Source organism: Pseudonocardia parietis, assembly GCF_017876315.1.
Taxonomy (GTDB): domain Bacteria; phylum Actinomycetota; class Actinomycetes; order Mycobacteriales; family Pseudonocardiaceae; genus Pseudonocardia; species Pseudonocardia parietis.
In genome coordinates, this window is the sequence record NZ_JAGINU010000001.1 from 4780521 (window position 1) to 5241893 (window position 461373).

411 protein-coding genes, 1 other RNA gene, 2 pseudogenes and 2 riboswitches (2 of these 416 running past the window's edge) are annotated in these 461373 nt (G+C 73.3%); of the genes and pseudogenes, 170 read left to right on the top strand and 244 right to left on the bottom strand.

What is annotated here, in order from left to right:
- The 3 genes in view from JOF36_RS22545 to JOF36_RS22555 are tightly spaced (at most 52 nt apart) and all read right to left on the bottom strand, a layout consistent with a single transcriptional unit that may run on beyond the window.
- Positions 1-13178, bottom strand: the 5' portion of a protein-coding gene (locus JOF36_RS22545) for a non-ribosomal peptide synthetase (protein WP_210030550.1). Its footprint begins 556 nt before the window's first position; 13178 of the gene's 13734 nt are visible here — the first part of the coding sequence; the start codon lies at positions 13176-13178; its stop codon lies off the left edge, out of view.
- Positions 13179-13230: 52 nt separating this feature from the next.
- Positions 13231-13443, bottom strand: coding sequence for an MbtH family protein (locus tag JOF36_RS22550; protein WP_210030552.1), 213 nt, complete (start codon positions 13441-13443; stop codon positions 13231-13233).
- A 34-nt stretch (positions 13444-13477) separates the two neighbouring features.
- Complete coding sequence (locus JOF36_RS22555; protein ID WP_210030554.1) at positions 13478-14863, bottom strand: lysine N(6)-hydroxylase/L-ornithine N(5)-oxygenase family protein; 1386 nt, start codon at positions 14861-14863, stop codon at positions 13478-13480.
- A gap of 583 nt (positions 14864-15446) precedes the next feature.
- Between JOF36_RS22555 and JOF36_RS22560 the strand changes: the two genes are divergently transcribed.
- The gene (locus JOF36_RS22560) at positions 15447-16799 is read left to right on the top strand and encodes a GGDEF domain-containing protein (protein WP_210030560.1); all 1353 of its coding nucleotides are present in this window, start codon (positions 15447-15449) and stop codon (positions 16797-16799) included.
- A gap of 44 nt (positions 16800-16843) precedes the next feature.
- Here the strand turns inward: JOF36_RS22560 and JOF36_RS22565 are convergent, their stop codons facing one another.
- Genes JOF36_RS22565 through JOF36_RS22580 form a run of 4 tightly spaced genes read right to left on the bottom strand, consistent with a single transcriptional unit; the run spans position 16844 to position 20606 of the window.
- Positions 16844-17476, bottom strand: coding sequence for a TetR/AcrR family transcriptional regulator (locus JOF36_RS22565; protein ID WP_210030566.1), 633 nt, complete (start codon positions 17474-17476; stop codon positions 16844-16846).
- Between the two features lie 8 nt (positions 17477-17484).
- Entirely contained in the window at positions 17485-18636 is a 1152-nt protein-coding gene (locus JOF36_RS22570; protein ID WP_210030568.1) for an acyl-CoA dehydrogenase family protein, read from the bottom strand.
- Positions 18637-18664: 28 nt separating this feature from the next.
- Complete coding sequence (locus JOF36_RS22575; RefSeq protein ID WP_210030570.1) at positions 18665-19426, bottom strand: 3-hydroxyacyl-CoA dehydrogenase; 762 nt, start codon at positions 19424-19426, stop codon at positions 18665-18667.
- A 31-nt stretch (positions 19427-19457) separates the two neighbouring features.
- A complete protein-coding gene (locus tag JOF36_RS22580) occupies positions 19458-20606 on the bottom strand; it encodes a thiolase family protein (RefSeq protein ID WP_210030572.1) in 1149 nt (382 codons plus the stop codon).
- A 293-nt stretch (positions 20607-20899) separates the two neighbouring features.
- On the opposite strand from JOF36_RS22580, the gene JOF36_RS22585 reads away from it, so the two are divergent.
- Positions 20900-22513 carry an MFS transporter gene (locus JOF36_RS22585; RefSeq protein ID WP_210030575.1) on the top strand — a complete coding sequence of 538 codons (1614 nt, stop codon included), beginning with the start codon at positions 20900-20902 and terminating at the stop codon, positions 22511-22513.
- A gap of 14 nt (positions 22514-22527) precedes the next feature.
- Here the strand turns inward: JOF36_RS22585 and JOF36_RS22590 are convergent, their stop codons facing one another.
- The 3 genes from JOF36_RS22590 to JOF36_RS22600 form a co-directional block, all read right to left on the bottom strand.
- The gene (locus tag JOF36_RS22590; RefSeq protein ID WP_210030577.1) at positions 22528-24024 is read right to left on the bottom strand and encodes an MFS transporter; all 1497 of its coding nucleotides are present in this window, start codon (positions 24022-24024) and stop codon (positions 22528-22530) included.
- A 157-nt stretch (positions 24025-24181) separates the two neighbouring features.
- Positions 24182-25561, bottom strand: a complete 1380-nt coding sequence (locus JOF36_RS22595; protein ID WP_210030578.1) for a dicarboxylate/amino acid:cation symporter — start codon at positions 25559-25561, stop codon at positions 24182-24184.
- Between the two features lie 238 nt (positions 25562-25799).
- Complete coding sequence (locus JOF36_RS22600; RefSeq protein WP_210030580.1) at positions 25800-26444, bottom strand: dihydrofolate reductase family protein; 645 nt, start codon at positions 26442-26444, stop codon at positions 25800-25802.
- Positions 26445-26737: 293 nt separating this feature from the next.
- On the opposite strand from JOF36_RS22600, the gene JOF36_RS22605 reads away from it, so the two are divergent.
- Entirely contained in the window at positions 26738-28477 is a 1740-nt protein-coding gene (locus JOF36_RS22605) for an HNH endonuclease signature motif containing protein (protein WP_210030581.1), read from the top strand.
- 231 nt (positions 28478-28708) lie between these two features.
- Complete coding sequence (locus JOF36_RS22610; protein WP_210030582.1) at positions 28709-29656, top strand: alpha/beta fold hydrolase; 948 nt, start codon at positions 28709-28711, stop codon at positions 29654-29656.
- An 88-nt stretch (positions 29657-29744) separates the two neighbouring features.
- On the opposite strand, the gene JOF36_RS22615 is transcribed toward JOF36_RS22610, so the two are convergent.
- The 4 genes from JOF36_RS22615 to JOF36_RS22630 all read right to left on the bottom strand — a co-directional run bounded on the left by JOF36_RS22615 (position 29745) and on the right by JOF36_RS22630 (position 33712).
- Positions 29745-31778 carry an ATP-dependent Clp protease ATP-binding subunit gene (locus tag JOF36_RS22615; protein WP_210030584.1) on the bottom strand — a complete coding sequence of 678 codons (2034 nt, stop codon included), beginning with the start codon at positions 31776-31778 and terminating at the stop codon, positions 29745-29747.
- Positions 31779-31858: 80 nt separating this feature from the next.
- Positions 31859-32047, bottom strand: a complete 189-nt coding sequence (locus JOF36_RS22620) for a dodecin (RefSeq protein WP_372447402.1) — start codon at positions 32045-32047, stop codon at positions 31859-31861.
- 66 nt (positions 32048-32113) lie between these two features.
- On the bottom strand, positions 32114-32926 hold the full coding sequence (gene folP, locus JOF36_RS22625) for a dihydropteroate synthase (RefSeq protein ID WP_210030587.1): 813 nt from the start codon (positions 32924-32926) through the stop codon (positions 32114-32116).
- Between the two features lie 177 nt (positions 32927-33103).
- Positions 33104-33712, bottom strand: coding sequence for a TetR family transcriptional regulator (locus JOF36_RS22630; protein ID WP_210030589.1), 609 nt, complete (start codon positions 33710-33712; stop codon positions 33104-33106).
- A 149-nt stretch (positions 33713-33861) separates the two neighbouring features.
- Here JOF36_RS22630 and JOF36_RS22635 point away from each other — a divergent pair, with 149 nt between their 5' ends.
- Positions 33862-35166 (top strand): amidohydrolase family protein, encoded by a 1305-nt coding sequence (locus JOF36_RS22635; protein ID WP_245350941.1) that lies wholly within the window; start codon positions 33862-33864, stop codon positions 35164-35166.
- An 87-nt stretch (positions 35167-35253) separates the two neighbouring features.
- Here the strand turns inward: JOF36_RS22635 and JOF36_RS22640 are convergent, their stop codons facing one another.
- Complete coding sequence (locus tag JOF36_RS22640; RefSeq protein ID WP_210030591.1) at positions 35254-36906, bottom strand: flavin-containing monooxygenase; 1653 nt, start codon at positions 36904-36906, stop codon at positions 35254-35256.
- A gap of 144 nt (positions 36907-37050) precedes the next feature.
- Between JOF36_RS22640 and JOF36_RS22645 the strand changes: the two genes are divergently transcribed.
- Positions 37051-37962: an SMP-30/gluconolactonase/LRE family protein gene (locus JOF36_RS22645; RefSeq protein ID WP_210030593.1), complete on the top strand. Its 912-nt coding sequence runs from the start codon at positions 37051-37053 to the stop codon at positions 37960-37962.
- 8 nt (positions 37963-37970) lie between these two features.
- Here the strand turns inward: JOF36_RS22645 and JOF36_RS22650 are convergent, their stop codons facing one another.
- From JOF36_RS22650 to JOF36_RS22690, 9 genes are all read right to left on the bottom strand, one after another.
- Positions 37971-39776: a flavin-containing monooxygenase gene (locus JOF36_RS22650; protein WP_210030595.1), complete on the bottom strand. Its 1806-nt coding sequence runs from the start codon at positions 39774-39776 to the stop codon at positions 37971-37973.
- 50 nt (positions 39777-39826) lie between these two features.
- Positions 39827-40651: an SDR family NAD(P)-dependent oxidoreductase gene (locus tag JOF36_RS22655; RefSeq protein ID WP_210030597.1), complete on the bottom strand. Its 825-nt coding sequence runs from the start codon at positions 40649-40651 to the stop codon at positions 39827-39829.
- A 28-nt stretch (positions 40652-40679) separates the two neighbouring features.
- Positions 40680-41414: an SDR family NAD(P)-dependent oxidoreductase gene (locus JOF36_RS22660; RefSeq protein ID WP_245350942.1), complete on the bottom strand. Its 735-nt coding sequence runs from the start codon at positions 41412-41414 to the stop codon at positions 40680-40682.
- Positions 41415-41480: 66 nt separating this feature from the next.
- Positions 41481-42422, bottom strand: a complete 942-nt coding sequence (locus JOF36_RS22665) for an SDR family NAD(P)-dependent oxidoreductase (protein WP_210030602.1) — start codon at positions 42420-42422, stop codon at positions 41481-41483.
- Between the two features lie 33 nt (positions 42423-42455).
- Positions 42456-43973, bottom strand: a complete 1518-nt coding sequence (locus tag JOF36_RS22670) for a class I adenylate-forming enzyme family protein (RefSeq protein ID WP_210030603.1) — start codon at positions 43971-43973, stop codon at positions 42456-42458.
- Positions 43974-44003: 30 nt separating this feature from the next.
- Positions 44004-45077, bottom strand: a complete 1074-nt coding sequence (locus tag JOF36_RS22675; RefSeq protein ID WP_210030604.1) for a cyclase family protein — start codon at positions 45075-45077, stop codon at positions 44004-44006.
- Between the two features lie 8 nt (positions 45078-45085).
- On the bottom strand, positions 45086-46366 hold the full coding sequence (locus tag JOF36_RS22680) for a cytochrome P450 (RefSeq protein WP_210030605.1): 1281 nt from the start codon (positions 46364-46366) through the stop codon (positions 45086-45088).
- 42 nt (positions 46367-46408) lie between these two features.
- A complete protein-coding gene (locus JOF36_RS22685) occupies positions 46409-46603 on the bottom strand; it encodes a ferredoxin (protein ID WP_210030607.1) in 195 nt (64 codons plus the stop codon).
- A gap of 45 nt (positions 46604-46648) precedes the next feature.
- Positions 46649-47449: a class II aldolase/adducin family protein gene (locus JOF36_RS22690; protein WP_210030608.1), complete on the bottom strand. Its 801-nt coding sequence runs from the start codon at positions 47447-47449 to the stop codon at positions 46649-46651.
- A 157-nt stretch (positions 47450-47606) separates the two neighbouring features.
- Here JOF36_RS22690 and JOF36_RS22695 point away from each other — a divergent pair, with 157 nt between their 5' ends.
- A complete protein-coding gene (locus JOF36_RS22695; RefSeq protein WP_210030609.1) occupies positions 47607-49490 on the top strand; it encodes a helix-turn-helix domain-containing protein in 1884 nt (627 codons plus the stop codon).
- A 23-nt stretch (positions 49491-49513) separates the two neighbouring features.
- On the opposite strand, the gene JOF36_RS22700 is transcribed toward JOF36_RS22695, so the two are convergent.
- The 7 genes from JOF36_RS22700 to JOF36_RS22730 form a co-directional block, all read right to left on the bottom strand.
- The gene (locus tag JOF36_RS22700) at positions 49514-51091 is read right to left on the bottom strand and encodes an ABC transporter substrate-binding protein (RefSeq protein WP_210030610.1); all 1578 of its coding nucleotides are present in this window, start codon (positions 51089-51091) and stop codon (positions 49514-49516) included.
- A gap of 66 nt (positions 51092-51157) precedes the next feature.
- Positions 51158-51568 (bottom strand): nuclear transport factor 2 family protein, encoded by a 411-nt coding sequence (locus JOF36_RS22705; protein ID WP_210030611.1) that lies wholly within the window; start codon positions 51566-51568, stop codon positions 51158-51160.
- Positions 51565-52629 carry an ABC transporter ATP-binding protein gene (locus tag JOF36_RS22710; protein ID WP_245350944.1) on the bottom strand — a complete coding sequence of 355 codons (1065 nt, stop codon included), beginning with the start codon at positions 52627-52629 and terminating at the stop codon, positions 51565-51567. The genes JOF36_RS22705 and JOF36_RS22710 overlap by 4 nt, the downstream gene beginning before the upstream one ends.
- Positions 52619-53617 (bottom strand): ABC transporter ATP-binding protein, encoded by a 999-nt coding sequence (locus tag JOF36_RS22715; protein ID WP_210030612.1) that lies wholly within the window; start codon positions 53615-53617, stop codon positions 52619-52621. Before JOF36_RS22715 ends, JOF36_RS22710 begins: the two co-directional genes overlap by 11 nt.
- Before the next feature lie 8 nt (positions 53618-53625).
- Positions 53626-55182, bottom strand: coding sequence for an ABC transporter substrate-binding protein (locus JOF36_RS22720; RefSeq protein WP_210030613.1), 1557 nt, complete (start codon positions 55180-55182; stop codon positions 53626-53628).
- A 106-nt stretch (positions 55183-55288) separates the two neighbouring features.
- Positions 55289-56182 (bottom strand): ABC transporter permease, encoded by an 894-nt coding sequence (locus JOF36_RS22725; protein ID WP_210030615.1) that lies wholly within the window; start codon positions 56180-56182, stop codon positions 55289-55291.
- On the bottom strand, positions 56179-57132 hold the full coding sequence (locus JOF36_RS22730) for an ABC transporter permease (RefSeq protein WP_210030617.1): 954 nt from the start codon (positions 57130-57132) through the stop codon (positions 56179-56181). The genes JOF36_RS22725 and JOF36_RS22730 overlap by 4 nt, the downstream gene beginning before the upstream one ends.
- A gap of 373 nt (positions 57133-57505) precedes the next feature.
- On the opposite strand from JOF36_RS22730, the gene JOF36_RS22735 reads away from it, so the two are divergent.
- Positions 57506-58363, top strand: a complete 858-nt coding sequence (locus JOF36_RS22735) for a VOC family protein (protein ID WP_210030619.1) — start codon at positions 57506-57508, stop codon at positions 58361-58363.
- 60 nt (positions 58364-58423) lie between these two features.
- On the opposite strand, the gene JOF36_RS22740 is transcribed toward JOF36_RS22735, so the two are convergent.
- The 5 genes from JOF36_RS22740 to JOF36_RS22760 form a co-directional block, all read right to left on the bottom strand.
- Positions 58424-59296 carry an alpha/beta fold hydrolase gene (locus tag JOF36_RS22740; RefSeq protein WP_210030621.1) on the bottom strand — a complete coding sequence of 291 codons (873 nt, stop codon included), beginning with the start codon at positions 59294-59296 and terminating at the stop codon, positions 58424-58426.
- Between the two features lies 1 nt (position 59297).
- Positions 59298-59771 carry a cupin domain-containing protein gene (locus tag JOF36_RS22745; protein WP_210030623.1) on the bottom strand — a complete coding sequence of 158 codons (474 nt, stop codon included), beginning with the start codon at positions 59769-59771 and terminating at the stop codon, positions 59298-59300.
- Between the two features lie 82 nt (positions 59772-59853).
- Positions 59854-61221: an MFS transporter gene (locus tag JOF36_RS22750; protein ID WP_210030625.1), complete on the bottom strand. Its 1368-nt coding sequence runs from the start codon at positions 61219-61221 to the stop codon at positions 59854-59856.
- Between the two features lie 134 nt (positions 61222-61355).
- Positions 61356-62708, bottom strand: coding sequence for an MFS transporter (locus JOF36_RS22755; RefSeq protein WP_372447403.1), 1353 nt, complete (start codon positions 62706-62708; stop codon positions 61356-61358).
- Complete coding sequence (locus JOF36_RS22760; RefSeq protein WP_210030627.1) at positions 62705-63919, bottom strand: M20 metallopeptidase family protein; 1215 nt, start codon at positions 63917-63919, stop codon at positions 62705-62707. Before JOF36_RS22760 ends, JOF36_RS22755 begins: the two co-directional genes overlap by 4 nt.
- 115 nt (positions 63920-64034) lie before the next feature.
- Here JOF36_RS22760 and JOF36_RS22765 point away from each other — a divergent pair, with 115 nt between their 5' ends.
- From JOF36_RS22765 to JOF36_RS22780, 4 genes are all read left to right on the top strand, one after another.
- Entirely contained in the window at positions 64035-65084 is a 1050-nt protein-coding gene (locus JOF36_RS22765; protein ID WP_245350946.1) for an Lrp/AsnC family transcriptional regulator, read from the top strand.
- 40 nt (positions 65085-65124) lie between these two features.
- On the top strand, positions 65125-65475 hold the full coding sequence (locus tag JOF36_RS22770) for a TroA family protein (RefSeq protein ID WP_210030628.1): 351 nt from the start codon (positions 65125-65127) through the stop codon (positions 65473-65475).
- Positions 65465-65695, top strand: coding sequence for a TroA family protein (locus JOF36_RS22775; RefSeq protein WP_210030630.1), 231 nt, complete (start codon positions 65465-65467; stop codon positions 65693-65695). The genes JOF36_RS22770 and JOF36_RS22775 overlap by 11 nt, the downstream gene beginning before the upstream one ends.
- A gap of 66 nt (positions 65696-65761) precedes the next feature.
- Complete coding sequence (locus JOF36_RS22780) at positions 65762-67810, top strand: DUF222 domain-containing protein (protein ID WP_210030632.1); 2049 nt, start codon at positions 65762-65764, stop codon at positions 67808-67810.
- 250 nt (positions 67811-68060) lie between these two features.
- Here JOF36_RS22780 and JOF36_RS22785 read toward each other — a convergent pair whose 3' ends face one another.
- The 6 genes from JOF36_RS22785 to JOF36_RS22810 form a co-directional block, all read right to left on the bottom strand.
- Positions 68061-69245, bottom strand: a complete 1185-nt coding sequence (locus JOF36_RS22785) for a hypothetical protein (protein ID WP_210030634.1) — start codon at positions 69243-69245, stop codon at positions 68061-68063.
- A 1211-nt stretch (positions 69246-70456) separates the two neighbouring features.
- Positions 70457-71506 carry a 2,3-diaminopropionate biosynthesis protein SbnA gene (gene sbnA, locus JOF36_RS22790; protein WP_210030635.1) on the bottom strand — a complete coding sequence of 350 codons (1050 nt, stop codon included), beginning with the start codon at positions 71504-71506 and terminating at the stop codon, positions 70457-70459.
- Positions 71507-71530: 24 nt separating this feature from the next.
- A complete protein-coding gene (gene sbnB / locus JOF36_RS22795) occupies positions 71531-72568 on the bottom strand; it encodes a 2,3-diaminopropionate biosynthesis protein SbnB (RefSeq protein ID WP_210030636.1) in 1038 nt (345 codons plus the stop codon).
- Positions 72568-73542 carry a TauD/TfdA family dioxygenase gene (locus JOF36_RS22800; protein WP_210030638.1) on the bottom strand — a complete coding sequence of 325 codons (975 nt, stop codon included), beginning with the start codon at positions 73540-73542 and terminating at the stop codon, positions 72568-72570. Before JOF36_RS22800 ends, sbnB begins: the two co-directional genes overlap by 1 nt.
- 22 nt (positions 73543-73564) lie before the next feature.
- Complete coding sequence (locus JOF36_RS22805) at positions 73565-76075, bottom strand: non-ribosomal peptide synthetase (protein WP_245350947.1); 2511 nt, start codon at positions 76073-76075, stop codon at positions 73565-73567.
- Positions 76072-78822: a Pls/PosA family non-ribosomal peptide synthetase gene (locus tag JOF36_RS22810; protein WP_210030640.1), complete on the bottom strand. Its 2751-nt coding sequence runs from the start codon at positions 78820-78822 to the stop codon at positions 76072-76074. Before JOF36_RS22810 ends, JOF36_RS22805 begins: the two co-directional genes overlap by 4 nt.
- A gap of 396 nt (positions 78823-79218) precedes the next feature.
- Between JOF36_RS22810 and JOF36_RS22815 the strand changes: the two genes are divergently transcribed.
- Positions 79219-80673, top strand: a complete 1455-nt coding sequence (locus JOF36_RS22815) for an alkaline phosphatase D family protein (RefSeq protein ID WP_307862535.1) — start codon at positions 79219-79221, stop codon at positions 80671-80673.
- A 46-nt stretch (positions 80674-80719) separates the two neighbouring features.
- On the opposite strand, the gene JOF36_RS41030 is transcribed toward JOF36_RS22815, so the two are convergent.
- Positions 80720-81886, bottom strand: coding sequence for an acyl-CoA dehydrogenase family protein (locus tag JOF36_RS41030; protein WP_307862536.1), 1167 nt, complete (start codon positions 81884-81886; stop codon positions 80720-80722).
- Positions 81879-83102: an acyl-CoA dehydrogenase family protein gene (locus JOF36_RS22825; RefSeq protein WP_210036165.1), complete on the bottom strand. Its 1224-nt coding sequence runs from the start codon at positions 83100-83102 to the stop codon at positions 81879-81881. Before JOF36_RS22825 ends, JOF36_RS41030 begins: the two co-directional genes overlap by 8 nt.
- Before the next feature lie 196 nt (positions 83103-83298).
- Between JOF36_RS22825 and JOF36_RS40325 the strand changes: the two genes are divergently transcribed.
- Both JOF36_RS40325 and hrpB read left to right on the top strand, forming a co-directional pair.
- Positions 83299-83433 carry a hypothetical protein gene (locus JOF36_RS40325; RefSeq protein ID WP_281071681.1) on the top strand — a complete coding sequence of 45 codons (135 nt, stop codon included), beginning with the start codon at positions 83299-83301 and terminating at the stop codon, positions 83431-83433.
- A gap of 44 nt (positions 83434-83477) precedes the next feature.
- Entirely contained in the window at positions 83478-85994 is a 2517-nt protein-coding gene (gene hrpB, locus JOF36_RS22830; protein ID WP_210030641.1) for an ATP-dependent helicase HrpB, read from the top strand.
- 19 nt (positions 85995-86013) lie between these two features.
- Here hrpB and JOF36_RS22835 read toward each other — a convergent pair whose 3' ends face one another.
- Both JOF36_RS22835 and JOF36_RS22840 read right to left on the bottom strand, forming a co-directional pair.
- Positions 86014-86652 carry a class F sortase gene (locus JOF36_RS22835; RefSeq protein ID WP_504739891.1) on the bottom strand — a complete coding sequence of 213 codons (639 nt, stop codon included), beginning with the start codon at positions 86650-86652 and terminating at the stop codon, positions 86014-86016.
- A gap of 94 nt (positions 86653-86746) precedes the next feature.
- Positions 86747-87124 carry an excalibur calcium-binding domain-containing protein gene (locus JOF36_RS22840; RefSeq protein WP_210030642.1) on the bottom strand — a complete coding sequence of 126 codons (378 nt, stop codon included), beginning with the start codon at positions 87122-87124 and terminating at the stop codon, positions 86747-86749.
- A gap of 150 nt (positions 87125-87274) precedes the next feature.
- Here JOF36_RS22840 and JOF36_RS22845 point away from each other — a divergent pair, with 150 nt between their 5' ends.
- On the top strand, positions 87275-88279 hold the full coding sequence (locus JOF36_RS22845) for a threo-3-hydroxy-L-aspartate ammonia-lyase (protein WP_210030643.1): 1005 nt from the start codon (positions 87275-87277) through the stop codon (positions 88277-88279).
- 7 nt (positions 88280-88286) lie between these two features.
- Here the strand turns inward: JOF36_RS22845 and JOF36_RS22850 are convergent, their stop codons facing one another.
- From JOF36_RS22850 to JOF36_RS22860, 3 genes are all read right to left on the bottom strand, one after another.
- The gene (locus JOF36_RS22850; protein ID WP_307862538.1) at positions 88287-89294 is read right to left on the bottom strand and encodes a S1C family serine protease; all 1008 of its coding nucleotides are present in this window, start codon (positions 89292-89294) and stop codon (positions 88287-88289) included.
- A gap of 41 nt (positions 89295-89335) precedes the next feature.
- Positions 89336-89941, bottom strand: coding sequence for a copper chaperone PCu(A)C domain-containing protein (locus JOF36_RS22855; RefSeq protein WP_210030644.1), 606 nt, complete (start codon positions 89939-89941; stop codon positions 89336-89338).
- A gap of 130 nt (positions 89942-90071) precedes the next feature.
- On the bottom strand, positions 90072-90599 hold the full coding sequence (locus JOF36_RS22860; RefSeq protein WP_210030645.1) for a helix-turn-helix domain-containing protein: 528 nt from the start codon (positions 90597-90599) through the stop codon (positions 90072-90074).
- A 69-nt stretch (positions 90600-90668) separates the two neighbouring features.
- Here JOF36_RS22860 and JOF36_RS22865 point away from each other — a divergent pair, with 69 nt between their 5' ends.
- A complete protein-coding gene (locus tag JOF36_RS22865) occupies positions 90669-91061 on the top strand; it encodes a hypothetical protein (RefSeq protein ID WP_210030646.1) in 393 nt (130 codons plus the stop codon).
- Between the two features lie 13 nt (positions 91062-91074).
- On the opposite strand, the gene JOF36_RS22870 is transcribed toward JOF36_RS22865, so the two are convergent.
- The 3 genes from JOF36_RS22870 to JOF36_RS22880 all read right to left on the bottom strand — a co-directional run bounded on the left by JOF36_RS22870 (position 91075) and on the right by JOF36_RS22880 (position 93906).
- Positions 91075-92376, bottom strand: a complete 1302-nt coding sequence (locus JOF36_RS22870; protein WP_210030647.1) for an MFS transporter — start codon at positions 92374-92376, stop codon at positions 91075-91077.
- A 143-nt stretch (positions 92377-92519) separates the two neighbouring features.
- The gene (locus JOF36_RS22875; RefSeq protein WP_210030649.1) at positions 92520-93512 is read right to left on the bottom strand and encodes an alcohol dehydrogenase catalytic domain-containing protein; all 993 of its coding nucleotides are present in this window, start codon (positions 93510-93512) and stop codon (positions 92520-92522) included.
- Positions 93513-93525: 13 nt separating this feature from the next.
- Entirely contained in the window at positions 93526-93906 is a 381-nt protein-coding gene (locus JOF36_RS22880) for a VOC family protein (RefSeq protein WP_210030651.1), read from the bottom strand.
- 175 nt (positions 93907-94081) lie between these two features.
- On the opposite strand from JOF36_RS22880, the gene JOF36_RS22885 reads away from it, so the two are divergent.
- Complete coding sequence (locus JOF36_RS22885) at positions 94082-94552, top strand: DUF6319 family protein (RefSeq protein WP_210030653.1); 471 nt, start codon at positions 94082-94084, stop codon at positions 94550-94552.
- Positions 94553-94577: 25 nt separating this feature from the next.
- Here the strand turns inward: JOF36_RS22885 and JOF36_RS22890 are convergent, their stop codons facing one another.
- Positions 94578-95330: an IclR family transcriptional regulator gene (locus JOF36_RS22890; protein ID WP_210030655.1), complete on the bottom strand. Its 753-nt coding sequence runs from the start codon at positions 95328-95330 to the stop codon at positions 94578-94580.
- Entirely contained in the window at positions 95327-96736 is a 1410-nt protein-coding gene (locus JOF36_RS22895) for an APC family permease (protein WP_210030660.1), read from the bottom strand. Before JOF36_RS22895 ends, JOF36_RS22890 begins: the two co-directional genes overlap by 4 nt.
- A 232-nt stretch (positions 96737-96968) precedes the next feature.
- Between JOF36_RS22895 and JOF36_RS22900 the strand changes: the two genes are divergently transcribed.
- The 12 genes from JOF36_RS22900 to recD all read left to right on the top strand — a co-directional run bounded on the left by JOF36_RS22900 (position 96969) and on the right by recD (position 115851).
- The gene (locus JOF36_RS22900) at positions 96969-98441 is read left to right on the top strand and encodes an APC family permease (protein WP_210030662.1); all 1473 of its coding nucleotides are present in this window, start codon (positions 96969-96971) and stop codon (positions 98439-98441) included.
- Entirely contained in the window at positions 98438-100339 is a 1902-nt protein-coding gene (locus JOF36_RS22905; RefSeq protein WP_210030664.1) for a primary-amine oxidase, read from the top strand. The genes JOF36_RS22900 and JOF36_RS22905 overlap by 4 nt, the downstream gene beginning before the upstream one ends.
- A 185-nt stretch (positions 100340-100524) precedes the next feature.
- Positions 100525-100977: a GreA/GreB family elongation factor gene (locus JOF36_RS22910; RefSeq protein WP_210030666.1), complete on the top strand. Its 453-nt coding sequence runs from the start codon at positions 100525-100527 to the stop codon at positions 100975-100977.
- Positions 100978-101159: 182 nt separating this feature from the next.
- A complete protein-coding gene (locus JOF36_RS22915; RefSeq protein WP_307862539.1) occupies positions 101160-102365 on the top strand; it encodes a PucR family transcriptional regulator in 1206 nt (401 codons plus the stop codon).
- 91 nt (positions 102366-102456) lie between these two features.
- Positions 102457-102942, top strand: a complete 486-nt coding sequence (locus JOF36_RS22920; RefSeq protein WP_210030671.1) for a peroxiredoxin — start codon at positions 102457-102459, stop codon at positions 102940-102942.
- 51 nt (positions 102943-102993) lie between these two features.
- Positions 102994-103620, top strand: coding sequence for a TetR/AcrR family transcriptional regulator (locus JOF36_RS22925; RefSeq protein ID WP_210030673.1), 627 nt, complete (start codon positions 102994-102996; stop codon positions 103618-103620).
- Between the two features lie 90 nt (positions 103621-103710).
- A complete protein-coding gene (locus tag JOF36_RS22930; protein WP_210030675.1) occupies positions 103711-104370 on the top strand; it encodes a biliverdin-producing heme oxygenase in 660 nt (219 codons plus the stop codon).
- A 67-nt stretch (positions 104371-104437) separates the two neighbouring features.
- Positions 104438-105499: an MsnO8 family LLM class oxidoreductase gene (locus JOF36_RS22935; protein ID WP_210030678.1), complete on the top strand. Its 1062-nt coding sequence runs from the start codon at positions 104438-104440 to the stop codon at positions 105497-105499.
- Positions 105500-105541: 42 nt separating this feature from the next.
- Positions 105542-106963, top strand: coding sequence for an SDR family NAD(P)-dependent oxidoreductase (locus JOF36_RS22940; RefSeq protein WP_210030680.1), 1422 nt, complete (start codon positions 105542-105544; stop codon positions 106961-106963).
- A 46-nt stretch (positions 106964-107009) separates the two neighbouring features.
- A complete protein-coding gene (recC, locus tag JOF36_RS22945; protein WP_307862540.1) occupies positions 107010-110384 on the top strand; it encodes an exodeoxyribonuclease V subunit gamma in 3375 nt (1124 codons plus the stop codon).
- Positions 110381-113827, top strand: coding sequence for a UvrD-helicase domain-containing protein (locus JOF36_RS22950; protein ID WP_210030683.1), 3447 nt, complete (start codon positions 110381-110383; stop codon positions 113825-113827). The genes recC and JOF36_RS22950 overlap by 4 nt, the downstream gene beginning before the upstream one ends.
- Positions 113824-115851, top strand: coding sequence for an exodeoxyribonuclease V subunit alpha (recD, locus tag JOF36_RS22955; RefSeq protein WP_307862541.1), 2028 nt, complete (start codon positions 113824-113826; stop codon positions 115849-115851). The genes JOF36_RS22950 and recD overlap by 4 nt, the downstream gene beginning before the upstream one ends.
- Positions 115852-115860: 9 nt before the next feature.
- Here the strand turns inward: recD and JOF36_RS22960 are convergent, their stop codons facing one another.
- A complete protein-coding gene (locus tag JOF36_RS22960) occupies positions 115861-116814 on the bottom strand; it encodes a DedA family protein (RefSeq protein ID WP_307862542.1) in 954 nt (317 codons plus the stop codon).
- A 123-nt stretch (positions 116815-116937) separates the two neighbouring features.
- Positions 116938-117339, bottom strand: coding sequence for a cupin domain-containing protein (locus JOF36_RS22965; protein ID WP_210030686.1), 402 nt, complete (start codon positions 117337-117339; stop codon positions 116938-116940).
- Between the two features lie 53 nt (positions 117340-117392).
- Here JOF36_RS22965 and JOF36_RS22970 point away from each other — a divergent pair, with 53 nt between their 5' ends.
- The 5 genes from JOF36_RS22970 to JOF36_RS22990 all read left to right on the top strand — a co-directional run bounded on the left by JOF36_RS22970 (position 117393) and on the right by JOF36_RS22990 (position 120822).
- Positions 117393-118361 carry a GlxA family transcriptional regulator gene (locus JOF36_RS22970; protein WP_210030688.1) on the top strand — a complete coding sequence of 323 codons (969 nt, stop codon included), beginning with the start codon at positions 117393-117395 and terminating at the stop codon, positions 118359-118361.
- Positions 118362-118510: 149 nt separating this feature from the next.
- Entirely contained in the window at positions 118511-118999 is a 489-nt protein-coding gene (locus JOF36_RS22975) for an NUDIX hydrolase (protein ID WP_307862543.1), read from the top strand.
- A gap of 26 nt (positions 119000-119025) precedes the next feature.
- Entirely contained in the window at positions 119026-119799 is a 774-nt protein-coding gene (locus JOF36_RS22980; RefSeq protein ID WP_210030690.1) for a 5-formyltetrahydrofolate cyclo-ligase, read from the top strand.
- On the top strand, positions 119796-120308 hold the full coding sequence (locus tag JOF36_RS22985) for an O-acetyl-ADP-ribose deacetylase (RefSeq protein WP_210030691.1): 513 nt from the start codon (positions 119796-119798) through the stop codon (positions 120306-120308). The genes JOF36_RS22980 and JOF36_RS22985 overlap by 4 nt, the downstream gene beginning before the upstream one ends.
- Positions 120309-120312: 4 nt before the next feature.
- Positions 120313-120822, top strand: coding sequence for a gamma carbonic anhydrase family protein (locus tag JOF36_RS22990; RefSeq protein WP_210030693.1), 510 nt, complete (start codon positions 120313-120315; stop codon positions 120820-120822).
- Positions 120823-120900: 78 nt separating this feature from the next.
- Here JOF36_RS22990 and JOF36_RS22995 read toward each other — a convergent pair whose 3' ends face one another.
- The 10 genes from JOF36_RS22995 to JOF36_RS23040 form a co-directional block, all read right to left on the bottom strand.
- Entirely contained in the window at positions 120901-122337 is a 1437-nt protein-coding gene (locus JOF36_RS22995; RefSeq protein WP_245350948.1) for an acyl-CoA dehydrogenase family protein, read from the bottom strand.
- A gap of 234 nt (positions 122338-122571) precedes the next feature.
- On the bottom strand, positions 122572-123336 hold the full coding sequence (locus tag JOF36_RS23000) for a LytTR family DNA-binding domain-containing protein (protein ID WP_210030694.1): 765 nt from the start codon (positions 123334-123336) through the stop codon (positions 122572-122574).
- A gap of 35 nt (positions 123337-123371) precedes the next feature.
- On the bottom strand, positions 123372-124697 hold the full coding sequence (locus JOF36_RS23005; RefSeq protein WP_210030695.1) for an acyl-CoA dehydrogenase family protein: 1326 nt from the start codon (positions 124695-124697) through the stop codon (positions 123372-123374).
- A gap of 52 nt (positions 124698-124749) precedes the next feature.
- The gene (locus JOF36_RS23010) at positions 124750-125199 is read right to left on the bottom strand and encodes an RrF2 family transcriptional regulator (protein WP_210030697.1); all 450 of its coding nucleotides are present in this window, start codon (positions 125197-125199) and stop codon (positions 124750-124752) included.
- Between the two features lie 592 nt (positions 125200-125791).
- Positions 125792-125932 (bottom strand): hypothetical protein, encoded by a 141-nt coding sequence (locus JOF36_RS23015; RefSeq protein WP_210030699.1) that lies wholly within the window; start codon positions 125930-125932, stop codon positions 125792-125794.
- 155 nt (positions 125933-126087) lie between these two features.
- On the bottom strand, positions 126088-127023 hold the full coding sequence (gene purU / locus JOF36_RS23020; protein WP_210030701.1) for a formyltetrahydrofolate deformylase: 936 nt from the start codon (positions 127021-127023) through the stop codon (positions 126088-126090).
- 22 nt (positions 127024-127045) lie between these two features.
- On the bottom strand, positions 127046-127702 hold the full coding sequence (locus JOF36_RS23025) for a sarcosine oxidase subunit gamma (protein ID WP_210030703.1): 657 nt from the start codon (positions 127700-127702) through the stop codon (positions 127046-127048).
- Positions 127695-130688, bottom strand: coding sequence for a 2Fe-2S iron-sulfur cluster-binding protein (locus JOF36_RS23030; protein WP_210030704.1), 2994 nt, complete (start codon positions 130686-130688; stop codon positions 127695-127697). The genes JOF36_RS23025 and JOF36_RS23030 overlap by 8 nt, the downstream gene beginning before the upstream one ends.
- Positions 130688-130945, bottom strand: coding sequence for a sarcosine oxidase subunit delta (locus JOF36_RS23035; RefSeq protein ID WP_210030705.1), 258 nt, complete (start codon positions 130943-130945; stop codon positions 130688-130690). The genes JOF36_RS23030 and JOF36_RS23035 overlap by 1 nt, the downstream gene beginning before the upstream one ends.
- A 144-nt stretch (positions 130946-131089) precedes the next feature.
- On the bottom strand, positions 131090-132391 hold the full coding sequence (locus JOF36_RS23040; RefSeq protein ID WP_210030706.1) for an FAD-dependent oxidoreductase: 1302 nt from the start codon (positions 132389-132391) through the stop codon (positions 131090-131092).
- Positions 132392-132638: 247 nt separating this feature from the next.
- On the opposite strand from JOF36_RS23040, the gene JOF36_RS23045 reads away from it, so the two are divergent.
- From JOF36_RS23045 to JOF36_RS23060, 4 genes are all read left to right on the top strand, one after another.
- Positions 132639-133430 carry a FadR/GntR family transcriptional regulator gene (locus JOF36_RS23045; protein WP_210030707.1) on the top strand — a complete coding sequence of 264 codons (792 nt, stop codon included), beginning with the start codon at positions 132639-132641 and terminating at the stop codon, positions 133428-133430.
- 332 nt (positions 133431-133762) lie between these two features.
- Positions 133763-134656 carry a class II glutamine amidotransferase domain-containing protein gene (locus JOF36_RS23050; protein WP_210030710.1) on the top strand — a complete coding sequence of 298 codons (894 nt, stop codon included), beginning with the start codon at positions 133763-133765 and terminating at the stop codon, positions 134654-134656.
- Positions 134644-135399 (top strand): glutamate synthase, encoded by a 756-nt coding sequence (locus JOF36_RS23055; RefSeq protein ID WP_210030712.1) that lies wholly within the window; start codon positions 134644-134646, stop codon positions 135397-135399. The genes JOF36_RS23050 and JOF36_RS23055 overlap by 13 nt, the downstream gene beginning before the upstream one ends.
- Entirely contained in the window at positions 135399-136727 is a 1329-nt protein-coding gene (locus JOF36_RS23060; RefSeq protein ID WP_210030713.1) for an FMN-binding glutamate synthase family protein, read from the top strand. Before JOF36_RS23055 ends, JOF36_RS23060 begins: the two co-directional genes overlap by 1 nt.
- A gap of 55 nt (positions 136728-136782) precedes the next feature.
- Here the strand turns inward: JOF36_RS23060 and JOF36_RS23065 are convergent, their stop codons facing one another.
- The 4 genes from JOF36_RS23065 to JOF36_RS23080 all read right to left on the bottom strand — a co-directional run bounded on the left by JOF36_RS23065 (position 136783) and on the right by JOF36_RS23080 (position 140868).
- Positions 136783-137937, bottom strand: a complete 1155-nt coding sequence (locus tag JOF36_RS23065) for an ammonium transporter family protein (protein ID WP_210030715.1) — start codon at positions 137935-137937, stop codon at positions 136783-136785.
- Positions 137938-137974: 37 nt separating this feature from the next.
- The gene (gene glnT / locus JOF36_RS23070) at positions 137975-139372 is read right to left on the bottom strand and encodes a type III glutamate--ammonia ligase (RefSeq protein WP_307862544.1); all 1398 of its coding nucleotides are present in this window, start codon (positions 139370-139372) and stop codon (positions 137975-137977) included.
- A 249-nt stretch (positions 139373-139621) separates the two neighbouring features.
- Positions 139622-140098 (bottom strand): hypothetical protein, encoded by a 477-nt coding sequence (locus JOF36_RS23075; RefSeq protein ID WP_210030716.1) that lies wholly within the window; start codon positions 140096-140098, stop codon positions 139622-139624.
- On the bottom strand, positions 140095-140868 hold the full coding sequence (locus JOF36_RS23080; protein WP_307862760.1) for a GTP cyclohydrolase II: 774 nt from the start codon (positions 140866-140868) through the stop codon (positions 140095-140097). Before JOF36_RS23080 ends, JOF36_RS23075 begins: the two co-directional genes overlap by 4 nt.
- Between JOF36_RS23080 and JOF36_RS23085 the strand changes: the two genes are divergently transcribed.
- Entirely contained in the window at positions 140770-141480 is a 711-nt protein-coding gene (locus tag JOF36_RS23085) for a creatininase family protein (RefSeq protein ID WP_210036174.1), read from the top strand. The two genes, JOF36_RS23080 and JOF36_RS23085, sit on opposite strands and share 99 nt — an antisense overlap.
- Before the next feature lie 75 nt (positions 141481-141555).
- Here JOF36_RS23085 and JOF36_RS23090 read toward each other — a convergent pair.
- From JOF36_RS23090 to JOF36_RS23110, 5 genes and pseudogenes are all read right to left on the bottom strand, one after another.
- Positions 141556-142404, bottom strand: a pseudogene (locus tag JOF36_RS23090) (lysylphosphatidylglycerol synthase domain-containing protein); the annotation flags it as partial.
- A complete protein-coding gene (locus JOF36_RS23095) occupies positions 142401-143261 on the bottom strand; it encodes an SAM-dependent methyltransferase (RefSeq protein ID WP_307862545.1) in 861 nt (286 codons plus the stop codon). The pseudogene JOF36_RS23090 and the gene JOF36_RS23095, both read right to left, overlap by 4 nt.
- The gene (locus JOF36_RS23100) at positions 143258-144364 is read right to left on the bottom strand and encodes a glycosyltransferase family 4 protein (RefSeq protein WP_307862546.1); all 1107 of its coding nucleotides are present in this window, start codon (positions 144362-144364) and stop codon (positions 143258-143260) included. Before JOF36_RS23100 ends, JOF36_RS23095 begins: the two co-directional genes overlap by 4 nt.
- Positions 144361-144759, bottom strand: coding sequence for a 6-pyruvoyl trahydropterin synthase family protein (locus JOF36_RS23105; RefSeq protein WP_210030717.1), 399 nt, complete (start codon positions 144757-144759; stop codon positions 144361-144363). The genes JOF36_RS23100 and JOF36_RS23105 overlap by 4 nt, the downstream gene beginning before the upstream one ends.
- A gap of 25 nt (positions 144760-144784) precedes the next feature.
- Positions 144785-145771, bottom strand: a complete 987-nt coding sequence (locus JOF36_RS23110; protein ID WP_210030718.1) for a zinc-dependent alcohol dehydrogenase — start codon at positions 145769-145771, stop codon at positions 144785-144787.
- A 233-nt stretch (positions 145772-146004) separates the two neighbouring features.
- Here JOF36_RS23110 and JOF36_RS23115 point away from each other — a divergent pair, with 233 nt between their 5' ends.
- Positions 146005-146718, top strand: coding sequence for a RibD family protein (locus tag JOF36_RS23115; protein ID WP_307862547.1), 714 nt, complete (start codon positions 146005-146007; stop codon positions 146716-146718).
- Between the two features lie 21 nt (positions 146719-146739).
- Here JOF36_RS23115 and JOF36_RS23120 read toward each other — a convergent pair whose 3' ends face one another.
- The 4 genes from JOF36_RS23120 to JOF36_RS23135 form a co-directional block, all read right to left on the bottom strand.
- Complete coding sequence (locus JOF36_RS23120) at positions 146740-149082, bottom strand: CDP-alcohol phosphatidyltransferase family protein (protein WP_245350950.1); 2343 nt, start codon at positions 149080-149082, stop codon at positions 146740-146742.
- Between the two features lie 96 nt (positions 149083-149178).
- A complete protein-coding gene (locus JOF36_RS23125; protein ID WP_307862548.1) occupies positions 149179-149955 on the bottom strand; it encodes an FkbM family methyltransferase in 777 nt (258 codons plus the stop codon).
- The gene (locus tag JOF36_RS23130; protein WP_210030719.1) at positions 149952-150503 is read right to left on the bottom strand and encodes a carboxymuconolactone decarboxylase family protein; all 552 of its coding nucleotides are present in this window, start codon (positions 150501-150503) and stop codon (positions 149952-149954) included. Before JOF36_RS23130 ends, JOF36_RS23125 begins: the two co-directional genes overlap by 4 nt.
- Positions 150504-150528: 25 nt before the next feature.
- Entirely contained in the window at positions 150529-150963 is a 435-nt protein-coding gene (locus tag JOF36_RS23135) for a DUF1801 domain-containing protein (protein ID WP_210030720.1), read from the bottom strand.
- Positions 150964-151080: 117 nt separating this feature from the next.
- Here JOF36_RS23135 and JOF36_RS23140 point away from each other — a divergent pair, with 117 nt between their 5' ends.
- Complete coding sequence (locus JOF36_RS23140) at positions 151081-151899, top strand: SAM-dependent methyltransferase (RefSeq protein ID WP_210030721.1); 819 nt, start codon at positions 151081-151083, stop codon at positions 151897-151899.
- Positions 151900-151930: 31 nt separating this feature from the next.
- Positions 151931-152743, top strand: coding sequence for an endonuclease/exonuclease/phosphatase family protein (locus JOF36_RS23145; protein WP_210030726.1), 813 nt, complete (start codon positions 151931-151933; stop codon positions 152741-152743).
- A gap of 3 nt (positions 152744-152746) precedes the next feature.
- Here the strand turns inward: JOF36_RS23145 and JOF36_RS23150 are convergent, their stop codons facing one another.
- Genes JOF36_RS23150 through JOF36_RS23160 form a run of 3 tightly spaced genes read right to left on the bottom strand, consistent with a single transcriptional unit; the run spans position 152747 to position 157402 of the window.
- The gene (locus JOF36_RS23150; protein ID WP_210030727.1) at positions 152747-154219 is read right to left on the bottom strand and encodes an NAD(P)/FAD-dependent oxidoreductase; all 1473 of its coding nucleotides are present in this window, start codon (positions 154217-154219) and stop codon (positions 152747-152749) included.
- Between the two features lie 47 nt (positions 154220-154266).
- Complete coding sequence (locus tag JOF36_RS23155; RefSeq protein WP_210030730.1) at positions 154267-156462, bottom strand: phosphatase domain-containing protein; 2196 nt, start codon at positions 156460-156462, stop codon at positions 154267-154269.
- Positions 156463-156502: 40 nt separating this feature from the next.
- Entirely contained in the window at positions 156503-157402 is a 900-nt protein-coding gene (locus JOF36_RS23160; protein WP_210030732.1) for a TetR-type transcription factor C-terminal domain-containing protein, read from the bottom strand.
- Between the two features lie 164 nt (positions 157403-157566).
- Between JOF36_RS23160 and JOF36_RS23165 the strand changes: the two genes are divergently transcribed.
- Positions 157567-158532 carry a cyclase family protein gene (locus tag JOF36_RS23165; protein ID WP_210030734.1) on the top strand — a complete coding sequence of 322 codons (966 nt, stop codon included), beginning with the start codon at positions 157567-157569 and terminating at the stop codon, positions 158530-158532.
- A gap of 10 nt (positions 158533-158542) precedes the next feature.
- Positions 158543-160195: a class I adenylate-forming enzyme family protein gene (locus tag JOF36_RS23170; protein ID WP_210030736.1), complete on the top strand. Its 1653-nt coding sequence runs from the start codon at positions 158543-158545 to the stop codon at positions 160193-160195.
- Between the two features lie 42 nt (positions 160196-160237).
- Here the strand turns inward: JOF36_RS23170 and JOF36_RS23175 are convergent, their stop codons facing one another.
- The 4 genes from JOF36_RS23175 to JOF36_RS23190 all read right to left on the bottom strand — a co-directional run bounded on the left by JOF36_RS23175 (position 160238) and on the right by JOF36_RS23190 (position 164736).
- On the bottom strand, positions 160238-161533 hold the full coding sequence (locus tag JOF36_RS23175; RefSeq protein ID WP_210030738.1) for an acyl-CoA dehydrogenase family protein: 1296 nt from the start codon (positions 161531-161533) through the stop codon (positions 160238-160240).
- Positions 161533-162297, bottom strand: a complete 765-nt coding sequence (locus tag JOF36_RS23180) for an SDR family NAD(P)-dependent oxidoreductase (protein ID WP_210030739.1) — start codon at positions 162295-162297, stop codon at positions 161533-161535. Before JOF36_RS23180 ends, JOF36_RS23175 begins: the two co-directional genes overlap by 1 nt.
- Before the next feature lie 103 nt (positions 162298-162400).
- Entirely contained in the window at positions 162401-163429 is a 1029-nt protein-coding gene (locus tag JOF36_RS41035) for a 3,4-dihydroxy-2-butanone-4-phosphate synthase (protein ID WP_210030741.1), read from the bottom strand.
- Positions 163426-164736, bottom strand: coding sequence for a PucR family transcriptional regulator (locus JOF36_RS23190; RefSeq protein ID WP_210030743.1), 1311 nt, complete (start codon positions 164734-164736; stop codon positions 163426-163428). Before JOF36_RS23190 ends, JOF36_RS41035 begins: the two co-directional genes overlap by 4 nt.
- A gap of 114 nt (positions 164737-164850) precedes the next feature.
- Between JOF36_RS23190 and JOF36_RS23195 the strand changes: the two genes are divergently transcribed.
- From JOF36_RS23195 to JOF36_RS23205, 3 genes are all read left to right on the top strand, one after another.
- Positions 164851-165942: an LLM class flavin-dependent oxidoreductase gene (locus tag JOF36_RS23195; RefSeq protein WP_210030745.1), complete on the top strand. Its 1092-nt coding sequence runs from the start codon at positions 164851-164853 to the stop codon at positions 165940-165942.
- Positions 165943-166035: 93 nt separating this feature from the next.
- Entirely contained in the window at positions 166036-166677 is a 642-nt protein-coding gene (locus JOF36_RS23200; RefSeq protein ID WP_210030747.1) for a TetR/AcrR family transcriptional regulator, read from the top strand.
- 5 nt (positions 166678-166682) lie between these two features.
- Positions 166683-167090, top strand: a complete 408-nt coding sequence (locus JOF36_RS23205) for a nuclear transport factor 2 family protein (protein ID WP_210030749.1) — start codon at positions 166683-166685, stop codon at positions 167088-167090.
- 84 nt (positions 167091-167174) lie between these two features.
- Here the strand turns inward: JOF36_RS23205 and JOF36_RS23210 are convergent, their stop codons facing one another.
- The 4 genes from JOF36_RS23210 to JOF36_RS23225 are packed head-to-tail and all read right to left on the bottom strand — an operon-like array spanning position 167175 to position 171320.
- Entirely contained in the window at positions 167175-167918 is a 744-nt protein-coding gene (locus JOF36_RS23210; RefSeq protein WP_307862549.1) for an SDR family NAD(P)-dependent oxidoreductase, read from the bottom strand.
- Between the two features lie 2 nt (positions 167919-167920).
- The gene (locus JOF36_RS23215; RefSeq protein WP_245350952.1) at positions 167921-168730 is read right to left on the bottom strand and encodes an alpha/beta fold hydrolase; all 810 of its coding nucleotides are present in this window, start codon (positions 168728-168730) and stop codon (positions 167921-167923) included.
- A 5-nt stretch (positions 168731-168735) separates the two neighbouring features.
- Complete coding sequence (locus tag JOF36_RS23220; protein WP_210030751.1) at positions 168736-170280, bottom strand: long-chain-fatty-acid--CoA ligase; 1545 nt, start codon at positions 170278-170280, stop codon at positions 168736-168738.
- Positions 170277-171320 carry an LLM class flavin-dependent oxidoreductase gene (locus JOF36_RS23225; protein WP_210030752.1) on the bottom strand — a complete coding sequence of 348 codons (1044 nt, stop codon included), beginning with the start codon at positions 171318-171320 and terminating at the stop codon, positions 170277-170279. Before JOF36_RS23225 ends, JOF36_RS23220 begins: the two co-directional genes overlap by 4 nt.
- A gap of 134 nt (positions 171321-171454) precedes the next feature.
- Here JOF36_RS23225 and JOF36_RS23230 point away from each other — a divergent pair, with 134 nt between their 5' ends.
- A complete protein-coding gene (locus JOF36_RS23230) occupies positions 171455-172510 on the top strand; it encodes a phosphotransferase family protein (RefSeq protein ID WP_210030753.1) in 1056 nt (351 codons plus the stop codon).
- Positions 172511-172660: 150 nt separating this feature from the next.
- Here the strand turns inward: JOF36_RS23230 and JOF36_RS23235 are convergent, their stop codons facing one another.
- Positions 172661-173164: an SRPBCC family protein gene (locus tag JOF36_RS23235; RefSeq protein ID WP_210030754.1), complete on the bottom strand. Its 504-nt coding sequence runs from the start codon at positions 173162-173164 to the stop codon at positions 172661-172663.
- A 275-nt stretch (positions 173165-173439) separates the two neighbouring features.
- Here JOF36_RS23235 and ctaD point away from each other — a divergent pair, with 275 nt between their 5' ends.
- Positions 173440-175116 carry an aa3-type cytochrome oxidase subunit I gene (gene ctaD, locus JOF36_RS23240; protein WP_210030755.1) on the top strand — a complete coding sequence of 559 codons (1677 nt, stop codon included), beginning with the start codon at positions 173440-173442 and terminating at the stop codon, positions 175114-175116.
- Between the two features lie 140 nt (positions 175117-175256).
- Here ctaD and JOF36_RS23245 read toward each other — a convergent pair whose 3' ends face one another.
- Complete coding sequence (locus JOF36_RS23245; protein WP_307862550.1) at positions 175257-175964, bottom strand: FadR/GntR family transcriptional regulator; 708 nt, start codon at positions 175962-175964, stop codon at positions 175257-175259.
- A 118-nt stretch (positions 175965-176082) separates the two neighbouring features.
- Between JOF36_RS23245 and JOF36_RS23250 the strand changes: the two genes are divergently transcribed.
- Genes JOF36_RS23250 through JOF36_RS23260 form a run of 3 tightly spaced genes read left to right on the top strand, consistent with a single transcriptional unit; the run spans position 176083 to position 179146 of the window.
- Positions 176083-176895: a (Fe-S)-binding protein gene (locus JOF36_RS23250; protein WP_210030757.1), complete on the top strand. Its 813-nt coding sequence runs from the start codon at positions 176083-176085 to the stop codon at positions 176893-176895.
- Entirely contained in the window at positions 176892-178499 is a 1608-nt protein-coding gene (locus JOF36_RS23255) for a LutB/LldF family L-lactate oxidation iron-sulfur protein (RefSeq protein WP_210030758.1), read from the top strand. Before JOF36_RS23250 ends, JOF36_RS23255 begins: the two co-directional genes overlap by 4 nt.
- Positions 178496-179146, top strand: a complete 651-nt coding sequence (locus tag JOF36_RS23260) for a LutC/YkgG family protein (RefSeq protein ID WP_210030761.1) — start codon at positions 178496-178498, stop codon at positions 179144-179146. Before JOF36_RS23255 ends, JOF36_RS23260 begins: the two co-directional genes overlap by 4 nt.
- Before the next feature lie 443 nt (positions 179147-179589).
- On the opposite strand, the gene JOF36_RS23265 is transcribed toward JOF36_RS23260, so the two are convergent.
- Positions 179590-180150, bottom strand: coding sequence for a TetR/AcrR family transcriptional regulator (locus JOF36_RS23265; RefSeq protein ID WP_210030763.1), 561 nt, complete (start codon positions 180148-180150; stop codon positions 179590-179592).
- A gap of 102 nt (positions 180151-180252) precedes the next feature.
- Between JOF36_RS23265 and JOF36_RS23270 the strand changes: the two genes are divergently transcribed.
- Entirely contained in the window at positions 180253-181686 is a 1434-nt protein-coding gene (locus JOF36_RS23270; protein ID WP_210030765.1) for a cytochrome P450, read from the top strand.
- A gap of 16 nt (positions 181687-181702) precedes the next feature.
- On the opposite strand, the gene JOF36_RS23275 is transcribed toward JOF36_RS23270, so the two are convergent.
- Both JOF36_RS23275 and JOF36_RS23280 read right to left on the bottom strand, forming a co-directional pair.
- Positions 181703-182452 carry an SDR family NAD(P)-dependent oxidoreductase gene (locus JOF36_RS23275; RefSeq protein WP_210030767.1) on the bottom strand — a complete coding sequence of 250 codons (750 nt, stop codon included), beginning with the start codon at positions 182450-182452 and terminating at the stop codon, positions 181703-181705.
- 10 nt (positions 182453-182462) lie between these two features.
- Positions 182463-182654 (bottom strand): hypothetical protein, encoded by a 192-nt coding sequence (locus JOF36_RS23280; protein ID WP_210030769.1) that lies wholly within the window; start codon positions 182652-182654, stop codon positions 182463-182465.
- 73 nt (positions 182655-182727) lie between these two features.
- Here JOF36_RS23280 and xylB point away from each other — a divergent pair, with 73 nt between their 5' ends.
- Together xylB and JOF36_RS23290 are read left to right on the top strand one after the other, a co-directional pair.
- Positions 182728-184113 carry a xylulokinase gene (gene xylB / locus JOF36_RS23285; protein ID WP_210030770.1) on the top strand — a complete coding sequence of 462 codons (1386 nt, stop codon included), beginning with the start codon at positions 182728-182730 and terminating at the stop codon, positions 184111-184113.
- On the top strand, positions 184110-184883 hold the full coding sequence (locus JOF36_RS23290; protein WP_210030772.1) for an IclR family transcriptional regulator: 774 nt from the start codon (positions 184110-184112) through the stop codon (positions 184881-184883). The genes xylB and JOF36_RS23290 overlap by 4 nt, the downstream gene beginning before the upstream one ends.
- 19 nt (positions 184884-184902) lie before the next feature.
- Here the strand turns inward: JOF36_RS23290 and JOF36_RS23295 are convergent, their stop codons facing one another.
- The 8 genes from JOF36_RS23295 to JOF36_RS23330 form a co-directional block, all read right to left on the bottom strand.
- Positions 184903-186375 (bottom strand): ABC transporter ATP-binding protein, encoded by a 1473-nt coding sequence (locus JOF36_RS23295; RefSeq protein WP_210030777.1) that lies wholly within the window; start codon positions 186373-186375, stop codon positions 184903-184905.
- Positions 186372-187253: an ABC transporter permease gene (locus tag JOF36_RS23300; RefSeq protein WP_245350953.1), complete on the bottom strand. Its 882-nt coding sequence runs from the start codon at positions 187251-187253 to the stop codon at positions 186372-186374. Before JOF36_RS23300 ends, JOF36_RS23295 begins: the two co-directional genes overlap by 4 nt.
- Complete coding sequence (locus tag JOF36_RS23305) at positions 187250-188182, bottom strand: ABC transporter permease (protein ID WP_210030778.1); 933 nt, start codon at positions 188180-188182, stop codon at positions 187250-187252. The genes JOF36_RS23300 and JOF36_RS23305 overlap by 4 nt, the downstream gene beginning before the upstream one ends.
- Positions 188183-188185: 3 nt before the next feature.
- Positions 188186-189757 (bottom strand): ABC transporter substrate-binding protein, encoded by a 1572-nt coding sequence (locus JOF36_RS23310; RefSeq protein WP_210030779.1) that lies wholly within the window; start codon positions 189755-189757, stop codon positions 188186-188188.
- Positions 189758-189909: 152 nt separating this feature from the next.
- Positions 189910-190854 carry an NAD-dependent epimerase/dehydratase family protein gene (locus tag JOF36_RS23315; protein WP_210030780.1) on the bottom strand — a complete coding sequence of 315 codons (945 nt, stop codon included), beginning with the start codon at positions 190852-190854 and terminating at the stop codon, positions 189910-189912.
- 32 nt (positions 190855-190886) lie between these two features.
- A complete protein-coding gene (locus JOF36_RS23320; protein WP_210030781.1) occupies positions 190887-192158 on the bottom strand; it encodes a flavin-containing monooxygenase in 1272 nt (423 codons plus the stop codon).
- A gap of 42 nt (positions 192159-192200) precedes the next feature.
- Positions 192201-192791 (bottom strand): TetR/AcrR family transcriptional regulator, encoded by a 591-nt coding sequence (locus tag JOF36_RS23325; protein WP_210030782.1) that lies wholly within the window; start codon positions 192789-192791, stop codon positions 192201-192203.
- A 63-nt stretch (positions 192792-192854) separates the two neighbouring features.
- On the bottom strand, positions 192855-193538 hold the full coding sequence (locus tag JOF36_RS23330; RefSeq protein WP_210030783.1) for a TetR family transcriptional regulator: 684 nt from the start codon (positions 193536-193538) through the stop codon (positions 192855-192857).
- A 20-nt stretch (positions 193539-193558) separates the two neighbouring features.
- On the opposite strand from JOF36_RS23330, the gene JOF36_RS23335 reads away from it, so the two are divergent.
- Entirely contained in the window at positions 193559-194077 is a 519-nt protein-coding gene (locus JOF36_RS23335; RefSeq protein ID WP_210030784.1) for an SRPBCC family protein, read from the top strand.
- Between the two features lie 81 nt (positions 194078-194158).
- Here the strand turns inward: JOF36_RS23335 and JOF36_RS23340 are convergent, their stop codons facing one another.
- The 5 genes from JOF36_RS23340 to JOF36_RS23360 form a co-directional block, all read right to left on the bottom strand.
- Positions 194159-195079, bottom strand: coding sequence for a hydroxymethylglutaryl-CoA lyase-like TIM-barrel protein (locus tag JOF36_RS23340; protein WP_210030785.1), 921 nt, complete (start codon positions 195077-195079; stop codon positions 194159-194161).
- Positions 195080-196297 (bottom strand): CaiB/BaiF CoA transferase family protein, encoded by a 1218-nt coding sequence (locus tag JOF36_RS23345; RefSeq protein WP_210030788.1) that lies wholly within the window; start codon positions 196295-196297, stop codon positions 195080-195082.
- Positions 196298-196313: 16 nt separating this feature from the next.
- Entirely contained in the window at positions 196314-197780 is a 1467-nt protein-coding gene (locus JOF36_RS23350) for a GntP family permease (RefSeq protein WP_307862551.1), read from the bottom strand.
- Between the two features lie 88 nt (positions 197781-197868).
- Positions 197869-198654, bottom strand: coding sequence for a hypothetical protein (locus JOF36_RS23355; RefSeq protein ID WP_210030790.1), 786 nt, complete (start codon positions 198652-198654; stop codon positions 197869-197871).
- A 17-nt stretch (positions 198655-198671) separates the two neighbouring features.
- Complete coding sequence (locus JOF36_RS23360) at positions 198672-199292, bottom strand: LysE family translocator (RefSeq protein ID WP_210030793.1); 621 nt, start codon at positions 199290-199292, stop codon at positions 198672-198674.
- A 104-nt stretch (positions 199293-199396) separates the two neighbouring features.
- On the opposite strand from JOF36_RS23360, the gene JOF36_RS23365 reads away from it, so the two are divergent.
- A complete protein-coding gene (locus JOF36_RS23365; protein ID WP_245352428.1) occupies positions 199397-200314 on the top strand; it encodes a pseudouridine synthase in 918 nt (305 codons plus the stop codon).
- A 10-nt stretch (positions 200315-200324) separates the two neighbouring features.
- Here JOF36_RS23365 and JOF36_RS23370 read toward each other — a convergent pair whose 3' ends face one another.
- Together JOF36_RS23370 and JOF36_RS23375 are read right to left on the bottom strand one after the other, a co-directional pair.
- Complete coding sequence (locus JOF36_RS23370; RefSeq protein WP_210030796.1) at positions 200325-202358, bottom strand: hypothetical protein; 2034 nt, start codon at positions 202356-202358, stop codon at positions 200325-200327.
- Positions 202359-202643: 285 nt separating this feature from the next.
- Positions 202644-203264, bottom strand: a complete 621-nt coding sequence (locus tag JOF36_RS23375; protein ID WP_210030797.1) for an L-threonylcarbamoyladenylate synthase — start codon at positions 203262-203264, stop codon at positions 202644-202646.
- Between the two features lie 130 nt (positions 203265-203394).
- Between JOF36_RS23375 and JOF36_RS23380 the strand changes: the two genes are divergently transcribed.
- Both JOF36_RS23380 and JOF36_RS23385 read left to right on the top strand, forming a co-directional pair.
- Positions 203395-204213: an N-acyl homoserine lactonase family protein gene (locus JOF36_RS23380; protein WP_210030799.1), complete on the top strand. Its 819-nt coding sequence runs from the start codon at positions 203395-203397 to the stop codon at positions 204211-204213.
- Between the two features lie 65 nt (positions 204214-204278).
- Entirely contained in the window at positions 204279-204716 is a 438-nt protein-coding gene (locus JOF36_RS23385) for an FmdB family zinc ribbon protein (protein ID WP_210030800.1), read from the top strand.
- Here the strand turns inward: JOF36_RS23385 and JOF36_RS23390 are convergent, their stop codons facing one another.
- Both JOF36_RS23390 and JOF36_RS23395 read right to left on the bottom strand, forming a co-directional pair.
- Entirely contained in the window at positions 204717-205151 is a 435-nt protein-coding gene (locus JOF36_RS23390; protein WP_210030803.1) for a VOC family protein, read from the bottom strand. It abuts the gene before it with no gap.
- A gap of 9 nt (positions 205152-205160) precedes the next feature.
- A complete protein-coding gene (locus tag JOF36_RS23395) occupies positions 205161-205613 on the bottom strand; it encodes a helix-turn-helix transcriptional regulator (RefSeq protein WP_210030805.1) in 453 nt (150 codons plus the stop codon).
- A 53-nt stretch (positions 205614-205666) separates the two neighbouring features.
- Between JOF36_RS23395 and JOF36_RS23400 the strand changes: the two genes are divergently transcribed.
- Positions 205667-206677 (top strand): acetamidase/formamidase family protein, encoded by a 1011-nt coding sequence (locus JOF36_RS23400; protein ID WP_210030808.1) that lies wholly within the window; start codon positions 205667-205669, stop codon positions 206675-206677.
- Positions 206678-206696: 19 nt separating this feature from the next.
- The gene (locus JOF36_RS23405) at positions 206697-207452 is read left to right on the top strand and encodes an SDR family NAD(P)-dependent oxidoreductase (protein ID WP_245352431.1); all 756 of its coding nucleotides are present in this window, start codon (positions 206697-206699) and stop codon (positions 207450-207452) included.
- A gap of 9 nt (positions 207453-207461) precedes the next feature.
- On the opposite strand, the gene JOF36_RS23410 is transcribed toward JOF36_RS23405, so the two are convergent.
- A complete protein-coding gene (locus JOF36_RS23410) occupies positions 207462-208019 on the bottom strand; it encodes a hypothetical protein (protein ID WP_210030811.1) in 558 nt (185 codons plus the stop codon).
- Positions 208020-208094: 75 nt separating this feature from the next.
- Here JOF36_RS23410 and JOF36_RS23415 point away from each other — a divergent pair, with 75 nt between their 5' ends.
- Entirely contained in the window at positions 208095-208697 is a 603-nt protein-coding gene (locus JOF36_RS23415) for a TetR/AcrR family transcriptional regulator (RefSeq protein WP_210030812.1), read from the top strand.
- Positions 208698-208816: 119 nt separating this feature from the next.
- On the opposite strand, the gene JOF36_RS23420 is transcribed toward JOF36_RS23415, so the two are convergent.
- A complete protein-coding gene (locus JOF36_RS23420; protein ID WP_210030813.1) occupies positions 208817-209044 on the bottom strand; it encodes a DUF397 domain-containing protein in 228 nt (75 codons plus the stop codon).
- 231 nt (positions 209045-209275) lie between these two features.
- Complete coding sequence (locus tag JOF36_RS23425) at positions 209276-210169, bottom strand: helix-turn-helix domain-containing protein (RefSeq protein ID WP_210030814.1); 894 nt, start codon at positions 210167-210169, stop codon at positions 209276-209278.
- Between the two features lie 261 nt (positions 210170-210430).
- Here JOF36_RS23425 and JOF36_RS23430 point away from each other — a divergent pair, with 261 nt between their 5' ends.
- The 4 genes from JOF36_RS23430 to JOF36_RS23445 all read left to right on the top strand — a co-directional run bounded on the left by JOF36_RS23430 (position 210431) and on the right by JOF36_RS23445 (position 214237).
- The gene (locus JOF36_RS23430) at positions 210431-211255 is read left to right on the top strand and encodes an SAM-dependent methyltransferase (RefSeq protein WP_210030815.1); all 825 of its coding nucleotides are present in this window, start codon (positions 210431-210433) and stop codon (positions 211253-211255) included.
- Between the two features lie 78 nt (positions 211256-211333).
- Entirely contained in the window at positions 211334-212458 is a 1125-nt protein-coding gene (locus JOF36_RS23435; protein ID WP_210030816.1) for a serine hydrolase domain-containing protein, read from the top strand.
- A 12-nt stretch (positions 212459-212470) separates the two neighbouring features.
- A complete protein-coding gene (locus tag JOF36_RS23440; RefSeq protein WP_210030818.1) occupies positions 212471-212899 on the top strand; it encodes a VOC family protein in 429 nt (142 codons plus the stop codon).
- 78 nt (positions 212900-212977) lie between these two features.
- Positions 212978-214237 carry an FAD-dependent oxidoreductase gene (locus tag JOF36_RS23445; RefSeq protein WP_210030820.1) on the top strand — a complete coding sequence of 420 codons (1260 nt, stop codon included), beginning with the start codon at positions 212978-212980 and terminating at the stop codon, positions 214235-214237.
- Positions 214238-214357: 120 nt separating this feature from the next.
- On the opposite strand, the gene JOF36_RS23450 is transcribed toward JOF36_RS23445, so the two are convergent.
- Genes JOF36_RS23450 through JOF36_RS23475 form a run of 6 tightly spaced genes read right to left on the bottom strand, consistent with a single transcriptional unit; the run spans position 214358 to position 221498 of the window.
- Positions 214358-215746 (bottom strand): MFS transporter, encoded by a 1389-nt coding sequence (locus JOF36_RS23450; protein WP_210030821.1) that lies wholly within the window; start codon positions 215744-215746, stop codon positions 214358-214360.
- Between the two features lie 53 nt (positions 215747-215799).
- Entirely contained in the window at positions 215800-216837 is a 1038-nt protein-coding gene (locus JOF36_RS23455; protein WP_210030823.1) for an NAD(P)-dependent alcohol dehydrogenase, read from the bottom strand.
- Positions 216834-218279: a mannitol dehydrogenase family protein gene (locus JOF36_RS23460; protein ID WP_245352434.1), complete on the bottom strand. Its 1446-nt coding sequence runs from the start codon at positions 218277-218279 to the stop codon at positions 216834-216836. The genes JOF36_RS23455 and JOF36_RS23460 overlap by 4 nt, the downstream gene beginning before the upstream one ends.
- A gap of 5 nt (positions 218280-218284) precedes the next feature.
- Entirely contained in the window at positions 218285-219502 is a 1218-nt protein-coding gene (manD, locus tag JOF36_RS23465) for a D-mannonate dehydratase ManD (protein ID WP_210030827.1), read from the bottom strand.
- A complete protein-coding gene (locus tag JOF36_RS23470; protein ID WP_210030830.1) occupies positions 219499-220488 on the bottom strand; it encodes a 2-hydroxyacid dehydrogenase in 990 nt (329 codons plus the stop codon). Before JOF36_RS23470 ends, manD begins: the two co-directional genes overlap by 4 nt.
- Positions 220485-221498 carry a LacI family DNA-binding transcriptional regulator gene (locus JOF36_RS23475; protein ID WP_210030832.1) on the bottom strand — a complete coding sequence of 338 codons (1014 nt, stop codon included), beginning with the start codon at positions 221496-221498 and terminating at the stop codon, positions 220485-220487. Before JOF36_RS23475 ends, JOF36_RS23470 begins: the two co-directional genes overlap by 4 nt.
- A 124-nt stretch (positions 221499-221622) precedes the next feature.
- Here JOF36_RS23475 and JOF36_RS23480 point away from each other — a divergent pair, with 124 nt between their 5' ends.
- Entirely contained in the window at positions 221623-222123 is a 501-nt protein-coding gene (locus JOF36_RS23480) for an Lrp/AsnC family transcriptional regulator (protein WP_210030833.1), read from the top strand.
- 32 nt (positions 222124-222155) lie between these two features.
- Here the strand turns inward: JOF36_RS23480 and JOF36_RS23485 are convergent, their stop codons facing one another.
- The 4 genes from JOF36_RS23485 to dut all read right to left on the bottom strand — a co-directional run bounded on the left by JOF36_RS23485 (position 222156) and on the right by dut (position 228071).
- Positions 222156-222881, bottom strand: coding sequence for a DUF3159 domain-containing protein (locus JOF36_RS23485; protein WP_245350954.1), 726 nt, complete (start codon positions 222879-222881; stop codon positions 222156-222158).
- 40 nt (positions 222882-222921) lie between these two features.
- Positions 222922-223299, bottom strand: a complete 378-nt coding sequence (locus tag JOF36_RS23490) for an OB-fold nucleic acid binding domain-containing protein (protein WP_210030835.1) — start codon at positions 223297-223299, stop codon at positions 222922-222924.
- 240 nt (positions 223300-223539) lie between these two features.
- A complete protein-coding gene (locus tag JOF36_RS23495; RefSeq protein WP_210030837.1) occupies positions 223540-227076 on the bottom strand; it encodes a DUF3710 domain-containing protein in 3537 nt (1178 codons plus the stop codon).
- 479 nt (positions 227077-227555) lie between these two features.
- Positions 227556-228071 (bottom strand): dUTP diphosphatase, encoded by a 516-nt coding sequence (gene dut / locus JOF36_RS23500; RefSeq protein WP_210030839.1) that lies wholly within the window; start codon positions 228069-228071, stop codon positions 227556-227558.
- 25 nt (positions 228072-228096) lie between these two features.
- On the opposite strand from dut, the gene JOF36_RS23505 reads away from it, so the two are divergent.
- The gene (locus JOF36_RS23505) at positions 228097-228597 is read left to right on the top strand and encodes a DUF3093 domain-containing protein (RefSeq protein WP_307862552.1); all 501 of its coding nucleotides are present in this window, start codon (positions 228097-228099) and stop codon (positions 228595-228597) included.
- A 71-nt stretch (positions 228598-228668) separates the two neighbouring features.
- Here the strand turns inward: JOF36_RS23505 and JOF36_RS23510 are convergent, their stop codons facing one another.
- The gene (locus tag JOF36_RS23510; RefSeq protein ID WP_210030845.1) at positions 228669-228971 is read right to left on the bottom strand and encodes a DUF4193 domain-containing protein; all 303 of its coding nucleotides are present in this window, start codon (positions 228969-228971) and stop codon (positions 228669-228671) included.
- A 326-nt stretch (positions 228972-229297) separates the two neighbouring features.
- On the opposite strand from JOF36_RS23510, the gene JOF36_RS23515 reads away from it, so the two are divergent.
- On the top strand, positions 229298-230392 hold the full coding sequence (locus JOF36_RS23515; RefSeq protein WP_210030847.1) for a phosphotransferase family protein: 1095 nt from the start codon (positions 229298-229300) through the stop codon (positions 230390-230392).
- Positions 230392-231024: an envelope integrity protein Cei gene (gene cei / locus JOF36_RS23520; protein ID WP_210030851.1), complete on the top strand. Its 633-nt coding sequence runs from the start codon at positions 230392-230394 to the stop codon at positions 231022-231024. The genes JOF36_RS23515 and cei overlap by 1 nt, the downstream gene beginning before the upstream one ends.
- A gap of 23 nt (positions 231025-231047) precedes the next feature.
- On the opposite strand, the gene JOF36_RS23525 is transcribed toward cei, so the two are convergent.
- Positions 231048-231881 (bottom strand): inositol monophosphatase family protein, encoded by an 834-nt coding sequence (locus JOF36_RS23525; protein ID WP_307862553.1) that lies wholly within the window; start codon positions 231879-231881, stop codon positions 231048-231050.
- Between the two features lie 161 nt (positions 231882-232042).
- Between JOF36_RS23525 and JOF36_RS23530 the strand changes: the two genes are divergently transcribed.
- Entirely contained in the window at positions 232043-233533 is a 1491-nt protein-coding gene (locus JOF36_RS23530) for an RNA polymerase sigma factor (RefSeq protein ID WP_210036183.1), read from the top strand.
- 67 nt (positions 233534-233600) lie between these two features.
- On the opposite strand, the gene JOF36_RS23535 is transcribed toward JOF36_RS23530, so the two are convergent.
- The 3 genes from JOF36_RS23535 to JOF36_RS23545 form a co-directional block, all read right to left on the bottom strand.
- Complete coding sequence (locus JOF36_RS23535) at positions 233601-234524, bottom strand: cation diffusion facilitator family transporter (protein WP_210030853.1); 924 nt, start codon at positions 234522-234524, stop codon at positions 233601-233603.
- An 81-nt stretch (positions 234525-234605) separates the two neighbouring features.
- Positions 234606-237131 (bottom strand): ATP-dependent Clp protease ATP-binding subunit, encoded by a 2526-nt coding sequence (locus tag JOF36_RS23540; RefSeq protein WP_210030854.1) that lies wholly within the window; start codon positions 237129-237131, stop codon positions 234606-234608.
- Between the two features lie 96 nt (positions 237132-237227).
- Positions 237228-238325 (bottom strand): hypothetical protein, encoded by a 1098-nt coding sequence (locus tag JOF36_RS23545; RefSeq protein WP_210030856.1) that lies wholly within the window; start codon positions 238323-238325, stop codon positions 237228-237230.
- 265 nt (positions 238326-238590) lie between these two features.
- Here JOF36_RS23545 and JOF36_RS23550 point away from each other — a divergent pair, with 265 nt between their 5' ends.
- Positions 238591-240045, top strand: a complete 1455-nt coding sequence (locus tag JOF36_RS23550) for an APC family permease (protein ID WP_210036184.1) — start codon at positions 238591-238593, stop codon at positions 240043-240045.
- Between the two features lie 11 nt (positions 240046-240056).
- Here JOF36_RS23550 and JOF36_RS23555 read toward each other — a convergent pair whose 3' ends face one another.
- A complete protein-coding gene (locus JOF36_RS23555) occupies positions 240057-241310 on the bottom strand; it encodes an FAD-dependent monooxygenase (RefSeq protein WP_210030858.1) in 1254 nt (417 codons plus the stop codon).
- Positions 241311-241439: 129 nt separating this feature from the next.
- Entirely contained in the window at positions 241440-242687 is a 1248-nt protein-coding gene (locus JOF36_RS23560) for an FAD-dependent monooxygenase (protein ID WP_307862555.1), read from the bottom strand.
- Between the two features lie 181 nt (positions 242688-242868).
- Between JOF36_RS23560 and JOF36_RS23565 the strand changes: the two genes are divergently transcribed.
- Positions 242869-244254, top strand: a complete 1386-nt coding sequence (locus JOF36_RS23565) for a lipopolysaccharide biosynthesis protein (protein ID WP_210030860.1) — start codon at positions 242869-242871, stop codon at positions 244252-244254.
- Between the two features lie 10 nt (positions 244255-244264).
- Here JOF36_RS23565 and JOF36_RS23570 read toward each other — a convergent pair whose 3' ends face one another.
- Positions 244265-244555 carry a DUF3040 domain-containing protein gene (locus tag JOF36_RS23570; RefSeq protein ID WP_210030862.1) on the bottom strand — a complete coding sequence of 97 codons (291 nt, stop codon included), beginning with the start codon at positions 244553-244555 and terminating at the stop codon, positions 244265-244267.
- Between the two features lie 103 nt (positions 244556-244658).
- Between JOF36_RS23570 and JOF36_RS23575 the strand changes: the two genes are divergently transcribed.
- On the top strand, positions 244659-245144 hold the full coding sequence (locus JOF36_RS23575) for a MarR family winged helix-turn-helix transcriptional regulator (RefSeq protein ID WP_210030864.1): 486 nt from the start codon (positions 244659-244661) through the stop codon (positions 245142-245144).
- On the opposite strand, the gene JOF36_RS23580 is transcribed toward JOF36_RS23575, so the two are convergent.
- Positions 245116-246018 carry an ATP-grasp fold amidoligase family protein gene (locus JOF36_RS23580; RefSeq protein WP_210030865.1) on the bottom strand — a complete coding sequence of 301 codons (903 nt, stop codon included), beginning with the start codon at positions 246016-246018 and terminating at the stop codon, positions 245116-245118. The genes JOF36_RS23575 and JOF36_RS23580 overlap by 29 nt on opposite strands.
- 248 nt (positions 246019-246266) lie before the next feature.
- On the opposite strand from JOF36_RS23580, the gene JOF36_RS23585 reads away from it, so the two are divergent.
- Positions 246267-247268, top strand: coding sequence for a glycosyltransferase family 2 protein (locus JOF36_RS23585; protein ID WP_210030866.1), 1002 nt, complete (start codon positions 246267-246269; stop codon positions 247266-247268).
- Positions 247269-247330: 62 nt separating this feature from the next.
- Positions 247331-248620 (top strand): MFS transporter, encoded by a 1290-nt coding sequence (locus JOF36_RS23590; RefSeq protein ID WP_210030867.1) that lies wholly within the window; start codon positions 247331-247333, stop codon positions 248618-248620.
- A 72-nt stretch (positions 248621-248692) separates the two neighbouring features.
- Here JOF36_RS23590 and JOF36_RS23595 read toward each other — a convergent pair whose 3' ends face one another.
- The gene (locus JOF36_RS23595) at positions 248693-249499 is read right to left on the bottom strand and encodes an MBL fold metallo-hydrolase (RefSeq protein WP_210030870.1); all 807 of its coding nucleotides are present in this window, start codon (positions 249497-249499) and stop codon (positions 248693-248695) included.
- Positions 249500-249737: 238 nt separating this feature from the next.
- Between JOF36_RS23595 and JOF36_RS23600 the strand changes: the two genes are divergently transcribed.
- Positions 249738-250037, top strand: coding sequence for a hypothetical protein (locus JOF36_RS23600; RefSeq protein WP_210030871.1), 300 nt, complete (start codon positions 249738-249740; stop codon positions 250035-250037).
- A 70-nt stretch (positions 250038-250107) separates the two neighbouring features.
- Here the strand turns inward: JOF36_RS23600 and JOF36_RS23605 are convergent, their stop codons facing one another.
- On the bottom strand, positions 250108-251577 hold the full coding sequence (locus JOF36_RS23605; RefSeq protein WP_307862556.1) for an MFS transporter: 1470 nt from the start codon (positions 251575-251577) through the stop codon (positions 250108-250110).
- A 116-nt stretch (positions 251578-251693) separates the two neighbouring features.
- On the opposite strand from JOF36_RS23605, the gene JOF36_RS23610 reads away from it, so the two are divergent.
- Positions 251694-253250, top strand: a complete 1557-nt coding sequence (locus JOF36_RS23610; RefSeq protein WP_210030872.1) for an acetolactate synthase large subunit — start codon at positions 251694-251696, stop codon at positions 253248-253250.
- A gap of 189 nt (positions 253251-253439) precedes the next feature.
- Here JOF36_RS23610 and JOF36_RS40340 read toward each other — a convergent pair whose 3' ends face one another.
- Complete coding sequence (locus JOF36_RS40340) at positions 253440-254459, bottom strand: hypothetical protein (protein WP_210030875.1); 1020 nt, start codon at positions 254457-254459, stop codon at positions 253440-253442.
- Entirely contained in the window at positions 254456-255109 is a 654-nt protein-coding gene (locus JOF36_RS23620; protein WP_210030877.1) for a hypothetical protein, read from the bottom strand. The genes JOF36_RS40340 and JOF36_RS23620 overlap by 4 nt, the downstream gene beginning before the upstream one ends.
- Before the next feature lie 107 nt (positions 255110-255216).
- On the opposite strand from JOF36_RS23620, the gene JOF36_RS23625 reads away from it, so the two are divergent.
- Both JOF36_RS23625 and JOF36_RS23630 read left to right on the top strand, forming a co-directional pair.
- Positions 255217-256593, top strand: coding sequence for an MFS transporter (locus tag JOF36_RS23625; RefSeq protein ID WP_307862557.1), 1377 nt, complete (start codon positions 255217-255219; stop codon positions 256591-256593).
- 175 nt (positions 256594-256768) lie between these two features.
- The gene (locus JOF36_RS23630) at positions 256769-258043 is read left to right on the top strand and encodes an ATP-binding protein (protein ID WP_210030879.1); all 1275 of its coding nucleotides are present in this window, start codon (positions 256769-256771) and stop codon (positions 258041-258043) included.
- A 297-nt stretch (positions 258044-258340) separates the two neighbouring features.
- Here JOF36_RS23630 and JOF36_RS23635 read toward each other — a convergent pair whose 3' ends face one another.
- Both JOF36_RS23635 and JOF36_RS23640 read right to left on the bottom strand, forming a co-directional pair.
- Positions 258341-259873 (bottom strand): plasmid pRiA4b ORF-3 family protein, encoded by a 1533-nt coding sequence (locus JOF36_RS23635; protein ID WP_210030888.1) that lies wholly within the window; start codon positions 259871-259873, stop codon positions 258341-258343.
- Positions 259874-259911: 38 nt separating this feature from the next.
- The gene (locus tag JOF36_RS23640) at positions 259912-260706 is read right to left on the bottom strand and encodes an SIR2 family NAD-dependent protein deacylase (RefSeq protein WP_372447405.1); all 795 of its coding nucleotides are present in this window, start codon (positions 260704-260706) and stop codon (positions 259912-259914) included.
- A 177-nt stretch (positions 260707-260883) separates the two neighbouring features.
- Between JOF36_RS23640 and thpR the strand changes: the two genes are divergently transcribed.
- Positions 260884-261435, top strand: coding sequence for an RNA 2',3'-cyclic phosphodiesterase (gene thpR, locus JOF36_RS23645; RefSeq protein ID WP_210030890.1), 552 nt, complete (start codon positions 260884-260886; stop codon positions 261433-261435).
- 132 nt (positions 261436-261567) lie between these two features.
- On the opposite strand, the gene JOF36_RS23650 is transcribed toward thpR, so the two are convergent.
- The 5 genes from JOF36_RS23650 to JOF36_RS23670 are packed head-to-tail and all read right to left on the bottom strand — an operon-like array spanning position 261568 to position 266065.
- Positions 261568-262290 carry a Mut7-C RNAse domain-containing protein gene (locus tag JOF36_RS23650; protein ID WP_210030892.1) on the bottom strand — a complete coding sequence of 241 codons (723 nt, stop codon included), beginning with the start codon at positions 262288-262290 and terminating at the stop codon, positions 261568-261570.
- A gap of 40 nt (positions 262291-262330) precedes the next feature.
- Positions 262331-263380: an alpha/beta fold hydrolase gene (locus JOF36_RS23655; RefSeq protein WP_210030894.1), complete on the bottom strand. Its 1050-nt coding sequence runs from the start codon at positions 263378-263380 to the stop codon at positions 262331-262333.
- Positions 263377-264624: a formamidase gene (gene fmdA, locus JOF36_RS23660; protein ID WP_210030896.1), complete on the bottom strand. Its 1248-nt coding sequence runs from the start codon at positions 264622-264624 to the stop codon at positions 263377-263379. The genes JOF36_RS23655 and fmdA overlap by 4 nt, the downstream gene beginning before the upstream one ends.
- Before the next feature lie 47 nt (positions 264625-264671).
- Positions 264672-264956 carry an FmdB family zinc ribbon protein gene (locus tag JOF36_RS23665; RefSeq protein ID WP_210030897.1) on the bottom strand — a complete coding sequence of 95 codons (285 nt, stop codon included), beginning with the start codon at positions 264954-264956 and terminating at the stop codon, positions 264672-264674.
- Between the two features lie 53 nt (positions 264957-265009).
- Positions 265010-266065: a substrate-binding domain-containing protein gene (locus JOF36_RS23670; protein WP_210030898.1), complete on the bottom strand. Its 1056-nt coding sequence runs from the start codon at positions 266063-266065 to the stop codon at positions 265010-265012.
- A gap of 216 nt (positions 266066-266281) precedes the next feature.
- On the opposite strand from JOF36_RS23670, the gene JOF36_RS23675 reads away from it, so the two are divergent.
- Together JOF36_RS23675 and JOF36_RS23680 are read left to right on the top strand one after the other, a co-directional pair.
- The gene (locus JOF36_RS23675; RefSeq protein WP_210030899.1) at positions 266282-266686 is read left to right on the top strand and encodes a MarR family winged helix-turn-helix transcriptional regulator; all 405 of its coding nucleotides are present in this window, start codon (positions 266282-266284) and stop codon (positions 266684-266686) included.
- Between the two features lie 988 nt (positions 266687-267674).
- Positions 267675-268376, top strand: a complete 702-nt coding sequence (locus tag JOF36_RS23680) for a hypothetical protein (RefSeq protein ID WP_210030900.1) — start codon at positions 267675-267677, stop codon at positions 268374-268376.
- A gap of 3 nt (positions 268377-268379) precedes the next feature.
- Here the strand turns inward: JOF36_RS23680 and cobN are convergent, their stop codons facing one another.
- The 5 genes from cobN to JOF36_RS23705 all read right to left on the bottom strand — a co-directional run bounded on the left by cobN (position 268380) and on the right by JOF36_RS23705 (position 276372).
- Positions 268380-272030, bottom strand: a complete 3651-nt coding sequence (gene cobN / locus JOF36_RS23685; protein WP_210030905.1) for a cobaltochelatase subunit CobN — start codon at positions 272028-272030, stop codon at positions 268380-268382.
- 99 nt (positions 272031-272129) lie between these two features.
- Positions 272130-272261: riboswitch (cobalamin riboswitch) on the bottom strand.
- Between the two features lie 84 nt (positions 272262-272345).
- Positions 272346-273677, bottom strand: coding sequence for an MFS transporter (locus tag JOF36_RS23690; protein ID WP_210030907.1), 1332 nt, complete (start codon positions 273675-273677; stop codon positions 272346-272348).
- A 42-nt stretch (positions 273678-273719) separates the two neighbouring features.
- Positions 273720-274250: a 3-isopropylmalate dehydratase small subunit gene (locus tag JOF36_RS23695; protein ID WP_210030908.1), complete on the bottom strand. Its 531-nt coding sequence runs from the start codon at positions 274248-274250 to the stop codon at positions 273720-273722.
- Entirely contained in the window at positions 274247-275515 is a 1269-nt protein-coding gene (locus JOF36_RS23700) for a 3-isopropylmalate dehydratase large subunit (RefSeq protein WP_307862558.1), read from the bottom strand. The genes JOF36_RS23695 and JOF36_RS23700 overlap by 4 nt, the downstream gene beginning before the upstream one ends.
- 2 nt (positions 275516-275517) lie before the next feature.
- Positions 275518-276372 (bottom strand): isocitrate lyase/PEP mutase family protein, encoded by an 855-nt coding sequence (locus JOF36_RS23705; protein WP_210030910.1) that lies wholly within the window; start codon positions 276370-276372, stop codon positions 275518-275520.
- Between the two features lie 197 nt (positions 276373-276569).
- Between JOF36_RS23705 and JOF36_RS23710 the strand changes: the two genes are divergently transcribed.
- Positions 276570-277307: an IclR family transcriptional regulator gene (locus tag JOF36_RS23710; RefSeq protein WP_307862559.1), complete on the top strand. Its 738-nt coding sequence runs from the start codon at positions 276570-276572 to the stop codon at positions 277305-277307.
- A gap of 10 nt (positions 277308-277317) precedes the next feature.
- On the opposite strand, the gene JOF36_RS23715 is transcribed toward JOF36_RS23710, so the two are convergent.
- Positions 277318-278997 carry a PucR family transcriptional regulator gene (locus JOF36_RS23715; protein ID WP_245350955.1) on the bottom strand — a complete coding sequence of 560 codons (1680 nt, stop codon included), beginning with the start codon at positions 278995-278997 and terminating at the stop codon, positions 277318-277320.
- 94 nt (positions 278998-279091) lie between these two features.
- On the opposite strand from JOF36_RS23715, the gene speB reads away from it, so the two are divergent.
- The 8 genes and pseudogenes from speB to JOF36_RS23755 all read left to right on the top strand — a co-directional run bounded on the left by speB (position 279092) and on the right by JOF36_RS23755 (position 287318).
- Positions 279092-280036, top strand: coding sequence for an agmatinase (gene speB / locus JOF36_RS23720; RefSeq protein WP_210030915.1), 945 nt, complete (start codon positions 279092-279094; stop codon positions 280034-280036).
- Entirely contained in the window at positions 280036-281454 is a 1419-nt protein-coding gene (locus JOF36_RS23725) for a sodium:solute symporter family protein (protein ID WP_443706279.1), read from the top strand. The genes speB and JOF36_RS23725 overlap by 1 nt, the downstream gene beginning before the upstream one ends.
- Before the next feature lie 117 nt (positions 281455-281571).
- On the top strand, positions 281572-282564 hold the full coding sequence (locus tag JOF36_RS23730) for a C40 family peptidase (RefSeq protein WP_210030918.1): 993 nt from the start codon (positions 281572-281574) through the stop codon (positions 282562-282564).
- A gap of 58 nt (positions 282565-282622) precedes the next feature.
- Positions 282623-282844: pseudogene (locus JOF36_RS41630) on the top strand (ferredoxin-like domain-containing protein); the annotation flags it as partial.
- Positions 282845-284068: 1224 nt separating this feature from the next.
- The gene (locus JOF36_RS23740) at positions 284069-284707 is read left to right on the top strand and encodes a precorrin-8X methylmutase (RefSeq protein ID WP_210036190.1); all 639 of its coding nucleotides are present in this window, start codon (positions 284069-284071) and stop codon (positions 284705-284707) included.
- Positions 284704-286287 carry a precorrin-2 C(20)-methyltransferase gene (locus JOF36_RS23745; RefSeq protein WP_210030920.1) on the top strand — a complete coding sequence of 528 codons (1584 nt, stop codon included), beginning with the start codon at positions 284704-284706 and terminating at the stop codon, positions 286285-286287. The genes JOF36_RS23740 and JOF36_RS23745 overlap by 4 nt, the downstream gene beginning before the upstream one ends.
- A 21-nt stretch (positions 286288-286308) precedes the next feature.
- Complete coding sequence (locus tag JOF36_RS23750) at positions 286309-286779, top strand: GNAT family N-acetyltransferase (RefSeq protein ID WP_210030926.1); 471 nt, start codon at positions 286309-286311, stop codon at positions 286777-286779.
- Positions 286780-287090: 311 nt separating this feature from the next.
- Entirely contained in the window at positions 287091-287318 is a 228-nt protein-coding gene (locus JOF36_RS23755; RefSeq protein ID WP_210030927.1) for a hypothetical protein, read from the top strand.
- 66 nt (positions 287319-287384) lie between these two features.
- On the opposite strand, the gene JOF36_RS23760 is transcribed toward JOF36_RS23755, so the two are convergent.
- Positions 287385-288152, bottom strand: coding sequence for a cobalt-precorrin-6A reductase (locus tag JOF36_RS23760; RefSeq protein ID WP_210030928.1), 768 nt, complete (start codon positions 288150-288152; stop codon positions 287385-287387).
- An 18-nt stretch (positions 288153-288170) separates the two neighbouring features.
- Here JOF36_RS23760 and JOF36_RS23765 point away from each other — a divergent pair, with 18 nt between their 5' ends.
- On the top strand, positions 288171-288833 hold the full coding sequence (locus tag JOF36_RS23765; protein WP_210030932.1) for a haloacid dehalogenase type II: 663 nt from the start codon (positions 288171-288173) through the stop codon (positions 288831-288833).
- Between the two features lie 6 nt (positions 288834-288839).
- Here JOF36_RS23765 and JOF36_RS23770 read toward each other — a convergent pair whose 3' ends face one another.
- The 7 genes from JOF36_RS23770 to JOF36_RS23800 form a co-directional block, all read right to left on the bottom strand.
- Positions 288840-289811, bottom strand: coding sequence for an L-histidine N(alpha)-methyltransferase (locus tag JOF36_RS23770; protein WP_210030933.1), 972 nt, complete (start codon positions 289809-289811; stop codon positions 288840-288842).
- Complete coding sequence (locus JOF36_RS23775; protein WP_210030934.1) at positions 289808-290845, bottom strand: iron-containing redox enzyme family protein; 1038 nt, start codon at positions 290843-290845, stop codon at positions 289808-289810. Before JOF36_RS23775 ends, JOF36_RS23770 begins: the two co-directional genes overlap by 4 nt.
- The gene (locus tag JOF36_RS23780) at positions 290842-291054 is read right to left on the bottom strand and encodes a CDGSH iron-sulfur domain-containing protein (RefSeq protein WP_307862560.1); all 213 of its coding nucleotides are present in this window, start codon (positions 291052-291054) and stop codon (positions 290842-290844) included. Before JOF36_RS23780 ends, JOF36_RS23775 begins: the two co-directional genes overlap by 4 nt.
- Positions 291044-291706: a HemK2/MTQ2 family protein methyltransferase gene (locus tag JOF36_RS23785; protein ID WP_210030935.1), complete on the bottom strand. Its 663-nt coding sequence runs from the start codon at positions 291704-291706 to the stop codon at positions 291044-291046. Before JOF36_RS23785 ends, JOF36_RS23780 begins: the two co-directional genes overlap by 11 nt.
- Positions 291707-291748: 42 nt before the next feature.
- Complete coding sequence (locus tag JOF36_RS23790; protein WP_210030937.1) at positions 291749-292582, bottom strand: ABC transporter ATP-binding protein; 834 nt, start codon at positions 292580-292582, stop codon at positions 291749-291751.
- Positions 292579-293331: an ABC transporter permease gene (locus JOF36_RS23795; RefSeq protein ID WP_210030939.1), complete on the bottom strand. Its 753-nt coding sequence runs from the start codon at positions 293329-293331 to the stop codon at positions 292579-292581. Before JOF36_RS23795 ends, JOF36_RS23790 begins: the two co-directional genes overlap by 4 nt.
- Positions 293328-294341, bottom strand: a complete 1014-nt coding sequence (locus JOF36_RS23800; RefSeq protein ID WP_210030944.1) for an ABC transporter substrate-binding protein — start codon at positions 294339-294341, stop codon at positions 293328-293330. The genes JOF36_RS23795 and JOF36_RS23800 overlap by 4 nt, the downstream gene beginning before the upstream one ends.
- Positions 294335-294447: riboswitch (TPP riboswitch) on the bottom strand. It overlaps the preceding gene by 7 nt.
- Positions 294448-294658: 211 nt before the next feature.
- Here JOF36_RS23800 and JOF36_RS23805 point away from each other — a divergent pair.
- On the top strand, positions 294659-295453 hold the full coding sequence (locus JOF36_RS23805) for a hypothetical protein (protein WP_210030945.1): 795 nt from the start codon (positions 294659-294661) through the stop codon (positions 295451-295453).
- A 57-nt stretch (positions 295454-295510) separates the two neighbouring features.
- Here the strand turns inward: JOF36_RS23805 and JOF36_RS23810 are convergent, their stop codons facing one another.
- A complete protein-coding gene (locus tag JOF36_RS23810) occupies positions 295511-295951 on the bottom strand; it encodes a helix-turn-helix domain-containing protein (RefSeq protein WP_210030947.1) in 441 nt (146 codons plus the stop codon).
- A gap of 128 nt (positions 295952-296079) precedes the next feature.
- On the opposite strand from JOF36_RS23810, the gene JOF36_RS23815 reads away from it, so the two are divergent.
- Complete coding sequence (locus JOF36_RS23815) at positions 296080-297789, top strand: choline dehydrogenase (protein ID WP_210030949.1); 1710 nt, start codon at positions 296080-296082, stop codon at positions 297787-297789.
- 122 nt (positions 297790-297911) lie between these two features.
- On the opposite strand, the gene JOF36_RS23820 is transcribed toward JOF36_RS23815, so the two are convergent.
- Positions 297912-298097 (bottom strand): DUF7455 domain-containing protein, encoded by a 186-nt coding sequence (locus JOF36_RS23820; protein WP_210030951.1) that lies wholly within the window; start codon positions 298095-298097, stop codon positions 297912-297914.
- Between the two features lie 364 nt (positions 298098-298461).
- On the opposite strand from JOF36_RS23820, the gene JOF36_RS23825 reads away from it, so the two are divergent.
- Positions 298462-299334: an EamA family transporter gene (locus JOF36_RS23825; RefSeq protein WP_245352474.1), complete on the top strand. Its 873-nt coding sequence runs from the start codon at positions 298462-298464 to the stop codon at positions 299332-299334.
- A gap of 67 nt (positions 299335-299401) precedes the next feature.
- On the opposite strand, the gene JOF36_RS23830 is transcribed toward JOF36_RS23825, so the two are convergent.
- Complete coding sequence (locus tag JOF36_RS23830; RefSeq protein WP_210030954.1) at positions 299402-301132, bottom strand: DEAD/DEAH box helicase; 1731 nt, start codon at positions 301130-301132, stop codon at positions 299402-299404.
- Positions 301133-301981: 849 nt separating this feature from the next.
- Positions 301982-302629: a class I SAM-dependent methyltransferase gene (locus JOF36_RS23835; protein WP_245350956.1), complete on the bottom strand. Its 648-nt coding sequence runs from the start codon at positions 302627-302629 to the stop codon at positions 301982-301984.
- Between the two features lie 119 nt (positions 302630-302748).
- Here JOF36_RS23835 and JOF36_RS23840 point away from each other — a divergent pair, with 119 nt between their 5' ends.
- The 3 genes from JOF36_RS23840 to JOF36_RS23850 are packed head-to-tail and all read left to right on the top strand — an operon-like array spanning position 302749 to position 306330.
- Complete coding sequence (locus JOF36_RS23840) at positions 302749-304788, top strand: polyhydroxyalkanoate synthase family protein (protein ID WP_210030955.1); 2040 nt, start codon at positions 302749-302751, stop codon at positions 304786-304788.
- A gap of 55 nt (positions 304789-304843) precedes the next feature.
- Positions 304844-305689, top strand: coding sequence for an alpha/beta fold hydrolase (locus JOF36_RS23845; RefSeq protein ID WP_245350957.1), 846 nt, complete (start codon positions 304844-304846; stop codon positions 305687-305689).
- 32 nt (positions 305690-305721) lie between these two features.
- Complete coding sequence (locus JOF36_RS23850) at positions 305722-306330, top strand: GNAT family N-acetyltransferase (protein WP_210030956.1); 609 nt, start codon at positions 305722-305724, stop codon at positions 306328-306330.
- A 6-nt stretch (positions 306331-306336) separates the two neighbouring features.
- Here JOF36_RS23850 and JOF36_RS23855 read toward each other — a convergent pair whose 3' ends face one another.
- The 5 genes from JOF36_RS23855 to JOF36_RS23875 form a co-directional block, all read right to left on the bottom strand.
- Positions 306337-306591 carry a DUF3039 domain-containing protein gene (locus tag JOF36_RS23855; RefSeq protein ID WP_210030957.1) on the bottom strand — a complete coding sequence of 85 codons (255 nt, stop codon included), beginning with the start codon at positions 306589-306591 and terminating at the stop codon, positions 306337-306339.
- Positions 306592-306660: 69 nt separating this feature from the next.
- The gene (locus JOF36_RS41450) at positions 306661-307179 is read right to left on the bottom strand and encodes a DUF3099 domain-containing protein (protein ID WP_372447406.1); all 519 of its coding nucleotides are present in this window, start codon (positions 307177-307179) and stop codon (positions 306661-306663) included.
- Between the two features lie 91 nt (positions 307180-307270).
- A complete protein-coding gene (locus JOF36_RS23865) occupies positions 307271-308467 on the bottom strand; it encodes a phosphorylase family protein (protein ID WP_210030959.1) in 1197 nt (398 codons plus the stop codon).
- Positions 308464-308877, bottom strand: coding sequence for an ArsR/SmtB family transcription factor (locus JOF36_RS39380; RefSeq protein ID WP_210030960.1), 414 nt, complete (start codon positions 308875-308877; stop codon positions 308464-308466). The genes JOF36_RS23865 and JOF36_RS39380 overlap by 4 nt, the downstream gene beginning before the upstream one ends.
- An 18-nt stretch (positions 308878-308895) precedes the next feature.
- Positions 308896-309486: an HhH-GPD-type base excision DNA repair protein gene (locus tag JOF36_RS23875; RefSeq protein ID WP_210030962.1), complete on the bottom strand. Its 591-nt coding sequence runs from the start codon at positions 309484-309486 to the stop codon at positions 308896-308898.
- Positions 309487-309526: 40 nt separating this feature from the next.
- Here JOF36_RS23875 and JOF36_RS23880 point away from each other — a divergent pair, with 40 nt between their 5' ends.
- The 3 genes from JOF36_RS23880 to JOF36_RS23890 all read left to right on the top strand — a co-directional run bounded on the left by JOF36_RS23880 (position 309527) and on the right by JOF36_RS23890 (position 311969).
- Positions 309527-311086 (top strand): DUF7782 domain-containing protein, encoded by a 1560-nt coding sequence (locus JOF36_RS23880; protein ID WP_210030964.1) that lies wholly within the window; start codon positions 309527-309529, stop codon positions 311084-311086.
- Positions 311087-311165: 79 nt separating this feature from the next.
- On the top strand, positions 311166-311615 hold the full coding sequence (gene dtd / locus JOF36_RS23885; RefSeq protein ID WP_210030970.1) for a D-aminoacyl-tRNA deacylase: 450 nt from the start codon (positions 311166-311168) through the stop codon (positions 311613-311615).
- 69 nt (positions 311616-311684) lie between these two features.
- Positions 311685-311969: a YggT family protein gene (locus JOF36_RS23890; RefSeq protein WP_307862561.1), complete on the top strand. Its 285-nt coding sequence runs from the start codon at positions 311685-311687 to the stop codon at positions 311967-311969.
- Between the two features lie 12 nt (positions 311970-311981).
- Here the strand turns inward: JOF36_RS23890 and JOF36_RS23895 are convergent, their stop codons facing one another.
- From JOF36_RS23895 to JOF36_RS23910, 4 genes are all read right to left on the bottom strand, one after another.
- Complete coding sequence (locus JOF36_RS23895; RefSeq protein ID WP_210030971.1) at positions 311982-313286, bottom strand: patatin-like phospholipase family protein; 1305 nt, start codon at positions 313284-313286, stop codon at positions 311982-311984.
- A 287-nt stretch (positions 313287-313573) separates the two neighbouring features.
- Positions 313574-313942 (bottom strand): hypothetical protein, encoded by a 369-nt coding sequence (locus JOF36_RS23900; RefSeq protein WP_210030973.1) that lies wholly within the window; start codon positions 313940-313942, stop codon positions 313574-313576.
- Positions 313943-314068: 126 nt separating this feature from the next.
- Positions 314069-314587, bottom strand: coding sequence for a helix-turn-helix domain-containing protein (locus JOF36_RS23905; RefSeq protein WP_307862562.1), 519 nt, complete (start codon positions 314585-314587; stop codon positions 314069-314071).
- 154 nt (positions 314588-314741) lie between these two features.
- Positions 314742-316532: a PHA/PHB synthase family protein gene (locus JOF36_RS23910; protein WP_210030975.1), complete on the bottom strand. Its 1791-nt coding sequence runs from the start codon at positions 316530-316532 to the stop codon at positions 314742-314744.
- Between the two features lie 269 nt (positions 316533-316801).
- On the opposite strand from JOF36_RS23910, the gene JOF36_RS23915 reads away from it, so the two are divergent.
- The 4 genes from JOF36_RS23915 to JOF36_RS23930 all read left to right on the top strand — a co-directional run bounded on the left by JOF36_RS23915 (position 316802) and on the right by JOF36_RS23930 (position 320730).
- Positions 316802-318166: an alpha/beta fold hydrolase gene (locus tag JOF36_RS23915; RefSeq protein WP_210030976.1), complete on the top strand. Its 1365-nt coding sequence runs from the start codon at positions 316802-316804 to the stop codon at positions 318164-318166.
- Between the two features lie 285 nt (positions 318167-318451).
- Entirely contained in the window at positions 318452-319480 is a 1029-nt protein-coding gene (locus JOF36_RS23920; protein ID WP_245350959.1) for a sigma-70 family RNA polymerase sigma factor, read from the top strand.
- Positions 319481-319678: 198 nt separating this feature from the next.
- Positions 319679-320200, top strand: coding sequence for a flavin reductase family protein (locus tag JOF36_RS23925; protein WP_210030977.1), 522 nt, complete (start codon positions 319679-319681; stop codon positions 320198-320200).
- On the top strand, positions 320197-320730 hold the full coding sequence (locus JOF36_RS23930) for an NAD(P)H-dependent oxidoreductase (RefSeq protein WP_210030978.1): 534 nt from the start codon (positions 320197-320199) through the stop codon (positions 320728-320730). The genes JOF36_RS23925 and JOF36_RS23930 overlap by 4 nt, the downstream gene beginning before the upstream one ends.
- An 80-nt stretch (positions 320731-320810) precedes the next feature.
- On the opposite strand, the gene JOF36_RS23935 is transcribed toward JOF36_RS23930, so the two are convergent.
- The 3 genes from JOF36_RS23935 to JOF36_RS23945 form a co-directional block, all read right to left on the bottom strand.
- A complete protein-coding gene (locus tag JOF36_RS23935; RefSeq protein ID WP_210030980.1) occupies positions 320811-321713 on the bottom strand; it encodes a pseudouridine-5'-phosphate glycosidase in 903 nt (300 codons plus the stop codon).
- An 11-nt stretch (positions 321714-321724) separates the two neighbouring features.
- Positions 321725-322414 (bottom strand): HAD family hydrolase, encoded by a 690-nt coding sequence (locus JOF36_RS23940; protein ID WP_210030982.1) that lies wholly within the window; start codon positions 322412-322414, stop codon positions 321725-321727.
- Between the two features lie 156 nt (positions 322415-322570).
- Entirely contained in the window at positions 322571-324268 is a 1698-nt protein-coding gene (locus JOF36_RS23945; protein WP_210030984.1) for an L-lactate permease, read from the bottom strand.
- Positions 324269-324451: 183 nt separating this feature from the next.
- On the opposite strand from JOF36_RS23945, the gene JOF36_RS23950 reads away from it, so the two are divergent.
- Together JOF36_RS23950 and JOF36_RS23955 are read left to right on the top strand one after the other, a co-directional pair.
- Positions 324452-325117: a GntR family transcriptional regulator gene (locus JOF36_RS23950; protein WP_210030986.1), complete on the top strand. Its 666-nt coding sequence runs from the start codon at positions 324452-324454 to the stop codon at positions 325115-325117.
- Positions 325118-325164: 47 nt separating this feature from the next.
- Entirely contained in the window at positions 325165-325776 is a 612-nt protein-coding gene (locus JOF36_RS23955) for a TetR/AcrR family transcriptional regulator (RefSeq protein ID WP_210030987.1), read from the top strand.
- 99 nt (positions 325777-325875) lie between these two features.
- Here the strand turns inward: JOF36_RS23955 and JOF36_RS23960 are convergent, their stop codons facing one another.
- Both JOF36_RS23960 and htpG read right to left on the bottom strand, forming a co-directional pair.
- Entirely contained in the window at positions 325876-326919 is a 1044-nt protein-coding gene (locus JOF36_RS23960) for an ABC transporter substrate-binding protein (protein ID WP_307862563.1), read from the bottom strand.
- 82 nt (positions 326920-327001) lie between these two features.
- Positions 327002-328930 carry a molecular chaperone HtpG gene (htpG, locus tag JOF36_RS23965; RefSeq protein ID WP_210030991.1) on the bottom strand — a complete coding sequence of 643 codons (1929 nt, stop codon included), beginning with the start codon at positions 328928-328930 and terminating at the stop codon, positions 327002-327004.
- A gap of 169 nt (positions 328931-329099) precedes the next feature.
- Between htpG and JOF36_RS23970 the strand changes: the two genes are divergently transcribed.
- Positions 329100-329477, top strand: a complete 378-nt coding sequence (locus JOF36_RS23970) for a hypothetical protein (protein ID WP_210030994.1) — start codon at positions 329100-329102, stop codon at positions 329475-329477.
- Positions 329478-329622: 145 nt separating this feature from the next.
- Positions 329623-331932 (top strand): protein translocase subunit SecD, encoded by a 2310-nt coding sequence (secD, locus tag JOF36_RS23975; protein ID WP_210030996.1) that lies wholly within the window; start codon positions 329623-329625, stop codon positions 331930-331932.
- Positions 331933-332012: 80 nt separating this feature from the next.
- On the opposite strand, the gene JOF36_RS23980 is transcribed toward secD, so the two are convergent.
- The 4 genes from JOF36_RS23980 to JOF36_RS23995 form a co-directional block, all read right to left on the bottom strand.
- A complete protein-coding gene (locus JOF36_RS23980) occupies positions 332013-332510 on the bottom strand; it encodes a hypothetical protein (RefSeq protein ID WP_245350960.1) in 498 nt (165 codons plus the stop codon).
- Positions 332511-332725: 215 nt separating this feature from the next.
- Positions 332726-333922 carry a macrolide family glycosyltransferase gene (locus JOF36_RS23985; protein WP_210030997.1) on the bottom strand — a complete coding sequence of 399 codons (1197 nt, stop codon included), beginning with the start codon at positions 333920-333922 and terminating at the stop codon, positions 332726-332728.
- Between the two features lie 504 nt (positions 333923-334426).
- Positions 334427-335605, bottom strand: coding sequence for an MFS transporter (locus JOF36_RS23990; RefSeq protein WP_210030998.1), 1179 nt, complete (start codon positions 335603-335605; stop codon positions 334427-334429).
- A gap of 134 nt (positions 335606-335739) precedes the next feature.
- A complete protein-coding gene (locus JOF36_RS23995; protein WP_210030999.1) occupies positions 335740-336282 on the bottom strand; it encodes a DUF6506 family protein in 543 nt (180 codons plus the stop codon).
- A gap of 82 nt (positions 336283-336364) precedes the next feature.
- Here JOF36_RS23995 and JOF36_RS24000 point away from each other — a divergent pair, with 82 nt between their 5' ends.
- The 8 genes from JOF36_RS24000 to JOF36_RS24035 all read left to right on the top strand — a co-directional run bounded on the left by JOF36_RS24000 (position 336365) and on the right by JOF36_RS24035 (position 343437).
- Entirely contained in the window at positions 336365-336991 is a 627-nt protein-coding gene (locus tag JOF36_RS24000) for a TetR/AcrR family transcriptional regulator (RefSeq protein WP_210031004.1), read from the top strand.
- Between the two features lie 146 nt (positions 336992-337137).
- Entirely contained in the window at positions 337138-338286 is a 1149-nt protein-coding gene (locus JOF36_RS24005; protein ID WP_245350961.1) for a DUF418 domain-containing protein, read from the top strand.
- Positions 338273-339469, top strand: coding sequence for a sensor histidine kinase (locus JOF36_RS24010; RefSeq protein ID WP_210031009.1), 1197 nt, complete (start codon positions 338273-338275; stop codon positions 339467-339469). The genes JOF36_RS24005 and JOF36_RS24010 overlap by 14 nt, the downstream gene beginning before the upstream one ends.
- Positions 339466-340092: a response regulator gene (locus JOF36_RS24015; RefSeq protein WP_210031010.1), complete on the top strand. Its 627-nt coding sequence runs from the start codon at positions 339466-339468 to the stop codon at positions 340090-340092. Before JOF36_RS24010 ends, JOF36_RS24015 begins: the two co-directional genes overlap by 4 nt.
- A 196-nt stretch (positions 340093-340288) precedes the next feature.
- Positions 340289-341746: a serine hydrolase domain-containing protein gene (locus JOF36_RS24020; protein WP_210031012.1), complete on the top strand. Its 1458-nt coding sequence runs from the start codon at positions 340289-340291 to the stop codon at positions 341744-341746.
- Positions 341747-341909: 163 nt separating this feature from the next.
- On the top strand, positions 341910-342323 hold the full coding sequence (locus JOF36_RS24025; protein WP_210031013.1) for a VOC family protein: 414 nt from the start codon (positions 341910-341912) through the stop codon (positions 342321-342323).
- Positions 342324-342397: 74 nt separating this feature from the next.
- Positions 342398-342715 (top strand): ArsR/SmtB family transcription factor, encoded by a 318-nt coding sequence (locus JOF36_RS24030; protein ID WP_307862564.1) that lies wholly within the window; start codon positions 342398-342400, stop codon positions 342713-342715.
- On the top strand, positions 342712-343437 hold the full coding sequence (locus JOF36_RS24035) for an SRPBCC family protein (protein WP_210031015.1): 726 nt from the start codon (positions 342712-342714) through the stop codon (positions 343435-343437). Before JOF36_RS24030 ends, JOF36_RS24035 begins: the two co-directional genes overlap by 4 nt.
- Here JOF36_RS24035 and rox read toward each other — a convergent pair.
- On the bottom strand, positions 343423-344877 hold the full coding sequence (rox, locus tag JOF36_RS24040; RefSeq protein WP_210031020.1) for a rifampin monooxygenase: 1455 nt from the start codon (positions 344875-344877) through the stop codon (positions 343423-343425). The two genes, JOF36_RS24035 and rox, sit on opposite strands and share 15 nt — an antisense overlap.
- A 262-nt stretch (positions 344878-345139) precedes the next feature.
- Here rox and JOF36_RS24045 point away from each other — a divergent pair, with 262 nt between their 5' ends.
- Both JOF36_RS24045 and JOF36_RS24050 read left to right on the top strand, forming a co-directional pair.
- Positions 345140-345343, top strand: coding sequence for a hypothetical protein (locus JOF36_RS24045; protein WP_210031021.1), 204 nt, complete (start codon positions 345140-345142; stop codon positions 345341-345343).
- A gap of 26 nt (positions 345344-345369) precedes the next feature.
- Positions 345370-345705 carry a type II toxin-antitoxin system death-on-curing family toxin gene (locus JOF36_RS24050; protein WP_210031023.1) on the top strand — a complete coding sequence of 112 codons (336 nt, stop codon included), beginning with the start codon at positions 345370-345372 and terminating at the stop codon, positions 345703-345705.
- A gap of 76 nt (positions 345706-345781) precedes the next feature.
- Here the strand turns inward: JOF36_RS24050 and JOF36_RS24055 are convergent, their stop codons facing one another.
- Both JOF36_RS24055 and JOF36_RS24060 read right to left on the bottom strand, forming a co-directional pair.
- A complete protein-coding gene (locus JOF36_RS24055; RefSeq protein ID WP_210031024.1) occupies positions 345782-346300 on the bottom strand; it encodes a nitroreductase family protein in 519 nt (172 codons plus the stop codon).
- A gap of 61 nt (positions 346301-346361) precedes the next feature.
- Positions 346362-348164 (bottom strand): flavin-containing monooxygenase, encoded by a 1803-nt coding sequence (locus tag JOF36_RS24060; protein WP_210031026.1) that lies wholly within the window; start codon positions 348162-348164, stop codon positions 346362-346364.
- A 228-nt stretch (positions 348165-348392) separates the two neighbouring features.
- Between JOF36_RS24060 and JOF36_RS24065 the strand changes: the two genes are divergently transcribed.
- Positions 348393-349259, top strand: a complete 867-nt coding sequence (locus JOF36_RS24065; protein WP_210031027.1) for a mycofactocin-coupled SDR family oxidoreductase — start codon at positions 348393-348395, stop codon at positions 349257-349259.
- Positions 349260-349332: 73 nt separating this feature from the next.
- Here JOF36_RS24065 and JOF36_RS24070 read toward each other — a convergent pair whose 3' ends face one another.
- The 4 genes from JOF36_RS24070 to JOF36_RS24085 form a co-directional block, all read right to left on the bottom strand.
- A complete protein-coding gene (locus tag JOF36_RS24070) occupies positions 349333-350160 on the bottom strand; it encodes a CPBP family intramembrane glutamic endopeptidase (RefSeq protein ID WP_210031028.1) in 828 nt (275 codons plus the stop codon).
- Between the two features lie 135 nt (positions 350161-350295).
- Positions 350296-350694, bottom strand: an RNA gene (rnpB, locus tag JOF36_RS24075) — RNase P RNA component class A.
- Between the two features lie 152 nt (positions 350695-350846).
- Positions 350847-352301: a protein adenylyltransferase SelO gene (locus JOF36_RS24080; RefSeq protein WP_210031029.1), complete on the bottom strand. Its 1455-nt coding sequence runs from the start codon at positions 352299-352301 to the stop codon at positions 350847-350849.
- Positions 352302-352310: 9 nt separating this feature from the next.
- Positions 352311-353372 (bottom strand): AraC family transcriptional regulator, encoded by a 1062-nt coding sequence (locus JOF36_RS24085; RefSeq protein WP_307862565.1) that lies wholly within the window; start codon positions 353370-353372, stop codon positions 352311-352313.
- Positions 353373-353607: 235 nt separating this feature from the next.
- Between JOF36_RS24085 and JOF36_RS24090 the strand changes: the two genes are divergently transcribed.
- Positions 353608-355086: an aldehyde dehydrogenase gene (locus tag JOF36_RS24090; protein ID WP_210031033.1), complete on the top strand. Its 1479-nt coding sequence runs from the start codon at positions 353608-353610 to the stop codon at positions 355084-355086.
- Positions 355087-355117: 31 nt separating this feature from the next.
- The gene (locus JOF36_RS24095; RefSeq protein ID WP_210031035.1) at positions 355118-356296 is read left to right on the top strand and encodes an LLM class flavin-dependent oxidoreductase; all 1179 of its coding nucleotides are present in this window, start codon (positions 355118-355120) and stop codon (positions 356294-356296) included.
- A 24-nt stretch (positions 356297-356320) separates the two neighbouring features.
- On the opposite strand, the gene JOF36_RS24100 is transcribed toward JOF36_RS24095, so the two are convergent.
- Complete coding sequence (locus JOF36_RS24100; RefSeq protein ID WP_210031037.1) at positions 356321-357283, bottom strand: bile acid:sodium symporter family protein; 963 nt, start codon at positions 357281-357283, stop codon at positions 356321-356323.
- Positions 357284-357377: 94 nt separating this feature from the next.
- Between JOF36_RS24100 and JOF36_RS24105 the strand changes: the two genes are divergently transcribed.
- Together JOF36_RS24105 and JOF36_RS24110 are read left to right on the top strand one after the other, a co-directional pair.
- Positions 357378-358142, top strand: a complete 765-nt coding sequence (locus tag JOF36_RS24105) for a sulfite exporter TauE/SafE family protein (RefSeq protein WP_307862566.1) — start codon at positions 357378-357380, stop codon at positions 358140-358142.
- A complete protein-coding gene (locus JOF36_RS24110) occupies positions 358139-359476 on the top strand; it encodes an SLC13 family permease (RefSeq protein WP_210031043.1) in 1338 nt (445 codons plus the stop codon). Before JOF36_RS24105 ends, JOF36_RS24110 begins: the two co-directional genes overlap by 4 nt.
- A 114-nt stretch (positions 359477-359590) precedes the next feature.
- Here JOF36_RS24110 and JOF36_RS24115 read toward each other — a convergent pair whose 3' ends face one another.
- The 5 genes from JOF36_RS24115 to cobC form a co-directional block, all read right to left on the bottom strand.
- Complete coding sequence (locus tag JOF36_RS24115; RefSeq protein ID WP_210031044.1) at positions 359591-359752, bottom strand: hypothetical protein; 162 nt, start codon at positions 359750-359752, stop codon at positions 359591-359593.
- Between the two features lie 239 nt (positions 359753-359991).
- Positions 359992-361113, bottom strand: a complete 1122-nt coding sequence (locus JOF36_RS24120; RefSeq protein ID WP_210036197.1) for a bifunctional RNase H/acid phosphatase — start codon at positions 361111-361113, stop codon at positions 359992-359994.
- Between the two features lie 2 nt (positions 361114-361115).
- Positions 361116-361841, bottom strand: coding sequence for a zinc ribbon domain-containing protein (locus JOF36_RS24125; protein WP_210031045.1), 726 nt, complete (start codon positions 361839-361841; stop codon positions 361116-361118).
- A complete protein-coding gene (locus JOF36_RS24130; protein WP_210031047.1) occupies positions 361838-363004 on the bottom strand; it encodes a Nif3-like dinuclear metal center hexameric protein in 1167 nt (388 codons plus the stop codon). Before JOF36_RS24130 ends, JOF36_RS24125 begins: the two co-directional genes overlap by 4 nt.
- On the bottom strand, positions 363001-364098 hold the full coding sequence (cobC, locus tag JOF36_RS24135) for an Rv2231c family histidinol phosphate aminotransferase CobC (RefSeq protein ID WP_210031048.1): 1098 nt from the start codon (positions 364096-364098) through the stop codon (positions 363001-363003). Before cobC ends, JOF36_RS24130 begins: the two co-directional genes overlap by 4 nt.
- Positions 364099-364233: 135 nt before the next feature.
- Between cobC and JOF36_RS24140 the strand changes: the two genes are divergently transcribed.
- Positions 364234-364692: a low molecular weight protein-tyrosine-phosphatase gene (locus JOF36_RS24140; RefSeq protein ID WP_307862567.1), complete on the top strand. Its 459-nt coding sequence runs from the start codon at positions 364234-364236 to the stop codon at positions 364690-364692.
- Positions 364693-364714: 22 nt separating this feature from the next.
- Here JOF36_RS24140 and JOF36_RS24145 read toward each other — a convergent pair whose 3' ends face one another.
- From JOF36_RS24145 to JOF36_RS24180, 8 genes are all read right to left on the bottom strand, one after another.
- On the bottom strand, positions 364715-365992 hold the full coding sequence (locus JOF36_RS24145; RefSeq protein WP_210031050.1) for an SAM-dependent methyltransferase: 1278 nt from the start codon (positions 365990-365992) through the stop codon (positions 364715-364717).
- Positions 365993-366022: 30 nt separating this feature from the next.
- Complete coding sequence (locus JOF36_RS24150) at positions 366023-367390, bottom strand: FAD-binding oxidoreductase (protein ID WP_210031051.1); 1368 nt, start codon at positions 367388-367390, stop codon at positions 366023-366025.
- A 92-nt stretch (positions 367391-367482) separates the two neighbouring features.
- Positions 367483-368463 (bottom strand): aldo/keto reductase, encoded by a 981-nt coding sequence (locus JOF36_RS24155; protein ID WP_210031053.1) that lies wholly within the window; start codon positions 368461-368463, stop codon positions 367483-367485.
- A 32-nt stretch (positions 368464-368495) separates the two neighbouring features.
- Complete coding sequence (locus JOF36_RS24160; protein WP_372447407.1) at positions 368496-370055, bottom strand: AbgT family transporter; 1560 nt, start codon at positions 370053-370055, stop codon at positions 368496-368498.
- Positions 370052-371026 (bottom strand): CE1 family esterase, encoded by a 975-nt coding sequence (locus JOF36_RS24165; RefSeq protein WP_245350962.1) that lies wholly within the window; start codon positions 371024-371026, stop codon positions 370052-370054. Before JOF36_RS24165 ends, JOF36_RS24160 begins: the two co-directional genes overlap by 4 nt.
- Positions 371027-371164: 138 nt before the next feature.
- Positions 371165-371926 carry a creatininase family protein gene (locus JOF36_RS24170; protein WP_307862568.1) on the bottom strand — a complete coding sequence of 254 codons (762 nt, stop codon included), beginning with the start codon at positions 371924-371926 and terminating at the stop codon, positions 371165-371167.
- Positions 371923-372585, bottom strand: a complete 663-nt coding sequence (locus JOF36_RS24175) for a FadR/GntR family transcriptional regulator (protein WP_210031054.1) — start codon at positions 372583-372585, stop codon at positions 371923-371925. Before JOF36_RS24175 ends, JOF36_RS24170 begins: the two co-directional genes overlap by 4 nt.
- A gap of 382 nt (positions 372586-372967) precedes the next feature.
- Positions 372968-374113 (bottom strand): polyhydroxyalkanoate synthase family protein, encoded by a 1146-nt coding sequence (locus tag JOF36_RS24180; RefSeq protein ID WP_307862761.1) that lies wholly within the window; start codon positions 374111-374113, stop codon positions 372968-372970.
- Positions 374114-374202: 89 nt separating this feature from the next.
- Between JOF36_RS24180 and JOF36_RS24185 the strand changes: the two genes are divergently transcribed.
- Positions 374203-375348, top strand: coding sequence for an acyl-CoA dehydrogenase family protein (locus JOF36_RS24185; RefSeq protein WP_210031060.1), 1146 nt, complete (start codon positions 374203-374205; stop codon positions 375346-375348).
- A gap of 100 nt (positions 375349-375448) precedes the next feature.
- Here JOF36_RS24185 and JOF36_RS24190 read toward each other — a convergent pair whose 3' ends face one another.
- Genes JOF36_RS24190 through JOF36_RS24200 form a run of 3 tightly spaced genes read right to left on the bottom strand, consistent with a single transcriptional unit; the run spans position 375449 to position 378377 of the window.
- Complete coding sequence (locus JOF36_RS24190; RefSeq protein WP_210031061.1) at positions 375449-376297, bottom strand: ABC transporter ATP-binding protein; 849 nt, start codon at positions 376295-376297, stop codon at positions 375449-375451.
- On the bottom strand, positions 376294-377385 hold the full coding sequence (locus JOF36_RS24195) for a FecCD family ABC transporter permease (RefSeq protein ID WP_210031062.1): 1092 nt from the start codon (positions 377383-377385) through the stop codon (positions 376294-376296). Before JOF36_RS24195 ends, JOF36_RS24190 begins: the two co-directional genes overlap by 4 nt.
- Complete coding sequence (locus tag JOF36_RS24200) at positions 377382-378377, bottom strand: FecCD family ABC transporter permease (RefSeq protein ID WP_245350963.1); 996 nt, start codon at positions 378375-378377, stop codon at positions 377382-377384. Before JOF36_RS24200 ends, JOF36_RS24195 begins: the two co-directional genes overlap by 4 nt.
- Before the next feature lie 191 nt (positions 378378-378568).
- Here JOF36_RS24200 and JOF36_RS24205 point away from each other — a divergent pair, with 191 nt between their 5' ends.
- The 15 genes from JOF36_RS24205 (at position 378569) to JOF36_RS24275 (ending at position 390337) form a co-directional block, all read left to right on the top strand.
- Positions 378569-379258, top strand: coding sequence for a dihydrofolate reductase family protein (locus JOF36_RS24205; protein ID WP_307862569.1), 690 nt, complete (start codon positions 378569-378571; stop codon positions 379256-379258).
- A gap of 109 nt (positions 379259-379367) precedes the next feature.
- A complete protein-coding gene (locus JOF36_RS24210) occupies positions 379368-379844 on the top strand; it encodes an Asp23/Gls24 family envelope stress response protein (RefSeq protein WP_210031064.1) in 477 nt (158 codons plus the stop codon).
- Between the two features lie 2 nt (positions 379845-379846).
- Complete coding sequence (locus JOF36_RS24215; RefSeq protein ID WP_245350964.1) at positions 379847-380263, top strand: hypothetical protein; 417 nt, start codon at positions 379847-379849, stop codon at positions 380261-380263.
- Positions 380264-380283: 20 nt separating this feature from the next.
- Positions 380284-380631, top strand: coding sequence for a hypothetical protein (locus tag JOF36_RS24220; protein WP_210031065.1), 348 nt, complete (start codon positions 380284-380286; stop codon positions 380629-380631).
- A 19-nt stretch (positions 380632-380650) separates the two neighbouring features.
- On the top strand, positions 380651-380830 hold the full coding sequence (locus JOF36_RS24225; RefSeq protein ID WP_210031067.1) for a hypothetical protein: 180 nt from the start codon (positions 380651-380653) through the stop codon (positions 380828-380830).
- On the top strand, positions 380827-381231 hold the full coding sequence (locus tag JOF36_RS24230; protein ID WP_210031069.1) for an Asp23/Gls24 family envelope stress response protein: 405 nt from the start codon (positions 380827-380829) through the stop codon (positions 381229-381231). Before JOF36_RS24225 ends, JOF36_RS24230 begins: the two co-directional genes overlap by 4 nt.
- A 30-nt stretch (positions 381232-381261) precedes the next feature.
- Entirely contained in the window at positions 381262-381813 is a 552-nt protein-coding gene (locus tag JOF36_RS24235) for a DUF6286 domain-containing protein (RefSeq protein WP_210031071.1), read from the top strand.
- 1 nt (position 381814) lies between these two features.
- Positions 381815-382519, top strand: coding sequence for an alkaline shock response membrane anchor protein AmaP (locus JOF36_RS24240; RefSeq protein WP_210031072.1), 705 nt, complete (start codon positions 381815-381817; stop codon positions 382517-382519).
- A gap of 76 nt (positions 382520-382595) precedes the next feature.
- Complete coding sequence (locus JOF36_RS24245; protein ID WP_210031073.1) at positions 382596-383348, top strand: 3-hydroxybutyrate dehydrogenase; 753 nt, start codon at positions 382596-382598, stop codon at positions 383346-383348.
- A gap of 167 nt (positions 383349-383515) precedes the next feature.
- Positions 383516-385135, top strand: a complete 1620-nt coding sequence (locus JOF36_RS24250; protein ID WP_210031074.1) for an alpha/beta hydrolase — start codon at positions 383516-383518, stop codon at positions 385133-385135.
- Between the two features lie 411 nt (positions 385136-385546).
- The gene (locus tag JOF36_RS24255; RefSeq protein WP_210031075.1) at positions 385547-386230 is read left to right on the top strand and encodes an ABC transporter permease; all 684 of its coding nucleotides are present in this window, start codon (positions 385547-385549) and stop codon (positions 386228-386230) included.
- A complete protein-coding gene (locus JOF36_RS24260) occupies positions 386223-387296 on the top strand; it encodes an ABC transporter ATP-binding protein (RefSeq protein WP_372447408.1) in 1074 nt (357 codons plus the stop codon). Before JOF36_RS24255 ends, JOF36_RS24260 begins: the two co-directional genes overlap by 8 nt.
- The gene (locus tag JOF36_RS24265; RefSeq protein ID WP_210031076.1) at positions 387293-388081 is read left to right on the top strand and encodes an ABC transporter permease; all 789 of its coding nucleotides are present in this window, start codon (positions 387293-387295) and stop codon (positions 388079-388081) included. Before JOF36_RS24260 ends, JOF36_RS24265 begins: the two co-directional genes overlap by 4 nt.
- 77 nt (positions 388082-388158) lie before the next feature.
- On the top strand, positions 388159-389106 hold the full coding sequence (locus JOF36_RS24270; protein WP_245350965.1) for a glycine betaine ABC transporter substrate-binding protein: 948 nt from the start codon (positions 388159-388161) through the stop codon (positions 389104-389106).
- A gap of 253 nt (positions 389107-389359) precedes the next feature.
- Entirely contained in the window at positions 389360-390337 is a 978-nt protein-coding gene (locus tag JOF36_RS24275) for a DNA polymerase domain-containing protein (RefSeq protein WP_210031077.1), read from the top strand.
- Positions 390338-390362: 25 nt separating this feature from the next.
- Here the strand turns inward: JOF36_RS24275 and ligD are convergent, their stop codons facing one another.
- Positions 390363-391373 (bottom strand): non-homologous end-joining DNA ligase, encoded by a 1011-nt coding sequence (gene ligD, locus JOF36_RS24280; RefSeq protein WP_210036205.1) that lies wholly within the window; start codon positions 391371-391373, stop codon positions 390363-390365.
- A 113-nt stretch (positions 391374-391486) separates the two neighbouring features.
- Between ligD and msrB the strand changes: the two genes are divergently transcribed.
- Positions 391487-391933 (top strand): peptide-methionine (R)-S-oxide reductase MsrB, encoded by a 447-nt coding sequence (gene msrB, locus JOF36_RS24285; RefSeq protein WP_210031078.1) that lies wholly within the window; start codon positions 391487-391489, stop codon positions 391931-391933.
- 51 nt (positions 391934-391984) lie between these two features.
- On the opposite strand, the gene hemQ is transcribed toward msrB, so the two are convergent.
- Complete coding sequence (gene hemQ / locus JOF36_RS24290) at positions 391985-392680, bottom strand: hydrogen peroxide-dependent heme synthase (RefSeq protein ID WP_210031080.1); 696 nt, start codon at positions 392678-392680, stop codon at positions 391985-391987.
- Positions 392681-392851: 171 nt separating this feature from the next.
- On the opposite strand from hemQ, the gene JOF36_RS24295 reads away from it, so the two are divergent.
- Positions 392852-393322, top strand: a complete 471-nt coding sequence (locus tag JOF36_RS24295; protein ID WP_307862570.1) for a nitroreductase family deazaflavin-dependent oxidoreductase — start codon at positions 392852-392854, stop codon at positions 393320-393322.
- A 164-nt stretch (positions 393323-393486) separates the two neighbouring features.
- Here JOF36_RS24295 and hemG read toward each other — a convergent pair whose 3' ends face one another.
- Together hemG and hemE are read right to left on the bottom strand one after the other, a co-directional pair.
- Positions 393487-394893, bottom strand: coding sequence for a protoporphyrinogen oxidase (gene hemG / locus JOF36_RS24300; RefSeq protein WP_210031081.1), 1407 nt, complete (start codon positions 394891-394893; stop codon positions 393487-393489).
- Complete coding sequence (hemE, locus tag JOF36_RS24305) at positions 394890-395966, bottom strand: uroporphyrinogen decarboxylase (protein ID WP_210031082.1); 1077 nt, start codon at positions 395964-395966, stop codon at positions 394890-394892. The genes hemG and hemE overlap by 4 nt, the downstream gene beginning before the upstream one ends.
- Before the next feature lie 94 nt (positions 395967-396060).
- Between hemE and JOF36_RS24310 the strand changes: the two genes are divergently transcribed.
- The 3 genes from JOF36_RS24310 to JOF36_RS24320 all read left to right on the top strand — a co-directional run bounded on the left by JOF36_RS24310 (position 396061) and on the right by JOF36_RS24320 (position 398923).
- Entirely contained in the window at positions 396061-396681 is a 621-nt protein-coding gene (locus JOF36_RS24310; RefSeq protein WP_210031083.1) for a DUF3000 domain-containing protein, read from the top strand.
- A 311-nt stretch (positions 396682-396992) separates the two neighbouring features.
- Positions 396993-397661: a LuxR C-terminal-related transcriptional regulator gene (locus tag JOF36_RS24315; protein WP_372447460.1), complete on the top strand. Its 669-nt coding sequence runs from the start codon at positions 396993-396995 to the stop codon at positions 397659-397661.
- Between the two features lie 80 nt (positions 397662-397741).
- The gene (locus JOF36_RS24320) at positions 397742-398923 is read left to right on the top strand and encodes an HRDC domain-containing protein (protein WP_210031084.1); all 1182 of its coding nucleotides are present in this window, start codon (positions 397742-397744) and stop codon (positions 398921-398923) included.
- 8 nt (positions 398924-398931) lie between these two features.
- On the opposite strand, the gene JOF36_RS24325 is transcribed toward JOF36_RS24320, so the two are convergent.
- From JOF36_RS24325 to dxs, 3 genes are read right to left on the bottom strand one after another with little or no spacing between them, the layout of a single operon-like run.
- A complete protein-coding gene (locus JOF36_RS24325) occupies positions 398932-400110 on the bottom strand; it encodes a sensor histidine kinase (protein WP_307862571.1) in 1179 nt (392 codons plus the stop codon).
- A 3-nt stretch (positions 400111-400113) separates the two neighbouring features.
- Entirely contained in the window at positions 400114-400815 is a 702-nt protein-coding gene (locus JOF36_RS24330) for a response regulator transcription factor (RefSeq protein WP_210031085.1), read from the bottom strand.
- Positions 400815-402803, bottom strand: coding sequence for a 1-deoxy-D-xylulose-5-phosphate synthase (dxs, locus tag JOF36_RS24335; RefSeq protein ID WP_210031088.1), 1989 nt, complete (start codon positions 402801-402803; stop codon positions 400815-400817). The genes JOF36_RS24330 and dxs overlap by 1 nt, the downstream gene beginning before the upstream one ends.
- 680 nt (positions 402804-403483) lie before the next feature.
- Here dxs and JOF36_RS41045 point away from each other — a divergent pair.
- The gene (locus JOF36_RS41045; protein WP_210031095.1) at positions 403484-404866 is read left to right on the top strand and encodes a GGDEF domain-containing protein; all 1383 of its coding nucleotides are present in this window, start codon (positions 403484-403486) and stop codon (positions 404864-404866) included.
- Positions 404867-404870: 4 nt separating this feature from the next.
- On the opposite strand, the gene JOF36_RS24345 is transcribed toward JOF36_RS41045, so the two are convergent.
- The 3 genes from JOF36_RS24345 to JOF36_RS24355 all read right to left on the bottom strand — a co-directional run bounded on the left by JOF36_RS24345 (position 404871) and on the right by JOF36_RS24355 (position 407667).
- On the bottom strand, positions 404871-406196 hold the full coding sequence (locus JOF36_RS24345) for a GGDEF domain-containing protein (protein WP_210031097.1): 1326 nt from the start codon (positions 406194-406196) through the stop codon (positions 404871-404873).
- 444 nt (positions 406197-406640) lie between these two features.
- A complete protein-coding gene (locus tag JOF36_RS24350; RefSeq protein ID WP_210031103.1) occupies positions 406641-407237 on the bottom strand; it encodes a histidine phosphatase family protein in 597 nt (198 codons plus the stop codon).
- A 4-nt stretch (positions 407238-407241) separates the two neighbouring features.
- Positions 407242-407667, bottom strand: a complete 426-nt coding sequence (locus tag JOF36_RS24355; protein WP_210031104.1) for an HIT family protein — start codon at positions 407665-407667, stop codon at positions 407242-407244.
- A 62-nt stretch (positions 407668-407729) separates the two neighbouring features.
- Between JOF36_RS24355 and JOF36_RS24360 the strand changes: the two genes are divergently transcribed.
- The 4 genes from JOF36_RS24360 (at position 407730) to treZ (ending at position 415355) form a co-directional block, all read left to right on the top strand.
- Positions 407730-408197 carry a PPOX class F420-dependent oxidoreductase gene (locus JOF36_RS24360; protein ID WP_210031107.1) on the top strand — a complete coding sequence of 156 codons (468 nt, stop codon included), beginning with the start codon at positions 407730-407732 and terminating at the stop codon, positions 408195-408197.
- Between the two features lie 167 nt (positions 408198-408364).
- Positions 408365-410530 carry a glycogen debranching protein GlgX gene (gene glgX / locus JOF36_RS24365; RefSeq protein WP_210036209.1) on the top strand — a complete coding sequence of 722 codons (2166 nt, stop codon included), beginning with the start codon at positions 408365-408367 and terminating at the stop codon, positions 410528-410530.
- A gap of 12 nt (positions 410531-410542) precedes the next feature.
- Positions 410543-412909 carry a malto-oligosyltrehalose synthase gene (gene treY / locus JOF36_RS24370; RefSeq protein ID WP_210031108.1) on the top strand — a complete coding sequence of 789 codons (2367 nt, stop codon included), beginning with the start codon at positions 410543-410545 and terminating at the stop codon, positions 412907-412909.
- 700 nt (positions 412910-413609) lie between these two features.
- Positions 413610-415355: a malto-oligosyltrehalose trehalohydrolase gene (gene treZ / locus JOF36_RS24375; protein WP_210031110.1), complete on the top strand. Its 1746-nt coding sequence runs from the start codon at positions 413610-413612 to the stop codon at positions 415353-415355.
- Between the two features lie 91 nt (positions 415356-415446).
- Here treZ and JOF36_RS24380 read toward each other — a convergent pair whose 3' ends face one another.
- Complete coding sequence (locus tag JOF36_RS24380) at positions 415447-416433, bottom strand: malate dehydrogenase (protein ID WP_210031111.1); 987 nt, start codon at positions 416431-416433, stop codon at positions 415447-415449.
- A gap of 97 nt (positions 416434-416530) precedes the next feature.
- Between JOF36_RS24380 and JOF36_RS41050 the strand changes: the two genes are divergently transcribed.
- Together JOF36_RS41050 and JOF36_RS24390 are read left to right on the top strand one after the other, a co-directional pair.
- Positions 416531-417712 (top strand): DUF418 domain-containing protein, encoded by a 1182-nt coding sequence (locus tag JOF36_RS41050; RefSeq protein ID WP_210031112.1) that lies wholly within the window; start codon positions 416531-416533, stop codon positions 417710-417712.
- On the top strand, positions 417709-418278 hold the full coding sequence (locus tag JOF36_RS24390) for a hypothetical protein (protein WP_210031113.1): 570 nt from the start codon (positions 417709-417711) through the stop codon (positions 418276-418278). Before JOF36_RS41050 ends, JOF36_RS24390 begins: the two co-directional genes overlap by 4 nt.
- A gap of 31 nt (positions 418279-418309) precedes the next feature.
- Here JOF36_RS24390 and JOF36_RS24395 read toward each other — a convergent pair whose 3' ends face one another.
- The 3 genes from JOF36_RS24395 to JOF36_RS24405 form a co-directional block, all read right to left on the bottom strand.
- Positions 418310-419713 (bottom strand): FAD-binding oxidoreductase, encoded by a 1404-nt coding sequence (locus tag JOF36_RS24395; protein ID WP_210031115.1) that lies wholly within the window; start codon positions 419711-419713, stop codon positions 418310-418312.
- Positions 419714-419854: 141 nt separating this feature from the next.
- On the bottom strand, positions 419855-420334 hold the full coding sequence (locus JOF36_RS24400; RefSeq protein WP_210031117.1) for a CoA-binding protein: 480 nt from the start codon (positions 420332-420334) through the stop codon (positions 419855-419857).
- On the bottom strand, positions 420331-421671 hold the full coding sequence (locus JOF36_RS24405) for an O-acetylhomoserine aminocarboxypropyltransferase/cysteine synthase family protein (RefSeq protein WP_210031119.1): 1341 nt from the start codon (positions 421669-421671) through the stop codon (positions 420331-420333). The genes JOF36_RS24400 and JOF36_RS24405 overlap by 4 nt, the downstream gene beginning before the upstream one ends.
- Before the next feature lie 94 nt (positions 421672-421765).
- Between JOF36_RS24405 and JOF36_RS24410 the strand changes: the two genes are divergently transcribed.
- Positions 421766-421975 carry a type II toxin-antitoxin system VapB family antitoxin gene (locus JOF36_RS24410; RefSeq protein ID WP_210031120.1) on the top strand — a complete coding sequence of 70 codons (210 nt, stop codon included), beginning with the start codon at positions 421766-421768 and terminating at the stop codon, positions 421973-421975.
- A 132-nt stretch (positions 421976-422107) separates the two neighbouring features.
- On the opposite strand, the gene JOF36_RS24415 is transcribed toward JOF36_RS24410, so the two are convergent.
- The 3 genes from JOF36_RS24415 to pyk are packed head-to-tail and all read right to left on the bottom strand — an operon-like array spanning position 422108 to position 425179.
- Positions 422108-422821, bottom strand: a complete 714-nt coding sequence (locus tag JOF36_RS24415; protein WP_210031121.1) for a dienelactone hydrolase family protein — start codon at positions 422819-422821, stop codon at positions 422108-422110.
- On the bottom strand, positions 422818-423735 hold the full coding sequence (locus JOF36_RS24420; protein ID WP_210031123.1) for an acyl-CoA thioesterase: 918 nt from the start codon (positions 423733-423735) through the stop codon (positions 422818-422820). The genes JOF36_RS24415 and JOF36_RS24420 overlap by 4 nt, the downstream gene beginning before the upstream one ends.
- A 19-nt stretch (positions 423736-423754) precedes the next feature.
- Positions 423755-425179 (bottom strand): pyruvate kinase, encoded by a 1425-nt coding sequence (gene pyk, locus JOF36_RS24425; RefSeq protein ID WP_210031124.1) that lies wholly within the window; start codon positions 425177-425179, stop codon positions 423755-423757.
- Between the two features lie 79 nt (positions 425180-425258).
- On the opposite strand from pyk, the gene JOF36_RS24430 reads away from it, so the two are divergent.
- Positions 425259-425591 carry a VanZ family protein gene (locus JOF36_RS24430; RefSeq protein WP_307862572.1) on the top strand — a complete coding sequence of 111 codons (333 nt, stop codon included), beginning with the start codon at positions 425259-425261 and terminating at the stop codon, positions 425589-425591.
- Between the two features lie 10 nt (positions 425592-425601).
- Here the strand turns inward: JOF36_RS24430 and JOF36_RS24435 are convergent, their stop codons facing one another.
- From JOF36_RS24435 to JOF36_RS24460, 6 genes are all read right to left on the bottom strand, one after another.
- Complete coding sequence (locus JOF36_RS24435) at positions 425602-426618, bottom strand: M20/M25/M40 family metallo-hydrolase (protein WP_210031127.1); 1017 nt, start codon at positions 426616-426618, stop codon at positions 425602-425604.
- Between the two features lie 217 nt (positions 426619-426835).
- A complete protein-coding gene (locus JOF36_RS24440) occupies positions 426836-427474 on the bottom strand; it encodes a DUF2461 domain-containing protein (RefSeq protein ID WP_210031128.1) in 639 nt (212 codons plus the stop codon).
- Positions 427471-428364: a prolipoprotein diacylglyceryl transferase gene (gene lgt / locus JOF36_RS24445; protein ID WP_210036210.1), complete on the bottom strand. Its 894-nt coding sequence runs from the start codon at positions 428362-428364 to the stop codon at positions 427471-427473. Before lgt ends, JOF36_RS24440 begins: the two co-directional genes overlap by 4 nt.
- 7 nt (positions 428365-428371) lie before the next feature.
- Complete coding sequence (gene trpC, locus JOF36_RS24450) at positions 428372-429214, bottom strand: indole-3-glycerol phosphate synthase TrpC (RefSeq protein ID WP_210031129.1); 843 nt, start codon at positions 429212-429214, stop codon at positions 428372-428374.
- A 49-nt stretch (positions 429215-429263) separates the two neighbouring features.
- Positions 429264-429887 carry a Trp biosynthesis-associated membrane protein gene (locus JOF36_RS24455; RefSeq protein ID WP_210031130.1) on the bottom strand — a complete coding sequence of 208 codons (624 nt, stop codon included), beginning with the start codon at positions 429885-429887 and terminating at the stop codon, positions 429264-429266.
- Positions 429884-431455 carry an anthranilate synthase component I gene (locus JOF36_RS24460; protein WP_210031131.1) on the bottom strand — a complete coding sequence of 524 codons (1572 nt, stop codon included), beginning with the start codon at positions 431453-431455 and terminating at the stop codon, positions 429884-429886. The genes JOF36_RS24455 and JOF36_RS24460 overlap by 4 nt, the downstream gene beginning before the upstream one ends.
- Positions 431456-431545: 90 nt before the next feature.
- On the opposite strand from JOF36_RS24460, the gene JOF36_RS24465 reads away from it, so the two are divergent.
- Complete coding sequence (locus tag JOF36_RS24465; protein WP_210031132.1) at positions 431546-432184, top strand: TetR/AcrR family transcriptional regulator; 639 nt, start codon at positions 431546-431548, stop codon at positions 432182-432184.
- On the opposite strand, the gene JOF36_RS24470 is transcribed toward JOF36_RS24465, so the two are convergent.
- Together JOF36_RS24470 and JOF36_RS24475 are read right to left on the bottom strand one after the other, a co-directional pair.
- Positions 432142-432798, bottom strand: coding sequence for a response regulator transcription factor (locus tag JOF36_RS24470; protein ID WP_210031133.1), 657 nt, complete (start codon positions 432796-432798; stop codon positions 432142-432144). The genes JOF36_RS24465 and JOF36_RS24470 overlap by 43 nt on opposite strands.
- 35 nt (positions 432799-432833) lie before the next feature.
- Complete coding sequence (locus JOF36_RS24475) at positions 432834-434189, bottom strand: sensor histidine kinase (protein WP_210031136.1); 1356 nt, start codon at positions 434187-434189, stop codon at positions 432834-432836.
- Between the two features lie 107 nt (positions 434190-434296).
- Here JOF36_RS24475 and JOF36_RS24480 point away from each other — a divergent pair, with 107 nt between their 5' ends.
- The 5 genes from JOF36_RS24480 to JOF36_RS24500 are packed head-to-tail and all read left to right on the top strand — an operon-like array spanning position 434297 to position 438740.
- The gene (locus JOF36_RS24480; protein WP_210031139.1) at positions 434297-435229 is read left to right on the top strand and encodes a hypothetical protein; all 933 of its coding nucleotides are present in this window, start codon (positions 434297-434299) and stop codon (positions 435227-435229) included.
- Positions 435230-435280: 51 nt separating this feature from the next.
- Positions 435281-435997, top strand: coding sequence for a GntR family transcriptional regulator (locus JOF36_RS24485; RefSeq protein ID WP_210031141.1), 717 nt, complete (start codon positions 435281-435283; stop codon positions 435995-435997).
- A gap of 23 nt (positions 435998-436020) precedes the next feature.
- The gene (locus tag JOF36_RS24490) at positions 436021-436305 is read left to right on the top strand and encodes a hypothetical protein (protein WP_210031143.1); all 285 of its coding nucleotides are present in this window, start codon (positions 436021-436023) and stop codon (positions 436303-436305) included.
- Complete coding sequence (locus JOF36_RS24495) at positions 436302-437777, top strand: sodium:solute symporter family protein (protein ID WP_210031144.1); 1476 nt, start codon at positions 436302-436304, stop codon at positions 437775-437777. Before JOF36_RS24490 ends, JOF36_RS24495 begins: the two co-directional genes overlap by 4 nt.
- A gap of 39 nt (positions 437778-437816) precedes the next feature.
- Positions 437817-438740 (top strand): oxygenase MpaB family protein, encoded by a 924-nt coding sequence (locus tag JOF36_RS24500; RefSeq protein WP_210031146.1) that lies wholly within the window; start codon positions 437817-437819, stop codon positions 438738-438740.
- 4 nt (positions 438741-438744) lie between these two features.
- On the opposite strand, the gene hisI is transcribed toward JOF36_RS24500, so the two are convergent.
- From hisI to priA, 3 genes are read right to left on the bottom strand one after another with little or no spacing between them, the layout of a single operon-like run.
- Positions 438745-439107: a phosphoribosyl-AMP cyclohydrolase gene (gene hisI / locus JOF36_RS24505; RefSeq protein WP_210031148.1), complete on the bottom strand. Its 363-nt coding sequence runs from the start codon at positions 439105-439107 to the stop codon at positions 438745-438747.
- Positions 439104-439877, bottom strand: coding sequence for an imidazole glycerol phosphate synthase subunit HisF (gene hisF, locus JOF36_RS24510; protein WP_210031150.1), 774 nt, complete (start codon positions 439875-439877; stop codon positions 439104-439106). The genes hisI and hisF overlap by 4 nt, the downstream gene beginning before the upstream one ends.
- A 2-nt stretch (positions 439878-439879) precedes the next feature.
- Entirely contained in the window at positions 439880-440626 is a 747-nt protein-coding gene (gene priA / locus JOF36_RS24515; protein ID WP_210031154.1) for a bifunctional 1-(5-phosphoribosyl)-5-((5-phosphoribosylamino)methylideneamino)imidazole-4-carboxamide isomerase/phosphoribosylanthranilate isomerase PriA, read from the bottom strand.
- 69 nt (positions 440627-440695) lie between these two features.
- Between priA and JOF36_RS39395 the strand changes: the two genes are divergently transcribed.
- Together JOF36_RS39395 and JOF36_RS24525 are read left to right on the top strand one after the other, a co-directional pair.
- Positions 440696-441064: a DUF6027 family protein gene (locus JOF36_RS39395; RefSeq protein ID WP_210031155.1), complete on the top strand. Its 369-nt coding sequence runs from the start codon at positions 440696-440698 to the stop codon at positions 441062-441064.
- 158 nt (positions 441065-441222) lie between these two features.
- Positions 441223-442599: a TetR/AcrR family transcriptional regulator gene (locus JOF36_RS24525; RefSeq protein ID WP_210031157.1), complete on the top strand. Its 1377-nt coding sequence runs from the start codon at positions 441223-441225 to the stop codon at positions 442597-442599.
- Between the two features lie 500 nt (positions 442600-443099).
- On the opposite strand, the gene JOF36_RS24535 is transcribed toward JOF36_RS24525, so the two are convergent.
- The 4 genes from JOF36_RS24535 to JOF36_RS24550 all read right to left on the bottom strand — a co-directional run bounded on the left by JOF36_RS24535 (position 443100) and on the right by JOF36_RS24550 (position 447376).
- On the bottom strand, positions 443100-444383 hold the full coding sequence (locus tag JOF36_RS24535) for an MFS transporter (RefSeq protein ID WP_210031160.1): 1284 nt from the start codon (positions 444381-444383) through the stop codon (positions 443100-443102).
- A gap of 6 nt (positions 444384-444389) precedes the next feature.
- Positions 444390-445268, bottom strand: coding sequence for a VOC family protein (locus JOF36_RS24540; protein ID WP_307862573.1), 879 nt, complete (start codon positions 445266-445268; stop codon positions 444390-444392).
- Positions 445269-445332: 64 nt separating this feature from the next.
- Positions 445333-446499: an acyl-CoA dehydrogenase family protein gene (locus JOF36_RS24545; RefSeq protein WP_210031164.1), complete on the bottom strand. Its 1167-nt coding sequence runs from the start codon at positions 446497-446499 to the stop codon at positions 445333-445335.
- Between the two features lie 25 nt (positions 446500-446524).
- The gene (locus JOF36_RS24550; protein ID WP_210031166.1) at positions 446525-447376 is read right to left on the bottom strand and encodes an alpha/beta fold hydrolase; all 852 of its coding nucleotides are present in this window, start codon (positions 447374-447376) and stop codon (positions 446525-446527) included.
- A 248-nt stretch (positions 447377-447624) separates the two neighbouring features.
- On the opposite strand from JOF36_RS24550, the gene JOF36_RS24555 reads away from it, so the two are divergent.
- Positions 447625-448452 carry an IclR family transcriptional regulator gene (locus JOF36_RS24555; RefSeq protein WP_210031168.1) on the top strand — a complete coding sequence of 276 codons (828 nt, stop codon included), beginning with the start codon at positions 447625-447627 and terminating at the stop codon, positions 448450-448452.
- A 66-nt stretch (positions 448453-448518) separates the two neighbouring features.
- Here the strand turns inward: JOF36_RS24555 and hisH are convergent, their stop codons facing one another.
- The 3 genes from hisH to JOF36_RS24570 form a co-directional block, all read right to left on the bottom strand.
- Entirely contained in the window at positions 448519-449151 is a 633-nt protein-coding gene (gene hisH, locus JOF36_RS24560) for an imidazole glycerol phosphate synthase subunit HisH (RefSeq protein ID WP_210031169.1), read from the bottom strand.
- 98 nt (positions 449152-449249) lie between these two features.
- Entirely contained in the window at positions 449250-451640 is a 2391-nt protein-coding gene (locus JOF36_RS24565; RefSeq protein WP_210031170.1) for an FtsX-like permease family protein, read from the bottom strand.
- Entirely contained in the window at positions 451637-452440 is an 804-nt protein-coding gene (locus tag JOF36_RS24570) for an ABC transporter ATP-binding protein (RefSeq protein ID WP_210031171.1), read from the bottom strand. The genes JOF36_RS24565 and JOF36_RS24570 overlap by 4 nt, the downstream gene beginning before the upstream one ends.
- Positions 452441-452548: 108 nt before the next feature.
- Here JOF36_RS24570 and JOF36_RS24575 point away from each other — a divergent pair, with 108 nt between their 5' ends.
- Both JOF36_RS24575 and JOF36_RS24580 read left to right on the top strand, forming a co-directional pair.
- Complete coding sequence (locus JOF36_RS24575) at positions 452549-453745, top strand: sensor histidine kinase (protein WP_210031173.1); 1197 nt, start codon at positions 452549-452551, stop codon at positions 453743-453745.
- Positions 453736-454383: a response regulator transcription factor gene (locus JOF36_RS24580; RefSeq protein WP_210031176.1), complete on the top strand. Its 648-nt coding sequence runs from the start codon at positions 453736-453738 to the stop codon at positions 454381-454383. Before JOF36_RS24575 ends, JOF36_RS24580 begins: the two co-directional genes overlap by 10 nt.
- A 1-nt stretch (position 454384) precedes the next feature.
- On the opposite strand, the gene JOF36_RS24585 is transcribed toward JOF36_RS24580, so the two are convergent.
- Positions 454385-455041, bottom strand: coding sequence for a GNAT family N-acetyltransferase (locus JOF36_RS24585; protein WP_210031179.1), 657 nt, complete (start codon positions 455039-455041; stop codon positions 454385-454387).
- Positions 455042-455303: 262 nt separating this feature from the next.
- On the opposite strand from JOF36_RS24585, the gene JOF36_RS24590 reads away from it, so the two are divergent.
- Entirely contained in the window at positions 455304-457280 is a 1977-nt protein-coding gene (locus tag JOF36_RS24590) for an HNH endonuclease signature motif containing protein (RefSeq protein ID WP_210031180.1), read from the top strand.
- A gap of 153 nt (positions 457281-457433) precedes the next feature.
- The gene (locus JOF36_RS24595; protein WP_210031181.1) at positions 457434-458798 is read left to right on the top strand and encodes an MFS transporter; all 1365 of its coding nucleotides are present in this window, start codon (positions 457434-457436) and stop codon (positions 458796-458798) included.
- 7 nt (positions 458799-458805) lie between these two features.
- Here the strand turns inward: JOF36_RS24595 and hisB are convergent, their stop codons facing one another.
- The 3 genes in view from hisB to hisD are tightly spaced (each overlapping or abutting the next) and all read right to left on the bottom strand, a layout consistent with a single transcriptional unit that may run on beyond the window.
- Complete coding sequence (gene hisB, locus JOF36_RS24600) at positions 458806-459405, bottom strand: imidazoleglycerol-phosphate dehydratase HisB (RefSeq protein ID WP_210031183.1); 600 nt, start codon at positions 459403-459405, stop codon at positions 458806-458808.
- On the bottom strand, positions 459402-460523 hold the full coding sequence (locus JOF36_RS24605) for a histidinol-phosphate transaminase (RefSeq protein ID WP_210031185.1): 1122 nt from the start codon (positions 460521-460523) through the stop codon (positions 459402-459404). The genes hisB and JOF36_RS24605 overlap by 4 nt, the downstream gene beginning before the upstream one ends.
- Positions 460520-461373 carry the 3' portion of a histidinol dehydrogenase gene (gene hisD / locus JOF36_RS24610; protein ID WP_210031186.1) on the bottom strand. 520 nt of this gene lie beyond the right edge of the window, so 854 of the gene's 1374 nt are visible here — the last part of the coding sequence; the start codon falls outside the window, past its right edge — the gene reads right to left on this strand; the stop codon is at positions 460520-460522. Before hisD ends, JOF36_RS24605 begins: the two co-directional genes overlap by 4 nt.

Sequence of the window (461373 nt, forward strand, 5' to 3'; positions counted from 1 at the left end):
GCCAGCGCCTCCACCTCGGCACGCAGCTCCGCGTCGATCTCGCCGACGACGGTCGCAGCGGCGGACCCGACGTGCTCGTTCTCTCCCACCGGTGCCTCGACCCCGGCGAGCGCGGCCCGCCAGTGCCCGGCCGCGCGGGCGTAACGGCCGTCCGGTGGTGGCTCCCCCGCCTCCCCCATGCCGGCGAGCGCCCGGGCCCACCGTGCGTGGTCGGTCGCCGTCACCGGCAGCGGGGTGAACTCCGGCGCGCGGCCGTGGCGGCGGGCGTCGTAGGCGGTGGCGAGGTCGCGCAGCAGCGGCACCACCGACCACTCGTCGACGCCGAGGTAGTGCAGCACCAGGACCAGCTCGCCGTCACCGGACAGGATCGCCCGGAACGGCGCCTCGACCGTGAGGTCGAACGGCTCGCGGGCCAGCTCGGCGGCCGGGCGGTCGCTCTCGACCAGGCCGGCGCCCCGCTCCCGGACGACCCGCAGGCCGTGGGTGAACACCGAGCGCAGCGGCTCGTGCCGGGCGACGACGTCGTCGACGGCCGCCGCGAGCGCCGCGGTGTCGTAGGGCTCGCCGGGTCGCAGCACCAGCGCGTGGTCCGGGCGCGGATCGACCCGGTGCCGCGCCCACCGCCACTCCTGCGCGGGGGCGAGCGGCTCGCCGTCGGCCGCGGCGGGCGGCCCGGCGACCAGCTCCGGGCGGTCGGTGGGCCGCCGCTCCAGCAGGTCGGCGAGCGCGGCGACGGTCGGGGCGTCGAAGACGTCGCGGACGGCCAGGTCGGCGCCGAACCGGGCCCGGACTCGCCCGATCAGCCGCATCGCGGCCATCGAGTGCCCGCCGAGGGCGAAGAAGTCGTCGTCCGGCCCGACGTGCTCGGCGCCGAGCACGTCGGCCACGAGCCCGGCGAGCGCGCGCTGCGCCGCGGTGGCGGTCGCGGTCGTGCCCGGTCCGGCGCCCGGGAGCGGGAGCCGGGACAGCGCCCGCCGGTCGACCTTGCCGTTCGGGGTGAGCGGGAGCGGCCCGTCCAGCACGACGACGGCGCCCGGCACCAGCGCGGCCGGCAACCGGTCCGCGGCGTGCGCCCGCAGCTCCGCCGGTTCGGGCTGGTGTCCGGGCTCCGGCACGACGTAGACCGCGAGCAGGTCACCGCGGGTGTCCACGACGGCCTGGCGCACCGCGGGGTGGGCGGTGACGGCGGCCGCCACCTCCCCCGGCTCGACCCGGTGTCCACGGATCTTCAGCTGGTCATCGGTGCGGCCGAGGAACTCCAGCAGCCCCTCGCGACGGCGCACCCGGTCACCGGTGCGGTAGAGCCGCGCCCCGGGCGGCCCGCCGGGGTCGGCGACGAACCGCCCCGCGCTCAGCCCCGGGCGGCCCGGGTAGCCGAGCGCGAGCCCGCGGCCGCCGACGTAGAGCTCGCCGGCGACGCCGTCGGGCACCGGGCTCAGCCGGTCGTCGAGCACCCGGACGACGGTGCCGGGATCGGGGATCCCGATCGGGACGCGGCCGTCGCCGGTGGGCCCGGCGAGCCACAGGGTCGAGTTCACGCTCGCCTCGGTGAGGCCGTAGCAGACCACCAGCGAGACCCGACCGGCCCAGCGCTCGACCAGGTCCGGCGGCACCGCCTCGGTGCCGACCAGCACGTGCATGCCCGCGGGCAGCTCGGTACCCGCCGGGAACGCGCCGAGCAGCGCGGGCGGGATCGCGGCGTGCGTGACGCCGTGCCGGGCGAGGAACGCCGGGAGCTCCGGGCCGGTGGTGCGGACGCCCTCGGGCGCGACGACCAGCCGCCCGCCGGTACCGAGCGCCATGGCCAGCTCGAACACGACGACGTCGAACCCGGGTGAGGCGAACTGCAGCACCCGCGAGCCGGAGTCCACACCGAACCGCTCGGCGGCGGTCGCGGTGAGCACGCCGACGCCGTCGTGCGGCACGAGCACACCCTTGGGCCGCCCGGTCGAACCGGACGTGTAGATCAGGTACGCCGGGTCGTCGGGACCGAGCGCGACCGGTTCCGGTGCGTGGTCGCCGGCCGGTGCGTCCGGCGTGAGCCTGGGCAGGCCGTCGACGGTCGGGATCCGGTCCGCGACGTCGTCGGTGACGACGAGCGCCACGGCGCCGGAGTCGGTGAGCAGGTGGGTCAGCCGTTCGGACGGGTGCGCCGGGTCGAGCGCCAGCCACACCGCGCCGAGCCGCCACAGGCCCAGCACGGTCGCGACCAGGCCCGCGTCCCGCCCGACGGCGACGGCGACGACGTCGCCCCGCCCGATCCCGGACGCGGCCAGGTGCGCGGCCACGCCCGCGGCACGGGCGTCGAGCTCCGCATAGGACACGTCGCCGCCGGGGCCGGTCACTGCGATCGCGGCCGGTGTGGACGACGCGTGCCGAGCCACCACATCGGACAGCGGGCCGAGGAACGCGCCGCCGCCGGACGGGTCGCCGGAGCGGTCCCGGAGCGCGGCCCGCTCGGCCTCGTCGAGCACGTCGATCGCGCCGATCGACCGCTCCGGCGCCGTGGCGAACGCGTGGGCGACCGCCGCGAACCGGGCCGCGATCGACTCGGCGCTGCGACGGTCGAAGCGCTCCGCCGAGTACTCGAGGTGCAGGGCAAGGCTCCCGTCCTCCCCCGTGGTCTCGGCGAAGGAGAACACCAGGTCGAACTTGGCGGTGCGGGCCTCCACCGGTTCCTCGGCGGCCGTCACCCCGGGCAGCGCCAACAGCTCGCCGCCGGGCCGGGCATGGTGGGCGACCATCACCTGGAACAGCGGGTTGCGGCCCGGCTCGCGGACCGGGTTGATCCGCTCGACGACGGCCTGGTGCGGCACGTCGGCGTGCGCGAACGCGGCCAGGTCGGCGTCGCGGACCCGGTCGACGAGCTCGGCCGGGGTGGGGTCGCCGGAGGTGTCGGCGCGCAGCACGACGGTGTCGACGAAGAACCCGACGAGGTCCTCCAGCCGCTCGTCGGCGCGGCCGGTGACCGGTGCCCCGAGCGGCAGGTCGGTGCCCGCGCCGAGCCGGGTCAGCAGAGCCGCGACCGCGGCGTGCAGCACGAGGAACGGGCTGGCACCGTGCGTGCGGCCCAGCGTGTGCAGCCCCGCGCGGACATCGGCCGGCAGCGGGTGCTCGACGAGCCCGCCCGCGTAGGTCGGCCGGGCCGGACGGGCCCGGTCCGCGGGCAGCTCGATCTCCTCCGGCGCACCGGCGAGCGTGGACTCCCACCAGTCCAGGTGCCGCGCGGCGAGCGAGCCGGGATCGCGCGGGTCGCCGAGCAGCTCGGCCTGCCAGAGGGTGTGGTCGCCGTACTGCACCGGCAGTGGCTCCCAGCCGGGTTCCCGGCCGTCGAGTCGGGCGCGGTAGGCGATGGCGAGGTCGTCGAGCAGCGGGCGGTCGGACCACTCGTCGGTGGCGATGTGGTGCAGCATCAGCACCAGCACGTGCTCGCGCGGTCCCGGGCGCAGCACCGTCGCCCGGATCGGGATGTCGCGGGCGAGGTCGAACGGCCGCTCCAGCTCGGCCGCGACGAGGTCCGGGACCTGAGCCTCCTCGGTGTCCACGACGGTGAACGGCACCCGCGGGGCGGGCAGGACCCGCTGCCGCGGACCGGGTTCGACGATCACCGTGCGCAGTGCTTCATGCCGGGCGACGACGTCGTCCAGCGCGGCGGCGAGCGCGTCGATGTCGAGAGCACCGCGCAGCCGCAGCACCAGTGGGAAGTGGTAGGCCGCTCCCCCACCCTCCCGGGACACCAGCCACAGCCGGGCCTGCGCCGCGGACAGTGGCAGCAGGTCACCACGGTCCGGGCGGGCGACCAGCTCGGGCCGGCCGGTGCTCGGGGTCGCGGCGCCGGCGCGGGCCGCGAGCAGCTCGGGGGTGGGCGCGGCGAACAGGTCGCGCAGCACGAGATCGGCGCCGAGCGCGGTGCGGGCCCGCGACAGCAGCCGGGTGGCGAGCAACGAGTGCCCGCCGAGGTCGAAGAAGTCGTCCTCCGGGCCGACCCGCGGCAGCTCCAGGACCTGGGCGAACAGCCCACAGAGGGTCTCCTCGGCCGGGGTGGCGGGCGGGCGGCCCTGGCCGGCCGGGGCCAGGTCCGGTGCGGGCAGCGCACCGGTGTCGAGCTTGCCGTTGACGGTCAGCGGCAGGTCGTCGACGACGACGATCGCCGCCGGGACGAGATGGTCGGGCAGCCGGTCGCGCAGCTCGTCGCGCAGTGCGCGCGGCAGATCGGTGACCGGCGCCGCCTCGTGCGCCGCCGCGACGACGTACCCGACCAGGCGGGCGATCCCGCCGGGGCCCGAGCGGTCGGCGACCACCGCGGCGCGCGCCACAGCGGGATGCGCGTCGAGCAGCGCCGCCACCTCACCCGGCTCCACCCGGTGCCCGCGGATCTTCACCTGGTCGTCGGTCCGGCCGAGGAAGTCGAGGATGCCGTGGACGTCGCCGCCCGTCCGGCGGCGCACGAGGTCCCCGGTGCGGTACATCCGGCCGCCCGGGTTGCGCGGGTCGGCGACGAACCGCTCCGCGGTCAGCCCGTACCGGCCGAGGTAGCCGCGGGCGAGCCCGTCACCGGCGATGTAGAGCTCGCCGGGGACACCGTCGGGCACCGGCCGCAGCCAGGTGTCGAGCACGTGTGCCGTGGTGTTCGTGATCGGCCGCCCGACCGCAGGGGTCGCCGAGTCGCCGGTGCCCGCCCCGAGTGTGTTGATCGTGTACTCGGTCGGGCCGTACAGGTTGTAGCCGAGCACGCCGTCTGCCTCGCGCAGCGCGGTCCACACGGCGTCCGACACGGCCTCGCCGCCGAGCAGCACGAGCGGCATCGGCCGGTGCGCGAGCAGGCCGGCGTCGAGCAGGGCGGCCGCGTAGGTCGGGGTCACGTTGACGACGTCGATCTCGTTGCCGTCGCAGTAGGCGACCAGGCGCTCGGCGTCGCGGCGCAGCTCCTCGTCGGCGACATGGACCTCGTGCCCCTCGACGAGCCAGAGCAGCTCCTCCCAGCTCATGTCGAACGCGAACGACACGGTGTGCGCCACCCGCAGCCGCGCATCCGGGCCGCGGCGGGCGCGGACGTCGGCGACGACCGGGTCGAAGATCTCCCGCCGGTGGTTGAGCTGCATGTTCGTCAGGCCCCGGTAGGGGGTGACGACGCCCTTGGGCCGGCCGGTCGAGCCGGAGGTGTAGATGACGTAGGCGGGCAGGTCGAGCCGCCGCGGGTCGCCGCGCGCGAAGTCCCCCAGCTCGTCGCCGGTGAGCGGGCCCGGATCGAGCGCGGCCCGCTCGGCGGCGACGGCCGCGTCGTCGAGCACGATCGCCCGGACGTCCGCACCGTCCAGTGTGGGCGCGACGGCGGCGGTGGTCAGCAACGCGACCGGCCGGGCGTCCTGCATGGTCTCGACCAGCCGGGCGGCCGGATGATCGAGCTCGAGCGGCAGGTACGCCGCGCCGGTGCGCAGTACCGCGAACAGCGCGATCACCGTCTCCGCGGACCGCGGCAGCCCGAGCGCGACGACGGTCTCCGGGCCCGCGCCGCGGGCGATCAGCAGTCGCGCGGTGCGGTTGACCGCGGCGTCGAGCTCGGCATAGGTGAACCTCGTCGGTCCCGAAACCAGTGCGAGGTCGTCCGCGGCGACGGCGGCACGCTCGGCGAGCAGGTCGGCGACCGTGTCGCCCGCGAGATCGACCGTGCGGCCGGTGCGGTGCTCCTCGACCGCGTCGCGCTCGTGGTCCGAGCGCAGATCGTGGGCGACGACCGGGTCGTCGGGGTGGTCGAGCAGGGCGCGCAGGGCACGCTCGACCCGCCCGGTCCATGCTGCCGCCGCGTCGTCGCCGACGGTGTGCGACAACGTGATACGGAACCGCTCGCCCGGGGTGACGACCAGGGTGAGCGGGTAGTGGGTGGCGTCGACGTTGCGCATCCCGGTGACACCGTGCCGCGCACCGAGGTCCGCGATGCGCTGCTCGCCGCCCTCGGGGCGGTAGACGAACAGGGTGTCGAACAACGTCCGGTGCCCGGACAGCCGCTGGATCTCCCCGAGCCCGACGGTCTCGTGCGGCAGCAGCGCGAGGCGCTCGTCCTGGACCCGGGCGAGCAGCGCCGCGCCGGTCTCGGCGGGCCGCAGCCCGACGCGCGCCGGGACGGTGTTGAGGAACAGGCCGACGACGTTCTCCACGTCCGGGACCGCGCTCGGGCGCCCGGCGACCGAGGTGCCGAACACGACGTCGGTCCGGCCGGTGCCGGCGGCGAGCGCGAGCGCCCACGCGGTGGACAGCACGGTGCTCGGGGTGACGCCGCGGTCGCGGGCCAGCTCGCGGAGCCGGGTGGAGGTGGCGGCGTCGAGGTCGAGGTGGGTCTCGGCCACCTCGTGCCGCCCGGTCCCGGGCGGCGGGCCCGCGAGGGTCGGCTCCGCCAGCCCGGCCAGCGCGGTCCGCCAGGCCTCCCGGCCGGGCTCGGGGTCGCGGGCGGCGAGCCAGGCGAGCAGGTCGCGGTAGCTGCCGCCGGGTTCCGGCGGGGCCGCCCCGGCGTAGGTGTCGAACAGGCCGCGCAGGACCAGCCAGGCCGACCAGCCGTCCCAGATCAGCAGGTGGCGGTGGATCAGCACCCGGTCCCGGCCGCCGCCGCGCAGCACGGTGATCCGGAACAGCGGCGGGATGGCGAGGGCCGGCGGGGTGCTGCGATCGGCCGCGGTGGCGCGGTCGCGCTCGTCGTCGCCCGCGACCTCGACCAGCTCCACCGGCGGTGCCGGCTCGGACACCACGAACTGGACGGGACCGTCCAGCCCGTCGGCGGTGAACCCGGCACGCAACGCGGGATGGCGTGCCATCAGGGTCGCGACGGCCGCCCGGAACCGGTCGAGATCCAGCTCGTGGTCGAGGTCGACGGTCTCCTGCACGGTGTAGACGTCGTGTTCGGCGCCGTCGAGGGTCGCGTGGAAGTACAGGCCCTCCTGCAGCGGGGAGAGCGGCCAGACCTCCGCGACGTCCGGGCCGGCGATCTCCCGGACCCGCCGCCAGGTCGCCTCGTCCGGCTCCGGCAGCGGCGGAACCGGCTCGGCGACCGTCCCGGCCCGCGCGGCGACGGCGGCCGGGGTCCGCCCGGTGAGCACGTCCGCGGGGCCGACGTCCAATCCGGCCCGCCGCGCCCGCGACGACACCGCGATCGAGGTGATCGAGTCGCCGCCGAGCGCGAGGAAGTCGTCGTCCGCCGACACCGTGTCCCTGCCCAGAACCTCGGCGAACGCCGCGCACAGCACCCGCTCCGCGTGCGTGGCGGGCTCCCGGACCGGGCCGGACGCGGCCGCCTCCGGAGCGGGCAGCGCGTTGCGGTCGAGCTTGCCGTTGGGGGTCAGCGGGAGATCGTCCAGGACGACGACCGCCGCCGGCACCATCGCCTCGGGCAGTCGTGCCGCCAGCGCCTCCCGCAGTGTGGCACCGTCGAGCGCTCCGGTCTCCCCCGCCGACGCCGGGACACCAGCCGCACCCGGCACATCGGCGCCGGGGTCACCGGACGGGGCAGGGCGCGGGACGACGTAGCCGACCAGGACCGGCGCCGGCCCGTCCCTGCGGATCACGACAGCGGCGCGGCCGACGCCGTCCAGGGCACCCAGCTCGGCCTCGATCTCCCCCAGCTCGATCCGCTGCCCGCGGATCTTCACCTGCCCGTCCTCACGGCCCAGGTACTCGAGGGTTCCGCCGGCCCGGCGCACCACGTCACCGGTGCGGTAGAGCCGCTCCCCCGGCGCGCCGAACGGGTCGGCGACGAACCGGTCCGCGGTCAGGCCCGGCCGGGCGTGGTAGCCGCGGGCCAGCTGCACGCCGGCGAGGTAGAGCTCGCCGGGCACGCCGTCGGGCACCGGCCGCAGGCACCCGTCGAGCACGTGGGTGCGGGTGTTCCACACCGGATCCCCGATCGGGACGGTGCCGGGGTCGGCCCCGACGGCGTGCGCGGTGACGTCGACCGCGGCCTCGGTCGGGCCGTACAGGTTGTGCAGCTCCACCCCGGTCAGGGCGTGCCAGTCCCGGGCGGCCGCGGCGGGCAGCGCCTCGCCGGAACAGAACACCCGGCGCAGCGACCGCGCCCACGACGGGTCCGCGGTGACCTGCTCGGCGGCGAGGAAACCCTCCAGCATCGAGGGCACGAAGTGCAGCGTGGTGATCCGCTCCTCGCGGATCAGACCGGCGAGGTACTCGGGGTCGCGGTGCCCGCCGGGCCGCGCGAGCACCACGGTGGCGCCCCGGGCCGGGGCCCAGAAGAACTCCCACACCGACACGTCGAACCCGGCCGGGGTCTTCTGCAGCACCCGGTCGACGGCCGTGATCGGATGGGCGTACTGCATCCAGTCGAGCCGGTTGCCGATCGCCCGGTGGCTCACGACCACGCCCTTGGGTCGGCCGGTCGAACCGGAGGTGTAGATCAGGTACGCGGCGTCGTCCGGGTCCGGGAACGGCAGGTCCGCGGGTACCGGGTCCGCGCTCAGCGGGCCGACCGGCAGCCGCGTCACGCCGGGGAGCTCCGGTAGCGGGTCGTCCGCGGACGGGACGAGGACCAGATCGAGGCCGGCGTCGGCGGCGATGTGGGCCGAGCGCTCCGCCGGGTGGTCGGGATCGAGCGGCAGGTAGGCCGCGCCCGCCCGCAGCACGCCGATCAGCGCGACCATCAGCTCGCACGACCGCGGCACGGCGACGCCGACCACCGCGCCCGGTCCGGCGCCGCGCGCCCGCAGAGCCCCGGCCAGCGCGGCGGAGCGCCGGTCGAGCTCGGCGGCGTCGAGCGTGCCGTCCGGTGCGACCACCGCGGTGTGCCCGGGGTCGCGCGCCAGGCCGGCGGTGATCCGCTCGGGCAGGGTTCGGATGTCGAGCGGGCGCACCGGCCCGGCCGCCGGTTCGTCGTCCGAGCGCAGCGGCAGCGATCCGGCGGCCCGCGCCGGCTCGTGGACCAGCGCCGTGACGGTGGCGCCGAACAGGTCCAGCAGCAGCTGCGCGGTGCCGGCATCGACCCGCGCCCGGTCGTGCTTGAGCACGACGGTGGTCTCGCGGCCGGTACCGACGACCAGCGCCAGCGGGTAGTGGACGGCGTCGCGCACCTCCACATCCCCGACGATGCCCGCCGGGGCGGCCGGGAAGTTCTCCACGACGACGAGCGAGTCGAACAGCTCGCCGCGGCCGCGCTGCAGGTCCGCGAGCCGCACCTGCGGGTGGTCGAGCACGGCGGTCCGGCCGTCCTGCATGCGGCGCAGCGGCGCCGACAGCGACTCACCCGGCGCCCAGCGCAACCGCACGGGCACCGTGTTGACGAACAGCCCGACCGCCTCGCCGATGCCGTCGACGGGTGCGTCCCGCCCGGACACGGTGCTGCCGACCAGGACGTCGCGGCTGCCGCTGAGCGCGCCGACGGTGAGCGCCCAGGCTGCGTGCAGCAGGGTGGACGGGGTCACGCCCTGGGCCCGGGCCGCGCGGTCGAGTGCGCCGGTCGCGTCGGCGTCGAGGGTCAGGGTCCGCTGCACGTGCGGGCGGGGCCGGTGCGACGACGAGCCGGGCGCCGGGAGGGCATCGAGCAGCCGGACCGGTTCGGCGCCGGCCAGCTCCGCATCCCACACCTCGCCCGCGGCCGCCCGTGCCCCGTCGGCGTCGAGGGCGGTCAGGTGATCGAACCAGGCCCGCAGGCGCGCCGTCGCCCGTTCCGCACGGTCGTCCCCGGCCGGGGCCTCCCCGACCGGAGCATGGCCGGCGAGCCGTGCCGCGTAGGCCTCCTGCAGCTCCCCGACCAGCAGCGCGACCGACCAACCGTCGAGCACCGCGTGCTGGAAGGTCAGGGCGAGGCGGGCGCGGTCGTCGTCGTGCAGCAGCGCCGCGCGCAGCAGCGGCGGCCGGGCGAGGTCGAACGGCCGCGCCCGCTCCGCGTCGAGCACGTCGTCGCCGCCACCGATCACGTGGTGCTCGCTCCAGGGCAGCACGACCCGGTCGGCGACGGCCTGGACCACCCGGCCGTCCGCCCGCTGGGCGAACCCGGCCCGCAACTGCGGGTGCCGGTCCAGCAGGTCGCCGAGCGCCGCCCGCACCGCTGTCGGATCCACATCGGAGGGAAGGTCGAGAACCTCCTGCACCACATAGGACGTGTCGGACGGGTCCAGCGCCGCGTGGAAGAAGAAGCCCTCCTGCAGCGGTGCGACCGGCCCGACCAGGGCGATACCGTCGAGCGCCGCGAACGCGGAGCGGGCGTCGTCGTCCAGTTCGGTCCCGGCCGGTCCGATGTCCGACCCGGCGTGGACGGTGTGGACGGTGGCGACGGCGGCCAGCTCCTGCACCGTGCGGTGGGTGAAGACCTGCCGCGGTGTGATCGCCAGCCCGGCCTCCCGGGCCCGGACGACCAGCCGGATCGAGAGCACCGAGTCGCCGCCGAGTGCGAAGAAGTCGTCGTCGGCGCCCATGCCCGGCACGCCGAGCACCTCGGACACCAGCGTGCACAGCAGCTCCTCGCGCGGGGTCCCCGGCGGGGTGCCGCGGACCTGCGCGGACAGGTCCGGCGCGGGCAGCGCGGCCCGGTCGGTCTTGCCGTTGGCCAGCACCGGGATCGACGGCACCGCGACGACGGCGGCCGGCACCATCCACTCCGGCAGCCGGCCGCGCAGGTGCTCGCGCAGGGTGCCGACGAGGACGTCGACGTCGCGGAACGGGGCCGGGCGGTGCACCGGGTCCGTCGCGCCGGTCGGCCGGTACAGCGGGTCCGCGACCACGCCGGGCCGGGCGAACAGCAGCTCGACGGTGGGCTCCGGGCCCCAGGTGCCGGCGGCGACGTAGCCGAGCGACTCGCCGAGCCGCAGCAGCTCCTCCGGGTCGGCGCCCGCGTCCGGCTCCGGTTCGCCGTCGATGCGGGCCCGGGCCGCCCGGTCCCCCGCCGAGCGCAGGTCCGGGACGCCGGTCACGCGCAGCGCCTCGGGGAACCCGTCCCGGAGCGCACCGCGGATCGCGCAGGTCAGGGTCTGCGCGCTCGCGCCCGCCCCCTCCCAGCTGAGGACCACCGGTTCCACCGCGGGGTCCGGTCGCACGGCGCCGGGCCGCAGCACGACGTCGTAGCGGTAGCGCGACAGCTCGTCGTGCGCGGCGGCCCGCTTGATCCGGATCTCCGTGCCGGCGAGGCCGTCGAGCCCGGTGAAGAAGTCGGGGTGGCAGAGCAGCTCGCCCTCCCACGCCACCGCGCCGTCGAGGGCCCGGCGCAGCTCGACGGGGTCCGCATCCGGCGACCGGGTGGCGACGACCCCGGCCCGGAAGGTGCGCAGCAGGCCCGCGTGCCGGACGTCCCCGACGAAGACCGCGCCACCGGGGGCGAGCAGCGCGGCGGACCGGTGCAGCACGTCGAGCAGGTACTCCGGCCCCGGGAAGTACTGCGCCACCGAGTTGATCACGATCGTGTCGAACGGGCCGTCCAGGCCGTCGAGCTCGTGCGCGGCGCGGGCGTGCAGCTCGACCCGCTCCCGCAGCCCGGGGCGGCCGTCGACCCAGCGGCCGAGCGCAGCGACCGCCTCGGCGGAGAGGTCGGTACCGACGTAGCGCGGGCAGTCCGGGGCGAGCTCGGAGAGCAGCAGTCCGTTGCCGACGCCCAGCTCCAGCACCCGGCCGGGGCCGAGCTCCCGGATCCGGGCGACGGTGGCGTCCCGCCAGGCCCGCATGTCGTCGCGTCCGATGGCGGTGCCGTCGTAGGTGGAGTTCCAGCCGGCGAACCCGCCCTCGTAGCCGGTCGGGTCGCCGTCCTCGGCGGAGGTGGCCGCGTACAGCAGCTCGTGGACCCCCCGCCAGTCCGCGACCCGGTCCGCCGGGTCGGCACCGCCGGTGGCGGGCACGACCCAGGCCGCCAGCCGCCGGTCGCCCGGCGCCGGCTCGTGCAGCCCGGCGACGGCGTCGGCGACGTGCGGGTGCCCCCGCAGCACCGACTCGATCTCGCCCGGCTCGATCCGGTAGCCACGCACCTTGAGCTGGTCGTCGGCGCGGCCGAGGAACTCCAGCTCACCGTCGTCGTCGATCCGCACCACGTCCCCGGTGCGGTAGAGCCGCTCCCCGGGCGCCCCGAACGGGTCGGCGACGAACCGGCCCGCGGTCAGGCCGGGCCGGTTCAGGTACCCGCGGGCGAGTCCCGGGCCACCGAGGTAGAGCTCGCCCTCGGTCGTGGGCCGCAGGTCCGGGCCCAGCACGTGGACGGTCGTCATCGGGTCCGGGAGTCCGATGGGGACGGTCGGGCCGGTGCGCGCCGGATCGCACTCGCCGAGCGTCGCGTTCACGGTCGCCTCGGTCGGGCCGTAGGCGTTCACCATCCGCCGGTCCCGGCCCCAGCGCGCGACCAGCTCCGGAGACACCCGCTCGGTGCCTGCCAGCAGGGTCGCCCGCGGGAGGTCGACGTCCGGCGGCAGCGCGGCGAGCAGTGCGGGCGGCAGCGCCATCACCGTGACCCCGTGCTCGCGGGCGTAACCGGCCAGCTCCGGGCCGGGCAGCCGCAGCTCCGAAGGCACGACGACCAGGCGCCCGCCGGACAGCAGCGCCATGCACAGCTCCCAGAACGCGACGTCGAAGCCGGTCGAGGCGAACCCGAGGATCCGGTCGCCCGCACCGATCCCGAGCCGCCGGGTCTGGGTCGCCACCAGCTGGGTCACGCCCGAGTGGGTCACCACGACGCCCTTCGGCCGCCCGGTGGAGCCGGAGGTGTGGATCACGTACGCGGCCGCCCGGACATCGAGGTCGGGAGCCGGGGCCGGGACGGCGGCGGCGATCACCGGGGCGTCACCGTCCAGCAGGACCGTCGGGATCCCGGCAGGCAGCGCCAGCTCGGCGGCCACGTCCCGGGTACTGAGCACGACGGCCGGCCGCGCGTCGTCGATCACCAGCTCGGTGCGCGACGGCGGCTGGTCCGGGTCGACCGGCAGGTACGCCGCCCCCGCACGCAGGATCGCGACCTGCGCGACGACCAGGTCGATCCCGCGCGGCACGGCGAGCGCCACCAGCGTCTCCGGCCCCGCGCCGCGCTCGATCAGCACCGTCGCCAGCCGGGCGGCCCGGTCGTCCAGCCCGGCGTAGGTGAGCCGGTCGGCCCGGCACTGCACCGCGACCGCGTCCGGTGTCGCGGCGACCCGCTCGGCGAACAGGGCGGGCCAGGTCGCGAGCGCCTCGTCGGGCCGCGGGGCGGAGGGATGCGACAGCGTTCGGGTCACGGGGGCGACACTCCTGTGTGGATGATCGACGGGCCGCGGGACGTACGGTCGGTCAGTGCGCGGTGCGTTCGCGCAGGCTGCGCGGGCGCAGGTCGGTCCAGCTGTTCTCGACGTGCTCCAGGCACGACGCCTTGCCAGCGGGGCCGTGCTCGACCGTCCAGCCTGCCGGGACCTCGGCGAACACGGGCCACAGCGAGTACTGCCCCTCTGCGTTCACCAGCGCGTAGAAGGTGCCCTCGGGGTCGTCGAACGGGTTCGTGGACATGGTTCTCCCTCGGGAATCGGTGGTTCGGCTCTTCTCAGACGGCGGCCGCGGCGGCGACCGCGACCGGCGCGGGCGCCCCGGTCAGCGAGGCGACGATCTCGCCGGAGCGGACGGCGATGTTCGACAGCAGGGTCGAGGTGATGCCGTGCGTGTGCTCGGTCGGCCCCTGGAGGTAGATCCCGGCCCGCACCCGGCTGCCGTCGGTGAGCGTGCCGGTGTCGAGCCGGTAGTCGCGCCGGACGTCGAGCCTGCCCTGCTCGTCGCGGCCGCAGGCCGGGCCCAGCCCGTCGCCGAGCAGCGCGAGCGGATCGGTGGCGCGATACCCCGTCGCGTAGACGACTGCCTCGGCGGAGATGACCTCGCGGGAGCCGTCGATCAGCGACTCGACGGCCAGCTCCACCCGGTCCCCGACGTCGACGACGTCGGCCACCCGGGACACGTTGCGGAACCGCAGGCGCTCGGCCCCGGCGACCCGCTCGTGGTAGTGCGTCCGGTACAGGTCCTCGATCAGCTCCGGGTCCACGACCGAGTAGTTGGTGTTGGCGTGGTAGCCCAGGATCCGTCCCTTGACCTCCTCCGGAGCGGTGTAGAAGTCGTCCACCGCGGCCGGGTCGAAGATCCGGTTGGCGAACGAGCTGTCGTCGGCGGGGCTGTAGCCGTAGCGGGCGAACACCGCGTGCACCTCGGCGGTCGGGAACGTGCGGTGCAGGTGCGCGACGGTCTCCGCGGCGCTCTGCCCGGCTCCCACGACGGCGAACCGGGCGGGCTCGGTGCCGCTCAGCTCGCGGGTGCGGAACAGCAGGTCCCGGTTGTGCCAGACCCGGCCGCCGAGCCGGACCCCGTCGGGCAGGACCGGCGTGAGCCCGCAGGCGAGGATGACGTTGCGGGCACGCAGCCGTTCGACCCGCTCCCCCGTCCGGACGACGACGTCGACCGCGTCGACCGTGCCGCCGTCACCGGGAACCGCGGCGATCTCGACGACCTCCCGGCCGTAGTCGACGTCGATGTTCCCGCCGGCCGCGGCGCCGGTCTCCACGACCCGCGCGGCGGCCCACTCGAGGTAGTCGTGGAACTCGCGGCGGGTCGGGAAGCTGGAGCCGTAGTTGATGAAGTCGGCGAGCCGCTCCCGGTCGTGCAGGTAGGCCAGGAAGGAGAACCCGCTGGTGGGGTTGCGGAGCGTGACGAGGTCCTTCAGGTAGGACACCTGCATCGTGGCGTCCTCCAGAAGCATCCCGCGATGCCAGCCGAACCGCGCCTGGCGTTCGACGAACCGCGCCGTCACCCGGTGCTTGGCGGGCACCGACGCGTTGTGCTCGAGGAGTGCGATGGCCACGCCGAGGTTGGACGGCCCGAACCCGACTCCCACCACGTCGAGGATCTCCTCATCGGAGTGGGGGTGCACGTTCGCGGGAGTGGCCATCACGGTCCTTTCGTTGCGTCGGCATGCCTTAGCTAAGGCGAGGCTAACTGCAACACGAGACCGGACGTCCCGCCTAGGGGGTGATCGTCGGCCGTCGCCGCGCACCCGTTGTCATTGCAGGTCAGAACGATGGGATGTAGTCCACATCACCCGTACGGCAGAGCATCGGCCGATATGCGATAGGGCCGGACGAGGGTGTCCTGAATCGCATTCACCGTTTCGTCCTGGCTGCGCTGCGCGACCCCGACGGCGGGACGCCGCGCAGCGCCCTGAGGATCACCACTCCCAACCGCGCACGATGCACCTCCTCGACCGTGTCGACGGGCCGCCACCCGAACGTGCCGGCGGGGTGCAACGTGACCACACCCCGCTGCGGCTGTGCATCCTTTCGGACGGCACCGGCTCCCTACTGTAACGCGTTGACGACACAGGGTCACATTATGGACGCGACCCGAGGCGTTCGGCGTGGACCGGACACCGTTCACCGCGCATTCCCGCCGGCAGGGCGACCACACCCCGGACGGTCGGTACCCAGCGGTAACCTGGCCTTTCGATCAGGCGGCACACGGGACGGGCGTAGGGCGTGACCTCTCAGCAGGCGGTACCGCGGCCGGCGTCGCGCCGCCGGTGGGCGCCGTCATCGTGGTCGATCCGCACCGTCCCCGCCCGGGCCCTGGTGTTCGTGCTCCTCGTCGAGGCCGCCACCGTGGCCCTGCTCGTCCTCGACGCGGTGCACTGGCGGGCTCCCACGTCCGACCAGCTGGTCGTCACCGGCCTGCTGGTCCTGGTCGCGGCCGCGCACACCGAGCTCTCGCTCAACGCCGAACGGCTCCGCCGCCGGATCGCCGAGACCCGGTTCGTCAACATGACCTCGGTCTGGACGTTCGCCGCCGCGCTGCTGCTCCCCCCGCTCCCGGCGACGGCCGTCGTCGCGGGCGTGTACCTCCACCTCTACCTGCGGGTCTCCCGCGAGGCCGGTGTGCCGCCGCACCGGCACCTGTTCAGCACCGCGACGATGGTGCTGGCGGTGCACGCGGCCGCCGGCGTCCGGCTGCTCGCCCCCGACCGGGCGGGCACGGCGTTCAGCCCGCACGACGCGGGCGTCGTCCTCGGCGCCCTGCTCGCCTTCACCCTGGTCAACACCCTGCTGATCGTGTCGGTGCTCCGCCTGGCCCGCCCGGGCTCTCGCTTCCTGCGGATCCTGCTCGGCGGTGAGATCCTGCTCGAGCTGGCCACCCTGTCCCTCGGCGGGCTCGTCGCCGTGATCGTCGGCAACACGACGCCGTGGCTGGTGCTGCTCGCCATCCTGCCACTGCTCGTCCTGGAGCAGACCACGCTGGTCCGCCAGCTCGAGGCGCAGGCCGACACGGACGCCAAGACCGGCCTGCTCAACCCGGTGGCCTGGCGCAGACGCACCCGGCAGATGCTCGAGCGGTCCCGCCGCACCGGCCGCGCGACCGCCGTCCTCATCCTCGATCTGGACCACTTCAAGGCGGTCAACGACCGGCACGGCCATCTGGCCGGGGACGACGTGCTGCAGGCCGTGGCCCGGGTGCTCACCGAGGAGGTCCGCGACCACGACCTCGCGGGCAGGTTCGGCGGCGAGGAGTTCGTCGTCGCCCTCGGCGGCCTGCGGCCCGACGACGTCGTGTCCGGCCGCGCCTGCGACGTCGCCGAACGGATCCGGCGCCGGGTGGGGTCCCTGGCCGTCGACACCCGTACCGCCGGCCGGGTCAGCGCGCTCTCGGTCTCGGTGGGCGTCGCCGCCTCCCCGGACCACGGCGACGACGTCGACGCCCTGCTCGCCGCCGCCGACACGGCGCTCTACGAGGCCAAGCACGGCGGCCGGAACCGGATCCGGGTCCGGCCCGCCGAGCACCGGGCGGAGCCGGCCGAGACGGCCACCCCACCGCTCGGGCTGCGCTTCGGAACCTGAGGGCTTCGGAACCTGAGGCCGCTCCCGCTCGGCTCCCGTCACGCTCAGTTCCCGAGGAGCACCCTCGACAGGTCCTTCCACTGGGCGAGCATCGCGTCGGCCCGCGGGTCACGCGGATCGAACGTGTAGGTCAGCGACGTCCCCCGCATCGAGGTCAGCAGCAGGTCACGCAGCTGCTTGAACCGCGGCCGGGAGGCCAGCTCCTCGCCGAACATCCGGGCCATCGACGCCCGGATCGCCGCACCGAGACGCTTCTCCTCGGGCCGCAGCGCATCGGCGATCTCGCCGTTGACCCGGGCGGCCGTCCACAGCTCGATCGACGCCCAGAAGTGCGGCTCGGAGAAGCTCTCCCACAACAGCTCGATGACCCGGTCGGCACGTTCGACGACGTCGGCCGGCGGGTTCTGCTCCACCACCCGCCGCACGCGTTCCTCGGTGTCCGCGACCCGCTTGACGGCGAGGTGCTGGGCCGCGGCGACCAGCAACCGGTCCCGGGACGGGAAGTGGTGCAGCAGCCGTCCGCGCGACACCGCGGCCTCGGACTGGATGGTCAGCGTCGTGGCGCCGGAGTAGCCGCCGTCGATGAGGCACTCGACGGCGGCGTCCAGGATCCGGGCGCGGCTGTCCTCGGACCGCTGCGCCCGAGTCCTGGACACGGGGGTGCGTTCGGTGGTCATGACCCGCCCTAGAGCCCGAGGCTCCGGCCGATCACTTCCTTCATGATCTCGGTGGTCCCACCGTAGATCCGGGTGATCCGGGCGTCGGCGAACGCCTTGGAGATCGGGTACTCGGACATGTAGCCGTACCCCCCGTGCAGCTGCAGGCACCGGTCGACGGTCTTGCCCTGCAGCTCGGTGCACCAGTACTTCGCCTTGGACGCGTCGACGGCGGTGAGCTCGCCCGCGTTGAGGGCGCGCACGCAGTCGTCGACGTAGTGCTCGGCGATGTCGATCTCGGTGTCCAGCTCGGCCAGCACGAACTTGGAGTTCTGGAACGAGCCGATCGGCGAGCCGAACGCCTTGCGCTCCTGGACGTACTCCAGCGTCTGGGTCAGCGCGGTCCGCGCCGCCGCGACCGCCGCGACCGCGATCGACAGCCGTTCCTGGGGCAGGTTGGTGACCAGCTGGGTGAACCCCTGGCCCTCCTCGGGGCCGAGCAGGTTGGTCACCGGCACCCGCACATCGGTGAACGACAGCTCGGCGGTGTCCTGCGCGTGCTGGCCCAGCTTGTCCAGGTTGCGGCCGCGCTCGAAGCCCTTCATCCCGCGCTCGACCATCAGCAGGCTCATGCCCTTGTGCTTCTGCGACGGGTCGGTCTTCACCGCGACGACGACGAGATCGGCGTTGACACCGTTCGTGATGAACGTCTTCGCGCCGTTGACCACGTAGTCGTCGCCGTCCCGGACCGCCGTGGTCGACATCGACGCCAGGTCCGAACCGATACCCGGCTCGGTCATCGCGATGGCGAGGATCATCTCTCCGCTCACGACCCCCGGCAGCCACCGCTGCTTCTGCTCCTCGGAGCAGTAGGCGAGCAGGTACGGCAGCACGATGTCGTTGTGCAGGGTCAGGCCCAGGCCGGAGGCCGCCGCGCCGGAGCGCATGAGCTCCTCGGCGATCACCGCGTTGAACCGGAAGTCCGGGACGCCGCCGCCGCCGTAGGACTCGGGTACGTCGATGCCCAGGAAGCCGTTCGCCCCGGCCGTGGTGAAGAGCTCGCGCGAGACGATCCCGTCGCGCTCCCACTGCGGCTCGTTCGGGACGATCTCCTTCTCGACGAACGCCCGGAACGCGGCCCGGAAGTCCTCGTGGTCGGACTCGTAGAGCGTGCGCTTCATCGTCGACGCCTCCCCTCTCGTCGGGCCACTAGCGCGGCTGCATCCGGATCGCGCCGTCGAGCCGGATGGTCTCGCCGTTGAGCATCGGGTTGGCGACGATGTGCGCCGCCAGCTCGCCGTACTCCGACGGCTGCCCCAGCCGCGAGGGGTGCGGGACCTGCGTTCCCAGCGAGGTCTTGACCTCCTCGGGCAACGCACCCAGCAGCGGGGTCTCGAACAGCCCCGGCGCGATGGTGCACACCCGGATCCCGAGGTCGGCCAGGTCACGGGCGATCGGCAGGGTCATGCCCACGATCCCGCCCTTGGACGCCGAGTAGGCCGCCTGCCCGATCTGGCCCTCGAACGCCGCCACCGACGCGGTGTTGATGACGACACCGCGGTCGCCGTCCTGCGGCTCGGCCTTGGCGATCCGCTCGGCCGCCAGCCGGATCACGTTGAACGTGCCGATCAGGTTGACGCTGATGACCTTGGTGAACCCGTCGAGCGGGAACGGGCCCTTCTTGCCGTAGGTCTTCGCGGCGTTGCCGATACCGGCACAGTTGACCGCGACGCGGACGGTGCCGAGCTCCTCGGCGGCGTCCAGCGCGGCGCTCACCTGCTCCTCGTTCGTGACGTCGGCCGCGACGAAGCGGACGCTGTCGCCCAGCTTCTCGGCGACTGCCTCGCCCTGCGACGACGGCAGGTCGATGATGACGACCTTCGCGCCCTGCTCCACGAACTTCTCCGTGGTGGCCAGGCCGAGGCCGGAGGCGCCGCCGGTGACGACGGCGACGGATCCGTTGATGTCCATGCTGTGGGGTTCCTTCCGGTGGGGGGAGCAGTCAGAGCAGCTCGAGGATGGTGGCGTTCGCCTGACCGCCGCCCTCGCACATGGTCTGCAGGCCGTAGCGGATGCCGTTGTCGCGCATGTGGTGCACCAGGGTGGTCATGATCCGGGCACCGGAACCGCCGAGCGGGTGGCCGAGTGCGATCGCGCCCCCGTTCGGGTTCATCCGCTCGGCGACCGCGGCGTCGTCGCCCGCGATGTCGGCCAGCCAGGCCAGCGGCACCGGGGCAAACGCCTCGTTGACCTCGAACGCGCCGATGTCGGCGAGCGACAGCCCGGACTTCGCGAGCGCCTTCTCGGTGGCCGGGATCGGCGCGGTCAGCATGATCACCGGGTCGGCGCCGGCGAGCACCGCGGTGTGCACCCGCGCGATCGGGGTCAAGCCCAGCTGCTTGGCCTTCTCGCTGGTCATCATGAGCAGCGCGCCGGAGCCGTCGGAGATCTGCGAGGAGTTGCCCGCGTGGATCACGCCGCCCTGGTCGGAGTCCTTGAACACCGTCTTCAGCTGGCCCAGCGCCTCCAGGGTGCCGCCGCGGCGCACGCCCTCGTCGGCGGTGACGTCCGCGATCGGAGCGATCTGGCCGTCGAACCGGCCGTCGTCCTGCGCAGCCGCGGCGCGCTCGTGCGAGGCCAGCGCGAACTCGTCGAGCTGCGTACGGGAGAAGCCCCACTTCTCGGCGATCATCTCGGCGCCGACGCCCTGGTTCGGGAAGGAGCCGTAGCGCTCCATGAACCCCTCACCGAACGGGTTCTGGTCCATCATCGCCGCGCCCATCGGCACCCGGGTCATCGACTCGACCCCGCCCGCGACGGCGACGTCGTACTGCCCGGCGATCAGGCCTGCCGCGGCGAAGTGCACCGACTGCTGGCTGGACCCGCACTGGCGGTCCACCGTCACGCCGGTCACCGACTCCGGGAACCCGGCGCCCAGCGCCGCGTTGCGGGCGATGTCGAAGGTCTGCTCACCGGCCTGGGACACGCAGCCCCAGATGACGTCCTCGATCTGCGCGGGATCGACCCCCGCCCGCTCGACGACCTGCTTCAGCACGTGCGCGGAGAGGTCGGTCGGGTGCACCCCGGCCAGACCGCCCTTGCGCTTGCCGACAGGTGTGCGCACGGCCTCGACGATGACTGCGTCTCGCACGTCCCATGCTCCTTCGCGACGGGTGGTTCGGCGCTCGGAGCGCCGTCGACGAACCCGACGGTAACAGAAACAGTCAGCACTGACTGTGGGGTCTCGGGGTTGAGCCGCGTCACACGGGGTCCGCTCGGGCCGGCCGGGCGCATCCGTACTCATCCCGGTGCCGGCCGAGTACCTTCGGCCCTCCGTCGTACCCAGTCGTTCCCCCGGGGAGGCCTCTCGTGTCCGAGCCGGCGCAGCCACGGTCCGGAGACCCCTCCCCTCGCCCGGTCGCCGGTCCGGAGACGGGGATCCGGATGGGCACCGCGCGGGGCCGCTGGGTCCTGCTGACCACGGTGCTGGGATCAGGCCTGGCGATGCTGGACGCCACCGTGGTCAACGTCGCCCTGCCGCGGATCGGCGCCGAGTTCGGGGCGAGCTTCGCCGGGCTGCAGTGGACGATCAACGCCTACACCCTGACGCTGGCCGGCCTGATTCTGCTGGGCGGTTCGCTCGGCGACCGGTTCGGGCGGCGCCGGGTGTTCCTGATCGGGGTGGTGTGGTTCGCCGCGGCCTCGCTGCTGTGCGGGCTGGCCTGGAACATCGAGGCCCTGATCGCCGCGCGTGCCCTGCAGGGCGTCGGCGGGGCGCTGCTGACCCCGGGAAGTCTGGCGATCATCTCCGCGTCGTTCTCGGGGCCGGACCGGGCGGCGGCGGTCGGGGCCTGGTCCGGGCTCGGCGGGGTCGCCGGTGCGATCGGCCCGTTCGTGGGTGGCTGGCTCGTGGAGTGGAGCTGGCGGGCGGTGTTCCTGATCAACGTCCCGTTCGCGATCGTGATCGTGGTCGTCGCGCTGCGCCACGTCCCGGAGACCCGCGACCCGCAGGCCGCCCCGAACCTCGACGTGGCCGGCACCCTGCTCGCGGTACTCGGGCTGGGCGGGCTGACCTGGGCGTTGACCGCGGCCGGGGAGAGCGGCCCGGATCCGCTGGTGATCGGCGCCGCCGCGGCCGGGATCGCCGCGCTGGGGCTGTTCGTGCTCGTCGAACGACGCTCCCCGCACCCGCTGGTGCCCGGTGAGCTGTTCGCCGACACCCGGTTCACCGCGACCAACCTGGTCACCCTGCTCGTGTACGCGGCGATGGGCGTGGTGTTCCTGCTGCTGGTGCTCCAGCTGCAGATCGTGGCGGGGTTCAGCCCGCTCGCGGCGGGCACCGCGCTGCTGCCGGTGACCGCACTGATGCTGCTGTTCTCTGCCCGCGCCGGCGCCCTCGCCGCGCGGATCGGCCCGCGGATACCGATCACCGCCGGGCTCCTCGTCGCCGCCGCCGGCATGTTGCTGCTGCTGCGCGTCGACGCGGATGCGTCCTACGTGTTCGACGTGCTGCCCGCGATGATGGTGTTCGGCCTGGGGCTGGCCACCATGGTCGCGCCGCTGACCGCCACCGTCCTCGACTCCGCCGAGGACCGGCACGCCGGGGTCGCCTCCGGGGTGAACAACGCCATCGCCCGCGCCGCCGGACTGCTCGCGGTCGCCGTGGTGCCGGCAGCGGTCGGCCTGACCGGTGACGACTACACCGACCCGGTCGCCTTCGCCGCCGGGTTCCGCAGCGCGATCGGGCTGTCCGCCGCGCTGCTGGCGGCCGGCGCGCTGCTGGCCTTCGCCCTGATCCGCGGCCCGCTGCGCGCCGCACCCGCACCCTCTCAGGACCGCGCCGAACGGTCCCGTACCGACCGGCCCCGACGACCGGGCCCCGACGACGAGTCCACCCCGCCCCGCACCTCGACAGGCACGACGGGGTCGGCTCCGGCCCGCGTGCCGGGTGGAGGCCGGCTGCCGCTCGCGGCCCTGCCGCACTGCGCGGTCACCGGGCCACAGCTCCACCCCAGCACCCACACGCCGGACACGGAACGCGGCCGGACCGGTACGTGATCGCCCTCGCCCGGTCAGCGCGGGGCGCCGCTGCCCCGCGCACCCGCCGCGCGCGACCGCTCGGTGCGTCCCGGCAGGCGCAGCGCGAGCAGCACCGTCACCACCAGGACGGCCGCGACGACCAGCAGCGTGTCGGAGAACTCCGCCGCCGCGCCGGAGTGCAGCGGGTTCCAGGCCGTCCCGTCGCCCGCACCGGAGCGGGCCGACAACACGGCTCCCACCACCGCGGCTCCGGTACCGCCCCCGAGGAAGAACGCGCCCTGGTAGATGCCCAGCCCGACCCCGGAGTGCGCTGCGGGGACGGCTGCGGACACCGCGTTGATCAGCGGTGAGGTGACCATGGCGAGGGAGAGTCCCAGTGCCGACGTGGTCGCGGCGATCGCGAGCACCGGGCCGCCGGCCAGGGTGGACAACGTGAGCACCGCGGCGAGCAGGACGCCGAGTCCGGTGATGATCGGCAGGCGCGCCCCCACCCGGTCGGACAGCCGTCCGAACGGCGCCGACACGGTCGCCACCACCACCGCGCCGGGCAGCAGCACGAGCCCGACCTCCCCCACGCCCAATCCGTTCACGCTCGTGACCAGCTGCGGGATCAGCAGCAGCACGCCCAGGTAGCAGGCCATCATCAGGAACCCGACGAGGGACGCGACGACGAACGGTGCGTTCCCGAACAGTGCGGGCGGGGCGAACGGTTCCCTCGCCGAGCGGATCCGGACCGCGAACGCCACGGCCAGCACCACGCCCGCCGCGATGGCGCCCCACGACGAGACCGCGCCGAAACCGGCACGCTGGCCCTCGGTGACCCCGAACAACACCCCCGCCGCCGCCGACCCCAGCAGCAACCCACCCGGGACGTCGATGCTGCGCCACCCGGGCCGGGCGGCCGTACCGGCACCGGGCAGGACGCGCGCGGCGAACACGATGAGCGGGACGGTGATCGCGGCGGCGGCCAGGAACGGCGCGGTCCACCCGGCCACCTGGGCGACCAGGCCACCGAGTACCGGTCCGAGTGCCTGCCCGACGCCGACTCCGGTGCCGATCAGTCCGAACGCCAGTCCCCGGCGGCCGTCCGGCAGCACCCGGGCGACGGTGACCGACGCGAGCGCGGGGACCGCGGCTCCGCCCAGTCCCTGCACCACCCGCGCGGCGAGCAGCACCGAGAGCTCGGTGGCCAGCCCGGCGAGCAGCGACCCGGCGAGGAACAGGACCAGGCCGGCGCAGAACACCCACCGGATGCCGAACACGTCCGCGATCCGCCCGTAGAGCGGGGTGCCCACCGCGAACGCCAGCGAGAACCCGGTCACCACCCAGCTCACGGCCGCGGCCGAGGCCGAGAAGTCCCGGCCGATCTCCGGGAGCAGCACGATGACCATGCTGTTGTTCATCACGGAGACGGTCACCGCGGTGACCAGCACCGCGAGCAGCAGCCGGATCCGGGGTGCGGGCGGCTCCTGCATCGGTGTCGCCGCGCCCTTCGGAGGGTCGACCGCCCGGGGGGTCGGTGTGGTCATCGGTCGTCCTCCGCCTCGTCGAGCGCGGCGCGCCCCCTGTCAGCGTGCCCGTGTCCGGGGGAGTCTGCGACCTCGAGTCGACTCGAGGTCAACCGTCCGCTCCCCCACCCCGCGGCGCGGGATGTCCGATCCCCGGCCGCTTCCCGGGACGTGATGCTCAGGCCGGGCTGTGCTGCGGTGCCGCGGCTGCGTCGGCCGACCGCGGCTCCGGCTCGCCGGCCCCGTGCTCGCCGGTCCCGTGCTCGTCGGCCTCGTGCTCGTCGTCGTCCTGCCCGAGCAGTCCTTCCTGCCCCGCGACGAGGACCGGCACCGTGATCTGCCCGGCCACGTTGGTCGCGGTCCGCATCATGTCCAGGATCGGGTCGATGCCGATGACCACCGCGATGCCCACGGCGATGACCTCCGGCGGCATGCCGACCGCGGCCAGGGTGAGCGTCAGCATCGTGAACCAGCCGGTCGTCCCCGCGGTGGCCAGCGCGCCGAACACCGCCACAGCGATGATCACCAGGTACTGCCAGGCCGCCAGCGGGTAGCCGGCGACGTGCGCGATGAAGATCGTCGCCAGGGCCGGGTAGACGGCGGCGCAACCGTCCATCTTGGTCGTCGTGCCCAGCGGGACGGCGAAGCCCGCGTAGTTCCGGTCGACACCCAGGTCGATCGCGGCCTGCCGGGACAGCGGCAGCGACGCCCCCGACGACCGGGAGACGAAGGCGAACTGCAGCACCGGCCAGGTGACGGAGAAGAAGCGGCGCGGGCCGACACCGGCGACGAACTTCAGCAGCAGCGGGTACACGCCGAACAACACGAGCGCGCAGCCGAGGTAGACCGCCGCGATCAGCCCGAACAGCGAGCTCACGACGCCGCTGCCGTAGGTGGCGAAGGCATTGCCGATCAGGCCGACGATGCCGATCGGGGCGAGCACGATGATCCACCCGACGATCGTCAGCACGATCTCGAACGCGGACCGGGAGAACGCGACGAACGGGTCGGCCTTCTCCTTCAGCGCGTACGCGGCCGCACCGACCAGCAGCGCGGAGACGACGACCTGCAGCACCTCGTTCTCGGCGAACGCGGCGACCGGGTTGTCCGGGATCAGACCGGACAGCAGCGACTGCCAGGAACCGGCTGTGCGCTCACCGACGGCCTCGACGTCGGCCGGGTCGGCGGCGATCGTCACGCCCTCCCCGGGCCGGCCGATCAGGCCGATCGCGAGTCCGATCAGCACGGCGATCAGCGACGTCCCGGCGAACCAGGCGACGGTCCGGCCGCCGAGCCGGGCCGCGGCACGCCCGCCGCCGAGATCGCGCAGGCTGACGATGCCGACCACGATGGCCAGGAAGACCAGCGGGACCACGGTGAACTGCAGCAGCCCGGTGAACAGGCTGCCGACGGTGTCCAGCGTGGTCGCCAGCCAGTCGGCGCCGGTGAGCCGGGCGGCGACCCCGAGCAGCGCGCCGAGGGCGAGACCGGCGAGGGTGAGGACGGCGAACACGCGGGGCTTACGCCAGGCGCGTGCCGCACGGACGACGAGTGACACGGGTGGGTTCCTTCCGAGACGGGTGGGGCGGCCGGGCTCAGCCGCGACACCCCGTCGTCCCCCGCCGGCAGAAGTCGATCACTCGACGCCGCACCAACATCACACCGATCCCTCGCACGCTCCGGATCAACGCTCCGGCTCCCCGGTCTCTTCCCCGGGCCACGTCACGCCCGTTCGCCGCACCTCACACCTGCAGCAACGGGTGTGCGGCGCGGTCACGGGGTGTGTGGACGCCGGCTCACCTGCGCCAGAAGAGGTGATGCGTCACGCCACTCGAGCTGGGGACGACGTCGAGGTGGAACCGGTCGCGCAGCTCGTCCGGTGACTCCCACAGCCGGGCCCCGGCGCCGAGCTCGACCGTCGAGACCGCGATGTGCATCGTGTCGACGAGGTCGGCGTCGAGGAACCGGCGGATGGTGGTGGCACCGCCGCCGAGTCGGACGTCCTTGCCGTCCGCCGCTTCCCGGGCCCGCTCGAGCACCTCGGCGGGATCGGCGTTCGCGAAGTGGAATGTGGTGTCGGACAAGGTGAACGACGGCCGCTCGTCATGCGTCAGCACGAACACCGGAGTGCGGAACGGGGGTTCGTCGCCCCACCAGCCGAGCCACTCGTGATCGAGCCACGGGCCGCGGTGCGGGCTGAACTTGTTGCGCCCCATGATCTCGGCACCGATGTTGCGGTCGAAGTCCCGCGTGAAGTAGTCGTCGAGTCCACGGCCGCCGCCGGGATCGGTGCGGTGGGGCCAGCTCGCCGTCGCGCCGGCCCACGCGAACATGTCGCCGGGATCGGCATGACCGAACGGTCGCTCGAGGCTCTGGTTCTCACCGGCTCCGAACCCGTCGCGCGAGACGGTGAAGTTCTGGACCCGCAACAGCTGTTCCACGTGTTTCTCTCCTCGAGACGGTGGCTGACGAAGGGGAGACCGGCGGGCCGGACCGAACTCATCGGAGGGCAGGAGGAAATCCCGACGAGGCATGCACGGCTCGCAGATTGCTGACGGCAGGGCGGGCGAGCTGCTCAGCGGCGGAGCTGTGGTTCAGCGGCGGAGCCGTACGTACCGGTCGTCCCATCCGGCTGCGCACCTCCGGGTTCGCACGACGAACGGTCCACCCCCAGCGCCGAACGACCGAAAATTGTTCTAGAGAACACCATGGCCGAGCCGGTAAAATCGAACACATGAGCGATGCGGCGGTGCTGGACCCGGTACTGGAGGAAGACCTGCTGGACCAGTACCTGCAGCGCCCGATCATCGTCGAGGACCCGTGCCCGCACGGCATCCCGGTCGACCTGTGCGCAGCCCTGTGCAGCGGCGATCCGACCGCGGTGGCCACCGTGCACCTGGACCGTCCGGTCGGGCACTCCCTGGCGCTGGACTGCCAACTCGCCGGCGCCGCCCCGCACCTGTTGACCGACGCCCAGATCCTCGACGTCGTCGAAGGCGCCGAACGCCTGCAACGCTGGGTCTCGGCGTTGCGGACCCGGATGATCGCGGTGTTCGCCGACCGCCACCCCGCCGGTAGCCGCGCCGCACCCCCGGATGCCGATCCCCGCGCGATCGCACCGGTGAGCCGGTGGCTACCCGATCAGGTCGCGATGGTGCTCAGCCTCTCCCGCGAACAGGCCCTCGGCGAGATCGCCGGGGCACAGCGCTTCGCCCACGTGCTACCCGCCACCCTGGCCGACTGGGAGGCCGGGCGGATCGACGAACGCAAAGCCGACGCCATCGCCCAGGCCACCATCGTCCTCGACGACGACCTCGCCCGCGAGGTCGAGGCCAAAGTCCTCACCGGCGCCGCGGAGGTCCCGCGGCGGCTGCTGCAGGACCGGCTGCGTCGCGCGGTCGCCAAGGCCGACCCCGACGGTGCCACGCGGCGCCACCAGCGGGCCAAGGCCGACCGCCGGATGTCGATCAGCCACGGCGAGGAGGGGATGGCGTCGCTGTGGCTCGGTGGCACCGCCGAACAAGCTGAAGCGTCCTGGCGGTCGGTGGACCGCCTCGCCCGCGCCGTCGACGCCGCGGACCCGCGCACGCTCGACCAGAAGCGGATCGACACCGCCCACGAGTTGCTGCAGGGCACCCTGACCCTCACCGACCTCACCGACGTGCAAGCCGTGGTCGACCACGTCCTCGCCACCGTCGCCGCACGACAGCACCAGCCGGGCAGCGACACCCCCGCGGAGGTCCCGGCAGGTGCCCGAGCAGAGGTCACGGGGGTATCCGCCGAGGTCGTGGCCGAGGCCGTCGCCCAAGCCCTGGCCCTGGCCCTGGCACACAAGCCCGACCCGAACACCGTGATCGGGCGCAAACCGTTGATCCATGTCGTGGTCGGGCTCGACACCCTGCTCGGCGGCGACACCCCCGGCGAACTCGTCGGACACGGCCCCATCCCCGCCCTGACCGCCCGCGCGCTGGCCGCCGAAGGCGTCCTGAAACGCCTGGTCACCGACCCCCTGTCCGGCTACCTGATCAACCACGGCCGCACCACCTACAGCCCACCCGAACCGACCGACGACCACGTCCGCGCCCGCGACTGCACCTGTCGCGGCCCACTGTGCGCCAAACCCATCCGCGACCTCGACCACCACATCCCCTGGGCCGACCAGGGCCCGACCGACGCCGACAACCTCAACGGCTACTGCCTCGGCCACCACAAACTCAAAGACGCACCCGGCTGGCAGGTCCTCGCCCACCCCGACGGCTCCCTGACCTGGATCAGCCCCTGCGGACGCCGACGCACCACCCACCCCCACGACTACCGGCCCTTCACCGACCCGACGCCCGACCGGAACGGCCCGTCCCACCAGGCCGACGAGGCCGACGAGGCCGACGGAGCTGCCCCGACGGACGCCGCCGAGGACGCAGCCGGAGGTTTTGCCGGTGTCGCGGGCGCCGACGAGACCCCTCCCCCGTTCTGATGTGCGGCTACTACTGCGTCCGGCCGCGCACCGCAGGACGACCACGTCGTCATCGGCCCGGGCCGTCGCCCGTACAGGCCGGCCTCGGTGCCGATCACCCGTGCGGCAGCCCCGCACACCGCACGCCCGGGCGAGGGGCACACCACACCGCCCGGTCGTGGGCATTACCCATCCGTAACGTGGGTCGTGAGAGACCCGGTGCGGCGTACCGCCCGGGAACGGAGGTGTCGAATGGTGGACGAGTCGTCGATCGAGCGGGAGATGCTCCTGCACGGGCAGCGGGTCAGCTACCGCGAGGCCGGTCGGGGCGCACGGCACGCCGTGCTGCTGGTGCACGGCCTGGCCGCCAGCTCGCTGACCTGGGAGCCGGTGATCGCACCTCTCGGGCGCCACCTGCACGTACTGGCCCCGGACCTGCTCGGGCACGGTTCCAGCGAGGCACCGCGCAGCGGCGACTACTCGCTCGGCGGTTTCGCGACCGGGCTGCGCGACTTCCTGGTCGCCCTCGACGTCGAGCGGGTCACGATCGTCGGGCACTCGTTCGGCGGTGGCGTGGCGATGCAGTTCGCCCACCAGTTCCCCGAGATGACCGAGCGGGTGGTCCTGGTCTCGAGCGGCGGGCTCGGGCACGACCTCACGCTGGCCCTGCGCGCGGCCAGCCTGCCGGGCACCGGGCTGGTGCTGCGGTCGGCGGCCTCGCTGACCCCACGCTGGATGCGTCGCACCGTCCAACGGATAGCGCACGCGGTGGGCAGCGTCCCGCGCTCCGATGTCGACGGTGTGCACGCGGCCTGGGAGTCGTTCGCCGACCACGGCACCCGCGGCGCGTTCGTGCAGACCGCACGCGGCGCCCTCGAACCCTCCGGTCAGCGCCTGGACGGCGCGCAGCGGTTGCACCTGCTCAGCGAGGTCCCGGTACTGCTGGTGGGTGGGGACCGCGACAAGGTGATCCCGCTCGAGCACACGCTCGCGGCGCACGAGCGGCTGGCGGGCAGCCGGCTCGAGGTCGTCGGCGGGGCCGGGCACTTCCCGCATGCCGAGCAGCCGCTGCGGTTCGCCGCGTTGCTGCGCGAGTTCGTCGACGACACCGCCCCCGCCGACGGCAGCCGGGAGGCCCTGCGCCGCCGGATCCTCGGCATCCCGTCGCTCACGGCCGTCACCGACGCCGCCACCGGCTGACGCACCCAGGCACGTCACACCCGTTCGCGGCGCCGCACACCCGTCGCAGCAGGTGTGAGGCGCGCCGAACGGGTGTGCGGCCGCCGGCTCACTCCCCCGGCCGCACCTGCAGCTCGTCGCCGGAGACGGTGAGCCGCACGGTGCCGCCGGGCCGCAGCTCCCCCGACAGCAACAGCCGGGACAACCGGCGTTCCACCTCGCGCCCGATCGTGCGGCGCAACGGCCGGGCACCGTGTTCGGGCCGGTGCCCGCGGCGGGCGAGCAGATCGACGGCGTCGTCGTCGGTGTGCAGGGTGACGCCCTGGGCGCGCAGCCGCTCACCGGTCTCGGCCAGCATCATCTCGGTGATCCGGCGCAGCTGGTCCGGGGCGAGCGGGGTGAACAGCACGACCTCGTCGATCCGGTTCAGGAACTCGGGCCGGAAGTGCATGCGGGCCAGCGCCAGCAGCGGCTCCCGGACGTCGTCCGCCGGAGTACCGGCCGCCGCGGCGGCCAGCAGCTGCTCCGAGCCCAGGTTGCTGGTCATGATCACGATGGTGTGCCGGAAGTCGACGGTGCGACCACGGGAGTCGGTGAGCCGGCCCGCGTCGAGCACGCCCAGCAGCGTCGAGGTGACCTCGACGTGCGCCTTCTCGATCTCGTCGAGCAGCAGCACGCAGTACGGGGTGCGGCGCACCGCCTCGGTGAGCCTGCCGCCGTCGTCGTGACCGATGTAGCCGGGCGGGGCGCCGACCAGCCGGGTCACCGAGGCGCGGTCGGCGTACTCGCTCATGTCGAGGCGCACGATCCGGTCCGGCGAGCCGAACAGGGTCTCCGCCAGCGCCCGGGCCAGTTCGGTCTTGCCCACCCCGCTGGGCCCGAGGAACAGGAACGACCCGACCGGCCGGTCCGGGTGCCCCAGTCCGGCCCGGCCCGCCCGGACGGCGTCGGCGACGGCCTCCACCGCCTCGCCCTGCCCGACGACGCGCGCGTGCAGGTGCTCCTCCAGACGCAGCAGCCGGTCCCGCTCGTCGGTGCCCAGCCGGGCGACCGGGATACCGGTACGGCGGGAGACGACCTCCGCGACGTCGTCGGCGGTGATCACCGGGCGGCCGTCGGCCGGGCTCGCTGCGTCGAGCCGGTCCAGCTCCCGGGTGAGCATCGCGGCCCGCTCGAAGTCCTCCGAGTCGATCGCGACCTCACGCGCCCGGCGCAGCTCGCCGGCCTGACGGGTGGTCGCCGCCGTGGCGGCGTCCCCGGAGGTGGTGCGCATCCCGGCCCGGGCCGCGGCCCGGTCGACCAGGTCGATCGCCTTGTCCGGCAGGAACCGGTCCGGCACGTAGCGCGCCGACAACGCGACCGCGGCGTCCAGCGCACCGTCGGTGAGCCGGACGCCGTGGTGGCTCTCGTAGCGGGCACGCAACCCGCGCAGGATCGCCACCGTCTGCGGCTCGGTCGGCTCGGGCACGACGACCGGCTCGAACCGCCGCTCCAGCGCGGCATCGCGCTCGATGTGACGGCGGTAGTCCTCGGTGGTGGTCGCCCCCACCAGGCGCAGCGCGCCCCGGGCCAGCGCCGGTTTGAGCATCGAGGCTGCGTCCATCGCGCCACCGTCGGCCGCGCCCCCGGCACCGACGACCAGGTGCAGCTCGTCGACGAACACCACGATCCGCCCCTCGGCGGCGACCACCTCGTCGATGACGGCGGTGAGCCGCTCCTCGAACTCACCGCGGTACTTGGTGCCCGCCACCATCCCGGCCAGGTCCAGCGCGATCACCCGCACGCCCCGCAATACCGCGGGTACGTCGCCGGCGGCCACCCGGGCGGCGATCCCCTCGGCGATCGCGGTCTTGCCCACGCCCGGGTCCCCGACCAGCACCGGGTTGTTCTTGGCCCGCCTGCCCAGTACCTCGAGCGCCGCGTCGATCTCGGTCTCCCGCCCGATCACGGGGTCGAGCCGCCCGGCCGCCGCGTCCGCGGTCAGGTCGCGGCCGAACCGGTCCAGCCCGCGGGTCCCGCGGCTACCGGGCGGGCGCCGATCGGTGTCGGCGGACGGCTCGTCCAGGTCCCCCAGGGTCTCGAACAGCCGCCCGAGCAGCGGTTCCAGCGGGCCGAACGCGTCGCGGAACGGGTCCTGGGGCATGCGAGCCTCCTCCGGAGCGGGGGCGACACCCGGCGCCCCCACCCGATGGTGCCCGCCGGGCGCCGCCCGCGCCCCGAGGATCACTCCTCGACCTTGAATCCCACCTTCATGCCGACCTGGAAGTGCTGGACCGCGCCCTCGTCCAGGTGCAGCCGGATCTGGGTCACCTCTGCCCAGTCGAGATTGCGCAACGTCTTCGACGCGTCGCTGATGCCGCTGCGGATCGCCGCGTCGACGCCCTCCGGGGAGGAGCCGACGATCTCGGTCACGCGATATGTGTTGGCCATGCGAGGGCGTGCCCTCACTCCGGGGAGGCGAAACCTCACTCCCGCTGCTCAGGCCAGCCCACGGACCGTCCGGGCAGGCGCCCTCGTACCGGCGATACCGGCGACCATCTCCAGGGTCCGGCGCGTCTCGGGCACGTCGTGCACCCGGAACACTCGGGCTCCCGACCAGGCGGCGACGGCGGTGGCCGCGAGCGTGCCCTCCAGCCGATCGGCCAGCTCCGCATCCAGCATCTCGCCGACGAAATCCTTGTGCGACAGCGACATGAGCACCGGATAGCCGGTCGCGACCAGACGATCGCAGTGCCGGAGCAGGGCCAGCCCGTGCCAGGTGTTCTTCCCGAAGTCATGGGTCGGGTCGATCAGGACCCCCTCCTTCGGCACCCCCAGCTCCACCATCGACCGGGCCCGCTCCTCCAGCTCGTCGACGACCTGGCCGACGACGTCGTCGAAGCGGGTCCGATGAGGACGCGTACGCGGGACCAGGCCCCCGGTGTGCGAGCAGACGATCCCCGTCCGGTACTCGGCAGCGACCTCGGCCAGGCCGGGGTCGGCACCCGCCCAGGAGTCGTTGAGCAGGTCGGCGCCCGCGTCACACGCCCGGCGGGCGACCTCGGAACGCCAGGTGTCGACGCTGATGACCACGTCCGGATGCCGCTCACGGACCGCGGCCACGAACGGCACGACCCGCCGGGTCTCCTCGGTCGCGTCCACCGGGTCACCGGGACCGGCCTTGACCCCGCCGATGTCGACGATGTCCGCACCGCCGGCCACCGCGAGATCGACCGCCGCCATCGCGGCGTCGAGCCCGTAGGTCGCGCCACGGTCGTAGAACGAGTCCGGGGTCCGGTTCACGATCGCCATGATCGCGGCGCGTCCATGATCCGGGCACCGGCGATCACCGAACTGCAACGGGCCCACCGCACCTCCACCGGTTCGGCCGGAAGCAACTCCGGCTCCTCTATAGCTACCCGAAACGCGAATCAAGGTGTCACACCGGCCCACGCCCGCGACGGGCGCGTCCACCGGGACGCCCCCCGCCTACCTCGCCGCGGACCCCACGGACAGCGAGGTCAGCGTGTCGAACCCCTCGGCGAGCAGCACCGCCAGGTCCTCCTGGCCGTCCGAGTCCGCCCAGTGCGCGACGGCGATGTCCATACAGTCCAGTGCCGCAGCCACCAGCACGGCGAGCCGCACGGGGGGCCGGCCGCTGTGCCCGGCCCGTTCGGCGAGCGCCGCGGTCAGGACCGGGCGCCAGCCGTGCCGCTTCTCCGCCTGCCGCGACTGCAGGGCGGGGGTGCCCAGGATGAACCGGGTCATGGCCAGGGCCGCCTGGGGATCCTGCAGGTAGAAGGGCACGACACCCTCCAGGGACCGGCGCAGCGCGGTCCAGTGGTCCTCGTCCGCGGGGCGCGCGCGCAGTTCCTCGGCGAAACCCATCGCGTGGTCGTCGAACGCGCTGAGCACCGCCTCCTCCTTCGTGCCGAAGTAGCGCAGGAGCGTGCTGCGCGAGACACCGGCGGCCGCGGCCATCTCGTCGACCGTGACCTTGTCGAAGCCCCGTTCCCTGGAGAGCTCGAACGCGGTCCGGGAGAGCGCCGCACGAACGGCGTCCCTGGCGATCGTGCGGGTGTGTGCGGGTGCGGACATGGACCTGAGTCTAGCAATCGAGACGTGGTTGCCTCTCTGAGAGTAAATCCTTATCCTGATACTCAGTTTCACCTCTGCTGGCGCGTTCCAGTGCCCATCACGTCGCAGTGCCCGTCGCAGCGGAGCACGTGAGAAGTCAGGAGACAGAGTTGTCGCTGAAGGATTTCTATGTCGTCTCGGGCGACACCCACATCATCGAACCCGCCGACCTGTTCAAGACCCGGTTGCCCAAGAACCTGCGTGACCGGGCGTTGTGGGAGGAGGAGTTCACGCTCGACGAGCCGATCGTCGAGGGCGGGCACACCGAGTTCAAGAAGCTGCACACCATCGGCTTCGACGGCTGGACCGTGTCGAAGTACCGCCAGTTCGGCGGCCCGACGCCGGACGGCGACCCGGAGAACATCATCCGGGACATGGACTCCGAGAGCGTCGACGCGTCGGTGATGTTCCCGAACCTGTCGCTGTTCGTGCTGTTCACCGACGACCACGAGCTGTCCATGGCGCACGCGCGGGTCTGGAACGACTACGTGGCCGAGCGCTACGTGCCCTACACCGACCGGATGCGACCGGTCGCGGCGATCCCGATGACCGACGTCGCCGACGCGGTCGCCGAGATCGAGCGGGTGGCGAAGCTGGGGATCAAGGGCATCATGCTGCCCGCGACCCACACCGAGCCCTACTACCGGCGCCACTACGACGCGGTCTGGTCCGCCGCGGTCGCCAACGGGATGACCGTGTTCTTCCACTGCGCCACCGGCGGGGTCATGGCCCGGGAGAACAGCTCCGAGACGGCATCGACCGTGCGCGGCATGATGACCGCGGTCAACATGGGCAAGGGCAACCTGAGCGACGACATGGTCGCCGGCCGCACGCAGGGCGCGGGCACCACCGGGGCGGAGGTCCCGCAGCGACTCATCGCCGAGCTGATCGGCGGCGGTGTGTGCGAGCGGTTCCCGGACCTGCACTTCTCGCTGATCGAGTTCAACGCCAACTGGCTGGTGTCCTACTTCGGGTTCATGGACAAGGCGTGGCGGACCGGGATCGGGCAGGACCCGGACTGGTGGCTGGGCTTCTGGGACGACGACCGCGCGCCGAAGGACCAGCCGGCGATGGGCCAGCTGTTCAACATCAACGGGCAGTGGCCGTACCCGCTCAAGCCGAGCGAGTACCTGCAGCGCCAGATCCACGTCCAGTTCGCGGACGACCGGGTCGCGGTCCAGGCGCGGCACATCACCGGCATGTCCACCCTGCTGTGGGGCAACGACTACCCGCACGCGGAGGGCACGTTCCGCGGTAGCGAGGACTGCGTGGCGGACAACTTCGCCGGGGTGCCCGACGACGAGAAGGCCGTCATCCTGGGCCACACGCTCGCCGGGCTCGTCGGTCTCGACTCGAGCAAGAAGGTCGCCAGGACGCCCGACCGGGCCACGAACGCGGGGCCCGTCTCCGTCTGAGTTCGCTGAATCCGAGGTAACCGAATCGTCGGCCCCGGGTCCATATGGACCCGGGGCCGACGTCATGATGCGTTCAGGGCCGTTCGGTCAGTCCTCCAGCACGCCGCGGTCGAACCGCAGGGTCGGGAAGCCCCCGGCCTCGTCCTCGGCGATCATCTTCTGCAGTGTCGGGCGCCCGGTCGGGTTCAGCAGCTGCCGGACCGGCTTACCGGGGATGTTGGCGCCGTAGAAGTAGCTGCTGGACAGGAACGACGACCGGCCGGCGTTGTCGTTCATCATGTCGGTCCACCGCTGCTCGGCGGCCTCGTCGACCTCGACGACGCGGTGGCCGTGCTCGCGCGCGTAGGACAGCACCGCCAGCGTGTAGTCCACCTGGTCACCGGAGTAGCGCGGGTTGTTGCCCGTGGCGCCGTGCGGTCCACCCGGGAAGAAGAGGTTCGGGAAGCCGGCCGTCAGGATGCCGAGGTAGGTCAGCGGGCCGTCCGCCCAGTACTTCTCCAGGGCGAGACCACCGCGCCCACGCAGGCCGAGCCGGTTGAGCGCGCCGGTCCCGAAGTCCCAGCCGGTGGCCCAGATGATGATGTCGAACTCGCGGTGCGCACCGTCGGCGGTCTCGATGCCGGTCTCGGTGATCCGGGTGATCGGTGTCTCCGGCAGCGAGACCAGGTCGACGTTCGGGTTGTTGTAGGCCTCGTAGTAACCCGTACCGAACGGCGGGCGGCGGCCGCCGAACCCGCTGTCGGTCGGGATCAGCTTCTCCGCGGTGACCGGGTCGGCGACCAGGCCACGGACCTTGGCCGCCACGAAGTCGCACCACTCGGCGTTGACCTCGGGGTTCGTGGTGAGGTCGATGTAGCCCTCGGTGAGCTTGCGGAAGCCGCCGGAGTTCCACAGCACCTCGAAGAGGGCGGCCCGCTCCTCGGCGGTGTGCTCGGTGGAGCTGATCCCGCGCATCTGGTGGTCGAAACCGCTCGGCGAGGTCAGCAGCACCTCGCGGATCCGGTCGAAGCCCGCCTTGATCCCGGCGTTCTCCTCCGGGGACATCGGTGCGTTGTTCAGCGGGGTGACCCAGTCCGCCTTCATCTGGAACACGGTCAGGTTCGCGACGTCGCCCGCGATGGCCGGGACGATCTGCACCCCGCTGGAACCGGTCCCGATCTGCGCGACCCGCTTCCCACGGAAGTCGACGGGCTCGGCGGGCCAGCGGCCGGTGTGGAACTGCGGGCCGCCGAAATCCGTGCGTCCCTCGATCGCCGGGACGAACGGCACGGACAGGTTGCCGCTGGCCGCCACGAGGAAGCGGGTCCGGTGGACGTCGCCGGCCCCGGTCTCGACCGTGTAGGTGCCGGTGGCCTCGTCGAACACCGCCGAGACGACCTCGGAGCCGAACCGGATGTGCCTGCGCAGGTCGAACCGGTCGACGACGTAGTTGAAGTAGCTCTCGATCTCGGGCTGCCCGGCGTACCGCTCGGTCCACTCCCACTCCTGCCACAGTTCGGCGGAGAACAGGAAACCGTAGGAGTAGCTCTCCGAGTCGAATCGCGCCTCCGGATAGCGGTTCCAGTACCAGGTACCCCCGACACCGCCACCCGCCTCGAGGAGCCGGACCGTGAAGCCGGCGTCGAGGGTCCGGTAGAGCTGGTCCAATCCGGTCACTCCGGCACCGATGATCAGGACGTCGACGATCTCCTCGTCCCGGATCCCGTCCACCGCATCCGGCGCCCTCGACGGTTCGCTCATGGTCACCTCTGTCTCGTCGGACGATCCGGTCGTCGTCGACCGGTCGGCTCTCTCGGGAAGAACACCAGTATTACTGTCACTGGCGTCAGTGTCAGCTACTCTCGTGCGGTCCGGCGGAGGCGCCGCCGATCGAGGGAGCAGCGGATGAACGCACGGAGCACCATCGACCTGACCACGATGCGGACGCTCGGTGCGGGCCTGCGGTTCCCGGAGGGCCCCGCGGCCGACCGGGACGGATCGCTGGTCGTGCCGGAGATCGAGGGGGCGGCCCTCGTGCGGGTCCGGCCGGACGGCACCCGGGAGACCATCGCCGAGGTCGGCGGCGGCGCCAACGGCTGCGCCTTCGGCCCGGACGGTGCGATCTACGTGAGCAACAACGGCGGGTACGTCTTCGCCGAGGCCGACGGGGTGCGGTTCCCGGTCGGTGCCGCCGAGGGCTACGCCGGCGGGTCGGTGCAGCGGGTCGACCCGGCGACCGGCGCGGTGGACACCGTGTTCACCGAGTCCGGCGGCGTCCGGCTCGGCGGCCTCAACGACATCGTGTTCGACGCCGCGGGCGGCTGCTACATCGCGGACACCACGGTCGGCGCGATCCACTACGCCGATCCCGTGGCCGGGACGATCCGGGTGGCGGCGTCGGGGCTGCGGGGCCCCAACGGAGCCGGGCTCTCCCCGGACGGCACCCGGTTCTACGTCTCGGAGACCTACTCCGGCCGGGTCCGGGTCTGGGAGGTGACCGGCCCGGGCGCACTCGTCGAGCTCCCGGACCTCTACCAGCACACCGGGCAGGACCTGCACATCCACTGGGACGGCCTCGCCGTCGACGGCGCCGGGAACGTCTGCGTCGCCGACGGGCCGGAGTCCGGTGTACTGGTGCTCGGTGCGGACGGGGAGGTCCGCGGCCGGGTCGTCCTCCCGGTTCCGGACCGCTACGTCACCAACCTCTGCTTCGGCGGCCCCGCGGGCGACACCGCCTACATCTGTTCGGGTGGTCGCGGAACCGTCTACGAGATGCCGTGGCCCTGGCCGGGCCTGCGCCTGCACTTCCAGCCCTGAGCGCCACATCACCGGGGGCGGCGGGACAGGACATCGTCCATCCCGCCCTCGGCGCGCCACCGCCGGACCAGTGAGGTGAACTCCACCGGGCCGCCGCCGAAGCCCTCGCTGCGCTTGCGCGGCCTGCCCTCGGAGTTGTAGTACCCGGGCGTGCACTCGGCGAGGAAGGCCTGCATGGACACCGCCCGCTCCCGGATCGTCCCGACCCAGGCATCCTCGACCTCCGCGGTCGGCTCGACGAGCACCCGGCCGCGCCGCTCGGCCTCCGCGACCACCGCGCCGACGTGCTCGCTCTGCTCCTCCAGGATGTGCACGAAGTTGACCGACACCGCGTTCTGCGTGCTGCCCAGGTGGAACAGGTTCGGGAAGCCGCGGCTCACCCAGCCGTGCAGCGTGCGCAACCCGTCCGCCCAGTACTGCGCCAGCGTGATCCCCCCGCGGCCGCGCACGTCGGCACCCGCCCGGACCGCCGGGTCCGACCCGATCTCGAATCCGGTCGCGAAGATGACGACGTCGACGGGGTGCTCGACGCCGTCCACCACCAGGCCGCCGCCGGTCATCCGTTCGACGCCCTGCCCGGCGGTGTCCACCAGCCGCACGTTGTCCCGGTTGAAGGCCTGCAGGTAGCGGTCGCTGAACGCGGGCCGCTTGCACATCTGCCGGTACCAGGGCTGCAGGGCCGCCGCCGCCTGCGGGTCCTCGACGATCTCGGTGACCCGGGCGCGCAGCTCCGCCATCTTCTGGTGGTCGGCCAGCTCGATGGCCAGCGCGGGATCCTCCTCCGTGCCGCTGCGCAGCCGCTGCCGGCCGCGGACCGGCGCCGAGTCCGTCCACCGGTCGCCGACCAGGTCCTCGTCGGCCGCTCCCCCGGTCACCAGCAGCAGGAAGTTCTCCCGCCGGCGTCGCTGCCAGCCCGGCTCGAGGTCTGCCCACCACCCCGCGTCGGTCTCCCGGTCGTCGCGGCGGTCGACCGTCGACGGGGTGCGCTGCACCACGACGAGCTCGCGGCAGTGCGGCGCGATGGTCGGCACGACCTGGATCCCCGTCGCCCCGGTCCCGATCACCGCGACCCGCTTGTCCGCGAGCCCCGGGTAGTCGGCCATACCCTCGGTGCCACCGGTGCAGGCGTAGTCCCAGCGGCTGGTGTGGAAGGCGTGACCCGCGAAGTCCTCGATGCCGGGGATACCGGGCAGCTTCGGCTTGTTGAACGGCCCGCTGGACACCACCACGTACCGCGCGGTGAACGCGTCCCCGCGGTCGGTGCCGACCTTCCAGCGGCCGGCCTGTTCGTCCCACGCCAGTGAGGTGACCTCGGTGTGGAACAACGAGTCCCGGCGGAGGTCGAAGTGGTCGGCGATGCGTTCGGCGTGCCGCCGGATCTCCGAGCCGGGCGCGTACTTGCGGCTCGGCATCTCGCCCATCTCCTCCAGCAGCGGGAGGTAGATGTAGGACTCGATGTCGCAGGCCACGCCCGGGTAGCGGTTCCAGTACCACGTCCCGCCGACGTCGCCCGCGGTGTCGACCAGCCGGATCCGGTCCAGTCCCGCCTTGCGCAGGTGGGCACCCGCTGCCAGGCCGCCGAACCCGGCACCGAGGATCACGGCGTCGACCTCGTCGCTCACCGGTTCGCGCGCCGCGGGCGGGTCCGACCAGGGGTCCTGCGCGTACCCGGCGAGATCACCCGTCGGGCGCAGGTACTGGGCGGCGCCGTCCGGCCGGATCCGCTTGTCCCGCTCGGCGCGGTACCGCTCGCGGATCGCCTCCAGGTCCTCGGGCAGCAATGATCCGTTGTCCGGTGTCGGGGTCGCATTCATCCGTGTCACGTCCTCGTCGTCGCTCGTCGGGTGGCCCGGGCCGCTGCGCATCACGTGGTGGGTTCCGCCTCGAGCGAGGCGAGGAACTCGGGGCTCGCCGTCCCGGGGCGGAGCTTGCCCATGCCGGGGAAGCCGATGGCGTAGCCGCCGTCGACCGGCAGCACCGCGCCGGTGATGAACGACGCCTCGTCACTGGCCAGGAAGAGCACCGCGTTCGCGATCTCCCCGGCCAGGCCCCAGCGGTCCATCGGGACCCCGGCGGGCCGGCCGATGCCCTCCGGCGGGGTGGCGTGCTGCCTGCTCATGGGGTGCAGGCCGGTCCAGATCGAGCCCGGTGCCACGACGTTGACCCGGATGCCGTCGTCCACGTAGTCGAGGGCCGCGGACACCGACATCTGGTTGACCCCGGCCTTCGCCGCGCCGTACACGGCGTGGTGCCGGAAGCCGACCAGCGACGTCGCCGAGGAGACGTTGACGATCGACCCGCCGCCGGCCTCCTTCAGCACCGGCACGCCGTACTTCATGCAGAAGAACGTGCCGCGGATGTTCGTGCCGTGGACGCGGTCGAAGTTCTCCGTCGTCTGCTCGTGCAGCGGCATCAGCCCGCCGCCGAACCCCGCGTTGTTCACCAGGACGTCGACGCGGCCGAACCGCTCGACGGCCTCGGCGAACATCCGCCGGACGTCGTCCTCCTCCCCCACGTCGGCCCGCACGCCCACGGCCTGCTCACCGATCTCCTCGGCGACCTGCCCGGCGTTCTCGCTGCGGCCGACGCACACCACGCTCGCGCCCTCCTCGGCGAAGCGCAGCGCCGTCGCCCTGCCGATGCCCGATCCCGCGCCCGTGACGAGCGCGACCTTGCCCTTGAGCCGCATGGCCGTCCCTTCTCCCCGCCGCCGGGACTCAGTTGAGGTAGCGGCCGCCGTTGACGCTCAGCGTGTGCCCGGTGACGTAGCCGGCCTCGTCGGACGCCAGGTAGGCCACGGCGTGCGCGATGTCCTCGGGCTGCCCGGAGCGCTTCATCGGCATCCGCGCGGCGACCTGTGCCGGGTCGCTGATGTTGGACCGCATGAGCGGGGTGTCAACGAAGCCCGGGGGCACGTTGTTGGCGGTGATGCCCTGCTCGGCGAACTCCATCGCGAGCGCCTTGGTGAAGCCGATGACCCCGCCCTTGGCGGCGACGTAGTGGGCCATGTTCGGCGAGCCGCTCTGCGCCGACGACGACGAGATGTTGACGATCCGGCCCCAGCCCGCCTCGACCATGTCCGGGATGATCGCCTTGGTGACCAGGTACGGGCCCTTCAGGTCGATCTCGACGGTCTCGTCCCAGTCCTGCTCGGTGAGCTCCAGGAAGGCCTTGGGCTTGGTGATGCCCGCGTTGTTGACCAGGATCGACACCGGTCCCAGCTCGGCGCGGGTCCGCGCGGCGGACTCGGCCACCGGGGCCGCCTTCGCGCAGTCCCCGGCCACGGCGATGGCCTTGCCCCCCGCCTCACGGATCTGCGCGACGGTCTCCTGCGCGCCGGCGGCGTTCAGGTCCCACACGGCGACCGCGGCACCGTGGGACGCGAGCACCGTCGCGCACGCCCGGCCGATGCCGCTGCCTCCGCCGGTGACGACGGCGTTCCTGCCTTCCATGGACATGTTTCTCCTCTTCGTCGAGTGGATCGGGTGGTCAGGGTTCGCCGGCGGAGCCGGCCGGCCTCACTCCGCCGGGCGCAGGTGGGACATGAAGGCGCTGACGAAGTCGCCGAGATCCGCCGGGACCGTGTAGCCCTTCTCGTCCACGACGGTGTCGAGGTTGGCGGCGACGTCCTCGATGGTCGGGGCACCGTCGGTGTGCAGGTAGCCCGGTGTCGCACCGATGAAGATCCGGCTGAACCGGCCGGCGCCCGCGGCGAAGATCTCGCCGGTGCACGGGCACCTCTCGTGCGCGAGCAGCCCCACCATCGGCGCCACCAGCGCGGGGTCCATCGCGGCGGCGGGGCCGCTGTCGTCGCCCGCAGGCGGCACGTCATCCCGGTTCGTGCTCGGGTGCCCCGCCATCCGGGTCCAGGCGTTGGGCGAGATCACGTTCGCCCTGATGCCGTGCTCGGCGCCACGGATCGCGGCGTTGCGGGTCAGGCCGATGATCCCGGCCTTGGCCGAGGCGTAGGCCAGGTTCTCCGGGACACCGAACATCCCGACCGACGTCGTGGTGACGATCCGCCCGTAGCCCTGGGTCGTGAAGTGCGGCCAGGCCGCCCGGATCACGTTGAAGGAACCGAGCAGGTGGACGTCGAGATGGGACTGCAGGTACGCGGCGTCCGCCTCCGGCAGGCCCATCCAGCGCATGATCCCGGCGTTGGCGACCAACGAGTCGATCCGGCCGAACGCGTCGAGGGCGGCGTCCACGATCTGCGCGCCACCCCCCGGTGTGGACACATCGGACCCGTTCGCGACGGCGCGCCCGCCCGCCGCGATGATCTCGTCCACCACCTGCTGGGCGGGACCGGCGTCGGAGCCGTCGCCCTCCTGGGTGCCGCCCAGGTCGTTGACCACCACCTGCGCGCCGCGCGCCGCGAGCAGCTGCGCGTAGGCGCGGCCGATGCCCCGCCCGGCGCCGGTGACCACCGCGACGCGGCCCCCGAAGTCGTACTCGGCCATGCTGTGTCCTTCTCTCGGAGTGGTGGGGAGTGTTCAGGTCGTCGCGAGCCGGAACCGGCGGACCTTGCCGACACTCGTGCGGGGCAGCTCGTCGATCACGGTCCAGTCCCGTGGGCGGGAGGCCGGGGTGAGGTTGTGGCGCGCCCAGTCCTCGAGCTCAGCCGGGTCGGGCGGGCGCGCCGGGTCGCGCGCGACCACATAGGCCACAGGGACCACGTCACGGATCGGATCGGGCCGGGCGACCACAGCCGCCTCGAGGACCCCGGGGGCCTGGGCGACGGCCGCCTCGACCTCGCTCAGGCTGACGTTCTCGCCCGACACCTTGATCACGTCGTCGACCCGGCCGACGAACCGGAGCACGCCGTCGGCACCCTGCGACACCAGGTCGCCGGTGGCGAACCAGGTCCCCTCGTCCGTCTCGCGGAACGCCTTCGCCGTGGTGGCCTCGTCGTCCAGGTACCCGGCGAACAGGTCGACGCCGGGAGTGCCGAGCACGATCAGCTCGCCCGGGGCATCGGGCCCCGAGCCGGTGCCGGCCGGCTCGACCCGGACCCGCCTGCCGGGTACCGGCCGGCCGATCACGTCGTGCCGGGCCGGATGGGAGGTGTCCGCGCAGACGATCGCGACGGTCTCGGTCATCCCGTAGAGCTGACGCGGCCGTACCCCGGCCAGCCCGGCGAACTGCGCGTGGTGCTCGGCCCCGAGGCTCTGGGCGAACCACACGTGCTCCAGGTGCAGTGGCTCCTCGTCGGCCGGACAGCGCGCCAGGATCATCCGGATCGGGGCGGCGAACAGGCTGGCGTGGGTGACACCCAGCTCGCGGGCGTGCCGGACCCAGCCGGAGGCGCTGAACACCGCGCTCAGCGCCACGCTCGCGCCGACCGCGATGGCCGGGGCGAAGCAGTAGTACTGGGCGTTGGCGTGGAACAGGGGCAGCGTCACGTGCCAGCGGTGCCGCGGCTCCAGCGCCGACGCCCGCGCCATCACCCCGGCGACCGTGGCGTAGGTGGCCTGGGTGAGCACCACGCCCTTGGGCGCCGAGGTGGTGCCGGAGGTGAACATGACGGCCAGCCGGTCGAGCGGGTCCACCCGGGCCGGTTCGCCGGCCGGCCCGTCCAGCGGAGCGCCGGCCACGACGTCGGACGCGTCCTCGGCCAGTTCGAGCACCGTCGCCACCTGCCCGGCCGCACCCTCCCGGTACGTGCCGGCACGGGCGGTCGCGCACACGCCGACCACCGGGGCGACCCGGCGGACCTGGTTCGCGACGTCGCGTGCGGCCGACTCCGGGTCGGCCGGGACCAGCCAGGCCCCCAGCCGCGACACCGCGAGCCACAGCGCCACGAACGCCGGGCAGTTGCGCAGCACGACGTGCACCGCGGATCCTTGCTCGACGCCCGCAGCGCGCAGCGCTCCCGCCGCCGCGGCCACCACGAGATCGAACTCCCGGTAGGTCCACTCCGAACGCACCCCGGACTCGGAGCGGAAGAGCAGGAACGTCCGGTCACCGTGCTCGCGGACGGCCGAGTCCCAGACCTGCTGGAACGTGGTCATACAGCGTGCCCTCCTGGCCGGTGCCGGGTGTCAGACGGTCGCGACGGGCGTCAGCGGGCTGCCCTGCGTTCCGGGCAGCCGCAGCGGCGGGGCGGTGAGCAGAAACCGGCTGCGGCCGTTCTCCCGGAGCCAGTCCGCGAGCTCGGCCAGCAGCCACAGCTCCCCCAGCGGGATCCCGAGCTTGAACAGGCAGAGCTGGTGGATCGGCAGCAACGTGTCGGGGTTCGCGGCGTCGGGCGCCGGCCGGGAGACCCCGGCCCCCTCGACGGCCACGTTGTCCGCGACCAGTGCCGACAGCTGCGAGTCGGTGATCCACTGCAGCAGTGCCGGGTCGTACCCGTCGAGGTACGGGCCGATCGAGTTCACGCGCTCCGGGTCCGGCCTGCCGTTCCACTCGAGCAACTGGGTGTCGGTGCCGGTGTGCAGCAGCACCATGTCGCCCGGCTCCACGACGATCCCGTCGCGAGCCATGACGTCCTGCAACGTGGCGTTGTCGACCGGCTGGTTCTCGGTGCCGAGATGGTGTGCGAGGTCGATCAGCACCCCGCGGCCCTGCACCCCGTGCGCGGCCATGTGCTCCATACCCAGGTGCCGGGCGAAGCTGGTGGTGCCGCTGCCGTCGCCCTTGGCGTCGGTGACCGGGCCGATGATGTCGGTGTGCGCGCGGAACCCGTTGTAGTACACGGCCTCCGGCACTCCGTCGGCGTCCGCGTCGAACTCCGCACCCTGGTGACACAGGGCGTCCCACTGGGTGGAGTACTGCATCCACATGGTGACCTGGTCATCCGACCACACGTCGTTGTAGCCGGGGTGCGCGAACTCGCGGGCGCGCATGTTGTAGAAGACCTCGGGGTTGTGCGCGAGGTCCTCGGTGGGCTTGAGGATCGGCGGGTAGCGCCGCTGGTTGCTCGACGAGCCGCCGGGCAGGTCCAGCGGCAGGCTGAGGCTGAAGCTGATGCCGTGCTCGACCTCTGCGACCCCGTGGAGCACCTTCTGCCGGGTGAGCAGGTTGATCCGGCCGAGCTCGTCGTCCTCGCCGAACTCGCCCCAGTTCGACCCGGGCGGGCGCTGCTTCCAGCGCTGGGTTCCCGACTGTCCGGTCATGGTCGTCCTCACCAGCTCACGGGGAGCTCGTAGATGCCGTACGCCTGGGAGTCCTCTTTGAACCGCAGCTCGGTGAAGTCCGCGGCGAGGCTCAGGGTCGGGATGCGGCGGAACAGGGTGCTGTACACGACCTGCAGCTCGATGCGCGCCAGCTGCTGCCCGACGCACTGGTGCGGCCCCCAGCCGAACGCCAGGTGGTGCGCGGCCTGCCGGGTCAGGTCGAGGGTCTCCGGGTCCGGGAACGCCGTGGGATCGAAGTTCGCCAGTGCCAGCGAGGTGATCACACCCTCGCCCTTGCGCAGAGTCACCCCCGCGACCTCGACGTCCTCGACGACGGCGCGGCGGGCCAGCAGGTGCGGGATGGTGAGGTAGCGCAGCAGCTCCTCGACGGCGCCGGCGACGTAGCGCTCGTCGTCGGACCGCTCGCGCAGCTCCGCGAGCTGGTCGGGGTTGCTCAGCAGGATCGCGGTGCCGAGCGTGATCATGTTGGCGCTGGTGTCGTGCCCGGCCACCAGCAGCATCAGGCCGAGGCGCTGCGCCTCGTCCATCGCGAGCACGCCCTCGCGGATCTTCTCGCCGAGGTCGGTGAGGACGTCCTCCTGCGGGTCGTCCATCTTCTGCTCGATCAGGCCCGTGATGTAGTCCCACAGGGCCTTCTGGGTGGCCGCCCCCTCCTCCGGGGTCTTGGTCACCGAGGTGACGACCGCGGCGTGCTTCTGGAAGAAGCGGTGGTCCTCGTAGGGAACGCCGAGCAGCGCGCAGATCAGCAGCGACGGCACCGGCAGTGCGAAGGACTCGACGAGGTCGGTCGGGTTGGGCCCGGCCAGCATGTCGTCGATGAGGTCGTCGGTCATCCGCTGGATCTCGGGACGCAGCAGCGCCATCCGCTTGCGGGTGAAGGAGTTCGTGAGCATCCGGCGCCAGCGGGTGTGCTCCGCACCGTCGGTGTTGTTCAGGCCCGGCTCCATGTGCGGGGCGTGGGCCTTCATCGCCGGGCTCGTGATCGGGTAACCGGCGGTGCCGATGTTCGCGCTCAGCTTGTCGCTGAGCAGCAGCTCCCGGCCGGCCTCGTGCGAGGTGGCGAGCCAGGTCGGCCCGTCCCAGGTCTGGACGCGGAGGATCTTCTTCTCCGCATCGTGCAGGGCGCGCATCGCCGGCGGCGGCGCGAAGGGGTTCTCCTTCGACCGCGTGGACGGGTACTCCGGCAGGCCTGCCGTGTCCTCGGTGAATCGGGAATCCTCAGTGGACTCAGTGGACTCGGTGGCCCTGGTGCTCGTGGTCTCGGTCATCAGCTCTCCTCGGGCGGCGTCGGTGGTGGGCGACGGCGGGCGCTAGTCGACGACCGTGATCGCGAGCGCCGGGCAGACGGCCGCGGCCTGGCGGACGTCCTCGGCCAGCTCGGCGGACGGTTCCTCGGCGAGCAGCACGACGACGCCGTCCTCGTCACGCTGGTCGAACACCTCGGGTGAGGCCGCGACGCACTGCCCGGCCGCGACGCACCTGTCCTCGTCGATCAGGATCTTCATCTTGTCTGCTTCCTCGAGATGGTTCGCCGGACGGAGGTCGCCGGCTCAGTCCCGGTAGCCGGGCTGGGTGCGTTCGAGCCGGCGGAGCAGCGAGGGCCACTCGCGGTCGTTGGAACCCGTGAGATCGGTGGCCCAGGTGAGCGCGGTCTGCTCGATCACCTCGACCGGCGGGACCCGCAGCGGACGCCCGGTCGCCTGGGCGAGCAGCTGGGTACGCGCCGACTTGTCCAGGTAGAAGGACTCCACGAACGCCTGCGCGACGCTGCGGCCCACGGTCAGCGTGCCGTGGTTGCGCAGGATCAGGGCGGTGTTGGCGCCGAGATCGGCGATGAACCGCTGCTGCTCGTCGAGGGTGAGCGCGATGCCCTCGTAGTCGTGGTAGCCGACCTTGCCGTGGAACCGCATCGCGTGCTGGGTGAGCGGCAGCAGCCCCTCCTCCAGGATGGACAGTGCCATTCCGGCCTCGGTGTGCAGGTGCATCACGCAGCCCGCATCCGCCCGGGCGCCGTGGATCGCGCCGTGGATCACGAAACCGGCCGCGTTGGGCGCGTACGGGCTCTCCCCGACCACCCGTCCCTCGATGTCGATCTTCACCAGGTTCGAGGCGGTGATCTCGTCGAACGCGAGGCCCAGCGGGTTGACCAGGAAATGGTGCTCGGGGCCGGGCACGCGCGCCGAGATGTGGGTGTAGATCAGGTCGTCCCAGCCGAAGTCCGCACACAGCCGGTACGCCGCGGCGAGATCCCGGCGGACGGCGACCTCGGCCTCGGTCGCGGGCCCCGTGTCCGGGATGCTCGTGACCGGCATCTCGAACGACGTGAAGCCGAGCGTGGATTCCTGCGTCAACGTCGTTCCTCCGGTTCGGCGCCAGTGGCGTCCGGCGACCCGCCGGCGATGGCCTCGCCATGTGACCACCGCCATGCCGGGGCAGGAATGGAGGAACTGACCCGTTCTGCGGGACGCGATGGTGCAACCTCCCCCACGGCCGACCCATACTCCGCCCGTGACCACCGTCGATGTCCGCAGCTGGCTTCATCTGCTCGACGACCACCGCCCGGCGGAGGCGATCGAGGACCACCGCCGCAGCCTCCTCGAGCAGGGAGCCGAGGCCGCCACGGTCGACGCGGACGCCGCGCGCGCCCGCCGGATCGGGCGTCAGCTCGACGACCACCGGCGGCAGGTGGACGAGCTGACCGTGCTCGACGACCTGGCGCGGCGGCTGACCACCCTGCGCGACCCGCGCGAGGTCCTCGACGAGGTCTCGGTGCAGGCCCGCCGGCTGCTGTCGGTCGACGTCACCTACCTGATGTTGTTCCAGGCCGACGGCGCGCTGCGCACCGAAGTGGTGTCCGGTGCCTACGGCACCGCGTTGTACGGCATCGTCCTGCGCCGGGGAGCCGGGATGGCGGGCGAGGTGCTCCGCACCGGGCGGCCCTGGACGAGCCGCGACTACCTCGCGGATCCGACGTTCCCGCACGTCGCGGAGGCGGACCTGGCCGCGGCCGGCGAGGGACTCGTCGGGATGCTCGCGGTCCCGTTGCGCGTCGGTGCGGAGACGATCGGGGTGCTCTGTGCCTCCGCGCGCGAGCCCCGCCGGTTCGACGACCGCGACATCGAGCTGGCGTCGAGGCTGGCCTCGCACGCCGCCGTCGCGATCTCGAACGCACAGCTCTTCGAGCAGTACCGGGAGGCCGTGAGCGAGCTGAAGCAGGCCAACGCGGCGCTGCGCGGCACCGTCGCCTCCCGCCGGCAGCTCAACGAGCTGCGGGACCGGTTGAACAAGCACCTGCTCGGCAGTTGCCGGTTCGCCGACCTGGTGCGCGAGCTGCGGCGCGAGGTCGGCGGGACGATCGCCGTGTTCGGCCGGAACGACGAGCTGGTCGACGGCGAGCCCGGGCTGACACTCAGCGGGCTGACCGGTGGCCCCGCCGGCGCCGAGATCGCCGCGAGCCCCTCGGCCCAGCTCTGCCTCGACGGCCCGGACGGACCGGCGGTCGTCACCCGGATCTGGTCGCCGACGGGATACGGCGGCTGCCTGGCCGGGGTCGCGACCGGCGGCGAACGGATCGACGACCTGGCCGCGCTGCTCTCGGTCGGCGCGACCTCGATGGCGCTCTACATCGCCGCCCAGCTCTCGATCTCCGAGGCGGAGCTGCGCACCCGCGGCACGCTGCTCAGCGCGCTGCTGTCGAAGGACATCCCCGAGGAGACCGTCCTGCGCCGGGCGGCCCTCGCGCGGGTCGCCGTCGACCGGGTCTCCGCCGTGGCGGTGTTCCAGCTCGAGGACCGCGACAGCCGGGTCGTGACGACGCTCGCGCACCGGCTGGCCGACACGCTGGACGGGTGGAGCGCGGAGCACGCCGGTCTCGCGGTCGCGCTGGTCGCCGGGGCCACGGCCGAGCAGACACGCGCGAGGCTGACCCGGCTGGCCGGGTCCACTCTGGCCACCACGGTCGGGATCGTCGACGTGGGTGGCGGGATCGCCGCGATCCGCGACGGTTTCGAGGTCGCCCACCAGACCGTGACCGTGCTGCGGGCGCTGGGCCGCGACGACGAGTGCGCCGTGGCCGCGGAACTCGGGTTCTACCGCCCGCTGTTCAGCGGGGCCGGACGCGGCGAGATCCGCGCCTTCGTCGAGCACACGGTCGGCCCGCTGCTCGAGCACGACCGCAAGCACGGCAGCGAGCTGGCCCCGACGCTCGACACCTTCCTCGCGATCGGCCAGAACCACACGCGCGCCGCGGCCGAGCTCCACGTGCACCCGAACACGCTCTACCGCCGGCTGGACCGGGTCACCGCCCTGCTCGGCGACGGCTGGCGACGGGCGCCGCGCACGCTCGAGGTGCAGCTGGCGCTCCACCTGCTGGAGATGCTCGGCAAGGTCTGACCCGCCGTCCCGCTACGCGGTCGTCACGGCTGGACCCAGAGTGTGTCGGCCCGCAGCGAGCCGAACCCGTACTGGGCGAGCCCACCGACGTTCGTGCCCGAGATCGCGCCGCTCGCGGTGCGGGTCAGCCACGGGAGCACGTGCAGCTCGTTCAACCGCTGCATCAGCGCGTCGTAGGTGGCCGTGCGCTCGGCGGGGTCGGTGGCGCTGCGGCCCGTGGCGAGCAGCGCGTTCACCTCCGGATCGTCGAGCCCGGTCATGTTCTGCGCGGAGTCACCGGAGAACGCGTTGGACATCCGCGGCTCGGGGTCCACGAACGCGGCGGTGCTGATGGTCGCCTGGAAGTCGTGGCTGGTCTGCAGCCCCTGGATCGCCCCGGAGTCGACCGTGGTGACCTCCATGTTCACGTTCGTGAACGCGCTCAGCTGCGCCTGGACGGCCTCGGCCTGCGACCGTGACTCGGTCGACGACGAGGAGATGAACGTGAACGTCACCGGCTTGCCCTCGGCCGCCAGCTCGTCGAACAGCTCCTGCGCCCGGGCCGGGTCCGGGGAGCCCGCGGGCTTTCCGGTGTGCAGCGGCGACGACGGCGTGAACGCCGTGTCCACCAGCGACGCCGCGCCGTTGAAGGCCGACACGTTCACCGCCGCCGGGTCGATCGCCGCGGCGAACGCCTCGCGGGCCCGCGGATCGTCGAAGGGGGCCGTGCGCGTGTTCAGCGCGACGTACACCCCGCCGTTGAGGGACAGCACGTCCCGCGCCAGTCCCGACTCCTCGGCCTTCTGCAGGTTCCGCCAGCTGGGCTCGACCGCCACGTCGGCGCCGCCGCTCACGACGGTGTTGAACCGCTGGTTGCCGTCGCTCGACGGCCGGGTCGTGAGGGTCTCCAGGTACGGGCGCGGCGCGTCCCAGAACCGCGGGTTGCGGACGAACTCCGTCGCGTCCTGGCGGCGCCACTCCTTCAGCGTGAACGGACCGGCGCCCACCGGGTTCGCGTCGAACGCCTGCCCGCCCTGCGCCAGCGCCGCCGGAGAGGCGATCCAGTTCAGCGAGGAGGTGACGATCGAGTAGGGGAAGCTCGGCGTCGGTTCGGCCATCGTGACCGCGAGCGTCGCCGGATCGGTCACCTCGGTCGACGCGACCAGCCGTGCCTCGCTCAGGTAGAGCGACCCGGTCTCCGGGTCCCGCATCCGCTCCCAGTTCGCCTGCACCGCGGCGGCGTCGAGCGGGGAGCCGTCGCTGAACGTCAGCCCGTCCCGCAGCGTGAGCCGGAAGGTCTTCCCGCCGTCGTCGGTGGTGAACGCCGTGGCCATCGACGGCACGATCTCGCCGTTCTCCGGGTCCGTCAGCAACAGCGCCCTGTAGAGCGCGTTGCCGATGAAGCCACCGGCCGCGGTGTTGTTGCCGATCTTCGCCGGGTCCAGCGTCCGGACCTCGTTCGGCATCAGCACCGTCGCCGAGCCCCCGGAGACCGGCTCACCGGTGGCGGCGCCACCACCACCGCCGGCGACAGCGCCGCCACCCGCACACGCGGTGAGCAGCATCGCCAGTACCGCCGCCGTACCTGTCACCAGGCCGAGCGACCGCTTTCGGATCATCATGTCCTCTCGTCCCGGTCCGTCGGCGGACCGGGATGACGTGTTCTCGGGTCGGAGTCGGGAGCAGGATCAGGACGGCTGGAAGGTCAGCGTCCGCCTCGCAAGGCGCCAGGCGCCGTCCTCGAGACGCAGGACGTCGTCGTAGCGCCCGACACGGGCGACGCCCCAGCCGGCCTCGCCGTGCTTGAGGAACACCAGATCGCTGATCGCCGAGATCTCGTCACCCGCCCCGGTGACCAGCGTGTTCAGGGTCAGGTGCCGCTGCGGGCCGGTCGGGACCACGGCGGCGTAGAGCGTGCGCAGCGCGTCGGTCCCCGTGACGGGGTCCATGCCGGGCAGCACGGAGACGGCGTCCGCGGTGAAGAGGGCGACGAGGTCGTCGGTCCGGCCGTCGTCCAGCGCGTGGCAGTAGGCGGCGAGCGTGGCCCGCACACCCTCCGCGACGTCGGCGGAGACGGAGGGCCCGGTGGCGGTGGTCATGAGGTGCTCCCTGCTGTCGGGATCGGGTCGGGCGCGGTCGGGCCCACGAGCGGGAAGTGGCAGGCGACGCTCTGGTCCGGCCGCACCTGCCGCATCTGCGGCTCCTCCACCGCGCACCGCTCCCGGGCCAGCGGGCAGCGCGTCCGGAACCGGCAGCCCGACGGCGGGTCCAGCGGCGAGGGCACGTCGCCCTCCAGCGCGGGCCCCGCGAAGCCCCGGTCCGGGTCGATGAGCGGCACCGAGTCCATCAGCGCGCGGGTGTAGGGGTGGGCGGGTTCGCCGTAGACGATGTCGGCATCGCCGAACTCGCAGACCGTGCCCAGGTACATCACCAGCACGTCGTCGCTGATGGCGCGCACCACCCCGAGGTCGTGCGCGATGAACAGGACGGTGAGTCCGTACTCCGCCTTGAGCTCCTCGATCAGGTTCAGCGTCTGGGCCTGCACCGAGACGTCGAGCGCGGAGACCGGCTCGTCGCAGATCAACAGCGACGGGTTCAGCGCGAGCGCGCGGGCGATGGCGACGCGCTGCGCCTGCCCGCCCGACAGCTGCCGCGGCAGCATCTCGGCGAACCGCTCGCCGCCGAGACCGACCTGCTCGAGTACCCGCTTCGCCGTCGCGGCCCGTTCCTGCGATCCGGCTCCCGCGACGGCCAGGCCCTCCACCACGATCTCCTTGACCGGCCGGCGCGGGTTCAGCGACGCGACCGGATCCTGGAAGATCATCTGCATCGACCTGCGGAGCTCGCGCATCCGCGCGTCGCCGACCTGGTCGATGCGTTCCCCGGCGTAGGTGATGGTGCCGCCCGCCGGCCGGTTGAGCCGCAGCACGGCCCGTCCCGTCGTGGACTTTCCGCAGCCGGACTCCCCGACGATGCCCAGGGTCTCGCCCGGCAGCACGTCGAAGCTGACCCCGGAGACCGCCTGCACCACACCGCCCTCGGTGCGGAAGCGGACGACGAGGTCCTCGACGGTGAGCAGCGCGCCGTCGCGCAGGTGCGCGGCGCGGCCCGGGCTCTCGAGAGTGTCCACCGACCCGTTCGTGGTGTGCTCAGCGGTCAACGAGATCACCTCCGGAGTGCGCGGGCGCCGCCACCGGATGGCAGCAGGCGACGTCGTGGTCGGAGCCGACCGAGGTCACGACGGGGCCGGGATCGGTGCACCCGGTGGTTGCCGCACCGCAGCGCGGGGCGAACCGGCAGCCCGACGGCGGCGAGACCGGATCGGGCAGCGATCCGGGGATCAGCCGTAGCGGGGTGTGCCGCTCGTGGTCGATCGTCGGCGCGGCTCCCAGCAGGGCGTGCGTGTAGCGGTGCCGGGGGGCCTCGAACACCTGCCGGGTCGCGCCGATCTCGGCGAGCTTCCCGGCGTACATCACGGCCGTGCGGTCCGTCCGGCCCGCGACGACCGCGAGATCGTGGCTGATCAGGATCATCGACGTCCCGCGGCTGCGCTGGATACCCCGCAGGAGGTCGAGGATCTGGCGCTGCACGGTCACGTCGAGCGCGGTGGTCGGCTCGTCGGCGATGAGCAGGTCGGGTTCGCACGCCAGCGCGATCGCGATCATCACGCGCTGGCGCATGCCGCCGGAGAGCTCGTGCGGGTAGTTCCGCAGCCGCTCCTCCGGGTCGGGGACCCCCACCTCGGCGAGGAGCCCGAGCGCCCGCTCCCGCGCCTCGGAACCGCTGATCCCGAGGTGCTTGCGCATCCCTTCGGTGAGCTGCCGTTCCACCCGCACGACCGGGTTCAGCGAGCGCCCGGGATCCTGGAACACCATCGCGATCTGCTTGCCCCACACCTGTTCCCGCTCCTTGGGCGGCAGCGTGAGCAGGTCGCGCCCCTCGAACACGACCTCTCCCGAGCAGCCGGAGCGATGCGGCAGCAGACCCATGATCGCCTTCGCCATCACCGACTTGCCGGACCCGGACTCGCCGACGACCCCGAGCGCCTCCCCCCGGCCGAGGGAGAAGGACACGTCGTCGACGGCCCGCACGGCACCGCGCGCGGTGCCGATGAACGCCTTGAGGCCGCGTACCTCCAGGGCGGGCACGGGGCCGGTCACTCCTGGACCCACAGCATCTCGGGGCGCAGCGAGCCGTAGCCGTACTGGGTCAGGCCGCCGACATGCGTGCCGGACACGGCGGTACTGGCGTTGCGGGTCATCCAGATGTTCGGGTGCAGCGCCTTCAGCCGCTCCTGCACGACCGTGTACGCGGCCTTGCGGTCCTCGACCGTCGTCGACGTGCGCCCCTTGAGCAGTGCCTCGTTCAGCTGGGGGTCGTCGATCCCCGACATGTTCACCGGCGAGTCACCCTGGAAGGCGGTCCACATCCGGGGCTCCGGATCGAGGAAGGCCGCCGAGCTGACGGTCGCATCGAAGTCCTTGCTGGACTGCAGGGTCCTGAGCTCGGCGAAGTCGATGGTCTTGACCTCGACGGTGACGTTCCGGAAGGCGCTGAGCTGGGCCTGGATCGCCTCGCCGGTCGCCCGGCTCTCCGAGTTCGAGGTCGAGGTGAAGGTGAAGGAGACCGGCTTGCCCTCGGCCGCCAGCTCGTCGAACAGCTCCTGTGCCCGGGCCGGATCCGGCTCGTTGGTCGGGATGTCGGTCCGGAACGGCGACGTCGGGGCGAACAGCGTGTCGACCAGCTCGGCCGCGCCGGTGTAGACGGACACGTTGAGCCCCTCCGGGTCGAGGGCCGCGGCCACGGCCTCCCGGGCGCGGATGTCGTCGAACGGTGCCCGCCGCATGTTCAGGGCGAGGTAGTTCCCCCCGCTGAGCGGCTGGATGTCGGTCACCAGGCCCGCATCCTTTGCCTTCTGCACGTTCTCCCAGCTGCTCTCGGCGCCGACGTCGGCCCCGCCGCTGATGACCGTGTTGATCCGCTGGCTCGCATCGAGAACGGCCCGGACGGTGAGCTGGTCGAGGTAGGGCCGCGGCGCGTCCCAGTAGGCCGGGTTCTTGACCAGCACCATGGCGTCCTGACGGCGCCATTCCTGCAGGGTGAACGGCCCCGCACCGATCGGGTTCTCGTCGAAGGCCTCGGCGCCCGCAGCGAGCGCCTCGGGCTTCGGGATCCAGTTCAGCCCCGAGGTGACGATCGAGTAGCCGAAGTTCGGCACCGGCGTGGCCATCGTCGCCCGCAGCGTGGTCGGCGAGGTCACCTCGATGCTCTCGACCTGGTTGGCGTCGGCGAAGTAGCTCGAACCGGCGGCCGGGTCCTTGTGCCGTTCCCACTGTGCCTTGATCGCCGACGCCTCGAACGGGCTGCCGTCACTGAACGTCAGGCCGTCGCGCAGGGTCAGCTCGAAGGTCTTGCCGTCGTCGGGGGTGGAGAAGGACGACGCCATCGACGGAGCGATCTCGCCGGTCTCCGGATCCGTGATCAGCAACGTGCCGTACAGCGCGTTACCGACGATCGCATTGCCCGGCGTGTTGTTGCTGCCGGCCGTCGGGTCGAGCGTGCGGGGCTCGTTCAGGTACACCACGGTCGCCGATCCGCCCTGGACCGGTTCGGTGCCCGCGCCCGCGTCCGCGTCCGCACCCGCCGCCGCCGAGCCGGCGACACCGCCACCTCCGGCGCAGGAAGTCAGAACCAGTGCGGCGGCAGCGAGCATCGCCGCGCCTGGCACACGCCACTTACGGATCATCGTTGACCTCTCGTCGGACGGCCCGCTGGACCGCGCGCAGTCGGGGGCGGTCCGGGACGGACCGCGGGTGTCGCTAGCTCAGGCCGCGGTCGAACCGCCGGCGCAGGTGGTCGCCCGCCTGGTTGAGGGCGAAGACCGTGCAGAAGATGAAGAAGGACGGGACGAACACCATGTGCGGGTAGTCACCGATCGAGTCCTTGCCGTCGGAGATCATCCCGCCCCAGCTCGGCGTGGGCGGCGGGATCCCCATCCCGAGGAAGCTCAACGAGCCCTCGGCCACGATCAGCGCCGCCATCACGATGGGCAGGTACGCACCCAGGGTCGGCAGCAGGTTGGGCAGGATCTCCCGGAAGAGGATCCGGCCGCTGCCCGCGCCCACGTTGCGGGCGGCGGTGACGAACTCGCGTGATGCCCACGCCAGGGTGTTGGCCCTGGCGAGGCGGATGAAGGTCGGGATGACCAGCAGCGACAGTCCGATCAGGATCGTCGACACGCTCGGGGTGAGCACGGCCGCGAGCGCGAGCAGCAGGATCAGCGGGGGGAAGGCGAGCATCGCGTCCGCCAGCAGGCGGATCACGCTGTCGACCCGGCCGCCGAGATATCCCGCGACCATGCCGAGCACCCCGCCGACCACCGCGCCGACGAGCCCCGCGACGGCGCCGACCACCAGCGACACCTGCGCTCCGTTGATGATCCGCGAGAGCAGCGAGCGCCCCAGCTGGTCGGTGCCCAGCAGCAGATCGATCGAGCCCAGCTGCAGGGACTCGCGCGGCGGGCCCGCTGCGGCATCGAACGGCGCGATCGGCAGCAGGGGCGCCAGGATCGCCGCCAGGATCAGCAGGCCGAGCCAGACGTAGGAGAAGGCGACGAGCACCGACCGCTGCTTGCGGACGACCGGCACGTGCGGGTCCGCGGCGGAGGGGGTGACGGCCGGGACGGTCTTCACGGCCGGATCCACGCTGGTCATACCGCCGCCTTCCGGACCCGCGGGTCGAGCCAGTTGTAGCTGAGGTCCACCAGCATGTTGAGCACCACGTAGACGACGGCGATGAAGACGACGATGCCCTGCACCGAGATCACGTCCCGGGAGGTGATCGAGCTGACGACCAGCTGGCCCAGGCCGGGCAGTGAGAACAGCGTCTCCACGACGACCGTCCCGCCGATCAGCCGGCCGAGGTTGATGCCGACCAACGTGATCAGGGAGAAGGACGAGGGCCGCAGCACGTGCCGGAACATGACGTAGAACCGGCTCATGCCCTTGGCACGGGCGGCACCGACGAAGTCCTCGCGCAGTGTCGAGATCAGGTCCGAACGCAGGATCCGGTGGAAGGCCGCGATCTCGATGAGCGAGATCGCCACCGCCGGCATGATCGCGCTCGCCAGGTTGGCCTCGAGCCCGTCCGTACCGATCCGCGCCCAGCCGCTGACCGGGAACCAGCCCAGCTGCAGTGCCAGGAAGTACACGAGCAGCGGTCCGGCGATGAAGGCCGGGACCGAGAGCAGCACCGAGGAGAACGCGGTGATCGCGCGGTCGACGACCGTGTCCTGCCAGGTCGCCGAGATGAGGGCGAGGATCACCGAGACCACGATCGAGATCAGCAGCGCGAGCACGGCCAGCTCGACGGTCACCGGCAGCCGGGCGAGGAGCGCGTCGACCACGGGTTCGTTGGTGATCGGCGAGGTGCCGAGGTCACCGGTCACGGCGTTACCGAGCCAGGTCAGGTACTGCTGCCAGACCGGCAGGTCCAGTCCGAGACTGGCGTTGAGAGCGGCGACCGCATCCGGCGTCGCGTTCTCACCGAGGATGACGGCGGCGGCGGAGCCGGGAGCGAGGCTCAGCAGACCCACGGCGGCCATCGTCACGAGCAGGACGACGACGGCGCTGCGGCCGACGCGTCTCGCTATGGAGAGCACCATGCGACTCACTTCCACGGGAGGGCAGGTGATCGGCGCCCGTACACCCCGGAGATCGTCCGGGCGTGCGGGCGTCCGTCGGGAACACCGGGTCGCCCCGGCAGGTGGTGGCGTCGAAGCTAGAGCCAACCGAACAGGGCACACAACGCGCCGTTCCGCTTAACGGGAAGGCGTCGCCGACTCGGCAGCATCGACCATTTCAGTACCATGTATTGGCTATACTGACGCCGGGATGGGTCGACCGCCCTCGACGCACCGAAGAACATTGACCTCTTTGTCGTGTCTGCCAGGTTCCGTCGGTGGGCGCCGCGGTCGATCGCCAACCCGGCTCGGTGACCATCCCACCGACACCCAACCCACCGACAGGAGATGAGCCATGGGGGTCCGTTCCCTCGGCTACGTACGGCTGAACTCGCCCGACATCGAGGCGTGGCGCAGGTTCGGCGAGGACTTCCTCGGCATGATGCGGGTGGAGGGCGCCGATCCCGGCTCGCTCTACTTCCGGATCGACGACTTCCCGCCGCGCCTGGTCATCACCCCGGGCGCCGAGCCCGGGCTCGCCGCGATGGGCTTCGAGGTGCTCAACGCCCGTGACCTCGCTCAGGTCGTCGCCGATGTCGAGGCCGAGGGCATCAAGGTCACGCCGGGCACCGCGCAGGAGTGCGCCGAGCGCCGCGTCACCGGCTTCGCGAGCTTCCTCGATCCCGGCGGCAACCCCGTCGAGCTCTTCTACGGCGCCGTCCTCGACCACGTCCGGGTGCAGACCCCGCTGATCAGCAGCAGCTTCGTGACCGGGGACCAGGGCTTCGGGCACGTGATCGTGACCGCCGAGGACTCCGAGGCCGAGTTCGACTTCTACCAGCGGGTCCTGGGCTTCGTGGAGCGCAACACCATGGGCCCCACCCACTTCATGGGGTGCAACGCCCGGCACCACACCTTCGGCGTCGCGCCCAAGCCAGGGCCCGGCCGGCTGGTGCACATCATGGTCGAGGTCGCGAGCCTCGACGACGTGGGCCTGGCGATCGACCGCGCCGCGAAGCTCGAGGTGCCGATGATGAACACGCTGGGCAAGCACACCAACGACCAGATGGTGTCCTTCTACGTGTACTCCCCCGAGCTCCACGCGATCGAGTTCGGCTGGAACGGCCTGCGGGTCGAGCAGGAGGAGCCCGTCTACGAGATCACCGAGGGCGCATTCTGGGGCCACGCGTTCACCCCACCGCCCGGGCGCTGACCCGCCGCACACAGCAAGAGGGGGCCTCCCGGTGGGAGGCCCCCTCTCGGGTGTCCGGGCTCAGAGCAGCTCGGGCTTCTTCAGGTCGCGGAGCAGGTAGGAGAGCACCGTGCTCTCGAACTCGTCCTTGCGCTCGATCATGGCCCAGTGCCCGCAGTCGTGGAAGACGTGCAGCTCGCACTTCGGGATCAGGCGCATCGGCAGCAGCGCACTGTCCAACGGGGTCACCCGGTCGTCCCGGCCGAAGGTGATCAGCGTGGGCGCCTGGATCTTCGTGAGCAACCCGACCGCGTCGGCTGCGCCGGCGTTGCGGTCGCGCATGGCGGCGAGCGAGCCGGCGTTGAACAGCTTGCGCACGTCGGCCAGTGCGGCCGGGTCCGACGCCGCCTGCCACCGCAGCTCGACGAACTCCTCGGTGAGGATCGCGGTGTCGTGGACCATGGACTCCATCCAGGCCATGAGCCGATCCCGCGTCGGGTCCTCGACGAACTGCACGAGCAGCTTGATGCCCTCGGACGGCGACGGGTTGAACACCGGCAGGCCGATGCCGCCGATCGTCACCAGCCTGCTCACCCGCTCGGGCAGCGTGCCCGCCAGCCGTGCGGCGACGTTGCCGCCCATGGAGTTGCCCAGGACCGGCAGCGAGTCCAGCCCGAGCGCGTCGAGGAAGTCGACGACGGCCGGGAGCGCGGCGGGCATCGGATTGCCGTCCGGCGAGTAGCTCTTGCCGAAACCCGGGAAGTCCAGCGCGAGCACCCGGAAGTGCTCGGCGAACACCGCGAGGTTCCCGCGGTAGTTCGCCCAGGCGCTCACGCCGGGGCCGGAACCGTGCAGCAGGAGCAGGGGCGGGCCGTCGCCCGTCTCGTGGTAGTGCAGCGGGCCCCGCGCGGTGTCGATCGTCTTCGCGGTGCCGTCGTGCGTCAGCTCGGTCATCTCAGCGCCGTACCCATCCGAAGTCGTGCCAGTGGGTCTCCATCTGCGAGACCGGGACCGGCCAGGTTTCGATGTAGGTCACGCCCTCCGGTCCCGCGGTCATCGTGTACGGCGTTCCCGCCCGGCTGAGGAAGACGTCCCCGGGCCCGACCCGGACCGTCTCCGGGACACCGTTGTCGTAGTGCTCGATGAAGTACTCGCCCGCGAAGCAGAAGAGCATCTCGTCGATGTTGTGGTGGTGGCGTGGCACCGTGAAGTTCGGGAGCACGCGCAGCGGGTTGCGGTTGAACCGCGGTACGTCGATCGGTTTGGTGGTCACGAACATCGATTCACCGAACGTGGCCGCGAAGTCCACCGGCGCATCGGCCAGCATCCCGCCGTCGTTCCAGAAGTACCGCGGATGCTCCTGCTGCCCCGCGAGAGGCATCGGAATCCAGTCCGAGTCCTCGATGAGATCACCGAAGATAATGGTCACCGGGCGACCGTACGCACGGGCCGGGCGGGGGTTCGACATCCGATTCCGCTCGGTGGGACGCGTCTGCCGGCGTGCGCGGTCGTCATCCGGTCCGGACCTCGTGGAGGGCCGCACGGGAGCCGACGCCGTCCAGCGGGGAGTCGGTGCCGGCCAGGTACCTCGGCGCGACCAGCACGGCCGCCACCCCGACCACGGCCGCTGCGACCAGCACCAGCAGTGGCGCGAACGGTGAGCCGATCGCCAGCACCAGCGCGCTGGCGATCAGCGGCGCCGTGCCACCACCGAGGGCCGCGCCGATCTGGGTGGAGATGTTCGAGCCGGTGAACCGCGCGGACACCGGGAAGTGCAGCGCGATGTAGGTGTAGACCGGCGGGCCCGTGCCGGCGATCAGGGCGATGAACACCGTGATCGCGACCCCGAGCACCCACGGCGAGGTCGCCGTCCCCAGGACCCCGAGGATCGGGACCATCAGCACCACCGACACGGTGAAGGCGGTGACGATCGTCCTCTGGTGTCCGAACCGGTCGGTCGCCTTGCCCATGAGTGGCACGATCGAGTTGCCGAGCGCCTGGCTCAGGGCATAGGCGAGGAAGATCGGCGCGGGATCGAGCCGGCGGATGCCGGTCAGGTAGGGCACCAGCCAGCCGAGCAGACCACCGAACATCGAGTAGGCGAGCCCCACCAGCCCGGTGATCAGCAGGATCCGCCGGTACGTGACGAAGGTGTCGCGGACCGGGGACTTCGCGACCTGGTTCTTCTCGACGAGGTCCTGGAAGTCCGGGCTGTCCTCCAGCCGGCGCCGGACCACGAACGCGAGAACGGTCAGCGGGATGGCGACCAGGAACGGGATCCGCCACCCCCAGGCGAGCATCGTCTCCGGGGACACCGTCATGCCGATGATCGCGGCGACCAGCGCGCCGGAGGCGCCACCCAGGCCGGTGCCCAGATTGACCCAGGACGCCAGCGCCGCCCGCCGCGACCTCGGCGCGGACTCCAGCACGTAGGTCACCGCGCCCTGCAGCTCGGCGCCGCTGGAGGCGCCCTGCAGCACCCGCAGCACCACGAGCAGGATCGGCGCGGTGACGCCGATCGCGGCGTAGGTCGGCAGGATCGCGATCAGGCTGGTGGCCACCCCCATGAGGACCACCGTGAACAGCAGGGTGGCGCGCCGGCCACGCCGGTCGCCCATCCGCCCGAAGACGATGGCACCGAGGGGCTTGGCCACGAACCCGGCGCCGTAGACGGCCAGGCCGGCGAGCACCGAGACCGACGGGTCGCTGGACGGGAAGAACAGCGGCGCGATGTAGACGGTCAGGACACTGAACAGCAGATAGTCGAAGTACTCGATGAACGTCCCGATACCGCCCGCGAGTGCCGCCTTGCGCGCAGCGGGCGGGATGGGCTCCTTGCCCTCCCTGGCGCCTCGCCTGCCGGGTACGACCGTGTTCACGTACATCCACTCCTCGTCGAGAGCTGGCCTGATGTCCGGTCGGCCATGGCGTGCACGACGTGGACCTCCCCTTCGGACATCGCCCTAGGGGCGACTGAAGAGTGTACTGATCGTGGTCCTCCGAGAGAGTTCGGTCAAGCCCCCGCGGCCCGGTCGGCAGCCTGCCGGCGCCGGACCGGTTCGGTACCGGCGGTGGCGAGGTCGATCCCCTTCGTCTCGGGCAGCAGGTACACCGTGATCCCGGACAGGACCAGCAGCACGATGGCGTAGCCGAGGAACAGACCCGGCCTGCCGATCTCGGCGAACAGCGTCTGCAGGTAGGGCGCGGTCCCGCCGAACAGCGCGACCGAGATCGAGTAGGGCACGCCGAGCCCGGCCGCGCGGATCCCGGTCGGGAACATCTCGGAGTAGAGCGCCGGCGCGACGGCGCACGCGGCCCCGACGAGTGCGAGCGCGATCGTCATGGCGGCGAACAGCGACCAGCCGTCGTGGATCATCGCGTCCAGCGGGAACATCAGCACGGCCAGCAGGGCGCCGGGGACCAGCAGGGTCGGGCGGCGGCCGAACCGGTCGGAGACCGCACCCCAGGCGGGCAGGGTCAGCATGAAGATCGCCAGCGCACCCGCACCGGCCCACAGCGCGGCGGCCGGGTCGACACCGCGCGACGTGATGGCGTAGGCGGGGGCGGCGACCGACCAGACGTAGTAGACGATGGTCATCCCGCTGGTCAGGAACACCACCCGGGCCAGTGCCTTCGGCCGGGCGAGGATCTGGCGCAGGAGCGAGGGCGCGGGCTCGCCACCGCTCGAGGCCGTCCGGACGGCCTCGTCCTCGGCGTAGGTCTCGGACTCGCGCATCCGCAGCCGCATGACCAGGGCGTAGAGCCCGAACACACCGCCGAGCACGAACGGGACCCGCCAGCCGTAGGACGCCATCTGCTCGGGCGTCAGCGCGCTGGACAGGATCGCGCCGAGGACGGTCCCGGCCAGGATCCCGGTGGTTCCGGAGAAGTAGATCAGGCTCGACCACAGTCCCCGCCGGTGCCGCGGCGCCATCTCGGCGAGGTACGTCTGCGCCGCCGGGAGCTCGCCACCGTGCGCGAGCCCCTGGGCCAGCCGGGCGAGTACCAGCACGACCGGCGCGGCGATCCCGATCGTCGCGTGGGTCGGGACGATGCCGATCACCAGGCTGCCGACCGCCGCCGTCGCGACGCAGAGGGCCATCGACAGCTTCCGGCCGCGCCGGTCGGCGATCCAGCCGAAGACGAAGCCGCCGAACGGGCGGGCGACGAACCCGACGGCGAACACCGCGAGCGTCTTGAGCAGGGCGGTGCCGGTGTCGTCACCGGCGAAGAACTGCGGTGCGAAGAAGGCGGAGAAGGTGGCGTAGACGTTCCAGTCGAACCACTCCATCGCGTTGCCGGTGCCGATCCCCAGGATCGTGCGGCGCTTCTCGGTGCGGGCGGCGGCCTGCTCGGTGCTGCTCACGCGACCACCCCCGCCGGGGCGAGCCGGGTGGTGGCCAGCGACGCGTGGAGCGCGGCGGCGTCGCCGAGCACGGCGTCGTCGAAGCGGGCCAGCGGCGAGTGGTTCATCGGGGCGTCCTGCGGGTCGGTGCCGGACGGGCAGGCACCCATGCCGAGGAACGCGCCCGGGATCGCGGCGAGCACCCGGGAGAAGTCCTCGGAGCCGCTGACCGGGTCCGGGGCGAGGGTGAAGCGCTCCTCGCCGAGCAGTTCGGTGCAGACGCCCTGGGCGAAGCCGACCTCGTCGGCGTCGTTGACCGTCCGCGGGTACTCGTCGCGCCAGGTCACCTCGGCTCGCACGCCGTGGGCGGCCGCGACGCCTGCACACACCTCCCGGACCAGGGCCGGGAGCTGCTCGGCGTGCGCGTCGGAGAAGCTGCGCACGGTCGCCTCGAACCGGGCGGTGTCCGGGATGACGTTGCGCCGGGACCCGGCCCGTACGACGCCGACGGTCAGCACGACCGGATCGAACATGTCGAACCGGCGGGTCACCATCGTCTGCAACGAGGTGATCATCTCCGCGGCGGCGGTGATCGGGTCCCGGGCGCTGTGCGGGTTGGAGCCGTGCCCGCCCGCGCCGTGCACGGTCACGTCGAGCGCGTGCGAGGCGGACAGGAACACCCCGGGGCGGGTGGTGACGAGCCCGGCCGGCATCCGGTTGGCGAACACGTGCAGGCCGTACGCGTGGTCGGCCCGCCTGCCCGCGGCGCTCAGCACGCCCTCGTCGATCATCCGGCCGGCGCCGTCCCACCCCTCCTCACCGGGCTGGAACATGAACACGACGTCCCCGGCGAGGTGGTCGCGGTGCGCCGAGAGCAGCTGGGCGGCACCGGCCAGGGCGGCGGTGTGCAGGTCGTGGCCGCAGGCATGCATCGTGCCGGTCTGCGCGGCGAAGCCCTCCCCGCTGTCCTCGGCGACCGGCAGCCCGTCCATGTCCCCGCGCAGGAGCACGACCGGACCGTCCCCGTCGCGGGGCGCGCCACCGCGCAGCACGGCCGTGACCGACGTCGTCGAGGTGCCCTCGTGTACCTCCAGCGGCAGCCCCTGCAGCGCCGCGAGCACCCGGTCCCGGGTGCGCGGCAGGTCCAGTCCCACCTCGGGTTCGCGGTGCAGAGCACGTCGCAGCTCCACCAGATCCGGGTGGAGCGCGCGGGCGTCGTCCCGAAGATCCATGCCGTCTCCTCGTCTCGTCCCGGCGGGCCACGGTGCCCGCCGTGCGGCGCCGGTGAGTCTGCGCATGCGATCGTTCCGGTAGCTGGAATCGATGGATTCGATCCGACGAGGGCGGATGATGGACGACAACGCGCAGCAGACCCTGTCCGAGGCGGACTTCGCGCTCGCGCACGCCCTCCAGCTGTACCCACGCGTGAGCTGGAGCAGGCTGGCTCCGGTACTCGACGCGGCACCGGTCACGCTCGCCCGGCGCTGGGAGCGGCTCCGGGAGTCCGGCCACGCCTGGGTCAACAGCTACCCGGTGGTGCGGGGTAGCGCGATGCAGGTCGCGCTCGTCGAGGTCGACTGCGCACCCGGGCGGCTGGAGGATGCGGCCACAGCGCTCGAGGCGATGCCGGCGGTGATGTCGATCGAGTACGCCGCCCGCGGCCGCGACCTGCTGCTGACGGTGAACGCACCGTCGTTCACGGAGCTGTCCGGCCTGGTGCTGGACCGGCTCGGGCATGTCCCCGGCGTGACCTCGACCCGCACGCACCTCGCGGCCGCCGTGCACGTCGAGGGCAGCCGGTGGCGGCTGGACGCACTGGACGGCGACCAGATCGAGGCGGTCCGCGCACTGCGCCGGGCCGACACCGCTCCGCCCGCCGATCCGGTGGACCTGCGGGGCACGGTGTACGGCCCGATCGTGCGCGAGCTCGGCGCGGACGGGCGGGCCGGCGCAGCGGAGATCGCCGCCAGGATCGGGCGCCCGGCCTCGACCGTGCGGCGCCAGCTCGCGACGCTGGTCCGCTCGCGTTCGCTCGTGTTCCGGTGCGAGATCGCGCAGCTGCTGACCCGGTGGCCGATCAGCGTGGCCTGGTGGATCCGGCTGCCGACCGCCGACGTCGGCGAGGCCGTGCGTCGGGTCGGGTCCGACCCCCGGGTACGGTTGTGCCTCTCGCTCACCGGCCCGGCGAACTTCCTGGTCAACGCCTGGACGCACGCGCTGCCGGAGCTCGTCGGGATGCAGTCGGAGATCGAGCGCGCGCTACCGGCGGCCGAGATCGTCGACACCTCGGTGACCCTGCGGACCCGCAAGCGGATGGGGTGGCTGCTGCATCCCGACGGGCGGTGCACCGGCCGGAACGTGCCGCTGTTCGCCGAGCGCGCCGCTCCCCCGGCCTGACCCGGCTCCGGCTCACGGGGTCAGCCGTTTGTCGGCGGTGGTGCGACGCATCGCATCGTTGCTGCCCGCCGGGACCGAGATCGCCGGGCGGCTCGGCCTCACCGACCGGTTGGTCGGGGTGACCTTCGAGTGTGACGACCCGCCCGGCATCCGGGACCGGGTGCCGGTGGTGGTGGACACCGCTCTGGCAGCCGATGCGACCCCGGCCGAGATCGATGCGATCGTCCGCAAGCGGGCCACGGCCGGGCCGGCGATGTACGAACTCGACCGGGCGACGCTCGCGGCCGCTGATCCCGATCCCATCCTCACTGTGCGGTCTGCGCCCTGCCCGGGGCGACGATCGCCGAGGCGCAGGAGACGATCGGTACCCGGCGCCGAGCTTGCTCTTTAACCTCGGCGAGCTGCTGTCGCTGAACCTGCACCGGCTCCCGGACGTCCTGCAGATGATCACCGATGTCGGTGCGGCGGCCGGTGTTCCGGGCGCGGCGGCCGAGCTGGTGGCGGGTCTCTCCGGCCGGTGGGATGCCGTCGGCGCGGCCGTCCGCGGGTACCGGCGGCCGCGGGTGCTGGTCCTGGAGTGGACCGACCCGCCGTTCCTGCCCGGGCACTGAGTCCCCGATCTCGTCACCGCCTGGTCGTGGACCGAAACTGTCGGTGGTCGACGGTATGTTCGATTCATGGTGGTCGGGCAGGTGATTCCAGAAGGGCTGGCGGCGCTGTCGCCCGGCCCCGAGCTGGCCACCACACTCGCCGGCCTCGACCTTGACCGGGTGCCCAACGACGACATCGGTGACGTCCTGGTCGCCCAGTCCCGCCAGCTCGCCCACGAGCAGGCCCGGATGTTCGCCACGATGGCCGAGGTCGTGTGCCGGCGCCCGTTCGCCGGGCCCCTGGAGGTCCGCCGCGCCGACACCCCCGAGCTCTACGGCGCCGACGAGGTCCGCGCCGCCCTGGCCTGGACCCGGCGCGCGGCAGAGTCGGAGACCGATTTAGCGTTCGTGCTGGTGTACGCGTTGCCGCAGGTGCAGGCGGCGTTGTTGCAGGGCCACATCGACCGCGGCAAGGCCCGGGTGTTCGCCCAGCACCTGGGCGACCTACCCGCCGACCAGATCGCCGCGGTCTGCGCGGCGGTCCTGCCCCACGCACCCCGGTTGACCACCGGACAGATCGCGGAACGGATCAAACGCCTGGTCCTGGAACTGGACCCGGCCTACTACGAACGCCGCTACCGCAAGGCGATCCGGGACCGCCAAGTCGTGGCCTACCTGTGCGCCGACGGCACCGCGGTGCTCTCGGCGAGCGGGCTCCCGGCCGACGAAGCTGCCGCCGCCTGGGAACGCCTCGACGCCCTGGCCCGCGCCGCCCGCCACGACGGTCACCCCGACACCCTGGACCAGGTCCGGGCCGACCTCGTACTGGGCCTGCTCGACGGATCACTGCACGGGCTGGACCGGGCCGAGATCCTGCAGGCGTTGCTGGAGCGCTTCGCCGGACACGCCGATCCCGGCACGACCGTGAACGACACCGAGTCCGGTGAGGCCGAGTCGAACGGGCCCACGTCCGGTGAGCCCACGTCCAGCGAAGTCCGGGCCGACGAGCCAGGGCCCGAGGAACCCGAGTCCGACGATCCCGGGCTCGACGAGCCCGAGGACGGGCAGCCTGAGCCCAACGGGTCCGGGCCGGACGACTCCGGACCCGATGCACCGGGCCCCGGACCCGGCTCTGAGCCCGGCTCTGCCCCTGATCCCGGCGGCACCGAGACCGACGGACCGGACACGGGTGGTTCGCCGACCGGGGGCCGCGATCGCGGGACCCGACCGGCCGGCAGCGCCGCCGCGTCCCGGGGCACCGGGGTCGGTGTGGAGGTGCGGGTCCCGCTGAGCACCTTGCTCGGCCTCGACGACCGCGCCGCCGAACTACCCGGCTGGGGCCCGATCCCCGCCCACACTGCCTGCCGCATCGTCGCCCGCCAACGCCGCGCCCAATGGCGCTGGGTCATCGTCGACGACCACGGACATCTGCTGGCCGAAGGCATCACCCGCCACCGGCCCACACCGCGCGACCCCAGCGGGCCGCCCGGCGGGGTCGTCGAACTGCAGATCCCCGAAACCCAGCTCGCCGCCCTGGCCGCTACCGCGGCGCAGCACGGCCGCTGGGCCGGGGTGATCACCGACATCGCCGCCCGCTACCAGCTCCACCGTCAACAAGACGAGCTCTGGGCCGAACTCGACGCCGACCCCACCGCCCGATTCCCGTCCGCGCCGCTACGCCGCCACACCGAGGTCCGCGACCGCACCTGCGTGCATCCCGGGTGCCGTACCTCGGCCCGGCGCTGCGACCAGGACCACACGATCAACCATGGTCACGGGGGCACCACCACCCACGACGACCTGGCACCACTGTGTCGCCACCACCACATGCTCAAGACCAAGGGCGGATGGCGCCTCGAGCAGCCCGAACCCGGCCACTTCATCTGGATCAGCCCCCTCGGGCGGCACTACCCCGTCGGGCCCGAACCGATCCTGCCGCCCCCGATCCGGCCGGTCCACCGTGATCCTGAACCCTGGTTCGACCACCCCGCCTACGACATCGACCACGAACAGCCCGACCTGCGCCGACGCGACCGCGCCCCACCGGGCGAGGACCACGCACCACCCGAGGACACACCGCCCGGCGACACCACGCCCCGCGGCGGCGAAGCACGGGACGAGCCGCCGCCGTTCTGATCTGATCCCCGGGCGGGCGCCACTGGTCCATCCATGACAATCACCGACCGGTGGGCCGGCGGAGTGCGGCGCTACACCCTCCCGGCCCCGGGTGAAGGTGGCCGGAGACCCGGGGCAACGCCGGGCGGTCCTTCTTGCGGCGTGCCACCGTTCGAGCCCATGACCTGCTCGAAGTCGTCCCGAGTCTCGGATGTCAGCGGGGCCGTCGTGAATCGGCCATGCTGTGCACCACGCGTCGCCGGGCCGGGTGTCACGGCATGACCGCCCGGATCCGGGCGTCGGTGGGCAACGGCACCCGTGCCGGGTCGTCCGGCAGCCGCCCGGTCCACACCAGACACAGCACCGGCGGCGCCCCGACCGCGCGCAGGGCCGCGGCCACGCTCGCCACGTCACCCGGGCGGGTCCCCGCGGTCTGCACCGCGAGGACGGTCGGCCCGGAGTCGCGCAGCTCGCCGAGGTCCTCGTGGGCGAGCCGGGGCGTGCGCAACGCGCGGATCACCGGCACACCGGCCTCGGGCGGGACCGGCTCCGCTCCCGGCGTGAGGTCGACGTACTCCCTCCGGTCACCGACCAGTGCGGCCGCCTTGACCAGCTCGCCGGCGATGTCGCAGGCGGGTTCGGCAGTGAGCTGCACGACGGTGACGGCTTCGAGCCCGCGCAGCGAGGTCCGGTAGGCGTCGGCGAGCACCGGCACCGCGCCGGGCGCGTGGCCGGGCGCGAGCACCGGCACGTCCAGCTCGTCGCGCAGCGCGCCCGCGGGATCCGCCTCGGGCAGCAGACCACGCCCCCGGCGGACGGCCGGAACCCCCACCGCCACCAGGACCGGGACGGCGAGCCCGGCCAGTACTGCGGCACCCAGGACCCACACCGCCGTCGGCACCTCGGGGGCGACGACCGGCTCCGGCCCGGGCACGACGACGGTCGCCAGCCCGGTGCGCTCCGCCAGCGTCCGGCCGAGCTGCTCGGCGAACGGGTCGGGGGGCGGGGTGGTGCCGGTGCCGAGGCCGCTGCCGTCCCCGCCGTTGGTGCTGTCGCCGAGTGCGGCCTTGCGGTCGAGCTCTGCCCGCAGCGGGTCGGTCCCCGCGGCGGTGACCGCGGTGTCGAGGGCGCTGACCCGCGCGCCGAGGGCGGTGACGGCGTCCTTGGCCACGGCCGTGGCGGCCGCCGCGTCGGTCCCCGCCACCCGGATGTCGACCACACCGGGCGCCGGCGAGGAGACGCTCACCCGCGCGTCGATCTCGGCCGGGGTGGCCCCGGACAGCGCCGAGACTCGATCGGTGAACGCGGCCGTCGACGCCGCGGCGAGCGCACTGGCGGTGGCGGGCCCGGGGTCGGGAGTGCCGACCGCACCGACCTGCACCGACGTCGTCGCGACGACGGCCGGCGGGAACAGCAACGCCAGGCCGGCCGCGACGCCCGCGGCGACCAGCGCCAACAGTGCGACCGGGCGGCGCCGACGACCGAGTGCCGTGCGTGCCTCGCGCAGCGGGCCGTTGCGCGCCGGAGGGTGGGCCCGCCGTGCGGCGGAGGCCGGCGCCGCGGGGTGCGGGGTCTCGCCGGCACCGGTGGGTCCGGGCCCGGGGGATGCCGGACGCGCCGTTGCGGGGACGGTGGACTTCGGAGATGCAGGTGTGGGTTCCGCGGGCGCCGGACGCGCAGGCGCAGGGACGCCGGGGGTCGGACGTGCCGCTGTGGGCTCCGCGGACGCCGGACGCGCAGGCACGGGGACTCCGGGGGCGCGACGTGCCACTGCGGGCAACGAGGGTGCCGCGCGCGCAGATCCGGTGCCGGTGGCGGCCGGACGTGCAGGCGTGGCGGCCGCGGCGGAACCGGCCGGACGTGCGGTCGTGGGGGCCGCGGCGGATGTGGCCGGACGTGCAGGTGCGGGGCCGGCCGATCGTCCCGTCGACGGAGACTCACCTGCCGGTCGATGCGCGGCCGGTCGCTCCGGGGCTGTCGGCTCCCTGGCCGGCGGTGCGCTGCCCTGGCCCTGAGCGGTCGATGACCGGCCGTTCGCCTCCGGCACACCTGCCGGCCGTTCTTCGCTACCTCCCGGCTGCCCGCCCCGGTGCTCCGGGTACATCTGCACTCGGCCCGGTACCTGTGGGGCCACCGGTGCCCGGCCGCGAGGTTCCCTGAGCGGGTACCGCGCGTCCACCTGCTCGCGGTCAGGCCGTTCCCCGCGGGACCCCGGCCGATCCCCCGCCGGCCGGTTCCCTCCAGGTTGCTCGGTGTCCGCCGGTCCCCCGGCCTGCCCGTTCCTGCCCTGCCGCCCCGGGACGTCCCCCGCCGGCAGGTCCCGTCCGAGTCGCTCGGTATCCGCCGGTCCCCCGGCCGGCCCGTCGGTGCCCTGCCGCCCCGGCGCGGGTGGCGCCGTCGCCGAGCTCGTTCCTGCCCCGGCGGACCCACGCGGGAACGGGCTCGGTCGTGCCCGCCCTTCGGGCACGGCCGGTCCACCCCCGGCTCCACCCCCGGTTCCGGCCGCGCCCGTTCCGAGCGAGCCGGTTCCGGGCGAGCCCGTTCCAGCCGAGCCGGTTCCAGCCAAGCCGGTTCCGATCGCCGCGGTAGCGGGGTCGTCGGCCGGGTCCGGCGACGACCGCGCCGGTGGTCGCGGCGGGACGATCGGGGCCCGGACGGTGCGGCCCATCAGAGGCTCCGCACCGGCAGCGGCCCGTCGACGCCCGGGGTCTCGAGACCCGAGAGCGCCACCGCCGACCGCGGGTCGGGCACGCCACTGCCCGCGCCGGCCGCGACGTCGTCGCCGAAGTGCTCGCGCAGCCACGACGGCCGGTACACCGTGTCCAGGTAGCGTTCCCCCAGGTCCGGGGCCAGCGCGACGGCGGTCGTCGCCGGGTCCCCGTGCCGCGCGAGCCAGGCCAGCGCCCCCGCGACGACGGTCCCGGTGGACCCTCCGAACAGGAACCCCCGCCGGGCGAGCAGGTGGCAGATCTCGAGCGTGTCCGGTTCGGCGACGTGCACGACGTCGTCCACGTAGGACTCGTCCAGCATCGACGGCCGGACGCTCGTGCCCAGGCCGGGGATCAGCCGCGGCGACGGTCGTTGCCCGAAGGTCACCGAGCCGACGGCGTCCACGGCCACCACCCGCACCGGGCGGGGGCGGGCCCGGAAGTAGCGGGCGCAGCCCATCAGGGTCCCGGTCGACCCGGCACCGACGAAGAGCACGTCGAGCTCCGGGAACGCGGACTCGATCTGCGGACCGGTCCGGGTCGCGTGCGCGCCCCAGTTGTCCGGGTTGGCGTACTGGTTGAGCCAGACGTAGCGCTCGTCGGCCGCGACCAGCGACTCGACCAGCGCGATCCGGGCGGCGAGGAAACCGCCGGCCGCGTCGGGGACGTCGACCACCCGGACCTCGGCCCCGAGTGCCTCCATCAGCCGGTAGGTCGTGGGGTTGCACCGCGGGTCGGTGACGCAGACGAACCGGTAACCGCGGCTCGCCGCGATCATGGCCAGGGCGACGCCGAGGTTCCCCGACGAGGACTCGACCAGCACCGACCAGGGGTGCAGCCGACCGGTGCGTTCGGCCTCGGCCACCATCCCGAGCGCGGCCTTGAGCTTCACCGAACCGGCGAAGTTGAAGCCCTCGCACTTGAGGTAGAGCGACCGGCCGACGGTGGCGGCCAGGTCGACGTAGAGGTCGTCGGTGTTGAACTGTTCGGGGGCGGAGATGACGGTCATCGTTGACCTCCAGGGCCGGAGAACTCAGCCGTGCCGGCTCAGCTCGTGGAAGAAGTCGTCGACCGTGTGCAGTTCCCCGGAGCGCGCGACGCACTCGTGGACGTAGCGCCCGACGGCGAGATCCAGCACGCCGAGGCCGAACGGGGAGAAGACGACTGTGCGGTCGGTGGGGACGAGCACGGCACCCGACATCACCTGGTCGAGAGTGCCGTGGACGAAGTCGCGGTTGCCGGTGCGCTGCTCGGCCAGGTGCGGCGAGGTGTCCGCCTTGAGACAGTGCTCGACGTCGTCGAGGACGTTGAACGAGTCCAGGACGATCTCCGCTGAGAGGTCGCGCAGGGACACGTTCAGCACCAGCGGGTGGTGGGCGAACCAGCCGGGGTCGTGCACGTGCGGGCTGCCGGCGACGGTCGCGAACACCACGAGGTCACTGCCCCGGACCAGCGACTCGGCGGTCTCGTGGATCGTCACCGACGATCCCGGGACCGTGCGGGTCACGTGCCCGCGGAAACCCTCCGCCGAGTCCGGCGACAGGTCGAACACGCCGACCTCGTCGAACGACCAGCCGGTCCCGTCCAGGAACGTGTGGATGTAGCGCGCAATCAGCCCGGTCCCGACGAACCCGACCCGGCGCGGGCGCCCGCGGTCGGTGGACAGCCGGTCCGCCGCCGACGCCGCCGACGCCGCGGTCCGCGTCGCGGAGATGATCGAGCTCTCCAGGCAGGCGTACGGGTAGCCGGTGTGCGGGTCGTTGAGGATCAGCACCGCCGAGGCCCGGGGCACGCCGTGCTCGATGTTGCCCGGGAAGCTGGAGATCCACTTGATGCCGTCCACACCGGACCGGTCGTCGGTGCCGCCGAGCGAGGCGGGCAGCGCGATGATCCGCGACGACGGGCGGTCCGGGAACCGCAGGAAGTACGACGGCGGGTTCACCGTCGCACCGGCACCGTGGACCCGGTAGGTGTCCTCGACCAGTTCGACGATCTCCTTCTCCCGCCCGTGCAGGGCCTGTGCGACCTGCGCGCCGGGAATCACCGAGAACGGGGGAACGGGGTGGTCCATCACGCCTCCTCGAAGGCCGGAACGGCGACGCCGTCGGTCATCGCGACCACGATCTCCCGCTCGCCGGCGTAGGGCTCGCGGCCGTGCGCGACCCGCAGGTTGTCGACGACGAGCAGGTCACCGTCCTGCCAGGGTTCGCGGACGGTGTGCCGCTCGTGGATGTCGTTGATCAGATCGACCACATCGTGAGGGATCGGCGAACCGTCGCCGAACCGGGTGGAGAACGGCAGTCCGTCCGGACCGTGGATCTCCAGGAGGAACTCCCGGACCTCCGGATCCATCGCGTACTCGGACAGGAACGCGATCTGGTTGAACCAGACCTTCTCCCCGGTGACCGGGTGGACCAGCACGCCGTAGCGGCGCTGCCGGGTGCGCAATCCACCGCCGTCGAGCCACTCGGTCGCGATCCCGTTGGCCCGGCAGTAGCGATCCACATCGGATCGCTCGGTCGTACCGAACGCCTGCTCCCAGGAGGCGCCGATGTCGTCGCCGTAGCTGCGGGTCAGCAGCCAGCCGTGCCGCTCGACCCACGCCACCAGATCGGCGGGCAGGTCCTCGACGACGCGTGCGGTGTCGACCAGCGGCGTCGCGCCGCCGGAGGCGGGAGCGCGCAGGCAGGCGAACAGCAGCGTCGCCGGGATGTCGAGCAGGTAGGACAGCTCGTGGTGGGCGCACATGGGCTGGCGGGCCGGCCACGGGGTGGCCGAGTAGACGCCGTCGGACAGCAGGGTCCGCGCGGCGAACGCCTCCCGCTCGACGTAGCAGCCGCTCCCGAGCCGGGCGGCGACGCCCGAGACGTCGGCCACGGTGCGCAGGCCGAGCCCGCGTACGAGGACGGCGCCGTAGTCGTCGACGAGGTCGCGCAGGGGCTCGCCGTGGCGCTCCACCCAGCCGGCCGCGTCGCCGGCCGGACCGGCGTCGAGCACCGGTGGGCGTCCGGGGTGCAGCTGCACCCCCAGTAGTGATCCGGTCATCGTTCTCCCCCTGTGGTGGTGGTCAGTTCGGGCCCGCCGGGAGCAACCCGGCGAGGTCGGACAGGACGGGGTGATCGAGCACCTCGCGCACCGTGACGGCGCGGTCCAGCGCGATCACCAGCTTCACCGCGGACAACGAGCTCCCCCCGAGCTCGACGAAGTGGTCCGACGGTGAGACGGCGGGCAGGTCCAGCACGCGGGCGACGGCGTCGAGCACGCGTTGCTGCGCCGCGGTGGCGGTGCCGCCGTCGGCCGGGGACGGCACCGGTGCGGCGGGTGCCGTGGCGGCCCGGGCCGCCAGCGCCTTCCGGTCGATCTTGCCGTTCGGGGTGACCGGCAGCCGGTCGAGCCGATGCACCGCGGCCGGCACCATGTACGCGGGCAGGCTCTGCGCGAGCCGGGCCTGCACCTGCGCCTGGTCCGGTCCCTCCCCCGCGTGGAACGCGACCAGCTGCGGGCCGCCGTGTGCCGCCGCGACGACGACACAGGCGTCGCGTACACCCGGCACCCGTAGCAGCGCGTTCTCGATCTCCCCGATCTCGATCCGGAAGCCACGGATCTTCACCTGGTTGTCCCGGCGGCCGAGGAACTCGAGCTGGCCGTCCGGCCGCCAGCGCCCGTGGTCGCCGCTGCGGTAGAGCCGCTCACCGGGCCGGTGCGGGTCGGGGCCGAACGCGGCGGCGGTCCGCTCCGGGTCGTTGACGTAGCCGCGGCCGACGCACACACCGGAGAAGACGATCTCACCGGGCGCGCCGAGCGGGACCGGCATCAGGTCCGGGTCGACGACGTAGACCCGCACGCCGGGCACCGGCGGGCCGAGCGGGATCCGGTCACCGTCCGGCACGGACCGCAGGACGGCGTGGTTGGTGTCGTCGGAGGTCTCGGTGAGGCCGTAGGCGTTGACCAGCGGGACTCCCGGCAGCACCCGGAACCAGCGCTCGACGAGCTCCTTCTTCAGCGCCTCCCCGGTCGCCGAGACCATGCGCAGGTCCGGCAGCGGGGTCGGGTGCTGCTCCAGGTAGGTCAGGACGACCTCGAGGTAGCTGGGCACCAGCTGCGCGACGGTGACGCGGTGGTCGGCCAGCGTGCTGACGAACCGGCGGACGTCGAGGATCGTGTCCTGCTCCACGAGCAGGGTGCGCCCACCTGCCAGCGGCCCCGCCAGGAGCTGCCACAGCGAGATGTCGAAGCACTGCGGCGCCGTCTGGGCGACCACGCACCCCTCGCCCAGCTCCAGGTCCTCGATCTTGGCGAGCAGGTGGTTGAGCATCCCGGCGTGCTCGCACATCGCGCCCTTCGGCTCGCCGGTGGAGCCGGAGGTGAAGTACAGGTACGCCAGTGCGTCGGCGGGGACGTCGACGCCCGGGTCGGACGCGTCGTCGCTCGCCACCACGGCCTCGGCCACCGTCCACACCTGCGCCGCGAGCGCGGCCGCGTCCAGGTTCTCCCGGGAACCCGGGCTGGTCAGGACCCGGCGACACCCGGCCCGGCCGAGCGTGCGGGCGATCCGTTCCGGTGGGAAGTGCGGCTCGACCGGCAGGTACGCCGCGCCGGCGCGCAGCACCGCGAGGACCGCGACCAGCCAGTCCAGGTCCCGCTCGGTGACGACGGCGACGACGTCCTCGGGCTCCACCCCCGCGCTGCGCAGGGTCCGGGCGACCCGGTTGGCGCGGGCGTCGAGCTCGGCACGCGTCAGGGTCACGCCGGCGTGCTCGGCGACGATCTCGTCCGGCGCGGTCGCGGTCCGGTCGGCGAGCAACCGGTGGGCGCGCCGGTCCGGCAACGGACGCGGCCGGCCGGCGAGCTCGTCGAGCTGGTGGGTCCGCTCGGCCGACCCGACCAGGGCCGACGGGCGCACCGGTGCGTCGGGCCCGGCGGCGGCCAGCGCCAGCGCGGTGCCGTGGTAGCCGGCGATCCGGGCCGCGGCGGCGGCGTCGAGGTGGTCGAGGCGGTACTCCAGACGCAGCCGGTCGCCGGCCGGGACGATCCGCAGGGCGCCGCGGGTGGCCGGGCGATCCGCTGCGTGACCCCGGGCACCGGACCGGCCGAGCGCGCCCGGCCACCGATCGCCGGGCGTCACCGGATCCAGCACCGTGCCGAAGTCCGGTACCGCGGTGCCCAGCTCGGCGGCCAGTGCGGCCGGGTCGACGTCGGGGTGCGCGCGCAGCCCGGCGATCGCCGCCTGCGCCTCACCGACCAGGTCCGCCCAGGTCCCGGTGACGGCGAGCGGGACCGGCAGCGGCGGTCCACCCGGGACGGCCGGGACGCCCGCGGTCACCTCGGCGTCGCCGGACAGCGCGGCGAGGACGGCGGCGTGCGCGGCGAGCAGTGCGGCATCCGGGCCGGCGTCGGTGGCCGCGGCGACGGCGGCGAGGGCGCCGGGCGGCAGCGGCTCGTCGTGCACGGCGGTGCCGGGCCGCGGATCGGTGGTCCACCGGGGAGCGGCGGTCGCACCGCCGGTGTGCAGCACCCGGGTCCAGTACGACCGGGCGTCGCCTGCGGTGTCCGGCGTGGTGTCGACGGTGCGGGTCATCGTGCGGTCTCTCCGATCGCGATCATGGGGGCAGGAGCGGGGGCCGGGGGCGCGGGGTGCCGGGCGGCGCGGGCCGGGTTGCCCTCCCAGAAGTCACCGGGCGGCACCTCCTCGCCCTTCATCAGGAAGGCGTCGCAGCCGATCCGGGCGTTCTCGCCGACGACGGCGCCGTAGTGCACGAACGCACCGACGTCGAGGCAGGCACCGGACTCGACCGTGATGCCCGCGGACTTGAACGCGCCGTCCTCCTGGGAGTGGCACTGGATGACCGAGCCGGCGTTGAGGACGACGTCGTCACCGATCGTGACGAGGGTGCGCTCGGTCATGGCGCCGCCGTCGTCGAACACCCGGCGGCCGATCCGGACGCCGAGCAGGCGGGACGCGACGTTCTTGAACGGCGTGCCGGCGAGCATCTTGTCCCACATCACCACGAGCTTCCAGTAGCGCTCGTGCCACCAGAAGTACGGGTCGTAGACCGAGCACAACCGCGACCGCAGCGGGCGGCGCAGCGTGGTGAGCCGCTCGATCACCAGCGTGTAGGTCATCGTGTACAGCAGCGAGACCAGCAACACCACGCCGACGGCGACCGGGCCCAGCGGCAGCAGGACGTCGGCGAGCGCCAGCGTCAGCAGGGTGATCCCGAACATCGCGCCCCAGCCGATCAGCAGGACCAGCCCGATCGTGCGCCGGTTGTAGCGGTTCTTCCCCCGCAGCCGCTGGTGCAGGTCCAGACCGCTCTGCAGGTGATCGAAGGCGGAGTCGCGACTGACCGACCGCGGGATCTCGAACGGCGGCGAGCCGAGCAGCCCGACGCCGCTGCGGATGTGGCCGTCGGTGGGCACCAGGGTCTTGGTCGCGATCAGGCAGTCGTCGCCGACCCGCGCGTCGGGCGGGTAGGCGATCCGGTTGCCGAAGAAACTGCGCGCACCGATTCGTGTCCGTTTGATCACGAATGCACTGTTCGAATAATCCGCATTCATGATCGAGATTCCGTCGGCGACCATGGTGCCGGTGCCGATCGAACTCGCGAACGGCGTCTCGTGCTTCACCGCCGTACCGAAATTGGTTCCCGTCTGCGGGGTCCGGCGTAGATCGTATCCGATCAGCCGCAGATATCCGACGATGTAGGAACTGTCGCCCAGCAGGTGGGTGAAGAATTTGATGTTGGTCATCCGCAGGATCGTGCGGTGCAGCGTGTAGCGGATCCCGTAGATCCGGTACACCCGGCCCTCGGTGACGCCGAGCGAGAGCAGCCGGGCGAGGACGACGGTCACGAAGAGCCCGGTCACGATCCCGAGGACCATCAGCAGCCCCGAGACGCCGAGCACCTCCAGGTAGAACAGCGGCGAGTCGAGCCCGACCGCGGCGGGGCCGAGCACGGGCTCGAACGTCGGGACGTACGCCAGCACCGCATCGATCACGCCGGTACCCAGCGGCAGCCACACCGCGACCGCCATGAACAGCTGGGCACCCGCGTACCCGGCCCGGCGCAGCGACCCGCTGGCCCTCGCCGCCGGGGCACCGGGGTCGCCGCCGCCGCGCCGCCCGGGGGTGCCCCACCAGGTCTCGCCCGCCGGGATCCGCTGCCCGGCGTGCAGCGACGACGAGTGGGCGAGCCGGCCGCCGTCGCCGATCTCGGTATCGATGTCGATCACGGTCGTCTCGCCGACGACGACGTCCGCGCCGATCGTCACCCGCCCGGTCCGGATCAGCCCCGGCTCGGCGCGGTAGCACGAGAGCAGCGAGTCCTTGCGCAGCACGGTGCCGGCACCGATGGTGAGCAGGTCGGGGCAGGCCGGGATGGTGCGCGAGAGCATCACCACGCCGGGCCCGATCCGGGCTCCCAGCAGGCGCAGGTACAGCGGCAGCAGCGGGGACCCGCTCGCGACCAGCAGCAACGGGTTGGTGCGCACCAGCACCTTGGCGAACCAGAACCGGTAGTAGGCGACGCTCCACAGTGGGATCTCCCGCTCGGTCCAGCGTCCCACCAGCAGCCACTTCGCGGCGATCGGCAGCACCGCGAAGACGGCGAACGCGACCGACACCGCCGCCAGCGAGCGCAGGTAGAAGCCGAGCAGATCCACGCCCTGGGCGATCCACAGGTAGGTGGCGCCGAGGATGGTCCCGTAGCCGATCGTGAAGGCGACGAAGGTGAACAGCTGCGCGGCGCCGCAGAGCACGTAGGCCGTGGTCGAGGCCCGTGGCGCGGGAGCAGGCGGACCGGCGGGCATCTCGGCACCGGCCGGCTCCGGGGCCTCGACGGCGAGCGCCTCGGCCAGCGAGGCGGGTGTGGGGTGGGCGTAGACGTCGGTCATGGCGACGTCCGGCAGGTCGTCGCGGCGCCGGACCCGCGCGCAGAACCGGGTCATGGTCATCGAGTCGGCGCCCAGGTCGGCGAACACGTCCGCGTCGGCCGCCACCTCGGCCCCCAGCAGGTCCGCGAGCACCGCCCGGTAGCCATCGCGCACGGTCTCGACCGGCGCCGGACCGGCCCCCGGTCCGGTCCCGGCCAGCGCCACCGCGAGCTCGCGGGCGCTCGGGTGGGCGTAGACGTCGGTCATCGCCACGTGCGGCAGGTCGGAGCGCTTGCGGACCCGCGCGCAGAACCGCGCGAGCACCATCGAGTCGGCACCGGCGTCGGTGAAGAAATGGTCGGTCGGCACGACCGGAGTACCGATCATTTCCGCCAGGATCGCGCAGAGTTCGTCCTCGACGGACGGTGCGGTGATCGTGACGGGTGACGACACGGGCATTTCTCCTGTGGCGCGGGAAATCGACATCGCCGTCCCCCCTCAGTCGACGATCGTTCTTGTTCCTCGGCCTCGCCCCACGTTTCTAACGTGTTACAGCAAGCCGATTTCCGTCCATCCGGGCCCACGGAACAGCCACCACCGGCGACGGCACGGCGTCCGAATGACGGTTCGGACCCGCCCTGACCCGGGGGACACTCTGTCGAGTGACCCGTATCACGTGTTTCGCTCGCCGCCCTCGGGTTGGTTCACCATCTCACGGTTTGTGACGCAGCTCACAGCAGATGTGGACTTTCACCCGACCGGGACCGCCCCGCCCGGCGCGTGCGGGCCGGCCGCACGCAGGCCACGATCGACCATGGATCCTCCGGCCCCGACGACGAGGAGACCCCCGTGCCCGCCCTCCCGCGCCGCACCGTGCTGCTCGGCACGCTCGCCGGTGCGCTGTCCGGGGCACTCCCGTACCCGGAACCGGCGAACCCATCACGCCGGGCGCCCCGGCAGCCGTCGCTCCCGGACCCGTTCACGCTCGGCGTCGCGTCCGGTGACCCGTCCCCGGACGGGGTCGTGCTCTGGACCCGGCTCGCGCCGCGGCCGGACGCCGAGGACGGCCTCGGCGGGATGCCGGACCGGCCGGTCGACGTCGAGTGGGAGATCGCCGAGGACGAGGCGTTCACCCGGGTCGTCCGGCGCGGGACCGAGACCACGACGGCGGACGTCGCGCACAGCGTGCACGCCGAGCCCGCAGGACTCGCCCCGGACCGCGAGTACTTCTACCGCTTCCGCACCGCGGGGCACCTCTCCCCCGCCGCGCGCACCCGCACCGCGCCCGCACCCGGGGCACCGGTGGCCGCGCTGACCGTGGCCGCGGCGTCCTGTGCGAAGTTCGGTGCCGGGTACTTCACCGCCTACCGCGCGCTCGCCGACGACGCCCCCGACCTCGTCCTGCACCTGGGCGACTACTTCTACGAGTCCGACGAGGGCGAGGTCCGCGACCCGGGCGGGCCGGAACCGACCGATCTCACCGGCTACCGGCGACGGCACGCGCACCAGCGTTCGGACGCCGACCTGCGGGCCGCGCACGCCGTCGCCCCGTGGCTGGTCGTCTGGGACGACCACGAGCTGGTGAACAACTGGGCGGGCGGCGACCGCGGACGCTCGCCGGACCGCAGGCGCGCGGCGTTCCAGGCGTACTACGAGCACATGCCGCTGCGCCGGGCCTCGGTGCCGCGCGGGCTGGACCTGCAGCTGTTCCGCCGGGTGGCCTGGGGGTCGCTCGCGACCTTCCACATGCTCGACACCCGCCAGTACCGGGCTCCGCGCGGCAGCGGTGGATCGATCACCGGCCTGGACCAGGAACGCTGGCTGCTGAACGGTTTCCGCACGTCGGGAGCGAGCTGGGACGTCCTGGGGCAGCAGGTGTTCTTCGCGCCCCGCAGCGGTGACGGCCACAAGAGCGACACCTGGGAGAGCTACGCCGGTTCCCGGGAACGCGTGATGGCGGGCTGGCTGGACTCGCCCGTGCGCAACGCCGTGGTGCTGACCGGCGACGAGCACGTCCACCACGCCAACGAGCTGACGCTCGACGACCGCCCGGCCGGCACCGAGCTCGTGACCACCTCGGTCACCTCCGGCGGGGACGGCGGAGACGGGGACGGGGACGGCGGGGACGAGAACCCGCACATCCGCTACCGGGAGGACCGGCGCGGCTACCTGCTGACCCGGTTCACCCCGACCGAGCTCCGCGCCGACTTCCGGGTGGTCGAGCAGGTGAGCGAACCGGGGGCGCCGGTGCGGACGTCGGCGTCGTTCGTCGTGCCGGACGGGGGCGCGCTGACGCGCGCGTGAGCTGTCGTCGCGGCCCGTTCGACGTGCCCGGACCGCGACGACCCACTCACGCCTGCCCGGTCGCCACCTGCGGGGTCACGAGGTCCTCGGGCAGCGTGTCGAGCACGGCCGCGGCGATCCGCTCCCGGTAGGCCTCGGCCGACCCGAGCAGGGCGGCGTCGGCGATGGCGCGCTTGTAGTACAGGTGCGCCGAGTGCTCCCAGGTGAACCCGATCCCGCCGTGCAGCTGGATCGTGTCCGCGGCAACCCGGTAGGCGACCTCCGAGCACCGGGCCTGCGCGATCGCGACCGCCAGGTCCGGGTCGTCGATCCGCGGGTCGGCGACCGCCCAGGCCGCGTGCAGTGCTGCGGTGCGGGCGTGCTCGACGCCGACGAGCATGTCCGCGCACCGGTGCTTGATCGCCTGGAACGACCCGATGGGCCTGCCGAACTGCAGCCGTTCTTTCGCGTAGGCGACGCAGCGCTCGAGCAGCCGTGCCGCGATGCCGACCTGCTCGGCCGCCAGCAGTGCTCCGGCGGTCCGGAACGCGTGGGCCAGGGCGTGGTCGGCGTCCCCACCTGCGGCGACGACGGTGCCGGTGGCGCCGTCGAGGGCGACCCGGGCGAGCCGCCGGGCCGGGTCGAGGGAGCCCCGCTCCTGCACAGTCACCCCGGTCGTGGCGGGGTCGACGAGTACGAGGACCGGACCGTCCGGCCCGGCCGCGGCGACCAGCAACACGTCGGCTGCGGCCGCGTCCGGGACCAGGTCGACGGCGCCGGTGAGCGTGCTCCCGTCGGCGGAGACACCGGAGGCGGTCGCGCCGTCGTAGGGCGAGAACAGGTCGGCGACCAGCGCCGCCGTACGGGTGCCCTCGGCGAGCTCGGCCAGCAGGGCGTCGCGCTCCGGGCTCGCGAGCGCCGCCACCAGCGCGGGGACCGCGAGGGCCACCGTGCCCAGCAGCGGGCCGGTGACCAGTGCTGCGCCCAGCTCCTCGGCCGCGATCGCCTGGTCGACCAGCGTGCCGCCGGCCCCGCCCAGCTCCTCCGGCACGGCGAGCGAGAGCGCGCCCAGCTCACCGCCGAGGCGGGCCCACAGGGCGCGGTCCCAGCCGTCCTCGGAGTCCATGAGGCGGCGCAGGGTCGCCTCGTCGTGCGCGCGCTCGCAGAACCGGCGCAGGGCGGACCGCAGCTCGCGCTGCTCGTCGGTGACGTCGAACTCCTGCGGCTCAGCCACGGGGGACCTCCTTCCAGGGACGGTCCGAATCGGACCGTGGTGCGCCGGGCAGGCCGAGCACCCGCTCGCCGAGGATGTTGCGCATGACCTCCGAGGTACCGCCCTCGATGGTGTTCGCGCGCGACCGCAGGAAGCGTTGCTGCAGCGTGGAGCCGGAATCGGTGTGCACCCGGTCCCGGCTCATCGTGTAGTCGTCGTAGAGCAGCGCCTCCGGGCCGAGCAGGTCCATGCAGAACTCGTAGACCTCCTGGTTCAGCTCGGCGCCGACCAGTTTGGACACCGAACCCTCCGGTCCGGGCTGCCCCACCGTCGCGGTGCGGCGGGCCCGGGCCAGGGTCAGCCGGTGCGTCTCGGCGCGGGTCCAGAGCTGCGCCAGCCGGTCCCGCAGGACGGGCGTCTGCCGTTCCGGGTACGCCCGCCACAGGCCCAGCGCCTCGGCGATCACGCCGCTGCCGCGCCGGCCGGTGACGCCGCCGATCGCGGTGCGCTCGTTCATCAGCGTGGTGATCGCGGCCCGCCAGCCGGCGCCGACCTCACCGAGCCGGTGCGCGTCGGGCACCCGGGCGTCGTTCAGGTAGACCTCGTTGAACTCGGCCTGCCCGGTGATCTGGCGCAGCGGCCGCACCTCGACGCCCGGCTGCTCCATGTCGATCACGAAGTAGGTCAGCCCGCGGTGTTTGGGCTGGTCGGGGTCGGTGCGGGCGACGAGCATCCCCCACCGGGAGATGTGCGCGAGCGTCGTCCAGACCTTCTGGCCGTTGACCACCCACTCGTCACCGTCGGGGACGGCGGAGGTCGCCAGCCCGGCGACGTCGGAACCGGCACCGGGCTCGCTGAACAGCTGGCACCAGATCTCCTCCCCGGTGGCCATCGGGCGTAGCCAGGCGGCGACCTGCTCGCGGTCCCGGCCGTACTCGACGACGGTGGGTGCGCCCATGCCGTAGCCGATCGGGTTGACCGCGAACATCCGGTCGCCGCCGGCATCGGTGACGATCCCGTCGATGACCGCCTGCAGGCCGCGCGGGACGCCGAGCCCGCCGAGGCCCTCCGGGTGGTGCACCCAGGCCAGGCCGGCGTCGTAGAGGGCGCCGAACAGCTCCTCCCGGGAGACCGTGCGTGGATCGTGGGCGGCGACCACCGCGCGCGTCGCCTCCTCGACGCGGGCGGCGTCGGTGGTGGCGGGCGGGCTGTCGGTCGTGGTGGCGGGCGGGCTCATCACACCTCCGGGAACGGCGTCGTTGCGGTCGCTCACGAACGTAGTACCCACGTTCCTCCACCGGACAGGTCGTCGTCATCGATTTCGACGACCGTGGCTAACGTCCGGCGCTCCGTCCGCGACCCCCTCCATCCGAGGCCGAGGCGGTGGCGGGACCACCGGCCGGCCCGCCACCACCGCAGCCGGGAGCACACCGATGACCGCACCGCCGCGTACCCGCTCCCCCCTGCTCACCGACCAGGTCCTCCCGACCTGGGTCGTCCTGCTCATCACCACCGTGCTGGCGCTGGCGGTGGCGACGATCCTGCTGCTGCCCTCCGGGCTCGGATAGCTCCGGCTCCGGGACGGTGCGGGCGGGCCGGGATACTGGGGGCGATGGCCTCCCCACTCCCCGACCTGCCGGTCCGGGCCGTGCTCGACGAGCTCGGCCGGGTGCTGGACGACCGCGGTGCGGCCGTGCTCGTCGCGCCGCCCGGGACCGGCAAGACGACGCTCGTCCCGCTCGCGCTGGCCGGGCTGCCGTCCGGGAACGCCCCGGCCGGGAAGGTGCTGGTGGCCGAGCCCCGCCGGGTCGCCGCCCGCGCGGCCGCGGCCCGGATGTCGGCACTGCTCGGCACTCCGGTCGGCGGCACCGTCGGCTACCGGGTGCGTGGTGACGCCCGCGCCGGCCCGGACACCCGGATCGAGGTGGTGACGTCCGGGCTGCTGCTGCGCCGGCTCGCGGCCGACCCCGAACTGGGCGGGGTGTCCACCGTGGTGCTGGACGAGGTGCACGAGCGTCACCTCGACGCCGACCTGCTGTTCACCCTGCTGCTCGACGCCCGCGACGGCCTGCGCCCGGACCTGCGGCTGCTCGCCACCTCGGCGACCCTGGACGCCGCACGGCCGGCCGCGCTGCTCGGCGGGGCCACGCCCGCTCCGGTGCTCGAGGTCGCCGCCCGCACCCACGACGTCGCCGTCACCCACGTCCCGCCGGTACGCGGCGAACGGATCGAGGCGACGGTCGTCCGGGCCGTCCGGCGCGCCCGCGAGCACGGCAGCGTGCTCGCGTTCCTCCCCGGTGTCGCCGAGATCGGCCGGGTCGCCTCGGCACTGGGCGACATCGACGCCGACGTGCTCCCGTTGCACGGCAGGCTGCCGGCCGCCGAGCAGGACGCCGCGCTGCGCGAGGGACCGCGACGCCGGGTCGTGCTCGCGACGTCCGTCGCCGAGTCCAGCCTGACCGTGCCGGGGGTTCGGGCGGTCGTCGACTCCGGGCTGGCCCGGGTGCCGCACACCGACCACCGGCGCGGACTGTCCGGGCTGGTCACCCGCCGGGTGTCCCGGGCGGTGGCGACCCAGCGCGCGGGCCGGGCCGGGCGGGAGGCACCCGGTGCCGCCTACCGCTGCTGGCCCGAGGGCGAGGGACTCACCGCCGCGCCCGATCCCGAGATCCGCACCGCCGACCTGACCGCGCTCGCCCTGGACCTGGCCGTCTGGGGCACCCCGGACGGCAGCGGACTGCGCTGGTGGGACGAGCCCCCGCCGGGCCCGCTCGCCGCCGGGCGGGCCGTGCTCACCGCGCTCGGTGTACTCGACGGGGGCGGCGCGGTCACCGATCGCGGACGGCGGATCGCCGCTCTCGGTCTGCACCCGCGGCTGGCGCGGGCGCTGCTCGACGGTGTCGCGGCGGGCGGGCACCCCCGGGACGTCGCGGGGATCGTCGCGGTGCTGGACGACGACACCCTCGCCGGCCCGGCGGACGACCTGGCCGCCGCGCTGGCCCGGCTGCGGGCCGGGGACGCACCGGGTTCGCGGCGCTGGCGCGCCGACCGGGACCGGCTCGCCGGAGCCCTGCGCCGCACCGGCCCGGGCGGCGAGCGCACAGCTCAGAACGACCGGGGCGGCAGCGCTGTTCATAACGATCGCGCTGACCTCCTCCCGCTCGTCACCGGGCTCGCCCACCCGGAGCGGTTGGCGCGGCGGCGTGAGGCCGGGTCCGGGGTGTACCTCATGGCGGGCGGCACGGCGGTCGACGTGCCGCCCGGTCCGCTGCGCGACGCCGAGTGGCTGGCCGTCGCCGTCGCGGACCGGCGCCCCGGGCAGGTGCACGGGCGGGTCCGGCTCGCCGCGGTGACCGACCGGGACACCGCCGAGCGCGCGGGCGCGCCGCTGATGACCTCCGGCCCGGAGGTGGCGTGGGCCGACGGCGACGTCCGGGCCCGCACCGTCCACCGGCTGGGTGCGATCGTGCTCGCCGCGAAGCCCGATCCCCGGCCCGATCCCGGCGCGGTGCGCGACGCCCTGGTCGCGGGCCTGCGGGCCGAGGGCACCGGACTGTTGCGCTGGACGGCCGGCGCGTCGTCGTTGCGGGAACGGCTCGGGTTCCTGCACCGGGTGCTCGGCGACCCGTGGCCGGACGTCGGGGAACAGGCGTTGCTCGACTCGGCCGCGGACCCGGCGGGCTGGCTGGCCGGGCCGCTGGCCACCGTCCGCAAGCGCGCCGGCCTGGCCGGGGTGGACGCGGGGCAGGCGCTGCGGGCGTACGCGGCGGCACACGTCGGCGCGGCGATCGGGCGGATCGACGAGCTGGCTCCGGAGCGCCTCGCCGTCCCCTCCGGGTCCCGGATCGCGCTCGACTACTCCGGAGACGCACCCGCACTGCCGGTACGGGTGCAGGAGGTGTTCGGCTGGACCGGGTCGCCGACCGTGGGTGGCGGCCGGATCCCCGTCGTGCTGCACCTGCTCTCCCCCGCCGGCCGGCCCGCCGCGGTGACCGCGGACCTCGACTCGTTCTGGGACACCGGCTACCCGCAGGTCCGGGCCGAGCTGCGCGGGCGCTACCCGAAGCACGCCTGGCCGGAGGACCCGCGGGCAGCCGTCCCCGGGCGCGGCACCGGCCGGCGCCGCTGATCGCAGTCACCGATCGGGGTCAGCGCACCTGCTCGGCGAACACGACGACGTTGTCGGAGTAGCTGTCCGCCGACCGGTCGAACACACCGCCGCAGGTGATCAGGCGCAGGCCCGCGTGGTCGAGGTCGCCGTACACCTCTCGGGTGGGGAAATCCGCCTTCGCGTACTGCCCGACGCGGGTCACCGCGAACACCACCGTGGACCCGTCCGCCCGGTCGACCCGAATCTCGTCGCCGGGCTCCAGGGTGTGCAGGTCGGCGAACGCGCCGGGCAGGCCCTTCCAGTCGACGTGCGCGGCCAGCACCGCGGGTCCGAGCTCGCCCGGGGTGGGCGCGCCGGTGAACCAGCCGACGGTGCCGGCGTCGTCGGGGACCTGCATGGCGCCGTCCGGGTGCAGGCCGAGCGGCACCGGCTCGGTGTCGACACCGAGCCGGTCCACCCGGAGCCGGACGGGCTCCGAGCGGACCAGGTGCGCCGGCCCCCGCGGGATCAGGGCCGGAGCCGCGGCGCCGCCCACCGCACCGGGGCCCGCGGGGGTCTGCGCCGTCACGACCGGCGCGGCGGCCGCCGATGCCGGACCGCCCGGCTCCGGGGCCGTGGCCGGGTCCGCGCCCAGCAGCGCCAGGACCGCGACCACCGCGGGGGCCGCGATCCGCACGACGCGGCGCCCCGGCGACGTGCGCCGGCGCGGCACCGCGAAGGGGACGCGGGCACGGCCCGGTGCGGCGGGGTCGGTCACGGCGGTCCGGTGCTCAGCTCCGCCGGGAGGCGACGACGCGGCGGGCGGCCACGGCCCCGACACCGCCGGCGGCCAGCGCACCGAGCGCGATCGGCAGGACGTCGGACGGGCCGCCGCCCGCCTCGACGCCACCGACCGGCGTGGCCGTGACCTGGCTCGTCGCGCTGTCGTCCGCGGTGGACGCCACGGCGGCGTACTCGTGGGTCTCGCAGGCCTGACCGTCGTCGTCCGCGTCGAGCCGCTCGGGGTCGCCGGGCTGCAGGGCGGCCTGGGCGTCGGCCTGGGTGGCGAAGTCGGCGCAGTCACGGTCCTGGGCGAAGGCGACGCCGGCGAGGGGGATGGTGGCGGCCGCCGCGAGCAGGGCAGCGGCGGAGAAGGTGCGCAAGCGCATTCGGGGGAACCTTTCCGGGGAACGGAATCGAGGGGTGGAGCCGGGGAGCCCTCGCCTGTAGAGCGTCGCGGACGTGTCCGTCGTTACACCCGATCGTGAACTCGCCGGGGCGGGTTGGACCGATTACGACGGACGGCGGAAGCTGCTCGGGTGAACGCCCGACCGGACGACCTCCCGACCCCCGACGACGTCCCCGCCGCCGCGGAGATCCTGCGCGGCGCCGCCCACCGCACCCCGGTGCTGACCTCCCGGCTGACCGACGCCGAGCTCGGCGCGTCCGTGCTGGTGAAGGCCGAGAACCTGCAGCGCACCGGCAGCTTCAAGTTCCGCGGGGCGTTCCACACGCTGTCCCGGCTCGGACCGGACCAGCGCCGCGCCGGCGTCGTGGCGTTCTCCTCGGGCAACCACGCCCAGGCCGTCGCGCTCGCCGCGCAGCTGCTGGAGATCCCGGCGACGATCGTGATGCCGACCGACGCCCCGGCGTCCAAACTGGCCGCGACCCGCGGCTACGGCGCCGAGATCGTCCCGTACGACCGCTACGCCGAGGACCGGGCCGCGATCGCCGCGGACCTGGCGCAGCGGCGCGGGCTCACCCTCGTCCCGCCGTACGACCATCCGCACGTGATCGCAGGACAGGGCACCGCGGTGTACGAGCTGCTCGCCGACCACGGGCCGCTCGATGCGCTGTTCGTCTGCCTCGGCGGGGGCGGGCTGCTGTCCGGCTCCCTGCTGGCGGTGCAGGCACTCTCCCCCGCGACGGCGGTGTTCGGCGTCGAACCCGAGGCCGGCGACGACGGGCGGCAGTCGCTGCGCGCGGGCCGGATCGTCACCATCGACCAACCGCGCACGCTCGCCGACGGTGCCGCGACCACGCACCTCGGCGACCGCACGTTCCCGATCATCGCCGAGCACGTCGAGGACGTCCTGACGGTGCCCGACGACGCGCTGGTCGAGGCGATGCGGCTGTTCGCGTCCCGCTACAAGGTGCTGGTGGAGCCGACCGGGGCACTGGCGTTCGCCGGCATGCGTGCCGCCATCGCCGCGGACCCGCAGCGCTACGCCGGGGCGCGCATCGGCGTGACGATCTCGGGCGGGAACGTCGACCTGGACCGGTTCGCCGCGCTGGTCGGCGGGGTGGGAGCGGCACAGACCTGAACGCCCCTCACGAGCCGGGGCGGTTCCCGATGGTGACGGGCAGCTCGCTGCGCTGTTCGCCGCGCAGCACCGTCAGCGTGGTGGCGGTCCCGGGCTCGATCGCGCGCAGGGCGGCGTGGAGGTCGGTGACCGTGGCGACGGGGCTCTCCCCGATCGCGACGAGCACGTCACCGGGCCGGACCCCCGCCGCGGCCGCCGGACCGTCCGGGTCCAGCCGTGCGACGAGAGCACCCTGTTCGGCGCGCACGCCGAGGGCGGAGCGGATCTGCGGGGTGAGCGGGGCCGGGACGAGCCCCAGGTACGAGTGGGACGCGGTGCCGTCGGCCAGCAACTGGTCGGCGACGTCCACCGCGGTCGCGGCGGGGATCGCGAACCCGAGGGCGACGGCGCCGGACTGCGGCGGCAGGTAGGCCTCGTTGATGCCGATCACCCGCCCGGAGCCGTCGAGCAGCGCACCACCGGAGTTCCCGGGCGAGATCGGCGCGTCGATCTGGATCATGTCGACCAGCGGGGTCCCACCGGTCGCCGATCCCGGGACCTGCCGGTTGACCGCCGACACGATGCCCGAGGTCACCGTGCCCTCCAGCCCGAGCGGGCTGCCGATGGCCAGGACCGGCTCACCGGGCCGCGGCAGCTCGGTGCGGTACTCCGGCACGGGCAGCCCGCCGCGCGCGGTCCGGACGACGGCGATGTCGCTGATGCGGTCGGTGGCCAGCACCGTTCCCGGCGACGACGTGCCGTCGGCGTAGTCGATCACGACGTCGCGGGCGTCGCCGACGACGTGCTGGTTGGTGACCACGACGTCCGGCCGGTAGACCACGCCGCTGCCGAGCCCGCCGGACGGCAGGCGCACGGTGACCACGCTCGGTGTCAGCCGGGCGACCACCTCGACCGCCGAGACCTCCGGTGCCGGTGCGGGTGCCGGTGCTGCTCCGTCGGGGGCGGGTGGGGCGGTGGTGCACCCGGCAAGACCACCGGCGGCGAGAACCAACGCCGCGCCGAGCAGTGCCGTCACCCGCGGTCGAAGCCGTGGTCGAAGCCGTGGTCGTCCGGCGGTCACCGATTCGTCCGGGGGTCACCGTCGGCGCGGGGCACGACGAAGTCGGGGTTCTCCACCGGAAGCGGCAGGGTCAGTGACCCGGCCCGCTCGAAGGTGAAGGTGACCGGGTAGGTCAGGCCCGCGCGCAACGGTTCCCGCAGCCCGACCAGCGTGATCCCGATCCGGTGGGTGCCCGGCGTGGTGCGCGACGAGACGGGGTCGTCGTAGCCGGCGGCCAGCACCTGGCCGTCCTCGATGCGGGTGTCCCCGGTGAGCCGTACGCCGGTGAACAGCGGGCTCGTCACCGACACCAGACGGTCCCAGCGCACGCCCGGCACGGCCGCGGTGGCACCGTTGACGATCGTGACCTTGACCGGCACGTCCGCGCCGGGCTCGTGGATGGTGTCGCCGGTGACCGGACGCTGCCCGGCCAGCTGCGCGTCGCGCACGAGCATCGTGCCGACGGCGCCTTCCGCCCCGTTCGTCGCGGTGACCTGGTTCGCGGTCTGGGCGATCTGACCGCTCCCGCACCCGGTGGCGAACACCAGCGCCGCCACCACGGCGAGCAGCAGGCCCCGGCCGGGCCCTCGCCGCCGGGAGATCGGATCCTGTACGACGACCACGGTCCACGCCTCCTCGCGCTGCGGCGGGCCTCCGCCGGCGCCGGGCGCCCGGCCGCCCCGCTCCCTCGGGCCCGTCGGCAGCATCGCACGGGCCGGGTCGCCCCGCAGGTCCGACGGCGCGCTCCCGGGATCAGTCCGGTGCCGGGACCACCACGGTGGTGAACAGCCGGCGCCGTCGTCCGGGGGCCTCGCCCTGGTCGACCACCGGGCCCAGGACCTCCGCGAGCCGCCCGCCGAGGTCGGCGAGCTCCTCGTCGGACAGCCACAGGACGGCCTGGCGCATCGAGACCCCGTCGCGGACCGGATCGGGGTCGTCACCGGAGGCGTAGCGCTCCAGGTCTCCCGAGAGGCCTGCGAGGAAGGACGTGATCATGCCGCGCAGCTCCTGCGGTGACACCGTCCCGGGCTCGGGCACCGAAGGCGGCGTCGCGAGGGCGTAGGTCCGTTCGACGGCACCACGGACCCGGCGCTCGGACACGACGTCGATCACCCCGGCCGAGACCAGCGTCGCGACGTGCCGGTAGAGCGTCGTCGTCGCCACGTCCGGCAGCTCCGCCGCCAGGCCGCCGGTGGTCAGCGTGCGGTTGTTGAGCGCCTGGACGACCCGCCAGCGCACCGGGTGGTGCAGCAGCTCGGTCAGCGACACCTGGTCGACCATCCCTGTCTCACCGTTCCCAATTGTGGTAATAATGTCTCTGTCGGGAACAGAATACGGAGGGAGTCAGCCATGGCGACGGTGACGGTGGACGCCGCAGAGGTACAGGTGCACCTGACGGCGTGGGAGCGCCCGTTCGCGGGCGGCCGGAGCGTGCTGGCGGTGCAGCGGGACGCGATCGTGGCCGCGGACCGCGTCGAGCAGCCGACGCGCTGGGCCATCACGCCCGGCGCCCGGGCCGGTGTGCAGGTCACCGGGGTCCTCAAGCTCGGCCGGTGGGGCATCGGGACCCCGGTGCGCCGCTTCGTCAGTGCCTGGCGGCACCGGCCGGCACTTCGGCTGCGAGTGTCCGGCCCCGAGGCGCAGCGGCTCGGCTACGACGAGATCGTCGTGAGCTGCCCGGCCCCGGAGTCGGTCGTCGCTGCACTGGAGGCACCGGCCGCGCGCCCGGCCACGTCCGGCTGACGCTACCCCCGGCTCAGTGTCGGTCGTGCTCCAGCGCGTCCTCGGCGATGACCGACTCGGTCGGCAGCCCGGGAACCTCACCGGCCGCGGCCTCGGCGTCGGCCCGCTCGTGCGACGGCCCGGGCGCCGCGGCCCCGGCGTCGGCCGCCTCCAGATCGCGGTGGATCGTCGACAGCAGGACGGCCCCGGCCAGCACGACGACGGCGGCGATCAGGAACGGCACGGATGCCCCGACCGCTCCGGCGAGCAGCCCGGCCGCCAGCGGTGCGAGGCCACCTCCGATGAAGCGGACGAAGCCGTAGGTGGCCGACGCCGTCGGGCGCGGCACCGGCGAGATCGACATGACCGCCGTCGTCACCAGCGTGTTGTTCAGCCCGACCACGATCCCGGAGAGGATCACCGCGACGATCACGACGGCCGGCGTGGTGTCGAACAGGCCGATCGCGGCCAGCAGCACGGCGATGCCGGCCAGCGCGCCGTAGAGGGTGCGGGCGGTGCCGAAGCGGTCCTTGAGCCGCGGCGCACCGAACACGGCGAACGCCGCGACCAGCAGGCCCCAGCCGAAGAACACCCCACCCAGGGCGATCGGGTCGAGGTCGCCCATCAGGAACGGGGCGTAGCCGAGCATCGTGAAGAAGCCCCAGTTGTAGAGCAGGCCGACGCCGCTGGTGGTGGCCAGCGCGCGGTGGCGCAGCGCGGTGAGCGGCTCGGACAGCTTCGCCTTGTGTGGCGACGGCGGAGTCGGTTCGAGCAGCACGACCGTGGCCACCAGCGCGATCAGCATCAGCACCGAGACCCCGAAGAACGGGCCGCGCCAGGAGACCGTGCCGAGCAGCCCGCCGACCAGCGGCCCGGCCGCGATGCCCAGACCCAGCGCGGTCTCGTACAGCACGATCGCACCGGCGAACCCGCCGGAGGCCGAGCCGACGATCACGGCCAGGGAGGTGGCGATGAACAGCGCGTTGCCCAGGCCCCAGCCGGCGCGGAACCCGGCGATCCCCCAGATCCCCGACGACGCCCCGGCCAGCGCGGCGAACGCGACGATCAGCACCAACCCGGTGATCAAGGTCTTCTTCGGCCCGATCCGCGACGAGACCCAGCCGGTCACCAGCATCGCGATCGCGGTCACCACCAGGTAGCTGGTGAACAGCAGCTCGACCTCGGCGTGACTGGCGTCGAGCCGGCCGGCCAGCGACGGCAGGATCGGGTCGACCAGACCGATCCCCATGAAGGAGACGACGCACGCGAACGCCACCGCCCACACCGCCCTGGGCTGGCGGAACGGGCTCGGCGCGGGTGCGGAACTTCGGGACATGTCATCGCCTTTCCCCGGGCACGACGCCCGGCGGATCGCGGACGTCGCGGGCCACCAAAGATTGCAGCACGCAACCTAGATAGTAAGCAATGCGAACGACCGCGACGGTGACCATGTCGTCCCTGACCGGCGGACCCGCGGCGTCAGCCGATCCGGAGCACCGGCTTCCCGGGCGCCCGGTCCGGCGCCTCGAGGTACTCGTGCGCGGCGGCGACGTCGTCGAGATCGAAGATCCGGTCGACCAGTGGCGCGAGGGTCCCGGCGGCGAGTCCGGCCCGGACGAACGCCTCGGCGCGGGCCAGCACGTCCGGTTCACCGGTGACCTCGCGGACGTGGAACCGGCGCAGCCAGACCGGGGCGTACCCGGCCGCCGGCAACGGCGTCGGCTGCCCGGACAGTCCTCCGTGGACGATCACGGCGCCGCCGGGATCGCAGGCGCGGACCAGGCGTTCCACCCCGGGCCCGCCCTCGGCGTCGAGCACCAGGCCTGCGCCGCCACCGAGTGCTGCCCGCAGCTCGTCCGGCTCGGGAGCACCGGTCAGCACCTCCGCCGCACCCGCCGCCCGCAGCGCCGCCGCGTGCCGGTCGTCGCCGACGACGGCGACCGCCCGCACCCCGAGGTACCGCGCTACCTGCAACGCGGCCGCACCGATGCTGTTCGCCGCCGCGGTCACGACGAGCCGGTCCCCCTCACGCAGCCGGGCGACCTGCCGGGTCATGCCCCAGACCGTCAGCAGCGGCATCCAGAGCGCAGCGGCACCCGTGTCGTCGAGACCGGGCGGACGGGGCAGCAGAGCGCGGGCCGGGACGACCGCCTCCTCGGCGTAGACCGGGTGCTCGTTCGGCGACGACGCCGGAATCACACAGACCTCGTCGCCGGGCACCCAGCCGTCGACGCCCGGGCCGGTGTCGAGCACGGTGCCGGAGCACTCCGTGCCCAGACCCGCCGGCAGCACCGGGTCCACCAGGTAGGTCCCGCGCCGGAAGTTGACCTCCGACCGGTTGAGACCGACCGCGTGCACCCGGATCCGAACCTCCCCCGGCCCGGGGTCGCGCACCTCGACGTCCTCGATCCGCAGGACCTCCGGACCCCCGGTCTCGTGGAACCGGACCGCACGCACCGACCTCGTCGTCACAGGCGCCAGACTGTCAGACCTCGTTGCTGATCTCGATCAGGTTCCCGTCGGGGTCACGCAGGTAGAGGCTGCGCAACCGGCCGCGGGCGCCGGTCCGCTCGACCGGTCCCTCCTCGACCACGACACCGTGCAGGGCCAGCTCCGCCTGCACCTGCTCCAGCGGGTCCAGGGTGATGAAGCAGAGGTCCGCGCTCCCCGGGGTCGGCCGGTCCGCGCGGGGCGCGAACTCGTTCCCCGCCTCGTGCAGGTTGATCTTGCTGGGGCCGAAGGTGAGCGCCCGGCGTCCGCCCTCGAACTCGACCGGCTCCATTCCGAGGACGTCGGTGTAGAAGCCGATCGTCCGGTCGAGGTCGGCAACGGTCAGCACGAGGTGGTCCAGGTGGTCGATGCGCACGATGGCGATCGTCGCAGGATGTCCCTGTGGGTGACACCGGAGCAGAAGATCGTGACCGGCCGGTACACCGCGTGGCCGGCCGAGACCCACACGGGGCACGACCGGCCCGACGTGCTCGAACGGATATTCTAACCTCACGCTTGTACCAGCCGCAGTCGAGGGAGGACGAGGACACGTGGACGACGATCTGGTGACCGGCGACGAGACCAGCAGCACCGGGCCCGGCACCGCACCGGCGGCGACCGTGGATTCCGGGACGGCCGCGCCCGGACAGCCGACGGAGCCCGGCACGACCGGGGAACCCGGGCCGGGCACCGGCGAGGAGGCGGCGCCCAAGCGCAAGCGTGGGCGACCGAAGGGATCGACGGCCCGCACCACCCGGGTCGTGACGATGACGCTCACCGTGAGCGGCTCGGCCGACGGCGATTGGCAGGCCGAGCTCAAGAACGGCAGCACCTGGGTCGCCCGGGGTCTGCCGGTGACGGCCTCGGCGGTCTCCGCGGCCGCCGCGGCGCTGCACGCCGACCTCGCCGGGCCGGTCGCCGAGCTCATCGAGAGCGCCCGGGCGGCGAAGGCGTCGCGGGTCGCCGAGCTCGAGGCGGAGCTCGAGCAGGCGCGCAAGGACCTGGCCGAGCTGGAGCACTGAGCGCCCGGTAACCCGAACGCCGGTCTCACCCGAGCAGCGGGCCGAGCCGGTCCGCATGGTCCCGCAGCATCGCGACCAGGTCCGGGTCCGGATCGGCGACCCGCCCGGCCGGCCCGGACAGGGCCAGCCCCGCGACCAGCCGGCGGTCGGCCGGGGACCGGACGGCCGCCGCCAGACACCCGCGGTCGGGTCGCAGGCCGCCGGTCTGCGCGGCCAACCCGTCGCGGGCCACGCCCGGCAGCAGCGCGGCCAGCTCGTCCGGGTCGGTGAGGGTCGCCCCCGTCACCGGCCGCAGGTCGCGGACCAGCGCCCGCCAGTCCGCCTGCTCGGCCAGCAGCAACCGCCCGAGCGCGGACGCCTGCGGCAGCCGCGCCAGCAGGTCCGGGTCGCTGGGCGGGTGATCGGGGTCGGGATCGGCGAGGTGCAGCCGCCCGCCGTCGAACACCGCCAGGTGCACACCCCAGCGGACCATCCCGCGCAGGTGCTCGACCACCGAGCGGGCCGCCGTCGGCAGCCGGGGCACCGCGACCGGCGAGAGCCGGGCGGCGCGGCGGCCGAGTGCGAACCCGCGCAGGTCCGGCAGCCGGACCAGGTACTCCTCCCCCACCAGCAGGTTCAGCACCCGGTAGGTGGTCGCGGGTGGAAGTCGGAGCGCGGCCGAGATCTCCTTGGCCGTCACTCCCGGCCCGGCGGCGACGACCTCCTCCAGCACGGCCAGCGCCGTCCGGACCGCACGCGGCTGGCGCCCGCTGATCGGCGGCCCGCCCGGCTCCGTCACGCGGCCCGGTCCCACACGTCGGAGGCGACGGTCTCGTCGTAGACGCCGAGATCGCGCAGGCCGCCCGCTCGTCGCAGCACCGCGAACCAGATCACGGCCACCAGTAGCGCCGCGAGCAGCACGATCCCGGTGGCCGGGACCGTCACCACGAACCCGGCCAGGGCGGCCAGCAACGCCGGTACCGCCACCACCGCGGTCAGCACCGCCGCCGGGGTGAGCTCCCCGATCCGGCGCAGGAACAGCGGGGCCGCCAGGCAGACCAGCGCGTAGGTGATCAGGAACCCGATCGTCGCGCCCGCGAGCAGCGCGACCAGCACCGTTCCCGTCGGGACGCCCGCCAGCACCGGAACGACGACCGCCGCCGTCGCCACCGGGACGCCCAGCCCGACCGCGACGTGCGGGGTCCGGAACCGCCGGTGCGTGCGCCCCAGTACCGCCGGGACCGCGCCGTCGCGGGCCAGCGAGAACAGCACCCGCGACAGCGCCGTCGCCGTCGCCACGGCGCAGGCCAGGAACGACAGCACCAGCGCTGCGTCGAGCACCGGTGGGATCCACCACCAGCCGCGGGCCGTGGCGAGCACCTGGACCGGCTGGGGCTGCGCGGCGAGCCCGCCCGGGACACCGGCGAACCCGCTGACCTGCACCCCGGCGGCGAACACGTAGAGCACGCCGGTGACGGCCGCGGTCGCCATCACCGCCCGGGGAACCGAGCGGAACGGCCGCCGCGCCTCGGCGCCCAGCGACGTCGCCACCTCGAAGCCGATGAACGCCGCGAGCGCGGGCAGCACCCCGGCGACCAGCCCGCCCACGCCCGGTGCCGGAGCGGCGGGCGCGGCCGCTCCGGCGAGCGGGCCGCCGGCCAGCAGCAGCACGAACACGCCCACCAGCACCGCGACGGCGACCGCTTCCACCAGCAGCACGACCCGCGCCGCGAGCCGCACCCCGCGCACCACCAGAGCGGTCACCAGCGCACCGCCGACGAGCGCGGCGGCGGCCGGGAGCCACGGGCCGCCCGCACCGAACGGTGCGAGCAGCGACCCCAGGTACAGCGCGGCGCCGGCGAGCGCGGCCCCGCACAGCAGCAGGTAACCGGCGACACCCGCGATGCCGCCGGCGAACGCCGCCGCCGACCCGAGTCCCTGGGCGGTCAGGGTGTAGAGGCCGCCGGGGGCGGCCATCCGCGTGGTGAACCGGCCGATGCTCGCGGCGACCAGCAGCGCGAGGACGGTCGCCGCGACGAACGCCCACACGGTGTACGGCCCGGCCGCCCCGGCGACGATCACCGGGGTGGCCGCCATCGCCGCCGACGGCGCCGACCCGGCGATCGACTGGGCGACGACGTCGGCGGGCCCGAGCCGGCGCCGCATCAGCCCGTGCACCGGCGAACGGTCCCGCAGCACGCCCACACCCCACCTCCGTCCCTGTCATCGGTGATCGTCGGACCGGCACACTATCGCCCGATGACGACGTCGTGACCAGCGTCGATGAGTCGAACGAGAAAACCCGGTCGGCGGTTCCCGCAGCACGGGAACGATCGGCACGGTGATTCGCACCACTCGGGACCGGTCGTTGTGCGCGGTGTGCGGCAGGCGTGACGGTGCCTGCCGTCCACACCGCCACTCGCCGGAGGAGGCGCCGATGAGCGCACCACCGTCCGACCCGCAGGTTCCCGCCCCGACCGGATCCGCCCGGGCACCCGAGCACCGGCTGCGGGGCTCGCTGGGCGCCCGCTCGATCGTGTTCATGGTGGTCGCCGCCGCGGCGCCGCTGACCGTCGTCGCCGGCACCGTCCCGCTCGGTCTCTCGGCGGGCAACGGGGCCGCCTTCCCCGCCACCTTCGTCCTCTGCGCGGTGGTCCTGCTGCTGTTCGCGGTCGGCTTCTGCGCGATGTCCCGGCACGTCCCCGAGGCCGGCGCGTTCTACTCCTACATCGCCCGCGGGCTCGGCGCCGCACCGGGGCTCGGGTCGGCGCTGCTCGCACTCGTCACGTACACGGCGGTGCAGGCCGCGGTGTACGGCTACCTCGGCGCCACCCTCGACTCCGTCGTCCAGCACTACGGCGGGCCCGCGCTGCCCTGGTACCTCTACGCGGCCGGGGCGCTGGTCGTCGCCGGGGTGCTCGGGTTCCGGCACATCGAGCTGTCCGGCAAGGTGCTGGGCGTCCTGCTGATCGCCGAGGTGGCGATCGTGCTGGTGTTCGACGCCGTCGTCGCCGTCACCGGCGGACTCGGCTCCGGCAGGTCGACGGCGCTGCTCGTGCCCTCGGAGATCCTCTCCGGCTCGCTCGGCATCGCGATCATGTTCGCGATCGCGTCGTTCATCGGGTTCGAGGCGACCGCGGTGTTCCGCGACGAGGCCCGCGACCCGGAGCGCACCGTGCCGCGCGCCACCTACCTCGCGCTGGTGCTGATCGGCGGGTTCTACACGGTCTCCGCGTGGGCGGTGGTCTCCGCCTGGGGCGACGCCGACGCCGTCGCGCGGGCCGGCGACGACCCCGGCAACATGATCGTCTCGACGATCACCGCGGTGCTCGGCCCCTTCGGCGGGGACCTGGCCCAGATCCTGCTGGTGACCAGCCTGTTCGCCGCGCTCCTGTCGTTCCACAACGTGCTGGCGCGCTACCTCTTCGCGCTCGGCAACGCCCGGACGATGCCCGCGGTGTTCGGTCGCAGCCACCCCCGGCACGCCTCGCCGTACGCGGCGTCGCTGGCCCAGTCCGGGACGGCTCTCGCGCTGATCGTGGTCTTCGCCCTGACCGGGATGGACCCCGTGACCCAGGTGTTCGCCTGGATGGCAGGCACCGCGACCCTCGGCGTGCTGACCCTGATGGCGCTGACCTGCCTGGCCGTGCTCGTGTTCTTCGCCCGGTCCCGCGCCGACCGCAGGCTCTGGCACACCCGGCTCGCACCTGCACTCGGCCTGGCCGGGCTGCTGACCTGTCTCGCGCTGACCGTCGCGAACTTCCCGACGCTGATCGGCGGGTCGCCCGCGCTGGCGACCGCGATCGGCGCCGTCCTGGTGGCCGCGTTCGTCGGAGGTGCCCTGTGGGCCCGGCGCGTGCCGTCACTCGTCCCAGCTCCGCACACCGTCGACACCACGGAGGACCGATGACCGCAGTCGAGGAGCCCCGGACCCTTTCCGGGCACCCGCTGACCATGACCACCGAGACCGAGGTCGCCGTCGTCCGGGAGGTGCTCGCCGCGGCCGGAATGCTCGGCGAGCACGTCCGGTACGCGTTCTTCGCGCCGGAGGAACCGGCCAAGGCCGAGGTCCTCGCGTTCGACGACGGCGTCCCCGACCGCCGCTTCCGGGTGGTGCTGCTGGACCTGTCCACCGGCCGTTCCTGGGACGCGGTCGTCTCCGCGACGGCCCGTGAGCTCGTCTCGGTCCGCGAGCTGGAGCCCGAGCGGGAGGGCCAGCCGCCGATCATCGACTCGGAGTTCGAGTTCATCGAGGACGCCCTCAACGCCTCCCCGGAATGGTGCGCCGCCCTGGCGGAGCGCGGGATCGAGCCGGCATCGGTGCGGGCGGTCCCGCTGTCCGCGGGCGTCTACGACTACCCGCAGGAGAAGGGCCGCCGGATCGCCCGCGCCTTCGGCTTCCGTCAGGACTCCGAGTCCGACCACCCGTGGGCGCACCCGATCGACGGGCTCGTCGCCTACGTCGACCTCACCGCCCGCACCATCGACCGGGTGATCGACTCCGGTGTGGTGCCGGTGCCGGCGGGCAGCGGGAACTTCGACGACCCGGCCGTGCAGGGCCCGCCGCTGGAGGGCCTGAAGCCGATCGAGATCACCCAGCCCGAGGGCCGGTCGTTCACCGAGACCGACGGGCACGTCCGCTGGGGCAAGTGGGACCTGCGGATCGGCTTCAACGAGCGCGAGGGCCTGACCCTGCACCAGATCGCCTTCGACGACCGCCCGGTCTGCTACCGGGCGTCGGTCGCGGAGATGGTGGTGCCCTACGCCGACCCGGCGCCGGTCCGGTTCTGGCAGAACTACTTCGACTGCGGCGAGTACATGTTCGCCCGCTACGCCGACTCGCTGCAGCTGGGCTGCGACTGCCTGGGTGACATCCACTACGTCGACGCCACCATCGCCGACGACCTCGGCAACCCGAAGACCATCAGCAACGCGATCTGCATGCACGAGGAGGACTACGGCGTCCTCTGGAAGCACACCGACATCTTCACCGGCTCCCGCGAGGTGCGCCGCCAGCGCCGGCTGGTGATCTCGTTCTTCACCCCGATCGGGAACTACGACTACGGCTTCTACTGGTACCTCTACCTCGACGGCACCATCGAGCTGGAGTGCAAGGCGACCGGCATCGTGTTCACCTCCGGCACGCCCGGCGAGTACGCGACCGAGATCGCGCCCGGGCTCGGCGCCCCGTTCCACCAGCACCTGTTCTCCGCGCGGCTGGACATGACCGTCGACGGCCTCGCGAACGCCGTCGACGAGGTCGAGGCGGGCCGGGTCCCGATGGGCGAGGGGAACCGCTACGGCAACGCGTTCAGCCGCAACTCGACCCGGCTGCGCTCGGAGTCCGGTGGGCAACGCGACGCCTCCCCCGGCACCGCCCGGGCGTGGCACGTGGTGAACACCGAGAAGACGAACGCGCTGGGGCAGCCGGTCGGCTACGTGCTGCACCCGCACGGCCAGCCGACCCTGCTGGCCGATCCGGAGTCGTCGATCGCGGCCCGGGCGGCGTTCGCGACGAAGGCGCTGTGGGTGACCCGTTACGACCCGGCGCAGCGCTACTCGGCGGGCGACTTCGTCAACCAGAACCCGGGCGGGGCCGGACTGCCGTCCTATGTGGCGGCGGACCGCGACATCGACGGTCAGGACGTCGTGCTGTGGCACACCTTCGGCCTGACCCACTTCCCGCGCCCGGAGGACTGGCCGGTGATGCCGGTCGACTACACCGGTTTCACGCTGAAGCCGGCCGGGTTCTTCGACCGCAACCCGGCGCTGGACGTGCCGCCGGGGGCGGCGAAGAACTGCCACTGATCCGACCGGTCGGCCCCGCCCCGGAACCGGGGCGGGGCCGGCCCGTCACCGTGGGTCGACACGAGGTCACTGGCCGGGGTGGGCAACGTCGGCCGGTCCCGGCCTGCCGGGTCCCGGCAACCGGCGTGGCTTCCTGGTCCCGTCGTGGTAGTCCTCGTACCAGGAAATACGTGAGGAGTAGGACCATGACCGTCGACACGAGCAGGATCTGGCTGACCGAGAGCACCTTCGCCGAGCTGCGCGCGGAGTTGGGGGATCTGCTGCAGCAGCGGGCGGCGGGCGCCTCTCAGGGCGCGCCGGACGACGTGCCGGACACGGCGGCGCAGCGTGACCGGGAACAGCGCATCCGGCGGCTGCAGGAGCTCCTGAGCGACCCGGTGGTCGGGCACCGCCCGCCCGACGACGGCGTCGTCGAGCTCGGCATGGAGGTCACCGTCCGCTACGACGACGGCGACGTCGAGACCTTCCTGCTGGCCCACGACGAGGACCGGACCCGCTCGACCATGGTCTGCTCCCCCGACTCCCCGCTCGGCCGGGCGCTGCTCGACTCCCGGCAGGGCCAGCACGTCACCTACCAGCTGCCGCACGGCGGCGAGACGGGCTGCACCCTGGAACGGGTCGTGCCGTACGCGGCATGACCTGACCGCCCTGCCGGGCTCCGGCAGCCCCGGCGGGCGGGACGGGGTGGATGCGCCCCGGGCACTGCCGGGTACGGTCGGTTGCACGGCGGCGGCACCATCCGGCAGACGGTCGCGCGGTAGCCGCGTGCCCCCGTCGCCAGCGCGGCACCGCGGCACGAGCAGTGCAGGAGGCGGTGCCGGTGGAGTCCCGCAACGGGCGGCGCGACCACGCGTCGGTACCGGACGCCTGGCTGCGCCGGGTGGCCGAGGAGGCGGGCCGCGGCGCCGGTGACGTCCCGCCCGAGCTGCTGGGCGGCTTCCTCCGGGTGCTGGCCGACGCCGCGACTTCGGGGCGGCGTCCGGAGCAGGCCGAGCTCGACGCGGTCGGCCGCAACGGCCGTCGGGCGGCCGAGCTCGGAGTGTCCGCGGGCAACGCGGTGCAGCTCTACCTGTCCGCGGCGTGGCGGTTGTGGCGGGAGCTGCCCGCGACCGCCCGCTTCCCGGACGCGGCGGGCACCGCGACCGCCGCCGAGGCGGTCCTGCGCACCGTCGACCTCGCGGTGGCCGGGCTGGCCGACGGCTACACCGCCGCCCGCCGGGACATGGTCCGCGACGAGGAGACGCTGCGCCGCGAGCTGATCGAGGACCTGCTGCGCGGCGACGGCGACGCCGGAGGGCTGGTGGAGCGGGCCGAACCGTTCGGGCTGGACCTCGGCACGCCGCACCAGGTCGCCCTCGCCTCCCCGTCGGCCCGTCCCGCCCGCGCCGACGCGGTCCCCGGCGCGCTGGAGCGGTCGGTCGTGCAGGGCGTCGGCGACCGTGACGTGCTCGTCGCCACCAAGGACGGGCGCGTCGTCGTGATCGCTCCCGCACCGGGCGCCGGCGGCCCCGGACTGGGGCCGCTGCTGCACGCCGAGCTGACCCGATCCGGCCGGGGCCTGCCGTGGCGGGTCGCGGTGGGCCGCCCGCACCCCGGCTCGTACGGGATCGCCCGGTCCTACGAGGAGGCCAGGGAGACGCTGACGACGGCAGGCCGGTTGGGCCTGCGCACCCCGGTCCTGCGGGCCGAGGACATGCTCGTCTACCGGGTGCTGCTGCGCGACCAGCCGGCGATCACCGATCTGGTGCAGACCGTCGCGATACCGCTGGCCAAGGCCCGTGGCGGTGCGGAGCCGTTGCTGGAGACACTGGAGATCTGGTTCGCGACCGGCTGCGTGGTCGCCGAGACGGCCCGCAGGCTGCACCTGTCGGTCCGCGCGGTCTCCTACCGGCTGGAACGGATCGCCGAGCTGACCGGCCACGACCCGGCCGACCCGGCGCAGCGGTTCACGGTGCAGGCCGCGGTGCTCGGCGCGCGCCTGCTCGGCTGGCCGGCCCGCGACCTGCACCCCGGCGACGCCGGCTGAAGCCGACCGTGGCGGTGGGCGGGCGCGCGGCGCGGGGTAGCGTCGGCACGACCGATCTTGTCCAGTCCCGTACGAGCCCCGTGGAGGAGCCATGACCCTCACCGCCGGTGACCAGATCCCCGACGCCGCCCTCATGACCCCGACCGCCGAGGGCCCCAAGCCGGTGCAGTCCGCCACCGCGCTGGGCACCGGCACCGTCGTCCTGTTCGGCGTGCCGGGGGCGTTCACCCCGGCCTGCTCCGACACCCACCTGCCCGGCTTCGTGCTGCGGCGCGACGAGCTGAAGGCCAAGGGCGTCGACACCGTCGCCTGCACCGCCGTGAACGACGCCTTCGTGCTCGGCGCCTGGGCCGAGGCGCGCAACGTCGAGGACTCCGTCCTCATGCTGGCCGACGGCAACGCCGACTTCGCGAAGGCCGCCGGCCTGGACATGGACGGCAGCAAGTTCGGCCTCGGCACCCGCTCGAAGCGCTACGCCGCGATCATCAAGGACGGCGTCGTGCAGTGGATCGGCGTCGAGGACGCCCCGCCCTCGGTCGACGTCTCGGGCGTCGAGTCGGTCCTGAAGCAGCTCTGATCCCAGCTCCGGGCTCCTGAGCGAGCGGCACGCGGGCCTACACTGGCCCGCGTGCCGAAGCTCATCGGGGACTCCCTCGCCGCACACCGCGAGCAGGTGCGCGAGCGGGTGTTCGCCGCGCTGCGCGAGCAGCTCTACCGGCGCGGCTTCGAGGCGGTGACGCTGTCCGGGGTCGCCGCGGCGGCCGGCGTCGGCCGGTCGGCCATGTACAACCATTTCCCGGACCGTCAGGCACTGCTGGTCGCCTTCGTCGAGGCCGAGGCCGATCGCTACGTGACCGACCTCGACACCGCGCTGACCGGGGCGTCGTCCCCGCCGGAGCGCCTCGCCGTCTTCGCCCGGATGCAGCTGCGCCGCCTCGCGGAGTTCCACCTCCCGCCGGGACAGGCGCTCGCCGGGGCCCTCGATCCGCAGGCGTACCGCCGGATCGCCGCGCACGCCGACCCGATCGGCGACCGCCTGGTCACGATCCTGCGCGACGGGGCGGCCGACGGCTCGATGGCCGACGAGGACCCCGCCGTCCTCGCCGCCCTGGTGTCGGCCGCGCTGTCCAGCCGCCGGATCGTCGACGTCGGACCGTCCGAGCTGGACGCCACGGTGGCGACCGCGGTCCGGGCGGTGCAGCGGATGGTCGCCCCGCCGCACGGGGCGCACACATCGACATCCGCGTCCGGCTGAGGCTAGCCTTACCGCGTTCCAGGCCTTACGATCCGGATCTGACACGGTGTCATATCCGGCGCCGTGACGCTCCGCCGTACGGGAGGGCCGATGGGCGCCGCAACGACCTCGATCGGGACGCTGTCCGCCGAACTCCGCCAGGCCACCTGGGCTGTGCACGAGCGAGCGCACCGCTCCACCTACATGGCCGCACTGCTCGAGGGCGCGCTGCCGCTGGGCGCCTACACGCTGCTCGCCGAGCAGTACAGCGCCATCTACACCGCGCTCGAGGCGGCATCCGACACGATGGCCGACCACCCGGTCGCCGGGCCCTTCGTGATCGACGAGCTGCGGCGGCTGCCCGCCCTGCACGACGATCTGGACACCCTCGGCAGTGGTGTCCCGCGGATCCTGCCCGCCACCGCCCGTTACGTGGAGCGGCTGCACACCTGCGCGACCGACCCGGAGCGGTTCGTCGCCCACCACTACATCCGCTACCTCGGCGACCTGTCCGGCGGCCAGGTGATCGGCCGGACGCTGGAGCGCACCTACGGGCTCTCCGGCGACGGGGTCCGGTTCTACGACTTCTCCGCACTCGGCGCCCCGCCGCGTTTCCGCACCCGCTACCGGGAGCTGCTCGACGCGGCACCCTGGGACGCCGGAGCACGTTCGCGGGTGGCCGCGGAGGCGGTCCTCGGGTTCGAGCTGAACATCGAGGTGCTGTCCGAGATGGCCGACGAGGTCGGGCTCGACCAGCCGCTCGCGTCCTGAACGCCCGCAGCGCGGCGGACCGTGTCCGGGCCCGTCCCGGGGCCGGCCGTTCGCGGGGAGCGACACCGTGAAGCTGTCGATCGTCGATCTCGGGACCGTCGCCCCCGGCACCACCGAGACCGACGGGCTGGCCGACTCCCTGGCGACCGCCGAGCACGCCGACGAGGCCGGGTTCCACCGGATCTGGTTCGCCGAGCACCACCTGAGCCGCTCGGGTGCCTCGCACCATCCCGAGCTGCTGATCGCCGCGGCGGCGACGCGGACCTCACGCATCCGGCTGGGGTCGGGCGCGGTGCTGATGAACCACTACAGCCCGTTCAAGGTCGCCGAGATGTTCCAGCAGCTCGAGGCGATGGCGCCCGGGCGGATCGACCTCGGCATGGGCCGCGCCACCGCCGGGCCGGTGCTCGACCTGGCGCTGCGCAGGGACCGGCAGCAGCCCGTCCGGAACGACCACGAGCAGCAGGTGCTCGAGACCGTGGCCTGGCTGTACGGCGCCTTTCCCGAGGACCACCCGTTCGCCGGGCACCCGCTGATGCCGACCGTGCCCCGGGTCCCGCAGACCTGGCTGCTGGGGTCGAGCCCGGACGGCTCCGAGCTGGCCGCCGGCCTCGGCATCGGCTACACCTTCGCCGGGTTCATCAATCCGCAGGCGGCGGCGCCGGCCCTGCGCCACTACCGGCAGCGGTTCCGGTCCCGGGGCTTCGGGCTCGACACACCCCGCTCGATCCTCGCCGTCAACGTCACCGTCGGCGACACCCCCGCCGAGGGCAGGCACCTGGTCCGGTCCGCGAAGGGCTTCTACGCCCGCCTGGGCCGAGCCGGCCGCCGGGCCGGCTCCGTGCTCGTCCCCACCCCGGCGGACGCCGCCCGGGAGATGACCGGCGCCGAGGAGGACGAACCGACCGGGATCGTCGACGGCCGCTGGCCCCGTTTCGTCGCCGGCGGGCCCGACGACGTGCGCGCCACGCTGGAACGGATGCTCGAGCAGAGCGGCGCCGACGAGCTGATGGTCCAGGACCTCATCGCCGATCCCGCCGACCGCCGGCGGTCCCACGGCCTGCTCGCGGAGGCGTTCGGTCTCCGGCACCCGACCGGGGCCGCCGGCCGCGGGGAGCGGGCTACCTAGACTGGACCCGCCCCCCGACGACCGATCCCAGGAGAGCCCCCGGTGTCCAGCCCCGGCATCGACCCGGACGAGCTCACGACCGCGCTGAAGGTCCTCGCGCAGGTCGACGAGCTCGAGCCCGAACACCCGGACGCGGTCGTCGTCCGCCGCGCGACCGCACACATCTGGAAGTCGGTGCGCCTGCGCCGCCGGGCGGAGAAGCGGGAGCGCGAGTCCACGGCCGACGCCGACGTCACCGCGGCGACCGCGACCGGCGCGCGGGGCCGGATCGACGACGAGACGGCCGGCATCCCGCTGGTGTCCCCGACCCCGGGTGCCACGGCCGGGGTGCTGCACAAGGCCCGCGGGTGCTACGTGTGCAAGGTCCGCTACACCACGGTCGACGCGTTCTACCACCAGCTCTGCCCGGACTGCGCGGTGAGCCACCACGCCCACCGGTCGGCCCGTACCGACCTGACGGGCCGCCGCGCGCTGCTGACCGGCGGCCGGGCGAAGATCGGCATGTACATCGCGCTGCGGCTGCTGCGCGACGGTGCCCATCTCACGATCACCACCCGGTTCCCGCGCGACGCGGCCCGCCGGTTCGCCGCCGCCGACGGCAGCGCCGCCTGGCTGCACCGGCTGCGCGTGGTCGGCGTCGACCTGCGCGACCCGACACAGGTCGTCGCGCTGGCCGACGAGGTCGCCGCCGCGGGCCCGCTGGACATCCTGATCAACAACGCGGCACAGACGGTCCGCCGCTCCCCCGGCTCGTACTCGGCCCTCGAGGCCGCCGAGCAGGAGGCGCTGCCGCCCGGTGACCTCCCGGAGATCGTGTCGTTCACGAGCACGACCACGCGCGAGCACCCGGCGCTGCTCGCCGGCGCGATCGCGGGGCCGGACCTCGCGGCACTGGCCGTCACCGCCCGGTCCGCCTCGCCCGAGCGGATCGCCGCAGGCACCGCCGTCGACGCCGGCGGGCTGCTGCCCGACACCGCCGCCGTCAACAGCTGGGTCGACCACGTCGAGCACGTCGACCCGCTCGAGCTGCTCGAGGTGCAGCTGTGCAACCAGACGGCACCGTTCGTGCTGGTCTCCCGGCTCCGGGCGGCGCTGGCCGCGTCACCGGCCCGCCGCAAGTACGTGGTGAACGTGTCGGCCATGGAGGGGGTGTTCGGCCGCGGCTACAAGGGGCCCGGGCACCCGCACACCAACATGGCGAAGGCGGCGCTGAACATGCTGACCCGCACCAGCGCCGAGGAGATGTTCGAGACCGACCGGATCCTGATGACCTCGGTCGACACCGGCTGGATCACCGACGAGCGCCCGCACCCGATGAAGCTGCGGCTCGCCGAGGAGGGGTTCCACGCGCCGCTGGACCTGTCCGACGGCGCGGCCCGGGTCTACCACCCGGTCGTCGCCGGTGAGGCGGGCGAGGACCTGCACGGGGTGTTCCTGAAGAACTACCGGACCTCGTCCTGGTAGCAGGGCCCTCCCGGTTCTGTCGGGGCTCGCCGCTACCGTGCGGATCGTGCTGGAACTGCATCGGGCCGAACGCGCCGACACCCTCGTGGACGCGCTGGCCGGCGTGCTCGGGGCGGGATCGGCGGACCCGTTCGTGCCCGAGGTCGTCGCGGTCCCGGAGCGGGGTGTCGAGCGGTGGCTGGCCCAGCGCCTGTCGCACCGGCTCGGCGCCGGCACGGGCTCCGGCGGGGTGTGCGCGAACGTCCGGTTCCCGTCGCCCGCGGCGCTGCTCGGTGAGGTCGTCGACACGGTCTGCGGCTCCGACCCGGAGACCGACCCGTGGGCCCCGGCCCGCGCGGTGTGGCCGCTGCTGGAGCTGATCGACGACGCGGTGCGGTCCGGTCAGGAGCGGTTCTCCGGGCTGTCCGCGCACCTGGAGCGCGGCGGGCACGGCCGCCGCTACGCGCTGGCCCGGGCGCTGGCCGGCCTGTTCGCGTCCTACGCGACGCACCGCCCGGCGCTGCTGCACGGCTGGCAGCGCGGCGCCGACGGGGTCCCCGCCGACCTGGCCTGGCAACCGGAGCTGTGGCGGCGGCTGCGGGCGCGGCTGGACGTGCCCGGCCCCGCCGAGCGGCTCGACGAGGCGGTCGCGGCACTGCGCGCGGGCGTCTCCGCCGGCGACGCTGTCCCGCAGCGGCTGTCGCTGTTCGGGCCGACCCGGCTCGCGGCCGAGCACCTCGCCGTGCTGGAGGCGCTGTCCGTGCACCGCGACGTGCACCTCTGGCTGCCGCACCCCTCCCCCGTCATGTGGGACGCGGTGCGGTCGGCCCGCCCCGCGGCGCCGCCGGCCCGGGCCGGCGACGACAGCGCGGCCCGGGTCCGCTCCCCGCTGCTGCGCTCGCTCGGCCGCGACGTCCGGGAGCTGGCGCTGCGGCTGCCCGCGGCGGGGCCCGGGGTGGTCGACACCCACCACCCGGCCCCCGAACCCGCTGGTGCGCCGCCGCTGCTGCGGCTGCTGCAGGAGTCCCTGCGCGACGACGTCGCGCCGCCGCCCCCGGACGAGCGGCCACTGCTCGACGGGGCGGACCGCAGCATCGTCCTGCACTCCTGCCACGGCCCGGACCGGCAGGTCGAGGTCCTGCGCGAGGCGCTGCTCGGGCTGCTCGCCGCCGACGACACCCTCGAACCCCGCGACATCGTGGTGATGTGCCCGGACATCGAGGTGTTCGCACCGCTGATCACCGCGTCGTTCGGGCTGGCCCCCGACGCCTCCGGCGACGACGGCGCCGGCCCGTCCCGCCACGAGCTGCACCCCGGGCACCTGCTCCGGGTACGGCTCGCCGACCGGGCGTTGCGGCAGGCCAACCCGCTGCTCGGCACGGTCTCCACGCTGCTCGAGCTCGCCGGGTCCCGGCTCACCGCGTCGCAGGTGCTGGACCTGATCTCCTCCGGGCCGGTGCGGCGCCGCTTCCGGCTCGACGACGACGCCTCCGAACGCCTCTCCGAGCTGATCACCGCGGCCGGTGTCCGCTGGGGCCTCGACGCCGGGCACCGCGCCCCGTACCGGCTCGAGGGCGTCGAGCAGAACACCTGGCGCGCGGGCCTGGACCGGCTGCTCGTCGGCGTCGCGATGGCCGAGACGCCCGGCGCGCCCGCCTGGCTCGGCACCGCGCTGCCGCTGGACGAGGTGGACTCCTCCGACGTCGACGTGGTCGGGCGGCTCGCCGAGATCGTCGACCGGCTGGGCACGGTGCTCGGCGCGCTGCACGGGCCGCAGCCGCTGTCGTCGTGGATCGCCGCGCTCGAGGAGGGGCTCGCCGCGCTGACCGACACGCCGCCGTCCGAGGCCTGGCAGGCCACGCAGGCCCGGGCCGAGCTGGCCGACGTGCTGCACTCGGCAGGCCCGCAGGCCGCGACCGTCGACCTCGACCTGCCCGACGTGCGCGGCCTGCTGGCCGAGCGGCTGCGCGGGCGCCCCAGCCGGGCGAACTTCCGCACCGGCACGCTCACCGTCGCGACACTGGTCCCGATGCGCGCGGTCCCGCACCGGGTGGTGTGCCTGCTGGGCTGCGACGATGGCGTCTTCCCCCGGGCCGGCGCCGCGGACGGCGACGACGTCCTCGCCCGGGACCCGGTGGCCGGCGAGCGGGACCCGCGCGGCGAGGACCGCCAGCTGCTGCTCGACGCGATCTGCTCGGCGACCGAGCACCTGGTCGTCGTCAGCTCCGGTGCCGACGAGCGGACGGGGGCCCATCGGCCGCCCGCCGTACCGATCGGCGAGCTGTGCGACGCGATCGACGCCTGTGTGCACACCGGAACCGAGCAGCGCGCGTCGGAGGCGTTGCGGGCCCGGCACCCGCTGCAGCCGCACCACCGGGACAACTTCCTGCCCGGCGCGCTGCTGGCCGGCGGCCCGTTCAGCTTCGACCGGGCCGCGCTGCGCGGCGCCGAGGCCGCGGGCGGCCCCCGCCGCGCGGCGCCCCTGTTCCCGGCCGCCCCGCTGCCCGAGCCCGACGACGGCGTCGACACCGACACCGTCGAGCTGGACGAGCTGGCCGCGTTCGTCGAGCACCCGGTCCGCGCGTTCCTGCGCCAGCGGGTGCGGGTGCTGCCGCCCGGGGAGAGCGAGGAACCGGACGACGCGCTGCCGGTCGAGCTGGACGGGCTGGCGGCCTGGAAGATCGGGGACCGGCTGCTCGCCGACCGGCTCGCCGGCGCCCCGCCGCCCGCCGTCGCGCGGGCCGAGACGCTGCGCGGCGATCTCCCGCCCGGTGGGCTCGGGCGCCGGGTGCTGTCCGAGGTCGGGGGCCGGGTGGAGCCGCTGGTCGCCCTGGCCGGGGCGGTCCGGACCGGAGAGGCCTTCTCCCAGGACCTGGTGGCGTCGCTGACCGGGACGCCGCTCGACGGCGTCACGGTGACCGGGACCGTGCCCGGACTGCACGGCGACGTCGTCGTCCGGGTGGAGTACTCCCGGCTCAAGGCCAAGCACCGGCTGCGTGCCTGGGTGCAGCTGCTCGCGCTCACCGCGGCGCACCCGGACCGGTCCTGGACGGCGGTCACGATCGGCCGGGGCAGCGGTGGCGCCGCCCGTTCCACGCTGGGGCCGGTCGACCCGGCCCGGGCCCGGGCGGCGCTGGCCGACCTGGTCGCGCTGCGCCGGGAGGGCCTGCGCGAGCCGCTGCCGTTGCCCACCGACGCGGCCGCGGTCTACGCCCGCAACCGGGCCCGCGGGGTGGTGCCGGCGAACGCGCTGGCCGCCGCGGGCGCGGAGTGGTCGAAGTTCGAGCACGAGGACGCCGCGCACGTCTTCGTCCGCGGGGCCGGTGCCCCGCTGATCGTGCACGACGAACCCGGCGCCGGGGCCGAGCCGACCCGGTTCGGGGCGCTGGCCGCCCGGCTGTGGGCTCCGTTGCTCGACCACGAGAGTCAGGACGCACCATGAGCGCCGCGACCGCCGTCCTCTCCGCGCCCACCTTCGAGGTGGACGGCCCGCTGCCCGACGGCACCGTCGTGCTCGAGGCCAGCGCCGGGACCGGCAAGACCTACACGATCGCCGCCCTGGCCACCCGCTACGTGGCCGAGGGGGTCGCCGGGCTGGACCGGCTGATGCTGGTGACGTTCGGCCGGGACGCCACCCAGGAGCTGCGCGAACGGGTCCGGGAGCGCCTCGTCGGCACCGAGCGGGCGCTCGCCGCGGTGCTCGCGGGCGGGCAGGCGCCGGTGCGGGCCGCCGACCCGGTGGTGGCGCTGCTCGCCGACGGTGACCCGGCCGAGGTCGAGCTGCGGCGCGCGCGGCTGGCGGACGCCGCGGCGTCGTTCGACGCGGCCACGATCGCGACCACCCACCAGTTCTGCAGCCAGATGCTGGCCGGGCTCGGTGTGGCGGGCGACAACGACCCGGACGCGGAGTTCGTCGAGCACGTCGACGACGTCGTCACCGAGGTCGTCGACGACTTCTACGTCCGCAAGTACGCGAGCCCGAGTGCCGGGAAGCCGGCGTTCACCCGGACCGAGGCGCTCGCGCTGGCCCGCCGCGCGGTGGGCGACCCGCAGGCCGCGCTCGAGCCGCGCGACGCCGACCCCGCCTCGGTCGCCGCCACCCGGTACGGGTTCGCCACGGCCGTGCGGCGCGAGGTGGACGCCCGCAAGCGCCGGCTGCGGATCTACAGCTACGACGACATGCTGTCCCGGCTGGCGGCGGCGCTGCGCGACCCGTTGCGCGGCCCCGCGGCCCGCGAGCGGCTGCGGTCGCGGTTCTCGGTCGTGCTGGTCGACGAGTTCCAGGACACCGACCCGCTGCAGTGGGAGATCCTCTCGCTCGCCTTCCACGAGGCCCCGGCGACGACACTGGTACTGATCGGCGACCCGAAACAGGCGATCTACGCGTTCCGCGGGGCGGACGTGCACAGCTACCTGCGGGCCGCCGGGGCCGCGACCCGGCGGCGGACCCTGGACACCAACCGGCGCAGCGACTCCGCACTGCTCGAGGCGCTGGACAGGGTGTTCGACGAGGCCGCCCTCGGCGACGGCGGGATCGTGGTGCACCGGGTCGACGCGGCGCACCACGGCCGGCGGCTCGAGGCGCGCCGGGACGCGCCGCTGCGCCTGCGCGCCGTCGACCGGGACCGGCTCGATCTCACCGGCCGGCGGCTCGGGCGGGCGGCCGGGGCCCGCCGCGTCGTCGCCCGGGACGTCGCCGTCGACCTCTCCGAGCTCCTCGACGGCTCCGCCCGCTACGCCGGGGAGACACTGCGGCCCGGTCAGGTGGCGGTGCTCGTGCGCACCAACGCCCAGGGCGTCCTCGTCCGGGACGCGTGCGCCGAGACCGGTGTGCCCGCGGTGCTGACCGGCAGCACCAGCGTGTTCACCACACCGGTCGCCCGGGAGTGGCTGACCCTGCTGGAGGCCGTCGAGCAGCCGCAGCGGTCGCTGCGGCTGCGGTCTGCGGCGCTCACCCGGTTCGTCGGGCACACGGTCGCCGACCTGTGCGGGCCCGACGCCGACCGGCTGGTCGACCAGCTCGGCGCCGACCTGCGCGCCTGGCACCAGGTGCTCGCCGACCGCGGGGTCGCCGCCCTACAGGAGGCGGTGTTCGTCCGCTACGCCCCGGCGCAGCGCCTGCTGGCCCGGCCGGACGGCGAGCGCGACCTGACCGACCTGCGCCACGTCGGGCAGGTGCTGCACTCCGCGGCGCTGGAACGCCACCTGGGCCCGACCGCGCTCACCGAGTGGCTGCGGCACCGGATCGGCGAGGCCGCGCGGGACACCTCGGCGGAACGGAGCCGGCGCCTGGAGTCCGACGCCGACGCGGTCCAGATCGTCACCGTGCACCGGTCCAAGGGACTGGAGTTCCCGGTCGTCTACCTGCCGTTCGCGTGGGACCGCTGGGTCAACGACACCCCCGACCCGCTCCTCTACCACGACGCCGCCGGGGGCGCGCCGCGCCGGCTGCTCGACGTCGGCGGGGCGTCCGGTCCGGACCGCACCCGGCGCACGGCGCTGCACCAGGCCGAGGAGGCGGGCGAGGACCTGCGGTTGCTCTACGTCGCGCTGACCCGCGCCTGCAGCCAGGTCGTCGCCTGGTGGGTGCCCGCGACGACGACGGCGTCGTCGTCGCTGCACCGGACGCTGTTCGGCCACCACGGTGCCGGTACCGAGCCGGAGGCCGCGGCCAAGGTCCCCGGCGACGCCGACGCGGTGCGCTTCCTGGGGGAGCGGCTCGCCGGCAGCGGCGCCGTCGTGGAGACGCTGCACGACCGGGAACCTACGCACCGGCCGGCCGAGCCGGAGCACGGCCGTCCCGAGGTGGCCGAGTTCCGCCGCACCCTCGACACGGCCTGGCGGCGCACGTCCTACACCGCGCTGACCGCCGCGGCACACGCCGCACACCGGTCGCCCACCGAGCCCGACGACGACAGCACCCCGTCCGCCGTCCCCGGTGTGCTCAGCGAGCCGGAGGACGAGGGCGTCCGCGACGAACCGGAGCCCGCAGCGGCAGGGGGCTCCTCCCCCGCCGTGGACTCGGCCGCGCTCGCCTCCCCGATGGCGGACCTGCCGATGGGCGCCGGGTTCGGCACACTCGTGCACGCCGTTCTCGAGCACCTCGACACCACGGTCGCCGCGCAGGGTGACGCCGCGCTGCGCGCCGAGCTGATCCGGCACGTCACCGCCGAGCTGCGCCGCCAGCCGGCCGACGTCGACCCCGAGCAGCTCGCGGACGCACTCGTCCCGGTGCTGCGCACGCCGCTCGGACCGCTCGCCGCCGGGCGGTCCCTGGCCGACGTGGCCCCGGCCGACCGGCTGTCCGAACTGGACTTCGAGCTGCCGCTGTGTGGCGGTGACACCCCGTCCGGGCGGCTCACCCTGGCCGGCCTCGCCGCGGCGGTACGCCGACACCTCGGCCCCGGCGACATCCTGCACGGCTACGCCGACCGGCTCGACTCCCCCGACCTGGCCGGGCAGCCGTTGCGCGGCTACCTCACCGGCAGCATCGACTCGGTGCTGCGGGTGGACGGCCGGTTCCTCGTCGTCGACTACAAGACGAACTGGCTCGGCCCCGTCGGGGCGACCGGCCGGGAGCCGCTCACCGCGGCGCACTACACCGCGCCACGACTGGCCGAGGCGATGGCCGACGCCCACTACCCGCTGCAGGCGTTGCTCTACGCCGTCGCGCTGCACCGCTACCTGCGGTGGCGGCTGCCCGGCTACGACCCGGCGACCCACCTGGGCGGGGTCGGCTACCTGTTCCTGCGCGGCATGTGCGGACCGGACACCCCGATCACCGGAGACGGCCCGCTCGCCGCGCCCTGCGGCGTCTTCGCCTGGCGGCCGCCGGCCGCGCTGGTGGAGGACCTGTCCGATCTCCTGGACGGAGGCACCGCGTGAACGGCTCCGCGACCGCTCCCCTCACGCCGCACCGGGCGACGGTGCCCGAACGCGACCCCTACGGCCCGCGCGCGGCGCGTACCGCCACCGGGATCGCGGCGGCGTTCAACGAGGCCGACGTCCTCGCGCCCGGCGACCTGCACGTGGCGCGGCGCCTCGCAGGCCTGGGCGGGCGCGGCGACCCGATCGGCGCGACCGACCCCGCGTCTGCCGAGCCCGAGGCCGTCGTGCTCGCCGCCGCGCTGGCGGTGCGCGCGATCCGCAACGGCTCGGTCTGCGTCGACCTCGACACGGTGGCGACGACGACCGCGGGTGAGGGCGAGGTCGCCGTCGACGTCACCGGCCTGCCCTGGCCGGACCCGGCCGGGTGGCGGGCCGCCTGCGCGGCCAGCCCGCTGGTCTCCGAGGGCGCCGCGGCCCCGGCCGACCGGCCGCTGCGCCTGCTGGGGAACCTGCTGTACCTGGAGCGGTACTGGCAGGAGGAGGAGCTGGTGCGCCGCGAGTTCACCGCCCGCTCCGGGCCGGTCACCGAGGTCGACCCGCAGCGGCTGTGTGCCGCGCTCGACCGGCTGCTCGACCTGCCGGGGGCGGAGCGGCAGCGGCTCGCCGCCGCGGTGGCGGCGCTGCGTCCGGTCACCGTCATCGCCGGCGGCCCCGGTACCGGCAAGACCACGACCGTCGCCCGCATGCTCGCCGTGCTCCACGACCTGCACCGGGCCGACGCCCGCCCCGGCAGGCCCGGGCTGCGGGTCGCGCTCGCCGCGCCGACCGGCAAGGCCGCCGCCCGGCTCACCCAGTCGGTGGCCGAGGCCGCCCGCGCGCTGGCACCGGATGACCGCGCCGCGATCGAGGGGACGACGGCCTCCACCCTGCACCGGCTGCTCGGCTCCCGGGGCACCTCGGGGCGCTTCCGCCACCACCGCGGCAACCGGCTGCCGCACGACGTCGTGGTCGTCGACGAGACGTCGATGGTGTCGCTGACGATGATGGCGCGGCTGCTGGAGGCCGTCCGCCCGGACGCCCGGCTGGTGCTGGTCGGCGATCCCGAGCAGCTCGCGTCGGTGGAGGCGGGCGCCGTGCTCGGTGACCTGGCCGCCGCCGACGGCCGCGAGGAACCGCACCTGCAGGCCGCGCTCGAGCGGTGCGGCGCCTTCCGGGCCGACCGTCCGGTCCCGCCACAGCTGCCGGACGGCTCGCTCCCGGCGCCCGCGGGCCCCGGGACGCCGGGCACCCCGGTGCCGGTGCGCAACGGGGTCGTCCGGCTGGAACGCAACTGGCGGTTCGGCGGCGCGATCGCGGAGTTCGCCGCCGCCGTGCAGCACGCCGACGGCGACGCCGCCGTGGCGCTGCTGAGGCAGGGCTCGGCGGAGCTCACGTTCGTCCCGGCCGATCCGGCCGAGATCGGGGCGGCGCAGCTCGGCCCGTTCCGGCAGCAGGTCGTCGGCGCCGCCACCGACCTCATCGGCGCTGCCGAGGACGGGAACGTCGACCAGGCGCTGCGCGTGCTCGACGGGCACCGGGTGCTGTGCGGGCACCGCCGCGGCCCCTACGGCGTCGCCCGCTGGACCACCGAGATCGAGCGGTGGCTCGACGCCGCCCGCCCCGGCTACGCCGCCGAGGCTCCCTGGTATCCGGGGCGTCCGCTGCTGGTCACCACGAACGACTACGACCTGGGGTTGTTCAACGGCGACACCGGCGTCGTCGTCCGGACCCCGCAGGGGCGGCGGGCGGTGTTCGTCCGGGACGGCAGGCCCGCCGGGTTCGAACCGGCCCGGCTCGGCGGCGTCGGCACGGTCTACGCGATGACCGTGCACCGCAGCCAGGGAAGCCAGTTCGAGCGGATCACCGTGGTCCTGCCACCCGCCGACTCGCCGCTCATGACCCGCGAGCTGCTCTACACCGCGGTCACCCGGGCGCGGGGCCACGTCCGGATCATCGGCACCGAGGAGTCGGTGCGGGCCGCGATCGCGCGGCCGGCCGGGCGGGCCAGCGGGTTGAAGGAGCGGCTCGGTGCGCCGGGCTGAGACCCGCGGTCAGGAACCGGCGCGCGCCTTCTGCTCGCGGCTCTGCTTGTGCCCGGTCCGGAAGGCGACGAACACGATCAGGGCGAGGCTGATGTAGAGGGCGTACTGGTCGACGGCGAGGACCACGTCCACGGCGTGCTGCCCGAGTCCGTAGCCGAGCCCGGCGACCAGGCCGGTGATCAGGGCGGCACCGATCGCGTCGAACAGGAGGAAGGTGGTCAGCCGCATCCCGCCGAGCCCGGCCAGCGCGAACACCGCGACCGCGGGCACCCCGGGCAGCGCGGACCCGACGACCACCAGCGGCATCGCCCACCGCGGCCAGCCCCGCACCTTCGCGACGAACCGCTGTGCGACGTCACCCGGCGCGAACAACGTCACGACCTTCGGCCCCCAGCGACGCCCGGCCAACCAGAACAGCCAGTCGAACTTGATCATCCCGAACACCCCGGCGAAGATCACCAGCCACAGCTCGACCTCGCCGATCCGGGCGAACGCCGCGCCGGCGCCGATCGCCGAGAGGCTGCCGGTCACGAAGCTCAGCGCGACCGGGTGCGAGGCCAGCAGGAACGGGCGCAGCGGCATCGACAACGCCATCACCGCGATGACCCCGAGCGTGGAGAAGACGAGAACCTTGTCGCCACGGCTCATCGGGCTGTCCCACGGCATGGTGTCGCGCCACACCTGCTTCGCCTCCTCGATCTCCTCGGGGGTGGCCTTGCGGCGCGACCAGCGGCTCCGGCGGCCGGTGCTCCCGCTCGCGGCCTCGGTGCCCGGTGCATCCTCCGTGCCGGTCCCGGTCTTCTCCGCTCCCGTTCCAGCGGCCGGCTGCTCCCCCGCAGCCGGTTGCCCCGCGGCGGACCGGTCGTCCGTCAGCCCGCCGTCGGGCACCGGAGGACCGCTCCGCCCGCTCGTCGCGTCACCGCTCATCGCTCCCCCTCCGGTGACGGTCCGTCGTTCCGCCACGACACCGAGCCTAGGTGCCGGTGCACCCGCGCACCTCGTCGGCGGGAACGAGATGCCCGCGCCGAGGCGTCGTCCCCGGGGAGGACGGGTCACCGCGTAGCTCGCCGGTCCGGGCCGGAGGGGCTACCCGGCCAGGCCGCTGGTCGCGGTGATGTGGTCGGGGATCGCCCCGGCGAAGTCGCCCGTCGAGAGGGTGGAGGCCGGTTCGACCAGCATCACCACCGCGCCACCGGCCGACCTCGGCCGATGCTGCACCCCGCGGGGAACGACGTGCACGTCACGCGGGCCGAGCCGGACCAGGGCCTCGCCGCCGGGTTCGCCGCCGGGGTCGCGGCGCGCGATCTCGAGCTCGCCGGACAGGACGACGAAGACCTCGTCGGTGTCGGCGTGGGCGTGCCAGACGTGCTCGCCGCGAACCTTGGCGATCTTGACGGCCCAGTCGTTCACCCTGGCCACGATCCGTGGCGCCCAGAGCTCGTCGAACGAGGCGAGTAGGTCATCGATGTTGGTCACGTCGCTGCTCACGACACCGATCCTGGCTCTTGACCGACCGGACCGGTGAGTGCGACGAATAGCAGGTGTCGCAAGAATCGTCGCACCGGATCGGCGTCCTGGTCGACGACGGGTCGAACCCGTTCGAGCTCGCCTGCATGACCGAGGTACTCGGTATCGACCGCCCCGAGGTCGGCGGGCTGCTCTACGACCTGCGGTTCTGCGCACCGCAACCGCGCACGACGATGCGGCAGGCGTTCTTCGTGATGACCGGCACCGCCGGACTGGAGCTGCTCGACGACGTCGACACGGTGATCGTGCCCAACCGGCCCGACACCGACCGTCCGCACCCGCCCCGGGTGCTGGAGGCGCTGCGCCGCGCACACGCCCGCGGCGCCCGGATGGTCGGGATGTGCAGCGGCGCGTTCACCCTCGCCGAAGCCGGCCTGCTCGACGGCCGCTCGGCCACCGTGCACTGGCAGTGGATCGACCGCTTCCGTGCCGCTCACCCCGAGGTCGACCTGCGACCGGACGTGCTGTTCGTCGACGACGGTGACGTCCTCACCGCCGCCGGCAGCGCCTCCGCGCTCGATCTCGCCCTCCACATCGTCGCCCGCGACCACGGGGCGCAGACCGCCGCGGCCGTCGCCCGTCGCCGGGTCTTCGCCGCGCACCGCCCCGGCGGGCAGCGGCAGTTCATCGAGACCCCGCTGGCCCGCAGCCCTCGCAGCGACCCGCTCGCCCGGGTGCTCGAGTGGGCGAGCGAGCGCCTCGACCAGCGCCTGGACGTCGCGACCCTCGCCGCCCACGCCGGCCTGAGTCGCGCCGCGCTCCACCGCCGCTTCCGCTCCGAACTCGGCGTCACACCTCTGGCCTGGGTCGTCGCACAGCGCATCGCCCACGCCCGGCGCCTCCTGGAGACCACCGACCTGCCCGTCGAGCGCATCGCACGCCTGGCCGGTCTCGGAACCGGCACCACGCTGCGCACCCACCTCCAGGCCGCCACCGGACTCGGCCCCCGCGACTACCGCCGCCACCACGCCACGAGGGAGTAAGCATCTGTCCGGCACCCGCCGCTGATCAGGCACGGGGCCGGGCAGTCGCTTCCTGAGATCACCGGTTGGGGAGCGCAGCGAACGCGACGCGAACGCTGCACTCCACAACGGGTGATCACCCGGGCGGGAGGGTCTGGGAGGATCCGGGCGTGCCTCCCGTGACCAGTGCCGGACTGCTGTTGCACCGCCCCGGGCCGTCCGGGGTGCAGGTGCTGCTCGGCCACATGGGCGGTCCGTTCTGGGCCCGCAAGGACGCCCACGCCTGGTCGATCCCCAAGGGCGAGCACGGCGCCGAGGAGACCCCGCTGGACGCGGCCCGCCGCGAGTTCACCGAGGAGATGGGTGTCCCGGCGCCCGACGGCGAGCCGGTCGACCTGGGCTCGGTGCGCGGGTCCGGCAAGACCGTCACGGCGTTCGCGCTCGACGGCACGGGATTCACCGGTGCCGAGGCCGTCGCGCACCGCGCCGACGACGGCAGCTGGGTCGAGATCGAGTGGCCGCCCCGGTCCGGGCGCAGGCTGCGCTTCCCCGAGCTCGACCGCGCCGAGTGGTTCGACCTCCCCACCGCCCGGGAGAAGATCGTCAAGGGCCAGCTGCCCCTCCTCGACCGGCTGACCGAGGCACTGCGCACGCACTGACCACCGGACCTGGCAGAGTCGCGGCCATGAGCCGCCGCCACGACCACGACGCCGGGGGCGATCCGGAGACGCTCGCCCGCAAGGCCGAGCTGCGCGACGAGGTCTGGACCGCGCTGACCGAGCAGAAGGCCGCCCGTTTCCCCGGCGCCCGCAACCGCATCTCCAACTTCGTCGGGGCCGAGGCCGCGGGCCGGCGGCTGCGCGAGCTGGACGTCTGGCGCGCCGCCCGCACCGTCAAGTCCAACCCGGACTCCGCGCAGCTCCCGGTCCGGCAGTACGCACTCGAGGACGGCAAGACCGTTTACATGGCCGTGCCCAGGCTGGCCGAGGACGACCCGTTCTTCCTCCTCGACCCCGATCACCTCGCCGACCCGCCGCGCCGGGCGGTGTCGATCTCGAACGCGACCCGGTCGGCCCGCCGCGTCGCGGTGGACGAGCTGGAACCGGTCGACCTGGTCGTCACCGGCTGCGTCGCCGTCGGGGCGGACGGTGCCCGGCTCGGCAAGGGCGGCGGCTTCGCCGACCTGGAGTTCGCGCTCGCCCGGGAGGCCGGGCTGATCTCGGACGACACGCTCGTCGTCACCACGGTGCACGAGCTGCAGCTGCGCGACGCCGGCGTCATCCCGTGGGCGTCGCACGATGCTCCCGTCGATCTCGTCGTCACCCCGGACCGGGTGATCGACTGCCGGGAGCACCGGCGGACCCGCCCGGACGGTGGCATCGTCTGGGCATCGCTGACCGAGGAGAAGATCGCGGCCATCCCGCTGCTGGGCAGGCTGCGGAAGGAGGCCGGACAGTGACACCCGAGATCGTCGCGGTGCGCGGGGACATCACCGAGGCCGAGGTGGACGCCGTGGTCAACGCGGCCAACTCGACGCTGCTGGGCGGCGGCGGGGTGGACGGCGCGATCCACCGCCGCGGCGGCCCGGACATCCTCGCCGAGTGCAAGCAGCTGCGCGCCGACACCTACCCGGCAGGCCTGCCGACCGGCCGGGCCGCCGCCACCACGGCCGGGAACCTGCCGGCCCGCTGGGTGATCCACACCGTCGGCCCGGTGTACGCGAAGAGCGAGGACCGTTCGGAGCAGCTCGCGAGCGCCTACCGGGAGTCGCTGCGGGTCGCCGACGAGCTCGGCGCGCGGACCGTCGCGTTCCCCGCGATCTCCGCCGGCGTCTACGGCTGGCCGATCCCGGATGCCGCGCGGATCGCCGTCGAGACCGTCCGCGGGGCGGACACGGCCGTCGAGCAGGTGCGGTTCGTGCTGTTCAGTGACGACGTCCTGGCGGCGTTCGACGCCGCCGTAGGGTGATCACATGATCACCATCGAGGGCCGCTTCCCCGACGTCCACCCCGACGCCTGGGTCGCGCCCGGCGCCGTCGTCGCCGGCGCGGTGAGCATCGGCGCGGAGTCCGGTGTCTGGTACACCTGCGTCGTCCGTGCCGATCTCGCACCGATCACGATCGGCGCCCGGACCAACGTGCAGGACGGCACCGTGATCCACGCCGACCCCGGGTTCCCGGCGACGATCGGCGACGGCGTCACCATCGGCCACCGCGCCGTGCTGCACGGCTGCACCGTCGAGGACGACGTGCTGATCGGGATGGGCGCGGTGATCATGAACGGCGTCCACGTCGGCACGGGCTCGCTGATCGCCGCGGGCGCCGTCCTCACCCAGGGCACCCAGGTGCCACCGGGGTCGCTGGTCGCCGGGCTCCCCGGGAAGGTGCGCCGCGAGCTGAGCGACGACGAGCGGAATTCGATCCCGCTGAACGCCGCCGGCTACGTCCACCTGCTCGGCCTGCACCGCGACGCGAACGGCTGACCGGCCGGGACGTCCCGTGTTCCCGGGGCCTCCCCGGCCCGGCTGGGCCGGGAAGGTCTCGTACTACCTGAGCACGTATCAGGCCTCCACAGGGGCCGGCGCGGCGGTGCCGACGCGATCCGTCCCGGCCGGAGTCGGCGGTGGGACGGTCTCGATCCGTTGTGTCCCGACCGAGGTCGGCGGCGAGACAGTGCCGATGGTCTCCATATCCTTGGTGAACTCGACGTACTCGTCGTTCATCAACGCCCGGGGTTCGAACCCCGGACTCGCCATCACGCCGTGCACCCGGCGCCGTTGCATGCCGAAGTTCCCGCCGTCGTAGATCGGGAAGATCGCGGCTTCACGCAGGTACTTCTCGAACATGTGCTTCTTGTCCGCGCTGTTCACACCGACGACCTGGAGACACTTGTAGACCGCGTCGAACAGCAACTCGGTGCAGAAGACCTTGTTCATCGCACCGATCAATTCGCCATGGTAGTCGTGCTGGTCGATGTAGTGGGCCGCCTTCCAGCAGAAATAGCGGCTCGCCTCGATCTTCGCGGCCACATCCCCGAGCACGTAGCCGACGTACTGATGGTGGATGATCGGGTGCGGGCCGCCGGCGGTGTAGGTCTTCGCCCACGACAGTGCCGCCTCGTACGCCGCCCGGGCCACGCCCACCGCCGCGATTCCGGCGACCGGGCCCGACCACGCAAAATTGCGGTTGATCAGTAGGTCACCGTTCCCCTGCGTCCCCTCCACCAGATTCTCGCGGGGGACCCGCGCATTGTCGAAGACGACTTCGGAGTTGGGCGTGAGTCGGTGACCGAACGAGTCGATCGTGGAGAACGTGACGCCGGGCGTACCGCGATCGACGAGCAGGGCCGCGAGGCCCTCGGTCCCACCCTTCTCGGGATTCGTGCGCACGACGTACAGGCTCGTGTTGGCGCCGGCGCCGTCCCATCCGCCCACGTTGCAGGGCCAGTACTTCCGGCCGTTGATCACGTAGTGGTCCCCGTCGAGCCTGGCCGTCACGCCGATACCCGCAGGTGCGGGCAGTGGCGTGTCGAAGTTGGCCGTACCGCCCGGCGTCCCGGCAGGCTCACTCGCCCCGTAACCGACGATCCACTCGCCGCTCGGGTCGGACGTCGCCGCACCCAGAACCTTCTCCTTCTGTTCCTCGGTGCCCCAGTACCAGACCGGGAGAAGACCGAGGCCGTTGACCAGAACGGTGCACGCGAAACCTGGATCGACCGCGCAGATCTCCTCCGCCGCGAGAATCAGCTCGACGTTGGTCAGCCCGCCACCGCCGTACTCCTTCGGCAACATGCAGAAGGCGATTCCGCGTCGATACGCCTCAATATAAGCGGGCTTCGTCATCTGGAACGCCGTGAGCGGATCCGGCTCCCGGTCGGCGCCCCGAACAATGGGAGCCAGGACGCTCTCCGCGAAATCGCGCGCATCCAGCTGAACCTTCTTCTGCGCATCGCTGAGCGTGAAATCGATCGCCATCTGACACACCACTTTCTCGAACATCAGCAATTCGGTAACCAGCGGGGACCGGGAACACGACTTCCCGGAACATGACCAGTCTCACACTCCGATCACCCCGGATGAAGAACGTACGAACGGAGAGCAGCGAACCCGGCACGAACGTCGCCGGCGATGGCACGAACGGTCGCGGCGACCGACTGCGAGGTCTCCTACCGGGACCATCGGGGGTGCGAGCCACCGCGATCGCACCGGGCGCCACCCCACGCCCGGTGCGGGTCAGACCCCGAGTGCCTGACGCACGGTTCGCGTCCAGCGCCTGGACACCGGGATCTCTTCCGCGTGGTGGTAGTCGGTACTCAACGCGATCAGGCCGTTCCCCTTGTGGTCGACCCGGCGCACGCGGTCCGGGTTGACCAGAAAGCTCCGATGCACACGGACGAATCCGTGCCGGCCCAACTCGCGCTGGGCGTTGTCCATCCCTCGTTGCACAGCCCGGAAACGGCCGTGGTCGGTGATGAGCCAGACGGAGTGACGGCTTGCCTCGGCGAACCGGATCTCCTTCGGGTCCAGGAGCAGGACGGAGTCACCGGCCAGCGCGGCGACTCGGGCGGCAATCCCTCGGCCCGTCTCCGGAGGCTCGATGGTGTGCGCGGCCGGGTCGTGCCCGGACACGTCGGTGCTCGACAGGATCCATCCGACAAGTCCGGCCGATCCGGCCACCGGGGTGATCAGATACGTCTCGGGACCGGCCGCCGTCGGACCGATGGCCGCCACGCCACGCCAGGACGGGTCATTCCGGGCATTCGCGAACGACTCCCGTGCGATCCGGTGGAACGGCGACTGGTGTTCCCCGTGCCCTGTAGAATGTTCGCCGGTCAGGCCCCGGACATCGTCGGTCGTGGCGAGCAGATTGCCCGCCAGGTCGAGGGCGATGCGCCGGGGCGGGGGCCCGGCGTCCCTCGCCTCGAACTGCTGCATCACGATGAGAGTGTCGCTGCCGGTGACAGCACCCGAGCGTGAGTGCGAGAGGCCGCTCTGCATTCGATGCTCCTTTGCATCCCTCGACTGTCCAGACCTCATCCGTGCCGTGACGGACCGGGGGGTGCACCGCCGAGGACGCCGTAACCCTCCATCGACTTGGTGTAGGTGAACGGATCGCCGTCGACGAAGATGTCAGGGGTGAACCCCGGGTCCGCCATCACCCCCCAGGCCTTACGCCGTTGCATTCCGAGACTTCCCGAGTCGTACAGTGGGAAGACGATCGCCTCGCGATAGAACTTCTCCATGCCGAATTTCCGGTCGACTGCGTTGACGCCGACGATCCGCATGCAGTCGACGACAACGGTCTGCATGAGGTCTCCGCAGAATGTCTTGGCCATCGCGCCGAGCGCATGCCCCTCGCTGTCGTATTTGTCGAGGTAGTGGGCTGCCTTCCAACACAGGTAACGACCTGACTCGATCTTCGCTGCTATCTCGGCGAGCAGGTGACCGACGGCCTGATGACCGATGATCGGCGAGGACCCACCTCCGGTGTAGGTTTTGGACCATTTCAGGGCGAACTCGTACGCGCCGCGGGCGACACCGACCGCCGCGATGCCCGCCAGGGGCCCGGACCACGTGAAGTTCCGATTGATGACGAGGTCGCCGTCACCATCCGCAAACAGGTTCTCCTCCGGTACGCGGACATCACGGAATGTCATCGTGACGTTCTGACAGGTGCGTAAACCGATCTTGTCGATGACCTCGTACTCGATGCCCGGCGTTCCCCGTTCGACGACGATCGCGCTCAAGGCCTCCTTGCCCCCCTTCGTGCGGTCGGTCCGCACGATGCACAGGTTGGCGTCAGCGCCCCGCAGGTCCCACCCACCGGCGTTGCACGGCCAGTGCTTCTCCCCGTTGAGCACGTACTCGCCGTTCGCGCGGTCGTGATCGGCGACGAGCTGGATCCCGGCGGTGGGGCTGGGATGGTCGAAGTTCGCAGTGCCGCCCCGCTCGCTGACCACCCACCCACCAAGATGGTCCGTGCTCGTCTCCGCGGTGGCCAGGCCGATCCACTTCTCACACTGCTCCCGGGTGCCGAACCAGGTCAGCGGCATCAGCGCGAGCCCGTTCACGAGCAGGATCGTGGGGAACCCCGCGTCCACCGCGCTGAGCTCCTCGGTGGCGATCATGAGGTCGATGATCGAGCCACCGCCTCCGCCGTACTTCGCCGGCAGGAAGTCGGTGGCGAGCCCCATGGCGTGCGCCTGCTCGAACACGGGTTTCATGGCGACGAACGCCTCGTGCGGGTCATCGATACGGTCCGCCCGCTCCGCGGCCGGTCGCAGCACCTCGCGGGCGAACTCACGAACGTCGTACTTCAGCTTCTTCTGGGCGCTGCTCAACTCGAAATCGACCGACATCCGATCCTCCGCTCCTTTCCGGCTCTCCGAGCCGGTGCCGGTGACGTCGTCGTCAGGACGCGTCGGTGCGGGTCATCAGTCCGAGCGCGCCCCGCAGACCCACGTCGTTCGCGGCCAGGTCATCGACGGTGGCGGCGTCGAGAACTGCGAAGTAGGAGTCCAACGCCTCTGCGAACACACTCCGGGCACCACACACCCCGGCCACGCGGCAGAACCGTGCGGGCCCGAGGCACTCGACGACGGCAAAGTCGTCCTCCATCGCCCGCATGACGTCGCCCAGCGTGATGGTCGCCGGGTCGCGCACCATCCGGACGCCACCACCCCGGCCCCTGCTCGTCTGTACGAGGCCGGCCGCCACCATGCGCTGGACGACCTTGTCCAGATGGTTCCGGGAGATGCGATGGGCACTGGCGATGTCGCCGATCGAGCCACGGCGGTCCGCCGCGACACGCAGGTAGAGCAGGACACGCACGGCGTAGTCGGCGTGGTTCGTGTGCTTCATCGCCCAGCTCATCTCGATGAGGCGAGCGCCGGGCCGACCTGTGGCAGGCCGGCGCTCGAAGCAGTGGACCAACCCCAGAGCCCCGGGGACACGAGCCGTTACCGTCGTCCGTGACCGTGAATCGGTAGGCGGGATACTACTTTGAAGTCTGGAGGCGGAGCAACCGTGCACCGGGCCCGGCCGAGCGCCGCCGCGGCCGCCTCGCGCGGGCCCCAGCCGCCCACGTTGGGCGGGACGTCATGGCCGGCATCACCAGCACCCAGCGGGAGCAGTTCGGCGGTACCGGCCGTCGCCCCGTGCTCGGGAGCCCGAACACGATGCCGGCCTACACCCGGCTCTGACCCGAACCGAGCTCGAAGCACGACGGCAGCCAGGTGAGCACGACGGAGAACATCGACGCCAGGACGATCGGGAGCATCATGAGCGACCAGCCGATCGCCGGCAACGGGAGGCACTGAGACCGAGCTCCTCGGCGAGCGGCTGGGCGGCCGACGCCAGCACTGCCTCGTCTCCAGTTGACGACGTAGAGCGCGACCAGCAGCGCTGTGAAGCTCCATGCCGGGTTATGGCCCGAGACGTGGTCGGCTCACCGTCACGGGTCGAGCGTGACGAGCAACGCGGGGTGGTCGGTGCTGCCGCGCAGATCGATCGACCGGGAGCCGGTCACGACCAGGCCGGACGTCGTGACGACGTGCTGGCGGCCGTCGTCACGGGCCCGGAGGTCGACGGTCACCACGTCGAACAGACACCGGCACTGAGCGAGAGCAAACGCGCGGGTCGTGTAGGCCAGACGCGAGGCGCTGGTCGCTGGTCGCTGGTCGCCGGGAAGGTGCGCCGCGATGCGAACGGCTGACCGGCCGGGGTACTCGACGAGCCCGCTGTCGCCTCTCAGAAGACGATGGTCGTGGTGTCGTTGAGCAGTACCCGGTCGTCACAGTGCGCCTCCACCGCACGCGCCAGCACGACCCGCTCGATATCGGCGCCGCGCCGGGCGATCTCCCGCACCGACTGACGGTGCGTGATCCGCGCGACGTCCTGCTCGATGATCGGACCCTCGTCCAGATCCTCGGTCACGTAGTGCGCCGTGGCCCCCACGAGCTTGACCCCACGCTTCTTCGCCTGGTCGTACGGCCCCGCACCGGCGAACGCGGGCAGGAACGAATGATGGATGTTGATCGCCGGAACCCCCACCCGGTGTAGGAAGTCACCGCTGAGCACCTGCATGTACCGGGCCAGCACGACGAGATCGACCCGCCCGTCGAGCAGATCGAGCTGCTGCTGCTCGGCCTGCTCCTTGGTCGCCTTGAACACCGGAATGTGGGCGAACGGGACATCGAACCCCGCCACGTCCTTCTCCAGATCCGGATGGTTCGACACCACCTGCACGACATCCACCGGCAGCTCACCACGCCGCCACCGCCACAGCAGATCCAGCAGGCAGTGGTCGAACTTCGACACGAACAGCGCCACCCGCTTCGGGATCTCCGCCGCCGTCATCCGGAACTCCATACCCAGCCGGGTGGCCACCTCCGCCGCGAACTCCCGTTCCAGCGCGGGCAGCCGATCCAGGAACCCGGGCAGGTGGAACACGATCCGCTGGAAGAACTTCCCACCCTCGTGATCGGTGGAGTTCTGATCCGCCTGCACGATGTTCGCACCCCGGGCCTGCAGGAACGCCGTCACCGACGCCACGATCCCCGGACCGTCCTGACAGGACATCAACAGATGCCCCTGGTCGTGCAGGGCCCCATCCCGGGCCCACTGGTCCCGCCGGTCCGGCGCCACGACGGTGGCGCGGGAGAGCTCTGACCTCGCCTCGTTCATCAGATCTCCTGCATTCGGTTCGTCAGCTCCGCGGGAGCGGTGAGTGACCGTGCTCGGGCCCGGTCACGTCGATGCCGTACTCGGCGCCGGCGTCGAGCAGGACGTCGAACAGGTATTGGCCACTGGAGCGTTCGCAGTGCAGCAGGTAGGACGGTGTGGGGGTGTCGGGGTCGTCGTCGCGGATCAGGTCGGTGGCCAGGCCGGCGACCGAGGTGCGCAGCGCAGCGCCGGCCGGTGTGGAGTCGTGGTGCAGGTCGATACCGCAGATCTTGGCCAGGACCTCGGCGCTGCGCCGCCCGCGCAGCCGGATCAGGGCCCGGCCGTGGGTCAGGTCCAGCACCGACACGAACTCACCCGTGGCCTGTGCGGCATGTTCGAGATGTTCGCGCAGCGGTCGGGCGGTGGCGGGTGGGCCGATGACCAGCCATTCCCCCGGCCCGGACCCGACCGCGAGCACGGGGTGTCCGGCCTGTTCGGTGCGCACGGCCCGCCCGAACCGGGCACCGACGATGTCGCGCAGCGCCCCACCGAACGGGCCCCGGACCAGGACTTTGGCCCGGGCGGACTCGTCGGTGAGGGTGAGGTCGGCGGTGCTGCGCCGGGCACTGATCTGCCATCCGTCACGCTCGACAGGATCGGCTGCGGTGATCGGGGTCCGGGCCACGACGGTGTCAGGCACGTTGGCGTTCTCCCTTCGGGTCGAAATGCGCATGCCCTTCGATCACCCGCGCGGTGATATCGGCCCCGTCGGGTAGGTGCACGGTGAGGCGGGTGCCGGGCGCGGCGAGGTCGGGATCGACCTGCCCGAGGCAGATCGAACGGCGCAGCGTCGGTGACATCCGCGACGAGGTGATCCGCCCGGCGATCCGCCCGTCCGCCCGCACGATCTGACTGGCCTCGGCCGGCACGACCCGGCTGTCCTCGGGCTGGATCGCCACCAACACCGGATAGTCCCCGTGTTCCTGCTGCCAGACGAGTTCGGGTTTACCGACGAAATCGGGCTTGTCGAGTTTGATCAACCCGCCCAGGCCGGCGGTGTAGCCCTGGGACAGCCCATCGGTGTCCTGACCGACGATGAAATGCCCCTTCTCCAGGCGCAGGACCCGCTGTGCCTCCACCCCGAACGCCGCGATCCCCAGATCGTGGCCGGCCTCGATGAGGTGTTCCCAGACGTGGAGGCCGTAGGAGGCCGGGACATGGATCTCATAGGAGAGTTCGCCGGTGAACCCGATCCGCCACAGCACACAGTCGGCGACCCCGGCCACGGTCCCGGTCCGGACCTGCATGTAGCCGAACGCATCGGAGCCCAGATCCACGTCAGTGACCCGGGCCAGGAGTTCCCGCGAGCGGGGCCCGGCCAAATTCATGCTCGCGTAGGCGGTGGTGACCGGGGTGACGTGCACCTGCCAGTCCGGGTGCGAGGTCTGCAACCAGTCCTCGACCCACTCCCACACCGTCGCCGCCCCCGACGACGTCGTCGACATCAGGTAGTGATCCTCACCGAGGCGGCCGGTGACGCCGTCGTCCATCACCACACCGTCGTCGGCACACATCACCCCGTAGCGCACCCCACCCACCGGCAGTTTCGACCACTTGTTGACATAGAGCAGGTTCAGCAGCTTCGCCACGTCCGGGCCGCGCAGGTCCAGCTTCCCGATCGGGGTGACATCGATCAACCCCACCCGCTCACGCACCGCCCGCACCTCCGCGGCGGGGTCGCCGTAGTGCTCGGGGCGGATCCACTGCCCGGCCACCAACGGCGCGGCGTCGTGACGCTCGTGCCAGGGCTGCATCGGGGAGTGGCGCACCGGCTCCGGGACCCGCCCGGCCAGAGCACCGAGCGTCACCGGCGCATACATCGGGCGCCACGTCGTCGTGCCGGTCTCGGCGATACTGCGCCCGGTCGCCTCGGCCAACACCGCGACCGCGTTGACCGTCTCCAGCTTGCCCTGCGTCGGGCCCATCGTGACCGTGGTGTAGCGCTTCACGAGCTCGACGGAGTCGTAGCCCTCCTTCACCGCACTGACGATGTCCTTCGACGACACGTCCTCACACAGATCCACGAACCCGTGCGTGCTGCTACGGAACAACTCCGGATGCGGCGCCGGACGCAACGGCGGCACCGGCCGCGGGCCGTACCCCTCACCGGCCCCAAGGTCGGCGCCGGCGGCGGCACCGGCAGTGGCGGCCGTAGCCGTGGCGGCCCCGGCACCGACCGTGGCGGTGGCGGTGGCATCGGTAGCGGTGGTATCGGCGGGGGCGCCGACCTGCTGGTCGGGGCGGGTAGGGAGCTGTGCGCGGGTGACGCCGGCGGTGTGCGCGGCGCGGCGCGCGGCTTCCTGCCCGACCGCGCGGCCGTGCGCCACCAGCTCATCGGACGAGCCGTCCCCCACGACCCCGCCCGCCGCGAGCACCGAGTCCGGCAGCGCGGCCGGGTCGGGGACGAAGCGGGCCGAGCCGGGGTCATAGACCGGTAGGTCCCCGGCCATGTTCAGCAACGACGTCGGCGCGGTCCACCCGGTCGCGGTGACCAGCAGGTCACACGCGATCTGCGAACCGTCGGACAGTGTCACCGAACGCACCGCGCCCCGGCCCTCGGCGCGCACCACGTGTTCGCCGCGGCGGGCGTCGACGACCGCGGCGATCTCCACCCCGGCCCGCCGCAGGTCCTCCACCGCCGCATCCCCGGAGCCGTTGGCGCTCATCACCACCGCCCGCTGCCCGGGGCGGACCGCATACAGGTTGATCAGGCGCCGGACCGCGGTGGAGAGCATCACCCCGGGCAGATCGTTGCCCTCGAACACATACGGGCGCTCGATCAACCCCGGCGCGACCACGAACGACCGCGCCCGCGCCTTGATCAACCGCTCGAACACGTGCGGCAGCCCGCGCTGCACGATCGGAATCCAGTTGTCGTCATAGCGCGCGAGTGCCACCGAGTTGGTGAGGACCTCGATACCGGGCTCGGCCGCGACCTGCGCGCGCAGCTCCCGCAACGCCGCGAGATCGGCGGCGGTCCCCCAGCGCAGGTGCCCGCCGAGCTGGTGTTCTTCCTCGACCAGCATCACCTGGGCGCCGGCGCGGGCTGCGGCCACGGCGGAGGCCATCCCGGCCGGGCCGCCGCCGGCGACGACGACGTCGGGGTGGGCGTAGCGCTTGTCGAACACCGCCCCGGACGGCTCCGCGGACACCGTGCCGGCGTGCACGAACTGGCGCAGGACCTTCTCATACATCGGCCACAACGGCTCGGGCTTGATGAACGTCTTGTAGTAGAACCCGGTCGCCAGAAACCGGCCCACCAGACCGTTGACCGCCTTCAGGTCATACTTCAGCGACGGCCACGTGTTCTGCGACCGCACCTCCATCCCCTCGGCCACCAACCGATGCGCGCCGCGCACGTTCGGCTCGTCACCGACCTGGACCATGCAGCCCGGGTCGTGGAAATCCGCGGTCTGGATCCCCCGCGGGCGGTGGTACTTGTAGCTACGCGACAACACCCGCTCCCCCGCCGCCGCCAACGCCGAAGCGATCGTGTCCCCCGGGTGCGCGGTGCACGGTTTGCCGTTCCAGCGGAACTCCAGCAGCCGGGAGCGGTCGATCAGCTCACCGGGCTGCGGAGCCAGCCGCGCCGAGACCGTCGTGGTCGTGGTCGTGGCCGCGGTCATCAGGTCGCCCCCTGGGCGCGGTGGGCGTGGTGGGAGTTGGTGGCGGTGTCACGCTCCACGGCGAAATACCGGCGGCACCCCGCCCGGTGATACCACGACTCCGCCACCGTCCCGAGCGGGTTCGACTTCGCATACAGGAACCGGCGCCACTGCTGCGCAGACACCGTCTCCACCTCCGGGCGCGCCCGACGCTCACCGCCATAACGGAACTCGGTCACATTGCGGGGCCCGCACCACGGGCACGACAGCACCATCATCTACGTGTTCACCTCTCCACAGCCGCGCACGCAGCCGGAAACAGTCGGTCGGCTCGCTCGGGTCGCTCGCTCGGGCCGTCGGCTCGCTCGGGTCGCTCGAGTCGCTCGAGTCGGTCGGGTCGGTCGGGTCGGTCGGGACTCGGGCTAGTGGCCGACCGCGGCGGCACCCTTCTCACCCACCAACCGGCCCGCGGCGAACCGCTCGATACCGAACGCCGAAATGATCTCCGGGGGGCGGCCGTGCGCGATGCAGTCGGCCATCGCCTCCCCCGACACCGGACCGGCCTTGAACCCGTAGGTCCCCCACCCCACATCGACGTAGAAACCCTCCACCCCGGTCGGGCCCATGATCGGCGAGTAGTCCGGCGTCATGTCACACAGACCCGCCCACTGGCGCAGCAACCGCATCTTCGACAGAGCGGGCATGAGTTCCAGGACGTGCCCGCCCAGGCCTTCGGTGAACTCCAACGATCCCCGGATCGAGTAGGAGGCGAACGGGTCCACACTGGCCCCGAACACCAACTCACCACGGTCGGTCTGGCTGACATAGACGTGCAGCGTCCCGGACACCACCACCGTGTCCAGGAACGGCTTGACCGGCTCGGTCACCGCCGCCTGCAACGGGAACGTCTGCACCGGCATCTCCACCCCGGCCATATCCGAGATCAACGTCGACCAGCCCGCCGTGCAGTTCACCACCACCGGCGCCGAGACCCGGCCCTGGTCGGTCTGCACCCCGGTCACCTTCCCGGCGTCGACGTCGATACCGGTCACCGTGGTCTTCTGATGAATGTGCACCCCGTGCGCGTCCGCCCCCCGCGCGTACCCCCACACCACCGCGTCGTGGCGCACGATCCCACCCGGCGGGTGATACAGCGCCCCCAGGATCGGATACCGCGCATACGGCGACACATCCATGTGCGGGACCAGCTTCTTCACCTCGCCCGGATCGATCACATCCGAATCGACGTCCTGGAGCTTGTTGACCTCCGCCCGCCACCGCATCGTCCGCAACGACGAGTCGTTGTGCGCCAAGGTCATGTGCCCACGCTGGGAGAACATCACATTGAAGTTCAGATCCGCGGCCAGATGCTCATACAACTTCACCGAACGGTCATAGAACCGCACACCCTCCGGCGTCAGATAGTTCGACCGCAAGATCGCCGTGTTACGCCCCGAACCACCACCACCGATATAGGACTTCTCCAACACAGCGACATTCGTGATCCCATGATTCACAGCCAGGTAATACGCCGTCGCCAGACCATGCACACCACCACCGATGATGATCACGTCATAGGTATCGGCGAGGTCATGACCCCGCCACGCCCGCGGCCACTGCGCATCCGACACACCATGCTGAAACAGACTCCACGCGGAGTAACCACGGAGCTTGCCGTTCCCGTTGGTGCGGGACGCGGCGTGGCCGTTGCTGGAGATGGCCATGAACTTCCTCCTGGGGAGACGGCCGGTCGGACGGGTCGCCGTGGTGGAACCGAATCGGAGGGCCCGCCCCGCGTGAGGCGTCCGGCGCAGCCGGGGCTGCGACCACTCACCCGCCAAGGTGTGGTTATAGAACCATTAACGAGGCAACACTCCGGGCCGAGGAATGTCAACCCCGTCACAGCCCCCACGATCCCGCCCCCGGCCGGACGTGGCGGGTGACGCCGCAGGCCGGAGGTAGGGTTGACCCATGGCGCGGCCGGTGACATCCACGAAGCTGACGCAGGCTGTGGCTGATCACCTGCGCACGTTGATCCACCGGGGCGAGGTCGGACCCGCCGAGCGGCTCCCCCCGGAGCGCGAGCTCGCCGAGCAGCTGGGCGTGGCACGCATCAGCCTCCGGGAAGCGATCAAGCAGCTTCGCGACGAGGGCTACGTCGAGGTCAAGCGCGGGGCGACGGGCGGCACCTACGTCACCGAGCTCAGCCGGCCGGCGGCCGCGTGGCGGGCCCGGATGCGTACGCAGGACGGCGAGATCGACGACATCCTGGACTTCCGGATCGCACTCGAGACCGAAGCCGCCGTCCTCGCGGCCCGCCGGCACGATCGGAACGATCTCATCGCCCTCCAGAAGGCGATCGACGCACTGCGCGACACCGACGGACGGGCGACGTTCCGCCAAGCCGACTCGCAGTTCCATCTCGCCCTGGCCCGGGCGGCCCGCAGCGACCGGCTCGCGGAGGCGATCGAGGCGTCGCGCGGCGACCTCTTCAGCCCGCACGACCTGCTCCCCTACGCCGAGCCGGTCGAGGAGACGCTGCGTGACCACCAGCAGATTCTCGACACGGTGACGGCGCGGGACGGCGACAGCGCGGCCCGCATCATGCGCGAGCACCTGGACCGCACCCGGGCCCAGCTCCGGCGCATCGTCTTCGGCGACGAGGACGACTCGACCGAGCCTCCGAGCCGGGAACCTGCCGCGCAGCCTCCCGCCGGTACTCCTGCCCGAGGCCGCGGAAAGGGCACCCGCAGCGCCTCGTGAGGCGAACGGGGCGAACGGGGCGAACGCACGGCCGACGGTGACCCGGCGGCCCGGCCGCCCCACCCGTCCCACCAGGGTTGACTTTTGCTCGGGTTCGGTGTTGCCTCGGCAATGGTACTAAAACCACACCTTCGAGCCGCCCGTCCAGCCGAGCACGGCCACGGCCACCACCGGCGCGCGGACGACCCCCACGGCGTCGACCGGCAGCGACCGGACCGGCGCCGTGAACGATTCCCGCGAAGGGGCGATCCCGTGGGTGACCCATCCGCTACCGCCACGCCGGGGCAGGACGGACGGCAGGCGTAGACCGAGCATCGAGAAGGGAGGCAGCCATGTGCGGGATCGTCGGACTGCACGTGCGGGACCCCGAGTTGTACCCCCGGCTGGGCAGCTTGCTGGAGGGCATGCTGGCCGGAGCCACCGAGCGGGGACCGGACGCCGCCGGAATCGCCGTCTACGGAGACCGGGAGCGCTGCCCGGAGGGCCACGCCGCGGTCTCCCTGCTCGGCGCGCCGGCCGACCCGGCCGCGGACCTGCGGCGGGTGCTACCCGAGCTGTCGGACATCACCGTCCGTCGGTTCGGTGCGACCACGGTGATCACGGCCCCGGTCGACCCGGACGCGCTGGCCGCGGCGGTCCGGGCGGTCGTGCCGGATGCCAAGGTCGTCGGAATCGGCACCGATCTCGTCGTCTACAAGGACATCGGCGACCCCCTCGAGCTCGCCGCGAGCTACGACCTGGGCTCCGCGACTGGCTGGCAGGCCCTCGCCCACACCCGGATGGCCACCGAGTCGGCGATCACCCCGGAGGGCAGCCACCCCTTCTCCGTGGGGCCCGACCAGTGCCTGGTGCACAACGGGTCGTTCTCCAACCACGCCACGATCCGCCGGACGCTGCGCCGTGAGGGCATCGCCTTCGACTCGGAGAACGACACCGAGGTCGCTGCCCGGTTCGTCGCCGCCTGTCTCGCCGACGGCGACGATCTGGAGAAGGCACTGCACCGGCTCGGCGAGGAGTTCGACGGCTTCTACACGCTCCTGGTCACCACGGCCGACGGATTCGCCGTGGTTCGCGACGAGATCGCCTGCAAACCCGCGATCGTGGCCGACCACCCGCGCTGGGTCGCGATGGCATCAGAGTTCCGCTCGCTGGCCGTGCTGCCCGGGCTGTCCGAGGCCACGATCTTCGAGCCCGAGCCGGGAAGGGTGTACGCATGGCAGCGCTGAGGAGGAGCCCGGAGGAGGGCGCCGACGGCCGGACCGCGACGCTCGACGAGGAGACCCGCGTCATCGATCTCGCCTCGTCGTCGGTGCGCGAGCTCAACGCGGAACTGCACAGTCCGGCCGCGCGTCGCTATCGCGTGCTGTCCCCCCGTGGCACGCACGCGGTCGCCGTGGGGATCGACGACGACATCGACGTCCACGTCGAGGGCGATGTCGGCTACTACTGCGGCGGGATGAACCAGCGCGGCCGGATCGTGGTGGACGGGATGGCCGGTCCCGGGCTCGGGGAGAACATGATGTCCGGCACGATCCGGGTGCGGGGCGACGCCTCGCAGTCGGCCGGGGCGACGGCGCGCGGCGGCCTGCTCGTCGTGGAGGGCAAGACCTCGATGCGGTGCGGCATCTCGATGAAGGGCGTGGACATCGTCGTCGGCGGCGACGTCGGCCCGATGAGCGCGTTCATGGCGCAGGCCGGCCGGCTCGTCGTCTGCGGAGACGCCGCCGACGGGCTCGGGGACTCGATCTACGAGGCCCGGATCTACGTCCGCGGGAAGGTCGGCGAGCTCGGCGCCGACTGCGTCGAGAAGGAGCTGCGCGACGAGCACCGCGCCGAGCTGGTCGAGCTGCTCACCGCCGCCGGACTGACCGACATCGCCGGGGACACCGGGGCGCTCGGCGAGTTCCGCCGGTACGGATCGGCACGCAAGCTGTACCACTTCACCAGCGAGCACGCGGGGAGCTACTGATGACCTCACCTGCAGACCGCGGACTGCGCGAGTCCGCGACGTTCGACCGTGCGACCATCGCCGCCATCCAGCACGCGGCGGAGACCGGCGTCTACGACATCCGCGGCTGGGGAGCCAAGCGCGCCGTCCCGCACTTCGACGACCTCCTGTTCCTCGGGGCGTCGATGTCCCGGTACCCGCTGGAGGGCTACCGGGAGCGCTGCGACACCGACGTCGTGCTCGGCGACCGGCACGCGCAGCAGCCACTGCACCTGGCCACCCCCGTGACGATCGCGGGCATGAGCTTCGGAGCACTGTCCGCGCAGGCCAAGGAGTCCCTCGGCCGCGGGGCCAGCGAGGTCGGCACCTCCACCACCACCGGCGACGGGGGGATGACCGAGGAGGAGCGCGGACACTCGAAGACGCTCGTCTACCAGATCCTGCCCAGCCGCTACGGGATGAATCCCGACCACCTGCGCGCGGCCGACGCCATCGAGGTCGTCCTCGGACAGGGCGCCAAGCCGGGCGGTGGCGGGATGCTGCTCGGTCAGAAGATCTCCGAGCGGGTCGCCGAGATGCGCACCCTGCCTGCCGGGATCGACCAGCGCAGTGCCTGCCGGCACCCGGACTGGACCGGCCCCGACGACCTGGCGATCAAGATCCTCGAGCTTCGCGAGATCACGGACTGGCAGAAGCCGATCTACGTCAAGGTCGGCGCCACCCGGACCTACTACGACGTCAAGCTCGCCGTCGCGGTGGGTGCGGACGTCATCGTCGTGGACGGGATGCAGGGCGGCACGGCGGCCACCCAGGACGTGTTCATCGAGAACGTCGGCATCCCGACCCTCGCCGCGATCCCGCAGGCCGTGCAGGCACTGTCCGAGCTCGGCATGCACCGCAAGGTCCAGCTGGTCGTCTCCGGCGGTGTCCGGACCGGCGCCGACGTCGCCAAGGCGATGGCGCTCGGCGCGGACGCGGTCGCCATCGGCACGGCCGCGCTGATCGCGCTGGGAGACAACCACCCGCGTCACGCCGCCGAGTACGAGAAGCTCGGCTCCGCCGCCGGGTACTACGACGACTACCAGGAGGGCCGGGACCCGGCCGGGATCACCACGCAGGACCCGGAGCTGTCGGCGCGTCTCGATCCGGTCGAGGGCGGTCGACGGGTCGCGAACTACCTGCGGGTCCTCACGCTCGAGGCTCAGACCATCGCCCGCGCCTGCGGGAAGAGCCACCTGCAGCACCTCGAGCCGGAGGACCTCGTGGCCCTGACGATCGAGGCATCGGCGATGGCCCGGGTTCCCCTGGCGGGAACCGACTGGATCCCCGGGCGGACGCCCGGGTTCTGACGCCCCGCGGGGCGGCCACCCTGCATGGGTGACCGCCCCGCGGTGACGTGCCCGGCTACCGGTCGGCGGCCTCGGCCGCCCGCGTCTCCTCGATGTCGAGCGCCTCGGCGTCGTCGAGCATCTCGGCAGGCCGCGGGAAGAGTCGCAGCACCAGCCCCGTGATGACACCGGTGACCATGGCGATGACGAAGGTCCCGGCGATCGCCGCCCACTGGGCCGGCGGAGCGCCGGCGACCACGATCGCCGCCAGCGCGCCGAACACGCCCGGCGTGCCGTGCAGGTTGTGGACCCCCATCGTGTCGAGGACGCCGGTCTTGCGGACCAGCCAGTCGTTCAGGTAGAGGAACGACAACGTCGACACCACGCCGCCGATCGCGCCGATCACCCAGGCCTGCCAGGGCGAGGCCAGGTCGACCGTCGCTCCGATCGCCACGCCACCCGCCAGGATCGCGTAGGTGTACGCGAGTGGGTCGATCTTGCGCCTGAGCACGTACATCAGGATGTAGGCGGACAGGGTGGACGCCATCAGGGCCAGGTAGGTGTTGATCATCCCGGAGATGACCTGGTCCGGCGGCAGCAACGCGGTGACGAACGAGGGCCAGAGTACGAACAGGAGCATGCTCGCCAGCCACACGAACGAGACGCTGTGGGTGCTGGTGTGCATCGGTTCCGCGACGACCGCCTTGTTGCGCAGCCCGAGGATCACGCCCCATCCCCAGTAGGCGGCGAACATGTGCACCAGGATCGAGCCACCGGAGTCGAGGACCCCGTCGAGGTACTCGAAGATGAACCACTCGTTCACCATGTAGGCGGGGACGAACAACACCCCGGCCAGCAGGAAGTGGATCGTCGATATGTGTCCCAGGAACACCCCGATCGCGAGGACGAGGGTGATCGAGGCGAACGCCCCGAGGATCACCGCCTCGATGTCGAGCGGGTTCCCCAGCACCTGCGTGTACCCGATGAGATACAGCGGCCAGCTCACCGAGAGAACCAGCAGCGTCGCCAGGCACACCCCCCACTCGTAGCGGCGGATGAACAGCATCAGGAAGGCCACGAGCATCAGCATCAACAGGACGTCCTGGCCGCGGTGGAACTGGAACAGGGTGGCCTCCTGACTACCCTCCTCCACAGCGGCGAAGGCCACTCCCGCACCGAACACCATGAACAGGACCGCGCCGGCGGCGATCACGATTGCACGAACGAACAACACTGTTCCGTCCTCCCTCGACCTCGTCACCGTCCGGTCATGGGAACTGCAGGTAGCGATCGACCTCGTGTGCGGTCACGATGTCGTTGATGGCATGGAACTCGTCCTGCTTGAGCCGTGCGTAGTAGTCGATGAAATCCTCGAAACCGCCACCGGGACTTCCGTCCGGCCCGTCCGTCGGCACCTTGCCGAAGGCCTCCCTGAAGACGTCGTCCTTCTCCAGATAGTGAACCGCCTCGATGAGGCTGTTCGGCAGGACCCCCAAGCCCTTCCGGCGCAGCTGAGCGGGGCTGAACTCGTACAGGTTCGCGGTGTTCGGTTCACCGATCTCGAGACGGCGCTCGATACCGTCCAGTCCGGCGGCCAGCGCCGCCGCGAAACCGAGGTACGGACTACCGGAGAAGTCCGGCGTGCGATCCTCGATCGCACCCTGACGCGCCACCCGCAGCATCTGGGTCCGGTTGTTCCCGCCGTAGGTCATCGACACCGGCACCCACGTCCGGACCGCGTCCGTACCGGCCTTCAACCGCTTGTAGCTGTTCACCGTGGGTGCGACGAGCGCGGCATAGCCACGGGCGTGATCGAGGATGCCGGCCGAGAACCGGTAGCCGAGCTCGGAGAGCCCCAGGCCCCGAGAATCGTTGGGATCCGCGAAGAGGTTCGTCTCGGTCTCCCGGTCCCACAGACTCATCGTGTAGTGGAACCCGTTACCGGTGTTGTCCGTGAAAGGCTTCGGCATGAACGTCGCAAGCATCCCGTGCTGCTGGGCGACGGTCTCCACCATGTAGCGGAAGAACACGGCCCGGTCCGCCGTTTCGAGGGCGTCGGCGAACGTGACGTTGCACTCGAACTGACCGTTCCCGTCCTCGTGGTCGACCGCGTAGTTCTCCCAGCCCAACTCGGTCACGTAACGCGAGAGCTGGGTCACGAAATCGTACTGGCGAGTGAGACCCTTGACGTCGTAACAGGGTTTCGACCAGTTGTCCTGCCGGTCGGCGATGACGAGCCCGCCGTTCTCGTCCCGATCCACCAGCATGAATTCCGCTTCGAAACCGATCCGGAAGTCGAAGCCGAGCCCTCTCGCCCGTTCCACCTGCTGACGCAGAATGTGCCGTGGGCAGTAGGGCCAGGCCTCGCCCTCGACCCGGGCGTCACCGATCACGTGGGCGAGACCCGGCTGCCACGGGACGACGCGGAATGACGCCGGATCCGGGATCAGCTCGATGTCCGGGCTGTGCGGCCCCTGGCCGATCTCACCCGCGGCGAAGCCCGCGAAACCCACTCCCTGACTGAACAGGTCCTCGACCTGCGACGCCGGTACGAGCTTCGCGTTGGACTTCCCACGCACCTCGCCGAACGAGGCGAAGATGAACTCGATGTCGTTGTCCTCGATGATACGGCGGACGTCGTCGATCGATTCTGCCTTATCGGCCACGGTTCACTCCCCTGCTCAAGGTTGGAGCGACACCCGGGACGCCCGCCCCTGTCCACGGTCGACCACCACAACGACCGCGCAAGGTCAAGCCCGGCGCTCCATTGGACCTACCTGCAGACCATATTGGGCCTATTTGCAGACCTTTCGATGGAAGAATAGTCAGCCGTCGAAGTAGGTGTCAAGAATCACGAGTCCTTCTGCGGCCGCCCGGGATGCCTGGCCTGGGTGTCAGCCACAGCCGGCTCACCGTCACACACACGCTCCCAGGTCCGGGCCGAGGTTGAGGTCCGCGCCGACGACGACCGGAGCGTCGTCGTCGCGGGCCCGCAGGTCGGCGATCACCACGCCGATCCCGAACTCTCCCCCGTCGAGGCAGCCGTAGGGCCGTCCGGTCCGCCGGTCGCGGGCAGGCTGGAACCGTGAGGAGGTCGTCGCGCCGGGGACGGCCTCGGCGAGCACCCGCTCGAGCACGGAGACGTCGTCGCTGCAGACCTCGTTGAGCGTGACCACGTCCGGGATCTGGGCGCGGATCACCGTGGCTGCCTCGGTCACCGACCGTCCGCTGAAGCACTCGGCGATCCCGCTGTTGCACAGGTTCATCTGCAGCAGCCGCACCGGTCGCGGCGCACCCGGCCCGGCCGGCCCCGGCGCGCATCCGGCGAGGACGACCAGGGCGACGGTCAGCACCCCGGCCATCGCGCCCCGGTGACCGGCGCGCGACCTCACGGTCCGGTTGCGTCCAGCTGCGGCAGATGATGCCCGAGGCGGTCGCGTTTGGCCTTCAGGTACCGCACGTTGTGCTCGTTGACCGGTTCCAGCAGCGGGACCATCTCGGTGACGACGATGCCGTGCCCGGCGAGCGCCTCGGCCTTGGCGGGGCTGTTGGACAGCAGCCGTACCCGGTCCACGCGCAGGTGCCGCAGGATCACGGCGGCGGCGCCGAAGTCGCGCACGTCGACCGGCAGCCCGAGCGCGACCGCCGAGTCGACGGTGTCCAGGCCGTCGCCGTCCTGCAGGACGTGCGTGCGGATCTTGGCCAGCAGCCCGATACCGCGTCCCTCGTGGCCCCGCAGGTACACGATCACGCCGTGGCCCTCGGCGACGACCGCGTCCAGTGCGGAGGCCAGTTGCTCGCCGCATTCGCAGCGCAGTGCGCCGAACACGTCGCCGGTCAGGCACTCGGAGTGCACGCGCACCAGCGCTTCCGGTGCCGGGTCGCCGTACACCAGTGCGAGGTGCTCGGGGTCGCCGGCGTGTTCCCGGAAGGCGACCGCCCGGAAGGTCCCCGCCCGGGTCGTGAGCAGAGACTCCGCGTACTCGATCGGGCCGCCGTCACCGTTCGGATCGTGCACTGCGCCTCCCCTGTGTCCGGGCGGGCCCGTGAGATTCTGGCCCGCATGGATCCTGTACCGGCCGAGACGACGCTCGAGGTCCGCGACCGTCCGGTCGCCACGGCCGTCCTGCCGGTGGGCAGCTTCGAACAGCACGGCCCGCACCTGCCGCTGGTGACCGACACGCTGATCGCCACCGCCGTCGCCGACCGGATCGCCCGGGCCCACCCGGTCCGCATCCTGCCGCCGGTGACGATCTCCTGCTCGCACGAGCACGCCGCCTGGGCCGGGACCGTCAGCATCTCGGCGACGACCCTGGCCGCCGTCGTCACCGACGTCGCCGCCTCGCTGCGTGCCGCGGGTGTCGGGGCGCTGGTGCTGGTCAACGCGCACGGCGGCAACCACGTGCTCCGCAACGTCGTGCAAGAGGCCTCGGTCGGGCCGCTGCCGATGGCGTTGTTCCCCGGCAACGAGGACTGGGTCGCGGCCCGCGCGGCGGCCGGGATCGTCACCTCGCACGCCGCCGACATGCACGCCGGGGAGCTCGAGACCTCGATCCTGCTGCACACCCATCCGGACCAGGTCCGGCTCGGCTTCACCGACGCCGATCACGACGCCGACGATCGACCGTACCTGCTCACCCGCGGTCTGGCCGAGTACTCCGGCTCCGGCGTGGTCGGCCGCCCGTCGCTGGCCACCGCCGCCAAGGGCCGCGGTGTCCTGGACGCGCTGGTCACCGCGTTCGGCGGCCACCTGCGTGCCCTCGGGACCGGCTGAGACCCGCGCCGGCACGCTCCGGAGCCGGAGCCGGAGCCGGTTCCCCAGCAGCAGCACCAGCGCGCCGGGCGCGGTGGCGACCAGGGCGAGCACGCCGTAGACCACCGCAGCGGCCAGGCCCTCGGCGGCCGGGAGCCCGACGGCGGCGAACCCGGCCGCCGCGGCCGCCTCGCGCGGGCCCCAGCCACCCACGTTGAGCGGGAGCGTCATGGCCATCATCGCCACCACCAGCAGCGGGAGCAGCTCGGCGGTACCGGCCGTCGCCCCGGCCGCCCGGGCGGCGAGGACGAACATCACCAGGTAGCTGCCCAGCCCCACGGCCGATGCCAGCAGCACCGCGGCCGCCGGCCCGGCCCGGGTGACGGCCCGGACCCCGGCGAACAGCCCGGCAAGCCGGTTCCGCAGCAGCAGGCCGGTCAGGGCCGCCGCCACCAGGAACCCGAGCAACAGCAGACCGGATCCGCCGGGCACCAGATCGGCGGCCGCGTGCAGCAGGTCGCGCTGGGTGACGAGCACCGCCACGGCGACCACGACGAGCACCAGCTGCCCGGCCAGCCGCTCCAGCACCACCGCACGCACCCCGCCACCGAGCTGCCCGACGCGGCGGCCGTGGCGCACCGCCCGGTGCACGTCACCCAGGACGCCGGCAGGCAGCACCGAGTTGAGGAAGCTCGCCCGGTAGCAGTCCCCGACCGCCTCGGACCAGCCCAGCCGCAGCCCCAGCGCGCGGGCCACCACGACCCAGCGCCAGGCGGCGCAGGCGGTCCCGGCCGCGCCGAGCGCGAGCGCCGCGAGCACGGTGGTGGCCTCGATCTCGAGCACCCGGTCGAGGACCGGCTGTGCGCCGACGTGGACGACCAGCAGCACGAGCAGCCCCACGCCGCAGACCGCCCGCAGCACCGGGCCCGGCCACCGCGCCGTCACGGACGGTCCTGCGCCACGGCGGCCCCGTCCGGGACGGCCAGCAGGTCGGTGTGCTCGACGGTGACCGTGAGCCGTCCCCGCGCCAGTTCGCGCCGACGCCGGTCCCGGTAGGCGCCGGCGTGCTCGGCCAGCTCCGGGCGTTGTGCGCAGGCCGCGTCCAGCCGGCCCGCCAGCCATTCGCGGACCAGCTCGGCGCGGTCCGGCCCGAGCCGCCACGGGGCGGCGGCGGTCCGGACCAGGGCACCGCGCCGGCGGAACGCGGTGACGGCGGCGTCGATCGCGTCCGGGCCGAGCAGCCGTCTCGCACCGACCCGTCGGCGCTGGTGGGCGTTGAACGCGGCGGCCAGCTCCGCATCGAGCGGGTCGACCGGGTCGAGCTGCACCCGTCCGGTCACCGACAGGGTCAGCAGGGCCGGGCAGCCGGCCGCGACGCAGGCCCCGGCCAGGTCGTCGGCCTCCCCGGCGGTCAGCAGATCCAGCAACGCCGAGGCGACGACGAGTGCGGTACCGGCCAGCGCGGCGGCGTCGAGCCGGGTCAGGTCGCCTGCGTCGGCCTCGCCGGTGACACGGGCCGGCAGGGTGGCGACGGCGTGCTCGAGCAACCTGGCGTCACGGTCGTGCAGCACCCAGTGCTGCCCGCCGGGCGGGTTCAGCTTCGGGGCCAGCCAGCGGGCCATCGACCCGGTGCCGCACCCGAGGTCGCGCACCAGCACCGCGCCCGGCGATGCGACGAGCGATCCGGCGAGCACCGCGGCGAGCTCGGGGGAACGGGCGTCGGCGTCGGCGGGCTCGCGCAGCGCGAGCCACGCGGGCGGGCAGGTCTCGGTCCCGGCGGGCCCCTGCAGCGGCGGCGTCACGCCAGCACCCGCTCCAGCCGGCGGACGGCCTCCGGCCACCCGGCCAGCTCCGTGCGGCGCCCGCGGGCCGCCGATCGGGCCGCCCCGCGCACGTCCGGGACGGTCAGCCAGGTCCGCAGGCCGAGGGCGAGTGCCTCGGGATCTCCGGGCCCGACGAGCAGGCCGGGTACCCCGTGCGTGCGGTCGCGTCCCAGGGTGTCCGGCACCCCTCCGGCCGCGGTCGCCAGCACCGGTACCGCGCGGGCCAGTGCCTCGGTCACGACCATGCCGTAGGACTCGGTCCGGGACGGCAGCACCAGCAGGTCCGCGTCCGCATAGGCGAGATCGAGGTCCGGACCGGTCAGCGGCCCGGTCACGGTGACCCGTCCGCCGAGCCCGTGCCGGGCGATCGCGGCTCGGACCGCGCCGGCGTGCTCACGGTCCCGCTCGTGGGGACCGACGAGCCGCAGCGTCCAGTCCAGCTCCGTGCACCGGGCCAGAGCCTCGACCAGCAGGTCGTGGCCCTTGGTCGGGGTCAGCGCGCCGACCGCCAGCAGCCGGGTGCCACGTTCCCGGGGCGGTGTCGACGGCGCCGGGTCGACCCCCGGCGCCACCACGTGCACCAGCGCCGGGGGCAGCCCGTGCTGCTCGACGACCCGCCGCGCGGTCCACGGGGAGGTGGTCACCACCGCCGAGACCAGGTGCAGCGCGGCGCGCTCGCGGGCGCGGCGGGCCTGCGCGACGGCCGCGCCGATGCCGCACTCGTCGCCGAGCGGCAGGTGCACGAGCACGATCGCCCGGACCCGCCCGGCGTGCCGGGCGAGCACCTCGGGTGCTCCGCAGATCACCAGCCCGTCGAGCAGGACGTCGGCGCCGTCGGGGACGGCGGTCAGCGCCGTGTCGAGGCGGTCGCGCGCGGCCGGGTCGGGGTCCGGCCAGGCCCCCGGGACGGCGTGCTCGTGCACCGCGCGGCCCGCGGCGGCCAGTCCGGCACACATCCGCCGGTCGTAGACGTCGCCGCCACTGGGCGAGGCGGGGTCGTCGATCCCGGCCGGGACCACGACGTGCACGTCCCGCCCGGGCGGGGCGGCGGCGACGCCGGGCTCCGGGGCGGGTGCGGTCACAGGTCCCGCTCGTAGCTCGCCCACGCCACGTGCGACTCGTGCAGCGTCACGGCGAGGCCGTCCAGTCCCGTCGCCCCGGGGCCCAGCGCACCGGCGGCGATCCGCTCGGCGAGCCGGTCGGCGACCGTGCGGGCGAGGAACTCGGTGGTGGTGTTGACCCCCGCGAACTCCGGGTGCTCGTCGAGGTCACGGTGGTTGAGATCGGCGAGCACCGATCCCAGCGCCGTGGTGGCCAGCGCGATGTCGACCACGATCCCGTCGGCGTCGAGCTCGCGACGCCGGAACGTCGCGTCGACCAGGTACGTGGCGCCGTGGCGCTGCTGCGCCGGGCCGAACACCTCCCCGCGCAGGCTGTGCGCGATCATGACGTGGTCCCGGACGGTGATGCTGTACAACGCGGACTCCCGAATGCCGGTACTGCTACGAGTCTCCGTAGAGGACACGGATGCCGAGCCCCCGCGGTTCACCTGTCGTCTCCCCCGCCATCATCTCGGGGAGCTCCTCGAGCCGGCACTCGCGGTCGATCAGCACGTCGAACCGTGGGTCGGCGAGCAGCCGCAGCGCCAGCTTCATCCGATCGGCGTAGCCGCGCCGAGCCCGGCGCGGTGCGACGGTGCCGACCTGGCTGGCCCGCACGGCCAGCCGCCTGCTGTGGAAGGCGCCGCCGAGCGCGAGCTCGATCCGGCGGGTGCCGTACCAGCTCAGCTCGATCACCTCACCCTCCGGGGCCAGCAGCTCCAGTGACCGCGCCAGCCCGGCGCCGGTGGCACTGGCGTGCACGACGAGGTCGCAGTCACCGGCCGCGTCCTGCGGCGCGGCGAACCCGACGCCGAGCGCTTCGGCGACCGGGGCGCGTACGGGGTCGGTGTCGACCAGCTCGACCCGGGCGCCGGGGATCCCGGCGAGCACCGCGGCCACCGACGCCCCGACCATGCCCGCCCCGACGACGGCGATCCGGTCCCCGACCAGCGGCGCCGCGTCCCACACCGCGTTCACCGCGGTCTCCACGGTGCCGGCGAGCACCGCACGGCCGGGTGGGACGTCGTCCGGGACCGGGGTCACCGCGTCGGCGGGCACGACGAACCGGCTCTGGTGCGGGTGCAGGCAGAACACCGTGCGCCCGAGGAGTCCCGGCGGGCCCTGCTCGACGTCGCCCACGGCCAGGTAGCCGTACTTCACCGGGCCCGGGAACTCGCCCTCCTGGAACGGGGCGCGCATGGTGAGGTGCTCGCTCTCGGGCACCTCACCGCGGAAGACCAGCGCCTCGGTACCCCGGCTGACCGCGGTGCACCGCGTGCGGACCAGCACCTCGTCCGGCCCCACATCGGGCACCGGCACCGTGCGGATCTCGCCGCGGCCGGGCTCGGTCACCCAGAACGCGCGCGCCGCACCGCTCACGGAGGTCATGGCGGGCCACCCTAGCCCCGGCCGGTCCCGGCACGGCCCGCGACCGTGCGCCCGCTTCGTCGGCATCGCGTAGCGTCCGCGAGCGTGACGCGGACCTGCCCGACCCGGGTGTATGTCGAGCACGGACGGGCCGTGCAGCGCCACGCGGCGCACTGTGCCTTGCACGCGATGCGAGGCATGCTGGATCACGACCTGCCCTCGAGAACCTGGGCAGCCGAGCGGGTGTGTGAACGGTGGGTGCGCTGACGGCCACGGAGGGGCGAGCGGGCCGGCCGCACGTGCTGGCGTCGGTGGCGATGTCGCTGGACGGCTACATCGACGACGCGGGCCCCTGCACGCTGGTGCTCTCCGACGCCGAGGACCTGAACCGGGTGGACGAGGTCCGCGCCGGGGTGGACGCGATCCTGGTCGGCGCCGGAACGGTGCGGGCCGACGACCCCCGCCTGCTGGTGCGCTCGGGGCGCCGTCGCGACGAGCGCGTCGCGACCGGGCGCCCGCCCTCGCCCCTGCGCGTGGTGCTGTCCGCGAGCGGCGGACTGGATCCGTCGTCGGCGGTGTTCGCCCGCCGCCCCGACGTGGCCCCCACGCTGGTGTACGCCTCCTCCCCCGCGGTGGCCGGGTTGCGGGCCCGGCTCGCCGACGCGGCCGAGGTCGTCGACGCCGGCGACCCGCCCGACCCGGCGACAGTGCTGGCCGACCTGGCCGGGCGGGGCGTCGAGCGGCTGATGGTCGAGGGCGGCGGCGCGGTGCACACCGCGTTCCTCACCGCAGGCCTGGTCGACGAGCTGCAGGTCGTGGTCGCGCCGTTCTTCGTCGGTGACGCCCGCGCACCCCGCTTCGTGCGCGACGGCGGGTTCCCGCAGGGCCCGGAGCACCGGATGCGGCTGGTCGAGGCCCGCCCGATCGGCGACCTCGTCCTGCTGCGCTACGCGGTCCGCGGCTCCTGACCCCGTGCCCGACGGCCGCGCTCACCGGCTGAAGGTCTCCAGGAACCGGTCGCGGAACTCCTCCATCGGCCGGACCGGGGCGTCGGGCTGCGGCTTCAGGCCGGGCGCCCAGCCCCAGCCCGCGACCCGGTCGAGCACCTCGGGGTCGCGGGTGACCACCGAGATCGGCACGTCCCGGCTCGCACCCGGCCCGGTCACCGCCCCGACCGGCTGGTGGTCCCCGAGCAGCACGACGACCAGGTCGTCGTCGCCGAAGCGTTCGATCCAGCCGAGCTGGCTCCGCAGCGAGTACACGAGCGAGTCCAGGTAGTTCCGGCGGATCTCGGCGGTGTCCCCCGAGAAGATCGACTCGTAGGCCCGTTGCCCCCCGGCGTGGGGCCGGTAGACCGAGCCGTCGCCGATCTGCTCCCACGGCAGCAGCGGCGGCACCGGCGTCCACGGGGCGTGGCTGGAGGTCAGCGCGATCTCGGCCATCAGCGGGCCCCGGCCGGGGCGGTCGTACTCGAGCCGGGAGAAGGCCGACAGGGCGTACTGGTCGGGCATCGGCGACCAGCTGAACGGCGGCCCCGCGTAGCCCAGCCGATCGAAGCCGTGCACCCGCTGGTGGCCGTAGAACGCCGCCTCCGGCCACTCCCGGGTCGTGCCCGGCATCACCGCGGTCGTCTCCCACCCGGCGTCGCGGAAGGCCCGGGTCAGGGTCAGCCGGTCGGAGGCGGTGAGCTGGTCGTGGCGGCGCTGGTCGTCGATCCGCAGCCCGGAGAACAGCGTCGCGTGCGCCAGCCAGCTGCCGCCGCCGCTGATCGGCGCGGTGAGGTACCCGGTGCGCGAGGAGAACCCGGCCGCGGCCAGGTCGCGGTCCCCCTCGGCGAGCACCGGGTCGATGCGGGGAGCCATGGCCGGGTCCTCGACGGCCGAGCGCCCGTAGCTCTCCACCACGGCGAACACCACGTCCTTGCCCCGCAGTGCCGTGAGCAGCCCGTCGGCGGAGGAACCGGCGAAGGGGTCCCGAGCCAGCTCGGCGGCGAAGGCCCGGTCGTCCCGGATCGCCGCCGGCACCGTGGTGATCCGGTCGCGCAGCTGGGCGACGCCGTCGGCGGCGGCGACCGGCGCGCCGGGCACGAGCTGACCACCCGCCAGGGCCCAGATCACCAGCCATGCCGTGCCGAGCACGGCCGCCCCGGGCAGGGTCACGCCGCGGTACCGCGCGGCGAGACCGCCGAGCCGCAGCACCGCGCACGCCGTCGCCACCACCAGCCCGGCGGCGGCGATCCCGGCGCCGAGCGTGGCCACGACCGCCCCGGTCTCGCCGACGGTGCCGCGCACGAACTCCTGGGCGTTGCCCAGCAGCACCCAGTCCGACACCGGGTCGAACGGGCGGTCCAGGAACGTCATGAACCCGAGGTCGAGCAGTTTCAGCAACCCGACCAGGGCGAGCACGACACCCGCGACGACCGCGACGACCCGCCGGGGGCGGGCGGGGAGCACCGCGAGCACCGCGGCGCCGACCACGAGCTCGATCGGCAGCCGCACGAACCCCAGCGGCTCCAGCGCGAGCGGGGCGCCCGGCAGCACGAGGACGCCGCCGACCAGGACGGCACCGGCCGCGGTCAGCAGGCCCGTCACTGCGGCCCGCCTGCGGACCGGGTGCTCGTCGGTCACCCGCCACCGGTACACCACGGACATCCCGAACGACCACAGCAGCGCGGCCAGCGCGAGCACCAGCGCCGCGCGCTCGACCGCCGGCGGCAGCACCCCGGCTGCCGCGACGATCAGCACCACCCCCTGCGCCGCCGCAACGACCTTCGCCGAGCGCCGCACCGGCAGTTCGCCCTCCAGCCAGGGCAGCACTCGGGCCGCGCCGACGTAGGCGTAGCGCAGCAGACCGAGCGCCACCACCCACCACGCGCCCGTGACCGTCGCGACGTGCACCGACAGCACCAGCAGCAGGACGGCGTCGGTCTCCATGTCGAAGCGCGCACCCAGCGCGGTCGCGGTCCCGGTGCGCCGGGCGACGGGTCCGTCCGCCGCATCGAGCGCGAGCGCGAGCGCCGACAGGACGACCAGGGCGACCTGCCCCGCGCCGTCGAGACCGACCAGCGTGGCGACACCGACCACCAGCACGCCGCGGGCGAGCGTCACCGACCCGGCGGGCCCGAGGCTCCGCGTCCCGGCCGTGCGGGCGCCCCGGACCAGCAGCGCCGCCCCCGCGACGGCGAGCACCACGCCGAACGTCACCCGGACGACGCCGATACCGGCCGTCACCGTGAGCGCGGCCAGCACGCAGGCCAGCAGTGCCGCGGCAGCCGTCAGCTGCCGGGTCGGTGCCGGAGCGGCGGCCACGGCGCCGGGGAGGCGGAGGGGCACGCGGTCCAGAGTGCCCGATTGCGGCCGCGGTGACGCGACGGCCCCTTCGTCGCCGCAACCGGGGACCCGGTCGAACCGCCGGGCGGCCGGGACCGGTCAGCTCGCCGGCCGGGCCGGGCCCCGTGAGCTCGCCGGGCGGGCGTAGACGTCCCCGGAGCGGGCCAGCGGCCGTCGCCGGTCGAGCACGGCCTCGAGCTCACCGGCGCTCAGCCACCGGTCACCGGTCGCGGCGCGGTCCCAGGTCATCGTCTCGACCGGTGAGTAGCGGTAGACGTGCCGTCCGAGCGCCTCCAACCGGGCGAGCGCGGCGAGCGCGGCGTCGTGCGCGGCGGGCAGGTACTCGAAGGACAGGGCGGGCAGCCGTTGCGACAGGCCCGCGAGGACGTCGGCCTCGAAACCCTCGACGTCGATCTTGCAGAAGGCCGGGACGCCGTGCACGGCGATGAGATCGTCGAGGGTCAGGACCTCGACCGGCACCGTGTCCGTCCACCGGACCCGGGCGAAGCCGGCATCGCCGGCGACGGTCCTGCGCCAGTCCTGCGACATCGTCGACACGGTCGGCGTGGCGCGGGAGATCCCGAGCCGGCCGGTACCGCGCCGGGCGCCGAGCGCTGCGGGCACGACGGTGACGTCGTCGTCGCGGGCGAAGAACAGCCGCAGCATCCGCACGAAGTCCGGCTGGGGCTCGATCGCGACCACCCGGGCGCCGAGCCCGCGCCAGGCCCGGACCCGGTTCCCGGCGTGCGCCCCGACGTCGAAGGCCAGGTCACCCGGCCCCAGGAAGGCCGCGTAGAACTCCCGCATCCGTCGCTGTCGCCCCGGGATCCCGTGGTACATCGCGATCGAGCGGGCGATACCGAACGCGCGGGTCACGAGTCGGGGCCCGGCTCCGGCGGATCGTCCTCGATCGGCACCCGGAGCGCGTCGAGCACCCTGGGCACCATCGTGTAGAAGCCCGCGGTGAGCACCAGCTCGACCCGCTCCTGGTCGGAGAAGTACCGGGCGAGCTCGTACTGGACGCCGTCGTTGACGTGCCCGGCGAGCACCGCGTCGGTCAGCATGAGTGCGACCCGTTCGCGCTCCGAGTAGCAGTCCGAGGTCTGCCAGGCGGCGATCCCGTCGATCTGCTCGTCGGACGCACCGGCCCGACGAGCCATCTCGCAATGTTGATGCCACTCGTAGTCGGCGCGCATGACGCTCGCCGTGCGGAGGATCATCAGCTCGCGCAGCACCCGGGGGGTCGTGCAGTCGTCGCGCAGCGACCAGGCGAACCGCAACCAGGTGTCGAGCATGTCGGGCGCGTTGGCCAGCGCCTTGTACAGGTTGAGCTGCCGGGCGCCGAGCTCGGCGATCGTCGCCGCGGCGGCGGGGTGCGGTTCCCGCAGAGGCAGGGCGGGCCCCGCCGGTTCCGAGCTCGGCACGATGTCTCCCTCAGGTCGTCCGGCGTCATTCCGTGGAGTGGTTGGCCGCCCAGCTGCGCTCGACGAGCTCGACGAGCACCTGCCGGTCGAGCGCGTCGAGCCGCTTGACATAGAGGCAGCCCTTACCGGTGCTGTGCGGGCCGAGCCGGTCGAGCAGGTCCTGGTCGGAGTCGTAGTAGGTCAGGCCGTAGAGCGTGAGTGCCGCCTTGCGCGGTGCGAGCCCGACCGCGAACCACTCGCGTCGCCTGCCGTCGGCGGTCGTGTAGTGCTGGGTACCGAACCCGATCATCGAGTCGCCCCACAGCACCGGCTCGGCCGCGGTCACGTCGCGGATGAGGTCCAGCGCGGCGACGGCGTCGGCGCGTCGGTGCGCGTCGGGCACCGTGTCCAGGTAGGCCCGGACGTCGCCCGGGCCGGGCTTGGTCAGTCGGTCGTCGGCGGCCATGGCCCAGCTTGGCACGGATCGATCCTCGCGGGCAGGGTCCCGGGCGTTGCCGCCGCCGGTCGAAACCCTCCTCAGCCGGACGTGGTCTTTCACATCGCACCGCAGGTCAGCGATGCTGGGGTGGTGGATGCAATGGACCCACACGGGGACGGGGCGGTCCCGAACCTGGCCCGCATGTACGACTACTACCTCGGCGGCTCGCACAACTTCGCCGTCGACCGCGCGGCTGCGGACCGGGCCGTGCGGACGGTGCCGCACGCCCGCACGTTCGCGCTGGCCAACCGGGCGTTCCTGGGCCGGGTGGTGCGCCTGCTCGTCGCCGAGGGGATCGACCAGTTCCTCGACCTCGGCTCGGGGGTCCCGACCGTCGGCAACGTCCACGAGATCGCGCAGGCCGCATCCCCGGCCGCCCGGGTCGCCTACGTCGACATCGAGCCGGTCGCGGTCGGGGTGGCCGCCCGGGTGCTGGCCGGCAACCCGAACGCCACGATCACCCACGCCGACATCCGCGATACCGAGGCCGTACTCACCGCGCCGGGGGTGGCGGGGCTGCTGGACTTCGACCGGCCGGTCGCGGTGCTGGCCATCGCGATCCTGCACGCACTCCCCGACGCCGACGACCCCGCCGGGGTCCTCGCGGCCTACCGCGACGCCTGCTGCCCGGGCAGCTACCTCGCCGTGTCCCACCTGGCCGCCACCAGCTTCTCCACCGAGCAGCAGAAGACCGTTCACGAAGTGCTCGACGAGACCCCGACCCCGGTCACCCTGCGCACCCGCGAGCAGCTGGCCGCCATGCTCACCGGCTACCGGATCCTCGAACCCGGGGTCACCCTGCTGCCCGCCTGGCGGCCCGACGATCCCGAACATCCGGCCACGGCCGCCGACATCGACGCCAACGGCTACGGAGCCCTGGCCAGGCTCCCGGAGCCCGGGGCACGTGCCGGTCGCTGAGCACCGCCCGGGGTGGGGCCGGCTCACCGTGATGAGCGTCAACGTCCGGGGCTTCTCCCGCCGCCGCGACGGGATCAACAGCTGGGAGCACCGCGCCGCACTGAACGTCGCCACGATCCGGCGGAGCGCGCCGGACGTGATCGGGGCGCAGGAGCTGCGCCCCGAGAGCCTCGCGACCTACCGGGCACAGCTGCCCGAGTACAGCTGCGTGATCGGCCCCGGAGCGGGCAGGCCGGCCTCACCCGAGTTCAACGCGATCCTCTTCGACCCCGCCCGGCTCCAGGTCCTCGAGACGGGCGGTTTCTGGCTCAGCGAGACCCCGGACCGGCTCTCCTCGGCGTGGCGCGCACGGATCGCCCGGTCCGCGAACTGGGTACTGTTCTCCACGCCGGACGCCGTGCCGTTCCTGCACCTCAACACCCACCTCGACCACCTCAGCGGTCTCGCCCGCCTGCGGGGCAGCGACCTGCTCGTCCGCCGGATCACCGCGCTGCGCGACGGCGACGACCTGCCCACCGTCGTCACCGGTGACTTCAACTGCCGGCCCGGCTCCGCCCCGTACCGCAGGTTCGCCGACGCCGGCTTCCGGGACACGGCCCTCGCCGCGGGCGGGCACGAACGGGAGACCGGCACCTTCCACGCCTTCCACGGGTTCCGGCACGCCGTGCTGAACCGGGTCGACGCCCTGCGCGGGGCGCGCCGTATCGACTGGATCCTCGTCGCGGGCGGGCGGCAGCGCCTGCGGGTCGAGGACCACGCCGTGGTGCGGGACCACGATGCGAGCACCGGCATGTTTCCCAGCGACCACTACCCGGTGCTCAGCACGCTCGCCGTCAGCGGCTGACGCTCAGTCCCGGCGGTCGACGGCCGCGGACCGCTCGGGCGGCTCAGGTGTCACGGACGGCTCGGGTGTCACGGACGGCTCGGGTGTCACGGACGGCTCGGATGTCACCGACGGCTCGGGCGGGAGCCGGGGCGGGAACCCGAGCGGGCTCTGCGGCACCTCCGGGGACGACGTGTCGAGCGGGACCGCGTCGGAGCGGACCAGCCCGAGCTGGGCGGTCTGGCGCGGCAGCAGCGCGTCGAGCGCCCAGTCCACGGCGGTCCGCACGCGGTTCCCGGGCATCGACAGCAGGTGGTAGCCGCGGGCCATGACCTTGGCCGGCAGGCCGCTCAGCGGGATGTGCAGCGGGTTGGCCGCCGCCTGGGTGCCCCCGAGATCCACCACGAAGCCCAGGTCGCGGTGGCGGTAGCGGCGCATTCTGCGGTGTGCGCCCAGCGACGCCGCGACGTTGCGTGCCGCGAGCTTGCCCTGGCGCACCGCGTGCTGGGCGGTCATCGCCGTGATCTGCCCGGGCCGTCCCGGGTCGGGCACGGCGGCCGCGTCGCCACAGGCGAACACGTCGGGATGCCCGGGAACGGTCAGCTCGGGCTCGACCACCACCCGGCCCTTGACGACGTCGAGTCCCAGGCTCATCAGGAGCGGATCGGCCCGTACCCCGACGCACCACAGCAACGTGCGGGTCGGGATGTACTCGCCGGTGTCCAGCCGGACCCCGGACACCGTGGCCTCCTCGACCGTGGTCCCCGTGCGCACGTCCAGCCCACGCTCGCGCAGCACCCGGTCCGCGGTGTCGGCGAGATGACGGTCCAGTCCGGACAGGACCCGGCTGCGGTTGACCAGCACCCAGCGGGTGGAGTGTTCGGGCAGCCCCCGGCTCCGGGCCAGCATCTCGGTGAACAGCTGGCCCTGCGCGGCGAGCTCGGTGCCGGTGTAGCCGGCTCCGACCACCACGAACGTGCGGCGCGCCTCCTGCTCCGCCGGGTCGTCGGAGGCGGCGGACAGGTCGATCTGCCGGATGAGGTGGTCACGCACGTACAGCGCCTCGGGCACCCCGCGGAAACCGTGCGCGTGGTCGGAGACGCCCGGAATGGGCTGGAGCTGGTGGACGCTGCCCGCCGCGAGGACCAGGCGGTCGTAGGTGATGCCCTGGCGGTTGGCCTCCGGGTCGACCCACCGCACCGTCCGGGCGGCGAGGTCGATCTCGTCGACCTCCCCCGCCATCGTGCGTACCCCCGCCGGCAGGGCGTCGGCGAGCGAGACCGAGATCCGCCGCGGTTCCAGGATCCCGGCGGCCACCTCGGGCAGCAACGGCAGGTAGAGGAAGTAGTTGGTGGGGCTGACGAGCACGATCTCGACCGCGTCACCCATGCTCCTGGCCAGTGCACGGGTGGCGTGGTAGCCGGCGAAGCCGCCGCCGACGACCACCACCCGGGGACGCCCGTTCGCCGCGCCGTGCGCCTGATCGTCGTTCGCCATGTCCTCGACCTGCCCGCGGGACGAGCCGACGAAACTCCGGGACAGCATCAGTAGGCGCGGCGCAGGCGCATCCCCACCGGGCGGCCGTCGGGGTCGAGGATCGACCGGTAGGCGGGCGCGGTGAACCACCGGTGCCGCCGTGGCAACCCGTCCTGACCGCCCTGCGTGTGCGACCGCAGCCTGCCGGGCGGCCGTGGCCCGCGCCGACCGCCGGCGTGCCAGGCGTCCAGTGCGGCCACCCGGTCCCGCACGGTCGCCGCGGCGTGGTCCGGGTCGAGCAGGTGCGTGTCGTCGTCGAGGTCGAGATGCTCCCGCATCAGTTCCAGACGCAGATCGCGGGCGAGACGGCGGGCGCCGTCGCCCAGACCGGCCGGGTCGGCCGGTGGACGCGGGTCGCGGTCGGCGTCCACGACCGCGGCGGCCAGCTCGGTGTCGTAGGTCCACGACCGCATGTTGAGGTTGTCGCTGCCGACCGCCGCCCACACGTCGTCGACGACGCAGAGCTTGGAGTGGACGTAGACCGGCACCGCCTCGTGGTTCTCCACGTCGAGGACCTGCACCCGGTCGCCGCCGGCCTCGTGCACCATGGCCAGCGCCTCGGCGTGCCCGAGCCCGGCGGTGTCGAGGTAGACCCGCGAGGTCACGTCCGGCAGGCGCGGGACCACGACGATCAGGTGCAGCCGTGGGGCACGGCGCAGGGCGGCGGCGAAGACCCGGGCGACGTCGATCGACCACATGTACTGGTCCTCGACGTAGACGATCCGCTGCGCCCGGCCGAGGGCCTTGCTGTAGCCACGGGCGATGCTGCGCTCGCCCCGCGGCGCGGCCGGGTACCGGGGCCACCGGTTCGGGTAGGTGCACAGCAGCTGCACCGCACAGTTGCCGGCCTGCGGTGGATCCGGTGTCTCGGCCGGCAACGACCCCGTGGACGCACCGTCGCCGCCGGCCAGGCCGGACACCGGGTGCCACGGCATCCCGGACAGCGGCGACGGGTCCTCCCACCGCTCCCGGAGCACGTCCTCCACGTCGCGCACCGCCGGACCGCGCAGCTCCAGCTGGGTGTCGTGCACGGGAGGGTGCGGGCCGTAGTCCGAGCCGGACTGCTCGGCCTGCGGGTCACCGGCGTGACCGGCGTCGTCGCGGCTGCCGAGGTCGACGTCCATGCCGCCGACGAACGCCACGTCGTCGCGCGGACGGCCCGGGTGCCGCACGGCCACGAGCTTCTGGTGGTGGCTGCCGAGGACCCGGACCCGCTGGTCCAGCAGCACCACACCCCCGGCATCGGCGACGGCGGAGGCCATCGTCCGGTTCTCCCGCGCGTGGTAGCCGAGCCGGTCGGAGTGCGAGCGCCACAGCAGCCCGCGCACCCGGACCCCGCGCCGGGCCGCCCCGCCCAGCGCCTCGGCGACCGTGGGGCCGTGCTCGGCGAGCAGCTGATCCGCGTCGGCGCGCCAGCCCCCGAACAGCACCGCGTCACCGGCCCCGGCGCCCGCAACGGCATCGGCGAACCGCCCCAGATACCTGCTTCCGTGCACCAGCGTGCGGACCGCGTTGCCCTCGGTCCACGCCCGCAACCGCGTCGCGTCGTTGCCTCGTTCCTCCCCGGTGAGGAACCAGTCCTCCAGCGCGTTGCCCCGCGACTCGAGGCCGATGCTGCTCCGCAGCCGCGGCAGCAGTTCCTCGCCGTTCGGGGCTCCGACCACCGGCACACCGGCCCCGGACAGGTGCGGCGACGGCACGTCGGCCCCCACCGGGTGCACGTCGAGCACCTGCCGCAGCGCGATCGCCGCGACCCGGCCGGGGCGGCTCCCGGCGAACTCGCCGTACACGGCCGGATCGTGCCCGGCGTCGTCGCCGACGAGCACCCACCGCACGTGCGGCATCTGCTCCGCGAGCCGCTCGAGGGCGACACGCTTGTTCTCCAGGCCACCGCCGACCAGCCAACGCAGCACCGGCGTGCGACCGACGACGAGCGCCGCGCCGGGCGGGTAGCCGTCCCGCCGGAGCGGACGGGTGGCCAGGCTCGAGAGGCCGATCGGGAGCGCGGTCAGGTAGAACACCGGCGTGCCGGGGCGGGCCTCCACCACGCTGCGCAGCAGCTGCGGCATCCCCTGCACCGAACGGAGATCGTGCGTGCTGTGCCGCATCCACGCGCGGAGGCGGCGGAGCTGACGGCGTGGTGTCGCGAGGCGCAGCACCCCGTCGACGTCGAAGACCACGCCCAGCGGTGCGTCGCTCGTCACCCGTGGAGCCTGCCCGCCCGCCGGCCGGGCAAACGCCCCGTCAGACGCAGCGCCTTCTCGAGGTCAGCATGAGATCCCGGGCGATCGACACGTACTGCTCGGCGATCTCCTCGGGCGAGTACCGGCCGTCGGGGCGCCACCAGGTCGGCAGCGCCGTGCACATCGTGACGATCGAGCGGGCGCGTTCGTGTGCGTCCTCGGAGCGGAAGAGGCCGAGCTCGACCGCGTCGGCGACCTCCTCGTCGACGAAGCGCTGTTGCCGCGTGCGCAGCGCCGCGATCGTCCGCGAGTTGTCCGGGTCGAGGCTCCGCTTCTCCGCCGCACCCACGAACCCGAGCTCGGCCCGGTGCGTGTGGAACAGGACGAGGTGTTCGACCTGCAGGCCGAACCGTTCGACGGGACCGGCGCCGTCCCTCCTCGCGGCCGTGGCCCGTTCGAGGAGATCGGTCATCGCGTACTCCAGGATCGTCATCAGCATCTGCTGCTTGCCGGCGTGGTAGTGGTAGATCCCCGGGACCGACAGTCCCGCCCGGGCCGCGATCCCGCGCACGGTCGCACCGTGGAATCCGACGTGGACGAACTCCTCGAGGGCCGCTCGGAGGACGACGTCGAACGGCAGGGGCCCGTACGAGCGCCAGTCGGAGCCCGGGCCCGGATCCTCGGGGCCGGGACGGACGATCCGCGTCCCGCACGCGGATGGTCCCGTCGCCCCGGTGGGATCGGTGTCCAGGATCTCCGGGACGCTCACACCGATCGCGGCGGCGATCTGGTGGAGCCGGGCGAGCGACAGGCCGGTGCGCCCGAGCTCGATCTGGCTCACCGTCGCCGGGCTGACATGGATGGCTCGCGCCAGGCCGCGCAGGCTGAGCCCCCGATGCGTCCGCGCGACCCGGATCTGCGCCCCGGTCAGGTCGTCGCTGGGTCTCCCCTGGCGAGACACCTCGTCCCCCTCCGCAGTGTTCAGAAATCCTGGACAGCCGACCGTCCGATATCCGGCCACCTGGATGTTTGACACTCCCCGATGTGGCCTGCAGCATAATTTAAACATCTACCGATCGAGCGCTCCGGCGCTCGTCGTCTGCGTCCGGTGTCAAGGGAGACAGCATGTCCGACGTGCCCACGATGGGTGAACTCCTCGGTGACGACGCCCTGAACAACTGGGGCAAGTGGGGGCCCGACGACGAGGTGGGGGCGCTGAACTACCTCGACGCCGCGCAGGTGCTGCGCGGCGCGTCGCACATCAGGTCCGGTGAGGTGTTCGCGCTGCAGGCGCCGATGGGGCACCCGCACGGCGACCCCGTCTTCCCCGGCCGGGAGAGCATCAACCGCACCAACGTCCTGGACGAGTCCTCGTGGGACGAAGGCAGGGAGGGCGCTCCCGCGTTCCCCGGCGGCCTGCACTACGCCGACGACAAGGCCGAGATCTTCCTGCAGGGATCCACGCAGTACGACGCGCTGGGCCACGTCTGGTACGACGGCAAGATCTGGAACGGCTACGACGCGCGCTCCACGGTGGACGGTCTGGCCAAGGCCTCGGTGCAGCCCATCGCCGAGCGCGGCGTGGCAGGGCGCGGCGTACTGATCGACATGGCCCGCCACCGCGGCAAGCAGTGGCTCGACAAGGGCGAGACCTTCAACCACACCGACCTCGAGGACGCGGCCAAGGCCCAGGGCGTGGAGCTCGGCCGGCGCGACATCCTGCTGATCCGCACCGGCTTCCTGGGCTACTTCTACTCGGTCCCCGCCGAGGAGTTCTACGCCGACTTCGTCGAGCCGGGGCTGACCTACTCGCGCGAGCTGGTGCAGTGGTTCGCCGACCGCGAGATCCCGAACCTGGTCACCGACACCATCGCGAACGAGGTCACCAAGGACCCGGTGTCCGGCGTGATGCTGCCGCTGCACTGCGCACTGATGCGCAACCTCGGTGTGGTGCTGACCGAGATCGTCGCGCTGGACAAGCTGGCCGATGCCTGCGCCGCCGACGGCCGGTGGGACTTCCTCTACACCGCGGCCCCGCTGAACGTCGTCGAGGGCACCGGTTCCCCGGTGAACCCCGTCGTGATCCGTTGAGGCGGACACCATGACCGTCTACGACGAGAAGCCCTGGCTCGCGCGCTACGACGCGGGGCAGCCGGCCGACATCGAGCCGGAGTTCGAGAACGCGCTGGCGATGTTCGAGGCGACGGTCGCCCGTACCCCGGGCACCGACGCGATCCGCTACTTCGACGGCCGGATCAGCTTCGCCGAGCTCGACGAGCTGACCGACGCCTTCGCCGCCGCCATCACCGCCGAGGGTTTCCGCGCGGGCGAGCGGGTCGCCGTGTTCACCCAGAACGTCCCGCAGTTCGTCATCGCCCAGATCGGCACCTGGAAGGCCGGCGGCGTCGCCGTGTCGGTCAACCCGATGTACAAGGGACGCGAGCTCACCGAGCTGCTGACCGACTCGGGCGCCACCGTGCTGGTGTGCCTGCAGTCGCTGCACCGCGACGTCGCGGCCGCGGTGCTGCCCGGCACCACCGTCCGCACGGTGATCACCACGTCCGAGCTCGATCTGCAGACCCGCAACGAGCCGGCGGTGTTCGGCGGCATCGAACGCATCGCCTGCCCCGGCACCCTGGACCTGTTCGAGCTGCTCGACCGACACAGGGGCGCCACCCCGCCGCAGGTTCGGCTCGGCCCGGACGACGTGGCGTTCCTGACCTACACCTCCGGCACCACGGGGCCGCCGAAGGGTGCGATGACCACGCACCGCAACGTGGTGTTCAACGCGCAGACCTACCGGGACTGGATCGGGCTCGACGGCGACGACGTCGTGCTCGGCATCGCCCCGCTGTTCCACATCACCGGCCTCGTCGGACACGTCGCGATCTCACTGCTGACCGGGGCGCCGCTGGTACTGATGTACCGGCTCGACCCGGCGCTGACCCTCGACATCGCCGAGGCGCAGGGCGCGACCTTCTCGGTCGGCTCGATCACGGTGTTCATCGCCCTGATGAACGCCCCGAACGCCGAGAAGTCCAAGCTGGCCACCCTGAGGAAGGTCTACTCGGGCGGGGCGCCGATCCCGCCGAGCACGGTGCACGCCTTCCGCGAGGCGTTCGGGCACTACATCCACAACATCTACGGGCTGACCGAGACCACCTCGCCGTCGCACGCCGTGCCGCACGGCGCCGAAGCTCCCGTCGACACGGCCTCGGGGGCGCTCTCGGTCGGGGTGCCCGTCTACAACACCGTCGTGCGGATCGTCGGCGAGGACGGCGACGACCTGCCTCCCGGCGAGGTGGGCGAGCTCGTCACCGCCGGGCCGCAGGTCGTCGCGGGGTACTGGAACAAGCCCGAGGAGACGGCCGCCGCCCTGCCCGGCGGCGCGCTGCACACCGGCGACGTCGGCTACATGGACGCCGAGGGCTGGTTCTACATCGTCGACCGCAAGAAGGACCAGATCAACGCCGGCGGCTACAAGATCTGGCCGCGTGAGGTCGAGGACGTGCTCTACGAACACCCCGCGGTCCGCGAGGCCGCGGTCGTCGGGGTGCCCGACGAGTACCGCGGCGAGACGGTGAAGGCGTTCGTGTCACTCAGGGCGCAGGCGGACGCCACACCGGAGGAGATCATCGCGTTCTGCAAGGAACGGATGGCCGCCTACAAGTACCCGCGCGGGCTCGAGATCCTCGACGAGATCCCGAAGACGGTCAGCGGGAAGGTCCTGCGCCGGGAGCTGCGCTCGCGGTAGTCCGGTGCCGGCCCCTGCAGTCGCCGGGGCCGGCACCGTCCGTCACGCGTTCGCGACCAGGTGCTCGAGCCGGGCCGCGACGTGTGCGCGGGCGGCGTCGGTGCGGGTGGGCAGGTGCCCGGACCCGAACAGCGGCTCGCCGGGCTCGGCGCCGCGCAGCAGCTGACGGGCCAGGGTCTGGCGGTGCACCTCGGTCGGGCCGTCGGCGATCGCCATCACCTGCGCGTCGACCATCATCGCCGCGAACGGCATCTCGTTGGAGATCCCCAGCGCGCCGTGCAGCTGCATCGCCCGCTGGACCACGTCGTGGTAGACCCGCGGCATCGCGACCTTGACCGCGGCGATGTCCTTGCGGACGGCCCGGTAGTCCTGGTGCTGGTCGATCAGCCACGCGGTCCGCAGCAGGAGCAGCCGGAACTGCTCGAGGTCGATCCAGCTCTCCGCGATCTTGTCCTGTGTGGACTGCATCTCGGCGAGCCTGCCGTGCCGGGTGGTCCGGGAGACCGCCCGCTCCAGCATCAGGTCGAACGCCTTGCGCATCTGGGCGATCGTGCGCATGCCGTGGTGGATCCGGCCGCCACCGAGGCGGGTCTGGGCGATCGCGAAGGCCAGACCCCGCTCCCCGAGCAGGTGGTCGGCCGGCACGCGCACCCCCTCGTAACGCAGGTAGGAGTGGCTGGAGTGCTCCGGTGACTCGGTGCCGATGCCGGCGTCGCGCACGATCGTCAGGCCCGGGGTCTCCCGGGGCACGATGAACATCGACATCGCCTGGTGCGGTTCGGCGTCCGGGTCGGTCACCACCATCACGATCAGGAACGACGAGTGCCGCGCGTTCGACGAGAACCACTTCTCGCCGTCGATCACCCAGTCGTCACCGTCGCGCACCGCGCGGGTGGTGAACAGCGTCGGGTCGGCGCCGGCCTGCGGCTCGGTCATCGAGTAGCAGGACGAGATCTCGCCGTCCAGCAACGGCTGCAGGTAGCGCTGCTTCTGCTCCGGCGTGCCGAACCGGGCGAGGATCTCGGCGTTGCCGGAGTCGGGGGCCTGACAGCCGAACACCGACGGCGCCCAGCGCGACCGCCCGAGCAGCTCGTTGAGCAGCGCGAGCCGCACCTGCCCGTACCCCTGACCGCCCAGCTCGGGCCGCAGGTGCGCGGCCCACAGCCCACGCTCGCGGACCTGCTCGCGCAGCGGGGCGACCAGGCGCCGGGCCGTCTCGTCGGCCTTGTCGTAGGGGTCGCCGAGGACCAGGTCGAGCGGTTCGACCTCGTCCCGGACAAAGGCGTCGACCCAGTCCAGCTTCTCCTGGAACTCGGGTTCGGTGCTGAAGTCCCACATCAGAAGTTCCCCTTCGCGGCCCAGCCACCGTCGACCGGGAAGGTCAGTCCGGTCTGGAACGAACCCTCACGGAACAGGTAGGCCACCATCGCGGCGATCTCCTCCGGACGCCCGAGCCGCCGGATCAGGTGCGCGTTCGCGTTCGCCTCGCGCATCTCGTCGGTGATCCCGGCCAGGATCGGGGTGTCGATGGTCCCGGGTGCGATCGCGTTCACCAGCACGCCGCTGTCCGCGTACTCGAAGGCCGCCTGCTGCGTGAGGCCGACGACCCCGCCCTTGGCCGCCGAGTACGACGCCAGGTTGGGCAGTCCCCGCAGCGCGGCCATCGACGCGATGTTGGCGATCCGGCCACCGCCCGCCTCGATCATCTGCGGGATCACCGCGCGCATCCCGAGCCAGACGCCCTTGAGGTCGGTGTCGATCACGGTCTGCCAGGCGTCCTCGGTGAGGTCGACGACCGTGTCCGGGCTCTGCAGGTTCACCACGCCCGCGACGTTCGCGAGCAGGTCGACCCGGCCGTGCTCGGCGACCAGCGCGGAGACGGCACGCTCCCAGTCGGCCGCGCGCCGCACGTCGAGCTCGACGGCCACGGCCCGGCCGCCCTCCTTCTCGGCGAGGGTCACCGTCTCGCCGCAGTCCTGGATGTCGGCGCAGGTCACCCGTGCACCCTCGGCCGCGAGCCGCAGCGCGGTGGCCCGGCCGATGCCCTGCGCGGCCCCGGTCACGATGGCGGTCTTGTCCTGCAGGCCGTCGTTGACGGTCATCGCTGTCCTCCCGATGTGGTGTCCGGGACGCTAGGAACACCCGTGCGGGTGGACAACCGGTCGCCCCGGGCCCGGTTGTCGATGTCTCCAGTGCCTGTCGAGGTCAGGACGCCGCTCCGGCGGCCCGGGTCGCGGGGATCACCGGGCGCCAGGTCCGGACGCCGAGGTCGGCGAGCACCGCGTCCAGCAGCGCCCGGCCCGGCTCGGGCCCGCCGCCGACCGGCGGGTGTCCGAACAGGCCACCGGGCGATCGCCGGTACAGCACGACGCCGCAGCCGTGCCCGGCGACCGCGCTCAGCGCCGTGTCCAGTTCGGACCGGCACGGGCAGTCCCGCGAGCCGAGGACGTCGCCGCAGAGGCACTCGTCGTGCAGGTGGACCAGCACGTCGGCGCGCCCGGCCACCTCCCCGGCGACGAGTGCGAGGTGCTCGCCGCCATCCGGGTACGACCGGTAGCCGACCGCGGCGAACTCGCCGTGCCGGGTCGGCATCCGGCAGCGGACGACGGCCTCGACCAGTGTCTCGGACCGGCGGCGGTGTTCGACCAGCTCGGCGGTCGTGACGACGCCGAGGCCGTGCACCGCGCCGAACGCGGCCAGGTCGGCCTCGTCCGCGATCCGGCCGTCCGCGCGGACGATCTGCGCGAGCACCCCGGCCGGGCGGCAGCCGGCCAGCCGGGCGAGGTCGACCGCGGCCTCCGCGGGACCGGGCTCGGTCAGCACGCCACCCTCGGCCGCGCGCACCCCGGCGACGTGTCCCGGGCGGGTCAGCGCGGCCGGGACGGTCGCCGGGGCGGCGAGCAGGCGGGCGGTGTGCGCGCGGTCCGCGGCCGAGATGCCGGTGGTGATCCCGTCGGCGGCGTCGACCGTCACCGTGAACGCCGGACCCGCACGGCCGCCGCGGACCATCGGCCCGAGACCGAGCCGGTCGCAGTCGTCGCCGGTCAGCGCGACGCAGACGAAGCCGCAGGTGTGCCGGACCACGAACGCCATCGCCCGCCGGTCGACCCGGTCGGCGGCGACGACGAGCGAGCCACCGCCGCCGCGGTCGTCGACGAGGACGACGGGCCGGCCCGCCACGAGCGACCGTGCGGCCCGGTCGAGCCCGCCGGCCACCCGCCCGGGGGCGGTCACCGGGCCACCGCCGGGGTGATCCCCTCGACCTGGAACGCCAGCTGGGCGGCGAGCAACGCGTCGAACCGGCGCATGTCCAACCCGGTCAGGTGCTCGATCCGGCCCAGCCGGTAGCGGACGGTGTTCTCGTGCACCCCGAGCTCCTTCGCGGCCGCGCGCACCTGTGCCCCGGCGGCGAGGTAGCGGCGCAGCGTCTCGACGAGATCACCGCCGGACTCGGAGTCGTTGCGCCGCAGCGGGCCCAGGCACTGCTCGGCGAACCGGACGGCGACGCCCGCCCGGTCCCCGTTGAGCACCAGCCGCAGCGTGCCGAGCTCGCTCACCGGGACGACCTCGGCCGTGCCCCCGAGCGCGTCGACGATGCCGTCGACCTCGCAGGTCTCGGCCAGCGCGGCCGGGAACCCGGGGACGTCGCGGACCGGTCCGGAAACCACCGCCCGCCGGACTCCGGTGGCGGCCGCGACCCCGTCCAGGCCGTCACCCAGCCGCCGGTGCAGCGCCCGCTGCCCCACCGGCGTCGGGTCCCCCGAGAGCTCGACCAGGGCGACGACGGCGTCGGGTTCGGCGAGCACGGCGGGTACCGCCCCGAGCACGGCGCCGAGCGCGGCGGCGACCGCCTCGCGACAGTCCTCGGCGGAGCGCCCGGCGCTCACCGGGAGTCGCACCAGCACGTGCCCCGCGGTCGGATCCAGTCCGACCTGCTCGGCGAGCCGGCGCAGGTCGGACTCGGGGCGGGCGCCGCGCAGCAGGTCGGCCAGCACGTCGTCGCGGTTGCGCGCGACGGCCCGCGCGGTGCGGACCTCCCCGATCCGCTGGACCGAGAGGAGCGCGGCCGCCTGCTCCGCGAGCTGCGAGTCCGCGGTGGTCAGGGCCCGGCCCAGCTCACCGACATCGAGGTAGCCGGCGACGGCGCCCTCGACGACGAGCACCGCGAGCAGGTGCCGGCGGGCCAGTCCGTGCACGGGCACCGGCGGCAGCACCACCGAGCGCTGTGCGGGCCCGAGCCGCGCGGTGGCGCCGGCCAGCGCCGGCAGGGCGAGCGCGGCCGGTGGGAGCGCGGGCGGGCCGTCGAGCCGGAACGCGGCGGGCGCCGACCAGCAGTGCACCCCGAAGTTCTCGTCACGCAGAGCGACCGGCAGACCGAGCAGGCTCGCCACCCGGGCGACCAGCTGCTCGGTGCCTGCGCCGTCGAGCACGGCCTCGGACAGGCCGCCGAGCAGCCGCGGGAGTGGGTCCGACGGCTGTGCGACGACGACCGGGGCGCTTGCGACCACGGGAGCCGGAGCGATCGTGAGAGGTCGTGCCATGACTGCCTGTCACCTCCATTGGTGCCTTGACCCGCTGTGACGTAGGCAACTACCATCGCAGCCCTAACGTTCGTTAGGCAACCCCTCCGTCCCCTTCGAGAGAGGCGAACCGCCATGGATGTCGGTGTCCTGCTTGTCTTCCAGAACTGGCACGAGGACCTGAGCGACGCGGAGATGTTCCGTCAGGAGGCGGAACTCGGCGTGCTGGCCGAGGAGTACGGGTACGACTCGGTCTGGGCCGCCGAGCACCACTTCGACGACTACTCGATGTGCCCGGACAACCTGCAGCTGATGACCTACCTGGCCGGCCGCACGAGCCGGGTCAAGCTGGGTACCGGCGCGGTCATCCTTCCCTGGAACGACCCGCTGCGGGTCGTCGAGAAGGTCACGATGCTCGACATCCTCTCCGAGGGCCGGGCGATCTTCGGGATGGGCCGCGGCCTGGCGAAGATGGAGTACGAGGGCTTCCGCCAGGACATGAACGAGTCGCGCGGCCGGTTCGACGAGGCCGCCCCGTTGATCCTGAGCGGTCTGAAGAACGGCTACGTCGAGAACGAGGGCCCCTTCTACCCGCAGCCGCGGGTCACCGTGCGTCCCGCACCGGAGGCCGGCCGCAGCTGGAACGACCGGCTCTACGGCGTCGCAATGTCGCCGGACTCGGTGCCCGCGGTCGCCAAGGTCGGCGCCCGGATGATGACGTTCATGCAGTACCCGGCCGAGCAGCACGTCCCGGCCATCGAGCGCTACCGCGAGTGCTACCGCGAGGCGCACGGCAGCGAGCCCGGCCCGATCCTCACGCAGGACTTCATCTACTGCCACGAGGACCCGGAGGTCGCCGAGCAGACCGCCCGCGAGTACCTCGCGAAGTACTTCCTCTCCGTGGTCAAGCACTACGACTTCGCCGGCAAGCACTGGCGGGAGACCAAGGGCTACGAGGCCTACCAGGCGGGTGCGGACATGATCCGCGAGGCGGGCATGGAGGCGGCCGCCGCCGGCTACGCCGACACCCAGATCTGGGGCACCCCGGAGCAGATCATCGAGAAGTACCGGCACCGCCTCGAGCTGTTCGGCGACCACCAGCCGAACGTCGCGCCCTCGTTCGCCGGGCTGCCGTTCGACAAGGTGCGGGCCAGCCTGAAGCTCTTCGGCGAGAAGGTCGTCCCCGAGCTGAAGAAGATGGGTGTGAAGGCAACGATCCCGGCCTGACCGGCCCGACGTCGGCGGCCGGCCGGTGTCCCGCCGGTCCGCCGCCGACGCCCACCGACCCCCGGAGGGGGAACGATGACACGGTCTCCGATCATGCGCACCGATCGGAGCGAGGAGGGCCGGCCCGCCCGGGGAAGCGCCCGCAGAGCCGAGATCGTCGCCCTGGCCAGCCGGATGTTCCGGGAACAGGGCTACCACGGCGTCGGCATGCGCGCGCTCGCCGACGCGGCCGGGATGCAGGCCGCGTCGCTCTACCACCACTTCCGCAACAAGGAGGAGCTCCTCCTCGAGACGATCTACGTCGTCGACCGGGACATGATCGTCGAGCAGATGCCCCTGCTCGACGGTCCGGGCTCCCACGCCGAGCGGCTGGTCCTGCTGGTGCGCGCGCACGTCACGCACCTGGGCGCCAACCGCGACGCGTGGTGGGTCGCCGGGCGCGAGCTGCGCGCCCTGTCCCCGGAACGGCTGGAGGCCGTACAGGCCTTCCGCCGCGACTACCAGCGCCGGATCGCCCGGCACCTGGCCGAGGGGGTGGATGCGGGCGAGTTCGACTGCCCGGACCCCCGGCTGGCCTCCCTGGCCATCCTCGATCTGATCAACGGACCCAACGAGTGGTTCGACCCGTCCGGCCGGCTGACGATCGCCGAACTCGCCGACCGGTACGCGGACATGGTCGTCCGCCAGCTGACCCCGATCCGCCCCGCCGAGGGGCGCGACCCGAACCCGAGGTGATCGACGTGAGCACGCCCGAGGACCGCAACAAGCAGACCGTCACCGAGTTCATGGAGGTGTTCTCCGGCGGTGACGTCGATGCCATCCTCGACCGGATGACCGACGACGCCACCTGGTGGGTCGCCGGGAACATCCCGGGGATCTCCGGCACCAAGGACAAGACCGGGTTCAAGGACATGGTGTCCGGGATCGCGGAGTCGACGACCTCCGGCGCGATCCGGCTGACCCCGCTGGCGTTCACCGCCGAGGGCGAGCGGGTGGCGGTGGAGACCGAGTCCTACACCGAGCTCAAGAACGGCCGCATCTACAACAACATCTACCACTTCCTGTTCACCGTGCGGGACGGGAAGATCGCGGGGGTCAAGGAGTACCTGGACACCGAGCACACCACCGCGGTGTTCGTCGCCCCCTGACACACACACGAGAACGCCCCCGCAACGGTCCGTTGCGGGGGCGTTTCCGTGTCGCGTGTCGCCGGGGCGCTCTCGCCGGGGAGCTCAGCCCGCCTGCCGCCGGGGCCGGGGAGCCCCGAAGGAGGCCAGCAGACCGCCGTCGACGGCGACCGTCGAGCCGGTCATGTAGCTCGCCCCGGCCACCGCCCACACCACGTCGGCGATCTCCTCCGGCCGGCCGGGGCGGCCCAGCGGGATCCCGTCCACGACCGTCTCTCTCGAGCTCTCCGAGATACCGGCCGTCATCGTGGTGTCCACGAAGCCCGGGACGACCAGGTTCACCCGCACCCCGTGCGGGGCCAGCTCCATCGCCAGGGTCTGCGTCAGGCCGGACAGCCCGGCCTTCGCCGAGCCGTACGCGACGTCGCCCGGGTAGCCGCGCAGCCCGACGACCGCCCCGATGTTGATCACGACGGCGCCCGGCGACAGCAACCGGCGGGCCCCGCGTGCGACACGGAACGCGCCGGTCAGGTTGGTCGTGAGGACCTCGTCCCAGGCGTCGTCGGTGAGCCTGTCCAGCCGCCCGCCCCGGTGCACCCCGGCGGCCTGGACCAGCACGTCGACCGCCCCCGAGACCTCCTCGACAGCGGCGAGCGCACGCTGCACCGAACCGGCGTCGGCGATGTCGGCCGGGACCGGGAGCACCCGGTCCCGCACGGCGGCGGGCCAGCTCTGCGGGTCCACCGAGCGGGCGAGCACGTGCACGGTGTCGCCCTCGGCGAGGGCACGGTCGGTGACGGCCCGCCCGATCCCGCGCGAGCCGCCCGTCACCACCCAGGTCCGCCCCACCGTCAGGTTCCCGAACCGGCCAGGAACCCCAGCAGCTCGGTGCGGTAGGTCTCGCCGTCCTCCAGGAACGGTGCGTGGCCGCAGCCACCGAACTCGACCAGCCGGGCGTCCGGGAACAGGGTGCGCGATGCGGCCACCGCGTCGAAGGAGACGAAACCGTCCTCCCGGCCGCACAGCAGCAGCACCGGCCGGTCGATGGCCGGCAGGATGTCGCGCTGGTCGATCTGCGCGAGGTCGCGCAGGGTGGCGTCGGCGCCCGGGCCGGCCTCCAGGAACGCCTGCCAGATGGACTGCACCACGGGCTCGCCGACCGGCTTCACGCAGACCGAGTCGGCGACCGCGCGGAACGTGCCGGGCCGGTCGGCGGCCAGGCCCGCGAGCACGCCCTCGACGTCGGCGGGCGTGCCGCCGTAGGGCCAGCCCTCGGCGGAGGTGTAGCGCGGGGTCGCGCCACCGGTGAGCACCAGTCCGCCGAGGTTCGCGCCGAGCCGGCGGGCGGCCTCGACGACGACGGCGCCGCCGAGCGACCACCCGTTCAGCACCGGCTCGCGCAGGCCGAGGTGCTCGACCAGGGCGACCACGTCGGAGGCGATCGCCCCGATCGAGGTGTCGGCGAAGTCCTTGTCCGAGCGTCCGCACGCGCGGTGCTCGATCGTGGTGACCGAGTACCCGGCGGCGAGCAGCGCGGTCAGCGTCGTGTCCCAGCAGCGCGCGTTCGCGGCCCAGCCGTGCACCAGCACGACCGGTCGTCCGGCTCCCGCGTGGTGTTCGTAGTAGACGTGCTTGCCGTTCTCCACCTCGAGGAACGCCATGTCGATCACTCCTTACCGGTCGTCTCGGCGTACTGCGTGCGCAGCCGCCGTTTGTCCGTTTTTCCGACGCTCGTGCGGGGCAGGGCGTCGACCGTGACGACGTTCTCGGGCAGCCACCACCGTGGCACCCGGCCGCCGAGCCGGGTCAGCAGCTGCTCCCCGCTCGCCCGGCACCCCCGCTCCAGGACGACGACCGCGAGCGGCCGTTCCTGCCACCGGCGGTGCGGCACCGCGACGACCGCCGCGTCGGCGACGTCGGGGTCGGCGAGCAGCGCCTCCTCCAACGCCGTCGAGCTGATCCACTCACCGCCGCTCTTGATCAGGTCTTTGGCCCGGTCGACGATCCGCAGCCGGCCGCCCGGGTCGATCGTGGCGACGTCGCCGGTGCGCAGCCAGCCGTCGACGAACCGGTCGGGGGCCTCACCGAGGTAGTACGACGTGGCCACCCAGGGCCCGCGCACCAGCAGCTCCCCGGACGCGACGCCGTCGTGGGGCAGGTCGGCGCCGTCGTCGTCGACGATCCGCCACTGCAGTCCCGGTAGCAGCCGCCCCTGGCCGCGGGTGCGCCGGTAGTGGTCCTCGTCGTCCGCGGGCGGTTCGATGTCGCGGGTGAAGGTCGCCATCGGCGAGATCTCGGTCATCCCCCAGCCCTGGAACACGGGCACGCCGAGCTCCTCCCAGCCCCGGATCAGCTCCAGCGACGGTGTCGACCCGCCCAGCACGAGGGCGCGCACCGAGGAGAGGTCCGTGCCGTCACGTCGCACGTGTTCGAGCAGGTCGGTCGCCACGGTCGGGACCATGCCGAGGTAGGTCACGCGCTCGCGCGCCACGATCCGCGCGATCTCCGGCACGCTCGGGTGCGGACCGGGCAGGACCTGCTTCGCACCGGCCATCGTCGCCGCGAACGGCACACCCCACGCGTTGGCGTGGAACAACGGCACGACGTGCAGGACGGTGTCGCGGCCGGAGATCGCGTGCCCGTCGGCCAGGCAGGCGGCGAAGGTGTGCAGGTAGAGACCGCGGTGGGTGTAGCCGACACCTTTCGGGCGGCCGGTCGTGCCGGAGGTGTAGCAGAGCACGGCGAGATCGTGCTCGGAACGCTCCGGCGCGGCCGTCACCGGCGGGCCGTGGGCGACGAGCTCCTCGTAGGCGTCGCCGGAGTCGAGCACGCCCAGCTCCGGGTCGACCCCGTCGAGCAGGTGCATCAGGTCCGCGTCGGCGATGATCAGCCGGTCGTCGGCGTGCCCGGCGATGTAGGCGATCTCCTCCGCCGACAGCCGCAGGTTCAGCGTGTGCAGCACCGCCCCGGCCAGCGGGACCGCCGCATAGAGCTCGAGATGCCGGTGGTGGTTCCAGCACAGCGACCCCACCCGGTCCCCCGGCCGCACCCCGAGCCGCCGCAGCGCGCCGGCGATCCGGGTGACCCGCTCCCAGTACCGGGCGTAGTCGTAGCGGATCACCTCCTCGCCGCGGACGTAGCCGACGATCTCGCGGTGCGGGTGGTGGCGGCGCGCCCGGTCGGCGAACTCGGTGACGAGCAGTTCGGTCACGATCCCGCCCGCACCCGCTCCCGCAGCGCGGGGACGACCTTGTCCGCGAGGTACGCGATCCGCTCCGAGCCGCTGTCCACCGGCTCACCGGGAAGCATCGCCCAGAAGTGCACGTCGCGGATCTGCGGCGTCGTGCGCAGCATCTCGGAGTAGTGGGTGATCGCGGCCTCGGCGTCCATCAGCTGGTAGGCCCCGGCCTCGATGATCTGTGCCGGGTCGGTGAAGCGCGGCGTCGACTCCGGCGGGCCGAACGCGCCCCAGGAGATGTACTCGTTGAGCTGGTAGAGCGCGTGCTGCCCGATCTGCGACCAGACCTTCTCCGGGTCCTCGGCGACGATCGCCCACTGCCCGGCGTAGATCCGGGCGTCGGCGACCGGGCGCCCGAGCCGTTCGAGCGCGTCGAGGTAGCTGCGGTGGTGCGCGTTCTGGGTGGAGAGGAAGCCGTCGCCGATGCGGGCGGCCCGCTCGATCGCGGGGTCGGCCATCGCCCCGACCAGCAGCTGCGGTGTCGACTCGGGCACCGGGGTCACCGGCAGCGCGGGCAGCCGGTACCGCTTGCCCTCGTGTGGCTCCGCGGATCCCGACCAGGCGCGCCGGATGACCTCGATGCCCTCCTCGAGCAGGCTCGGCCGCTGGGTGATCTTCTTCCCGAACGCCTCGAACTCGCGCACCCAGTAGCCCTGGCCGACGCCGAGGTCGAAGCGGCCGCCGGAGAGCAGCGACAGGGTCGCGGAGTCCTCGGCGAGGCGGACCGGGTCGTGCAGCGGCGAGACGATCAGGTTGGTGCCGATCCGCATCCGGGAGGTCCGCTGCGCGATCGCGGATCCGAGCACGAACGGGGACGGGCTGTAGCCGTCGTCGCAGAAGTGGTGCTCGGTCAGCCAGACCGAGTCGAGCCCCTTCTGCTCGGCCCAGCCGATCTGGTCGAGGACCTCGGAGTAGAACGAGCCGAACGACCGCTGCGGGTCGGGATTGCGGAAGTCGTACCACAGGCCGAAGGCCGGACCGGGCTGGGCAGGCGTCTCGCTCTGGCTCGTCATGCGGGCACTCTGGCCGTCGCCGTGATCGTTGTCACCCATGGTGCTCGGCGGTCGTTGTGGACTCTTTCAAACGCCGCCCTCGTGCGCCATGCAACCCGGTGACGGGTGGTGCCGCGGCCCGTAGCGTGCCCGGGGTGGTGATCTCGACGCAGCCGGACTGGCTCTCCACCGACGTCGTCGACCTGGCGGCGCTGACCCGGTGGGGGAACCGGGAGGGCCTCTTCGGCGCCGTCTCCGACATCACCCGGATCGGCGGCGGCACCCAGAACGTGGTGCTCCGTCTGCGCTGGGACGGGCGCGACCTCGTACTGCGCCGCCCGCCCGAGCACCCGCGCCCCGGCAGCGACAAGACGCTGCTGCGCGAGATCCGGGTGCTGTCCGCGCTGGCCGGCACGGATGTGCCGCACCCCGGTTTCGTCGCCGGCTGCACCGACACCGACGTGCTGGGCGTGGTCTTCTACCTGATGGAGGCCGTCGACGGCGACAACCCGGGCGAGGAGCTCGGCGAGCCGTACCGCAGCGACGCGGATGCCCGCCACCGCGCGGCGCTGGACACCGCGACCGCGGTCGCCCGGCTCGCCGCCGTCGACCACGAGGCCATCGGTCTCGGCGATCTCGGCCGCCCGGCGGGCTTCCTCGAGCGTCAGGTCCCCCGGTGGCTGGACCACCTCGCGTCCTACGACCAGGTCGCCGAGTACCGCGGCAACCGGCTGCCGCACGTCGCCGAACTCGCCGACTGGCTGCGCGAGCACCAACCCGAGCAGTCGTGTCCCGGGCTGGTGCACGGGGACTACCACCTCAACAACGTGCTGCTCGATCCCGTGACGCCGCGGGTCGCCGCCATCGTCGACTGGGAGATGTGCACGATCGGCGACCCGCTGCTCGACCTGGGCTGGCTGCTGGTCACCTGGCCCGAGGGCGCGGACCCCGCCGCCCTCACCGGCGGCCCGCTCGCGGACCTGGGCGGGCTGCCGGGGCGTGCGGAGCTGATCGAGGCCTACGCCGCGCACAGCGACCGGGACCTGTCCGCGATCGAGTGGTACACCGTGCTCGCCGGGTTCAAGCTCGCCATCGTGATCGAGGGGACCTACGCCCGGTCCCTGGCCGGCGAGGCCGACCCGGAGGTGGGGCTGCGCCTGCACCGCGCAGCCGTAGCCCGCCTGGAGTACGCCGCCACCCTGGCTCGCTGACCCGCTGACCCAGGGCCCGAACGGGGGTGATCGCCGTTCGACTGCGGATCGGTGCCACGGATGGCACCGATCGGCACGCATCGGATGATCTCTCCCCGCCGGCTACGGCGGAACCTGGCTCGCCGGCTACGGCGGCACCGGATCTGCCGGCTACGACGGCACCGAGTCCGCCGAGCTCGCGGCCTCGGTCGCGAGCTCGTCCAGGTGGGCCAGCGAGTTCACCAGGTGATCCCGCGGGAACGGCGGGAACTCGATGTACTCGCGTACCGGGGCCGGCACCGCCGACCAGTCGAAGGTCAGCGTCACCTCGGTCGCCCCGTCCGTGGCCGGGGCGAGGTCGTAGCGCCACACCCAGCCGCCGAAGCCGAGCGTGCCCGTCCCGTCGTCCTGCCCCGGCTGCCAGGCGATCGCCCGGGGCGGGTCGAGCACCTCGACCCGGTTGGCCATCTCGTAGTGCCCGGCCGGGTGGTTGGCGTGGTACATCGCGATCCGGAACACCTGCCCGCGGTCCGTGATCCGCTCCCCGTCGAGCGACTCGCGCACCCATCCGGTGCCGTCGATCGCGGCGTGCCGGGACGGGTCGGTGAGCACGGCGAACACACTCTCCGGTGCTGCACCGATCGTCCGGGTCACGGCCATGGTCTCGTCGCTCATCGTCGAACCTCCAGCTCGTCGGGTCGCGGTCGTTCCGCATCCCCCGGGAGTACCGACCGGGAGCGGCACCGCGACTCATCGCCGGCCCAGGATGTCGCGGCGACTGTGATTTGCCACACGGCTCGGGGCGGCGCACCATCGTCGTGGTCCCTGCGCAACGGGTGCCGGGACGACCACGACGCAGGGCACGGTGATCGAGCGTGGCCACGACGACCCCCACTCCCATCGAGATCCCGGCACGCCCGCGGGCGGGCAAGGGGTCACGGTTCCTGAGGATGCTGGGGACGACAGACCCGAAGGACATCGCGATCCTCTACCTGGTCACGTCGTTCGGCTTCTTCATGGCCGGTGGGGCGATGGCGTTGCTGATCCGGGCCGAGCTCGCCCGCCCGGAGCTGCAGTTCCTCTCGACCGAGCAGTACAACCAGCTGTTCACCCAGCACGGCACGATCATGCTGCTGCTCTACGCGACACCGATCCTGTTCGGATTCGCGAACTACATCCTGCCGCTGCAGATCGGCGCCCCGGACGTCGCGTTCCCGCGGCTCAACGCCTTCTCCTACTGGTTGTTCCTGTTCGGTGGGCTGATCGTGCTGTCCGCCTTCGTGACGCCGGGCGGTGCACCGGACTTCGGCTGGTTCGCCTACACCCCGCTGTCGAGCGCGACCTACTCACCGGGCGTCGGCGGGGACCTCTGGGCGTCCGGGCTGATCGTCTCCGGACTGGGCACGATCCTCGGGGCGGTCAACATGCTCACGACGATCATCTGCCTGCGGGCACCCGGAATGACGATGTTCCGGATGCCGATCTTCACCTGGAACATCCTCTTCACCTCGATCCTCATCCTGGTCGCGTTCCCGATCCTGACCGCCGCCCTGTTCGGCCTGCTGGCCCAGCGCCACCTGGACGCCCAGATCTACGACCCCGACAACGGCGGGGTGATTCTCTGGCAGCACCTGTTCTGGTTCTTCGGCCATCCCGAGGTCTACATCGTGGCGCTGCCGTTCTGGGGGATCGTGACCGAGATCTTCCCGGTGTTCAGCCGCAAACCGCTGTTCGGCTACAAGAGCCTGATCTTCGCCAGCGTCGCCGTCACCGTGCTGTCGCTCGTGGTCTGGGCGCACCACATGTACGCCACCGGAGCGGTACTCCTCGCGTTCTTCTCACTGATGACGTTCCTGATCGCGATTCCGACCGGGATCAAGTTCGTCAACTGGATCGGCACCCTCTGGCGCGGCAAGCTCACCTTCGAGACACCGATGCTGTTCGCGCTCGGGTTCCTGGCCACGTTCCTGTTCGGCGGAGTGACCGGCGTGCTGCTCGCCATGCCGCCGGTCGGGTTCCACGTGTCGGACACCTACTTCGTGGTCGCGCACTTCCACTACGTCCTGTTCGGCACGATCGTGTTCGCGACCTTCGGCGGGGTCTACTTCTGGTTCCCGAAGATGACCGGCCGGTTCCTGGGCGAGACCCTCGGCAAGATCCACTTCTGGCTGACCTTCGTCGGTTTCCACCTGACGTTCCTGGTGCAGCACTGGCTGGGCAACGAGGGCTACCCGCGTCGCTACGCCGACTACCTGCCTACCGACGGGTTCACCGCGCTGAACATGATCTCCTCGATCGGCGCGTTCGTGCTCGGTGCCTCGATGCTGCCCTTCCTCTACAACGTGTTCCACAGCTACCGGTTCGGCCGGGCGGTCACCGTCGACGACCCGTGGGGCTTCGGGAACTCGCTGGAGTGGGCGACCTCCTGCCCGCCGCCCCGGCACAACTTCACCGAGCTGCCCCGGATCCGCTCCGAACGCCCGGCGTTCGACCTGCACTACCCGCACCTGGCCGAGCGGGCCCGCGCCGAGGCCCACGCCGGGAGCAAGAAGCCGCAGGCGGCCGAGGTCGCCTCGCAGAAGGTGGGCAAGGAGGCGCAACCGGACGACGACCCCCGCTCGGTCTAGACACCGGCCGGCCGGCTCCCTCAGCCGCCCAAGCGCCGCACCGACTCACCCACCCGACCGCCGCACCGACTACCCAGCCGCGGCACCGACTCACCCGCCCGACCGCGGAATCGACTCATCCGCCCAACCGCGGTACCGACTCACCCGCCCAACCGCCCGTGGAAGGCCCGGATGTGCGCCTCGATCCGGTCGGCCGCGAGGTCACCCTCGCCGTCGGCGAGCGCGGCGTGGATCTCGTGATGCTCGGCCCGCAGCCGCGCCCGCAGCGGCGGCCAGTCGCCGTCGCCGTACATCGCGTCGAGCAGGGTGCCGCGCACGGACTCGCGGATCGCCGTCGTCAGCTCCCCCACCAGGCGGTTCCCGGCGGCCTCGGCGATCGCGACGTGGAAGGCGGCGTCCGCCTCACCGAACGCTGCCCGGTCGAGGTCGGCGTCCATCTCCTCCAGCGTCGCGCGGATCCGCAACAGCCCGGCCGCGGTGTGCCGGCGGGCGGCCAGCCCCGCGGAGAACCGCTCGAGCATCACCCGGGCCTCGGTGACGTCGTCGAACGGGAACGAATCGACGGCCAGGTGCAGCCGCAGCACCCGGCCGAGCGCCCGCGCCGGCGCCGGGACGACGACGGTGCCGGAGTCCGTGCCGGTGCCGACCTGCGAACGGATCACGCCCTGGGCCTGCAGCACCCGCAGCGCCTCGCGCACGGCCTGGCGGCTCGCGCCCAGCCGCGCCGCGAGCTCGCGCTCCGGGGGCAGCCGGTCACCCGGGCGCCACTCCCCCGACGTCAGGCGCTGCTCGACGTACTCCAGCACCATCTCGTAGGTGGCCGGGCGCGCACTGCGGGTGTCGGTCACGTCGTCCCCCTGAGGCCGGCGGTCGCCGAAGCATCGGCTTCGAGGTTGTCCTGGTCCGACCATAGCGCTACCTTGGTCCGACCACACCCCCTCCGCCCACCACGTCACCGGAGGTTCCATGCCACGCGTCGGCCTGATGGTCACCTGTCTCAACGACGCCCTGTTCCCGGACACCGGCAAGGCCGTCGTCACCCTGCTCCGGCGGCTCGGTGTCGACGTCGAGTTCCCCACCGCGCAGACCTGCTGCGGGCAGCCGATGGTCAACACCGGCTACTTCGCCGACGCGGTCCCACTGGTCCGCAACCACCTCGACGCCTTCGCCGGGTACGACGCGATCATCACGCCGTCCGGCTCCTGCGCCGGGTCGGTGCGCCACCAGCACGGCCTGGTCGCCGAACGTTCCGGCGACCCCGGCCTGGTGCGCGGCGTGGAGAACGCCCCGCCGGCCTACGAGCTGACCGAGTACCTGGTCGACGTGCTCGGGGTGACCGACGTCGGCGCGTACTTCCCGCACCGGGTCACCTACCACCCGACGTGTCACTCGCTGCGGATGCTGGGCGTCGGTGACCGGCCGGACCGGCTGCTGCGCGCGGTACGCGGGCTGACCCTGCTCGACCTGCCCGGCGCCGCCGAGTGCTGCGGGTTCGGCGGGACGTTCGCGGTGAAGAACGCCGAGACCTCGATCGCGATGGGCAACGACAAGGCCCGCCACGTCCGCGGGACCGGCGCCGAAGTGCTCGTCGCAGGCGACAACTCCTGCCTGATGCACGTCGGCGGGCTGCTGTCGCGGCAGCGCTCCGGGATGCGGGTGATGCACCTGGCCGAGATCCTCGCCTCCACCGAGCCGGTGATCGAAGGCCGCGAGGAGCGGGCGGCCGACCCGACGAGTGCCGGCAGCGCGACCCCGCAGACGCCGGAGGTGGCCCGATGAGCGCCACCTTCCTCGGTACCCCGGCGTTCCCCACCGCCGCCCGGGCCGCGCTGGAGGACTCCCAGCTGCGCCGCAACCTCGCCCACGCGACCGGCACCATCCGGACCAAGCGGGCCGGCGTGGTCGGCGAGGTCGACGAGTGGGAGCAGCTGCGCCTGGCCGGTGAGGCGGTCAAGGAGCGGGTGCTGCGGCACCTGCCCGACTACCTCGAGCAGCTCGAACGCTCGCTGACCGCGGCCGGCGCCACCGTGCACTGGGCCCGCGACGCCGACGAGGCCAACGCGATCGTCGTCGACATCGCCCGCCGGCACGGCACCGACGAGGTCGTCAAGGTCAAGTCGATGACCACCCAGGAGATCGAGCTCAACGAGGCGCTCGAGGCCGCCGGCATCAGCGCCTGGGAGACCGACCTGGCCGAGCTGATCGTGCAGCTCGGCGACGACCTGCCCAGCCACATCCTCGTCCCGGCGATCCACCGCAACCGCGCCGAGATCCGGGAGATCTTCCTGCGGGAGATGGGCCGGGCCGGGCGCGCGGCACCGGCCGACCTGACCGACGAACCCGCACAGCTCGCCGCCGCGGCCCGGGAGCACCTGCGGGAGAAGTTCCTGCGGGCGAAGGTCGCGGTGTCCGGGGCGAACTTCGCGGTCGCCGAGACCGGCACGCTGACCGTCGTCGAATCCGAGGGCAACGGCCGGATGTGCCTGACCCTGCCCGAGGTGCTCGTCTCGGTCGTCGGCATCGAGAAGGTGCTGCCGACCTTCCAGGACCTCGACGTGATGCTGCAGCTGCTGCCGCGCTCGTCGACCGGTGAGCGGATGAACCCCTACACCTCGACGTGGACCGGCGTCACCCCCGGCGACGGGCCGCAGGAGGTGCACGTGGTGCTGCTGGACAACGGCCGTACCGACGTCCTCGCCGACCCGACCGGGCGCCAGGCGCTGCGCTGCATCCGCTGCTCGGCCTGCCTCAACGTGTGCCCGGTCTACGAGCGCACCGGTGGGCACGCCTACGGCTCGGTCTACCCCGGCCCGATCGGCGCGATCCTCACCCCGCAGCTGCGGGGCGTCGGGTCCGATCCGCAGACCGACTCGCTGCCGTACGCCTCCAGCCTGTGCGGGGCCTGCTTCGAGGTCTGTCCGGTGCGCATCGACATCCCCGAGGTACTGGTGCACCTGCGCGGCGAGGTCGTCGAGGCACACCAGAAGGCGTCGCGGTTCCCGTCGGTGCAGGACATGGCGATGAAGGCGGCGTCGTGGACGCTGTCCTCGGCCGCGCGTACCGGGGTGGCCGAGAAGGCCGCCGGGTTCGGCGGCAGGCTCGCCGCGAAGCTGGGCCGGCCCGCTCCCGGCGGGCGCACCGTGCTGGGCGCGATGCCCGGCCCGGCGAGCGCCTGGTCCGACTCCCGGGACGTCCCCGTCCCGGCCGCGGAGTCGTTCCGGTCCTGGTGGGAGCGGACGGACGGCGGTCGGAGCGGGGCCGGCGAGAGCGACCGCGGTCGGAACCGGGCTGTCGAGGGCGACGGCGATCGGAGCGGGACCATCGGCACAGAGGGCGATCGGAGCCGGCCTGCCGAGACCGACGGTGAGAGGGACGAGTCATGAGCGCTCGGGAGGCGATCCTCGCGAAGGCCCGCCGGGCACTGACCGACGTGCCGGACGTCGAGCCCGTGCTGGACGTCCCGGTCGTCCGGCCGGCGCCGGACCGCGACCACACGCGGGAGGAGATCGTGGACCTGTTCGACGAGCGGGTCGCGGACTACCGCGCCGTCGTCGAGCGGGCCACCGTCCTCACCGCCGCCGACGCGGTCGCGGGTGCGCTCGCCGGGCGTGCCCCGCAGGCCGGGCTCGGTCCGCTGCGGATCCTGGTGCCGCCGGGCTTCCCGGAGGCGCTGGTCCCCGGCGACGTCGAGGTGGTCCACGACGGGCCGGACGTCTCGGTGTCCGAGCTGGACCGCTGCGACGGCGTGCTGTCGACGGCGGCGATCGGCATCGCGGAGACCGGCACGATCATCCTCGACCACGGTGAGGGGCAGGGCCGCCGGGCGGCGACACTGGTCCCCGATCTGCACGTCTGCGTGATCCGGACCGACCAGGTCGTGCCCGGGGTGGCCGAGGCGGTCGCCGCGCTCGATCCGGCCCGCCCACACACCTGGATCAGCGGCCCGAGCGCGACCAGCGACATCGAGCTGGACCGGGTGGAGGGTGTGCACGGCCCACGGACCCTGCACGTGCTGATCGTGGAGGCCTGATCGGACTGGGTGATCGGGCTGGGTGATCGGGCTGGGTGATCGGGCTGGGTGATCGGGCTGGGTGATCGCCGACCCCGGGGTCGCCGACCGGCGTTGAGGTGGCGCCCGCCCGGGCCGCCCGAGCCGGTGATCACCCGTTGGGGAGCGCAGCGTGCGCGACGCGTACGCCACACTCCACAACGCGCGATCACACGGGCTCGGTAGCCGCTGAGCCCGGGCGCGGAGTGCCCACCGTGCGCCTGTTCGCCGAGTCGAGTCGAGCCGAGCCGAGCCGACCCGACCCATGATCACCCGTTGAGGAGCGCAGCGTGCGCGACGCGTACGCCACACTCCTCAACGGGTGATCACCCGGGCCGGCGCCACCCCGGCCGGCGCGCAACACGCCTCCCCGCGCCGGGCGACGCGCCGCGGCGATGGCAGGCCCGCGATGACGGGGCGGCGGGTCAGACCCGCAGGATCCGCAGCACGACCGTGGCGATCTCCTCGGCGACCCGCTCGGCGGGGCCGCCGGGCAGCACGACGTGGCTGACGACCAGGCGGGTGGCGGTGCCGGCGGCGAGCTCCACGTCGTCGTCGGGCAGGTCCGGCCGGACCCGGCGCAGGTAGTCGGCGGCCCGCTCGGCGGCGGCCGCCACGATCGGCCCGGACCGGTCCCCGAACGCCGACGGCGCCCCGGTCAGCAGCGCTTTGACCAGCGGGTTCGCCGCGGCCTCGGTGAGTGCTGCACCGGCCGCGGCGACCCATGCGGCGTGCAGGTCACCCTCCCCGTCGAGGGCCGTCACGATCCGGTCGAGGAAGTCGTCGGTGGCCCGCAGCACGAGTGCGGCGGCCAGCCCGTCCCGATCGCCGAACTCGCTGTAGAGGGTCTGCCGGCTGACCCCGACCCGGCGGGCGAGCTCGGGCATCGAGAGCCGGTCCCCGGTGACGGCGAGGCGTTCGGCGACGTCGAGCACCTCGGTGCGCAGGTCGTCCCGCGCCCGCCGGGCCATCGTGCGTCGCTCCACCGCGACATCGTGCCACGGCTCGTCAAGCATCTGGACAGTTTTGCCTGAGTTGTCTAGCTTGGCGGTCGAGACATCGTGGTCGACGACGAGGAGGCACACCCCGTGAGCCTGGTACAGCACGCCCGTGAACGCTGGTCGTCGGTACTGACCCTGCCCGCCCCGGAGCAGGTCGACCGGGCGCTGCTGGCCGGCTCGGTCAACGGCCGTCATCCCGCGTCGTTCGGCCCGGCGCCGCAGGACCTGCGCGAGATCCCCGGCGACGCCGGTCTGCCCTTCCTCGGTCACGCACTGTCCTACGTCCGGTTCGGGCACCGGTTCACCCGCGCCCGCAGCGAGGCGCTCGGCCCGGTGTGGTGGATGCGGTCCCCGCTCGGGCGCGCGGTCGTCGTGACCGGCCCGGCCGCCTCCCGCGAGGTGCTGACCAACCGGGACAAGGCGTTCTCCCAGGAGGGCTGGCGCGCGACGGTCGACGCGTTCTTCCACCGCGGCCTGATGCTGCTCGACTTCGACGAGCACCGCGCGCACCGGCGGATCATGCAGGAGGCGTTCACCGCGGACCGGATCTCCAGCTACGTCGCGGCCACCACGCCGGTGGTGCGCGAGGTCATACCCACCTGGGGATCGGAGCTGCGGCTGTACCCGGCACTCAAGCGGCTCACCCTGGACGTCGCACAGGCGGTGTTCATGGACGCCCGGTCCGGCCCCGAGGCCGAGGCGGTGAACCGGGCCTTCGTGGACTGCGTGCGCGCGGCGAACGCCTTCGTCCGGAAGGACCTCCCGGGCACCCGGTGGCGGCGCGGTCTGCGCGGCCGGGTCGTGCTGGAGGACTGGTTCCGCTCCAACCTGGCCGCCAAGCGGGCCGGGGACGGGACCGACCTGTTCTCCGCGCTGTGCCATGCGCGCACCGAGGACGGCGAGCAGTTCTCCGACGACGACGTCGTCAACCACATGATCTTCCTGATGATGGCCGCGCACGACACCACGACCACCACCGTGGCGGCGGCCGCCTACCACCTGGCCCGCAACCCGGAGTGGCAGGAGCGCTGCCGCGCCGAGTCCGACGCGCTCGGCGACGACGTTCCCGACGTCGCCGCCCTGCGCTCGCTGACCTCACTGGACCTGGTGGTCCGGGAGGCGCTGCGGATGGACGCACCGGTGCCGGTCGTGATGCGGACGGCGATCAAGGACACGACGGTCGCCGGACACCACGTTCCCGCCCGGACCCGCGTCATCGTCGCGCAGGCGGTGAACCACTACGACCGCTCGTGCTGGAGCGACCCCGAGCGCTTCGATCCCGAACGGTTCGGCCCGGACCGGCGCGAGGACCGCTCCGACCGGGACGCGTGGATCCCGTTCGGCGGCGGCGTGCACAAGTGCATCGGGCTGCACTTCGGCACCCTCGAGGTCACCGCGATCCTGCACGAGATGCTGCGCCGGTACTCCTGGACCGTCGATCCCGCCTACCGGCTGCGCTGGGACAACACCTCGCTCCCGGTCCCGGTCGGCGGGATCCCGGTGCGGCTCACGCCGCGCTGAGCGGCCCGGCCGGTGATCAGGTGGACCAGGCCATGCCCCCGTCCACCTTGATCGTCGCACCGTTCGTGTAGCCGGCGTCCGGGCCGGTCAGGTAGAGGATCGCGCCGACGACCTCGGCCGCCTCGCCGACCCGGGCGGCCGGGACGTCGGTGTCGATGCGGGCGCGGAACTCGTCGGTCCAGTGGTCGGCGATGTCGGTGCGGATCGGCCCGGGCATCACCGTGTTGACCCGCACCGACGGCGCGTACGCCCGGGCCAGCCCCACGGTGAGCGCGTTCAGCCCGGCCTTCGCCATCGCGTAGGGCAGCTCGTCCGGGTTCGGCACGACGGCGGCGACCGACGAGACGTTCACGATCGCCCCACCCCCGGCCGCGGCCATGAGCTCCCCGCAGCGGGCACCGAGCCGGTAGGCGCCGCGCAGGTTCACCGCGATGACCTTGTCGAACAGCTCCTCGGTGACCTCGGTGAGCGAGCCGTACAGCGGCGACATGCCGGCGTTGTTGACCAGCACGTCCACCCGGCCGAACTCCTCGAGCACCCGGTCGACCAGCGCGTCGCAGTCGGCCCAGCGCCCGACGTGGCAGCCGGCGCCGAGCGCACGCGTGCCGAACTCGGCGGTCAGCTCCGCGGCCAGCGCCGTGCACGCCTCGGCCTTGCGGCTGGCGACGACGACGGTGTCCCCCCGCTCCGCGAACGCCCGGCACGCCTCCCGGCCGATGCCCCGGCTCCCGCCGGTGACGACGACAACCCTGTGATCGTGTCCCATCCGGCTGACGTTAGTCGGCGTCCCCGCTCTTCCACTGCCGGTCCTTGCGGTCCTCGGCCTCGGTCCGCTCGCGCGCGATCTCGAGGGCACGCGCGGCCGTCTCCCGGTCCGGGTAGGGCCCGAGCCGGTCCGCGGAACGGCAGCCGTCCTTCGTCTCCACCGTGTTGTGCTTGAGGCAGTAGAACCATTGCTCGTCGCTCATGCGTCCACCCTGGCACCGACGCCGCTCGCGTGCCGCCCCGCCGCGCCACGGCCGCCGATGGCAGGCTGTGACCATGGCGCTGGTGCTCGGGGTGGACTCGTCCACCCAGTCCTGCAAGGTCGTCGTCCGCGATGCCGACACCGGTGAGCTCGTCCGCTCCGGGCGGGCGGCGCATCCCGACGGCACCGAGATCGACCCGCAGCTCTGGTGGTCAGCACTGCAGGAGGCCCTCGACGACGCCGGCGGGCTCGACGGCGTCGACGCGGTGTCGGTCGCGGGTCAGCAGCACGGGATGGTCTGCCTGGACTCCTCCGGCGCGGTGGTCCGCGACGCGCTGCTGTGGAACGACACCCGTTCCGCACCGGCCGCCGCCGAGCTGGTCCGCGAGCTGGGGGCCGACGGCTGGGCGGGCGCGACCGGTGTCGTCCCGGTCGCCTCGATCACGCTCACGAAGCTGCGCTGGCTCGCCTCGCACGAGCCGGAGCACGCCGGGCGCACGGCCGCGGTCTGCCTGCCGCACGACTGGCTGACCTGGAAGCTGCGCGGGGCGTCCGGGTTGGACGAGCTGGTCACCGACCGGTCCGACGCGTCGGGCACCGGCTACTTCGACGGCGACGACTACCGCCTCGACCTGCTGGAACACGGTTTCGGCCGGACCGCGGCGCTGCCCAGGGTGCTCGGGCCCGCCGAGTCCGTGGAGAGGCCGGGCGGGATCGTCGTCGGCGCCGGGGCCGGGGACAACGCCGCCGCCGGGCTGGGGGTCGACGCCGGTGACGACGTCGTCGTCTCGCTGGGCACCTCCGGCACGGTGTTCGCGCGGGCACCGCGCCGCGCGCAGGACGCCTCCGGGATCGTCGCGGGATTCTCCGACGCCACCGGCGCCTACCTGCCGCTGGTCGCCACGCTGAACGCCTCCCGGGTGCTCGACGCGACCCGCCGGCTGCTCGGTGTGGACCACGAGGAGCTGGGCCGGCTGGCGCTCGCGGCCGAGGCGGGTGCGGGCGGGCTGGTCGTCGTCCCGTACCTGGAGGGCGAGCGGACGCCGAACCTGCCCGACGCGACCGGGTCGCTGCACGGGTGGACGCTGGCGTCCGGAACCAGGGAGAACATGGCCCGGGCCGCGGTCGAGGGCATGCTCTACGCCCAGCGGGTCGGTCTGGAGGCGTTGCGTGAGCAGGGCGTCGCCGTCTCCGGGGTGACGCTGGTCGGTGGTGCCGCCCGCTCCGAGGCGGTCTGCCGGATCGCCGCCCAGGTGTTCGAGGTGCCGGTGCGGGTGCCCGAGCCCGGTGAGTACGTCGCCGACGGCGCCGCCCGCCAGGCGGCGTGGGCGCTGCTCGGCGGCGACACTCCCCCGTCCTGGGCCCCGGCCACGGAACCGGACCGCTACGAGGCCGACCCCGCACCGCACACCTGGGAGCGGTACCGGGAGGCCGCCGACAAGTTCCTGGAGCGCGCGTGACCACCGAGCAGACCGGCCCCCGGCCGCTGCTGGTCCTCGGCAAGATCACCGACATCCTGGACGCCTTCACCCTGCAGCGCCCGGTGCTCAGCCTGGGCGAGATCCAGCACGCGACCGGGCTCCCGACCTCCACCGTGCAGCGGCTGGTGTCCAACATGGTCGCCGAGGGGATGCTGGACCGGGTCGGCGACCGGGTGCGCATCGGGGTGCGGATGGCCTACTGGGCCGGCGCCGCCGCCCGGGGCGCCGACCTGCTGGAGCTGGCCGGGCCGGTGCTGCGCGAGCTGCGCGACACCACCGGTGAGACGGCGGCGCTGTTCCGCGCCGAGAAGCGTTTCCGGGTCTGCGTCGCGGTGGCCGAGACCCGGCACGCGCTGCGCCGGGAGATGCACGTCGGAAAGATCATCCCGCTGCACACCGGCTCGGCGGGCAGGGTGCTGCTCGCCTGGGACACCGCCCTGACCGACGAGCTGCTGGCCGAGCCGCTGGAGACGATCACCGACTACACGGTCACCGATCCGGAGCGGCTCCGGACCCTGGTCGCCGAGACCCGCCGGACCGGTTTCGCGATCACCGCGGCCGAGCGCGACGACGGTGGGTCCGGCCTGTCCGCACCGGTCTTCGACCACTCGGGCGCGGTGACCGCGGCGCTGACGATCAGCGGGCCGACGATCCGGCTCACCCGGGACCTGTGCGAGGAGCACGTGGACCTGCTGGTCAGCGCGGCCGAGCGGCTGACCCGGACACTGGGCGGGCGCCCACCGGGCTGACCGCGTACGACGTCGCGGGTCAGTCGTCTGCGGCGCTCGTGTCCACGAGCCGGAGCTCCTCCGCCCGCCCGTCGCTCATGGTCAGCAGGCGGTCGGCGTAGCCGGCGATCCGCTGCCGGTCGTGGGTGACGACGACCAGGGCGGTGCCGTTGTCGGCGAGCTCGCGCAGGAGCGTGGTGATCGCCGCGGCGGTGACGACGTCGAGGCTCGCGGTCGGCTCGTCGGCGACGAGCAGGCCGGGCCGGGCGGCCAGCGCCCGAGCGATCGCGACCCGTTGCGCCTGCCCCACCGACAGGGTCGCCGGGCGCCGGTCCGGGTCGATCCCGGCGAGCCCGACCCGGGCCAGCATGCTCGCCGCGGCCTGCCGGGCGTCGGCCCGCCGCACTCGCTCCCCGCGCGCACGCAGCGGTTCGGTCAGCGTGCGCCACAACGGCCACCTCCGGTCCAGTGAGGCGACCGGGTCCTGGAAGACGGGCATCACGAAACCGGGACGGGAACGTCCGCCGTCGCCGATGACGACGCTGCCGGCGTCCGGCCGTTCCATCCCGGCCAGCAGCCGGGCCAGGGTGGACTTCCCGGACCCGGACCGGCCGACGACCCCGAGCACCTCACCGGCACGGAGGGTGACCGACGCGCCGTCCACCGCGGTGACGTCGCCGTAGCGCCGGACCAGGTCGCGGGCCCGGAGCAGGATCGGGCCGGGCGTGCCGGTGGACGTGCGGCGCAGGGCCGGCGCGTGCGCGTCGAGCAACTCGTGGGTGGACGGGGCGCAGGGCGCGGACAGCAGGGTCGCGGCCGGTCCGCGCTCGGCGACCCGGCCGTCGGCCAGCACCAGGACGTGGTCGGCGTGCCGCGCCACCAGCGTCAGATCGTGGCTGACCAGCAGCAGTGCCCCGCTGCGTTCTCGGACCAGGCGCAGCACGTCGTCGGCGAGCTCGGCGTCGAGTGCGCTACTGGGTTCGTCGGCCAGGGTCAGCGGCGGGCTGTGCGCGGTCCCGGCGACGATCGTCGCGCGCTGCAGCATCCCACCGGACCAGGTGTGCGGGTGGCCCGCGGCACGGCGCGCGGCGTCGTCGATCCCGACGCCGCCCAGGTCCGCGGCGATCCGGCCGGGCGGCGGGGTGAGCCGGTGCGTCCACCATGCCTCGGCGACGTGGTGCCCGACCGTCCGCAACGGATCGCAGGCGGCGTACGGGTCCTGCGGGACGTAGCCGATCGCGCGGCCACGCAGCTCGCGCAGCTGCGGTTCGGGCAGGCCGAGGAGCTCGCGGCCGTCGAGCCGGATGCTGCCGGTGACCGTCGTCCCCGGTGGGAGCAGACCGAGCACCGCCCGGACCAGTGTGGTCTTGCCGCTACCGGAGCGGCCGACGACGGCCCAGCGCTCACCGGCCGGGACCTCCAGGTCGACGCCGTCGAGGGCGGTGTACCCGTCGGCGTAGGTGACGGTCAGGTCCCGGACCGACAGCGCCGGCGCGGTTCGGGTGGCGGTCACCGGCGGTACTCCGGGTCCGTGACATCGCGCAGGGCGTCCCCGACCAGGGTGGCCGCGGCGACGGCCAGCACCAGACCGACACCCGGCCCGATCAGCTGCCAGGGCGCATGGGCGAACGTCTCGCGACCGGCGGCCAGCATCGTGCCCCACTCGGCGGTCGGCGGCTGTGCCCCCAGACCGAGGAACGACAGCCCACCCAGCGCCAGCACCGCCTCCCCCAGTCCCAGGGTCGCGGCGACCGACACCTGCGCCGTGACGCCGGGCAGGACGTGCCCCAGCACAGCGCGCACCGGGCCGACCCCGGCCATCCGGGCGGCGACGACGTCCGGTCGCTGCCACGCGCCCTGCGCGGCGCTGCGCGCGATCCGGGCCAGGCCCGCCCAGCTGGTCACCGCCATCGCGAGGACCAGGTTCGCGAAGCCGGGGCCCAGCACACCGACGACGGCGAGGGTGAGCACGAGTGTGGGCAGGCCGAGGAGTACGTCGGTGATCCGGGTCAGCACGGTGTCCACCGCCCCGCCGACCGCACCGGCGATCGTTCCCACGACCAGCCCGATCAGCGCCGAGAGCGCCATCACCACGACGGCCGCGCCGAGCGAGCTGCGCGCCCCGGCGACGCTGCGGGCGAGCAGGTCGCGCCCGGCCTGGTCGGTGCCGAGCAGGTTCCGGGCCGAGGGCGGGGCGAGCTGGCGGGTGTAGTCGGGCAGGTCGGGATCGGGCAGCAACCACGGCCCGGCGGCCGCGGCGAGGAGCAGCACCGCGGCGAACGCGAACCCGGCCCGCGCGGCCGGCCGCGCCGCCAGCGCCCGCCACACCCCCCGGTCGACCGGCCGGTACCCGGGTGCGGCGGACCGGGTGAGGATGCCCGCCCCGGTCATCGCGGCTCCCGCAGCCGCGGGTCGATCCAGGCGCACAGCAGATCGATCACCAGGCTCGCCACCACGTAGGCGACGACCGCGATCAGGGTGAACCCGACGATCACCGGCATGTCCCGGGCACTGATCGCCTCCACGGTGAACCGGCCGATCCCGGGCCAGGTGAAGACGCTCTCCACGATCGCGGCGCCGCCGATCAGCGACGCGGTGCCGAGCCCCACCATGGTCAGGAACGGGGCGATCGCGTTCGGCAACTGGTGCACCAGCAGCTGCCGGGTCCGGCTCGCGCCGCGCGCCGCGGCCACCCGCAGGTACGCCGCGGAGCCGGCCTCCAGCAGGCTCGTCCGCAGGACCCGCGACCAGGTGGCGACCGAGCCGAGTGCCAGCACCAGCGCCGGTAGGAACACCGTCGCCCAGGTGCCGTCGGCGATCACCCGGCCGAGGCCGGCCCGCACGACGAGGACGTCGAGCAGCACCACGCCCAGCACGAAGCTCGGCACCACCAGGAACGCCAGCGCGATCGCCCGGCACAGCGTGTCCGGCAGGCGACGCGCACCGAGCGCGGCGACCGTGCCGAGCAGCAGGGCGAGCCCGACGGCCAGGGCGAGCGCGGCGGCGGTGAGCCGCACGGTCGCGGGCAGCCGATCGGTGAACTCTGCGCTGACCGGTCGCCCGGTCCGCCAGGAGACCCCGAGGTCACCGCGCACCGCGTCCCCGGCCCACCGTCCGAAACGGACCGGCAGCGGGTCGTCGAGGCGCAGCTCGGCGCGGACCTCGGCGACCGCCGCAGGCGACGGCTCCTGGATGCCGCGGGCCGTGAGCACCCGCTGGGCGGGATCGCCCGGTGTCACGGCGAGCATGCCGAACACCAGGGCGCCGGCCGCCGCCAGGGTGATCGCCGCCTGGCCGAGGCGGCGGAGGACGGTGATCACCGGTCAGCCGGTCGGTACGGTGTCGTGTCCGACCCAGAGGTTCGAGCCCTCGATCTCGTAGCCGCGCCAGTGCGGCGCGGTGATCACGCCGGGCTTGCGCAGCCCGATGTAGGCGAGGTGGCCGCGGTCGGCGATCCGGTGCTGGATGCGGCGCAGCAGGTCGTCGCGGGCGGTGGTGTCGAGTTCGACGGCGACCCGGTCGATCAGGGCGTCGAGCTCCGGATCGGCGATGCCGCCGTGGTTGCGCTCGCCGCCGCTGCGGACGTAGCGGTTCAGCGGGCCCACGTAGTCGCCTCCGTAGGAGATGAACCCGTTCCCGGCGATCCCGGCGTCCCACCCGGTGTCCGGCTCCATGGCGTCGTCGAGGTCGGGAACCTGGCGGATGTCGACGCCGACGCCGAGCTCGGCCAGCTGCGCCTGCAGCGCGAGGGCGATGACGTCGGAGTCCGGCTGCTGCGGGTAGGTCAGCACGGAGATGCGCAGCTCGGCGCCGTCGCGCGTACGGGGGCCGTCGCCGTCGCGGGCCCAGCCGGCCTCGTCGAGCAGTCGCTCGGCCGCCGCGACGTCGGTGACCTGGGTCTTCTCCGCCCACGGGCGGGACTCGGCGTAGAGGCCGGTGGCGGGCAGGTACAGCCCGTTCATGACGTCCTCGGCGATCGCCCGGTAGTCGACGGCGGCGTACACGGCGCGCCGGACCCGCTCGTCGTCGAACGGGGTCTCGTGCTGGTTGAGGACGAGCTGGAACGTCGGCCCGGTGGGTTCGCCGGTGACGTAGAAGGCGTCGTCGCGGCCCTGAAGGGTCGGCGCGGTCGAGGTCGAGGGGTACAGCGCGATGTCGGCCTCACCGGCCTGCACCGCCTGGACCCGGGCCGATGCCTCGGGGACGAACTTGACGGTCAGGTCCGACAGCGCGGGCGAACCGTCCCGGTGGTCGGCGCGCGGGGACAGCCGGGCGGACGCCCCGTCGAGCGAGTCGACGACGAAGGGGCCGGTGTAGATGCCGGCTCCGAGCAGGGCGGACACCGGAGCCCCGGACTCGCGGTGCGCCCGGTAGGCCGCGACGTCGTACACCGGGATCATCGCCTCGTCGGCGAGGATCGCCGGGACGCCGGGTGTGGGCCGCGAGGTCGAGAGCGTGACCTCGAGCGGGCCGGTCGCGGCCGCGGTCGCGCCGGGCAGCGCATCGGCGAGCGTGGCGTTCTCGGCGAGCTGGAACGTGATCAGCTCGGCCAGCGCGGCGCCGTCGAGAGCGCGGCCGTTGACGAAGGAGGCGCCCTCGGGCAGCGTCAGCCGCCAGGTCGTCGGGCCGGTGGAGGCGAGATCCTCCAACACCCACGGCGTCGGCTCACCGGACCGCTCGGGACGCATGAGGAGCTCGACGTAGCCGAACTCCGGCCCCCAGAAACCGTTCTCCAGCGGATCGAGGTCGTCGATCGTGAACCCGGTGGCGAGCGTCAGGGTGGGTGGCCCGTCGCCGCCGGCGTCACCGCCCCCGGTCGTCTGCACACACCCACCGGTCAGTACGACGGCGGCCACGGCCGCGACCAGCCGGACCACGGTACGACGGGAGCTCACGAACCCTCCTCCTGGTCGGTCGGAGTACCGCGACAGACCGCGCGAGCGACCTGCACGACGAACCAATCGAGGATTGATCATATCTTCAATTGTCGCTTCGGGAACCGCGGCGTCCGCGATGTCCTCGGGCGCCGTCGCAGTGGAGCGGTGGATCAGCCGCGGGAACGCGCGGCCTCGATGTGGGCGCGCACACCGGCCTTCAGGTCGTAGCGCCGGTCGTAGCCGATGAGCTCGGCGAGGGCCTGGCCGCTGACCTGCGAGACCAGTCCCGCGACGTCGCGCTCACCATCGGAGGTGACCTCGATGCGCGCCTCCGGGACGATCTCCCGCACCAGCGCGGCGAGCTCCCGCATGGTCGTCGCGTCGCCGCCGGTGTTGAAGAAGTGGCGATCGGTGAACGCGGCGGCGTCGATCTCCGCCAGCCGCACGAGCTGCTCCGCGACATCGTCGACGTGCACCAGGCTGATCCGCGCGTCGCCCCGGTCGACGGTGACGGTCTCGCCCACCGCCGCCTTCTCGATCACCCCGGACAGCCAGCCCGACACGCCGCGGACGCCGCCGGGGCCGTAGACGGGGCTCGGCCGGATCCCGACCCCGAGCAGGCCGTGGGTCGTGCGGTACACCTCGGCGAGGCGCTCGAGGTACTGCTTGCCCGCGCCGTAGAGCGGCATCCCCGGCGCGAGGTGGGTGGCCGCGTCCTCGGTGAGGGGGAGCTCGTCGGGCGCGTACATGTCGTCGGAGCCGTACACGGCGACCGAGCTCGCGAGCACCACCCGGTGCACTCCGAACAGCCGCGCCGCCTCCAGCACCGTCGCGGTGCCCTGCACGTTGAGCTGGGTCGCGGCGTACGGCCGCCGGTTCGTGGCCTCGCCGAGGCTGTACGCCAGGTGCACGATCACGTCCGCACCCGCGACCGCGTCCCCGACGTCGCCGAACGACATGACGTCGCCGCGGACGACATCGACGTCGCCCTCACTCGGCGACGTGGCCGGGTCGGGCGCCACGTCGAGCAGCCGGACGGAGTGTCCGCGCCCCGCCAGGAGCCGTCCGGTGGTGCCCCCGATGATGCCGGTGCCCCCGGTGATCAGGACCTGCATGTCTCCTCCTCGAGTTCCGAGCCGTGGTGCGGTCAGGCCGCCATGTCCTGTTGGAGCTGTCCGGCGTAGTCGCGGAAGTCGACCTCGAGCCGGTACCGCCGGGAACCGACGAAGCTCTTCTCGACCCAGCGGCGGTGGGTCGAGATCTCCTCGGCCATCGCCCCCTTGCCCGGCAGCGCGACCTCGCCGGTCAGCGCGCGGGCGATCCACCGCCCCTGGATCTCGACCAGCGGGATGGTCGGCCCGACCGGCTGCACGAGCCCGGCGAAGTACAGCCCGGGGGCGTCCGGGTGCAGCATCCGGCGGTAGAGCCGCCCGCCGCCCTCGGCCCCGGTCACGAGGTCCTCGGGCAGGAAGGGGAACGACGCGTCGTACCCGGTCGCGTAGATCACCACGTCGGAGTCGACGGTGGTGCCGTCGGTGAACCGCACCCGATCACCGTCGAGCGCGGCGATGTCGGGGCGCATCCGGATCCAGTCGTAGGCCACGTACTGCAGCAGCTCCTGGCCGATGGTCGCGTGCTCGCGGTGGATCGGGTGCTGTGGCCGGGGCACCCCGAACCGCTCCTGCGGGCCGACCGCGACGCGGGCGAGCAGCTTGACGAGGTTGCGGGCGAGCGGGGTCGGCAGCTTCAGGGTCCGCATGAAGAACCCCGACCAGCGGTCCGTCGGCACCCCGAACAGGTACTTGGGCAGGATCCAGGCACTGCGCCGGGTCGACAGGTGGACCTGGCCGGCGACGCGGGCGAGATCGACGGCGATGTCGCACCCCGAGTTGCCCATGCCGACCACGACCACGGACTTCCCGCTGAACGGCTCCGGGGTCCGGTACTCGTGGGAGTGCAGCTCCTGGCCGTCGAAGGTCCCGGGGAAGCTCGGACGGCGAGGCACGCTGAGGTGGCCGTTCGCCACGACCACGGCGTCGTACTCGCCGCTGCCCCTGTCGGTGGCGACCGTCCAGCGATCGCCCACCTGCTCGACGCCGGTGACCTCCGTCGAGGTGCGCACCCGGCCGGCCACGTCGAACTCGGCGGCGTAGCGCTCGAGGTACTCGAGCACCTGCCTCGCCCGCAGGTACGCCGGCCAGCCGCCCGGCACCGGGAAGTCCGGATAGGCGAGGCTGCGGGAGCTGGTGTCGATCTGCAGCGAGCGGTAGGCGGACGACGTCCCGCTGTCGTTGTCGTAACGCCACAGACCGCCGAGAGCGGACCCCTTCTCGAACCAGTCGAAGTCCACACCCTGCTGGGCCAGGCTCTTGGCCACGGTGACCCCGGAGGCGCCGGCGCCCACGATGCACGCTTTCATCTCTACCCGCTTCTGTTTCTCGTACCGGAGAAGTCTCGAGGTTCAGGCCGAAATACCATTCATCAGCAGATTCCAGAAACGATCGGCCACCTCGTCCGCCGACAGCGGGCCACTGCGCCGGAACCACTGGTAGGTCCAGTTCATCAACGACAGCGCCGCAATACTCGTCAGTTCCGGGTCGAGATCGCCGAACTCGCCCGCCTCGACACCCGCCTCGAGCACGGCCGTGACCATCCCCCGGTACCGGGTGCGTTGCGCCGCCACCGACGTCCGGGCGTCCAGCGGCAGCTCGCGGGCACTCTCGAAGAAGATCCGTAGATAGCCCGGATGGGACTCCATCAGGCCGATGACGTCGTGCATCATGGCCCGCAACTGCTCGCGCGGGGCCGGCCGACCCGCTTCGAGCCGTTCCTCCTGGCGCCCGATCACCACGGACATCAACGTCTCGTGCAACTCGACGAGAATGTCGTCCTTGCTGCGGAAGTAGTGGTACAGCGAGGGCTTGCGGAGACCGGCGCGATCGGCGATGGACTGCATCGACGTCTCGTGATAACCACGCCGATCGAAGAGTTCCGCGGCGACCTCGATGATCTGCGCGCGCCGCGTGTTACCCGATCCACCCTCGCCGACCACGGCCGAACCATAGCAGCAGATCTGTCGACCGACCGGACGGTAGGAACCGTTCGGACGCTCGCGCTAAGCCTGCTGCTCCCGGCCACCCCGCGACAGCTCGTCGCCCTGGTCGCCGCTGTGGCCCGACAGGAGTGTCGCGGCGATCTCCCCGGCCAGCTCGACCGCCACCGTGGGCACGCCCGCGGCAGCGAGGTGGCGCCGCACGAGCGCGAGCGGCGCGTCCACGACGGCCATGAGGATGCGGGCACGATCCGCGGCGGGGAACCGCCCGATGAACTGCGTCAGCGCATCGTTCAGGCGCACGTCGAGCTCGTCCGCCTCGGCGAGGATCGCCGGTGCGCAGTCGTCGGCGACGAGGTCCGCGCGACCGTACCGGGCCAGCACCGTCGCGGCCTGCGGGTTCCGCGCGCTCCACTCCACCACGTGGCGCGCCGCGGCGACACCGGCCGCGACGGGGTCGCCGGCGGTGTCGTCATCAGTCGTCAGGAACGGCAGGAAACCGTCCTGGAAGTCGCGGACGGGACTGAGCCACGCGGCGGCGAGCAGGTCCCGGCGCGTGGCGAAGCGGTGGTACACCGATCCGCTCGGTGCGCCGACCGCGCGGGCGACGGCGGTCGCGCCGGCGGCATCGGGGCCGCCCGAAGCGACCAGCCGGATGGCGGCTTCCACGAGCTGCTCGGAGGCGAACTTGACGGGCATCGGCACGAAGTAGAGACTACCCTCCACAATCGAACTAGAGACTACCATCTAGATCCTGGGAGGGCGAAGTGCGAGTCCACGACGTGCACAGCCGGGTACTGCCGGTCGATCTCGATGCGGCGGGTGCGCTCATCGACACTCTCGCCGGGCCCGACGATCGCTTGTGGCCGCACGAGCGGTGGCCGGCGATGCGGCTCGACCGGCCCCTGCGCGTCGGTGCGCGTGGTGGGCACGGGCCGATCGGCTACCGGGTCGAGGAGTACGTGCCCGGCCGTCGGGTGCGGTTCGCGTTCCTGCGCCCGAAGGGGTTGCACGGCTACCACGAGTGGGAGGTCGAGCCCCGCGGTGCCGACACGGTGCTGCGCCACGTCCTGGCGGCCGACACCGTCGGCGTGACCGTACTGAGCTGGCCGTTGCTGTGGCGGCCGCTGCATGACGCACTCATCGACGACGGACTGGAGAAGGCCGGTGTCGAGTCGGGTGCCGGCTGTTCGCGGACTCCGTGGTCGCGGTGGGTGCGCACGCTGCGCTGGACCGTCGAGCGTGCCGGCATTGCCGGCTCCCCACCCCGGCTCACCGCGATCTGAGCTGAGAGAGCCGCACGAGGGGCACACCAGGGCTGCCCGGCCATGATCGAACAGCTCTGATGTGCCCCTCGCGGCACGTGATCAGGCCCGTGGGCCCGCCGTCCACGGGAATGCGGTGGCCGTGGAGCGCACGCCCTGGGCGGCGCGGGACCGGTTCGGCTCCCCCAGCTCCGCGAGCAGGTCCTCCGACTCGGAGACGAGGTCCGCCAGCACCTCCGGCGTCAACCAGCCGGGGCGCAGCGCGAACAGCAGGTCCTCGCTGGCGGTGTTCCCGCTGGCCCCCGGCGCGAACGGGCAGCCGCCCAGCCCGCCGAGCGCCCCGTCGAGCAAGGTCGCGCCACCCGCGACGGCGGCGAGCGCGTTCGCCACGCCCTGGCCCCAGGTGTCGTGCCCGTGGAAGGCGACCCGGCGGTCACCGGCCACCCCGGCCACGCGCGCGACCAGCGAGCCGACCTCGGACGGGATCGCCTGCCCGAGCGTGTCGCAGACGACGACGTCGCACGAGCCCGCCGTGCGCGGGTCGGCCACGATCTCGACGACGCGATCCGGATCGACCGGGCCGTCGAACGGGCAGCTGAACGCGGTCGCCAGGCAGAGCTGGATCCGGCCGCCCGCCTCCCGGGCGATCGCGACCGCGTCCGGCATCGCGTCCAGCGACACCGCGGTGTCACGGCCGATGTTGGCGTTGTTGTGGGCGTCGGAGACCGAGAAGCAGTACTGGACGTTGCGCGCCCCGGCGGCGACGGCCTTCTGCACGTGGCGCGGGGTCGCGACCCACACCCAGCAGCGCTCCAGCTCCTCGGGGGTGAGCGCGGCGACGACGTCGAGGGTGTCCGCCAGCGGCGGCACCAGGTCCCCGCGGGCCAGCGACCCGATCTCCAGCTCCGGCACGCCCGCGGCCAGCAGCGAGCGCACGAGCGCGATCTTGCGCTCGGTGGACAACGGCTTGCCGGTGAGCTGCAGGCCGTCCCGCAGCGTCACGTCCCTCAGTTGCACGTCCATTCAGGACTCCTCTCCGGCCGCGGCGCGGATCCGGTCGTCGGGATACCCGAGCAGCCCGCCCAGGACGTCGGCGGTGTCCGCGCCCAGGTCGGGCCCGACGTGCCGGATCGGCACCGAGGTGCCGTCCAGCACGGGCACGACGCCCGGGAAACCGACCCGGGTGGGCTCGGTGCCGCCGGCGTCGACGTCGAAGTACTGGACCATGTTGCGGGCCCGGAGCTGCTCGTCGGCGACGATGTCGGCCGCGGCGTGGATCGGCCCGGCCGGCACGCCCGCCTCCTCCAGGAGGGCGAGCACCTCGTCGCGGGGCAGCGACCGCGTCCACGCCTCGATCGCCGCGTCGAGCTCGTCGCGGCGCTGCCAGCGGCCGGCGTTCGACGCGAGATCGGGCTCCGTCCCCAGCTCCGGACGCCCGATGACCTGCATGAACCGGCCGTAGATCGAGTCCCCGTTGCCGGCGATGACGACGCTGCCGCCGTCGCCGCACTCGTAGGCGTTGGACGGGGCGATGCCCTCCATCCGGCCGCCGACGCGGCGCCGCTCCACCCCGTAGGCCAGGTGATCGGGTACCAGCGACTCCATCACCGAGAACACCGCCTCGTTCAGCGCGATGTCCATCGAGCGCCGGTCGAGCGGCGGCCGGTCGGTGCTCGACTCGCGCTGGAAGAGGCCCATCACCGCGGAGAAGGCGCCGTAGAGCCCGGCGATCGAGTCGCCGATCGACACCCCGGTCCGCGACGGCGGCCGGTCCTCCTCCCCGACCAGCGCGCGCAGTCCGCCCATCGCCTCGGCGACGGCGGCGAAGCCGGGCCGCGCCGACAGCGGGCCGGTCTGCCCGAACGCGGAGATCCGGACGAGCACGACGTCGGGGTTGGCGGCGTCGAGCTCGCCCGGGCCGAGACCCCACTTCTCCAGCGTGCCCGGGCGGAAGTTCTCCAGCACGACGTCCGACCGGCGGGTGAGATCGAGGACGGCCTCCCGACCGGCGTCGGAGCGCATGTCGAGCGTGATCGAGCGCTTGTTGCGGTTGAGCGTCCGGTAGAGCATCGAGGTGTCGCCCGCGTAGAGCCGCCAGTTGCGCAGCTCGTCACCGGTGCGCGGTCGCTCGACCTTGACCACGTCGGCACCGAAGTCGGCCAGCAGACGGCCCGCGGTCGGCGCCGCGATGTAGTTCCCCAGCTCCAATACCCGGACGCCGGACAGCGGCAGATCGGACACGGGTCGCCCCTTTCAGTCAGAAGACGAGAGACAGCGGCAGGATCAGCAGGATCGCGACGACCGAGGCGACCGACACACCCACCGAACAGGTCTTGAGCGTCCCGCGCACGGACTGGCCGAGCAGCGACTGCAGCAGCCAGAACGTGTTGCTGGTGACGTGCACCGCGAACAGCGCGCCCGCCCCCGCGGCCAGCGCGATCAGCACCGGGGCCAGCCCGATCACCGGCGCGACCGGGGCCAGCACGCCGGCCGCGGTGATCGCGGAGATCGTCACCGAGCCGATCGCGACGTGCAGCACGGCGGCGATCACCCACACCATCAGCAGCGGCGCGGCGGTGTTCGCGGAGAAGTACCGGCCGAGGATCTCGCCGAGACCGGCGTTCGCGATCGTGGTGGCGAGCGAGCCGCCGACACCGGTGAGGATCAGGATCTGACCGCTCTCCCGGAAGCCGTCACCGACCGCGCCCTCGACGACCTCACGGCCGAGCGACAGCCCGACGACGGCGGTCGTGCCCACCAGCCCGATGAGCAGCGCGATCACCGGCTCGCCGAGGAACACCAGCACGGGGTGGACGACACCGGCGGCGTCGAGCACGGCGCCTGCGGCGATGAGCAGCAGGCCGACCAGCAGCGGAGCGAAGAGCAGCGACAACGGCAGCTCGCGGCGCGGGCCCGCGCCGGAGGCATCGGCGACGACGGTGGCCGCCCCGGCCGGCTCCGGTACGCGGGCGGCACCGTCGGTCCCGTCTCCTGCGGCGTTCCCGGCAGGTGCCTCGCCGTCCGCCGCAGCCGTGCCGGCGCCGGACGACCGGTCGTCGTCCTGGCCGGCGGGCCCGGCGTCCATCCCGGCCCAGGTCGGCTCCTGCTCGTCCTTGGCCGGGTCCCACCAGCCGCGCCGGAACAGGAACGTCATGATCGCCGTCGCGATCAGCACGGTCGGGACGACCACGACCAGGCCGGCGATCAGCATCTGCCCCATCGGCACGCCGAGCACGCCGGCCAGCGCGACCGCGCCGACCCCGGGGACCATGAAGACGATCCCGCACTCCAGCCCGATGGCGAGCGCGGTCGCCATCCGCGGCAGACCCCGGTCCCCGATCCGGGGCGCGATCCGCCGGGCCAGTGGCGCGGAGATGACCAGCAGGACGTCCACGAAGATCGACTGCAGCGCGGTCCCGACCGTGACGGCCGTGGCATAGGGCATCCCCCGCGGGCCGCACGCGTGCAGCAGCGTCGCCACCAGCCGTTCGATCGCACCGGCCCGGTGCAGCATCGCGCCGGTCAGCACTCCGAAGGCGATGAGCAGGCCGACGTCGGCCAGGATGTCGCCGAAGCCGCCGGTGACGGCGTCCACGGTGCCCTCGACGCCCAGGCCGGCGGTGAGCCCGAGGTAGACGGCGCCGAGTACCAGCGCGATCACCGGGTTCAGCTTGAACCTGACGATCAGCACGACGGTGGCGATCACCGCCACGGCCGTGTTCACCAGGATCACGGTCTCCGACACGTTGCGCCCCCACTCCGACTACGGTGTCGCTTCACATACTGAACATATACCCACCATGCGAGCCGCTTCAGTGCCCCCCGCAACTGTCCGCGGCGAAGACGAGCAGCGACCCACCGTCGTCCGGCGTGACGGTGAGCCGCGCGGGCTCCCCACCACCCGGGACGGCGGCGACGACGAACGCGGTCGCCCGCTTGCTCTCGGCCAGTGCGTGCGGGTCGCAGCGGGTGGCCGTCACCTCGACCGGCAGGACGGCGTCGGACGCCGCCGGTGCGAGCGTCAGCGGGAGCGTGTGCCCGGCGGCCGGGCGCAGGCCGAAGATCGTCGTCCCACCGAGCTCGGTGACCGTCACCGGCTCGTCGCCCGCCCGGCGGTGCAGGCGGAGCGTGCCGAGCAGCCGTTCCCCGGTGCGTGTCCAGACCGGGTCGAACGTGACGGCGGCGCGGTCCCGTACCGCCCGCTCCGCACACTCGGCGCGTTGCAGCGCGCCGACTGCGCCGTACTCGTCGGCCAGCACGACCACGGACTCCACACCGCCCGCGGTGACCAGCGCCGTGCTCCCCGCCGGTTCGGCGGAGCAGTCCGGGGCGCCGAGCGGCACCCGGACGTCGGAGGTCGTGCCCGCGCCGAGGACGACCCCGGGTGTGACCGGCGGCGACGGGGCGAACCCGGCCGGGCGCAGCTCCAGCCGGTCGACCGTCACCGGCGCCCCGGCACGCAACCGCACGGTCAGCACCCGGGCGGCGACATCGGAGCGGTACTGCACGACCGTCCCGGAGAGCCCGGCACCGGCCGGCTCGCCCGCGCAGCCCGCCACCGCGGCGAGCAGCACGAGCAGGACCGGTGCGAGCCGCATCGATCCAGCCTATGCGGTCAGCCCGCGGCGAGAGCCCCGCCGAAGCCGAGCAGGGCGACCCCGGCCACGACGTCCCCGGTCCGGCGCACCCGGCGCCGGGAGAACCACGCGCGCGCCCGGTGCACCGCCAGGACCAGGCCGGTCTGGTAGATCCCGCCCAGCACGGCGACGGTGACGGCGAGGAGCAGGGCGTCCACGGTCGTCGTCACGCCGGGCACCAGGAACTGCGGCAGCACCGACAGGTACATGATCAGAACCTTGGGGTTGGTGACGTTCGACCCGAACCCGAGCAGCATCGCGCGGTGGGCGCGAACGCGGGCCCCGCCGGTGGTGAGGTCCGGGTAGTCGCCCCGGCGCGCGGCCCGCAGTGCCTGCACCCCAAGCACGCACAGGTAGACCACGCCCGCCCAGCGGATGACGGTGAACGCCGTGTGCGACTGCGCGATCAGGACGCCGAGCCCGAACGCCGCCGCCGAGCCCTGCACCACGTTCCCGGCGAACACGCCGGCCGCGGTGAGCAGCCCGGACCGGCGGCCGCCGGCCAGCGAGGACCGCAGCAGCACGAAGGTGTCGGGGCCGGGCATCAGCACCAGCCCGACGACGATCAGCAGGTACGCACCGTATGCCGCCCAGGTCACGTGAGGCGATGGTAGACGCCGCCGTACCGTGGTCGTCCGTGAGTTCCCGCACCGGTCGTGGCCGCGCGGCCCGCCGCCGGGCCGCGGGCCGAGAGACGTCGCCGCTGCCCAGTCGTGACGGCCTCGACCCGGCCCGGCTGCGCACCCCGCCGGACGGGGCGTGGACCACGATGCGCGAGCACCTCGCCGACCGGTTGCCGCGGGTCGACCCCGCCCGGATCGACGCGATGCTCGCCGCCGGGGAGATCGTCACCACGGCCGGGCCGCTCGGTCCCGCGTCCCCGTTCACCCCGTCGACGACGTTGTGGCTGCACCGCGAGGAGCCCGACGAGGTGACGGTGCCGTTCCCGGTCGAGGTGCTGCACTCCGACGACGACGTGCTGGTCGTCGACAAGCCGCACTTCCTCGCCACCATCCCGCGCGGCAGCCACGTCCGGCAGACCGTGCTCGTCCGGCTCCGGCACGAGCTCGGGCTGCCCGGTCTGAGCCCGGCGCACCGGCTCGACCGGCCCACCGCGGGGGTGCTGCTGCTGGTGAAGCGCCCCGACCTGCGCGGCGCCTACCAGACGCTGTTCGCCGACGGCCTGGTCCGGAAGACCTACGAGGCCCTCGCGCCGTACGACCCGTCGCTGGACCTGCCGCGCACGGTGGTCTCGCGGATCATGAAGCGGCCGGGCGTCTTCGCGGCCCGGACCGAACCGGGGCCGCCGAACGCAGAGACGCGGATCGAGCTCGACACGCACCGGGACGGGCTGGCCCGCTACCGGCTGCATCCGCGCACCGGGCGCACCCACCAGCTCCGGGTGCACCTGAACGAGCTGGGCGTGCCGATCCTCGGTGACGACGTCTATCCCGAGCTGTGCCGGCGCCCGGACGGTGACTTCACCCGGCCGCTGCAACTGCTGTCGCGGTCGCTGGAGTTCGACGACCCGGTCTCCGGCGTGCGGCGCCGGTTCGACAGCCGCCGCACCCTGCAGGCCTGGGACAACCCGGCGGGCTGGGCGGGCGGCCCACCGGCCTGAACACCCCGGGTCAGCCGGCGTTGCGGCCGCTCTCACCGTTGAGGTGGTGGCCGTTGGCGGCGTGTCCGTTGCTGCCCTGGCCGTGGGCGGCGGCGCCGTGGACCGACTCCACCTGCTCCTCGGCGGCGCGGTGCCGCCCCTCCCGCAGACCTCGCTGGTAGCTGGCCAGGCGACTACGGACACGGTCGGGCTGCCGCTCCCGGGACCCGCTCTGCTGGGTGCCGTTCGGGGTGTCCCGCCAGGACGGCGGCACCATCGCCTGGCCGGGCAGCCGCTGCGGCAGACCCTGGGCGGTGGTCGGCAGGTCGACGACCCGGTCGGCGCGGATCCGGGCCGCCTCGAACTCGGCGTCGCCGGGCGTGCGCCAGTCGTCCGCGCGCGGCTCGCCGGTGCCGGCCACCGGCAGCGCCGTGGTCTCCGGTGCCGCGGGTTCCCGGAACCAGGCCGACGCGACGGCGGCGAAGATCGGGGTGTCGTCGACGTCGTCCACCGGGACCGGGACCTCCGAGTCGAAGGGGCCGAACAGCGCGACCGGCGGGGTGCCGGCACGGCCGGAGACGGGCAGTGCCTCGGTGACCGGCGGCGCGTCGTCCTGCGTGGGGCCGCCTGCGGGGTGGGGCACACCGTTCGGCGGACGCTCCTGACCCGGCTGCGCCGCCGGGCCCTGCTGCCCCGGCTGGCCCTGCGGTCCCTGGTGTCCCGGCTGGCCCTGCTGTCCGGGCTGGCCCTGCTGTCCCGGCCCGAAGGCCCCGGGTCCGTGCGGACCGGAGCCCTGCGAACCGGGGCTGTGCGGACCAGAATCATGCGGACCGGAAGCATGCTGACCGGCACCGTTCGGACCAGGACCGTTCGGACCAGGACCGTGCTGACCGGAACCGTGCTGACCAACACCGTTCGGACCAGGACCGTTCGGGCTCACACCGAACGGGCCTGCCGCACCGGTCTGCTCGGGGGCCGGGCGGACGGGCCACTGGGGCTCGGAGCCGTTGCGGCCCTCCGACATCCCGAACGGCATCGCGCCGGCGATGCCCGGCGGGCGGCTCCGCGCCGCACGCCGCGGAAGCGCGTTGGGAGCCTCTTCGGGAGTCGGCGCGGCGGCGGGGTCCCCGCCCGGGACCGGCGGCGGCCCGCTCGGCGCGACGTCCGGCGCCGGGGCAGCTCGCGGCCCGTCGTTCTGCGGGGGCGGCCACGGCGCATCGCCGTCCGCCCCGGCCGGGGAGAACGGGCGTTGCAGCGCCGCGGTCGGCCCGGCGTCATCGGTGTGCTGCGCGGGCTCGGCGGCCGGTGCGGGTTGCTGCCCGCCCCCGGTCACCGCCGGCGGCAGGTGCAGCACGGCCACCGGCGCGAGGCCGGAGTTCCCGGCCGGGCCCCGGACCCCGAGCCGGGCCCCGATCGCCCGGGCGAGCCGGGCGGCGACGTGCAGGCCGATCTCCTGCGGCGCCACCGGCCCGGCAGGCGTGGCGGTGTTCAGTGCGCGGTCCAGCTCCTCGACCGGGGTCCGGTAACGCGGCGCCGACGCGCACTGCAGCTCGACGACGACCCCGCCGTCCGGACCCCAGCGGGTCTGCAGCTCGAGCCGCTCCCCGGGGGGCGTCGCCCCGGCGGCGTGGGCGAGCAGCTCGGCCAGTATCTGCCCGAGGACCGGTTCGGCGGCGGCATCCACCGAGACGCTGGGGGTGGGCGGCACGACCGTGCGGGAGGCGGCCTCACTCGCCGCGACGACCGTGTTCAACGCCTGCCCGAGCGGGGTCGGCGGGGTGCTGATCCGGGGCCCGCGCGGGGCGCCGGCGAGAACGAGGATGTGGTCGCCGTCGCGGGCACCGCGCCGCGCGGCGCCGGCGAGCTCGGCGAGGTCGGCGAGTGCGCCGGGACGCAGCTCGCCACTGCGCAGTCGTTCGGTGAGGAGCTGCTGGCGCTCGGACCGTGCACGCAGCCGGTGCGCGATGGCAGCGAGCACGGCATCGCCACCGGCGCCCTCGCCCGGCCCGCGCGGTGCATCCTCTCGCGGACCGGACGGGCTGTACGGCGGGTCGTCACGCGCCACGCGATCGTCCTCCGAACGGCTGGTACGGCACCCGGGCCGGGCGCCGCTCGCCCGGCCCGTACGGGGACGGGGGCCGGGCAGGTCGCTCACGGAGCCTACGCGGCAGGTGGCCTTTCACCCGCCGTCGTGCGGTGGGCGGTGGACCACATGGGGGCGGGCGGCCCCGGTGCCGCAGGTGCGGCGCCCGCCGGTCCGGCGGGGCACGACCGGCGGACGTCTCCCAGCGACGGGTCGCAGCTCACGCGGGGTCCCGGCCGGCCCGCCCCGGGGCCGGGACCTCGGTGTTCACTCGAACCGGGACGGGTCGCCCCCGCCGTGGCGGATGATCTCGGGCTCGTCGCCGGAGAGGTCCACCACGGTCGTCGGCTCCGTCCCGCAATCCCCGGAGTCGATCACGGCGTCGACCTGGTTCTCGAGCTCCTCCTTGATCTCCCAGCCCTGCGTCATCGGTTCGTCGGCGCCGGGAAGCAGCAGGGTGGACGACAGCAGCGGCTCGCCCAGCCGCTCCAGCAGCGCCTGGGTGGTGGCGTGGTCGGGGATGCGCACACCGACGGTCTTCTTCTTTGGGTGCAGCAGCTGGCGTGGCACCTCCTTGGTGGCCGGGAGGATGAACGTGTAGCTGCCCGGGGTCGAGGCCTTGACGGCGCGGAACACCGCGTTGGAGATGTGCACGAACCGGCCCAGCTGGGCGAACTCGGCGCAGACCAGGGTGAAGTGGTGCTTGTCGTCGAGCTTGCGGATCTGGCGGATCCGTTCCAGCCCCTCCCGGTTGCCCAGCGAGCAGCCGAGGGCGAAGCACGAGTCGGTGGGGTACGCGATCAGGCCACCGTCGCGGACCAGGTCGACGACCTGGCCGATGCTGCGGGGCTGGGGGTTCTGCGGGTGCACGTCGTAGTACCTCGCCATTCCCGCAGCCTGCCACGACGACCTCCGCTTGTCGCCCGCACGACACGTGCGGCAAGGTGCACCTGTCCGCGCGACGATCACGGCACGGAGCCGGGTCCCCCCGGGCCGCACGCACTCGACGAGGAGAGCGATGTCCGACACCGACAAGATCAAGGTCACGATCCTCCCGACCGGCACCATGCATGCCGATCTGACCTGGCTGCTCATCGATCCGTCCCGGATGGCGACCCGGCAGCAGCCGGACAAGACGCGGGACTGGGTCGAGGTGCCCACCCACGTCGTCTACATCGAACACCCGAACGGGCAGAAGCTGATGTGGGACGCCGGCATCCCCCGGGACTGGGAGACGCGCTGGGCGCCGTCCGGGCTCGGCCAGTTCTTCCCGGTCGATGCCGCCACCGAGGACGACTGGCTCGACTCCCGGCTCAAGCAGCTGAACCTGGAGCCGAACGACATCGACTACCTCGTGCTCTCCCACCTGCACCTGGACCACGCGGCGAACGCGAAGTTCTGGGAGAAGGCCGACACGAAGATCATCGTGGACGAGGCGGAGAAGGAGGGCGCGTTCTCCTTCGACGGCCACAACAAGGGCGCCCACATCAAGTCCGACTACGACACCCTGGCGCTCGACACGATCGCCGAGGACACCGAGCTGCTCCCGGGCGTGACGCTGCTGCGCACCCCGGGTCACACCTGGGGGACGATGAGCCTGCAGGTCGATCTGGCCGACTCCGGCACGATGATCTTCGCCTCGGACTCGCTGTACCTGAAGGAGTCCTACGGCCCGCCACCGATCGCGGCCGGGATCGTCTACGACACCGTCGCCTGGTTCAACTCGGTCGACAAGATCCGCGGCATCCAGGAGCGGACCGACGCGACCGTCGTCTTCGGACACGACGCGAACCAGATCAAGGAGCTCCGCACGGGGCCGGGCAACTACTACACCTGATCCGGCGTCCGGCCCGGTCGCGGACACCCGCGGCCGGGCCGGTGCCCGCTCCCGGAAGGAGACCCGTGCCGGTCTACGACTTCGCCTGCACCTGCGGCACCCGCTTCGAGCTGATGGTGCCGTCCTGGTCCTCCCCCGCGCCCGACTGTCCCGCCTGCGGGGAGCCCACCCGGCGGCGTCCGCCGTCGCCCGCGGTGCACGGTCGCGCCGCGCCGCCGCCGTCGATGTCGTCGGCGCCACAGTCCTGGGAGGGGCTGAACAGCGGCGACCGGGACACGATCACCCACTGGCGCCGCACGGTGGAGGCACGCCAGGAGTTCGAGTCCCGCAACCCCGAGCACCACGAGCACCGCGACGCGATCGCCGCGCACGAGGGCCGGTTCGAACGCAAGCCGCTGACCTACAAGGAGCTCGCCGCCCGCGCCTCGACCGGCAAGGACGCCGGCCAGGCCGCCGCCGAGGCCAGCCGGGACCGCAGCACCGGGGGCACCTCCGAGGCGTGATCAGGCGTGCGGGAAGTCCGAGCCGTCGTAGGCACGCGGCTCGACCAGCACCAGCCAGTTGCCGGAGTTGTCCCGCATGACCGCCTCGATGCCGTAGGGCCGCTCCGACGGCGGCTGCGGGAACTCGACGCCCTGCGCGACGAGCTTCGCGTGGTCGCCGTGACAGTCGTCGGTGGTCAGGCCGAACCCGCCCATCCGGCCCGCCGCGAGCGAGCGGGAGACGGCCTCGGCCATCTGCTCGTCCAGCGGCGGACCGGGCTTCATCAGGGTCACCTCCAGCTCCGGGTGCGCGGGATGGTGCACGGTGACCCACCGGAACCCGTCGCCCATCGACACGTCGGTGCCCTCGGTGAACCCGAGGACGTCGCAGTAGAAGCGCTTGGCCGCGTCCTGGTCGGTGACATACAGCGTGACCAGCGAGATGTTCGTGAGCATGCACCGACGCTAGCGCCGGGAGTCACCCGTGGGCTTCTCCGGAATTGCGGTGTCCGGGAGAATCGCGGTGTCGCTGAGCCCGTGCATGAAGATGTAACAGCCGGGGATACGCGGGGCGCCGCACCGGCTCCAGCGGGCCTGGTACGCCGACGGGCTCACCCCGACCAGCTTGCGGAAGCGGGAGCTGAACGAGCCGAGCGAGGCGTACCCGACGAGCGTGCAGACCTCGGTGACGGTCAGGTTCGAGGTCCGCAGCAGGTCCTGCGCCCGCTCGATCCGGCGCCGGGTCAGCATCGCGGCGGGGGTGTGGCCGTAGACGGCGGTGAAGCAGCGCAGGAAGTGGTACTTCGACACTCCGGCGACGGCGGCGAGCGCGTCCAGGTCGAGCGGCTCGGCGTAGCGGCGGTCGATCTCGTCGTGCGCCCGCCGCAGATGGACGAGCAGATCGTGCGCGACGGCCACACCCGCGACCGTAGCCTCTTGCGGTCGAGCGGCACTCCCGAGACGATCACGCGATGGAGGTCCTCGAGTACCGCCCCGAGCGCCACGAGTTCGCCTGGACCTTCGGCGGCGCCGCCCCGACCCACCGGGTACGGCCCGGAACCTGCCTGCGACTGTGGACCGAGGACGCGTTCTCCGGCCGCATCACCTCCACATCGGACCGGGCGACCGACGTCCTGGACATGACCGAGGTGAACCCGCAGACCGGGCCGTTCTACGTCGAGGGCGCCGAGCCCGGCGACACCCTCGCGATCCACATCGTGGACCTGACCCCGGCCCGGGACTGGGGCGCGTCGACGACGATCCCGCTGTTCGGGGCGCTGTCGGTGACCGAGCGGACGGCGCTGCTGCACGAGCCGCTGCCCGAGCGGACCTGGATCTACCAGCTCGACCGGGCCGCCGGGACGGTGCTGTTCGAGGCGACCAGCGCGGATCTGCGGCTCGAGCTGCCGTGCAACCCCATGCTCGGCACGGTCGGGGTCGCCCCGCCCGGGCGGGAGGTGCGCAGCTCGCTGGTCCCGGACGTGTTCGGCGGCAACATGGACACCCCGGAGATGCGCGCGGGCGCCACCTGCTATCTGCAGGTCAACGTCGAGGGTGCGCTGTTCTCGGTCGGCGACGGCCACTACCGGCAGGGCGAGGGCGAGAGCTGCGGGACGGCCGTCGAGGGTGCGATGGATGCCGTGCTGATCGTCGATCTGATCAAGAGCTCGCCGGCCGCCGCGGCCCCGGCCTGGCCGCGGATCGAGACCGACACGCACTACGTCGTCATCGGGTCGTCGCGGCCGCTGGAGGACGCCTGGCGGGCCAGCCAGATCGGCATGATCATGTGGCTGGGCGAGCTGTACGGCCTGGACCGGCTCGACGCCTACCAGCTGCTCACCCAGGCCGCCGAGTCACCGCTGGCCAACGTCGTCGACACCAACTACAGCGCCGTCACCAAGATCGCGAAGTCGCTGCTCCCCGGCGCCGCCGCGTACGGCGGTGTGCACCGCCACCTGCGTGAGCAGGCCCGCTCCCTCTAGAGAGGACTCCCCCGTGGACATGATGCTGGACGGCCGGGTCGTACTGGTGACCGGTGGCTCCCGCGGCATCGGCCGCGCCGTGGTCGCCGGGCTCGCCGCGGAGGGCGCGACGGTCGCGTTCTGCGCCCGCGGCGAGGACGGCGTGCGCGCGTGCGAGGAGGAGCTGCGCTCGACCGGCGCGACGGTGTCCGGCACCGCGGTCGACGTCGCCGACGGTGACGCGATCGCCGCCTGGGTCGCGGCGAGCGCGGAGCGCCACGGCGCGGTGGACGCCGTCGTCGCGAACGTCAGCGCGCTGGCGATCGGGCCGGGCGAGGAGAACTGGCGCTCGAGCTTCGACGTCGACCTCATGCACACCGTGCGGCTGGTGGAGGCGGCGCTGCCGCACCTGCAGCGCAGCGACGCCGCGTCGATCACCGCGGTGTCCTCGGTGTCCGGGCGCGAGATCGACTTCGCGGACGGCTCGTACGGCGTCATGAAGGCCGCGCTGGTCCACTACGTCTCCGGCCTGGCGTTCGACCTGGCGGCCCAGGGGATCCGGGCGAACGCGGTCTCCCCCGGCAACGTCTACTTCCCGGGCGGGGTGTGGGAGAACGTCGAGGCAGGAAATCCGGAGCTGTTCGCACACGCGATGGGCCTGAACCCGACCGGCCGGATGGGCACGCCCGAGGAGACCGCCTACGCGGTGATCTCCCTGGTCAGCCCTCGGGCGAGCCGGATCAGCGGGGCCAACCTGCTGGTGGACGGCGCGCTCACCCGCGGAGTGCAGCTCTGACCCACGCGGTCACGGCCTGCTCGCCACCGCACACGAGGTGATCCACAGGACGACCGCCGCTGCGAGACCGCTCGTGGCCTGTGCGGTCTGCGCTCCGGCGGTGACGAGGACGACCGTCCCGGCCAGGCCGGCCAGCACGAGGGCCGCGCCGGTGAGCCGGTAGCCCGGCTGGTCGACGGCGGCGGCGAGCGGCAGGAAGTGCAGCCCGACCACCAGACACACCACGGGGGCGATGAGCCCGGGGGCGCCGAGCGCGACAGCGGCGGCGACGACGAGCGCGATCGTGACGCCCTGCACGATGCCGATCGCGTTGTAGCGGGCGCTCCACCGGTCCGGCAGGCGACGCAGCCGGGGAGCCACCCGCGGTCGTGCCGCGACGACCACGCACACCGCCGACAGCACCACCGACGCGGCGATCGCGGGGACCGGAGCGGCGAGTGCGGTGGCGCCCGTCAGCGCCCAGACCAGGCCGAACGCCGCGGTGACCAGTGCACCGATGCGGCGCAGCCTCCCGCTGAACCGCAGCTCGGTGTCCGCTGTCCCGGGTGGCCGCTGCTGCGTCGTCATGGTGACTCCCTGGAGATACACGGGTGTAGCGATGTAAGTAAGATACATAGCTGTAGCGATACCCGGGAGGTGACCGTGGGAACCGGTCCTCGCCGCCGCGGGGCGGCTCTGGTGGAGGCACTGCACACCGCCGCACTGGACGAGCTCGACGAGGTCGGCCTGGGACGGCTGACCATGGACGGCATCGCACGGCGGGCCGGCACCGCGCGGACCACGCTCTACCGCCGGTGGGCCGATCCCGGCGAGCTGCTGCTCGACGCCGTCGGCACGGCCTACCCGGTGGAGACGCCCTCCCCCCACGGCGACGACCTGCGCGGCGACCTCATCCGATCGCTGGAGCTGCTGGTCCGGTGGGCACGGCACCCGTCGGCACGGGCGGTGCAGGCGATCCTCGCCGAGCGGCGGGCGCACCCGGAGCTGGCCGCCCGGCTGGACGAGCTGTTCGACGCGTCCGGCCGCCGGTTCACCGCGACCGTGCTGGCACACCACGTCCGGGCCGGGCACATCGATCCCGCCCGGGTGACCCCGCTGGTCGAGAACATCGGCGAGGCGATGGTCATCAAGCACTGGGTGGACGTCGGCCGCGAGCCGGACCGGGAGCACCTGGTCGCCATCGTCGACCAGCTGATCCTGCCCGTCCTCGACCGTCGGCCGTCGACGCGGTCACCGCAGACGTGACGGTGTTCCGCCGTCGCGGTCACACCCTCGTCGCCGGGGCAACCGGCTTTCGGCGGTCCCTCGCGGGACCGAACTCACCGCGGGCGGCCGGGGTCGGGCCGGCCACCCGCGGGAGGTCCTCAGGCGAGGTCGTCGAGCTCGCCGTTCTTGATGGAGGTCAGGAAGTCGGCCACGCCGGCGGCGGGAAAGGCCAGGACGGTGCCGTGCGGGTCGCGCGAGTTGCGGACCGCGACGCCCTCGCCCGCCACGGCGAGCTCCACGCAGTTGCCCTGGTAGCCGCTGCGCACACTCTTGCGCCAGACCAGCGTGTCGATCGACGCCGGGTCGCTCAGATGCATCTGATCCATGCGAATGCTCACCCCATCTGCACGTGCATTTTCCGTTGCGACGAAATTAGCACCGGTTCTCGAGGTCCGATCGCGCCGCAGGGCCCGGCAGCGCTCGGCGGTCGGTCCGCCGCGCCCGGTTGCAGCACAGCCCGTGTCAGCGGTCGGCGGGCATCGACGGGTCGTGAGCCGGCCGCGACGAGCCGCCGGGCAGTCCCGCCGAGCGGATACCCCGCCGAGGGGGTGGGCCGGTCAGATCTCGGCGATGTGCTTCGAGAGGGCCTGCTTGCTCCGCTCGGGAGACAGCGCGTCGACCGTCAGCCGGTCCATCGCCCGGCCGTAGCGCTCGACGTCCACCCGCTTGTCCAGGTAGGACGACCCGGTCATCTCCTCGAGGTAGACGAGGTCGGGCAGTTCGGGCTCGGCGAACCGCAACATCGTGAACGCGTGCTCGGCCCCGTAGCCGGACAGGTCCCACGGCAGCAGCTGCACGATCACGTTGGGCAGCGCGGTCAGCTCCAGCAGGTACTCGAGCTGGGCCCGGTGCACCGCGCGACCGCCGACCGGCCGGTGCAGCACCGCCTCGTCGAGCACCACCCAGAACGTCGGCGCGTCCTTGCGGTGCAGCACCCGCTGGCGGCGCAACCGGACCTCGACCCGCTTCTCCACGTCCGCCCGCTCGGCGGGCGGCAGGTCCGTGTGCCCACCCCCGGCGACCGCCCGTGCGTAGGTCTCGGTCTGCAGCAGACCCGGCACGAAGAGCAGCTCGTAGGACGAGATGCGCGACGCCGACGCCTCCAGCCCCACGAAGTCCTCGAACCAGCCCGGGACGACGTCGTTGTAGCGGGCCCACCAGCCGCTCTCGTTGCTCTCCTCGGCCATCTCGAGCACCTGGTCGCGCTCGGGGCCCTCGCCGATCCCGTACATGGTGAGCAGGTCACCCACGTCGCGTTGCTTGAACCCGACCTTGCCGGACTCGAGGCGGCTCATCTTGGAGTCGGAGCCCCTGATCGCGTACGCGGCGTCGGCCCGCTTGATCCCGGCGCGCTCGCGCAGCCGCTTGAGATGCGAGCCGAGAACGATGCGCCGCGCGGTCGGGCCGCGGTCGGCACCGGGGGGCGTGGGGGTGTTCGGGCTCGGGACCACCGGGACGGACTCTCCTGCGGATCGGTCGGCTCACTGGCACGCTGTCGTCGCTGCCGACCGCCGCTCCACACACCTGCGCTGCGCCTGGTGCGCGATCGGGTGGTTCACCTTACACAACATTCCCCAGGTGGGCAGGCGTCCCGAGCGCAACGGGATCTCCGGCCGATCACCGTGCGTGGCGGATGTGCACGTCCGCTACCGTTGCGAGCGACCAGTGACGCCCGCCACGACCACCGACGACGACTCGTGTGAGGAGCATTGATGGCCCAGCCGACCGAAGGTCGCGCTCCCGCGTACATCGACACGACCAAGGCCAGCATCGCCCGGGTCTATGACTACGCACTCGGTGGAAAAGACAACTACGAGGTCGACCGGGAGACCATCGAGCGCGTCCGGAAGATCGCGCCGGAGGTCAACCAGCTCGCCGTGGACAACCGCGCCTTCCTGATCCGCGCCGCCCGGTTCGTCGCCACCCAGACCTCGATCACCCAGTACCTGGACTGCGGGTCCGGCCTGCCGACGGCCGAGAACACGCACCAGATCGTCCAGCGGCTGCAGCCCGAGGCCCGGGTCGTCTACGTCGACAACGACCCCACGGTCATCGCGCACGGCCGGGCGCTGCTGGAGGACAACGAGTTCACCCGGTTCTCCTCCGCCGACATCCGCGACCCCGCAGCCGTGGTGTCCGATCCCGCGGTGCAGGGCTTCCTCGACCTGGACCAGCCGGTCGCGCTGTTCCACATCGGCACGATCCACCACTTCGACGACTCCGACCGGCCGCAGAAGGTCATGGCCGACTTCGTCGACCGGCTCGCGCCGGGCAGCGTGGTCGCCATCGCGCACTTCTTCGACCCGGAGAACGCCGACAGCGACCTGGCCCGCCGGATGGAGCAGGTCTTCGTGCACAGCCCGATGGGCAGCGGCCGGTTCCGGACGAGGGCGGAGATCGAGGACCTGTTCCCCGGCCTGGAGATGGTCGATCCGGGCATCGTGCCGTGCTTCGAGTGGTGGCCGGACGGTCCGCAGCTGCGGACCGAGGACCCGGTCCAGCGCTGCATCGTCGGCGGCGTCGGCATCAAGCGGTAGGTGTTCGGCGGGGAACCGATGATTCCCCGAGCCTCCCGCGGTCGTAGGCGGTGACACGCACCGACCCCGGGAGGCACCGTGACCGCCACGCTCGGCCGCAGCACCGAACCGCTCCGCCGTGCCGTCGAACGCGGGCAGGTGCCCGGCCTGGTCGCCGCCGTCGACCGGCCGGGCGCCGGCGCCGAGGTGCTCGTCCTCGGCGACGACGGCGCAGGCCGCCCGCTCCGCCGCGACACCGTCGTCCGGATCGCCTCGATCACCAAGCCGATCACCGCGGCCGCGGCGCTGAGCCTCGCGGAGGACGGCGCGTTCGACCTCGACGAGCCGGTCACGCGGTGGCTGCCCGAGCTCGCCCGGCCCGGCGTGCTCGCGCACGAGGCCGCGGAGCTCGACGACACCGTCCCCGCCGAGCGTGAGATCACCGTCGCCGATGTGCTGTCCTACCGCTGCGGCGCCGGGATGCTCCCCCGCCTCACGTTCGACCTGCCGATCCAGCGGGCGTACGCCGGGCTCGGCAGCGACGGCCCGCCCGGCAGCTACCCGCTCCCGCCACCCGACGAGTGGCTCGCCCGGCTCGCCGAGCTGCCGTTGATCGCGCAGCCCGGTCGGCGCTGGCTCTACCAGACCCCGGGCGACCTGCTCGGCGTACTGCTGGCCCGGGTCTGCGGTACAGATCTCGGCCGGGTCCTGCAGGAGCGCGTGTTCACCCCGCTGGGTATGCGGGACACCGGGTTCGATGTCCCCGAGGCGAGTCTGGACCGCTTCGTCCCGCAGCTCGCAGCGGCCCCGGAGGGCGGGTTCGGCGTGTTCGACCCGATCGACGGTGCCTGGTCCGCGCCGCCGGACTTCCCCTCGGGCGCCGCGGGCCTCGTGTCCACCGTGGACGACCTGCTGGCGTTCGCACGGGCGCTGCGCGCGGGCGGTGACCCGATCCTGTCCCCCGGCTCCGTCGCCGAGCTGACGACCGACCGGCTCACCCCCGCCCAACGGGCCGACGGCGCGATGTTCCTGGACGGCGCCGGCTGGGGGCTGGGCATGGCCGTCGAGGCGGACGGCCGCTACGGCTGGGACGGCGGGCTGGGCACCGGCTGGCGCTCCGACCCGTCCACCGGCATCGTCAGCCTCCTGCTCACCCAGGTCCTCTGGGCCGGCCCCGAGGGGCCGGAGCTCATCCACACGTTCCGCGCCGCGGCGCACTCGTAGAGAGGAACCCCCATGGACTGGACGCTCGAGGTCGTCGTACTGCCGGTGTCCGACCTGGACGGCGCCATCGCGTTCTACCGGGACCGGGTCGGCTTCGACCTCGACCACGACACGCGCAACGAGCACATGCACGTCGCCCAGCTGACCCCGCGCGGGTCGGGCTGCTCGATCGTCGTCGGCTCGCTGCCGTCGCAGAACGAGATGGCGCCGGGCTCGATGCGCGGGCTGCAGCTCTGTGTCGCCGACGCGTACGCCGCCCGCGCGGAGCTGGTCTCGCGCGGGGTCGAGTGCAGCGAGGTCACCGTGTTCGACGAGCGCGACGGCGGCACCTTCTTCGGCTTCGCCGACCCCGACGGCAACACCTGGGGCGTGCAGCAACTGCAGGTCCGCGGCGAGCAGCCGCTGATCCCGCACGACGGTCGCGACCGGTTCGACGCCTGACGGTTCCCGATTGCGGGACCGCCCCCTCCGGGCGCATACTCGCCTTAATTCAACAACAGTTGAAATGGGGTGGGTGACATGGAGCGGACGACGTGCTGCGTGGTCGGGGGCGGGCCGGCCGGGATGATGCTCGGGCTGCTGCTCGCCCGCGCCGGTGTCGAGGTGACCGTGCTGGAGAAGCACGGCGACTTCCTGCGTGACTTCCGCGGGGACACCGTGCACCCGACCACCCTGCAGCTGCTCGACGACCTGGGTCTGGGCGAGCGGTTCGCGGCCCTGCCGCAGAGCCGGGTCGACGAGGTCGCCCTGCCCGGCGAGAACGGCGGGTTGCAGCGGATCGGCAACCTCCGTCTGCTCAGCCGGGTCGGTGTGCGGCACCCGTACATCGCGCTCGTTCCGCAGTGGGACCTCCTCGACCTGCTCGCCGACGCCGGTCGCGCCGAGCCGGCGTTCCACCTGCGGATGGACACCCGAGCGACCTCGGTGATCCGGGAGAACGGCCGGGTCGTCGGCGTCCGCTACCGCACCGCGACCGGCGACGGGGAGCACACCGACGGGGAGATCCGGGCCGACCTCACGGTCGCCTGCGACGGCAGGCACTCGGTGCTGCGGACCGAGTCCGGGCTACCGATGACCGAGTTCGACGTCCCGTTCGACACCTGGTGGTTCCGGCTCCCGCGCCACACACAGGAGACGCACCCCGCGTTGCTGCCGAAGGTCGGGCGGGGCCGGTTCGCCGTGGTCATCCCCCGCGAGGGCTACTTCCAGATCGCCTACCTGGCCCGCAAGGGCACCGACGCGCAGCTGCGGGCGCGTGGGGTGGAGGCGTTCCGCGCCGACGTGGCCGAATTGATCCCGGAGGTCGCCGACCGCGTGGACGAGCTCGCCTCGATGGACGACGTCAAGCATCTCGACGTGCGGCTGAACCGGCTGCGCCGCTGGGCCGTCGACGGCATGCTGTGCATCGGCGACGCCGCGCACGCGATGTCGCCGATCGGCGGTGTGGGCATCAACCTGGCGATCCAGGACGCCGTCGCCACCGCCACCCTGCTCGCCGCGCCACTGCGTCGCCGCGCGGTCACCCCTCGCGACCTCGCCCGGGTCCGCAACCGCCGGTTGGTGCCGACGACGCTGGTCCAGGGGCTGCAGCGGATCATGCACGCGAACCTCGCGGGCCCGGCCCTGGCCGGCGAGCTCGACGGCCCGCCGGCCCCGCTGATCCGGTTGATGCGGTGGGTCCCGGCGCTGCAGATCGTCCCTGCTTACCTCGTCGGCGTAGGTTTCCGTCCGGAGCGCGCCCCCGGCTGGGCCCGCCGCACCCCGGCAACGGTGGTGTGACGCCTCGGCGCGAACCTCGGAACCGGCTTCACACCTGCTGCATCGGCCTCACACCCGCTGCCGCAGGTGTGAGGCCGAGCTCGTGGGTGTGAAGCAAGCTCCGAGTCGCGGCGCGGGCCGTTATCGGCCGGGGGTCCTGGCCTCGGTCCGCTGTGTGGCCGGGGCGCCGGCGTCCTCGGGCACCGTGAGGTCCCGGTCGACGGTCTCGGGGGCCATCCGGGCCGCGATCAGGCTGATCAGTGCCATGCCGGACATGTAGACCGCGACCGGGATCCACGACCCGGAGAACGCCGACAGCAACGCGGCGCAGATCAGCGGGGCGACCCCGCCGCCCAGGGCGGACGAGAACTCGCGGCCCAGGGTGACGCCGGCGTAGCGGTACCGGCTGCCGAACAGCTCGGGGAAGTAGCTCATCTGCACGCCCACCCCGCCGTTCACCGCCAGGACGAAGCCGATGATCAGAGTCACCACGATCGCGGTCGGATTGCCGGTGTTCATCGCGATGAACGCCGGCCCGGGCAGCAGCACGATGGCCAGCATGATCGACGAGTACACCGGTTTGCGGCCGATCCGGTCGGACAGCGCTCCGAATCCGAACGCGGCGATGCCGCCGCAGATCGCGCCGATCAACAGCACCTTCGGCACGAACGACGCGTCGACGCCGACCGTCGAGACGAGATAGGACGCGATGAACACCTGGAACGTGTAGGACTGCGCACTGGCACCGACGTTCATGAACAGGGCGAGCAGCATCGGACGCCGACCGTGCTGGAAGACCTCACTGGCGGGCTTGCGCGGCGCGACGTGGGCTTCCTTGAGCTCGGTGAACACCGGGCTCTCGTCGAGCTTGCGCCGGATCACCATCGCCACGACGGTGACGACCAGGCTGGAGATGAACACCAGGCGCCAGCCCCAGGCCAGTACGGCCTCCTCCGGGAGGAGCTGCACGGCGATCCACACGACCGCGCCGAGCGCGGTGCCGAGCGCGGCGCCGACCATGACCAGCGAGGCATACCGCCCACGCCGGCCGCGCCCGACGGTCTCGGTGAGCAGCGTGGCGGCCCCGGCCTGCTCGGCACCGGCACCGAAGCCCTGGAGGAACCGGCAGAGCACCAGCAGTACCGGCGCGAAGATTCCGATCGTCTCGTAGGTCGGCAACAGACCGATCAGCAACGTCGAGCCGCCCATCACCAGCAGCGTCGTCACGAGGATCCACTTGCGCCCGAGCCGGTCGCCGTAGCGGGAGAAGAACAAGCCGCCCAGCGGTCGGGCGAGGAACCCGACGGCGTAGGCGGAGAAGCTGGCCAGGATGCCGATGGCCGGCGAGACGTTCGGAAAGAACAGCGTCGAGAACACCAGCGCGGACGCGGTGCCGTAGATGACGAAGTCGTACTGCTCGAGTGTCGTCCCGACCAGGCCGGCCCACGCCGCCTTGCGGGTGGCACGCGGGTCGGCCGGCCGATCAGGATCTACTGTGGACGATTTCGGGTTGCTTCCGCTGGTGTCCATGCGTCCTCGGATGGATCGGGCCCCTGCGGGGCGGGTTCTCGGACGGAAACGGATCAGTCGCCCGGGCGGACGACGACCTTGAGGTGACGCGGATCGGATCCCGGGGCACTCAGCGCCGCGGGTGCGTCGTCGAGGGCGAACCGGCCGGTCAGCACACCGGCGAGATCCACCCGCCCGGACGCGGCGAGCCCGATGGCGGGCCCGAACGCGTGCACGGACCGGAACGAGGCGTTCAGGTCGATCTCCCACCGCTGCATCAGTGCGAGCGGCAACCCGTCGACCGACGGCGAGGCCTGCCCGACGACGGTCGCCCGGCCGGCGGGGCCGAGCGCATGCATTCCCTGCCACAGCGCGGCCGGCACCGCCGAGCACTCCAGCAACCGGTCGAACGCGGCCGCCGGGAGCTCGTCCCGCGCGGTGTTGACGCATGCCGTCGCGCCGAGCGCGGCGGCCCGCTCGAGGCGGGCGTCGTGCACGTCGGTGACGACGACCTGCTCCGCACCGGCTGCCCGGGCGACCTGCGCGACCAGCACGCCGATCGGTCCGGCACCGGTGACCAGCACCCGGTGCCCCGTGGCGACTCCGGCCCGGCGCACCGCGTGCACCGCGACGGCGAGTGGTTCGACCAGTGCGGCGAGCTCCGTGCCGAGACCGTCCGGGAGCGGATGCACCGCACGGACAGGGACCGCACGGAAGCCGGTCATGGCGCCGTGGGTCGGTGGTGAGCCGAGGCAGGTGCCGGCCGGGCAGAGGTGGTAGGCCCCGGACCGGCAGGTCGTGCAGCCACCGCAGCCGACCGCGGGCTCGACGGCGACCCGCTCCCCGACGGCGACCCCGGTCACGCCCTCACCCACGGCAGCCACCACCCCGGCCGCCTCGTGCCCGAGCACCATCGGCCCGCGCAGCACGTTGCGACCGTTGCGGCCCTCGGTGAAGTAGTGCACGTCGGAGCCGCAGACACCGACCGCCTCGACGGAGACCAGGACCTCGCCGGACGCGGGAACGTCCACGGTCGTCTCCTCGACCCGCAGGTCGTGGGCTCCGTGCAGGACGGCGGCGCGGGTGCGCTGCGGGACCGCGGGGGCGCTCATGCCGCCCTCCGTTCCCCGGCGGCCTCGGCGACGGCGGCCTCCACGCCGTGCCGGACCACCACGCCGAACAGCTCGACGACCCGCTCGGCGAACGCCGCGGGCAGCGGGTCACCGAGCAGGTCGAGTGCAGCCCGGACGTGCGCCGCCACCGGGCCGGACGCCGTTGCGGCCAGCCGCTCCCGCGCCGGCTCGGCCATCGCGGCGGCGTGCGGTCCCGGGTCGAACCCGGGCGACGGGGCGACGCAGGCCAGCCAGGCCGCCGCGGTCAGCGCGAGGTGGTGCGGCATCCGTCCGGCCGCGAGATGCTCGGCGGCCGGGCCGGGGATCCGCTGGGCCAGCTTCAGCGAACCGTCCGAACCGACCTGGCGCGTGCGGTGCCCGAGCGCGGTGTTCGACCAGCGGGCGAACAGCGTCGTGGCGTAGTCGTCGGCATCGATCCCGGCGGGCACCCGGACGGTCGGGCGGTAGTCGTCGTGCAGCACCCGCTCGGCGGCGCCCCGGATACTCGGACGGGCGGCCGAGCGGGCGATCAGATCCTCGCCGGCGAGCGCGCCCAGGTAGGCGATCAGCGAGTGGGTGCCGTTGAGCAGGCGCAGCTTGAGCAGCTCATAGCCGGCGACGTCGTCGGTGAACACCGCCCCGGGCACGCCCGCACCGGTGTGTTCCCAGGCGGGGCGGCCGGCGGCGAAGCGGTCCTCCAGCGCCCACATGCTGAAGGGCTCAGCAGGCACCGGTACCGCGTCGTCCGCGCCGAGCAGCCGGGTCGCGGCGGCGCGGGTCGTCTCGGTGGTGGCCGGGACGATCCGGTCGACCATGGAGTTCGGGAACGTCACGGTGTGCAGGTACGGCACCAGGTCACCGGCCTCGTCCGCCGGAAGTGCGGCGGCGAACTCGCGGGCCAGCCGCGCGGTGACGTCGCCGTTGCCGAGCAGGTTGTCGCAGCTCAGCACGGTGACCGGAGCACCGTGGGCGCGGGCCCGCCGGAGCAGGCCGCGGGTGAGCAGCCCGACCGCGGTCGACGTGGCCCCGGCGAGGTCGGCGCGGATCCCGGGATGGTCGAGATCGAGGCCGCCGGTGCGGGGATCGATCGTGTAGCCCTGCTCGGTGACGGTGAGCGAGATGATCCGGGTGCTCTGGGCGGCCAGTGCGGCGAGCACCCGCTGCGGGTCACGTGCCGCGACCGCCGTGCCGGTGTGCACCCCGGGTACGACGACCCGCTCCCCCGCGGGCGAGATCTCGACGACGGCGTAGCGGTTCGCCTGGGCGGCCATCGCGTCGGCGACGGACGCCGAGCGGGGCGCCACCCCGAGGATTCCCCACGGGCCCTCGACGGACGCCAGCGCGGCGGCGGTGTGCACCGCCTGGTGTGCGCGGTGGAAGTTGCTCAGTCCGATGTGCACGATCCCGGTGCCGTGCGGGACCGGCGTGTCGGTCGGGAACATGGTGATCACCAGTCCGTCATCGAGCCGTCGCGGCGGCGCGCGACGGGGAGCAGGGCGGGTTCGTAGGGGAAACGGGCGGCGAGCGCCTCGTCGACCTCGACTCCCAGGCCGGGCGTGTCACCGGGGTGCAGGTGCCCGTCGGTGCAGGTCCAGGCGTGCCGGAACACCTCGTGCACCTGCCCCGGGTAGCCCATGTACTCCTGGATGCCGTGGTTCGGGGTGGCCAGCGCGACGTGCACGGAGGCGGCCATCGCGATCGGTGAGACGTCCGACGGGCCGTGCGGGCTCACCTTCACCTGCCAGACATCGGCCAGTGCCGCGAGCCTGCGCAACGCGCTGATCCCGCCGCCGTGGGTCACGGCGGCACGGGCGTGGTCGATGAGCTGCTCGGTGATCAGCTGCTGGAACTCCCACAACGTGGAGAACACCTCGCCGATCGCCAGCGGGGTGGTGGTGTGCGCCCGGACCCGGCGCAGCACGTCCGGGTTCTCGGCCGGGGTGACGTCCTCCAGCCAGAACAGGTCGACCGGCTCCAGGGCCTTCCCCAGCCGAGCGGCCTCGATCGGGGTGAGCCGATGGTGGGCGTCGTGCAGCAGCGCCAGGCCGGGGCCGGTGTGCGCGCGGACCTCGGCGAGTGCGCCGGGCACGTGCCGCAGGTAGGCGGCGGTGTCCCAGACCTCCTCGGCCGGGACGGTGCCGCGGCCGGCGGGCTCGTAGGCCGGACCGCGGCCGACGCCGTAGACGGTGTCCAGGCCGGGCACACCGGACTGCACCCGGACCGCCGAGAACCCGCGCTCGGTGGCCGCGTCGACGGCGTCGCACAGCTGCGCGACCTCCCAGCCGGTCGCATGGGTGTAGGCCCGCACCCGGTCCCGGACCGCCCCGCCCAGCAGCTGGTAGACGGGCAGGCCCGCGACCTTGCCCTTGATGTCCCACAGCGCGAGGTCCACCGCGCCGATCGCGGTCATGGTGACCGGCCCGCGCCGCCAGTACGCGCCCCGGTACAGGTACTGCCAGGTGTCCTCGATCCGGGCGGCGTCCCGGCCGACCAGCTGCGGGCACAGGTGCTCACGCAGATAGGCGGCGACGGCGAGCTCCCGGCCGTTCAGGGTGGCGTCTCCCCAGCCGACCACGCCGTCCACGGTGGTGATCTTGAGGGTGACGTAGTTGCGTCCCGGCGAGGTGAGCAGCACCTCGGCGGCGACGATACGACCCCCGGTCATCGCGCCACCGCCACGACGTTGCGCAGCTCGGAACCGGCGGCCAGCCGGTGCACGTTCGCACCGATCTCGGCGGCCCGGCCGGCGAAGGTCTGATGGGTCAGCCCGGAGGAGTGCGGCGTCATCAGCACGTTCTCCAGGTCGCGGAACGGCAGCTCCGAGGGCTCCGCGCGCGACGAGCCGGGTTCGGGATAGCCGTACCAGACGTCGATCGCGGCCCCGCCGATCACGCCGTCACGCAGCGCCTCGTAGAGCGGGCGCTCGGCCACCAGGGGGCCGCGCCCGACGTTGACCAGCACCGCGGTGTCCTTCATGGACCAGAGCTCCGCGGCCCCGATCATGCCCTCGGTCTGCGGCGTCAGCGGAGCGCTGACCACGACGACGTCAGCCACCGAGAGCAGGTCGCCGAGCCGGTCGGCGGTGCTGCCCGCCCAGTCCAGACCGGTCGCGGCGGCGTCGATCGCACCACGCCTGCTCACCGCGACCCCGCGGGCACCGAACACGCGCAACCGGTCCCAGGCCCGGCCGCCGATGTGCCCGAAACCGACGAACCCGACCGTCGCACCGGCCAGTGAGTGCATCCAGGGTGCCGTGTCGTCGTAGGCGGGTGTGGGCCATTCTCCGCCGCGCAACGCCGTGTCCTGGGCTCCGAACCCGCGGCGCAGCATGATCGTGGCCGCCGCGACGTACTCGGCGATCGAGTCCTCGTGGTGGAAGGTGTTCGCGACGACGCAGCCGGTGGGCAGTGCGCCGACGTCGATCCCGTCGGTTCCGGCCCCGGCGGCATGCACCAGCCGGATCCCCGGCCCCGCCGCGGCGACCTCCTTCGGGCAGCGCCCGGAGATCAGCACCTGCGCGCCGGGTACCAACCCCGCGACGTCGGCGGCGTCGCGGGTCGGCGACCACACGACCTCGCTCCCGGCCGGCAGCGCGGCCTCCAGCTCGGCACGGAGCCCGACCAGGTTCTGGTCGGCGACGACGATCTTCACGGGGCGACCTCCAGTGCGCCGTCGGCGGCGCGGACCGGCGCCGGGCCGGTGGTGCCGCGCACGACGAAGTGGGTGGGCAGACGGACCACGCGGGGCGCCGTGCGGTCGGCGCCGGCGCGGCCGAGGATCTCGCAGGCGAGCGTCCCGGCCCGGTCCATCGGGGTGGCGATACTGGACAGGCCGGGGTCGGCCAGCGCCGCGAACGGGATGTCGTCGCTGCCGACGACGGACAGGTCGTCGGGCACCCGTACGCCGAGCGCGCGGGCACCGGCCAGCAGGCCCAGCGCGACCAGGTCGTTGTGGGCGATCGCGGCCGTCGCGCCGCCGGCGAGGACCCGGGCCGCCGCGGCGGTACCGCCGTCGACGGTCTCGGTGTGCCAGCCGAGCAGGTGCAGCTCCAGGCCGTACTCGTCGGCCAGCCGGCGGATCAGGCCGACCCGGTGCTGGTTCGACCAGGAGTCCGAGCGGCCCTGGACGTAGGCGATCCGGCGGTGACCGAGCGCGTCGAGGTGGTCGACGGTCTGCCGCAGGCCCTGGGTGGAGTCGGCGATGACGCAGTCGCCGCCGGGGACCTCCCGGTTGACCAGCACCGACGGCGTCGTCCCGCAGAGGTCCAGCACCTCGGCGCCGTCGAGCCGGGAGGAGTGCACGATGATCCCGTCGACCCGGGCGCGCAGGCCGCTGATGGTCTCGCGCTCGCGGTCCTGGTCGTAGTCGGTGTCGGCGACGACGACGGTCGTGCGCGACTCCCGCCCGCGTGCCTGGGCTGCCTTCACGAACCGGGAGAACACCGGGTTGGCGATGTCCGGGACGACGGCGGCGACCGTCGCCGTGTCGGCCGCCTGCGGCCCCGGTTCCGCGGAACGCGGCACGTAGCCCAGCTCCTGTGCCGCCGCGAGGATCTTGCGGCGGGTCGCGTGGCCGAGCCGGTCCGGGTCGGAGAACGCCCGCGACGCGGTCGACAGGGCGACGCCGGCGGTCCGGGCGACGTCGGTCAGGGTGGGCGCCACGTCTCCTCCTCGAGTGGCCCCAGCGGTGGGGCCCGACGAGGGTGCAACGACTTGCGCAAACTTGTCAACGTTTGCCATGAACTTGCCAACGGCGTGCCGGACCGCCGCTGCCTACACTCCGCCCGTGCTCTCGCCCGACGCTCTGGACATCGACCTGCTCGCCGCGCTGCAGGACCGCCCGAGAGCCGGGGTGCTGGAGCTCTCCCGCACGCTCAAGGTCGCCCGTGGCACCGTGCAGGCGCGGCTGGACCGGATGGAGCAGGCCGGCGTCGTCACCGGGTACGGGCCGGACGTCGACCTCACGGCGGCCGGCTACGGGGTGCAGGCGTTCGTGACGCTCGAGATCGCCCAGGGCGAGCTGGACGACGTCGCCGCCGAGCTCGCCGCGCTGCCCGCGGTGACCGAGGCGTACGCGACGACCGGGTCGTCGGACGTGGTGTGCCGGCTCGCCGCGTCGTCGCACGAGGACCTGCAGGCGACCCTGCTCGCGCTGGGCCGCTCGACGCTGGTGGCCCGCTCCACCAGCGTCGTCGTCCTGTCCACGCTGGTCGCACCGCGGTGGCGCCCGCTACTGGAGCAGGGCCGCCGCGAGGGCCCCAGCCGTGCTCCGGCGTATCGCCCGTGAGTGGTGGTCGCGGTCCGGACCGCGACCACCGGTCACGGGCGCGGAGCGCGCTCGGCGCGCCGCACGATCAGCACGGTGGCCACGACCGCGAGTGCGAGCAGCGGATAGCCCATCGCGAGCCGGGCGACGCCCAGCCAGGTCTCGGCGTTGGCGTCGTAGAGCAGACCCTGGATCACGACGCGGGCGGCGAACACGAACGCCCAGATCCCGGTGGCGAGGGTGTAGGCGCGCAGCAGGGCGGGTTCCTGGCGCCACTGCATGCCGCGGGAGTTGATGCCGTGCCAGATGACGCCGGCCAGCGGCCACTTCACGACCATCGACACCAGCGCGGCCAGTCCGAGGAAGGCGCTGTAGAGCAGACCGGGCAGGTAGAAGCCGCGGGCCTCACCGGTCTGCCGGGCGACCAGCGCGCAGACGCCGACGCCGAGCAGCCCGGAGATCGCCGGCTGGATCGGGTCGCGGCGGACCAGCCGCCACACCAGGACGGCGACACCCGCGACCAGCGCGGCGATGAGCCCCGCCCGCAGCCCGCCGATCAGGTTGACGACGACGAACACCGCCACCGGCACCGACGAGGCGATGATCCCGGGGACACCGCCCATCTGCTCCATGAGCGTCGGCATCCGGTCCGGGTCCTCCTCCCGGCCGGCTTCAGCGATGGGGGCGGTGTCCGGGTCCGGTTCGCCGGGCGTCTCGATCCGCGGAATCCGCGTGGTCGGCGCATCGCCGTCGTGCTGGACGCTGTGGGGGTCGCTCAAGCCGTTCCGATCGCTCGGGGGATCTGCCGGGTCTGCCGAGTCACTGCGCCGGACAGATCTCGTAGTACGGGTTGTAGAGCACCTTCTGACCGTCGCGGACGGAGATCCGCCCGCGCACGCGCATGGTGCGGCCTGCCTCGATGCCGGGGATCCGGCGCCGGCCCATCCAGACCAGTGTGACGCCGTCGGTGCCGTCGAACAGTTCGGCCTTCAGTGTCGCGTCGGCGCCCTGCGGGCAGAACTCGACGCTGCGGATCCGGCCGAGCATCGTGACCTCCTCGCCGCAGGCGGTGTCGCGGGCCGGCCGTGCACCGGTCTCCTCGACGTCCTCGGCGAGATCGCGTGCGTCGAGCTCGTCGACGTCGCTGGTGAGTTTGTGGAGCATCCGGCGGAAGGCCCCGCCATCCGTGCTGCCCATGTCTCTCCTCGGCCGCGCGGTCGGCGGACCGTCCGGTGTCCGTGCTCGTGTGGCGACCCCGACGGGTGTCGTGTCATCGCCCCGCCAGGGTACGCGCGGAGGTCCCGGCCCGGGCCCTCACCAGGCACTCGTCGCCCGGTCGGCCGGGCGGCGCCGATCGGTCGCCCGGGTGCGCCCGGTGGTCGGCAGGGAAGACCACGCGACGGCCGTTCCGGACACGGTGCCCGGAACGGCCCGCGGTCAGTCGCGCCGGTGCCGGCCGAGGTCGCGGGGATCGGTGCCGCCGCCGCGCCGGCCGGACGACCACTGGCCGGTGAGACCGGAGCCCCCCACGGCGCGCCCGGGCTCGTCGCGCGGTTCCTCGTCCCGGTCGTCGTCCCGCTCGTCGGACTCGCGTCCGGCCGCTGCGGCCCGGCTGGCCCGGTAGTCGGCGAGCCCGGTGACGCCGTTCCCGTTGCGGGGCCCGGAGCCGGCCTGCTCCGCACTGCGCAGCAGTTCCTGCAGGGCACTGCGGGCTTCGTCCGCCGAGGGTCGTTCGCCGGTGTCGTGGGTGTCGTGGGTGCGTTCCCGGCGTTCCGCCCGAGGGCTGAACAGATCGTCACCGTCCGAGTAGGACCAGGCCGGCTCGCGGCCGGGCCGGTGGTCGGCCTCCTCGGACCGGTGGCCGGACCGATGGCCGGGCTCGTGATCGGCCCGGCCTGACCGGTGGTCGTCCTGGTGGTCGGACTGGCCTGACCGGTGGTCGGACTGGCCTGACTGGTGGTCGGGCTGGTGGTCGGGCTGGTGGTCGGCGGCCCGGCGCGGCGCGGGGCTCGCCGGCGCGTCGAGTGCCGCCGAGGCCAGAAGGTCCGCCACCGACGTGCCGCTACCCGAACCGTGCCGTCCGGCGCGGCGGCTGGCGGCGATCTCCGTGGAGAGCCAGTCGTCGTCGCCCGAGCGGGGCTGCGGCTGCTCGGCCGCCGGTCGCTCCCGGCGTTGCCGCCGGGGCACTGCCGGGGACGCCGCGGGCGCCGGAGGTGCCGGCGGGACCGGCACCCGGTCGAGGGTGGCGTCCATCAGCTGTACATCGGAGAGCGGGATGTCCTCGATCGCCGTCGACATCCGGCGGGCGACCTCGGCGTCGGTACGGGTGCGGTCCGGCTCGCCGGTGCCACTGCGGCCCGGATCGGCGGCCTCGGTGCCCGGCAGGTCCGCGGCGTCGATCGAATCGGGCGTGTCGGTTCCACGCCGGTCACCGGTGCCGACGCCCAGAGGGTCGGGTGCGTCGGTACCACTCCGGACACGGGTGCCGATGCCCAGCGGATCGGCCGCGTCGGTACCACGCCGGTCACGGGTGCCGACGCCCAGCGGATCGGCCGCGTCGATGCCACGCCGCTCCGTCGCGTCGGCACCGCGCCGGTGCCCGTCGCCGGTGCCACGCCCGGCCAGCAGGTCGGACGCGTCGATCCGGCCGACGCTCTCGCGGTCGGCGGCACGACGGCGGCGCGACCGGCGACCGGAGTCCCCGCCGGCGGAGTCGGCCGGCTCGCCCGGACCGGTACCGATGACGTCACCGGCACCGAACTGCGATTCGTCGTCGGTGCCGGCTCCCCGGGTGGACCCGGAGGCCGGGCGGGAGCCGCGGCCGGTGTCGGAGCCGCCCCGAGGCGCGTCGCGACGGGCCGGGTCGGCCTCGGTCCCGGCGAGCAGATCTGTGACCGACAGCGCGGTCACCGCGGGGTCGCGGCGCGCCGGGGGCTCGGCCGGTTCGGCATCCGGCGCGGGCTCCGGAGCCTGCGAGCCGAGCGGGTCCGACGAGCGCGAGCCGAACGGGTCCGACGCACGGGAACCGAACGGTTCCGGCGCGCCGGAACCGAGCGGGTCGGACGACCGGGCGCCCAGGGAGTCCGACGAGCGGGAGCCGAACGGGTCCGGTGTGGCGGAACCGAGCGGATCCGACGACCGGGTGCCCACGGCATCCGACGAACGGGAGCCGAACGGGTCCGACGTGGCGGAACCGAGCGGGTCCGGTGTGCGGGGCTGCGGGTCGGGCGTGCGGGGCGCACGGGCAGCGGTGTCGGCCGCCGGCGTCCGGTCGGACCCGGTCGCCCCGCGGCGGGGCCGCCGGGCCGGGCCGTCGAGCCCGTCGGCGAGCTCGTCCGGCTCCGGACGCTCGTTCCGGGTGAGCCGGCGACGGCCGCTGCTCGTGACCGCGGTGCGGTCGGAACGTTCCGGCCTGCCACGGCGCCGGCTCTGGCGGCCTGCGTCGGGAGCCTGGTCCGGCTCGTCGACCGGTGGGACGGACGGGCCGCCCGCGATCGCGGTGCGCTCAGCCGGCTCCTCCGGCGGGACGGGGCGGGCCAGCGCGGTCCGCTCGGACGGGGCCTCTCCTCGGACCGGCCGGGGCAGCGCGGTCCGCCCGGACGGCTGCTCCGCCCGGATCGGGCGGGCCAGCGCGGTCCGCTCGGCCGCGTTCTCGGCAGGCACCGCGCCGGGGGCCGCCGCGGCCGGGCGGCGTCGTGCCGCCGGGAGCGCGCGGGTCATGGGGTCGGCACCGGTGTCGTCCGACCGGCGCGTCGGGGCGGAGACCGGTCCGGCCGCCGGGACGCGCCGGGTCGGCGCGGGCGCCACCGGCGGACGGGCGCCCCCGCGCGGGGTCGCTCCGGTGGACGGCGCCTTCGTCGCTCCCGTCGACGGCGCCTTCGTCGCACCTGTCGACGGCGGCTTCGTCGCACCTGTCGACGGAGACTTCGTCGCACCGGTCGGCGAGGACGGAGCGGAACCGTCCGGTAGCGGGACGGAGACCGTGATGCTCGGTTTCTGCGGCGCGACCTCGGGCTGCTTCTCCCGCAGACGCTCGGGCAGGGTGAGCGGCAGCACCGTCCGCGGTGGGTAGGGCGACTTCCCGCGGACAACGATGATTCCGCGCAGCACCCGGCGCAGCTCGACGTCGAGCGCGTCCACTGTCTCCAGCGACGCCGTCGCGACGCCGTAGACCATCCAGCGCGGACCGTCGCAGCCCACGAACACCGACGCGGCGTTCTCGGTGCGGGCGTGCAGCTCGCGGCCCCAGTCCCCACGGGTGCTGCGGACCCGGGCACCGCCGTTGCGCAGCGACTTCTCGATCTCGGCGGACAGGTCGGACCACAAGCCCGACGACCGCGGGGCGGCCAGCGCGCTCACCGCGATCCGCCCCTCCGGCAGCAGCAGGTGGACGGCCTGCGGGTGCTCCGCGCCAGCCGGTTCGAGCGTCATCTCGGCGCCGTAGGGCACCGGGACCTGCACGGCCCCGAGATCGACGCGGGCGAGCGCGTCCGTCATCGACGGGTCGAGCTCCTCCACGTCGGCCGGGCCGAGCGGCCGGCCACCGCTGCCCGGCGGCGGGACGGACAGCGGGGCGTCGCCGACGCCGTACTCGTCCTCGTCGTACTCGTCGTACTCGTAGTCGTCCTCGTCGTGGTCGTCGCCGTAGTCATCGGCGTCGCGGTCGTCGCGGCGGCCCCAGGTGGGATCGTCGGGGTCGCCGCCGTCGAAGCCCTGGGGTGTCTGGTTGCGGGCGTAGGCGGGTTCGTCGCGCTCGCTGCGGTGGCTGAGCAGTGGCGGCTCGCGGTCGTCCCACCGGCCGTCCGCGGACACCCGGCCCTCGTGGTCGTCACCGGCGCGGAACCGGCCGGACGCGCCGGGCTCGCGCACCGCACGGACGGCCGTCGTCGCGGCGGCGCCGGCCGGTCCGGCACCGTTGCGACCGGCGCCCTCCCCTGCGGGGCCACCGCGGCCCGGTCCGGCACCGTTCGGCACGCGTCCGGCGCCGTTCGGCACGCGCCCGCCCGGCGCGGCGCCGTTGCCCGCGCCGTTCTGCGGGGTGCCGTTCTGCGGGGCGCCGTTACGACCAGCACCGTTCGGACCCGCACCGTTTGGACCTGCACCGTTCGGGCCAGCACCGTTGGGTCCGGCACCGTTGCGACCGGCACCATTGCGACCGGCGCCGTTCGGGCCCACACCGTTCGGAGCTGCACCGTTCGGAGCTGCACCATTCGGAGCTGCACCGTTCGGAGCTGCACCGTTCGGAGCTGCACCGTTCGGAGCTGCACCGTTCGGAGCTGCACCGTTCGGGCCCGGCCCGCGGTGGGCGTCGGGCCCTGCGGAGTGGTCGTCGTAGTCGTCGTAGAAGTCGGCGTCGCCGTAGCCCGGGTAGCCGGGATAGGTGCCGCTGCCGGTCACCTCGGTCTCGTGCTCGGGCCGGATGTCGAACATCCGCCCGCGGGTGCGTCCGGGCATCAGTGGGTACCTCCCCCGTGCCCGAGCGCGGCGTTCCCGCCGGTCGAGCCGTGGCCCGCGGTGCCGCGTACGGACTCCGGCAGCGCGGGGACCTCGATGAACCGGGCCGTCTCGACCCGCTGTACGACCAGTTGCGCGATCCGGTCTCCTCTGCGCAGCTCCACCGGCTCGGCCGGGTCCAGGTTGACCAGGCAGACCTTGATCTCGCCGCGGTAACCGGCGTCCACCGTGCCGGGCGCGTTGACTATCGACAGCCCGCAGCGGGCGGCCAGCCCGGAACGGGGGTGCACGAACCCGGCGTAGCCGTCGGGCAGTGCGATCGCGACGCCGGTACCGACCAGCGAGCGTTCACCGGGGGCGAGCACCAGATCCTCGGTGGTCACCAGGTCGGCCCCGGCGTCACCGGGGCGTGCGTAGGCGGGCAGCGGGATGCCGGGGTCGAGCCGGGCCAGCAGCACGTCGACGGACGGTGCGACCAGCGGCTCGTCCGGGGGAGCGGGGGCGGAACCGGGCACGGCGGGCGACGCTACCCTGGAACCCGTGAGCGATCGCCTTCCGGAGACGGACTCTGCGACGTCCGGCCCCACTACGTTCGACGAGCGGTTGTCGGTCCCCGTGTGGTGGTACCTGCTCGCCCTCGGACTCGCTGTCCTGATGGGCGCCCAGATCCACATGGGTTATCCGGGCCTACGGTCCTGGATCGGCTACGTGACGATGGTCCCGCTGTGCGTCGGCGCCCTCTGGTGGCTCGGCCGCAGCCGCACCACCGTGCGCGACGGGAAACTGATCTCGAACGGACGCACGCTGCCGCTGTCCGTGGTCGGCGTCACCGACATCGTGGCGAAGGCCGACAAACAGCAGGCCCTGGGCCCCGACCTGGATCCGACGGCGTACGTCCTGCACCGCGGCTGGGTGGGGCCACTGGTCCGGGTGGAGATCACCGATCAGGACTCGGACGAGCCGTACTGGGTGGTGAGCAGCCGCCGTCCGGAGGAACTCCGGGCGGCGATCGCGGAGCAGGCGCCGCACCGCACCGGCTGAGCAGCTCCTCCGACGACGACAGGCCCCGGCGGAAAAGTCCGCCGGGGCCTGTGCCGTCCCGTCCTCGCTCGTCAGGCCGCGCAGTCCCGGCAGAGGAACTGTCCACCCGACGAGCTGGCCAGCCGGCTCCGGTGGTGCACCAGGAAACAGCTGGCACAGGTGAACTCGTCCGCCTGCTTCGGCAGCACGTTCACCGTCAGTTCCTCGCCGGACAGGTCGGCGCCCGGGAGCTCGTAGCTCTCCGCGGTGTCGGTCTCCTCGACGTCGACGACCGCGGACTGCGCCTCGTTGCGGCGCTGCTTGAGCTCGTCGAGCGAGTCCTCGGCCATCTCGTCGGCCTCGTTGCGACGCGGTGCGTCGTAGTCTTGCGCCATGGGTCTCACCCTTGCCGTTCACGTCTGTGCTGCTCCTCCCGGCCGGTGAGCAGCAGATCCTTCGCATCTGTCGGTCGTCGCGTGCCGCTGAGAAACGTCGCGGCGACCAGGTTTGTGCCCGGTCACGGAAGTGACGCCGGTCTCACTCCGCCGACGGTCCGGCGGTGCTCGACCCGGATTCGTCCGGAGGGACCGGTCCGCACCGGCGGCGGGGAGGGTAGCCCAGGGTGCGGCATGTCGCGCACCGAGTCCCCCTGTTGCGCGTGCGGACGGGCGGGGGTGTCACACCGACACCACCGCGGCCGTCCGGACTAGGGTCGGTCGGCGTGACGACGAGCGCCCGCACGCCCACCCCCGGTGCCGACCCCGCGGAGGTCGGCGCCTGGCTGGCGAGGGTCCTGGACGATGAGCGGTGGACCGACGCCGAGCTGGCCTCGATCGGTGCGGGCCGGTCGAACCTGACCTACCGGGTCTCCTCCCCCGCGGGCGCCGTCGTGCTGCGCCGCCCACCGGTCGGCACCGTCGCAGCGACCGCCCACGACATGGGCCGTGAGCAGCGGGTGATCGCCGCCCTGGCGCCGACCGCGGTGCCGGTTCCCGCGGTCCTGGCCACCCACGACGGTTCCGCGGGAGGCCCCACGGACGCGCCCTGTTTCGTGATGGAACTCGTCGACGGCGTCGTCCCGCTGGACGATCTGCCCGAGGGCTGGGCGACCGGCGAGGCGGAGCGCCGGGCGACCGGCGAGGCGCTGGTCGACGTGCTCGCCGCGCTGCACGCCGTCGACCCGCACGAGGTCGGCCTGGGTGACTTCGGTCGCCCCGAGGGCTTCATGGAGCGCCAGATCCGGCGCTGGGGCAAGCAGTGGGCGGCGGCCCGGGACGGCGACGACCCGGTCCCGGTCACCACCGAGGACGAGACGCAACTCACCCGCCTCGCCGAGCGGCTCGCCGCGGACGTCCCGGCCGCGCAGCGGCACACGGTCGTGCACGGGGACTACAGGCTCGACAACTGTGTGTTCGACGCCACCGACCCGGGCCGGATCGTCGCCGTCCTGGACTGGGAGATGTCGACGCTCGGCGATCCGCTCGCCGATCTGGGGCTGCTGCTCGTCTACTGGCAGCAGGACGGCGACGACCGGGTCTGGTCGCACGCCCAGCCGCTGCCCTCCCCCACGGCGCTGCCCGGCTTCCCCACCCGCCGCGAGCTGGTCGCGGCCTACACCGCCCGCACCGGCCTCGACGTCGGCCCGCTGCCCTGGTACGTCGCGTTCGGCGCGTTCAAGCTGGCCGTGGTCCTCGCCGGGATCCTCGCCCGGGTCCGGGCCGGGTCGGTGCCGGCGGAGATGGCCGAGGGCCTCGACGGCTCGGTCGGGCCACTGGTCGCACTCGGCCACCACATGCTGGACGGGGGGTCCTTCTGATGCGCGTGCGGCGAGCCCGCACCGACCGGCCCTACGAGCGCCGCCGCACCCGACCCATCGTGATCACCGCGATCGTGCTGGCCGCGGTCGCGGTCGTCGCCTGGACGGCCGTGCTGAGCACCGCGTCGAGCGGCCCGTCGTCGACGAACTGCGCCGCACCCGCCTCGGGGGCGCTGCCCGGTTCGGAGATCACCCGCGTCGACCTGGACGGTGTCGCGGCCGCCGCACCCAACGACGCGCGCTTCCAGGTGCTCAACGCCGGTGGCCAGCGCGGCCAGGCGAACCTGGTGGCGGCCCAGCTCAAGGACTTCGAGTTCGGCGAGGCGAACACCCCGGGCAACGACCCGGCGTTCCCGGAGGGCGACCTGGACTGCATCGGGCAGATGCGTTTCGGGGCGGACGGCGAGGCCGCCGCGGCCACCCTGTCGCTGGCCCTGCCGTGTGTGGAGCTGATCCGCGACGACCGGCCCGGTGCGGTCGTGGACGTCGTGGTCGGGACGGCGTTCACCGACGTCGCGCCCAGCCGGACCGCCCGGGACGCGCTGGACCAGCTGGCGGCGCCGGGCAGCGAGGGCGCCGCGCAGGCGGACCCCGGTCTGCTCGCCCAGGCCCGCGAGAACGTCTGCAGCTGACGCCGGCGGCCCGCCGGCCCGGCTCAGACGTCGGCGGCTCCGCTGCGCCGGGCCAGGTCGGCCAGTTCACGGGCGATCCCGGGTGCGGCGGCGAGCGAGACGTCGCCGCCGAGGCCGTCGCCCGCCGCACCCAGGCCGTCCACCCCCGGCGGGACGGTGATGTGCACAACGGCACCCGCCTCACGGGCGATCAGCGCGCCGGCCGCCCAGTCCCACCAGCTGCAGCCGTGCTCGAGGTAACCGTCCAGCCAGCCGGCCGCCACCGCACAGAGGTCCAGCGCCGCCGCACCGGCCCGGCGGACGTCACGCACCTGCGGCAGCATCGCCGCGACCAGGTGGGCCTGGCGGGCGCGCCGCTCGGCCCGGTAGGCGAACCCGGTACCGATCAGCGACTGGCCCAGTTCGGTGGTCGTCGCGACGGCCAGCGGCCGCCCGTCGCAGGTCGCGCCCAGGCCGCGCCCGGCCGACCACAGCCGTCCCGCCGCGGGCTCGGCGATCGCCCCGGCGACCGTCTGCCCGTCCGCCACGGCGGCGATCGAGATCGCGTACCAGGGCAGGCCGTAGAGATAGTTCACGGTGCCGTCGATGGGGTCGACGACCCAGCGTGCGGTGGCGGCGTCGCCCGCCCCCTCCTCGCCGTACACGGGCTCGCCGGGACGGAGCGCGGCGAGCCGGGCCCGGACGAACTTCTCCACCGACGAGTCGGACTCGGTGACGACGTCGGTCGGCGAGCTCTTCGTCGACACCCCGCCGTCGCGGGGGGCGGGCAGGCTGCGCAGGTGCTCGGCGGCCTCGGTCGCGACCTGCTCGGCGACGGCGCGCAGGGTGGCGGGATCGCTGCTCTCGTGCGGGCTCACGGCACCCATCCGACCACGCCGGGGCCGTCCCGGACGCGCGGGGCGACGTGAGGTGCGACCCCGTCGGCGGTGCGCAGTTACAATGGAGCGTGCACCCAGCCTCCGGGACGCGCGGCGACCGCCAATCGACGCCGGCGACCGAGGTGGTGCCAGGACCGAACATTCCGGCCGTTCGTGGCCTCGTCGGCTCGACGAGCTCGCCGCGTAACGACTCCAGCGCACGTAGCGAGAGGGCCCAGGTGGCAGCCGCAGACTCCGCAGCACGCAGCGACTCGACCGTCGAGCCGACGTCGGGTACCGCATCCCGCAGCCGCCGACCGTCCGCGGCCGGCACGGCCACGTCGTCGACGACCGGCACCGCCGACAAGCCGGTCACGCGTACCCGCAAGACCGGCACGGCCACGAAGACCGCGCCGAAGACCGGCCCGAAGAAGCCGGCCCCGAAGAAGGCCTCCACCAAGAAGGCCGACGGCGAGGACGGCGAGACCGAGGACGCCGAGGTCGTGCTCGACGAGGGCGAAGTCACCGGCGACGACATCGAGGCGGACCTGGCCGAGGCGGCCAAGGACGTCGACCCGGATGACGCCGACGACGACGAGGAGGAGACCAACACCGGCAAGAACCGGGTGGCTCCGACCACGCGCTCGTCACAGCAGAAGTCCGCCGACTTCGTCTGGGACGAGGAGGAGTCCGAGGCGCTGCGCCAGGCGCGCAAGGACGCCGAGCTCACCGCATCGGCCGACTCGGTCCGCGCCTACCTCAAGCAGATCGGCAAGGTGGCGCTGCTCAACGCCGAGGAGGAGGTCGAGCTCGCCAAGCGGATCGAGGCCGGCCTCTACGGCGCCGAGCGCATCCGCAAGCTGTTCGAGTCGAACGAGAAGCTCTCCCCGCAGCTGCGGCGCGACCTGCGCTGGATCGTCCGGGACGGCGAGCGCGCCAAGAACCACCTGCTGGAGGCCAACCTCCGGCTGGTCGTCTCGCTGGCCAAGCGCTACACCGGCCGCGGCATGGCGTTCCTGGACCTGATCCAGGAGGGCAACCTCGGTCTCATCCGTGCGGTCGAGAAGTTCGACTACACCAAGGGCTACAAGTTCTCGACCTACGCGACGTGGTGGATCCGGCAGGCGATCACCCGCGCGATGGCCGACCAGGCCCGCACCATCCGTATACCGGTGCACATGGTCGAGGTCATCAACAAGCTCGGCCGTATACAGCGTGAGCTGCTCCAGGATCTCGGGCGCGAGCCCACTCCCGAGGAGCTTGCCAAGGAGATGGACATCACCCCGGAGAAGGTACTGGAGATCCAGCAGTACGCCCGGGAGCCCATCTCACTGGACCAGACCATCGGTGACGAGGGTGACTCGCAGCTCGGTGACTTCATCGAGGACTCCGAGGCCGTCGTGGCCGTCGATGCGGTGAGCTTCACCCTGCTGCAGGACCAGCTCCAGTCGGTGCTGGCGACGCTGTCCGAGCGCGAGGCGGGCGTCGTGCGGCTGCGGTTCGGCCTCACCGACGGCCAGCCGCGCACCCTCGACGAGATCGGCCAGGTCTACGGCGTGACCCGCGAGCGGATCCGCCAGATCGAGTCGAAGACGATGTCGAAGCTGCGCCACCCGTCGCGGTCGCAGGTGCTGCGGGACTACCTGGACTGATCCGGTCGCTTCCCGTCGGCCCCCACCGGTTTCCGGTGGGGGCCGACGCGGCTCCACCACATGCCGGTCAGCCGCAGTGGTTCTCGTGGGCCACGTGTGCGTCGTGTTCCACCTGCAGGGTCGAGTGGTCCAGCCCGAACCGCTCGCGCAGCACGTGCCCGGCCCGGTCCAGCACCGACCGGTCCCCGCAGTGCGCCGAGACCTCCTCGTCCACCACCAGGTGCGCGGACATCGCCGGGGTCCGGTCGTTGATCGCCCAGAGGTGCAGGTCGTGCACCTCGGTCACCCCGGGCACGCCCAGCAGCTCCACACGGACCTCCCCCGCGTCGATCCCCTTCGGGGCGCCCTCCAGCAACACGTGGGAGGCCTCGCGCAGCAGCCCGACCGCCCGCGGCAGGATCAGCGCGACGATGAACAGCGAGGCGACGGTGTCGGCGTAGGGCCAGCCGGTGGTCATCAGCACCACCGCGGCGGCGAGCACGCCGACCGAGCCCAGGGCGTCGCCGAGGACGTGCAGCATCGCGCCGCGCATGTTCATGTTGCCGCGGTCACCGCCGGCCAGCACGGCCAGCGAGACCAGGTTGCCGACCAGGCCGAGCACGCCGATGACCAGCAGCGGGACGCCCGGGATCTCCACCGGATCGAACAGGCGCTGCACCGCCTCGACCGCCACCCAGACGACGACGGCGACCAGCGTCAGTGCGTTCAGCGCCGCGACCAGGACCTCGGCCCGCCCCATCCCGTAGGTCCGGCGCGCGGTGGCCGGGCGGGCGGCCAGGATCGACGCGACCAGCGCCGCGACCAGTGCACCGGCGTCGGTGAGCAGGTGCCCGAGGTCCGCGAGCAGCGCCAGCGACCCGGTGAGCAGTGCACCGAGCGCACCGATGACCGCGGTCGCCAGGGTGACGGCGAGCGCGATCGCCAGCCGCCGCCGGTCGGTCGCCGCGCCGGCGTGTCCGTGGCCCTGTCCGTGGCCGTGTCCGTGACCCATGCCCGCCAGCCTATATATGCATGTATTCGCATGTCGACACACCTGATCGAGGGGTGAGCACGGGGCGACGAACCTCCCCGACTACCGCACGGCCGGCTCGGCCCCCTCGATCGCGAGCTCTCCGTCGCGGGCGGCCACCCGCACCGTCGTGCCGGGACCGATGCGGCCGTCGAGCAGCATCGCAGAGAGCGGGTTGTCCAGCTCGCGGCGGATGGTGCGGCGCAGCGGCCGGGCCCCGAAGTCGGGCTGGTGGCCGTGCTCGGAGAGCAGCAGCACCGCGTCGTCGGTGATCTCGAAACCGATGTCCTTGCGGGCCAGCCGTTCCCGGGTGTCCTCGAGCAGCAGCTTGGTGATCTCGACGAGCTGGTCGATGTCGAGCCTGCGGAACACGATCGTCTCGTCGATCCGGTTGAGAAACTCGGGGCGGAAGACCTCGCGCAGCCGCGGCATCAGCCGGTCGCGCAGCACCGCGTCCTCCCGGTCGGCCGCCGAGGCCTCCTGGGTCGCCGCCGAGCCGAAGCCCAGCGTCATCCCGTGCCCGGTGATCAGCTCCGACCCCACGTTGGACGTCATGATGATCACGGTGTGCCGGAAGTCGACGGTCCGGCCCTGGCCGTCGGTGAGCCGGCCGTCGTCGAGCACCTGCAGCAGCGTGTTGAACACGTCCGGGTGCGCCTTCTCGATCTCGTCGAGCAGCAGCACCGAGTACGGCCGCCTGCGCACCGCCTCGGTCAGCTCGCCGGACTCGCCGTAGCCGACGTAGCCGGGCGGTGCGCCGACCATCCGGGCGACGGTGTGCTTCTCTCCGTACTCGCTCATGTCGAGCCGGACCATCCGGTCCTCCTCGCCGAACAACGCCACCGCGAGCGCGCGGGCGAGCTCGGTCTTGCCGACCCCGGTGGGGCCGAGGAACAGGAAGCTGCCGACCGGGCGGTCCTCGTCACCGAGACCGGAGCGGGAACGGCGGATCGCCTCCGCGACCGCGGTGACCGCCGCATCCTGGCCGACGACGTAGCGGTGCAGCTCGTCCTCCAGCTTGAGCAGCCGATCCCGTTCGGCCTCGGTGAGCTGGGTGGCCGGGATGCCGGTGGCCCGCGAGACCACCTCGGCGATCTCGTCGACACCGACGACGGGTGCCTTGCGGTCCGGGTCGGTGGGGTCGGCGGCCAGCTGCTCGCGGGCCTCGGTGATCTCGTCGCGCAGCTGCGAGGCCTTCTCGTAGTCCTCGTGCGCGACGGCCTGGTCCTTGTCCCGGGTGAGCTGCTCGATCCGCTGCTCGATCTCCCGGCGGTCCACCGTGGGCGTGCGGGTACGCAGCCGCACCCGGGCACCGGCCTGGTCCAGCAGGTCGATGGCCTTGTCCGGCAGGAACCGGTCGGTCACGTAACGGTCGGACATCTCGACGGCAGCGCGCAGCGCCTCCGGGGTGAAGCTGACCTGGTGGTGGGCCTCGTAGCGGTCGGCCAGCCCGCGCAGGATCGCGACCGTGTCCTCGATCGACGGCTCCGGCACCAGCACCGGCTGGAACCGGCGGGCCAGCGCCGAGTCGGATTCGATGTAGCGGCGGTACTCGTCCAGCGTCGTCGCGCCGATGACGTGCAGCTCACCGCGGGACAGGGCCGGCTTGAGCAGGTTGCCGGCGTCCATCGCGCCGCCGCCGTCCCCACCGCCGGTGCCCGCACCGACCATGGTGTGCAGCTCGTCGATGAACACGATCAGGCTGTCGGAGTGCTCGCGGATCTCCTCGATCAGTGTCCGCATGCGCTCCTCGAAGTCGCCGCGGTACTTGGTCCCCGCGACGACGCCTGCCAGGTCGAGCTGCATGACGCGCCGGCCGCGCAGGGTGTCGGGGACCTCGCCGTCGGCGATGCGCTGGCCGATGCCCTCGACGACGGCGGTCTTGCCGACCCCGGCCTCGCCGATCAGCACCGGGTTGTTCTTGGTACGCCGCGACAGCACCTCGATCGTCTGCTCGATCTCCTCGCCGCGACCGATCACCGGGTCGAGCCGGCCGCCGCGGGCGGCGGCGGTGAGGTCCTGGCCGTACTGGTCGAGGGTCGGGGTCGACGTCTCGCTCTGCTCGCCCCCGGGTCCGGCTCCCGTGGCGGTGCCGGGCTGCGGCCCGCCGGCGCCCGACGTCATCGAGCCCGGGCTGAAGCGGGAGCGGGCCAGCAGGCGTCCGGCCGCGGACTCCTCGTTCGCAGCCAGGGCGAGCAGCAGGTGCTCGGGGCCGATGTAGGTCGAGCCGATCGAACGGGAGATCTGGTGCGCGTCGAGCAGTGCCCGCTTCGCCGACGGCGTCAGCGACGGCGGGCGGGGATCCGTGCCGTCCGCGCGCGGCAGGCGCTCCTCGAGCGTCCGGGTGATCGCGTCCGGATCGCCGCCGGCCCGGGTGATCCACTGGCGGGTGGTCTCGCTGCGGGCGCACGCCAGCAGGATGTGCGTGGCGTCCAGATCGGTGTCACCGCGCTCCATCGCCTCCTGCGCCGCCCGGGCCATGATCTCCCGGGCGCCCGCGCTCATCAGGCGGGTGAGGTCGATCCGGTGCACCGGGCCGCGGGGGTCGCCGGGGCCGCGCGGGTCACCCGGTCCGAAGAAGCCGGTCATCATTCACCTCTCGTCGGGGACGGCCGATCGGCAGCTTTCCCCGCACGACCGCAGGTGAAACCGGCAGGGCCACGCCGGTGTCCGGCCGAGGCGCGGTCAGCCCAGGTCGGCGGCCGGTGTGTCGTCGCCGGCCGCCGCCCTGTCGGCGGGCACGCTGCCGGCGAGAACGCTGCCGTCAGGTGCGCCGGCGGGCGGCACCGCACCATCGAGCACGTCGTCCGCGACGTCGCGGCAGACCGCCCAGCCGTACTCGGCACCGCGGGCCGCCGGGTAGGTCAGCAACACCGCGAGGGCCCGCTCCCGCCAGGCCAGCACGCAGTTGAGATTCCACTCCCCGTGCCCGTGCAGGGTCCAGCCGTTCTTCTCCGCCACCTCGCCGGGCAGTCCGGTGTGGATCCCGGACCGGCCGTCCGGGGTGAGGGCGGCGAGGTCGGCGAGCAGCTCGGTGCCGCCGGGCCACTCCGGGGCCCGGTCACGCACGCAGGCGAGGATGCGGGCCGCGTCGACCGCGGTGAGCCGGGTGAACGACCACCAGCCCGGCCGCGGTGTCGAGACCGCCACCCCGCACTCGGTGTCCAGCCGGGCGATCGAGGCGTCCCGGCCGAGGGCCCGGTAGAGCCGCTCGGCGGCGGCGTCGTCGCTGGCACGCACGGCGGCGGCGATGTCCGCCCGCTCGGCGGCGGTCACCGCGCGCCCGGCCTCGGCCGCGGCGCGCAGCGTGTCGGCGGCGAGCCAGGCCTTGATCGTGGACTCGGCCTCGGTCCGGTCGGTGTCCGCGTTCGCCGAGCCCGCCCACCGGTCCGCGGCCGTGTCGAGCAGTGCCCAGGACAGCGTCAGCCCGTCCTCGCCCGCCCGGCGCACCGGCACCGTGCCGGGAGGGTGCGCGAACACGTCACCGGCCGCCGGGCCCGCGCCGGGCGGGACCATGGTGGCCAGGAGCTCCTCCCGGGTCACCGGCAGGCCGGGGGCGGCGGGATCGGCAGTGCCGTCCGCCGCGATCGCGACGCCGTCCGGGATCCCGGTGCCGGTCCGCGTGGCCGTCGCCCCGGAGCCCGCATCCGCCGCCTGCAGGACGGGCGACCCGGCGCCGGACTCCCCCGCACTGCCGGCCGCGCCCGCACCGAGCACGGCCGGCAGTGCCACGACGGCCGTCACCGCCAGCACACCGGCGCAGCGACGCAGTCGATCGGACACCGCTCCCCCGTCCCGAGGCCGGTGGGAGGTGGCACGTCGCGCGGGACACCGGCTCACCCCGCAGCGTCGCCGACCGGGCTCCGAGGAGTGCGGAACGCGGCGAACGTTCACGCAGCATTATCACCGACAGGAGGCCGAAACGGACTTTCCCGATGTTCCGGGCGGCCCCGGGTCCCGTCCGGCGACGGTGCCGTGTGGCGGCATACGGTCACGCAACGGTCGGACGGACGAACTCGGGGGTGAGGGCGTGGGGTGGACACGCACGATGCCGGTGGAACGGATCCTGGAGCGGAGCCGCTCGGGCACAGACGGATCCGGCTCGCCGCTGAAACGCACGCTGCGGGCCCGGGACATGGTCGGCTTCGGTGTCGGCATCATCATCGGTACCGGGATCTTCACCCTCGCCGGCGTGGAGGCACAGCAGCACGCCGGCCCCGCCGTCACCCTGTCGTTCCTGATCGGCGCGGTCGTCGCCGGCCTGGCCGCGGTCTGCTACGCGGAGCTGGCCTCGTCGGTCCCGACCGCCGGCTCGGCCTACACCTACGCCTTCACCACCCTCGGCGAGGTCTTCGCCTGGATCATCGGCTGGGACCTGCTGCTCGAGTTCGGGCTCGGTCTCGCGGTCGTCTCGCGCAGCTGGTCGGGGTACCTCGCCGAGCTGTTCGGGCTGCCGACGGCCTGGTTCGGTGAGGACGCGACGGTCAACATCGGCGCCGTCGGGATCATCGCGCTGCTCACCGCGGTCGCCGTGGCCGGCATCCGCGAGTCGTCCCGGCTGACGAACCTGCTCGTGCTGGTCAAGCTGGCGGTGTGCGTGCTGATCGTGGCCGTCGGCGTGTTCTACATCGACACGGCCAACCTGACGCCGTTCGTCCCGCCGGCGCAGCCGCCGGAGGGCGGCGGCACGGTGTTCACCCAGCCCGTCATCTCCGGGGTGTTCGGGCTGGAGCCGACCGTCTACGGGGTCGGCGGCATGCTCACCGCGGCCGCGATCGTGTTCTTCGCCTACACCGGCTTCGAGGCGCTCGCGAACCTCGGCGAGGAGGTCAAGCGCCCGAACCGGGACCTCAAGATCGGCCTGCTCGGCGCGCTCGCCGTCTGCGCGGTGCTCTACATCGCCGTCTCGCTGGTCCTCACCGGGATGGTCCCCTACACCGAGATCGACCCCGGCGCCCCGCTCTCCGTCGCCTTCTCGAGCGTCGGCCTGCCGTGGGTGGCCACCCTGATCTCGATCGGCGCGGTCACCGGACTGACCTCGGTGATGATGGTCGAGCTGGTCACGATCGGCCGGATCGGGTTCGCGATGGGCCGCGACGGCCTGCTGCCCGAGGCGATCGGCACCGCGCACCCGCGCTGGGGCACCCCGCACCGGATGACGATCATCGGCGGTGTGGTCTGCGCGATCATCGCCGCCTTCACCCCGATCACCGCGCTGGCCGACATGGTCTCGATCGGCGCGCTCGCGGCGATGATCATCGTGGCGATCGCGGTCCCGGTGCTGCGGCGGGCGCGGCCGGACCTGGAGCGCCCGTTCCGGGTCCCGTTCTCGCCGGTCGTCCCGGCGATCACCGCCCTGGCCTGCCTCTACCTGATGCTGAATCTGAACCTCGACACCTGGATCCGGTTCGTCGGCTGGCTGGTGCTCGGCCTGCTGGTCTACGTGTTCTACGGCCGCAAGCACTCGTTCCTGGCGAAGGAGGCCGACCGGGACACGGCCTGACCACCGGCGGCTCAGGAGCAGCCGGTGACCACCCCGACCGGGTCGACCTCGCCGCGCCGCAGCGCCCGGTGCAGCCGGCGGGCGAGGGTCAGGCGCCGCCGCACCTGGCGCACGGACCCGATCTGGGTCGCCTCGTGCAGCCGGCGGTGCAGCGGGCCCTGGTCGCCGCGGCGGTCCAGCAGCGACCACGAGAAGTCGATCGCGCCGGCGCCGTCGAGGCGGTGGGGCACCGTCTCGAACCACCGCATGCTGCGCCGCGCCATGTCCTGGATCGGCGCCATCGCGGCCCGGCGGCGGGCGTCGTAGGTCGCCAGCGCGGCCACGAGGTCCGGCGCCGGAGCGCCACCCGGATAGAGCTCCTCGGCCAGCACGATCGCGTCGGCCACCGCGAGCACGGTGCCGGAGCCGATCGCGAAGTGCGTGGTGTGCGCGGCGTCGCCGGCCAGTACGACGTGCCCGGACCGCCACGAGGTGTTGCGGACCTCGCGGAACTCCAGCCACGGCGAGGCGCCCATCCCGGGCGGGGCGATCAGCGAGTGTCCCTCCAGCGACCGGGCGAAGATCGTCTCCAGCAGCCGCATCCCCTCGTCGGCGGACATCCGGTCCAGGCCGAGACCGGCCCAGGTCTGCGGGGTGCACTCCACGATGCAGGTGCTGACGCAGTCCGCGGCGGGGTAGGCGTGGAACCAGACCCAGCCGGCCTCGGTGTGTTCGAAGGCGAAGGTGAACGCCGCGAACGCCTTGGACGTGCCGAACCAGACGTAGCGGTTGGTGCCGTGGGTCAGGCGGGTGCCGAAGTCGTCGCTGCGGGCGCTCCGGATCGCGCTGCCCGCCCCGTCCGCGGCGACGACGACGTCGGCGTCCGTGGTCAGCGGGTCGGCGGCCAGATCACCGTCCGCGGCGACCGCGGTGCCGAACCGCAGGTCGACGCCGACCTGGCGGGCCCGCACGGTGAGTACCTCCAGCAGCCGCGCCCGCCCGATCGAGTAGCCGTAGCGCCCACCGAGGTGCACGGTCTCGCCTGCGACCTCGACGACCTGGTCGCCCCAGACGTGCGCGGCGGCGCGGACGCCCTCCGCGCCGACCGGGTCGGTGCGGTAGAGCTCGTCGAGGATGTCCTCGCCGAGGGTCACGGCGAACCCGGACGCCTGCCCCGGCGCGTTCCGCTCGGCGACGACGACCTCGTCCCGGCCGGCGGAGCGCAGCCGCGCCAGGATCGCCAGATACAGGCCGGCCGGACCGCCACCCACGCACACGATCTTCACGTGCCGTCCCTTCCGGCCCGCCCCGGCGGCAGGACCGGCGCCAGGGTAGGGGACGAAGCGGACACCTGCACTACGAGGGGTAGCCGGATCCGCTGCGGAACGTGACGGAACGAGTGACGTGCGGGCCGTTCAGCCGATCGCGCCCCGTTCGCCGCGCTGGGCCGCCCGCCGGACGCGCCGAGCGCTGGTCAGCGTGCGACGCACCTGCCGGAGCGGGCCGATCTGGGTCGCCTTGTGCAGGCCGTAGTGCAGCCGGCCCATGTCCCCGCGCCGGTCGAGCAACGCCCAGGAGAACTCGATCGGGTCCTCGCCCTGGTCGAGGCGCCGCCCGGCCCGCTCGAACCACTGCATGTTGCGGCGCGCCATGTCCTGGATCGGGCCGAGCCGGGCGCGGCGCGTCGCGTCGTAGGCGGCCAGCGCGGCGCCCCGGCCGTCCGGGCAGTCCAGGTCGACGACGTCACGGGGGCCTGCCGAACCGTAGAGGGCGTCGGCCAGCGCCACCGCGTCCTGCACCGCGAGCACGGTGCCCGAACCGATGCCGAAGTGCGTGGTGTGCGCGGCGTCGCCGGCCAGTACCAGGTCACCGTCGCGCCAGGTGCGGTTGCGGATCTCCCGGAAGCGCAGCCACGGCTCCTCGCCGAAACCGTCGGCGGGCGGGAGCAGCCGGTGCCCCCCGAGTGCGTCGGCGAAGATCGACTCGAGCATCCGCAGGCCGTCGGCGGGGGGCATGCGGTCGAGCCCGAGCCCCTCCCAGGTCTCCGGCGCGCACTCCACGATGCAGGTGCTGGCACCGTCCGCGGAGGGGTAGGCGTAGAACCAGACCCATCCGGCGTGGGTCCGCTCGAAGGCGAAGGTGAAGACGTCGACGGTGCGGTCGGTGCCGAGCCAGACGTAGCGGTTCTCGCCCGGCTCGATCGTCGTGCCGAAATGGTCGGCCCTGGCCGAGCGCAGCCGGCTGCCGACACCGTCGGTGGCCACGACCACGTCGGCGTCGAGCTCGCCCCGGTCGGCGATCGTGCTACCGAACCGCAGGTCGACGCCGAGCTGCTCGGCGCGCCGGGTCAGGACCTCGAGCATCGTCACGCGGGCCATCGAGTAGCCGTACTTGCCACCGAGGTGCACCGGCCTGCGGTCGCCGATGCGGACCATCTGGTCGCTCCACAGCCGTGACGCACGGCGCAACGCGGGCGCCCCGGCGGGGTCGGTGCGATAGAAGTCGTCGAGCAGGTCCTCGCCGAAGGTGACACCGAACCCGTGTGTCCGCCCCGGCTCGTTGCGCTCGTGCACGACGACCTCGTCCCGGCCGCCGGAACGCAGCCGGGCGAGAATCGCCAGGTAGAGGCCGGTCGGCCCACCACCCACGCACGCGATACGCACCAGAAGCCCCCTCGGTTCACCGCATCACACAATGGAAGGTCACGGTAGCGCAGGGTTTGCGAACCCCGATCGGGTGTGCTGCCACGCCGCGACCCGGGACGTGACCCCGAGGTCCCCCTCGTTAGCGTGGTGTCGTGTTCGTGAGCAACGCCCGCGCAGGCGTCCGGTGAGCCTCGGCGGGATGGTGGCCGGACGGCTGCAGTCGGTGCGGCGGGAGATGAGCAACCCGCTCTACCGCAATGCCTACGCGCTCATGCTGAACACCATCGTCAACTCCGGGTTCGGGCTCCTCTACTGGATCTTCGCGGCGCGCACCTACAGCCCCGAGGACGTCGGCCGCGGTTCCGCGCTGGTCAACCTGATGATGCTCATCTCGGTGCTGACCACGTTGAACTTCGGCCAGGCGCTCGTCCGGTTCCTGCCGACGGCCGGGAACGACTCGGCCCGGCTGGTACGCCTCGCCTACGCGATCTCGACCGGGCTCGGGGCACTGGTCGCGGCCGTCGTGATGACCTACCTGCACCTGGCCCGCTCCCCCGGCGACCCGCTGTGGGTCTCCCCCGGGTTCGCGGCCTGGTTCGTCGTCTCCACCGCCGCGTGGTCGATCTTCAACCTGCAGGACCAGATCTACACCGGGCTGCGCTCGGCGATGTGGGTGGCGTTGAAGAACGGCGTCTACGGCGTGGTCAAGCTGGTGCTGCTGGTGATCGTGGCACTCACGTCCGTCGAGGACGGCGTGTTCACCTCCTGGTCGGCGCCGGTGCTGGCGCTGCTGGTGCCGTTCAGCCTGCTCATCACCCGGCGGCTGTTGCCCCGGCACATCGCCGAGTCCGCCGCCGAGCCGGGCTCCGGAGCCCCGGAGAAGAACACGCTGCGCCGCTACATGGCGGGCGACTACGCGGGCCAGGTGTTCAACCAGGCGACGTCGTCGTTCCTGCCGGTGCTGGTCATCGGGCTCCTCGGGCCCCAGCAGAGCGCCTACCTGCTCCCGGCGCAGACGGTGTTCATCGCGATGAACATGCTGTCGATCGCGATCACGTCCTCACTGGTGGTCGAGGGCTCGCGCGACCCGGCCCGCGCGCACCTGCTGGCGCGCTCGATCGCCCGCCGGATCGCCGTCATCGTGCTGCCCGCGGCACTGGTGATCGGGCTGGCGGCGCCGTTGCTGCTGCTGCTCTACGGCCGTGACTACGCCGAGAACGCCTCGCTGCTGCTGCAGCTGCTGATGGTCTCGATGCTGCCGCGGGTCGTCGTCACGCTCTGGATGACCCGGTCCCGGCTGGCGAACCGCACGGCGCCGCTGGCGGTGCAGCAGCTGGTGCACGCGATCGTCGTGCTGACCGGGACGACGCTGCTGTCCCCGATCGTGGGTCTCGACGCCGTCGGCTGGTCCTGGCTGGCCGCCGAGCTGCTGCTCGCGGTCGTCCTGGCCCCGGTCGTCGTCCGCTGGCTGCGCGGGACCCACCCGGTGCAGCCCCGGACGCAGCCGGTGGACCCGGACGCGACCGAGGTGATCGGCCGCGTGCCGGACCAGTCGACCGACCGGATTCCCCGCGTCCGGGACTGATCGGGCCCCGTCAGGTCAGGGGGAACCCGCGCGGGTCCTGCGGGCGCACCGGGTAGCGCCAGGCCAGCCAGACGACTCCGGTGCCGGCCACCGCGGCCAGCGCGCCGGCCGGGCTACCCAGCAGGAGCAGCAGGAGCCCCGTGACCGCCGCGACGACGACCGCGATCCGGGCGCCGGAGGGCCGCCCGGCGGCGGGCAGCCGCTCCTGCTCACTATGGAAGCGGGCGACGAACTCGGGATCGTCGGCACAGAGCCGCCGCTCCAGGTCGTCCAGCACGCGGTGATTGCGATCGTCCGGCACGACACACCTCCTACTTCGCAGGCACACCCTATTTATATCGCATTACGATATAAATTGCCACGCCGGGGTCCCACGACCCCGGTCGGTACCGCAGACTGGACAGGTGCCCACGGAAGAACGCCCGACGCCCCTGACGAAGCCGGACTTCGAGGCGCTGGCCCGCTTCCGGTTCGGGATCCGGCGCTACCTGCGGTTCAGCGAGGAGACCGTGCGCCGCAACGGCCTCACCCCGCAGCAGTACCAGCTGATGCTCGCCCTCAAGGGTTTCCCGGAACGCGACTGGGCGACCGTGGGTGAGCTGGCCGACCGGCTGCAGCTGCGGCACCACAGCACCGTCGAGCTGGTGAACCGGGCCCAGGGCCAGGAACTGGTGCGCCGCGACCCCGACCCGGCGGACGCCCGGGTCGTCCGGGTCGTCCTCACCGTGCACGGCGAGCGGGTACTCGGGGAGCTCAGCGCCCTGCACCGCGACCAGCTCGACCGCATGAGCGCCATTCTCGCCCCGCCCGTGTGGGAGGGCCCGGAGCAGTCCGGGAACGGCCACCCGGACGGGAACGGGGTCAGCCCCGGGACCCCTCCCGGTCGATGAGCCGCTCCGGGATCGGGGTGCCGTTGCGCCACAGCTCGCCCAGCGCACGGTCGAAGGCACGCGGGCGCAGCCTCACCAGCCCGCCGCCGGGGTTGTGCGTGATCTCCCCGAAGTAGACGTGGCCGTCGACGTCGTAGAGGTCGACCCGGGCGAAGGTGAAGTCCTTGCCCAGTACCCGGGCGATCTCCAGCATCCGGTCGTAGCAGGCCGGCTTCTCCGGCAGCGCGTCCGCCTGCTCGAACCGGCCGGAGATCCGGAACGGCACCCAGTCCGGGTGCAGCATCGTCGAGGTGTGCGCGACGAACCGGTCCTGGTCGACGACGACCATCGCCGGCTCGCCGTGGAAGACGAAGAACTTGTAGTCGGCAGGCGGCTTGGTGCCGTCACCCAGGTACTCCTCCACGACCGCGCGGGGGGTCAGCCCCTCGTAGGGCCGCTCCCGCCAGCCGTGCCGGAAGAAGTCGGTGCGCAACCAGCGGGCGACCGTCGACCGGATCCGTGCGTGATCGGCGGCGGCCGGGTGCGGGACCAGGATCGTCATGTCGCAGCCGTGCGTGCCCTTGACGACGTAGGGCTCCCGCAGCTCGCGTAGATCGAGATCCTCGGCCCGCTCGACGACCTGGATCAGCGGGATGAGGTGCTCGGCCCCGATCCGGTCGGCGACGTGCTCGCGCACCCGGTACTTGTCCGCCGTGATGTGCACCAGCTCGGACTGTTCGGCGAGGTTCTTCTTCGCCAGGAGCTGCGCGTAGGTCTTCGGTTTCCGGAAGGTCGTGATTTCGCCCTGGAACAATGCGTGGTGCGCGATCGCGAATGCGCGATGGGGCAGAAATCGGAGGCGCCGGGCCAGCGCCACCCGGGCATTGAACGACATTCTGCGGAGGATAGCGGGGACCCCTCGCACCCCGGGACCCCGGCACCGTCGGCGACGGAACGGTGACGCAGCGGCATGGTCGGTCCGGAACCCTTCGGATCCGGAGCCGTTCCGGTTCACCGGAATTGATCACACGGTCGGCGCAGAGCCGCCCTCCGCCCTACTCGGCGTTACCCCCTCCGGACGCATCCCGCCCGTAGCCCTACTCCGCTCGCACACCCGGAAGGACCCTTGATAGCGTGCCGCCCGTGCGGAACAGCAGCGTGCTGGTGACGGTGATCACCCCCGCCTACAACGTGGGGTCGTGGATCGGCGAGTCCATCGACTCCGTCCTCGCGCAGACCGAGACCCGCTTCGAATACCTCATCGTCGACGACGGTTCGACCGACGATACGGCCGACGTGGTGCGTTCCCGCGCCGAACGCGATCCCCGGATCCGGCTGATCCAGGTCGAGAACGGCGGGTCGGGCGCCGCACGCAACCGGGCACTCGCGGAGAGCGCCGCACCGTTCGTGGCGTTTCTCGACGGCGACGACCGCTGGCATCCGCAGTTCCTGCGGCACATGCTCGAGACCCTGCACACCGCCCCACCCGGGGTCGGCATGGCCTACTGCCACACCCGCGTGATGATGGAGAGCGGCCAGGTCGTGGCGCTGCGCTGGCAGCCGTCCGGGAAGGTCGACCTCGACAAGCAGCTCGTCGAGAACAACCCCCCGCACAACGGCAGCTCGCTGATGATCCGCCGGGCCTGCTTCGACCAGGTCGGCGGCTTCGACTCGTCGCTGCCCTCGGCCGTCGACTTCGAGATGTGGCTGCGGATCGCGACCGGCTCGAACTACCCGCTGATGTGGGGCACCCGCCGCTACCTGCTCGACATGCGCCTGATGCGGACCGGGTCGATCAGCTCGAACCGGCGCCGCCGCTTCGAGTGCCTGGACAAGGTGATCGCCGAGTACGCGCCGGCGATGCGCCGTCAGCACCCGGGGATGTCCTACGTCCGGCCCGCGGTGTTCGCCTACCGCGACGGCCTGGACGACTTCGGGGACCGCTGGTCGCTGCTCGCCAGGGAGGCCGGCACGCGCGAGCTCGCCCGCGACTCGTGGGGCCGGTCGCTGCTGGCCTGGAACAGCGCGGGCCGCGAGCGGCGGGCACAGCTGCGGAGCCTGCGCGACGGCGCCCGCAGCAGTGCCTACAAGGGGATGTCCGGGGCGCTGCGCACCGCGAGCAGGGTGCAGGGCCTGCGGGGCTGACGGCGGGACGGCCGGGTGCCGGCTCACGCCGGCGCCGGGGCCGTGGGGCATCATGAAATTCCGTGACGGAACGAACGACGGCCCTGCCGGGCCGGATCGAACAGCGTGCGCGGTCCGGGGTCGGCCTGGTGTTCCTCACCAACGGGCTCGTCTACGCGAACCTGCTCCCCCGGTTCCCGCAGATCAAGGACGACCTCGGGCTGAGCAACGCCCAGCTCGGCGTGGCCGTGGCCGCGATGCCGTTCGGTGCGCTGCTCGCCGGGCTGACCGCGGGCGCGCTGATCGCCCGGTTCCGCTCCTCGCGGGTGGCGTCGTTCGGCATGGCGGCGATCGCGCTCGGTGTGGTGCTGGTCGCCTTCGCCCCGGCCTGGGGCCTGTTCGCCGCCGCGATGTTCCTGGTGGGAGCCGCGGACTCGATCGTCGACGTCGCGCAGAACGCGCACGGGCTGCGCGTGCAACGCCGCTACGGCCGCTCGATCCTCAACTCGTTCCACGCACTGTGGTCGGTCGGTGCGGTCGCCGGCGGCCTCATGGGAGCGGCCGCGGCCGGGATCGCGCTGCCGCTCGGGCTGCACCTTGGCCTGTCGTCGCTGCTGTCGGTGCTGATCGCCGTCTTGGTGTATCCGCTGCTGCTCCCCGGGCCGGAGGACACCGAACGGTCCGAACACGGCCCCGACGGCTTTGTCCGCCCTGACGGCCCTGACGGCACCGGCGGCGCTGGCGGGGCCGGCCGGCTCGGGCAGCGGCGCCCCTGGGCCGGGCTCGGGCTCCGGACGGTGCTGCTCCTGCTCGTGTTCGGAGTGATCGCGAACTCGGGGACGGTCGTCGAGGACTCCGGCGCCACCTGGGCCGCGATCTACCTGCAGGGCCTCGGTGCGGGCGCGGCCGTCGCCGGGCTGGGGTTCGTCGCCCTGCAGGGCTGCCAGTTCGTCGGCCGCCTGCTGGGCGACCGGATGGTCGACCGGTTCGGACAGCGCGCGGTGGCCCGGGCCGGCGGCGCGCTGGTGCTCGCCGGGATGGGGCTCGCACTGGCCTTCCCGACCGTGCCGGGCACGATCGCCGGGTTCGGGGTGGCCGGGTTCGGTGTCGCGACCCTCGTCCCGGCGGCGATGACGGCCGCCGACCGGATCCCCGGCCTCGCCCCGGGGACCGGCCTGACCGTCGTCACCTGGCTGATGCGGGTCGGGTTCCTGCTCTCCCCGCCGGTGGTCGGGGTGGTCGCGGACGCGACCGCACTACGGGTCGGCCTGCTCGTCGTGCCGCTCGCCGGGCTGGTCGTGCTGCTGGTCGCGGTCGTGCTGAGGCCCGGCCCCGATCGACACGACGGCGACCGGACACGACAAGCTCCTTGACCGATGCTCTGGCTGATCTCACGGGCGGCCCGCGACGAAGGCAGTCGACGCGATATGGGCCGCCGATATCCTTCACCGGGACAGCACCGGCTGCCACTCTGCAGTAGCAAGGTGCCCGGGTCGGAGTTCAGGGAAGTGCGCGCCCACGCCGATCGTCCGCCCGTCGGCGAGCCAGAGGCACAACCGTTGACGACTCCGCTCGGCCAGCACGGGATCGATGTCGCCCAGGGAGTGCCAGCCGGGCTCCTCCAGCTGGACGGGGCAGGTGATGGCATCTCCGAGGAGCAGGACACGGCTCCCACCGGACTCCACCATCACGCTCAGGTGACCGGGGGTGTGGCCGGGGGTCATTACCGCGGTCACCCCCTCGGCGACAGGTGTGTCCTGGTTGAGGAGGCGCAGTCGCGGGGTGCCCGCGCATCGGCGGAACCCGGCCTCGATGTGGGCGGCCATCTCACCGGGACCGTCGACGAAGTGGTCCCAATCCTTGGCGCCGAGCCAGATGGTCGCTGCAGCAAACACCGGATCGGCGTGCTGGTCGAACAACCAGCCCACATGGTCGGTGTGCAGGTGAGTGCAGACAATGTCGCTGACTTCCCCGGGGGACACGTCGACCGCGCGCAGGCCGGTGAGCAACTGTCCTCCGACCAGGTACATGTCATCCGGCAGGTACTGGAGCTCGGGACCCAGGCCGGCGTCCACGAGGATCACGCGGTCACCGATGCGGATGACGAAACAGCCGATCGGCAACCACGCGGCACCGTCGCGGTCGAAGACGTCCGGCCGCGCCCCCGGGTGCGCGTCGTCGTCGAAATACCGCGGCCGCGCGACGAAGCTTCCATCGGAGACAGGGCACAACTCCAGCTCGCCGACGCGCATGCGCCAACCCTGCCACGCGTGCATGCCGGCGCGGAGGTGCGATTGCTGCGGGCGCCCCCGGTGCTCGCGAGGAGCGTGGCCGGCGCCTGCAGCCTGATGGCGCCGTGCCCGGCAGGAGTCCGGCCGTCGCCGAGGACGGCGGCCCGCGCACCCCTGATCTCGTACCCCCGCCGAGGATGCCGGATGATCCTGATCTGTCGCGGGCCGCAGCGAGCCCGCTCCGGCCAGGGGGAACGCCATGAGCACCGATCACACGACGGACACCATCCGGGGCAACGGCTTCGGCCGGGTGTTCCTCGCCGCGCTGGTCTGGGCCGGGGTCGTACTGCTGGTGCTGATCGTCACCGCCGGCGCTCCCGGCTCCGCCGAGGGTGCGGGTGCCGCGGTCGGCGCGCTGGTGATCCCGTCGCTCCTGGCCGCCCTCGCGGTCTGGCTGATCACCCGGAACCGGGCGCGCTGGGGGTTCGTGAAGCTCGCGCTGCTGGCCCTGCCGTTCTTCTTCCTGGTGCGCCTGCTCACGGTCGCCGGCAGCCTCTGAGCCCGCGGTCGGCGCCCGCCGGTCGGACCGGCGGGCCCGGGCGGGTGGGCGTCGGCGGTCGTGTCCGCCGTCAGTCCCCGCCGGTCGGCCCGGTCGTCCCCACCGCGGGTCCCTCACCGGCCGGTACCCGGGGCCGCCGGCGGGCCGCTACCAGGTCGACGATCCCGAGGATCAGGGCGAGCCCGACCAGTGCGACCGTGATGACCAGGCCGTGGGTGATCGCGGAGGCCCAGTCCCCGGTCGCGGTCAGGCGTCCGAAGAACACCGCGCCGACCGCGGACAGCCCGATCGCGGTGCCGATCCGCTGGCCGGTCTGGAGCACGCCGCCTGCGGTGCCGCCCGAGCTGGGCGGGATCTCGGAGAGCGCGATCGTCTGGTTCGGTGCGATGACCAGTCCGCCACCGGCCCCGGCGAGCAGCAGCGGCCCGGCGATGGCGAGACCGGTGACCGGGCTGCCCGCCGTCACCCCGAGGACGACGTCGGTGGCGACCAGCCCGGCGAGCACGACCGCGAGCCCGGTGACGACCATCGGCTGCCCGAACCGCGACACCAGCCGCCCGCCGAGCGCGGAGGTGATCGCGGAGCCGATCGCGAACGGCGTCAGCACGAGACCGGTCTGCAGCGGGGTGTAGCCCAGGCCGTTCTGCAGGTAGAGCGTGAGCACGAAGAAGATCGAGGTGAACCCGGCGAAGTAGGTCATGCCGAGGGTGGCGCCGACGGCGTAGCTGCGGGTGCGCAGCAACGCGAAGTCGACCAGCGGGTAGCCGTGGGTCCGCTTGGCGCGCCGCTCCCAGGCGACGAAGCCGCCCAGTGCGGCCACCGAGACCACGAGCAGCCACCACGGCGCGGTCGCCGGGTCCCGCTCGGAGAGCACCAGCGGCAGCATCAGACTCACCACACCGGTGCCCAGCAGCAGCGTGCCCGTCAGGTCCAGCGGGCGTCGGCCGGCCGCCCGCACACCGTCCGGTGGCAGCAGCCGCGCCGCGAGCACCAGGGCGGGCACCCCGATCGGGATGTTCACGAAGAACACCCAGCGCCAGCCGTCGGCGGACCCGGCCCCTGCCAGCAGCAGGCCGCCGAGCAGCGGACCGATCGCGGTCGAGATCCCGACGACGGCGCCGAACAGCCCGAACGCGGTGCCCCGCTCCGGGCCCTGGAACAGGTCCTGGATGAACCCGACGACCTGCGGGGAGAGCAGCCCCGCCGCCACGCCCTGCAGCAGCCGCACCACGACCAGCACCTCGGCCGTCGGGGCGAGCCCGGCCGCGGCGCTGGTCAGGACGAACAGGGCCAGGCCGAGCAGGAACATCCGGCGACGGCCGCGGTCGTCGCCGAGCCGCCCGGCCGCGACCAGCACCAGGCCGAAGGTCAGCGCGTACCCCGACACCACCCAGGACACCTGCGCCGCGGACGCGCCCAGCCCGGTCTGCATCGACGGCAGCGCGACGTTGACGATGCTGACGTCGAGCAGGCTCATGAAGCCGGCGACCAGGCAGACGGACAGGGCCCGCCAGCGTCGCGGGTCGGGTTCGGTGCTCACGGGGGTCCATTCCCCGTCCTCGCGGTGCGCGGCGCAACTCGGGGCCCGGGGTTTCGTGGCGGGCGCACACGGTGTGGACTGGGGATCATGACGATGACGTGGTGGAGGGCCGACGGGTGAGGGGCGCCCAGGCGCTGGTCGGATCGCTGGCCGGGGCCGGCGTCGACGTCTGCTTCATGAACCCCGGGACCTCCGAGATGCACTTCGTGCAGGCGCTCGACGACGTGCCGGAGATGCGTGGCGTGCTGGCCCTGTTCGAGGGCGTCGCCACCGGTGCCGCCGACGCCTACGCCCGGATCGCCGGGAAGCCCGCCGCGGTGCTGCTGCACCTCGGACCGGGACTCGGCAACGGGCTGGCGAACCTGCACAACGCGCGACGGGCCGGCACCCCACTGCTCTGCGTCGTGGGGGCGCACGCGACGCAGCACGTGCGGCACGACGCCCCGCTGGAGTCCGACATCACGTCCGTCGCGCGGACCGTGTCGGGATGGGTGCACACGTCCGGTGACGTGCGGGACGTGGCCGACGACGCGATGCGGGCCGTCGCGGCCACCTCGGAACGCGGCGGGCAGGTCGCGACGCTGGTGCTGCCCGCGGACGTGTCCTGGTCCGAGGGTGGTGCACCGGCCCCGCCGCGCCGGGCCACCGCTCCCGAGCCGCCGGACGCGTCCCGGGTGGCGGCCGCCGCGTCGGCGGTGGCCGGGTCCGGCAGCGTGCTCCTGCTCGGCGGGCCTGCGCTGACCGCGAAGGGGATGGACGCGGCCGGGCGGATCGCCGCCGCGACCGGGGCCCGGCTGCTGGTCGAGACGTTCCCGCGGTGCTGGGAGACCGGTGCCGGACGCCCGCGGGTGGACAAGCTCGGCTACTTCGCCGAGCAGGCGCTCGCCCAGCTCGAGGGGGCGTCGTCGCTGGTACTGGCCGGGGCCCGCTCGCCGGTCTCGTTCTTCGGCTACCCGGGCGTGCCCGGGGACCTGGTGCCCGACGGGTGCGCGGTCGTCACGCTGGCCGATGCGCCGTCGGACGCGGCCGCCGCGCTGGACGAGCTCGCGGCGGCCGTCGCGCCGGACGCGGTGGCCGATCTCGCGCCGCACGACGCGCCCGCACCCGCCCCCGGGCCGCTGGACGTCCGCTCGCTGTGCGCCGCTGTCGCCGCGACCCTGCCCGACGACGCGATCGTGGTCGACGAGTCGCTGACCGCGGCGGCCGTGCTGGGCCCCGCGTTGCAGACCGCGGCCCCGCACACCCAGCTCGCGCTGACCGGCGGCGCGATCGGGCAGGGCCCGCCCGCGGCGCTCGGTGCGGCGATCGCGGCCCCGGACCGCCCGGTGGTGGCGGTACAGGCCGACGGCAGCGCGCTCTACACCTTCCAGGCGCTGTGGACCCAGGCCCGCGAGCAGCTCGATGTGACGACCGTACTGATCAACAACTCGGCGTACGCGATCCTGCGGGTCGAGCTGACCCGCACCGGCGCCGGGGAGGCCGCCCACTCCGGCCGCGCCGGCCGGATGCTGGACCTGTCCGACCCGACCCCGGACTTCGTGTCGCTGGCGACCGGCCTCGGCGTCCCCGCACGCCGGGTGACGACGACCGAGGAGCTGCTCGACGCGCTGCGCTGGGCGCACGACGAGCCGGGCCCGCACCTGATCGAGGCGATCGTCCCCGCCCTGGGATGACCCGCCTCACGCGGACGCCGCGCCTGTGCACGGGCCCCACCCACGGTGCAGGTGCGCGCCCCCGCCACGGTGCGCGCGCCCGCCACGGTGCACGCCCGCACGGGGTTCACGGACCCACACGAGGTTCAGGGTCCCGCACCAGGCCCGTCCTCGTGCGGGACCTCGGACCCGGTGCGGGACTACCTCGGATCAGAGCGACAGCAGCCGGTCGAAGAACTCCCGGTAGCGGCCGAGGGCCTGGCGAAGGTCCTCGGTGGACGCGTCCTGGCGGGAGAACTGCTGTTCCAGGTCGTCGCGCTGGTGGCGGAACAAGGTCTCCAACTCGTCGAGCACCTCCCCGACCAGCTGGTTCGCGCCGTGCACCGCGCTACGGGGCTCGTCGACGAACTCGCCCTTGAGAACGGTCCACCGCTCCCGGAAGTTCTGCGCCCGGTCGGGGGTGATCAGCGACGACTCGTCGCCCATCGGGGCCCCGCCGGCGTGACCGGCTCCCGCCGCGCCCGGCTCACCGCCCGGCCCGGGGGCGCCACCCGCCGTTGCCTGCCCTGCGCCCGGTCCGGCCGCGTAGCCCGGCCCACCAGCACCCGGATCGGCGCCCTGTCCGGGCGCGCCACCAGCCGGTGCCTGCCCTCCACCGGGTCCGGCCGCGTAGCCCGGCCCGCCGGCACCCGGATCACCGCCCGGCCCGGGGGCGCCACCCGCCGGTGCCTGCCCTCCGCCCGGTCCGGCCGCATAGCCCGGCCCGCCGGCTCCCGGATCGTTGCCCGGTCCGGGAGGCCCGGGTGTACCCGCCGGGGCGCCGCCGGGCGGAGCCGGAGCCCCGCCGGCCGGTGGGGCCCCGCGCGGCGCGGGCGGGGCGTCCTGACGAGCCGTACCCGCGGCGACACCGGCCGCCGCACCCGGGGGCACGTTCCCGCCCGGTGACGAGGGCGGCGGGGCCGTACCGGCACCACCGCCGGCCCGCGGATCGCCCGGGCGGTCGCCCGGCGGGGGTCCGCCGTCGAGCGGCTGTGCGGGTGCCGCGTGCCGCGGATCACCGTCCCCGGCCGGGTCCCGGTAGCCGGCGTCGCGCTCGGCGTTGGTCGTGGCCTGGTCGGGACTCCAGCCCGCGTCGGTCTCCGCGTCGTCGCGTCCCGCGATCCGGTCCTTGATCTCGCCGGCCAGTCGCGCCGCGCGGCTCTCGTGCTGCCTGCCCGTCCGCTCGCTCATGTCCTCGTCTCCCGTCGTCCGTCGTACTGCGGCGGTGTGCCGTTCGCGGCGGCACCGGTGCCGTCGTGCCCGGCCCGGCGGCCACCGTCCGCGCCGTCGCCGGCGTGCCGGTCGTCGTCGAGCAGCGCCTCGACGAGGGCCCGGTAGCTGGTCACGGCGTGCCGCAGGTCCTCGGTCCCGGCCCGCCCGGCGGCGTGCTCGCGGGAGATGTCGCGGGCCTCGCGGTAGCGCTGGGTGACGACCGGGTAGGCGACGGACAGGTCCTCGGCCTGCTGGTCGAAGTCCTCGATCGGGTAGCCCCGGGCGGACATGACGTCCGCGACGAGACGGTCGGCGTCCCGGACGGCGGTGCCCGGGTCGTCGACGAAGCTCTGCTGGACCTGGGCCCAGCGCCGCCGGTAGCCGTCGCGTTCCTGCGGTTCGAGGTCGCGGAGCTTCAGCGAGCGGTGTCGCTTGCGGCGCTGCTCCAGTTCCTTCTCGGCGTCGCGCGGGTCGTCGGACCCACGGACGGTACGTTCGTACTCGGGCCCGAACTGCTCGCGCAGACCCGCCGAATGACGCTTGCGCAGCATCGTCGCCGCGGCCACGGCGAGCGCCGCGACGACGATCACCACCACCGCCACCACGATGATCGTTGTGAGATCGGTCATGGGACGGGATACCCGATCAGGGCGGCAGGAAACACGTAGGGTGATCGACTCCGGCGGACACCGAATCCGCTTGACCTCACCTGGGGTCGAGGACGCAGGGTGATCGCGTGGTCGGGACTCTCGGGGGACGTGCGGGCAACGGTCGGGCGGGGCGCGAGCCGGGGGTCTGGGCGGAGGGCCGGGCCCCGACGACCGTCGGGATCCTGCTGCTGATCAGCCTGACCGCCTTCGAGGCGATGGGGGTCGGCACGGCGATGCCGGTCGTGGTCGCCGACCTCGGCGCGATCACCCAGTACGCCTGGCCGTTCGTGGTGTTCCTGGCCGCCGCCGTCTTCGGGACGGCGTTCGGTGGCCGCTGGTGCGACGCCCGCGGTCCGCGGTTCCCGCTGCTCGTCGCACCCGCCGTGTTCGGGATCGGGCTGCTGGTCGCCGGCTGGGCGACGACGATGGCGGAGCTGCTGGCAGGCCGGGTGCTGCAGGGTCTGGGCGCGGGGGTGCAGGGCGTCGCGGTCTACGTGCTGGTCGCCGAGGTCTATCCGGCGCGGCAACGGCCGGCGGTGTTCGGGCTGATCTCGTCGGCGTGGGTGCTGCCGTCCCTGGTCGGGCCGCCGCTCGCGGGCCTCGTCACCGAGCGGTTCTCCTGGCACTGGGTGTTCCTGGGCCTGCTGCCGGTCGTCGCGCTCGCCCTGCTCCTGGTCCTGCCCGCGGTACGGCGGCTGGGCCCGCCCGGCCCACGCCCGGCCACCGGGGGCGCGGGGGTGGTGCTCGCGGCGCTCGGCGCCGCCGTCGGTGTCGCGTCGCTGAGCTGGGCGCTGGAGAACCCGGACGTCCGCGGGGCGGTCGTCGGCGCGATCGCACTCGTCGTGCTCGTCCCGGCGCTGCGGCGGCTCCTGCCGCGCGGGACGTTCGCCGCGCGTCGCGGGGTCCCGTCGGTGGTGGCCGCCCGCGGTCTGGTCGCCGGCGCGTTCTTCACCGTGATCTCGTTCCTGCCGCTGATGCTGACCGCCACCCACGGCTGGTCTCCCGCCGCGGCCGGGACCCCGCTGATCGTCGCCTCACTGGGCTGGTCCGCCGCCGCGGCCTGGCAGGCCCGCTACCCGGACCGGGACCGGTCGGTCATGTTGCGCGCCGGGTTCGCGGCGATCGTGGTCGGTCAGCTCGCCCTGATCCCCGTCGCGGCGGGCCGGCTCCCGGGCTGGTTCGCGATCGGGGCGTGGGGGCTCGCCGGGCTCGGGATGGGCGTCGCGTTCTCCGCGATCGCGTACCTGACCCTGGCTCATTCCGAACCGGCCGACGTCGGGTCGAACTCGTCGGCGGCCCAGTTGCTCGACCAGCTCGCGACGGCGTCGTTCGTCGGTCTGGGCGGGGCGCTGCTGGTGCTGCTGGTCTCCCCCGCCGTCGCGATGCCGGTGCTGCTCGGGATCGTGGCGGTGCTGGGCCTGGCCGGCGCCGTGACCGCGTCCCGCACCCGCGTCCGGTCCTGAAAGTTCGATCGGCCCGCCCGGGCCGCGGGGTGGTGTATCGCAGAGGTGCCGTTCGCAGAGTGCAGGCCCCAGACCTGCGAATCGCTTCCCTACCACCTGCGTTATGCAACGGGCTCTCCTGCGATATGAAGGAATGAAGCCTGCGAATCGCAGACCTTTCGCTACCCTCGAGCCCATGTACCGGCATCGCCTGCTGATCGGCCCGCTCTCCGATGCCTTGGCCGATACCCCGGTCGTGGTGGTGGCAGGCCCACGGCAGGCGGGGAAGAGCACTCTCGCCACACACGTGGTGGCCGAGGCGAACGGTACGTGGCTCACCCTCGACGACGCTGCGATGCTCGATGCGGCCCGAGTGGATCCTGTCGGGTTCATCAGCGGGCGGAGCGGGTTGGTCGGCATCGACGAGGCACAACGAGTACCCGAGCTTCTGCTCGCGATCAAGGCGGAGATCGACCGCGAGCGTCGGCCGGGTCGTTTCCTGCTCACCGGATCGACACGCCTCCTCGGCGCCCCCAGGCTCGCCGACTCCCTCGCCGGCCGGATGGAAGCACTGACGCTCTGGCCGTTCGCCCAGGCCGAGCTCGGTGACGCGGGTGCCGCGCCGGAGCTGATCGACCGGGCGTTCAATGACAGCATCGGAGGGCTCCGACCTCCCGCCGTGACCAAGGCCGAGGTGCTCGATCGGGCCGGCGCCGGTGGGTTCCTCCCTGCGCTCGCGCGGAGCGGTCGGCGGCGAACCGCCTGGTACGACAGCTACGTCGCCGGCGTGATCGATCGCGAGGTTCGCGCCGTCACCGACGCCACCTACCTGCGCGAGCTGCCCAGACTGCTGCGCCTGTGCGCTGCCCGCACCTCCGGGGAGCTGAACATCGCAGACCTGGCACGCGACCTCGGGTTGTCCCGGCCCACGACCGACAGCTACCTCGCGCACCTCGAGGCTGTCTTCCTCATCCAAACCGTTCCCGCCTGGTCGACCAACCTCACCACCCGCGTCGTCTGCAGACCGAAGCTCACGATCACTGACACCGGGCTCGCCGCACGACTGCTGGGCGGTCGTCTGCGCACCGATGCCGACCTCGCCGGTCGCCTCATCGAGACCTTCGTCGCGGGCGAGCTGCGGGCACAGTGCGAGTGGTCGCAGACCCGACCTGGCATATACCACTTCCGAGACCGGACCGGTACCGAGGTCGACCTCGTCCTGGAGTCCGGCGATGGCCGCGTTGTCGGCATCGAGGTCAAAGCGGGCGCCACGGTGCGAGCCGAGGACCTTCGCGGGCTACGGCTCCTCGAGCAGCGCCTCGGTTCCGACTTCGCTGCGGGCATCGTGCTCTGCACCGCACCTGAGCCTCGGCACCTGGGTGGGCGACTCTGGATGCTCCCCTTCTCCGCGCTGTGGCATCCGAACGGGCCTGTCCCCAAGGCGAAAGCCGATGGCGACATCGACCCCTGATCGACCGGGAATCGTCGGAGCATCGATCCGCGGCGTGACACGTCAGCACGCGCGAGCGGAGGATCACGCCGAGCTTCGTCGGTCTCAGCGGTTCTCTCCGGCGAGGCGCTGATGAACACTGCGCCGTGCGAGACCGGTCAGTCGTACCTGCAGGCCCTCGGGCGGGTCGGCGCCCAGGAGCGTCGTCCCCACGGCGGTCGCGGACGTATCACCGGGCGCTGTCTCCGGCGAGGACGGTGCCACGACTTCGACCGGTATGAACTCCACGAACTCGCCGGCCGGGTGGTGTCCGACCCGTCAACACCCGGCAGGCCAATGCGCCAGGGCGGCGCGGGCGAGGGTGATGCCTTCGGGCGTCGTCCGTTCCTGCTCGCGGAACCGACTACCGGTGAGGGCACCCAGCCGCCGCAACATCGTCCGTGTCGGGCCTGCGGCGAGGTGCGCGTCGCGGGAGGTGAGCAGGGTGCCGTCGCCACGCATCCATCCGACGTCACGCAACGTCCGCGCGACGGTGCCGTCGAGATCCTCGGAGGACCCCGCGGCCACACCGATCATCAGCAGCAGCCCCGCCTGGTTCTCGCAGGCGTCCCGGGAGGTCGGCGGAAGTTGCTCGGCCAGGTGCCACCACAGCCCGACCGGATCGGCGCGCAACTTCTGTGCGCGCGCCGTGAGCAGCAGCTTTCCGCGGTACTTGCGCAGCAGACCCGCCTTCCGCGCGGACTCGCGCAGCTCCAGCACCGGAAGGGTCTGGTTCTCGCGGTTGTGCTTGCCGATCCACTCGTCGTCGAGTCCCAGCTCGGTCGCCGCCGCCTCGACGTGCGCCGGGGGCAGGTAGCCCGCCGAGGTCAGGGTGATGCCCCGGTCGCCGACCCGGTCGAGCAGCCAGGTGTAGGGGCGGACCATCCGCGCGGCGGTGTCCGCGTCGAGCGCTGCCGGCTCGTCGGGCATCGCCTGTCCGATCAGCTGTTGCAGCCGGACGGCTTCCCGGCGGTTCCGGACGGCGTGCACGAGGTCCGCGAGCGGGCCGGGCAGATCGACGGCCGGCGGCGCGGCGGGCCCGAGAGCGGCCAGCTCCGCGTTGATCGCGGCGATGTCGAAGGGCGTGGAACCGATCCGCGCAGGATCGACCTCGGGCCCGAACATCTCGGCGAACTCGGCACGGGCCCCGGCTGGGCGGGCCGGGTCGGTGGCCGCACTGTGCAGCTCGTAGCCGGCGACGCCGCCGATGTTCTCCGGCGGGCCCGGCCGTCGGCCCGCGGTGCACACCGCCCGCGGTCCCGGTCCTTCGCGCGGCAGTACCGTCTCCAGCCGCACCGTGTGCTGCCAGCCGTCGCCGAAGTCGTAGAGGTAGAACAGCGTGTCGCCGGGGCCGGCCAGCACCTCGTCGATCCGGACCTCGCCCTCCGGGATCCCGGTCTCCCCCTCCTCCACCTCGAACGGGCACAGGTAGTACTCGGTGTCCCGGCCGTAGTACTCGGTGCCGGAGCCGAACTGGTGCAGGTGGCTGTCGGTCCAGCCGAACGCGGCCTGCAGGACGTCGTGCAGCTCGTCGAGGAGCATGTCGGAGGCGAGCTCGAGACGACGCCACAACGGTGGCTTGGTACCGGTGACGTCCACGCGGACCCGATAGGTGACGACGTCGGCGCGCCGCTCCCGTCGCCGTGAGGGCGGAGCCGGCCGCTCGAACGGATCGAGGCCGGCACCAGGGCGTGCCGACATCAGCTGCTGCAGCACGGACCCCAGGTCGCCGGGACTCATCCCGGCGATCTCGTCCTGGAACCGCCGCAGCAGCTCGGCCTGCTCGGGTGACTCGTCCGATGGCCGTGGCACGGGCACCACGCTACGAGACGGCATGGGGCCCGACGTGCTCAGCCGGGAGTGCCTCCGACGATCCGCGGCAGCAGCTCGCCGACTCCCCCGCGCAGGACGACGGTCGCGACGTCGTCGTACGGCGTCGGCTCACCGTTGAGGATCACGACGTCGGCACCGGCCGAAGCGGCCACGTCGACCAGCCCGGCCGCCGGGTGCACCCCGAGCGAGGTCCCCACCGCGAGCAACACGTCGCAGCTCTGGGCCGCGTCGTGTGCCCGCTCCAGCACCTCGAGGTCCAGCGCCTGCCCGAACGAGATCGTCGCGGACTTGAGGATCCCGCCGCAGTGCGGGCACGGCGGGTCCTGCTCGCCGCCGGCGACCCGGTCCAGCGCCTCGGACATCGGTGCCCGCGCGGCGCACGAGAGGCACTCGGTGCGGTGCACCGTGCCGTGCAGCTCCACCACCAGTTCCGGCGACGAACCCGCTGCCTGGTGCAGCTCGTCGATGTTCTGGGTGAGCAACGCCAGCAGTCGCCCGGACCGTTCCAGCGACACCAGCGCCTCGTGCGCCGGTCCCGGGCGGGCCGACCAGACCGGGTGGGCGACCCGCTGCCGCCAGGACTCGCGGCGCACCTCCGGGTCGTCGCGGTAGTCCTGGAAGGTGGAGAGCCGCTCGGCCTCCGGGTTACGTGTCCACACGCCCTGCGGGCCGCGGAAGTCCGGGATGCCGGAGTCGGTCGACACCCCGGCCCCGGTCAGCACCGTCACCCGGCGGGCACGGGTCAGCAGGCCGGTCGCCCGGTCCACGTCCTCGGTCGCCGGCCCGGGTGGCACATCGTCGGGTTCCTGCACGGGAGTCACCGTGACACGGCGGGTGTGCCCGTGCACCCGGCGGCCCGGACGGGAGGCGTGCTCGCGGAAGATCCTCGAGAACGGAGCAAACCTCCCGGTCACTTCGGCTCCCGAGACGGTGATCATGCCCTGGGCCGGTCCACCGGAGCACGGGAACGGTCGTGCGAGCATGCCGCCGTGCGGTTGTTCGTCGCGGTCACACCGCCGCCGGACGCGATCGACGAGCTCCGGTCGGCGACGGCAGCTCTGCGCACCGGCTCGGAGCAGTTGCGGTGGAGCGCGCCGGAGCAGTGGCATCTCACGCTGGCCTTCCTCGGTGAGGTCGACGACCGTGCGCGGCAGGATGTGGTCGAACGGCTCGGCCGGGCGGCGGCCCGGCACGGCCCGTGCACGCTGTCGCTGGCCGGGGCGGGACGCTTCGGGCAGCGGGTGCTGTGGACCCGGGTGCACGGTGACGTCGACCGGCTGCGGCGCCTCGCCGCGTCGGTGCGGGCGGCGGCCCGCCGCTCCCGGATCGCCGTCGAGGACCGTCCCTACCGCCCGCACCTCACCCTCGCCCGGGCCCGCGGCGACGCCGACCTGCGCCCCGCGGTCGCCGCGCTGAGCGGGTTCGCGGGACGCGAGTGGACGGCGGATGAGCTGCACCTGGTGCACAGCCGGCTGGGGGCCGGGCCGGACGGGCGGGCGCACCACGAGCTGCTCCGGTCCTGGTCGCTGGGACGGAGCTGAGCGCGCGGGCACCCGGCCACCTTGCGACCGGTCACATCCCGGCGCGGGGCGCACGCCGCCACCTCGCCACCGGTCACCGCCCGGCACGGGTCCGCCACGCCGCTGGCGAGCCGTCCGCTGTCGTCCGGAGTCTCAGCTCCGCCCGAGCCGGGCCTTCGCCGCGTCGACCACCGCGTCCAGCCCCCGGCCGTGCGCACCGTGCCAGAACACCTGGTCACATGACCGGCAACGGGCGAAGCGGTCGTAGCACCGGCGGGTGCCGGGCTCGAGCCGGTCGGCCACCTCGGACTTGGCGACGGCCGCCAGCTTCCCGTTGCACGCCGGGCAGCGGGTCCACGGGTGCAGTGCCGGCGCGAACCGGTCGAGCACGTCGGCCAGCTGGTCCGCGGGATCGTCACCGCACACGTGCGCTCCCGCCCACAGCGCGCGCCGCATGAGCAGCCCGCGGTCCCGCGTCAGCAGGATCCGGTGCTCGTCGGCGGCGTGGGCCACCAGCGCGTCGTCGTCGGCCGGGTTCCGGTAGGCGGTGTCCACGCCCAGCACCCGCAGCCGGCGGGCGAGGGTGCCGAGATGGACGTCGAGCAGGAACCCGGTCGCGCCGGGCACCCGCTGCGGCCTCGTGACCGGTCCGATGTCGACGACCGCACCGGACCGGGGCCGGTGCGCGGCCCCGGTGCCGGCGCCGTCCACCGCCAGAGACCCCACCTCGGTCAGCGGGATCCCGAGCGACCGGACGACGTGCCCGACCGTCGCGCCGGGGTCGTGGCCGACCTCGACGGCCTCCCGGCGGCGACGCGGGGCGAGGAACAGCCACAACTCCCGGTGAACGCGGACGGTGAGCGGCGCGGATGCCATCGCCGCCCATCGTGCTCGCCCGGACGGCGGCCGCGCGAGTTCAGATGCCCGACGGCCCGGCCAGCAGCTCGGCGACCGCGGCGTCGATGAACGCCGTGTCGACCGGGTTCGCCCCGCCCCCGGCGAAGTGGCCCCAAACCCCCGGGATCGTCCGCAGCTCGGCCCCGTTGGTCATGTGCGACACCGCCCAGGCCTCGTCCTCGGGTGGGAAGTAGAGGTCCTTCTCGGCGGGCATGATGATCGCCTTCGCCCGGATCGAGGCGAGTGCCTCCTCGGTCGAGGAGAACCCGGGCGTCGCGCCGACGTCACCGTGCCACCACGTGTCGAGCATGGTGAGCAGGTTGTCCGGGTCCCGGCCGTCGAGGAAGAAGGCCTCCCAGAACCCGACGACGAAGTCCTCCAGCGAGGTGTGGCCCAGCTCGCGCCACACCTCGTCCCAGTAGAACGCCTGGGAGAACCCCCAACCGGCGTAGATCCGGGCGAAGGCGCGCAGTCCCTGCTCCGGCCACCGGTCGGCCGGGTAGCGGCCGCCGTCGAAACCGACCGAGGCCTCCAGTGCGGCCCGCAGCGAGTCGAGGAAGACCTGGTTGTGCGGCGCCGTGCGCGACGAGCCGCAGAACGGCAGCATCCGCCGCACCATCTCCGGGTGGCTGACCGCCCACTGGTAGGTCTGGCCCGCTCCCATCGACCACCCGAGCACCAGGGCCAGCGTGGAGATGCCGAACCGCTCGGTAACCAGCCGGTACTGGGCGTTCACATTGTCGATCACGCGGATCGGCGGGAAGGACGGGCCGTCGTCGGGGTGCGGCGCGTTCGACGGTGAGCTCGACAACCCGTTGCCGAGCATGTTCGGGACGATCACGAACCAGCGCGCCGGGTCGAGCGCCTTCCCCTCCCCGATCAGCCATTCGTTGTCCCAGTGCCGGCCCGAGTACCAGGTCGGATAGAGGACAGCGTTGTCCTTGGCGGTGTTCAGCGTGCCGTAGGTGCGGAACGCGATCCGGGCCGGGCGCAGCGTCCGCCCGCAGGTGAGGGGGAACTGCCCGATCTCGAACGTCTCGTACGGGACGTCGCGGCCGTAGTGGGTCACGACGACACCGCGCAGCTGCCGCGGTCCTTGCGCACCGGGCCGGCCGCCGAGGGCCGGATGTCGTCGTCGAAGATCGCGGTGGGTAGGTAGAGCGAGCAGCAGGCGTTCGGGATGTCGACGACGCCCGACACCCGGCCCTCGATCGGTGCCGACCCGAGCAGCAGGTAGGCCTGCGGGCCCGAGTAGCCGAACTTCTCCAGGTACGTGACCGCGTTGAGGCAGGCGTTGCGGTAGGCGACGGTGGCGTCGTTGTAGAGCTGGGTGTCGGTGGTGTGGTCGACGCCGATCCCGATGAAGGTCACGAACTCCGAGTAGCGCGGCTCGACGTTGCCGGGCATCAGGATCGGGTTGGTGGTGACGCCGTAGGTCTCCATCCCGCCCTTGATCAGGTCGACGTGGAAGTCGATGAACCCGCCCATCTCGATGGCGCCGCAGAAGGTGATCTCGCCGTCGCCCTGGGAGAAGTGCAGGTCGCCGCCGGAGAACAGGGCGCCGGGCACGTGCACCGGGTAGAAGACCCGCGAGCCGCGGGTGAAGTTCTTGATGTCGTGGTTGCCGCCGTTCTCCCGGGGCGGGACGGTACGCGCACCGTCACGGGCGATCCCGGCCAGCCTGTCGCCGGACGCCGTCCCGCCGAGCACCTCCTCATCCAGCGGCGGCAGGGCGAGCGCGGGTACCCGGTCCGGGTCGGTGGCGATCAGCGCGCGTTCGCGGTTGTTCCAGCGGGACAGCAGCTCCGGCGAGGGCGCGGTGCCGAACAGCCCGGGGTGCGTGATCCCGGTGTAGGAGACGCCGGGGACGTGCCGTGACGTCGCCTTCTGGCCGGAGAAGTCCCAGATCGCCTTGTAGGCGTCCGGGAAGGTGTCGGTCAGGAACCCGCCACCGTTCTGCTTGGAGAAGATCCCGGTGTAGCCCCAGCCCTGGCCGGGGGCCGGACCGCTCTCCTGCGGGACCGGACCGAGGTCGAGGATGTCGACGACGAGCAGGTCCCCCGGTTCGGCCCCCTCGACCGCGATCGGGCCGGACAGCATGTGCGCACCGCGCAGGTCGACGTCGCGGACGTCGTTCGCGGAGTCGTTGTTGCCGATCTGGCCGTCGGTCCACTCACGACATTCGACCCGGATCGAGGTGTCCGGGCGGACGGTGACGGCGGGCGGGATGTCGGGGTGCCAGCGGTTGTGGCCGGGCACGGCCTGGTCCCGCATGGACTTGGCCTGGTCGACGGTGAACACGACGTCGGGCATGGTTCCTGCTCCTTCTCGTCGCTGCTCGGGGTGGCGGCCGGCGCCGCTCACGGACGCGGCAGCGCCTGATGACGGGGGTCGCGGGTGACCGGGGTGGCGCGCCGGGACCGTCCCGGCACCGAGGAGACGACGGCCGGGGCGTCGCCGCTCGCGGCCGAGGCGTCCAGTGCCCGTCGCAGCCCGGGGTCAACACCGCGCAGGGCCGGCGCCCCGAACACCCGCGATGCCGTCGCTCCGCAGTCCGGGCAGCGCGCAGCCGATCCGGCAGCGGCCATCGGACGGACCTGGTCGAACTCTCCGCAGTCCGGGCAGCGGTGGGTGTAAGTGGGCACGGACACCTCCGAGGTGCTGTCAGTCGGAAATATGTCGATCGACAGTATCGGTGTCAAGGGAGCCGGTCGAGCACGTCGAACGACAGGCCGTCGGCGCGGGCGAGGTAGACGTCCTGGCGCAGGTGCCCGCGGCGCATCGAGACCGCGCCGCGCGGGCCGTCGAACCCGGTGTCCTCGGCGACACCGAGCAGGGCGGACGGCTCGACCGACCCGGCCCGTGCGGCGAGCCTGCCGAGCAGGGTGATCGCCTCGAAACAGGACTCGGCGAGGGCTCCGGGCACCGGGGCGTCCACCCCGAAGCGGGCGGCGTAGCGCCCGGAGAAGTCCAGCGCCGACGCGGTCGCCAGGGTCTCGAAGTACCCGGCCGCGGCGTAGAGCTCGCGGGTGGCGTCCGAGCCCGTCGCGAGCAGCATGTTCTCCTCCATCAGCGGGGAGAGCCGTACCCGGCTGCGGTCGGCCCCGGACGCCGCGAACGCCCGGTTGAACCGCACGGCGTCCGAGCCGACGAGGAACATCAGCACGCCCTGCGCACCGGAGCGCTGCACGCGGCCGACGACCGGGTCGAAGTCCTCGCAGCCGAGCGGGACGAACACCTCGTCGAGCACCCGCACGTGCGGGCTGCTCCGGGCGAAGCGACGCACGGCTCGAGCCGAGCCGCGCGGCCAGACGTAGTCGTTGCCGACCACGCACCAGGTCCGCACGCCCAGCTCGGCCGCCATCCAGCGCAGCGCCGGGAGCACCTGGGTCTCCGGGGTCTCTCCCGTGAGGAACACCCCGGGCGTGGTCTCGCCGCCCTCGTAGAGCGGGGCGTAGACGTAGGGCACCCGCCCGGCGACGACGGGCGCGAGCGCCTGCCGGACGGCGGAGATGTGCCAGCCGCTGACGGCATCGACGGCGCCGGTATCGAGCAGCCCGGTGATCTCGGTGACGATCTCGGAGGGGGCCCGGCCGCCGTCGACCGGATGCAGCCGGACCTCACGGCCGAGGACGCCCCCGTCGTTGTTCAGTTCGGCGCCGGCGAGGTCGCCGCAGGCCTCGCAGGCAGGTCCCAGGAGTCCGGCCGGTCCGCTGCGGGGGACGACGAAGGCGACGTCGAGCGTGGCGGTCACCGGCGTCACCTCCGAAACCGTGAAGGTGACAGTGTTTACGATGACAGCGACCGCGTCACTACCCCGAACGCTCTGGAGGCGACCGTGACCGCCGCCGAGTCGCGCACCGAGAGGAGCGCACGCGGAACGAGCCCGGGTTCTGAGAGGAGCGCAGGCGGAACGAGCCTGGGTTCTGAGAGGAGCGCAGGCGCAACGAGCCTGGGTTCCGACGCCGCTGTGACCGCCGCCCTCGGCCGCGCCGCGCACCGGGTGGACCGGCGGATCGACGAGATCGTCCGCCCGCCGGACGGCCCGGGCCTCGACGGCTGGCGGGTCCTGGAACTCCTCTCCGACGGAGCAGGGCACCCGATGTCGGAGATCGCCGCGCACGCGATGGTGCCCGCCCCGACGCTGACCAAGATCGTCGATCGGCTGGCGGAGCGTGGGCTGGTCTACCGGCGCCCGGACGGCGCCGACCGTCGCCGGGTGCTGGTACTGATCGCCGACCGGGGCCGTGAGCTGCACGCCCGGCTCGCCGGCCGGGTCGCGGCGGTGGAGCGCGAGGTCCGCGACGCCCTCGGGACCGATGTGGAGGTCGTTCTGGCCGCGCTGACGCGGGTGGGCGACCACGTACCCGGTTGACCGGCCGACCTGCCGACGACGTGGTGGCAATGCGGAAAGTCGTCGACTACGTCCAGTCGCCCCGGGCGCAGAGTGGGCCGTCGAAGTAGGACACCGCGACGTCGGAGTGAAGCTGTTCGCTTATGAGCTGGGTCACGGCCCGCTGAACTGACATCATGGGACGGTGCCGGCTGATGACGGGGACGGCTGGAAGCAGCCTCCCCCACCGCGCCCTCGTCACCGCAACGTCGTGTTGTTGCGGCTGTACGACGCTCCTGTGTTCCGCGACCCGCTGGCGTGGTGGACGGCAGTGTGGGCTGTGCTGACATTCGTTGCGATCCTGACAAGCCCTGCTCCACGCACCTCGAGCCTTCCACCGCTGGTGGACGCACTACTGGCTGCGCTGTTCTTCAGCCTGTTGCTGGGCATACTTCCCGCGTGGCTACGACTGCAACTGCGAAGGCTGCTCTGGAGCCGGCGCAACCGTCGTGTGTCAGCCGACGGAGCGCCCTCAGGCCCCGGCACGACCTCGGGAAACGACAGCACGGTCCGGTTGCCGGCCGTCGGGCCCCGTCCTGGGCCCGGTCCTGTCGCCCCTCCATCCGCGCCGCCGCCCGCCGGTGGGCCTTCGTGGCCGGGGAGGGGCGTTCCACCGCGAAGTAGCACCGATTCTCGAGACGCCCCATCCACTGCAGCGGCCGAAGACAGTGCGTCGCTCCCGAGTCGTGCGAATGCGCAAGCGGTCGACGGCGCGCCTGCTCCGCCTGCTCGTCCACCGGCGACCGACTCCGCACAGCCCGAGGGTGCTCGCCCGACGTCGGTCAGAAAACCGACCACGATCAGTGAACCCACCACGCTCTCTGACGAGGCCGTCGCGTCGTCAGAGACGCTTCGGGAAGCCCGCGCGCTCCAGTACCCCGTCGCCCGAGCAGTCCGGTTTCTGCAGTCCGCGCCGACCCCCCTGGACCAGTACCAGGCGCTGCTCGATGCGGCCGACGAGCTCTGCATCGTGGTCGGAGCGACCGGCGCCGCATGGTTGAACGCCACCGGTGCCGATCCGGACGCCATCGACGAGCTCGTCACCGCCTACGGTCGCGGAGTCACCCAAGGAAGTTGGGTGAGCGTCGCCCGAAAGGCGGCGAAGGCAGCGACGACGTCGGGCGACGCTCCGCACGCCCTCACAGCCTTCGCACGCAAGCCGACCAAATCCTGGCTCAACCAACTGGACGAACTCACCAAGGAGCGCAACAACGCCGCGCACGGGATGCGCCCGCGCAGTCAGGCTCAAGCGGCCGAGCGCCTCGACACGCTCCTTCCGAGCTTGGAGACGGCGCTCCGAGGCGCAAGCTACCTCGGCTCACTGCCGTGGATCCTCACCACGTCCAGCTCCTACCGGACTCACGATCGCACCTTCGATGTGGCTGCCCGTCTCGTCATGGGCGACCACCCCGAGTTCGAGCCGTCCCGGTGGACGGTGACGCTTCCGCTGGAGAACGACCGCGTGTACCTCTTCCCCGATGGCGGAGAGCCCATCGACATGACGCCCTTCATCATCATCCGAAACTGCGAGGTGTGCCGGTCGCCCGAGCTCTTCCATTCCGACCGACGCCCTGGGACCGGTGGCACGATCCTGAAGAACGCGGCAGGTCACGGTGGCCCGCTGACCGATCACACCCTCGATGAGGAGTTCCGCCGCCTCAACGGTGGCTGACCGTCAGCTGCCCTCCTCCAGATCACCCTCGCTCTCCAGGTACGCCTGCCGCAGCGCGTCCAGGGTGGACTGCTCCGGGGACTCCCACAGCCCGCGGTCGACGGCCTCGAGGAGCCGCTCGGCCATCCCGTGCAGCGCCCACGGGTTGGAGTCGGTCAGGAACTTGCGGTTGTCCGGGTCGAGCACGTACTCGGCGGTCAGCGACTCGTACTGCCAGTCGGCGATGACGCCGGTGGTGGCGTCCCAGCCGAACAGGTAGTCGACGGTCGCGGCCATCTCGAACGCGCCCTTGTAGCCGTGCCGGCGCATCGCCGCGATCCAGCGCGGGTTGACCACGCGGGCGCGGAACACCCGGGCGGTCTCCTCGTGCAGGCTGCGGGTGCGGACCGACTCGGGGCGGGTCGAGTCCCCGACGTACGCGGCCGGCGCGGAGCCGGTCAGCGCGCGCACCGTGGCGACCATGCCGCCGTGGTACTGGTAGTAGTCGTCGGAGTCGGCGATGTCGTGCTCGCGGGTGTCGATGTTCTTGGCTGCCACCGCGATCCGCCGGTAGGCGTTCTCCATGTCGTCCCGCGCGGGGACGCCGTCGAGGCCGCGGCCGTAGGCGTAGCCGCCCCAGGTGGAGTAGACCTCGGCGAGGTCGGAGTCGCCGCGCCAGTCGCGGGAGTCGACCAGCTGCAGCAGGCCCGCGCCGTAGGTTCCCGGCTTGGAGCCGAAGATCCTCGTCCGGGCGCGGCGGTCGTCGCCGTGGCGCTCCCGGTCGCTCTCCACATGCGCCCGCACGAAGTTCTGCTCCGGGGCCTCGTCGAGCTCCGCGACGAGCCGCACCGCGTCGTCGAGCAGGGCCAGGACGTGCGGGAACGCGTCCCGGAAGAACCCGGAGATGCGCACCGTGACGTCGACGCGGGGCCTGCCGAGCTCCTCGAGATCGATCACCTCGAGGTCGCGGACGCGCCGGCTCGCGTCGTCCCACACCGGGCGGACGCCGAGCAGCGCGAAGACCTCGGCGACGTCGTCACCGGAGGTGCGCATCGCGGACGTGCCCCACACCGACAGCCCGACCGAACGCGGGTAGTCGCCGTGGTCGGCCCGGTACCGCTCGACCAGGGACTCGGCCATGGCCTGCCCGGTCTCCCAGGCGAGCTTGGACGGCACGGCCTTCGGATCGACCGAGTAGAAGTTGCGCCCGGTGGGCAGGACGTTGACCAGCCCGCGCAACGGGGAGCCGGACGGGCCGGCCGGGATGAACCCGCCGTCGAGGGCGTGCAGCACCTGGTCGAGCTCGTGCGCGGTGGCGTCGAGCCGGGGCACGACCTCGTCGGCGGCGAAGCGGAGCACCGCCTCGACGGCCACCGGGTCGGCTCCGGGGAGCACCGCCGCGCCACCGCCGGTGCCGCCGGGGACATCCTCGGGGCCGGTGGAGGCGACGTCCAGGTGCTCGGCGATCACCGCGGGGGCTGCGTCGGCGTCCCAGCTCCGGGCCTCCATACCGGCGACCATCGCCCTGGCCACCTGCTCGACGGCGTCGGTGCGGGCCCCGGTCTCGGAGCCGTCCTCGACCAGCCCGAGCGCCTGGCGCAACCCGGGGACGGACTGCTCGCCGCCCCACATCTGCCGGGCCCGCAGTACGGCGAGCACCAGGTCGACGCGCTGCTCCCCCGACGGCGCCAGGGCCAGGACGTGCAGGCCGTCCCGGATCTGGACGTCCTTGATCTCGCACAGCCAGCCGTCGACGTTCATGAGCATGTCGTCGAAGACCTCTTCGTCCGGGCGTTCCTCCAGACCCAGGTCGTGGTGCATCTTCGCCGCCGTCATCAGCGTCCAGATCTGCTGGCGGATGGCGGGCAGCTTGGCCGGGTCGAGCGCGGAGATGTTGGCGTGCTCGTCGAGCAGCTGCTCGAGGCGGGCGATGTCGCCGTAGCTCTCGGCGCGGGCCATCGGCGGGATGAGATGGTCGACGAGGGTGGCGTGCGCGCGCCGCTTGGCCTGGGTGCCCTCGCCCGGGTCGTTGACCAGGAACGGGTAGACCAGCGGCAGGTCGCCGAGCACCGCGTCGGTCCCGCAGGACGCCGACATCCCGAGGGTCTTGCCGGGCAGCCACTCCAGGTTGCCGTGCTTACCGATGTGCACGATCGCGTGCGCGCCGAACCCGCCCTCGGCCGCCGGTGCGGCCAGCCAGCGGTAGGCCGCCAGGTAGTGGTGCGACGGCGGCAGGTCCGGGTCGTGGTAGATCGCGACCGGCTTCTCACCGAAGCCCCGCGGGGGCTGCACCATCAGCGTCACGTTCCCGGAGCGCAGCGCAGCGACGACGATGTCCCCGTCCGACACGTAGTGCTCGCCGGGCGCGGCGCCCCAGTGCCCCTCGACGCCGTCGCGGAAGTCCTGCGGCAGCGTCTCGAACCAGCGGCCGTAGGTCTGCGCCGAGATCCGGATCGGGTTGCCGGCGAGCTTCTCCTCCGACAGCCAGTCCGGGTCCTGCCCACCGGCCTCGATGAGCGCGTGCATCAGCGCGTCGCCGTCACCGGTCTCGACGCCCGGAAAATCGCCGGTGTCGTAACCAGCGGCCGCCATCGTCCGCAGCAGCGCGATCGTCGACGCCGGGGTGTCGAGCCCGACCGCGTTGCCGATCCGGGCGTGCTTGGTCGGGTACGCCGACAGCATCAGCACGATCTTCTTGTCCGCGTTCGGGACCCGCCGCAGGTTCGCGTGGTTGACCGCGATCCCGGCGACCCGGGCGGCACGCTCGGCGTCCGGGACGTAGATCGACAGGCCGTCGTCGTCGGTCTCCTTGAACGAGAACGGGACGGTGATCAGCCGGCCGTCGAACTCGGGGACGGCGACCTGGGTGGCGACGTCCAGCGGGGACAGCCCGTCGTCGTTGTCCTCCCAGCTCGCGCGGGAGGAGGTCAGGCACAGCCCCTGCAGGATGGGGACGTCGAGCGCGGCGAGCTCGGCGACGTCCCACTCCTCGTCCTCGCCGCCGGCCTGTGCGGACGCCGGCTTGGTACCGCCGGCGGCGAGCACGGTGACGACCAACGCGTCAGCCCGGCGCAGCGTCTCGAGCAGCTCGGCGGGTGCCTGGCGCAGCGACGCGCACCAGATCGGGAGCGGGCGCGCACCCTTCGCCTCGATCGCCTCGCAGAGCGCCTCGACGTAGCGGGTGTTCCCGGCCAGGTGCTGGGCGCGGTAGAAGAGCACCGCGACGGCCGGGCCGTCGTGCTCGATCGCCGCCCGGTCCAGCACGCCCCACTCCGGCAGCTCGACCGGCGCCTCGAACCCCTCGCCGGTCAGCAGCACGGTGTCGGAGAGGAAGGCGTGCAGCTGACGCAGGTTGTCGGTACCGCCCTGCGCCAGGTAGGTGTGCGCCTCCGCGGCGATACCGGCGGAGGTGGTGGAGAGCTCCATCATCTCGGCGTCGGGCGCCATCTCGCCGCCCAGACAGACCAGCGGGGTGGCCCGGGTCCGGAGCAGGTCGAGGCCGGCCTCGAGGTACCGGTACCCGCCGAGCACCCGGACGATCACGATGTCGGCCTCGTCGGCCATCGCGGCCAGCTCGTCGTGCAGCACCCGGTTCGGGTTGGCGAGCCGGTAGTCGGCGCCGCTCGCGCGGGCGGAGAGCAGGTCGGTGTCCGAGGTGGAGAGCAGCAGGATCACGGGGTTCCCACCCGACGGAGTGCAGGCGGGGTGGGCATCGGAGCTGTGCGGGCGCGCGTCATCGGCGGACCTTCCTCGGGATCCTCGTCCCATGCGGAGGTGGAGCGGCGGGTGGTGGCAGTGTCTGGCTCTCCCCGGAGGGATCACAGTGGCGGGACCGCGCCGGACTCGCACCGGCTTCCTGCGTCCCCACCCGCCGTCTTCGGTTGTCCGGTCACCTTCCGCAAAGTGCCGGTCCCACGTCAAGGTACGCCGCGCCTCCGGTGGTGAGCGGCACGTGCGGCACGCCGAGGCACCGGGACGCACGTGCCGCGCCTACACCGGGAGCCGATCCCGGCCGGTCTCACGCAGTGTCAGCACGGTGACCGCACCGACCAGCGCGACGCCGAGCACCCAGTACGCGGGTGCCATCGGGTTTCCGGTGCTCTGCACGAGCTGCGCGGCCACGTAGGGGGCCGTCCCACCGGCGAGGATCGTCCCGATATTGAATCCCAGGGCAACCCCGGTGTAGCGGATCCGGCGCGGGAAGAGCTCGGTGAACTGAGGGAAGGCAGGGACCTGCGCGAGCCCGTTCACTGCCATGTAGACCACGTAGACCAGCGTGACCACGACGATGCTCGACGTGGCACCGAGCAGCGCGAACGCCGGCCAGGCGATCACCAGGTAGAGCGCGTACGCAGTCAGCAGCACCGGTTTGCGCCCGAACCGGTCGGTGAGCATCCCCGCCAGCGGGTAGGTGGCACACGCCAGTGCGATACCGATCGCCGAGGCCCAGTAGATCGACTGGGCCTCGAAGCCCTCGGTCTGGATGAGGTAGGTGCTGAAATAGGTCAGTCCCACGTAGCCGGTGCCGTTCATCGCGATCGCGATTCCGACGACCCGCAGCACCGCACCCGGCCGTTCCCGGATCACGCTCAGCAGCGGACTGCGGACGACCTCGTTCCGCTCGGCCATGGCCTCGAAGTCGGCTGTGTCCTCGAGCTTCACCCGGACCCAGAGGCAGATCAGAGCGAGTGGGACCGCGATTAGGAACGGGATCCGCCAGCCCCAGGCGGACATCTTCTCCGGCGTCGTCAACGCCGTGACCACCCCCACCACAGCTGCGGCCACGGAGAAGCCGAGCGTGGATCCGATCGGGGTGAGGGACCCGTAGAGACCGCGCTTACCGGGCGGCGCCGACTCGGCGACGTAGGTCGCTGCGCCACCGATCTCGCCACCGGCGGAGAAACCCTGTGCGAGTCGAACCAGCACCAGCAGCACCGGGGCGAGGACTCCCGCGGTCGCGAAGTCCGGCAGCATCCCGAGGATCCCGGAGAAGGCGCCCATGGTCACGACGGTGACCACCAGCGCGTGCTTACGGCCACGCCGGTCACCGAGCCGGCCGAAGAACCACCCGCCGATCGGTCGCATGACGTACGCGGACCCGAACACGGCGAGGGTGAGCAGGATCGAGACGCCCGGCTGATCGCTGGGGAAGAACAGCGGTCCGAGCGTGACCGCGAGAAAGGCGTAGACGCTGAAGTCGTAGTACTCGATCAGCGTGCCGACCCCGCCGGCCAGCGCGGCACGGCGGGCGGACGGTGGTGATGCGGATGCGGGATGGGCACCGGGGCCGGCGCCATCCGGCGGAGACGTCGTCTCGGACACGATGAAGCTCCTGATCGTCGCTGATCTCGGGGGGAAATGGGGTCAGGTACGAGCGTGCTCGGCGAGCAGCAGCTTCAGCGAGCCACCGGCCTCGATCACCCGGGCCACCCGTGCGCTCGGCGGGGTGCCACACAGCACGTCGCTGGTATCGAGGGTCACGACTGCGGTCCGCCAGTCGACCGACACGCCTGCCTCGATCCGGACGGCACCGGAGATGCCGGGCACGGTGAGCAAGGGCATCCCGTTGTAGGTCTCGCCCCGCCAGAACCCGGGCGAGAAGGAGTCGGCGAGTACCGCGGCGATGCCGAGATCTCTCAGGGCCACCATCGGCGGGTAGTGCGGGTGGCCGTACCCGAAGTTCCGGCCACCGACGATCACGTCCCCCGGCCGTACCCGTTCGGCGAAGGTCGGGTCGTAGGCCTGCATGACCTTGCTACGCAAGAACTCGGCGTCGTAGGACTTGATGTTCTCGACACCGATCACCAGATCGATGTCGAAGTCGTCGCCGAAGACCCACGCCACCCGTCCGGTGATCACGTCCGGTGGAGGCGGGTAGTCCCGCGCGGCGCTCACCGGCCCGTCACCTCCCGGGCGGCGGTGATGGTGCCCGCCAGCGCGCTCGCCGCCACGGTGGACGCCGAGCCCATGTAGATGTTGGCGCCGGTGCTCCCCATCCGGCCGGAGATGTTCAGGACACCGGTGGAGATGCAGTTCTCATCGGGTTGCAACGGCTTCTGGTAGCCGAAGCAGAAGTCGCAGCTCGACCGGGCGATCTGTGCGCCCGCCGAACGCAGCACGTCCAGCAGCCCCTCGTCCTCGGCCTGGCGGTGCACCGCGTCCGACGTCGGGACGACGTTGAGCTCGACCCCGGGTGCGACGGTCCGTCCGTCGAGCACCGCGGCAGCCGCGCGGATGTCCTCGATGCGGCCGGAGGCACAGGAACCGATGAACGCTTTCGTCACGGCCGTGCCGTCGAGGTCGGAGGCGTCGCGGGTGTTCGCCGAGCGCGCCGATCCCGGCAGGACCACCTGCGGAACGATCGTGGCCAGGTCGTAGTGATGGACGGCCCGGTACTCGGCGTCGGCGTCCGGCGACTGCGGGACGAAGTCGGTACCACCGGCCCGCCGTGCATGCTCCAGGGACGCCGCATCCGGCTCGAACACCGCCGAGACCGCGCCGGTGAACATCGCCATTCCACAGAGTCCTTGCCGGTGGTCGATCGACATCGACCGCGCGCCGGGGCCACCGAACTCCATCACCTGATGAGCGCATCCGTCGGCACCGTGATCGCCGATGATGCGGTGCACCAGGTCCCGGCTGTCGACGCCGGGCCTGAACTCCCCGGTCAGCTCGAAGCGGGTCGTGGCCGGGACGTCCAGGAAGATCCGGCCGGAGACCCACGCCTCCAACAGGTCCCGACGTACTCCCCAGCCCAGCGCGCCGAACGCGCCCGCACCCGAGATGTGCCCGTCGAAGTGGATGAGGAAGTTCCCGGGCTGGGCGTAGCCCAGCTCCGCCATCACCTGGTGCCCGATCCCACGGGCCTCGTGCAGCGCGATCCCGTAGTACTCGCACCAGTCGCGGGTGACCTGGTGCACCTCCTGCTCACGGGCGTCACCACGGGTCAGCATGTGGTCGATGAACACGACGTAGCGTTCCGGCTCGGCGAGCTCACGGATTCCGAAGTCGTCGTGCATCTGCCGGAACATGACATCGGTGTAGCCGGGAAAGTCGTAGGCGATCATGTAGTCCGGCCGGATCGGGAGGTTGTCCCCCGCCCGTACCGACGGCACGCCCGCTGCCCGGGCGAGGATCTTCTCGGTGATCGTCGAGCCCACCGTCACACCACCGCCGTGGGCAGGTACGCGTGCTGCTGGCGCTCGATCTCGGCCATGCCGATCAGCTCCACGAAGTCGTGGTGTCCCAGGCCGTCCTCGCTGACCGACGCGGGCGGCTCGCCCGCCGCCAAGCGGCCCAGGCAGTGCTGCGCCGCACCGGCTACGGCCATGAGCACCTGGGTCGGCAGCAGTGCCAGTCGCACACCGATCTGCTCCATGACCTCCGACGTGAACTCGCGCTCGGTCCACGCCGACGCGGTCAGGGTCGCTGTCAGCGGCACACCGGCGACCTCTCGGCACCGGGCCCACTCCTCGACCGTGGTGAAGGTCTTCGTGACCGGCATGATCATGTCGGCCCCTGCCCGCACGTATGCCTCGGCGCGACGCAGAGCCTCGTCACCCTTCGCGTCGGTGCGCGCGATGACGATCATGTCGCCGGCCGCGTCCTTCACCGCCCGGACCTTGCCCTCGGCCTCGGCGAGGTCGACGAGGTCGACCTCGGCCCCCGGGATCAACGGGCAGCGCTTCGGGGAGCGTTGGTCCTCCATGAAGACCGCGGCCACCCCGGCATCGGCGAACCGGCGGGCGGTCCGGCCGGCGTTGACGGCGTTGCCGTACCCGGTGTCGATGTCGGCGATGACCGGCAGCGTGCTGGCCTCCCGGACCGTGCGGACCGCCTGCAGGTTCTCCGACATCGTGTACAGCTCAGCGTCCGGGTAGCCGAGCGCCGCCGAGATCGCGAAGCCGGACGCGCACAGCGCGGGGAACCCGGCCTGCTCGGCCAGCCGTGCGGTCAGCCCGTCCCAGACGCCGGGGGCCCGGACCACGCCCGTGGAGATCATCTCGCGCAGTTCCACACTGTCCACCTCTCTGTGCGTGTATCGTGATGCGATACGCGTTCCGAAAATGTGGCTGAGCGACCCGCCATGTGTCAAGACGTCGGTGCGCGCCGGTCACTAACCTGGTCCGGAACGACACGACGAGTGAGGTGACAGTGGGCGGTGCGGCCCCCCTCGAGGGCACTGACGCGACGAGCCGGGAAACCGTGGGGTCGGTGCTGCGCGCGTGCCGGCTGCTCGAGCAGTTCAGCGCCGATCGGCCGGTGATCACGTTGGCCGAACTGACGGCAGCGACCGGACTCAACAAGCCGACCGTGCACCGGCTCATGACGTCGTTCGTCGAGGCGGGATGGGTGCACCGGGACTCCGCGGGCGCCTACCGCATCCGGATGCCGGTCTTCGCGGTCGGTGCGGCGGCGCTGGCCGAGTTCGACCTGCGCACCGAGGCACGCCCGGTGCTGGAGGAGCTGGCCGCGCGGTTCGGGGACACCGCCTTCCTGATGGTGCCCGCGGACGCGGGGGCGGTCTGCATCGACCGGGTCGAGGGCGGGAAGCCGCTGGTGGTGGCCGGTATTGGAATCGGGACGGTGCTGCCGTACAACGCGGCGGCGGCTCCGGTGGTGATGGCAGCATTCGATTCCGCCGTCCGGAATCGTGTGCTGGCCGACGAGCTGGCGGCCTTCACGGAGGTCACCCACGTCGACCCGGCGGAGTTCACCGCCCACCTCGACGAAGTCCGGACCACGGGTATCGCGGTCAGCCGCGACGACTACCTCGGCGGTGTGTCCGCCGTCGCCGCACCGATTCTCGGCCGCGACGGTGCGCTCGCGGCCACCGTCAGTCTGGGCGGGCGCAGTGAGGACTTCACCGGCGCCGAGGGCGACGCCCGCGCGGCCGCTGTGGCCGACGCAGCACATCGGCTCAGCACGACCGTCGGCGCACGGCCCGCCTGACCGGCTGGGTTCATCCTGGATCCGCGGCCCGGCCGAGGTCCCGGGCCCGCAGGGCGAGCCACAGCTCGTGCCGGTCCTGGGCCGAGGCGAGCCGCCGCCCACTGATCCACTCGGCGGCCTCGACCCGGTTCCGGACGGTGTGCCGGTGCACGCCCAGCGCGGACGCCGTCGCCGCCCAGTGCCCGTTGTGCTCCACGAACGCGGCGACCGCGCGCAGCAGGTCCGGCCCGCGGGGGTCGGCGTCGAACGGTCCGAGGACGGCGTCGGCGAAAGCCCGTAGCCGGTCGTGGTCCAGCAGCGCGAGCAGCATCCGGCTGGAGGCGACGTCGGCGGCGTGCGCGGGGTGCCCGGTCAACCGGGCCATGGGTAGCGCCGAGCGGGCCTGGCGCAACGACACCGCCAGAGCACCGGGCCGGACGGCGATGCCGATCCCGGCCGGACGCCCTCCGGCGAGCGCCCCGAGCACCGCTTCCAGGTCCACCGAGGCCGGTACCGCCAGCTCCACCCGGCCGCCGGTGCCGCCTGTCTCGTCGCCGCCGGGCGGCCGGCGGCCCGGCACCGGGGAAGAGCCCGTTGCCGGGGCAGGGCGCGGTACGCGGCCTTCCCAGGACCGAGCCGGTGCCGCCCCGTCGGAGACGTCCGGTCCGGAGACGACCCGCACCAGCGCGTCCGGCAGCACCGCGGCGAGATCGGCGGCGAGCTCGTCGGGCCGCGGCGCCGCGACGACCGCGGCCCGCAACTCGGCCTCCGGCAGACCGGCGGCGGCGAGCCGGCGCCCGGCGACGTCGTCGTCGACCACGCCGCGGTCCAGCACGGCGAGCAGCCGTTCGCGGTCCCGCCGGGATGCGGCGTCCAGGCCGGAGCGGCGTTCGAGCTCCAGCGACAGCAGCGAGACCAGGTCGCCGGTGACCTGCTGGGGCGGGGCGCCCGTGGCCGGGCCGTCGATCAGCAGCAGCGCGCGGATCCGGCGTGAGCCGAGGGGATGGACCTCACGACGGCGCCCGGCGTCGCCCGGCCGTGCGGGCGTCACCTCGACCGCTGCCCCGAGCAGGCCCTGCCCCCGCACGTCAGCGATGGTCGTCGTCAGCTCGTCGGCCAGCTCGGCCGCGCCCTGCACCGGTGCGGCGGCCAGGACCCGGCCCAGCAGGTCCACGACCACGCCGGTGCGGCCGGTCGCCTCGACGTGCGCGGCCAGCACCGCCTCCGCTCCGCCCGGTGCGACGGCGGCCGCGGTCAGCGCCCGCTGGGTGCGCAGCGCCCACTGCAGCCGCGCCCGCTCGGCCACGTCACGGTAGGCGAACACCGCCTTGGTGACGGCGATGAACGGCACGCCGTCGGGCACCGAGAGCAGCGGCAGCCCGGCCCGGCGAGCGGCGGTGACCAGTGCGGACGGGGTGTGCCGGTGCGGCAGGTCGGCACCGAGCCCGACCCCGAGCGCGACCACACCGTGCGCACGCAGGTGCCGCGCGTAGCCGGTCAGGGCGTCGACATCGCCGGGCAGCAGGAACCCGACGGTCAGCACCAACTCGCCTCCCTGCAGCCAGTCACCCGGCTCGACCAGCTCGGAGACCGCCGCGGCGGCGACGGTGGCGTCGAGGGCGGCGTCGTCGACGGCCTCGCGGCCCAGCCGCAGCGCCGGGTCGCCCAGCAGGGCCCGCAGTGTCACGCCGGTGGATGGCATGGACGTCATGTCGAACAGCATCGCCCGAAGTTCGACGTTCCGTCACTTCTGCCGCCGGCCCGCGCGGAGGACGGTGTGCCGAACCGCACGAGGAGGTCACCCCATGCCCATCGGCCCGACCGACGCCGGCGCCGTCCCCCGCTTCGCCGGTCCCGCGACGTTCGCCCGCCTGCCCCGGCTCGACGAGGTCGACCGCGCGGACGTCGCGGTACTGGGACTGCCGTTCGACTCCGGCGTCTCCTACCGCCCGGGTGCCCGGTTCGGGCCGGCGCACGTGCGGGCGTCGTCGAAGCTGCTGCGGCCCTACCATCCACCGCTGCAGGTGTCGCCGTTCGCGGCACAGCAGGTCGCCGACGCGGGCGATCTCGGCATCAACCCGTTCGACATCGCCGAGGCGGTGAGCACCGTCGAGGCGGCCGCGGACCGGCTGCGCGCGGACGGGACGACGCTGCTCGCCCTCGGTGGCGACCACACCGTCGCGCTGCCCCTGCTCCGCTCGGTGGCCCGTACGCACGGCCCCGTCGGCGTCGTCCACTTCGACGCGCACCTCGACACCTGGGACACCTACTTCGGTGCCGACATCACCCACGGCACGCCGTTCCGCAACGCCGCCGAGGAAGGCCTGCTGGACCCGCGGCGCTGCCTGCACGTCGGCATCCGCGGGCCGCTCTACTCCGAGCAGGACCTGACGAACGACGAGGTCCTGGGCTTCCAGGTGATCCACACCGACGCGTTCCAGACCGAGGGACTGCCTGCGGTCGTCGAGCGGATGCGACGGCGGCTCGGCACCGGTCCGGTGTACGTGTCGGTCGACATCGACGTGCTCGATCCCGCGCACGCGCCCGGCACCGGGACACCGGAGGCCGGTGGACTGACGAGCCGGGAACTGCTGCACGTGCTGCGTGCGCTGGTCGGGGTCGACGTCGTCGGCGCCGACGTCGTCGAGGTCGCCCCGGCCTACGACCACGCCGAGATCACCGGCATCGCCGCGGCGCACGTCGCCTACGAGCTGCTGTCCGTGCTGGCCACCAACCGCGCGAAGGACTGATCGCCGTGGACGTCACCGTCGTCGTCCTCTACCTGGCCGCGATGATCGCCTTCGGGTTCTGGGGCCGCCACCGCACCCGCAACCGCAGCGACTTCCTCGTTGCCGGTCGCCGCCTCGGCCCGTGGCTGTACTCGGGGACGATGGCCGCGGTCGTCCTCGGTGGCGCCTCCACCATCGGCGGGGTCGGGCTCGGCTACGAGTACGGCATCTCCGGGATGTGGCTGGTCGTCGCGATCGGCACCGGGATCCTGGTGCTGTCGCTGCTGTTCTCCGCGCGGATCCAGCGCCTCGGCGTCTACACCGTCGGGCAGATGCTGGAGCTGCGCTACGGCAGCGGGCTGGGCGCACCGTCCGGTGTGGTCATGTGGGCCTACACCCTGGTGCTCGCGGTGACCTCGACGATCGCCTACGGGACGATCTTCGGGGTGCTGCTGGACATCGGGCGGGTGCCGGCGATCGTGATCGGCGGGACCGTGGTCGTGGTCTACTCGACGCTCGGCGGGATGTGGTCGGTGACGCTCACCGACTTCGTCCAGTTCCTGATCAAGACGGTGGGCATCTTCCTGGTGCTGCTGCCGGTCGTCCTGTGGCGGGCGGGCGGTTGGGACGGCCTGGCCACGGCCGTCCCGGCGGATGCGCTGTCACTCACCTCCATCGGCGGCGGCACGATCCTGACCTACTTCGTCACCTACGGGTTCGGGCTGCTGATCGGGCAGGACGTCTGGCAGCGGGTGTTCACGGCCCGCTCCCCCGGCGTCGCCCGCTGGGCCGGCGTCGGTGCGGGCGTCTACTGCCTGGCGTACGGCGTGGCCGGGGCGCTGATCGGGACGGCCGCGCAGGTGCTCGTGCCCGGACTGGCCGAGCGCGACGACGCGTTCGCCACGATCGTCGGCGCCGTCCTGCCGCCCGCCGCGGCCGGGCTGGTGCTCGCCGCCGCACTGTCCGCGGTGATGTCGACCTCCAGCGGTGCGCTGCTGGCGACGGCGACGGTGTTCAACCAGGACCTGCTCGGCCGGTACCGGCGGTCTCCCGAACACGACGAGGTGGCCGGTACCCGGTGGGCGGTCGCCGCGTTCGGCGTCATCATGATCGTGATCGCCTGCCTGCTGCAGGACGTCGTCGCCGCGCTGACCCTCGCCTACGGGATCCTCGTCGGCGGCCTGCTCGTGCCGATCCTCGGCGGTCTGGTGTGGCGACGGGCGACCCGGGCCGGTGCGCTGGCGGCGATGGCCGTCGGGACCGTCGCGACGCTCGGGACGATGCTCGTGCTCGGCGATCTCTACGCGAACGAGCCGGTGTTCGCCGGGGTCGGTACCGGGCTGGTCGCGTTCGTCGCGGTGTCGCTGCTGACCCGTCCCACCGGCGACGACGTCCGCGCCGAGTGGGATCGGCGCACCGTGGCGGCTCCGAAGGTCTGATCACCGGCCGGGTGGACCGCTTCCCCGGGCGGGTGACCGGGCCGGTGCGCCTCCTTGCCGCGCCGCGGGCCGCCGACGACGCTCACCGCGCACCGTCCCGGCCAGCCGAGGAGCCCCGTGTCCCGACGCATCCTCACCGTGTTGCTCGGCACGGTGCTGGTCACCGCGCTCACCGTCCCCGCCGCGCACGCCGCCCCGGAGATCCCGATCGACGACCGCGCGATCGTCGACGTCTCGGTCGCGACGGTGTGGACCACACCGACCAGCGCCCGTGAGCGGGACCGGGACGCCCTCGGTGCCCCCGCCGACCCGGCGGGCTGGCTGGCGTCGATGACGGCGTCCGACCGCCGAGAGCTGACGACGGCGTCCCGGACCCAGACCCAGGTCCTCTACGGCGCCCCGGTCCGGGTGCTGGAGCAGCGCGGCGACTGGACGCGGATCGCGGTGCCCGACCAGCCCAGCGGCAAGGACGACCGCGGCTACCCCGGCTGGGTCCCCTCGGCCCAGCTCACCGACGGCGCCGCGTTCACCGGGCTCGCGGCGGCGCTCCCGACCGGGACCGTCGACGGTGTCGCCACCACCTGGCTGTACCGCGACGAGGCCCGCACCGACCGGCTGCGCGAGGTCAGCGCCGGGACCCTGCTGCCGGTGCTCGCCGGTGGCGACGGGTCCGTCGAGCTGGCGCTGCCCGACGGCGGTACCGCCTGGGTCGACGCCCGGCACCTGCGGGTCGGCGAGGCGCCTCCCGCGACCGGCGCGGACCTGGTGCGCACGGCGCGGCTGTTCCTGGACCGCCCCTACCTGTGGGGTGGCCGGTCCGGGTTCGCGCCGGACTGCTCCGGCCTGACCGGGCTCGTGCACGCGCTGCACGGGATCACGATCGGCCGCGACGCCGTCGACCAGGCCGATGGCGGGCGTGCCGTCGAGCGGGACCGGCTGCAGCCCGGTGACCTGCTGTTCTGGGACTCCCCCGCCACGCACGTCGCGATGTACGCCGGGGACGGGATGATGATCGAGGCGTTCGACGCCTCGACTCCGGTGCGCCACACCCCGGTGCGGTTCGACGACGCGTACTCCGGCGCCCGCCGGTACCTGCCCGGCACCATGTGACCGACCCCGCCGCGGTCGGTCGGGGCCGGCCCCGGTTCCCTGTGCCTACAGTGGCGGCGTGCCGACGACCGCCCGCACCCGTACCGACGCCTGTCCCGGCGTCGTATCGCCGCACCTCGCGGCGGACGGTGCGCTGGCCCGGGTCCGGCTCCCCGGCGGGATGATCTCCGCGTCCGCCCTGCGCGCCGTGGCCGCGCTCGCCCGGGACGCGGGCGACGGCTCGGTGCACCTCACCTCCCGCGGCAACCTGCAGCTGCGGGGCCTCGACCCGGCCGACCCGCGCCCGGTGCAGCGCCTCACCGAGGCGGGGCTGTTGCCCTCGGTCACACACGAGCGGGTCCGCAACGTCCTGGCCTCCCCGTTGTCCGGGATCGCCGGCGGATGCGCCGACGTCCGGGGGCTCGCCGCCGCCCTGGACCGCGGTCTGTGCGCCCGCCCGGGGCTCGCGGCGCTGCCCGGCCGGTTCCTGATCGCGATCGACGACGGCCGCGGCGACGTCGCCGGGGAGCGTCCCGACCTGTGCTGGCGGGCGAGCACCCCGGACGACGGTGACCTCCTCGTCGCCGGCACCCGTACCGGCCTGCGGTGCGGGCCCGCCGAGGCGCCCGAGCTGCTCCTGGACGCAGCTGAGGTGTTCCTCGACCTGCGCGCCGAACACACCGACGATCCCGAGGCCCGCGCCTGGCGCGCCACCGAGCTCCCCGACGCCCCCTCCCGCATCGCCCGAGCGCTCCTACGCGAGGCGCCGGCCCGAGGAACACACTCCCGCCCCCCAGAGGGCGGCACCGTGCACCTCGATGCCGAGTCGCGAACTCGCGCCCACCTCGACTCGACGTCGCCACCGCACCCACCCCGCCGAGAGTCACGTCATGGTTCGCCCGGGAGCAACCACGTGACTCTCGACGACACGTCCGTCGTCGGGGAGGTCGGTGGCGGCAGTGTGGGGGTGGGGGTGGTGCTCGGAGAGCTGTCCGCGTCGCACATCGAGCTGCTCTCCGATGTCGCGCCGGAGGTGCTCGTCACGCCGTGGCGGACGCTCGTCCTCCCCACGCCGGTGGCCGGCGCGATCGATCGGCTCCGTGCGGCGGGTCTGATCGTCGATCCGGGGCACCCGGCGCTGCGGGTCAGTGCCTGCGCGGGCGAGCCGGGCTGCGCCAAGTCCCTCGCCGACGTCCGCGGCGACGCTCGCGAGCTGATCCGGCTCGACCCCACCGGGCCCGTGCACGTCGCCGGGTGCGCCCGGCGCTGCGGCGCCCCGCACACCCCGCACACCGACGCCGTCGCCACCGGGCCGCTGACCTACGAGATCGACGGCACGAGCCCACCGGGGCCCCTGCGCCGAGCCGCCGCACCCCCGAATACGACCGCACCCCCGAGTGCCATCGCACCGGGCGACGCAGCGCACGCCGCACCGGGCGTCCCGGCCGCACCAGGCCACGCCGCGCCCGCCGACACCACAGCCCCGCCCGACCGCACCCCCGCAGGACCGACCGAGGAGCCACCGCTGAGCGGCCACGACTACATCACCGACGGCGCCGAGATCTACCGGCGCTCGTTCGCGACGATCCGCGCCGAAGCCGACCTGTCCGGGATGCCGCCCGGGATGGCCGACGTCGCCGTCCGGATGATCCACGCCTGCGGACAGGTCGACCTCCCCACCGACATCGGGGCGTCCGAGCACCTCGTCGACAGCGTGCGGCGGGCGCTGAAGGCGGGCGCGCCGATCCTCTGCGACGCGATGATGGTCGCCTCCGGAGTCACCGCGGCCCGGCTGCCCGCCTACAACGAGGTGCTCTGCCTGCTGCGCGACCCGCGCGTCCCGGAGCTCGCGACGGAGATCGGCAACACCCGCTCCGCGGCGGCGTTCGAGCTGCTCACCGACCGGTTCGAGGGTGCGGTGATCACGATCGGCAACGCCCCGACGGCGCTGTTCCACGTACTCGACCTCATCGACCGCGGTGCGCCGCGCCCCGCGGCGATCCTGGGGATCCCGGTCGGGTTCGTCGGAGCCGTCGAGTCCAAGCAGGCCCTCGCCGCGCGCACCGACCTGGAGTACCTCGTCGTACACGGCCGCCGCGGCGGTTCGGCGATCACCGCGGCCGCGCTCAACGCGCTGGCCCACGAGCAGGAGATCATCGCGTGAACCCCGACGTACGTCGTCCCGCCCAGGGGCCGGACAGCACCGGCACCCTCTACGGCGTCGGCCTGGGCCCCGGCGACCCCGAGCTGACCACGATCAAGGCGGCCCGGCTGGTCCGCGACGCCGACGTGATCGCCTACCACTCCGCCCGGCACGGCCGCTCCATCGCGCGCCGGATCGCCGAGCCGCACCTGTCGGGGACCGCGGTCGAGGAGGCCCTGGTCTACCCTCTCACCACCGAGACCACCGACCACCCCGGCGGCTACCAGGGCGCGATCGACGAGTTCTACACCGAGGCCGCCGGCCGGCTCGCCGCCCACCTGGACGCCGGACGCGACGTCGTCCTGCTCGCCGAGGGCGACCCGCTCTTCTACGGCTCCTACATGCACATGCACAAGCGCCTGGCCGGGCGCTACCGCACCGAGGTCGTCCCCGGTGTCACGTCGATCAGCGGGGCCGCCGCGGCCCTCGGCCAGCCGCTGGTCGAACGCGACGAGGTGCTCACCGTGCTGCCCGGCACGCTGCCCCCCGACGAGCTGGCCCGCCGGCTCGCCGACACCGACTCGGCAGCCGTCATGAAGCTCGGGCGGACGTTCGGCAACGTCCGCGACGCGCTGGCCGACGCCGGGAAGCTCGGCCGGGCCCGCTACGTCGAGCGGGCCACCATGGACGGCCAGCGCACCGGCGCCCTGTCCGATGTGGATCCGGGCGGGGTCCCGTACTTCGCGATCGCGCTGGTCCCCGGCGAGGTCGCGGCCTCGGTCCCCGACCAGGAGAACGACGACCACCGGTTCCCGCAGGCGGAGCCCGCGCCGGGGCACGGACCGGGCGAGGTGGTCGTGGTCGGGACCGGGCCCGCCGGGCGGGACTGGCTGACGCCGCAGGTCGCCGCGGCACTCGCCGGGTCCGACGATCTGGTCGGGTACGGCCCCTACCTGGACCGGGTGCCGCCGAACCCGCGCCAGACCCGGCACCCGTCGGACAACCGGGTGGAGGCCGATCGGGCCGCCCACGCGCTGGACCTGGCCGCGGCCGGGCGGCGGGTCGCCGTCGTCTCCGCCGGGGACCCGGGGATCTTCGCGATGGCCACCGCGGTGCTGGAGGTGGCCGCCGGGCCGAAGTACCGCGACGTGCCGGTCCGCGTGCTGCCCGGGCTGTCGGCGGCGCAGGCGGTGTCGGCCGCGGTCGGCGCTCCGCTGGGCCACGACCACGCGATGATCTCGCTGTCGGACCGGCTGAAGCCGTGGGACGTCGTCGCCGGCCGGCTGCGCGCCGCCGCGGCGGCCGACCTGGCGATCGCGATCTACAACCCGCGCTCGAAGGCCCGCCCCTGGCAGGTCGGCGCGGCCCGCGACGTCCTGCTGGAACACCGCGCCCCCGGCACCCCGGTCGTGCTGGGCCGCGACGTCGGCGGGTCCGGTCAGCGGATCACCGTCACCACGCTCGGAGAGCTGGACCCGGAGCTGGTGGACATGCGGACGCTGGTGATCGTCGGATCGTCGACCACCCGGGTGGTCGAGCGCGGCGGTGGGCCGATCGTCTTCACCCCCCGCCACTACGGCGAGGGGACGACGACCGGCTGATCCCGCAGTAGCGTCACCGCGGTGAGGACCGTGCACCACTTCGGACCCGACGACTGGGAGGCCGCCCGGACGGTGCGGCTGGCGGCCATCCGGGACGCGTTCGGGGAGCGCAGCCAGTTCTTCCGCGAGCAGGCGGCGCTCGAGGAGGCAGCCTGGCGCACCGTGCTGGCCGGCCACGCGCGGTTCGGCGCGTTCGTCGACGACGCCCCGGCCGGCACCGTCTGCTGGCGGCCGGACGGTCCCGACAGCCTGCTCTACGGCATGTGGGTGCGCCCGGACGTGCGCGGGAGCGGCCTGGCCGGTGAGCTCGTCGACGCCGTGCTGGCGGTGGCCCGCCGGCACGGGTCCCGGGCGCTGCGGCTCAAGGTGGAGCCGGGCAACGCCCGGGCGCTCGCGTTCTACGCGAAGACCGGGTTCCGGGTGCTCGAGGCACCGTGCGACGGCGCCCGCCACCCGACCGGTCTGGTCGTCATGGAACGCGCCCTCGACTGACCCGCGCCGGCACCGCAAGCTCCTGCAACCGGGTCGGGAAGCGGTTCCGGGAGGAGCACCGTGGGGCTGCGCGTGACCGGGTGCGGGAGCTGAACCGGTTCGAGCCGGGGAGGTTTCGCCCGAGGGATGCGAGACACGATCCGGCGGTGGAAGGCCGGCGACCGTGACCGGTTCGGGCAGTGCCACCCGTAGCGAATATCCTCCCTGGGTGGCGCCCACACCACGCCAGTGCCTCGACATCGGGTGGTCTCGCCCGGTGTCGTTCGCAGCATCGGCCGGCGCATGGAGTGCCTGCCGGAAGGGTGGTTGCAGTGACCTACGTCGTGACCGCGCACCGGTGGGAGCGCGGGTGGGAACTCCACATCGCCGACGACCAGGGCGCCGAGGTCGGTGTCACGCAGGCTCGGTCCCTGACCGGGGCCGAGGTGATGGTGCGGGACTACCTCGCGCTCGACGACCGCGACGACCAGGCGCCGGTGGAGATCCGGCCGGTGTTCGACCCGGCCACGGACCGGCGGATCGCGGAGGCGCGCGCGTAGGGAACCTCCGGTCGCGGTGGGCGGCGTATGTGTCGCACCCGCGCTGACGGTTCCCCGCTGCCGAGCTCACAGGCCCAGCGCCGCCACCGCGTCGGCGACGGTCCCCACGCCGGTCACCCCCCGGGGCAGCGGCGGCCGATCCACCACGACGACCGGGATCCCGCGCTCCCGGGCCACCGTCAGCTTCGGCGCGGTCGCGTCCCCGCCGGAGTCCTTGGTGACCAGCACGTGCGGATCGATCTCGGCGAACAGGTCGCGCTCGGCGGCCAGGTCGAACGGGCCCCTGGCGAGCAGCAGGGTGTGCCGGGCCGGCAGCGGCGGGGGCGGCGGGTCGACGGCGCGCACGACGAACCGGGCGTCGACGCCCGCGAAGGCCGCCAGCCCGCCGCGGCCGGTGGTCAGCAGGACCCGGCCGTCGGGGCCGGGCAGCAGCGGCCCCAGCGCGGTCGCGGCGTCGGCGACGGAGGCGACCCGGTGCCAGCGGTCCCCCGGCCCGGGCGTCCATCCCGGACGGCGCAGCACCACCAGCGGGATCCCGGTCGCGGCGCAGGCGGCCGCGGCGTTCGCCGTCATCCCGGCGGCGAACGGGTGCGTGGCGTCGAGCACCGCGGTCACGCCTTCCGCGCGCAGGTAGCCCGCGAGCCCGTCGGCACCGCCGAAGCCGCCGATCCGGACCTCGCCGTCCGGGAGCCGGGGGCTGCGCACCGCCCCGGCCAGCGACGACACCACCCGGATCCCGGCCTGCGCCGACAGTGCTGCGGCCGCGGCCCGTCCCTCGGTCGTGCCACCGAGAACCAGGACCGTGCGGCCGGCGGGGGTGCGCGGATCGGTCACGACCGCCAGGGTAGGCGGATGACGATCACGACCGCGGTGTTCGACGTCAACGAGACGCTCTCCGACCTGTCCCCCCTGACGAAGAGGTTCACCGACCTCGGCGCACCCGAGTGGGCCGCGTCGTACTGGTTCACGAGCACGCTGCGCGAGGGCATCGCCCTGGCCGCGGGCGGCGAGCTGCGGACCTTCTCCGAGATCGGCGCCCAGACCGCGGCCCGGCTGCTGCGCCGGCACGGCGTGCGCTGGGCCGACGCCCGCGCCCGGGAGGTCCTGGAAGGGTTCCTCGAGCTGCCCGTGCACCCCGACGTCCACGACGGCGTCGCGGCCCTGCGTGCCGCCGGGCTGCGGCTGGTGACGCTGTCCAACGGCGCGAGCGGTGTCGCCGAGAAGCTCCTCGGCGACCACGGCCTGCGCGCGCAGTTCGACCACGTCCTCTCGGTCGAGGATGCCGGGATCTGGAAGCCCGCCCCCGCCGCCTACGAGTACGCACTGCGGACCTGCGGGATCACCGCGTCCGAGGCGGTCATGATCGCCGTGCACCCGTGGGACCTGCACGGCGCGGCGCGGATCGGGATGTCGACGGCCTGGCTCGACCGGGACGGCGAGTCCTACCCCGCCTACCTGGACGCGCCGACGTTCACCGTGCGCGCGCTGCCCGGGCTCGCGCCGCTGCTGGTCTGATGCGGCTCAGCGGCGGAACAGGAAGATCCCGTAGCGGTGCTCGGGATCGACCCACTGCGCCTGCAACCGCGGACCGTGCACCGCGACGTCCGCGCAGAACCGGTCGGGATCGAACTTGGCGGAGAAGCCGACGTTGATCCCGTCGCCGCGGGGCACCTCGAGGTCCAGATCCAGACCGGGCAGCGCGACCCGCTGGTCGCTGCGGGCCCACAGCCGTCCCTCGACGACCTCGGCGCGGGTGTCGTAGTGCGCCACCGGCATGAAGTCCGCGAGATCCACCTGCCCGCCGAAGCGGCGGGCCAGATGACCCAGGTGGTTGAGGCGGAAGTCGGCGAACGCCGTGTGCCCCGGCGGGTCGTTGTAGCAGGTCTCGAACACCGGCGCCGGTTTGATCAGGTCGGCCGAGACGAGGAACGCGTCGCCGGGCCGCAGGGTCGCGGCGATCCGGGCGAGCAACGCCTCCCGTTCCGCGGCGGTGGTGTTGCCGATGTTGGCGCCGAGGAACAGGACGGCGAGCGGCGGGCCGCCGTCGTCGCGCAGCCGGTCGAGCCCGGCCTCGTAGCGGCCCCACAACCCGGTGACGGTCAGCCCGGGGATCGTGTCGAACCGGTCGGCGCTGTGCTCCAGCATCTCCCGGCTGACGTCGACCGGAAGGTAGGTGGTCCGGCGGCGACGCGCACACGCCTCGAGCAGCAGCCGGGTCTTCTTCGCGCTGCCCGACCCGAGCTCGGCGACGCGGCTGCAGCCCAGCTGCCCGGCGATGTCGTCGCCGTGGCGCCGCAGCAGCTCCCACTCGACACGGGTCAGGTAGTAGGTGGGCAGCTCGGTGATCTGCTCGAACAGCTCCGAGCCGCGCGCGTCGTAGCCGAACCACGGCGGGATCCGCGGGACCGGTTCGGTGAGGCAGGCGCGCAGCCCGTCGGCGTCGTCGAAGAACGCCGCGCCGGACTCGAGCTCGACGACGTCGGCGGCGGTCACCGGCCGGACCCGTCCGGCAGCGGGTGGCGCAGCGCGGTGCGTCCCGCGGCCCACCGGTCCAGGAGCAGGGCGTCGAGCCGGCCGCCGAGGAACCCGGCGGCCCGGATGCCGAACACGACGTCGGCGGCGAGCGCGGGCTCCTCGGCGAGCAGCGGGGCCAGCACCCCGCGGCGGACGATCTGCTCGTGCACCGCGTCGGCCTCGACGTGCTCGTCGTAGAACCGGATCGCCGCGGGCCCGCAGCCGAGCCGGCGCATGGCGCGCACCAGCCGCTCCGATCCGGGCGACGACGTCAGCTCGACCAGCGCGAACTGCCCGACCAGGGCGCCACGCAGGCTGCGCCGCAACCCGCACAGCGACATGAAGTTGACCTCGGCGAGGGTGGCGCCGGGGACCGCGTCGACGTAGTGGCCGTAGCCGGTGTGCAGGCCGAGCTCGGCCATCATGTCGGCGAACAGGGTCGCGTGCATGCGGGCCGGGTCGCCCCCGCCGTACTCGTCGTGCTCGACGGTGACCAGCGCGGCCTTCGCCGCGGGCGGCAGCCGCGGGATCACCCACGCCTGCGGGTCGGCCTCCTTGAGGTGGTAGATCGACCGGTGCGCGACGTACTCGCGCAGCTGCCACAGCTCACCGCGCCGGTGCAGGTGGTGCGAGACGCCGGTCTCCGCTCCGGCCCCGACCGGCTCGACCAGCAGGGCGTCGACCGCGGCTGCCACGTCGTCACCGGGTTCGACGTCGGTGCGCAGTGCGGCCAGGAAGCGTTCCTCGAGCTCGGTGCGCAGTGCGAGCAGGCGCAGGTCCCACTCGAGGTCGTCGTCGACACCGGCAAAGCCGCGGTAGTGCAGCTCGTAGCAGCAGTGCAGGGCCAGCTGCAGGTCGTCGCCGTACGGATCCGCCGCGGCGGGATCGGGCAGCTGCGCCACCGCCGAGCCGTGCAGCACGGCGAGCACGGCCTCCGACAGCGGGCCCCGCGCGGCGGGCAGCGGCGCGAGCCCGGTCCGGACAGCCAGGGCGGCGCTCGACAGGGTGGTCACGATCCTTGCTCCTCTCGGACCCGGGTGCGGTGGCTGGTGTCGCAGAAGGGCGGGCGCCGGGTGCGCCGGCACGTGCACAGAGCGGTGACCGGGCGGTCGGACCGGACCCGGCGCCCGTCGGCCAGCTCGATCTCCACCGGGCCGTGCACCAGGACCGGGCCGTCGTCGGTCAGTGTCACCCGGGTCGGCCGGGCCGGCTCAGCAGGCACGGACGGCCTCGATCACGACCAGCTCCTCCTCGACGGCGCCGCGCTCGGCCAATCCGCGCGCCTCGTGCAACGCGGCGCGGGCCCGCATGACCGGCCCCAGCGGGATCCGGACCCGGTCGGCGACGCGGGCCGTCATGCCCCGGCCGGCGAGCCGGTCGAGCGTGCGCTGCGCCCCGCAGACGGCGCTGTGCACCAGCACCAGCGCCCCGTCCGGCACCAGATGGTCGGCGGCGCCGTCGCAGATCCGGTCGATCACCAGGCGCCCGTCACGGCCGCCGTCCCAGCAGCGGCCCATGCCACGGCGGGGCAGCCGGTCGGTCGACGACGGCACGTACGGCGGGTTCGCCGTGAGCAGGCCGAACCGGCGCCCGTGCACCGGGGCGAACAGGTCACCGCGGTGCACCCGCAGCCGGGTCCGGTGCAGCCGCGCGTTGAGCCGGGCGGCCTGCACCGCCCGCCGGGACACGTCGACCGCGGTCACCGACGCCGCACCGGCCCGGGCCGCGGCGAGCGCCGCACTGCCGGTGCCGGTACCGAGATCGAGCACGTCTCGCCCGCGGGCGAGACCGGAGCGGGTGAGGGCCCGGGACAGCAGCTCGGTGTCGGACTGCGGCCGGTAGACCCCGGGCGGGCTGATCAGGAAGGTCGCCACGTCAGGACGCCGTCCCGCGGGCGGCGACGGCCGGAGTGTCGGTCACGAGGAACCCTTTCGTCGTGCGGACGGTGCGCGACCCGGGTACCCGCCGTCGCCTGATCCATCCGTGATCCCGTCCACCGAGGACTCCGCCGAGGGCGCGCGCAGGGTGTCCAGCAGCTCCGTCTCGACGGCGGCCAGGCGTGGATCGGTGAGGACCGCGCGGGTGCGCGGCCGGGGCAGATCGACCGTGATCTCCCGCCGCACCGTGGCCGGGCGCGGCGAGAGCACCAGCACCCGGTCGGACAGGAAGGCGGCCTCCCGGACGTCGTGCGTGATCAGCAGGATCGTCCACCCGTAGCGTTGGCGCACCGACTCCAGCCACTCCTGCATCCCGGTACGGGTGAGCGCGTCGAGCGCGCCGAAGGGCTCGTCGAGCAGCAGCACCTGCCGCCCGCCGACGACCGTGCGCAGTAGGGCCGCCCGCTGTCGCATCCCGCCGGACAGCTCGTCGGGACGGGACTGCTCGAACCCGGCCAGGCCGAACGGCTCGAACAGCGCCCGCGCACGCTCGCGCGCCTCCCGCCGGGACGCCCCGGCGACCTCCAGCCCGAGTGTGGTGTTGTCGAGCACCGTCCGCCAGGGGAACAGCAGGTCCTGCTGGGGCATCAGCCCGAACGGGGCGCCGCGGACCGGGCCGCCGTCGACCTCGACCGTGCCGGAGACATCCGCCCCGTCGAGGATCCCGGCGAGCGCGCCGAACAGCGTCGACTTGCCGCACCCGGACGGCCCGACGATCGACACGAACTCCCCCGGCGCGACGCCGAGGCTCAGGTCGTCGAGCACCGGCAACGCCCCGTAGGACACCGACAGGTCCCGCACCGCCACCTTCATCGCCGATCACCTCGGTACCAGGGCGTCACCAGGCGTTGCACCAGGAAGGTCAGCCCGAACAGCGCGACCGACAGCACCGCCGTCACGCCCACCGCGGCGAGCACGAGATCGGTACGGAACTGGTTCTTCTGCAGCTGCATGAAGATCCCCAGCCCGGCCCGGGCTCCGACGTACTCGGCGAAGATCGCACCCGTCACCGCGTAGGTGATCGCGATCCGCAGCGAGGTGAAGAACGACGGCAGCGCCCCCGGCAGCCGGACGTAGCGGAACCGCTGCCACCGCGAGGCGCCCATGCTGCGCAGCAGCGCGGTCGCCGACCGGTCGGTCGCGGCGAAGCCCTCGATCAGTCCGACGGTGACCGGGAAGAACGTCACCAGCGCGATGACCAGCACCTTCGGCAGCAGGCCGAACCCGAACCAGATGATCAGCAGCGGCGCGATCGCCACCACCGGCAGCGTCTGCGACGCGACCAGCAACGGCGTCACCGCGCGCCGCAGCCACGGCGAGAAGTCCACCGCGATCGCGATCCCCCAGGCCACGGTCAGCGACACCGCGAAGCCGATCACCGTCACCTGGATCGTCGGCAGCGCGTTCTCCCACAGCGCCGAGCGGAACGCCCAGCCCTGTTCGAGGACCCGCAGCGGCGACGGCAGCACCTGCGGCCGGGCGCCGGTCAGCGTCACCGCGACCTGCCAGGCCACCAGCAGCGCCGCGACCACCAGGACGGCCGGCGCGAGGCGGCGGGTCACGGCGCCAGGAAGTCGTTGGTGAACCAGGTCGAGAAGTCCGGCTTGCCGGTCACCGGCGCGCCGTCCGGCCCGGCCACGGTGCCGGTGTCGTAGAGGAAGCCGGAGAACCCCTCCCAGCGCTGCGCACTCTGGTACCCGATGCGGCCCTGCTCGTCACGCAGGAAGTCCCGGGCGAGCATCTGCGCACCCTGGTCGACCAGCGCGTCTGAGGTGAACGCAGCCGGGTTCGCCTCTTTGAGCATCCGCGCCGCCTCGGCCGGCTTCTCGGCGGCGAGGGCGTACCCGCGCTGGACGGCCTGCACGAACGCGCGCGCCCGGTCCGGGTTCTCCCGCAGCCAGGTCGAGTTGCCGGCGAGCAGCACGTTGTAGGCGTCCGGGAAGCCGTAGTCGGTGTAGCGGAAGGTCTTCAGCGGCTCGTTGCGCAGCGTCGCCTCGATGCCCTCGACGTTGAGGAAGGGCTCCGTGAAGTCGGCCCGGCCCGCGTAGAGCGCCTCGTAGGCCGCGGTGTCGAGGACCTCGGTGCGGAACTCGCCGCGGCCGCCGTCGGCCCGGATCACGGCCTGCATCTTCGGGACCTCGCCCGGCCCGCCGAACCCGGCGTAGATCTTGCCGTCCAGGTCGCGCGGGCTCCGGATGTCGGTCCGGTCGGCGCGCACGGCGATCGCGCTCGCCCAGTGCTGCAGGATCGCCATCACCGAGGTGATGTCGGCACCGGCGGCCTTCGAGTAGGTGAACGAGTCCTGGAAGCTGATCCCGAAGTCGGCGGCGCCGGCGCCGACCAGGGTGTCCGGCGAGGTCGCGTTGTAGGGCAGGAACTCGACGTCCAGGCCCGCCTCGCGGAAGTACCCGGCCTGCTGGGCGGCGTACAGCCCCAGGTGGTTGGTGTTGGGCGTCCAGTCCAGCGCGACCCGGATCGGCCGGTCGGCGCCGGTCTGCCCGGCGGCCGCGCATGCGGACACCACCAACAGCAGCGCGACGAGCAGGACGACGGGGCGGGCACGTGACAGCACGAGAGAGGCCTCCCTACGCCGGTGTCAACCGGATCAGGTTCGAACGGTCGACGGCCGGTCCTGCCGCCCTCTCAGCCTCGGAACGTGGGCTCCCGCGGTACGCCGATCAGCCTACGCGGGCGGGCGGTCCCCGACCACCGGCCACCACCGTCATCTGGCGCACAGGCTCGTCACCGAACGTGGTTACCTGGTAGAGGTACGCGAGCCGGTGCCACCGATCCGGACGCCGAGCATTATCCTCCGATGCGATACGACGACGCTGCGTGATCGAGCCCCGTACCCGGACACGGGTACCGGCGCGGCGTGGAAGGGACGAGATGGCGGCCTCCCCCTGGATCTCCGGCGCCCCCGGGCGGCCCTCGCCCGATCCCTCCCCCGCGCTGGTGCGGGTGGCGCTGCAGGCCGGGGCGACCTCGGTCGCCCACGTCGACGTCGCCGCGATGCTGTCCGGGCTCTGCGTGGCGCTCGTGCCCGCCGCCGGCGTCGCGGGGGCCGCGCTGCTCCTGCGCGAGCCGGCCGATCCACGGGACCCGGAGGCGCGACGCGTGTTCGGTTCGGACACCGCGGCGACCCGGCTCGGTGATCTTCAGCGGAACGCCGACGCGGGCCCCGGTCCGAGCGCCGAGCGGGGCGAACGCGTCCTGCTCACGCCCGACCTCACCCGCTCCGGTCCACCCGAGCTCGCCGCAGCCGCGGCGGACTTCGGGCTGGTGCGGTCGCTCACCGTCCCGGTGCCGGTCGCCGGGCGCACGGCCGGGGTGCTGCAGCTGCTGGCCCGGGGCAGGCCCGGGGACGAGCTGACCGACCGGCTCGCCGTCGCACTGCAGCCACTGGTGACCGCGATGGCGGCCCGGATCGCCGACGTCCGCGAGCTGGCCCGGCTCGAGCGGGAGGCCGAGCGGGCCGCGTCGGCGCCGTCCGCCCCTGCTCCCGTACCCCGGCTACCCGCACCGCGCGACCCCGTCGGCGGCCCTCTCCGTCCCGGGCCGGGCACCGGGCCGCGACCCACGGACCGGACCGCCCTCGTCCCCGCCGCCCGGCAATCGGGTGCGACGCACGCGGCCCCTCGGATCCCGTTGCAGCGGCGCGCCCGGCACCGCCGCGACGACTGACGCGCGATATCGCCGGCGCACCGGCCGCCCACGCACCGCTCCGGCGGCGTCGCCGGCTCAGTGACCCGGCGGCCCGGCGCCCGCGTCGGCGCTCTGCTCGGCCGCGCGTGCCGCCTGCACCTGGACGTGTTCCTGCAGGTAGGCCGACACCCGCTGCCGACTGACCCCGAACAGGCGGCCGATCCCGGCGATCGACTCCCCCTCGTCGTGCAGCGCCACCGCCTCCTCCCGGCGGAAGCGCCCGCCGACGGCGCCGAGCCCGTCCAGGGCGCGGGTCACGCTCTCCACGATCAGCGGCCGCTTCTCCCGCGGCACGATCTGCCGCCAGCTCGTGCCCTCGGCGCGCAGCTCCTGCAGCTCCCGCACCCGTTCCCGGGCGGACTCCAGATCCGCGATCGACGCCTCCAGCTGGGCGCTCAGCGCCGCCAGTGCTCGGTCGGCGTCGTCGGGCCCACCGCTCGCACCCGCCACTGCGATGCCCTCCTCCGCCGTCGTCACGCCGCCGAGCCTACGGGTCCGTGGTCCCCCGTTCGGGGAGCACGCGTACCCTCAGCGAACGCAAGGGGGGTTGCGCCCTCGGACGGGTCGTTCGCGGCAGCGGATCGCGACACGGGAGGCACGGGTACATGGTGCGGTACGACGTGGTCATCGTCGGTGGTGGCTCGGCCGGTGCCGTGCTGGCGAACCGGCTCAGCGAGGATCCGGCCCGCCGCGTCCTGGTACTGGAGGCGGGCCGGCCGGACCACCGCTGGGACCCGGTGATCCGGATGCCCGCCGCGCTGTCGCGCGCCTGGGGCAACCCGCGCTACGACTGGTGCTACACCACCGAGCCGGAGGAGGGCCTCGACGGCCGCCGGCTCGCCGTCCCGCGGGGGAAGGTGCTCGGCGGGAGCAGCAGCATCAACGGCATGGTCTACCAGCGCGGCCACCCCGGCGACTACGACCGCTGGGCCACCGGCGCCGGCGCGGCCCAGTGGAGCTCCGCGCACTGCCTGCCCTACTTCCGGCGCCTGGAACGGCGGCTGTCCGAGCACCGCATCGCCCTCGACGCCGACCGCACCGGTCCGCAGATCCTGGAGCGCGCCCCGGCCACCGGGCCGCTGAACGACGCCTTCCTCATCGCGGCCCGCCAGGCCGGGCACGCCGTGGTCGAGAACGTCAACGGGCCCCTGCAGGAGGGCTTCTCCCGTACCGAGCGGACCATCTTCCGCGGCCGCCGCTACTCCTCCACCGACGCCTACCTCTACCCCGTCTCGGCGTCCCGGCCGAACCTGCAGATCCGGACCGGTGCGGCCGTGCGGACGTTGCGTTTCGACGCCCGCGGCACGCGGGTGATCGGGGTCCGGTTCCGCACCGCGGACGGTCTCACGCACGACGTGGACGCCGACGAGACGATCCTCTGCGCCGGCGCGATCGCGACCCCGCAGCTGCTGCAGGTCTCCGGGATCGGCGATCCCGCACACCTGACGTCGATCGGGGCCGAGGTCCGCGCCGCGCTCCCCGGGGTCGGGGCGAACCTGCAGGACCATCTCGCGATCCACCTGCAGCACTCCTGCGTGCGGCCGGTCTCGCTGTCCACCCACCGGCGGGTCCACAAGCTGCCCGCCGCCGCGGCCCGCTGGCTCGTGTCGGGTACCGGGATCGGCGCCAGCAACCACTTCGAGATCGGCGGGTTCGCCTCGACCTCGCAGGGCGGCGGGATCCCGGACGTCATGATGTTGTTCGCGCCGGTGGCGATGCGGTTCGCGCCGGACGTGCGGCCGGCCGGGCACGGCTTCGAGATGCACGTCAGCGTGATGGCGGCCGACGCCCGCGGCACCGTGCGGGCCACGTCGCGTGACATGTCGGTGCCGCCCGCGCTGCGGATGAACTATCTGGGCAGCCCCGCCGACCGCCGGCGCTGGGTGGAGGCGGTGGAGATCGCGCGGGACGTGCTCGCCCAGCCCGCGTTCGCCGGGCTGGACGGCGGCGAGACGTTCCCGGGCCCGTGGGTCCGTTCCCCGGAGCAGGTGCTCGACTGGGTCTCCCGGCGCGCCCAGAACGGGCTGCACCCGACGAGCACGGCCCGGATGGGTACCGACGAGGGCAGCGTCGTCGACCCGGCCTCGATGCGGGTGCACGGGCTCGACGGCGTGCGGGTGGTCGACGCGTCGGTCTTCCCGGACGTGCCGAACTCCAACACCTACGGGCCGGTCCTCATGGTCGCCGAGCGGGCCGCCGATCTCGTCCTGGGCAACACGCCGCTGCCTGCCGACCCGCGGCCGTCGGTCGCCCCGCTGCCCGCCCGGACCGGGCGACGCAACGGGAACGCGGTCACCGGGCTCGTCCGGGCCTGAACTTCTCCGGGCCTGAACCGTTCGGGGCCTGAACTTTCGGGCCTGAACTTCTCGGGCCCGGACACGGACGGGGCGGGGACCCTGGATGGATCCCCGCCCCGTCCGTCAGGTCTGTACGGGCCTCACTCGCCGTTCTGGACCTCCACGCCCGACTCACGCAGCTTGTCGGCGTGAGCACGACCGTGGTGGTTGCAGAAGAGGAGCTCCCCACCGGAGGGCAGGATCGCGCGCACCTTGGCCGCCGCACCGCAACGGTCACAGCGGTCGGCGAGGGTCAGTTCGGGCCGGGTCAGCGTTTCGGGCTGCATAGCGGTCTCCCTCCGTCGCGGCGGCGGGCCTCGGGCGGCCCCTCCGCCGTATCACTGTGACGACCGCACCATGTGCGTCGCCCACACTTAAACAGACGCTCGAGGCCCCTGCACGTGTTCCCGGGGTGCGTCGCGACAACCGTCACGTTTGAAGTTCAACGTTCGGGCCGGTGACGTCGCGTTGTACCCGCGGTGACCGATTACGTATGAAGTTGACTGCGTGTGAATCATGCGGGGACATCGGCCACTCGTGCAAGCGCTGCCGGTGAACACGGTGTGTCGCGGCTACGGTGGCCGGGTGCGTCCCAGGCCCTCGGGTGACCGGATACCCGCCCCGCTGCTCTTTCTGGCGGGCGGCACGTCGATGTACATCGGTGCGGCACTTGCTGTAGGGCTGTTCGACCGGCTGGCCCCCTCCGCGGTCGCGGAGCTGCGGCTGATCGGAGCTGCGCTGATCCTGCTCGCCTGGCGCCGCCCGGGCCGCGACGCCTGGCGCGGCGTCCGGCTGGTCCGGGCCGGGCTGTTCGGCCTCGCGACGGCCCTGATGAACGTCGCGTACTACGAGGCGATCGCCCGGCTCCCGCTCGGCACCGCCGTGGCGATCGAGTTCACCGGTCCGGTGCTGGTCGCGGCGCTGGCCTCGCGCCGGTTCCGCGACGTCGGGGCGGTCGGCCTGGCCGCGGCGGGCGTACTGCTGATCGCCGACGTCCGGTGGTCCGGGAGCCCGGAGGGCGTGCTCTGGGCGCTCGGCGCGGCCGCGATGTGGGCGGCCTACATCCTGCTCGGCAAACGGGTCGCCCGGGCCGGCAGCGGCATCGACGACCTGGCGACCGGGTTCACGGTCGCGGCCGTCGCACTGTCACCGCTGCTGTTCGTCGGGCCGGCCGGGTCGGACACGGTCTTCGGCGTGACGAACCTCGGACCGCTCGCCGATCCGGGCGTGCTCGCCCTCTCCGTCGGGCTGGGAGTGCTGTCCTCGGTCGTCCCCTACGTGCTCGACCAGGTGGTGCTGCGCCGGGTCGGGCAGGCACGGTTCGCCGTCCTGCTGGCGCTGCTGCCGGTCACCGCGACGGTGATCGGTGTCGTCGCGCTGGCCCAGATGCCGGGAGCGTTGGAAGGGCTCGGCATCCTGCTGGTGATCGCGGCGGTCGCGCTGCGGTCGAGGGACGGCGACGAGCCCGTCCCCGAGCCGGCGACTTCGGGCGAGGCGACCATCGGCCGCGACCGCCCCGGCTGACCCGCTCGGCTGGCCTGCCCCGCGGACCTGCCCCGCGGACCTGCCCCCGCCGACCTGCCCGAAGCCGTCAGCGCCAGGACCGCAGTGTCGCGATCCGCTCCTCGAGCTGCTCGATGGTCGCCATCGCGACCGGCGGGCCTCCGCAGGACTTGCGCAGATCGTTGTGGATCGCGCCGTGCGGCTTGCGGGTCTTGTGGTTGTGCAGCGCGACCAGCGTGTTCAGCTCCTTGCGCAGCGTCTGCAACCGCTCGCGGACGCTCACCGAACCCCGCTCGGACGGCGGCGGTGGCGTGGGCTCGGTCGCCGGGGTGGCGCGGGCCTGGGCACCGGTGCGCGGTGACCCCTTCGCGATCCAGTCCGCCTGCCGCTTCGACAGCAGCGTCCGCACCTGCTCGGGCTCCAGCAGCCCGGGCAGACCGAGGTAGTCCTCCTCGTCGGCGGAGTAGGTGGCGCCCTCGTAGATCAGCTGGTCGAGCTCGGCCTCGGCCCCCAGCGAGGTGAACGCCTTCTCCTGCTCGCCGGGCTCGTCCTTCTGCTTGTTCGCCTCGTTCAGCTCGGCGTCGTCCCAGACCTCCTCGGGACGCTGCGGCTTGCCGAGGACGTGGTCGCGCTGGGCCTCCAGCTCGCTCGCGAGCCCGAGCAGCACCGGCACGCTGGGGACGAACACCGACGCGGTCTCGCCCGGCCGCCGGGACCGCACGAACCGGCCGATGGCCTGGGCGAAGTACAGCGGGGTCGACGCCGAGGTCGCGTACACCCCGACCGCCAGCCGCGGCACGTCGACGCCCTCGGACACCATCCGCACCGCGACCATCCACCGCTGCTCCGAGCGGGCGAACTCGGCGATCCGGTCCGAGGAGCCGGCCTCGTCGGAGAGGACGACCGCCGGCTGGTCCCCGGTGATCTTCCGCAGGATCGCGGCGTAGGACCGCGCGGTGGTCTGGTCGGAGGCGATCACCAGGCCGCCGGCGTCGGGCATGCCGCCGTCGCGGTGGCTCTGCAGCCGCTTGTCGGCAGCGGCCAGCACGCTGGGGATCCAGTCCTCGGCGGGGTCGAGCGCGGTCCGCCAGGCCATCGCGGTCTGCTCGCGGGTCAGCGGCTCGCCCAGGCGCGCCGAGATCTCCTCCCCCGCACTGGTCCGCCAGTTCGACGTCCCGGAGTAGGCCAGGAACACGACCGGCCGGACGACGTTGTCGGCCAGTGCCTCGGCGTAGCCGTACTGGTGGTCGGCGCGGCTGCGCGGGGCGCCGTCGGCGTCCGGGACGTACTCGACGAACGGGATCGGGTTGTCGTCGGACCGGAACGGGGTACCGGTCAGCGCCAGCCGGCGGGTGGCGGGCTCGAAGGCCTCGTAGACGGCCTCGCCCCAGGACTTCGCGTCGCCGGCGTGGTGGATCTCGTCGAGGATCACCAGCATCCGCCGGTTCTCGGTGCGGTTGCGGTGCAGCATCGGGTGAGCCGCGACACCGGCATAGGTGATGGCGACGCCGTGGTAGTCCCGCGACGTGCCGCCCGCGGAGTTGCGGAACTCCGGGTCGATCGCGATCCCGGCGGCAACGGCGGCCTCGGCCCACTGGTACTTCAGATGTTCGGTCGGGGTGACGACCGTCACCGCGTCGATCACCCGATCGCGCAGCAGCTCCGCGGCGACCCGCAGGGCGAACGTCGTCTTGCCCGCGCCGGGGGTCGCGACCGCGAGGAAATCCTGCGGCGAGGTCGCGAGGTAGCGGGCGAGTGCACTGCGCTGCCAGGCGCGCAGCGGGCGGGTCTCCGGCGACACGAGCTGGGCTTGCGACACACGTCTCCCCTGGTCCGTGGGTCGTTCCCGGGCGGGAACCTGCGAGCCCCGCGGGCGGACGGCGTCGTCGCTCGACCCGCTGCGAGGCGCCGATCAGGGTATCCCGGCGGCTGCCGGGGCACCCGGGTGGTCCGGGCCCGGGCCCGCGGTGCAGGTCAGGAACCGGAAGCTCACGGCGCCGGCCGGGAACGGAAGCTCACGGCGCCCGCCGGGCGGCACTCGGTCGGCCGGGCGGCACTCGGCCGGCCGGGCGAGGTCGACACCCCGGGCGATCGCCCGGCAGCCCGGGCTCGGTCACCCAGAACCCTCGACGGCCGGGCCCGGCACGGTTCGCCGCCGATCGGGCCGGGCGCGACGAGTGCGCCCAGCCCGAGCTGGGTGAGCCGGAGCGCCCACCGCACCAGCGGGGTTGCATCCGCGCCGGGCGACCTGGTCGCCGCCGGCCGCCCCCGCTGCGATCCACCTGGCACGACCTGATCCGCCGGGCCCTGGGCGAGTGATCACCCGTTGAGGAGCGCAACGCACGGCTCACGTACGCCACACTCCTCAACCGGTGATCACCCCCATGGCCCTTGCCACGCGCCTCACGGATCCGTGGCGGGTATCGCCCGGCCCAGGCCGATGCCCCGCATCGATCCGTGGCGGGCGTCGGCCGCGGCCAGGCGGCGCTGATCACCCGTTGAGGAGCACAGCGCACGCGTCGCGTACGCCACACTCCCCAACCGGTGATCACCACCCGCGGGCCCCTGCCAGGCGGCCCACCACGATCCGTGGGCCGGGGCCGGCGCCGGCGCGGTCGGGCGGGTACGGCGGGGATCTGCCCGGAACGCCGTGTGCCGGCCGGGCCGGTTACCCGCGGCCCCGCGGGCGCGGGCGGCGAGCCGTGAGGACGAACGCCGGCGGCACGTTGGCGAGCACGGTCCGGCCCACGACGACCTCCTCGAAGGCCTCCCCGAGCCGCGCGCGCAGCCGCCGGGCCGGGACCGTCCAGCGGGTGCAGGCGTAGCCGAACTGGGTGAACGCGCTTCCCGGACCCATGGCGCCGGCGATCACGGCGGTGAGCGGCGTCCCCCCGGGCGGGTAGGCGGCCCACGGCAGGCCGGAGACGACGACGTCCGCGGCGCCGAGGCCGCGCGCGGCCAGCAGCGCGGGGAGGTCCGTCGCGTCGGCCACGGCGACGTCCAGACCCGGGTGGCTCCGGTGCAGCAGCGCGGCCAGCCGCGGGTTGAGCTCGACGGCGAGATGGTGGCCCCGCCCGCCGAGCCGTCGGGCGATCACGTCGGTGAACGCGCCGGTCCCCGGCCCCAGCTCGACGACTACCGGATCGCCTGTCTCCGGCACCGGCGCGGTGGCCGCGACGGCGAGTGCGTGCGAGCTGGGCAGGCAGGATGCGGTGCGCAGCGGGTCGCGGACGAACTCGCGCAGGAACACACCGGATCCGGCCGGGACGGGCGAGGGTCGGGCGGCGGGGGTTCGGGCGGCAGGGGTGCTGGTCATCGGGCTCCCGGATCGCTGGTGACGGGCGGGCGCCGGGCACGCTGCCCGGCCCGGCTGACCACCCGACGACCACGGGGTGAACGTGGCACGGCGGTCCCGGGTGGGGATGATGGGCGGCGATGAGCACGAGCGAGGGCGGCCGCACCGTGGACGGCGCCGCCACGGACCGCGCCGCCACGGCCCCCACTGCCGCGGACCGTGCTGCCACACGCCGAGATACCGCGGGCCGGGATACCACGGACGGCAGGGCCACGAACGGCGCTGCTACGGACGCCGGAGCCACGGACGGCGGGGTTACGAACGGCACGGCCACGGACGGCGGGGCCACGGACGGCGGGGCCACGGACGGCGGGGCCCGGGCCGCAGGCGGCCCGCTGGCCCTCCCCGCGGCCGGGCTGCGGCTGGCGGCGGCGCTGACCGCCCGGCCGTCGCTCCTCCTGCGCCATGCCGGCGGCTGGGCGGCCGAGCTGGGGCGGGTCGGCCTCGGCCGGTCCGGCATCGCTCCCGGACCCGACGCCCGGTCCACCGGCCCGGTCCGGTTGCCCGACCCGGTCCGGCGGCGCGCCGTGCAGGCGTTCCTGGTCACCGCCGACGCCCTGTCCGGGTTACTCGACGACGCCGCGGGCCCACCGGACTCGCCTCTCCCACCGGAGGACGCCGAGCGGCTGCGCGTGCCGCTGCTCGATCTGACCGTGCTGATCGCCCCCGGGACGGTGGACGCTGCGCCCCGGTCCACCGGATCGGCGCGCTGGTCCACCGGATCGGCGCGCTCGGACGGCACCACGCACCCCACACCGCGCACCGGGCGCGCGGAGCCGGCCGGTGGCCCCGGCACGCCCGCAAGCCCCCGCACGTCCGCAACCCCCGGCCCGGGCATCGAGCCCGGAACCGGCCCCGCGACGTCCTTCCGGCCGGCCGGAACCGGAAGCACCGGCAGCGGTACCGGCGCGCCCGCCACCTCCCCCGCCGAGACCGCCGAGATCGCCGAGATCGCCGAGATCGCCGAGCGGGTCTTCACCGCACCCGGTCCGGGCGACCCCGGTGTGCCGTTCGACACCGGTGCCCGCGAGGCCGGCGGCGGCCCCGTCCCGGGCCGGGACGTCGCCGCCGCACCCGGCGCCGTCGTGGCGCGCACCCCGATGTTCGAGCTGCTCCAGTACCTGCCGGTGACCGAACAGGTGCACGACGCCCCGGTCCTCGTCGTCCCGCCGCTGGTGCACCGGTACTGGCTGGCCGACCTGGCCCCCGGCTTCTCGCTGGTCGAGCACCTGGTCGCCGAGGGCCTGCAGGTGTTCGCGCTGTCCTGGCGCCCGGCAGGCCCCGAGGACGCCGGGCGGGACCTGGACGCGCACGCCGCCGCCGTCCTGGACGCCGTGGACGCCTGCCTGCGGATCGCCCGTACCCCGCGGGTCTCGCTGCTGGGTCTCCGCACCGGTGGCCTGCTCACGGCCGCCGTCCAGGCGCACCTCACGGCGATCGGGCTGGACGACCGGATCGCCGCCGCCGGCTACCTGGCGACCGTCCTGGACGGCTCCGGCGCCCCGCCCCGCCCCGGTACCGGGCCGCACGACCGGGAACCGCGGTCCGATCCGGGCTACAGCGACGGCTACGGCGACGGCGGCCCGCACGGCCGCGCAGCCCGGGCGATGCGGACCTGGCTCGAGGACCGCCTGCCCCTGCCGGCGCCGTTGCGCGCCGACATGGCCGCCCTCGCCGGCGGAGCGGACACCGCTGTCCGGGTGCTCGGCACCCCCGTGCACCCGGCCGGGCTGCGCCGGGACGGCTACCTGGTCACCGCCGCCGACGACCCCGGCCGCCCGTGGACCGCCGGGTACCGCACCGCGCGGTCGCTCGGCGGGTCCTGCCGGCTGGTGCTCGCTCCCGGCGACCGGGCCGGCGCGGTGATCGCCCCGCCACGGCTCGCGACGTCGTTCCGGGTGGCGCCCTGCGATGCGGGCGACGGCGCTGCCGAGGCCTGGCTCGCCGCTGCCGAGCACGTCGAGGGTTCCTGGTGGGACGACCTGGCCGGCTGGCTGGCCGACCGGTCCGGGGCGCTGCGGGACGCACCACCGGAGCTCGGCGGGCGTCGGCTCCCGCCGCTGTTCCCGGCACCGGGCACCTATCTCCGCGCGGCTGCGGGCGTCCCGGCCCGGACGTGACCGACCGCTCTCCCGGCCCCGGTGAACCGCCACGGGGCCCTACGCTCCCCCGGTGATGACCACTTCACCACGTCCGCGACCGGCGGGAGCCCGGATCGAGGAGCACGACGTGCTCGTCGGCGGTCGCACCCTGCGCGTCGTGCGGCGCCCCGCCTCCGGGCCGGGCGCCCGCCGTACCCCGCTGCTGCTGTGCAACGGCATCGGCGCCGCCACCGACGTCCTCGATCCGCTGGTCGAGGCGCTGCCGGCGGATCTCGACGTGATCCGGTTCGATCCGCCGGGGATCGGCGGTTCGCCGCTGCCCCGGATGCCGTACCACCTGGCCTGGATGGCGCACCGCGTCGGCCAGGTGCTGACCAAGCTGGGCGTGCGCGAGGCCGACGTCCTCGGCTACTCCTGGGGCGGGATGCTCGCCCAGCAGCTCGCGATCAGCCGGCGCAGGCGGGTCCGCAAGCTGGTGCTGGCGGCCACTGGCCCCGGTGCGCTGATGATCCCGGCCTCGCCCCGGGTGATGGCCGTGCTGACCTCGCCGAAGCGGCATCAGGACCCGGCCTACGTCGACGCCGTCGCCGCGCGGATCTACGGCGGCTCGTTGCGTGATCACCCGGAGCGGGCCGCGGAGACGCTCGGGGCGGGCTCGAAGCGGGCCCCGATGCGCGGCTACTACTACCAGCTGCTCGCGCTGTCCGGCTGGACCAGCCTGCCGCTGCTGCCGGCGATCACCGCGGACACCCTGATCATCGCCGGGGACGACGACCCGATCGTCCCGCGCGGCAACGCGACCCTGCTGCAGCGCGGCATCCGGCGCTCGCAGGTCCACCGCCATCCCGGCGGTCACCTGGAGATGCTGCTGGATCCGGAGCCGTTCGCCGCCGAGATCGACCGGTTCCTGTCGTCCTGAGCGCGGACGGTCCTCACCCGGGTGGCCGAACCGTGCTGCGCCCCGGCCGGAGCAGCGACGCGGCGGCGCTCGCGAGCCTCGACGCCGGGGAGCGTGCCGTGCTCGGGGAGTCGAGCCCGGGCTGGCACATCACGGCCGCGGGCGACCCGGCGAAGGTCCATCTCGTGCTCGACGACGGCGCAGGCCCGGCCGGGTATCTGGTCCTCGCCGCACCACGCGGCCCGGAGCCGGGTGTGGAGCTGCACCGCCTGGTGGTCGCGGCCGCCCGGCGCCGCGCAGGTCTCGGTCGCGCGCTGCTGCACACGGCCCTGCGTCTGACGGGTGCCTCGCGCGCACCGGAACGTCGCGAGCCCCGGGACCTGCCGGCGGGTGCCGGGCGCGACGACGGAGCGCCGCTCAGCGACGCGCTCGAGCGCGACGCCCGCCGGGTGCCGCCCCTCGATGACGCGCTCGGTCCCGACGCCCACTGGGCGCCGCCGGGGTGGCTGGCCGCCGGGCGGATCTGGCTGGAGGTCGCCCCGGACAACGCCACGGCGCTGCGGCTCTACCGCTCGGCGGGCCTGGACGTCGAGACCCGGCTGCCGTCGGTGCCGGGCGACCCGGACTCGCCGCCGCTGCGGCTGGTGCTGTCCCGCGGGTGACCGGGCTCAGGAGTCGCCGTCGCCACCCTTGGGCAGGCCCTGGAAGATCTCCTTGCACTGCGGGCAGACCGGCGAGCCGGGCTTGGGGGACTTGGTCACCGGGAAGGTCTCGCCGCACAGTGCCACGACCATGTTGCCCAGGACCGCACTCTCGGTGATCCGGGACTTCTGGACGTAGTGGAACACGTCCGGCGTGTCGTCGTCGGTGCTCTCGGTGCCTTCCGGCCGGGTGTCGACCTCGGGAAGTGTCGTCGTGGACATGCCCCCCATGATGCACCACGCCCGCCATCGCGGGTTCCCGCAGCCTGGCCGTGTGTGAGGGGAACCCGGTCAGCCGGGGCCGGACGGGTCGCGCCGCCCGGCGGTACCCGCCACATCGGTGGTACCCGCCGCATCGGCCGTGCGCACCGGATCGGTCGCACCCGCCGGATCGGTCGTGCGCGACGGATCGGTCGCGCCCGCAGGACCGGTCGCGCCCGCAGGGTCGGTCGCGCGCCCCGGGCCGGTCGCGCCGGCTGCGCCCGCCGCGTCGTCCTCCGCGGAGTCGATCACGTCGTGCGGCCGGGACTCGATCTCCCGGTGCCCGTGCTTGTACCGGTTCGGCGCCTCCGTCTTGCGCGGCAGCCGGTCGTTGGCGATGAGCACGGCGATCCACGGCAGCGGGACCGAGATCACCAGCAGGGTCACCGCGAGCCACGGGATCTGATAGAAGATGCCGGCCAGGATGATGCACGGGAAACGGAGACCCATCGTCCACTTGTAGCGCCGCTTCCGGACCGCCAGCTCCTCCTCGTAGGACATCTGTGCGTCCGTGATGAGAACCGGGTCCTCGCGTCGCGGGTCGGTCACGTGACCACCTCCGACGTCCATGGTGACACCCGTACGGGGACACCGCGCAACGGCCGCCCGTGGGAGGGGCGGCACCCGTTCGCCGACCCGATCAGGCGCTGTCCGGCCCGTTGCCCAGCAGCGGTTCGTCGACCGAGCGGACCTCGGAGCCCGGCAGCCCGTCCGGGTGCTCGGCGCGGGCCTGTTCGACGGCGTCGAGCGCGATCCCGAGATGTTTGCGCTTGCTGGTCTCGTAGAACGCTCGCGCACCGCCGGCGAGCTTCGGCTCGGCGTGCAGCGGCTTGTCCGAGACGCACAGCAGGGTGGCGTTCGGGATCCGGTACCGGAAGCCGTTCGCCGCGATCGTCGCCGACTCCATGTCCACCGCGACCGCCCGCGCGAGCCGCATCCGGTACAGCGTCGAGGACTGGTTGAACTCCCAGTTCCGGTTGTCGGTCGTGTGCACGACACCGGGCCGGTAGGTCGCCTCCGCCCGCTCGAGGGCGCCCATCAGGTAGCTGTTGAGCCGGAGACTCGGGATCACCGGGACGTCCGCGGGCAGCACCTCGTCGAGCACGTGGTCGGCCCGCTGGTAGGCCGTGGCCAGCACGAAGTCGCCCAGCTCCTGGCGGTTCCGCAGGCCACCCGCGTGCCCGATCATGATCATGGTGTCCGGGCGGAGGACGGCCAGGTGGTCGGTGACCGTCTTCGCGTTGGCCGGACCGACGCCGATGTTGACCAGGGTCACGCCGTCGGCACCGTCGATACCGCCCCGCGCGTGGAAGGCGGGCATCTGCACACCCTCGCGGTCCGGGCGCTCGGCGTCCGGGAACCGCTCCAGGAACGACTCGACGTGCATCGCGTAGTTGGTGAACAGGACGTGGCGCTGGAACGACTCGGCCGGTGTCCCGGTGTAGTGCGAGAGCCGGTCCAGCGACAGCGCCATCCGCTCGGGGCCGAACAGGAACAGCTTCTTCACCCGCAGGTCGAAGCGGTCCTCGTCGAGTGCGGCGAAGAACTCGGGATCGGTGAAGGCCCGGGCCGGGCGGGCCGCCCGCGCCGTCACCGTCGCGCCGGCGGCGACCAGGCCGCGCAGCTCGCGGTGCAGGTAGCGGCGGATCGCGGACGGCCGGGCGAACTCGCCGGAGATCCGCGGGTTGTGCGCCGACCAGGGCCGCACCACCTCCAGCTCCGGGTACCAGCCGTCGTGGTAGACGGCGTCGGCCGCGTCGAGCAGCCGGTCGATCTCGTGGTCGAGCTTCTCGGCCGGGACCGGCGCCCGGACCTGCTCGATCATCGCCGGGGTCACGCGTGGTCCCGGTCGGTGTCGTCGCCGCCGTGCGCGTGCAGCCTGCCGGGCGAAACCGCCGTCGCCGAGACGACCTCCAGCAGCCGGCGGGCCAGGCCGTCGGTCAGCCGGTAGCGGACCAGCCGGCCCTGCCGGTGCGCGGTGACCATCCCGTGCGCGCGCAGCAGCCGCAGCGCGTGCGACACCGCCGAGTCGCTCATCCCGACGGCCACGGCCAGGTCCGAGACGCACAGGTCCCCGGCGTGCTGCAGGGCGAGCAGCAGGGACAGCCGATTGGCCTCCCCCAGGACGTCCAGGACGGTCGCCGCCTCCGCGACCTTCACCCCGTCGGAGAGGACGGCGACGGCGTCGCAGACCTGGTCCGGGTCGATCACGCGGGCGCCGCTGAGTGCCTCCGGAACCTTGTGCACGACACCGATGCTAGCGGTCTACGCGCGGGCGGCGGATTTCCGCTCCTTCGCCGCGGCTTTGATCGCCTTCTTCGTGTCCCGTACCTCGACGAGAGTCTGCGCGTCGACGACGTCGGCGGCGGAGCGCCGGGAGTCCTGCTGCCCGTACTCGCCGGCGGCCTCGCGCCAGCCGTCCGGGGTGACGCCGTACTGCTTGCCCAGGATCGCGACGAAGATCTTGGCCTTCTGCTCGCCGTAGCCCGGCAGTGCTTTGAGCCGGCGCAGGACCTCCCGCCCGTCCGGCTCGCCGCGGGTCCAGATCGCCGCCGGGTCGCCGTCCCACTCGTCGACGATCGCGCGGCACATCTCCTGGACCCGCTTGGCCATCGAACCGCCGTAGCGGTGGATCGCCGGCGGGGTGGTGGCCAGCGTCGCGAACTCGTCCGGGTCGTGGTCGGCGATCACCCGGACGTCGAGGCCGCCGAGCCGCTCGTACAGCTTCTGCGGCCCGCGGAACGCGACCTCCATCTGGATCTGCTGGTCGAGCAGCATGCCGATCAGCAGCGCCAGCGGCTCGCGTTCCAACAGCGCGTCGGCCTCGGGCTCCTGAGCGATGCAGATGCCGGTCATAGGAACAGAATGGCACGGCAGCGTGGTTCAGAATGGTGGGGTGCTCCCCCATCTCGCCCCCGGGCAGACCGACCGCGTCCGCGGCTGTCTGCTCGACGCCGGCTACACCCCGGACGGCGTGCGTGCCCTGCTGGGCCGTTCCGCGCACGACGCGCTGACCCGCGGGGAACCCGAGCCCGCCGCGCGGGCCAGCCGTGACGGCGGCGAGCTCGGCACGCTGGTCCGGCTGTTCCTGCTGGAGGGCGTCGAGCCCGAACCCGCGGTGACGGCGGCGCTGGGCGACCTCGACCCGCTCCTGGACGGCCGGATCCTGCGCCGCACCCCGGACGGCATCCGTGCCGCGCTCGACGTCCGCCCGTACGGGGAGGGCGCCGGCGACGGCGGGGAGCCCGGCGCGGACTGGTGGGTCGTCTCGGACCTGGACTCCCCCGCCGCCCGGCAGGACCGCGAACACGTCACCGGGGTCGGTGGGGCGTCGCTGTCGCTGGCCGCGGCCACCGTGCGCCGCCCGGTCGGCTCGCTGCTCGACCTGGGCACCGGCTGCGGGGTCCAGGCCCTGCACGGCTCCCGGCACGCGGTGCACGTGGTCGCCACCGACGTGCTGCCGCGGGCGCTGGCGCTGGCGCGGCTGTCCTGCGGCCTGTCCGGTGTGGACGTCGACCTGCGCGAGGGGCCGTGGTTCGACCCGGTGGCCGGTGAGCGGTTCGACCAGGTCGTGTCGAACCCGCCGTTCGTGCCGGGCCCGCCGCGGGTGGACTACGTCTACCGCGACTCCGGTCAGGCCGGGGACGCCGCGCTCGCCGGGCTGCTCGGCGAGCTGCCGGGACTGCTCAACCCCGGCGGTGTCGCGCAGCTGCTCGGCTCGTGGCTGCACGTGCGCGGCGAGGACTGGCCGGACCGGGTGCGCTCCTGGCTGCCCGGTGGCGTCGACGCCTGGATCCTGCAGCGTGAGGTCGTCGATCCGGCGATGCACGTCGGCACCTGGCAGCGCGACGCCGGCCTGGCCGTCGCCGCACCGGCGGCCCGGGAGCAGGCGGCGGCCTGGCTGGACTGGATGGCCGCCGAACGCGTCGAGGGGGTCGGCTTCGGGTTCCTGCTGCTGCGCCGCACCGACTCCGAGCCGACCGTCGTGGTCGAGGACCTGCCCGGCGAGCTCGGCGAGGGGCTCGGCCGGGAGATGACCGGCTGGCTGGACCGGATCGACTGGCTGCGGGCACACTCCCGCGACGACGACCTGCTCGGCGCGACGCTGCTGATCGCGCCGGAGACGGTGCTGGAGTCGGCATCGTCGGTGGACCCGGACGGCGGCTGGAGCGAGCTGTCCACGAGTGTGCGCCGCTGGTCCGGGCCCGGCTGGGAACACCAGGTCGACGGCCCGGCCGCGGCCCTGCTGGCCGGCTGCCGGGGCGAGCTGCCGCTGTCCGAGCTGATCGCGCTGCTGTCCTTCGCGCACGACCGCCCCTACGACGCGCTCGTGGAGGCGACCCTGCCCGCGGTGCGCGAGTTCGTCCGGCACGGGCTGCTGCTGCCGGTGGACGGCTGGCCGCACCCGGTCAACAGCGGCGCCGCGTCGGCCTCTCCCGCAGGCCCGGTCGGATGACCGGCCGCACGCGGGTCGCGGCAGTCCGGGAGGCGCCCGGCGCCGGCCGTGGTGGCCCGGCGCGGGTCGTGGTGGCCCGGTGAGGGCCGTCGTCGCCCGGGTCCGCCGGGCGTCGGTGACGATCTGCGACGACCACGACGAGCCCCTGCGGGTCTCCGGCGCGATCGGCGCCGGCCTGCTGGTGCTGCTCGGGGTGCACCGCGACGACGTCGCCGACGCCGCGACGAAGACCCACACGATGGCCCGGAAGCTGCACGAGCTGCGGATCCTGCGCGACGAGCGCTCGTGCGCCGACTCCGGCGCCGGGCTGCTGGTGGTCAGCCAGTTCACCCTCTACGGCGAGACCCGCAAGGGGCGCCGCCCGTCCTGGTCCGGCGCGGCCCGCCCGGAGGACGCCGCGCCGGTGGTGGACGCGCTCGTGGCCGCGCTGCGCGACCGGGGTGCCACCGTCGAGACCGGGGAGTTCGGGGCGAACATGGCCGTCGAGTCGGTGAACGACGGCCCGTTCACCGTGCTCGTCGAGGTGTGACCGGGACTCTCATGCTGTTCTCAGGTCGGGACGGGACGATCGGGGGACCAACGGAAGGAGCTGGCGACCGTGATCGCTTCCCTGCTCGGCCTCGTGCTGCTGGTGTTCCAGTTCGTGCTGATCGCCCGGGTGATCGTCGACTGGATCGAGGTACTCGGGTCCGGCCGCGGCGGCGCCGCTCTGGACACCGCCCGCCGGATCACGCACGGGATCACCGAACCGGTCGTCGCGCCCGTCCGCCGGGTCGTGCAACCGGTGCGGATGGGCGCCGTCGGCCTGGACCTCTCGGTCCTGATCGTGTTCGTCGTCGTGCTCGTCGCCCGGCTCGTGGTGGTGCCGCTCATCCCGTTCTGACCCGGAGGCCGGTCAGGCCACCGGCCCCAGCCGCAGCACCGTGATCCGTCCGGCGTCGTCGAGCTCCGCCTCGGCCCGGCCGAGCTGCGGCTCGGCGCCGTCCACCGAGACCCGCACCGTCCACGCGACGGTGTCGCGGGCGACCTGCTTGCGGGTCGGGTCGATCGTGAACTCCTGGTCGAGCAGCTGCTCGACGTGGTCGTGCAGCCGGACGCCGTCGGGGTCGCGCGGGCGGAACGGCGCACTGGAGTACAGGACCGCCCCCGGCGCGACGACGTCGGCCAGGGCGACCGGATCCCGGGTGAGCACCGCTCGCTCGACCGCGAGCGCGCCGAGGAACCGGTCGGCCTGGGCGGCCCCGCGCCGCTGCAACGCCGTCAGGAAGGCCGGGTCCCGGTTGAGCTTCGAGGCCGACCCGACGACCCGCGACGCGAGCACCGACCGCGGCATCTCCAGCACCCGGACGGTGACGTGCTTGTAGCCGGCCTCCGGGCGCAGGGAACCGTCCGCGAGGAGCCGGTCGATCGTCTCGATGAACCCGAGCTCCTGGTTGAGCGAGAGGTTGCCGGCCAGCGCGTTGCGGCGGTCCGAGATCTCGATCAGCGTGCGCGGCTCGGTGTCGATCTCGGACGGATTGATCTGGACGACCCACAGCTCGTCGGGGTCGGCGGCGAGCAGGTCCCGGGTCGGCGGGTTCTGCGAGAACAATCCGTCCCAGTAGACACCGCCGTGCGTGCGCACGGCCCGGAACAGGTTGGGGATCGCCGCCGAGGCGAGGACGGTGTCGGCGGTGATTCGGTCGGTCCAGCTGGAGAACGCCCGGAACTCCCCGGTCAGGACGTCGACGGCACCGAGCAGCAGCAACGGCTCCCGGCCCGTCGGGTCGGGAGCGAGCGCGTCGAGGTCGACGTGCCGGGCGACCAGCTCGCGGAACTGCCGGGTCCCGTCGAACCCACGTGGGAGCAGGTACGGCGTCGTCCCGGGCAGCAGCCCCATGCCCTGCAGCGCACCGGCCCAGACGACACCGACGTTCTGCAGCCGGGCCAGCGGCGACCGGGCGGCGTTGTCCGCCCAGAACTGCTCCAGCGCGGTGGCGGCGGCCGCCCGCTGCTCGGGGCCCTGGCCGGTCCGCAGCCGATCCCAGGCGACGAGCGCGCAGATCGCACCGCCGGACGTCCCGGAAAGGCCGACGATCTCGGCGTCGTCGAGGGCGTCGCTGCGCAGCAGTCGCGCCAGGACGCCGGCGGTGAAGGCGGTGTGGCTGCCCCCGCCCTGGCAGGCGATCGCGATCCGGCGGGGCCGGGCCGGGCCGCTCATGGCACCGCGGTCGCCGGCTCGCCGGGCGCGGTCACCGGTGCGCATCCCATGCCGGTCAGCCTAGCGCCGCGTCAACGGCATGATCGGCGAGTCCCTCGCAGGGTAGAGCAGGCCGGGCGTGAAGATCCCTGTCTTGGGAGCGCGGCGTCCGCGTCCGGCGCACCGGGACTCCCAAGACGTGGATCACGGACGCGGATCGGCACGACGAAGGCCCCCGCCCTGGTGGGCGAGGGCCTGTCGCGGCGCCGTGCCGCGGTGAGCCGGAGGAGCGGCTCAGCCGGCGACGGTCACTTGCCGGCCGTGCGCGGGGTGCGAGCGGCCTTCTGGGCGCTCTCGGAGACCTTCTCGGTGTCCTGCGCCGCGTGCTCGGTGACGGACTCGGCGGCCCGGGTCGCCTGCTCGGTGAACTGGTCGACGACCGAGGAGCCTGCCCCGACGACGGTCTTCGCGAACTCGCGCTGCTGCCCGAGCACCTGCTCGTAGAAGTCGAAGACGCGGTCGACCGCGGCGCCGGTGTCCGGCAGCTGCGGGCGGGTGCCGCCGGCGAACTGCCGGGTGACGCCCTGCATGGCGTCGGTCCAGCTCCGCACGGACTCGGTGACCAGGTCCTGGCTGCGCTTGGCGATGTCGACGAACTGCTCGGTGGAGGCGGTCATCGTTGTCTCCTTCCGGGTACGGGGTGTCGTGGTCGGCGGAACGCGGTCGGCATCCCGCCATGCCAAGAAAACTACGCACCAGCGTTAAGTATGTCAAGCATCGCTGGTGGAACACCCGGATACGCCTCAGGAACGCTCCACGAAACTCCGGTAGACGCCGAGCAGTGCCGCCTTCTGCTCGTCGGACAGTCGCGCGTCGGCCGCGATCGCGACCTCGACACCGGGCGGTGCGGGCGCCTCCGCCGGCTCCGGGGCCCCGCCGGCCGGAACCTCGGGCTCGTCGTCGCGGACCGACCAGCCGGCCCGGCTGAGCATCTGGTCGGTGTTGAGGTGCAGCGCGTCCGCGATCGAGCGCAGCACCTTGAGCGACGGCTGGTGCAGCCCGCGCTCGACCTGGCTGAGGTAGGCGTTGGACACCTTGGTCATCGCCGCCATCTCACGCAGCGAGAGCTTCGCCATCTGGCGCTGGGACCGGATGAACCCGCCGAGGGCGTTGACCTGGGCGCTCCAGGCATCCTCGGCGACCTGCCGGCCGGCGTCGCGCAGCTCCCCCGCTGCCGACGCCGCACTCGCGGCGGCCCCGGCGGCCCGGTCGCCGTTGCGCCGGGCCCCGTTCGTCTCCGGGCCCCGGTGCGCGCGGCTCACCGCCCCACCCCTGCCCGGATCGGTCCGCGCGGCAGGCACCGGCGCGTGGAGGGGATGCGTACGCGGTCCATGGTCGCGCATTGTCCCCGTTGCCCCGCCGTCGCGCACGCACCCGTCCCACGCGGAGCACTGTGGACGCGACGGCGGCCGGGAGTCAGCCGGTGAGCACGTAGCGGCCGGGAGAGGGCTCCAGCGGCGGGTAGGTCTCGGAGCCGACCCGCTCGGGAGCCGGGACCTGCTTGCCTGCGCGCTCGGCGATCCACGGCGCCCAGTCCTCCCACCAGGACGCCTTGTGCTCGCCGGCGTCATCGCGCCAGTCGTCGGCCGACCCGGGCAGGTCCGCGGACTCCCCGAACCAGTGCCGCGACTTCGGCGACGGCGGGTTCACCACACCGGCGATGTGGCCGGAGTTGGAGAGCACGAACCGGACCGTGCCGCCGATCTTCGCGGCACCCTTGTAGACGGACTTCCACGGCGCGATGTGATCGGACTCGGCGGTGATCACATAACTGTCGGTGCGGACCTGGCCGAGGTCGAGGCGCTCCCCCGCCAGCTCCAGCTTGCCCTCGGCGAACTGGTTCTCCAGGTAGAGGGTGCGCAGGTACTCGGTCTGCATCGCGGCCGGCATCCGGGTGGAGTCGGCGTTCCAGCTCAGCATGTCGAACGGCTTCGGGTCCTCGCCGAGCATCCAGTCGTTGACCACGTAGTTCCACACCAGGTCGGTGGCCCGCAGCAGGTCGAAGGTGGTCTTCATGCTCGACGACGGCAGGTAGCCGTCCTTGCGCATCGACCGCTCGAGCCGGTTCACCGTCTGCTCGTCGGTGAACACGCCGAGCTGGCCGGGGCCGGTGAAGTCGAGCAGCGTGTTCATCAGGGTCAGCGAGTTGACCCGGTCGTCACCCTTGGCGTGCAGCCACGCGGTGGTGGCCGCGGACAGGGTGCCGCCCAGGCAGAGTCCCGCGAGGTTGACCGTCTTGCGGCCGGTGATCTCCCGGACGACGTCCAGCGCGGTGATCGGCCCCTCGCGCAGGTAGTCGCTCATCGTGACGTCGGCGAGGGCCGAGTCCGGGTTCCGGTAGCTGATCATGAAGACCGTGTGGCCGTGCCGGACCGCCCACTCGACCAGCGACTTCTCCGGCGCGAGATCCATGATGTAGTACTTGTTGATCCACGGCGGGCTCATCAGCAGCGGGATCTCGTGGACCTTCTCGGTCTGCGGCTCGTACTGGATGATCTCGATCAGCCGGTTCCGGTAGACCACGTGCCCCGGGGTGACGGCGAGGTCCTTGCCCACGACGAACTCGCCCGGGGTGACCTGCCGCGGCATGCCCCGGTTCTGGACGGTGTCGCGGAGCAGGTTGCGGGCACCGCGCACGACGTTGAGCCCGCCGGTCTCGACGACCTTCTTCGGCCACGCCGGGTTCGTGACGACCCCGTTCGGGGGCGCGAACGCCTCGATGACCTGCCCCACCAGCCAGTCCAGCTTGCGGCGCGCGGTCGGCGAGACCCGCGCCGCCTGCGACAGCTCGGTCAGCCGGTCGGCCAGCAGGGAGTGCTCCTGGCGCGCCAGGTAGTACCAGGCGTTGCCCTCCCAGGCCGGGTCGGTGTAGCGCTTGTCCTTCTCCGGCAGCGACGCCGGACCGTTCGCCGTCCCGCCCGCGGCGCGCGACGCCGCCGCCGCGACCGCCTTCACCGAGTCGACCCCGAAGCCGACGCCGGCCCGCAGCACCGCACCCGGGCTGCCGGCGAGCGACTTCGCCGTCTCGCCGAGGGCGCCGCCGAAGCCGACCGGGTCGACCTTGGCCTGCCACCCCGAGGGGTCGGCGAGCTCGCGCAGGTCGCGCACCAGTCCGGCCGCCTGGCGCCGCAGCACCTCCACGGCCTGGTCGGACGGGACGGCCGCCCCGTCGTCGGGCTCGGTCTGGGAAACGGGCGTGGTGCTCACTGTTCGTCTCACTCCTGGTCGGCCGGGTCGTGTCCGTGCCTTGTCGCGGCGGCCCCGATCGGGATGACGCGAAGGGATGTCGCCCATCGTGACGGTGTACTCACGGGTAGGCAGCCTCTGTCCGGGCGCGTCACGTTGAGAGCCCTCTCACCTGCGCTTGATGTAGCAAGCACTACTCCCGAGTAGGTCTGCGGTTGCTTGACATCCCGAACGCGATCTACCGTGCGGTAACCGGCCAGCCCGGTCATCAGAGTTGATGGGAGAGGTCCATGAGCATGGCGATCACCCGCTCCTCCGGCGCGAACGCGCCGAGTGGCCCGCACGTCCTGCCCGACCCCGGAGCCGACTCGACCCCGGCGCGGGAAGGCCGGATCGACCCCCTGCGGTTCCTGTTCTCGTACAACGCGCACAACCTGACCAAGGTGGTGACCGAGGTCGGCCGCGCGACCGGGGCGTACTGGATCGACGCCGTCCAGCGGATCGCGAAGCCCGGCGACGCCGCGCGCCGGTCCCTGCTGTGGCTCTCGACGATGGCCGACCGGCGCGAGCCGACCTGGCACCTGCCGAACGAGGTGGCCCTGTCCACCCCGTTCGCGGTGTTGCGCGACTTCACCGAGGCCGGGCACCGCGACGACGACATCGTCCCCACCCTGGTGCTTCCGCCCCAGGCCGGGCACTCGTCCACCGTCATCGACTACTCGCCGCAGCAGAGCCAGCTGGCGATGATCCGCGCGGCCGGGCTGACCCGGCTCTACGCGCTGGACTGGCGCCCCGCGACGACGGCGACGAAGACCGTCACGATCACCGACTACCTCGAGGTGATCGACCGCTCGATCCGCCGGATGGGCGGGAAGGCGAACCTGGTCGGCGACTGCCAGGGCGGCTGGCTGGCCACCATCTACGCGGCGCTGCACCCCGAGCGGGTCAACACGCTCACCCTGGCCGGGGCGCCGATCGACTTCCACGCCGGCGACTCGGTGATCGCCGCCTCCACCCGGCTGATGGCCGGGACGATGGGCATGGCGCCGTACAAGGCGCTGGTCACAGCGGGTGGCGGCAACATGCCGGGCTCGGCGGTGCTGTCGAACTTCATCTCGATCCAGCCGCAGTCCGAGATCTCCCGGCAGCTGCAGCTGCTGGAGAACATCGACGACCCGACGCACGTCGAGCGCTACCGGGTCTTCGAGGACTGGTTCAAGTACACCCAGGACATCCCGGGGGCGTTCTACCTGTGGCTGGTGGAGAACCTGTTCTGGAAGAACCGGCTGATCGCCGGGACGCTGACCGTGGGCGGGCGCAAGGTCGACATGTCGGCCATCGACTGTCCGCTGCTGCTGCTCGCCGGCTCGACCGACCACATCACGCCGGCACCGCAGCTGTTCGCCGCGGCGGAGAAGGTGAGCACGCCGCCCGCGGACATCACCTACCGCACCGCGTCCGCCGGGCACCTGGGCCTGTTCATGGGCCGGGACGCGCTGCGGCACGACTGGCCGGTCCTGATGGAGGCCGTGTACTCGCACTCGATCCCCGAGGACCGGCGGAAGGCCGGCGGTACGGGTAAGGCATCGCGCCGGCGCAACAGCGTCCGGTCGGTGGAGAACCCGCGCGACACCCCGCGGGTCCCCGCCCCGTGATCTCCTAAGAGGATCCTGAGAGTTCCGCAACTGCATGTGAGCGACGACACGGCCCCGCAGGCGATTTTTCCGGCCTGCGGGGCCGTCTCGCGGGAACGATCCCCCACAGCGATGCGTTGATCCGGGTGTAGGGCGATGCGACGTGCCCCATCCACCGCTCGTCGCGCCCGAGCAGGGGAGGAAAGACACATGACGGTGACCACGACCGCTCCGGCCGTGACCACGGCCGACACTCCGGCCGTTCCCGGCCCCCGCCGTACGACGGAGGCCCCCGCTCGCAGTGCCATGAGGGCGTCTGCTCGCACGGTCGCCCCGGGGGACACCGCGCTGGCGTCCACCGTACCCGGTGCGGCGGCCGCCGTGGCCGAGGACCTGGACGCCCAGAGCCCGGCCGCCGACCTGGTGCGCGTGTACCTCAACGGCATCGGGAAGACCGCGCTGCTCACGGCCGCCGAGGAGGTCGACCTCGCCAAGCGGATCGAGGCCGGCGTCTTCGCCCAGCACCGGCTGGACACGGCGGCCGCGGAGGGCACCGGCGAGGAGCTGGACCCGCAGTACCGGCGCGACCTGCGCGCGATCGTCCGCGACGGTCTGCTGGCCAAGAACCACCTGCTGGAGGCGAACCTGCGCCTGGTGGTCAGCCTCGCCAAGCGCTACACCGGGCGCGGGATGCCGCTGCTGGACCTGATTCAGGAGGGCAACCTCGGCCTGATCCGTGCCGTGGAGAAGTTCGACTACTCCAAGGGATTCAAATTCTCCACCTACGCGACCTGGTGGATCCGGCAGGCGATCACCCGGGGGATGGCCGACCAGGCCCGCACCATCCGGCTGCCCGTGCACCTGGTGGAGCAGGTCAACAAGCTGGCCCGGATCAAGCGGGACCTGCACCAGCGCCAGGGCCGCGAGCCGAGCGACGCCGAGCTGGCCGAGGAGTCCGGCATCCCGGAGCACAAGATCCAGGACCTGCTGGACCACGCCCGGGACCCGGTGAGCCTGGACATGCCCGTCGGCTCCGAGGAGGAGGCCCCGCTCGGTGACTTCATCGAGGACGCGGAGGCCACCGACGCGGAGAACACCGTGATCTCGAGCCTGCTGCACGACGACCTCCGCCGGGTGCTCGCCACCCTGGAGGACCGCGAGCAGCGGGTCATCCGGATGCGGTTCGGCCTCGACGACGGCCAGCCGCACACGCTGGACCAGATCGGGCGCGCCTTCAAGCTCTCCCGTGAGCGGGTCCGCCAGATCGAGCGCGAGGTCATGGGCAAGCTGCGGGTCGGCGAGCGGGCCGACAAGCTGCGCGCCTACGCGAGCTGACCCGGGCCCTCCCCCACCCGGTACGCACGGAGACCACGACGGCCGTGCGGAGCGATCGCTCCGCACTGCCGTCGTCGTTCGCGGGCCGGACGCGCCGGAAACGATCGGTCCGGGGTCGTCCGAACCGGTGTGGCGCAGGGCACCGATCTCGCGCCGATGATCATTGGCCGGCGCGGCCGACGCGGATAGGGTCGGGACATGTCCGGTTCTCCGAGCCAGTCCACGTCCGTCCCCGGTCCGGTGACCCCCGAGACCATGCGCGATGCGCTCGGCGGCTTCGCGTCGGGCGTCGTCGTGATCACCGCGCAGGGTCCGGACGGACCGGTCGGCTTCACCTGCCAGTCGTTCTCGTCGCTGTCGCTGGACCCGCCGCTGGTGAGCTTCTCGCCGGCACGCACCTCCTCGACCTGGCCGCGGATCCGCGAGCTCGGCCGGTTCTGCGTGAACGTGCTCGCCGCCGACCACGAGCACCTCAGCGCGCAGTTCGCCCGGTCCGGCACGGACAAGTTCGCCGGGGTGTCCTGGCTCCCCGCACCGTCCGGCTCACCGGTGCTCGAGGGCGTCGGTGCGTGGGTCGACTGCACGCTCTGGAACGAGTACGACGGCGGCGACCACACGATCGTCGCCGCCCGGGTCGACGCGCTCGGCGCGGACCCCGAACGACTGCCGCTGGTGTTCTTCCGCGGCGGCTACCACCTCACCCAGCGGGAGCTCTCGTGACCAGCATCATCGGTGTCGTCGCCGGACCGGAACCGGGCGGGCGGACCGCCGCCGCGGTCGCGGGCCTGCTCGCCGGGACGGGTGCGTCGACCGATCTGATCGAGCTCTCGCAGACCCCCTTCGAGAAGGTCACCGCGGCCTTCGCCGACGCCGACGCCGTCGTGTTCGGGAGCCCGGTCTACCGGGCCGGGCACACGGCGTCGCTGAAGGCGCTGCTGGAGGCGACCGAGCGCGGCAAGTGGGGCGAGAAGACCGCCCCGCTGCAGGGCAAGGCCGCCGCGGTCGTGCTGACCGGGGCGAGCGGCCACCACTTCCTCGCCGTCGACGGGCTGCGGTCGGTACTGGCCGGGTTCTTCGCGGTCCAGGTCCTCTCCCCCGGGCTGTACCTGGACCACTCCGGTTACGTCGACCGCAACACCCTCACCCCGGAGTCCGCGGAACTGGCCGCGGCGCACGGGCGCGCGCTGGCCGACCTGACCACCGCCGTGCGGTCGTCCGAGGCACTGCGGACGATCACCCCGGTCGTCTGACGGACCCTCCGGTCTTCCGACGGGCGCCCCCGCTCGGCCCCGGTCCCGCACGGATCCCGAGGTCCCGCACGGCGCCCGGGTCAGTCCACGGAGGCGAGCGCCGCGGCGATCCGGGCGCCGAGCGCCACGTTGTTCCGGTAGACCGCCACGTTGACGTCCAGGCTCCGGTCCCCGGTCGCGTCGCGGACCCGCTGCAGCAGGAACGGTGTCGCGTCCTGCCCGGTGATCCCGGCGTCGTCGAGGGCGGCGAGGGCGTCGGCGAGCGCCGCGTCGTGCTCGGCCGGGGACAGCTGCTCGTCGACGGGCACCGGGTTCGCCACCACGAGCGCCGAGCCGAGTCCCAGGTGCCGGGCGTAGCGCCAGGCGACGGCGATCTGCTCCGGCGAGTCGACGCGCTGCGACACCGGGTGCCCGGAGTCGGCGACGTAGAACCCGGGGAACGCGTGGGTCCGGTACCCGGCGACGGAGATGCCCAGGGTCTCCATCCGTTCGAGGGTCGCCGGCACGTCGAGCACCGACTTCACCCCGGCGCTGACGACGACGATCGGCAGCCCGGCCAGCGTGGGCAGGTCCGCGGACTCGTCGAAGGTGGACGACGCCCCGCGGTGCACCCCGCCGAGCCCGCCGGTGGCGAACACCCGGATGCCGGCCTGGTGGGCGAGGTGCGCGGTGGCGGCGACCGTCGTCCCACCGCAGGCCCGGGTCGCGCAGGCGACCGGGAGGTCGCGGGCGCTGAGCTTGACCACGTCCGGGTCGGTCGCGAGCCGCTCCAGCTCCGCCCCGGACAGCCCGACGACGGCCTCGCCGTCCACCACCCCGATCGTCGCCGGGACGACCCCGAGCGAGCGGACGAGCTCCTCGGCCTCGGTGGCGACGAGCAGGTTGCGGGGGCGCGGCAGGCCGTGCGTGACGATCGTCGACTCGCACGCCAGGACCGGACGTCCCTGCGCCTGTGCCCGGGACACCTCGTCACCGATCCGCATCGACACCGACCCTAGAGCAGCGCGGCTGCGCTGGGCAGGCCCAGGAGCGCGGGGAGGTCGGCGACCGAGTCGATGACGGCGTCGGCCCCGGCCGCGCGCAACCGCGGCTCGCCGTGCGCACCCCCGCGCACCCCCACCGCCAGGCCCGCCCCGGCCCGGACCGCGGCGTCGATGCCCGCGGTCGCGTCCCCGGCGACGGCGGTCCGGGACGTGTCCGCGCCGGCGCGCCGGGCGGCGGCGTGCAGCAGGTCCGGGTCGGGCAGGCCGCGGCCGTCGACGTCGGCCGGGGACAGCAGCACGTCGACGCGACCGGTGAATCCCAGCGCGGCGACCAACCGGTCCCGCAGTTCGGGATCGAACCCGCAGGTCAGCGCGATGACCATCCCCGCGTCCCGCAACGCGTCGAGCGCCTCGCCCGCGCCGGGCACCGGGTGCACGCGACCGTCCGCGGCGGCGGCCGAGAGGTACTCGACGAAGGCCGCGTGCGCCCGCCGGGCCCGGTACATGTCGCCGTCGAGCAGCTCGCCGAAGACCGTGATCGTGGACCGGTCCATCGTCGCGCGGGCCTGCCGGTCCAGCGCCGGGTACCGCGGGCCGTCGACCCGGACCCGGGCAGCACGCAGCCCGTGGCGCAGCGCCGCGAGCACCAGCCCGTCATCGGACATCGTGGTGCCCGCGAGATCGAGGACCGCCAGTTGCACACACCGGACTCCAGTCGGCCCGGATGTCGGGAACCCATCGCCGACCTGTCCCGCGGGTGAATCCGGCGAAACGTCCCGGATGCCCGCGAGGTGCACCTCAGCGCAGCCTTCGCATGATCGAAGCGCTCCGGTGTGCCCCTCGCGGACTCGCGCGGGTCAGAACGTGGGCAGCATCCAGGCCAGCACCGGGGTGGACTGCAGGAAGATCAGCGTGCAGAGGGCCAGCAGGAGCACGAGGCTCCAGCCGATCGTCCTGCGGAACAGCTCGGACTCGCGCCCGACGATGCCGACCGCGGTGGCCGCGATCGTCAGGTTCTGCGGGCTGATCATCTTGCCGACGACGCCGCCGGAGGTGTTGGCGGCGACCATGAGGTGCGGATCGATCCCGGCCTGCTGGGCCGCCGTCTGCTGCAGGGTCGCGAACAGCGCGTTGGCCGAGGTGTCCGACCCGGTGACGGCGGTGCCGAGCCAGCCGAGGATCGGCGAGAGGAAGGCGAAGGCCGCCCCGGTGCCGGCGATCCAGGTGCCGATGGTGATCGTCTGGCCGGACAGGTTCATCACGTAGGCCAGCGCGAGCACGGTGGCCACGGTCAGGAACGCCCAGCGGAGCCGGTGGGCGGTGCCGGTGAACTCGCGCAGCGCCGCGCGCGGGGAGACCTTGTAGACCGCGGCGACCACGATCCCGGACAGGAGCAGCAGCGAGCCCGGCGAGGACAGCCACTGGAAGTCGTAGGCCGTGGTCGTGACGGCCTCGCCCGCCGAGTCGAGCACCCGGCCGTCGAGTCCCGGCCAGCCGATCTCGACGTCGGTGCCGCTCAGGAACTCCTTGACCGGGGTCCACAGCTTGGCGACCGAGAACACGGCGATGATGAGCAGGTACGGGAAGAACGCCATCAGCGTCCGCCCGGTGGTGAGCTCGGCGGCGCGCGAGGAGAGCGTGCGCTGCTCGGTGACGAGGCCGGTGCCGCCGCCGGTCTCCGGGTCGTCGACCGGGGCGTCGGCGGAGCGCTCGATGCGGAGCCTCTCCATGGCCTCGTCCCCGCCGGAGGGCTGCCACACGCGCAGCATGACGACACCGGCGAGCAGGCCGGTCAGCGAGGCGACGATGTCGGTGAGCTCGACGGACAGGTAGGTCGCGGCGAGCCACTGGGCGACCGCGAAGGCCAGGCCGATGACGAGTGCGACCGGCCAGGTCTGCCGGATGCCGCGCACGCCGTCGACCAGGAACACGAGCAGCAGCGGCACCACGAAGGCGAGCAACGGGGTCTGGTGCCCGACGACGGCGCCGATCTCGGCGTACGGGATGCCCGTCAGGGCGCCGGCGGTGATGATCGGGGTGCCGATGGCGCCGAAGGCGACCGGCGCGGTGTTGGCCACGAGCACGACGACGGCGGCGCGTACCGGGGAGAAGCCCAGTGCCATCAGCATGACGCCGGTGATCGCGACCGGGGCGCCGAACCCGGCGAGCGCCTCGAGCAACCCGCCGAAGCAGAACGCGATGATGATCGCCTGGACCCGCGGGTCGTCGGAGATCAGGTGGAAGGCGGCCCGCAGGTCCTCGAAGCGGCCGCTGGCCACGGTGACCTGGTAGAGCCAGATCGCCGTGAACACGATCCACATGATCGGGAAGAGGCCGAACACGGCCCCCTCGCTGGCCGAGAGCAGGGCCATGGGGACGGGCATCCCGAACGCGGCGACCGCGACCACGATCGCGACGCCCAGCGAGGCGAGCGCGGCCCAGTGTGCCTTCCAGCGCAGCGCACCGAGGGCCACGAAGATCGTCAGGAGGGGCAGGAGGGCCACCAGGGCCGAGAGCGTCAGGCTCCCGAGTGGCGCCAGTTGCTGCTGGAACATGTGCACTCCGCGGTGGGATCGGCGGTGATCGTGATCGGCGTTGATGCATGCGGTGGCGCTGCGCGTCGACCGGAAGAGTGATGCATGGAGAAACGTCCGTCAAGTGTCTTTGTCAGACAAGTTGCCTTGCCTGGCTCGCATGCACTGTGATGTGCTCGACCCCGGACGGACGAGGAGGCTTCGATGCCCACCGAGCTGGACGTGCACTCCCTGGTCGATGCCGTCACCCGCGCCCTGCGTGACCGCATCCTGCGCGGTGACCTGCCGGCCGGTGCGCCCGTGACCGAGAAGCTGGTCTCCGAGGAGTTCGCCGTCGCCCGGCCCACCGCGAAGGCCGCCGTCGAGCGGCTGGTGTTCGACGGCATCCTGCGCCGCCAGGCGAACAAGACCGCGCGGGTACCCGTGCTGACCTTCGACGAGGTGCGCGACCTGTACGAGTCACGGGCCCTGCTGGAGTGCGGTGCGATGACGCGGGTCGCCGGGCGCGGTCACGTCCCCGACCAGGCCCGGCTGGCCCTGGAACGCTTCGACCTCGCCTTCGTCCGCGGCGACGTGTCAGCGGTGGTCGAGGCCGACGTCGAGTTCCACCGCGCCTTCGTGGACGCCCTGGGCAGCCCGCGGGTGTCACGGATGTACGACTCGATCATGGCGGAGTTCCGGCTCTGCGTCGCCCGCGTGCAGGTACTCGGCCGGCTCGACCGCGCACGACTCGCGCAGGAGCACGCCGGGATCGTCGCCGCCGTCGAGGCCGCCGACCCGGAACGCGCGGTCGCCGCGCTGGAGGCGCACATCGCCGGTGCGCGGGACCGGATCGTCGAGGTCTACTCCGAGGACGTCCCGGCTCGATGACCGGCCACGTGCACTCCGGCTGAGGCCGGAGGGGTTACCGTTTTCCGATGACAAGCGCGACCGGCGCCGGGCCGGCCCGGCCGTTGCGGGCCGATGCCGCTCGCAACCACCGCCGCCTCGTCGAGGCCGCCGCGACGGCGTTCGAGTCGGACGGCCCCGATGTCGCACTGGAGGAGATCGCCCGGCGGGCCGGGGTCGGGGTCGCCACGCTCTACCGCCGGTTCCGGACCCGCGACCAGCTGGTCCGGGCGGTGCTCGAGGCGGTGTTCGCCGCCGAGATCGAACCGACCGCCGCGGCCGGGGACGGTGATCCGTGGACCGATCTCGCCGGCTCGCTGTCCCGCGCGGTCGAGGCGATCGCCGCACGCCGGACGATCCTGACGCTGGCTCGCGAGGCCGGCGTGTTCGACGTCGAGTCGGTCCAGCGCTACGGCCGCACCCTGAACCGGCTGCTCGACCGCGCCCGCGACGCCGGGGCCGTCCGTCCCGAGCTGTCCCCGCGGGACCTGTCGGCGGTACTGGTCATGGCGCTGGCCGTCGCCGAGGGTGCCGAGGGCACGCCCGACGCGACCGGGGCCGACCGGCGCCGCTACGTCGCACTCCTGCTGGACGGTTTGCGCCCGGGGCACCCGCCGCTGCCCACGCCGTCGGATCTCTGAACGACAACGACCGTTCACTCGGCCTTCCGCCGACGGTGGGTCACGGGCTACGGTCGCACCCGTCCGCTCGGCAACGGCGCCGGGCGGATGTACTTCTTCTCAGCCGCCGACCCGCTCGGGATGCAGCCGCCCGGCGAGTGTCGCGACGGCCTCGGCGTTCCGGATTCCCGGGCTCACCTCGGCGAACGTCGTCGTGAAGATCTTCCCGTCGCGCACCGCGGGCACCGTCGCGAGCGCCGGGTCGGTCCGCAGCTGTTCGGCCAGCGGCTCCGCCGCCTCCGGTCCCTTGTCGATCCCGCAGCAGGCCGGGACGACGATGACGTCCGGCCGGGCGGCGATGATCCCCTCCGTCGAGACGGTGCGCTGGCGGCCCGGGATCTCGCCGAAGGCCTGGACGCCACCGGCCGCCTCGATGATCGTCGTCGCGACGTCGCCGGTGCCGAACACCCGGTACTCGCCGGTGTCGGACGGGGCGTTGAGCATCGCGACCCGCGGCCGTTCGGTGATCCCGTCGAGACGGCGCGCGACGTCGTCGAGGGTGGCGCGCATCCGCGCGATGAGCTCGGCGGCCCGGTCCTCGGCGCCGAGCAGGCGGCCGAGGTCGGTGAGGTCGCGCTGCACACCCTCGAACGACACGTCGACGGCACCGAGCGACTCCTGGGTGCCCCCGTCGACGCTCGGGCAGTAGGAGCTGAACAGGAACGTGTCGATGCCCGCCGCGGCCAGGTCGGCGCGGGAGCCGAGGCCCTCGCGGGCGAAGGCGCCGGTGAACCCGGAGACGACGAGGTCCGGTGCCAGCCGCAGCACCTCCTCGCGGGACGGGTACTCCTCCGGCCAGTAGACCGGGCGGTCCTGCTCGGGGCGGAAGTCACCGGCGAGCCCGGGCGGCAGCGGGTTGTCCAGGTAGGCGGCGCCGACCAGCCGGTCCCCGGCACCCAGGGCCAGCACCGCCTCGATCCCGTTCTGGAACATGGCGACGATCCGGCCGGGACGCTCGACCGGGACGTCCACACCGCAGTTGCGGAGCGACCCCGCGGCGGTGTCCTGCGGCGCCGGCTGCCCGGCCGGAACCGGACCGGCGCCGCAACCGGCGAGCAGGCCCAGGGCGATCAGGAGCGCGGCGGGGGCCACGGCACGTGACACGAGCGGACGGGAGCGGGGCACGCGGACACGCTAACCCCATCCCCCGCCCGACTCGACACCTGTGCAGTCGTTCAGGTGTAGATCACAGGGTCCGCTGCAGCCGCCCGGCCAGCAGGCCGACGAACCGGGAGGGATCGGCCAGCTCCCCGCCCTCGGCGAGCAGCGCCATGCCGTGCAGCAGCTCGGCGGTCTCGCCCAGCTCGTCGGACGCCCCGGACGCCTGCGCGTCGCGCAGCCCGGTGACCAGCGGATGCGACGGGTTCAGCTCCAGGATCCGCTGGACCTTCGGCGGCTCCTGCCCCATCGCCCGGTACATCTTCTCCAGCGTGGGGGTCATGTCGAACTCGTCGCCGACCAGCACCGCCGCCGACGTCGTCAGGCGCGAGGACAGCCGGACCTCCTTGACGTCCTCGCCGAGCACGCCGGCCATCCACTCGCACAGCCCGGCGAACTCGCTCCTGCGCTCCTCGGCCTGCTCCTTCTCCTCCTCGGTCTGGAGATCGACCTGGCCCTTGGCGATCGAGCGGAACGCGGTCCCGTCGAAGCCCTCGACGGCGTCCACCCACACCTCGTCGATCGGGTCGGTGAGCAGCAGGACCTCGTAGCCCTTGTCCCGGAACGCCTCCATGTGCGGCGAGGCCTCAATCGCGGCCGGCGAGTCGCCGGTCATGTAGTAGATCGCGTCTTGGCCGTCGTGCATCCGCTCCTTGTAGGCCGCGAGCGAGGTCGCCGCCCCGTTCCCGGAGTCGTGCGTGGAGCGGAAGGACGACACGCCGAGGATCGTCTCCCGGTTGTCCGGGTCGGAGAGCAGCCCCTCCTTGAGCGCGCGGCCGAACTGCTCCCAGAACGCCGTGTACTTCTCCGGCTGCTCGTCGCGCAGCGTGCCGATCGTGGAGAGCACCTTCTTGACCAGCCGGCGGCGGATCGCGGAGATCTGCCGGTCCTGCTGGAGGATCTCGCGGGAGACGTTGAGCGACAGGTCGGCGGCGTCGACAACACCCTTGACGAACCGCAGGTACTCGGGGACGAGCGCCTCGCAGTCGTCCATGATGAACACGCGCCGGACGTAGAGCTGGACACCGCGGCGGGCGTCGCGCATGTAGAGGTCCATCGGCGCGATCTGCGGCAGGAACAGCAACGCCTGGTACTCGAAGGTGCCCTCGGCGGCCAGCCGGATCGTCTCGAGCGGCTCCTGCCAGTCGTGACTGACGTGCCGGTAGAACTCGGCGTACTCCTCGTCGGAGACGTCCTTCTGGGACCGGGCCCAGAGCGCCTTCATCGAGTTGAGGGTCTCCGGCTCACCGGCGGCCTCGTCGGCGTCGGCGGCATCGTCCGCGTCGGCGGCCTCGTCGGCGGAAGCCTCCGCGGGCATCCGGACCGGCCAGGTGATGAAGTCGGAGTAGGTCTTCACGATCCGGCGCAGCACGCCCCGGTCCGCGTAGTCGTGCATCTGGTCGTCGGCGTCGGAGGCCTTGAGGTGCAGGGTGACGGCGGTGCCCTGCGGTGCGTCGGCGACCGGCTCGATCGTGTACGAGCCCTCACCGTCCGAGGACCAGTGGACGCCCTCGCCCGTCCCGGCCTTGCGGGTGGTCAGCTCGACCCGGTCGGCGACCATGAACGAGGAGTAGAACCCGACGCCGAACTGGCCGATCAGCTCCTGGGCGTTCTCGGCGTCGCCCGCCTCCTTGAGCTTGGCGAGCAGCTCCGCGGTGCCGGACTTCGCGATCGTCCCGATGAGGTCGACGACCTCGTCGCGGCTCATGCCGATGCCGTTGTCGCGGACGGTGAGGGTGCGTGCCTCGGTGTCCGGGACCAGCTCGATGTGCAGGTCGGACGTGTCGGCGCCCAGGTCCTTGTCCTGGTACGCGGCGAGCCGGACCTTGTCCAACGCGTCCGAGGCGTTGGAGATCAGCTCGCGGAGGAACACGTCCTTGTTCGAGTAGATCGAGTGGATCATCAGCCTGAGTAGCTGACGGGCCTCGGCCTGGAACTCGATCGTCTCCGTGGTCACGACTCTTCCCTCCTGGCGTACGTGCGGTCCGGCCGTGGCGATTCTGCCGTGCCCCGGTGACGCCCGCGGCGGCCCCCGGGTCGAGCGCCCGGCCGGCACGGCTCCCGCCCGTCGCCGGTACCGTCGGGACCGAACCGCACCCTTCGCCCCGAACCGGACGGAACCGGACGTGAGACCGACCCGCACACTCGCACCGCGCCTGGTCGCGGTGCTGCTGCTGTCCCTGGTCGCGGTCCTCGCACCGGTCGCCGGTCCCGCCGCGGCCGAGGCGACACAGGTGCCGGCGTCGGTCGGCAACGACGGGACGCCGTGGGCGGCCGGACCACAGTCCGCACTCCCCGGGCGACTCCTCCCCGGCGGTTTCCTCACCGGCGGGGGTGACATCCCGGCCGGGCACCCCGGCCCGGCACTCGACGCCCTGCTCCTCGCGTTGCCCGCCGTCCCCGCGACCGGCCCGTCCGGTGCGACGGTCGACCGGAGCGCGACCGCGGGCCTGGACCCGGGGCACGGCTCCCCCACCGATCCGCGCGGACCGCCGCGGGTCTGACCCGACCGGGTGCCCGGCGGCGTCGCAGGTGTTCCGCGACCTGCGCCCGCACCGCCGGCACGCCCCGGCTCCGGCCCTGCCGCCTGATTTCCGCCCACTCCCCTGCCGCCCGTCCCGGAACCGGGACGCTCCCCCGAGGAATCCCGTGCAACAACGCCCTGTCCTGTGGCGAGCGCTGATCGCGCTCGCCGTCCTCCTCGTGTCCGGAATCGTCGCGCTCACCGTCGCCCCCACGCTGGGGCTGGATCTGCGCGGCGGCACCCAGATCGTGCTCGAGACCCGCGACACCGAGGAGGTGGCGGCCGACGCCGAGGCCACCGACCGCGTCCTCGAGGTGCTCCGCGGCCGGGTCGACGCGCTCGGCGTCGCCGAGCCGACGCTCACCCGCTCCGGTGAGAACCGGATCATCGTCGAGCTGCCCGGCCTGACCGATCCGACCGAGGCCGCCGACACGCTCGGCCGCACCGCGCAGCTGACCATGCACCCGGTGCTCGGGGTCGGCGCTCCGGGCTCCCCGCCCGACCAGCAGACCGCCGACGAGACCGGACAGCCGCTGCAGCTGGGACCACCCGCGCTGCAGGGCGAGATGATCAGCTCCGCGCAGTCGGTCCCGGCGCAGCAGTCCGTCGGTTTCGAGGTGCAGGTCGGGTTCGACGGCGAGGGCCCGGCCCGCTGGCAGGCGCTCACCGGGCAGGCCGCGTGCGCCCCGCCGGGTGCCCCGCAGCGCCGGGTCGCGATCGTCCTCGACGACCAGGTCATCTCGTCGCCGCAGGTCGACCCGTCGATCCAGTGCCAGATCGGGATGGTCGGCGGCCAGACCACCATCACCGGCAACTTCTCCCAGGAGCAGGCGAACGAGCTGGCCGTGCTGATCGAAGGCGGCGCCCTGCCGGTGCCGGTCGAGATCATCGAGCAGCGGACCGTCGGCCCGACGCTCGGCGCGGACGCGATCGAGGCCAGTGCGCTGGCCGCGATCATCGGATCGGCGCTGGCCGCCGTCTTCCTCGTCGTCGTGTACCGGCTGGTCGGCCTGGTCGCGGTCGTCGCGCTGGGCGGGTACACGCTCACCGCCTACGCGGTGCAGACCGGGCTCGGCGCGACGCTCACCCTGCCCGGCCTGGCGGCGTTCGTGCTCGCCGTCGGTATGGCCGTCGACGCCAACGTGCTGATCGCCGAACGATCGCGCGAGGAGTACGCGGCGCGACCACGCCTGGAACGCGCGTCGGAGAGCGGCTACAAACACTCGTTGTCCGCCGTCGGTGACGCCGCGGTGACCTCGCTGCTGGCGGCCGTGCTGCTGTTCGGCCTGGCCTCCGGGCCGGTGCGCGGATTCGGTGTCACGCTGGTCATCGGTGTCGTCGTGTCGCTGTTCTCGGCGCTGGTGCTCTCCCGACTGCTGACCCTCGCCGTGCTGAAGATCCCTGCGGTGCGCAAGCGCCCCAGGATCACCGGCATCGCCTCGATCGGACCGGTCCGCGCGCGGCTCGAGGCCCGCGACCCCGGGTTCCTGAAGAAGGCCGGGCGGCTCCTGGCCGTCGCCGGCGTGATCGTCGTGGTGGCGCTCGGCGGGTTGCTCGTGCGTGGTCTCGAGCTGGGTGTCGAGTTCACCGGCGGGCGTCTCGTGGAGTTCACGACGACGAACCCGATCACCGCCGAGCAGGCCCGGGACGCGGTCGGCGCCGCCGGCTTCCCGGACCTGCAGGTGACGACCACCGGCGACGGCGCGGTCGCCCTGCGGGCGGGCGAGCTCGACGACGCCGGGGTCACCGCACTGCGCGAGGCCGTCGGCGGGGTCGGTGGCGGCGCCGAGGTGCTCCGCGACGAGATGATCGGCCCCAGCCTGGGTGCCGAGCTCGCGCGTGGCGGCCTCATCGCCCTCACCGTCGCGCTGGCCGCGCAGTTCCTCTACCTGGCGTTCCGGTTCCGCTGGACGCTCGGTGCCGGCGCGGTCGCCGCCCTGCTGGCCAACGTCGCGGTGGTCATCGGGGTGTTCGCCTGGACCGGCCGGACAGCGGACGGAGTGTTCCTCGCCGCGCTGCTGACCGTGATCGGTTACTCGGTCAACGACACGGTGGTGGTGTTCGACCGGGTGCGGGAGCACTGGGCCCGGCAGGCCAAGGAACCGTTCCACCGGGTGGTCGGATCGGCCGTGCTGTCGACGCTGCCACGGACGGTGAACACCGGGATCTCGACCCTGCTGATCCTCACGATGCTGCTGTTCGTGGGCGGTGCGACGCTGGCCGACTTCGCGCTGGCGTTGATCGTCGGCATCGTGGTCGGCACGGTCTCGACGATCGTCGTCGCCGGGCCGGTGGCGATCCTGCTGGAGCAGCGGTGGACCGGGACCCCGCCACAGGCGGGGAAGTCGAAGCAACCGGTCGGCAAGGCCGGCCGCCGGCACCCGTCGCGTTCCGACCGGTCCCGCACCCGCAACGGCGACGGCGCGGTGGTCTGAGCGCCACGCGGCGGACGCGCGCGGCGCGGGCTCCCTCCGGCCCGCGCCGCGCGCCCGCGGTCCGCCACGGCGGGCGGGCGTCACGAGTCCGCGGAGCGATCGCCCCGCTCCAGTCGCTGCCCGCACCGCTCGATCGCGGACCGGATCATGCGGCCGTAGCCGTCGTCGGCGAGCGCGTCGATCCGCTCCCGCGCGAGCTCCAGGTGGCGGCGGGCATCGGCGTCGTGGCCGAGCCGGCGATGCACGTCGGCCAGGTTCAGGTGCAACGACGGGTAGAACCCCGCGATGTGCAGCGAGGCGTGGTGGGCCCGTGCCCGCTCGTCGGTGACCTCGCCGGCGGCGGCGAGGGCACGCTCGTCCCACCGCAGCTCCTCGTGCGGGTCGTCCTGCACGTCGGCGGCGTAGTGCGCGAGCGTGCACCGGTGGAACGGGTCACCGTCCTCGCCGAGCCGCTCCCAGATCGCGGCGAGCTGCGTGCGGGCCGCCCCGGGGTCGCCCGCGCACCCCGCCTCCACGGCCTCGGTGATGGCGGCCAGTACCGGGTCCATGACGGTGTCGGCGGCGGCGGAATCGGTCATCGTGCCCTCCCGGAGTCGGCGTGCATCCGAGGATGGACCGGACCCCCGACAGTTTCGGAGCGCTCCGCCGACCAGACTCAGGAACCCGTCCACTCGCCCGATCACCGTGTAGCCCGACCCGGTGTCAGCCGGTCTCGTCGACTCACCTGTGGAACGACGGTCGAGCGCGAGTGGTCTTCACTGGCTCGAGCCAGGCGAGGGCGAGTCGATACTGTTCATGTCCGGTCACCTGGTGGTGCAGTCTCACTCTGGTTGGTCAGGGACTCGATGAGGTCGGCTGCGGCGCAGGCGCCGCCGGCGGTGCGGGCGATGGCCCTGTGTTCCTGGCAGCGGCGCGCGATCTCGGGTGAGGATGTGACGCGGTCTACCGCCTCGCGCAGCCGTTGCGGGGTGAGATCCTCGGCGGGTAGGTGCTCGCCGACGCCGATCTCGGCGAGGCGGGGGCCGTTGACGAACTGGTCCGAGGCTTGCGGGACGGCGATCATCGGCACGCCGTGCCACAGACCTTCGGAGCAGCCGCCCATCCCGGCGTGGGTGACGAACGCGGAGGCGTGTTCCAGTATCGCGAGCTGGGGAACCCATCTGCGCACCACCACGTCGTCGGGAACAGGTCCGAGCGCGGCCAGGTCGAGGTGCGGGCCGACGGCGAGGACGGTGGTCCAGCCGGTCCCGTGCATTGCCGAGATGCAGTCGCGCCAGAACGCGGGGCGGTCGTTGAACGCCGACCCCAACGAGACCAACAGCAGGGGCCGGTTCGGGGCGGGCCAGGAGCCCTGCTCGGTGCGGTCGCCGAGCACCGGCCCGACGAAGGTGTACCGGTCCGGATCCACCCGGTCACGGTGCGGCTGCATCACCTCCGGAATGAGCACAATCGATCGGTCCGGTGCCCCGAGGAACTCCTTGTTCGTCATCGCGACGCCGACCTCGGCCAGCCAGGCGTCCATATCGGACTGCCAGGCCAGGCCTTCCGGTTCGTCGAGGCAGGCGTAGGCCTCGGCGAAGTCTTCCTCGAAGGTGTCCCAGGCGACCATGTGCGGGGCCAGCTCGACTCGCGACAGGGCGTGCGCCCGGGAAAGGGCGTGCCCGGCCCAACCACTGCCGTCGTAGCAGACGACATCGGGTAGATCGGGCCCCAGCGCGCTGGTGATCTGGGTGTAGGCGCTGCGGGCCTCGTCGGAGAACAGTCGCATCACCTCGATCCCGCCCTCGGGCCATTGCTCACCTCGCGCCGGGTCGGGTAGGTCGGTGGTGATCGGCAGGACGGTCGCACCGGTGGCGGCCACGGCGTCGGCGAAGCGGTCCGGGACGGGATAGGTGACGCGATGGCCACGGGCGACGAGCTCGGCCATGACGGGCAGGTTCGGGTAGACGTGACCGTGGGCGGCCGAGGTGGACATCAGGACGTGGCTCATGACTGGCCTCCGGAGGATTGCGGGTTCGAGGGACACAGCGGGAGCCGGCGACGCGCAGCGCCGGGCCCGCGCCAATGGCGGCGGTCCGGACGCCAGTCGCGAGCAGTGCGAGACAGCGACCATCACGCCGTTCAGGACCTGCCGAGCCCCGCGGGTCAGGGTGACCCCGTCAGCGTGGACGTGGGTGCGATCGCCGACCGGCAGGACCGCTCCAGCCGCACCGTCCGGGACGGCGGGCGAGAGATCGGGGGTGGACAAGGGCTCACGAGGACAGTGCACGGGATACTCCGCAGCACGGGATCGAGCCGGGCAGCATGCAGAGGCTATTTGCGGGCAGTCACCACCTGAAACTGGCATCGAGCACGCCGGTCGCCGGCGACCCGCACCCTCCTTCGGAGTCACCGTTGCGACCCCGAGCTGACCGGGCGACGATTCTCTGGTCATCCGACGGCTGTTCGGCGCTGAGGTGCGGACGTCGTCCACACTGGGTCCGGTCGGTCACCCCTACGGCCTCGCAATCCGGTTAGCGTGTCGCACTGTCGCGCGGTGGGCAGCCTCGGAGAGCCCGAGGGCGGCGAGGGTGCCGGCGGCCGCGAGCGCTCCGAGGGCACTGGCGCCGGTGGTTGTGATGCCTACGGCGCCGATGAGGCCGGAAAGCGCGATCGCGAGATAGAGGGCTGCACCGTTGAGCGCTACGGTGAGCGGGGCCTGCCCGCCAAGCCCCAGGATCCGGTAGGTCTGCGGCGCGCTGATCCCGAATCCGATCAGCCCGTATGCGGCGGCCGCGATCAGTGCGCTCGGCAGCGCCGCGCTCCAGTACGGCGTGAGCAGGAATGTGATCGTCAGACCGACGAGGGCGCCGGCGACGACCGGACGTCCCCCGTATCGGTCTGCCAAGCGGCCGGCCAACAGGTTGCCGGCGATCCCGGCCACACCGAGGACGGACAGGATGCTGGCCAGCCGTACACCGTCCCCGCCGGTTGCGTCCTCGGCCACGACCGAGATGTAGGTGTAGGGAACGTAGATCGCGGTGAACGCCACCGAGGTCGTGCCCAGCAACAGCAGCACGCGTCGATCGACCAGAGGCGACAAGCGCTCTCGCAAGCCGAACTGCTCGTCCGAGCCCGGCGACACCGGCGGGATCCAGGTGAGGACCGCGACCGCGACGACCAACGCGAGACCCGCCAGAACGACCATGGTGGCGCGCCACCCGGCAAGCGCGGCCAGCGCCGTACCGAGCGGGGCCCCGACGGCGATGGCGACCGTCATGCCTGTCGTGACCGTCGCGACGGCCCGTCCTCGACGTTCCGGGCCGGCCAGGGTCGCGGCGGTGACGGTCGCCGTCGGCAAGAACAAGCCCGCTCCACACGCGGCGACCACCTGTGCCGCGAGCAGCAGGCCGAACGTTCCGGCTGCCGCGCTCGATCCAGTGCCCGCCAGGTACAGGCCCAACGCCAGCAGCAGGACGCGACGCCGCGCCCACTGCACACTTGACGCCGCGAGCACCGGACCTGCGATCGCCGCACTGAGGCCGAACACCGTCACGACCTGTCCAGCCGTGGCGGCCGAGACTTGAAATGACCTGCCGAGCTCGGGTAGGAGGCCGGCGAGCACCAGCTCACACGTTCCGACTGCGAAGGCGCCGACCCCCAACACGAAGGCGGCTCCCGCCCGGCGCTGCATGCGGCTCCTCACGACGCTGGCGTTGTGCTGGCCCGGACAGCTGATCAGCTCGTACGTGAGCGTGTCGAACTACTTCTTGAAGATCGTAGGGCTCCCTTCACCGGTGGAGGAGTTGAACGACGGACCGGGTGGTGTCAGTCGTCGTAGCCGACGAATCCCACCGGGACCATGCCGCCGCCGCCGCGCAGTACTGCGGCGGCGTACTCGAGGTCGAGGCCGCGGTAGAGCTCGACGAGGCCTGCGTGCGCCTCGGCGAGGCGTCGTCCGACCGACTCCGCATGCTCGATGCCGTCGATCGGGATCATCACCACATCCGGATGCTCGACCTCTTCGGTTCCCTCACCCGCCGGGTAGAGGAACGCCTGGGGCCCGAGGACCTCCCCTGCGGCGAACGCCCGCGTGAACTCGGCGATCCGCTCGAGCGACTCGAAGCCGTACCGAACCAGCCCCAGCCGGGCCCGAGCGCCGACCGCGACGCGCACCGCGTTCGCCTCCGACGCCCCGACGCCGCCGCACAGCTCGATCCGCTCGAATCCCTGATCGACGAGCTCCGCCGCCGTCGACCCGAGACTCTCACCCGTGCTGCCGACGATCGTGATGCCGGGCGCCTGCAGGCGGACGCCCGGCGTTCCCTCGTAGATAACGGCTGTGTTCCCGGTCATGACGTTCTCGGTCATGACGACTCCTCACATTAGGGTAATGTGATTGTGCAATATAGTGGCGTAAACTTCGGAGGGTCAAGGAGCGAGGTGACCACAGATGGCGGTACGCGGCCGGCCCCGCGATGAAGCAGCGAGAGAGCGCATCGTGACAGCGGCGACGTCCCTGTTCGTGCGCGACGGGTATGTCTCCATCACGGTGGGCGCGATCGCCGAGGAGGCAGAGGTGGCGGTGAAGACCATCTATGCCGCCTATGGGAGCAAGCTCGGACTGCTCTCGGCCGCTCATGACCACGCCGTGGCCGGCAGTACCGAACCGACGCCGCTGCTGGCGCACGCATGGGTCCGATCGCTCGCCGACGCCGAATCGGTAGAGGCTGCGTGGGCCGACGCGGCCGCACACTTGGCGGAGTCCACGGCGCGCTCGGCCCCCATCCTGACCGTGATCCATGCCGCCGCAGCCGATCCCGGCGTCGCCGAGTTGCAGGCGGAGCTGCGCAGACAGCGCCACGGGTTCAGCCTCGGCCTGGCCCGGATCCTGCTCCGCCTGCCGGGTGCGGTCCCGCGCTCGGGCACCAGCCGGGTCGCCGACGTCCTCTACGCCACCGTGACCGCGGAGTCCTACTCGCTCTTCGTCACGGAACGTGGATGGACGATCGAGCAGTGGCGGGAATGGGCGCACGACACCGTGGCCCGCGAACTCACCGCCAACGCTGCGCCGGCCTGAGTGAGGAGCCGCCGCGCGCGTCGCGACTTCTACCGGTGACCCGCTCGCCGGACGCTCGACGGTCCGGCGCAACTCATCCGATCGGCCAGTGGCGGCGCCGATGGACCGATACCGGGTCCCGGATCATGTTCATAGCGTTTCGGGGTATGACCCGACACGGAGTGAACAGTCGGTTGGTGGCGCCCGACCTCGGCCGCGGCCTGATGCTGGCATGGATCGCGGTGGCGAACGTGGCGCTGTTCGTGCTCGGTCCCTACGGCCCACGCCAGCACGTCGTGGAAGACGGCCTGGCCGATCGTCTGGTGACCGTCCTGGTCGTCGGGCTGGTCGACGGGCGGGCGTATCCGCTGTTCGCGCTGCTCTACGGCTATGGCGTGGCCCGGTTGTTGCAGCGCTCGGATGCCGGGCCGGTCGTGCTCCGCCGACGCAGCGTCGGCCTGATACTCGTGGGTGCGGTGCACGCGGTGCTGCTGTTCCCCGGCGACATCCTCGGGTTGTACGGCGTGCTCGGGTTCGTCCTCGTCGCGTGCCGGTCGGTGACCGACCGGACACTGACGCTGTGGGCGATGGCCTGGCTGGTCCCGGCGTGTGCGGTCACCGCGATCGTGCACGGCTCGAGCGGCGGCGGCGAGCAGCGCACTTACCTCTGGTCGTTCGCGCTGTCCGACCCGGCGGCGGTGTTCCCGTTGCGGGCAGTGGAGTGGCTGATGACGCCGTTCGCGCTCCTGCCGGTGGTCAGCGCCGCGCTGGTGGGGGTACTGGCGGCCCGGCACCGGCTGCCCGAACGAGCGGCCGAGCTGCATGACCGGCTGCGCAGCGCGGCGAGAGTCCTGCTGGGTGCCGCGGTGCTGGGAGGCCTGCCGAGCGGGCTCGTGGTGGCGGGGTTCGTGCCCGCTCCGGGCCCGGTGGGGCTGGTCGCGCTCGCGTTCGTGCACGCGGTCACCGGTGTCGCCGGTGGGGTCGGGGCTGCCGCGCTGCTGGTCCTGTTCGCCGACCGTGCCGGCTCGTGGGCGACCCCGATGATCGCGTTGGGACGACGGTCGTTGAGCGGCTACCTGTTCCTGTCACTGGTGTTCGCGGTCGTCCTGCACCCGTTGGGCCTCGGCCTGGGCGAACGGTGGGGGACCGCGGCGACGACCGGGTTCGCCGTGGCGGTCTGGATGGCGGCCGTCGGGCTGGCGGCCGGGCTCGCGCGGGCGGGGCGCCCCGGCCCGGCCGAGCTGGTGCTGCGCCGGTTGTCCGGGCAGGCATCCTGGCAGGATGCGCCGGGGAGGTCACCGGATGGACGAACCTGATGTCCTGGCCGACATCGAACGGACCCGCCGGTTCGAGTGGGGCTGGCAGCGCGGCTGGGAGTCCCTGCCCTACCTGCTCGCCGTGCCGGCCGTGGTGTTGCTGCTCGTCGATACCCGTTCGCTCGGGCACGTCTCGGTCCTGGGGTTGCTGGTGCTGCTGGCCTGGCACACCTGGTTCGTGCCGATGCACCCCGAGTGGCAGGAACGCCGGCTGGCGCCGATGGCCGCCTACGTCGGCGGGTACCTGGCGCTGAGCTCGCTGCTGGTCGGCCAGCACCGGGCCTTCCTCGCCGTACTCGTCGGCGGGTACGCACTCGCGTTCGTCGCGCTTCCCGGTCGGTGGGCCCACCTCGGAGTGGTCGGCACCGGAGCGTGTGCGGCTCTCGTGCTCACCCCGGCGCCACCACCGGACCTGCTGCTGCAGATCGCACTGTGGACGGTGGCGGCATCCGCGATCGGGGCCGCCTTCCGGCGCATCGAGACGGAGTCGGCACGCCGGGCGCGGGTGTCCGAGGAGCTGAGATCGGCGCTGCAGCGCAATGCGGAGCTGCAGCAGCAGCTGCTGCGGCGCGAGCGCCGCGCCGGGATCGAGGCCGAGCGAGCACGCATGGCCCGCGAGCTGCACGACACACTCGCTCAGAACATCGTCGCGGTCACGACCCAGCTCGAACTCGTCGACGAACAGCTCGCACCCGGACACGAGGCCCGGAGCCGGGTGCGGGTCGCAGCCGAGCTGGCCCGGGCCGGGGTGGCGGACGCGCGCCGGGCCGTCGCCGCGTTGCGGCCGGACGTACTGGTGGACCGGTCGCTGCCCGACGCACTCGCCGGGGTCATCGATACATGGCAGGAACGGACCGGAGTGGACGTTGCGGTGGAGCAGGTCGGCGAGTTCCCGGAGCTGTCCCGCGACGTCGAGGACGCACTGTTACGCGTCGTGCAGGAAGCACTGACCAACGTCGAACGGCACGCCCGCGCCGGGTCGGTGACCATCACCCTGTCCCGGCTCGGCGACCTGCTCGCCGTCGACGTCCAGGACGACGGGCGCGGCTTCGATCCGGTCAGCACACCCGCCGGCACCGGGCGGCGCGGCATGAGCGAACGGATCGCCGAGCTCGGCGGCACGGTGAGCGTGGAGTCGGCGCCGGGGACGGGCACGACGGTGAACGCGACGGTGGCGGTGTGATCCGGGTGGTGCTCGTCGACGACCATCCCGTCGTACGGGAAGGCCTCGGAGCCCTGATCGCAAGCCAGCCGGACCTCGACGTGGTCGGCGTGGCTCCGGACGGCCGAGCGGTACCGGAGATCGTGGCCCGGACCCGTCCCGACGTGGTCGTGACCGATCTGCGGATGCCCGATGGTCAGGGGGTCGATCTCCTGACGGAGCTGCGCCGGCATCTCCCCGAGCTTCCGCTCATGGTGCTGAGCACGTTCGGTGGGCCGGCCGATGTGGCCTCCGCCCTCGATGCCGGCGCGACCAGTTTCGTCCTCAAGGACGCCGGCCGCGAGGAGGTGTTCGCCGCGATCCGGGACACCGCGCGCGGCAGATCCGTGCTCTCACCGGCGGTTACCGCGGAGCTGCTTCGGTCACGCCGGGCACCGGCCGGCCCCAGCCCCAGGGAACGGGAGATCTTGCTCCTCGTGGCATCCGGCCGGACGAACCAGCAGATCGCCCGGCACCTGCGCGTGTCGGAGGCGACGGTGAAGACGCACCTCGCCCACCTCTACTCGAAGCTCGACAGCCCGGACCGCGCCTCGGCCGTGGCCGCAGCGATCCGGCGCGGCTGGATCGACCTGCAGGAGCCGTGACCGGCGCGGGCCCCTCCGGGGTGATCTCCGGGGGCCGCTCGGGGGCACACCGGAGGAGCCGAGAACCTCGGTCGTCGCACCATCGCCCGGTACACCGAAGACCGGGGGACGGCACCCACCACCACCAGTAGCTCGACAGTTCATGAACCCGCCGTCCCATTGTTCGTGGCGTGCCGGATTCAGGGGGTCACTCACGATGTTGCTGCGCCGCGCCGTGTCCGTCCTCGTCGCGCTGTCGGCGGTGTGGAGCACAGCCGGCGTGGCCGTCGCGCAGGACCGGCCGGAGGGTGTGGACCTCTCCGGAGTGGACGAGTACGTGTCCGGCTACCTCGAACGCCACGGGCTTCCCGGCGCTGCGGTGGCCGTGGTCGAGGATGGGAGAACGATCCACGAGGCCGGGTACGGAAAGGACTCGAACGGGGAGCCGCTGACCGAGCACACACGACTTCGGATCGCATCGGTCTCGAAGTCGATCACCGCGTTCGCGGTGCTCCAGCTGGTCGACGACGGCGCGATCACTCTGGACGGTGCGGTGACCTCGTACCTGCCCGAGCTGGGGCTGGACGACGAGCGGATCGACGAGGTCACGGTCCGTCAGCTGCTCAGCCACACCTCGGGGATCGTGACGCCGACGGTGATCCCGCCGGCCTCGACGCCACGCGAGGGCGTCGCGCGCACCCGGGGCTGGCAGCTCGACAGCGAGCCGGGGACCGAGTACGCCTACAGCAACGCGAACACCTGGATCGCGGCCCGGCTGGTGGAGGTGCTCAGCGGACGGTCGTTCGACGACCACCTCCGTGACCGGGTCTTCGCGCCGCTGGGCATGACCGGCTCCCTCACCACACCGACCACCCGCGACCCGGTGCCCGGCCTGGCGCATGGCCACGTCACGGCGTACGGCCTGGCGTTCGCCGCCGAGGGGCCGGAGCAGCTGGTCGCCGGTGCGGGTGGCGTGGTCAGCACCGCGCACGACATGGCGCGCTGGTTGGCGATGCAGCAGCGCCACGGCGCGACCACCGATGGCCGGCGACTGCTCTCAGCCGCCTTGGTCGAGCAGTCCCACCGGGCCCAGCCCGGCACCGACCGGGCCGGGCTCGGATGGCTGCTCAGCGGCCCGGGCGTCGACCCCGCCCGGGTCGGCCACAGCGGAGTGGCACAGACCTTCCAGGCCCAGACGGACCTGGTGCCCAGCAGCGGGTTCGGCGTCGTGGTGCTGCTCAACAGCCACACCACCTGGCAGGAGCACGCCTACGAGATCAGCTCCGGCATCATCGAGATCACCGAGGGCCACGACTCCGAGGCCGGTACACCGGTGCCCACCCTGACCGATCTGGTGCTGGGTACAGGTGCTCTCGGCGTGGCCGCCCTCGGGCTCCTCGGCGTCCGCCGTGCCCCAGGGTGGGCGGCACGCCGCACCGGTCGGCCACGGTGGCAGATGCTCCTTCGGCTGCTGCCTCACCTGATCGCTCCCGCGCTCGCCACCGTCCTCCTGGTCATCGGTCCGCTTCTCCAGGGAAACAGCCTGACCAGCGCCGACATCGTCCGATTCGCCCCCTCGGCCATGGTGCTGCTCCTGACCCTCGCGGTCGCCGGGGTGGCCGTGATCGGGTTCCGCCTGGTCGCGCTGCAGCGGGCGCGAGGTGAGCGGCCGTGAGCAGGGAACGGCTGGCCTCCGGCCCGGTCCTGCTCTGTCTCGAGCGCGCCCGCGGGCTGGTCGCCATCCGATGAACACACCAGCACGGCCGACGGCGTTGGCTACACCGACCGCGTGCACGACCAGGACCACACCTGTCCTCGACGTCCACCAGGATCTCGGCATGACCCCGACGCTGCAGATCGCCTTCGACTCCGTCGACCCGCACGCACTCGCCCGGTTCTGGGCCGCCGCGCTGGGCTACGAGGTGGAGGACCACACCGAGATCGTCACCGGGCTGCTCGCGGCCGGGCATCTCACCGAGGACGAGGTGCTGGCCGACGGTGACCGCAGGGCCTTCCGCGACGTCGCCACCTGCCGCGGGCCGGGCCCGCGGATCTTCGTGCAGCGGGTGCCGGAGCCGAAGACGGCGAAGAACCGGGTGCACCTCGACCTGCAGTTCGGCCCGGACGCCGCGCCCGCGGAGATCGAGCGGCTCGTCGGGCTGGGCGCCGAGGTGCTGTGGGTGACGTCCGACCGCGGCCCGCTCAACACGACCCTGCGGGACCCGGAGGGCAACGAGTTCTGCGTGAGCTGACGCCGGCCGACGCGGCGAGGTTGATCGCCGTACATGCCTTGCCAGTCATATAACTAGCTGGGTATATTATGGCTGTGTCGCCGTTCACCGCCCTCGCCGACCCGTCCCGGCGCCGGATCCTCGACCTGCTGCGGGAACGTCCGCGCCTGGTCGGGGAGCTCAGCGCCGAACTCGGGTTGAGCCAGCCGGGCACCTCCAAGCACCTGCGGGTGCTGCGGGAGGCCGGACTGGTCGAGGTGCAGGTCGACGCACAACGCCGCAGGTACGCACTGCGGGCCGAGCCGCTCACCGAGCTCGACAGCTGGCTCGCGCCCTACCGCCGTTTCTGGGACCGCCGACTCGACGACCTCGAGCGCACCCTCGACACGATGCCCGACGAGGAGACTCCATGACCCCCGACAGTCTGTCCCTGGACAACGGCCGCACCGTGCTCCGGCTGGAGCGGTCGCTCCCCCATCCGCCGGAGAAGGTGTGGCGGGCGCTGACCACGCCGGAGCATCTCGCGACGTGGTTCCCGTCGACGGTGCGCGTCGATCTGCGCGAGGGCGGGGAGATCGTCTTCGACGACGGTGCGATGCGCGGCGTGGTGACCGCGCTGGACCCGCCCCGGCTCTTCGCCTTCAGCTGGGGCGACGAGGACCACCTGCGGTGGGAGGTGCGCCCGGCCGACGGCGGATCCCTGCTCGTGCTGCACCATGCGTTCGCCGACCGGTTCGGCGCGGCGAGCTTCGCCACGGGATGGACCGCCTGCGTGGAGGGGCTCACGCAGATGCTGTCCGGTCAGGACCCGGTGCCGACGTTCGACACGACCGCTCGGCACGAACAGTACGTCCGGCAGTTCGACCTCGACGCGCCGTCGGTCGCCGACGACACGATCCGGATCGAACGCCAGCTCACGGCCCCGGCCGAGGTCGCCCGGCCGCTGCTGGAGCCGGCCACGCTCGCGGGCGGGACCGTGCGGTGGGAGTTCGGCGCGGGTACGGGTCACGGCGCACGGTTGCTCGTCGTGGCCACCGGCCCGTTCGACCGGCCGGTGCCGGAGGCTGCGGCGCAGCTCCGATCCCGGGTCGCGGAGATCGCCGCAACGGTGTCCTCGGCGTCATCGAGGCGATGAGGGACGCGCGCTGCCCGGATCGGCCGCGCCGAACCACCGCGGCAGCTCGTCGAGCAGGTCCTGCTGGTCGTCGCCGGCCCACGCGACGTGGCCGTCCGGGCGCAGCAGCACCGCGGGAACGTCCAGCTCCTCGCTGACCTCGACGACATGGTCGACCCGATCCGCCCATCCCGCGACCGAGAGCCGTCCGGTCCGGTCGAGCAACAATCCGCGTCCCTCGTGCATCAGCTCGTAGAGCCGCCCACGCTTCAGCCCCACGTCCCGCAGCCGCCGGCCCAGCAGCTCGTGGCCGTCGCCGAGGTCGTAGCGGACGCCGATCGCGATGATCTTCTCGGTCAGGTACCGGTTCACGTCCTCGAATCCGATCAGTTCCGACAGCAGCCGGCGCACCGCCTGGGCCCCAGGTTCGAGTGACATCAGCTGGATCTGCGCGCGGGTGTTGTCCAGCACGGCGGCGGCGACCGGGCGCCGTTCGGTCTCGTAGCTGTCGAGCAGCCCCTCCGGTGCCCGGCCGCGCACCTCGGCGGCCAGCTTCCATCCCAGGTTGAACGCGTCCTGGATGCCGAGGTTGAGGCCCTGCCCGCCGGTCGGTGGGTGGATGTGCGCCGCGTCGCCCGCCAGGAGCACCCGCCCGGCCCGGTAGCGCTCGGCCAGCCGGGTGGCGTCGCCGAAGCGGGAGAGCCAGCGCGGGGAGTGCACGCCGAAGTCGGTGCCGGCGACCGTCTGCAGCTGCTGCCGGAAATCGTCGAAGGTCGGCGGGGCGGAGCGGTCCTCGGCCACCCCGTCGGCGGGTACGACGACGCGGTACGCCCCGTCCCCGATCGGGCCGAGACCGAACCGCTTCTGGGTCTCACGGACCTCGGCCACCATGGCGGCCACCGTCTCCGGCGCCGCGGCGACCTCCATCTCGCCCAGCAGCGTCTCGACCCGGGACGGCTCGCCGGGGAAGCCGACGCCGAGCAGTTTCCGCACCGTGCTGCGCCCGCCGTCGCAGCCGACGAGGTAGCCCGCCCGCAGCCGCGATCCGTCGGCCAGTCCGACCGTCACCCCGTCGTCGTCCTGGCTCAGTCCGGCCACCTCGCAGCCGCGCCGGATCTCGGCGCCGAGCTCCACGGCGTGCTCGGCCAGCAGGCGGTCGGTGGTGGGTTGCCCGATACCGAGGACGTAGGGGTGCGCGGTGTCCAGCCCGTCGGGCACGGGTGCGGTGATACCGGCGAAGAAGCCGCCGACCGGATGCCGGGTGCCGAGGGCGAGGAACCGGTCCAGCAGGCCGCGCTGGTCCATCACCTCGATGCTGCGCGCGTGCAACCCGAGCGAGCGGACGACCCGGGTCGGCTCCGCGGCCTTGTCCAGCACGAGCACCTGCACGTCGTGCAACCGCAACTCGGCGGCCAGCATGAGGCCGGTCGGTCCGGCACCGGCGATGACGACGTCGACCATCGAGCACCCGTTTCGCTGGAGTCAGCTGTCGGCCGGCCGCGCGGGTCCGTGATCTGCGCAGGTCCTGGCCCGGATGCGGAGAGTCTGCGGCGCGACCCGGGTCTTGCCGCAAGACCCCCGGTGCGCTATAGGTTGAAGCTGGCGGCACGAGACCTGATCCCAGAGGAACTGTCTCCGGCGGCAGGTCCTGCCCGAACGCGGTGTCGGCCGGAGGCAACTTCCGCATCTGATGTTTGGTATCGCGAAGCGGTACCATTGGGTCATGGCGATGACCCTTCGGCTGACCGAGGACGATGCCCGACGCCTGCGCGCGCAGGCCTTGAAAGAAGGCACGTCCATGCAGGAAGTCGCCCTGTCCGCGGTTCGCAGCCGCATCGCCAACGCCGAGGACGACGAGCTCGACGCCATCATCACCGACATGCTCGGCACCTACGGCGGCGCGTTCCGGCGGCTGGCCGAGCTGTGACCCGTTACCTCAGTTGGGGCCAGCTCATGCGGGTCGCCGAGGCTGCGGTCGGACACACTGTCGAGGTCCGCGACGCCGGGCTCGTCGAGTCCGCGCTGTACCGGCCGCAGTCCTCGGTGCTCGGCCAGGACGCGTACCCGACCCTGGAGTTGAAGGCGGCTGCGCTGCTGCAGTCGTTGGCCACCAACCACGGTCTCGTGGACGGGAACAAACGAACCGCCGTCGCGGCGACGTACGCGTTCATGGCGCTGAACGGGACCCGGCTGGCGCTGTCCGAGGACGCCGTGGTGCAGCTTGCACTCGACGTGGCGAACAAGCACTTGACCACGGTCGAAGAGATCGCGGAGCGGCTCCGGCGATGAGAGTCACCGCCCTCGCCCTTGGCGCGCGCATCCAGGCGCGAGCGCAGCCCACGGTCGGCTCCTGACCGTGCGTATCTCAGATCAACAGCTCGTCGACGGAATGCCGTCCGATCGGTACCGCGGAACGGCCTCCGGCCGTGCGGCGCGGGAAGCCGAGTGAGAAGCACCAGCGGACCTGCCAGTCGTCCGTGACGTCGAGCAGCCGGCCGGCGCGGGCCACGTTCTCGTCCGGGTAGATCGTCGCCGGGCAGCAGCCGAGGCCCACGCCCGTCGCCGCGAGGGCGACGCTCTGCGCGACCCGCCCCACGTCGAAGACGGTGTCGCGACGGCCGTCGTTCGCCGCGAGAAGAACCAGGACGCACGGGGCCCCGGCGAGATGCCGGGCGTAGGTGCCGAGCTCGGCCAGCGCGGAGCGTGTCCGCTGATCGGTCACGATCCGGAACCGCCAGGGCTGCCGGTTGCGCGCCGACCCGGTCCAGCGCGCCACGTCGATGACGGCGTGCACGGTCTCAGCAGGGACCGGCCGGTCCTCGAAGGAACGGACGGCCCGCGCCGCGACCAGACGACGAAGCGGCGCGAGATCGAGCTCTGACACGGCCCGCGACGCTATCGGGTCGTGTGTGATGACTCCGGGGCACGCCACGAACTGCCGGCGGTCACCCGGAGAAGGCCTCGTCCATGCCCTCGTTCTGCCACCGGCGGAGCAGTTCGGTGAACTCCAGGGGGCCGCCGCCGAAGGACTCGCTGCGCTTGCGTGGTGTGCCTTCCTCGTTGAAGTAGCCGGGGGTGCACTCGGCCTGGAACGCCTGCATGTCCAGGGCACGAGCACGGATGACCTCGACCCAGGCGTCCTCGGCCGCCGCACTCGGCTCGACCGCCGCGCCCCGGCGTTCGGCCTCGGCGACCACCGCGCCGAGGTACTCGGCCCGGTCCTCGAGGATGTGCCCGAAGTTGACCGAGACCACGTTCTGGGTGCTGCCCAGATGGAACAGGTTCGGAAACCCACGGCTGACCGCGCCGTGCAGGGTCCGCAGCCCGTCGGACCAGTACTGCTCCAGCGTGATACCCCCGCGGCCCCGGATCTCGGCGCCCGAACGCGTCGCGGCGGCCACCCCCAGCTCGAACCCGGTCCCGAAGATCACGACATCGGCGGGGTACTCGACCCCCGCGACGACCACCCCATCCGGCGTCATCCGCTCCACACCGCGGCCATCGGTGTCGACCAGCCCGACGTTGTCGCGGTTGAAGGCCTGCAGATAGGTGTCGCTGAAGCAGGGCCGCTTACACAGATGCCGGTACCAGGGCTGCAGGGCCGCCGCCGTCGCCGGATCGCCGACGATCTGCGCGACCCGCTCGCGCATCTCGGCCATCTTCTGATGGTCGGCGATCTCCATCGCCAACGCGGGATCCTCGAGATCCTCCGGGGTGCCGCGCATCAGCCGTTGCCGCCCCCGCGCCGGTGCGGTGTCGGTCCACTGGTCGGCCACCAGATCCTGCTCCGCCGCGGCACCGGTGACCAGGGCGATGAAGTTGTCCCGCCGACGGCGCTGCCAGCCCGGTTCCAGCCCGGCCCACCACTGCGGGTCGGTCGGACAATCGTCGCGGCGATCCACCGTGGACGGGGTCCGCTGCACCACCAGCAGCTCACCGCAGGACGGGGCGATGGCCGGGACGATCTGCACCCCGGTCGCACCGGTCCCGACCAGGGCGACCCGCTTGCCGGCCAGCCCGGGATATTCCCGCACGTCCTCCGAGCCGCCGGTGTAGGCGTAGTCCCAGCGACTGGAGTGGAAGGCGTGCCCGGCGTAGTCCTCGATCCCGGGGATACCCGGCAGCTTGGGCTTGTTGAACGGCCCACTGGACAGCACCGCGTACCGGGCGGTGAACCCGTCACCCCGATCGGTCCCGACCCGCCACCGCGAGATCTCCTCGTCCCAGCGCAGCGAGGTCACCTCGGTGTGCAACAGCGCGTCGCGCAGCAGGTCGAAACGCTCGGCCATCCGTTCGGCGTGGCCCCGGATCTCCGAGCCGGGGGCGTACTTACGGCTGGGCATCCCACCGATCTCCTCCAGCATCGGCAGGTAGATGTAGGACTCGATATCACACGCCACACCCGGGTAGCGGTTCCAGTACCAGGTCCCACCCACCCCACCCGCGGTGTCGACCAACCGGATCCGCCCGAGCCCGGCCTTACGCAGATGCGCCCCGGCCAGCAGCCCACCGAACCCCGCACCCAGGACCACGGCATCGACGTCGTCGGTGACCGGCGTGCGCTCGACCGACGGCTCCGTCCACGGGTCCTCGCCGTAGCCGGACAGGTCCCCGGTCGTCCCGAGGTACTGGCCGGACCCGTCCGGGCGCAACCGCTTGTCCCGCTCCGCGCGGTAGCGAGCCCTGGTGGGCTCCAGGTCGTCGAGGTTCCAGGGCCCGGTGTCGGGTGTCCGCTGTTGATGAAGCATCGCGCGTCGTCCTCGTCGCTCGCCGGCTCGCTCTGACAGTGGCTGGGGCTCCCGTCAGTCAAGCACCTCAGAACCCGAGAACCTAGTCCTCAATTCCGCCAGCACTTGCGTCCTCGACACGTACGACCCCAGGATGACCCCGATAAGTTCACTTTCAGAATACTTAAACGCGAGACCTATCGGTGGACCACGGCCACCGGTGGCCACTGCCCCAGGGAGGAACTCGTCATGCCCGGACGACTCGAAGGCAAGGTCGCCTTCATCACCGGCGCGGCACGCGGGCAGGGGCGTAGCCACGCCGTCCGGCTGGCCGCCGAGGGTGCCGACATCATCGGCGTCGACATCTGCCGGGACATCGAGTCCGTCCCCTACGCGCTGGCGACCCCGGAGGATCTCGAGGAGACCCGGCGCCTGGTCGAGGAGCACGGCCGGAAGATCGTGGTGGCGCACGCCGACGTGCGGGAGCGGTCGCAGCTGCGGGAGGCGATCGACACCGGTCTCGCGGCGCTCGGCCGCCTGGACGTCGTCGTCGCGAACGCGGGCATCCTGCCCGTCCACCCGGGCGGTCGTGTCGCGGAGGACTTCGTCGACGCGGTCGACGTCGACCTCCTCGGCGTCATGAACACCGTTGCGGTCGCACTGCCCCACCTGCAGGAGTTCGCCTCGATCGTGATCACCGGTTCGACGGCGGCCATGATGCCCGCCACGACCAGCAGCTCGTCCATGGGCCCCGGTGGCGCAGGGTACGGCTGGGCGAAGCGGACTCTGATCACCTACTGCGAGCAGATGGCCACCCACCTCGCGCAACGGTTCATCCGGGTCAACACGGTGCACCCGACCAACTGCGACACCCCGCTGCTGCACAACAAGATCAATTACGCGGCGTTCCGGCCGGACCTGGAGAACCCGACCCGAGAGGATGTGCTCCCGGCCTTCACCCGCTTCCAGGCCATGCCCGTCCCGTACGTCGACCCGGTCGACATCTCGAACGCGGTGCTCTTCCTCGCCTCCGAGGAGGCCCGGTACGTCACCGGCCAGCAGCTGCGGGTGGATGCCGGCTGCGTGCTCCAGATTCCGGGCGGCTCGCGGGGCTGACAGCGCCGGCCGGCGCGGACGAGCTCGGCGGCCCGGCAGCGGGCGCCGGCCGGACGCGTACAGGTCCGGCGACTCACGACGACACGGCGGCGGCGGGGGCCGTGGTGTGCGCAGGCCCGCGCAACCGGGCGCCGACGATCAACGCGGCCGCCGTCGCGGTGACCAGCACGACGGCCAGCGCCGCGGCGGAGGAGATCCCGAGGAAGGTGAACCCGGCGTTGAGCGCGGCGTGCATCAGTACCGCGGAGGCGACCCCGCCGCCCAGGCGCGCGCTCACGAACCAGAACAGGTAGGTCAGCGGCACGAACACGAGCAGGAACAGCGCCGCCGCGAGTGAGCCGATGCCCATCGCGGCCTGGCTGGTGCCCTCGACGAAGAACAACGGCAGGTGCCACACCGCCCAGCCCACGCCCAGCACCACGGAGGTGGCGAGCGGACCGAAGCGGCGCTGCAGCCGGGGCTGGGCGTAGCCGCGCCACCCGAACTCCTCCGCGAGGGGACCGGCGACCAGCAACATCACCGACGCCGCGAGCAGGCCCCCGGTCTCACCGACGATGCGTCCGGGCGCCGAGGGGTCGAACGGCGGACCACCCAGCGCCGGCGCCAGTGCGGCCGCGACGACCGAGGGCAGCACCCCGAGCACGACCGCGGCAGGAGCCCAGACCCACACCCGGCTCACCACCGCACGGCCCGGATCCCGCGGTCGGCGGCGGCCCGCGAGCCACAACAACAGCGCCGCCAGTGTCGGGCCGGACGTGCCGATGATGAACCAGGGGCCGCTCGCGGAGCCGTGCATGATCGCGACGGCGAGCGGGCCCCAACTGATCAGCAGCGTGAGGACCGCGAACCAGCACAGGTCGGTGCCGGTCCTCTCCGGATACGGACGGGCGGCGAAGGACATGCCACGACGTTGCTGCACCGCGGGTCCGGTGTGGAGCCGGTGGGCCCGAGGGCGTCGGCGGGAACACCGGTGCCCCGGGCCTCGGGTATGCCCTACGTCACCCCGCTCCCCCGGGCCTGATGCCGGGGTGTGGGGCGGACGAGTCGGTCTGTAAGCCGGATCCTGTTCCCGGGCACCTCACGGTGCACCGTTCGGCGACCATCCATCTCGGCCTGCCGTCGCCGGCAGGCTCCAGCGGTCCACCCGCAGGCTCGGGCGGGCAGCCCTCGTGCGCCTGCGCAGCCGTACTTCCGTACGACCTTTCGACCTTGCTCCAGGTGGGGTTTACCGAGCCACCCCGGTCACCCGGGGTGCTGGTGGTCTCTTACACCACCGTTTCACCCTTACCTCCGAGCGGGCCCGGAGGCGGTCTGTTTTCTGTGGCACTGTCCCGCGGGTCGCCCCGGGTTGCCGTTGACAACCACCCTGCCCTGTGGAGTCCGGACTTTCCTCGACGGGACCCGAGGGCCCCGCCGCGGTCGCCCGACCGACTCGTCCGCACAACGATCATAGCGGTGCCGCGCACCGCTCCCCCGCCGAGATGCACATCAGCGGGAATTGTTGATCTCCTACGCCCGCTGAGCTGCATCTCGGCGCGGAGCGAGGCCGGCGGGGCGCACCTGAACCGCGGAGCGGGCCGGGCCGGGTCAGGTCCCGCAGAACGTCGTGAACGGCGGCGCGTCGGGCCCGGCCGGCTGCGCGAACCGCTCGTAGCCTGCTCGCTCCTCGTAGGGGTGGGCGAGCACCTGGAGCAGCCACTGCAGCGGTTCGAGATCGCCGTCGGCCACGGCGGCGCCGAGGGCGGACTCCACCAGGTGGTTGCGCGGGACGTAGATCGGGTTCACCCGGTCCATCGCGTCCGCGTCGGGGCCCGCGGCCCGCCACGAGGCCAGCCAGTCGTCCGCGGTGGACGGGTCGTCGAACAGGGCGCGGACCGGGCCCTCGTCGCCGCGGGCCGCCGACGCCAGCCGCCGGAAGAACAACGTGTGGTCCGGCTTCTGCTGGGCGAGCAGGGTCGCGAGGTCCTCCAGCACCGGCTTCGCGTCGAATCCCTCGGGTAGCCCGAGCTTGACCCGGTACCCGTCGTCGCGGGCCGCCAGGTACCGGTCGGCGAACCCCTCCAGCACCTCGGTGGCGAGCCGGATCGCCTCGTCCTGGTCGTCGGCCAGCAGCGGGAGCAGCGCCTCGCCGAAGCGGGCCAGGTTCCACTGCGCGATCCCGGGCTGGTTGCCGTAGGCGTAGCGCCCGCCCTGGTCGATCGAGCTGTAGACGGCGCCCGGGTCGTGCGCGTCGAGGAACGCGCAGGGGCCGTAGTCGATGGTCTCCCCGGAGATCGTCATGTTGTCGGTGTTCATGACGCCGTGCACGAAACCGATGTGCATCCACTGCGCGATCAGCGCGGCCTGGGCCTCGACGACGCGGCGGAAGAGCTCCAGGTAGGGCTGGTCCGTACCGGCGCAGGACGGGTGGTGGCGGGCGATCGCGTGGTCGGCCAGCCGGCGCAGCACGTCGGTGTCGCCGGTCGCGGCGGCGAACTGGAACGTCCCGACCCGCAGGTGGCTCGACGCCGTCCGCGCCAGCAGCGCACCCGGCTCCGGGCCGCGCTCGCGCATCACGTGCTCGCCGGTCGCGACGACCGCGAGGGACCGGGTCGTCGGCACGCCGAGTGCGTGCATCGCCTCGGAGATCACGTACTCGCGCAGCATCGGGCCGAGCGGCGCCTTGCCGTCACCGCCCCGGGCGAACGGGGTGCGGCCCGATCCCTTGAGGTGCAGGTCGCGGCGCTGCCCGTCCGGCGCGACGAGCTCGCCCACCAGCAGCGCCCGGCCGTCACCGAGCCGGGGCGAGTAGTTGCCGAACTGGTGGCCGGCATAGGCCTGGGCGACCGTCGTCGCGGACTCGGGCACCGCCGTCCCGGTCAGCAGGCCCAGCCCCTCGGGGGTCCGGAGCACCGCCGGGTCGAGGCCCAGCTGGTGGGCCAGCGCCTCGTTGAGCAGCACCAGGCGGGGTTCCGGTGCGGGCGCCGCGTCCCACGGCTGGTAGAGGCCCTCCAGGTCGCGGACGAAGGTGTTCTCGAACGCGATCTCCGTGGCAGCTGTCATGACTCCAGGCTACGAGCCGTGTGGCGATGCGGCCGGGTGTGCCTGGCCCCGATGCCGTCGCAGGGTCTCGCGGGGCAGCTCCCCGAACCGCTCCCGGTACTGCTGGGCGAAGCGGCTCTGATGGAAGAACCCCCAGCGCAGGGCGACGTCGGTGACCCGCACCGTCGCCGCGTCACAGCGCAGCAGCTCCGCCCGGACCCGGTCGAGCCGGATCCGGCGCAGGTGGTTCATCGGCGACTCCCCCAGCTCCTGCTGGAACGCCGCGTGCAGGGTCCGGATGCTCATGTGCCCGACGCGGGCCAGCTCCTGCGGGGTGAGCGGGGAGTCGGCGTGCTGCTCCATGTACTCCAGGACCGGGCCGAGGCGCCCGGCACGCACCGGGTCCGCGGGTGCGGTCAGCGCGTCGGTGTAGCGGTGCCGCCCGGTGTGCAGCAGCTGGGTCATCACGAACGCCTCGAGCTGCTCGCGGGCGATCGGCATGTCGGCCAGGCCGCCGGGCCGGTCGAGCTCGCGGGCCAGGAACTCGACCGACGCCAGCAGGGTCCGGCCTGTCGGCGTGGTCAGGTCGATGCCGTAGTCGAAGTCGAAGTCGAAGTCGACGATGTCGTGCACGGGGCGGTTGAGCTGCTCGCTCAGGTGGGTCTCCAGGCTCCTGCGCGGGATCTTGAGGATCAGCTGCTCGGCGTCCGGGGACCAGCGGACCGTGTTGGTCTGGTCGGGCTGCAGGACGATGCCGGACGCGCGCGCCGCCGTCCGCGCCCGTTCCCCGTCGGTGCGGTCGGCGCGCGTGGAGCCCGCGACCGTGAGGTTGACGTGGTAGTTGTCCTCGGTCGGCGGCATGACGAGCGTGGCCGACGACGCGTAGGTCAGGTAGCCGACGGTGAACACCCGGTCCGACGTGGCGTTCAGGGTCATCGCGACCCGGTCGTCGGGCGCGGTCAGCTCGTGGTCGAGGTAGATCCGGGTGACGGCGTCGCGCGCCTCCTCCAGGCTCTTCGTGCCGAGGACCGGGTAGCGCAGGAGTCTCGGCGGCGGGACCGCCGCGTCGTCGTCGGGCCGGGTCTGCAACACGGCGACACCTCCTCGGGCCTGCCGGAATTCCTGTCCCTGATCGCAGCCTATGGCCGCCGGTACCGCGACGACCAGCCGCAGAGCGCACATCGTCAGCCGCGCGGCGCCGTTGCGCGGGCCGTCCGGGACGGGTGCACGGAACGGCTCCGCCGCCGCCGTCCACGGATATCGGGCACCTCCCGGCTGTCCCTAACGTCCGCCGCATCCGGCACCACGCTCGGTCGAGGAGAGGTCGATGACGACAACGTTGGAAGAGTTCGGACTGTTCGTCGGGGGGAGGACGGTCGACGCCGCGTCCGGGCAGACCTTCGAGGCCCAGAACCCCTACACCGGAGCGCCGTGGGCCCGTCTCGCCGACGGCGGCCCCGCGGACGTCGACGCCGCGGTCGCCGCCGCGCGTGCCGCCTTCGACGGCGAGTGGGGCGCGATGTCCGGGTTCGAGCGCGCCGCGATCATCCGCCGCTGCGGGGACGCGATCGCCGCGAACGCGGAGCTGCTGGCCCGCCTGGAGGTCAACGACTCCGGCAAGCTCCTGCGCGAGATGCGCGGCCAGCTGACCGGTCTGCCGCAGTGGTACTACTACTTCTCCGGGCTCGCCGACAAGATCGAGGGACGCACCGTCCCGCCGGTGAACCAGAACTACTTCGGCTACACCGTGCGTGAGCCGCTCGGCGTCGTCGGTGCGATCACGCCGTGGAACTCGCCGCTGCTGCTGCTGACCTTCAAGCTCGCGCCGGCACTGGCGGCCGGCTGCACCATGGTCGTCAAGCCCTCCGAGCACGCTCCGGCCTCCACCGTGGCGTTCGCCGAGATCCTCTACGAGGCGGGCCTGCCCGCCGGGGTGCTCAACGTCGTCACCGGATGGGACCGTTCCACCGGCGAGGCGCTCGCGAACCACCCCGGGGTCGACAAGATCGCCTTCACCGGCTCGACGGCCACCGGTACCAAGGTCGCGCAGGCCGCCGTCGCGAACGTCAACCGGGTCACTCTGGAGCTCGGCGGCAAGTCCCCGCAGATCGTCTTCCCGGACGCCGACCTCGACGCCGCCGCGAACGGCCTGGTCGCCGGGGTGTTCGCCGCGACCGGCCAGACCTGCATGGCCGGGTCCCGGCTGATCGTGCACGCCGACGTGCACGACGCGCTGGTCGAGAAGGTCGTCGCCCGGGCGAACGCGATCAAGCTGGGTGACCCGACCGACGCCGCCACCGAGCTGGGCCCGGTGGCGAACCGGGCGCAGTACGAGAAGGTGCTCGGCTACCTGCGGGGCGCGGCCGACGAGGGCGCCACCTTCGCCTGCGGCGGCGAGCCGGACGCCGAACGCGGCGGGCTGTTCGTGAAGCCGACCGTCGTCACCGGCGTGACCCCGGAGAACACCATCGTCCGCGAGGAGGTGTTCGGCCCGGTGCTGGCCGCCTACACGTTCACCGACGAGGACGAGGCGCTGAAGCTGGCCAACGACACCCCCTACGGCCTGGCCGGTGCCGTCTGGACCAAGGACGTGCACCGCGCGCACCGGGTGGCCGGGAAGCTGCGCGCCGGCACCGTGTGGATCAACGCCTACCGGGTGCTCGCCCCCAATATGCCGTTCGGCGGCTTCGGTGCCAGCGGCATCGGCCGGGAGAACGGCGTCGAGGCGGTCAACGAGTACACCGAGAACAAGTCCGTGTTCGTCGAGCTGACCGGCGGCACCCGCGACCCCTTCCAGCTCGGCTGAACCCCTTTCCCCCGTTGTCGAAGGAGACACCGTGACCATCACCGCCAACGAGCGCCTCGGCCTCAACCCGACCGACCCCCGGCCGGCCGAGGAGACCCGGCCGCTGGTCGACCGCACGCAGACCAACCCGCTGTTCGGCGACCAGAAGATGAAGCTGGGCCTGTTCGGCACCAACTGCTCGTACGGGCTGATCATGAGCCACGCCCCGTCGACCTACGAGATCACCTGGGCGCACACCAAGGAGATCGCGCAGCGGGCCGACCAGCTCGGGTTCGACGTGCTGGTCCCGGTCGCCCGCTGGAAGGGCTTCGGCGGTTCGACCAACTTCAACGGCAACTGCTTCGAGACCTACGCCTGGGCCGCGGGCCTGGCCGAGGCCACCGAACGGATCGCCATCGGTGCCACCTCGCACCTGCCGACCGTGCACCCGATCGTCGCGGCCAAGGCGGCCACCACGATCGACCACATCTCGGGCGGCCGGTTCGCGCTCAACCTGGTGATGGGCTGGGTGCCGCCGGAGATGGAGATGTTCGGCCGCGAGCAGCGCGAGCACGACGCGCGCTACGACTTCGGCCAGGAGTGGCTCGACTTCGCCACCCGGCTCTGGACCGAGGAGGGCTCGTTCAGCATCGACTCGGAGTTCTTCACCGGTGACCTGCTCGAGGCGTACCCGAAGCCGCACCAGGCACCCCGCCCGGCGCTGCTCAACGCGGGCAACTCGCCGCGGGGCATCGAGTTCTCCGCGCGCAACGTCGACATCAACTTCGCCTCGCTCGACACGCTGGACAACATCAAGAGCTACACCGACGCGCTGCGGGCGAAGGCGCGTGAGGAGTACCAGCGCGAGATCAAGGCGATGACCTACGGCCTGGTCGTGTGCCGGGACACCGAGGACGAGGCCAAGCGGGCCTTCCGGCAGGTCGTCGACGAGGGCGACTGGGGCGCGGCCGGCAACGTCATCAAGATCGCCGGTTCCGGTGAGAGCCAGTCGTTCGACCACGCCGTGCGCGAGATGCAGGAGCGCTTCATCGCGGGCTGGGGCGGCTACCCGATCGTCGGCACCCCGGAGCAGGTCGCCGAGGAGCTCGGCCGCCTCAACGAGGCGGGCATGGAGGGCATGATCTTCGGGCTGATCGACTACAACGAGGAGCTCAAGTACTTCGGCGAGCGGGTCATACCGCTGCTGAAGGAGGCCGGGCTCCGGCACTGACCCGGTACGGCCCGGGGTGGGCCCTCAGCCGCCCCGGGCCGTGCTGTCCACCGGTTCCTGCTGCACCGGGCGGCGCGACCAGTAGCCGGCCAGCGCTGCGCCGGAGACGTTGTGCCACACCGAGAACACCGCTCCGGGCAGGGCCGCGGCCGGGCCGAAGTGCACGGTGCCCAGGGTCGCGGCGAGCCCGGAGTTCTGCATGCCGACCTCGATCGACACCGCGCGCCGGGCGGCGACGTCGAGCCGCAGGGCCCGTGCGACGAGGTAGCCCAGCGCCAGCCCGGCGACGTTGTGCACGACGACCACCGCGACGATCGCGAGCCCGGCGGTGAGCAGCGAGTCCGCCGCGCCTGCCACGACCGCCAGCACGACCGCGGTGATCCCGACGACCGACACCAGCGGCAGCGCAGGCGTCACCCGGTCGACGATCCCGCCCGCCCAGCGCCGCAGCAGGAAGCCGAGGATCACCGGCACCAGCACGATCTGCACGATCGAGAAGAACATCGAGCCCGGCGACACCGGCAGGAACCGGCCGGCGAGCAGCAGCACCAGCAACGGCGTCATGATCGGCGCGACCAGGGTGGACACCGACGTCATCGCCACCGACAGCGCGACGTCACCGCGGGCCAGGAACACCATCACGTTCGACGCGGTGCCGCCCGGTGCGCAGGCCACCAGGATCACGCCGACGGCGATCTCCGGCGGCAGGTCCACGAGTACGGTGAGCAGCCAGCCCAGCGCGGGCATCACGACGTACTGCGCGCCCAGCCCGATCGCGAACGCCGAGGGCCGCCGGGCGATGTAGGCGAAGTCGACCGGGCGCAGCGTCATGCCCATCCCGAGCATGATCACCGCGAGCAGCCAGGGCACCGCGGGTGACCAGCCCGCGAACGCCTCCGGCACCGCCATCGCGATCGCCCCGGCGATCAGGACGATGACCGGGAACCACCGCCCGACGACGCCGCCCACCTGCTCGACCCGCTGCATCCCACCCACGGGCGCAGCCTTTCACCTGACCAGGACGCGGGGGCGAACGGGCCGTGCTGATGGCGGTACGTGTCCGTCGGGTTACCGTCCGGTGGTGATCGACCTATCCCAGCCGTGGGAGCTGGTGTTCCTGCTCGTCGCCGGGTTGCTCGCGGGTGCGATCAACGCCGTCGCGGGCGGCGGGTCGCTGCTGGTGTTCCCGGCGCTGCTCGCCGTCGGGTTCCCGCCGCTGGCCGCGAACGTCACCAACTCGGTCGCGCAGTGGCCCGGCTACGTCGGCATCGTCCTCGGGGCGCGCCGCGAGCTGCCCGGGCAGGGCCGGCGGATCGTGGGGACGGCGATCGCCGCGGCGCTGGGATCCGGGATCGGCTGCGCGTTGCTGCTGGTGCTGCCGGCCGCGGTGTTCGACGCCGTCGTCCCGGCCCTGGTCATCCTGGCCAGCCTGGCGATGGCGGTCGGCCCGATGCTCAAGCGCGTGATAGGCGACCCGGAGGACGGGCAACGCGACCGCACGGGTGCGCTGATCGTGGCGGTGTTCGTCGCCTCGATCTACGGCGGCTACTTCGGCGGGGCGCTCGGCGTCGTCCTGATCTCGACGCTGGCCCTGTTCGCGCACGACGAGCTGCGCCGGCTCAATGCGCTCAAGGGCGTGCTGTCGGTCGTGGTCGCGACGGTCACCACGGCCGTCTTCGCGGTCGGGGCGCCGGTGGACTGGCTCGCGGTCGCGCTGCTGGCGCCGACGACGCTGATCGGCGGCTACGTCGGTGCGCTGCTCGCCCGGCGGATGCCGGAGAAGCTGCTGCGCTGGGCGGTCGTGCTGCTCGGTCTCGCCGTCGGCGTGGCGCTCTACCTGCAGTGAGCCTGCTGCTCGGGGTCGCTCTGCTGGCGGTCGTGCTGGTCACGGCCACGCTGCGGCCGCCCCGGCTGTCCGAGGCGGTCGTGGCGGTGCCGGCCGCGATCGTCGCCGTCGCCGCCGGGCTGGTGACGCCGGCCGGGGCGTGGGCCGAGATCGGCGAGCTCGCGCCGACCGTCGGGTTCCTGGCCGCGATCCTGCTGCTGGGCCATCTCGCCGACGCCGAGGGCGTGTTCCGCTGGCTGGGCTCGCGATTGGCCCGGGCCTCGGGCGGGTCCCCGCGGCGGCTGCTGGCGTGGGTGTTCGTCGCGGCGGCGGGGACGACGGCGGTGCTGAGCCTGGACGCGACCGTCGTGCTGCTGACGCCGGTCGTGCTGGCGACGGCGACGCGCCTGCGGGTGCCCGCACGACCGCACTCCTACGCCTGCGTGCACCTGTCCAACTCGGCCTCGGGCCTGCTGCCGGTGTCGAACCTGACGAACCTGCTGGCGTTCTCCGCGTCCGGGCTGAGCTTCCTCGGCTTCGCCGGGCTGATGGTGGGGCCGTGGCTCGCGGTGATCGCCGTCGAGTACCTGGTCCTGCGGTGGTTCTTCGCGCGGGACCTGCCGGGCCGGGCCGAACCCGAGGCCGGAGCCGGGGCTGCGGAACACCGGGCGGGCGCCCCGGGCTGCCCGAGCCGGCCGGACCATTCCGGCGCTGCGGCCGGCGCCGATCCCGAAGGGGCGGCGACGTCCGGACCCGCCCCGGTGGCCGCGCTGGCCGTCCTCGCGGCGACCCTGGTCGGTTTCGGAGCGTCCTCGGCCGTCGGGATCGGGCCGGGCTGGGTCGCCGCCGCCGGGGCCGCGGTGCTCGCTGTCCGGGCGCTGCTGCGGCGGGCGACCGGACCGGTGCAGCTCGTCGCGGCCGCGTCGCCGGGGTTCTGCCTGTTCGTGTTCGCGCTCGGTGTCGTGGTCGAGGGCGTGAGCGGGCAGGGACTCGCCGCGTGGCTCGGCGCACTCCTGCCGGACTCCCCCGACCTGGCCGGGCTGCTCGCCACCGCCGTGCTCGCCGCGGTGCTGGCGAACCTGGTCAACAACCTGCCGGCGACGCTCGTGCTGCTCGCCGCCCTGGGCCCGGCACCGCACGCCGGTCTGGTGCTGGCCGTGCTGCTCGGGGTGAACGTCGGGCCGAACCTGACCTACGCCGGTTCGCTGGCCACGTTGCTCTGGCGGCGGATCGCGGCCGGGCACGGCGCGGCGCCCCGGTTCGGGACCTTCGCCGCGCTGGGTGCGCTCACCGTGCCCCTGGGCCTGCTCGCCGCGACCCTCGCCCTCTGGGCCTCGCTCACACTCGCCGGCTGAGGCTCTCGGGCGTGGTGTGCCGGGGATGATCGCGGAGTCGTGCAGGATAGGTGCCGGATCTGGCACCTATCCCGCACGAACCGGCGATCATGGGCTCGTCGCAGCCTCGGCGGGTCAGGAGCCGTGGGCCATGTCGTGACCCAGATCGGTGTCCGGATCCACCTCGCGGGTCGGCACACCGAGCGGGCGGGAGGTACCGCGGCGCTGCTGCGGCAGCCGCGCGACCACCTTCATCTCGTGGGCCAGGTCGTAGCCGTAGTCGTGCTCATGGGACATCGTTCCAGCAGACCGCACCGACATCGTTGTCTCTCCGTTCCCCGCGACTCCGAGACATCACGCTCCGTACGCCGCCCGCCCCGTACGGTGCCGATTGATCATCGCCCGGTCGGGGCAGCGGAACAACGGTCCGCAGCGGACACCGCCCGATCGGGCCATGCCGGTATCGATCCAGTACGACCCCCGGCGTGCGGGGCGCCGGAGCGGGGTGGTATGCGCGCCCCGCTGAGCCCGAGCCGTCAGCCCAGATACGACGTGTCGTTGACCAGCCGGACCGAGGCCCCGCCGTCCGGGTAGAAGTCGGCGATGTTGGTGCACGCCAGGTCCAGGTGCATCCGGAAGAGCACCTCGTCGCCGGCGCCGAGCGCGTCTCGCAGCAGCATCTTGATCGGTGTCACGTGGCTGACCACGATCACCGTCTCACCGGGGAACTCCTCGACGATCCGGCTGCGCTCCGCCTCGACCCGCTTCCCCACGGCGCGGAAGCTCTCCCCACCGGGCGGTTCGACGTCGGCCGAGCCCAGCCAGCGGCCGTGCAGCTCGGCGTCGCGCTCCCGGGCCTCGGCGAAGGTGAGGCCCTCCCAGCCACCGAAGTCGGTCTCGATCAGGGCGTCGCGGACCCGCAGCGGCGCGCCGGTCGTCTCGGCGACCGCGGCCGCGGTCTGCCGGGCACGGCGCAACGGCGACGACAGCACAGCCGCCGGCTCGACGCCCTGCTTGCGCAGTCGTGCCGCGATCGTCCGGGCCGCCGCGACGGCCTGGGCCTGGCCGGCCTCGGTGAGCTCCGGGTCGCCGTGCCCGGAGTAGCGGCGTTCGATCGACAGCGCGGTCTGGCCGTGCCGCAGCAGGATCATCCGCACCGGCGTGCCGACCTGACCGGTCCAGGCCGCCGCGGCCTCCTCGGTCGGCACCGCGGCCGGTTTCGGGACCGGCCCGGCCGCCACCACCGGATCGAGCGAGGGGCTCGACCCGCCGTCCATCGCCCGGTTGGCGAGGTCGTCGGCGAGGGCGTTCTCCGCGCGCGGGATCCAGGTGAACGTGACGGTGTCGAACTCCTTCACCAGCGCGCGGGCCTGTTCGGCGAGCAGCCGCAGCGCATCGTTCTTGATCTTCCAACGCCCGCTCATCTGCTCGACGACCAGCTTCGAGTCCATCCGGGCCTCGACCTCGGTGGCACCCAGCTCCCGGGCGACGGTCAGGCCGGCGATCAATCCGCGGTACTCGGCGACGTTGTTGGTGGCGGTGCCCAGGCCGTCGTACACCTCGGCCAGCACCTGGCGGCGACCGGCGTCGAGCGCGACCGCGCCGTAGCCTGCCGGACCGGGGTTGCCGCGCGACCCGCCGTCCGCCTCGACGACCAGCTTCACTTGGCACGCACCAGGATCGCCCCGCACTCCTCGCAATGCGCCACGTCGTCGGCCGGCTTCCCGCGGATCTGGCTGAGGAAGGTGCGGTCCAGCTCGAGCCGGCACGCACCGCACCGCGACTCGCTCAGCGCGCCCGCCCCCACCTGCCCGCGCGCGCGGAGCCGCTCGTAGTCGGCCAGCAGGTCCGCGGGCAGCACGGCCACCAGCTCGCCACGGGCCCGGTCGCGGCCGGTCCGGGAGGCGTCGAGATCGGCCACGACGGTGTCGCGGCGACCGGTCACCTCGGCGACCTCGTCCTCGGCGGTCTTCCGTTCCCCGGCGGCGTGGTCGAGCTCGACGCCGACCGCCTCGCGCTCCTCCATGATCTCGAGCTGCTCCTCCTCCAGCACGCCCTGCCTGCGGGCCAGGGTGTCGAGCTCGTGCTGCAGCTCGGTCGCCTGCTTGGCGTTGACGCCCGAGCCGGACAGCAGCGACCGGTCGCGCTCGACCCGGGACCGGACGCCCTCGACGTCACGCTCCAGCCGGGCGATGTCCCGGTCCAGGTCACCGGCCCGGGTCTCGGCGCGGACGACGGCGTCCTGCGCGTCCCGCACCCGCTGCTCGGCCTCGGCGAGCTGCTGGTGCTCGGGGAGGGTCTTGCGCCGGTGGGCGAGCCGGCCGAGCTCGGCGTCCACCTCTGCCAGCTGGAGCAGCTTCGCCTGAGCAGTGGGGTCGGCCTTCATGAACTCGCCTCCGGGTCGGATGATGTCGCAGCAGTGGTCCAGGGATCGGTGCGCCGCCGGGACACGGACACCGCGACGCTACCGCCGAGCGCCGAGCGCACCACGTCGGCCGCCTGGCCGCACCACGGCCATTCGGACGCCCAGTGCGCGACGTCGACCAGTGCCGGGGCGGGCCCGTCCGGGCCGGTTCCGGCGAGCGCGTGCTCGACCGCCGGGTGGTGCCGCAGGTCGGCGGTCACGTAGGCGTCGACGCCGGCCCGGGCCGCGGTGTCCAGCGCCGAGTCGCCCGCCCCGCCGCACACCGCGACCCGGCGGATCTCGCGCTCCGGGTCGCCGGCCCCGCGCACACCCCACGCCGTCGCGGGCAGGGCGCGCGCGACGCGCCGGGTGAACTCCGCGAACGGCTCGGAGCGCGGCAGCGTCCCGACCCGGCCGAGCCCGCGCGCCGACGGCACCGGCGCCATCTCCAGCAGGTCGAACGCGGGCTCCTCGTAGGGGTGCGCGGCGCGCAGCGCGGCGAGGACCGCGCGGCGGCGCGACCGCGGCAGCACCATCTCCAGGCGCGTCTCCGCGACCCGCTCCAGCTTCCCGACCTCGCCGATCGCCGGGACGGCGCCGTCGAGCGGGAGGAACTGGCCGGTGCCCGCGGTGGCGAACGAGCAGTGCGAGTAGTTGCCGACGTTCCCGGCGCCGGCGTCGGACAGCGCGGTGTGCACCTGCGCGATGGCCGGACCGACCGGGACGAACGTGACGATCTTGTCGAGCGCCGGGGCGGGGTCCGGTTCGAGGGGACCGTCGACCGCCAGGCCGAGTGCGGCGGCGAGCGCGTCGGAGACGCCGGGGTCCGCGACGTCGGCGTTGGTGTGCGCGGTGAACAGCGCGACCCCGGACCGGATCAACCGGTGCAGCAGCGCGCCCTTCGGGGTGTCGGCGCCGACGCCGTGCACGCCGCGCAGCAGCAGCGGGTGGTGGGTGACCAGCAGCTGCGCGCCGGTCCCGATCGCCTCGTCGACCGTCTCCGGGGTCGGGTCGACGGCGAACAGGACCTTCTCCACGGTCTCGGCGGGGTCGCCGCAGACCAGCCCGACGGCGTCCCAGTCCATCGCGAGGTCCGGCGGGTAGGCGGACTCGAGCACGTCCAGGACGTCGCGCAGCGTGCTCATGCCGGGACGACCAGCGCGCGCAGGGCGGCGTCGAGCTCGTCGACGAGCTGGCGGGCGACCTCCGGTGGACGCACGGCGACCCGGACGTGGTCGGGGCCCAGGCCGGGGAAGGTGTCCCCGCGGCGGACCGCGATGCCGGCCGCGCGCAGCAGCCGTCGCACGTCGTGGCCGGTGTCGTCCGGCAGGTGCAGCAGCAGGAACGGGGCCTGGCCCGGCTGGACGGCGACGCCCTCGATCCCGGACAGCGCCGCGGTCATCGACACCCGGTGGGCGGCCAGCTCGCGGGCCTTCTGGTCGGCGGCCGAGAGCGCCTCCGGCTCGCAGCAGGCGACGATCGCCTCGAGCGCGGGCGTCGACACCGGCCACGGCGGGCGCGGCGCGGCGAGGCGGGCCAGCAGCTCCGGGTCGCCGAGCGCGTACCCGGCTCGCAACCCGGCCAGCGCCCACGTCTTGGTCAGCGACCGGAACACCAGCAGGCCGTCGAGCCCGGTGTCACCGGCGAGGGTCTCCGGTTCACCCGGCACCGCGTCGGCGAAGGCCTCGTCGACCAGCAGCACCCGGCCCGGGCGGGCGAGGGCGCGGACGTCGGCGGCGGGGTGCAGCACCCCGGTCGGGTTCGTCGGGTTCCCGACGACGACGAGATCGGCCTCCGCCGGGACGGCCCGCGGATCGAGCGCGTGCCCGCTCGCCGGGTCGGTGAGGACACGGACGACCGGCACCCCGGCCGCGCGCAGCACGGCCTCCGGCTCGGTGAAGCCGGGGTGAACGACGGCGGCCAGGCGCGGGCGCAGTGCCGGGAGCAGCGCGAAACCCTCCGCGCTGCCGGCCAGCGGCAGCACCTGCCCCGGCGCGCGACCGTGCCGGGCGGCGGCGGTCTCGCGGGCCCGGGCGTCGTGGTCGGCGCGCGGGTAGCGGCCCAGACCGTCGAGGGTGCCGACGAGTCTGTCCCGCAACCACGGCGGTGGGCCGTCCCCGATCACGTTGACGGCGAAGTCGACGAGGCCGTCGGACGCCTCGGCGTCGCCGTGGTGGCGCAGGTCGTGCGCACCCGGGTCACCGGGCCCGCGACCGGCGGGGTGGTGATCGAACGGCATCCGGTCACCCTACGGCGGACGGTTCGCGCCGCCCCGCACCACCCGAGCCCGGCGGGCGCCCGGCGCGGCCGGATGGGGGACAATGGCCGGGTCAGCGTCGACGTCCGTACCCGCGCTCCCCCGAGAGGGATCCCCGTGAACGTCGTGTTCGTCTGCACCGGCAACATCTGCCGCTCCCCGATCGCCGAGAAGATGCTGGCCGCCGAGGTCGAGGCGATCGGTCTCGACGACCGCGTCCGGGTGGCCAGCGCCGGTACCGGGCACTGGCACATCGGGGCGCCGATGGACACCCGCGCCGCCGAGGTGCTCACCGCCCACGGCTACGACGTCGCCCACAGCGCCCGCCAGGTCGACGCCGAGATCCTCTCCGCCGACCTGCTGGTCGCCCTGGACGCAGGCCACCTGCGGTCGCTGCAGCGTTCGGTCCCGGACCCGAGGCGGGTACGCCTGCTGCGCTCGTTCGACCCGGCCGCCCCCGACGACGCCGAGGTCCCCGACCCCTACTACGGCGGCCCGGACGGCTTCACCGAGGTCCACGAGCTGCTCGTCGCCGCCATGCCCGGCCTGGTCGAGTACGTGAAGCGGCACGCCTGACCGGGCGCGGCGGCGAACCGGGTCAGTAGGCCCCGTGGGCCCCCCGCAGCGGGAAGCCGGAGGACCGGTCGTCGTGCAGCTTCACGCCCAGCACCTGGTGCAGCTGGATGTTGTTCAGCTCGAAGCCCAGCCGGCAGGCGGCCATGTAGAGCCGCCAGACCCGGGCCCGCCCGGTCCCGACCTCGGCGACGGCGCCGGCCCAGTTGCGCTCCAGGTTGGCGCCCCAGTCCCGCAGGGTCAGGGCGTAGTGCTCGCGCAGGTTCTCCTCGTGCCGGATCTCGAACCCGGCCTCGTTCATCGCCGTCACCAGCGTCCCGACCGGCTCGAGCTCGCCGTCCGGGAAGACGTAGCGGCGGATGAACGCGTCGGTGTGCCGGTGGTCGGGCTTGTGCGGCTGGGTGATGCAGTGGTTGAGCATCCGCCCGCCGGGGCGCAGCTTGGCCTGCATCGCCCGGAAGTACGCGTCGACGTTGGCCTTGCCGATGTGCTCGGTGAGGCCGATCGAGGAGACGGCGTCGTACACCCCGTCCGGGAGGTCGCGGTAGTCGAGATGGCGCACCTCCGCCAGGTCACCGAGCCCTTGACGCTCGATCTCCGCCTGCCCCCACGCCGCCTGCTCCCGCGACAGCGTGACGCCGAGCGCGCGCACCCCGTGCTCGGCTGCGGCGTGGCGCACCATCCCGCCCCAGCCGCAGCCGACGTCGAGCAGGCGCATCCCCGGCTTCAGGTCCAGCTTCGCCGCGACCAGCTCGTACTTGTGGGCCTGCGCCTGCTCGAGCGTGGCGGCGGCGTCCGGGTAGGTGGCGCAGGTGTAGGTCATCGACGGGCCGAGGACCAGCTCGTAGAACCGGTTCGAGACGTCGTAGTGGTGCGAGATCGCCTGCGAGTCCCGGCGCTTGGAGTGCAGCAGCCCCTTCGGCCGCGCCTCCAGGTCGGGCGGTGGCATCCGGTACTCCCGCCAGTACGGCAGCAGCCGCCGGGCCAGCCACAGCTGTTCCGCACGCGGGATCGAGTGCAGCGTCACCTCCGCCATCGCGCGCAGCGCGGTGTAGAGGTCGCCGTCGACGTCGATCTCCTCGGTCACGTACGCCCGGGCCAGCCCCAGCGAACCGGGTGCGTTCACCAGCCGGGCGAGTGCCCGCGGTGAGGTGACCCGCAGCGTCACCGGGGCGTCGGGCGGGCCTGCGGCCGAACCGTCGAACGCCTCGACCCGCAGCTCCGGTGCCCGTCCGAGCACCCGGGCCAGGATCCCGGCGACCGGCTCGGTCGTCACCTGCGGTCGCTCCAGCACTCCCGTCATCGCTGAACTCCTCCCTCCGAACCCGCCGCTCTAGCGGCCGGTCACCTTCCGATACAGGTCGGGCGCGCACCCGTCCGGGTCGTAACGCTGCTTCACCGCCCGGTACGCCGCGCCGTCGTAGTGCCCCCAGAACTCGTCCTCGTCGTAGTGCACGGTCGAGTACAGCGACTTGTGCCCGCCGAGCCCAGCGACTTTCTCCTCCACCAGCCGGTTGTGCGCCCACCGGTCCCCCGGCCGCTCCGGTACCGACGACCAGAACCCGACGTTGACGTAGAGCCGGCCCGGCTCCATCGGGTACAGCGGCCAGGACCGCTCGCCACGCAACCGCATCGGGCACAGCCACACCGGCGAGATCCGCACCTGTTCGTGGAAGAACTCGAGGAACTCCGCGAGCCGCTCGACCGGGACCTCGACGTCCTGGACGACCATCTCCTCGGCCGTTCCACCCAGGGCTTCGCGTACCCGGTTGGAGGCTCCGAAACGTTGGTCGAGGGCGACCAGGCGGCGGTAGACGTCGGAGCGCCGGTAGCGGCGCGGCCAGAACCTGCGCACCAGCGGCTGCTGGACACCGAACGCGCGCGAGCACCAGAACCAGTCCGGGTCCCAGCGCCAGATGTAGTCGTGGACCGTCAGGTGGTCGACCGGGCGCCGCTGCAGCGACCGGTAGAAGACCTCCTGCCCGGTGTAGTCGGAGATCCGCGCACCCGGCATCGGGGCGTCGACGAACCGTCCCGTGGTCAGGTACTGCTCGCCGGGCCCGAAGACGACACCGTCGAGGAAGTCGGCGTCCGATCCGGACAGCTCCTCGATCGCCGTCGCCGCTGCGTCCGCGGTGGTGTACCGGTGGTGGGTGAGCTGCACGAACGGCCGTACCGGCGCCAGTTCGACGACGAGGCGGACCGCATAGCCGAGCGTCCCGTAGGAGTTGGGGAAGGCCGCGAACAGGTCGGCGTGCTCGCCGTCGGGGGTGACGTGCAGCAGCTCCCCGGCCGGGGTCAGCACGTCCATCTCCAGCACCGACTCGTGCGGCAGGCCGTTGCGGAACGACGACGACTCCACCCCGAGCCCGGTCACCGCGCCGCCCAGGGTGATCGTCTTGAGCTGCGGGACGACCAGCGGCATCAGCCCGTGCGGCAGCGTCGCGGCGACGATCGTCTCGTAGGTGGCCATGCCCTGGACCTGGGCGGTTCGTGCCTGCGGGTCGACCTCCAGCACGCCGTCGAGGGCGGAGGTGTCCAGCCGGCGGACGCCGCGCCCGGTGTCCCGATCACCGAACCGGAACAGGTTCGACGACGGTTTGCCCAGCTGGACCCGGCCGGCCCCGGCCCGGGCACGGCGCATCTGCTCCACCGCCCGGTCATGTGCGACACGGGATCCGGTACCGACGGGCGCCACCATGACGGCGACGATAGACCTCTCTCGTTTGGCACGCTAACGGAATTCGGCCCCGTTCGCGGCAGCGGGCCGCCGGGCGTGCGGCCGGGCCCGGGTCAGTGGCCGGTGAGCAGGTCCCGGGCCAGCGCCGGGAACGCCCGCGGGCCGATGGTGCGGTGCACCTGCCGCGCGGCGGCGGCGAGCCCGGCGTGCTCGGCGGCGGTGAGCGCGAGGTCCGCGGCCGCCGCGTTCGACTCCAGCTGGGCGACGCTCGACGCCCCCGGGATCGCGACCGTGTTCGGGTGGTGCACCACCCAGGCGAGCGCGATCTGCGCGGGCGTCGCGTCGTGCGCGGAGGCCACGTCACGCAGCGCGTCGAGCAGCGGGCGCAGCGCCCGCAGGTTCTCCGGCAGCCAGGCGGTGTTGCGCCGCACCGGGTTCGACGGCCGGTAGGTCTCGTCGTAGCGACCGGTCAGCAGGCCCTGGGCCAGCGGGCTGTACGCCATGACCACGCGGTCGTGCGCCGCCGCGTACGGCACGAGGTCGTCGGCCGGCTCGGGCCGCAGCAGGCTGAACTCGACCTGGTTCGACAACACGGGCGCGCCGAGCGCGGTGTCGGCACGGCGCCAGCGGTCCAGGGAGTACGCCGAGACCCCGGCGTCGCGGACCAGCCCGATCCGGCGCAGCGCCGCCATCCCGCGCATCGCGGAGCCGTCGCCGAGCACCGGGTGCGGCTTGTGCACCTGGTAGAGGTCCATGGTGGAGACGCCGAGGCGTTCGGCGGAGGCGACGGCGCGCTGCTGCAGCACCGGACCCAGCGGCAGCACCGGGAGGAACTTCGTGGCGAGCACCACGTCGTCCGTGCCACCGGCCGTGCGCAGGGCGTCGCCGAGGATGCGCTCGCTGCGGCCGTACCCGTACAGCTCGGCGGTGTCGAACACGGTGATCCCGAGCTCACGGGCACGGGCGACGATCCGGTCCGCCTCCCCCGCGAAGTCCGTGCCGTAGCCCCACTCGGTGGAGCCGAACTGCCAGGTGCCGAGGCCGATCACCGACCACGGCTTCGGCGTGGACCCGAGGCCGTCGAGGTAGCGCACACCGCGATTGTCCCCGACGGCCCCGGACCTCCTCAGCGCACCGGGGCACCGGGCCCGAGCGGGATTCCCAGCGTCCACCAGGTGAGGAACAGCGCCGTCCACACCAGCGTCATCGCGATCGCCAGCGGCAGCGTGTACGACGCGAGCGTCCCGATGCCGGCGTCCTTGCGGTACCGCTGCAGGAAGCCGAGCGCCATCACGAAGTACGGGCTCATCGGCGTGACCGCGGTCGATCCGGAGTCGGCGATCCGGAACAGCGCCTGGGTGGTCTCCGGCGGGACGTCGACGAGCATGAGCATCGGCACGATCACCGGTGCGGCGATCGACCACATCGCCGACCCGCTGGTGATCATCACGTTCACCACGGTGAGCACGGCCAGCACCATCAGGAACACCACCGGGATCGGGATGCCCGTGGTGCGCAACCCGTCCGCGGCGACCACCGCGAGCACGTCGCCGACGTGCGACCAGTCGAAGTACGCGAGGAACTGGGCGATCGCGAAGAACAGCGCCAGCACGGGCGCCATCTGCTTGATGCCGTCGGCCATCAGCTTCGGGACGTCGGCCCCGGAGGTGATCGTCCCGGCGCGGCGGCCGTAGACGATGCCGAGCAGGCCGAACAGCAGCGCGATCACCGCGCCGATCCCCTCGATCAGCGGCGACTCCACGATCCCGCCCGCCTCGCCGCGCAGCGGTGACCAGGCGGGCAGTACCGCGGCCGTCAGCAGGACCAGCGCGGCGAGCAGCACCCAGCCGGCCCGGTGCAGCCCGGCCCGCTCGGCGGGCTCGAGCCGGAGCCGGCCGAGGTCGTCGTCCGGGGCGTCCGGATCGACGTGGAGATCGGTGCGCTTCGCGAGCACCAGCCGGGTCATCAGGGTGATCACCAGCGCCAGCACCACCGACGAGGCGATGTTGAAGAACCAGTTGCTCACCGGCGAGACGGTCACCGACGGATCCACGATCCGGGCCGCCGCCGTGGTGATCCCGGCGAAGATCGCGTCGTTCGGGGTGGGCACCGGGCTCGCGTCGTAGCCCGACGCGATCGCGGTGTAGGCGACGACGATGCCGAGGATCGGCGACCGGCCGACCGCCCGGAACGCGAGCCCGCCCAGCGGCACGAGGATGACGTAGGCCGCCGCGGAGGCGACGTGCGCGACGGTGCCGGCGAACGCGACCGCGAACACCACCAGCGAGGCCGGGACCCGCGCGACGCCGACCCGCATCGCGGCGGCCAGCAACCCGCTGCGTTCGGCCACGGCGACGCCCATGATGACCGTGACGATCGTGGCCATCGGCGGGAACTCGGCGAAGTTGTCGATCATCGAGGAGACGGCCATGGCGATGCCGTCACCGGAGAGCAGGTTCCGCACGACCACCTGCTCGCCGTCCGGGGCGATCACCGACACCCCCGCGGCGGCGAGCCCCGCACTGATCACGGCGAGGATCGCGGACAGCACCCAGAACAGCCAGAACGGGTGCGGCAGCGCGTTTCCGGCACGCTCCACCACCGCCATCGCCCGGACGATCCGCGGCAGCTCCCGCTGCCCGTCGTCCTGGCCGGCCGGGCGGGTCTCGCCCGCCGGCGCGCTCACGACGACCCCAGGGTGTGCCGGGCGGCGAAGCGCCCGATCAGGTCGGTGGCCTCGATGGTCTGCGTGGTGTGCCCGCCGCCGCTGTAGGCGTCGGCGCCCGGCCAGGTGTGCCCGCCGCCGTCGACGGCGACGTGTGCCACCTCGGCCCCTTCGGTGCAGCCCGACCAGGTCGAGACGGTCACGTCCGGCTCGATCCGGGTGCTCGCGGGCTCCGGCCCGCACCCGTCACGCCGCACCCAGCCCTCGACCCACGCCGGGATCGCGGGCAGCCCGCGGTCGGCGTCGCCGGTGTAGGGGATCGTGGCGTCGCCGGTACCGTGGATCGCCAGCACCGGCACGGCCCGATCGGGCTCGCACGGCGGTTCACCGGCCCGGTAGTAGGCGCCGGCGACCGGTGCGATCGAGGCGATCCGGTCGGACATCCGGCAGGCGAGGATCTCGGTGAAGCCACCACCGTTGGACTTGCCGGTGGCGTGCACCCGGTCGGTGTCGACGCAGAGCGTCGACTCCAGGTCGTCGAGCAGGTCGGCGGTGAAGGCGACGTCGTCGACGCCGGGGGCCGAGTACGACGCGCCCTGCCACGCCCGCTTGCCCTCCCCGCCGGGGACGCCGTCGGGGTAGGCGACGATCGCCGGCAGCCGGGAGAGTCCGGAGAACTCCTCGGTCGTCGGGCCGCTGTTGCCGCGGCCGTGGAACACGAGCACGACCGGCCACGCCCGGTCCGCGGTGTAGTCCGGCGGGACGTGGACGCGGACGGTGCGGGTGATCCCGCCGCTCTCGAGCGTCCGGTCGGTACTGGTCCCCGGTTCGAGCGGGGACGCCGCGGCGCACCCCGGGCTGCGGCCCGTGAGGGGCATCTTCGTGGCGTCCTGGGCTGCGGCGCTCGCCGCGCCGGCGGTCAGGCCGGCGGCGACCACGGCCAGGCAGGCGACGGCGCCGAGCAGGCGCCGTGGTCGGGTGGTTGCGGACATGCTGGTTCCCCTTCGGACGGCGTCGTCGACGGCCGGTTCTGGCCCTGCCCCGTCGTTCCGGGGCAGGGTCGGTCGGCGGGGGCACCGCATGGTGCCGCCGCGGGATACGGGAGTGCTGTCGCCGGTGGTGGGTGGGGGTCAGGCCTTCAGCCAGGCCCTGACGAAGTCGGTGATCCGGGTGACGATCGCCTCGACGATCGCCTCGCCGTGCTCCGGATCGGCCCGGCGGGGGTCACCGAGGACCCCGTTGCCGGACAGGCGCTCGTAGCTCAGCGTGAGCTTCGGGCCGCCGCGCCGCCGGGCGAGCTCGCCCAGCGCATCCAGTTCGGACAGCCGCGTGGTGCCGGCTGCCATCCGGTCGGTGTGGACGAGCTCCGGCGCCAGCGCGAGCATCTGCGCGGTCTCGGCCTCGCCGCTGTGCCCGCTGATCTCCGGCGGTTCCGCCGACGCGACGACGTCGGCGGCCAGCGGGGTCAGCGGACTCCAGGCGAACTGCAGGTCGGGCCGGGTGACGAGCAGGTCCTGCGCCACCGCGGTGAGCGTGGCGTCGTTCCCGCCGTGCCCGGTGACGACCAGGATCTTGCGCCAGCCGTGCCGGTACAGGCCGTCGACGTACTCCCGCACGACGGCCGCGAACGTCGCCGTGCTCAGGCTGACCGTGCCGGCGAACGCGAGATGGTGCGGCGAGACCCCGACCGGCAGCGCCGGGCCGATGACCGCCCGCCCGTCCAGCCGCGCGACCACCCGGTCGGTGACCGCCTCGGCCCGGACCAGGTCGGTGGCCAGCGGCAGGCCGGGCCCGTGCTGTTCGAACGCGCCGGCCGGGAGCAGCACCACCGGGCTGTCGACGACGGCGGCCGCGGCCTCGACCGTCGTCATCTCGGCGAGCCGCCGGGTCACGACCGCACCGCCGACCGGATCGACTCCAGGTGGGTCCGGGTGAGCTGTTCCGCCCGGGCGGCGTCACCGTCGCGGACCGCCGCCAGCAGCTCGACGTGCTCGGCGTGGTCGCGCTCGCGGTCGTCGTAGCGGTGCCGGATCTCGATCTGGTCCCGTGCCCGCACGTGCAGCAGCGCCTCGACCGTCTCCCGCAGCAGCGTGTTGCCGCTGGTGGCGGCGAGCGCGACGTGGAAGTGCACCGCCGGGCGGAGGTCGCCGCGGGGCGGGTGCAGCGCGTTGGTGACGCTGTCGGTCAGCATCGCGAGCCCGGCCTCGTCCCGGGTCCGGGCCGCCGCGGCCGCGATCGGCGGTTCGACGACGAGCCGGGCCTCCACCAGCTCGAGCACGCTGTCCGGGGTACTGAGCGGCCGGTGCGGGTTGGCGAGCAGGCGCCGGTCGACCCCGTCACCGACGTAGGTGCCCGAGCCGTGCCGGAACTCGACCGCCCCGGTGGCCTCGAGCCGGCGCAGCGCCTCGCGGACCGTCGGGGTGGTGACCTCGAACCGCCGCGCGAGATCGCGGGACGACGCCAGCTGGTCACCCGGCGCCAGTCGCTCGGTCCGGATGATCTGCATGATGTCGTCGGCCAGCCGCTCCGACAGCGTCTCCCCCGTGGTCATAAAGTGACTAAATCACTTAGTGAGCTAGTCGGTCAAGGCCGGGCGGGCGGCGAGCGCCGCGGGCGAGCGGGGTGTGCGGGGCGTGCGGGGCGTGCGGGGCCGGCGCGGCCCGTGCGACCGGCCCGGCCGCGGACGGATGCGACACCAGGTTCACACCCCCTGGCGCCTCCTCACACCTGTTGCAACGGGTGTGAAGCGACGCCAACAGGTGTGAGGCAACGCCAACAGGTGTGAGGCAACGCCAACAGGTGTGAGGCAACGCCAACGGGCGTGAGGCAACGCCAACGGGCGTGAGGCAACGCCAACGGGCGTGAGGCCGAGGCACCGGGCGTGAGGCCGCCCCACCCAGGCGTGCGACAGCCGCGATGACGGGAGCCCGAGGTCAGGCGCCCGCAACGGGCGCGTCCGTAGCCCCGCCGGCGTCGCGGCCGTCGACATCGCCCCGGCGCCCGCCGTCCGCGTCGCCCCGCCCGGCGCCGGTCGCATCCCAGTCCGCCAGGGCGCGGTCCAGCTCCGGCCAGGTGGTGTCGCGGGCCCGGCGGCCGGTGAGGACGCCGAGGTGCCCGCCCGGGGCCGTGCTGAACCGGACCTCCGGGCTGCCGGTGAGCAGCGGGACCGCGCTGCGGACGGCCTTGAGCGGGGCAATGACGTCGTCGCGGCCGGCGACGACGAGCACCGGGACGTCCACGTCGGACAGCTCCACGTCCCGCCCGGCCAGGCGCAGGCCACCGGCGGCGAGGTCGTTGCCGCGCAGCAGCAGGTGGAAGATCTGCCCGAACACCCGGCCCGGGTAGCCGTGCATGTTGTTCATCAGGTGGTCGACGGCCTCGATCTGGGCCAGGCAGTCGCGGTCGTCGATCCGGGACAGCACCGCCAGCGGCCGGGTGACCAGCTTGTCGACGGCGGTCAGGTGGAACACCCAGCTCACCACCGGGGCCGGGAAGCTGCCGACCCCGCGGTAGACCGAGGAGACCATCCGGCCGCCCGCGACCTCGGCGAGCGGGCGCAGCGGCGCCACCAGCGGGACCCGCGAGATGTCGACCGGGGTGCCGATCGTGCTGATGCTGCGCACCGGGAGCGGCGTCCGGCCCTGCACCGCCGCGGCGACGGTGAGCAGCGCGAAGATCCCACCCAGCGACCACGCGACGAGGTGGACGTCGTCGTCCTCGGTCGAGGCGACCTCGCGGATCGCCGTCGGCAGCAGCTCGTCCACCCAGTGCTCGATGCCGAGTGTCCGGTCGGAGAACGACTTGGGGCCGTAGTCGATCAGGTAGACGGCCCGGCCCTGCCGCAGCAGGTGCTCCACCAGGGAGCATCCGCGGCGCAGGTCGTAGGCGAAGTCCGGAGCCCCCAGCGGCGGGACCAGCAGCACCGGGGCTCCCCCGGACGGATCCACACCGGACAGCGGGCGGTACCGGTACAGGATCCCGGCGGGCGAGCCGACCAGCGCGTCGCGCGGCATCCGCTCGAGGTCGGCGAGGTGCCCGACGACGACCCGGTCCCAGACGTTCGCGGCGACGTCGACGATGCGCACCCGGCGGAGCCTACGGCACGAGGGGGTCAGGGGCGGCCCGTGCGGACGCCCGAGGTTACCGACGAGTATGTGAGACTCGCGCCATGCAGCGCGACATCTTCGACGACGATCACGACGCGTTCCGGGACCTCTGCCGCACCTTCATCGCGAAGGAGATCGTTCCCCACCACGAGCGGTGGGAGGAGGAGGGCCAGGTCGACCGCGAGGTCTGGACCGCGGCCGGTGCGGCCGGCCTGCTCGGCACGGACGTCCCGGAGGAGTACGGCGGCGGCGGGGTCGACGACTTCCGCTACAACGCGATCCTCGACGAGGAGATCGTCGCGGCCGGGGCCAGCGGGATCGGGTTCCCGCTGCACAACGACGTCGTTGCGCCCTACCTGCTCCGCCTCGCCACCGAGGAGCAGAAGAAGCGGTGGCTGCCCGGTTTCTGCTCCGGCGAGCTGATCACCGCGATCGCGATGACCGAGCCCGGGACCGGCTCCGACCTGCAGGGCATCGCCACCAACGCCAAGCAGGACGAGAGCGGCGACTGGATCCTCAACGGCTCGAAGACCTTCATCACCAACGGTATCCTGGCCGACCTGGTCGTCGTCGTCGCGAAGACCGACCCGGACGCCAAGCACCTCGGCTTCACCCTGTTCGTGGTCGAGCGCGGCATGGCGGGCTTCGAGCGCGGGCGCCGGCTGAAGAAGGTCGGGATGAAGGCCCAGGACACCGCGGAGCTGTCGTTCACCGACGTCCGGGTGCCGGACGCGAACCGGCTCGGTGAGGTCGGGCAGGGCTTCGTCTACCTGATGCAGAACCTGGCGCAGGAGCGGCTGTCGATCGCCGTCGGCTCGGTGGCGGGCGCCGCGGCCGCGGTGCGGATGACCGTGGACTACACCAAGGAGCGCAAGGCCTTCGGCAGGCCGGTGGCGAACTTCCAGAACACCCGCTTCGAGCTCGCGGAGATGGACACCGAGGTGTCGATCGCGCGGATCTTCGTGGACCGGTGCATCCGCGAGCACGTGGAGTCCGAGCTGTCGGTGCCCGACGCCGCCAAGGCCAAGTGGTGGTGCTCGGACCTGCAGAACCGGGTCGTCGACCGCTGCGTGCAGCTGCACGGCGGCTACGGCTACATGCTCGAGTACCCGATCGCCCGCGCCTTCGTCGACTCCCGCGTCCAGGCGATCTACGGCGGCACCAACGAGATCATGAAGGAGATCATCGGCCGGACGGTGCTCGGCTGATCCCGGTGCTCACGCGGTGATCACGCGTTGAGGAGCGCCGCGCCCGTGTGGCGAACGCTGCACTCCTCAACGCGTGATCACCGGCTCGGACGACGCGTGATCATCGGCTCGGGCGCAGCGACGGCCCCGCGGCCGGGACGACCAGCGGGGTGCCCGTGACCGGGTCCGGGATGACCCGGGCGCGCAGCCCGAACACCTCGGCCAGCATCTCCTCGGTGATCACCTCCGCGGGTGCACCCGCCGCGACGATCGCGCCGTCCTTCATCGCGACCAGCCGGTCGGCGTAGCGGGCGGCGAGGTTGAGGTCGTGCAGCACCATGACGACCGTCCGGCCGGCCTCGGACTGCAGCCGGCGGACCAGCTCCAGGACGTCGACCTGGTGGGCGAGGTCGAGGAACGTGGTGGGCTCGTCGAGCAGCATCAGGTCGGTCTGCTGGGCGAGCGCCATCGAGATCCAGGCGCGCTGGCGCTGCCCGCCGGAGAGCTCGTCCACCGGGCGGTCGGCGAGATCGGACAGCCCGGTCCAGGCGAGCGCCTCGGCGACGGCCTCCTCGTCGTCACCCGACCACTGGCGGTACCAGGCCTGGTGCGGGTGCCTGCCGCGAGCGACCAGGTCCCCGACGGTCAGCCCCTCCGGGGCCGCGGGCGACTGCGGCAGGATGCCGAGCACCTTGGCGACATCACGGGTCGGGGTCTTGTCGATCCGCTTGCCGTCCAGCACGACCTGGCCTGCCCGGGCGGGCAGCAACCGGCCCAGCGCGCGGAGCACGGTCGACTTGCCGCAGCCGTTCGGCCCGATGACCGTGGTGACCGCGCCCGGCAGCACCTCCAGGTCGAGGCCTTCGACGATGGTCCGGGCGCCGTAGCCGAGCGAGATCCCCTCGGCCCGCAGCCGGACCTCGCCCTCGGGCACCGGTGTCACCGCTCGGTCCAGGTGTGTCGAGGTCATGCGCGAGCCTCCTGACGGGGACGGGCGAGCAGGTAGAGCAGGTACGGCGCACCGAGTACGGCGGTGATGATGCCGACCGGCAGTTCGATGTCGCCGAGCGCGGTCCGGGCGATCACGTCGGCGACCACGGTCATCGCGGCCCCGAGGATCATCGACACCGCCAGCGGCGGGGTCCCGGTCCGGCACAGCCGCTGGGCGATCTGCGGGGTGACCAGGGCGACGAACGCGATCGGGCCGGCCGCCGCGGTGGCCACCGAGGCGAGGCCGACGGCGACGAGCAGCAGCAGTGTCCGGTCGCGGTTGATCCGCACACCGAGGCCCCGGGCGGTGTCGTCGTCGTAGCGCAGCGCACCGAGGACGTGGACGAGGACGAACGCGGCGGGGACCAGCAGCAGCATGGTCACCGACAGCGGCAGCACCTCGTTCCAGCTGCGCGCGTTGAGGCTGCCGTTGAGCCAGACCTGGGCCTGCGCGGCCTGGTAGATCTGCGCGACGGTCAGCAGCCAGTTCACCCCGGCGAGCAGTACCGCGTTGATGCCGATGCCGACCAGCACCAGCCGGAACCCCTGGATGCCCTGCCGCCAGGCCAGCAGGTAGATGACGGTGGCGCTGATCAGGCCACCGGCCAGTGCCGCGAGCGGGATGCCGAGCGCGGCGAACAGGCCACCGACCCCGGCCATGCCGCCGCCGAGGACGATCACGAAGACGGCGCACGCGGAGGCACCCATCTGGATGCCGATGATGTCCGGGCTGGCGAGCGGGTTGCGGGCGATCGCCTGGAAGATCGCGCCGGAGATCGCGAGCGCGGCGCCGACCAGCGCGCCGACCAGGGTGCGCGGCAGCCGCAGGTCGAGGACGACGAGCTGCTGGCCCGCGTCGCCGCCACCGAACAGCGTCAGCAGGACGTCGGTGATCCCGATCGGGTAGTCGCCGCGGCCCAGGTTGACCGCCGCCGCGAGCACCAGGACGACGGCGCAGGCCACGAAGACGACGATCGGCCGGATCCGCAGGACCAGCGACGTGCCCCGGTAGCGCAGCGGCCGGCGACCGGGGACGAGCACCGTGGTGCCCGGCGGCTCGGCGCTCATATCGCCCCCAGCTTCCGGCGCCGCACGAGCGCGATGAAGAACGGCGCGCCGAGCAGCGCGACCACGATGCCGACCTGCAGCTCGCCGGGTCGCGCCACGACCCGCCCGATGACATCGGCCAGCAGCAGCAGCACCGCCCCGGCGAGCCCGGACGCCGGTAACAACCATCTGTAGTCGGGCCCGGTGAAGGAGCGGACGATGTGCGGCACGACCAGGCCGAGGAAGATGATCGGTCCGCAGGCCGCCGTCCCCGCCCCGGCCAGCAGGGTGATGGCGAGGACGCCGACCGTCCTGGTCCGGCGCACCGAGTGACCGAGCGAGGCGGCGACGTCGTCGCCGAGCGACAGCGCGTTCAGTGCGGGCGCGCTGGCCAGCGCGAGCAGCGCCCCGATCACGATGAACCAGACCACCTGGCTCGCCACGTCGGCGTCCCGCCCGGCCAGCGAGCCGACGTTCCAGAAGCGGTAGGCGTCGAGGCTGTCCTCATCGAGCAGCACCACCGACGAGGTCAGCGCCTGCAGCAGGAAGGCCACCGCGGCGCCGGACAGGGCCAGCGACACCGGCGTCGCCCCGCCCGGCGCCCGGGTCCCGATCGTGAACACCACGACGCTGGCGACCAGAGCCCCGGCGAAGGCGAACCACACGTAGCCGAACAGCGAGGTGACGCCGAACAGGTAGATGCCGCAGACCACGAAGAACGCGGCACCGGCGTTCACACCCAGCAGGCCGGGGTCACCGAGCGGGTTGCGGGTGAAGCCCTGCACCAGGGCACCCGCCAGGCCGAGCGCGATCCCGACCAGTACCCCGAGCACCGTCCGCGGGATCCGCAGCGAGCGGATCACCACGTCGTTCTCGGTCCCGGTCGGTGCGAGAAGCGCGGAGAACACGTCGCCCACCGGAATGACCTTGGTACCGATCGCGATGCCGGCCAGCACCGCGACGACCAGGGAGACGGCCAGCGCGGCGAGCCCGATCAACCGGCGTCGCCGCATCGATCTCCTCGGCGGCGCCGGTGCCCCCGTGGGACCGGGCCGGACGCGGATCGCGTTCACCTTCGGTGGACTCCCTGCGCATCGGTTCCACACGCGCCCGGTCGGCGCGGCTCGGCTCACCATAAGTGAGGCTGCCCTACGACAGAACACCCCGTGGCTCACATCGCGGCCGTTCCCGGCATGCTCGCCGGGTGCAGCCGCGCCCCCGGATCACCGCGATCATGGTCTCGTCGCTGGACGGCGCCGTCGTGGCGGGCGGGGCGGGTTCCCGGGGGCTCAGCACGCCCGCCGACCGCACACTGTTCCGTTCACTGCGCCGCGCCGCCGGCGTCGTCCTGGTCGGGGCGGGTACCGCGCGGGACGAGGACTACCGCGGCGTGCGGCCGCGACGCCCCACCGCGGACGACCCGGCGCCCGCGCCGCCCCCGCCGGTCGCCGTCGTCACCGGGTCGGCGGCGCTCGACCCGGCCGCGTCACTGTTCACCGACACCGTCACCGCACCGATCGTGCTGACCACCGCCGGCGCCCCCGGCGTCCGCCGGGACGCGCTGCGCGCCGCGGGGGCCGACGTCGTCGTCCTGCCTGATCTCGCGCCGGCCACCCTGCTCGCCGAGCTCGGCAGGCGCGGCCTGCACGACGTGCTCTGCGAGGGCGGGCCGACCCTGCTCGGGACGCTGGTCGCCGCGGACGCCGTCGACGAGCTGCGGCTCACCCTGGTCCCCGTGCTGGTCGGCGGCCCGGCCGGGCGGATCGCGGCCGGACCGGCCGCGGCCGTACCCCCGCGCGGGATGCGGCTCGCCGGGCACACCGCCGCCGACGACGGGACCCTGCTCCTGCACTACCTCCGCAGCGACGAGAGTCCACGTCCGCCGAACGGGTGAAGTCCCGTGAGGACACCGCCGGTACGGGCATCCCACAGGCGACACCGCACGCAGAGCGACCACGGTGGCGCGGGCCCGCGCCGGCCCGTCGTCACGAGAGGAGCAGGACATGACCTCCACCGCCCCGACCCCGACCTCCGGCTCGAGCCCGGCGAAGGCCGGCGACGGCACCGGCCAGGGCAGGACCGCGATCGCCGCCTCGGTCGTGCAGAAGATCTCCGGCATCGCGGCCCGCGAGGTCTCCGGGGTGCACTCCATGGGTTCCGGCGCGTCGCGTGCGTTCGGCGCGCTGCGCGAGCGGATCCCGGGCGGCGGCTCCACCGGTGCGTCCAACGTCGCCGGTGTGCACGTCGAGGTCGGCGAGAAGCAGGCCGCGGTCGACCTGGACATCGTCGTCGAGTACGGCGTCTCCATCGCCGACCTGGCCACCGCCGTGCGGCGCAACGTGATCGGCGCCGTCGAGCGGATGACCGGGCTCGAGGTCATCGAGGTCAACATCTCGGTGAACGACATCCACCTCGCCTCGGACGACGACGAGCAGGACCAGGCCCCGGCGCCCGCCGCGACCGGCCGCGTCGTGGAGTGACGGTGCCCCCGTCCCCGGCAGGGCCCGAGTCGCCCCGCTCCCCCGCCGCGGTCGTCACCGGTCCGCCCGGTGCCGCCGAGGCCGCGGCAGAGGCAGCGGCGGGGGCCGAGCGCGACCCGGCTCCCGCCGCGCTGGCCGAGCTGGTGGCCGACGCCGTCGCCGCGCATCCGGCCGTCGCCCGCCTCGACGGCGGGATGTTCGGCACGGTCGCCACCTGGCTGCCCGGGCGCCGGCTGGTCGGTGTGCACGTGGGCGAGCGGGTGGAGGTCGGGGTGGTGCTGACCCTCGACCGGCCGATCCCCGCTACCGTCGCCGCGCTGCGCCGCAGCATCGCCCCGCTCGTCGGCGACGTCCCGATCGACGTCACGGTCTCCGACGTGGAGATCCCCGGCGACGACCGCGGAGCCGGCGGCACATGATCGCGCAGGCGGAGGTACGGATGGACGGACGGGACGCCCGCGGCGGGCTCACCCCCGAGCAGCGCGCGGCCTACCGGTCGTTCGTCCGCACCCATCACCCGGACCGCGGCGGTGACCCGGAGGTCTTCAAGGCGGGGCTGGCCCGGTTCCGGGCCATGGCCGCCGGATGGGACCCGGGCGGTCCCGACGGCGTCGCGCACGGATCCCGGGCGAGTCCCGACGACCGGCGCTACGACGCCCCGATCGAGATCGTCCCGGACCTGTCGTTGCCGACCCGCGTACTCGTCGCCCTGATCCGCACCGTCCGCCGCCACCGCGCACACCCGCGGGTCGACCGGCCGGGCACCACCCGCCACCCGGACTCCTGACTCCCTCCCGGAGGAACTCATGAACGCCACCCAGACCGGCCTGCTGGCGGGTCTCCTGCTGGGGATCGCCGGCGCCACCGGCGGCTTCCTGGTCTTCGTCATCACCCTCGTGCTCGGCGCGATCGGCCTGCTGGTCGGGCGGGTGCTCGACGGCGAGCTGGACGTCAGCGGCCTCCTCGGCCGCGGTCGCGACCGGTGACCAGAGAAGCAGGCGGAACGAGCATGGGCACCGCGCTCGCCGAGCCCGAGGAACGTGGCGCGCTCGACGTCGACCCGTCGGTCCTGCGGAAGATCGTCGAACACGCCGCCGACATCGCACCGTCGACCCGGCACCGGACCCGCCGGGTGGCCGGCCTCGGGGTCGGCGACGCCGGGCCGAGCGCCAAGGTCGTCGCGCGCACCGCGGACGAGGTCGACGTCCGGCTGTGGCTGACCCTCGCCTACCCCACCCCCGTGCGGGCCGCCGTGGCCGAGGTCCGGGAGCGCATCGCCGCGGACCTGCTCCGGATGACCGGGCACCGGCTGGGCCGCTTCACCGTCGAGGTCGACGCCCTGCAGTCCGACCGGGCGTCACGGCCGGAGACAGCTCGGGTGCGCTAGCACCCACCGACAGAAAGGCAGGTGAGCGCCGTGCGCATCCTGCTCCGCGTTCTCGCGCCGCTGATCAGCCTGGCCGTCGCCGCGCTCGGGCTGCTGCTCGTCGTCGAAGTCGTCGCGGCCTGGCTGAGCCCCGGTACCGGCGCCGGCCTGCTCGTCCCGTGGCGGGACTGGCACACGACCGTCGCGACCGTCCGGTGGACGGCGGCACCGGTGCTCTGGATCGCGGTCGCCGCGATCGTCGTCGGCGCCCTGCTGCTGGCCGTCGGCCTGCTCTCCCGGCGCCACGACATCGCCATGACCTCGCCCTCGCCCGGGCTGACCGTGGCGACCGCGCCCCGGGTGCTGGCCCGCCTGGTCGGCAGCCGGGTCCGGGCGCTCGACCCGGTCACCGCCGCGTCGGTCACCGCGTCGGCGAGGTCCGTCGTCGTGCGGGCCCGTGGCCGGGGCGACGGCGGCGAGCTCCGTGACGAGTCCCGCACCGCCGCGTCCGGCGTACTGGACGCGCTGCCGCTGGCGCGCCGACCCCGGTTGACCGTCCGCGCCGACCCGGAGCAGCCGGGCACGTCGAAGGGAGTGCGCTGAGATGGCCGCCGACACCACCCCGGTCGAGACCGGATCCGGTGGCCCGCAGCCGTCGGACGACACCCGGCCGGTCGCGTCGGGCGACCCGCGCCGGGCCGCGAAGGCCGCCCGGAAGGCGCAGCACCGCTCGGCGGGCGGCGCCCGGTGGGGGCTCACCCTGCTCGGGCTGCTGCTGCTCGCCGCAGGCGTGGCGACCGTCCTGCTGGTCACCGGCGTCTTCGGGGCGAACCGGCCGCAGCGGCCGGTGTTTGACCCGATGATCCAGGAGTTCCTGGTCGCCAACGCGACGGCGGCCCTGGTCGTGGCGCTCGTCCTCGGCCTGCTGCTGTTCGTCCTCGGCCTGCTCTGGGCCGCCCGGGCGCTGCGTCCGGAGACCCGCCCCGACCTGGTGCTCGACGGCGGCGCCGGCACCGAGATCCGGATCGACTCCTCGGCCGCCGCGGACGCGGTCGCCGACGGTGCCGCGGCTCTGCCCGGGGTCACCCGGGCCCGCGCCCGGATGGTCGGCAGGGCGTCGGCACCGGCGGTGCGGGCCACCGTCTGGATCGACGAGGACGTCGCCGACGCGGAGGTCGCCGAGATCTGCCGCCGCCTCGACGCCGAGGTGCTGAGCCAGGTGCGGGACTCGCTCGGTCTCGCGGACCTGCCGGTCGCCGTCCGGCTCGAGCTCGACTCCGCCCCCCGCACCGGTCCGCGGGTCACCTGAGCCGGTCGGTCCCACGTCGCCCGGCATGATCCGGCTCACAGCCGCCGGGCCCGCCGGGCGACGTACGGTCGGGCCCATGAACGCACTGCTGGACGGCAAGAAAGCCCTGGTCACCGGTGCCGGAAGCGGAATCGGCGCCGCGGTGGCCCGCCGCCTGGCGGCCGACGGTACCGCGGTCTACGCGGTCGATCTCGACGCCGGGCGGGTCGAGGCCCTGGCCGCCACGAACGACCTGATCACGCCGCTCGGCTGCGACCTGTCCGACCTCGACGCCGTCGAAGGGCTCCCGCGCGACGTCGACGTCCTGGTCAACAACGCCGGCCGCCAGCACGTCTCCCGGATCGAGGAGTTCGACCCGGACACGTTCTCGAACATCCTGCGCCTGATGCTCGAGTCGCCGTTCCGGCTGATCCGCCGGTCGCTGCCGCACATGTACGCCCGCGGCTGGGGCCGGGTCGTGAACATCTCCAGCGCGCACGGGCTGCGGGCCTCGCCGTACAAGTCGGCCTACGTCTCGGCCAAGCACGGCCTCGAGGGCCTGTCCAAGGTGACGGCCCTGGAGGGCGCCGAGCACGGCGTCACCAGCAACTGCATCAACCCGGCCTACGTGCGCACCCCGCTGGTCGAGGCACAGATCGCCGACCAGGCTCGCACGCACGGGATCTCCGAGGACGAGGTCGTCGAGAAGATCATGCTCACCCCGGTGGCGGTGAAGCGGCTGATCGAGCCGTCGGAGACCGCCGAGCTGGCCGCGCTGCTGTGGGGCCCGGCGTCGGCGTCGATCACCGGGACGTCGCTGAGCCAGGACGGCGGCTGGACGGCTCGCTGAGCGACGCTTGCGGAGCGAACATCAGGCCTGAGCGACGCTTGCGGAGCGAACATCAGGCCTGAGCCGCCCGGTCTCACCGGGTTCTCACCCGGTGCCGGGCAGAATCGGCCGGTGAAACGGGGCGCGGTGGGTCCGCACCCGGGCGGTCCGGTACCGGGAGGCGAGGCGTGCGGCGGTGGACGGGGCACCCGCGGGTGCGGTGGTCCCGCCGCAGCGTCACCGGGCTGGTCCTGCTCTGCGCACTCGCGCTGCTCGCCGGCTGCGCCGTCGGGCCGTCGCAGCGCCCGCCGGTCGCCGTGCGCGGTGAGCACCTGCCGGCCGCTCCCCCCTCGGCGGCCGCCCAGCCGCCCGCCGACCCGGACCTGCTGCCCGGGACCGAGCCGGTCCGGGGCGGACCCGTGTTCGGCGACTGCACCGACGACGTCCTCGCCGGGCTGTCCGCGGCCGGCACGCCGGTCCCGGCCGGGCGCGCGCTGGAGATCGGCTGCGGGCGGCTCACCGTGCCCGCCGACCGCGGCCGTCCCGACCTCGGCCCGGCCCGGCTCGGCCTGACCCGGGTGACGACGCCGGGCGCGGCCGCCGACCTGCCCGCGCTCGTCGTGCTCGGCGACACCGGCGTCGACGGCTCCGCGCGGGCCGCCGCGACGCTCGCCGCACAGCTGCCCGACGCCGTCCTGGCGCGCTACCAGGTGATCGGGATGGACCGCCGCGGCGCCGGCGAGGACCTGCTCGACTGTGCACCCGCCGACGCCCGCGCCGCGCTGCTCGACGCCGGCCCCGACCGCCGTGACGAAGCCGCGATGTCGGCGTTGCTGGATCGGTCGCGGGCCATCGTGCAGGACTGCTACCTGCTGCTGTCCGGCACGCTGACCAGCTTCAAGTCCGCCAGCTCGGCCGACGACCTCGAGTCGTTGCGCAGCGCACTCGGCGTGGCGCGGCTGAACCTGCTGGGCATCGGGGACGGCGCCGATGCGGTCGCGGGCTGGGTGGCCCGCCACCCCGACGCCGTCGGCCGGGTCGTCCTCGACGGGCCCGGTGACCCCGGGCTCGACGACCCCGCGCGCACCGAGGCCGCCACCGCCGCCGCGGAGGCCGCGTTCGACGACTTCGCCACCGCCTGCGCCGCCGGACCCGACTGTCCACTCGGTCCCGACCCGCGCGCGACCGTGCGGGGCCTGCTCGACCGGCTCACCGGCACCGCGCTCCCGGTCGGTGACGGCGACACGGTCACCGCGGGCGCCACGGTGCGGGCCGTGCGCGCGGTGCTGTCCCAGCCCGCCCGGTGGCCGGAGCTGCAGGCGGCGCTCGCCGCGGCCGATGCCGGCGACGCGGCCGGGCTCGTCCGGCTCCTGGCCCCGATCGGCGGCCCCCAGGGCCGGTTCGACGCCGCCCTGGCCACCCGGTGCAACGACAGCAGAGTCCGCGCGACCCCCGGCGAGGCGGCGGACCGGGCCGCGGACTGGGCCGGTCGCTTCCCGCTGTTCGGCGTCGCCGCGGCCCAGGACCTGGTGGCGTGCGGGCCGTGGCCGTCGGGTGGGCCGGTCGTCCCGGCCACGCCGCAGGGCAACCCCTCCCCGCCGGTGCTGGTGCTGGGCACCGCGCACGACCCCCGCACGCCGCAGAGCGGCGCGGAACGGACCGCCGAGCAGCTCGGGAACGGGCGGCTGGTCCGGTGGGAGGGCGCCGGCACCGGCGCCTACCCCCGCACGCCGTGCGTGACGGCGATCGTCGATCGCGCGCTGCTCGACGGCCGGGCTCCGGCCGAGCCGGTCGTCTGCCCGCCGTAACCGATTGCACCGGGCGGCGCACCGCACGTGACCGGACGGTGCGACCAAACCGACACCCAAGGTCACGATTCCGTATCCGCGCAGTTTGCGAACCGGATTGCACCGGCTCGCTCCCGGCGCCCACGACCTGCGGCGACGTATCGGAAAAGGATTCTCCGAAACGGCCACCGGCTCCGCACGTGGCCGATCGCTGCGCTTACCTTGTCCCGCCGTTCCGGCTAGGCTCCGTGCGGCAGCAGGGTCACCGCAGGTCGCGCCGGTTCCGCCGGAGAGCGCGCGAAGCTCTGCTGCCGTCCCGTTCGGATGCGTGTAACGCCGGTGGCACCAACCGGCGAGCCTGCAGACGGACGGTGCGGCAGGACCGGTCGGCCCGCGCCGCTCGGCGGGCACGAAACGGGTGGAAGGAGCACGGTGGATTTCTTCACCTATGTAGGGTCAGAACTGAACGAGTTGGTGTTCTACGGCCAGCAGCACTTTCTACTGGTCGGCATTGCGGTCGGAATCGCAGGTGTCATCTCGCTCGCCGCGGGCACGTTGCTGCACACGAACCGGCTGACCCCGGACTCGTGGAGCAAGCCGGTGCGGATCGGCACCCGGGAGGGCCTGCTGATCGCCAGCTCGGCGGCGCTGACGATCCCGTCGCTGGCCCTGTTCGGTCTGCTGCAGCCGGTGCTCGGCCTCGGCGCGACGCCCTCGCTCACCGCGCTGACCATCTACGCCGTCTACCCGATCCTGCGCAACGTGGTGGCCGGGCTCTCCTCGGTCGACGACGCCGTGCTGGAGTCCGCCCGCGGCATGGGGATGGGCCCGGTCCGCCGGATGTTCTCCATCCAGCTCCCGCTGGCCTGGCCGGTGATCCTCTCCGGGATCCGGGTCGCGGTCCTGATCATCATCGGCATCGCTGTCGTCGCCGGCGCCATCAACGGCCCGGGTTTCGGTTCCTCGTTGCTGCTGGGCCTGCAGCGGCTCGGGTCGGTCAACTCGTTCAACCAGGTACTGGCGGCCACGCTCGGCTGCCTCGTCGTGGCTGCCGTCTACGAACTCGTGTTCTGGCTCGTGCAGCGCTTCACCACCCCCAGGGGGATCCGTGTCTGACTCCGCAAAGCCGATGATCGCCCTCGAGGGCATCAGCAAGACCTACCCGAAGGCGAGCGCGCCGGCCGTCCAGGAACTGACCCTGGAGGTACCGGAGGGCACGATCTCGATGTTCATCGGGCCGTCCGGCTGCGGCAAGACGACCACGCTGAAGATGATGAACCGGCTGATCGAGCCGTCGAGCGGGCGGATCATGCTGGACGGCGAGGACGTCACGAAGGTCAACGCCGACGAGCTGCGCCGCCGGATCGGCTACGTCATCCAGCAGGTCGGCCTGTTCCCGCACTACACGATCGGCGAGAACATCGCCGTCGTGCCGAAGATCCTCGGCTGGGAAAAGAACCGGATCACCGCCCGGGTCGACGAGCTGTTGCACCTGGTCGGCCTGGAGCCGAAGGACTACCGAGACCGCTACCCGCGCCAGCTCTCCGGCGGCCAGCAGCAGCGCGTCGGGGTCGCCCGCGGGCTCGCGGCCGACCCGGCGGTGATGCTGATGGACGAGCCGTTCGGCGCCATCGACCCGATCACCCGCGAGCGGCTCCAGGACGAGTTCCTGGTGCTGCAGCAGCAGATCGCGAAGACGATCTGCTTCGTCACCCACGACCTGAGCGAGGCGGTCAAGCTCGGTGACCGGATCGCCGTCTTCGGGCCCGGCGGGACGCTGCAGCAGTACGACTCCCCGGACGACGTTCTCACCCACCCGGCGAACGAGTTCGTCGCCGAGTTCGTCGGCTCCGGCGCCGCCGTGCGGCGGCTGTCGCTGCTCGAGCTGTCCCGGCTCGAGCTGCAGTCGGTCGGGCTGGACGGCACGTCGGCGCCCAACGGTGCGCCGACCTACGAGGCCGACGCCGAGGGCCGCCCGGTCCGCTGGGCCTACCTGCCGGGCACCTCGGCGCTGCCGAAGCTGGTCACCGTCCCGCACTCGGGCACCGTCTACGACGCCGTCGACGTCATGCTCGACGCGCAGACCGAGCTCGTCGGCGTCATCGACGACCAGCAGAAGCTGCAGGGCGCGCTGTGGTGGAAGGACCTCGTCGAGGGTCTGAAGACCAAGGGCCCGGCGTGAGTGCCCCGGCCCCGGAGGCCACCACCGCAGAGGTCGTCGACACCCCCCGCCGGGCGCGCTCGAGGATCGACAGGGCGCTGGTCGTCAACCCGCTGATCGCACTCATCGGGCTCGTGGCGGTGTTCGCCTACGCCGCCGTCGAGGGCCTCGACGACGTCGAACGCTCGGTGATCAACCCGCAGGCGCTGTGGGTCCGGCTCAGCGAGCACCTCGTGCTCACGGGCCTGTCCACACTCGTCGTCATCATCATCGCGATCCCGGCCGGTATCGCGATCAGCAGGCCCGCCGCGGCCCGGATCCAGCGGCCGGTGCTCGCCTTCGCCGGCTTCATGCAGGCGTTGCCCGCGTTCGGTGTGATCATCCTGCTCGCGTTCTCGCCGCTCGGTCTCGGCCTGCCGACCGCCGTCGTCGCGCTCGCGCTGGCCGCGCTGCTGCCGGTGCTGACCAACACCGTCGTCGGCCTGCAGCAGGTCGACCGGTCGCTGATCGAGGCCTCCCGCGGGATCGGGCTCTCCGCCCGGCAGACCCTGTTCCGGGTCGAGCTCCCGCTGGCCACCCCGGTCATGGTCGCCGGCGTGCGGGTCGCGCTGGTGCTCAACGTCGGCACCGCCGCGCTGGCGACGTTCATCGGCGCCGGCGGTCTCGGCGAGCCGATCAAGGGCATGCTCGAGCTCGGCCGGCCGACCGGCACCCTGGTCGCCGCGACCATCGTCGCCGCGCTCGCCCTCATCGTGGACTGGCTCGCCGGTCTCGCCGAGTACGCGGTGCGCCGCAACTCCGGCTGAGCACCGCGACCGCTCCCCCGACATCCCGCAGTACCGCTTTCCCTGGAGGACACGTGAGATTCGGACGATCCCGGCGCATGGCGCTGACGGCCATGGCGGCCGTCGCCGCGCTGACCCTCGCGGGCTGTGGCGGCCTCGACTCCGGCGGGCCCTCGGCCTCCGGCGGCTCGCTCGCCGACGCCGGCAACCTGGAGGGCGTCGACTACGTCGTCGGCGGCAAGAACTTCGACGAGCAGCTGGTGCTCTGCCAGGTCACCGTCGCCGCCCTCGAGTCCGTCGGCGGCAACGTCACCGACCGGTGCAACCTCGGCGGCACCGACGTCGCGCGGCAGGCCCTGCTCTCCGGTGACATCAACATCTACTGGGACTACACCGGCACCGCGTGGGCCTCCTTCTTCAAGGAGACCGAGCGCATCCCGGACGACAACGAGCTCTACCGCCTGGTCGCCGAGCGTGACCTGCAGGAGAACCAGCTCGTGTGGCTGAACAAGGCGGACTTCAACAACACCTACGCCTTCGCCGTCAACGGCGACAAGGCGCAGCAGGAGAACCTGAACTCGCTGTCCGACATGGCCGCCTACATCAACGCGGGCAAGCCGGGCACGGTGTGCGTGGAGACCGAGTACAACTCGCGCGACGACGGGCTGCGCGGCCTGCAGGAGACCTACGGGTTCGAGGTCCCGGCCGACCGGCTGCAGGTGCTCGCCACCGGCGTCATCTACCAGGCCACCCAGGAGGGTCGCTGCACCTTCGGCCTGGTGTTCACCACCGACGGCCGCATCCCCGGTCTCGGCCTGAAGGTGCTCGACGACGACAAGCGCTACCACGTCACCTACAACGCGGCGCCGATCGTCCGCCAGGAGACCTACGACCAGAACCCGGCGATCCGCGAGGTCATGGCACCGATCTCGGCGGCGCTGGACTACGAGACCATGCTGGACCTCAACGGCAAGGTCTCCTCCGAGGGCCAGGACGCGCGCCAGGTCGCACGTGACTGGCTCACCGAGAAGGGCTTCATCGGCTGACGCCCGCCGCACCGCGTACGGCCCCGCATCCCGCCCGGGATGCGGGGCCGTTCGGCGTCCCGGCCGGTTCCGGCGGTGGACGGTCGTTGCACGTGGGCCGCGGTTCATGGTCGGCTGACCGGTACCAGCCCTGCGACCCGGGACGGACGACGCACGTGATCAGCTGCCGCCACCGGACCGGCCCGCTCGCCGCCGCGCGCCGAGTCCCGGCCCGTACCCGTTCGGTGCGCACCGAGCGCGGGGGCGTCGGCTGATGGCCCGGCGCAGCGTGGACGAGGTCCGGGCCGGGGTCGAGCTGACCAACCTGTCCGGAGAGGCGTTCGACGGCGCCGGGGTGACCAAGCGGGAGCTGATCGACCACCTGGACGCGTTCGCCGCGCGGATCCTGCCCGGCCTCGCCGACCGGGCGCTGTCGGTGGTGCGGGCCCGGCCCGGGCAGGCGCCGTTCATGCAGAAGAACCTGCCGCGCGGGGCGCCGGACTGGATCCCGACCCTGGACGTGTGGGCTCAGACCTCGCAACGCACCGTGCACTACCCGGTCTGTGCCGACCGCCCCACCCTGCTGTGGTTCGGCAACCAGCGGGCGATCGAGCTCCACCCCACCCTGGTGCCGCACGGGGCCGGAACGACCGACGAGCTCGTCGTCGATCTCGACCCGCCCCCGGACGGCGGGTTCGATCGGGTCGTGGCCGCCGCCCGGCTGGTCCGGGCCGCGCTGACCGATCTCGGGCTGGACGCGGTGGCGAAGACCAGCGGGGCCAAGGGCATCCACCTGGTCGTGCCGCTGTCCGTGCCGCCGTCCGGGCCGCTGGGCATCGACGACGCGTTCGCCGCCACCCGCGCGCTGTGCGCCCGCGCCGCCGCGCTCGGCCCGGACGTGGCGACGACCGCGTTCATCAAGGACGACCGCGGCGGGCGGGTCTTCCTGGACCCGACCCGGGCGGGTGGGGCGACGCTGGTCGCCGCCTACAGCCCGCGCGCCCGGCCGGGCCTGCCGGTGTCGTTCCCGGTCGCCTGGGACGACCTCGACGCGGTCCGCCCGGCCGACTTCACCGTGCGGACCGCCGCCGGGCTCGCCGGGGACTCCGACCCGTGGCGCTCGCTGCGCCCGCCGGCCGCGTCCCTGCCGGAGCTGCTGGTCGAGGAGGGCCGCGCGATCCCCGTGCCGCGGGTGCAGGCGATGCACGAGGGGAAGCGCCGCAAGCGGGCCCGGGAGCGGGACGAGGGCTGAGGTGATCGCGCCCCCGTTCGAGGATTCAGCTGTCCTTCGACCGGGCGCGGCTCGGCTGCACCCGCATCGGCTCGCCGGGCATCTTCGGATACTCCGGCGGGTAGGGCATCTCGGCGACGCCCAGCTCGGCCTCGTCCTCGGCGAACCACTCCAGCGCGGTCTCACAGCCGCCGCGGTGCTCGTCCATGTGCTCGTGCGGGTCGCCGTGCCGTTCCAGCAGGCCGGGGACGGTGCGCAGGGTGAACTCGGCCGGGTCGACCTCGCCGACCGCGTCCCAGGTCAGCGGCATGGACACGGTCGCGTCCGGGAGCCCGCGCACCGACCAGGCCGAGGCGATGGTGCGGTCCCGGGCGGCCTGGTTGAAGTCGAGGAAGACCCGCTCGCCGCGTTCCTCCTTCCACCAGTCCACGGTGGCCCGCTCGGGGATGCGCCGGCACACCCGCCGGGCGATCGCGATCACCGCGTGGCGCACCTCGACGAAGTCCCACTCCGGCCGGATCGGGCAGAACACGTGCAGGCCCCGGCCGCCGGACGTCTTCGGCCAGCCGGTCAGACCGGCCTCGTCGAGCACCTCGCGCAGTACGACGGCGACGGCGGCCGCGTCGGCGAAGTCGGTGCCCGGCTGCGGGTCGAGGTCGATGCGCAGCTCGTCGGGGTGGTCGGTGTCGGCGCAGCGGACCGGCCACGGGTGGAAGTCGAGGGTGTTGAGGTTGGCCGCCCAGGCGATCGTCGCCGGTTCGGTGATCGCCACCGACTCGGCCGTGCGCCCGCTGGGGAAGGTCACCGTGCAGGTCCGCACCCAGTCCGGGGCACCCTTGGGGACCCGCTTGACGAAGAACGGCTCGCCGTCGGCGCCGTCGTTGAACCGTTTGAGGTTGGTGGGCCGGTCCCGCAGGGCACGCGTCATCGGCCCGCCGACGGCCAGGTAGTACTCGACCACCTCGCGCTTGGTGATCCCGAGCTTGCCGAACGCGACCTTGTCCGGGCTGGTCAGGCGGACGTCGCGGGGGCCGTCCGGCCCGTCGACCTGCAGCATCACGACCTCGCGACTGGGCACGCGGGCGAACCTACCGCGATCCGGGCGCCCGTCGTGACTCCTGAGCCACGCCGGGCCCGACCCCGCGCCCGCGAACGGGTTAGCGTGGGTGCATGGGTCTGTTCAGCAGCGACACCGGATCCGGCGCCGTCGAGCCCGCGCCGAAGATTCAGAGGACCGACGAGGAATGGCGGGCCCAGCTCAGCTCGGCCGAGTACCAGGTGCTCCGCCAGGCCGGGACCGAGCGCCCGTTCACCGGGGAGTACACCGATACGACGACGACCGGCGTGTACCGCTGCCGGGCGTGCGAGGCGGAGCTGTTCCGCAGCGAGACGAAGTTCGAGTCGCACTGCGGGTGGCCGTCGTTCTTCACACCGCTGGCCGGGGAGTCGGTCATCGAGCGCACCGACAGCAGCATGGGCATGGCCCGCACCGAGGTGCTGTGCGCGAACTGCCACAGCCACCTGGGCCACGTGTTCGCCGGGGAGGGCTACGGCACCCCGACCGACCTGCGCTACTGCATCAACTCGATCTCGCTCACCCTGGAGCCGGGCAAGTAGCACCTCCGGCGCGCCGGCCCGATCCGACCGGGCCGGCGCCCCCGTACCCGCTCAGGGCAGCGACGCCACCAGGTCACCGACCTGCACGCGCGGCCCGGTGTAGAACGGGACCTCCTCGCGGACGTGCCGGCGGGCCTCCGTGCCACGCAGGTGGCGCATGAGGTCGACGATCCGGTGCAGCTCGTCCGCCTCGAACGCGAGGATCCACTCGTAGTCGCCGAGCGCGAACGCGGGAACGGTGTTGGCGCGGACGTCCGGGTAGTCGCGGGCCTCCTTGCCGTGGTCGGCGAGCATCGTGCGCCGCTCCTTGTCCGGCAGCAGGTACCAGTCGTAGGACCGGACGAACGGGTACACGCAGACGTAGCGCTTCGGGTCCTCGCCCGCCATGAACGCCGGCACGTGGCTCTTGTTGAACTCCGCGGGCCGGTGCAGCGCGGTCTGGCTCCACACCGGCACGGACGCGCGGCCGAGCGCGGTGGTTCGGCGCAGGTCGGCGTAGGCGGCCTGCAGCGACTCGATCTCGCCGGCGTGCCACCAGATCATGTAGTCGGCGTCGTGCCGGACACCGGCGAGGTCGTAGACGCCGCGGACGGTGACGTCCTTGTTGGCGAGCGAGTCCAGGTACTCGGTGGCCTGCCGGGCGGCCTCGGCCCGGTCGTCGCCCAGCGTGCCGGGCTGCACCCGGAACACCGACCACATGGTGTACCGGAGGGTCTCGTTGATCGCATTGACGTCCACGCGGGCCATGGCCCGGATGCTACGCCGCCGGTCAGGGCACCCTCAGCACGTGTCCTCGTCGGGTCGGTGGGCCGGCCCGGCCGGTTGACGACGGCTGCGCGGGCTGGTCTCCTCGTGCGCCATGCAACCCCGGGACGATACGGAGACAGCTCGGTCGGTCGTCACCGAGGGAACCGGGACGTGACCCCACCGGCCGGTCTGCGGATCCTGCGCACGCGTGCCCTCGCCCGGGCACCCATCGTGGCCTACCGGCTCGGGCTCGGGTTCCTGTTCGGCAGCCGGATGCTGCTGCTCGAACACGTCGGCCGGACCAGCGGGGCGCCCCGGTTCGCCGTGCTCGAGGTCGCCGACCGGCCGGGGCCGGGGCGCTACATCGTCGTGTCGGGGTTCGGCGAGCGCGCGCAGTGGTTCCGCAACGTCGTCGCCGAGCCCCGGGTCCGGGTCTCGGTCGGGAGACGGCGCGCGGTGCAGGCGACGGCGCACCGGCTCCCGCAGGACCGGGCCGCGGCCCTGCTCGCCGACTATCCGCGACGGCATCCGCACGCCTGGGCCCGGCTGGAGCCGACCATCCGGGCCGCGTGCGGGCTCACCCCGGACGAGCCACTCGCCCCGCACGTCCCGGTCGTGGAACTGGTGCTGGACCGACCGTAGCGCGGCCCACCGACAGGCCCATCCCTCCGAGCGGCCACGACCGTGCTGATCGACCGGTGAGGCGCACGATTCCGCCCCCAGCAGGGCGCGAAGGTGCTGATCGACAGTGCGCGGCGCGCGAGCGCAGCGGCGGTTCAGGTGCCAGGCGCGAGAGTGGGGCGTGGTCAGCCGGCCGGGGCGAGTGCCTGTGCCAGCTGCTCGGCGGCGGCCCGGGCGGTGCCCACGCAGGCCGGAACGCCGACGCCGTGCAGCATCGCCCCGGCGACCGCGAGGCCCGGCTCCGCCGCCACCGCTTCCTCCAGGGCCGCGACGATCCCGCCGTGCCCGACGCCGTACTGCGGCAGTCCCCCGCCCCACCGCTGCACGTGCACCGCGACCGGCTCGGCGTCGATCCCGTCGAGGGTCAGCAGGTCCGCGCGGGTGCGGGCAACCAGCTCGGCGTCGTCGACCTGCAGGGTCGCCTGCTCGCCGAAACGGCCGGTCGAGGCACGGACACGGACCAGGCCGTCCTCCCCGAGGTGCGCCCACTTCGTCGACGCGTGGGTCACGCCCTTCACCGAGAGCGGCTCGTCGGCGGCGACCAGGCAGCCGCTCGTGCCCGGCATGTCCACCACGTCCGACGCCCGGTAGGCCAGCGCCACCACCGCCGAGGACGCCAGCTCGACCCGGCCCGCCGCGGCGGACGCGACCGGGACGACCGGCTCCAGCAACCGGCGCAGCGCCGGCGCGGGGACGGCGAGCACCACGGCGTCCACGTCGAGGGTCTCGGGCTCGGGGACCGGGCCGAGCACCAGCCGCCACCCGGCGTCGCGCCGCTCCAGTTCCCGCACCGTCACGCCGGTGCGGACCGTCGCCGAGGAGGCCGCGACCAGCGCCGCGATCACCTCCCCGTAGCCGCCGCGGACCGCACCGAACACCGGCCCGGCCAGCGTGCCCGCCTGCTGCCCGCTCGCTGCCATCCCCGCGGAGGCGGCCTCGGTCAGCGACGGGGCACCGTCGTCGAGCGCGGTGGCCAGCGCGGGGACGGTGGCCCGCAGGCCCAGGGCGTCGACCCGGCCCGCGTACACCCCGCCCAGCAGCGGGTCCGCGATCCGGTCCACCACCTCCGGGCCGAACCGCTCACGCAGCAGCCCCCCGAGCGCGGTGTCCGCCCCCGGTTCCCAGCTCAGCGGCCGGGACCGCTCGGCCGCCACCGACGTCATCCCTGCCGGGGACAGCACGCCGTCGAGCGCGGCGTCGCGCCCGGGTACGCCCATCAGCGTGCCGCGCGGCAGCCCGGCCGTCCGCCCGCCGGCGCGGATCGTGGCCGTCGCGCCGGTCGGGTGGGTCAGCGAGGACGACAGGCCGATCTCGGCGAGCAGCGCGGGCATCTCGGGGCGGCGGACCAGGAAGGCCTCGGCACCGACGTCGAACGGCATCCCGGCCAGATCGACCGTGTGCAGCACTCCGCCGAGCCGGTCCCGCTGCTCGAGCAGGACGATCTCGGCGGACGCGCCCAGCAGGGTGCGCAACCGGTGCGCGGCGACGAGCCCGGAGATCCCGCCGCCGACGACGGCGACCCGGGGGCTCACGCGACCGGCTGGGCGTGAATCGTCTCGACGGTCCGCGTGATGACGTCCGGGTCGGTCTGCGGCAGCACCCCGTGCCCCAGGTTGAACACGTGCCCGGGACAGCGCGCACCCTCGGCGGCGATCCGGACGACATCGGCGTCGATCGCCTCCTGGCCCGCGAACAGCACCGCCGGGTCGAGGTTGCCCTGGACCGGCACCGCGGCACCGGTGCGGGCCGCGGCGACGTCCAGCGGGGTGCGCCAGTCGACTCCGATGACGTCGGCGCCGGCCTCGGTCATCGCGCCGTACAGCTCCGCGGTACCGACGCCGAAGTGGATCCGGGGCAGCCCGCTGTCGGCGAACGATCCCAGCACCCCTGCCGAGTGCGGCAGCACGAACTCGCGGTAGTCCCGCTCGGACAGCGCGCCCGCCCAGGAGTCGAACAGCTGCACCGCGTCCACCCCGGCCGCGACCTGGCTCTGCAGGAAGGTGCCGGTGAGCCGGGACAGCTTCGCCATCAGGGAGTGCCAGAGCGCCGGCTCGGAACGCATGAGCGACTTGGTCGCCTCGTGGTTGCGGCTGGGGCCGCCCTCGACGAGGTAGGACGCGAGGGTGAACGGCGCCCCGGCGAACCCGATCAGCGGGGTCCGCCCGAGCTCGGGCAGCAACAGCGCGATCGCCTCGGCGACCGGGGCGACCTGCTCGGGCGCCAGCTCGGGCAGCGCCTCGATGTCCGCGGCGGTGCGCACCGGGTGGTCCATCACCGGGCCGGTACCCGGAACGATGTCGACCCCGATGCCGGCCAGGTACAGCGGCACGACGATGTCGGAGAAGAGGATCGCGGCGTCCACATCGTGCCTGCGCACCGGCTGCAGGGTGATCTCACAGGTGAGGTCCGGCGTCAGGCAGGCCTCGAGCATCCCGTTGCCTTCCCGCAGCGCCCGGTACTCGGGCAGCGACCGCCCCGCCTGGCGCATGAACCACGCCGGCAGCCGGGACGGGCGGTGGCCGTGCACCGCGTCCAGGAAGGGGGAACCGGCCAGCTCGCGGCGGGCCGGTGCACTGGTCGCGGGGGTGACGATGCCTGCACTCATGACCAGCCCATCCTCGCATGTGCCCCGGAGCGCCGTGCGGGTGCCCGGCGCGCCTGCGGGCCGGTCCGGCGCACACGCTCTAAAGTCCCCCGCCGTGCCGGACCCCAACCCCCCACCGCCGCTGTTCCGCCGGGCGATGGCCTCGCTCACGTCGGTGGCGCCGCGCCCCGAGCTCGTGGTACGCCCGCTCGAGGCCCCGCCCCGGCTCGCGCCGTTCAGCTGGGCGACGAGCGTGGAGGCCGACATCGGGCACCGCGGCGACGGCACGGACGACCTGGACGAGCCGGACACCTCGGGGCGACTGATCCTGTTGCACGACCCGGAGGGCCAGGACCGCTGGCAGGGCACCTTCCGGCTGGTCTGCTTCGTCCAGGCCCGGCTCGAGGCCGGTCAGCTCGGTGACGACATGCTGCCGCGGATCGGATGGTCCTGGCTGACCGACGCGCTCGAGTACGCCGGCGCCGGGTTCACCGCGCTGAGCGGGACCGTCACCCAGACCTCGTCGGTCCGGTTCGGCGGCCTGCGCGAGGACGGTGGCGTGCGGGAGGGGGACGAACCTCCACGGGAGGACGACGTGGAGCTGCGCGCCTCCTGGTCGCCTACGGAGAGCGACGCCGATCTTGCCCGACACGCCGTCGCGTTCGGCTCCCTGGTGGCGACCGCGGCCGGTCTGCCGCCGGTCGGCGCAGTCCCGCTGAGCCGGTCACCCGGCTGATAGCCGCAGGCCAGCGGCGTGCTGACGAAAAAGATCACCCGTGTGGGTGGGACGACGCCCACATCCATGTAACTTTCCGGGCCAGAAGTTCGAATGCACACGGGACGTTAGGCCGCATGGAGGGATACCATCTCCCTCATGGCACCCACCCGGGCGGCCGAGCGCCACTCTCCGTCCCCTCGGGTTCCGGTGTTGGTCGGGGGCTGACGACCGACTCCAGGAAGGTTGACGACGTGGCTGTACTTGGCCAGCAAGTGCCGGCGCAGAGCTCCGGCGGCACCACCGCGGGTGGCGCACCGATCGGTGGAGCCGTGCTCTCGCCGGGGATCGTCCCGCAGCCGCGGGAGGAGTTGTTCACGGTTCTCGTCGTGGACGACCACCCGCTGCTCCGCGAGGCGATCGCGGGGCGACTCCGCTCCATGGGGGCGGGCACCGTGCACGAGGCCGCCTCGGTGACCGAGGCGCGTGCCCGTGCGCACGCGGCCGGTCCGTGCGATCTCGCGATCCTCGATCTGACCCTGCCGGACGGCAGCGGTCTCGACCTGGTCAGCGAGCTCCGTTCGCTGGGCTGGAACCGGCTGGTGGTGCTGGCGTCCTCGGACGACCCGTACGCCGTCCGCTCGGCCTTCCAGGCGGGGGCGCAGGCGTACCTGCTGAAGTCCGCCTCGCCGTCGGTGGTCACCGACGGTGTCAAGCGGGTGCTCGACGGCGGCGTCTACGCCGACCCGACGGTCGCCCCGCTGCTGGCAACCGGTTCCCGGGTGCCGGGCACCGACAACACCCCGCGCGAACTCTCGGCCCGCGAGGTCGAGGTGCTCCAGCTGGTGGCCGACGGCCAGTCCAACAAGGAGATCGGCGAGGCGCTGAGCCTCTCGGCCCTGACGGTGAAGAGCCACCTGTCGCGGATCGGGCGCAAGCTCGGCACCGGCGACCGCGCCCAGATGGTGGCGCTGGCGATGCGTGCGGGGGTCATTCGCTGAACCGGGGGGCGAGCGCAGTCGGCGGCACGGAGACCACCCGGCCGTCCGGCTCGCCGTCCCCGGACGGTTCACCCGATCCGGTGGCGCTGCTGCAGCCCGCCGACGGGCTCCCACCGGTGACGACGTCCACCGAGGCTCTCGCCGAGGTGGCCGCGGCGTTCGCCGGCGGGACCGGGCCGGTCGCCATGGACGCCGAGCGCGCCTCCGGTTTCCGCTACTCGCAACGCGCCTACCTGGTGCAGCTGCGCCGGGCGGGCGCCGGGTCCGCGCTCGTCGACCCGATCCCGCTGCACGGCGAGTTCGCCGAGCTCGCCGACGTGCTGGACGGCCCGGAGTGGGTGCTGCACGCCGCGTCCCAGGACCTGTCCTGCCTCGCCGAGCTGGGCCTGCGGCCGGCGTCGCTGTTCGACACCGAGCTGGCCGGACGGCTTGCCGGGCTCCCCCGCGTCGGCCTCGGCCCGATGGTCGAGAGCCTGCTCGGGCTCTCCCTGGAGAAGGGGCACGGCGCCGCGGACTGGTCGCGCCGCCCGCTGCCCGAGGACTGGCTGGTCTACGCGGCGCTCGACGTCGAGGTGCTGCTCGAGCTGCGGGACGTGCTGACCGGCATGCTCGACACGCACGGCAAGCTCGAGTGGGCCCGCCAGGAGTTCGAGGCCGTCCGCACCGCCCCGCCCGCCGCGCCGCGGGCCGAGCCGTGGCGGCGGACCTCCGGGATCCACAAGGTGCGCAAGCCCCGCCCGCTCGCGGCGGTACGCGAGCTGTGGCACGCCCGCGACACGCTCGCCGCCGAGCGGGACATCGCCCCCGGCCGGGTGCTGCCGGACTCCGCCATCGTCGACGCCGCCGTCCGCAATCCGGACTCGGCCCAGAGCCTGGCCGAGCTACCGGTGTTCCGCGGCCGGTCCCAGCGCAGGCTGGCCCGGTACTGGTTCGACGCCCTGCGGCGCGCCGCCGAGCTGCCCGAGGCGGAGCTGCCGCGCGGGTCGGCACCGACCGACGGACCGCCGCCGGTGTCCCGCTGGGCCGACCGCGATCCCGACGCGGCCGCCCGGCTGACGGCCGCCCGGGCCGCCCTCACCGAGGTCTCCGACCAGCACGACGTACCGGTGGAGAACCTGCTCCAGCCCGACCTGCTGCGCCGGATGTGCTGGACCCCGCCGTCCGACGGCGACGTCCGCGGCGCCCTGTCCGCCGGCGGCGCGCGACCGTGGCAGGTCGAGCTCCTCACCCCACTGCTGGAACCGGTCCTCGACACCCGCTGAGCTGCGCCTCAGGGGTTCGGGAAGACCGGTAGCTCCCCCTGGTCCGCGGCGCCGCGCACCCCGGCGCCGCCCGGCAGGACCACCCGTACCGCCAGCCCGCCCCCGGTCACGGCCTCGGCGGTGACCCGGCCGCCGTGCGCCGTCGCGACGGCCCGGACGATCGACAGCCCCAGTCCCGAGCCCCGGGTGTGTGCGGTGCGGGCCACCGGGCCCCGGCGGAACGGTTCGAACAGTTCCGCCACCCGGTCCGGGGCGAGCTCCGGCCCCGACGAGGCGACCCGCAGCAGCACCGTCCGGGGCTCGCCGGCCGCCGGGTCGCACCCGATGTCGATCCAGCCGCCGTCCCGGTTGTGCCGGACCGCGTTCTCCAGCAGGTTCGCCACCAGCCGGCGCAGCAGCACCTCGTCCCCGCCGACGACGGCCGGGCACGCGTCGGTCCGCACCACCAGCCCGCGAGCCGCGGCCTCCGGGGCGACCGCGTCCAGCTCCACGGCGACGACGTCCCCCATGTCGACCGTGGTCCGATCGGCGCCGGCCAGCGGGCCGGTGGCCTCGGTCCGGGCCAGCAGCAGCAGGCCGGTGACGAGCTCGTCACAGCGCCGGCCGGCCTCGCGGACCACCTCGGCCATCCGGCGCAGCTCGGCGGCGTCGGCGTCGGGATCCTGCAGGGTCACGTCGATCTCGGTGCGCAGCACCGCGAGCGGGGTGCGCAGCTCGTGCCCGGCGTTGGCCACGAACCGGCGCTGGGCGTCGAAGGCGGCCTGCAGCCGGTCCAGCATCGCGTCGAACGACGCCGCCAGCTCGGCCACCTCGCCGCGCGCCGACTCCAGCGCGACCCGCTCGTCCAGCGAGCTCGCGGACAGCCGGGACGCGGTGTCGACCACCCGGTGCAGCGGGTCCAGCACCCGCCCCACCAGCACCCATGCCGTCACCGCACCGGCGGCGACGACCAGCGGGAACGCGATCAGACCGGCCCGCAGCACCTCGTCCCGGGCGGACGCGGCGATCGCGTCCCGCGCCGTCTCGGCGGGCACCGGCACCCCGTTGACGACGACGGTGCCGGGCAGCGCCGGGGTCCCGGCGACGGCCGCGCCGACCAGCATCCAGCCCAGCCACAGCAGCAACGCCGCCACCACCGCGACCAGCACGGTCGCCAGCAGCGTGAGGCGCGGCCGCAGGCGCTGCACGCCTCAGCCCGCCGCGGTCCCGGCGGCGGGTGGGGCGTCGAGCAGCGCGTCCGGTATCCGGTAACCGGCCCCGACGACCGTGTCGATCAGTCCGGGCTCGCCGAGCTTCTTGCGCAGGGTCATCACGGTGACCCGCACGGTGGTGGTGAAGGGGTCGGCGTTCTCGTCCCACACCCGTTCCAGGAGCTCCTCGCTGGAGACGACGGTGCCGCCCGCGGCGAGCAGGACCTCCAGCACCCCGAACTCCTTGCGGGTCAGCTCGACGGGCCGCCCGGAGCGGCTGACCGTCCGCCGCGCCGGGTCCAGCACCAGGTCCCCCGCCGCGAGCGTCGGCGGTACGGCCGGGGTGGCGCGGCGGCCGAGCGCGCGGACCCGGGCCACCAGCTCGGGGAAGTCGAACGGCTTGGCGAGGTAGTCGTCCGCTCCCCGGGACAGGCCCTCGACCTTGTCGGCGAGCGTGCCGGACGCGGTCAGCATCAGCACCCGGGTGATGCCACCGGCCGCGACCAGCTCGTCGCACAGCTCGTCCCCGCTGCGCCCGGGCAGGTCCCGGTCGAGGACGGCGACGTCGTAGCGGGTCACCGAGAGCTTCTCGGAGCCCTCGTCGCCGTCGTAGGCGACGTCGACGGCCATCCCGTCCCGGCGCAGACCGCGCGCGACCGCGTCGGCCATCGCGGGCTCGTCCTCGACGACGATCACACGCATCAGCCGGCGTGCTCCGGGTCGAGGGACGACGCCGCGTCCACCCGGTCGTCGACCCGCGCGCCCGACGTCGCGGCGGCCCACTCGGTCACCCGCCGGGCGACGTCCTGCTCGGTCAGCCCGGCCTTCGCGAGCACGTCGTCGCGGCTGCCGTGCTCCAGGTACTGCTGGGGCAGCGCCAGGTCCCGCTGGCGGACGTCGATGTCGGCGCTGCGCAGCGCGCCGGACAGCGCCGAGCCGAAGCCGCCGTGCGTGCCGCAGTCGGACACCGTCACGACGAGCCGGTGCTCGGCCGCGAGGTCGAGCAGCTCCCGTGGCACCGGCAGCACCCAGCGCGGGTCCACCACGGTGACGTCCACGCCCTGGTCAGCGAGCCGCTTCGCGGCCGCGACACCGAGCTTCCCGAACACGCCGACGCACACCAGCAGGACATCGGAGCGCCCCGCGTCCCCGGCGGGCTCGTGCAGCACGTCGACGCCGGCCGGACCGTCGAGCCGGCGCACCGCGGGTACCGCGGAGATCACCGAGCCCTTCGGGTAGCGCAGCGCGGTCGGCCCGTCGGTGACGGCGACGGCCTCCCGGAACTCCTCGCGCAGCGTCACCGCGTCGCGCGGGGCGGCGACCCGCATGCCGGGCACGACGCCCAGGAGCGACAGGTCCCACATGCCGTTGTGCGACGGCCCGTCGCTGCCGGTCACCCCGGACCGGTCCAGCATCAGGGTGAGCCGTTCGGAGTGCAGGCCCACGTCCATCAGCAGCTGGTCGAAGCCGCGGTTGAGGAACGTCGAGTAGAGCGCGACGACCGGGTGCATCCCGGCCCGGGACAGCCCGGCCGCGGTGGCCAGTGCGTGCTGCTCGGCGATGCCGACGTCGATCACCCGGTCCGGGTGGGCGGCCGCGAACGGCGCGAGCCCGGTCGGTCCCAGCATCGCCGCGGTGATCGCGACGACGTCGCTGCGCCGGGTGCCCAGGTCGACGAGCTCCGAGGAGAAGACGTCGGTCCAGCCGGTCGACGGGGTCCCGGTGGGTTCACCGGTCTCCGGGTCGAACGCGGACGGGCTGTGCATCTGCTCGGCCTCGTCGTTCACCGCAGGCGGGTAGCCGTTGCCCTTGCAGGTCACCGCGTGCACGATCACCGGCCCGCCGAACCGCTTCGCCCGGCTCAGCGCCGACTCGACCTGGGCGATGTCGTGCCCGTCGACCGGGCCGAAGTACTTGAGCCCCAGGTCGGAGAACAGCTCCTGCGGGCTCAGCGCGTCCTTCACACCGGCTTTGAACGCGTGCAGACCCGCGTAGAGGGCGGGTCCGACCACCGGTGTGCCCTGCACCGTCCGCTTGCCTGCCTCGAGCACGCGCTCGTAGCCGGGCTGCAGCCGCAGCGACGCGAGCCGGTCGGCCAGGCCGCCGATCGTCGGCGAGTACGAGCGTCCGTTGTCGTTGACGACGATCACGAGATTGCGATCGACGCCGCCACTCGTGCCCGATGTGCCGCCTCCGGCGGCGATGTTGTTGAGGGCCTCCCACGCCATCCCCCCGGTCAGCGCACCGTCACCGATCACGGCGACCACGTGCCGGTCCTGCCCGCCGAGCGCGTGCGCCCGGGCGATCCCGTCCGCCCAGGACAGCGACGACGACGCGTGGCTGGACTCCACGTGGTCGTGCACGGACTCGGCGCGGCTCGGGTACCCGGAGAGCCCGCCGGTCTTCTTCAGCTTGTCCCAGCCGTCCTGCCGGCCGGTCAGCAGCTTGTGGACGTACGCCTGATGCCCGGTGTCCCAGATCAGCGTGTCTCGCGGCGACTCGAAGACCCGGTGCAGGGCGATGGTCAGCTCGACCACGCCCAGGTTGGGTCCGAGGTGACCACCGGTGCGGGACACCGCCTTGATCAGGAACCCACGGATCTCGGCCGCCAGCGACGCGAGCTCCTCCGCTCCGAGCCCGCGCAGGTCGGCAGGTCGCCGGATCGCGGCGAGTCCCCGGTTCGTCGTCACGTGCTGCCTCCTCGCCGCCGGGCCCGCGCACGGGCGGCCCACCGCCGCGGCGGCCCGGCATCGACTCCTCGAGCCCACTCTACGGACGGGTACCCGAGCCGACCCGCCGGTGCGGCCGGACGCGGCGGGCGAGTCCGTCACCCGGACGGAGCCGTCGGCACGAACGCCCGCCGTCGACGCGGAGCACCTGCTCACCAACCCCAGTTACGCATTGCGATTCCCTCCCGAAGATCGATTCCGGACACCGCGGAAATCAATTCGCTCCCGCGGTTCGCTCGATTCACCAGCCCCAGTTGCGCATGGTCACCTCCGGCGCCGAGTTCCCTACATCTGCACGTACAGCGTGGCATGCGAGACGGGTCGAAGGCATGACGGAGCGATTTCGCCCCACCACCGGAACAGGGCGCACCGTGCATTCCTCCGGCCGTCCGGAGAACGGTCATCGACCGACCGATCCAGTGCCGCCATTGCACATTCACGCCCGACACCCGCCCGAACCAGCTGATCACATAGCGTGACATTCATACTTGTCCGCGCAACATCGTGGCGGTCACAGGGTCGTATCGATCACGGACGGCGACATGGTGCGGTTAGGATCACCTGGGTACGGCGCGAGCCGGCCCGCGTCCCGGGCCGGCGACGCAGCGCAGCACCCGGCCCGATCGGAAGGGGGATGCACGGTGCTCCCGTCCCCGGTCCGCCTGCGCGAGGTGACCCGCTGGCCCGTCTGGTCGATCCCGGCGCGCCTGCTCGGGGCGGTGCTCGCCGTCGAGCTGCTCGCCCTGTCGCTGATCGTGGCCGGGGTGCTGAACCTGCCGCCGCTCGACGGGCGGACGCTGGTCCTGCTGGCCACCCTGGCGGTGGCCGGGGTGTTGCACACCGAGATCATCGCCGGGGTGGAGCGGGTCCGGCGCTACACCGCCGAGACCCACCACGTGAACCTCACCTCGGTGTGGACGTTCGCGTCCGCACTGCTGCTGCCCCCGGCGCTCGGCGCGCTCGTGGTGGTGGTCATCTACACCCACCTCTACGTGCGGGTGCTGCGCCCGGTGCCGCCGCCGCAGCGCCGGCCGGTGTTCCGCGAGGTCTACAGCACCGCGACCGTCGTCCTGGCGGTGCACGCCGCGGCCGGCATCCTCGCCGCCACCCGGCCGGGCGAGCTCTACGACACGCTGCCCGGGGCCGTCGCGCTGGTGCTCACCCTGCTCGCCTACACCGTGGTGAACACCTGCCTGGTGCTCGGCGTGGTGGCGATGACCGCACCGGACACCCCGATCCTGCGCATCCTGTTCGGCGGTGACGAGCTCGCCCTGGAGCTGGCGACGCTGTGCCTGGGCGCGCTGACCGCGAGCGCCCTGGTCATCGGCGGGCCGCTGGTGACACTGCTGGCGATCCCGCCGATCATCGCCCTGCACCGCACGGTCCTGGTCCGCCAGCTGCGTGAGAAGGCCGATCTCGACGCCAAGACCGGGCTGCTCAACCACGACGCGTGGCACCTGCGCGGCTCCCACGAGCTGCAGCTCGCCGAGCGCGAACGACGGCAGGCCGCCCTGCTCATCCTCGACCTGGACCACTTCAAGGAGATCAACGACACGCACGGCCACCTCTACGGCGACCAGGTCCTCGCGGCGACCGCCCGCGTGCTGCGGGAGGAGCTGCGTGACCACGACCTGGTCGGCCGGTTCGGCGGCGAGGAGTTCGTGGTGCTGCTCCCCCGGCTCTCGGGCCACGACGGCCGCGAGGAGCTGCGGCAGGTCGCCGAGCGGCTGCGCGGACGGGTGTCCGGGGCGCCTGCGGACGAGGACGCCCGGTCCGCCGGGGGCGCGCCGCTGCCGGACGGGCCTGCCGACGGCCCACCGGCCGGGCGCGGCGGTGCCGGGATCACGGTCTCGATCGGCGGCGCGGTGTTCCCCACCGACGGCGGCGGCATGACGGCGCTGCTGGAGGTCGCCGACTCGGCGCTCTACGCGGCCAAGCGGGCCGGCCGGGACACCGTGCGGATCGGCCCGCACCCGTCCCGGGCGGCTGGTCCGGGCCCCGAGCCCGAACCCGAGCCGATCTGACCGGTCACGCCTCGGGACCCGGCTCCGTCACCGCCCGGCGGCCCAGCCGCACCCGGTTGCGCCCGGCCCGTTTGGCCGCGTAGAGGGCGTAGTCGGCCACCTGCATCAGCTCGTCGAGCGAGTCCCCGTCCGGCCCTGAGACCGCGACGCCGACCGACACGGAGAGGTCGGTGATCGTCAGCGGGCCGCCGGGGGCGTCGATGTGCACGGCGAGGCCGCGCACCGTGCTCCGGATCCGTTCGGCGGCGGCGTGCGCGAGCTCGCGCCCCGGTGGCCCCCCGGGCAGCTCGGCCAGCAGCACCACGAACTCCTCGCCGCCGAACCGGCCGACCGGGTCGACGTCGCGGACCTGGGCGGACAGCGCCCCTGCGACGGCGGCGAGCACCTCGTCGCCCGCCAGGTGGCCGTAGCCGTCGTTGACGGACTTGAAGTGGTCCAGGTCGAGGATCAACACCGCCACGGCACCCTGCTGGCGCCGCGTGCGGGCCAGTGCCCGGTGCGCCCGCCCGCGCCAGGCCGCGGCCGTGAGCAGGCCGGTCTTGGCGTCGGTGTTGGCCCGCTCCTCGAGCTGGCGGATGAGCACCGCCCGGTGCAGCACCAGCAGCGGCGGGAGCACGAGCAGCACGAGCAGCGGCTGGCGCATCGCGGCGAGGGCGGCGAGCACCGCCAGGCACAGCGTCGCACCCTCCAGCACGTGGTCGTCCCAGTCGCCGAGCACGCCCCGCCAGGCGAAGCGCCGGCCGGTGGTCAGGGACAGTGCCAGCGCGACCAGTGTCTGGTTGACCAGCACGTACACCAGCATCGCGAGCAGTAGCGCGCCGAAGCCGGCCGCCATGCTGCCCTCGCCGGCGCCGGACGCCACGGTGAGGCGCTCCGGTGCGGCCAGGGTCGCGGCGGCGTACGCGGCGAGCACGACGGTGCCGGTGGTGTAGACGTGCCGGTAGAGGGCGGCCCCGGCCGGACGCCAGACCCGCCACCACAGATGGCCGTAGATCCCGACCACCACGAGCCCGGCGAGCGCGGGGGGAAGCAGCAGCGCACCGGCGAAGGTCCACACACTGGACAGGTCGAAATAGGAGGCGTGCGCCACCCGGCGGCGGACCCGCTCGATCCCGGTCGCGAGCTCGGTGTGCAGCACGCCGAGAGCCACCAGACCGAGTGCCCCCAGCGCGGCTGCCCCGGTGGAACGGTCCGCCGGGAGGAGCACGGCACCGGTGACGACCAGGGCCGCGGCGCCGGTGACGACCGCGACGAGCACGACGATCATCGGCCGCGGCAGCTGCCGGACCGGCCACGACGCGGGGCCGCCCCGGGACCGCGACGCCGTCATCCCGGCGTCCCGTCGAGTGGCTCACGCCCCGCGGTGCGCCGGGCGGACGACCGTCGGACCATCACCCGAACGAGTACACTGACCGGCGCAATGTTGCGCAGAGTCACCCCCGTGGCTCGACCGACGGGAGGTGGCGTCATGGACAACCGTGGCTGGTGAACACCCGGCAGCGCCGTCACCGCAGCCGGGCCGCCCCTGCCGGTGTCAGCCATCCGGTACGGATCCCTTCGACGTGCTGCGGGGGCCGGCGGGGCCACCCGCTCACGCGGGATGTCGCCGTCGGGCTCGAGCCGCGCCGGGATTCACATCGAGAGTAGGTATCCGCCCGCGAAACGTCAGGCGTATCCCGCTGCGCACCGCCGGACGGCAGCGCGACGGCGACGAACGGCTGTCACCGGGCAGGACCCGGCACCTCCGGACATCCGGACGTTGCCGGTCACGGGCTCACAGCAGGTCCGCGACGTGGGAGATCTCGTTGACCGTCCGGGCCTTGCGCATGCCGTCCCGGGCGCACACCACGCGAGTCGTTCCGGTGTAGTCGAGCGGAAAGGGCAGCGTCCGGTCGGTACCCAGGATCGCCGCCAGATAGGCGTTCACCACACCGGCGTGCGCCACGACGACGGCGGTCGACCGGCCCGGGTGTGCGCCGACGATCTCCTCGACCGCGGCCTGCACCCGGGCGACGAACGCGCCCGTGTCGACGTGCTCGGGCAGGTGCCCGGCACGCATCCGCTCCCAGGTCGCCGGGTCCGCCCGCGCCATCTCGGCGATCGGGACGTACTCGGACCGCTCGGCGTCGTACTCGCGCAGTCCGGACCGGGTCGCGGGGGTCAGTCCGCGCTCGGCCGCCAGCGGCGCGGCCGTCTCGACGGCCCGGCGCATCGTGCTGGTGTAGAGCGCGTCGACGGGGTCGCCGGCCAGTGCGTCCACCAGGCGTGCGGCCTGGGCACGGCCCGCCGGGGTCAGCCCGGGATCGGCGTGGGTGCCGTCACCGTGCGCGACCCGCTCCGGGAGGGCGTGCCGGACCAGGATCAGCTGCACGCGCTCAGTCCGGGACGTGCGCGCCGTGGCCCGCCGCCCGCAGCCCGGACCGCAGCGCCTCGGCGTGCCCGTCCTGCTCGGCGGGGTCGACCTGCGCGGCGGCGTTGGCGAAGTCGAAGGCGCGCATGTCCTGTGCCGGGAAGACGTGCACGTGCAGGTGCGGCACCTCGAACCCGGCGACCATCAGCCCGACCCGCGGCGGTGCCCAGACCTCGCGCACGGCGAGGCCGACGGTGCGCGAGACCTCCATGAGGTGCGCGGTCAGCTCCGCGTCGGCGTCCACCCAGTGGTCGATCTCGGCGCGCGGCACGACCAGGGTGTGGCCGGGGCCGAGCGGGTTGATCGACAGGAAGCCGACGCAGTGCTCGTCGGCCCAGACGAACCGGCCGGGGATGTCGCCATCGATGATCTTCGTGAAGACGGTGCTCACAATGAGGAACCCTAGTGCCCGCGGCGAGGGACCCTAGCGTCCGCGGCACTAGGGTGACGCCCATGCCGCGCACGATCGCCACGAACACCCGCGTCGAGCTCGACGAGCTGCTCGAGTTCGTCCGTCCGCGCCACCACATGGTCCTCATGACGACCCGGTCCGACGGCGGGGTGCAGGCCTCCCCGGTCACCGGCGGCGTCGACGACGAGGGCCGCATCGTGATCGCGACCTACCCCGAGCGGGCCAAGTCGGCCAACGTCGCGGCGCACGGCCGGGCATCGGTCGTCGTGCTGTCCGACGAGTTCAACGGGGCCTGGGTCCAGGTCGACGGCGACGCCGAGCTGATCGGCCTGCCGGACGCGATCGAGCCGCTGGTCGACTACTTCCGCGCGATCTCCGGCGAGCACTCCGACTGGGACGAGTACCGCCGGGCGATGTCCGACCAGGGCAAGGCCCTGATCCGGATCACCCCGACCCGCTGGAGCCCGGTCGCGACGGGCGGGTTCCCGGCCCGGCTCGCCGAGGGCTGACGCACGCCTGGGAGGATCACCCGCCCGTCGACGTCGCCGGACGTGCACGACGGAGCGACCAGATGCTCCGCGGCCGGTCCGCGGAGTGCGTGGCAACGGCGCCCGCCGGAGATAGGTTTGAGCGCGCACGCGGCCGGTGGCCGGGTCGCGAGGAGAGGACCGTGAGCATGCAGCCCTGGCCCGGGCACGCCTACCCGTTGGGTGCCAGCTACGACGGCACCGGGACGAACTTCACGCTGTTCTCCGAGGTCGCCGACTCGGTCGAGGTCTGCCTGTTCGATCCCGACCCGGACGCGCCGGGCGGGCTCGCCGAGACCCGGGTCCGGCTGACCGAGGTCGACGGCTTCGTCTGGCACGGCTACCTGCCCGGTGTCGAACCGGGCCGGCGCTACGGCTACCGCGTCCACGGCCCGTACGACCCGGCCCAGGGTCTGCGCTGCAACCCGAACAAGCTGCTCATCGACCCCTACGCCAAGGCCCTCGACGGTCCGGTGGCCTGGGACGAGGCCGTCTTCGGCTACAACTTCGGCGATCCCGACTCGCGCAACGACACCGACTCCGCGCCGCACGTGCCCAAGTCCGTGGTCGTCAACCCGTACTTCGACTGGGGCTCGGACCGCAGCCCGAAGATCCCCTACAACGAGACCGTCGTCTACGAGGCGCACGTGCGCGGGCTCACCACCCTGCACCCGGGTATCGAGGAGGAGCTGCGCGGGACCTACTCCGGCGTGGCCCACCCGGCGATGATCGAGCACTACCGCCGGCTGGGGATCACCGCCGTCGAGCTCATGCCGGTGCACGAGTTCGTGCAGGACCACCACCTCACCGAGAAGGGGCTGTCGAACTACTGGGGCTACAACACCATCGGCTTCCTGGCCCCGCACCACGCCTACTCCTCGGGGACGGCGCGGACCGGCTCGCAGGTGACGGAGTTCAAGGCGATGGTCCGTGACCTGCACGCGGCGGGCATCGAGGTGATCCTCGACGTCGTCTACAACCACACCGCCGAGGGCTCGGACATGGGCCCGACGCTGTCGTTCCGGGGGATCGACAACCACGCGTACTACCGGCTGGTCGACGACGACCCGCGCTACTACATGGACTACACGGGCACCGGCAACTCGCTCAACGTCCGCAGCCCGCACACCCTGCAGCTGATCATGGACTCGCTGCGGTACTGGGTGACCGAGATGCACGTCGACGGTTTCCGCTTCGACCTCGCCTCCACCCTGGCCCGGGAGTTCTACGACGTCGACCGGCTGTCCACGTTCTTCGACCTGGTCCAGCAGGACCCGGTGATCTCGCAGGTCAAGCTGATCGCCGAACCGTGGGACGTCGGGCCCGGCGGCTACCAGGTCGGCAACTTCCCGCCGCTGTGGACCGAGTGGAACGGCCAGTACCGCGACACGGTGCGCGACTTCTGGCGCGGTGAGGCAGGCACCCTCGGGGAGTTCGCCTCCCGGATCACCGGCAGCTCGGACCTCTACCAGGGCGACGGCCGCCGCCCGTACGCCTCGATCAACTTCGTGACCGCGCACGACGGCTTCACCCTGGCCGATCTCGTCTCCTACAACGAGAAGCACAACGAGGCCAACGGCGAGGACGGCAACGACGGCGAGAGCCACAACCGGTCCTGGAACTGCGGCGTCGAGGGCCCCACCGACGACGAGGCGGTGCTGGAGCTGCGAGCCCGCCAGCAGCGCAACTACCTGGCCACGCTGCTGCTCTCCCAGGGCACGCCGATGGTGCTACACGGCGACGAGGCCGGGCGCACCCAGAGCGGCAACAACAACGTCTACTGCCAGGACAACGAGATCTCCTGGCAGCACTGGGACCTGTCCGACGAGCAGGAGGCCCTGGTCTCCTTCACCTCCGGCCTCACGGCGCTGCGGCACGCGCACCCGGTGTTCCGGCGGCGCCGGTTCTTCGCCGGACGCCCGATCGGGCGCCGGAGCAAGGACGCACTGTCCGACATCGGGTGGTTCACCCCGGCCGGCCGGGAGATGACCGAGGACGACTGGGACAACGACCTGGGCCGCGCCGTCGTCGTGTTCCTCAACGGCGAGGGCCTCGCCGACGTCGACCAGCGCGGGCAGCGGATCACCGACGACTCGTTCCTGCTCTGCTTCAACTCCTACTGGGAGGACCTCGACGCCACCCTGCCGCCCGCCGAGTTCGGGGCGGCGTGGGAGATCGTCGTCGACACCGACTCGGGCGAGGTGCACCCGCCGGCCGGCAACGGCCAGAACGGGGCCGATCTCGACCCGGTCTCCGCGGGCTCGGTGCTGACCGTGCCCGCACGTTCCCTGCTCGTCCTGCGATCGAAGGGCTGAGGCACACCCGACATGAGTCGCCTCCCGGGGTCCACCTACCGGCTGCAGTTCTCGAAGGACCGGACGTTCGCCGACGCGCGGGCGCTCACCGGCTACCTGGACCGGCTCGGCATCGGGGCGCTCTACGCGTCGCCGCTGCTGGAGTCGACGACCGGGTCGAACCACGGCTACGACGTCGTCGACCCGACCCGGATCTCCGTCGAGCGGGGCGGCGAACCGGGCCTGCGGGCCTTGCTCGCCACGCTGCGCGAGCACGGGCTGACCCTGCTGCTCGACATCGTGCCGAACCACCTCGGGGTGGCGCGGCCCGCGGAGAACCCGTGGTGGTGGGACGTGCTCACGCACGGGCCCGCGTCGCGGTGGGCGCACCACTTCGACATCGACTGGGGCGCCGAGGCACTGCTGATCCCGGTGCTGGACGCCGACGAGGCCGGCGCGCTGGAGAAGCTGGAGGTCGTCGACGGCGAGCTGCGCTACCACGAGCACCGGTTCCCGATCGCGCCCGGCACCGGCGAGGGCACGCCTCAACAGGTGCACGACCGCCAGCACTACCGGCTCGTCTCGTGGCGGCGCGGCACGGCGGAGCTGACCTACCGGCGGTTCTTCGACGTGTCCGACCTGGCCGCGGTGCGGGTCGAGGACCCGGCGGTGTTCCACGACACCCACGCCACGGTGCTGGAGCTGCTCCGGTCGGACCCCACGATCATCGGGCTGCGGGTCGACCACCCCGACGGCCTGTCCGATCCTGGCGGCTACGCACGAGCGCTGCGGGCGGAGATCGGTCCGGACCGGTGGCTGCTGGTGGAGAAGATCCTCGGGGTCGGCGAGGACCTGCCCACCTCCTGGCCGGTGGACGGCACCAGCGGGTACGAGGCGCTGCGTGAGGTCTGCGGTGTGTTCGTCGACCCGGACGGCGCCGGGCTGCTCACCCAGTTCACCGCCGAGCACACCGGGCAGAAGCGGTCCGCGCACGCGGTGGAGGACGACGGCAGGCACCTGGTCGTCGACCGGATCCTGGTCGCCGAGGTCCGCCGGATCGCCGACGCCTTCCGCGCCGGCCCGGGTGCCGACGCGCGGCTGACCGGTGTCGATCTCGCCGACGTCACGGCCACGGACCTGCACGACGCCGTCGCCGAGTTCCTCTGCGGGTTCCCGGTGTACCGCTCCTACCTGACGCCGCGGATCGCCGAGGGGCGCGCGTGGGCCGACACCGCGGTGTCGGTCGCCCGCACCCGCCGCCCCGACCTGGGCGCGGTGCTGACGGCTCTGCACACCGGCCTGGTCGCCCAGCCCGGCTCGGAGTACGCGACCCGGCTGCAGCAGACCAGCGGGATGGTCACGGCCAAGGGCGTCGAGGACACCGCGTTCTACCGGTACAACCGGCTCGTCGCGCTCAACGAGGTCGGCGGCGACCCGGCCCGGTTCGGCGTCTCGCCCCCGGAGTTCCACGCCGGGCTGGCGCACCGCGAGGCCGCCCGGTCGCGGACGATGACCACGCTGTCCACGCACGACACCAAGCGCTCCGAGGACGTCCGGGCCCGGCTCGCCGTGCTGGCCGAGCGGGCCGGTGAGTGGGCGGAGCGGATGCGCCGCTGGTCGGTGCGCCATCCCCTGCCCGACCGGTCGCTCGAGCTGCTGGCGTGGCAGTCGCTCGTCGGGGCGTGGCCGATCCCGGCCGACCGGCTCGCGGCCTACCTGGGCAAGGCGTCCAAGGAGGCGAAGCTGGTCACCTCGCACACCGACGCGGTGCCCGAGGTGGACGCGGCGGTGGCGCAGTGGCCGTCGAGCGTGCTGGCCGACACCGAGCTGGTGGCCGAGATCGAGGCGTTCGTCACCGAGATCTCCGGCCCCGGCTGGTCGAACTCGCTCGGGCAGAAACTGCTGCAGCTCGCCGGCCCGGGTGTCCCGGACGTCTACCAGGGCACCGAGCTGTTCGAGTACTCGCTGGTGGACCCGGACAACCGGCGCCCGGTCGACTTCGACGTGCGGCAGCGGTTGCTGGAGCAGATCGACACCGGCCTGCAGCCGTCGATCGACGCCTCCGGCGCGGCGAAGCTGCTGGTCACCGCGGCCACAGCGCGGCTGCGCCGGTACCGGCCCGAGCTCTTCACCGGGTACGGGCCGCTGCACGCCGAGGGTGGGGCCGCCGAGCACGCGGTCGCGTTCTCCCGGGGCGGCGGTGCCCTGGTGGCGGTCGCGACCCGGCTGCCGGAACGCCTCGAGCAGCGCGGCGGGTGGGGCGACACCGTCCTGCCGCTGCCCGGCGGGTTCACCGACTGGCACGACATGATCGCCGACCGCCCGGTCGACGGCGCCGCCCCCGCCCTGGCGAACCTGCTCGACCGCTACCCCGTGGCCTTGCTGGTCCGCCCCGCCTGACCCTCGGGCCTGCTCCCGGTCGCGCCTCACCCTGGTCGAGCCCGGCCCAGCCCGGCTCGACCCAGCTCGGCCCGGCTCGGCCCAGCCTGGCACGGCTCGGCCCAGCCCGGCACGGCTCGGCCCAGCCCGGCACGGCTCGGCCGGGCTCGGCTCGGGAATCCCGCCGAGATGCAGCCCATGGCTATCCGAAGATCGACAATTCGCCCTGAACCGCATCTCGACGAGGGCCAACCGAGCACGGACGATCGGCGCGGATGGCCGGGGCACGGACGATCGGCGCAGGTGGCCCGGCACGACGCTCAGCGCAGGTGGCCCGGGCACGACGATCAGCGGAGTCCCCGTGCGTCCCACGCGCACGGCGCCCCACGCACTGCGGCCGAATCCCCGCCGAGATGCGCCTCAGCGGGCCGTGGAGATCGACAGTTCCCCCTGACGTACATCTCGGCGGGAGTGGTCCGGGCACGGACGGTCGGGGTGGTCCGGACGGATCGGGCGGTTCGGGGCGGCGGGGCGGACCGGGCGGACCGGGTGGTTCGGGGCGAGGTAGAGCGGACCGGGGCGAGGCGGGGCAGGGCGGGGCGGGCCGGGCGGATCGGGGCGGTTCGGGGCGGGGCGAGATGGGGCGGGGCGGGGCGCGTGAGGGGGCGCACGTCTGCCCGGGCGAGCGGGGGCCCGCGCCCGTACGGAAGGATCGGCGTCCGTGACGGAGTTCGCCGTGTGGGCCCCCGACAAGAACCGTGTCAGCGTCCTGATCGGAGACGACCGGACCGCGCTGGACCCCGCGCCGGGCGGGTGGTGGCGGATCGAGCTGCCCGACCACGGGCACGGCACGGACTACGCGTTCCTGCTCGACGACGACGCGCAGCCGCACCCCGACCCCCGCTCGCAGTGGCAGCCGGCCGGCGTCCACCAGCGCTCACGGGTGTACGACCACGAGGCCTTCTGGTGGACCGACGACACCTGGACCGGGCGCGCGCTCGCCGGGTCGGTGCTCTACGAGTGCCACATCGGCACCTTCACCGAGGGCGGCACGTTCGACACCGCGATCGGCAGGCTCGACCACCTCGTCTCCCTGGGGATCGACCTGGTCGAGGTGCTGCCGGTCAACGCGGTCGACGGCCCGGTGAACTGGGGGTACGACGGCGTCTGCTGGTACGCCGTCACCGAGAACTACGGTGGCCCGGACGCGTTCAAGCGGTTCGTCGACGCCTGTCACGCCCGCGGCCTGGGGGTCGTGCTCGACGTCGTCTACAACCACCTCGGGCCGTCGGGCGCCTACCTCGACCGGTTCGGGCCGTACTTCGCCGGCTCCAACATCTGGGGCCCGTCGCTGAACCTGGACGGCCCCGGCTCCGACGAGGCCCGCCGCTACGTGATCGACAACGCGCTCATGTGGCTGCGCGACTTCCACGTCGACGGCCTGCGGATCGACGCGGTGCACGCGCTGCGCGACACCCGCGCCCAGCACGTGCTGGAGCAGCTCGCCGTCGAGGTCACCGCGCTGGAGACACACGTGGGCCGGCCGCTGTCGCTGATCGCCGAGTCCGACCTCAACGACCCGCGCCTGATCACCGCGCGGGAGGGCGGCGGCTACGGGCTGACCGCACAGTGGGCCGACGACGTCCACCACAGCCTGCACACCGTGCTCACCGGCGAGGGCCAGGGCTACTACGGCGACTTCGCCGCCGCCGGGCTGGACGGGCTCGCCCACGTGCTGTCCCGCGGGTTCCTGCACGAGGGCACCTGGTCGTCGTTCCGCGGGCGCAGCCACGGCTCCCCGATCGACACCGCCCGCATCCCCGGCAGCCGGCTGGTCACCTTCCTGCAGAACCACGACCAGATCGGCAACCGGGCCACCGGCGACCGGCTCACCCAGACCCTGTCCCCCGGGCTGCTGGCCTGCGGCGCGGCCCTGCTGTTCACCTCCGGGTTCACGCCGATGCTGTTCATGGGCGAGGAGTGGGGCGCGCGCACGCCGTGGCAGTTCTTCTCCCGGTTCCCCGACCCGGCCCTGCAGCAGGCGGTCCGCGAGGGGCGGCGCAAGGAGTTCGCCGACCACGGCTGGTCCGACGCCGACGAGGTGCCCGACCCGAACGCGGGCTCGACCTTCACCGACTCGACGCTGGACTGGAGCGAGCCGGAGCAGGAGCCGCACGCCACCCTGCTGCGGATGCACCGGGAACTGATCGCGCTGCGCCGCGCCTGGCCCGAGCTGTCCGACCCGTGGCTGGACTCGGTCGTCGTCGACGTGCACGAGCAGGCACGCACGCTGGTGGTGAACCGGGGCGCGATGCGGGTCGTGGTCAACCTGGGCCCGGAGCCGGTGACGCTCTCACTCGGCGCGACGATCACCCGGATCCTGCTGGCGTCCGAGCCGACCCGCAGCGAGGACGACTCGTTCACCGTGCCGGCCGAGGCGTTCGCCATCTGCCGCATCGCGACCTGACGACCGCGCGGCGACAACAGCACCCGGCACGACAGCGGCCCCTCCCCCGGACAGATCCGGGAAAGGGGCCGCGGTCGATGCGTACGGGAACTCAGATGAGGCCGAGCTTGCGCACCGCGTCGCGCTCCTCGCCGAGCTCGGCGACGCTGGCGTCGATCCGCGAGCGGGAGAAGTCGTCGATCTCCAGGCCCTGGACGATCTTCCAGACGCCGCCCTCGGAGGTGACCGGGAACGAGGAGATGATGCCCTCGGGGACGCCGTAGGAGCCGTCCGACGGGATCGCGGCCGAGGTCCAGTCGCCGGCCGGGGTGCCGTTGACCCAGTCGTGGACGTGGTCGATCGCGGCGTTCGCGGCCGACGCGGCGGACGACGCGCCCCGGGCCTCGATGATCGCGGCGCCGCGCTTGGCGACGGTCGGGATGAAGTCGTTCTCCAGCCAGTCCCGCTCGACCTGCTCGGCGGCGATCTTGCCGTTGACCTCGGTGTGGAACAGGTCCGGGTACTGGGTCGCGGAGTGGTTGCCCCAGATCGTGAGCTTGGAGATCGCGTCGAGCCCGACGTCCAGCTTCTTCGCCAGCTGGGCCAGCGCGCGGTTGTGGTCGAGGCGGGTCATCGCGGTGAACCGCTCGGCCGGGACGTCCGGCGCCGAGGCCTGGGCGATCAGCGCGTTGGTGTTGGCCGGGTTCCCGACGGCGAGGACGCGGATGTCGTCCGCGGCGCCGTCGTTGATGGCCTTGCCCTGCGGGCCGAAGATGCCGCCGTTGGCCTCGAGCAGGTCGCCGCGCTCCATGCCCTTGGTCCGCGGGCGGGCGCCGACGAGCAGCGCGACGTTCGCGCCGGTGAAGGCGGCCTTGGCGTCGTCGAAGATGTCGATGCCGCGCAGCAGCGGAAACGCGCAGTCGTCGAGCTCCATCGCGGTGCCCTCGGCGGCCTTCACGGCCTGCGGGATCTCCAGCAGGTTCAGCTTGACCGGGGTGTCGGGCCCCAGAAGCTGCCCGGAGGCGATCCGGAAGAGCAGCGCGTAACCGATCTGGCCAGCAGCTCCGGTGACGGTGACGGTGACGGGGGTAGCAGACACGGGACGGACCCTAGTCGGGTCCGCCCCGGAACACCGCGACGGGGAGCACACGGATCGCTCCAGGTGGCGGGAACCACACCGGGGTAGCGTCGCCGCGGTGCGCGGACTCCCGGTGGCCGACCGTTCCCCGGCCCCCGATCTGGCCCGCGGGGCGGCGCTGCTGCTGATCGCGGTGGCCAACGCGCACACCTTCGTCACCCACCGCGGGATCGGGGTCCGCGGCTACCCGCGGGACCTGACCGGGGCGGACGCGGTCGTCGCGGCGGTGCAGCTGACGCTGGTCGACGGCCGGGCGTATCCGCTGTTCGCGCTGCTGTTCGGGTTCGGCATCGCGAGCCTGGCGGCCCGGCGCACGGCACCGGGCGAGCCGGCGGGTGACGCGGTGCTCGCCCTCGTCCGGCGGCGCGGCGGGGCGCTGCTCGCGATCGGGGCGGCGCACGCGATCCTGCTGTGGCACGGGGACTTCGTCGCGGCCTACGGCCTGATCGCGGTGCTGCTCGCCGGCCTGCTGGCCCGTGGCAGCACCACCGCCCTGGTGACGACGGCGGCCGGGACGATCACGCTGCTCGTCGGGCTGTACGCCCCGGTGGCGCTGACCGACACGCCGCAGGCGTCCGCGTCGCCGTCGCTGGTGACGCCGGACGTGCTTGCCGCCGCCACCGACCGGTTCGGCGAGTGGTTGTTCGGCAACCTGCTGCTGAGCGCGATCGGGCTGACCGGCGCGGCCGCGATCGGGGTGCTGCTGGCCCGCGCGGGGTGGCTGGCCGATCCCGTGCGGCACCGCGGCGCGTTGCTGCGGCTCGCCGTCGCCGGGATCACCGCCGGGGTGCTGGGCGGATTGCCGCTGGCGCTGGTCGCGGCCGGGGTCTGGGCCCCGCCGACGGGCACGGCGCTGCTGCTCGGGCCGCTGCACGCGCTCACCGGGTACGCGGCCGGTGCGGGCTACGCGGCGCTGGCCGGGCTGGTCGCGGCGCGGTGGGTCCGGCGCGGCGGTCCCGGATCGGTGGGGCGGTCGCTGGTCGACACCGGGCGACGGTCGCTGTCGGCCTACCTGGCGCAGTCGGTGGCGTTCGTCGCGCTGTTCCCGGCCTGGACCCTCGGGCTGGGCGCGGGCCTGCCGGTCTGGGCGGCGACGCTGTGCGGGGCCGGGGTGTGGCTGGTGACGGTGCTGGTGGCGACCTGGTCGGCCCGCACCGGCGGGCGCGGCCCCGCCGAGACCCTGCTGCGGCTGCTGACCTACGGCCGCCGGCCTTCGCCCCGGCCTAGCATCGAGGCATGAGCGGCGAGCGGGGCCCGGGCGGACCACCGGAGGACGACGACCGGCCGCCGTCGTGGCAGGGCGCGCCCGGGTACTCGGGGATCGACCCCGGTGCGTTCGGGCCGTACACCTCGACGCCGGGCGAGCCGGGGTACCCGGGGATCGACCTCGACGGGCTCGGCCCGCACACCTCGAGGCCGGGCGAGCCGGGGTACCCGAGTATCGACCCCGACGGGCTCGGCCCGCACGCCCCGCTGCCGGGCGCACCGCCGTACCCGCCGGGCACCGAGCCGGAACGGGCCGCGGTCGCCGACCGGGCCTCGGCGCCGCCGCCGATCGGGTCGGTACTCCCCCGCTGCGTCGCCGCGGGCGCCGGTTGGGCGGCGGTGGCACTGCTGCTGGCGCTGTTCACCGGCGTCGCCTCGTGGCCGCTGCGCGGGCTCGCGCTGCTGGTGCCGTGGGGGCTGACCGCGGCCGCGCTGCTCCTGCCGGCCCGGCGCGGGGCGGGCCCGGGCGGACTGGTCGCGCTCGCGTTCGGGCCGTTCTGGCTGCTGCACGCGCTGCTGGTCGGCCTGCTCGGCTGGTGACGGCGGACCGGATGCTCAGCGGGCCGGGTGCTCAGCGGGCCGGCGGGATGTTGGCGTTGCGGTGGAACACGTTGTCCGGGTCGTAGACGGCCTTGATCGCGGCCAGCCGGTCGTACTTGTCCCCGAAGCTCGCCCGGACCCGCGCCGCGTCGTCGGGCATCATCGTGTTGATGTAGACCCCGGATCCGATCGCGTGCGGTGCGAGCGCGGCGTAGAACTCCCGGACCCAGGCCCGCTCCGCGGGCAGCCCGGCGAGATCCGGGGCCAGCCCGACGAGGAAGAGGTTGAACCGTGGGCTGCGGCCGCCGCCGAACGCGGTCGCGTCGTCGGCGACCTCGCAGTACGCCCCGCCGAGGGTGAACAGGTGCACCACGGACAGCGGCGAGACCCGGCGGGCCACCTGTCCCGCCAGTACTTCGATCACCGGGTCGCCGAGGTCGGCGAGGTAGCAGCCCTTCTCATAGACGTGCAGGCCCCAGTCGTTGGCCTCGTCAAACATCTGCTGCAGCGCGGTGAACGGCATCGGAGTGCAGAACTCGAACAGCGGTGCCGGGGCCTGGGCCCGGATGCGGGCGTGCACGGTCTCGGCGTCGGCGTCGGGCTGCTCGCCGGTCGTCCCGATCACGGCCAGCGCCCAGCCGGGTCGGAACTGCACGTCTTGGGGGACGAACGGGGTGGGCGGCGCGCACAGGGCGATGACCTGGAACCCGACCGTGCCGGGCAGGTCGGGGATCAGGTCGCGGGCCAGCCGCAGGACCTTCGCGCCGTCGTCGAGCCCGAAGAAGAACAGGCCGAACGAGATGACGGGACCGACCGGGACCACCGCGAACTCGAACTCGGTGACGATCCCGAAGTTGCCCCCGCCGCCGCGCAGCGCCCAGAACAGGTCCGGGTGCTCGTCGGCCGACGCCCGCACGACACGCCCGTCGGCCAGCACGACCTGCGCGCCGAGCAGGTGGTCGATCGTCAAGCCGTAGCGGCGGGTCAGCCAGCCCATGCCGCCACCGAGGGTCAGGCCGCCGATGCCGGTGTGCCCGATCTCGCCGGACGGGACGGCGAGCCCGTGCTCCTGGGTGGCCGCGTCCACGTCGCGCAGCAGCGCGCCCCCGCCGGCCCGGACCCGCCGGGCAGCCGGGTCGACGATCACCGCGTTCAGCGACCTCAGGTCGATCACCAGGGTCCCGTTCCCGGCCGAGAGTCCCGCCACGTGGTGCCCGCCGCCCCGCACCGCGATCTCCAGCCCACAGCTGCGGGCGTGGTCGACGGCGGTGACGACGTCCTCGACATCCGCGCAGCGCGCCACCAGGGCGGGGTTGTGGTCGATCGCGCCGTTCCAGACGCGCCGGGCCTCGTCGTAGCCGGGGTCGTCGGGTGCCACGACGGTGCCCGTCATGCGGGCACGCAGGTTCCCGGTGTGGTCCACGGTGGCGGTCATGGCGGGCCTCCGGCAAGCGGTGTCGGTGCGAGCGGGACGCCACCGTCCACCCGAGCCGCAGCGGTGTCACGCCGGACCGGCCGGTTATCCCCACGGTTGACGACGCTGCCCGCGCTGCACCGGCCGGCCGCACGGGCTCCGTCAGTCGCGGCGCCGCGAGCTGATCACTCCGGTGTTGAACCCGGCCAGGTGCAATCCACCGGCGAACCGGGCGTGCTCCACCTTGAGGCAGCGGTCCATCACGACCTCGATCCCGGCCGCCTCCGCCCGGCCCGCCAGCTCGGCGTCGAACAGGCCGAACTGCAGCCAGAAGGTGCGCGGACGCGACTCCAGGGCGAGCACCTCGTCCAGCACACCGCCGAGGTCCTCGGGCTTGCGGAAGACGTCGACCAGGTCCGGCACGACCGGCAGCTCCGCCAGCGACGGGTACACCGGGCGACCCAGGATCTCGCGCGCGTTGGGGTTGACGAAGTAGACGTCGAACCCGGTGGACGCGAGCAGGTAGGTCGCGACGAAGTTGCTGGCCCGGGCGGGGTTCGGCGACGCCCCCACCACCGCGACGGTCCGGGTGTCGCGCAGGATCTGCTGCCGACGCCAAGCGGGCGGGTTCTCCCAGCTCATGAGCTCTCCTTCTGGGCCGCGGTCAGCGCCTGGTCGAGGTCCCACACGATGTCGTCGGGGTCCTCGAGGCCGATCGAGATCCGGATCATGTCCTCGGGCACCCCCGCCTGCTCCAGCTGCTCGGTCGTGAGCTGCTGGTGGGTGGTCGACCCCGGATGCAGGACGAGGGTACGGGCGTCGCCGACGTTCGCCAGGTGGCTGCACAGCTGCACCGACTCGATGAACCGGGCCCCGGCGGTGCGATCGCCCGCCACACCGAACGCGAAGACCGCGCCGGGGCCCTCGGGCAGGTAGCGCCCTGCGCGCTCGTGGTGCGGGTGCGACGGCAGGCCCGCGTAGGTCACGTACGCCACCCGCGGGTCGGCCTCCAGCCACTCCGCGACCTTCTGCGCGTTGGCCACGTGCTGGTCCATCCGCTGCGGCAGCGTCTCCACACCCTGGATCAGCAGGAACGCCGAGTGCGCCGACAGCGTCGCGCCGACGTCACGCAGCTGCTCGGCACGCAGCTTCGTGAGGAACCCGAGCTCCTGGAAGTTGCCCCACCAGCTCAGCCCGCCGTACGACGGCACCGGGTCGGTCATGCCCGGGAAGTTCCCGTTGCCCCAGTCGAACGTGCCGCCGTCGATGACGACACCGCCGAGCGTCGTGCCGTGCCCGCCGAGGAACTTCGTGACCGAGTGGATGACGAGGTCGGCGCCGTGCTCGAGCGGCCGGCACAGGTACGGCGTCGCGAGGGTGGCGTCGATGATCAGCGGGAGCCCGCGCGCGTGCGCGACCTCGGCCAGCCCGGCGACGTCGGCGACCTCGCCGCCCGGGTTCGAGATGATCTCGGCGAACAGGCACTTCGTGTTCGGGCGGATCGCCGCGGCGTAGTCGGCCGGGTCGGTCCCCGGGACGAACGTGGTGTCGACGCCGAAGCGGCGCAGCGTCACGTCGAGCTGGGTGATCGTGCCGCCGTAGAGCCCGGCGGCCGCGACGACATGGTCGCCGGCGCCGGCGAGCGCGGCGAACGTGAGGAACTCCGCCGACTGGCCGGACGCCGTGCAGACGGCGCCGATCCCGCCCTCCAGGCTCGCCAGACGCTCCTCCAGCGCGGAGACCGTCGGGTTCGCGATCCGCGAGTAGACCAGCCCGTACTTCTGCAGCGCGAACAGTGCGGCGGCGTCGTCGGTGTCGCGGAAGACGTAGCTGGTGGTCTGGTGGATCGGTACCGCCCGCGAGCCGGTCGCGGCGTCCGGCACCGTCCCCGCGTGCACGGCGCGGGTGCGGAAGCCCCAGGCCCGGTCCTGCTGGGGGTGTGACGGTGCTTCGGCGGATCTGTTCGCGCGCTCACTCACGCCGCCATCCTGCCTCCCGCCCGGTCCCGGCGCCGCACCGCGCTCGTCACAGCTACGCGCAGCACCACCGCCCTCGAGGTGCAAACATTGGTGTATGGCCCGCACCAACATCGACCTGGACGACGATCTCGTCACCGAGGTGATGCGCCGGTACAGCCTGCGGACGAAACGGGAAGCCGTCGACCTGGCCCTGCGACGTCTGGTCGGGCCGCGCCTGTCCCCGAAGTTCCTCGCCGGCCTGGAGGGCGTCGGCTGGGACGGCGACCTCGACGACACCCGCCGCTCCGACGTCGCCAAGATTTAGTTGGTGCCCCGCCGAGCAACGTTGGTCACGGAACTCGTCAGCCCAGGCGCCCGATCCCGTTACCCACCGCATGGTCACGGGTTCGTGCAGGATCGGTGCCAGATCCGGCACCGATCCGACACGACTCCCCGATCAGAGGTGCTCCTCCAGGAACCCCAGCACCCGCTCGGTCGCGTCGGTCGCGGACGGCTCGTGGTAGGCCGCCCGGATCGGCAGCCGCTGCGCGATCGCGCCGGTGACCCCGGGCGTCCGGGTCATGAACGAGTGCCCGGCGTCCGGATAGACCTTCACGTCGTGCGGGATGCCGCGCTCGGCGAGATCGGCCTCGAGGCGCTGCGGGTAGCCGTCGGCGAACTCCAGGTCCCGGCCACCGAAGCTGGCGATCACCGGGCACAGCGGCTCGACGCGGGCCGCGGTGCGGCCGTAGAAGGGCACCGCCACCCGGTAGCGCCCGGTTTGCGACAGCAGCAGGGCGAACCCGCCGCCCATGCAGAACCCGATGACGCCGATCCGCTCGGGGTCGACCGTGGGCTGGTCGGCGAGCCAGCGCCGCGCCGACTCGCAGTCGCCCAGCGCCGCACCCCGCCCGGTGGTCATCGTCGTCATCGTCGACGCCACGCACAGCGACCGCACCCGGCCGCGGGCGAACAGGTCCGGCATCAGCACCGTGTAGCCGGCGCGGGCGAGCTCGCGGGCGATCCGGCGCATCTCCGGGGTCGCCCCGAACAGCTCGTAGATCATCACCAGCGCCGGGCCGGGCGTCCCGCCGTCCTCGGGACGGACCAGGAACCCGGGCAGCTTCCCGCCGTTGACGCTCCCGACGGAGACGTCCGCCTCGATCGTCATCGCTGCGCCTCCCGCACCCGGACCAGGCCCTCCTGCATCGTCGTCGCGACCAGCAGGCCGTCCGCGGTGAAGAACCGCCCGCTCGCCAGCCCGCGACCGCCGGACGCCGTCGGCGAGTGGCAGGTGTAGAGCAGCCACTCGTCGGCCCGGAACGGCTCGTGGAACCACATCGCGTGGTCCAGGCTCGCCATCTGCGGAGCGGTCTCGGGTGCCTCGTGCCGGGCCAGGACCGAGCCCAGCAGCGTCAGGTCGCTGGCATAGGTGAGCAGGCAGACGTGCAGCAACGGGTCGTCGGGCAGCGTCCCGTCCGCGCGCAGCCACAGCCGGACCGGCTCGTCGGACGCGGTCCGGTTCGGCGACCACACCGGCTCGTCGATGTGGCGGATGTCCAGCGGGCGCGGCAGGCCTGCCAGCCAGCCGCCCTCGCCCCGCAGCGCACGGGCCCCGAGGTCGTCGACCTCGTCCGGAGCCGGGACGCCCGAAGGCATCGGCTCGGAGTGCACGAGCCCCTGCTGCTCCTGCTGGAACGACGCGGACAGCGAGAAGATCGCCTCGCCGCGCTGGATGGCCAGTACCCGCCGGGTGGTGAACGAGCGGCCGTCGCGCACCCGCTCGGTCTCGTAGACGATCGGGATGCTCGGGTCGCCGGGGCGGATGAAGTACGCGTGCAGCGAGTGCACCCGGCGGTCCTCGGGCACCGTGCGGCCGGCCGCGACGAGCGCCTGCCCGGCGACCTGGCCGCCGAACACCCGAGGCAGTGTCACCGGCGGGCTCACCCCGCGGAAGAGGTTCTCCTCCAGGCGTTCGAGGTCCAGCAACGCGACCAGGTCGTCGAGCACGGTCTGCCCGCGCGGCTCACCGTCGGAGGCTCTCGCCCGCGGCTCGGTCGGGGGAACGGGATCGGCGGCACTCACGGGACGGGAGTATGCGCGATCAGGCGTGGTCGTCCTCGCCCAGGCGGTGCACCCGGATCAGGTTGGTCGAGCCGACGGTCGCGGGCGGCGAACCGGCGACGATCACGACCAGGTCGCCCGGCTTGAACCGGCCGATGGACAGGATCGCGTGGTCGACCTGGCGGACCATGGCGTCGGTGGAGTCGACCTTGTCGACCAGGAACGTCTCGACGCCCCAGGTCATCGCGAGCTGGCTGCGCACCGCCGCCTCCGGGGTGAACGCCAGCAGCGGCAGCCGGGTGTGCAGCCGGGCGAGCCGGCGCACGGTGTCGCCGGACTGGGAGAACGCGACCAGCGCCCGCGCCGAGAGCCGCTCCCCGATGTCGCGGGCGGCGTAGGACAGCACGCCGCGCTTGGTCCGCGGCACGTGGTTCAGCGGCGGCACCGTCGCGGGGCCCGCCTCGACCGCCTCGACGATCTCGGCCATCGTCCGGACCGTCTTGATCGGGTACCGGCCGACGCTGGTCTCGCCGGAGAGCATCACGGCGTCGGTGCCGTCGAGCACCGCGTTCGCCACGTCGGAGGCCTCGGCCCGGGTGGGCCGCGAGCTGGTGATCATCGACTCCAGCATCTGGGTGGCGACGATGACCGGCTTCGCGTTCTCCCGGGCGATCTGCACGGCGCGCTTCTGCACCAGCGGCACGTTCTGCAGCGGCAGCTCGACGCCGAGGTCACCGCGGGCGACCATGATGCCGTCGAAGGCGAGGACGACGGCCTCGAGGTTGTCGACGGCCTCCGGCTTCTCCAGCTTGGCCACCACCGGGACCCGGCCGTACCCGGAGCCGTCCATGATCTTGTGGACGAGGTCGATGTCCGCGGGGCTGCGGACGAAGGAGAGCGCGACGACGTCGACGCGCAGCGACATCGCGAACTCGAGGTCGGAGATGTCCTTCTCGGTCAGGGCCGGCACCGAGATGTTCATCCCGGGCAGGGAGAGTCCCTTGTTGTCGGAGACCGGGCCGCCCTCGGTGACCCGGCACACGACGTCGTCGCCCTCGACGGCGATCACACGCAGGCCGACCTTGCCGTCGTCGATCAGCAGGCGGTCGTCGACCGACGCGTCCCGGGCCAGGCTCTTGTAGGTGGTGGAGACGCGGTCGTGGGTGCCGGCCACGTCGGCGACCGTGATCCGCACCTCCTCGCCCGTCGCCCACTCGGTGGGGCCGTCCTTGAAGCGGCCGAGGCGGATCTTCGGGCCCTGCAGGTCGCCGAGGATGCCGACGGCGCGGCCGGTGGAGTCCGCGGCGGCGCGGACCATGTCGTAGACGCGCTTGTGGTCCTCGCGGTCACCGTGGCTGAAGTTGAGCCGGGCCACGTCCATCCCGGCGTCCACGAGTTCCCGGATCCGGTCCGGCGTCGCGGTGGCCGGACCGATGGTGCAGACGATCTTGGTTCGACGTGTCACGGCAACCAGCCTAGCGCTGGTCTGGAACGATCCGGTTGCCGGAACCCGGCCTGTCGGTGGGATGGAGGAGACTGGCCGGGTGCGTGTCCAGCCGTTCGTCCTCGCCCTCCTGCTCAGCCTGGGTGTGTTGTTCGCTCCGGCATCGGGGGTTCCGGCGGCTCCACCGGGGACCGACAAGCTCGTGCACCTGGCGCTGTTCGCACTCCTCGCCGTCACCGGGCGGGCCGCCGGGATCCGCACGTGGCCGCTGCTGGGCGGCCTGGCCGCGTACGCGGCGGCATCCGAGGTGCTGCAGGCGGTGCTCCCGATCGGCCGCAGCGGCGACGTGCTCGACGGGCTGGTCGACGTGCTCGGCGCGGTGCTGGGCCTGGGGCTGTACGCGGCGCTGTCCCGGCGGCGGGCGACGGCGTGACCGGCCCGGCTCAGCCCGTCGGGCGGCCCTCGGCCACCGCGAACCGGCCGACGGTCCCGGCGATCGCCTTCGTGTAGCGGTCCAGCTTCTCCCGGTCGACGTTGCCGACCGTGTCGCACGCCGAGTGGTAGCACGGGTCGAAGACCTCACCCGCGGTCCCGCCCCACTTCTCGGCCTGCTCGGCGGACTTGGCGTCGCCGTCCCCGGTGACGGCACCGGCGGTGGGGATCCCGGCGTCGACGAACGGGGCGTCGTCGTCGCCGTAGAGCGGGATCCGTTCCGCCGTCGCACCGGTCGCGGCGAGCTCCTCGATGAGCACGGCGGCCACCGTCGCCGAGCCGGGCGGGCCGGTCCCGGACTCCTCGTCCCCGACCCCGCCCTGGACGAAGTAGCCACCGTTCGGTGAGCCGAGCATGTCCGAGTTCAGATAGAGCAGGTGGGCGCCGCGCTCCGACCGGGAGAGGCCCTCGACATAGCCCTTCGAGCCGTACAGGCCCTCCTCCTCGGAGCCCCAGAATCCGAACGCCACGGTGTTGGGCGTGCCGGGGGTCGGGCCGAGCCGGGTCGCGATCTCGAGCTGCGCGGCGACCCCGGTGCCGTCGTCGTTGATCCCCGGGCCTGCGGTCACCGAGTCCAGGTGTGCGCCGGCGAGCACGACCGCGTCCGGGTTGCCGTCACGGGTGCGGGCGACGACGTTGCGCAGCTCGCGGCCCAGGTCCTCGTCGTAGTAGGTGGGGGTCTCGACCTCGAACCCGGCGTCGCGCAGCACACCCGCCACGTAGTCGACCGAGCGCGCGTAGCCGGGGGTGCCCGAGGCCCGGTTGCCGCCGTTCGAGTCGGCGATCCGCTGCAACGCCTCGAGATGCGGCACGGCCCCGGCACCACTCGCGGTGGACGCGAGCCGCTCGGACAGCGCGTCCCGGGGAGGGACGGAACCCGGGTCGGCGGTCGGGGCCGGGGCGGTGTCGGGGGGTGCTGCCGTGCAGCCGACCAGCAGCAGAGCGGCGACGGCAAGCACCGCGGCCACCGCGCGGGCACGCCACCGCCCCCGGCCCCGCGCCCGTACCCCTCGTCCGGACGTCCGTTCCGGTGCGTGCCCGCCCATGCCGTCCCCCAGCTCCGTCGCGTGTCCGGTGTTCGCCGGACCCCCGGCCGCCGGTTCACCACGACCCACCCGGAAGAGCACCGGAGTCCGACTCTGGCACAGCACCGAGGGACTGCGACAGGGTCACGCGCGGCGGGGCTCAGCGGCGGGGCTGCTCGCTCGGCCCGACGTGGTCGGCCATCCACTCGGTGACCGGCCGCGCGGCCCGCCAGACCTTCCGGACCCGGTCGCGGGCCCGCGGGCCGTGCAGCACGTCGTCCGGCGGCCACCGGCGGGACACGTACAGCCCGGTGTGCCGCAGCAGGTCGAGCCGCGGGTGGTGCGGATCGGTGCCGCGCGGGCGGGTCTTCAGCGTCGCCCCGCTCACGGTCAGCCCGTCGTCGAGTGCGGCGGCCAGCCGGGCGCGGAGGTCCTCGCCGCGGCGCTCGTCGTCGACCGCGGTGCGGTAGCGGCCCAGCTGGTCGGGTGCCATCGCGTAGTAGCCGCCCGCGGCGAGCATCCCCTCCGACGACACCTCGACGTAGAACGGCGGCGCGTAGCCGCCGCAGTGCGTCTTGTACGGCGTCTTGTCGGCGGAGAACCGGACGTCCCGGTACGGGCGGAACACCTTGCCCTCGCCGAACTCGGGTTCGAGGTCGGCGAGCAGCGCCAGCATCGGGCCGCGGACGTCGCCCTCGTAGATCGCGCGGTTGTCGGTCCAGTACGCCTTCGAGTTGTCCGCGAGCAGGCCGTCGTAGAACTCGACCGCACCGTCGCCGAAGCCGGTGAAGGCGCTCATGCGCTGTCGCGTTGCCGGTCCGGTTCCTCGGGTTCGGCCGCCGAGAAATCCTCGCGGCCCTTCGGCGCGAGCACCAGGTAGACGATCGCCCCGGCGAACACCACCGCCGATACGACGACGTTGATCCGCAGGTCGCCGAACACCCGGGTGGCTTGGTCGGTACGCATCATCTCGATGAAGAACCGGCCGAGCGTGTAGCCCGCGACGTAGACGGCGAAGGCCCGGCCGTGGCCGAGCCGGAACCGGCGGTCGGCGAACACCACGAGCGCGGCGACGGCGAGGTTCCACAGCAGCTCGTAGAGGAACGTCGGGTGCACGACGGCGACCGGCGTCAGGTCCAGCGCGACGCCGCCGATCGGGTCCTCCAACCCCGTCGCCGGGTCGACCCGCTGGTAGATCTCCAGGCCCCACGGCAGCGTGGTCGGGCCGCCGTAGAGCTCCTGGTTGAACCAGTTGCCGAGCCGGCCGACGGCCTGGGCCACGACGATGCCCGGGGCCACGGCGTCGGCGAACACCGGCAGCGGGACGCCGTGGCGACGGCAGCCGATCCACGCACCGACACCGCCGAGCGCGACCGCGCCCCAGATGCCGAGGCCACCGTTCCAGATCGCCAGCGCACCGAGCGGGTCTCCGCCCGGTCCGAAGTAGACGTGCCAGTCGGTGGCGACGTGGTAGAGCCGCCCGCCGACCAGGCCGAACGGGATCGCCCACACCGCGACGTCGAGCACCGTCCCGGGCCGTCCGCCGCGGGCGACCAGGCGCCGCTCGCCCCACCACAGGGCGATCGCGATGCCGGCGATGATGCAGAGCGCGTACGCCCGGATCGGGATCGGGCCGATCTCCCAGACCCCGCGGGGCGGGCTGGGGATGGCCGCGAGGGCGGTGCTCAGCACGGGGTCAGGCGCCGGTGCGGCTGCAGGACGGGTGGAAGCCCGCCGCGACCAGCCCGCGCACGGCCGACGCCGGGTCGCCGCTGGTCACCAGGCCCTCGCCGACGAGCACCGCGTCGGCACCCCAGCCGGCGTAGGTGAGCAGGTCGCCGGGCCCGCGGACGCCGGACTCGGCGACCTTGAGCACGTTCGAGGGCAGCCCGGGCGCGATCTGCCCGAACACCGACCGGTTCACCTCGAGGGTGTGCAGGTTGCGCGAGTTGACGCCGACGAGCTTCGCCCCGGCCTCCAGGGCGCGGTCGCACTCCTCCTCGGTGTGCACCTCGACCAGGGGTGTCATGCCGAGCGACTCGACCCGGTCGAGCAGCGACTCGAGAACCGGCTGCTCCAGCGCCGCGACGATCAGCAGGACGACGTCGGCGCCGTGCGCGCGGGCCTCGTGCACCTGGTACGGGGTGACGATGAAGTCCTTGCGCAGCACCGGGACGTCCACCCGGGCGCGGACCGCGTCGAGGTCGGCGAGCGAGCCGCCGAACCGGCGCTGCTCGGTCAGGACGCTGATCACCCGGGCTCCGCCCTCGGCGTAGACCCCGGCGAGCTCGGCCGGGTCCGGGATCGCCGCGAGCGCTCCCTTGGACGGGCTCGACCGCTTCACCTCGGCGATGACGCCGACGCCCGGCTCGCGCAGTGCGGCCAGTGCGTCGCGGGGCTGCGGTGCCGCCGCCGCCCGGCGCTTGATCTCGTCGAGGTCGACGGCCTTCTCGCGCTCCGCGAGGTCCTCGCGGACACCGGCCACGATGGACTCCAGGACGCTCGGCCCCCGGCCGTCGGTCCCGTTCTGCTGCGCCACCGTGTCGACTCCTCCTAAGCTCGCAGGCCGCCCGGTCGTCGGCGCCATGCTAGTTCTCCCCTTCGCGCGGCCCGACGGTCGGGTCGCCGCCCGCGTCGAGCCGCTCCCACGCCGCCCGGTCCGGGTCGGTCTCGGCGACCTGCTCCTTCGCCCCGGGCGCGGAGTAGCGGGCCCCGAGCCGGGGGATCCGCGGCTCCCGCAGGATCAGCAGCACGGTGGCGGCCAGTGCCAGCACCGCACCGGCGACCGCCAGCCACGGCCACGGCGTCGCGGTCACGGCACCGACGCCCTCCGGTGCGTTCGGCGCGGTGAGCCCGGCCCGGGCCGAGGCCAGCTCGGCCGGCGTCGGCGGGACCACGACCAGGCCCACGGTCAGCCCGCCGGCGGCGATCGCACCGGCCCCGACCAGCACACCGAGCAGGCGCCGGGCGATCCCGGACAGCGCCACCAGCGCGGCGACCGCGGCGACCAGCAGTGCCGCGACGGCGGTGACCGCGGGTTGCAGCTGCGCACCTGTCGCCGACGCCGCGACGGTCCCCCGGGTCGCCGTCGGCACGTCGACGGTGAACCACGGGGCCGACCCGGAGCCCCACAGCGCGGCGGCCCCGGCGAGCAGGCCGACGACGACCAGGCCCAGGGTGCGCCGGTCGTCGCGGGCGGCGGGCGCGCTCACCGGGTCCCCGGGGCGCGCAGCGACCCGGCCGCGGCGACGGCGGACAGCACCGCGCGGGCCTTGTTGAGGCATTCGGTGTCCTCGGCGGCCGGGTCGGAGTCGGCGACGATCCCACCTCCGGCCTGCACGTACGCGGTGCCGCCGCGGATCATCGCGGTGCGGATGGCGATCGCGGTGTCGGCGTTCCCGGCGAAGTCCAGATAGCCGACGATGCCGCCGTACTGCCCGCGGCGGGTCGGTTCCAGCTCGTCGATCACCTGCATGGCCCGGACCTTCGGTGCTCCGGACAGCGTGCCCGCGGGGAAGCAGGCGACCACGGCGTCGAACGCCGTCCGGTCACCCCGCAGCAGCCCGGTCACGGTCGAGACCAGGTGCATGACGTGGCTGTAGCGCTCGATCTCGAAGAAGTTCCGCACGGTGACCGTGCCCGGCTCGCAGACCCGCCCGAGGTCGTTGCGGCCCAGGTCGACCAGCATCAGGTGCTCCGCGCGCTCCTTCTCGTCGCTGCGCAGGTCCTTCTCCAGCAGCTGGTCCTCCTCCTCGGTCGCGCCACGCCAGCGGGTGCCCGCGATCGGGTGCGTGGTGGCGCGCCCGTCGAGCACGCTGACCAGCGCCTCCGGGCTGGAACCGACGATCGAGAACGGCGGCCCGCCGGCGGCGTCCTCCAGCCGGAGCAGGTACATGTACGGGCTCGGGTTGGTCGTCCGCAGCACCCGGTAGACCTCCAGGGGGTCCGCGGCGCACGGCATCTCGAACCGCTGCGACAGCACGATCTGGAAGGCTTCGCCGGCCCGGATCCGCTCCTTCGCCTCCTCGATGACGGCGTGGTGCTGCTCCGGGGAGCGGCGGCGGACGAACTCCGGCTCGCCCGGGGTGTAGACCGCGACCGTGCTCGCCGCCGGTGCCGCCAGCTCGGCGGTCATCCGGTCCAGCCGGGCGACCGCGTCGTCGTAGGCCTGGTCGACGCGCTCGTCGGAGGCGTCCCAGTTGATCGCGTTCGCGATCAGCGTGATCGTGCCCTCGTGGTGGTCGAGCGCGGCCAGGTCGGTGGCCAGCAGCATGACCAGCTCGGGCAGCTCCAGGTCGTCGACGGCCGGGTCGTCCGGGTCGGCGATCCGTTCCACCCGGCGGACGACGTCGTAGCCCAGGTACCCGACCATCCCGCCGGTCAGCGGGGGCAGGCCGGGCAGCGGCTCGGAGTGCAGCTCGGTGACCACGGTGCGCAGTGCGGTGAGCGGGTCGCCCGTGGTCGGCAGGCCGTCGGGGACCTCCCCGGTCCAGCGCAGCTCGCCGTCGACGGCGGTCAGCGCGGCGGCACTGCGGGCACCGACGAACGACCAGCGCGACCACGACCGGCCGTTCTCCGCGGACTCGAGCAGGAACGTGCCCGCCGAGCCCTTCGCGAGCTTGCGGTAGACGCCGACCGGGGTCTCGTCGTCGGCCAGCAGGCGGCGGGTCACCGGGATGACCCGGTGCGCGCCGGCGAGGCGGCGGAACTCCTCGCGGGTCGGGCTCACCTCGCCCAGCGCGGCGGCCGTGGGGACGGACGTGGTGGCGCTCACGGTCATGGGGGTCATTCTCCCCGACCGTGACGGGCACGGACGGGCGGGTGAAGATGGGTGGGTGAGCACCGATGGCCTGCTTGTCGGGGCCGGCGCATGAGTACGGCCCCGGATCCCGCCGCCCCGCCCCGGCGGCGCCGGGGGCGCCGGTCGGGCGGCGAGGACACCCGGGCCGGACTGCTGGAGGCGGCCCGGTCCGAGTTCGCCGAACGCGGCTACGAGGGCGCCACCGTCCGCCGGATCGCCGAGCGCGCCGGGGTGGACCCGGCCATGGTCAACCACTGGTTCGGCACCAAGGACAACCTGTTCGTCGCGGCCATGGAGATCGAGGTGAACCCGGCCACGGTGCGCGCCGAGGTGCTGGCCGGCGACCCGCAGGACATCGGGGCACGGGTGGTGCGGACCTTCCTGACCGTCTGGGACACCGCGGGGGACGGCGGGGCGATGGCGGCGCTGCTGCGCAGCGTCACCGGGCACGAGTTCGCGGCCCGGATGCTGCGCGAGTTCGTGACCCGGGTGATCCTGCGCCCGGTCACCGAGCGGGTGTCCCCCGACCGGCGCGCCGAGCGGGGCGCGCTGGTCGCCTCGCAGCTGATCGGGATGGGACTGATGCGCTACGTGGTCCGGATGGAGCCGCTGGCCTCGGCCTCGCGGGACGAGCTGGTGGCCACGGTCGGGCCCACCGTGCAGCGCTACCTGACCGGGAACCTCGGGTCGACGAACCCGGAGGTGTAGGCGGCGACGACCGCCTGGGTCCGGTCCCGGCACCCGGTCTTCGCGAGTACCCCGGCGACGTGGGTCTTCACCGTCTCGACACCCAGGTACAGCTCGGCGGCGATCTCGGCGTTGGACAGGCCGCGGGCCATCGACCGCAGCACCTCGCCCTCGCGTGCGGTCAGCCCGGCGCGCTCCAGCCGGTCGCCGCCGGGCGGGGCGAACCCGGCGACGAGCTCGCGGACGGCGGCCGGGAAGAGCAGCGACTCCCCCGCGGCGACGGTGTGCACCGCCCGGACGATCTCCCGCGGCGGGGTCCGCTTGAGCAGGAAGCCGGTGGCCCCGGCCCGGAGCGCGTCGTAGACGTAGCGGTCGTGGCCGAACGTGGTCAGCACCAGCACCCGTGGCGGGTCGGGACGCCGGACCAGTTCGCGGGTGGCGGTGATGCCGTCGACGGCCGGCATCCGCACGTCCATCAGCACGACGTCCGGGCGGAGCCGGGCCACCAGGCCGGGCACCTCGGCGCCGTCGGCGGCCTCGCCCAGCACGGTCAGGCCGGGGTCCGCGTCGAGGACCGCGCGCAGCCCGGCGCGGATCAGCTCCTCGTCGTCGACCAGCAGCACCCCGGTGGTCATGTCCTCCCCTTCTCGGCGCCCGCCAAGGATCTGTCCTACCCCGACTGTCCGCTGTCGTCCTCCCGCCGCGCCGGGGTGGCGACACCGGTGGTCCGGTCGGCCCAGCCCGACCGGGCAGGCGTTGGGCCGGCCGGACCAGCCGGATCCGTGGGCGGCGCCGCGCGGCCGGCCGGGAACGCGGCGTGCAGGACCCAGCGGTCGCCGTCCGCGGCGGCGGTGAGGGTGCCCCCGAGCAGCGCGGCCCGCTCCCTGGCGCCTGCCAGGCCACGTCCGCCGCGAGCGTGCGGCGCCACCGGCCCGCGGGCGTTGGCGATCCGCAGTTCCAGGCCGCTCCCGGTGCGGCACAGGCGCAGCTCGACCGGTCCCGGCCCGGCGTGGCGCAGGGCGTTGGTCAGCCCCTCCTGGACGAGCCGGTAGACCTCCCGGGACACCGCCGCCGGGACGCCCGCGGCGGAGTCCACCTCGGACCGCAGGTCGAGCCCGGCCGTGCGCGCCGAGTCGAGAAGGGACCCCAGTGACTCGAGGTCGCGGACCGGCTCGGGGGCGTCGTCGTCCTCACGGAGCAGGCCGAGCACGTGGTCGAGGTCGTCGAGGGCGGCCCGGCCGGTCTCCGCGATCGCCTCGAGGGCACGGCGGACGAACGCCGGGTCGGTGCCGAGCAGCTCGGCGGCCACCCCGGCCTGCATGGTGGTGACGGTCAGCGCGTGCCCCACCGAGTCGTGCAGCTCCCGGGCCAGCCGGGTGCGCTCGGCCTGCCGGTCTGCACGGTGCCGTGCGGCCGCCAGCTCCTCGGCGAGCTCCGCGGCGCGGCGCTGCCCGGCGTCCGGTCCGAGGAACCACGGGACCAGTCTCGCCTGCAGCGCGCCGGCGGCGACCAGCAGGGCGAGCGTCACCGGGACGAGCACCAGAGCCAGCGGCGGCGCCCACCAGGCCGCGGTACCGGTCGGCAGTGGCGGGTAGGGCTCGAACGGGGTGGCGATCAGCGCGACCGTCATCGGCACCGCGAACAGCACGGCCGTCGCGGCCACCGCACCGAGCCCGGCGCACACCACCAGCCACCCGGCCGCCCGGATCCTGGCCGGGAACGGGACCCGGGCCGCGGCGGGCTCGGCAGGCAGGTCGGCGTCGAGCAGCGCGCGGGCGGCTGCGACCAGCAGCTCCCGCACACCGGGCAGGACCGTGACGCCGGCGGCGATCAGCACCACCGGGACCGTCAGGCCGATCATGGCTCCGGTGCCCGTGCCACCGGCGGCGGTGAGCACCAGCACCCAGCCGGCGCCCAGGTAGGGCAGCAGGATCACCGCGCCGAGCAGCACGTGCAGCACGCGGCGGTAGGTCCGCGCCGACAGTGCCCACCGTGCGGACCGGGCCCACCGCGACGACTCCCCCACGCGAGGATCGTCGCAGAATCCCCCGGCCGGTCGTTCCCTCGCGAGAGGGAGCCCGTCCACCCGCCGGCGGGAGGTCCGGCCGCGTACGCCCCGCCAGTCTCGACGCCATGACCTCACACGACGTCCACGACACACTCACCACCCGCCGGGTGCTCGGCGGTGTCGCCGCCCTCGCGACCCTCCCCTACGTCTCGATGAAGATCGCCTGGCTGACCGGGAACCCGGTCGGCGTCCTCGATCCACGCATCCTCGAGGGCGCGGGGATGCCGGTGATGAACGCGATCACCGTGCTGATGGACCTGTGCGTCGTCGCACTCGCGGTGGCACTGGGCAGCCGGGGCGCCCTGCGGCTTCCCGCGCTGGTGGTCCTGCTGCCCGCCTGGGTCGCGACCGGGCTGCTCGTCCCGATCGCGCTCGTGTCACTGCCGATGACGATCGCGCTCCCCACGCCCGACGACCTCGCGATGGCCACCTGGGTGCGCCCGATGGTCTACGGCGGGTTCACCGTGCAGGGAGCGTGCCTGCTGGCCGCGTTCACGCTGTACGCCCGCGACCGCTGGGGGGTCCGGCTCGCGGACCCTTCCCCGGCGCCGGACGCGGTGCAGCCACTGCTGCGGGCGGTCGCCGGTGGCGGCGTCGTCACCGCGGTGCTCGCCGCGGGCCTGCAGCTGCTCGGCGGTGCGCTCACCGGTGAGCCGATCGCGCTGGTCCCGGCCGCGGTGACCGCGGCGCTGGTCGTGGCCGGCGCGGCCGGGGTGTGGCGGCTGGCCGCCGGCCGGTCGGGCACGGCCCTGGTGACGGCGGCCTGGATCGGGAGTGCGGTGGCGTTCGCCGACGGCCTGTACGCCACCGCCATCACGATGGGGGCGACCGATCTGTCGACGGGGGCCGCGTCGCCTGCGGCCGGGATGTCCCACGTCGTGGGGCTGCTGGCCGGGTTCGCGCTGGCCGTCGCCGGGCTGTTGGCGGTGTCGGGTAGTGCCGACTCTCGTACACAATCTGATCGAGTCCGCGGGAACGATCTGCAGATCGGCGCTTGAGTTGCGGTACGAATCGCTCTACCTTGTGCACAATCACGAAGAGGTGAACACATGACGGAGAGGGTTCTGCCGGCTCGGGCCGGCGGCGAGCAGGCCGTGGACCGGGTGCATGCGGTGCTGCGGGCCGAGATCCTCGACGGCGTCCGCCCGGCCGGCTCGCGGCTGCGCGAGGAGGAGATCGCCGAGGCACAGGGCACCTCCCGGACGCCCGTCCGGGAGGCGATCCGCCGCCTCGCCGCCGACGGTCTGGCCGTGCTCACCCCCCGCCGCGGCGCCGAGGTCGTCGCCTGGGACGAGGAGGACCTCGACGAGCTGTTCGACCTGCGGGTCGTGCTCGAGGGCCACGCCGCGGCCCGGGCCGCGACCTCCGGCCGGGCCGACACCGCGCGGCTGTACGAGCTCTGCGACCTGATGGAGGTGCTGCGCCGCCCGGCGGGCGACCCCGACTACGCGGAGATCACCCGGCTGAACCTGGAGCTGCACCGCGAGGTGCACCGGGCGGGCGGCCGCCGGGTGCTCCCGGAGCTGGTCGCCCGGGTGGTCGAGGCGCCCCTGGTGCAGAGCACGCTGCGCCGCTACAGCACCGACCGTCTCGACCGCAGCTTCGCCCAGCACCGCGACCTCGTCGCCGCGATCGAGGCGGGCGACGCCGACTGGGCCCGTGCCGTGATGACCGCCCACCTGCGTGCCGCCCGCGAGGTCGTCCGGGCCGCCGCAGCCCTGCCGACGCCCGTACCGACATCCGTAGCGACAGCCGGACCGACCTGACCACCACCGACGAGGAGGACCGCGTGGAACAGCGCCGCTCCCCGAGCCCCCCGCCCGCCGCCGAACGCGAACCGATCCGCTCGCCCTGGCTCTTCGCCGTCCTGCTCGGGCTGGTGCTCGCCGGGACACCCCTCTGGTACCCGACCGGCCAGATCGGGCCGCTGGTGCTGGGCGTGCCCCTCTGGTTCGCGATCTCCGTGCTCAGCACGGTGGCGTTCGCCGGGTTCACGTCCTGGATCTGCCTGCGCCACTGGAACCTCGCCGAGCCCGCGGAGGACGCGCCGGTGGCCGGAGGTGAGGACCAGTGAACGACCTGATCTTCGCAGGCCCCGGTGGGGTCGCGATCCTCTGCGCCTACGCGGTCGTCATGCTGGGGATCGGCTGGTACGCCGGTCGCGGCGGCAGCGACACCACCGCCCGGGGCTACTTCACCGCGGGTGGCGGCCTCGGCATGGTGACGCTGTTCTTCACGCTCTACGCCACCCAGTACAGCGGCAACTCCGTCGTCGGCTACGCGCCACAGGCCTACCGCTCGGGCTTCCTGTGGTGGCAGTCCGTCCCGTTCATGATCGCCGTCATCGCGGTCTACCTGCTCTTCGCGCCGCGGCTCTACGTCCTGGCCAAACGGAAGGGCTTCGTCACCCCGACCGACTTCGTCCGGGACCGCTTCGGCAGCACCAAGCTGAACCTGCTCACGATCGCCCTGATGCTCTGGGGGCTGGGGAACTACGTCCTCGAGCAGCTCGTCGCCATGGGCCACGGCGTCGCGGGCCTCACCGGCGAGACCATTCCCTACGAGGTCGGCGTCATCGGCTTCATCGTCGTCATGCTCGCCTACTCGTGGACCGGCGGGATGCGCGCGGTCGCGATGACCGACGTCCTGCAGGGCGTCGCGATGCTGGTCGGGATCGGCGCGCTGCTGGTCGGGGCCATGTACCTGACCGGCGGTATCGGGACGCTGACGACCTACCTGGCCGAGACCTCGCCGGAGCTGGTCGGCGTGCCGGAGAAGTCCGACGCGGTGAACTGGCTCGCGATGATCATCATGATCGGGTTCGGCGCGTCCGTGTACCCGCACGCGATCCAGCGCGTCTACTCCGCGCGCAGCGAACGCACGCTCAAGCGCTCGCTGGCGGTCATGGCCTGGATGCCGCTGGTCACCACGGGCGTCGTGTTCGTCATCGGCCTCGCGGGGCTGCAGCTGTTCCCCGGGCTGGGCACCGAGGAGTCCGAGCAGCTCGTCGGGCTGATCGCGAACGAGGTCGCGGCCACGAACATCGTGCTGTACCTGCTGATGATCCTGCTCTTCGGCGGCATCGTGTGCGCGATCGTGTCCACCGCGGACTCGGCGGTGCTCTCGTTCGCCTCGGTCGTCGCCGGCGACCTCTACGGCCGCTACATCGCCCCGGACGCTCCCGACCGGCGCAAGGTGCTGGTGGGCAAGCTGGTCAGCGTCGCGATGGTGTTCGTGCTCCTGATCCTCGCGTGGAACCCGCCGGGCACGCTCTACAGCATCTTCGTGCTCAAGTTCGAGCTGATCGTCCAGCTGGCACCGGTGTTCATCCTCGGCCTGTACTGGAAGCGGATGGCGGCCGGGCCGACGTTCTGGGGCATGCTCGCCGGTGCCGTCGTCGCCGGTGGCGCCACCCTCCTCGACGCGGGCCCGTTCTACGGGGTGCCGGCCGGGCTGGTCGGGCTGGCCGCGAACGTCGTCATCTGCGTGGCCGGCTCGCTGCTGATCGCCGGCCGTTCCGCGCCGGTCGGGTCGGCCCGGACCTGACCGGTGGCCGGGTGCCCGGGCCGTCCGCACACTGGAGTGATGACCCTCCCGCTGCCCCGGATCCCGGACTCCGTCACCGACCGGCTCGCGACCCTGCGGTCGCGGGCCGGTTCGGCGGTGTTCTCCCGGGTCGCGGGCGAGGAGGGCTCGGGCCGGCGGGCCCGGATCCTGGGCGCCGAGGGGCCGCGCTGGTTCGACGACGACGCCGCGATCCGCCGGGTGCACGGCGACGCGTCGATGTTCGTCGGCGGGTTGCGGGCGCTGCTGCTGCAGTCGCTGCACCCGCTGGCGATGGCCGGCGTCGCCGGGCACTCCGGCTTCCGCGGCGACCCGTGGGGGCGGCTGCAGCGCACCTCGTACTTCCTGGCCGCGACGACGTTCGGCCCGGCCGAGGAGGCGGAGCGGGTGATCGAGCGGATCCGGCACGTGCACTCGTTCGTGCGCGGGACGGCGCCGGACGGGCGCGCGTACTCGGCGTCCGACCCGCACCTGCTGCGCTGGGTGCACGTCGCCGAGATCGACAGCTTCCTCGCCGCGCACGACCGTTACGGGCGCGAACCGCTCGACCCGGCGGGGCGGGACCGCTACGTCGCCGACACCGCCCGGGTCGCGCGCGAGCTCGGGATCGCCGACCCGCCGGAGACGGCGGCCGAGCTGGCCGACCAGATCGCCGGCTACCGCCCGGAGCTGCGCGGCACACCGGAGGCCCGCGACGCCGCCCGGTTCCTGCTGTTGGAGCCGCCGCTGCCGCTCGCCGCCCGGCTGCCCTACGGGGTGCTGGCCGCGGCGTCGGTCGGGTTGCTGCCGCGCTGGGCCCGGGCGCCGCTACGGCTGCCGTGGTTCCCGGTCACCGAGGCGACCGCGGTCCGGGCGGGCGGGACGCTGATCACCGCCGGGATCCGCTGGGCGACCTCCGCGCCACCGCAGCCGGTACCGCCGCCGATGCCGCCGGTGCATCCGTAGCCGGTCAGCTCCCGGCGAGCAGGACGTGGGTGTCGAAGCAGGTCCGGGTGCCGGTGTGGCAGGCCGGGCCCTCCTGGTCGACGACGACGAGCAGGGCGTCGCCGTCGCAGTCCAGCCGCACCTCGTGCACGTGCTGGACGTGCCCGGAGGTGTCGCCCTTGACCCAGTACTCCTGCCGGGACCGGGACCAGTAGGTGCCACGGCCGGTGGTCAGCGTGCGGTGCAGCGCCTCGTCGTCCATCCAGCCGACCATCAGCACCTCGCCGGCGCGGGACTGGACGACGGCGCAGACCAGCCCGTCGGCGTCGCGCTTGAGCCGGGCCGCGATCGACGGGTCCAGCTGTGACTCGGTGACCCTCGGGCTCATCGGATCTCCACCCCGCCGGCGCGCATCGCGTCCTTGACCTCCCCGATCCGCAGCTGCCCGAAGTGGAAGACGCTGGCGGCCAGCACCGCGTCCGCCCCGGCCCGCACGGCCGGGGTGAAGTGGTCGACGCTGCCGGCACCGCCGGAGGCGATCACCGGGACGTCCACCACCTTCCGCACTGCCTCGATCATCTCCAGGTCGAACCCGGCGCGGGTGCCGTCGGCGTCCATCGAGTTGAGCAGGATCTCCCCCACGCCCAGCTCCTGGCCGCGGGCGGCCCACTCGACGGCGTCCACCCCGGCGGAGCGGCGCCCGCCGTGCGTGGTCACCTCGAACCCGGACGGCTGCGGCTTCTCCCCGTCGGGCACCCGCCGGGCGTCGACCGAGAGCACGATGCACTGCGAACCGAAGCGCCGCGACATCTCGTGCAGCAGCTCCGGGCGGGCGATCGCGGCGGTGTTCACGCTGACCTTGTCGGCGCCGGCGCGGAGCATCCGGTCGACGTCGTCGGGGGTGCGGATGCCGCCGCCCACGGTCAGCGGGATGAACACCTGCTCGGCGGTGCGCCGCACGACGTCGATCATGGTGCCGCGCTCGGAGGAGGACGCGGTGACGTCGAGGAAGGTCAGCTCGTCGGCGCCCTCGGTGTCGTAGACGCGGGCCATCTCGACCGGGTCGCCCGCGTCGCGCAGCTCCTTGAAGTTGACGCCCTTGACCACGCGCCCGGCGTCGACGTCCAGGCAGGGGATGACGCGGACCGCGACGCCCATGCTCAGCCCACCTTCCGCACGGCCTCGAGGGCCTCGGGCAGGGTGAACCGGCCGGCGTAGAGGGCCTTGCCGATGATCGAGCCCTCGATGTTCACGCCGGTCGCGGCGACCTCGGCGAGCCGCACCAGGTCGGCGACCTCGGAGATCCCGCCGGAGGCGACGACCGGGGCGCTCGTGGCGTTCGCGACCTCGGTGAGCAGCTCCACGTTGGGGCCCTGCAGCGTGCCGTCCTTGGAGACGTCGGTGACCACGTAGCGGGCGGCGCCGTCGCGGTCGAGGCGCTCCAGGGCCTCCCAGAGGTCGCCGCCGTCGGTGGTCCAGCCGCGGCTCGCGACCCGGCGCCTGCCGTCGATCATCTTGACGTCCAGGCCGATCGCGATCCGGTCGCCGTGCTCGGCCAGCACCTTCGCGCACCAGCCGGGCTGCTCCAGCGCCGCGGTGCCGAGGTTCAACCGGGCGGCGCCGGTGGACAGCGCGCGCTCCAGGGACTCGTCGTCGCGGATGCCTCCGGACAGTTCCACGGACAGGTCCAGTCGTCCGACGACCTCGGCCAGCAGCTCGGCGTTCGAGCCGCGGCCGAACGCGGCGTCCAGATCGACCAGATGGACCCACTCGGCGCCGTCGCGCTGCCAGGTCAGAGCGGCCTCCAGGGGAGAGCCGTAGCCGGTCTCGGTGCCGGCCTCGCCCTGCACCAACCGGACGGCCTGGCCGTCGACGACGTCCACCGCGGGGAGCAACGTGAAACTCACGCGTCCAGCCTACGAGCGACGCTCGTGCCACGACCGGGCGCGTCCCGACCCGCCGGTAGCGTCGCCACGGTGAGCAGTGCGGAATCCGAGCCGAGCGTCCCGGTGCTGCGGCTGGAGGCCTGGAACGGCCCGATCGCCGACGACGACCCGGACGCCCGCTTCAAGGAGCAGATCGCCGAGTACGGCCGGCTCGACCCGACCGTCACCCTGGCCGGGTTGTCGGAGCACCTGGGCATCCCGCCCGGGGCGCTGGCCCGCGCGATCCTGGCCCGGTGGGCGTCGGAGGGCAGCGCGGGCCTGCTGGAGCTCGGCCCGCCGATGGTGACCCGGCTGCTCGGGATCGTCCGCGACGCCGAGGCCACGGGCACCGACGACGCCCGCCTCGCCGCCTACCACCGGCTCGCCGGGATGCTGGGCTGGCTCGCCGCCCCGCTCTGACCCCCGCACACCGCACGAGGGGCACACCAGGGCTGCCGGACCATGATCGAACTACTCTGCAGTGCCCCTCGCGGCCGCCGCCGGACCTCGGGGTGGTCGCTACTCTGGGCCGGGTGATCAGCGCTGCGATGTGAGTCGACCGAGATGATGTGACCGGTGTGCGAAGGAAGACGTCTCGTACCCACGCCCGGGGCGAGGAGTCCCGGCAGCGGATCCTGTACGCAGCGCTCGAGATCGCGGTGCGACGGGGCTACGACGGCACGACCATCGGCGCGGTGAGCGCGGCCACCGGTCTGCCGGCGAGCTCCCTGTACTGGCACTTCGAGAACAAGGACCAGCTGCTCGCCGCCGCCCTCGACCTCAGCTACCGCAGGTGGCGCCACATCGCGCCGTCCTGGAACCGCGAGGCCCCTGATGGCTCCGACGATTCCGATGACGACTCCGATGGTTCCGGCGCAGTCGCCCCGCCACGCTCGGAACAGATCGAAGCCCAGCTCCGGCAGGCCGCGACCGGGTTCGCCCGCCAGCCCGGCTTCTGGCGGTTCGGTCTCATGCTCGCGCTCGAGCAGCGCCCGGTCGAGCCCGCGGCCCGCACCCGTTTCCTCCAGATCCGGACGGAGGTCGTGGCCCGGATCGGCGCGTGGTGGGAGGGGGCCCTCGCCGCCGAGTTCCCCGCCGCCGGGTTGCCCGATGTGAGCCCGGAGGTCCCCCGGCAGCTCGCGCAGCTGACGCTCGCCGCCATGGACGGGCTGTTCATCGCCGGCCAGGGCCGGACCGATCTCGACACCGACGCCGTCGTCCGGCGGCTGGCCGCCGGCCTCGACGGCGCGGCCGTACGACTGACGTCCGGATCCTGCGCACCCGTCGAGGGCCCGGTCCCGGCCCCCCGCGCCCGCCCGCCGGGCGCCGTTCCCCCAGCAGCCGGTGCGACGAGCCGGGAGCGCGTCCTGCGCGCCGCGGCGGAGATCGCCGCCGAGCGCGGGTACGAGGGCGCGACCATCTCGCGCGTCTGTGCCCGGGCGGGGCTTCCTCCCACCTCCGTCTACTGGGCCTTCGACGACAAGGACGAGCTGCTCGCCGCCGCGGTCGAGCACAGCTTCGAGGAGTGGCTGGCCGAGCGGCCGGCCTGGCCCGTGCCCCCGGCGGACGGGTCGTGGCCGGACGCCCTGCGTGCGCATCTGGGCCAGACCCTGCGGTCGCTCTCGGGGTCGCCCAACTTCCTGCGCATCGGGTTGCTGCTGCTCCTGCAGCTCCGCGAGACGACGCCGGAGGCCCGCGCGGTCTTCCTCCGGATCCGCCGCTCCCTCGACGAGCGTGTGGCCGGCTGGTTCGGCGAGGCTCTCGGTGAGACGGTCACGGCCGAGCAGCCCGAGCTGCCGCGCCGGTTGGCGACGCTGCTGATGGCGTTCTCGGACGGCTTGTTCCTGTCCCACCAGCTCGACGGCGTCGTCTGGCACCCCGATCTGTTCGCCGACCTGCTGGTCACGGCCTTCGAATCGGCATCGCGATCCACGGTCGGGACGACGTCGGCGTAGAGGCCGTGCCGGCTCCGCTCAGGGGCCCGGCATGTCGTTGTGCGAAGTGCCGCAACAGTCAACGAAGCAGTGCCGTCAGCCCGTCGCTATCGGTAGACGTCGCTGCGCCGGTCGATGTGCACGATCTCTACTCGGTGTCCGTCCTCGACGATGGCGTACACGACCCGGCCCGAAGATGAACTCGACGCAGGCCGTCGCGATCTTCTCCGGCAACCGCTCCAGGTCACGGGCGGCACAGGCCGTGACCCGGACTTGGTAGTGCTCGCTCACGTGACCCCGTAGCGGGCCTTGATCTCGTCGTTGTCGGCGAATCGATCAGCCGTGATGTCGGCCTGTCCCTCCCGGACCGCCTGCACGGCGCCGGGAGTGCCGAGGATCGCCAAGGTCTCCTCGATCGAGGCGAGATCATCGACAGAGATCAGTACGGCTGCGGGGCTGCATCAACCAGGTAGGTGTCGCCGGTGGCCCCGTACCTGCCCCGGCCGCGGGCCACGTCCCGCTCAGGCGCTCGGCGTCGGAGGACCGAGCTCGACCGCATCCCCCTCGCGTGCCGGCGGGGCCACGCGGGCGGCGGGCGGATAGCGGTAACGCCCCATCGTCAGTGCCAGCACGCTCGACACGGCCAGCCCGACCCCGAAGGCGACGAAGGCCGGGGTGTACGACCCGGTCGAGTCGTACACCACCGCGAAGGCGAACGGGCCGAACGCGTACCCGAAGGCCAGCACGGCCATGAAGATCCCGTAGATCTGGCCGAAGCACCTGACGCCCATGTAGCGCGAGACCATGTAGGACACCAGGTCGCCCTCCGCGCCGAGCGCGGTGCCGATCAGCAGGGCACCGGCCACCGCGAACCCGAGACCACCGTTGGCGACGAACACGAAGCCGAGGATCGGCGAGGCGAAGACACAGGCCGCCACCACCGGGGCGTGCAGGTAGTCCAGGAGGAACCCGCCGACCAGCCTGCCGAACATCGTGGCGATGCTCATCAGGGAGACGATCCCGATCGCCTGTCCGACCGACACCCCGCGGTCGGTCAGGAGCGGCACCATCTGCACGATCACGCCCGGGACCGCCGCCCCGACCAGCAGTACGGCGACGAAGAGCTGCCAGAACCTCCGGTGGCGCAGCGCCTCGCGCAGCTCCATCCCGGGCACATCGCCGACGTCGTGACCGGCGTCCAGCTGCGGCACCTCGTGACGGTGCGGCTCGCGCAGCACGGTCACGGCGAGCGGCAGTACCACCACCAGGAGCAGTGCACCGAGCCCCAGGAAGGCGAATCGCCAGTCCACGAGCTGCAGAAGGGCTCCCACGTACTGGGGCACCAGGGCGACACCGATCGCGCCGCCGGTCCCGATGATGCCCATGGCCAGACCTCGGCGCCGGTCCATCCACTCGGAGGCGAGCTTGTAGTAGGGGACGCCGTTCTGTGGTGTGGTCACGATGCCGAGCAACCCCATGACGAGGAACCACACCACGATCGACGGCGGCACGACCGCGAGCACGCCCAGCAGGACAGCGCTGACGACGACCCCGGGAATGACCACCCTGCGGAAGCCGTACCTGTCCAGTAGGCCGCCCATCAGGGGCATGACCAGCGCGGCCGTGAGCGCGAACAGGCTCAGCGCCCCGGTCACGGTGGATCGCGACCAGCCGAACTCGTCACCGATGGGCTTGATCATGATCCCGTACGGCGTCAGGACCAGGGCGTTGACCGACAGGGTCATGGCCAGGGTGGACGAGCCGACGACGAACCACGCACGACGTCGGGCGGTGGTGGGCGCCATGGCTGCTCAGACGTCCGGTTCGCTGGGGTCGGTCTTCCGGTGGCCCCAGAAACTGGCCACGTCGTAGCGCGACGGGGTCCAGGTCTCGTCGACGATCTTGCCGCCGTAGCCGTACTCGATCTGGAAGCCGGACGGGGAGACCACGTAGAACGACAGCATCTCGTCGTTGGAGTGCTTGCCGAACGTGGCCGCCACCGGGGCGGCTCCGTCCTGCACCCGGTCCCAGGCCCGCCCGACGACGTCGATGTCGGAGGTCTCGAACATCAGGTGGGCGACGCCCGGGGGCGCGTCGGGGATCGGTGCCCACGCGAACGAGTGGTGGCGGGGGTTCACGTGGGTGAAGGTCCCGTAGGCGCCCGGCCCGAAGTCGATGTAGTCGCTGATCCGGAAACCGAGGATATCGAGGTACAGCGCGGTGTAGGCGTCGTCGTCGCTGACGAACTGGAAGGCGTGCCCCAGACCGCCGGACCCGGTGACGAAGGTGACGCCGGTGGGCGACACGAAACGCGACCGGTCGTTCTTCAGCCCGTAGTAGAGCTCGAGCCGCCGGCCGTCCGGATCGTCGAACGCGACGAGGCCGCTGACCTGGCGTTCCCGTACGGCTTCCGTGCTCTGGCGCTTCACGGCGTACCCGGCCCGTTCCAGCGCCGTCGCCAGCTCCTCGAGCTCGTTCGGGCCCGTGACCTCCCATCCCAGTGCGGATACCTCGTCGATGTCGCTGCGCCGGATGTCGAGGCGGTAGGCCTTCTCGTCCATCCGCAGGAGCAGCCGGTCCGCGGTGTGCTCGACGACCTGCAACCCGAGCAGGTCGACGGCGAACTCCTTCCAGGCGACGAGATCGGTCGCCGACACGATGGCGTATCCCAGGCTTCGTACTGCTGCCACGACAGAACCTTTCATCCGGTGACCCGCGGGTCGATTTGAGCCGGCCCGGTGGACGCGGCTGTGCTCACCAGCCGAAGGGGTCGGGCTGGAGTCCGAAGAGGTCGAGTCCGTAGGCCTGGTACATGGGCTCGGCGACGTTGCAGACGTGGTTCAGGCCGGCATGCAGATCGCGCCAGAAGCGCTGCATCGGCCGGTTGCGGTGGATCGCACCACCCCCGGCGTGCGCGAACAGCCGGTCGACGGCATCGACGGCACGGCGGACGGCGCGGACGCCGTTGCGACGGTTCTGCAGGCGCATCGAGTCGGAGATGGTTCCGCCGGCGGCCACGACGTCGTACATGCGGTTCCAGTCATCGAGGAATTGCGTCCGGCCGGCCGCGATGTCGGCCGCCGCAGCACCCAGGGTGGACAGCTGCGCCGGATCCGCGGCGGTGACCGTGCCCTTCACCGTGACCCGCGTGCGCGAGTGATCGACGAATGCGCCGAGCGCGCCCTCCGCCATCGCGAGGGTGGCGCAGTTGATGGCGGCCGGGAATATCGACCCGAACGGGAGCTGGTAGAGCGGCTGGTCCCGGCCGACGACGCGGGCCTGGACACCGTTCTGGAATTTCGCCGGTTTGTTGACGCGGTAGTCCGGCACGAACGCGTTGTCGATGGACACGTCCTTGCTCCCCGACCCGCAGAGGCCCATGACATTCCACGAGTCGTGATGGATCGTGTAGTCCGGGCGCGGAAGGACGAAGTTGTACGGCTCCGGATCCGTCACCTCTCCGTTCTCGTCGGCCTTAAGCCCGCCGAGAATGGCCCAGTCACAGTTGTCGGTGCCGGACGAGAACGGCCAGCGGCCGCTGAACACGTAGCCCCCGTCGACCGGCCGGGCACGTCCCATGGGCGCGTACGGCGACGCGATCCACGTGTCGGGGTCATCGCCCCACAGCTCGTCCTGCAGACGCTTGTCCCACTGGCCCAGCTGCCACGGGTGCACGCCAACGACGCCGGACACCCAACCCGTCGACCCGCAGTACGCCCCGAGCTCCAGCACCGTCTCGAAGAACTCGACCGGATGTGCTTCGTAACCGCCGTATTCGGCCGGTTGCAGCATCCGGACCACACCGGTCTCCCGCATTTTCCGTGCGGTGGCGTCCGGCAGGCGACCCAGCTGTTCCGCCTCCGCCGCGTGGTCGCGGAAGTGGTCGGCCAGCTTCTCGACGCGCTCCAGTACCTTGTGCATCGCTACGCCCTTCCGATCCCCGGCATCAGTTGTTGCGGACGAACTCCGCGACGATTCTGTTGAACTCGTCCGCGTGTTCGATCTGGGTCCAGTGACCGCACCGGTTGAACAGCACCAACCGCGAGTCCGGGATCGTCGAGACGAGCCGCAGGGAGTGCTCGTAGTGGACGACCCGGTCGTCGCGGCCGTGGATGAGCAGCGTCGGGGCGGTGATTCCTGCGACCTGCTCGGGTGTCGCGCCGGACCGCACCGGTCCCCCACCGGCCATGCCCGCGAGGAAGTTCTCGAGGTGGTCGGGGCGGGCGTTGGCGCCGTCCGCCCGCAGCCGGGCGAGCTCGTCGGTGGCGAACTCCGGCGAGAAGGTCATGATCTCGACCAGTCGCTTCATGACCTCCGGGGTCGGATTGCGGTACCCCTCGAAGAGGATCTTGAGCCCCTCGGAGGGACCGTCACCGGGGCCGAACACGGTGGGGATACCGGGGAAGCTGCCCGACCCCATGGTGACCAGGTGGGAGACGCGCTCGGGGTAGCGGGCGGCGAACGTCAGGCCGGTCATGCCCCCCATCGAGTTGCCGACGAGGGCGGCCTGTTCGAGGCCGAGGTGATCCATGAGCTCGACCACCGCGTTCGGGTGGTCGTAGTCCTCGGGGCGGGCGGCGTCCGACCTCCCCCAGCCCGGTGCGTCGAGGGCGATCACCCGGAAGGACTCGGCGAGCGGACCGATGTTGGGCCGGAAGTTGCTCCAGCCCGTGGCGCCGGCACCGCTGCCGTGCAACAGGATCAGCGCAGGGCCGTCGCCGGCCTCGTTGTAGTGCAGTTTCCAGCTCTTCGTCCGGGCGAAGCGGCTCGTGCTGTCGTCGGTCAGCTCCGTGCTCATCAGGGCCTCTCGCGTCGTCGGGTGGTGCGTCGTTTGTCCCGTGGCGGAGTGAACGCGGCCGGGAGCCGTTGTGGGTGTTTCGTGTGCCGGTGGACGGCACAGCGATCGAGTTTCCTTGTCGCGCAACGGGTCTCGGTCAATCCTTGTCGCTCCCTGTATCGACCGTTACAGTGATCGGCGTGCTGCAATAACGATCACGAATCGTGGTGGTTCCCGTCCTGTTGCCGCCCCGAGAAAGGCCCCGGTCGATGACGCCCGAGCTTCGCGAGGCAACCCCGCTGCATTCCCGTGCAGATCCGCGCGACCCGCTGGACCGCACCACCGCCCCGATCGATCGGCAGACGGGGTCGACTCCGGTCAGCAAGGCACTGCAGCTACTCGATTCGTTCCGCCAGGGCGGGCCGAGCCTGGGCGTCAGCGAACTCGCCCGGCGTGCCGCCCTCCCGAAGTCCACCGCGTTCCGGTTGCTGTCCTACCTCGAGCAGGGCGGGTACGTGGAGCGCGCCGGGACGAACTACACGCTCGGCTGGCGGCTGTTCGAGCTCGGCAACCGGGTGCAGCACTGTCGTCCGCGCGGGTTACGGGAGATCGCCCACCCGCACCTGAGCGAGCTGTACGCCCGCACCGGCCACCTGGTGAACCTCGCGGTGCTGGAGGGAGCCGAGGTCGTCTACCTCGACAAGATCCACGGGCGCCGCGCTGTGCGGACCCCGACCGCGGTGGGCAGCCGGATGCCGGCCTCGTGTGTGGGACTCGGCAAGGCGATGCTGGCCCACAGCGGCCAGGAGGGGCTGCGCCGGGTGATCAGCTCGGGCCTGGAGCGCCGGACCCCCTACTCGATCACGGAGCCGGGGCGGCTGCTCAAGGAGCTCGAGCGCATCCGCACCAGCGGCGTCGCCTTCGACCACGAGGAAGCGGCCCTGGGGCTCGCCTGCGTCGCGGCGCCGATCCTGGTCGGCGGGCGTTGCCTGGCAGCGATCTCCATCTCGAGCGCGACGACCCGCTTCAACCCCGGCGCCATCGTCGCGCATGTCCGCAGCGTCGCGCAGAGCATCTCCGCGGAGCACCCCGGCTAGGACCGCACGAGGGGCGCACCAGAGCTGTCAGAACATGATCGAACTACTCTGCCGTGCCCCTCGTGGTCAGGCGACGGACTTCAGCCAGTTCTCCAGGACGGTGGCGCCGGCGTCGCCGGACTTCTCGGGGTGGAACTGGGTGGCGCAGAGCGGGCCGTTCTCGACGGCGGCGACGACGTCCTCGCCGTGGTGGGTCCACGTCACCTTCGGCGGGGCGATCGCGTGCGACTCCACGAACTCCCAGCGGCGCACACCGAACGAGTGCACGAAGTAGAAGCGGGTGTCGTCGTCGAGCCCGGCGAACAGCGTGCTGCCCTCGGGAGCCCGCACCGTGTTCCAGCCCATGTGCGGCAGGACGTCGGCCTGGATCCGCTCGACGGTGCCCGGCCACTCACCGCAGCCCGCGGTGTCCTCGCCGAACTCGACGCCGTGCTCGAACATCACCTGCATGCCGACGCAGATGCCGAGCACCGGGCGGCCACCGGCCAGCCGGCGTCCGATGATCTGCGGGCCGCGGACGCCGTGCAGACCCCTCATACACGCCGCGAACGCGCCGACACCCGGGACGACCAGGGCTTCGGCCTCCACGGCGGTGTCGAAGTCGGCCGTGACGGTGACCTCCGCCCCGACGCGTTCCAGTGCCCGCTCGGCAGAACGCAGGTTTCCCGAGCCGTAGTCGAGGACGACGATCCGTGCCACGCCACCAGGGTAGTCGCCGGTCGGACCCGCTTCCCGCGAAGGTCCCGCCGGGTGGGCCGGCGCGGCGTCCGAGATCGTCACCGCGGCGCCCGGGATCGTCACCGCGTGACCCGGGCCGTGGTGACGGCGGCGGCCACGGCGGCCGCCACGAGGCAGATCGCCGCCGCCAGGACCGGGACACCAGGATCGAGCACGGGATTCACCGGCTGCCCGGTGGCGGTCGACAGTCCCGAGGCGACGGCGGCCAGCGGCGCGACGGTGACCAGGAACCCGAGCGCGGTCCCGGCCGCGGTCGATGCCGCGGCCTCGGCGACCGCGATCCCGATCGTGTGCGCGCGGGTGGCACCGGCCGCGGCGAGTACGGCCAGATCGGACCGCCGGGCCCGGGCGGCGGCGACGATGCCGTTGGCCACCGCCAGCCCGCCGTAGCCTGCCGAGACCGCGACCAGCAGGGCCGCGAGGGCGTCGGTGAGGCGGGCGTCGACGGCGTAGTCGGCGAGGGCGTAGGACTGCGCGTCCCGGGCGACGGTGCCCGGTGGCAGCGGGTCCGGCTCCGCACCGGTGGGCAGGAACGCGGTGTCGGTGACGGCGGCCGGGTCGTGCGTGCGTACGTGGGACCGGGCGAGCGCGATGTCCCCGCGCCGCTCGTCCGGCGGCAGCACCCGGGTGATCTGCAGGTCCACGACGGTCCCGTCGGCGAACCGCGCGGGCAGGGTGTCCCCCGCCGCGACACCGAGATCGGCTGCGACCGGCTCGGACAGCACCGTCTCCCCGGGCCGGACCAGTGCGGTGTCGTCGGTGCCGACGGCGTCCGCCGCCACCGGACCGCCCGGGCCGGGTACGACCAGCACGGTGGGCAGCGGGGTCCGTGCGCCGGGGACGGCGAGGGCGCGGGCAGTGGTGTCGGGCAGGCCGGGCGCGCCGTCCTGCTCGACGGTGACGGAGCCGGCGAGCAGCGCCGTGCGCTGCGCGGGGTAGGCCGCGGCCATCGTGTCGACCAGGCCGCCGACCAGCACCGCGAACCCCACTGCGACGACCGCCGGCGCGGCGACCGCGGCGGCGCGGGCGGGTGCGGCGGCCAGTTCGGCGCGGACCAGGGTCGCCGTGACACCCGCGGGGAACCACCGCCGCCGGAGCCCTGGCCGAACCGGTGATTCGAGCCGCGCCGTCGGGCGGTCCGTGCCCGCCGCCGTTCCGGCGCGGGCCAGTGGCCCGATCACCGCCGGCGCCAGCAGTGCCGCGGCAGCCACCAGGACCGCGCCGGTCGTGAGGGCCAGCCCCATCCGGCCGTCGCCGCCGGCCGCCGCGGTCGCAACGGCGAGGCCTCCTCCCGCGACGAGGGCGATGAGACCCGCGGCCAGCCGGGGCCGGGTCAGCATCGGCACCCCGCCCCGGTCCTCGACGGCGTCCAGCGGGGTCGCGCGCGCCGCCGTCCGGGACGCGGTGAGACCTCCGCCGAGCGCCAGCAGCATCCCCGCCGCCGCGGCGACGAGCAGCGGACCCGACGCCGGCGGTACGGAGACCGGTTGCGCGGCCTCCACGGCAACGAGCGCCCGGTACAGCAACGGGGCCGAGCCCGCGGCGAGCGCCGTCCCGAGCACCGCCCCGATGATCCCGGTGAGCACGGACTCCCCCAGCACGGTGCGCCGGACCTGCCCGGGAGTGGCACCGACCGCACGCAGCAGCCCGAGCTCGCGCCGCCGGCCCGCGACCGCGGTGGACAGCACGGCGGAGACGACCACGACCGTCGTCACGCCGGTGAGCAGTCCGAGGGCGGCGAGCAGCTGGGTGCCGCGGTGCCGGACCCGGGAGTTCTGCAGCGGTTCGACGGCGCCGCGGTCGTCGCCGGTCAGCACGGTCGCGCCGGGCGGGGCGGGCGGGACCGCTCCCAGCACCCCGATCGTCCGGACTCCGGGGGCGTACCGGGCGGCCTCGGCGTCGGTGACGTACACCCCGTCCGCGTCGGTGACGCCCGTGACCCGGACGTCTCGGACGGTGTCGGCGAACAGCACCGGCAGCGTCATCCCGGGTTCCACCCCGAGCGCGGACCCGACCACCGCCTCCCCCGGTGTGCGCGGTGTCCGGCCCGCGACGAGGCCGTGTCCACCGAGGGCGAGGCTCGCGATCCCGTGCCCGCCCTCGCGGTCCTCCGGGTCCCCGGCGGGACGGCCACCAGGCATCGGGACGGCCGGGAAGGACCGGTCGGCGAGCACCGCCCGCACGCCCGGGCCCGTCCTCAGCCGGGCGATCGTCGCGTCGGCCTCGGCGGGCGACCACGGGATCCGCCGGTCCGTCCGCGCGGAACGCGACTCGGCGACCGCCGGCGGGACGACCAGGGCCGACGTCGCGGCGAACCGGCCCTGCACGGGCGGGCGGGCCGCCGAGGCGGCCAGCAGGACGGCACCGATCAGGCCCACCCCGAGCGCGACGGCGAGCACGGTCGCGAGCAGCTCCCGCCACCGGGTGCGCAGGTTCGCCCGGGCGATCACCGGGCACCGCCCGGCGCGGTGAGCCGACGCGCGATGACGGTGGCCGCCTCGGGATCCCCCGGCGGCCCGGGGACGCCGAACCGGTCGTGCACGCGGCCGTCACACAGCACCACGACCTCGTCCGCCCACGAGGCGGCGGCCGGGTCGTGGGTGACCATCAGCGTCGCCGTGCCGCCCGCTCGGGTGCACCGGCGCAGCAGCTGCAGCACCTCCGCCGACGACGCCGAGTCCAGCGCCCCGGTCGGCTCGTCGGCGAACAGCACGCCGGGCCGGGTGAACAGGGCCCGGGCGATCGCGACCCGCTGCTGCTGGCCACCGGACAGCTGCGCCGGCCGGTGCCCGGCCCGGTCGGCGAGCCCGACCTCGTCCAGCGCCGCCGTCACCGCCGAAGCGGGCACTCGTCTGCGGGCCAGCCGGGCGGGGAGCGCCACGTTCTGGGCCGCCGTCAGCGACGCGACCAGGTTGAACGCCTGGAACACGATCCCGATCCGCTCGCGGCGCAGCAGGGTGCGGCGGCGTTCGGAGAGCGAGCCGAGATCGACGTCGCCGAGCAGCACCCGTCCGGACTCCGGGGTGTCGAGCCCGGCCGCGCAGTGCAGCAACGTGGACTTGCCGGACCCCGACGGCCCCATCACCGCCGTCAGTGAGCCGGGGTGCAGCCGCAGCGAGATGCCGTCGAGGGCCCGGACCGGGGGCGCACCCCGGGGCCGGTGGACGTGCCGCAGGTCCACCAGTTCGAGCAGCGGGGCCCTGTGGTCCCCGGTCGTGGGCGCCGTGTCCGGTCGTGTCGTGCAACGCATGGTCCGAGTCGACCGCGCCTGCGGGGCGTGCGCGGTCACCCGCACGGGACTCCGGTGGTAGCCCTGGCACTACCGCGCCGGGCCGGGCCGATCTTCTACGTTGCAGGGGTGCGGATCGCGACGGCCTGGCAGGCCATGGACCAGCAGCCGCTGCGGTTCCTGCGGACGGCGTGGCCGTGGCGGTCGCTGGGGTACCTGCTGACCGGCGCGGCGCTCGGCGTCGTCCTGATAGTCGTGTTCGGGGTGCCGTCGTCGGCCCTGGTCCTGGGCGGTCCGGCGCTCGCCGTCGGCACCGGGTTCGCGCTGGTACTGGCCGTGATCGCGGTGGGCCCGCTGCTGGCCGCCCTGGAACGACGACGGCTGCGGCTGGTCGACGACGAGCCACTGCCGGCCCCGCCGCGTCCTCCCGGATCGCGGTGGCGGGCACCGTCGACCTGGCGGGCGGTGGGGTTCGCGTTGCTGGCCGCGACCGGGCTGGCCGCACTGGACGCCGGCGTCCTCGGCTTCTCCTTCGTGCTGCCGGTGCTGTTGTTCGCCTCCCCCACCGACGACCCGAACGCGTGGCCACTGGTGATCGTCGGGGTGCTGCTGCTCGTCGTGGCACCGTGGACGGTCACCGCATGGGCCGGGGCCAGGGCGGCGCTGACCCGCACCGTGCTGGGGCCGCGCGGGGTCGAGCTGGGGCCCGGGATCGCCGACGTCGCCACCCGCCGGCTGATCGGCGCGTTCGAGACCGAGCGGTCTCGGATCGAGCGGGACCTGCACGACGGCGCCCAGCAGCGGCTCGTCGCGCTGGGGGTGTCGCTCGGGCTGGCCCGGCTCGACGTCCCGGACGACTCGGCGGTCGCCGGCCGGCTCGACGACGCCCGCGACCAGCTCGGCGTCGCGCTCGCCGAGCTGCGTGACCTGGTCCGCGGTCTCGACCCGCGGACGCTCGCCGACCACGGACTCGCCGCGGCCGTCGAGGACCAGGCGGCGCGCTGCCCGGTACCGGTCGAGGTGGACCTGCTGCTGCCGGACCGCCTCCCCCCGCAGGTCGCGACGACCGCGTACTTCGTGCTGACCGAGGCGCTCACCAACACCACCCGGCACAGCGGCGCCCGGGCCGCGTCGGTGACCGGGCGCCGGCACGCCGACCAGCTGGTCATCGAGGTCCGCGACGACGGCCGCGGCGGTGCCGACCCCGCCGGCGGATCCGGGCTGGCCGGGCTGGCGGAGCGGGTCGCGCTGGCCGGTGGCCGGGTGCGGCTGTCCAGCCCGTCCGGCGGGCCGACGCTGCTGCGGGTGGAGCTGCCGTGCGTGTGACCGTCGCCGAGGACGCCGCGCTCATGCGGGAGGGCCTCATCGGGTTGCTGGAGCGGTTCGGGCACACCGTCGTCGCCGCCGTCGGGGATGCGCCGGCGCTGGTCGGGGCGGTGCGGCGGGAGCGCCCGGACCTGGTGCTGACCGACGTGCGGATGCCACCCGGCAACGCCGACGACGGCCTGCGCGCCGCCGTCGAGCTGCGGATCGCCGATCCCGCGCTGCCGGTGCTCGTGCTGTCCCAGTACGTCGAACCGGTCGCCGCCGAGGCGCTGCTGGACACCGGCGACGGCGCCGGGGTCGGCTATCTGCTCAAGGACCGGGTGGCGGACGTGACCGCGTTCGCGGCCGCCGCGCAGCGGGTCGCCGGGGGCGGCACCGTGCTCGATCCGGAGGTCGTGCGGCGGCTGGTCCGCCGCCGCCGCGACCCGGTCGGCCGGCTGTCCCCGCGGGAGCGGGAGGTCCTCGACCTGATGGCGCAGGGCCGGTCGAACGCCGAGATCGCCGACGCGCTCGTGCTGTCCGACGCCGCGGTGAACAAGCACGTCCGGGCGGTGTTCACCAAGCTCGACCTGCCCGTCGAGGTGTCCGGGCACCGCCGGGTGCTGGCCGTCCTGGCGTGGCTGCGGTCGGGGAGTTAGGTCACTCCCCCGCCGGCCGCACCATCGTCAGCTGGTGCATCCTGCGGCCCTCGTGCCGGATCCCGGGGACGAGCGGCGTCGGACCGTGGACGGTGAAACCCACCCGCTCGAAGAACCGCACGGCACGGTGGTTCTCGACGAGTGTCTGCAGATAGCACCCCGGGACCCCGGCCTCGTCGAGGCGACGCAGCCAGGCCGCCATCAACGCGTCCGCGGCACCGGTCCCGCGGGCCTCCGGCGCGACGTTGATGTGCAGATGGGCCGGCCAGCGTGGGTCGTCGACCGTGCCCGAGGCGAGCGGTTCGCGGCGCAACGCCGCCCGGGCCGCATCGAGCGCGGTGCGGCCCATGAACCGCAGCGTCCGCGGGCGCAGCAGTACCCGGGGCCGGGCGATGGCCCGGACGAGCACCTCGTCCTCACCCGGCATCGACGAGGGGTCCGGGCAACCGGTCAGGTACCCGACCAGACGCCCCGCGTGCTCGGCGAGGAACAGCGAGTCCGGGCAGTGCTCGACGTACGGGTCGAGGTAGACGGCCCGTTCGGACTCCGCGTGTCCCCACAGCTCCCCGGTCGGGGAGCCGACACCGGCACGCGCGAACAGGTCGACGAGCGCGGCGTGGTCGGCGGCGTCGTAGGTGCGGATCGTCGTCATGGTCATCCCGGGGACACGGTCCGTCCGCCACGGCCGGCGGACCGGATCGCGGCCCGTGGTCGGTGGGTTCCGGTGGACCGCTGACCCTACTGGACAGTCCGAGACGGACGGCTGCCGCGAGGTTTTGTCGTCGTCCTCCGCGGCGGGGATCTCAGTACGTGTCCCCCGGACCGTCAACCGGCCTCGACAGCGGGGCCATCGGACTCCCGAATCCCCGCGATGGGGTCGGCGAGCCGAAACTGTCGGTGGTCGACGATATGTTCGATCCATGCAGCCGATGGCGATCCCCGACGGGCTGGCGGACATCCCGCCCGGCCCCGCGCTCGGGGCGCTGCTGGCCGGGATCGACCCGGCCCGGGTCGCCAACGGCGACACCGTCACGGTGCTGCAGGCCTGGCGGCGCCAGCGTTCCCACACCGATGCCGCCGAGTTCGCCGTCATGACCCAGGTCGGCCGCTGCGACCCGAGCAGCAAGCCGTCGCACCTGGCCCGGCTGGAGACACCCGACCCGAACTGCGGCATCGAGATCGCCGCCGCACTCACCCTCACCGAACTGGCGGCCTGGCACGAGCACACCCTGGCCGAAACCCTGGTCCACCGGCTGCCGGACGTGCATGCCGCCCTCGCCTGCGGTGACATCGACCGCGGCAAGGCAGCGGTCTTCGCCGACCTGCTCGAGCCCCTCACCGACACCCAGAACGCCCGCATCTGCGCCGCACTGCTGCCCAAGGCACGCGGGCTGACCACCGGGCAACTCCGGTACCGGCTACGCCGGATGGTGATCGCCATCGACCCCGACGCCGCCCGACGCCGCTACAACGAGGCACTGCGCCGACGACGGGTGATCTGCTACCTCGACGAGGACGGCACGGCCACGATCACCATGATCGGGCTCGACCCGGCCGCCGCCCAGGCCGCCTGCGAACGCGTCGACGGCCTCGCCCGCGCGATCCGCGTCGCCGGCCACCCGGAGTCGCTGCCGGTGATCCGCATCGACCTGGCCACCGCCCTGCTCGACGGCAGCCTGCACACCTTGAGCCACGACCAGATCATCACCGCCATGCTCGCCCGCGCGACCGCACCCGACCCCGACACGGACACCCCCAACGACGACGCCCACAGCGGTGCCGGGCACAGAAGCGGCAGCGACAGCAGCAGCGACAGCAGCAGCGACAGCAGCGAGGACGGCAGGAGCGAGGACGACCGCGGCGACGGCGACGGCGGTGGGCATGGCGACGGGGGCGGCGATGACGAGCCGCGTGACAACGGCCCCCGCGCCGGCGGATCCGGCGGCCCCGCCCGACCGGAGCCTGCCCGCTCGGGCGTCGAGGTCCGGCTCCGCTTGTCGACCCTCCTCGGCCACGACGAGCACCCCGGCGAGATCCCCGGACTCGGCCCGATCCTCGCCCCCACCGCCCGCGCCGCCGTCGCCCGCCAGCAGCGGGCCGAATGGCGCTTCGCGATCACCGACCCCGACGGCTCCCTCGTCCTCGCCGGCATCACCCGCCGACGCCCACCAACGTACACCGGTCAACCCGGCCAGATCGGGCCTCCGCTGCTCCGGCAGGCCCACGGCGGCATCGTCGAACTCCAGGTCCCCGCCACGCTGCTGGAACAGCTGTCAGCACAGCCACCGCCGGGATGGGAAACCTTGATCGCCGACCTGGCCACCCAGTACGCCGACCGCACCACGCTCAACTCCGCGATGGATGAGCGGTCCGGCGATCGACTGCCGTGCCCGGCGCTCCGCCGCCACGTCGAGGTCCGGGATCGCACGTGTTGTTTTCCCGGCTGCCGACGTCCGGCCCGCAAGGCCCAGCAGGACCATACCCAGGATCACCAGTACGGCGGCCGGACCGTGAGCGAGAACCTCGGCCCACTGTGCATACTCCACCACGCGCTCAAGACGGCTGGGCACTGGCGCGTTCACCAGCCCGTACCCGGCGAGTTCCGATGGCGCAGCCCGCTCGGCCGGGCCTACGCCACCCGCGGCGAACCCGTCTGCCCGGACCTCCCGGACCCGCTGCCCACCCCGCCGAGCCCGGCGCCGGCGCCTGCACCTCCGAGCCCACTTCAGCGCGAACTCGACGACGAGCCGATCTACCCGGGCGTCCACGCGCCCGCTCCCGCAACGCCCGCACCCCTCGATGCCACCTCGGCCACGACGACGACGGATCCGAACACAGCGACGACAGCGAGGAACGAAACCGCCGAGCGTGCGCCACCGGAAGACCCGCCGTTCTGATCCGAGCGCACAGGGTCGTGACGTGACTCGGCCGGATCTGGTCTGCCCCACACTGCTGGACACGCCGTTCGGGCGCGCTATCGCGGAGCAGTACCGAACCCGCTGCATCGGATCCGGTGCAGCGGGTAACAGTCCTGCTGGGAGGCGACGGCCATGGCGCATCGACGTGGGATCCGGGTGGTGCGACCGTCCGAGCTGAAGCGGACGATCAGCGGCACGACGGTCGGGAACCTGATCGAGTGGTACGACTTCGGGATCTTCGCGTTCCTGGTGCCGACGGTCAGCCAGGTGTTCTTCGCCGGCGGCTCCGGATCGCTGGTCGCGACGTTCACCGTGTTCGCCGTCGCGTTCCTCGTGCGCCCGATCGGCGGTCTGGTCTTCGGTGCGCTGGGCGACCGGATCGGCCGTCGCCGGGTACTGGCCATCACGATCGTGACGATGGCCGTCGGCACGTTCGCCATCGGGTTGATCCCGAGCCAGGAGACGATCGGCGTGTGGGCGGCGGTGCTGCTGCTCCTCTGCCGGATCGTGCAGGGCTTCTCCACCGGCGGCGAGTACGCCGGCGCCATGACGTACGTGGGCGAGCACGCGCCCGACACCCGCCGCGGGTTCCTGGCCAGCTTCCTGGAGTTCGGCACGCTCACCGGCTACGTCCTGGGCGCCGCCGTGGCGACCACGATCACCGCGGTGGTGCCGCCGGAGGCGCTGCTGTCCTGGGGCTGGCGGATCCCGTTCCTGATCGCGGGGCCGCTGGGCCTGATCGGCCTGTACATCCGGTCGCGGCTGGAGGAGAGCCCGGCCTACGAGCAGCAGGCACAGGAACAGAAGGACGAGGACACCTCGCTCAAGGAGCAGGTCCACGAGACCGTCGTGCGGCCCTGGCGCCCGCTGCTGATCTGCATCGGCCTGGTCGGGGCACACAACATCACGAACTACACGCTGACCCAGTACCTGCCGACGTACCTGACCGAGACGGTGCGGCTGCCCTACACCCCGGCCCTGCTGGTCGTGCTGGCGGTCATGGTGGTGCTCGCCGCGCTGGTCGTCGGGGCGGGGCGGCTCTCCGACCGGATCGGCCGCAACCCCATCCTCTACACCGGTGCGGGCCTGCTGATCGTGCTCGGCGTGCCTGCCTTCATGCTGATGTCGCTGGGCGGCTACGCGGCCGCGTTCCTCGGCGCGCTGCTGGTCGGGCTGATGCTGCTCTGCTTCAACAGCACCCTGCCCGGCACTCTGCCCGCCCTGTTCCCGATCGGCACCCGCTACAGCACGCTCGCCATCGGCTACAACGTCGCGGTCTCCGTGCTCGGTGGCACCACGCCACTGATCGCGCAGACGCTGGTCACCGGTACCGGCAGCCCGGTCGTGCCGGGGATCGTGCTCGTCGTGGCCGGGATCATCGGAGCGGTGTCGGTCTACGCGCTGCGCGAGCCGGCCGGGAAACCGATGCCCGGTTCCCCGCCCGCGGCCGCCGACCCCGAGGAGGCCGATCGGATGGCCCGCGGCGAGGACCCGTAGCGAACCGCTACAGCGCGCCCTTGGTCGACGGCACCCCGGTCACCCGCGGATCGTCCTCGGTCGCCGCGCGCAACGCCCGGGCGACCGCCTTGAACTGGGCCTCGGTGATGTGGTGCGGGTCCCGGCCGTCGAGCACCCGCACGTGCAGCGCGAGGTGCCCGTGGAAGGCCAGCGACTCGAACACGTGCTTGTTCAGCACCGTCGGGTAGTGCCCGCCGACGACGAAGCCGCGCATCATCTCCGGCTCACCGGTGCACACCGTGTACGGGCGACCGGAGACGTCGACGACCGCGTGCGCGAGCGCCTCGTCCATCGGGATCCAGGCGTCACCGAAGCGGCGGATGCCGGTCTTGTCGCCCAGCGCCTGCCGGATCGCCTGGCCCAGCACGATCGCGACGTCCTCGACGGTGTGGTGCGCGTCGATCTCGATGTCGCCGTCGGCGTGCACCGACAGGTCGAACGAGCCGTGCTTGCCGAACGCGTCCAGCATGTGGTCGTAGAACGGGACCCGGGTGTCGATGTCGGTCTTCCCGGTGCCGTCGAGATCGATCTCGACGGTGATCCGGGTCTCCTTGGTGACGCGCTCGACGCGTCCGATCCTGCTCACAGCAACTCCTTGGTGGCGAGGTCTCCGGCGACCTGGAGGAAGGCGTCGTTCTCCTCCGGCGTCCCGATCGTGACGCGCAGCCGCTCGGGGATGCCGACGTCACGGATCAGAACGCCACGCTCCAGGAAACCCTTCCAGGCACGGCCAGCGTCGGCGAACCGGCCGAAGAGCACGAAGTTGGCGTCGCTGGCCACGACGTCGTAGCCGGCGGCGGCCAGCTCGGACGACACCCGGTCCCGTTCGGCGGCGAGCACCGCCACCGAGCCGAGGGTGGCGCCGGCGTGCCGCAGCGCCGCTCGCGCGGACGCCTGGGCCAGCACCGACAGGTGGTAGGGCAGCCGGACGAGCTGTACCGCGTCGACGACGGCGGGCGCGGCGGCCAGATACCCGAGCCGCCCGCCGGCGAACGCGAACGCCTTGCTCATCGTGCGCGACACCACGAGCTTGTGTCCGTGGCTCGCCAGCAGTGTGGTCGCGCTGGGCCGGCCGGTGGCCTCGGCGAACTCGGCGTAGGCCTCGTCGACGATCACGATGCCGGGGGCCGCGTCGACCAGGCGCGCGAGGTCGGCGGGCGCGATCGACTGCCCGGTGGGGTTGTTCGGGCTGGTCACGAACGTGATGTCCGGAGCACGGTCGCGCAGGGTCCCGATCGCCGCGTCGACGTCGATCGTGAAGTCGTCGCGCCGCGGGACCGGCACGAACTCGGTCTGCGTGCCCGACGCGAGGATCGGGTGCATCGAGTAGCTGGGCACGAACCCGAGCGCCGTGCGCCCCGGCCCGCCGAAGGCCTGCAGCAGCTGCTGGAGGATCTCGTTCGAGCCGTTCGCCGCCCACAGGTTGCGTACGTCCAGCTCGACACCGGTCTGGCGGGACAGGTAGGCGGCCAGGTCCTCGCGGAGCGCGACGGCGTCCCGGTCCGGGTAGCGGTGCAGGTCCCGGGCCGCCTCCTCGCAGGCCGCGGCGATGTCGGCGACCAGCTCGGGCGGCGGCGGGTACGGGTTCTCGTTGGTGTTGAGCCGGACCGCGACGTCGAGCTGCGGTGCACCGTACGGGCTCGTCCCGCGTAGGTCGTCGCGCAGCGGCAGGTCGTCGAGGCGCACGTTCTCGCCGGGGGTCATGCGTTCCTCTCGACCGGAGCATCGGTACCGAACCGGGCGGTGACGGCCTCACCGTGCGCGGGCAGGTCCTCGGCGTTCGCCAGGGTGACGACCTGGCCTGCCACCTCGCGCAGCGCCTGCTCGGAGTAGTCGACGACGTGCACGCCCCGCAGGAACGTCGAGGTCGACAACCCACCGGAGTGCCGGGCACAGCCACCGGTCGGCAGCACGTGGTTCGACCCGGCGCAGTAGTCGCCCAGCGACACCGGCGCGTACGCCCCGACGAAGATCGCGCCGGCGTTGCGGACCCGGGCCGCGTCGGCGGCCGCGTCCGCCGTCTGGATCTCCAGGTGCTCGGCGGCGTAGGCGTCCACCACGGCGATGCCGTCGTCGAGGGAACCGACGAGGATGACGCCGGACTGCGGCCCGGTCAGCGCGGTGCGGACCCGCTCGGTGTGCTTGGTCGCCCCCACCCGGGTCTCCAGCTCGGCCTCGACCCGCTCGACGAGCTCCTGCGACGTCGTGACCAGTACCGACGCCGCGTTCGGGTCGTGCTCGGCCTGCGAGATGAGGTCGGCGGCGACGTGCGCGGCGTCGGCGGTGTCGTCGGCCAGGACTGCGATCTCGGTGGTGCCGGCCTCGGCGTCGATCCCGACGGTGCCGCGCAGCATCCGCTTGGCGGCGGTGACGTAGACGTTGCCCGGGCCGGTGACCATGTCGACCGGCTCGAGCTCCGCGCCGTCGGTGTCGGTGCCGCCGTACGCGAGCAGCGCGATGCACTGGGCGCCGCCGACGGCCCACACCTCGTCGACGCCGAGCAGCGCCGCCGCGGCCAGGATCGTCGGGTGCGGGTACCCACCGAACTCGGCCT

Coding starts and splice junctions, on each gene's coding strand:
- JOF36_RS22725 (WP_210030615.1), bottom strand. CDS start 56,182: ATGACCAGCGTGGATCCGGCCGTGAAGACCGTCCCGGCCGTCACCCCC.
- JOF36_RS23460 (WP_245352434.1), bottom strand. CDS start 218,279: ATGTTCCCGACCGACACGCCGGTCCCGCACGGCACCGGGATCGTGCAC.
- JOF36_RS23315 (WP_210030780.1), bottom strand. CDS start 190,854: ATGCAGGTCCTGATCACCGGGGGCACCGGCATCATCGGGGGCACCACC.
- JOF36_RS22660 (WP_245350942.1), bottom strand. CDS start 41,414: ATGGAAGGCAGGAACGCCGTCGTCACCGGCGGAGGCAGCGGCATCGGC.
- JOF36_RS23060 (WP_210030713.1), top strand. CDS start 135,399: ATGACCTCACCTGCAGACCGCGGACTGCGCGAGTCCGCGACGTTCGAC.
- JOF36_RS23200 (WP_210030747.1), top strand. CDS start 166,036: ATGCGCACCGATCGGAGCGAGGAGGGCCGGCCCGCCCGGGGAAGCGCC.
- JOF36_RS23565 (WP_210030860.1), top strand. CDS start 242,869: ATGGTGGCCGGACGGCTGCAGTCGGTGCGGCGGGAGATGAGCAACCCG.
- JOF36_RS22605 (WP_210030581.1), top strand. CDS start 26,738: ATGAGCGATGCGGCGGTGCTGGACCCGGTACTGGAGGAAGACCTGCTG.
- JOF36_RS23040 (WP_210030706.1), bottom strand. CDS start 132,391: ATGGCCATCTCCAGCAACGGCCACGCCGCGTCCCGCACCAACGGGAAC.
- JOF36_RS22590 (WP_210030577.1), bottom strand. CDS start 24,024: ATGACCACACCGACCCCCCGGGCGGTCGACCCTCCGAAGGGCGCGGCG.
- JOF36_RS23980 (WP_245350960.1), bottom strand. CDS start 332,510: ATGACCGATTCCGCCGCCGCCGACACCGTCATGGACCCGGTACTGGCC.
- JOF36_RS24050 (WP_210031023.1), top strand. CDS start 345,370: ATGCGGGTCGCCGAGGCTGCGGTCGGACACACTGTCGAGGTCCGCGAC.
- JOF36_RS23815 (WP_210030949.1), top strand. CDS start 296,080: ATGGTGCGGTACGACGTGGTCATCGTCGGTGGTGGCTCGGCCGGTGCC.
- JOF36_RS22910 (WP_210030666.1), top strand. CDS start 100,525: ATGACCGTCGACACGAGCAGGATCTGGCTGACCGAGAGCACCTTCGCC.
- JOF36_RS24185 (WP_210031060.1), top strand. CDS start 374,203: ATGCAGCGCGACATCTTCGACGACGATCACGACGCGTTCCGGGACCTC.
- JOF36_RS22575 (WP_210030570.1), bottom strand. CDS start 19,426: ATGGACATCAACGGATCCGTCGCCGTCGTCACCGGCGGCGCCTCCGGC.
- JOF36_RS24245 (WP_210031073.1), top strand. CDS start 382,596: ATGAACGCACTGCTGGACGGCAAGAAAGCCCTGGTCACCGGTGCCGGA.
- manD (WP_210030827.1), bottom strand. CDS start 219,502: ATGACCGGGGGTCGTATCGTCGCCGCCGAGGTGCTGCTCACCTCGCCG.
- JOF36_RS24200 (WP_245350963.1), bottom strand. CDS start 378,377: ATGCGGCGACGCCGGTTGATCGGGCTCGCCGCGCTGGCCGTCTCCCTG.
- JOF36_RS24550 (WP_210031166.1), bottom strand. CDS start 447,376: ATGAGCACGGAGCTGACCGACGACAGCACGAGCCGCTTCGCCCGGACG.
- JOF36_RS24415 (WP_210031121.1), bottom strand. CDS start 422,821: ATGACGATCGAGGCGGACGTCTCCGTCGGGAGCGTCAACGGCGGGAAG.
- JOF36_RS24005 (WP_245350961.1), top strand. CDS start 337,138: ATGACCCGACACGGAGTGAACAGTCGGTTGGTGGCGCCCGACCTCGGC.
- JOF36_RS23995 (WP_210030999.1), bottom strand. CDS start 336,282: ATGACCGAGAACGTCATGACCGGGAACACAGCCGTTATCTACGAGGGA.
- JOF36_RS22980 (WP_210030690.1), top strand. CDS start 119,026: ATGAGCCGCCGCCACGACCACGACGCCGGGGGCGATCCGGAGACGCTC.
- JOF36_RS24150 (WP_210031051.1), bottom strand. CDS start 367,390: ATGGTGGCGCCCGTCGGTACCGGATCCCGTGTCGCACATGACCGGGCG.
- JOF36_RS22780 (WP_210030632.1), top strand. CDS start 65,762: ATGGTGGTCGGGCAGGTGATTCCAGAAGGGCTGGCGGCGCTGTCGCCC.
- JOF36_RS24240 (WP_210031072.1), top strand. CDS start 381,815: ATGGCCGCCGACACCACCCCGGTCGAGACCGGATCCGGTGGCCCGCAG.
- JOF36_RS22655 (WP_210030597.1), bottom strand. CDS start 40,651: ATGCGGCTCAAGGGCAAGGTCGCGCTCGTCACGGGCGCGGGATCGGGC.
- JOF36_RS22735 (WP_210030619.1), top strand. CDS start 57,506: ATGGGGGTCCGTTCCCTCGGCTACGTACGGCTGAACTCGCCCGACATC.
- JOF36_RS23630 (WP_210030879.1), top strand. CDS start 256,769: ATGTACCGGCATCGCCTGCTGATCGGCCCGCTCTCCGATGCCTTGGCC.
- JOF36_RS24115 (WP_210031044.1), bottom strand. CDS start 359,752: ATGTCCCATGAGCACGACTACGGCTACGACCTGGCCCACGAGATGAAG.
- JOF36_RS23650 (WP_210030892.1), bottom strand. CDS start 262,290: ATGGCATCCGCGCCGCTCACCGTCCGCGTTCACCGGGAGTTGTGGCTG.
- JOF36_RS23825 (WP_245352474.1), top strand. CDS start 298,462: ATGTACATCGGTGCGGCACTTGCTGTAGGGCTGTTCGACCGGCTGGCC.
- xylB (WP_210030770.1), top strand. CDS start 182,728: ATGGCGCTGGTGCTCGGGGTGGACTCGTCCACCCAGTCCTGCAAGGTC.
- JOF36_RS24470 (WP_210031133.1), bottom strand. CDS start 432,798: ATGACCACCGGGGTGCTGCTGGTCGACGACGAGGAGCTGATCCGCGCC.
- JOF36_RS23440 (WP_210030818.1), top strand. CDS start 212,471: ATGGACTGGACGCTCGAGGTCGTCGTACTGCCGGTGTCCGACCTGGAC.
- glgX (WP_210036209.1), top strand. CDS start 408,365: ATGCAGCCCTGGCCCGGGCACGCCTACCCGTTGGGTGCCAGCTACGAC.
- JOF36_RS24010 (WP_210031009.1), top strand. CDS start 338,273: ATGGACGAACCTGATGTCCTGGCCGACATCGAACGGACCCGCCGGTTC.
- rox (WP_210031020.1), bottom strand. CDS start 344,877: ATGGTCGACGTCGTCATCGCCGGTGCCGGACCGACCGGCCTCATGCTG.
- hisI (WP_210031148.1), bottom strand. CDS start 439,107: ATGAGCCCGAGGGTCACCGAGTCACAGCTGGACCCGTCGATCGCGGCC.
- JOF36_RS22570 (WP_210030568.1), bottom strand. CDS start 18,636: ATGAAGCGCACGCTCTACGAGTCCGACCACGAGGACTTCCGGGCCGCG.
- fmdA (WP_210030896.1), bottom strand. CDS start 264,624: ATGCCCGACGTCGTGTTCACCGTCGACCAGGCCAAGTCCATGCGGGAC.
- JOF36_RS23355 (WP_210030790.1), bottom strand. CDS start 198,654: ATGCGGCTCGCACCGGTCCTGCTCGTGCTGCTCGCCGCGGTGGCGGGC.
- JOF36_RS23145 (WP_210030726.1), top strand. CDS start 151,931: ATGAGCGTCAACGTCCGGGGCTTCTCCCGCCGCCGCGACGGGATCAAC.
- JOF36_RS23455 (WP_210030823.1), bottom strand. CDS start 216,837: ATGAGCGCCCCCGCGGTCCCGCAGCGCACCCGCGCCGCCGTCCTGCAC.
- JOF36_RS23490 (WP_210030835.1), bottom strand. CDS start 223,299: ATGGGCAGCACGGATGGCGGGGCCTTCCGCCGGATGCTCCACAAACTC.
- sbnB (WP_210030636.1), bottom strand. CDS start 72,568: ATGGACCACCCCGTTCCCCCGTTCTCGGTGATTCCCGGCGCGCAGGTC.
- JOF36_RS22995 (WP_245350948.1), bottom strand. CDS start 122,337: ATGTTCGAGAAAGTGGTGTGTCAGATGGCGATCGATTTCACGCTCAGC.
- JOF36_RS23900 (WP_210030973.1), bottom strand. CDS start 313,942: ATGACCGCCTCCACCGAGCAGTTCGTCGACATCGCCAAGCGCAGCCAG.
- JOF36_RS23140 (WP_210030721.1), top strand. CDS start 151,081: ATGGACCCACACGGGGACGGGGCGGTCCCGAACCTGGCCCGCATGTAC.
- JOF36_RS23990 (WP_210030998.1), bottom strand. CDS start 335,605: ATGCAGCGCCGGGCGGGAGCCGCCTTCGTGTTGGGGGTCGGCGCCTTC.
- JOF36_RS24270 (WP_245350965.1), top strand. CDS start 388,159: ATGGCGCTGACGGCCATGGCGGCCGTCGCCGCGCTGACCCTCGCGGGC.
- JOF36_RS24000 (WP_210031004.1), top strand. CDS start 336,365: ATGGCGGTACGCGGCCGGCCCCGCGATGAAGCAGCGAGAGAGCGCATC.
- JOF36_RS22860 (WP_210030645.1), bottom strand. CDS start 90,599: ATGGTCGACCAGGTGTCGCTGACCGAGCTGCTGCACCACCCGGTGCGC.
- JOF36_RS24460 (WP_210031131.1), bottom strand. CDS start 431,455: ATGACCGTGAGCGCCACCACGTCCGTCCCCACGGCCGCCGCGCTGGGC.
- JOF36_RS23085 (WP_210036174.1), top strand. CDS start 140,770: ATGGATCCTGTACCGGCCGAGACGACGCTCGAGGTCCGCGACCGTCCG.
- msrB (WP_210031078.1), top strand. CDS start 391,487: ATGGGTCTGTTCAGCAGCGACACCGGATCCGGCGCCGTCGAGCCCGCG.
- JOF36_RS22950 (WP_210030683.1), top strand. CDS start 110,381: ATGAGCGCCGCGACCGCCGTCCTCTCCGCGCCCACCTTCGAGGTGGAC.
- JOF36_RS22700 (WP_210030610.1), bottom strand. CDS start 51,091: ATGATGATCCGAAAGCGGTCGCTCGGCCTGGTGACAGGTACGGCGGCG.
- JOF36_RS23275 (WP_210030767.1), bottom strand. CDS start 182,452: ATGGGACACGATCACAGGGTTGTCGTCGTCACCGGCGGGAGCCGGGGC.
- JOF36_RS23340 (WP_210030785.1), bottom strand. CDS start 195,079: ATGGACGTGCAACTGAGGGACGTGACGCTGCGGGACGGCCTGCAGCTC.
- JOF36_RS24605 (WP_210031185.1), bottom strand. CDS start 460,523: ATGACCCCCGGCGAGAACGTGCGCCTCGACGACCTGCCGCTGCGCGAC.
- JOF36_RS22900 (WP_210030662.1), top strand. CDS start 96,969: ATGAGCGCACCACCGTCCGACCCGCAGGTTCCCGCCCCGACCGGATCC.
- JOF36_RS22990 (WP_210030693.1), top strand. CDS start 120,313: ATGATCACCATCGAGGGCCGCTTCCCCGACGTCCACCCCGACGCCTGG.
- JOF36_RS23195 (WP_210030745.1), top strand. CDS start 164,851: ATGGATGTCGGTGTCCTGCTTGTCTTCCAGAACTGGCACGAGGACCTG.
- JOF36_RS22825 (WP_210036165.1), bottom strand. CDS start 83,102: ATGAGCCCGCCCGCCACCACGACCGACAGCCCGCCCGCCACCACCGAC.
- JOF36_RS23535 (WP_210030853.1), bottom strand. CDS start 234,524: ATGGGTCACGGACACGGCCACGGACAGGGCCACGGACACGCCGGCGCG.
- JOF36_RS23225 (WP_210030752.1), bottom strand. CDS start 171,320: ATGACGAGCCAGAGCGAGACGCCTGCCCAGCCCGGTCCGGCCTTCGGC.
- JOF36_RS23300 (WP_245350953.1), bottom strand. CDS start 187,253: ATGACCGGGGCGGGCATCCTCACCCGGTCCGCCGCACCCGGGTACCGG.
- JOF36_RS23405 (WP_245352431.1), top strand. CDS start 206,697: ATGATGCTGGACGGCCGGGTCGTACTGGTGACCGGTGGCTCCCGCGGC.
- JOF36_RS22865 (WP_210030646.1), top strand. CDS start 90,669: ATGGCGACGGTGACGGTGGACGCCGCAGAGGTACAGGTGCACCTGACG.
- JOF36_RS22720 (WP_210030613.1), bottom strand. CDS start 55,182: ATGCTCGCTGCCGCCGCACTGGTTCTGACTTCCTGCGCCGGAGGTGGC.
- treY (WP_210031108.1), top strand. CDS start 410,543: ATGAGTCGCCTCCCGGGGTCCACCTACCGGCTGCAGTTCTCGAAGGAC.
- JOF36_RS24125 (WP_210031045.1), bottom strand. CDS start 361,841: ATGAAGGCCGACCCCACTGCTCAGGCGAAGCTGCTCCAGCTGGCAGAG.
- JOF36_RS23450 (WP_210030821.1), bottom strand. CDS start 215,746: ATGGACACCAGCGGAAGCAACCCGAAATCGTCCACAGTAGATCCTGAT.
- JOF36_RS24070 (WP_210031028.1), bottom strand. CDS start 350,160: ATGTCCTTCGCCGCCCGTCCGTATCCGGAGAGGACCGGCACCGACCTG.
- JOF36_RS23875 (WP_210030962.1), bottom strand. CDS start 309,486: ATGACCGGCATCTGCATCGCTCAGGAGCCCGAGGCCGACGCGCTGTTG.
- purU (WP_210030701.1), bottom strand. CDS start 127,023: ATGAACGAGGCGAGGTCAGAGCTCTCCCGCGCCACCGTCGTGGCGCCG.
- folP (WP_210030587.1), bottom strand. CDS start 32,926: ATGGCGATCGTGAACCGGACCCCGGACTCGTTCTACGACCGTGGCGCG.
- JOF36_RS24175 (WP_210031054.1), bottom strand. CDS start 372,585: ATGACCACGGGGGAGACGCTGTCGGAGCGGCTGGCCGACGACATCATG.
- JOF36_RS23035 (WP_210030705.1), bottom strand. CDS start 130,945: ATGATGGTGCTGTCGTGCCCGTGGTGCGGGCCCCGCAATGTGACCGAG.
- JOF36_RS22800 (WP_210030638.1), bottom strand. CDS start 73,542: ATGACCGGATCACTACTGGGGGTGCAGCTGCACCCCGGACGCCCACCG.
- JOF36_RS24570 (WP_210031171.1), bottom strand. CDS start 452,440: ATGCGTTGCACGACACGACCGGACACGGCGCCCACGACCGGGGACCAC.
- JOF36_RS24500 (WP_210031146.1), top strand. CDS start 437,817: ATGACCCTCCCGCTGCCCCGGATCCCGGACTCCGTCACCGACCGGCTC.
- JOF36_RS23445 (WP_210030820.1), top strand. CDS start 212,978: ATGGAGCGGACGACGTGCTGCGTGGTCGGGGGCGGGCCGGCCGGGATG.
- JOF36_RS24345 (WP_210031097.1), bottom strand. CDS start 406,196: ATGACGGCGTCGCGGTCCCGGGGCGGCCCCGCGTCGTGGCCGGTCCGG.
- JOF36_RS23055 (WP_210030712.1), top strand. CDS start 134,644: ATGGCAGCGCTGAGGAGGAGCCCGGAGGAGGGCGCCGACGGCCGGACC.
- JOF36_RS23180 (WP_210030739.1), bottom strand. CDS start 162,297: ATGACCGTCAACGACGGCCTGCAGGACAAGACCGCCATCGTGACCGGG.
- JOF36_RS23255 (WP_210030758.1), top strand. CDS start 176,892: ATGAGCGCCACCTTCCTCGGTACCCCGGCGTTCCCCACCGCCGCCCGG.
- JOF36_RS22765 (WP_245350946.1), top strand. CDS start 64,035: ATGATGGACGACAACGCGCAGCAGACCCTGTCCGAGGCGGACTTCGCG.
- JOF36_RS23835 (WP_245350956.1), bottom strand. CDS start 302,629: ATGACCAGCACCCCTGCCGCCCGAACCCCCGCCGCCCGACCCTCGCCC.
- JOF36_RS24330 (WP_210031085.1), bottom strand. CDS start 400,815: ATGCGTGTGATCGTCGTCGAGGACGAGCCCGCGATGGCCGACGCGGTC.
- JOF36_RS24035 (WP_210031015.1), top strand. CDS start 342,712: ATGACCCCCGACAGTCTGTCCCTGGACAACGGCCGCACCGTGCTCCGG.
- JOF36_RS24100 (WP_210031037.1), bottom strand. CDS start 357,283: ATGCAGCGGGTCGAGCAGGTGGGCGGCGTCGTCGGGCGGTGGTTCCCG.
- JOF36_RS24395 (WP_210031115.1), bottom strand. CDS start 419,713: ATGACCGCCACCGTGGACCACACCGGGAACCTGCGTGCCCGCATGACG.
- JOF36_RS23050 (WP_210030710.1), top strand. CDS start 133,763: ATGTGCGGGATCGTCGGACTGCACGTGCGGGACCCCGAGTTGTACCCC.
- JOF36_RS22615 (WP_210030584.1), bottom strand. CDS start 31,778: ATGCCCCAGGACCCGTTCCGCGACGCGTTCGGCCCGCTGGAACCGCTG.
- JOF36_RS40325 (WP_281071681.1), top strand. CDS start 83,299: ATGACCGCACCGCCGCGTACCCGCTCCCCCCTGCTCACCGACCAGGTC.
- JOF36_RS24130 (WP_210031047.1), bottom strand. CDS start 363,004: ATGAGCACGCTGCGCGACGTCCTGGACGTGCTCGAGTCCGCCTACCCG.
- JOF36_RS23765 (WP_210030932.1), top strand. CDS start 288,171: ATGACGATCACGACCGCGGTGTTCGACGTCAACGAGACGCTCTCCGAC.
- JOF36_RS23790 (WP_210030937.1), bottom strand. CDS start 292,582: ATGAAGGTGGCGGTGCGGGACCTGTCGGTGTCCTACGGGGCGTTGCCG.
- JOF36_RS23400 (WP_210030808.1), top strand. CDS start 205,667: ATGGAGGTCCTCGAGTACCGCCCCGAGCGCCACGAGTTCGCCTGGACC.
- JOF36_RS23820 (WP_210030951.1), bottom strand. CDS start 298,097: ATGCAGCCCGAAACGCTGACCCGGCCCGAACTGACCCTCGCCGACCGC.
- JOF36_RS24080 (WP_210031029.1), bottom strand. CDS start 352,301: ATGACAGCTGCCACGGAGATCGCGTTCGAGAACACCTTCGTCCGCGAC.
- JOF36_RS24440 (WP_210031128.1), bottom strand. CDS start 427,474: ATGAGCGCCTTCACCGGCTTCGGCGACGGTGCGGTCGAGTTCTACGAC.
- cobC (WP_210031048.1), bottom strand. CDS start 364,098: ATGCCGTTCGATCACCACCCCGCCGGTCGCGGGCCCGGTGACCCGGGT.
- JOF36_RS23260 (WP_210030761.1), top strand. CDS start 178,496: ATGAGCGCTCGGGAGGCGATCCTCGCGAAGGCCCGCCGGGCACTGACC.
- JOF36_RS24555 (WP_210031168.1), top strand. CDS start 447,625: ATGACGCCCGAGCTTCGCGAGGCAACCCCGCTGCATTCCCGTGCAGAT.
- JOF36_RS22550 (WP_210030552.1), bottom strand. CDS start 13,443: ATGTCCACGAACCCGTTCGACGACCCCGAGGGCACCTTCTACGCGCTG.
- JOF36_RS22565 (WP_210030566.1), bottom strand. CDS start 17,476: ATGACCACCGAACGCACCCCCGTGTCCAGGACTCGGGCGCAGCGGTCC.
- JOF36_RS24485 (WP_210031141.1), top strand. CDS start 435,281: ATGACGGAGAGGGTTCTGCCGGCTCGGGCCGGCGGCGAGCAGGCCGTG.
- JOF36_RS22905 (WP_210030664.1), top strand. CDS start 98,438: ATGACCGCAGTCGAGGAGCCCCGGACCCTTTCCGGGCACCCGCTGACC.
- JOF36_RS23010 (WP_210030697.1), bottom strand. CDS start 125,199: ATGAAGCACACGAACCACGCCGACTACGCCGTGCGTGTCCTGCTCTAC.
- JOF36_RS22585 (WP_210030575.1), top strand. CDS start 20,900: ATGGGCACCGCGCGGGGCCGCTGGGTCCTGCTGACCACGGTGCTGGGA.
- JOF36_RS23955 (WP_210030987.1), top strand. CDS start 325,165: ATGACAAGCGCGACCGGCGCCGGGCCGGCCCGGCCGTTGCGGGCCGAT.
- JOF36_RS23580 (WP_210030865.1), bottom strand. CDS start 246,018: ATGTCGTTCAATGCCCGGGTGGCGCTGGCCCGGCGCCTCCGATTTCTG.
- JOF36_RS23250 (WP_210030757.1), top strand. CDS start 176,083: ATGCCACGCGTCGGCCTGATGGTCACCTGTCTCAACGACGCCCTGTTC.
- JOF36_RS23920 (WP_245350959.1), top strand. CDS start 318,452: ATGAGGGCGTCTGCTCGCACGGTCGCCCCGGGGGACACCGCGCTGGCG.
- JOF36_RS24545 (WP_210031164.1), bottom strand. CDS start 446,499: ATGCACAAGGTACTGGAGCGCGTCGAGAAGCTGGCCGACCACTTCCGC.
- JOF36_RS23430 (WP_210030815.1), top strand. CDS start 210,431: ATGGCCCAGCCGACCGAAGGTCGCGCTCCCGCGTACATCGACACGACC.
- JOF36_RS23330 (WP_210030783.1), bottom strand. CDS start 193,538: ATGGTAGTCTCTAGTTCGATTGTGGAGGGTAGTCTCTACTTCGTGCCG.
- JOF36_RS24045 (WP_210031021.1), top strand. CDS start 345,140: ATGGCGATGACCCTTCGGCTGACCGAGGACGATGCCCGACGCCTGCGC.
- JOF36_RS23045 (WP_210030707.1), top strand. CDS start 132,639: ATGGCGCGGCCGGTGACATCCACGAAGCTGACGCAGGCTGTGGCTGAT.
- JOF36_RS23030 (WP_210030704.1), bottom strand. CDS start 130,688: ATGACCGCGGCCACGACCACGACCACGACGGTCTCGGCGCGGCTGGCT.
- JOF36_RS23235 (WP_210030754.1), bottom strand. CDS start 173,164: ATGAGCGACGAGACCATGGCCGTGACCCGGACGATCGGTGCAGCACCG.
- JOF36_RS22870 (WP_210030647.1), bottom strand. CDS start 92,376: ATGTCCCGAAGTTCCGCACCCGCGCCGAGCCCGTTCCGCCAGCCCAGG.
- JOF36_RS24065 (WP_210031027.1), top strand. CDS start 348,393: ATGCCCGGACGACTCGAAGGCAAGGTCGCCTTCATCACCGGCGCGGCA.
- JOF36_RS22680 (WP_210030605.1), bottom strand. CDS start 46,366: ATGACCGAGACCACGAGCACCAGGGCCACCGAGTCCACTGAGTCCACT.
- JOF36_RS23855 (WP_210030957.1), bottom strand. CDS start 306,591: ATGTCCACGACGACACTTCCCGAGGTCGACACCCGGCCGGAAGGCACC.
- JOF36_RS24145 (WP_210031050.1), bottom strand. CDS start 365,992: ATGACGGGAGTGCTGGAGCGACCGCAGGTGACGACCGAGCCGGTCGCC.
- JOF36_RS23410 (WP_210030811.1), bottom strand. CDS start 208,019: ATGACGACGCAGCAGCGGCCACCCGGGACAGCGGACACCGAGCTGCGG.
- JOF36_RS23110 (WP_210030718.1), bottom strand. CDS start 145,771: ATGACCTCCGTGAGCGGTGCGGCGCGCGCGTTCTGGGTGACCGAGCCC.
- JOF36_RS22555 (WP_210030554.1), bottom strand. CDS start 14,863: ATGGCCACTCCCGCGAACGTGCACCCCCACTCCGATGAGGAGATCCTC.
- JOF36_RS24585 (WP_210031179.1), bottom strand. CDS start 455,041: ATGACCATGACGACGATCCGCACCTACGACGCCGCCGACCACGCCGCG.
- JOF36_RS24465 (WP_210031132.1), top strand. CDS start 431,546: ATGAGTACGGCCCCGGATCCCGCCGCCCCGCCCCGGCGGCGCCGGGGG.
- JOF36_RS23190 (WP_210030743.1), bottom strand. CDS start 164,736: ATGGCACGACCTCTCACGATCGCTCCGGCTCCCGTGGTCGCAAGCGCC.
- hemE (WP_210031082.1), bottom strand. CDS start 395,966: ATGAGTGCAGGCATCGTCACCCCCGCGACCAGTGCACCGGCCCGCCGC.
- JOF36_RS23950 (WP_210030986.1), top strand. CDS start 324,452: ATGCCCACCGAGCTGGACGTGCACTCCCTGGTCGATGCCGTCACCCGC.
- JOF36_RS23390 (WP_210030803.1), bottom strand. CDS start 205,151: ATGCTCACGAACATCTCGCTGGTCACGCTGTATGTCACCGACCAGGAC.
- JOF36_RS23000 (WP_210030694.1), bottom strand. CDS start 123,336: ATGCAGAGCGGCCTCTCGCACTCACGCTCGGGTGCTGTCACCGGCAGC.
- JOF36_RS23895 (WP_210030971.1), bottom strand. CDS start 313,286: ATGAGCGGCCCGGCCCGGCCCCGCCGGATCGCGATCGCCTGCCAGGGC.
- JOF36_RS24090 (WP_210031033.1), top strand. CDS start 353,608: ATGACGACAACGTTGGAAGAGTTCGGACTGTTCGTCGGGGGGAGGACG.
- JOF36_RS24225 (WP_210031067.1), top strand. CDS start 380,651: ATGAACGCCACCCAGACCGGCCTGCTGGCGGGTCTCCTGCTGGGGATC.
- JOF36_RS22730 (WP_210030617.1), bottom strand. CDS start 57,132: ATGGTGCTCTCCATAGCGAGACGCGTCGGCCGCAGCGCCGTCGTCGTC.
- JOF36_RS22740 (WP_210030621.1), bottom strand. CDS start 59,296: ATGACCGAGCTGACGCACGACGGCACCGCGAAGACGATCGACACCGCG.
- JOF36_RS23375 (WP_210030797.1), bottom strand. CDS start 203,264: ATGGCGAGGTACTACGACGTGCACCCGCAGAACCCCCAGCCCCGCAGC.
- JOF36_RS23845 (WP_245350957.1), top strand. CDS start 304,844: ATGACCACTTCACCACGTCCGCGACCGGCGGGAGCCCGGATCGAGGAG.
- JOF36_RS23985 (WP_210030997.1), bottom strand. CDS start 333,922: ATGAGCCACGTCCTGATGTCCACCTCGGCCGCCCACGGTCACGTCTAC.
- JOF36_RS24220 (WP_210031065.1), top strand. CDS start 380,284: ATGGACGGACGGGACGCCCGCGGCGGGCTCACCCCCGAGCAGCGCGCG.
- JOF36_RS24480 (WP_210031139.1), top strand. CDS start 434,297: ATGACCTCACACGACGTCCACGACACACTCACCACCCGCCGGGTGCTC.
- hemQ (WP_210031080.1), bottom strand. CDS start 392,680: ATGGCCCGCGTGGACGTCAATGCGATCAACGAGACCCTCCGGTACACC.
- JOF36_RS24595 (WP_210031181.1), top strand. CDS start 457,434: ATGGCGCATCGACGTGGGATCCGGGTGGTGCGACCGTCCGAGCTGAAG.
- JOF36_RS22670 (WP_210030603.1), bottom strand. CDS start 43,973: ATGACCACGTTCCAGCAGGTCTGGGACTCGGCCGTCCGCGAGCACGGT.
- JOF36_RS23380 (WP_210030799.1), top strand. CDS start 203,395: ATGTCCGACACCGACAAGATCAAGGTCACGATCCTCCCGACCGGCACC.
- JOF36_RS40340 (WP_210030875.1), bottom strand. CDS start 254,459: ATGAGCGAGCGGACGGGCAGGCAGCACGAGAGCCGCGCGGCGCGACTG.
- speB (WP_210030915.1), top strand. CDS start 279,092: ATGCCCATCGGCCCGACCGACGCCGGCGCCGTCCCCCGCTTCGCCGGT.
- JOF36_RS22685 (WP_210030607.1), bottom strand. CDS start 46,603: ATGAAGATCCTGATCGACGAGGACAGGTGCGTCGCGGCCGGGCAGTGC.
- JOF36_RS23935 (WP_210030980.1), bottom strand. CDS start 321,713: ATGCGGATCGGTGACGAGGTGTCCCGGGCACAGGCGCAGGGACGTCCG.
- cei (WP_210030851.1), top strand. CDS start 230,392: ATGCGCGTGCGGCGAGCCCGCACCGACCGGCCCTACGAGCGCCGCCGC.
- JOF36_RS23175 (WP_210030738.1), bottom strand. CDS start 161,533: ATGTGGGACTTCAGCACCGAACCCGAGTTCCAGGAGAAGCTGGACTGG.
- JOF36_RS24020 (WP_210031012.1), top strand. CDS start 340,289: ATGTTGCTGCGCCGCGCCGTGTCCGTCCTCGTCGCGCTGTCGGCGGTG.
- JOF36_RS23170 (WP_210030736.1), top strand. CDS start 158,543: ATGACCGTCTACGACGAGAAGCCCTGGCTCGCGCGCTACGACGCGGGG.
- JOF36_RS22930 (WP_210030675.1), top strand. CDS start 103,711: ATGGGCGCCGCAACGACCTCGATCGGGACGCTGTCCGCCGAACTCCGC.
- JOF36_RS24410 (WP_210031120.1), top strand. CDS start 421,766: ATGGCCCGCACCAACATCGACCTGGACGACGATCTCGTCACCGAGGTG.
- JOF36_RS24360 (WP_210031107.1), top strand. CDS start 407,730: ATGCCGCGCACGATCGCCACGAACACCCGCGTCGAGCTCGACGAGCTG.
- JOF36_RS24590 (WP_210031180.1), top strand. CDS start 455,304: ATGCAGCCGATGGCGATCCCCGACGGGCTGGCGGACATCCCGCCCGGC.
- JOF36_RS22760 (WP_210030627.1), bottom strand. CDS start 63,919: ATGGATCTTCGGGACGACGCCCGCGCGCTCCACCCGGATCTGGTGGAG.
- JOF36_RS22665 (WP_210030602.1), bottom strand. CDS start 42,422: ATGGCCGAGTACGACTTCGGGGGCCGCGTCGCGGTGGTCACCGGCGCC.
- JOF36_RS23840 (WP_210030955.1), top strand. CDS start 302,749: ATGAGCACGAGCGAGGGCGGCCGCACCGTGGACGGCGCCGCCACGGAC.
- JOF36_RS22705 (WP_210030611.1), bottom strand. CDS start 51,568: ATGACCACCGCCACCGGGCCCTCCGTCTCCGCCGACGTCGCGGAGGGT.
- JOF36_RS23005 (WP_210030695.1), bottom strand. CDS start 124,697: ATGTCGGTCGATTTCGAGTTGAGCAGCGCCCAGAAGAAGCTGAAGTAC.
- JOF36_RS23165 (WP_210030734.1), top strand. CDS start 157,567: ATGTCCGACGTGCCCACGATGGGTGAACTCCTCGGTGACGACGCCCTG.
- JOF36_RS23215 (WP_245350952.1), bottom strand. CDS start 168,730: ATGGCGTTCCTCGAGGTGGAGAACGGCAAGCACGTCTACTACGAACAC.
- JOF36_RS22650 (WP_210030595.1), bottom strand. CDS start 39,776: ATGAATGCGACCCCGACACCGGACAACGGATCATTGCTGCCCGAGGAC.
- JOF36_RS24165 (WP_245350962.1), bottom strand. CDS start 371,026: ATGTCCGCAACCACCCGACCACGGCGCCTGCTCGGCGCCGTCGCCTGC.
- JOF36_RS23595 (WP_210030870.1), bottom strand. CDS start 249,499: ATGCGCGTCGGCGAGCTGGAGTTGTGCCCTGTCTCCGATGGAAGCTTC.
- JOF36_RS23280 (WP_210030769.1), bottom strand. CDS start 182,654: ATGAGCGACGAGCAATGGTTCTACTGCCTCAAGCACAACACGGTGGAG.
- JOF36_RS23600 (WP_210030871.1), top strand. CDS start 249,738: ATGAGCACCGATCACACGACGGACACCATCCGGGGCAACGGCTTCGGC.
- JOF36_RS23320 (WP_210030781.1), bottom strand. CDS start 192,158: ATGAAAGCGTGCATCGTGGGCGCCGGCGCCTCCGGGGTCACCGTGGCC.
- JOF36_RS23540 (WP_210030854.1), bottom strand. CDS start 237,131: ATGACCGGCTTCTTCGGACCGGGTGACCCGCGCGGCCCCGGCGACCCC.
- JOF36_RS23805 (WP_210030945.1), top strand. CDS start 294,659: ATGGCGGCCTCCCCCTGGATCTCCGGCGCCCCCGGGCGGCCCTCGCCC.
- ctaD (WP_210030755.1), top strand. CDS start 173,440: ATGCTGGGGACGACAGACCCGAAGGACATCGCGATCCTCTACCTGGTC.
- JOF36_RS22805 (WP_245350947.1), bottom strand. CDS start 76,075: ATGACCCGCACCGTCGACACCACGCCGGACACCGCAGGCGACGCCCGG.
- JOF36_RS22610 (WP_210030582.1), top strand. CDS start 28,709: ATGGTGGACGAGTCGTCGATCGAGCGGGAGATGCTCCTGCACGGGCAG.
- JOF36_RS22645 (WP_210030593.1), top strand. CDS start 37,051: ATGAACGCACGGAGCACCATCGACCTGACCACGATGCGGACGCTCGGT.
- JOF36_RS24190 (WP_210031061.1), bottom strand. CDS start 376,297: ATGACCTCGACACACCTGGACCGAGCGGTGACACCGGTGCCCGAGGGC.
- JOF36_RS24195 (WP_210031062.1), bottom strand. CDS start 377,385: ATGAGCGCCGAGCCGCCGGGCACCACGGTGCTCGTCCCCGGTCGCCGG.
- hisF (WP_210031150.1), bottom strand. CDS start 439,877: ATGGGCGTCGCGGTCCGCGTCATCCCCTGCCTGGACGTCGACGCCGGG.
- JOF36_RS23915 (WP_210030976.1), top strand. CDS start 316,802: ATGAGCATGGCGATCACCCGCTCCTCCGGCGCGAACGCGCCGAGTGGC.
- JOF36_RS22640 (WP_210030591.1), bottom strand. CDS start 36,906: ATGAGCGAACCGTCGAGGGCGCCGGATGCGGTGGACGGGATCCGGGAC.
- JOF36_RS24275 (WP_210031077.1), top strand. CDS start 389,360: ATGGCCCGGCGCAGCGTGGACGAGGTCCGGGCCGGGGTCGAGCTGACC.
- JOF36_RS23550 (WP_210036184.1), top strand. CDS start 238,591: ATGCCGGTGGAACGGATCCTGGAGCGGAGCCGCTCGGGCACAGACGGA.
- JOF36_RS23945 (WP_210030984.1), bottom strand. CDS start 324,268: ATGTTCCAGCAGCAACTGGCGCCACTCGGGAGCCTGACGCTCTCGGCC.
- JOF36_RS22675 (WP_210030604.1), bottom strand. CDS start 45,077: ATGACCGGACAGTCGGGAACCCAGCGCTGGAAGCAGCGCCCGCCCGGG.
- JOF36_RS23150 (WP_210030727.1), bottom strand. CDS start 154,219: ATGGCGAACGACGATCAGGCGCACGGCGCGGCGAACGGGCGTCCCCGG.
- hrpB (WP_210030641.1), top strand. CDS start 83,478: ATGGCCTCCCCACTCCCCGACCTGCCGGTCCGGGCCGTGCTCGACGAG.
- sbnA (WP_210030635.1), bottom strand. CDS start 71,506: ATGACCGTCATCTCCGCCCCCGAACAGTTCAACACCGACGACCTCTAC.
- JOF36_RS24210 (WP_210031064.1), top strand. CDS start 379,368: ATGACCTCCACCGCCCCGACCCCGACCTCCGGCTCGAGCCCGGCGAAG.
- JOF36_RS22630 (WP_210030589.1), bottom strand. CDS start 33,712: ATGTCCGCACCCGCACACACCCGCACGATCGCCAGGGACGCCGTTCGT.
- JOF36_RS23715 (WP_245350955.1), bottom strand. CDS start 278,997: ATGACGTCCATGCCATCCACCGGCGTGACACTGCGGGCCCTGCTGGGC.
- JOF36_RS23925 (WP_210030977.1), top strand. CDS start 319,679: ATGTCCGGTTCTCCGAGCCAGTCCACGTCCGTCCCCGGTCCGGTGACC.
- JOF36_RS24025 (WP_210031013.1), top strand. CDS start 341,910: ATGACCCCGACGCTGCAGATCGCCTTCGACTCCGTCGACCCGCACGCA.
- JOF36_RS24535 (WP_210031160.1), bottom strand. CDS start 444,383: ATGGCGCCCACCACCGCCCGACGTCGTGCGTGGTTCGTCGTCGGCTCG.
- JOF36_RS23510 (WP_210030845.1), bottom strand. CDS start 228,971: ATGGCGCAAGACTACGACGCACCGCGTCGCAACGAGGCCGACGAGATG.
- JOF36_RS24400 (WP_210031117.1), bottom strand. CDS start 420,334: ATGAGCTGGGAGAACCCGCCCGCTTGGCGTCGGCAGCAGATCCTGCGC.
- JOF36_RS23420 (WP_210030813.1), bottom strand. CDS start 209,044: ATGGATCAGATGCATCTGAGCGACCCGGCGTCGATCGACACGCTGGTC.
- ligD (WP_210036205.1), bottom strand. CDS start 391,373: ATGCTGCAGGTCGACGGGCCGGACGGCCCCCGCGACGTCCGCCTGACC.
- JOF36_RS24390 (WP_210031113.1), top strand. CDS start 417,709: ATGAGCGGCGAGCGGGGCCCGGGCGGACCACCGGAGGACGACGACCGG.
- JOF36_RS22920 (WP_210030671.1), top strand. CDS start 102,457: ATGACCCTCACCGCCGGTGACCAGATCCCCGACGCCGCCCTCATGACC.
- JOF36_RS23620 (WP_210030877.1), bottom strand. CDS start 255,109: ATGACCGATCTCACAACGATCATCGTGGTGGCGGTGGTGGTGATCGTC.
- JOF36_RS24060 (WP_210031026.1), bottom strand. CDS start 348,164: ATGCTTCATCAACAGCGGACACCCGACACCGGGCCCTGGAACCTCGAC.
- JOF36_RS22840 (WP_210030642.1), bottom strand. CDS start 87,124: ATGCGCTTGCGCACCTTCTCCGCCGCTGCCCTGCTCGCGGCGGCCGCC.